The 432832-nt window shown below is 65.1% G+C and carries 438 protein-coding genes, 7 tRNA genes, 3 pseudogenes and 1 riboswitch (1 of these 449 cut by a window edge); of the genes and pseudogenes, 230 read left to right on the top strand and 218 right to left on the bottom strand.

All coding sequences use genetic code 11. From position 1 onward, the window contains the following. The first annotated feature begins 99 nt into the window (after nt 1-99). From ACTJI5_RS04995 to ACTJI5_RS04945, 11 genes are all read left to right on the top strand, one after another. Nucleotides 100-453, top strand: coding sequence for a YbaN family protein (locus ACTJI5_RS04995; protein WP_058536128.1), 354 nt, complete (start codon nt 100-102; stop codon nt 451-453). A 213-nt stretch (nt 454-666) separates the two neighbouring features. Continuing rightward, nucleotides 667-1401 carry a heme ABC transporter permease CcmC gene (ccmC, locus tag ACTJI5_RS04990; RefSeq protein WP_058536129.1) on the top strand — a complete coding sequence of 245 codons (735 nt, stop codon included), beginning with the start codon at nt 667-669 and terminating at the stop codon, nt 1399-1401. Nucleotides 1402-1404: 3 nt separating this feature from the next. Then, nucleotides 1405-1560 carry a heme exporter protein CcmD gene (locus ACTJI5_RS04985; protein ID WP_156419576.1) on the top strand — a complete coding sequence of 52 codons (156 nt, stop codon included), beginning with the start codon at nt 1405-1407 and terminating at the stop codon, nt 1558-1560. Further along, nucleotides 1557-1994, top strand: a complete 438-nt coding sequence (ccmE, locus tag ACTJI5_RS04980; RefSeq protein ID WP_440859554.1) for a cytochrome c maturation protein CcmE — start codon at nt 1557-1559, stop codon at nt 1992-1994. Before ACTJI5_RS04985 ends, ccmE begins: the two co-directional genes overlap by 4 nt. Before the next feature lie 100 nt (nt 1995-2094). Next, complete coding sequence (locus ACTJI5_RS04975; RefSeq protein WP_440859553.1) at nt 2095-4065, top strand: heme lyase CcmF/NrfE family subunit; 1971 nt, start codon at nt 2095-2097, stop codon at nt 4063-4065. Beyond that, on the top strand, nt 4062-4592 hold the full coding sequence (locus ACTJI5_RS04970; RefSeq protein ID WP_440859552.1) for a DsbE family thiol:disulfide interchange protein: 531 nt from the start codon (nt 4062-4064) through the stop codon (nt 4590-4592). Before ACTJI5_RS04975 ends, ACTJI5_RS04970 begins: the two co-directional genes overlap by 4 nt. A gap of 143 nt (nt 4593-4735) precedes the next feature. Continuing rightward, a complete protein-coding gene (locus ACTJI5_RS04965; RefSeq protein ID WP_440859551.1) occupies nt 4736-5155 on the top strand; it encodes a cytochrome c-type biogenesis protein in 420 nt (139 codons plus the stop codon). Continuing rightward, on the top strand, nt 5152-5823 hold the full coding sequence (locus tag ACTJI5_RS04960) for a tetratricopeptide repeat protein (protein ID WP_440859550.1): 672 nt from the start codon (nt 5152-5154) through the stop codon (nt 5821-5823). Before ACTJI5_RS04965 ends, ACTJI5_RS04960 begins: the two co-directional genes overlap by 4 nt. A 39-nt stretch (nt 5824-5862) precedes the next feature. Beyond that, a complete protein-coding gene (locus ACTJI5_RS04955; protein ID WP_440859549.1) occupies nt 5863-7824 on the top strand; it encodes a potassium transporter Kup in 1962 nt (653 codons plus the stop codon). A gap of 89 nt (nt 7825-7913) precedes the next feature. Further along, nucleotides 7914-8765, top strand: coding sequence for a hypothetical protein (locus ACTJI5_RS04950; protein ID WP_440859548.1), 852 nt, complete (start codon nt 7914-7916; stop codon nt 8763-8765). A gap of 117 nt (nt 8766-8882) precedes the next feature. Then, nucleotides 8883-9239: an AHH domain-containing protein gene (locus ACTJI5_RS04945; RefSeq protein WP_440859547.1), complete on the top strand. Its 357-nt coding sequence runs from the start codon at nt 8883-8885 to the stop codon at nt 9237-9239. A 108-nt stretch (nt 9240-9347) separates the two neighbouring features. Here ACTJI5_RS04945 and ACTJI5_RS04940 read toward each other — a convergent pair whose 3' ends face one another. After that, nucleotides 9348-10319, bottom strand: coding sequence for an NAD(P)H-dependent flavin oxidoreductase (locus ACTJI5_RS04940; RefSeq protein ID WP_440859546.1), 972 nt, complete (start codon nt 10317-10319; stop codon nt 9348-9350). Between the two features lie 308 nt (nt 10320-10627). Between ACTJI5_RS04940 and ACTJI5_RS04935 the strand changes: the two genes are divergently transcribed. Continuing rightward, nucleotides 10628-11506 (top strand): OmpA family protein, encoded by an 879-nt coding sequence (locus ACTJI5_RS04935; RefSeq protein WP_058536139.1) that lies wholly within the window; start codon nt 10628-10630, stop codon nt 11504-11506. A 122-nt stretch (nt 11507-11628) separates the two neighbouring features. On the opposite strand, the gene ACTJI5_RS04930 is transcribed toward ACTJI5_RS04935, so the two are convergent. Then, nucleotides 11629-12123, bottom strand: a complete 495-nt coding sequence (locus ACTJI5_RS04930; RefSeq protein WP_440859545.1) for a hypothetical protein — start codon at nt 12121-12123, stop codon at nt 11629-11631. 71 nt (nt 12124-12194) lie between these two features. Then, nucleotides 12195-13022, bottom strand: coding sequence for an alpha/beta fold hydrolase (locus ACTJI5_RS04925; RefSeq protein ID WP_310256313.1), 828 nt, complete (start codon nt 13020-13022; stop codon nt 12195-12197). A gap of 138 nt (nt 13023-13160) precedes the next feature. On the opposite strand from ACTJI5_RS04925, the gene ACTJI5_RS04920 reads away from it, so the two are divergent. From ACTJI5_RS04920 to ACTJI5_RS04900, 5 genes and pseudogenes are all read left to right on the top strand, one after another. Then, the gene (locus ACTJI5_RS04920) at nt 13161-14174 is read left to right on the top strand and encodes a GlxA family transcriptional regulator (protein WP_440859544.1); all 1014 of its coding nucleotides are present in this window, start codon (nt 13161-13163) and stop codon (nt 14172-14174) included. Nucleotides 14175-14264: 90 nt separating this feature from the next. Then, nucleotides 14265-14615 (top strand): annotated as a pseudogene (locus ACTJI5_RS04915) (YciI family protein); the annotation flags it as partial. Between the two features lie 96 nt (nt 14616-14711). Further along, nucleotides 14712-16013 (top strand): RNA polymerase sigma factor, encoded by a 1302-nt coding sequence (locus ACTJI5_RS04910; protein ID WP_440859543.1) that lies wholly within the window; start codon nt 14712-14714, stop codon nt 16011-16013. Next, nucleotides 16010-16681 (top strand): DUF6445 family protein, encoded by a 672-nt coding sequence (locus ACTJI5_RS04905; RefSeq protein ID WP_440859542.1) that lies wholly within the window; start codon nt 16010-16012, stop codon nt 16679-16681. The genes ACTJI5_RS04910 and ACTJI5_RS04905 overlap by 4 nt, the downstream gene beginning before the upstream one ends. 153 nt (nt 16682-16834) lie before the next feature. Continuing rightward, nucleotides 16835-17914 (top strand): choice-of-anchor A family protein, encoded by a 1080-nt coding sequence (locus ACTJI5_RS04900; protein WP_440859541.1) that lies wholly within the window; start codon nt 16835-16837, stop codon nt 17912-17914. Between the two features lie 94 nt (nt 17915-18008). Here ACTJI5_RS04900 and ACTJI5_RS04895 read toward each other — a convergent pair whose 3' ends face one another. The 5 genes from ACTJI5_RS04895 to metE all read right to left on the bottom strand — a co-directional run bounded on the left by ACTJI5_RS04895 (nt 18009) and on the right by metE (nt 21979). Next, the gene (locus ACTJI5_RS04895) at nt 18009-18503 is read right to left on the bottom strand and encodes a hemerythrin domain-containing protein (RefSeq protein ID WP_440859540.1); all 495 of its coding nucleotides are present in this window, start codon (nt 18501-18503) and stop codon (nt 18009-18011) included. 74 nt (nt 18504-18577) lie between these two features. Further along, nucleotides 18578-18799, bottom strand: coding sequence for a hypothetical protein (locus ACTJI5_RS04890; RefSeq protein ID WP_440859539.1), 222 nt, complete (start codon nt 18797-18799; stop codon nt 18578-18580). 8 nt (nt 18800-18807) lie between these two features. Further along, on the bottom strand, nt 18808-19119 hold the full coding sequence (locus tag ACTJI5_RS04885; RefSeq protein WP_440859538.1) for a hypothetical protein: 312 nt from the start codon (nt 19117-19119) through the stop codon (nt 18808-18810). A gap of 153 nt (nt 19120-19272) precedes the next feature. Continuing rightward, nucleotides 19273-19677: an acyl-CoA thioesterase gene (locus ACTJI5_RS04880; protein ID WP_440859537.1), complete on the bottom strand. Its 405-nt coding sequence runs from the start codon at nt 19675-19677 to the stop codon at nt 19273-19275. Continuing rightward, entirely contained in the window at nt 19667-21979 is a 2313-nt protein-coding gene (gene metE, locus ACTJI5_RS04875; RefSeq protein ID WP_440859536.1) for a 5-methyltetrahydropteroyltriglutamate--homocysteine S-methyltransferase, read from the bottom strand. Before metE ends, ACTJI5_RS04880 begins: the two co-directional genes overlap by 11 nt. 116 nt (nt 21980-22095) lie before the next feature. Further along, a riboswitch (cobalamin riboswitch) is annotated at nt 22096-22298 on the bottom strand. Between the two features lie 344 nt (nt 22299-22642). On the opposite strand from metE, the gene ACTJI5_RS04870 reads away from it, so the two are divergent. Further along, the gene (locus ACTJI5_RS04870; RefSeq protein ID WP_439511399.1) at nt 22643-22939 is read left to right on the top strand and encodes a hypothetical protein; all 297 of its coding nucleotides are present in this window, start codon (nt 22643-22645) and stop codon (nt 22937-22939) included. Nucleotides 22940-23058: 119 nt separating this feature from the next. Here ACTJI5_RS04870 and ACTJI5_RS04865 read toward each other — a convergent pair whose 3' ends face one another. Together ACTJI5_RS04865 and ACTJI5_RS04860 are read right to left on the bottom strand one after the other, a co-directional pair. After that, nucleotides 23059-23637 (bottom strand): hypothetical protein, encoded by a 579-nt coding sequence (locus ACTJI5_RS04865; protein ID WP_440859535.1) that lies wholly within the window; start codon nt 23635-23637, stop codon nt 23059-23061. 18 nt (nt 23638-23655) lie between these two features. After that, nucleotides 23656-23949 (bottom strand): hypothetical protein, encoded by a 294-nt coding sequence (locus ACTJI5_RS04860; RefSeq protein WP_440859534.1) that lies wholly within the window; start codon nt 23947-23949, stop codon nt 23656-23658. A gap of 277 nt (nt 23950-24226) precedes the next feature. On the opposite strand from ACTJI5_RS04860, the gene ACTJI5_RS04855 reads away from it, so the two are divergent. Together ACTJI5_RS04855 and ACTJI5_RS04850 are read left to right on the top strand one after the other, a co-directional pair. After that, nucleotides 24227-25858 (top strand): RNA-directed DNA polymerase, encoded by a 1632-nt coding sequence (locus ACTJI5_RS04855; protein ID WP_440859533.1) that lies wholly within the window; start codon nt 24227-24229, stop codon nt 25856-25858. A 109-nt stretch (nt 25859-25967) separates the two neighbouring features. Then, complete coding sequence (locus tag ACTJI5_RS04850) at nt 25968-26603, top strand: hypothetical protein (RefSeq protein WP_440859532.1); 636 nt, start codon at nt 25968-25970, stop codon at nt 26601-26603. Nucleotides 26604-26617: 14 nt separating this feature from the next. Here ACTJI5_RS04850 and leuA read toward each other — a convergent pair whose 3' ends face one another. The 4 genes from leuA to ACTJI5_RS04830 all read right to left on the bottom strand — a co-directional run bounded on the left by leuA (nt 26618) and on the right by ACTJI5_RS04830 (nt 30273). Beyond that, on the bottom strand, nt 26618-28282 hold the full coding sequence (leuA, locus tag ACTJI5_RS04845) for a 2-isopropylmalate synthase (protein WP_440859531.1): 1665 nt from the start codon (nt 28280-28282) through the stop codon (nt 26618-26620). Between the two features lie 297 nt (nt 28283-28579). Continuing rightward, the gene (locus ACTJI5_RS04840; protein WP_440859530.1) at nt 28580-29068 is read right to left on the bottom strand and encodes a rhodanese-like domain-containing protein; all 489 of its coding nucleotides are present in this window, start codon (nt 29066-29068) and stop codon (nt 28580-28582) included. A 128-nt stretch (nt 29069-29196) separates the two neighbouring features. Beyond that, a complete protein-coding gene (locus tag ACTJI5_RS04835; protein WP_310256286.1) occupies nt 29197-29550 on the bottom strand; it encodes a hypothetical protein in 354 nt (117 codons plus the stop codon). A gap of 84 nt (nt 29551-29634) precedes the next feature. Next, on the bottom strand, nt 29635-30273 hold the full coding sequence (locus ACTJI5_RS04830) for a YceI family protein (RefSeq protein ID WP_440859529.1): 639 nt from the start codon (nt 30271-30273) through the stop codon (nt 29635-29637). A 195-nt stretch (nt 30274-30468) separates the two neighbouring features. Between ACTJI5_RS04830 and ACTJI5_RS04825 the strand changes: the two genes are divergently transcribed. Beyond that, complete coding sequence (locus ACTJI5_RS04825; RefSeq protein WP_440859528.1) at nt 30469-31575, top strand: helix-turn-helix transcriptional regulator; 1107 nt, start codon at nt 30469-30471, stop codon at nt 31573-31575. A 212-nt stretch (nt 31576-31787) separates the two neighbouring features. Here ACTJI5_RS04825 and ACTJI5_RS04820 read toward each other — a convergent pair whose 3' ends face one another. After that, on the bottom strand, nt 31788-32201 hold the full coding sequence (locus ACTJI5_RS04820) for a hypothetical protein (RefSeq protein WP_056371080.1): 414 nt from the start codon (nt 32199-32201) through the stop codon (nt 31788-31790). Between the two features lie 382 nt (nt 32202-32583). On the opposite strand from ACTJI5_RS04820, the gene ACTJI5_RS04815 reads away from it, so the two are divergent. Then, entirely contained in the window at nt 32584-32904 is a 321-nt protein-coding gene (locus tag ACTJI5_RS04815; protein WP_310256281.1) for a hypothetical protein, read from the top strand. Nucleotides 32905-32985: 81 nt separating this feature from the next. Here ACTJI5_RS04815 and ACTJI5_RS04810 read toward each other — a convergent pair whose 3' ends face one another. From ACTJI5_RS04810 to miaA, 9 genes are all read right to left on the bottom strand, one after another. After that, nucleotides 32986-33816 carry a 23S rRNA (adenine(2030)-N(6))-methyltransferase RlmJ gene (locus ACTJI5_RS04810; protein WP_440859527.1) on the bottom strand — a complete coding sequence of 277 codons (831 nt, stop codon included), beginning with the start codon at nt 33814-33816 and terminating at the stop codon, nt 32986-32988. 313 nt (nt 33817-34129) lie between these two features. Next, complete coding sequence (locus ACTJI5_RS04805; RefSeq protein WP_440859526.1) at nt 34130-35377, bottom strand: adenosylmethionine--8-amino-7-oxononanoate transaminase; 1248 nt, start codon at nt 35375-35377, stop codon at nt 34130-34132. A 106-nt stretch (nt 35378-35483) separates the two neighbouring features. Next, complete coding sequence (bioD, locus tag ACTJI5_RS04800) at nt 35484-36092, bottom strand: dethiobiotin synthase (RefSeq protein WP_440859525.1); 609 nt, start codon at nt 36090-36092, stop codon at nt 35484-35486. Then, nucleotides 36089-37225: an 8-amino-7-oxononanoate synthase gene (locus tag ACTJI5_RS04795; RefSeq protein ID WP_440859524.1), complete on the bottom strand. Its 1137-nt coding sequence runs from the start codon at nt 37223-37225 to the stop codon at nt 36089-36091. Before ACTJI5_RS04795 ends, bioD begins: the two co-directional genes overlap by 4 nt. 93 nt (nt 37226-37318) lie before the next feature. Further along, nucleotides 37319-37930, bottom strand: a complete 612-nt coding sequence (locus ACTJI5_RS04790; protein ID WP_440859523.1) for a DUF6151 family protein — start codon at nt 37928-37930, stop codon at nt 37319-37321. A gap of 221 nt (nt 37931-38151) precedes the next feature. After that, a complete protein-coding gene (ilvC, locus tag ACTJI5_RS04785; RefSeq protein ID WP_056371067.1) occupies nt 38152-39192 on the bottom strand; it encodes a ketol-acid reductoisomerase in 1041 nt (346 codons plus the stop codon). Nucleotides 39193-39289: 97 nt separating this feature from the next. Then, nucleotides 39290-39808, bottom strand: a complete 519-nt coding sequence (ilvN, locus tag ACTJI5_RS04780) for an acetolactate synthase small subunit (RefSeq protein ID WP_037518885.1) — start codon at nt 39806-39808, stop codon at nt 39290-39292. A gap of 5 nt (nt 39809-39813) precedes the next feature. After that, nucleotides 39814-41568: a biosynthetic-type acetolactate synthase large subunit gene (gene ilvB / locus ACTJI5_RS04775; protein WP_440859522.1), complete on the bottom strand. Its 1755-nt coding sequence runs from the start codon at nt 41566-41568 to the stop codon at nt 39814-39816. Between the two features lie 75 nt (nt 41569-41643). Then, nucleotides 41644-42618: a tRNA (adenosine(37)-N6)-dimethylallyltransferase MiaA gene (gene miaA / locus ACTJI5_RS04770; RefSeq protein WP_440859521.1), complete on the bottom strand. Its 975-nt coding sequence runs from the start codon at nt 42616-42618 to the stop codon at nt 41644-41646. Here miaA and serB point away from each other — a divergent pair. From serB to ACTJI5_RS04755, 3 genes are read left to right on the top strand one after another with little or no spacing between them, the layout of a single operon-like run. Beyond that, the gene (gene serB / locus ACTJI5_RS04765; RefSeq protein WP_137894115.1) at nt 42617-43501 is read left to right on the top strand and encodes a phosphoserine phosphatase SerB; all 885 of its coding nucleotides are present in this window, start codon (nt 42617-42619) and stop codon (nt 43499-43501) included. The genes miaA and serB overlap by 2 nt on opposite strands. A 3-nt stretch (nt 43502-43504) precedes the next feature. Beyond that, a complete protein-coding gene (locus tag ACTJI5_RS04760) occupies nt 43505-44146 on the top strand; it encodes a hypothetical protein (RefSeq protein WP_440859520.1) in 642 nt (213 codons plus the stop codon). 13 nt (nt 44147-44159) lie between these two features. Next, nucleotides 44160-44510 carry a DUF2200 domain-containing protein gene (locus tag ACTJI5_RS04755; protein ID WP_440859519.1) on the top strand — a complete coding sequence of 117 codons (351 nt, stop codon included), beginning with the start codon at nt 44160-44162 and terminating at the stop codon, nt 44508-44510. 157 nt (nt 44511-44667) lie between these two features. On the opposite strand, the gene ACTJI5_RS04750 is transcribed toward ACTJI5_RS04755, so the two are convergent. Together ACTJI5_RS04750 and ACTJI5_RS04745 are read right to left on the bottom strand one after the other, a co-directional pair. Beyond that, nucleotides 44668-44874, bottom strand: a complete 207-nt coding sequence (locus tag ACTJI5_RS04750; protein ID WP_037518897.1) for a hypothetical protein — start codon at nt 44872-44874, stop codon at nt 44668-44670. 54 nt (nt 44875-44928) lie between these two features. Next, nucleotides 44929-45804: a LysR family transcriptional regulator gene (locus tag ACTJI5_RS04745; RefSeq protein WP_440859518.1), complete on the bottom strand. Its 876-nt coding sequence runs from the start codon at nt 45802-45804 to the stop codon at nt 44929-44931. A gap of 212 nt (nt 45805-46016) precedes the next feature. On the opposite strand from ACTJI5_RS04745, the gene bla reads away from it, so the two are divergent. Then, nucleotides 46017-46931, top strand: coding sequence for a subclass B3 metallo-beta-lactamase (bla, locus tag ACTJI5_RS04740; protein ID WP_440859517.1), 915 nt, complete (start codon nt 46017-46019; stop codon nt 46929-46931). Between the two features lie 18 nt (nt 46932-46949). Here bla and ACTJI5_RS04735 read toward each other — a convergent pair whose 3' ends face one another. Both ACTJI5_RS04735 and ACTJI5_RS04730 read right to left on the bottom strand, forming a co-directional pair. Continuing rightward, complete coding sequence (locus tag ACTJI5_RS04735; protein ID WP_058536171.1) at nt 46950-47783, bottom strand: phosphate/phosphite/phosphonate ABC transporter substrate-binding protein; 834 nt, start codon at nt 47781-47783, stop codon at nt 46950-46952. A gap of 66 nt (nt 47784-47849) precedes the next feature. Further along, nucleotides 47850-49127 carry an SPOR domain-containing protein gene (locus tag ACTJI5_RS04730; protein WP_440859516.1) on the bottom strand — a complete coding sequence of 426 codons (1278 nt, stop codon included), beginning with the start codon at nt 49125-49127 and terminating at the stop codon, nt 47850-47852. A gap of 258 nt (nt 49128-49385) precedes the next feature. Between ACTJI5_RS04730 and ACTJI5_RS04725 the strand changes: the two genes are divergently transcribed. The 3 genes from ACTJI5_RS04725 to ACTJI5_RS04715 are packed head-to-tail and all read left to right on the top strand — an operon-like array spanning nt 49386 to nt 52232. After that, entirely contained in the window at nt 49386-50108 is a 723-nt protein-coding gene (locus tag ACTJI5_RS04725) for a ParA family protein (protein WP_037518907.1), read from the top strand. Nucleotides 50109-50125: 17 nt separating this feature from the next. Next, nucleotides 50126-50818, top strand: a complete 693-nt coding sequence (locus ACTJI5_RS04720; RefSeq protein WP_440859515.1) for a hypothetical protein — start codon at nt 50126-50128, stop codon at nt 50816-50818. A gap of 22 nt (nt 50819-50840) precedes the next feature. Next, nucleotides 50841-52232, top strand: coding sequence for an SPOR domain-containing protein (locus tag ACTJI5_RS04715; protein WP_440859514.1), 1392 nt, complete (start codon nt 50841-50843; stop codon nt 52230-52232). A 232-nt stretch (nt 52233-52464) separates the two neighbouring features. Here ACTJI5_RS04715 and ACTJI5_RS04710 read toward each other — a convergent pair whose 3' ends face one another. The 5 genes from ACTJI5_RS04710 to ACTJI5_RS04690 form a co-directional block, all read right to left on the bottom strand. Beyond that, on the bottom strand, nt 52465-53688 hold the full coding sequence (locus ACTJI5_RS04710) for a dihydroorotase (RefSeq protein ID WP_440859513.1): 1224 nt from the start codon (nt 53686-53688) through the stop codon (nt 52465-52467). After that, nucleotides 53679-54674, bottom strand: coding sequence for an aspartate carbamoyltransferase catalytic subunit (locus tag ACTJI5_RS04705; protein ID WP_440859512.1), 996 nt, complete (start codon nt 54672-54674; stop codon nt 53679-53681). Before ACTJI5_RS04705 ends, ACTJI5_RS04710 begins: the two co-directional genes overlap by 10 nt. Nucleotides 54675-54852: 178 nt before the next feature. Continuing rightward, a complete protein-coding gene (locus ACTJI5_RS04700) occupies nt 54853-55140 on the bottom strand; it encodes a DUF1294 domain-containing protein (protein WP_440859511.1) in 288 nt (95 codons plus the stop codon). Further along, complete coding sequence (ruvX, locus tag ACTJI5_RS04695) at nt 55137-55598, bottom strand: Holliday junction resolvase RuvX (protein WP_439511426.1); 462 nt, start codon at nt 55596-55598, stop codon at nt 55137-55139. The genes ACTJI5_RS04700 and ruvX overlap by 4 nt, the downstream gene beginning before the upstream one ends. Before the next feature lie 88 nt (nt 55599-55686). After that, the gene (locus tag ACTJI5_RS04690; protein WP_440859510.1) at nt 55687-56994 is read right to left on the bottom strand and encodes a DUF3089 domain-containing protein; all 1308 of its coding nucleotides are present in this window, start codon (nt 56992-56994) and stop codon (nt 55687-55689) included. A gap of 139 nt (nt 56995-57133) precedes the next feature. On the opposite strand from ACTJI5_RS04690, the gene ACTJI5_RS04685 reads away from it, so the two are divergent. The 6 genes from ACTJI5_RS04685 (at nt 57134) to ACTJI5_RS04660 (ending at nt 64413) form a co-directional block, all read left to right on the top strand. Then, a complete protein-coding gene (locus ACTJI5_RS04685; RefSeq protein ID WP_440859509.1) occupies nt 57134-58924 on the top strand; it encodes a DUF4153 domain-containing protein in 1791 nt (596 codons plus the stop codon). 204 nt (nt 58925-59128) lie between these two features. Further along, nucleotides 59129-59431 carry an Asp-tRNA(Asn)/Glu-tRNA(Gln) amidotransferase subunit GatC gene (gene gatC / locus ACTJI5_RS04680; RefSeq protein ID WP_037518935.1) on the top strand — a complete coding sequence of 101 codons (303 nt, stop codon included), beginning with the start codon at nt 59129-59131 and terminating at the stop codon, nt 59429-59431. Continuing rightward, nucleotides 59431-60912 carry an Asp-tRNA(Asn)/Glu-tRNA(Gln) amidotransferase subunit GatA gene (gene gatA, locus ACTJI5_RS04675; protein WP_440859508.1) on the top strand — a complete coding sequence of 494 codons (1482 nt, stop codon included), beginning with the start codon at nt 59431-59433 and terminating at the stop codon, nt 60910-60912. Before gatC ends, gatA begins: the two co-directional genes overlap by 1 nt. 126 nt (nt 60913-61038) lie before the next feature. Next, entirely contained in the window at nt 61039-62505 is a 1467-nt protein-coding gene (gatB, locus tag ACTJI5_RS04670) for an Asp-tRNA(Asn)/Glu-tRNA(Gln) amidotransferase subunit GatB (RefSeq protein WP_440859507.1), read from the top strand. A gap of 86 nt (nt 62506-62591) precedes the next feature. Then, entirely contained in the window at nt 62592-63068 is a 477-nt protein-coding gene (locus ACTJI5_RS04665) for a hypothetical protein (protein WP_440859506.1), read from the top strand. Between the two features lie 13 nt (nt 63069-63081). After that, entirely contained in the window at nt 63082-64413 is a 1332-nt protein-coding gene (locus tag ACTJI5_RS04660; protein ID WP_440859505.1) for an amidohydrolase family protein, read from the top strand. Here the strand turns inward: ACTJI5_RS04660 and ACTJI5_RS04655 are convergent. The 3 genes from ACTJI5_RS04655 to ACTJI5_RS04645 all read right to left on the bottom strand — a co-directional run bounded on the left by ACTJI5_RS04655 (nt 64410) and on the right by ACTJI5_RS04645 (nt 67268). Next, nucleotides 64410-65177 carry a hypothetical protein gene (locus ACTJI5_RS04655; RefSeq protein ID WP_440859504.1) on the bottom strand — a complete coding sequence of 256 codons (768 nt, stop codon included), beginning with the start codon at nt 65175-65177 and terminating at the stop codon, nt 64410-64412. The two genes, ACTJI5_RS04660 and ACTJI5_RS04655, sit on opposite strands and share 4 nt — an antisense overlap. Before the next feature lie 53 nt (nt 65178-65230). Then, entirely contained in the window at nt 65231-66916 is a 1686-nt protein-coding gene (locus ACTJI5_RS04650) for an amidohydrolase (RefSeq protein WP_440859503.1), read from the bottom strand. A 154-nt stretch (nt 66917-67070) separates the two neighbouring features. Further along, a complete protein-coding gene (locus tag ACTJI5_RS04645) occupies nt 67071-67268 on the bottom strand; it encodes a hypothetical protein (RefSeq protein WP_058536186.1) in 198 nt (65 codons plus the stop codon). A 169-nt stretch (nt 67269-67437) separates the two neighbouring features. Here ACTJI5_RS04645 and ACTJI5_RS04640 point away from each other — a divergent pair. Next, nucleotides 67438-67522 (top strand) — tRNA-Leu (locus ACTJI5_RS04640). Nucleotides 67523-67609: 87 nt separating this feature from the next. Further along, entirely contained in the window at nt 67610-69211 is a 1602-nt protein-coding gene (gene tig / locus ACTJI5_RS04635) for a trigger factor (RefSeq protein WP_440859502.1), read from the top strand. Nucleotides 69212-69355: 144 nt separating this feature from the next. Here tig and ACTJI5_RS04630 read toward each other — a convergent pair whose 3' ends face one another. Beyond that, nucleotides 69356-69973 carry a DNA-3-methyladenine glycosylase family protein gene (locus ACTJI5_RS04630; RefSeq protein WP_440859501.1) on the bottom strand — a complete coding sequence of 206 codons (618 nt, stop codon included), beginning with the start codon at nt 69971-69973 and terminating at the stop codon, nt 69356-69358. A gap of 101 nt (nt 69974-70074) precedes the next feature. On the opposite strand from ACTJI5_RS04630, the gene ACTJI5_RS04625 reads away from it, so the two are divergent. Further along, on the top strand, nt 70075-70392 hold the full coding sequence (locus ACTJI5_RS04625) for a 2Fe-2S iron-sulfur cluster-binding protein (RefSeq protein ID WP_058536189.1): 318 nt from the start codon (nt 70075-70077) through the stop codon (nt 70390-70392). A gap of 84 nt (nt 70393-70476) precedes the next feature. Here the strand turns inward: ACTJI5_RS04625 and ACTJI5_RS04620 are convergent, their stop codons facing one another. Further along, a complete protein-coding gene (locus ACTJI5_RS04620; RefSeq protein ID WP_310256211.1) occupies nt 70477-71244 on the bottom strand; it encodes a TrmH family RNA methyltransferase in 768 nt (255 codons plus the stop codon). A gap of 79 nt (nt 71245-71323) precedes the next feature. Between ACTJI5_RS04620 and ACTJI5_RS04615 the strand changes: the two genes are divergently transcribed. The 17 genes from ACTJI5_RS04615 to ACTJI5_RS04535 all read left to right on the top strand — a co-directional run bounded on the left by ACTJI5_RS04615 (nt 71324) and on the right by ACTJI5_RS04535 (nt 89784). Beyond that, a tRNA-Tyr gene (locus ACTJI5_RS04615) sits at nt 71324-71409 on the top strand. A 198-nt stretch (nt 71410-71607) separates the two neighbouring features. After that, nucleotides 71608-72834, top strand: coding sequence for a tyrosine-type recombinase/integrase (locus ACTJI5_RS04610; protein ID WP_252171070.1), 1227 nt, complete (start codon nt 71608-71610; stop codon nt 72832-72834). Nucleotides 72835-73032: 198 nt separating this feature from the next. Beyond that, complete coding sequence (locus ACTJI5_RS04605; protein ID WP_252171069.1) at nt 73033-75159, top strand: ParB/RepB/Spo0J family partition protein; 2127 nt, start codon at nt 73033-73035, stop codon at nt 75157-75159. A gap of 150 nt (nt 75160-75309) precedes the next feature. Continuing rightward, on the top strand, nt 75310-75801 hold the full coding sequence (locus ACTJI5_RS04600; RefSeq protein WP_054729079.1) for a hypothetical protein: 492 nt from the start codon (nt 75310-75312) through the stop codon (nt 75799-75801). After that, nucleotides 75794-76303 (top strand): hypothetical protein, encoded by a 510-nt coding sequence (locus tag ACTJI5_RS04595; protein ID WP_252171068.1) that lies wholly within the window; start codon nt 75794-75796, stop codon nt 76301-76303. The genes ACTJI5_RS04600 and ACTJI5_RS04595 overlap by 8 nt, the downstream gene beginning before the upstream one ends. A gap of 64 nt (nt 76304-76367) precedes the next feature. Continuing rightward, nucleotides 76368-77012 (top strand): antitoxin of toxin-antitoxin stability system, encoded by a 645-nt coding sequence (locus ACTJI5_RS04590; protein ID WP_440859500.1) that lies wholly within the window; start codon nt 76368-76370, stop codon nt 77010-77012. A gap of 92 nt (nt 77013-77104) precedes the next feature. Beyond that, complete coding sequence (locus tag ACTJI5_RS04585) at nt 77105-81457, top strand: strawberry notch-like NTP hydrolase domain-containing protein (RefSeq protein ID WP_252171066.1); 4353 nt, start codon at nt 77105-77107, stop codon at nt 81455-81457. 11 nt (nt 81458-81468) lie between these two features. Further along, a complete protein-coding gene (locus ACTJI5_RS04580; RefSeq protein WP_440859499.1) occupies nt 81469-82503 on the top strand; it encodes a DUF7146 domain-containing protein in 1035 nt (344 codons plus the stop codon). A gap of 308 nt (nt 82504-82811) precedes the next feature. Continuing rightward, a complete protein-coding gene (locus ACTJI5_RS04575) occupies nt 82812-83744 on the top strand; it encodes a DUF2493 domain-containing protein (RefSeq protein WP_252171064.1) in 933 nt (310 codons plus the stop codon). 234 nt (nt 83745-83978) lie between these two features. Next, nucleotides 83979-84713, top strand: coding sequence for a LuxR family transcriptional regulator (locus ACTJI5_RS04570; RefSeq protein WP_252171063.1), 735 nt, complete (start codon nt 83979-83981; stop codon nt 84711-84713). Between the two features lie 90 nt (nt 84714-84803). After that, the gene (locus tag ACTJI5_RS04565; protein WP_252171062.1) at nt 84804-85418 is read left to right on the top strand and encodes an acyl-homoserine-lactone synthase; all 615 of its coding nucleotides are present in this window, start codon (nt 84804-84806) and stop codon (nt 85416-85418) included. Nucleotides 85419-85428: 10 nt separating this feature from the next. Beyond that, entirely contained in the window at nt 85429-86346 is a 918-nt protein-coding gene (locus tag ACTJI5_RS04560) for a phytanoyl-CoA dioxygenase family protein (protein ID WP_252171060.1), read from the top strand. Next, entirely contained in the window at nt 86343-86966 is a 624-nt protein-coding gene (locus tag ACTJI5_RS04555) for a GntR family transcriptional regulator (RefSeq protein WP_440859498.1), read from the top strand. Before ACTJI5_RS04560 ends, ACTJI5_RS04555 begins: the two co-directional genes overlap by 4 nt. A gap of 96 nt (nt 86967-87062) precedes the next feature. Further along, nucleotides 87063-87185 (top strand): hypothetical protein, encoded by a 123-nt coding sequence (locus ACTJI5_RS04550; protein ID WP_302851571.1) that lies wholly within the window; start codon nt 87063-87065, stop codon nt 87183-87185. A gap of 69 nt (nt 87186-87254) precedes the next feature. Then, the gene (locus ACTJI5_RS04545; protein ID WP_302851570.1) at nt 87255-87377 is read left to right on the top strand and encodes a hypothetical protein; all 123 of its coding nucleotides are present in this window, start codon (nt 87255-87257) and stop codon (nt 87375-87377) included. A 65-nt stretch (nt 87378-87442) separates the two neighbouring features. Further along, complete coding sequence (locus tag ACTJI5_RS04540; protein ID WP_440859497.1) at nt 87443-88090, top strand: lasso peptide biosynthesis B2 protein; 648 nt, start codon at nt 87443-87445, stop codon at nt 88088-88090. Continuing rightward, nucleotides 88087-89784 carry an asparagine synthase-related protein gene (locus ACTJI5_RS04535; RefSeq protein ID WP_252171057.1) on the top strand — a complete coding sequence of 566 codons (1698 nt, stop codon included), beginning with the start codon at nt 88087-88089 and terminating at the stop codon, nt 89782-89784. The genes ACTJI5_RS04540 and ACTJI5_RS04535 overlap by 4 nt, the downstream gene beginning before the upstream one ends. On the opposite strand, the gene ACTJI5_RS04530 is transcribed toward ACTJI5_RS04535, so the two are convergent. From ACTJI5_RS04530 to ACTJI5_RS04515, 4 genes are all read right to left on the bottom strand, one after another. Further along, on the bottom strand, nt 89691-91676 hold the full coding sequence (locus ACTJI5_RS04530) for an Atxe2 family lasso peptide isopeptidase (RefSeq protein WP_440859496.1): 1986 nt from the start codon (nt 91674-91676) through the stop codon (nt 89691-89693). The genes ACTJI5_RS04535 and ACTJI5_RS04530 overlap by 94 nt on opposite strands. Then, on the bottom strand, nt 91670-94615 hold the full coding sequence (locus tag ACTJI5_RS04525; protein ID WP_440859495.1) for a TonB-dependent receptor domain-containing protein: 2946 nt from the start codon (nt 94613-94615) through the stop codon (nt 91670-91672). Before ACTJI5_RS04525 ends, ACTJI5_RS04530 begins: the two co-directional genes overlap by 7 nt. Nucleotides 94616-94696: 81 nt before the next feature. Next, nucleotides 94697-95617, bottom strand: coding sequence for a FecR family protein (locus ACTJI5_RS04520; RefSeq protein ID WP_440859494.1), 921 nt, complete (start codon nt 95615-95617; stop codon nt 94697-94699). Then, nucleotides 95614-96195: an RNA polymerase sigma factor gene (locus ACTJI5_RS04515; protein ID WP_294048076.1), complete on the bottom strand. Its 582-nt coding sequence runs from the start codon at nt 96193-96195 to the stop codon at nt 95614-95616. Before ACTJI5_RS04515 ends, ACTJI5_RS04520 begins: the two co-directional genes overlap by 4 nt. A gap of 376 nt (nt 96196-96571) precedes the next feature. On the opposite strand from ACTJI5_RS04515, the gene gntA reads away from it, so the two are divergent. Beyond that, on the top strand, nt 96572-97258 hold the full coding sequence (gene gntA / locus ACTJI5_RS04510; protein WP_440859493.1) for a guanitoxin biosynthesis heme-dependent pre-guanitoxin N-hydroxylase GntA: 687 nt from the start codon (nt 96572-96574) through the stop codon (nt 97256-97258). A gap of 15 nt (nt 97259-97273) precedes the next feature. Here the strand turns inward: gntA and ACTJI5_RS04505 are convergent, their stop codons facing one another. Genes ACTJI5_RS04505 through cphA form a run of 3 tightly spaced genes read right to left on the bottom strand, consistent with a single transcriptional unit; the run spans nt 97274 to nt 101640 of the window. Further along, on the bottom strand, nt 97274-98065 hold the full coding sequence (locus ACTJI5_RS04505) for a cyanophycinase (protein WP_411339003.1): 792 nt from the start codon (nt 98063-98065) through the stop codon (nt 97274-97276). After that, nucleotides 98055-98918: an isoaspartyl peptidase/L-asparaginase family protein gene (locus ACTJI5_RS04500; protein WP_440859492.1), complete on the bottom strand. Its 864-nt coding sequence runs from the start codon at nt 98916-98918 to the stop codon at nt 98055-98057. The genes ACTJI5_RS04505 and ACTJI5_RS04500 overlap by 11 nt, the downstream gene beginning before the upstream one ends. After that, nucleotides 98911-101640 carry a cyanophycin synthetase gene (cphA, locus tag ACTJI5_RS04495; protein WP_440859491.1) on the bottom strand — a complete coding sequence of 910 codons (2730 nt, stop codon included), beginning with the start codon at nt 101638-101640 and terminating at the stop codon, nt 98911-98913. Before cphA ends, ACTJI5_RS04500 begins: the two co-directional genes overlap by 8 nt. Before the next feature lie 384 nt (nt 101641-102024). On the opposite strand from cphA, the gene ACTJI5_RS04490 reads away from it, so the two are divergent. Both ACTJI5_RS04490 and ACTJI5_RS04485 read left to right on the top strand, forming a co-directional pair. After that, nucleotides 102025-104373 (top strand): glycosyltransferase family 4 protein, encoded by a 2349-nt coding sequence (locus ACTJI5_RS04490; protein ID WP_440859490.1) that lies wholly within the window; start codon nt 102025-102027, stop codon nt 104371-104373. Continuing rightward, entirely contained in the window at nt 104327-105634 is a 1308-nt protein-coding gene (locus ACTJI5_RS04485; protein ID WP_252171047.1) for a glycoside hydrolase family 130 protein, read from the top strand. Before ACTJI5_RS04490 ends, ACTJI5_RS04485 begins: the two co-directional genes overlap by 47 nt. 12 nt (nt 105635-105646) lie before the next feature. Here the strand turns inward: ACTJI5_RS04485 and ACTJI5_RS04480 are convergent, their stop codons facing one another. From ACTJI5_RS04480 to ACTJI5_RS04445, 8 genes are all read right to left on the bottom strand, one after another. Further along, on the bottom strand, nt 105647-105907 hold the full coding sequence (locus ACTJI5_RS04480; protein WP_054728047.1) for a DUF6894 family protein: 261 nt from the start codon (nt 105905-105907) through the stop codon (nt 105647-105649). A gap of 121 nt (nt 105908-106028) precedes the next feature. Then, on the bottom strand, nt 106029-106607 hold the full coding sequence (locus ACTJI5_RS04475) for a hemerythrin domain-containing protein (protein WP_137892506.1): 579 nt from the start codon (nt 106605-106607) through the stop codon (nt 106029-106031). A 20-nt stretch (nt 106608-106627) separates the two neighbouring features. Beyond that, nucleotides 106628-107383 carry an SDR family oxidoreductase gene (locus ACTJI5_RS04470; RefSeq protein WP_137892508.1) on the bottom strand — a complete coding sequence of 252 codons (756 nt, stop codon included), beginning with the start codon at nt 107381-107383 and terminating at the stop codon, nt 106628-106630. Further along, on the bottom strand, nt 107380-107703 hold the full coding sequence (locus ACTJI5_RS04465) for a hypothetical protein (RefSeq protein WP_137892510.1): 324 nt from the start codon (nt 107701-107703) through the stop codon (nt 107380-107382). The genes ACTJI5_RS04470 and ACTJI5_RS04465 overlap by 4 nt, the downstream gene beginning before the upstream one ends. A gap of 10 nt (nt 107704-107713) precedes the next feature. Next, nucleotides 107714-108001 carry a hypothetical protein gene (locus tag ACTJI5_RS04460; RefSeq protein WP_137892512.1) on the bottom strand — a complete coding sequence of 96 codons (288 nt, stop codon included), beginning with the start codon at nt 107999-108001 and terminating at the stop codon, nt 107714-107716. 130 nt (nt 108002-108131) lie between these two features. Beyond that, entirely contained in the window at nt 108132-110354 is a 2223-nt protein-coding gene (locus tag ACTJI5_RS04455) for a hypothetical protein (RefSeq protein WP_440859489.1), read from the bottom strand. Continuing rightward, nucleotides 110347-111465, bottom strand: a complete 1119-nt coding sequence (locus tag ACTJI5_RS04450) for a glycosidase (protein ID WP_440859488.1) — start codon at nt 111463-111465, stop codon at nt 110347-110349. The genes ACTJI5_RS04455 and ACTJI5_RS04450 overlap by 8 nt, the downstream gene beginning before the upstream one ends. A 26-nt stretch (nt 111466-111491) precedes the next feature. Further along, on the bottom strand, nt 111492-113813 hold the full coding sequence (locus ACTJI5_RS04445; RefSeq protein ID WP_137892518.1) for a catalase: 2322 nt from the start codon (nt 113811-113813) through the stop codon (nt 111492-111494). Nucleotides 113814-114056: 243 nt separating this feature from the next. On the opposite strand from ACTJI5_RS04445, the gene ACTJI5_RS04440 reads away from it, so the two are divergent. From ACTJI5_RS04440 to ACTJI5_RS04410, 7 genes are all read left to right on the top strand, one after another. Beyond that, the gene (locus tag ACTJI5_RS04440; RefSeq protein WP_137892520.1) at nt 114057-114806 is read left to right on the top strand and encodes a Crp/Fnr family transcriptional regulator; all 750 of its coding nucleotides are present in this window, start codon (nt 114057-114059) and stop codon (nt 114804-114806) included. Then, nucleotides 114803-115000: a hypothetical protein gene (locus ACTJI5_RS04435; protein WP_137892522.1), complete on the top strand. Its 198-nt coding sequence runs from the start codon at nt 114803-114805 to the stop codon at nt 114998-115000. The genes ACTJI5_RS04440 and ACTJI5_RS04435 overlap by 4 nt, the downstream gene beginning before the upstream one ends. A 200-nt stretch (nt 115001-115200) precedes the next feature. After that, nucleotides 115201-115887: a PRC-barrel domain-containing protein gene (locus tag ACTJI5_RS04430; RefSeq protein ID WP_440859487.1), complete on the top strand. Its 687-nt coding sequence runs from the start codon at nt 115201-115203 to the stop codon at nt 115885-115887. Nucleotides 115888-116119: 232 nt separating this feature from the next. Beyond that, nucleotides 116120-116794 (top strand): SRPBCC family protein, encoded by a 675-nt coding sequence (locus ACTJI5_RS04425; RefSeq protein ID WP_440859486.1) that lies wholly within the window; start codon nt 116120-116122, stop codon nt 116792-116794. Between the two features lie 38 nt (nt 116795-116832). Beyond that, nucleotides 116833-118050 (top strand): zinc-dependent alcohol dehydrogenase, encoded by a 1218-nt coding sequence (locus ACTJI5_RS04420; protein WP_440859485.1) that lies wholly within the window; start codon nt 116833-116835, stop codon nt 118048-118050. Then, on the top strand, nt 118043-118825 hold the full coding sequence (locus ACTJI5_RS04415; RefSeq protein WP_137892527.1) for an SDR family NAD(P)-dependent oxidoreductase: 783 nt from the start codon (nt 118043-118045) through the stop codon (nt 118823-118825). The genes ACTJI5_RS04420 and ACTJI5_RS04415 overlap by 8 nt, the downstream gene beginning before the upstream one ends. 40 nt (nt 118826-118865) lie before the next feature. Next, entirely contained in the window at nt 118866-119201 is a 336-nt protein-coding gene (locus ACTJI5_RS04410; RefSeq protein WP_137892530.1) for a hypothetical protein, read from the top strand. Nucleotides 119202-119260: 59 nt separating this feature from the next. Here ACTJI5_RS04410 and ACTJI5_RS04405 read toward each other — a convergent pair whose 3' ends face one another. From ACTJI5_RS04405 to ACTJI5_RS04390, 4 genes are all read right to left on the bottom strand, one after another. Beyond that, the gene (locus ACTJI5_RS04405) at nt 119261-119839 is read right to left on the bottom strand and encodes a DUF1989 domain-containing protein (RefSeq protein WP_056350133.1); all 579 of its coding nucleotides are present in this window, start codon (nt 119837-119839) and stop codon (nt 119261-119263) included. A gap of 141 nt (nt 119840-119980) precedes the next feature. Next, nucleotides 119981-120556, bottom strand: coding sequence for a DUF4142 domain-containing protein (locus ACTJI5_RS04400; protein ID WP_440859484.1), 576 nt, complete (start codon nt 120554-120556; stop codon nt 119981-119983). A 114-nt stretch (nt 120557-120670) separates the two neighbouring features. Continuing rightward, nucleotides 120671-120814 carry a hypothetical protein gene (locus ACTJI5_RS04395; RefSeq protein ID WP_171013707.1) on the bottom strand — a complete coding sequence of 48 codons (144 nt, stop codon included), beginning with the start codon at nt 120812-120814 and terminating at the stop codon, nt 120671-120673. Nucleotides 120815-121121: 307 nt separating this feature from the next. Further along, on the bottom strand, nt 121122-121868 hold the full coding sequence (locus tag ACTJI5_RS04390) for an HAD-IIB family hydrolase (RefSeq protein WP_137892532.1): 747 nt from the start codon (nt 121866-121868) through the stop codon (nt 121122-121124). A gap of 256 nt (nt 121869-122124) precedes the next feature. Between ACTJI5_RS04390 and ACTJI5_RS04385 the strand changes: the two genes are divergently transcribed. The 5 genes from ACTJI5_RS04385 (at nt 122125) to ACTJI5_RS04365 (ending at nt 126034) form a co-directional block, all read left to right on the top strand. Continuing rightward, nucleotides 122125-122886 (top strand): histidine phosphatase family protein, encoded by a 762-nt coding sequence (locus ACTJI5_RS04385; RefSeq protein WP_137892534.1) that lies wholly within the window; start codon nt 122125-122127, stop codon nt 122884-122886. Then, nucleotides 122879-123745 (top strand): ADP-dependent NAD(P)H-hydrate dehydratase, encoded by an 867-nt coding sequence (locus ACTJI5_RS04380; protein WP_440859483.1) that lies wholly within the window; start codon nt 122879-122881, stop codon nt 123743-123745. The genes ACTJI5_RS04385 and ACTJI5_RS04380 overlap by 8 nt, the downstream gene beginning before the upstream one ends. 6 nt (nt 123746-123751) lie before the next feature. Further along, nucleotides 123752-124447, top strand: coding sequence for an MgtC/SapB family protein (locus ACTJI5_RS04375; RefSeq protein ID WP_137892536.1), 696 nt, complete (start codon nt 123752-123754; stop codon nt 124445-124447). Nucleotides 124448-124473: 26 nt separating this feature from the next. Continuing rightward, complete coding sequence (locus tag ACTJI5_RS04370) at nt 124474-125436, top strand: NAD(P)/FAD-dependent oxidoreductase (RefSeq protein WP_440859482.1); 963 nt, start codon at nt 124474-124476, stop codon at nt 125434-125436. A 340-nt stretch (nt 125437-125776) separates the two neighbouring features. Beyond that, complete coding sequence (locus ACTJI5_RS04365; RefSeq protein ID WP_137892540.1) at nt 125777-126034, top strand: hypothetical protein; 258 nt, start codon at nt 125777-125779, stop codon at nt 126032-126034. Nucleotides 126035-126101: 67 nt separating this feature from the next. On the opposite strand, the gene ACTJI5_RS04360 is transcribed toward ACTJI5_RS04365, so the two are convergent. Beyond that, nucleotides 126102-126494: a response regulator gene (locus tag ACTJI5_RS04360; protein WP_171013711.1), complete on the bottom strand. Its 393-nt coding sequence runs from the start codon at nt 126492-126494 to the stop codon at nt 126102-126104. Between the two features lie 171 nt (nt 126495-126665). On the opposite strand from ACTJI5_RS04360, the gene ACTJI5_RS04355 reads away from it, so the two are divergent. The 5 genes from ACTJI5_RS04355 to ACTJI5_RS04335 all read left to right on the top strand — a co-directional run bounded on the left by ACTJI5_RS04355 (nt 126666) and on the right by ACTJI5_RS04335 (nt 131197). Then, entirely contained in the window at nt 126666-128234 is a 1569-nt protein-coding gene (locus ACTJI5_RS04355) for a PAS domain S-box protein (protein WP_137892544.1), read from the top strand. A 166-nt stretch (nt 128235-128400) separates the two neighbouring features. After that, nucleotides 128401-128658, top strand: coding sequence for a DUF5818 domain-containing protein (locus ACTJI5_RS04350; protein ID WP_137892546.1), 258 nt, complete (start codon nt 128401-128403; stop codon nt 128656-128658). Between the two features lie 132 nt (nt 128659-128790). Continuing rightward, entirely contained in the window at nt 128791-129594 is an 804-nt protein-coding gene (locus tag ACTJI5_RS04345; protein ID WP_137892548.1) for a hypothetical protein, read from the top strand. A 264-nt stretch (nt 129595-129858) separates the two neighbouring features. Then, nucleotides 129859-130182 (top strand): DUF736 domain-containing protein, encoded by a 324-nt coding sequence (locus tag ACTJI5_RS04340; RefSeq protein WP_054728000.1) that lies wholly within the window; start codon nt 129859-129861, stop codon nt 130180-130182. An 85-nt stretch (nt 130183-130267) separates the two neighbouring features. After that, entirely contained in the window at nt 130268-131197 is a 930-nt protein-coding gene (locus tag ACTJI5_RS04335; RefSeq protein WP_137892551.1) for a HEPN domain-containing protein, read from the top strand. 177 nt (nt 131198-131374) lie between these two features. Here ACTJI5_RS04335 and ACTJI5_RS04330 read toward each other — a convergent pair whose 3' ends face one another. Together ACTJI5_RS04330 and ACTJI5_RS04325 are read right to left on the bottom strand one after the other, a co-directional pair. Beyond that, complete coding sequence (locus tag ACTJI5_RS04330; protein ID WP_056352110.1) at nt 131375-131614, bottom strand: DUF3253 domain-containing protein; 240 nt, start codon at nt 131612-131614, stop codon at nt 131375-131377. Then, nucleotides 131604-131897 (bottom strand): UvrB/UvrC motif-containing protein, encoded by a 294-nt coding sequence (locus tag ACTJI5_RS04325; RefSeq protein ID WP_082545154.1) that lies wholly within the window; start codon nt 131895-131897, stop codon nt 131604-131606. Before ACTJI5_RS04325 ends, ACTJI5_RS04330 begins: the two co-directional genes overlap by 11 nt. A gap of 530 nt (nt 131898-132427) precedes the next feature. Here ACTJI5_RS04325 and ACTJI5_RS04320 point away from each other — a divergent pair. From ACTJI5_RS04320 to ACTJI5_RS04300, 5 genes are read left to right on the top strand one after another with little or no spacing between them, the layout of a single operon-like run. Beyond that, nucleotides 132428-135091, top strand: a complete 2664-nt coding sequence (locus tag ACTJI5_RS04320; RefSeq protein ID WP_440859481.1) for a Z1 domain-containing protein — start codon at nt 132428-132430, stop codon at nt 135089-135091. Continuing rightward, nucleotides 135088-136098: a PD-(D/E)XK motif protein gene (locus ACTJI5_RS04315; protein ID WP_440859480.1), complete on the top strand. Its 1011-nt coding sequence runs from the start codon at nt 135088-135090 to the stop codon at nt 136096-136098. The genes ACTJI5_RS04320 and ACTJI5_RS04315 overlap by 4 nt, the downstream gene beginning before the upstream one ends. Continuing rightward, a complete protein-coding gene (locus ACTJI5_RS04310) occupies nt 136095-137945 on the top strand; it encodes a hypothetical protein (protein ID WP_440859479.1) in 1851 nt (616 codons plus the stop codon). The genes ACTJI5_RS04315 and ACTJI5_RS04310 overlap by 4 nt, the downstream gene beginning before the upstream one ends. Next, nucleotides 137942-138850, top strand: coding sequence for a hypothetical protein (locus ACTJI5_RS04305; RefSeq protein ID WP_440859478.1), 909 nt, complete (start codon nt 137942-137944; stop codon nt 138848-138850). Before ACTJI5_RS04310 ends, ACTJI5_RS04305 begins: the two co-directional genes overlap by 4 nt. Beyond that, on the top strand, nt 138847-139719 hold the full coding sequence (locus ACTJI5_RS04300) for a hypothetical protein (protein WP_440859477.1): 873 nt from the start codon (nt 138847-138849) through the stop codon (nt 139717-139719). The genes ACTJI5_RS04305 and ACTJI5_RS04300 overlap by 4 nt, the downstream gene beginning before the upstream one ends. On the opposite strand, the gene ACTJI5_RS04295 is transcribed toward ACTJI5_RS04300, so the two are convergent. Next, complete coding sequence (locus ACTJI5_RS04295; protein WP_440859476.1) at nt 139620-141200, bottom strand: DNA cytosine methyltransferase; 1581 nt, start codon at nt 141198-141200, stop codon at nt 139620-139622. The two genes, ACTJI5_RS04300 and ACTJI5_RS04295, sit on opposite strands and share 100 nt — an antisense overlap. A gap of 66 nt (nt 141201-141266) precedes the next feature. On the opposite strand from ACTJI5_RS04295, the gene ACTJI5_RS04290 reads away from it, so the two are divergent. Further along, the gene (locus ACTJI5_RS04290) at nt 141267-141728 is read left to right on the top strand and encodes a very short patch repair endonuclease (protein ID WP_440859475.1); all 462 of its coding nucleotides are present in this window, start codon (nt 141267-141269) and stop codon (nt 141726-141728) included. Between the two features lie 6 nt (nt 141729-141734). Here the strand turns inward: ACTJI5_RS04290 and ACTJI5_RS04285 are convergent, their stop codons facing one another. Further along, nucleotides 141735-143495 (bottom strand): hypothetical protein, encoded by a 1761-nt coding sequence (locus ACTJI5_RS04285; RefSeq protein ID WP_440859474.1) that lies wholly within the window; start codon nt 143493-143495, stop codon nt 141735-141737. Between the two features lie 65 nt (nt 143496-143560). Here ACTJI5_RS04285 and ACTJI5_RS04280 point away from each other — a divergent pair, with 65 nt between their 5' ends. From ACTJI5_RS04280 to ACTJI5_RS04260, 5 genes are all read left to right on the top strand, one after another. After that, complete coding sequence (locus ACTJI5_RS04280; RefSeq protein WP_440859473.1) at nt 143561-144541, top strand: HNH endonuclease; 981 nt, start codon at nt 143561-143563, stop codon at nt 144539-144541. 118 nt (nt 144542-144659) lie between these two features. After that, nucleotides 144660-145631: a hypothetical protein gene (locus ACTJI5_RS04275; protein WP_440859472.1), complete on the top strand. Its 972-nt coding sequence runs from the start codon at nt 144660-144662 to the stop codon at nt 145629-145631. 139 nt (nt 145632-145770) lie between these two features. Beyond that, on the top strand, nt 145771-146400 hold the full coding sequence (locus ACTJI5_RS04270) for a tyrosine-type recombinase/integrase (protein ID WP_440859471.1): 630 nt from the start codon (nt 145771-145773) through the stop codon (nt 146398-146400). 281 nt (nt 146401-146681) lie between these two features. Beyond that, nucleotides 146682-147221, top strand: coding sequence for a hypothetical protein (locus tag ACTJI5_RS04265; protein WP_440859470.1), 540 nt, complete (start codon nt 146682-146684; stop codon nt 147219-147221). 58 nt (nt 147222-147279) lie between these two features. Next, nucleotides 147280-147588, top strand: a complete 309-nt coding sequence (locus ACTJI5_RS04260) for a hypothetical protein (protein WP_440859469.1) — start codon at nt 147280-147282, stop codon at nt 147586-147588. A gap of 62 nt (nt 147589-147650) precedes the next feature. Here the strand turns inward: ACTJI5_RS04260 and ACTJI5_RS04255 are convergent, their stop codons facing one another. The 6 genes from ACTJI5_RS04255 to ACTJI5_RS04230 form a co-directional block, all read right to left on the bottom strand. After that, nucleotides 147651-148211 (bottom strand): hypothetical protein, encoded by a 561-nt coding sequence (locus ACTJI5_RS04255; protein WP_440859468.1) that lies wholly within the window; start codon nt 148209-148211, stop codon nt 147651-147653. Between the two features lie 33 nt (nt 148212-148244). After that, nucleotides 148245-148796, bottom strand: a complete 552-nt coding sequence (locus tag ACTJI5_RS04250) for an NADH dehydrogenase ubiquinone Fe-S protein 4 (protein WP_082395595.1) — start codon at nt 148794-148796, stop codon at nt 148245-148247. After that, entirely contained in the window at nt 148780-149295 is a 516-nt protein-coding gene (locus ACTJI5_RS04245; RefSeq protein WP_440859467.1) for an Hsp20/alpha crystallin family protein, read from the bottom strand. The genes ACTJI5_RS04250 and ACTJI5_RS04245 overlap by 17 nt, the downstream gene beginning before the upstream one ends. A 74-nt stretch (nt 149296-149369) precedes the next feature. Beyond that, nucleotides 149370-149849, bottom strand: a complete 480-nt coding sequence (locus tag ACTJI5_RS04240; protein WP_054727968.1) for an Hsp20 family protein — start codon at nt 149847-149849, stop codon at nt 149370-149372. 290 nt (nt 149850-150139) lie between these two features. After that, entirely contained in the window at nt 150140-151012 is an 873-nt protein-coding gene (locus ACTJI5_RS04235; protein ID WP_440859466.1) for a hypothetical protein, read from the bottom strand. Further along, nucleotides 151009-151452: a hypothetical protein gene (locus ACTJI5_RS04230; protein WP_137892566.1), complete on the bottom strand. Its 444-nt coding sequence runs from the start codon at nt 151450-151452 to the stop codon at nt 151009-151011. Before ACTJI5_RS04230 ends, ACTJI5_RS04235 begins: the two co-directional genes overlap by 4 nt. Nucleotides 151453-151726: 274 nt before the next feature. On the opposite strand from ACTJI5_RS04230, the gene ACTJI5_RS04225 reads away from it, so the two are divergent. After that, nucleotides 151727-152212, top strand: coding sequence for a hypothetical protein (locus ACTJI5_RS04225; protein WP_088473391.1), 486 nt, complete (start codon nt 151727-151729; stop codon nt 152210-152212). A 224-nt stretch (nt 152213-152436) separates the two neighbouring features. On the opposite strand, the gene ACTJI5_RS04220 is transcribed toward ACTJI5_RS04225, so the two are convergent. Continuing rightward, nucleotides 152437-152799 carry a hypothetical protein gene (locus tag ACTJI5_RS04220; RefSeq protein WP_137892568.1) on the bottom strand — a complete coding sequence of 121 codons (363 nt, stop codon included), beginning with the start codon at nt 152797-152799 and terminating at the stop codon, nt 152437-152439. 63 nt (nt 152800-152862) lie between these two features. On the opposite strand from ACTJI5_RS04220, the gene ACTJI5_RS04215 reads away from it, so the two are divergent. Further along, nucleotides 152863-152982, top strand: a complete 120-nt coding sequence (locus ACTJI5_RS04215) for a DUF1993 family protein (RefSeq protein WP_225940948.1) — start codon at nt 152863-152865, stop codon at nt 152980-152982. 35 nt (nt 152983-153017) lie between these two features. On the opposite strand, the gene ACTJI5_RS04210 is transcribed toward ACTJI5_RS04215, so the two are convergent. The 4 genes and pseudogenes from ACTJI5_RS04210 to groEL all read right to left on the bottom strand — a co-directional run. Beyond that, nucleotides 153018-153365, bottom strand: a complete 348-nt coding sequence (locus tag ACTJI5_RS04210; RefSeq protein ID WP_137892570.1) for a response regulator — start codon at nt 153363-153365, stop codon at nt 153018-153020. 76 nt (nt 153366-153441) lie between these two features. Then, the gene (gene trpB / locus ACTJI5_RS04205; RefSeq protein WP_137892572.1) at nt 153442-154683 is read right to left on the bottom strand and encodes a tryptophan synthase subunit beta; all 1242 of its coding nucleotides are present in this window, start codon (nt 154681-154683) and stop codon (nt 153442-153444) included. Between the two features lie 115 nt (nt 154684-154798). Then, complete coding sequence (gene folE, locus ACTJI5_RS04200; protein ID WP_137892574.1) at nt 154799-155398, bottom strand: GTP cyclohydrolase I FolE; 600 nt, start codon at nt 155396-155398, stop codon at nt 154799-154801. Between the two features lie 283 nt (nt 155399-155681). After that, nucleotides 155682-155846 (bottom strand): annotated as a pseudogene (groEL, locus tag ACTJI5_RS04195) (chaperonin GroEL); the annotation flags it as partial. A 113-nt stretch (nt 155847-155959) separates the two neighbouring features. Here groEL and hemH point away from each other — a divergent pair. Then, nucleotides 155960-157018, top strand: coding sequence for a ferrochelatase (hemH, locus tag ACTJI5_RS04190; protein WP_440859465.1), 1059 nt, complete (start codon nt 155960-155962; stop codon nt 157016-157018). Between the two features lie 60 nt (nt 157019-157078). Here hemH and ACTJI5_RS04185 read toward each other — a convergent pair whose 3' ends face one another. Next, entirely contained in the window at nt 157079-157633 is a 555-nt protein-coding gene (locus tag ACTJI5_RS04185) for a fasciclin domain-containing protein (RefSeq protein WP_171013724.1), read from the bottom strand. A 218-nt stretch (nt 157634-157851) separates the two neighbouring features. On the opposite strand from ACTJI5_RS04185, the gene ACTJI5_RS04180 reads away from it, so the two are divergent. Then, nucleotides 157852-158274, top strand: a complete 423-nt coding sequence (locus ACTJI5_RS04180; RefSeq protein ID WP_440859464.1) for a nuclear transport factor 2 family protein — start codon at nt 157852-157854, stop codon at nt 158272-158274. After that, complete coding sequence (locus ACTJI5_RS04175; RefSeq protein WP_056350178.1) at nt 158271-158609, top strand: putative quinol monooxygenase; 339 nt, start codon at nt 158271-158273, stop codon at nt 158607-158609. Before ACTJI5_RS04180 ends, ACTJI5_RS04175 begins: the two co-directional genes overlap by 4 nt. An 18-nt stretch (nt 158610-158627) precedes the next feature. On the opposite strand, the gene ACTJI5_RS04170 is transcribed toward ACTJI5_RS04175, so the two are convergent. The 3 genes from ACTJI5_RS04170 to ACTJI5_RS04160 form a co-directional block, all read right to left on the bottom strand. Then, nucleotides 158628-160001, bottom strand: a complete 1374-nt coding sequence (locus ACTJI5_RS04170) for a cryptochrome/photolyase family protein (RefSeq protein ID WP_137892580.1) — start codon at nt 159999-160001, stop codon at nt 158628-158630. Nucleotides 160002-160259: 258 nt separating this feature from the next. Beyond that, the gene (locus ACTJI5_RS04165) at nt 160260-161822 is read right to left on the bottom strand and encodes a phytoene desaturase (RefSeq protein WP_137892582.1); all 1563 of its coding nucleotides are present in this window, start codon (nt 161820-161822) and stop codon (nt 160260-160262) included. Beyond that, a complete protein-coding gene (locus tag ACTJI5_RS04160) occupies nt 161819-162763 on the bottom strand; it encodes an NAD(P)/FAD-dependent oxidoreductase (protein ID WP_440859463.1) in 945 nt (314 codons plus the stop codon). The genes ACTJI5_RS04165 and ACTJI5_RS04160 overlap by 4 nt, the downstream gene beginning before the upstream one ends. Before the next feature lie 202 nt (nt 162764-162965). Here ACTJI5_RS04160 and ACTJI5_RS04155 point away from each other — a divergent pair, with 202 nt between their 5' ends. The 4 genes from ACTJI5_RS04155 to ACTJI5_RS04140 all read left to right on the top strand — a co-directional run bounded on the left by ACTJI5_RS04155 (nt 162966) and on the right by ACTJI5_RS04140 (nt 165261). Beyond that, on the top strand, nt 162966-163553 hold the full coding sequence (locus ACTJI5_RS04155) for a PAS domain-containing protein (protein ID WP_171013737.1): 588 nt from the start codon (nt 162966-162968) through the stop codon (nt 163551-163553). Between the two features lie 100 nt (nt 163554-163653). Next, nucleotides 163654-164379 carry an SDR family NAD(P)-dependent oxidoreductase gene (locus ACTJI5_RS04150; protein WP_137892586.1) on the top strand — a complete coding sequence of 242 codons (726 nt, stop codon included), beginning with the start codon at nt 163654-163656 and terminating at the stop codon, nt 164377-164379. Nucleotides 164380-164500: 121 nt separating this feature from the next. Next, entirely contained in the window at nt 164501-164890 is a 390-nt protein-coding gene (locus ACTJI5_RS04145) for a response regulator (protein WP_171013728.1), read from the top strand. Continuing rightward, complete coding sequence (locus tag ACTJI5_RS04140; protein WP_137892590.1) at nt 164857-165261, top strand: response regulator; 405 nt, start codon at nt 164857-164859, stop codon at nt 165259-165261. Before ACTJI5_RS04145 ends, ACTJI5_RS04140 begins: the two co-directional genes overlap by 34 nt. 984 nt (nt 165262-166245) lie before the next feature. On the opposite strand, the gene ACTJI5_RS04135 is transcribed toward ACTJI5_RS04140, so the two are convergent. After that, nucleotides 166246-168753 carry a PAS domain-containing protein gene (locus ACTJI5_RS04135; protein WP_440859462.1) on the bottom strand — a complete coding sequence of 836 codons (2508 nt, stop codon included), beginning with the start codon at nt 168751-168753 and terminating at the stop codon, nt 166246-166248. A 174-nt stretch (nt 168754-168927) separates the two neighbouring features. On the opposite strand from ACTJI5_RS04135, the gene ACTJI5_RS04130 reads away from it, so the two are divergent. Then, a complete protein-coding gene (locus ACTJI5_RS04130; RefSeq protein WP_137892594.1) occupies nt 168928-170625 on the top strand; it encodes a histidine kinase famiy protein in 1698 nt (565 codons plus the stop codon). A gap of 429 nt (nt 170626-171054) precedes the next feature. Here the strand turns inward: ACTJI5_RS04130 and ACTJI5_RS04125 are convergent, their stop codons facing one another. Continuing rightward, entirely contained in the window at nt 171055-171501 is a 447-nt protein-coding gene (locus tag ACTJI5_RS04125) for a carboxymuconolactone decarboxylase family protein (protein WP_056350192.1), read from the bottom strand. Nucleotides 171502-172067: 566 nt separating this feature from the next. On the opposite strand from ACTJI5_RS04125, the gene ACTJI5_RS04120 reads away from it, so the two are divergent. After that, nucleotides 172068-172442 carry a glycine zipper 2TM domain-containing protein gene (locus tag ACTJI5_RS04120; protein ID WP_056350194.1) on the top strand — a complete coding sequence of 125 codons (375 nt, stop codon included), beginning with the start codon at nt 172068-172070 and terminating at the stop codon, nt 172440-172442. Between the two features lie 89 nt (nt 172443-172531). Here ACTJI5_RS04120 and ACTJI5_RS04115 read toward each other — a convergent pair whose 3' ends face one another. Beyond that, complete coding sequence (locus ACTJI5_RS04115) at nt 172532-172813, bottom strand: DUF1153 domain-containing protein (RefSeq protein WP_325546247.1); 282 nt, start codon at nt 172811-172813, stop codon at nt 172532-172534. 239 nt (nt 172814-173052) lie between these two features. Between ACTJI5_RS04115 and ACTJI5_RS04110 the strand changes: the two genes are divergently transcribed. The 3 genes from ACTJI5_RS04110 (at nt 173053) to ACTJI5_RS04100 (ending at nt 177842) form a co-directional block, all read left to right on the top strand. Then, nucleotides 173053-173508, top strand: a complete 456-nt coding sequence (locus ACTJI5_RS04110; RefSeq protein WP_137892598.1) for a hypothetical protein — start codon at nt 173053-173055, stop codon at nt 173506-173508. A 355-nt stretch (nt 173509-173863) separates the two neighbouring features. Continuing rightward, the gene (locus ACTJI5_RS04105; protein WP_137892600.1) at nt 173864-174844 is read left to right on the top strand and encodes a hypothetical protein; all 981 of its coding nucleotides are present in this window, start codon (nt 173864-173866) and stop codon (nt 174842-174844) included. Between the two features lie 172 nt (nt 174845-175016). After that, nucleotides 175017-177842, top strand: a complete 2826-nt coding sequence (locus tag ACTJI5_RS04100) for a CHAT domain-containing protein (protein ID WP_137892601.1) — start codon at nt 175017-175019, stop codon at nt 177840-177842. Between the two features lie 186 nt (nt 177843-178028). On the opposite strand, the gene ACTJI5_RS04095 is transcribed toward ACTJI5_RS04100, so the two are convergent. From ACTJI5_RS04095 to ACTJI5_RS04080, 4 genes are all read right to left on the bottom strand, one after another. Next, nucleotides 178029-178367 carry a hypothetical protein gene (locus ACTJI5_RS04095; protein ID WP_056350203.1) on the bottom strand — a complete coding sequence of 113 codons (339 nt, stop codon included), beginning with the start codon at nt 178365-178367 and terminating at the stop codon, nt 178029-178031. Between the two features lie 373 nt (nt 178368-178740). Next, nucleotides 178741-179349, bottom strand: coding sequence for a flavodoxin family protein (locus ACTJI5_RS04090; protein WP_137892603.1), 609 nt, complete (start codon nt 179347-179349; stop codon nt 178741-178743). Between the two features lie 214 nt (nt 179350-179563). Next, complete coding sequence (locus ACTJI5_RS04085; RefSeq protein ID WP_137892605.1) at nt 179564-180355, bottom strand: BON domain-containing protein; 792 nt, start codon at nt 180353-180355, stop codon at nt 179564-179566. Nucleotides 180356-180561: 206 nt separating this feature from the next. Beyond that, a complete protein-coding gene (locus ACTJI5_RS04080) occupies nt 180562-181485 on the bottom strand; it encodes an ATP-grasp fold amidoligase family protein (protein ID WP_082395591.1) in 924 nt (307 codons plus the stop codon). A gap of 838 nt (nt 181486-182323) precedes the next feature. Here ACTJI5_RS04080 and ACTJI5_RS04075 point away from each other — a divergent pair. From ACTJI5_RS04075 to ACTJI5_RS04065, 3 genes are all read left to right on the top strand, one after another. Then, nucleotides 182324-182884: a type 1 glutamine amidotransferase domain-containing protein gene (locus tag ACTJI5_RS04075; RefSeq protein WP_137892607.1), complete on the top strand. Its 561-nt coding sequence runs from the start codon at nt 182324-182326 to the stop codon at nt 182882-182884. Between the two features lie 162 nt (nt 182885-183046). Then, nucleotides 183047-183211 (top strand): hypothetical protein, encoded by a 165-nt coding sequence (locus ACTJI5_RS04070; RefSeq protein WP_440859461.1) that lies wholly within the window; start codon nt 183047-183049, stop codon nt 183209-183211. 168 nt (nt 183212-183379) lie between these two features. After that, nucleotides 183380-183583 carry a hypothetical protein gene (locus ACTJI5_RS04065; RefSeq protein WP_054727962.1) on the top strand — a complete coding sequence of 68 codons (204 nt, stop codon included), beginning with the start codon at nt 183380-183382 and terminating at the stop codon, nt 183581-183583. 65 nt (nt 183584-183648) lie between these two features. Here the strand turns inward: ACTJI5_RS04065 and ACTJI5_RS04060 are convergent, their stop codons facing one another. The 3 genes from ACTJI5_RS04060 to groES form a co-directional block, all read right to left on the bottom strand. Continuing rightward, complete coding sequence (locus ACTJI5_RS04060) at nt 183649-183831, bottom strand: hypothetical protein (RefSeq protein WP_137892609.1); 183 nt, start codon at nt 183829-183831, stop codon at nt 183649-183651. Between the two features lie 72 nt (nt 183832-183903). Then, a complete protein-coding gene (gene groL / locus ACTJI5_RS04055) occupies nt 183904-185523 on the bottom strand; it encodes a chaperonin GroEL (protein WP_137892611.1) in 1620 nt (539 codons plus the stop codon). 44 nt (nt 185524-185567) lie between these two features. Then, nucleotides 185568-185882 (bottom strand): co-chaperone GroES, encoded by a 315-nt coding sequence (gene groES / locus ACTJI5_RS04050; RefSeq protein ID WP_056350212.1) that lies wholly within the window; start codon nt 185880-185882, stop codon nt 185568-185570. 258 nt (nt 185883-186140) lie between these two features. Here groES and ACTJI5_RS04045 point away from each other — a divergent pair, with 258 nt between their 5' ends. Then, nucleotides 186141-186368, top strand: a complete 228-nt coding sequence (locus ACTJI5_RS04045) for a hypothetical protein (protein WP_054727955.1) — start codon at nt 186141-186143, stop codon at nt 186366-186368. Then, nucleotides 186365-186634: an usg protein gene (locus ACTJI5_RS04040; RefSeq protein WP_137892613.1), complete on the top strand. Its 270-nt coding sequence runs from the start codon at nt 186365-186367 to the stop codon at nt 186632-186634. The genes ACTJI5_RS04045 and ACTJI5_RS04040 overlap by 4 nt, the downstream gene beginning before the upstream one ends. 90 nt (nt 186635-186724) lie before the next feature. On the opposite strand, the gene ACTJI5_RS04035 is transcribed toward ACTJI5_RS04040, so the two are convergent. Beyond that, a complete protein-coding gene (locus ACTJI5_RS04035) occupies nt 186725-187204 on the bottom strand; it encodes an Hsp20 family protein (protein ID WP_056350218.1) in 480 nt (159 codons plus the stop codon). Nucleotides 187205-187430: 226 nt separating this feature from the next. After that, nucleotides 187431-187616 carry a YdcH family protein gene (locus ACTJI5_RS04030; RefSeq protein WP_054733396.1) on the bottom strand — a complete coding sequence of 62 codons (186 nt, stop codon included), beginning with the start codon at nt 187614-187616 and terminating at the stop codon, nt 187431-187433. Nucleotides 187617-188034: 418 nt separating this feature from the next. On the opposite strand from ACTJI5_RS04030, the gene ACTJI5_RS04025 reads away from it, so the two are divergent. Then, complete coding sequence (locus ACTJI5_RS04025) at nt 188035-188838, top strand: class I mannose-6-phosphate isomerase (RefSeq protein WP_252170989.1); 804 nt, start codon at nt 188035-188037, stop codon at nt 188836-188838. A 130-nt stretch (nt 188839-188968) separates the two neighbouring features. Here ACTJI5_RS04025 and asd read toward each other — a convergent pair whose 3' ends face one another. Then, complete coding sequence (gene asd, locus ACTJI5_RS04020; protein WP_440859460.1) at nt 188969-189832, bottom strand: archaetidylserine decarboxylase; 864 nt, start codon at nt 189830-189832, stop codon at nt 188969-188971. Between the two features lie 160 nt (nt 189833-189992). After that, nucleotides 189993-190871: a GNAT family N-acetyltransferase gene (locus ACTJI5_RS04015; RefSeq protein WP_054727946.1), complete on the bottom strand. Its 879-nt coding sequence runs from the start codon at nt 190869-190871 to the stop codon at nt 189993-189995. A 123-nt stretch (nt 190872-190994) separates the two neighbouring features. Between ACTJI5_RS04015 and ACTJI5_RS04010 the strand changes: the two genes are divergently transcribed. After that, entirely contained in the window at nt 190995-191237 is a 243-nt protein-coding gene (locus ACTJI5_RS04010) for a KTSC domain-containing protein (protein ID WP_440859459.1), read from the top strand. A 38-nt stretch (nt 191238-191275) separates the two neighbouring features. Here the strand turns inward: ACTJI5_RS04010 and ku are convergent, their stop codons facing one another. From ku to ligD, 4 genes are all read right to left on the bottom strand, one after another. Next, complete coding sequence (ku, locus tag ACTJI5_RS04005) at nt 191276-192160, bottom strand: non-homologous end joining protein Ku (RefSeq protein WP_440859458.1); 885 nt, start codon at nt 192158-192160, stop codon at nt 191276-191278. Between the two features lie 183 nt (nt 192161-192343). Further along, entirely contained in the window at nt 192344-192721 is a 378-nt protein-coding gene (locus tag ACTJI5_RS04000) for a hypothetical protein (RefSeq protein ID WP_137893840.1), read from the bottom strand. After that, on the bottom strand, nt 192718-193521 hold the full coding sequence (xth, locus tag ACTJI5_RS03995; protein ID WP_137893838.1) for an exodeoxyribonuclease III: 804 nt from the start codon (nt 193519-193521) through the stop codon (nt 192718-192720). Before xth ends, ACTJI5_RS04000 begins: the two co-directional genes overlap by 4 nt. Next, nucleotides 193518-195401, bottom strand: a complete 1884-nt coding sequence (ligD, locus tag ACTJI5_RS03990) for a DNA ligase D (RefSeq protein ID WP_325543711.1) — start codon at nt 195399-195401, stop codon at nt 193518-193520. The genes xth and ligD overlap by 4 nt, the downstream gene beginning before the upstream one ends. 102 nt (nt 195402-195503) lie before the next feature. On the opposite strand from ligD, the gene ACTJI5_RS03985 reads away from it, so the two are divergent. After that, entirely contained in the window at nt 195504-195767 is a 264-nt protein-coding gene (locus ACTJI5_RS03985; RefSeq protein ID WP_137893834.1) for a DksA/TraR family C4-type zinc finger protein, read from the top strand. Nucleotides 195768-195798: 31 nt separating this feature from the next. On the opposite strand, the gene ACTJI5_RS03980 is transcribed toward ACTJI5_RS03985, so the two are convergent. Beyond that, nucleotides 195799-196830, bottom strand: a complete 1032-nt coding sequence (locus ACTJI5_RS03980; protein ID WP_137893832.1) for a mannose-1-phosphate guanylyltransferase — start codon at nt 196828-196830, stop codon at nt 195799-195801. Between the two features lie 350 nt (nt 196831-197180). Here ACTJI5_RS03980 and ACTJI5_RS03975 point away from each other — a divergent pair, with 350 nt between their 5' ends. Further along, nucleotides 197181-197405, top strand: coding sequence for a hypothetical protein (locus ACTJI5_RS03975; RefSeq protein ID WP_054727930.1), 225 nt, complete (start codon nt 197181-197183; stop codon nt 197403-197405). Between the two features lie 36 nt (nt 197406-197441). On the opposite strand, the gene ACTJI5_RS03970 is transcribed toward ACTJI5_RS03975, so the two are convergent. Both ACTJI5_RS03970 and ACTJI5_RS03965 read right to left on the bottom strand, forming a co-directional pair. Then, a complete protein-coding gene (locus ACTJI5_RS03970) occupies nt 197442-197738 on the bottom strand; it encodes a plasmid stabilization protein (RefSeq protein ID WP_440859557.1) in 297 nt (98 codons plus the stop codon). Nucleotides 197739-197928: 190 nt separating this feature from the next. Continuing rightward, nucleotides 197929-198864, bottom strand: a complete 936-nt coding sequence (locus ACTJI5_RS03965) for an SDR family oxidoreductase (RefSeq protein WP_082395587.1) — start codon at nt 198862-198864, stop codon at nt 197929-197931. A gap of 212 nt (nt 198865-199076) precedes the next feature. On the opposite strand from ACTJI5_RS03965, the gene ACTJI5_RS03960 reads away from it, so the two are divergent. The 3 genes from ACTJI5_RS03960 (at nt 199077) to ACTJI5_RS03950 (ending at nt 201053) form a co-directional block, all read left to right on the top strand. After that, nucleotides 199077-199742: an alpha/beta hydrolase gene (locus tag ACTJI5_RS03960; protein WP_325543716.1), complete on the top strand. Its 666-nt coding sequence runs from the start codon at nt 199077-199079 to the stop codon at nt 199740-199742. Between the two features lie 164 nt (nt 199743-199906). Further along, nucleotides 199907-200698 carry a DUF1206 domain-containing protein gene (locus ACTJI5_RS03955; protein ID WP_440859457.1) on the top strand — a complete coding sequence of 264 codons (792 nt, stop codon included), beginning with the start codon at nt 199907-199909 and terminating at the stop codon, nt 200696-200698. A 79-nt stretch (nt 200699-200777) separates the two neighbouring features. Further along, nucleotides 200778-201053, top strand: a complete 276-nt coding sequence (locus tag ACTJI5_RS03950; RefSeq protein ID WP_054727924.1) for a hypothetical protein — start codon at nt 200778-200780, stop codon at nt 201051-201053. Nucleotides 201054-201184: 131 nt separating this feature from the next. On the opposite strand, the gene ACTJI5_RS03945 is transcribed toward ACTJI5_RS03950, so the two are convergent. The 7 genes from ACTJI5_RS03945 to ACTJI5_RS03915 all read right to left on the bottom strand — a co-directional run bounded on the left by ACTJI5_RS03945 (nt 201185) and on the right by ACTJI5_RS03915 (nt 206258). Then, nucleotides 201185-202051: an alpha/beta fold hydrolase gene (locus tag ACTJI5_RS03945; protein ID WP_137893826.1), complete on the bottom strand. Its 867-nt coding sequence runs from the start codon at nt 202049-202051 to the stop codon at nt 201185-201187. A gap of 27 nt (nt 202052-202078) precedes the next feature. Further along, nucleotides 202079-202621, bottom strand: a complete 543-nt coding sequence (locus tag ACTJI5_RS03940) for a hypothetical protein (protein WP_325543722.1) — start codon at nt 202619-202621, stop codon at nt 202079-202081. Nucleotides 202622-202628: 7 nt separating this feature from the next. Further along, on the bottom strand, nt 202629-203111 hold the full coding sequence (locus ACTJI5_RS03935; RefSeq protein WP_137893824.1) for a GFA family protein: 483 nt from the start codon (nt 203109-203111) through the stop codon (nt 202629-202631). Nucleotides 203112-203225: 114 nt separating this feature from the next. After that, nucleotides 203226-203657, bottom strand: a complete 432-nt coding sequence (locus ACTJI5_RS03930; RefSeq protein WP_440859456.1) for a pyridoxamine 5'-phosphate oxidase family protein — start codon at nt 203655-203657, stop codon at nt 203226-203228. A gap of 91 nt (nt 203658-203748) precedes the next feature. Next, the gene (locus ACTJI5_RS03925) at nt 203749-204288 is read right to left on the bottom strand and encodes a DUF1543 domain-containing protein (protein WP_137893820.1); all 540 of its coding nucleotides are present in this window, start codon (nt 204286-204288) and stop codon (nt 203749-203751) included. Continuing rightward, complete coding sequence (locus tag ACTJI5_RS03920) at nt 204285-205937, bottom strand: FAD/NAD(P)-binding protein (protein ID WP_325543728.1); 1653 nt, start codon at nt 205935-205937, stop codon at nt 204285-204287. Before ACTJI5_RS03920 ends, ACTJI5_RS03925 begins: the two co-directional genes overlap by 4 nt. 144 nt (nt 205938-206081) lie before the next feature. After that, a complete protein-coding gene (locus ACTJI5_RS03915; protein ID WP_167346272.1) occupies nt 206082-206258 on the bottom strand; it encodes a hypothetical protein in 177 nt (58 codons plus the stop codon). A gap of 260 nt (nt 206259-206518) precedes the next feature. Between ACTJI5_RS03915 and ACTJI5_RS03910 the strand changes: the two genes are divergently transcribed. From ACTJI5_RS03910 to ACTJI5_RS03890, 5 genes are all read left to right on the top strand, one after another. Further along, nucleotides 206519-206701 carry a DUF3606 domain-containing protein gene (locus ACTJI5_RS03910; RefSeq protein ID WP_325543730.1) on the top strand — a complete coding sequence of 61 codons (183 nt, stop codon included), beginning with the start codon at nt 206519-206521 and terminating at the stop codon, nt 206699-206701. Beyond that, on the top strand, nt 206698-207261 hold the full coding sequence (locus tag ACTJI5_RS03905) for a hypothetical protein (protein WP_137893816.1): 564 nt from the start codon (nt 206698-206700) through the stop codon (nt 207259-207261). Before ACTJI5_RS03910 ends, ACTJI5_RS03905 begins: the two co-directional genes overlap by 4 nt. Further along, nucleotides 207261-207743, top strand: a complete 483-nt coding sequence (locus tag ACTJI5_RS03900; protein WP_056350254.1) for a DUF421 domain-containing protein — start codon at nt 207261-207263, stop codon at nt 207741-207743. Before ACTJI5_RS03905 ends, ACTJI5_RS03900 begins: the two co-directional genes overlap by 1 nt. A 69-nt stretch (nt 207744-207812) precedes the next feature. Continuing rightward, entirely contained in the window at nt 207813-208313 is a 501-nt protein-coding gene (locus ACTJI5_RS03895; protein ID WP_062179512.1) for a hemerythrin domain-containing protein, read from the top strand. A gap of 1 nt (nt 208314) precedes the next feature. After that, nucleotides 208315-208800 carry a CinA family protein gene (locus tag ACTJI5_RS03890; RefSeq protein ID WP_137893814.1) on the top strand — a complete coding sequence of 162 codons (486 nt, stop codon included), beginning with the start codon at nt 208315-208317 and terminating at the stop codon, nt 208798-208800. Nucleotides 208801-208868: 68 nt separating this feature from the next. On the opposite strand, the gene ACTJI5_RS03885 is transcribed toward ACTJI5_RS03890, so the two are convergent. After that, on the bottom strand, nt 208869-209084 hold the full coding sequence (locus ACTJI5_RS03885) for a DUF2945 domain-containing protein (protein ID WP_137893812.1): 216 nt from the start codon (nt 209082-209084) through the stop codon (nt 208869-208871). 126 nt (nt 209085-209210) lie between these two features. On the opposite strand from ACTJI5_RS03885, the gene ACTJI5_RS03880 reads away from it, so the two are divergent. Next, nucleotides 209211-209468 carry a hypothetical protein gene (locus ACTJI5_RS03880; protein ID WP_137893810.1) on the top strand — a complete coding sequence of 86 codons (258 nt, stop codon included), beginning with the start codon at nt 209211-209213 and terminating at the stop codon, nt 209466-209468. An 18-nt stretch (nt 209469-209486) separates the two neighbouring features. Here the strand turns inward: ACTJI5_RS03880 and ACTJI5_RS03875 are convergent, their stop codons facing one another. Continuing rightward, the gene (locus tag ACTJI5_RS03875) at nt 209487-209825 is read right to left on the bottom strand and encodes a response regulator (protein ID WP_337251475.1); all 339 of its coding nucleotides are present in this window, start codon (nt 209823-209825) and stop codon (nt 209487-209489) included. A gap of 280 nt (nt 209826-210105) precedes the next feature. On the opposite strand from ACTJI5_RS03875, the gene ACTJI5_RS03870 reads away from it, so the two are divergent. From ACTJI5_RS03870 to ACTJI5_RS03860, 3 genes are read left to right on the top strand one after another with little or no spacing between them, the layout of a single operon-like run. Continuing rightward, nucleotides 210106-211608 carry a sensor histidine kinase gene (locus tag ACTJI5_RS03870; protein ID WP_440859455.1) on the top strand — a complete coding sequence of 501 codons (1503 nt, stop codon included), beginning with the start codon at nt 210106-210108 and terminating at the stop codon, nt 211606-211608. Next, nucleotides 211601-212047: a response regulator gene (locus tag ACTJI5_RS03865; RefSeq protein WP_056350270.1), complete on the top strand. Its 447-nt coding sequence runs from the start codon at nt 211601-211603 to the stop codon at nt 212045-212047. The genes ACTJI5_RS03870 and ACTJI5_RS03865 overlap by 8 nt, the downstream gene beginning before the upstream one ends. Continuing rightward, nucleotides 212044-213117: a sensor histidine kinase gene (locus tag ACTJI5_RS03860; protein WP_440859454.1), complete on the top strand. Its 1074-nt coding sequence runs from the start codon at nt 212044-212046 to the stop codon at nt 213115-213117. The genes ACTJI5_RS03865 and ACTJI5_RS03860 overlap by 4 nt, the downstream gene beginning before the upstream one ends. Here ACTJI5_RS03860 and ACTJI5_RS03855 read toward each other — a convergent pair. The 3 genes from ACTJI5_RS03855 to ACTJI5_RS03845 form a co-directional block, all read right to left on the bottom strand. After that, nucleotides 213114-214127: a cation diffusion facilitator family transporter gene (locus ACTJI5_RS03855; protein WP_440859453.1), complete on the bottom strand. Its 1014-nt coding sequence runs from the start codon at nt 214125-214127 to the stop codon at nt 213114-213116. The genes ACTJI5_RS03860 and ACTJI5_RS03855 overlap by 4 nt on opposite strands. A 306-nt stretch (nt 214128-214433) precedes the next feature. Further along, nucleotides 214434-215780 carry a PQQ-dependent sugar dehydrogenase gene (locus ACTJI5_RS03850; protein WP_440859452.1) on the bottom strand — a complete coding sequence of 449 codons (1347 nt, stop codon included), beginning with the start codon at nt 215778-215780 and terminating at the stop codon, nt 214434-214436. Beyond that, on the bottom strand, nt 215777-216223 hold the full coding sequence (locus ACTJI5_RS03845; RefSeq protein WP_440859451.1) for a DUF2231 domain-containing protein: 447 nt from the start codon (nt 216221-216223) through the stop codon (nt 215777-215779). Before ACTJI5_RS03845 ends, ACTJI5_RS03850 begins: the two co-directional genes overlap by 4 nt. A gap of 92 nt (nt 216224-216315) precedes the next feature. Here ACTJI5_RS03845 and ACTJI5_RS03840 point away from each other — a divergent pair, with 92 nt between their 5' ends. Together ACTJI5_RS03840 and ACTJI5_RS03835 are read left to right on the top strand one after the other, a co-directional pair. After that, entirely contained in the window at nt 216316-217029 is a 714-nt protein-coding gene (locus ACTJI5_RS03840; protein ID WP_062179534.1) for a cytochrome c oxidase assembly protein, read from the top strand. Next, a complete protein-coding gene (locus ACTJI5_RS03835) occupies nt 217026-217688 on the top strand; it encodes a cytochrome b (protein ID WP_137893804.1) in 663 nt (220 codons plus the stop codon). Before ACTJI5_RS03840 ends, ACTJI5_RS03835 begins: the two co-directional genes overlap by 4 nt. 28 nt (nt 217689-217716) lie before the next feature. On the opposite strand, the pseudogene ACTJI5_RS03830 reads toward ACTJI5_RS03835, so the two are convergent. Then, a pseudogene (locus ACTJI5_RS03830) lies at nt 217717-218151 on the bottom strand (c-type cytochrome); the annotation flags it as partial. 158 nt (nt 218152-218309) lie between these two features. Between ACTJI5_RS03830 and ACTJI5_RS03825 the strand changes: the two are divergent. Genes ACTJI5_RS03825 through ACTJI5_RS03805 form a run of 5 tightly spaced genes read left to right on the top strand, consistent with a single transcriptional unit; the run spans nt 218310 to nt 222874 of the window. Beyond that, on the top strand, nt 218310-218675 hold the full coding sequence (locus tag ACTJI5_RS03825; RefSeq protein WP_062179543.1) for a c-type cytochrome: 366 nt from the start codon (nt 218310-218312) through the stop codon (nt 218673-218675). Then, nucleotides 218668-219615 carry a cytochrome c oxidase subunit II gene (gene coxB, locus ACTJI5_RS03820; protein WP_440859450.1) on the top strand — a complete coding sequence of 316 codons (948 nt, stop codon included), beginning with the start codon at nt 218668-218670 and terminating at the stop codon, nt 219613-219615. Before ACTJI5_RS03825 ends, coxB begins: the two co-directional genes overlap by 8 nt. Then, nucleotides 219612-222143 carry a cbb3-type cytochrome c oxidase subunit I gene (locus tag ACTJI5_RS03815; RefSeq protein ID WP_440859449.1) on the top strand — a complete coding sequence of 844 codons (2532 nt, stop codon included), beginning with the start codon at nt 219612-219614 and terminating at the stop codon, nt 222141-222143. The genes coxB and ACTJI5_RS03815 overlap by 4 nt, the downstream gene beginning before the upstream one ends. Next, nucleotides 222140-222430 (top strand): hypothetical protein, encoded by a 291-nt coding sequence (locus ACTJI5_RS03810; RefSeq protein WP_062179553.1) that lies wholly within the window; start codon nt 222140-222142, stop codon nt 222428-222430. Before ACTJI5_RS03815 ends, ACTJI5_RS03810 begins: the two co-directional genes overlap by 4 nt. Before the next feature lie 60 nt (nt 222431-222490). Next, a complete protein-coding gene (locus ACTJI5_RS03805) occupies nt 222491-222874 on the top strand; it encodes a nuclear transport factor 2 family protein (RefSeq protein ID WP_062179557.1) in 384 nt (127 codons plus the stop codon). A gap of 283 nt (nt 222875-223157) precedes the next feature. Here the strand turns inward: ACTJI5_RS03805 and ACTJI5_RS03800 are convergent, their stop codons facing one another. Both ACTJI5_RS03800 and ACTJI5_RS03795 read right to left on the bottom strand, forming a co-directional pair. Beyond that, nucleotides 223158-223316 carry a hypothetical protein gene (locus ACTJI5_RS03800; protein ID WP_171013847.1) on the bottom strand — a complete coding sequence of 53 codons (159 nt, stop codon included), beginning with the start codon at nt 223314-223316 and terminating at the stop codon, nt 223158-223160. Between the two features lie 14 nt (nt 223317-223330). Further along, complete coding sequence (locus ACTJI5_RS03795; protein ID WP_062179560.1) at nt 223331-224245, bottom strand: endonuclease; 915 nt, start codon at nt 224243-224245, stop codon at nt 223331-223333. Nucleotides 224246-224587: 342 nt separating this feature from the next. On the opposite strand from ACTJI5_RS03795, the gene ACTJI5_RS03790 reads away from it, so the two are divergent. Then, nucleotides 224588-225010: a VOC family protein gene (locus tag ACTJI5_RS03790; RefSeq protein WP_137893798.1), complete on the top strand. Its 423-nt coding sequence runs from the start codon at nt 224588-224590 to the stop codon at nt 225008-225010. A 9-nt stretch (nt 225011-225019) separates the two neighbouring features. Here the strand turns inward: ACTJI5_RS03790 and ACTJI5_RS03785 are convergent, their stop codons facing one another. The 9 genes from ACTJI5_RS03785 to ACTJI5_RS03745 all read right to left on the bottom strand — a co-directional run bounded on the left by ACTJI5_RS03785 (nt 225020) and on the right by ACTJI5_RS03745 (nt 229175). Next, nucleotides 225020-225295 carry an HU family DNA-binding protein gene (locus ACTJI5_RS03785; RefSeq protein WP_056350296.1) on the bottom strand — a complete coding sequence of 92 codons (276 nt, stop codon included), beginning with the start codon at nt 225293-225295 and terminating at the stop codon, nt 225020-225022. A gap of 80 nt (nt 225296-225375) precedes the next feature. After that, complete coding sequence (locus tag ACTJI5_RS03780; protein WP_440859448.1) at nt 225376-225966, bottom strand: alpha-ketoglutarate-dependent dioxygenase AlkB; 591 nt, start codon at nt 225964-225966, stop codon at nt 225376-225378. Continuing rightward, entirely contained in the window at nt 225963-226142 is a 180-nt protein-coding gene (locus ACTJI5_RS03775) for a DUF6961 family protein (protein ID WP_062179569.1), read from the bottom strand. Before ACTJI5_RS03775 ends, ACTJI5_RS03780 begins: the two co-directional genes overlap by 4 nt. Further along, the gene (locus tag ACTJI5_RS03770; protein ID WP_062179572.1) at nt 226142-226816 is read right to left on the bottom strand and encodes an SOS response-associated peptidase; all 675 of its coding nucleotides are present in this window, start codon (nt 226814-226816) and stop codon (nt 226142-226144) included. Before ACTJI5_RS03770 ends, ACTJI5_RS03775 begins: the two co-directional genes overlap by 1 nt. A gap of 60 nt (nt 226817-226876) precedes the next feature. Next, complete coding sequence (locus ACTJI5_RS03765) at nt 226877-227536, bottom strand: SOS response-associated peptidase family protein (RefSeq protein WP_137893796.1); 660 nt, start codon at nt 227534-227536, stop codon at nt 226877-226879. A 10-nt stretch (nt 227537-227546) separates the two neighbouring features. Further along, entirely contained in the window at nt 227547-227990 is a 444-nt protein-coding gene (locus ACTJI5_RS03760; protein WP_062179578.1) for a hypothetical protein, read from the bottom strand. A 75-nt stretch (nt 227991-228065) separates the two neighbouring features. Beyond that, the gene (locus ACTJI5_RS03755; protein ID WP_252170965.1) at nt 228066-228686 is read right to left on the bottom strand and encodes a retropepsin-like aspartic protease family protein; all 621 of its coding nucleotides are present in this window, start codon (nt 228684-228686) and stop codon (nt 228066-228068) included. Between the two features lie 43 nt (nt 228687-228729). Then, nucleotides 228730-228996, bottom strand: a complete 267-nt coding sequence (locus tag ACTJI5_RS03750; RefSeq protein WP_137893792.1) for a hypothetical protein — start codon at nt 228994-228996, stop codon at nt 228730-228732. Further along, the gene (locus ACTJI5_RS03745) at nt 228993-229175 is read right to left on the bottom strand and encodes a DUF3606 domain-containing protein (RefSeq protein ID WP_137893791.1); all 183 of its coding nucleotides are present in this window, start codon (nt 229173-229175) and stop codon (nt 228993-228995) included. The genes ACTJI5_RS03750 and ACTJI5_RS03745 overlap by 4 nt, the downstream gene beginning before the upstream one ends. 372 nt (nt 229176-229547) lie before the next feature. On the opposite strand from ACTJI5_RS03745, the gene ACTJI5_RS03740 reads away from it, so the two are divergent. Then, nucleotides 229548-229718 (top strand): DUF1328 domain-containing protein, encoded by a 171-nt coding sequence (locus ACTJI5_RS03740; RefSeq protein ID WP_077029184.1) that lies wholly within the window; start codon nt 229548-229550, stop codon nt 229716-229718. Nucleotides 229719-230188: 470 nt separating this feature from the next. Here ACTJI5_RS03740 and ACTJI5_RS03735 read toward each other — a convergent pair whose 3' ends face one another. The 6 genes from ACTJI5_RS03735 to ACTJI5_RS03710 all read right to left on the bottom strand — a co-directional run bounded on the left by ACTJI5_RS03735 (nt 230189) and on the right by ACTJI5_RS03710 (nt 238315). Continuing rightward, on the bottom strand, nt 230189-230683 hold the full coding sequence (locus ACTJI5_RS03735; protein WP_440859447.1) for a hypothetical protein: 495 nt from the start codon (nt 230681-230683) through the stop codon (nt 230189-230191). 70 nt (nt 230684-230753) lie between these two features. Beyond that, a complete protein-coding gene (locus tag ACTJI5_RS03730; RefSeq protein WP_062179597.1) occupies nt 230754-231878 on the bottom strand; it encodes a GGDEF domain-containing protein in 1125 nt (374 codons plus the stop codon). A gap of 265 nt (nt 231879-232143) precedes the next feature. Then, entirely contained in the window at nt 232144-232587 is a 444-nt protein-coding gene (locus ACTJI5_RS03725; RefSeq protein ID WP_062183763.1) for a glycine zipper 2TM domain-containing protein, read from the bottom strand. A gap of 113 nt (nt 232588-232700) precedes the next feature. Further along, nucleotides 232701-236021, bottom strand: a complete 3321-nt coding sequence (locus ACTJI5_RS03720; protein ID WP_440859446.1) for an error-prone DNA polymerase — start codon at nt 236019-236021, stop codon at nt 232701-232703. Between the two features lie 94 nt (nt 236022-236115). Then, nucleotides 236116-237663 carry a DUF6504 family protein gene (locus tag ACTJI5_RS03715; RefSeq protein WP_440859445.1) on the bottom strand — a complete coding sequence of 516 codons (1548 nt, stop codon included), beginning with the start codon at nt 237661-237663 and terminating at the stop codon, nt 236116-236118. Beyond that, nucleotides 237584-238315 carry an ImuA family protein gene (locus tag ACTJI5_RS03710; RefSeq protein ID WP_054727824.1) on the bottom strand — a complete coding sequence of 244 codons (732 nt, stop codon included), beginning with the start codon at nt 238313-238315 and terminating at the stop codon, nt 237584-237586. The genes ACTJI5_RS03715 and ACTJI5_RS03710 overlap by 80 nt, the downstream gene beginning before the upstream one ends. Nucleotides 238316-238779: 464 nt before the next feature. Between ACTJI5_RS03710 and ACTJI5_RS03705 the strand changes: the two genes are divergently transcribed. The 16 genes from ACTJI5_RS03705 to ACTJI5_RS03630 all read left to right on the top strand — a co-directional run bounded on the left by ACTJI5_RS03705 (nt 238780) and on the right by ACTJI5_RS03630 (nt 249408). Beyond that, nucleotides 238780-239106, top strand: a complete 327-nt coding sequence (locus ACTJI5_RS03705) for a DUF736 domain-containing protein (RefSeq protein WP_054727820.1) — start codon at nt 238780-238782, stop codon at nt 239104-239106. A 100-nt stretch (nt 239107-239206) separates the two neighbouring features. Beyond that, nucleotides 239207-239452, top strand: a complete 246-nt coding sequence (locus tag ACTJI5_RS03700; RefSeq protein ID WP_054727818.1) for a FitA-like ribbon-helix-helix domain-containing protein — start codon at nt 239207-239209, stop codon at nt 239450-239452. Further along, nucleotides 239449-239868, top strand: coding sequence for a type II toxin-antitoxin system VapC family toxin (locus ACTJI5_RS03695; RefSeq protein WP_137893785.1), 420 nt, complete (start codon nt 239449-239451; stop codon nt 239866-239868). Before ACTJI5_RS03700 ends, ACTJI5_RS03695 begins: the two co-directional genes overlap by 4 nt. A gap of 252 nt (nt 239869-240120) precedes the next feature. Further along, nucleotides 240121-240285: a hypothetical protein gene (locus ACTJI5_RS03690; RefSeq protein WP_167346271.1), complete on the top strand. Its 165-nt coding sequence runs from the start codon at nt 240121-240123 to the stop codon at nt 240283-240285. A 126-nt stretch (nt 240286-240411) separates the two neighbouring features. After that, nucleotides 240412-240879: a hypothetical protein gene (locus tag ACTJI5_RS03685; protein ID WP_137893783.1), complete on the top strand. Its 468-nt coding sequence runs from the start codon at nt 240412-240414 to the stop codon at nt 240877-240879. A 281-nt stretch (nt 240880-241160) separates the two neighbouring features. Next, nucleotides 241161-241478, top strand: coding sequence for a DUF736 domain-containing protein (locus ACTJI5_RS03680; RefSeq protein WP_054727811.1), 318 nt, complete (start codon nt 241161-241163; stop codon nt 241476-241478). Nucleotides 241479-241599: 121 nt separating this feature from the next. Then, nucleotides 241600-241872 (top strand): transcriptional regulator domain-containing protein, encoded by a 273-nt coding sequence (locus ACTJI5_RS03675; RefSeq protein WP_368389942.1) that lies wholly within the window; start codon nt 241600-241602, stop codon nt 241870-241872. Next, nucleotides 241778-242443, top strand: a complete 666-nt coding sequence (locus tag ACTJI5_RS03670; protein ID WP_440859444.1) for a DNA -binding domain-containing protein — start codon at nt 241778-241780, stop codon at nt 242441-242443. Before ACTJI5_RS03675 ends, ACTJI5_RS03670 begins: the two co-directional genes overlap by 95 nt. 117 nt (nt 242444-242560) lie before the next feature. Next, complete coding sequence (locus ACTJI5_RS03665; protein ID WP_054727809.1) at nt 242561-242812, top strand: helix-turn-helix transcriptional regulator; 252 nt, start codon at nt 242561-242563, stop codon at nt 242810-242812. Between the two features lie 11 nt (nt 242813-242823). Continuing rightward, nucleotides 242824-243354 carry a DUF2840 domain-containing protein gene (locus ACTJI5_RS03660; protein WP_440859443.1) on the top strand — a complete coding sequence of 177 codons (531 nt, stop codon included), beginning with the start codon at nt 242824-242826 and terminating at the stop codon, nt 243352-243354. Continuing rightward, nucleotides 243351-243941: a S26 family signal peptidase gene (locus ACTJI5_RS03655; RefSeq protein WP_440859442.1), complete on the top strand. Its 591-nt coding sequence runs from the start codon at nt 243351-243353 to the stop codon at nt 243939-243941. The genes ACTJI5_RS03660 and ACTJI5_RS03655 overlap by 4 nt, the downstream gene beginning before the upstream one ends. Then, entirely contained in the window at nt 243938-244270 is a 333-nt protein-coding gene (locus ACTJI5_RS03650) for a DUF736 domain-containing protein (RefSeq protein WP_440859441.1), read from the top strand. The genes ACTJI5_RS03655 and ACTJI5_RS03650 overlap by 4 nt, the downstream gene beginning before the upstream one ends. A 3-nt stretch (nt 244271-244273) precedes the next feature. Further along, the gene (locus ACTJI5_RS03645) at nt 244274-245002 is read left to right on the top strand and encodes a lytic transglycosylase domain-containing protein (RefSeq protein WP_439511633.1); all 729 of its coding nucleotides are present in this window, start codon (nt 244274-244276) and stop codon (nt 245000-245002) included. Between the two features lie 222 nt (nt 245003-245224). Continuing rightward, nucleotides 245225-246967, top strand: coding sequence for a relaxase/mobilization nuclease domain-containing protein (locus ACTJI5_RS03640; RefSeq protein WP_440859440.1), 1743 nt, complete (start codon nt 245225-245227; stop codon nt 246965-246967). A gap of 18 nt (nt 246968-246985) precedes the next feature. Continuing rightward, a complete protein-coding gene (locus ACTJI5_RS03635) occupies nt 246986-248980 on the top strand; it encodes a conjugal transfer protein TraG (RefSeq protein WP_440859439.1) in 1995 nt (664 codons plus the stop codon). Next, entirely contained in the window at nt 248977-249408 is a 432-nt protein-coding gene (locus tag ACTJI5_RS03630; RefSeq protein WP_440859438.1) for a CopG family transcriptional regulator, read from the top strand. Before ACTJI5_RS03635 ends, ACTJI5_RS03630 begins: the two co-directional genes overlap by 4 nt. Here ACTJI5_RS03630 and ACTJI5_RS03625 read toward each other — a convergent pair. The 4 genes from ACTJI5_RS03625 to ACTJI5_RS03610 form a co-directional block, all read right to left on the bottom strand. After that, nucleotides 249384-250355 carry a JAB domain-containing protein gene (locus tag ACTJI5_RS03625; protein WP_440859437.1) on the bottom strand — a complete coding sequence of 324 codons (972 nt, stop codon included), beginning with the start codon at nt 250353-250355 and terminating at the stop codon, nt 249384-249386. The genes ACTJI5_RS03630 and ACTJI5_RS03625 overlap by 25 nt on opposite strands. Further along, on the bottom strand, nt 250304-250792 hold the full coding sequence (locus ACTJI5_RS03620; protein WP_440859436.1) for a hypothetical protein: 489 nt from the start codon (nt 250790-250792) through the stop codon (nt 250304-250306). Before ACTJI5_RS03620 ends, ACTJI5_RS03625 begins: the two co-directional genes overlap by 52 nt. 41 nt (nt 250793-250833) lie before the next feature. Beyond that, the gene (locus ACTJI5_RS03615) at nt 250834-251142 is read right to left on the bottom strand and encodes a hypothetical protein (protein ID WP_440859435.1); all 309 of its coding nucleotides are present in this window, start codon (nt 251140-251142) and stop codon (nt 250834-250836) included. Nucleotides 251143-251221: 79 nt separating this feature from the next. Then, nucleotides 251222-251740 carry a helix-turn-helix transcriptional regulator gene (locus tag ACTJI5_RS03610; protein ID WP_077029198.1) on the bottom strand — a complete coding sequence of 173 codons (519 nt, stop codon included), beginning with the start codon at nt 251738-251740 and terminating at the stop codon, nt 251222-251224. Nucleotides 251741-251958: 218 nt separating this feature from the next. Here ACTJI5_RS03610 and trbB point away from each other — a divergent pair, with 218 nt between their 5' ends. The 18 genes from trbB to ACTJI5_RS03520 all read left to right on the top strand — a co-directional run bounded on the left by trbB (nt 251959) and on the right by ACTJI5_RS03520 (nt 275530). Beyond that, nucleotides 251959-252936 carry a P-type conjugative transfer ATPase TrbB gene (gene trbB / locus ACTJI5_RS03605; protein ID WP_056350352.1) on the top strand — a complete coding sequence of 326 codons (978 nt, stop codon included), beginning with the start codon at nt 251959-251961 and terminating at the stop codon, nt 252934-252936. Beyond that, nucleotides 252936-253268 carry a TrbC/VirB2 family protein gene (locus ACTJI5_RS03600; protein WP_440859434.1) on the top strand — a complete coding sequence of 111 codons (333 nt, stop codon included), beginning with the start codon at nt 252936-252938 and terminating at the stop codon, nt 253266-253268. Before trbB ends, ACTJI5_RS03600 begins: the two co-directional genes overlap by 1 nt. Then, nucleotides 253268-253528 (top strand): VirB3 family type IV secretion system protein, encoded by a 261-nt coding sequence (locus ACTJI5_RS03595; protein ID WP_054727787.1) that lies wholly within the window; start codon nt 253268-253270, stop codon nt 253526-253528. The genes ACTJI5_RS03600 and ACTJI5_RS03595 overlap by 1 nt, the downstream gene beginning before the upstream one ends. Next, a complete protein-coding gene (trbE, locus tag ACTJI5_RS03590) occupies nt 253525-255966 on the top strand; it encodes a conjugal transfer protein TrbE (RefSeq protein ID WP_440859433.1) in 2442 nt (813 codons plus the stop codon). The genes ACTJI5_RS03595 and trbE overlap by 4 nt, the downstream gene beginning before the upstream one ends. Continuing rightward, on the top strand, nt 255963-256673 hold the full coding sequence (gene trbJ, locus ACTJI5_RS03585) for a P-type conjugative transfer protein TrbJ (protein ID WP_440859432.1): 711 nt from the start codon (nt 255963-255965) through the stop codon (nt 256671-256673). The genes trbE and trbJ overlap by 4 nt, the downstream gene beginning before the upstream one ends. Nucleotides 256674-256698: 25 nt before the next feature. Continuing rightward, nucleotides 256699-256926 (top strand): putative entry exclusion protein TrbK-alt, encoded by a 228-nt coding sequence (gene trbK-alt / locus ACTJI5_RS03580; protein WP_440859431.1) that lies wholly within the window; start codon nt 256699-256701, stop codon nt 256924-256926. After that, nucleotides 256923-258203, top strand: coding sequence for a P-type conjugative transfer protein TrbL (trbL, locus tag ACTJI5_RS03575; RefSeq protein ID WP_440859430.1), 1281 nt, complete (start codon nt 256923-256925; stop codon nt 258201-258203). Before trbK-alt ends, trbL begins: the two co-directional genes overlap by 4 nt. A 4-nt stretch (nt 258204-258207) precedes the next feature. Further along, entirely contained in the window at nt 258208-258891 is a 684-nt protein-coding gene (trbF, locus tag ACTJI5_RS03570; RefSeq protein ID WP_440859429.1) for a conjugal transfer protein TrbF, read from the top strand. Beyond that, nucleotides 258888-259724 (top strand): P-type conjugative transfer protein TrbG, encoded by an 837-nt coding sequence (gene trbG / locus ACTJI5_RS03565; RefSeq protein WP_440859428.1) that lies wholly within the window; start codon nt 258888-258890, stop codon nt 259722-259724. The genes trbF and trbG overlap by 4 nt, the downstream gene beginning before the upstream one ends. Before the next feature lie 41 nt (nt 259725-259765). Then, the gene (locus ACTJI5_RS03560; RefSeq protein ID WP_440859556.1) at nt 259766-260947 is read left to right on the top strand and encodes a TrbI/VirB10 family protein; all 1182 of its coding nucleotides are present in this window, start codon (nt 259766-259768) and stop codon (nt 260945-260947) included. Then, nucleotides 260944-261168: a DUF2274 domain-containing protein gene (locus tag ACTJI5_RS03555; protein ID WP_310254545.1), complete on the top strand. Its 225-nt coding sequence runs from the start codon at nt 260944-260946 to the stop codon at nt 261166-261168. The genes ACTJI5_RS03560 and ACTJI5_RS03555 overlap by 4 nt, the downstream gene beginning before the upstream one ends. Further along, complete coding sequence (locus ACTJI5_RS03550; RefSeq protein WP_077029207.1) at nt 261165-261365, top strand: helix-turn-helix transcriptional regulator; 201 nt, start codon at nt 261165-261167, stop codon at nt 261363-261365. The genes ACTJI5_RS03555 and ACTJI5_RS03550 overlap by 4 nt, the downstream gene beginning before the upstream one ends. A gap of 958 nt (nt 261366-262323) precedes the next feature. Further along, complete coding sequence (locus ACTJI5_RS03545) at nt 262324-263001, top strand: response regulator (protein WP_058536225.1); 678 nt, start codon at nt 262324-262326, stop codon at nt 262999-263001. Further along, on the top strand, nt 263001-264023 hold the full coding sequence (locus ACTJI5_RS03540; RefSeq protein WP_440859427.1) for a sensor histidine kinase: 1023 nt from the start codon (nt 263001-263003) through the stop codon (nt 264021-264023). The genes ACTJI5_RS03545 and ACTJI5_RS03540 overlap by 1 nt, the downstream gene beginning before the upstream one ends. Before the next feature lie 148 nt (nt 264024-264171). Next, entirely contained in the window at nt 264172-264915 is a 744-nt protein-coding gene (locus ACTJI5_RS03535; RefSeq protein WP_082639303.1) for a LuxR C-terminal-related transcriptional regulator, read from the top strand. 330 nt (nt 264916-265245) lie between these two features. Further along, a complete protein-coding gene (locus ACTJI5_RS03530; protein ID WP_440859426.1) occupies nt 265246-272346 on the top strand; it encodes a peroxidase family protein in 7101 nt (2366 codons plus the stop codon). 74 nt (nt 272347-272420) lie between these two features. Beyond that, complete coding sequence (locus ACTJI5_RS03525; RefSeq protein WP_310254535.1) at nt 272421-274175, top strand: type I secretion system permease/ATPase; 1755 nt, start codon at nt 272421-272423, stop codon at nt 274173-274175. Next, a complete protein-coding gene (locus tag ACTJI5_RS03520) occupies nt 274172-275530 on the top strand; it encodes an HlyD family type I secretion periplasmic adaptor subunit (RefSeq protein ID WP_058536230.1) in 1359 nt (452 codons plus the stop codon). Before ACTJI5_RS03525 ends, ACTJI5_RS03520 begins: the two co-directional genes overlap by 4 nt. Before the next feature lie 30 nt (nt 275531-275560). On the opposite strand, the gene ACTJI5_RS03515 is transcribed toward ACTJI5_RS03520, so the two are convergent. The 4 genes from ACTJI5_RS03515 to ACTJI5_RS03500 are packed head-to-tail and all read right to left on the bottom strand — an operon-like array spanning nt 275561 to nt 279084. Next, complete coding sequence (locus ACTJI5_RS03515) at nt 275561-276181, bottom strand: GNAT family N-acetyltransferase (protein WP_440859425.1); 621 nt, start codon at nt 276179-276181, stop codon at nt 275561-275563. Further along, nucleotides 276178-277050, bottom strand: coding sequence for a thioesterase family protein (locus ACTJI5_RS03510; RefSeq protein ID WP_440859424.1), 873 nt, complete (start codon nt 277048-277050; stop codon nt 276178-276180). Before ACTJI5_RS03510 ends, ACTJI5_RS03515 begins: the two co-directional genes overlap by 4 nt. Then, nucleotides 277040-277921 carry an alpha/beta fold hydrolase gene (locus ACTJI5_RS03505; protein ID WP_439511653.1) on the bottom strand — a complete coding sequence of 294 codons (882 nt, stop codon included), beginning with the start codon at nt 277919-277921 and terminating at the stop codon, nt 277040-277042. The genes ACTJI5_RS03510 and ACTJI5_RS03505 overlap by 11 nt, the downstream gene beginning before the upstream one ends. Further along, nucleotides 277918-279084 carry an aromatic ring-hydroxylating oxygenase subunit alpha gene (locus tag ACTJI5_RS03500; protein WP_440859423.1) on the bottom strand — a complete coding sequence of 389 codons (1167 nt, stop codon included), beginning with the start codon at nt 279082-279084 and terminating at the stop codon, nt 277918-277920. Before ACTJI5_RS03500 ends, ACTJI5_RS03505 begins: the two co-directional genes overlap by 4 nt. 65 nt (nt 279085-279149) lie before the next feature. Between ACTJI5_RS03500 and ACTJI5_RS03495 the strand changes: the two genes are divergently transcribed. Further along, nucleotides 279150-279770, top strand: a complete 621-nt coding sequence (locus ACTJI5_RS03495; protein ID WP_440859422.1) for a TetR/AcrR family transcriptional regulator — start codon at nt 279150-279152, stop codon at nt 279768-279770. Between the two features lie 44 nt (nt 279771-279814). On the opposite strand, the gene ACTJI5_RS03490 is transcribed toward ACTJI5_RS03495, so the two are convergent. The 8 genes from ACTJI5_RS03490 to ACTJI5_RS03455 all read right to left on the bottom strand — a co-directional run bounded on the left by ACTJI5_RS03490 (nt 279815) and on the right by ACTJI5_RS03455 (nt 288528). Beyond that, nucleotides 279815-282169, bottom strand: a complete 2355-nt coding sequence (locus ACTJI5_RS03490) for a TonB-dependent receptor (protein WP_440859421.1) — start codon at nt 282167-282169, stop codon at nt 279815-279817. Nucleotides 282170-282270: 101 nt separating this feature from the next. Further along, nucleotides 282271-283269, bottom strand: a complete 999-nt coding sequence (locus tag ACTJI5_RS03485) for a YeiH family protein (RefSeq protein ID WP_440859420.1) — start codon at nt 283267-283269, stop codon at nt 282271-282273. An 11-nt stretch (nt 283270-283280) separates the two neighbouring features. Further along, entirely contained in the window at nt 283281-284579 is a 1299-nt protein-coding gene (locus ACTJI5_RS03480; protein WP_440859419.1) for an MFS transporter, read from the bottom strand. Between the two features lie 45 nt (nt 284580-284624). Then, entirely contained in the window at nt 284625-285008 is a 384-nt protein-coding gene (locus tag ACTJI5_RS03475; RefSeq protein WP_058536239.1) for a carboxymuconolactone decarboxylase family protein, read from the bottom strand. Then, nucleotides 285005-285589: an RBBP9/YdeN family alpha/beta hydrolase gene (locus ACTJI5_RS03470; protein WP_440859418.1), complete on the bottom strand. Its 585-nt coding sequence runs from the start codon at nt 285587-285589 to the stop codon at nt 285005-285007. Before ACTJI5_RS03470 ends, ACTJI5_RS03475 begins: the two co-directional genes overlap by 4 nt. A gap of 15 nt (nt 285590-285604) precedes the next feature. After that, complete coding sequence (locus ACTJI5_RS03465; protein WP_058536241.1) at nt 285605-286669, bottom strand: 3-keto-5-aminohexanoate cleavage protein; 1065 nt, start codon at nt 286667-286669, stop codon at nt 285605-285607. Nucleotides 286670-286689: 20 nt separating this feature from the next. After that, nucleotides 286690-287538 carry a TauD/TfdA dioxygenase family protein gene (locus tag ACTJI5_RS03460; protein ID WP_440859417.1) on the bottom strand — a complete coding sequence of 283 codons (849 nt, stop codon included), beginning with the start codon at nt 287536-287538 and terminating at the stop codon, nt 286690-286692. Between the two features lie 12 nt (nt 287539-287550). Further along, nucleotides 287551-288528, bottom strand: coding sequence for a quinone oxidoreductase family protein (locus ACTJI5_RS03455; RefSeq protein ID WP_058536243.1), 978 nt, complete (start codon nt 288526-288528; stop codon nt 287551-287553). A 111-nt stretch (nt 288529-288639) separates the two neighbouring features. Here ACTJI5_RS03455 and ACTJI5_RS03450 point away from each other — a divergent pair, with 111 nt between their 5' ends. Continuing rightward, nucleotides 288640-289677 (top strand): AraC family transcriptional regulator, encoded by a 1038-nt coding sequence (locus ACTJI5_RS03450; protein WP_058536244.1) that lies wholly within the window; start codon nt 288640-288642, stop codon nt 289675-289677. 49 nt (nt 289678-289726) lie between these two features. Here the strand turns inward: ACTJI5_RS03450 and ACTJI5_RS03445 are convergent, their stop codons facing one another. The 10 genes from ACTJI5_RS03445 to ACTJI5_RS03400 form a co-directional block, all read right to left on the bottom strand. Further along, nucleotides 289727-291373, bottom strand: a complete 1647-nt coding sequence (locus tag ACTJI5_RS03445) for an FAD-dependent oxidoreductase (protein ID WP_440859416.1) — start codon at nt 291371-291373, stop codon at nt 289727-289729. Between the two features lie 14 nt (nt 291374-291387). Then, nucleotides 291388-294309: a TonB-dependent receptor gene (locus ACTJI5_RS03440; protein WP_440859415.1), complete on the bottom strand. Its 2922-nt coding sequence runs from the start codon at nt 294307-294309 to the stop codon at nt 291388-291390. Between the two features lie 78 nt (nt 294310-294387). Continuing rightward, nucleotides 294388-295353: a FecR family protein gene (locus ACTJI5_RS03435; protein ID WP_310254499.1), complete on the bottom strand. Its 966-nt coding sequence runs from the start codon at nt 295351-295353 to the stop codon at nt 294388-294390. Then, nucleotides 295337-295876: an RNA polymerase sigma factor gene (locus ACTJI5_RS03430; RefSeq protein ID WP_310254497.1), complete on the bottom strand. Its 540-nt coding sequence runs from the start codon at nt 295874-295876 to the stop codon at nt 295337-295339. Before ACTJI5_RS03430 ends, ACTJI5_RS03435 begins: the two co-directional genes overlap by 17 nt. Nucleotides 295877-296061: 185 nt before the next feature. Beyond that, nucleotides 296062-296904: a 5-dehydro-4-deoxy-D-glucuronate isomerase gene (gene kduI / locus ACTJI5_RS03425; protein ID WP_310254495.1), complete on the bottom strand. Its 843-nt coding sequence runs from the start codon at nt 296902-296904 to the stop codon at nt 296062-296064. Between the two features lie 115 nt (nt 296905-297019). Next, entirely contained in the window at nt 297020-299170 is a 2151-nt protein-coding gene (locus ACTJI5_RS03420) for a hypothetical protein (RefSeq protein ID WP_440859414.1), read from the bottom strand. Nucleotides 299171-299212: 42 nt separating this feature from the next. Continuing rightward, nucleotides 299213-301999: a TonB-dependent receptor gene (locus ACTJI5_RS03415; RefSeq protein WP_440859413.1), complete on the bottom strand. Its 2787-nt coding sequence runs from the start codon at nt 301997-301999 to the stop codon at nt 299213-299215. Between the two features lie 110 nt (nt 302000-302109). After that, on the bottom strand, nt 302110-302883 hold the full coding sequence (locus ACTJI5_RS03410) for a FadR/GntR family transcriptional regulator (RefSeq protein WP_231732552.1): 774 nt from the start codon (nt 302881-302883) through the stop codon (nt 302110-302112). 335 nt (nt 302884-303218) lie between these two features. After that, nucleotides 303219-303713, bottom strand: coding sequence for a YdeI/OmpD-associated family protein (locus ACTJI5_RS03405; protein ID WP_440859412.1), 495 nt, complete (start codon nt 303711-303713; stop codon nt 303219-303221). A 10-nt stretch (nt 303714-303723) separates the two neighbouring features. Beyond that, entirely contained in the window at nt 303724-305052 is a 1329-nt protein-coding gene (locus ACTJI5_RS03400; RefSeq protein ID WP_156419582.1) for an MFS transporter, read from the bottom strand. Between the two features lie 169 nt (nt 305053-305221). Here ACTJI5_RS03400 and cyoA point away from each other — a divergent pair, with 169 nt between their 5' ends. From cyoA to ACTJI5_RS03365, 7 genes are read left to right on the top strand one after another with little or no spacing between them, the layout of a single operon-like run. Beyond that, nucleotides 305222-306403 (top strand): ubiquinol oxidase subunit II, encoded by a 1182-nt coding sequence (gene cyoA, locus ACTJI5_RS03395; RefSeq protein ID WP_440859411.1) that lies wholly within the window; start codon nt 305222-305224, stop codon nt 306401-306403. 15 nt (nt 306404-306418) lie between these two features. After that, nucleotides 306419-308431, top strand: coding sequence for a cytochrome o ubiquinol oxidase subunit I (gene cyoB / locus ACTJI5_RS03390; RefSeq protein ID WP_058536252.1), 2013 nt, complete (start codon nt 306419-306421; stop codon nt 308429-308431). A gap of 4 nt (nt 308432-308435) precedes the next feature. After that, nucleotides 308436-309062: a cytochrome o ubiquinol oxidase subunit III gene (cyoC, locus tag ACTJI5_RS03385; protein WP_058536253.1), complete on the top strand. Its 627-nt coding sequence runs from the start codon at nt 308436-308438 to the stop codon at nt 309060-309062. After that, on the top strand, nt 309059-309457 hold the full coding sequence (cyoD, locus tag ACTJI5_RS03380; protein ID WP_440859410.1) for a cytochrome o ubiquinol oxidase subunit IV: 399 nt from the start codon (nt 309059-309061) through the stop codon (nt 309455-309457). Before cyoC ends, cyoD begins: the two co-directional genes overlap by 4 nt. Further along, a complete protein-coding gene (locus ACTJI5_RS03375) occupies nt 309454-310155 on the top strand; it encodes an SURF1 family protein (RefSeq protein WP_440859409.1) in 702 nt (233 codons plus the stop codon). Before cyoD ends, ACTJI5_RS03375 begins: the two co-directional genes overlap by 4 nt. Next, nucleotides 310155-311462, top strand: coding sequence for an ATP-binding protein (locus ACTJI5_RS03370; RefSeq protein ID WP_440859408.1), 1308 nt, complete (start codon nt 310155-310157; stop codon nt 311460-311462). Before ACTJI5_RS03375 ends, ACTJI5_RS03370 begins: the two co-directional genes overlap by 1 nt. Then, nucleotides 311459-311992, top strand: coding sequence for a response regulator transcription factor (locus ACTJI5_RS03365; protein WP_440859407.1), 534 nt, complete (start codon nt 311459-311461; stop codon nt 311990-311992). Before ACTJI5_RS03370 ends, ACTJI5_RS03365 begins: the two co-directional genes overlap by 4 nt. 12 nt (nt 311993-312004) lie before the next feature. On the opposite strand, the gene ACTJI5_RS03360 is transcribed toward ACTJI5_RS03365, so the two are convergent. The 5 genes from ACTJI5_RS03360 to ACTJI5_RS03340 all read right to left on the bottom strand — a co-directional run bounded on the left by ACTJI5_RS03360 (nt 312005) and on the right by ACTJI5_RS03340 (nt 317713). Next, nucleotides 312005-314116 carry a prolyl oligopeptidase family serine peptidase gene (locus ACTJI5_RS03360; protein WP_440859406.1) on the bottom strand — a complete coding sequence of 704 codons (2112 nt, stop codon included), beginning with the start codon at nt 314114-314116 and terminating at the stop codon, nt 312005-312007. A gap of 75 nt (nt 314117-314191) precedes the next feature. Continuing rightward, nucleotides 314192-314617 (bottom strand): DUF4112 domain-containing protein, encoded by a 426-nt coding sequence (locus tag ACTJI5_RS03355; RefSeq protein ID WP_310254475.1) that lies wholly within the window; start codon nt 314615-314617, stop codon nt 314192-314194. Nucleotides 314618-314659: 42 nt separating this feature from the next. Further along, the gene (locus tag ACTJI5_RS03350) at nt 314660-316177 is read right to left on the bottom strand and encodes an ABC transporter substrate-binding protein (protein ID WP_440859405.1); all 1518 of its coding nucleotides are present in this window, start codon (nt 316175-316177) and stop codon (nt 314660-314662) included. Nucleotides 316178-316238: 61 nt separating this feature from the next. Continuing rightward, nucleotides 316239-317609 carry an alpha/beta hydrolase family protein gene (locus tag ACTJI5_RS03345; protein ID WP_439511678.1) on the bottom strand — a complete coding sequence of 457 codons (1371 nt, stop codon included), beginning with the start codon at nt 317607-317609 and terminating at the stop codon, nt 316239-316241. An 18-nt stretch (nt 317610-317627) separates the two neighbouring features. After that, nucleotides 317628-317713 (bottom strand) — tRNA-Leu (locus tag ACTJI5_RS03340). A gap of 90 nt (nt 317714-317803) precedes the next feature. On the opposite strand from ACTJI5_RS03340, the gene ACTJI5_RS03335 reads away from it, so the two are divergent. Then, nucleotides 317804-318751, top strand: a complete 948-nt coding sequence (locus ACTJI5_RS03335) for an ABC transporter ATP-binding protein (protein WP_310254469.1) — start codon at nt 317804-317806, stop codon at nt 318749-318751. After that, nucleotides 318748-319515, top strand: a complete 768-nt coding sequence (locus tag ACTJI5_RS03330) for an ABC transporter permease (RefSeq protein ID WP_440859404.1) — start codon at nt 318748-318750, stop codon at nt 319513-319515. The genes ACTJI5_RS03335 and ACTJI5_RS03330 overlap by 4 nt, the downstream gene beginning before the upstream one ends. 40 nt (nt 319516-319555) lie before the next feature. Here the strand turns inward: ACTJI5_RS03330 and ACTJI5_RS03325 are convergent, their stop codons facing one another. The 4 genes from ACTJI5_RS03325 to aroA all read right to left on the bottom strand — a co-directional run bounded on the left by ACTJI5_RS03325 (nt 319556) and on the right by aroA (nt 323981). Then, complete coding sequence (locus tag ACTJI5_RS03325; protein ID WP_058536262.1) at nt 319556-319834, bottom strand: integration host factor subunit beta; 279 nt, start codon at nt 319832-319834, stop codon at nt 319556-319558. A gap of 203 nt (nt 319835-320037) precedes the next feature. Further along, on the bottom strand, nt 320038-321750 hold the full coding sequence (rpsA, locus tag ACTJI5_RS03320) for a 30S ribosomal protein S1 (protein WP_058536263.1): 1713 nt from the start codon (nt 321748-321750) through the stop codon (nt 320038-320040). 276 nt (nt 321751-322026) lie between these two features. Next, a complete protein-coding gene (locus ACTJI5_RS03315) occupies nt 322027-322656 on the bottom strand; it encodes a (d)CMP kinase (protein ID WP_440859403.1) in 630 nt (209 codons plus the stop codon). Continuing rightward, complete coding sequence (gene aroA / locus ACTJI5_RS03310) at nt 322653-323981, bottom strand: 3-phosphoshikimate 1-carboxyvinyltransferase (RefSeq protein ID WP_440859402.1); 1329 nt, start codon at nt 323979-323981, stop codon at nt 322653-322655. Before aroA ends, ACTJI5_RS03315 begins: the two co-directional genes overlap by 4 nt. A 124-nt stretch (nt 323982-324105) precedes the next feature. Here aroA and ACTJI5_RS03305 point away from each other — a divergent pair, with 124 nt between their 5' ends. After that, a complete protein-coding gene (locus ACTJI5_RS03305) occupies nt 324106-324429 on the top strand; it encodes a TIGR02300 family protein (protein ID WP_056370418.1) in 324 nt (107 codons plus the stop codon). Nucleotides 324430-324560: 131 nt separating this feature from the next. Beyond that, nucleotides 324561-324636 (top strand) — tRNA-Ala (locus ACTJI5_RS03300). A 54-nt stretch (nt 324637-324690) separates the two neighbouring features. Here the strand turns inward: ACTJI5_RS03300 and ACTJI5_RS03295 are convergent. Further along, a complete protein-coding gene (locus ACTJI5_RS03295) occupies nt 324691-325137 on the bottom strand; it encodes an RrF2 family transcriptional regulator (RefSeq protein ID WP_056369487.1) in 447 nt (148 codons plus the stop codon). A gap of 152 nt (nt 325138-325289) precedes the next feature. Here ACTJI5_RS03295 and ACTJI5_RS03290 point away from each other — a divergent pair, with 152 nt between their 5' ends. From ACTJI5_RS03290 to ACTJI5_RS03280, 3 genes are read left to right on the top strand one after another with little or no spacing between them, the layout of a single operon-like run. After that, complete coding sequence (locus ACTJI5_RS03290) at nt 325290-325847, top strand: hypothetical protein (protein WP_058536511.1); 558 nt, start codon at nt 325290-325292, stop codon at nt 325845-325847. Further along, nucleotides 325831-326547, top strand: a complete 717-nt coding sequence (locus ACTJI5_RS03285; RefSeq protein ID WP_440859401.1) for a hypothetical protein — start codon at nt 325831-325833, stop codon at nt 326545-326547. The genes ACTJI5_RS03290 and ACTJI5_RS03285 overlap by 17 nt, the downstream gene beginning before the upstream one ends. 33 nt (nt 326548-326580) lie before the next feature. Continuing rightward, entirely contained in the window at nt 326581-327183 is a 603-nt protein-coding gene (locus ACTJI5_RS03280) for an HD domain-containing protein (RefSeq protein ID WP_324072260.1), read from the top strand. A gap of 87 nt (nt 327184-327270) precedes the next feature. Here the strand turns inward: ACTJI5_RS03280 and ACTJI5_RS03275 are convergent, their stop codons facing one another. Together ACTJI5_RS03275 and ACTJI5_RS03270 are read right to left on the bottom strand one after the other, a co-directional pair. Then, nucleotides 327271-328074: an enoyl-CoA hydratase-related protein gene (locus tag ACTJI5_RS03275; RefSeq protein ID WP_058536295.1), complete on the bottom strand. Its 804-nt coding sequence runs from the start codon at nt 328072-328074 to the stop codon at nt 327271-327273. Between the two features lie 285 nt (nt 328075-328359). Next, nucleotides 328360-328998: a hypothetical protein gene (locus ACTJI5_RS03270; RefSeq protein WP_440859400.1), complete on the bottom strand. Its 639-nt coding sequence runs from the start codon at nt 328996-328998 to the stop codon at nt 328360-328362. Between the two features lie 77 nt (nt 328999-329075). Here ACTJI5_RS03270 and ACTJI5_RS03265 point away from each other — a divergent pair, with 77 nt between their 5' ends. Next, nucleotides 329076-330671, top strand: a complete 1596-nt coding sequence (locus ACTJI5_RS03265; RefSeq protein WP_439511684.1) for a peptide chain release factor 3 — start codon at nt 329076-329078, stop codon at nt 330669-330671. Between the two features lie 25 nt (nt 330672-330696). Here the strand turns inward: ACTJI5_RS03265 and ACTJI5_RS03260 are convergent, their stop codons facing one another. Both ACTJI5_RS03260 and dinB read right to left on the bottom strand, forming a co-directional pair. Continuing rightward, nucleotides 330697-332550: a hypothetical protein gene (locus tag ACTJI5_RS03260; RefSeq protein ID WP_440859399.1), complete on the bottom strand. Its 1854-nt coding sequence runs from the start codon at nt 332548-332550 to the stop codon at nt 330697-330699. A gap of 177 nt (nt 332551-332727) precedes the next feature. Then, nucleotides 332728-333864 (bottom strand): DNA polymerase IV, encoded by a 1137-nt coding sequence (dinB, locus tag ACTJI5_RS03255; protein ID WP_440859398.1) that lies wholly within the window; start codon nt 333862-333864, stop codon nt 332728-332730. A 101-nt stretch (nt 333865-333965) separates the two neighbouring features. On the opposite strand from dinB, the gene ACTJI5_RS03250 reads away from it, so the two are divergent. The 3 genes from ACTJI5_RS03250 to ACTJI5_RS03240 all read left to right on the top strand — a co-directional run bounded on the left by ACTJI5_RS03250 (nt 333966) and on the right by ACTJI5_RS03240 (nt 335381). After that, nucleotides 333966-334039 (top strand) — tRNA-Gly (locus tag ACTJI5_RS03250). A gap of 204 nt (nt 334040-334243) precedes the next feature. After that, nucleotides 334244-334543 carry a hypothetical protein gene (locus tag ACTJI5_RS03245; protein WP_037514816.1) on the top strand — a complete coding sequence of 100 codons (300 nt, stop codon included), beginning with the start codon at nt 334244-334246 and terminating at the stop codon, nt 334541-334543. Between the two features lie 88 nt (nt 334544-334631). Continuing rightward, a complete protein-coding gene (locus ACTJI5_RS03240) occupies nt 334632-335381 on the top strand; it encodes a hypothetical protein (protein WP_440859397.1) in 750 nt (249 codons plus the stop codon). Here ACTJI5_RS03240 and ACTJI5_RS03235 read toward each other — a convergent pair. Further along, complete coding sequence (locus ACTJI5_RS03235; protein WP_440859396.1) at nt 335294-335797, bottom strand: FKBP-type peptidyl-prolyl cis-trans isomerase; 504 nt, start codon at nt 335795-335797, stop codon at nt 335294-335296. The two genes, ACTJI5_RS03240 and ACTJI5_RS03235, sit on opposite strands and share 88 nt — an antisense overlap. Nucleotides 335798-336035: 238 nt before the next feature. On the opposite strand from ACTJI5_RS03235, the gene ACTJI5_RS03230 reads away from it, so the two are divergent. Further along, on the top strand, nt 336036-336209 hold the full coding sequence (locus ACTJI5_RS03230; RefSeq protein WP_037514818.1) for a DUF1328 domain-containing protein: 174 nt from the start codon (nt 336036-336038) through the stop codon (nt 336207-336209). Between the two features lie 144 nt (nt 336210-336353). On the opposite strand, the gene ACTJI5_RS03225 is transcribed toward ACTJI5_RS03230, so the two are convergent. Then, nucleotides 336354-338171, bottom strand: coding sequence for a DUF885 domain-containing protein (locus tag ACTJI5_RS03225; RefSeq protein ID WP_440859395.1), 1818 nt, complete (start codon nt 338169-338171; stop codon nt 336354-336356). A 213-nt stretch (nt 338172-338384) separates the two neighbouring features. On the opposite strand from ACTJI5_RS03225, the gene ACTJI5_RS03220 reads away from it, so the two are divergent. The 5 genes from ACTJI5_RS03220 (at nt 338385) to ACTJI5_RS03200 (ending at nt 342680) form a co-directional block, all read left to right on the top strand. Next, the gene (locus ACTJI5_RS03220) at nt 338385-338612 is read left to right on the top strand and encodes a hypothetical protein (protein ID WP_058536301.1); all 228 of its coding nucleotides are present in this window, start codon (nt 338385-338387) and stop codon (nt 338610-338612) included. Between the two features lie 175 nt (nt 338613-338787). Continuing rightward, entirely contained in the window at nt 338788-339732 is a 945-nt protein-coding gene (locus ACTJI5_RS03215) for an alpha/beta hydrolase (RefSeq protein ID WP_440859394.1), read from the top strand. A gap of 132 nt (nt 339733-339864) precedes the next feature. Beyond that, a complete protein-coding gene (locus tag ACTJI5_RS03210) occupies nt 339865-340455 on the top strand; it encodes an EF-hand domain-containing protein (protein WP_440859393.1) in 591 nt (196 codons plus the stop codon). Nucleotides 340456-340596: 141 nt separating this feature from the next. Next, on the top strand, nt 340597-341331 hold the full coding sequence (locus tag ACTJI5_RS03205; protein ID WP_056369508.1) for a response regulator: 735 nt from the start codon (nt 340597-340599) through the stop codon (nt 341329-341331). After that, complete coding sequence (locus tag ACTJI5_RS03200) at nt 341328-342680, top strand: ATP-binding protein (protein ID WP_440859392.1); 1353 nt, start codon at nt 341328-341330, stop codon at nt 342678-342680. Before ACTJI5_RS03205 ends, ACTJI5_RS03200 begins: the two co-directional genes overlap by 4 nt. An 81-nt stretch (nt 342681-342761) precedes the next feature. On the opposite strand, the gene ACTJI5_RS03195 is transcribed toward ACTJI5_RS03200, so the two are convergent. From ACTJI5_RS03195 to ACTJI5_RS03160, 8 genes are all read right to left on the bottom strand, one after another. Beyond that, the gene (locus ACTJI5_RS03195) at nt 342762-343562 is read right to left on the bottom strand and encodes an acyl-CoA thioesterase (protein ID WP_440859391.1); all 801 of its coding nucleotides are present in this window, start codon (nt 343560-343562) and stop codon (nt 342762-342764) included. Nucleotides 343563-343569: 7 nt separating this feature from the next. Further along, the gene (locus tag ACTJI5_RS03190) at nt 343570-344742 is read right to left on the bottom strand and encodes a saccharopine dehydrogenase family protein (RefSeq protein WP_440859390.1); all 1173 of its coding nucleotides are present in this window, start codon (nt 344740-344742) and stop codon (nt 343570-343572) included. 71 nt (nt 344743-344813) lie between these two features. Continuing rightward, on the bottom strand, nt 344814-345326 hold the full coding sequence (locus tag ACTJI5_RS03185; RefSeq protein WP_058800991.1) for a DoxX family protein: 513 nt from the start codon (nt 345324-345326) through the stop codon (nt 344814-344816). A gap of 71 nt (nt 345327-345397) precedes the next feature. Next, nucleotides 345398-347119, bottom strand: coding sequence for a cellulase family glycosylhydrolase (locus ACTJI5_RS03180; RefSeq protein WP_440859389.1), 1722 nt, complete (start codon nt 347117-347119; stop codon nt 345398-345400). A gap of 183 nt (nt 347120-347302) precedes the next feature. Beyond that, entirely contained in the window at nt 347303-347857 is a 555-nt protein-coding gene (gene dcd / locus ACTJI5_RS03175; protein WP_058536307.1) for a dCTP deaminase, read from the bottom strand. Nucleotides 347858-347895: 38 nt separating this feature from the next. Continuing rightward, nucleotides 347896-348345, bottom strand: a complete 450-nt coding sequence (locus tag ACTJI5_RS03170; protein WP_440859388.1) for a cytidine deaminase — start codon at nt 348343-348345, stop codon at nt 347896-347898. Further along, nucleotides 348345-349097, bottom strand: coding sequence for a GH25 family lysozyme (locus ACTJI5_RS03165; protein WP_440859387.1), 753 nt, complete (start codon nt 349095-349097; stop codon nt 348345-348347). The genes ACTJI5_RS03170 and ACTJI5_RS03165 overlap by 1 nt, the downstream gene beginning before the upstream one ends. Nucleotides 349098-349099: 2 nt before the next feature. After that, nucleotides 349100-349597 (bottom strand): UPF0262 family protein, encoded by a 498-nt coding sequence (locus ACTJI5_RS03160; RefSeq protein ID WP_058536310.1) that lies wholly within the window; start codon nt 349595-349597, stop codon nt 349100-349102. 127 nt (nt 349598-349724) lie between these two features. Between ACTJI5_RS03160 and ACTJI5_RS03155 the strand changes: the two genes are divergently transcribed. Both ACTJI5_RS03155 and ACTJI5_RS03150 read left to right on the top strand, forming a co-directional pair. Further along, nucleotides 349725-351236 carry a replicative DNA helicase gene (locus ACTJI5_RS03155; protein WP_439512005.1) on the top strand — a complete coding sequence of 504 codons (1512 nt, stop codon included), beginning with the start codon at nt 349725-349727 and terminating at the stop codon, nt 351234-351236. A 64-nt stretch (nt 351237-351300) separates the two neighbouring features. Beyond that, a complete protein-coding gene (locus ACTJI5_RS03150; RefSeq protein ID WP_439511700.1) occupies nt 351301-351591 on the top strand; it encodes a GIY-YIG nuclease family protein in 291 nt (96 codons plus the stop codon). A gap of 91 nt (nt 351592-351682) precedes the next feature. Here ACTJI5_RS03150 and ACTJI5_RS03145 read toward each other — a convergent pair whose 3' ends face one another. From ACTJI5_RS03145 to astD, 6 genes are all read right to left on the bottom strand, one after another. Next, nucleotides 351683-352486 carry a phosphoadenylyl-sulfate reductase gene (locus ACTJI5_RS03145; RefSeq protein WP_440859386.1) on the bottom strand — a complete coding sequence of 268 codons (804 nt, stop codon included), beginning with the start codon at nt 352484-352486 and terminating at the stop codon, nt 351683-351685. Then, a complete protein-coding gene (locus ACTJI5_RS03140; protein WP_439511702.1) occupies nt 352479-352892 on the bottom strand; it encodes a DUF934 domain-containing protein in 414 nt (137 codons plus the stop codon). The genes ACTJI5_RS03145 and ACTJI5_RS03140 overlap by 8 nt, the downstream gene beginning before the upstream one ends. Then, nucleotides 352885-354516 carry a nitrite/sulfite reductase gene (locus ACTJI5_RS03135; protein WP_440859385.1) on the bottom strand — a complete coding sequence of 544 codons (1632 nt, stop codon included), beginning with the start codon at nt 354514-354516 and terminating at the stop codon, nt 352885-352887. Before ACTJI5_RS03135 ends, ACTJI5_RS03140 begins: the two co-directional genes overlap by 8 nt. A 1-nt stretch (nt 354517) precedes the next feature. Beyond that, nucleotides 354518-354814, bottom strand: coding sequence for a DUF2849 domain-containing protein (locus ACTJI5_RS03130; protein WP_058536316.1), 297 nt, complete (start codon nt 354812-354814; stop codon nt 354518-354520). Further along, nucleotides 354811-355599, bottom strand: a complete 789-nt coding sequence (cobA, locus tag ACTJI5_RS03125) for a uroporphyrinogen-III C-methyltransferase (protein WP_440859384.1) — start codon at nt 355597-355599, stop codon at nt 354811-354813. The genes ACTJI5_RS03130 and cobA overlap by 4 nt, the downstream gene beginning before the upstream one ends. Nucleotides 355600-355676: 77 nt before the next feature. Then, entirely contained in the window at nt 355677-357122 is a 1446-nt protein-coding gene (astD, locus tag ACTJI5_RS03120) for a succinylglutamate-semialdehyde dehydrogenase (protein ID WP_440859383.1), read from the bottom strand. 169 nt (nt 357123-357291) lie between these two features. Between astD and ACTJI5_RS03115 the strand changes: the two genes are divergently transcribed. The 4 genes from ACTJI5_RS03115 to ACTJI5_RS03100 all read left to right on the top strand — a co-directional run bounded on the left by ACTJI5_RS03115 (nt 357292) and on the right by ACTJI5_RS03100 (nt 361206). Then, nucleotides 357292-358197: an alpha/beta fold hydrolase gene (locus tag ACTJI5_RS03115; protein WP_440859382.1), complete on the top strand. Its 906-nt coding sequence runs from the start codon at nt 357292-357294 to the stop codon at nt 358195-358197. Continuing rightward, complete coding sequence (locus ACTJI5_RS03110) at nt 358194-359336, top strand: glycosyltransferase family 4 protein (protein ID WP_440859381.1); 1143 nt, start codon at nt 358194-358196, stop codon at nt 359334-359336. The genes ACTJI5_RS03115 and ACTJI5_RS03110 overlap by 4 nt, the downstream gene beginning before the upstream one ends. A gap of 99 nt (nt 359337-359435) precedes the next feature. Then, nucleotides 359436-360839, top strand: coding sequence for an NAD(P)H-dependent flavin oxidoreductase (locus tag ACTJI5_RS03105; protein WP_440859380.1), 1404 nt, complete (start codon nt 359436-359438; stop codon nt 360837-360839). Nucleotides 360840-360882: 43 nt separating this feature from the next. Further along, entirely contained in the window at nt 360883-361206 is a 324-nt protein-coding gene (locus tag ACTJI5_RS03100) for a hypothetical protein (RefSeq protein WP_440859379.1), read from the top strand. A gap of 53 nt (nt 361207-361259) precedes the next feature. On the opposite strand, the gene ACTJI5_RS03095 is transcribed toward ACTJI5_RS03100, so the two are convergent. Continuing rightward, nucleotides 361260-362258, bottom strand: coding sequence for a 2-hydroxyacid dehydrogenase (locus tag ACTJI5_RS03095; RefSeq protein ID WP_058536323.1), 999 nt, complete (start codon nt 362256-362258; stop codon nt 361260-361262). Nucleotides 362259-362383: 125 nt separating this feature from the next. Here ACTJI5_RS03095 and ACTJI5_RS03090 point away from each other — a divergent pair, with 125 nt between their 5' ends. Continuing rightward, nucleotides 362384-362845 carry an SH3 domain-containing protein gene (locus ACTJI5_RS03090; RefSeq protein ID WP_440859378.1) on the top strand — a complete coding sequence of 154 codons (462 nt, stop codon included), beginning with the start codon at nt 362384-362386 and terminating at the stop codon, nt 362843-362845. Between the two features lie 56 nt (nt 362846-362901). Here ACTJI5_RS03090 and ACTJI5_RS03085 read toward each other — a convergent pair whose 3' ends face one another. The 3 genes from ACTJI5_RS03085 to ACTJI5_RS03075 all read right to left on the bottom strand — a co-directional run bounded on the left by ACTJI5_RS03085 (nt 362902) and on the right by ACTJI5_RS03075 (nt 365813). After that, nucleotides 362902-363369 carry a DUF1090 family protein gene (locus tag ACTJI5_RS03085; RefSeq protein WP_058536325.1) on the bottom strand — a complete coding sequence of 156 codons (468 nt, stop codon included), beginning with the start codon at nt 363367-363369 and terminating at the stop codon, nt 362902-362904. Between the two features lie 347 nt (nt 363370-363716). Further along, nucleotides 363717-364904 carry an acetyl-CoA C-acyltransferase gene (locus ACTJI5_RS03080; RefSeq protein ID WP_440859377.1) on the bottom strand — a complete coding sequence of 396 codons (1188 nt, stop codon included), beginning with the start codon at nt 364902-364904 and terminating at the stop codon, nt 363717-363719. Between the two features lie 123 nt (nt 364905-365027). Beyond that, nucleotides 365028-365813, bottom strand: coding sequence for a DUF3108 domain-containing protein (locus tag ACTJI5_RS03075; RefSeq protein WP_440859376.1), 786 nt, complete (start codon nt 365811-365813; stop codon nt 365028-365030). Nucleotides 365814-366169: 356 nt separating this feature from the next. On the opposite strand from ACTJI5_RS03075, the gene ACTJI5_RS03070 reads away from it, so the two are divergent. The 6 genes from ACTJI5_RS03070 to ACTJI5_RS03045 all read left to right on the top strand — a co-directional run bounded on the left by ACTJI5_RS03070 (nt 366170) and on the right by ACTJI5_RS03045 (nt 372756). Continuing rightward, nucleotides 366170-367621, top strand: coding sequence for a coniferyl aldehyde dehydrogenase (locus ACTJI5_RS03070; protein ID WP_440859375.1), 1452 nt, complete (start codon nt 366170-366172; stop codon nt 367619-367621). A gap of 54 nt (nt 367622-367675) precedes the next feature. After that, nucleotides 367676-367760 (top strand) — tRNA-Leu (locus ACTJI5_RS03065). A gap of 331 nt (nt 367761-368091) precedes the next feature. Next, complete coding sequence (locus tag ACTJI5_RS03060; RefSeq protein ID WP_440859374.1) at nt 368092-369513, top strand: efflux transporter outer membrane subunit; 1422 nt, start codon at nt 368092-368094, stop codon at nt 369511-369513. Then, on the top strand, nt 369510-370820 hold the full coding sequence (locus tag ACTJI5_RS03055; protein WP_440859373.1) for an efflux RND transporter periplasmic adaptor subunit: 1311 nt from the start codon (nt 369510-369512) through the stop codon (nt 370818-370820). The genes ACTJI5_RS03060 and ACTJI5_RS03055 overlap by 4 nt, the downstream gene beginning before the upstream one ends. Further along, entirely contained in the window at nt 370817-371548 is a 732-nt protein-coding gene (locus ACTJI5_RS03050; RefSeq protein ID WP_058536331.1) for an ABC transporter ATP-binding protein, read from the top strand. Before ACTJI5_RS03055 ends, ACTJI5_RS03050 begins: the two co-directional genes overlap by 4 nt. Before the next feature lie 8 nt (nt 371549-371556). Next, complete coding sequence (locus ACTJI5_RS03045) at nt 371557-372756, top strand: ABC transporter permease (RefSeq protein WP_440859555.1); 1200 nt, start codon at nt 371557-371559, stop codon at nt 372754-372756. Nucleotides 372757-372763: 7 nt separating this feature from the next. On the opposite strand, the gene ACTJI5_RS03040 is transcribed toward ACTJI5_RS03045, so the two are convergent. The 6 genes from ACTJI5_RS03040 to ACTJI5_RS03015 all read right to left on the bottom strand — a co-directional run bounded on the left by ACTJI5_RS03040 (nt 372764) and on the right by ACTJI5_RS03015 (nt 380165). Then, a complete protein-coding gene (locus tag ACTJI5_RS03040) occupies nt 372764-373933 on the bottom strand; it encodes a benzoate/H(+) symporter BenE family transporter (protein WP_440859372.1) in 1170 nt (389 codons plus the stop codon). 30 nt (nt 373934-373963) lie between these two features. Next, entirely contained in the window at nt 373964-376948 is a 2985-nt protein-coding gene (locus ACTJI5_RS03035; RefSeq protein ID WP_440859371.1) for a DUF2339 domain-containing protein, read from the bottom strand. Nucleotides 376949-377156: 208 nt separating this feature from the next. After that, entirely contained in the window at nt 377157-377756 is a 600-nt protein-coding gene (locus ACTJI5_RS03030; protein WP_310254378.1) for a hypothetical protein, read from the bottom strand. Between the two features lie 143 nt (nt 377757-377899). Then, complete coding sequence (locus tag ACTJI5_RS03025) at nt 377900-378109, bottom strand: hypothetical protein (protein WP_037514865.1); 210 nt, start codon at nt 378107-378109, stop codon at nt 377900-377902. A gap of 218 nt (nt 378110-378327) precedes the next feature. Next, nucleotides 378328-379074: a LytR/AlgR family response regulator transcription factor gene (locus tag ACTJI5_RS03020; protein ID WP_058536335.1), complete on the bottom strand. Its 747-nt coding sequence runs from the start codon at nt 379072-379074 to the stop codon at nt 378328-378330. Beyond that, complete coding sequence (locus tag ACTJI5_RS03015) at nt 379071-380165, bottom strand: sensor histidine kinase (protein WP_440859370.1); 1095 nt, start codon at nt 380163-380165, stop codon at nt 379071-379073. Before ACTJI5_RS03015 ends, ACTJI5_RS03020 begins: the two co-directional genes overlap by 4 nt. 205 nt (nt 380166-380370) lie before the next feature. Between ACTJI5_RS03015 and ACTJI5_RS03010 the strand changes: the two genes are divergently transcribed. The 14 genes from ACTJI5_RS03010 (at nt 380371) to ACTJI5_RS02945 (ending at nt 397184) form a co-directional block, all read left to right on the top strand. Continuing rightward, nucleotides 380371-381336 (top strand): retropepsin-like aspartic protease, encoded by a 966-nt coding sequence (locus ACTJI5_RS03010; protein ID WP_440859369.1) that lies wholly within the window; start codon nt 380371-380373, stop codon nt 381334-381336. A 19-nt stretch (nt 381337-381355) separates the two neighbouring features. Next, complete coding sequence (locus tag ACTJI5_RS03005) at nt 381356-382510, top strand: hypothetical protein (RefSeq protein ID WP_440859368.1); 1155 nt, start codon at nt 381356-381358, stop codon at nt 382508-382510. 28 nt (nt 382511-382538) lie between these two features. Next, nucleotides 382539-383393: a hypothetical protein gene (locus ACTJI5_RS03000; protein ID WP_440859367.1), complete on the top strand. Its 855-nt coding sequence runs from the start codon at nt 382539-382541 to the stop codon at nt 383391-383393. Then, nucleotides 383393-385312, top strand: a complete 1920-nt coding sequence (locus ACTJI5_RS02995) for a TonB-dependent receptor domain-containing protein (RefSeq protein ID WP_440859366.1) — start codon at nt 383393-383395, stop codon at nt 385310-385312. The genes ACTJI5_RS03000 and ACTJI5_RS02995 overlap by 1 nt, the downstream gene beginning before the upstream one ends. A gap of 35 nt (nt 385313-385347) precedes the next feature. Continuing rightward, nucleotides 385348-386007 (top strand): hypothetical protein, encoded by a 660-nt coding sequence (locus tag ACTJI5_RS02990; protein WP_440859365.1) that lies wholly within the window; start codon nt 385348-385350, stop codon nt 386005-386007. An 82-nt stretch (nt 386008-386089) separates the two neighbouring features. Then, a complete protein-coding gene (locus ACTJI5_RS02985; RefSeq protein WP_440859364.1) occupies nt 386090-386530 on the top strand; it encodes a Rap1a/Tai family immunity protein in 441 nt (146 codons plus the stop codon). 511 nt (nt 386531-387041) lie between these two features. Next, complete coding sequence (locus ACTJI5_RS02980; protein ID WP_440859363.1) at nt 387042-389345, top strand: TonB-dependent receptor; 2304 nt, start codon at nt 387042-387044, stop codon at nt 389343-389345. Between the two features lie 16 nt (nt 389346-389361). Continuing rightward, nucleotides 389362-390612 (top strand): MFS transporter, encoded by a 1251-nt coding sequence (locus tag ACTJI5_RS02975; protein WP_440859362.1) that lies wholly within the window; start codon nt 389362-389364, stop codon nt 390610-390612. Between the two features lie 113 nt (nt 390613-390725). Beyond that, the gene (locus tag ACTJI5_RS02970) at nt 390726-391919 is read left to right on the top strand and encodes an amidohydrolase family protein (RefSeq protein WP_440859361.1); all 1194 of its coding nucleotides are present in this window, start codon (nt 390726-390728) and stop codon (nt 391917-391919) included. 151 nt (nt 391920-392070) lie between these two features. Then, nucleotides 392071-392976, top strand: coding sequence for a LysR family transcriptional regulator (locus ACTJI5_RS02965; RefSeq protein WP_336445824.1), 906 nt, complete (start codon nt 392071-392073; stop codon nt 392974-392976). 126 nt (nt 392977-393102) lie between these two features. Then, on the top strand, nt 393103-394113 hold the full coding sequence (locus ACTJI5_RS02960) for a Rieske 2Fe-2S domain-containing protein (RefSeq protein WP_440859360.1): 1011 nt from the start codon (nt 393103-393105) through the stop codon (nt 394111-394113). Nucleotides 394114-394183: 70 nt separating this feature from the next. Then, nucleotides 394184-394984, top strand: a complete 801-nt coding sequence (locus tag ACTJI5_RS02955) for an acetoacetate decarboxylase family protein (RefSeq protein ID WP_440859359.1) — start codon at nt 394184-394186, stop codon at nt 394982-394984. Next, nucleotides 394984-395853 (top strand): SDR family NAD(P)-dependent oxidoreductase, encoded by an 870-nt coding sequence (locus ACTJI5_RS02950; protein ID WP_037514887.1) that lies wholly within the window; start codon nt 394984-394986, stop codon nt 395851-395853. The genes ACTJI5_RS02955 and ACTJI5_RS02950 overlap by 1 nt, the downstream gene beginning before the upstream one ends. Further along, nucleotides 395847-397184, top strand: coding sequence for an MFS transporter (locus tag ACTJI5_RS02945; RefSeq protein WP_440859358.1), 1338 nt, complete (start codon nt 395847-395849; stop codon nt 397182-397184). Before ACTJI5_RS02950 ends, ACTJI5_RS02945 begins: the two co-directional genes overlap by 7 nt. 18 nt (nt 397185-397202) lie before the next feature. Here ACTJI5_RS02945 and ACTJI5_RS02940 read toward each other — a convergent pair whose 3' ends face one another. Further along, on the bottom strand, nt 397203-398345 hold the full coding sequence (locus tag ACTJI5_RS02940) for a helix-turn-helix transcriptional regulator (RefSeq protein ID WP_440859357.1): 1143 nt from the start codon (nt 398343-398345) through the stop codon (nt 397203-397205). Nucleotides 398346-398570: 225 nt separating this feature from the next. Between ACTJI5_RS02940 and ACTJI5_RS02935 the strand changes: the two genes are divergently transcribed. After that, nucleotides 398571-400130 (top strand): FadD3 family acyl-CoA ligase, encoded by a 1560-nt coding sequence (locus tag ACTJI5_RS02935; RefSeq protein ID WP_440859356.1) that lies wholly within the window; start codon nt 398571-398573, stop codon nt 400128-400130. An 83-nt stretch (nt 400131-400213) separates the two neighbouring features. Here ACTJI5_RS02935 and ACTJI5_RS02930 read toward each other — a convergent pair whose 3' ends face one another. After that, complete coding sequence (locus tag ACTJI5_RS02930) at nt 400214-400600, bottom strand: hypothetical protein (protein WP_440859355.1); 387 nt, start codon at nt 400598-400600, stop codon at nt 400214-400216. A 144-nt stretch (nt 400601-400744) separates the two neighbouring features. Here ACTJI5_RS02930 and ACTJI5_RS02925 point away from each other — a divergent pair, with 144 nt between their 5' ends. Beyond that, nucleotides 400745-401545: a LytTR family DNA-binding domain-containing protein gene (locus tag ACTJI5_RS02925; protein ID WP_440859354.1), complete on the top strand. Its 801-nt coding sequence runs from the start codon at nt 400745-400747 to the stop codon at nt 401543-401545. An 80-nt stretch (nt 401546-401625) separates the two neighbouring features. Here the strand turns inward: ACTJI5_RS02925 and ACTJI5_RS02920 are convergent, their stop codons facing one another. From ACTJI5_RS02920 to ACTJI5_RS02860, 13 genes are read right to left on the bottom strand one after another with little or no spacing between them, the layout of a single operon-like run. Continuing rightward, nucleotides 401626-402090, bottom strand: coding sequence for a MaoC family dehydratase (locus tag ACTJI5_RS02920; RefSeq protein ID WP_440859353.1), 465 nt, complete (start codon nt 402088-402090; stop codon nt 401626-401628). Next, nucleotides 402087-402869, bottom strand: a complete 783-nt coding sequence (locus ACTJI5_RS02915) for an SDR family oxidoreductase (protein ID WP_440859352.1) — start codon at nt 402867-402869, stop codon at nt 402087-402089. Before ACTJI5_RS02915 ends, ACTJI5_RS02920 begins: the two co-directional genes overlap by 4 nt. Nucleotides 402870-402880: 11 nt before the next feature. Then, entirely contained in the window at nt 402881-404062 is a 1182-nt protein-coding gene (locus ACTJI5_RS02910) for an acyl-CoA dehydrogenase family protein (RefSeq protein ID WP_440859351.1), read from the bottom strand. Continuing rightward, on the bottom strand, nt 404059-405135 hold the full coding sequence (locus tag ACTJI5_RS02905; protein ID WP_440859350.1) for an acyl-CoA dehydrogenase family protein: 1077 nt from the start codon (nt 405133-405135) through the stop codon (nt 404059-404061). The genes ACTJI5_RS02910 and ACTJI5_RS02905 overlap by 4 nt, the downstream gene beginning before the upstream one ends. Before the next feature lies 1 nt (nt 405136). Further along, nucleotides 405137-406039, bottom strand: coding sequence for an SDR family oxidoreductase (locus ACTJI5_RS02900; RefSeq protein ID WP_440859349.1), 903 nt, complete (start codon nt 406037-406039; stop codon nt 405137-405139). Beyond that, a complete protein-coding gene (locus ACTJI5_RS02895; RefSeq protein WP_440859348.1) occupies nt 406039-407190 on the bottom strand; it encodes an acetyl-CoA C-acetyltransferase in 1152 nt (383 codons plus the stop codon). Before ACTJI5_RS02895 ends, ACTJI5_RS02900 begins: the two co-directional genes overlap by 1 nt. 9 nt (nt 407191-407199) lie before the next feature. Continuing rightward, a complete protein-coding gene (locus ACTJI5_RS02890) occupies nt 407200-408132 on the bottom strand; it encodes an acyl-CoA dehydrogenase family protein (RefSeq protein WP_440859347.1) in 933 nt (310 codons plus the stop codon). Continuing rightward, the gene (locus tag ACTJI5_RS02885) at nt 408132-409295 is read right to left on the bottom strand and encodes an acyl-CoA dehydrogenase family protein (protein ID WP_440859346.1); all 1164 of its coding nucleotides are present in this window, start codon (nt 409293-409295) and stop codon (nt 408132-408134) included. Before ACTJI5_RS02885 ends, ACTJI5_RS02890 begins: the two co-directional genes overlap by 1 nt. Further along, the gene (locus ACTJI5_RS02880) at nt 409295-410050 is read right to left on the bottom strand and encodes an enoyl-CoA hydratase family protein (protein ID WP_440859345.1); all 756 of its coding nucleotides are present in this window, start codon (nt 410048-410050) and stop codon (nt 409295-409297) included. The genes ACTJI5_RS02885 and ACTJI5_RS02880 overlap by 1 nt, the downstream gene beginning before the upstream one ends. Before the next feature lie 3 nt (nt 410051-410053). Further along, entirely contained in the window at nt 410054-411133 is a 1080-nt protein-coding gene (locus ACTJI5_RS02875; RefSeq protein WP_440859344.1) for an NAD(P)H-dependent flavin oxidoreductase, read from the bottom strand. Continuing rightward, the gene (locus tag ACTJI5_RS02870; protein ID WP_440859343.1) at nt 411133-412056 is read right to left on the bottom strand and encodes an enoyl-CoA hydratase; all 924 of its coding nucleotides are present in this window, start codon (nt 412054-412056) and stop codon (nt 411133-411135) included. Before ACTJI5_RS02870 ends, ACTJI5_RS02875 begins: the two co-directional genes overlap by 1 nt. 3 nt (nt 412057-412059) lie before the next feature. Further along, nucleotides 412060-412860 (bottom strand): CoA-transferase subunit beta, encoded by an 801-nt coding sequence (locus ACTJI5_RS02865; RefSeq protein ID WP_440859342.1) that lies wholly within the window; start codon nt 412858-412860, stop codon nt 412060-412062. A 13-nt stretch (nt 412861-412873) separates the two neighbouring features. After that, nucleotides 412874-413749 (bottom strand): CoA transferase subunit A, encoded by an 876-nt coding sequence (locus ACTJI5_RS02860; RefSeq protein WP_440859341.1) that lies wholly within the window; start codon nt 413747-413749, stop codon nt 412874-412876. Between the two features lie 151 nt (nt 413750-413900). Between ACTJI5_RS02860 and ACTJI5_RS02855 the strand changes: the two genes are divergently transcribed. The 3 genes from ACTJI5_RS02855 to ACTJI5_RS02845 all read left to right on the top strand — a co-directional run bounded on the left by ACTJI5_RS02855 (nt 413901) and on the right by ACTJI5_RS02845 (nt 416595). Continuing rightward, entirely contained in the window at nt 413901-414665 is a 765-nt protein-coding gene (locus ACTJI5_RS02855) for an SDR family oxidoreductase (protein ID WP_440859340.1), read from the top strand. Between the two features lie 139 nt (nt 414666-414804). Then, a complete protein-coding gene (locus ACTJI5_RS02850) occupies nt 414805-415836 on the top strand; it encodes an NADP-dependent oxidoreductase (RefSeq protein ID WP_440859339.1) in 1032 nt (343 codons plus the stop codon). A gap of 87 nt (nt 415837-415923) precedes the next feature. Beyond that, entirely contained in the window at nt 415924-416595 is a 672-nt protein-coding gene (locus ACTJI5_RS02845; RefSeq protein WP_440859338.1) for a hypothetical protein, read from the top strand. 138 nt (nt 416596-416733) lie between these two features. On the opposite strand, the gene ACTJI5_RS02840 is transcribed toward ACTJI5_RS02845, so the two are convergent. Next, on the bottom strand, nt 416734-417657 hold the full coding sequence (locus tag ACTJI5_RS02840; RefSeq protein WP_440859337.1) for a LysR substrate-binding domain-containing protein: 924 nt from the start codon (nt 417655-417657) through the stop codon (nt 416734-416736). A 111-nt stretch (nt 417658-417768) separates the two neighbouring features. On the opposite strand from ACTJI5_RS02840, the gene ACTJI5_RS02835 reads away from it, so the two are divergent. The 5 genes from ACTJI5_RS02835 to ACTJI5_RS02815 all read left to right on the top strand — a co-directional run bounded on the left by ACTJI5_RS02835 (nt 417769) and on the right by ACTJI5_RS02815 (nt 421506). Continuing rightward, nucleotides 417769-418635: a pirin family protein gene (locus ACTJI5_RS02835; protein ID WP_440859336.1), complete on the top strand. Its 867-nt coding sequence runs from the start codon at nt 417769-417771 to the stop codon at nt 418633-418635. Nucleotides 418636-418774: 139 nt separating this feature from the next. Further along, entirely contained in the window at nt 418775-419416 is a 642-nt protein-coding gene (locus ACTJI5_RS02830; RefSeq protein ID WP_440859335.1) for a hydrolase, read from the top strand. Between the two features lie 62 nt (nt 419417-419478). Beyond that, nucleotides 419479-420159, top strand: coding sequence for an isochorismatase family protein (locus ACTJI5_RS02825; RefSeq protein ID WP_440859334.1), 681 nt, complete (start codon nt 419479-419481; stop codon nt 420157-420159). A 208-nt stretch (nt 420160-420367) separates the two neighbouring features. Beyond that, the gene (locus tag ACTJI5_RS02820) at nt 420368-420727 is read left to right on the top strand and encodes a VOC family protein (protein WP_440859333.1); all 360 of its coding nucleotides are present in this window, start codon (nt 420368-420370) and stop codon (nt 420725-420727) included. A 32-nt stretch (nt 420728-420759) separates the two neighbouring features. Next, on the top strand, nt 420760-421506 hold the full coding sequence (locus ACTJI5_RS02815) for a DUF899 family protein (protein ID WP_440859332.1): 747 nt from the start codon (nt 420760-420762) through the stop codon (nt 421504-421506). 24 nt (nt 421507-421530) lie between these two features. Here the strand turns inward: ACTJI5_RS02815 and ACTJI5_RS02810 are convergent, their stop codons facing one another. Next, nucleotides 421531-422436, bottom strand: coding sequence for a LysR substrate-binding domain-containing protein (locus ACTJI5_RS02810; RefSeq protein WP_440859331.1), 906 nt, complete (start codon nt 422434-422436; stop codon nt 421531-421533). A 64-nt stretch (nt 422437-422500) separates the two neighbouring features. Here ACTJI5_RS02810 and ACTJI5_RS02805 point away from each other — a divergent pair, with 64 nt between their 5' ends. Continuing rightward, nucleotides 422501-424423 (top strand): TonB-dependent receptor, encoded by a 1923-nt coding sequence (locus ACTJI5_RS02805; protein ID WP_440859330.1) that lies wholly within the window; start codon nt 422501-422503, stop codon nt 424421-424423. Nucleotides 424424-424512: 89 nt separating this feature from the next. On the opposite strand, the gene ACTJI5_RS02800 is transcribed toward ACTJI5_RS02805, so the two are convergent. The 6 genes from ACTJI5_RS02800 to ACTJI5_RS02775 form a co-directional block, all read right to left on the bottom strand. After that, nucleotides 424513-424588 (bottom strand) — tRNA-Lys (locus ACTJI5_RS02800). 123 nt (nt 424589-424711) lie between these two features. Then, nucleotides 424712-425818, bottom strand: coding sequence for a rod shape-determining protein RodA (gene rodA / locus ACTJI5_RS02795; protein WP_440859329.1), 1107 nt, complete (start codon nt 425816-425818; stop codon nt 424712-424714). Continuing rightward, entirely contained in the window at nt 425815-427719 is a 1905-nt protein-coding gene (mrdA, locus tag ACTJI5_RS02790; protein ID WP_440859328.1) for a penicillin-binding protein 2, read from the bottom strand. The genes rodA and mrdA overlap by 4 nt, the downstream gene beginning before the upstream one ends. Nucleotides 427720-427737: 18 nt before the next feature. Further along, nucleotides 427738-428259 carry a rod shape-determining protein MreD gene (locus tag ACTJI5_RS02785; protein ID WP_440859327.1) on the bottom strand — a complete coding sequence of 174 codons (522 nt, stop codon included), beginning with the start codon at nt 428257-428259 and terminating at the stop codon, nt 427738-427740. Then, nucleotides 428256-429173: a rod shape-determining protein MreC gene (gene mreC, locus ACTJI5_RS02780; RefSeq protein WP_440859326.1), complete on the bottom strand. Its 918-nt coding sequence runs from the start codon at nt 429171-429173 to the stop codon at nt 428256-428258. Before mreC ends, ACTJI5_RS02785 begins: the two co-directional genes overlap by 4 nt. 17 nt (nt 429174-429190) lie before the next feature. Beyond that, on the bottom strand, nt 429191-430237 hold the full coding sequence (locus ACTJI5_RS02775) for a rod shape-determining protein (RefSeq protein WP_440859325.1): 1047 nt from the start codon (nt 430235-430237) through the stop codon (nt 429191-429193). Between the two features lie 192 nt (nt 430238-430429). Between ACTJI5_RS02775 and mutL the strand changes: the two genes are divergently transcribed. Then, nucleotides 430430-432253 carry a DNA mismatch repair endonuclease MutL gene (gene mutL / locus ACTJI5_RS02770; protein ID WP_440859324.1) on the top strand — a complete coding sequence of 608 codons (1824 nt, stop codon included), beginning with the start codon at nt 430430-430432 and terminating at the stop codon, nt 432251-432253. A gap of 1 nt (nt 432254) precedes the next feature. After that, the gene (locus ACTJI5_RS02765) at nt 432255-432785 is read left to right on the top strand and encodes a hypothetical protein (protein ID WP_440859323.1); all 531 of its coding nucleotides are present in this window, start codon (nt 432255-432257) and stop codon (nt 432783-432785) included. Here the strand turns inward: ACTJI5_RS02765 and ACTJI5_RS02760 are convergent, their stop codons facing one another. Continuing rightward, a protein-coding gene (locus tag ACTJI5_RS02760) for a nucleotide pyrophosphatase/phosphodiesterase family protein (protein WP_440859322.1) crosses the window boundary here: on the bottom strand, nt 432786-432832 show its end. Its footprint extends 1150 nt past the window's final position; the window shows 47 of its 1197 coding nt (coding positions 1151-1197); the start codon falls outside the window, past its right edge; the stop codon is at nt 432786-432788.

The raw sequence follows: 432832 nt of genomic DNA, 5'->3' as shown, positions 1-432832 counted from the left end.
CGCTGGAGAGGTAGCGTAAGGCCGATAGCGGCCCCCGCCTTCGCGGGGGCGACGGTTGTGGGATGGCCTCGGCGAGAAAACCCGCTAAGCCATCCCCTGATGAAACGGCATTTTTATCTGGTCGCGGGCTGGGCGTCGTTGGGGCTTGGTGCGATTGGCGCGTTCGTGCCGTTGTTGCCAACGGTGCCGTTCGTCATCCTTGCCGCCTTTTGCTTTGCGCGCTCGTCGCCGCGGCTCGAGAATTGGCTGCTGACGCACCCGCACTTTGGGCACCATATTGCCGCGTGGCGCGCGAAGGGCGCGATCAGCCGCAAAGGCAAGATCGCCGCGACGGCCGCCTTTGCCTTCAGTATTGTCCTTGCCGCGATCTTTTCGCCCTGGCCGTGGGTGATGGTGCCGGTGATCGCCGCCGCCGTCACCGGAAGCTGGATATGGACGCGGCCGGAGGGTTGAAGTCACTTCAGTTCCTTTCGTCATCCCGGACTTGATCCGGGATCCATGGGCGGCGCTCCAAGTCGTGGACCCCGGATCAAGTCCGGGGTGACGAGAGGGTGGCGACTCGAGGCTTGACGAGGTCGCCACATATGGCATGACCGCGAGGCCGGGGTCGCGCCGGGCAAATTGCTGGACCCCTTTCTCCGGCTCGCCTAAGGACGACGCGATCCGATGCACGCCTACGCTAATCCCACGCGCTTTCTTGCGATTGCCAAGCCGCTGACGCCGTGGTTGCTCGGCGCCGGGCTGTTGCTTGTGCTGGGCGGTGCGTGGGCCGGGCTCGCGATGGTGCCGGGCGACTACAAGCAGGGCGAAACCGCGCGCATCCTTTACGTCCATGTCCCGTCGGCCTGGCTCGGCATGGGCGGCTGGACGTCGCTGGCGATCGCCGGGCTGATCCAGCTTGTGTGGCGGCATCCGCTGTCGGGCATCGCGGCGCGTGCGATCGCGGTGCCGGGAATGCTGTTCACCGCGCTGTGCCTTGCGACCGGATCGATCTGGGGGCGCCCGACGTGGGGAACCTGGTGGGAATGGGACGGGCGGATGACGTCGATGCTCGTCCTGCTCTTTCTCTATGCGGGCTTTATCGCGCTGACGAGCGGCGATGACGGGCAGCGGCAGGGCGGCTCGCTGTCGCGCGGCGCGGCGATCTATGCGCTGGTCGGCGCGATCAACATTCCGATCATCAACCGCAGCGTCGTGTGGTGGAACAGCCTGCATCAGGGGCCGAGCATCACGCTGGGCGGGTCGAGCATCGACGGCGCGCTGCTGTGGCCGTTGGGGTTGACCGTGCTCGGCTTTTCGTTGCTATTTGGCGCCATCGTCCTGATGCGGATGCGGCGGATCATCGCCGACAACCGTGTCGCGGCGCGGCTCAGGCGGCTCGCGGACGACGAGGGGATTTGACGCGTGACGGGGGTGATCAGCGGGGGCGGGCAATGGGCGTTTGTCGCCGCGGCCTATGGGCTGACGGTCGTGCTGACCGGCGCGGTACTTTGGGCGAGCTGGCGCGCGATGAAAAAGGCCGAGAAGCGCAGCGACGCGCTGCGAAAGGATCGTAAGTGAAGGCCAAGCATCAACGGCTGATTCTGGCGCTGGTCGCGCTGTGCGGCGTCGGCGGTGCCGGTGTGCTCGCGGCGAGCGCGCTGCGCGACGAGGCGGCCTATTTCCGCACGCCGGTCGAGATCGAGGGCGGCAAGGCGGAGGTCGGCGAGCCGATGCGGCTGGGCGGCATGGTCGCCAAGGGGAGCATCAAGCGGCAGAGCGATGGCCTCACGATCCGCTTCGTCGCGACCGACGGCAAGGCGTCGGTGCCGGTCGAGTATAAGGGCATCGTTCCCGACCTGTTTGGCGAGGAGAGCGGCATGGTCGCCGACGGCCGGATGCGCGCCGACGGGACGTTTGTCGCCGATCGCATCCTCGCCAAGCATGACGAGCGCTATATGCCGCCGCAGATGGGCGATATGCCGAAGAATATGAAGGCGCCGGCAACGACATGATTGCCCCTAAATTCACGTCATCCCAGCGAAAGCTGGGATCTCTGGCGTCCGAGCAGAACGATAGCGGTCCCAGCGTTCGCTGGGACGACGAGCTTTTCCAGTGATCGCCGAACTCGGTCTCGCGCTGTTGTGGATCGCGGCCGCGCTCGCGTGCCTCTCGCTTGTCGCCGGGACCTTGTTCCTGCGCGGCGGTTCGAAGGATCTGGCGGCGCTCGTGCGCCCGGCGAGCGTTGCGCAGGGCGTGCTCACCGCGGCCGCCTTCGGGCTGCTGATCGCATTGTTCGTGCGCTCCGACATGTCGGTCGAGCTGGTCGCGCGCAACAGCAACAGTTTGAAACCGATGATCTTCAAGGTCGCGGGGACGTGGGGCAATCACGAAGGCTCGATGCTGCTGTGGCTGATGATCCTGTCGCTGTCGGGGGGGCTGATCGCGATCTTCGAAAAGCGGCTGCGCGAGGACACGCTGGTCGCGACTTTGGCGGCGCAAGCGGCGCTGAGCCTTGGTTTCTTCGCCTTCCTGTTGTTTTCGTCGAACCCGTTCAAGCGGCTTCCGGTGGCGCCGCCCGACGGGCAGGGGCTCAACCCGCTGCTCCAGGACATCGGGCTCGCCTTCCATCCGCCGACGCTTTACGTCGGCTATGTCGGGCTGTCGGTCGCGTTCAGCTTTGCCGTCGGCGCGCTGATCACGCGCGAGATCGGCCCGGCGTTCGCGCGTGCGATGCGGCCGTGGGTGCTCGGGAGCTGGATTTTCCTGACGCTCGGCATCACTGCGGGCAGTTACTGGGCCTATTATGAGCTCGGCTGGGGCGGCTGGTGGTTCTGGGATCCGGTCGAGAATGTCTCGCTGATCCCGTGGCTTGCGGGCGCGGCGTTGCTTCATTCGGTCGCGGTGACCGCCACCCGCAATGCCCTGCGCGCGTGGACGGTGATGCTCGCGGTGATCGGCTTTTCGATGTCGATGGTCGGCACCTTCATCGTCCGCTCGGGACTGCTGACGAGCGTCCACAGCTTTGCCGTCGATCCCGAGCGCGGCACGTTCCTGCTCGCGCTGATGGCAATCTATATCGGCGGGGCTTTGACCCTGTTCGCGCTGCGGGCGGGGAGCGTGGCGGAGGGCAAGAAATTCGCGTTGCTCAGCCGCGAAGGCTCGCTCGTCATCAACAATCTGCTGCTCACGACGATCCTCGCGCTCGTCCTGCTCGGCACGCTTTATCCGATCGTCGCCGAGGCGATGGGCGAGAAGATTTCGGTCGGGCCGCCCTATTATAACAAGGTCGCGGGGCCGCTCGCGCTGATCCTCTGCCTCGTGATGGTCGCGGGTCCGCTGCTGAGCTGGCGCAAGGACGACGGGAAACGGCTGTGGTCACGCCTGCCGCTGGCGATCTTTGCCGGCGCGACAGTGCTGTTCGCGCTGATCCTGTTCGGTGGCAAGGTCGGAATTTTGCCGCTGCTCGGCATGACCGTCGCGGGCGTCGTCGCGGTCGCGAGCCTTGCGCCGCTGTGGGGACGCAACCTGCGGCGCACGCCGCTGCCGACGTGGGGCATGGTCGTCGCGCATTTCGGCGTCGCGGTGTGCCTTGCCGGCATGGGCGCCGAAAGCGCCTTCATCAAGGAACGGCTGGTCGCGGCGGCGCCCGGCGATGTGGTGAAGGTCGGCGATTTCGCGGTGAAGTTCGTCGGCGTCAAACCGATCGCCGGGCCGAATTATACCGCGATCGAGGGCACGCTGGTCGCGACGACATCGTCGGGCGGCAGCTTTACGATGCGGCCCGAAGCGCGCACCTTTCCGGGACTGATGGGCACGGCGCCGACCGAAACCAACGAGGCGGCGCTGCTGACGCGGCCGGGCGGGCAGCTCTATGCCGTGCTCGGGCAGCCGGTGACGAGCGACGACGGCAGCGCCGACCGCTACCAGATCCGCCTGTGGTGGAAGCCGCTGGTGTGGTGGATCTGGCTCGGCGGGGCGCTGATCGCGGTCGGCGCGTCGCTGTCGCTGCTCGGCCGCGCACAATTGCTGAACATCTGGCGCGCGCGACGCAGCCGCAAATCACAGGAGCGTTTCGCGCCATGAAGAACCGCTGGGTCCTTTTCGTACCGCTGGCGATCATGGGGCTGCTGTTCGGCGCCTTCATCTATCGGCTGGTGACGCCCGCCGAGACGCTGATCCAGTCGCAGTGGATCGACAAGCCGATGCCTTTGTTCGACCTGCCGCCCGCGACGGCGGGAGTGGAAGGGCTGAAGAGCAGCCAGCTTGCCGACGGACGCCCGCGCCTCGTCAATGTGTTCGCGAGCTGGTGCATCCCGTGCCGCGCCGAGGCGCCGCAGCTCGAGGCGCTGAAGGCCGCGGGCGTGCCGATCGACGGCATCGCGATCCGCGACCGGCCCGAGGATGTCGCGATGTTCCTTCGCGAATATGGCAATCCTTTCGACCGCATCGGGGCCGACATGCAGAGCAGCGTCCAGATCGCGCTGGGATCGTCGGGCGTGCCCGAAACCTTCCTGATCGACGGCAAGGGCGTCATTCGCGAGCAGATTCAGGGCGTGATCCTCGCCGATCAGGTGCCTGAGATCGTTGCCAAGCTTGAGGCGATGAAGTGAGCATCGCGATTCAAAACTGCCGTGCCCCTGCGAAGGCAGGGGCCCATCTCCGGTCGTCGCGTCCTGAAACGTCCGGCGGCGCAAAGTTCTACCGATGGGAGATGGGCCCCTGCCTTCGCAGGGGCACGGCTGCTTTTTTTGCCATGTTGCTTGCTATCGCTGGTCTCACCCCAACATCAGCCACCGCCCAGGACCGGCTGCCGCCCGCGCCCTATGCCTATCAGCAGCTCAAGGACCCGGCGCAGGAAGCGCGCGCCAAGGCGCTGATGGAAGAGCTGCGCTGCCTCGTCTGTCAGGGGCAGTCGATTGCGGATTCCGATGCGCCGCTCGCGGGCGATATGCGCCACGAAGTGCGCAGCAAGATCGCGGCGGGCGAAAGCCCGGCCGAAATCAAGACGTGGCTCGTCGCGCGCTATGGCAATTGGGTCAGCTACGATCCGCCGTTCGACGGCGCCACGGCGCTGCTCTGGCTCGGGCCGTTGCTCTTCCTCGCGCTCGGCGGCTGGCTGGCCTTTGGCCGGTTCCGCCGCGGTGCGAACGACGACGAGGAGGGCGCGGCATGATCTGGCTCTGGGTCGTACTCATTGCGCTGCTGACGATCGGCGGTATCTTCTGGCTCGGCAAGCTGCCGGCTGCGGCGCGGCCGCTGGCGGGGGCGGCGGTGATGCTGGGCCTCGCGGGCTATGCGTTGCAGGGCCATCCGTCGCTGCCCGGCAAGCCCGTCGCGGCGCCCGAGGAGCCCGAGGGGTTTGGCGAGGCGATCACCGACCAGCGGCAGGGGATGTCCGAACGCTTTGGCCCCGCGGCGCAGTGGCTCGGCATGTCCGACGGTTTCGCGCGCACCGGCAAGACCGAACTCGCGGCGAAGACGCTCGAAAAGGGGCTCGAGACCTATCCCGACAATGTCGATCTGTGGGTCGGGCTCGGCAATGCGCTGGCGGCGCACGGCGGCGGCGTGATGTCGCCCGCTGCCGCGCTGGCGTTCGACGAGGCGGCGAAGCGCGATCCGTCGCATCCGGCGCCGCCCTTTTTCGCCGGGCTGGCGCTGGCGCAGGGCGGCGACCTGAAAGGCGCCGAGACGGTGTGGAGCGATTTGCTCGCGCGCAGTCCCGCCGATGCGCCGTGGCGGCCCGACCTCGAGATGCGGCTGGCGCAATTGCGTCAGGCGCTTGGGCCGCAGCTGCCCGCCGAAATCCCGGCCGGCGTGCCGGCAGCGGACGTCCCAAATTGAAACCTATTCCAAAGGCTCAGGCTCGTCTAAAGGCCCGCAATGACTGCTGAGTCGCAACAGGCGGCGGGCGGCGCTGCAGGCGCCGTGACTGCTGGCGCCGAAACGGCCCATTACGGGCATGGGCATCACAGCGATGGCAAGCTGAAGCTGGCCGTCGGCGCGATCGGTGTCGTGTTCGGCGACATCGGTACGAGCCCGCTTTACGCGTTCCGCGAAACCTTTGCCGGGCACCATCCGATCGAGGCCGACCGGCTGCACATCTATGGCGTGCTCAGCCTCGTCTTCTGGTCGATGATGCTCGTCGTCACCTTCAAATATGTGCTGACGATCATGCGCGCCGACAACAAGGGCGAGGGGGGCAGCCTGGCGCTGCTCGCGCTGATCAGCCGTTCGTCGGGCGAGAAGCGCTGGACATGGCCAATCATCCTGCTCGGCGTGTTCGCGACCGCGCTCTTCTATGGCGACAGCATGATCACCCCCGCTATGTCGGTGCTCTCGGCGACCGAGGGCCTCAGCTACGTCAACAAGGGGTTCGAGCCCTATATCGTGCCGATCGCGCTGACGATCCTGATCGGGCTGTTCGCGATCCAGTCGCGCGGGACGGCGAAGGTCGGGATGCTGTTCGGGCCGATCATGCTCGCTTATTTCACGATGCTCGCGATCCTCGGGATGATCCATATCGTCGATCATCCGGGGATCATCGTCGAAACGCTGAACCCGGTGAACGCGCTGCGCTTCTTCTATGTCGATGGTTTCACCGCCTTCATCGCGCTCGGCGCGGTCGTGCTCGCGGTGACGGGGGCCGAGGCGCTTTATGCCGACATGGGGCATTTCGGGCGCGGGCCGATCGGGCTCAGCTGGCTGACGTTTGTGCTGCCGGCGCTGATGCTGAACTATATGGGGCAGGGCGCGATGGTGCTCGAGGCGGACATGGGGCCGCGAAGCGACCTGATCGCCGATCCCTTCTTCCAGATGATGCCCGAGGCGTGGCAGGTGCCCGTCGTCATCCTTGCGATCCTCGCGACGATCATCGCCAGCCAGGCGGTGATTTCGGGCGCCTTCTCGCTGACTCAGCAGGCGATCCAATTGGGCTTCATGCCGCGCCTGCGCGTCGAGCACACCAGTGCGTCGGCGCAGGGGCAGATCTATATCCCGATCGTCAATTGGGGGCTGATGGTGATGGTGATCATCCTCGTCCTCTTCTTCGGATCGTCGAGCAACCTGGCCGCGGCCTATGGCATTGCGGTGACGGGGGCGATGTTCATCGATACCTGCCTGCTCAGCGTCGTCCTCTTCACATTGTGGAAATGGCCGGCGTGGAAGGCGCTGCCGGTGCTCGCGGTCTTCTTCATCGTCGACATCGCCTATTTCGGCGCAAACCTGATCAAGGTGCCCGACGGCGGCTGGGTGCCGCTCGCGATCGGGCTGATCATCTTCACTTTGCTCACCACCTGGTCGCGCGGACGCAAGCTGATGCAGCAGGAGATGGCCGAAGGCGCGATGCCGATCCCGGTGTTCGTGAAGTCGGCGGCGAACAGCGCGACGCGCGTGCCGGGCACCGCGGTGTTCATGACATCGAGCAGCGACGGCGTGCCGCACGCGCTGCTCCACAACCTCAAGCACAACAAGGTGCTCCATGCGCGGATCATCCTGCTGACGATCAAGATCGCCGACGTGCCGTTCGTGCAGGAGGAGAAATTCTGCATGCTCGAGGATCTGGGACAGGGGTTCCACCGGCTGGTGCTCAACTATGGCTTCATGCAGCCGATCGACGTGCCCGAGGCGCTGACCCGCGTCACGAGCTGCGGCGGCGAGTTCAAGATGATCGAGACGAGCTTTTTCCTGTCGCGGCAGACGCTGATCGCGGCGAGCAAGCCCGGCATGCCGATCTGGCGCGAAAAGCTGTTCGCGTGGATGCTGCGCAATTCGGAAAGCGCGATGGAATATTTCCGCCTGCCAACCAATCGCGTCGTCGAACTGGGAAGCCAGGTCGCGATCTAGGTTAACTTTCCGACATCGGGCAATAAGCGTTTGTACATCGGGGCAAGTCTTGCGATGCAAGGGCGACCCAAAAAAGGCCGCGCAACACTATGGATGTCGGCAACCCTGACGCTCTGATCCTGCCGGTCCCGCCGGAACCATTTGCCCTGATCGTCGGCGCGGCGATACAGGGCGGTTCGAGCGAGGCCGTCGAAACCGCGCTACGCCGCATGGGGCTGCGGCCCGAGCGGGTCGAGGGCGAGGGCGGCGGCGCCGATGTCGCCGCGCGCGTTGCGGCGCCCCGTTTCCGCCTGACCTTCGGGGCGGTGTCGGTTCTGGCCGGCCCCGCGGCCGGTGCTGCGCTGGATCTTGCCGATCCCGACCACCCATCGACCAGCCTGCTTGCCGCGAGCCTGCCCCGACGATGGCGCGAGAGCGGGGCGTGCTGGGTCTTTATCCCCGAGCGCGACCCCAAGCGCGATGCGGTGCCGGGGGCATCGACCGTGCAGCCGACACGGATGCGCGAATTCTTCAAGATGATGGTGCTGCTGATCGACCTGTTCGATGCCAGCCATATTTTCTGGTCGCCGGCGCGACTGTGGTCGGATGCGCCGCAATTTCGCGCGTCGATCGCCGAAATGCTGGCCAGCGGAATGCCGCCGGTGCTGCACCTCGTCGCGTTTCGGCGCCGCGAAAATGGCGCCGATGCCAGCATGGGAACACGGGGGCTGGTGCTGTTCGCGGGGCAGGAACTGGAAGCGCGAATACCCGTCGGCTGGACCGTCGCCGAAATGGTCCGGCGGCTGTCCCGGCTTGCGCTCGACATGATGCTCAACGGCCCCGTCCAGCATGCGCGGACAATGCGCGGGCTGGAGGCGGGAGAATGGATTGAACTGCTGCCGCCTTTGCGCAGCACGGACCACAGGTCGACCGTCATCGTCGAGTTCGGCCGCGATAGTTGATGCCGCCGCGGGGATGGCAGGGCGCACCGCCGCCGCAAAGTGGGTTCCAGCGCCATCACCTGATCCCCATCGCCCTGACCCAGCGCCCGCAAATGGCAGCGATGTTTGAGCAACTGCATGCCGAACTTCGCGCTCCAGCATTTTGGGCGCAACGGGTTGATGCTCCCCGCGTGCGAGCCCGCGGCTTTGCAGTCCGGCCATGCGCTGCACCGCGGACCACACCATGGTTATAGCGATGTCATCGCGGCGCGGGTCGAGCGGATCAGGACGCATTTCGCAATTCACGCGCCGAGCGATCCGCGAATGGCACGGCGCACCGCCGTCATGCGCCTGCGTCTGTTGCAGGACACGACGCGCCGCGCACTGACCGATCGGCACGGCGCGGGTTTCTGGCTCAACCGGCGCGACCCGATGCGGCTGTTCGTCGACCGCCCCTATCTCGACGAGGCGATCGATAAGCTGTTCGGTGGGTAGGGTGATATCGGCTTTCGACCGATTGCGGGCGACGGTAAAAGGAACGACAGCTCACCACCCCGAAGCAGACATTGCCGAACGGCCTGGCAAGCGGCGTCGGTACTTGGCTTAAAGCCTGACCTTCGCCTCAAGTTCGCGGCGCGCGGCGAGATATTGCGCTTCGAGCTCGGCGACATATTCGGCGACCGGGCGCACCGCGGTGACCGGGCCGATGCCCTGGCCCGATCCCCAGATGTCCTTCCACGCCTTGACCTTGGTGTTGCCGCCCGAGCCGAAATTCATCGTCTTGAGATCGCCTTCGGGCAGGTTTTCGGGATCCATGCCCGCGGCGACGATCGACTGGCGGAGATAATTACCGTGTACGCCGGTGAAGAGGTTCGAATAGACGATGTCGCCGGCGCGCCCTTCGACGATGCCGTTCTTGTAGCCGTCCTCGGCATTGGCTTCGGTCGTGGCGATGAAGGCGCTGCCGATGTAGGCGAGGTCGGCGCCGCACGCCTGCGCGGCGAGGATCGAGCGGCCGTGGCCGATGGCGCCCGACAAGGCTACGGGTCCGTCGAACCATTCGCGGATTTCCTGCACCAGCGCGAACGGCGATTGCCGGCCGGCATGGCCGCCCGCGCCCGCGGCGACGGGGATGAGGCCGTCGGCGCCCTTTTCGATCGCCTTGCGGGCGAAACGGTCGTCGATGATGTCATGCAGCGTGATGCCGCCCCAGCCATGGACCGCCTGATTGAGCTCTTCGCGCGCGCCGAGCGAGGTGATCGTGATCGGCACCTTCCATTTCTCGCACGTCGCAATGTCGTCGAGCAGCCGGTCGTTCGATTTATGAACGATCTGGTTGACGGCGTAAGGCGCCGACAAGCGGTCGGGATTGGCGCGGTCCCACGCGGCAAGTTCCTCGGTGATCTGGTGCAGCCATTCATCGAGCAGCGATTGCGGGCGGGCATTGAGCGCCGGGAAGCTGCCGACGACGCCCGCCTTGCACTGCGCGATGACAAGCTCGGGTCCCGATACGATAAACAACGGCGAGCCGATCACGGGCAGGCGCAGGCGGTCGAAAATCGGGGGAAGGGCCATGAATCACTCTCCGGTTGCGGTCTGCAACTAACCTTAACGTAAACGGAAAGCTGTGCAAGCGGGTATCGGGCGAAGCGCGCGTGGCGGACGATCGCCACGTTGACGGACGCGGGGCGCTGATTTTCTGCCCTCGAAAAGCCACAAAATAAAAAAATTACGCTTTTGCGACACGGTCTTATCGGTTCGTCGCACCGTGCGTACGACGACCTGCGCAACTTTCGACTTCGCCGCGAGTAATCTTGTCCCAGAACGGACCACGCGAATACGCGGGCCCATCTGCGCGGGCGGCTGTTTAGAAGGAGAAGTATATGGGCGCCGTTTCCAAGAGTCCGAAAATTCTATTGGCGCTGGCCCTTTTGGCCGGCACCGCAACGGGGAGCCTCGCTGCCCAAGAGCAGGCCCCGAACGATGGCGAAGTCATGGCGACCGTTGTCGGCACGCTGCCTTCGCCCGACCAGATGACCAAGGGTCCGAAGGTCGAGGGCATCATCGCCGCGCGCACCGATGGCCGGATCAAGGTCGCGACCGCCGACGGCAACAGCACGACCGTGGCGATCGCCGACTACACCAAGATCAAGAGCAGCGGCGGCTTCCTGGGCCTCGATCGCGACAAGCTTGGCGCGGCTCAGCTGCTCAATGGCCTGCCCGTCACCATCGACACGCTGCAGTGGGATGGCGGACTGGTCGCGAGCCAGGTCCAACTCAAGAACAAGGACCTCCGCACCGCATCGATGATCCACACCGGCACCGATCAGCGCTTTGCCGAACAAACAGCGGCAACCGAGGCGCTGCGCAGCCGCGTGGGCGATATCGACCAGTATAATGTCAAAGGCACGACGAACGTGAACTTCGACACCGGCAAGGCGGTGCTGACCGAGCAGGCGAAAGCCGATCTCTGCAGCGCGGCATCGCAGGCCGACGGGATGGACAACGCCCTGCTGCTGGTCGTTGGCTACACCGATTCGACGGGCAGCCAGGAACTCAACCAGGTGCTCAGCGAAAAGCGCGCGAGCCGCGTCGTCAATCATCTTCAGCAGGCGTGCGGCTGGAAGCCCTATCGCATGCTGACCCCCACCGGCATGGCCGAAGCCGACCCGGCGGCGGACAACACCACCCCCGAAGGCAAGGCACAGAATCGCCGCGTTGCGGTGAATATTCTGGTCAGCAAGGGTTTGGACGGTATGTAAGATGCCGGGGTGGGCGGCGCCCACCCCGGCATTTCCGGCCGTAAGCGGCCGTGACGCAACGAAGGGCGGCCGTGAGGCCGCCCTTCGTCGTTTGGGGGTGGTCAGGCTGCGTTTGGGGGTGGTCAGGCTGCGATCGGGCGGCGGCTGGCCTTCACGGCGAGAGTGCCGAACAGGATTGCGACAAGGAGGAGTGCGCCCTGCGCTGCGGCGAACGGGGGTTCGGTGCCGTTTGGGGCCAGCGCATTGAGCGCGGGAACCTTCAGGAAGGACTGCACGACCAGCACGAAGAGGTTGAGGTAGAGCGCCGCGGTCGCGCTGACCGCGTAGACCGTCGCTGCGCGGCCGGCGAGCTTGCGGCCATACCAGGCCCAGAAGGCGACCGCGAGCACCAGCGTCGAGACGATCCCCGTGCCGAGCGCCGGGGTGAAAGCGACGATCGGGAACAGAAAGCCGGTCAGGCTGGTAAGCAATGTCGTCCAGAGGAAGACGCCGTTCGTCCGGGGCAGGATGCGGCCGCGAGCGTAGGCGGGAAGCGCGATGAGACCCGCGCCGATGCCGACGAAGCTGATCGCGACATGGAGGGCGGTGAACTGCGGGATGGTCAAACCGAGGATCATGACACGTCTCCTTTACGGGTGAGGAGGCGCGGCCCGTCCCAAAAATTCTTGGGACCCGCGCCTCTCCCTTATCAGCTGTTGATGAAATCGAGAAGGTCGGCGTTGAACCGGTCCTGATGGGTGACGGTGAGGCCGTGGTCGGCGCCTTCATAGACCTTGAGCACGGCGTGCTTGACGATCTTGACCGTCGAGAGCGCCGCGGCGCCGATCGGCACGATCTGGTCGTCGTCGCCGTGGAGGACGAGCGTCGGCTTGTCGAACTTCTTGAGGTCTTCGTTGAAGTCGCTTTCCGAAAAGGCGCGGATGCTGTCGAGCAGGCCCTTGAGGCCGCCGTTCATGCCCTGCCGCACGAAGTCGTCGCGCACCGCTTCGGAGACGACCGCGCCGTCGCGGTTATAGCCGTAAAAGGGCAGGCTCAGGTCCTTGAAGAATTGCGGGCGGTTGTCGAACGTGCCCTTGCGGATGCCGTCGAAGACGTCGATCGGCAGGCCGCCCGGATTGGCTTCGGTCTTGAGCATCAGCGGGGGGACCGCGCCGATCAGCGCGACTTTGGCAACGCGGGCGGTGCCGTGGCGGCCGATATAGCGGGTGACTTCGCCTCCGCCGGTTGAATGGCCGACGAGGATGACGTCCTTGAGATCCAACTGTTCGATCAGTTCGGCGAGGTCGTCGGCGTACTGGTCCATGTTGTTGTTGTCCCAGACCTGATCCGAGCGGCCATGGCTGCGGCGGTCGTGGGCGATGGTGCGGAAGCCCTGATTGGCGAAGAAGACCATCTGGGCGTCCCAGGCGTCGGCGCTGAGCGGCCAGCCGTGCGAGAAGACGATCGGCTGGGCATCCTTCGGACCCCAGTCCTTGAAGAAGATGTTGGTGCCGTCCTTGGTGGTGATGGTGGTCATGATATGGTTCCTTTCGATGAGCTTGCCGTTTTTGGGCGGGGGTGTCCGTCCCGGTGAAACAACAGATACGGCGATGCGCGCTTGATCGGGATTGGCGGACGCGACATTATCCGGGCCGATTCCGACAAAGGAGCCGCCATGCCCAAGCTGAAGGTGCCCGACCCCTCCGATATGCCGCTCGTCGAGGTCGGGATGATGACCTATCCCGACTGCCAGATGGGAATGGTCCACGGGATCACCGACTTGTTCGACGTCGCGGGGCGCTTTGCGGTGGATCACGGCCGGCGCCCGATCCGGGTCAGCCATTGGCAGCTGCAGGAGGGCGGCGGCTTTGCGCGCTGGTTCGACAGCCATCCGGGCGAGCCCGCGGGCAATTCGCCCGCGGTGCTGATCGCGCCGGGGAGCCTCCACAAATTGCTCGAGCCGGGCGAGGTCGAGCCCTATGCACGCTGGCTGCTCGACCGGCATGCGCAGGGCACGGTGCTCGCGTCGAATTGCGGCGGGGCGTTTGCGCTGGCGGCGACGGGATTGCTCGCGGGGCGGCCGGCGACGACGCACTGGTTTTTCGCCGAGGAGTTTCGCAGCCGCTTTCCCGATGTGCGGATGGAGGCCGACCGGATGGTGATCGACGATGGCGACATCGTCACCGCGGGCGGGCTGATGGCGTGGACCGATCTTGGGCTGCGCATCGTCGAACGGCTGCTGGGGCCGACGGTGATGATGGAGACCGCGCGCTTCCTGCTGATCGATCCGTCGGGGCGCGAGCAGAAACATTATGCGAGCTTCGCGCCGAAGCTGACGCACGGCGACGAGGCGATATTGAAGGTGCAGCACTGGCTGCAGGCGCGGGGAGCCGGGCCGGTGGCGGTCGCCGAGATGGCGGGCGAGGCGGGGATGGAGGAGCGCACCTTCCAGCGCCGCTTCAAGGCCGCGACCGGCATGACGCCCGTTGAATATGTCCAGCATCTGCGCGTGGGAAAGGCGCGCGAACTGCTGGAGTTCACGAAGCGGACGGTCGACCAGATCGCGTGGAGCGTCGGCTATGAGGATGCGGCGGCGTTCCGCAAATTGTTCCACCGCCTGATCGGGCTGTCGCCGCACGAATATCGGCAGCGTTTTTCGACGCCGCAGTCGCTGGCGGAGGTCGCCTGAAATTTTTTTCGCGCTCGTGTCGATTTGGCGGCGGCTCGTTCGTCGTGTTGGCAGGAGCCGCTGTTGGCCCGATCAAAAAGGAGATGGACGATGCGTGTAATGGTCTTTGTCAAAGCGACCGAGGACAGCGAAAAGGGCCTGCCGCCGACCGAGGACATGACCGAAATGTTCGAGGCGATGGGCAAGTATAACGAGGAGCTGGTCAACGCCGGCGTGATGGTCGACGGCGACGGGTTGAAACCCTCGTCGGCCGGCAAGCGCATCGCGTTCGACGGCGCGAGCCGCACCGTGATCGACGGCCCCTTTGCCGAGACGCGCGAACTCGTCGCGGGCTATTGGGTCTGGGAGGTCAAGGACATGGACGAGGCGGTCGCGTGGGCGAAGCGCTGCCCGAACCCGATGCCCGGGCCGAGCGAACTCGAAATCCGTCCTTTCTATGAAATGGAAGATTTCGGCGATGCGATGACGCCCGAGATTGCAGAGCGCGAACAGCGCCTCCGCGAAAAGCTCGGCGGCGATTAAGTCGTGCAGGCCGCCATGCTTGCCTCGCCCGCGATCTTAGCGGACAAGATGGGCATGGCGGCTGACGAAACCCACCGGGCGATCGAGGCGGTGTTCCGGATCGAGCGGGCGCGGTTGATTGCCGCGCTCGCCCGGATGACGCGCGACGTCGACCGCGCCGAGGAGCTGGCGCAGGAGGCGCTGCTGATCGCGCTGACCGAATGGCCGAAGTCGGGGGTGCCCGATAATCCGGGCGCCTGGCTGACCGCGGCGGCGAAACGGCGGGTGATCGACGGCGCGCGGCACCATGCGATGCGGGAGCGAAAACATGCCGAAATCGCCCGCGAACTCGATGAGGAGCGCGATATGAGCGCGGAGGCCGTCGAGGCGGCGCTCGACGATCCGCTCGGCGACGAACTGCTCGGGTTGATCTTCGCCGCCTGTCATCCGGTGATTTCGCCCGAGGCGCGCGCTGCGCTGACGCTGCGGCTGGTCGGCGGGTTGACGGTCGAGGAGATCGCCCGGGCTTTCCTGTCGAACGAAACCGCGATTGCGGCACGGATCACGCGCGCCAAGAAGGCGATTGCCAAGGCGGGCGTCGCGTTCGAAGTGCCGCGTGGGGCCGAGCTGGCAGCGCGTTTGGGGTCGGTGCTGGAGGTCGTCTATCTGATCTTCAACGAAGGCTATGCCGCGACCGCAGGGCCATCGCTCGTCCGACCGCCGCTTTGCGGCGAGGCGCAGCGACTGGGGCGTATCCTTGCCGGATTGATGCCCGAGCAGCCCGAGGTGCTGGGCTTGCTCGCGCTGATGGAAATTCAGGCGTCGCGGCTGACGGCGCGGGCGGGACCCGATGGGCGGTTCGTCCCGCTGACCGAACAGAACCGGGCACGGTGGGACCAGCTGCTCATCCGCCGCGGATTGAATGCGCTCGATCGGGCCGAGGAACTGGGCGGAACGGACGGACCCTATGTATTGCAGGCGGCGCTTGCGGCGTGCCATGCCCGGGCGCGTTCGGCGGAGGCAACCGACTGGCAGCGCATTGCCGGCCTCTACGACCGGCTGGGGCAGGTGATGCCGTCGCCGGTGGTCGAGCTCAATCGGGCGGTCGCGCATAGCATGGCGTTCGGCCCCGAGGCCGGATTGCGGCTGGTCGACGCGATCGCCGATGCGGCGGCGCTGCGCAATTATGCGCCGCTGCCTGCCGCGCGCGGCGATTTCCTGTTCCGCGCCGGGCGGCCGGATGAAGCGAGGGTTCAATTCGAGGCGGCGGCGGCGCTGTCGAGCAACGAGCGCGAACGCGATTTCCTGCTGGCCCGCGCCGCGGCATGCACCGAATGACGTCGGTCCGTATCGAGACGATCGGAACCGAGGCGCAGCCGCTCGTCATCCTCGACGATTTCGCGCCCGATCCCGATGCCTTGCGAAATTTTGCACAGGCGGCCGATTTCGCCCCGGCACTCAACCATTTTCCGGGGGTGCGGGCGGCGTTGCCCGCCGACTATCTCGCGACGCAGCTCCCGATCATTGCGGCCGCCGCCGCTGAAGCGTTCGGAAGGACCGGGCCGGTCACCGTGGTCGATGCGAGCTTTTCGATCGTCTCGACACTGGCGGGCGAACTGACCATCCCGCAGCGCCTGCCGCATATCGACGCTTTCACCGAGGATCGCATCGCACTCGTCCACTATCTGTCGCCTGCTGGCGGCGATGGCACCGCCTTCTTCCGCCACCGCTCGACAGGGTTCGAGACGGTGGATGAAACGCGGCGCGACCTGTTCTTTCGGCACCTCGACATCGAAATGCGCCACGGCGGGGTGCCGCCGCCCGAATATGTCCTGGGCGATACGCCGCTGTTCGAATGCCTCCGCACCGAACCGGCGCGCTATAATCGCGCGCTGCTCTATCGCAGCTGGAACCTCCACAGCGGGGCGATTTCGTCGGACAACCTGCTGGCGGCGGACCCGGGGGCGGGGCGTTTGACGGTCACGGGTTTCCTCTCGATCGGCTAAGTCCGCATCCGCCGCGATTTTGGCACGGCTGCGCGACGGTATCGCGCTGCTGTTCCGGAACAGGACAACGGTCCGTCGCACTTCGGTGTAAGCTGGGCGACGAACGGCTTATGGGCGCCCGCGCCTTCCCACTGAAAACTGGACGATAAACCTGTGTCTTTTCCGATCCGTATCCTGTTCCCTGCCGCGCTCGTAGCGACCGCGATGACGCTGCCCGCTCTTGCGCAAAGCAAGGCGATCACCGGGATCGACGCGCTGCGCGAGTGGAACCTCGTCGTGCTCGGCAACCTTGAATCCTCGTCCGAAGTCGAGGGGCGGACGTTCGTCGGCGGCAATCTTAGCGGCAATTCGTCGAACTATGGCATCCGCGCGACGACCTCGCCGAACGGGCAGCCGGGGCTGACCGTCGTCGGGAATGTCACGGGCAGCCACAAGAATCTGAACAACGGATCGGGCGCCGTGATCGGCGGCAACGTCTCGAGCGGTTTCAACCTCAACGGCCCGAACCAGACGGTGAAGGTCGGCGGGACGATCAGCAACACCAATATCAACCAGAATACGGTGATTTCGAACCTCGACGCGAGCAACCCGGCGTTCGGGCTGGGGTTGCAACAGAACAAGGCCGAATTGAAGAGCAGCATGGGCAGCCTGTCGTTCGAAATGGGCACGCTCAAATCGAACAGCCAGCTGACGGTGCAGGGCAACCGCGGCACCTTTACCGCGCAGCCGAATGCGCAGGGCCTGGCGGTGTTCAACATCACCGCGGCCGACCTCGACAAGATCGGCGAGATCCAGTTCAACCTGAACGGCGCGGACACCGCAATCGTCAACGTCAGCGGCCGGACGATCAACCTCAACGACAATTTCCTTGGCGGCACGAACAACCTCGGCGAACGGGTGATCTGGAATTTCCCCGAGGCCGAGGATCTGAAGCTGACCACCGCATGGGGCGGGTCGGCGCTCGCGCCGCTCGCCGATGCCGAGACGCGCAATTACATTCAGGGGTCGGCGGTGTTCGGCAACCTCAAGCAGAATGGCGAGATGCATATCGGGACGTTCAAGGGCGGTTATGCGACATCGCCGTCGGGCAGCAGTTCAAGCGGCGGCGACAGCTCGACGGGCGGCGGCGCGACCCCGGTTCCCGAACCGGGAATGTTTAGCCTGTTCGGGCTGTGCGTCGGCGGATTGATCCTGTTGCGGCGACGGCGCCCGGCGAAGCGGGACAAGGCTTAGCGCGCTTACTGTCGCTTTCATCCACCGGTGGATGACAGCGCACAAGTCGGGCGATGACGCGTGAGACAATCGCGCCATCGCCCCGACGAGATAGTTACATCGTCGTCGTTTGTGCGGGCGGCAGGCCGGTCGATTTGGCCTGCGCCTTCAGCTCTTCTTTCCGCGCGAGCATCTGTTCGCCGAGGGCGTCGAGGTCGACGTCGGCTGCGCGCGCTTGCTGGAACATATTGTCGTGCTCTTTCTCTTCCTCTTTCACATGATGCTCGATCTCTTCCTTGAGCACGGTGACCTTGGAATCGAAAAATTCGTCGTCGGGACTGGAGGCGACGATCTCGTTGATCAGTATCTTGGCGCCGTCATGCTCGACATAGGCTTCCTTCAGGAGGTCGTCGTCGATCTTCCCCTTGAGCGCGGGGTAGAAAACCTCTTCCTCGATCTGCGCATGGATCTTGAGCTCGGTGCAAATCTGGTCGGCGATGCGGCCCTTTTCCTTGCTGCCGTCGGCCTTTTCGAAGCTTGCGAACAATGCCTCGACCTCGCGGTGGTCCTTGGTCAGGATGTGGGTGGCGTCAGTATCTTCGCGGTTCATTGCAGTCTCCGTTCATTGCCTCCCCCGGAGTGAAGGAGAAACGGGGGGCTGAGACGAAGGTTGCGCGGGAGCGGCTAATATCCCCCCTGCGCGCCGGGCGGGCGGTAGAAGCGATGGCGAGTGACCGCGCCGTCGATGATGTGACCACGCAGACGCAGGCGCATTTCCTCGGCGCCGGCGGGCGTGGTGCAGATGAGGCGGGTGCCGCCCGATTGCAGCGGCTCGATCGCGCTGATGCTAACGCCTTGCGACAGGCAGATTTGCTTCACCTCGGCCTCGGGGAGCGCGAGATTCATCGCGCGGCTCATTCGAAGCCCGGATCGCGCGCCCAGGCACGGATCGCGGTGGCAACCTGTTCGTAGCCGGTGTCGCTGGCGGTTGCGAGCGCGAGCGGGCGTCCGCCGAGCTCGGCGTTCTCGCTATTGAGAAAGGCGATCGCGGGATCGCGTCCGCCCATCGTCAGAAAGGCGAGTTGGCTGATGTCGCCCTGGCGCCGCGCGTCGTCGCGGGGCAGCGGCGCGCGCTTTGGGCGGAAGAAGCTGTTCGACCGCGTCCTGGCGGGGGTAGCAGTCTCCTCGGTGACGGCCGGGTTGGCGAGGCTCGTTTCGGGATTCATGGCGCGCGGCTCCTCCTTGTAAGCGGGAGCGCGCATGTCTCTCAGTCGCGGCGGCCTACGAAAAACGCGTGCCGCGATAGTCTCTATATGGGGGCGCTGTGGGGACATTGTAAGGCGCCGCCGGGGAATGGTTCCCCGGCGGCGCGCTTTGGTCTAGGCGATCTCCCCGGCGAGCGGGCGGACGGCGCGCGGGCGGCGGTCGGGACCGACGGCGACGAAGATAAAGATCGCCTGCGTGACCTTGTTATCGTCGTCGGCGTGACGATCGCGCGCCCAGGCTTCGACCTCGACATGCATCGAGGTGCGGCCGACTTTCACCAATCGCCCGAACACCGAGACCTCGTCGCCGACGAAGACGGGGCGGTGGAAGGACATGCCTTCCACCGAGATCGTCACCGCGCGGCCGCGTGCGTGGCGCGAGGCCACCGACGACGCCGCAAGGTCCATCTGCGCCATCAGCCAGCCGCCGAAAATGTCGCCATAGACATTGGCGTTGGCGGGCATCGCGGTAACGCGGACGGCGGGCTGGCCGGTCGGCATGGCAGGCTCAGTTTGCATTATAGGCGCCCCGGATGCGCATCGCCTGCGCGGCGGCGACCATCGCGATCAGCGCGGGGCGAACCTCGTCCCATTTGCGCGTCTTGAGCCCGCAATCGGGGTTCACCCAGATCTGCGCGGCGGGGACATGTTTGCCGGCGAGGGTCAGGAGGTCGGTCATCTCGCGCTCGACGGGGATGCGCGGGCTGTGGATGTCGTAGACGCCGGGGCCGACTTCGTTCGGATAGGCGTAGGTGGCGAAGGCATCGAGCAGCTCCATCTGCGACCGCGCGGTCTCGATCGAGATGACGTCGGCGTCCATCGCGCCGATCGCGCGGATGATGTCGTTGAACTCCGAATAGCACATATGCGTGTGGATCTGCGTGTCGTCGCGGACGCCGCTTGCGGTGATCCGGAAGCTTTCGACCGCCCAGTCGAGGTAATGCTGCCATTCGCTGCGGCGGAGGGGGAGGCCTTCGCGCAGCGCGGCTTCGTCGATCTGGATGATCGCGGCGCCGGCAGCCTCGAGGTCCTGCACCTCGTCGCGGATCGCGAGCGCGATCTGGCGGCAGCTCGTCTCGCGCGGCTGGTCGTCGCGGACGAAAGACCAGTTGAGGATGGTGACGGGGCCGGTGAGCATGCCCTTCATCGGCCGGTCGGTCTGGTCCTGCGCATAGCGCCACCAGTCGACCGTCATCGCCGCGGGGCGCGCGACGTCGCCGTAGAGGATCGGCGGGCGGACGCAGCGCGAGCCATAGCTTTGCACCCAGCCGGCGCGGGTGAAGGCGAAGCCGGCGAGCTGCTCGCCGAAATATTGCACCATGTCGTTACGTTCGAACTCGCCGTGGACGAGGACGTCGAGGCCGATTTCCTCCTGCCATTTGACCGCGGCGCGCGTTTCGACGCGCAGATAGCGGTCGTAGGCGGCATCGTCGATCTCGCCCTTGATATGCGCGGCGCGCGCCTTGCGGACCTCGGGAGTCTGCGGGAAGCTGCCGATCGTCGTGGTCGGGAAAGCGGGGAGGGCGAGGCGCTTTTGCTGCGCGTCGCGTCGGTCGGCGAAGGGCGAGGCGCGGTTGGTGGCGGACTCGTCGAGCGCGGCGAGGCGGGCGGCGACCGCGGGGTTGTGGATTTTTGGCGAGGTCTGGCGTGCGACCGCGGCGATGCGCGAGGCCGAGAAGGCGGCGAAGCTCGCGTCCTCGCCTTCGTTCAGCGCCTTGGCGAGCGCGGCAAGCTCTTCGATCTTTTGCGCCGCGAAGGCGAGCCACTGCGCGATTTCGGGGTCGAGCGACGTTTCGAGCACGAGGTCGACGGGGACGTGGAGGAGCGAGCAGGACGGGGCGAGGATGAGGTCGCGTTTGCCGGCGAGTTCCTTGAGCCGCCAATAGAGGTCGGGGAGGTTGGCGCGCCAGATGTTGCGGCCGTCGACGACGCCGAGCGAGAGCAGAACGTGCGGCTGGAGCTTCGTCAGGGCGGGTTCGAGCTGGCCCGGCGCGCGGACGAGGTCGAGGTGGAGGCCGTGGACGGGAAGGTCGGCGACGAGACCCAGATTGTCGCCCAGACCACCAAAGTAGGTGGTGAGCATCAGCTTCGGCCCGCGGGTAGCGAGGCGGGCGTAGGCGCGTTCGAAGGCGGTGCGCTGCTCGGCCGAAAGGTCGAGGACGAGGCAGGGTTCGTCGATCTGGACCCACTCGGCGCCGGCCTTGGCGAGGCGGGCGAGGATTTCGGCGTAGGCGTCGAGAAGCTGCGGCAGCAGCGCGAGCGGTTCGACCGCCTTGCCCTTGGCGAGCATCAGATAGCTGACGGGGCCGAGGAGGACGGGGCGCGTTTGATAACCCAGCGCCTTGGCCTCCTCAAATTCGTCGAAGATCTTGGTCGAAGCGATCTTGAACGTCTGACCCGCGGTCAGTTCGGGGACCATGAAATGATAGTTGGTGTCGAACCATTTGGTCATTTCCTGCGCGGTGGTGTCGTGGCTGTGGCCGCAGGCGGACGGCCCCGTTGCATCACCTTGCGCGCCGCGGGCCATGGCGAAATAGAGGTCGGGGTCGACGGTGTCGCCGCTCCAGTCGTAGCGCGGCGGGATCGCGCCGATCAGCGCGCTGGTGTCGAGGACGTGATCGTAGAGCGAGAAGTCGTTCGAGGGCAAAATGTCGGCGCCGAGTGCCTTTTGCCGCGTCCAATTGAGGGCGCGGAGGCCCGATGCGGCGGTCTGCAGTTCGGCGAGCGTGGATTTGCCCGCCCAATAGCTTTCGAGCGCGAATTTGAGCTCGCGGCGAAGGCCGATGCGGGGGAAGCCGAGGGTGGCGACGCTGACAGTCATTTCTTCAAGCACCTTGCAAGGGGCAAGGCGCCGGGCAGACGAGCAGGCACGCGTCTGCGCCCGCAAAGCAAGGGTCGGGCGCAGCCATGCATGCGGCCTGACCGGACACCCCGCCGGAGGACGTATCTGACGAGGCAGGTCTCCTGGCTCACGGATCGACGCGGCGGTCTGGCCTTCCCGGTTCCTTGCGAACCAGTGACACATAGCGACCATCGCTCACCGCTTACAGTTGCGGGGGCAGCGCCGGTTTTGCACCGGCTTCCCGTCTTAGCTCCACGCCGTGCAACGGGCGCGGAGAACCTCGACAGGTTGGAACATAACGAAACGGCAGGCTCTGTCAACACACATATAAAGAATTCTTTATATGACATTTCCGGGGCACGGATCGGGCGGCGCCCCGGCCCGGCGCGCCATGCCATCGTCAAGTCGTTTGTCGATTCGAAATGGCGACCCGTCGAACGGACTGCTGATGATACTGGGCAGTATGACAATGATATGCCGTATATTTTCGAGGTCGTGCGCCGCCCTTCGTGGTGCCGTCCGTATGTCCGTGTGACGCAGGAGACGCATCGCCGACCCAATATTTCGCCCCCGGCGGCGGTCACGGCTGGGCCAGCCGTCGGGACTGCCCCCTTCGTTTCCCCCACCGAAGGCTCTCCCCCAATGAAGCTCCCCCAGCAAAACCCCAGCGGCTCCAACGACGGCGAATGCGACTGTCTGCCGCGTCCAGAAATACAAGCCGACAGGCCCGCGCTGACGACTTTTGTCCTGCGATACCAGGATGCCTGGTTCGGAATGGAAAAGCGCGTCGCGTTCGAGGCCGAAGATGTCGCGGCGGCGCTCGTGATGATGGAGCGCGAGCCGATTGGCGCGTGGGCCGAACTCACGAGCGAGGGCGAACTGATCTGCCGCCGCGGGTATGAGCCGGGCGGCGCGGCCGGCTATTGGGTCGTCGACTGAGGCGCGGGGCGTCAGAAACGCTCGCGGACCATCTCCCCGCTCTTCGCGCACGGCGCCTTCGCGTTGCCGGGGTCGATCGCATACGCCAAACCTCGTCATTCGCGCGAAGAGGATAGGGTTCAACCGCTCGCCGATTTCCGCAGCTTTTCGCTCGCGGGCGCCGGATCGTTCGCGGGCGCGGGGAGGCCGAAGAGGGCGCGGCGGGCGGCTTCGCCGGCGCGGCGCAGCGGTTCGACGAGTTCGGCATGGGCGGCCTCCCACGCTTCTTCCTCGTCCGCGTCGAGCGTGCGTTCATAATCCTCGTCGCCGAACGCGCCTTCCTCGATGCCGATAAAACCGCCCGGCGGCGGGAAGTTGGTGCGCAGCTCGCCGGTTTCCTCGTCGTGCCAGACGGTCATTGCCGCGGCCTCTTCCTCGGGGGTCGGCCCCTCCTCGTCAGCGCTTTCGGGTCCGGCGTCGAAAATGGCGGAAATCTGCGCAACTTCATTCGCGATTGCGGTTCCGCGCCACAGGCTGGCGAGGGGATTGGCGCGGTTGTCGCGCGCGGCGAGCCAGAGCGCGAGGGCGGCCGCCATTCCGTCCTTCTGCCCCTCGGCGTCGGTGTTTTCCGCCCCGGCGGCGCCCGGCGCCACAGCTTCGGCGGCGTCGAAGAGCGCGAGGAAGCCCGGCCAGTCGCCGGCGATGATCTGCGCGAGCATCTCCTCGCCCAGCCATCCTCATTTTTGGGGTGCGCGCGTTTCGACCATCTTGTCGAGCCGCGCGAGCATCGCGAGGCCGAGGCGCGAATCGATGCGGCGGCGCTTGGTGAAGGTGCGGCCCTCCTCGCGCTGGATCTCGGCGGTTTCGTCATAACCCCAGATCGCGCGGTCGAGCAGCTCGTCGACAAGCCGCCCGCGCGCAATCAGCAGCGCCGCGGCGCAGCCGAGCCTGAACGCCGCGCCCTCGGGCCGCTGCTTCAGCTGATAGACGGCGGACGGCGACATGCCGACCTTCGCCGCCGAAATCTTCACCGACCCGTTGGTGGCGAAGGCTTCGAGAAAGTCGCGCTGGAGCCGCGGCGTCCAGTGATAGCTGCCGGGGGCAGGGATGGTGGCGGGGTTATGCGCGGCGTCGTCTATCGATTCGTCCTTTCGGTTAGATAAAACCGATGAAATGAACCATATGGGTGAAATGTAGGAAAGGCTTCTTTTCGCTCTTTGACGGCGCCAAGGTTGAGATGTATCTGCGCCTAATAGTACCGGTGCTGAGACGAAAGCGCGCCGTTATGCTTGTGAGAGGAAGAGCAGAATGGCCGCCAATGTGACCAAGGATCATTTTCTGAAAGCTGCCTTAGAAATAGGGCAGAATGGCGAAAATGATACGTTGCCCTACGATATAGATGCTCAATTCGTGAAAGAAAAATCCGAACAGCTATCGGAAATTTGCTTTGGTTTGTTTGAGCGTTTGGAGAAAGTTCAGCGCGCTCAAGCTGTGTCTATAGTTAACTCATTTAACGTGGGAGCGGAGAGGTTACTCGTTGCTACCGGCTCGCACGGATTTCGGATTACGACAAAGCTCCACCCGTTCTGGAATCTTTATCTGAATGGTTTGGCTTTTGGGATAGCTGAGGCGAACGAGCCGCTTAGATCAAATAGAGTTCATTCGTACCGTCTTGGTAAAGATCCAGCCCAACTGTTTGATCGAGATAGATCATGGCGTGCCTATAAAGAGGCTACGCTAGCCGATAATGCTATGGAGCTTGAGGGAGCGGTGGTCGTTCAAACAGACATATCTAGCTTCTATGATAGGATTTATCACCACAGGCTGGAAAACTCCCTAGATCGGATATTCCCGAACAAAAATATATCAGTTCAAATTGATAGGCTGCTAAATAAGATATCGTCAGGGAGGTCATTCGGCCTTCCTGTCGGGGGCCAGTGCTCTCGTGTACTTGCTGAAGTGATGATGGTTCCGATAGATAATTCTTTATCCGACGCTGGCCTGCATTGGCATAGGTATGTCGATGATTTCACAGTTATTTGTTCGTCTCAGCAAGATGCATATACTGCACTATCGGTCCTCTCGCACGCATTGGCCGATTTCGGCTTGTCTCTCAACAGGACCAAAACCACGATTTTGAGTGCGAAGCATTATAAGGAATATGTGGCCGCTCAGCTTGGAGATGGCGAAAGCACAAGCGTAGCTTTGAGGGAACTCGATCTTCATTTTGATCCTTACTCCGACCACGCGCAGTCGGAGTATGATGAGTTAAAAAAGTCTGTTGAGAATATAGATATCGAGTTCTTGCTGAATCTTGAGAGAGAGAAATCTCAGCCAGACGCATTTGTTCTCGCACAGATCAGCCGTACCCTGAAATTCCAGGACCCCCAGACCGCAGCCAATTTATGCGCAACGCTTTTGGATCCAAAGAATCTCGATTCTTTTCGAGCCTCTTGGTCGAAAATTATGCGTGGCATATATGCAGTTAGAGCGAGCGAGGAGTTTTCAGAGATATTCAAAAATATTGATGATTTGCTAGATATTGTACCTCAGAAGGTGCCTCATCTTCTCTTACCGGAAGGGAATGTTCTTCATTATCTGCGAGCAATTAGATTTGTTAGATCGGATGTCAGGGGGCGCTCGGTCCGAGAAATATATGATAGGACATCTTCTCACACCGTTAAACGTGCTTGCATAGATTGCTGGCGGCATTGGGCAGATAGTGCGAGCTTTCAACGGTTGCGAAACCAGTGGCAGAACTTGGGAAGCTCTGAACAGCGTATGCTTTGGTTGGCAGCTAGCAGATTTGGGGATGAAGGTACGCACGCGCGCAAGCAACTGCAGAGCACGTTGAATACCGCTTGGCGGGTTGGTGTCGAATTTGGCAATGGGCCAACATTCGCTACTCTATATGAGGAATGGTCGAAGGATGTTGCGTAGGAGATTACCGCTACGCGACCCTCGCACAGTTGCGCGCGACATACCGGGCATACTGGATATCCTTTTTCCTCGACTTAGCGGGGGACTGGTAACATCGTTGAATAAGCGAATGTTCCACTTTGAAGAGATAGCGCCGATCCATGATTCCCTCGTAGTATCGAGCGCTCTCCAACCGTCTATGCTTTTCGAGTTGTCGGTCGTACGCGCAGAGGCAATTCTATCGGGCAACGAGAATCCCGACTGGCCGACTTACCTAGACGTCGCGGTGAAGCGGCAGAGTCGACACTTTGATGCTAAAATTCCTAGCGCACTTTACGAGAATGACGTCGAAATTGCCGAGTTGGCGGCGCGAAATCTTGTAACGATGCTGCGGGGCATCGAGCGTCAAAATCAACCTCACCAACTTAGCAGCAATCCATTTGTTCCCGGTCTCGGATGGATTGCATCAGGTGTAGGCGACTTCGCTTTGGGTAACATCCTTATTGAGGTGAAGCACACTGACAGAAATTTTATCGCAGGCGATTTTCGGCAAGTCTTGATCTACTGGATTCTTAAATACGTTTCTTACCTCGAACGCGACGATGAGGTTTGGACGGATTTCATCTTGATCAATCCTCGTCGAAATTCTGCTCTTTCTTTGAATTTCGACTATCTAATCAAAGCTGCTTCCCCGAACTTGAGTCGCCTTGAAATTTACGAGCAATTCCGATCGATTGTGGGGGGCGAGGCTGAAACGCGGTTGTAGCTAGGCTCATCGCTCTAAGCCCCGTTCGCCGCCGACAAGATCGCCCGCACACTCGCCGTCGCCACGTCCGTATCCAGCCCGCAGCCGAACAGGCTCTTCCCGTCGGCGGTGCGGCACTCCACGTACGCCGCGGCCTGCACATTGCTGCCCTGGCCGATCGCGTGCTCGCTATAGTCGACGATGTCCATGATCGGGCCGCCTGACTCGGCGAGCGCGGCGATGACGCTGCTCATCAGGCCGTTGCCGCGGCCGCTGACGCTGCGCGGGGTGCCGTCGATGGTGAGCTTGCCCGCGAAGATGCGGTCGGTGCCCGCATGGCTTTCCGACCAGTCGACGAGCTGGAAGCGCTTGCCCTCGGTGACCAGATAGGCGTGGTCGAAGGCGCCCCAGATGTCTTCGGCGCCGAGTTCGCGGCTCGTTTCGTCGGCGAGCGCCTGTACGACATGGCTGAAGCTCGCCTGCATTTTCTTGGGTAGTTTCAGCCCCTTGTCCTGTTCGAGTACCCACGCGACGCCGCCCTTGCCGGACTGGCTGTTGACGCGGATCACCGCTTCATAGCTGCGGCCGAGGTCGGCGGGGTCGATGGGCAGATAGGGGACTTCCCAGCGCTCGTCATTCTGGCGCTCGCGCGCGGCGAAGCCCTTCTTGATCGCGTCCTGATGGCTGCCCGAAAAGGCGGTGTAGACCAATTCGCCGCCATAGGGGTGGCGCGGGTGGACGGGAAGCTGGTTGCAATATTCGACCGTCTGGATGACCTCGTCGATGTTCGAGAAGTCGAGCTCTGGATCGACGCCCTGCGTGTACATGTTGAGCGCGATGGTGACGAGGCAGGTGTTGCCGGTGCGCTCGCCATTGCCGAACAGGCAGCCCTCGACGCGGTCGGCGCCCGCGAGCAGGCCGAGCTCGGCCGCGGCGACGCCGGTGCCGCGGTCGTTGTGCGTGTGCAGGCTGATGATCGCCTTGTCGCGGCCGGGCAGATTCTTGGCGAAATATTCGATCTGGTCGGCGTAGATGTTCGGGGTCGCCGCCTCGACCGTCGCGGGGAGGTTGAGGATGATCGGGTTGTCGGTGGTGGGCTGGAGGATGTCCATCACCGCGGCGCACACCTCGATTGAGAAATCGATTTCGGCGGTCGAGAAGGTTTCGGGGCTGTATTCGAAGCGCCAGTCCGTCTGCGGCAGACGCGCGGCGTTGTCGCGGAGCTGCTTTGCGCCCTCGATCGCGATCTGTTTGATGTCGGCCATTTCCATGCCGAAGACGATCTTGCGCCACGCGGGGCTGACCGCGTTATAGACGTGGACGATCGCGGTCTTTGCGCCCGCGAGGCTGTCGAAGCTGGTGCGGATGAGGTCGGCGCGGCTTTGCGTCAGCACCTGCGGGGTGACGTCGTCGGGGATGCGGCCCGATTTCACGAGGCCCGAGATGAAGTCGAACTCGGTCGCGCCGGCGCTGGGGAAGCCGACTTCGATTTCTTTCAGCCCGATGCGGACGAGCAGGTCGAAGAAGCGCGCCTTTTTCTCGGCATCCATCGGGTCGATCAGCGCCTGATTGCCGTCGCGCATGTCGGTGGAGAGCCAGATCGGCGCCTGGGTGGTGACGCGGCCGGGCCATTCGCGATTGCTCAAGGGAATCTGCGGAAAGGCGCTGTACTTGACCGAGGGGTCGCGGAGCATGGTCATGATGTTTGGACTTCTTCTGGTGGTTGCGATGCTGTGTCGATCGGACCCTTGAGCGGGTGGCCGCGACTAGCGCGCAGCCAGTGTCACGCCCAAGGGCGTGTAAGTCGCAGAAGAAGAAGGGCGTTGCCGCGCATGGGGAGGCTATTGGTTCAAAATGTCGCGTTTGGCAAGGGGGGAGTGTGAAAATTGCGTGGTTGTACCTCCTTCGTCATCCCCGCGAAGGCGGGGATCCCGCTATTGCGGTAAAAGCGGGACCCCCGCCTTCGCGGGGGTGACGAGTGAAGAACGGCGGCGGGCTCAGCCTGTCACCCATTCGACCTTCGGATCGGTGAAATCGACAACGTCGGCGAGTTCGCGGACGTTCGGATAACCATAGCCGACGAGGTTGATGAAGGTCTGGATATTGAGTGCGAGCGCGGCCGATTTGAGCGGCACCGGGCTGCGGTGGTTCGAGAAATTATTGTTGCAATAGATGAGGATGGGGCGACCCGCGTTGGCGCCGATCACCGCGGCGAGGCTCTCGGCGGTGAAGTCGGTGAGCGGCAGGTTGACCGCGCCCTTGATGTGGCCGCGCGCGAAGGCGTCCTTCGAGCGCGCGTCGAGGAGGAGGGTGCCGGGCTTGGCGGCCTCGGCCTTGAAGGCGTCGAAGGCGATGAGGCGCGTCGCGCGCGCGGGGGCGACGCTGGCGGTGAGCGCCTGGAAGGCGGGATAATCGATTTGCGGATTGGCCTGCGCCAGCGCGGGGGTGGCGACGGTGAGGGCGAAAGCGAGAAGCAGGGTGCGCATGGTGATCCTCCCTTGAATGGGGGGAAGCTACGCCGCCTTGGCTGGCTCTGCGATGAACCGAAAATGTCGCCGGGCCGCAAGGGATCTTGCGGCCCGGCGCAGTGCAGGGGTTGGTGGCGGGGCGAGCGTCAAGCGGCTTCGCTCTCGTCGTCGTCTTCGTCCCACGGTTCGAAAACCTCGTCCTCGATCAGATTGTCGACCGCGTGGATGCGCACGCCGATGCACCAGTCCAGAAGCGGGCCTTCCCATGCGGCCTCGACTTCGCTGAGGACTTCGGCGGCGTCCGCCGGGCGGTCGCCGACGAGGTCGAAATCCTGCACGCCGTCGTCGGGCGGGGTGATGTAGACATGCGGGTCGAGCCGGATATTTGCCCAGCCGATGGTGGGGGCAAGACCCTCGACCTCGACGACCAGCAGCGGATTTTCCTCGTCGCCGTCGATCGAGGCGTTCACTTCGACAATTTCACGTACCAGTTCGCTCATCACATGGCTCCTGTACGAAAAGGGGCGGGACCATCGCTGGCCCCGCCCCCCTTTTACCCGGCGCGTGTGACAGATTGGGTGCGCTTACTGCTTTTCGAACGCGGCGTGGATTTCGAGTTCGACCGCGTCGCTGACGTAGGGAATGCCCATCGAGACGCCGAAATCGCTGCGCTTGATCGTGGTTTCGGCCTGGAAACCGATGGTTTCCTTCTTGTTCATCCCCATGCCCGCGCCGTGGAAGTCGACGTCGAGCGTGACGGGCTTGGTCACGCCGTTGAGCGTCAAATTGCCGGTGACCTTGGCCTCGTCGCCGTCGCTGTCGAGCACGACGCTGGTCGAGACGAATTTGGCGTCGGCGGGGGCGGCGCCGAAGAAGTCGGGCTTGCCGCCGTCCTTGCCGGCGCGCAGCAGGTGGCTGGTCAGGCCGGCGCTGGCGGTGGTGACCTTTGCCACGGGGATCGTGACGTCGACCTTCGCCGCGGCGAGATTCTTGGGATCGATGACGAGCGTGCCGGTCACGTCGCCGAAGATGCCGGTATATTTGCTGAAGCCGAGGTGATCGACTTCCCACACGACCATCGTGTGGCCGGCGTCGGCGGCGTAGGTGCCCGCGGTGACGCGCGTCTTGTCGGGCGCGCCGGGGGCGGAGCCGCCCTGCGCGAGGACGATCGGGGTGGCGACGACGGCGAGTGCGAGGGCGGCGAGGGGGACGATGCGACGCATGAGAAAGTCTCCTGTTGAGGAAGGCGCGAAGCTAGGCGAAGGCGAGGGACGGCGTCAATAAGCCCCACGGAAACGCAGCGTTGCGATTTGGGTTGCGGCTGCGCATCACCGCAAGGCGCTTGTGCCGCGCCCGCTTTCATGCTGCAACGCGGTAAGCTACGAAAGCTGGGCACGAAGGCTGGGGGGCCGACGTCGATGGATAGCTTGTTCGCCCGCGAATCGGGCGAGGTTGAAAATGCCTTTCTGGCGGCGCCGTTCGAAGCAGACGGCTGGAACGCGGCGTTGCGTCTGTTCGCGCGGCGGACCGGATCGTCGCGCGCGCAATTGCTGGGGCTGGGCGACGACGCGACTTTGTTCAACTTCATGCCCGATATCGACCCCGCCTATCAGCGCGAATTCGTGGAAATCGAGGGATGGCGGCCCGAGGTCAACTGGCGCGTCGCCGCGAGCGGCCGCCCGCTCGAGATATTGAGCGAGACGCATTACGACGTCGCGCGCCAGCACAGCGGCACCGACGATTATGAGGAGCATATCCGCCGCTGGGACGGCGTCCACGGCTGTCAGACCGTGCTGGTCGAGGGCGAGGGGCTGCTCGTCGGGCTGGCGGCGCTGCGGTCCGAGCGCGACGGCCGCACCGGGCAGCGCGACCGCAAGCTGTTCGCCGCGGGCGCGACCTATGCGCTGGCGGCGGTCCGCATGCAGCAGGCGATGGCGCAGCGCGGCGCCGCGATGACCGTCGGCGCGTTCGACGCGATCGATGTCGCGGCCTTTCTGGTCGACCGCCACGGCGCGGTCGCGGCGCTGTCGGCGGCGGCCGAGGCAATCGTCGGCGATGGGCCGGGCGGAGCGCTGCGCCTGCGCCGCGGCCGGCTGGGCGCCGCGCGCCGCGATGCCGATACGGCGTTGCAGGCGGCGCTGACACGCGCGCTGAACGGGGAGGCGATGCAGCAGCACTGGATCGGGTCGCCGCAGGAGGGCGAGGACGGGTTATTGTGCGAACTCTTCCGCCTGCCGCGGCGCGAATGGGATTTCGGACTCGACCCGCGCGTGCTGGTGGTCGCGCGGCGCGCCGCGGATATTCCCGCGATGCGGATCGTGCCGCTGCGCGCGGCGCTGGGCCTGACCGAAGCCGAGGCCGAGATCGCGCTGCGCCTGGCGAATGGCGAGGCGCGCGAGGAGATCGCGGCGGGGCGCGGCACGAGCACGCAAACGCTGGGCACGCAGATCAAGTCGATCCTGCGCAAGAGCGACGTCGCCCGCGAGGCCGAACTGACGGCGCTGGTGAACCGGTTGCTGCGCTAAAGGAACGGACCGGAAGATACCGGCGGCGGGTCGCGAGCCGCCGATATCCCCCCTCAGGCCGGGCGCCGTCATTGCCGTGCAACGCCGTGCCCCCCATGATCCACCGGCAGGCCGAGGCAAGCCGTTGATCCGCGGCGGGTATCATCGATCTGTCGCGAGTGTCATACCCCGTTCGGGGTATATGCGACGAGCAGAGGGTCAGGGGCCTGACCCTAGGGCGCGCGGCGTGCCTCGAACCATTCGCGCATCGCCGCGGCGGCGCAGCCGGTGAAACCGTAGCTGCCGACGGGCGAGCAGCTGTTCGGGCGGCTCGCTGCCGCGGCGCCATTGGTATAGCCGTCGACGGCCGAGGCCCAGCTGCCGCCGCCGGCGGGAACATCTTCCTTCAACTCTTCGCGCAATTCCTTTGGCACGCGGTAGCGTTCGGTCTCGGGCTGCTGCGCGCAGACGACGATCTCGTCGCCTTTGGGTTCGGGGCAGGGTTCGTCGCCATAGGTGTAGAGGACCGAGGTGCGCTGCGGCGGCTCGCCCGATTGCGCGAGCGAGCTGTCATTCTGCGCCAGTGCGGGCGCGGCGAAGGCGAGTGCCGCGAAGAGGGGGAGGAGGAGGCCGGCTGTTTTCTTCATTATCGATCGCGTTCCCAGACCCCGTATCCCCGCGGCGCAGATTGATGCGCGAAGATGAACCTAAGCCGAACTCGCCCGGCCTAACCCATTGCGCTTTCGGCGGGAACGGGAATGCGGCGGCCCGGCGCGGGGCCGATGTGACTCAGATGGTGTCTCGAAAATGGAAAACCAGACCCCCGTTCCGGCAGTTCGTCGCAGCGGGGTGGGCCTTTGCAACGCTGCATACCCCCCGACCCCTCCCGCAAGCGGGAAGGGAGAAGGATGGCAACTTCCGGTCGATATCGTCGCCGCGGAGCGGCTGCCTTTGCCGGTAAACGTTCCGGCAGCCGATCTTTGATGTGAACCGACTGGAGCGCCGCGCCTAACCTGCTAAGGGCATTCTATGCTTCACATGCACGGCCACGGCGGCACCGTCCAAATCGATGGTGTCAAATATGACTGGGAACTCCTGAGCGAGCCCCAACTGTCCTCTTCCGAAGGCTGGAGGGGCATGAGGGTCGCCCTGCGCCAGAGAGATATGCCACGCGAAGCCGTGCTAGAATTTCCGACGCCAAAGCGCCTGTTGAAAGGATTGCCGAAAGGGCGTTCGCACATCAACGACGCGATAGCCCTGCGAGGGGTGCGAGCGGCATTGTCGGCAGGATGGGACCCGGCTTCTCGCGGCAAGCCGATAGTCTTCATGGTTGATGCCAACGGCGACTAGGCGCAATCGTCTGGAGCACCGGCATCCAGCCTGAAGCGCGGCAATTCCTCCTTTGGGAGAGGGGGAATATGAGGGTTTATTTTAGTCGCCCAACCAATCGGTTGTGATCACTCCCCTCTGCCCCTCCGGCGCCAGCGCGGCGCGCAGGGCTTCCAGCAGAGGCGGCAGCGCCTGCGTGAAGGCGTAGGGCGGGTTGACGATAAAAAGGCCCGCGCCGTTATAGATGTCGGGCTGATCGCGATCGTACAACCAATGCTCCACCACCAGAAATTTCGGGATGCCGAGCTTGCGTAGCTGCGCCTTCCACCGCACATGCGTGGCGCGGTCCTTCAGCGGATACCAGATCACCGTCACGCCATGCGCCCATTTGCGGTGCGCGGCGGCGAGGGTGGCGGTAATCTGTGCGCGTTCATCGGTCTGCTCGTACGGCGGGTCGACCACCACCACGCCGCGCGCGGTGCGGGGCGGCAGCATCGCCAGCCAAAGCTCGTAGGCGTCGCGCTGATGCACGGCGGCGGATGTGCCGCGCATCGCGCCGCGCAGGGCATAGGCGTCGTCGGGATGTTTCTCGTTCAGGATCAGAAAATCCTGCGGACGCAGAAGCTGCGCCAAGAAGCGCGGCGATCCGGGGTAGAGGCGCGGCTCTTCCCCGGCATTTACCGCCTGCACGGCGGCGCGATAGTCGTCCAGCAAGGGGTTCGTGTCGGCAAAGGCGCGCACTACGCCTTGTGTAGCCTCACCGGTGCGCCTCGCCTCCTCGCCGCCAAGGTCGTACAGGCCGCAGCCGGCATGGGTGTCGATCAGGGTGAGCGCGCTCTCTTTGAGCTGCAACGCCCGCACAAGGGCGATCAGCAGGCTGTGCTTTACGACATCGGCGCTGTTGCCAGCATGGAAGGAATGGCGATAATTCATTGTAATTCAAAATCCTGGCGATCTGCCTCTATACCAACGGCTGGGCGCGGAAGCCGAGCGCGAGGCGATGGAAGCAACCAATCCGGTGCCCGTATAGAATCGGGCGGAAACCTTCAAAGCATTCTGCGCAAGGCCTCAACGAGCCGGATGCGATTGGCTTTGCCGCGAAGCGTCCGGTCGTCTGATGTCGGCCGAACATTCACATAACGTCGCATTATCAGAACTGCGGCGCTTCGACGCCCGCGTCCGTCAGTAGCGGACCTGCATCCGCCCGATGTCGAATGACTTGGACCGGTCGTTTCCCGCCACTGACCTATATGGCGCCGAGCGAGGCGCTGATCGCACCCCACACCTGCGTCAGTTCGTCGGCGGTGATGCAATAGGGCGGCATCACGTAGAGCGTGTTGCCGAGCGGGCGGAGGAGGACGCCGTGGTCGCGGGTGAAGGCGATCAGGCGCGGGGCGAGGTTCGAGAGATAGCCCGCGTCGGGGACGACGATGTCGAGCGCGGCGATGGTGCCGAGGCGGCGCGGGTTTTGGGCGCGCGGGTCGTGGCTGAGCAGCGACAGATGCGCGGCCTGCGCATCGGCGAGGGTGTCGATGCGTTGCTGGACGGGTTCGTCGCGCCAGATTTCGAGGTTCGCGTTCGCGGCGGCGCAGGCGATCGGGTTCGCGGTGTAGCTCGACGAATGATAGAAGGTCTTGGCGCGGTCGGTCGAGAAATGCGCCTCGAAGATCGGCTCGATGCAGAGGGTGACCGCGAGCGGCAGCGCGCCGCCGGTCAGGCCTTTCGAGAGGCAGACGATGTCGGGGATCACGCCTGCCTGATCGCAGGCGAAGCGCGTGCCGGTGCGGCCCCAGCCGGTCATTACCTCGTCGGCGATGAAGAGGACGCCGTGGCGCGCGCAGATCGCGCGCATCTCGGCGAGCACCCATGCGGGATAGATGAGCATGCCGCCCGCGCCGAGGATCAGCGGTTCGACGATGAAGGCGGCGGGTTTTTGTGCGCAGGCGGTTTCGAGCGCGTCGAGCGCCGCCTGTTCGCGGCCTTCGTGCGGGAAGGGTATGGTGTCGACGTCGAACAGCAACGGCTGCCAGGCGCGGTTGTAGACGCCGCGCTCGCCGACCGACATCGTGCCGATCGTGTCGCCGTGATAGCTATGCTCGAGGACGAGGATGCGGCTGCGCGGCTCGCCGATGTTATACCAGTAGCCGAGCGCCATTTTGAGCGCGACCTCGACGCTGGTCGAGCCCGAGTCCGAGAAGAAGACGCGCGTGAGCGGATCGGGGGTGATGCGGATCAGCTCGGCGGCGAGGCTTTCGGCGGGCTCGTGCGTCCAGCCGGCGAAGATGAGCTGGTCGAGCTTTTCGCTCTGCTTGGCGATCGCGGCCATGATGCGCGGGTGCGCGTGGCCGTGGGTGGTGACCCACCATGAGGAGATCGCGTCGATCCAGCTTTGGCCGTCGGCGGCGTAGAGTTTGGCGTCTTTGGCGTGCGAAATCAGCGGGATGGGGTCGCCGAGGCCGTGCTGGGTGAAGGGGTGCCAGATGGGGGAGGTCATGTGGGAACCATTCTCTTTCGTCATTCCCGCGAAGGCGGGAATCCCGCTTAGTCGCGAACGATGCAAAGAAAAAGCGGGACCCCCGCCTTCGCGGGGGTGACGAAAATTAGAGGAAGTCCGCGAGGTCGAAGTTCGCGCTGAATGCGGCGGCGAGCGTTTCGCTGGTCAGCGGATCGATGATCGGCAGGCGGCCCAGGCGGCGAACGCCCGCGATGTCGGAGATGATCGCCTCGCTGTCCTCCACCGCGTCGCCAAGGAAGGCGAGGCCGTGGATCGGGACGCCGCGCGCGCGGAGCGCCTCGATCGTGAGCAGGCTGTGGTTGATCGTGCCGAGCGCGGTGCGCGCACAGACGATCACCGGGATCTGCCATTTCGCGAACAGGTCGGCGTAGAGCGTCGCGCGCGTGACGGGGACGAGCGCGCCGCCGGCGCCCTCGACGATGAGGTTGCCGGTCGGCGGGGTCAGCGTTTCAAGCTCGATGTTAACGCCGTCAATTTCGGCAGCCAGATGCGGCGAGGCGGGGGTGATGAGGCGCCAGGCTTCGGGGCGGATCGGCACGCCCGCGAGGCGCGCGACGGCCTCGCTGTCGGTCTCTTCTTCGAGCCCCGACTGGATCGGTTTCCAGTAAGGCGTGCCGGTGGCCTGTGCCAAAGCGGCAGAAAAGATGGTTTTTCCGATACCGGTATCGGTGCCGGTGACGACGAAGCGCGTCATGCCGCCGCCATCGCCTGCGCCAGCGCGTCGGCCATATCGTCTATGTTGTCTTCGTCAACATTGAGCGTGATCGCGATGCGGAGACGCGCGGTTCCCTGCGCCACCGTCGGCGGGCGGATGCCGCGGATGTCGAAGCCCGCGTCGCGCAGGCTTCCCGCGATGCGCATCGTGCGATCGTTGTCGCCGATGATCACGGGCAGGATCTGCGTGCCGCTGGCGGGGATGCCGAGCGGGACGAGGCGTTCGGCGGCGTGGCGGACGAGGGCGTGGAGGCGCGCCTGCCGTTCGGGCTCGTTCGCGACGATCTCGATCGCTTGCCGGACGAGCCACGCCATCAGCGGCGAGGGCGCGGTCGAGAAGATGAAGGGGCGGCCGCGGTTGACGAGGAAGTCGCACGCGATCGCGGGGGCACAGAGCAGCGCACCCTCGGCGCCCAAGGCCTTGCCGCAGGTGTGGAGGGTGATCAAATTGTCGCGGCGCGCGAGGCCGTGCGCGAGCCCCGTGCCGCCGGGGCCGAAAACGCCGGTTGCGTGCGCTTCGTCGACGACGAGCACGGCGTCGTGGCGGTCGGCGACGGCAGCGAGCTCGGCGAGCGGGGCGCGGTCGCCGTCCATGCTGTAGAGGCTTTCGACCGCGATCCACGGGGTTCCGGCGCCGCCGCCCGCGCGCCAGCGTGCGATGATGTCGTCGAACGCCTGCGCGTCGTTGTGCGCGGCGGGGACGTGCCCTGCGCGGCCGAGCTTCATGCCGTCGTGCGCGCTCGCGTGGATCAGTTCGTCGTGGACGACGAGGTCGCCGCGCTGGGGGAGCGCCGCGAACAGCGCGGCGTTGGCGGCGAAACCGGTGGGGAAGAAGAGCGCGGCTTCGCTGCCGTAATGGCGCGCGGCGTGCGCTTCGAGCGCCTCATGCTCGGCGTGATTGCCGCGGAGCAGGCGCGAGCCGCCCGAGCCCGCAGGAAGGCCGCGTTCGATGCCGGCGGCGAGGGCGGTGCGCAGCGCGTCGGAGTCCGCGAGGCCAAGATAGTCGTTCGACGCGAAATCGCGGCCGGCGCGCGGTGCGAGCGAGCGGCGGCGGCTGTCGTGCGCGAGCGCCGCGAGATCGGCGTGGTGGGCGGTAAAAGGGGAGGGCACCATCTTCTTCCTTCTCTCGTCATCCCCGCGAAAGCGAAAACCCAGTAGCAACGCTGGCTCGCTGGGTTCCCGCTTTCGCGGGGATGACGAAGTTTTTCAGTCTGTGCGGCTGCCGCCTTCTAGCGCCTGCCGTTCTTCGCCGGTCAGCCGGTGCGGGGTGGCGATGGGTTCGAGCGTTTTTGCGTCGAAAAGCGCGGCTTTCCGACGGTCGCCCGAGACGATGTCCTTGATCGCGCGTGTGAAAAAGCGCCGCATCAGCGTCGGCGTACCCATGCGGGGCAGATGGCTGGCGTCGCCGGTTGCGTCCTGCGTGAAGAGATGGCCGCGTAGTGGCCCGAAGACCCGTTCGCGCCTTGCCGGATCGCAGGCGGCGGTCAGGATCGTGATGAAGGGGAGTTTGCCGTTCTTAAACGTGTTGAACAGCGGCGTGCGGCAGCAGGCCGCATACCAGCGCAGCGTCGGCGCGTCGGTCAGGTGGAGGCAGGCGAGGCGCTCGCGGCCGGTGTCGAGGCGCATGCGCGCGCAGCGCGTCTGATAGAGCGCAGTGCCGCCGTGCGCGTCGAGCAGGCGTTCGGCGTGGCCGAGATGGTGCGTGAGGTTCTGGCAATCGGTGCAGTGGCAGACGACATGGTCGCCCTCGCCCGAAACGACGGTCATCGTTCCGGTAACGGTTCCGCAGTCGCAGGCGAAGGAGAGATCGGATGTCATCGCCATCCCCCTAGTCCGTTGCCCACGATTGCGGAAGCCTTTGGAGGGACCGGGCTGGAGATCATCAACTATTGTTCCAATCCTCCCTGTCGCGCAGCGATGGGGAGGTGGCAGCGCGAAGCGCTGACGGAGGGGCCATGGCGCGACGTCGCTGCCCGTCCACCACGCCCTTTGGGCGCGGTCCCCCTCCCCATGGCCTGCGGCCACGGGGAGGATTTCCGTCAGTTCTTCGACTTGTCGACGAGCTGGTTCTTGGCGATCCACGGCATCATCGCGCGGAGTTCAGCGCCGGTCTTTTCGAGCTGATGCGCGGCGGCGGCCTTGCGGCTCGCCTTCAGTTCGGGCTGGCCGGCCTGGTTGTCAAGCACGAAGTCCTTCACGAAGCGGCCCGACTGGATGTCGGCGAGGACGCGCTTCATTTCGGCCTTGGTTTCGTCGGTGATGATGCGCGGGCCGGTCTTGATGTCGCCATATTCGGCGGTGTTCGAGATCGAGTAGCGCATGTTCGCGATGCCGCCTTCATAGAGGAGGTCGACGATCAGCTTGGTTTCGTGGAGACATTCGAAATAGGCCATTTCGGGCGCGTAGCCCGCCTCGACCAAAGTTTCGAAACCCGCCTGGATCAGATGGGTGATGCCGCCGCAGAGCACGGCCTGTTCGCCGAAGAGGTCGGTTTCGCACTCTTCCTTGAAGGTCGTCTCGATGATGCCGCTGCGGCCGCCGCCGACGGCCGAGGCGTAGGAGAGGGCGAGCGCCTTGGCGAAGCCGTTACCCGACGAACCCGCGCCCTGTGCTTCCTGCGCAACCGCGATCAGGCAGGGGACGCCGCCGCCCTTCTGATATTCGCTGCGCACGGTGTGGCCGGGGCCCTTGGGCGCGACCATGAAGACGTCGATGTCGGGGCGCGCGTCGATCAGGCCGAAGTGGATGTTGAGGCCGTGCGCGAAGGCGAGCGCCGCGCCGGGCTTCATGTTCGGGCCGATGTCGTCGGCATAGATTTTTGCCTGATGCTCGTCGGGGGCGGCGATCATGATTACGTCGGCCCATTCGGCGGCTTCTTTGTTCGAAAGCACCTTGAAGCCCGCGGCTTCGGCCTTTTTGGCGGTTGCCGAACCGGGGCGGAGCGCGATCGCGACGTCCTTGACGCCGCTGTCGCGCATGTTCTGCGCGTGCGCGTGGCCCTGGCTGCCATAGCCGACGACGGCGACCTTCTTGCCCTTGATCAGATCCTGGTCGGCGTCGCGATCGTAATAAACCTGCATGTCTTTCTTCCCTATTATTCGTCATCCCAGCGCAAGCTGGGATCGGTCTCGGTGTTAAACTGCGTGCGATCCCAGCTTGCGCTGGGATGACGGTGACTCAGAGCGCCTCCGACCCGCGGGCGATGGCGACGACGCCGGTGCGGCCGACCTCGACCAGCCCGCATTCGCGCATCAGCGCGATGAAGCGGTCGACCTTGTCGCTCGTCCCGGTGATTTCGAAGATGAAGCTGGTGAGCGTCGTGTCGACGACCTTGGCGCGGAAAACGTCGGCCATGCGCAGCGCCTCGATGCGCTTGTCGCCGGTGCCCGCGACCTTCACGAGCGCGATTTCGCGCTCGACATGCGCCTCGCCCGCGTCGTTGAGGTCGATGACCTTGTGCACGGGAACGAGCCGGTCGAGCTGCGCGATGATCTGGTCGATGATCGGCGGCGGGCCCGAGGTGACGATCGTGATGCGCGACAGCGCGTGGTCGGCGGTAATATCGGCCACCGTCAGGCTTTCGATATTATAGCCGCGCGCGGTGAACAGCCCGGTGATCTTGGCGAGCACCCCGGCTTCGTTGTCGACGGTGATGGCGAGCACATGGCGCTCGCCGGCTTCGGTTTTGATTTTCATATGTTTTACACCAGTGCCTTGGCTTCGTCGTCCATCGTGCCGGTGACGTCGCTCGGCTGGAGGAGCATTTCGGTGTGCGCGGCGCCCGAGGGGATCATCGGGAAGCAGTTGGCGAGCTGCGCGACGCGGCAGTCGACGATCACCGGTCCCGGGGTCTCGATCATCTTTGCGATGCCGTCCTCGAGCTGCCCCAGATTGTCGATGCGCAGGCCCGTCCACCCGTAAGCGTCGGCGAGCTTCACGAAATCGGGCAGGCTGTCCGAATAGCTGTTCGAATAGCGGCTTTCATAGGTCAGTTCCTGCCACTGGCGGACCATCCCCATCCATTCATTGTTGAGGATGAAGATCTTCACCGGCAGGCGGTACTGGCTGACCGTGCCCATTTCCTGGATGTTCATCTGCAGCGAGGCTTCGCCCGCGATGCAGATGACGAGGCGGTCGGGGTGCGCGATCTGCGCACCGACCGAGGCGGGGAAACCATAACCCATCGTGCCGAGCCCGCCGCTGGTGAGCCAGCGGTTGGGCGCCGCGAAGCCGAAATGCTGCGCCGCCCACATCTGATGCTGGCCGACCTCGGTCGTGATGATCGGGTCGAGCCCGCGCGTCGCGTCGAACAAGGCCTTCACCGCGCGCTGCGGCATGATTTCGGCGCTGGCGTCCTTCTTTTCGGGGAAGTCGAGGCAGCGCGTTGCGCGCCAGCCGTCGACGCGGCGCCACCATTCGCCCAGGTCGCGGCCGTTGTGGCCCGCCGCCTGCCAGCCCGCGATGATCGCATCGAGCGCGCGGCCGGCATCGCCGACGATCGCGAGGTCGACGGGGACGATCTTGTTGATCGAGCTGCGGTCGATGTCGATGTGGATCTTCTTCGAATCGGGCGAGAAAGCGTCGAGGCGTCCCGTCACGCGGTCGTCGAAGCGCGCGCCGACCGCGATGATCAGGTCGGCGCGGTTCATCGCCATATTGGCCTCGTAAGTGCCGTGCATGCCGAGCATGCCGAGCCATTTCTCGTCGTCCGACGGGAAGGCGCCGAGGCCCATCAAGGTCGAGGTGACCGGCGCGCCGGTGAGCGCCACGAGCTGGCGCAGCGCCGCGCTGGCGTCGGGACCGGCGTTGATCACGCCGCCGCCGGTGTAGAAGATCGGGCGCTCGGCCGCGGCGATCATCGCGACCGCCGCGGCGATCGCATCGGCGTCGGGTTCGACCTGCGGGCGATAGCTTTTGTGCGCGATCTTTTCGGGGATCACATATTGGCCGGTCGCAACCTGCACATTCTTCGGGATGTCGATCACCACGGGGCCGGGGCGGCCGTGCGTCGCGATATGGAATGCCTCGTGCATGATCGGGCAGAGGCGGTCGGGGTCCATCACCAGATAATTATGCTTGGTGCAGTGGCGCGTGATGCCGACGGTGTCGCATTCCTGGAACGCGTCGGTGCCGATCAGCGCGGTCGACACCTGACCCGTCAGCACGACCATCGGGATCGAATCGAGCAACGCGTCGGTGATGCCGGTGACGGCATTGGTCGCGCCGGGCCCCGAGGTCACGAGCACGACACCCGGCTTGCCGGTCGAGCGCGCATAGCCCTCGGCCGCGTGCGTCGCCGCCTGTTCGTGGCGGACGAGAATGTGCTGGATCGTGGGGTGTTTGTAGAGCGCGTCATAGATGGGAAGGACCGCGCCGCCCGGATAGCCGAACACCGTATCGACCCCGAGGTCGACCAGCGCCTGAACCACCATGTCGGCACCACTCATTTCCGTCACGACGAAACTCCTTCCAAACACAAAAAGGCAGCGCCTTGTGCGCTGCAACAGGGTGCGGGCAATAGGTGTATGATTCTAACCTGTCAACAGCTTATTACGCAATATTATTGCTAATTCCTTGATGGAATCGATGTTTAATGACTCGGTGTGGCGCGGCCAGTCAGCGGGCGGCTGGTTGCGGAACCACGTATATTGGCGCTTTGCATATTGGCGGGTCGCGGCTTGGGTGAGGTCGAGCGCCTCGGCGCGGGTGATTTTGCCGCGGAGGTGGCCGGCGATCTGGGGGACGCCGATCGCGCGCATCGCGGGGAGGTCGGGGTCGAGACCGCGTGCGAGCAGGGCTTTGGCCTCTTCGACCGCGCCGCGTTCGAACATCTGGACGAGGCGTAAGTCGCAGCGGTCGCGCAGCCAATCGCGCGGGGGCAGGAGGACCAGCGGGGCGAGCGCGATCTCGCCCTCGATGCCGCCCGCGATCGCCCGCTGCCAGTCGGCGAGGGTGCGGCCGGTCGAGCGTACGACCTCGAGCGCGCGTGCGACGCGGGTGGTGTCGGCGGGGTTGAGGCGCGCGGCGGCGTCTGGATCGGCGGCGGCGAGCGCGGCGTGCGCGTCTGCAACCGGGAGCGCGCGGACCGCCTCGCGAATACCCGGGTCGATCTCGGGCACCGGCGCGATGCCGTGGAGCAGCGTGCGCATATGAAGGCCGGTGCCGCCGACGAGGATCGGAACCTGTCCCGCGGCGTGCGCGTCGACGATAACGCCGCGCGCCTCGTCCGCCCAGCGCACGGCGTTATGCGCGTCGGCGGCGTCGATGTGGCCGAAGAGGCGGTGGGGCACGCCCTCCATCTCTTCGCCGGTCGGGCGCGCCGAGAGGATGCTCAGGTCGGCATAGACCTGGCTCGCGTCGGCGTTGACAACGAGCGCGTCCCGGCCTGTCTCGGAAAGAGATTTTGCGAGCGCGACCGCCAAAGCGCTCTTGCCGCTGGCGGTGGGTCCGGCGATAAGTGCCACGGGAGGCCGCGTCCTGGCGGTCGAGAAAGAAGGAGATGCCATGTTCGTCGCGACGCTGATAGCAGCAGGAAAGCTGACCGACGAGGTGGTTCGCGAAGGGATCGACCGGCTTGCGGCGACGGGGCACGATGTCGGTGCCCCGCACTGGATCGACGAGCATGACGCGGCAGACATCGTATTCCACGGCAGCCTGGTGAGCGCGCGCAAGGAACTGGCGCTGATGGACCATGGCTCGCTCGACATCGTCGTCCAGCCGCTGGGCGACCGGACCAAGAAGCTGATCATCGCCGACATGGATTCGACGATGATCACCGTCGAATGCATCGACGAACTCGCCGATTATGCGGGGCTGAAGCCGCAGATCGCGGCGATCACCGAGCGTGCGATGCGCGGCGAACTCGATTTCCGCGCGGCGCTGGAGGAACGCGTCGGCCTGCTCGCGGGGATGCCCGAGACGACTTTGGTCGACTGCCGCATGGAGCGCGTGCGGCTGACGCGCGGCGCGCGGACTTTGGTGCAGACGATGAAGGCGCATGGCGCGCATTCGATCCTGATTTCGGGCGGCTTCACCGCCTTTGCCGGCCCGGTGGGCGAGGCGATCGGGTTCGACAAGGTCGTCGCGAACGAGCTGGAGATCGCGGGCGGCAAGCTGACCGGCAAGGTGCGCGAGCCGATCGTCGACAGCAAAACGAAACTGGAGACGCTGAAGGCCGAGGCGGCGAAGCATGGGCTTCCGCTCGCCGAGACGCTGGCAGTGGGCGACGGCGCGAATGACATTCCGATGATCACCTCGGCGGGGCTGGGGATCGGCTATTATCCGCATCCCGCGGCGGGCGAGGCGGCGGCGGCGGTGATCCGGCATCATGATTTGACGGCCTTGCTGTGGGCGCAGGGCTATCCGCGGCGGAGCTGGGTGCTGGGCTGATATATGTCGGGAGGGTTTGTCGCGAACTGGTTGATCAGCCTTACGCTGGCGATACAGGCCGCGCCCGCTCCTGTTCAGGAGCTATGCGCGGGCAGTCGGCTCACGCTCGGGAATCTGGGCGTTTCGGTTTCGCTCAAACAGGTCGGCGAAGCGAAGCCCTTCGCGGACTACATCCATTTCCGTGCCCTGAGCAAAGATGGCACGCTGGAGTTGTCCGCCGCTTATGTAGCCGATGCGGCGGGCTCACTGACACCGCACAGTTTTTCCGTCCAGACCCGGCCGCAGCGTCCGCCGGAGGACAGAACGCGCGAAACCGTCAGGTGGCGGCTCGCCGACGAGGCGTGGGCATCCTATCCTTATTCGCTGAACCCCGATCAGCGCGGCAATTACGATTTCAGGATTGCCCAATCGGGCGGGCCGGGGCTGTCGTTCCGGACCGAGTGGCTGGAGCGCTTGCCGAAGGGCGGTCGCTTTTCCGTGATGCGGGTAACGGAGAAGGGGGAGGAACTGGGCACGGGTTCGGTTGACTATCCGGGTGCCGCATTGATTGCGGAAGTCTTCGCCGAAGCGAGGACACTGGCGCTGGCCAAACTCGCGCCGTGCAAGCGGCCGGCGGGTTTCGTCCGCCCGGCACCCTCGGACTGAATCGGACAGATATATGACCAAACACCGCATCTATTCGATCAGCGTCGCGAGCGTTTATCCGCATTATATCGCCAAGGCCGAGAAGAAGGGGCGGACCAAGGCCGAGGTCGACGAGATTATTCGCTGGCTGACCGGCTATAGCCAGGCGGCGCTCGAGGGCGAGCTGGCGAAGGGCACGAATTTCGAGGATTTCTTTTGCGGGGCGCCGAAGCTGAACCCGGCGCGCGAGCTGATCACCGGGGTGATTTGCGGCATCCGGGTCGAAAATATCGAAGAGCCGTTGATGCGCGAGCTGCGTTATCTCGACAAGCTGATCGACGAGCTGGCGCGGGGCAAGAAGATGGAGAAGATTTTGCGGAGCTGATCACGAACGATGACGTGATGCGGTTTCTCCTGTCAATATTAACAATGTCAACATTGCTGTCGTTCAAATGCGATCGATATTTACGACGTTAACACTGGTGCGGAAATTGACGTCGGCGCGATGGTGGGAAGCGGCCACGCCGCCGACAGGATTGGTGTCAGTCCTTCGCCTTGACCTTGACCCACACATGGACCGTCGCGGCGAATTTGCCCGGTTCGGGTTTGCCCACGTCGATCCGTTCGGCGGTGACGAGTTCGCCCGTCGCGAGGTTGAAGCTTGCCCATGGTTTCGGCATGCGGCCGAAGGTCATTTTCTGGATCGGCTGGCCGGTGGCGGTGTTCATGATTGTTGCGGTGATACCCATGGCGGCCGGGTAGCGGCAGCGCGATGATTCTGTCCAGTGGGGAAAGCGGGATGGTTATGCGGCCGCGGCGATTTCATCCGCCAGCCAGCCGCGGAAGCGCAGCATCGCGTCGTTTTCGGGGCGCGACATCAGGCGGGTGAGCCAGTAGCGGCCGGCGTCGATCGTGACCGCGAAGGGCTGGACGAGCAGTTCGGCGGCGAGTTCGCGGGTGAACATTGCCGGCGGGGCGAGTGCGACGCCCTGACCTGCCGCCGCCGCGGTCGCCATCAAGGCTGAGCTGTCGAAGACGGGACCGCGGAGGACCGGGACGGGCACGCCCGCGGCGGCGAACCAGAGCGCCCATTCGTCGGCGCGGTACGAGCGCAGCAGCCGCTCGTGGATCAGGTCGGCGGGGGTCTTGAGGCGCGCGGCGATCGCGGGGGCGCAGACCGGCGCCATCCGCGCGGCGAGCAAGGGTTCGGCGTGGGTGCCGTGCCAGGCGCCGTCGCCGAAGCGGATCGCATAGTCGAGCGCCTCGCCCGCGAGATCGACGCGGTTGTTGTTGGTCGAGATGCGCAGGTCGATCGCGGGGTGCAGGCGCGCGAAGGCGTCGAGGCGCGGGAGCAGCCAGCCGGTCGCGAAGGTGCCGACGACGCCGACCTTGAGCGCCTCGCGGAAGCGGCCGCCCGCATATTGGTCGAGCGTCGCGGCGACGCGGTCGAAGGCATCGGCGACGACGGGGACGAGCGCATGCCCCTCGTCGGTGAGCGCGAGCCCGCGCGGCAGGCGGTGGAAGAGGCGCGTGCCGAGGCGACGTTCGAGCTGCGCGACCTGATGGCTGACCGCGCCCTGGCTGACGCAGAGTTCGATCGCGGCGCGGGTGAAGTTGAGGTGGCGCGCCGCGGCCTCGAAGGCGCGGAGGGCGTTGAGGGGGAGTTGGGCGCGGTCCATTGGGCTTCCTGTATTGTGATATGGCCTACCTCGTCATCCCGGACTTGATCCGGGATCCATGGCCCGACGGCGACGCGAGTGGACCCCGGATCAAGTCCGGGGTGACGAAAGCTTTGAGAGAAATGTATGAGAAATTCTCATGGCTTTGTCGAGAAATCATGCTTTGTGGGCGGCGCCCGAGCGCGGCATCCCGGTAGGGAAGGGAGACAGATATGATCGCGATGATGACAATTGCCGCCTGGCTTGCGGGTGTGAGCCATGTGCCGCTGCCGCTCGCCCAGGAGGCGAAGGTGCAGATGGTGGCGGGCGCGGTCGCGCCGGGTGCGGACGACCCGTTGACGCGGCCGATTGCGGCCTCGCGCGCGGCCGAATGGCTGGCGCCCGCCAGACCTGAGAAGATTTTCGGGACGAGTTATCTCGTCGGCTTCGGCGGGCTGAGCGTCGCGCTGATCGATACCGGCGACGGGCTGGTGCTGGTCGACGGCGCGCTGCCGCAGGCGGCGCCCGCGATCCTCGCCAATGTCCGCGCGCTGGGGTTCGACCCCAAAGACATCAAATTTATTCTGAGCACCGAGCCGCATTTCGACCATGCGGGCGGGATCGCCGCGCTGGCGCGCGACACCGGCGCGACGGTGGTCGCGAGCGCGCGCGGCGCCGAGGGGCTGCGGTCGGGGAAACATGCGGCGGACGACCCGCAGCTCGCCTATGGCGGGAGCTGGCCCGCCGTGACGCGGCTGCGGGTCGTCAAGGACGGCGAGGTGCTGAAGCTGGGCAAGGCCGCGATCACGGCGGTGGCGACGCCGGGGCACACGATGGGGAGCATGAGCTGGAGCTGGCGGGCGTGCGAAGCGAAGGCGTGCAAGACGATCGTCTTTGCGTCGAGCCTCAACCCGGTGTCGGCCGACGACTATCGTTATACTGCGCCGGCGAGCGCGCCGATCGTGAAGGCGTTCGAAGCGAGTCATCGCAAGATGGACGCGCTCGCATGCGATATCCTGATTTCCGCGCACCCCGACAATGCGGGGAGCGGACGATATAATGACCAGCCGGGTGCGTGCCGCGCTTACGCCGAGCGGTCGCGCAAGGCGCTGGCAGCGCGTCTCGCGAAGGAAGCGGGCGGATCCTGACCCGCCTGCCGCGACTCTTCAGGGAAGCGGCGGCTCCGCCTGGAACGGATCATAGCGGGCCGGGTCATAGGCACCGAAACGCACGGCGCCCTCGGTTTCGCTCCATCCTTTCGACAGCGCGACCGCCACCTCGCCGTCGTCGTCGAGGAGAGCGCGGTGCACGGCGGCGCAGGGCACCGATGCCTGGTCGCGGCAGACCAGCGGCCCCGGCGGGAGCGGATCGGATCGCCAGACCTGGCGAAGTGTCGCGGCGGTGCCGGGATCGTCGGCCTGCAGCTGGCGCCAGGGGCCTTCGGCGAGCGCCGCGACGTCGGTGCGGCCGGCAAGCAGCTCAGCCAGGGCGGCTTCATGGGTGCCCGCGTGGCGCCGCGTCGCAAAAGCCGGGGCGCGACCGGTGCTTCGCAGCGCGGCCGCCTGAACCAGTGCGCCGGACGTCGAGCCCGGCAGCACTTCGGTGTAGCGCAAGTCGCCGGCGCGCGCACCGAGGGCGTCGAGCGATGCGAGGCCGCTGTCGCGGCGCACCAGCAGGACGCCCCGATAGCGATCGAGCACGGCCGGAGGCGTGGAAAGGACGGCGATCGGCCGGACATCCGGGCAGGAGCGAGCCTCGACGAATGCGCCGAGATTGGTCATCGCAATGTCGATCTCGCCGCGGCAGAGCGCCTTCGCCAGCGCTTCGGGCGTGTCGAGCAAGCGGACCTCGGTCGGCCGCCCGGACGCGCGTTCGACGAGTGCGGCAAGCGGCGCCAGCGCAACCGACCGGTCGTAGCGCGGATAATGATAGGTGCCGACGCGCAGCGCCGGTGGTGTTTCAACCGGCGATGCCCACGCCGCGAGAAGGGTCAGAATCATGACCGCGCGATGGACGGGACGGTCGCCGAAGCAAAGGATTCTACGACGAACGACTTGTCGGCGCGACTAGCGATCCAGCACCAGACAGGCTTGACCGCTCTTGCGCACGCTCGCGCAGAAGCTCTCGGCGTCGCCCTTGTTCGCGAAGCCGCCGGCCTGGAGGCGGGTGAGCTTGCCGCTCTTGACCAGATAGGGCGTGCGGCCGGCGAAGGCGGGATTTTTCTTTTCGAGCGCGGTCCAGAGATTACGGGCGTTCGCCTCGACGCCGAAGGCGCCGAGTTGCGCGCGCCAGGGGCTCGCGGTGCCGTTGTGGACGCGGACCGGCGCCGGAGTGGCTGCGGCGGTGGCGACGGGGGCGGCCTTGACGGGTGCGGGCTTGACCGGCGCGGGTTTGGGTTCGGCGGGCTTGGGCGCGGGCTTTGCCGGTTCGGGCTTCGGCGGGAGTTTGCCGCTTTCGGGCGGCGCGGCGTAGGTCGTGCCCGGCTGGCCGGTCGCGGCGACGGCGTTGGCGGTCGCTTCGGCGGCGGCGGCTGCGGCGGCGCTGGCGACGGGCGACGAGGCCACCGCGACACTGCGGATCGGTTCGGGTTTGGGCTGCGGTGCCGGTGCGGGCTTGGCGGCGGGCGGCGTGTCGATCACCGGCGGCGGTGTGTAGCGGGTGCCGGGGGTCGAGGCGGGCAGGCTCGCGACCTTCACCGGCGAGGCCGCCGGCACGGGTTTGGGCGCGGGCGGCGCAGCGGCGTTGACCGCGGCGAGGCGCGCCTGCTGTTCGCCGCGCTCGATTTCGGGGAGCAGCGCGAGGCCGCGCTGGCGCTGGTCGAGCGGGATCAGATTGTCGAGCTGCGCGAGGCGCGCCGAAGCGATGCCGAGCCCGGCGTCGCTCGCGCGCTTGGTCAGCGCATAGGCGCGCGGCCAGTCCTCTGCGGCGAGGTCGCCGTTGAAGTGCGCGGTGCCGAGAACATATTGCGCGCGCGGTTCGCCGCGCGCGGCCGAATTGATGATGAAGGGCATCGCCTCTGCGCGGCGGTTCGCGGTGAAGAGCACGAGGCCGAGATTATCCTCCGCCTGCAAATGCCCCTGCTTGGCGGCGCGGCGATACCAGGCCTCCGCCTGCACGAGATCGGCGGGAACACCGCGGCCGAGCTTATAGGCTTGCCCCAGATTGAATTGCGCATCGGCGTCGCCGGCGAGGGCGAGCGGGCGCCATTCGGCAACGGCGGCCGCATAATTGCCCGCCTGCCAGGCATCGACGCCGTCCTTGACGTCGGCATAAGCGGGTGCCGCGAGCATCGATGCCGCGATCAGCGGCAGAGCCAGCGAAAGGGCGGTGCGGAAAGAACGCATCTTATTCTCCAATGACTTGCGCCGCATGAGGCCGGCTGCAGTCCCCGGGGTCTTTATAGCGCCAATTGGCTAACACGGCGTTAGCGACAAAAGCGCCCACGCCAAACTTGATCCGTTCTGGTACAAGTTCGTCTTAGGAGAGTGTTTACCATATTCGCGAGGAAGTCGTTCACCCTCTTTTTATCATCGTTAACCCAATTTTAGCGCCCCGCATGGCATCCCTTCGCCGAATTCTGGATTTCCGAGGGGGTAAACGCAGTGCGCGTATTGGCATTGGCTTCACAGAAAGGCGGGTCGGGAAAGACCACGCTGTCGGGGCACCTCGCGGTGCAGGCGCAGCTTGCGGGCGCCGGCCCCGTCGTTCTGATCGACATCGATCCGCAGGGCTCGCTCGCCGACTGGTGGAACGAGCGCGAAACCGACCTTCCGGCCTTTGCGCAAACGACCGTTGCGCGGCTGGCTTCCGACCTCGAAATCCTGCGCCAGCAGGGCTTTAAGCTGGCGGTCATCGATACGCCGCCGGCGATCACCATGGCGATCCAGAGCGTGATTTCGGTCGCCGAACTGATCGTCGTCCCGACCCGGCCGAGCCCGCATGACCTGCGTGCCGTCGGTGCCACCGTCGACCTGTGCGAACGCGCCGGCAAGCCGCTGGTGTTCGTCGTCAACGGCGCGACGCCGAAAGCGAAGATCACCAGCGAAGCCGCGGTCGCGCTGTCGCAGCACGGCACCGTCGCCCCGATCACGCTGCACCACCGCACCGATTATGCCGCGTCGATGATCGACGGCCGCACGGTGATGGAAGTCGATCCCAACGGACGCTCGGCCGACGAGATCCGCCAGCTGTGGACCTATATGAACGACCGCCTCGAAAAGAATTTCCGCAGGACCGTATTTGCCGCGCCGCTGCCCACACAGGGCAATTATGGCGCGGTTCGCCCGATGGGTGGTGGCTTTGGCCGCCGCATCGCTGGCCAGTGACGGGGAGTACGGGAATCATGGGCGAACCAAAACCTCTCGCATCGCTGAGCGCCGGACTGCTTGCCCGCAAGGGTGGAGCGCGTCCCGCCATGCGCCGCCAGCCGCTCGGTAGCGGCCCCGCACCCCTCAACCCCGGCGGTTACGACGACCTCGGCTGGAACGACATGGGTTATGATGTCGATCCCGACCAGTCGGCCGAACCCGCGCGGATGCTCGACCTGAAGCCTTTGCTCACCGGATCGGTGCTGGCGCATAATGTCGAGGCCGAACATGCGGTCGACGAGAGCGTCGGTCACGAGCTGACGCCCGAATTTTCGGCCGAATATACAGGCGAACCGGTCGGGCTGACCGAGGATTATGGCGTCGACCAGTATGAGGCCGAAGCCCCCGAGGTTCCCGAAATCGTTCGCCAGCAGGAATCGCTGATCGAACGCGTCGCCGCGGTGGCGCGCAAGGTCGAGGCGCGTCCGGCGCCGGCGCCGAAGAAAGAAAAGGCACCGCGCGCGCTCCGTGCCCGCGAAAAGGCCGCCTTCACGCTGCGCCTCGACGCCGAGCGCCATCTGCGCCTGCGCCTCGCGAGTGCGGTGACGAACCGGTCTTCGCAGGTGATCCTGACCGACCTGCTCGACGAATATCTGGCTTCGCTGCCCGAAATCGACGCGATGGCGAGCCGCCTGCCGGCGACGCGCCCGGTGCGCGGACAGCGCTGAAGAATAAAGAGGGGGACCCGTCATGAACCGCAAGATGCTGATGAACCTGGCCGTTTCGGGTTTTGTCCTGAGTGTGGCCACCGGATGCAGCGGCATGGGCAAGATGGCCGACGCGCCGTCGCGCGCCGCCGGCAAGCCCGCGATCGCCGCCAAGTCGGCGAGCGATGCGCGCGTCGCGCTCGAAGCCGGGAAAGCCAGCAAGGCGGTCGGCCTGGCCGAAGCCGCGGTTCAGGGCAGCCCGCGCGATGCAAGTTATCGCGCGCTGCTGGGACAGGCGTACCTCAATGACGGGCGTTTTGCATCGGCGACCGCGGCGCTGACCGAGGCGATCGAACTCGGCGCGAGCGACGGCAATACGGTGCTTTCGCTGGCGCTCGCGCAAATCGCGCAGGGCAAGGGCAGGGAAGCCGTCACGCTGCTGACCGAGCATCGCGCTGCGGTGCCGGCGTCGGACCTCGGGCTGGCGCTGGCGCTCGCGGGGGACAATGAAGGCGCAATCTATGTGCTGAGCGAAGCCGCGCGCGCCGAAGGCGCCGGGGCACGGACGCGGCAGAATCTGGCGCTGGCGTTCGCGCTGTCGGGCCGCTGGGCACAGGCGCGCATCCTTGCTTCGCAGGATCTGTCGATCGCCAAGCTCGAAGGGCGGATGGCCGAATGGTCGAAGCTGGCCGAACAGCCCGATGCGCAGATGCGCGTCGCGAGCCTGATCGGGACGAAGGCGCGGCAGGATGCCGGCATGCCGGTCCAGCTCGCGCTCAGCAATTTTGGTGACACGCAAATGGCCGCAGCCGAGCCCGCAATCCAGCTCGCGAGCGCCGATCCGGCGCCGGTCGCCGATTATGCGCCGCCGCCGCCCGTCCTTGCGGATGCGAGCAGCGCGATCCGCAGCGTCGAACTGCCGATGCCCGAGCGCAACGCCGATGGCGTCGTGCCGGTGACTGAATTGCCGCAGCCGAAACCCGCGGGCGAGGTGATCCTTGCCGACGCCGCGCCCTATCGCGCCGCACCGCGCATTGCCGGCGAAGGGCGCATCCGCCCGGCGCAGCAGCAGGCGCTCGAGCTGGCGACGGTGCTGATCCCGAAGGCGATGGGTTTCGACGCGAAGAAGCCGAGCGGCTGGGCGGTTCAGCTGGGCGCCTATGACAGCCTCGGCATTGCCAAGGAAAAATGGGGCACGCTGAAAAAGCGGAGCGCCATGCTGGCGAACTTCCCGGCGTCGAGCCACGCCGCGACGGTGAACGGCCGCAATTTCTATCGCCTGACGGTGAACGGCCTCGCGACGCGCGCCGACGCGACGAGCCTGTGCAACGAGTTGAAGGCGCACGGTCAGACCTGTTTCATCCGCGCGATGGGCGGCGGCGAGACGATCCAGTGGGCGTCGAAGGCCAGCACGATGCGGCTCGCTTCGCGCTAAAAGACTTTACCCGGATAAGGGGGAGGGGCGTGGCCGCGAGGCCGCGCCTCTTTTGTTTGGGGGTGTCCGGGTCCGACCGGTTGCCGACTCCAACACTCTCGTCACCCCGGACTTGATCCGGGGTCCCGCTTGAGGTCGGAGCCAGCCGATGCCTCAAAAAGCGGGATCCCGGATCAAGTCCGGGGTGACGAAGGGTAAGGAAACAACGTTCGCTCACCACCCCAAAGCAGACCTAACGGATGCGCAGTCCGCCCTTCCACATCATCGTCGCGCGGCCTTGCACGGGCATGCCGTCGAAGGGCGTGTTGCCGGCCCAGGCCGCCATCTTCTTCGCGTCGACCTGCCAGGGCGTGCCCTCGTCGACGAGGATGAGGTCGGCTTCCTTGCCCACCGCGAGTTTGCCGGCGTCGACGCCGAGCAGGCAGGCGGGAGTGCCCGCGAGCAATTCGAACAGGCGTCCCGGCGAGATATGGCCGTCGCGCACGAGGCCGAGGCCGAGCGCGAGCAGGGTTTCGGCGCCCGCCATGCCGGGCAAAGCTTCGGCGAAGGGCAGGCGCTTGTCTTCGGGGCCGCGCGGGTCGTGGCCCGAGGCGAGGATGTCGATCGTGCCGTCGGCGATCGCGGCGAGGCACGCGTGGCGATCATCCTCCGACCGCAGCGGTGGCGACAGGCGCGCAAAGGTGCGGAAATCGCCGATCGCGGTGTCGGAGAGCAGCAGATGCGCGGGGGTGATGCCGCAGAGGACGGGCAGACCCTTCGCCTTCGCGGCGCGGATCAGGTCGAGCCCGCGCGCGGTGGTGACCTGGCGGAAATGGACGGGCGCGCCGGTTTCCTCGACGAGCGCGAGGTCGCGCGCGATCGCGATCGCCTCGGCGATGGCGGGGGCAGAGGCGAGGCCGAGGCGCGTCGCCATCTCGCCGTCGGTCGCGACCGCGCCGGCGGTGAGCCCCTCATCCTCGGCGTGGATGATCGTGACGAGGCCGAGCGAGGCGGCGTAGGCGAGGACGCGGCGCATCACGCCGCTGTCGGCGATGCGGCCGCGGCCGGTGGCGATGGCGCGCGCGCCCGCCTGTTTCATCAGGCCGATTTCGGCGAGTTCCTTGCCCGCGAGTCCTTTTGTGGCGGCGGCGAGCGGGTGGACCCAGAGGTCGGGCTTGCCGCCTTTCGCTGCCCGCTCGACGAGCCCGGCGCCGTCGAGCGGACCGTTGTCGGGCATCAGCGCGGCGCGCGTGATGCCGCCGAAGTGGAAGGCGGGCTTGTCGGTCGCGAAGACGCCGAGGTCGATGATCCCGGGGGCGAGCCACTGGCCCTTGGCGTCGATGGTCTCGGTGCCTTCGGGAAGCTCGGCCGGATCGAGCGCGGCGATGCGGCCATCGACCACAAGCAGGCTGCCCGGACGCGGCGTGTCGCCGTCGATCAGCTGCGCGCCCACGATATGGAGGGGCTTCAGTTCCATCCGGCGACTCCCCGCTTGCGGCGCGTCAGGATGTCGAGGCATGCCATGCGCACCGCGACCCCCATTTCAACCTGCTCGGTGATCGTCGAGCGCACCGGATCGTCGGCGACATTGCTGTCGATCTCGACCCCGCGGTTCATCGGGCCGGGGTGCATGACGATCGCATCGGGCTTGGCTTTCTCCAGGCGTTTCTCGGTGAGGCCATAGAGCGCGTGATATTCGCGCGCGCTGGGCAGGTACGCGCCGTCCATGCGTTCGTTCTGGAGGCGGAGCATCATCACGACGTCGGCGTCCCTGATGCCTTCGTCCATGTCGGTGAGGGTCGTCACATGCATGCGGTCGATCGCGGGCGGGGTGAGCGTCGGCGGCGCGACGATCCGCACCTCGTTGCCGAGCAGGGTGAGCGCGAGGATATTCGAGCGCGCGACGCGGCTGTGGAGGACGTCGCCGCAGATGGCGATGGTGAGCCCCTCGACGCGGCCGAGGCGGCGGCGGATCGTGAGCGCGTCGAGCAACGCCTGCGTCGGATGCTCGTGGCGGCCGTCGCCCGCGTTGAGCACGGGGCAGTCGACCTTGTCGGCGATAAGCTGGACCGCGCCCGAGCTGCCGTGGCGGATCACCATCGCGTCGGCGCGCATCGCGTTCAATGTCATCGCGGTGTCGATCAGCGTCTCGCCCTTTTTCACGCTCGACTGCGCGGCGTGCATGTTGACGACGTCGGCGCCGAGGCGCTTGCCCGCGATTTCGAACGACAGCAAAGTGCGCGTCGAGTTTTCGAAAAAGGCGTTGATGATCGTGAGGCCCGCGAGCCGGTCGTCATGCTTGGCGGCGCCCGAGCGGTTGAGGTCGACCCACTGCTCGGCGGCGTCGAGGACGTAGGAAATCTCCCACGGGGTGAGCTGGGCGATGCCGATCAGGTGGCGATGGCGAAAGGCATCGCCGCCGGGCGGATAGTCGCTGGCGGGTCGGATTGTTGAGCTTGTCATTAAAGCCGAGCGTCTACGCAGGCGGGGCGATTCTGGCAAGTATGATCCTCCCTGTCGCGCAGCGATGGGGAGGTGGCAGCGCGGAGCGCTGACGGAGGGGCTATGAAGCGACGTCGCCGCCCCTCCACCACCGCCTACGGCGGCGGTCCCCCTCCCCATGGCTTTGCCACAGGGAGGATTAAGCGATGAGCAAGTCGAGAAAGCCGAGCGCCCAGAGCGTGAGCAGGATGAGTTCGAGAATCAGGATCGCGATCATCCGCGCCGCAAAGGGCTGCTTGCGCGTCTTGTGCCGGACGAAGCGCGAAGCGGCGAAAGTGCCGGCCGCGCCGCCGAGGCAGGCCCAGCCGAGCAGGGTGGTTTCGGATATGCGCCGCGCGCCGCTTTCGGCGAATTTCTTGTCGAGGATCATCAGCACGAATGCGATCCCGTTCGCGGCGATCAGCCAGGCGACGAGATAGCTGGTCAACCGCGCGTCATCGCGTCGATGGCGCCTTGCAGGATGAAGGCCGCGGCGGCGCTGTCGACGCGTGTCGCGCGTTTGGCGCGGCTGACGTCGGCGGCGATCATCGCGCGCTCGACCGCGGCGGTCGACCAGCGTTCGTCCCACAGCAGCAGGGGGAGGGCGAGCGGCGCGAGGTTGCGCGCGAAGGCGCGCGTGCTTTGCGTGCGCGGGCTGTCGGTGCCGTCCATGTTGAGCGGGAGGCCGACGACGAGGCCGACGATATTGTGCTGCGCGATGAGGGCTTTCAGGGTCTCGAAATCGACCGAGAATTTCTTGCGGATGATCGTCTTGTCGGGGGTCGCGAAGCTCCAGTTCACGTCGCAGAAGGCGACGCCGATGGTTTTGGTGCCGACATCGAGGCCCATGATGCGGCCGCCGTTGGGGAAGTGGGCAGCGAAATCGGGGGCAGCGGTGGTGATCATGCGTCGCCTTTATCGCCTAAGCTCGTCATGCTGAACTTGTTTCAGCATCCATGGTCCCGAGCCGCGGTGTCGGGCCATGGATCCCGGATCAAGTCCGGGATGACGAAGGTGGGGGAAGGGGTGACGAAGAACGAGAGGCGGCCGGAGGAGACGTCGGCGCCGCGGCGGGCGGCACCGGCGACGGCTTGCCCTCGTAGGTCGCGAGGCGGCGGAGGGCGTCGGCGCGGACGTTCGCCCAGAAGAGGGTGATGTCGTAGACGTGATAATTGTTGCCGGGGAGCACATAGCCCGCGACGACGTAATTTTTCGCGATGTCGGCGTCGCCGATCATCAGGAAACCGCGCGTGTCGTCGCATTTTGCGCCGATCTTGCCCGCGATCAGCGACCCGCTCTTGAAGCCTTCGGTCGGCTTGAGCGTGCCGATATTCGCCTCGGGCGGGGCTTCGGTGTCGGGGATGCCGGTGAGCGGGTTGGTGCAGAGCATTCGCGTTTCGGCGCGCGGGCGGCCGTCGAAACCGATCGTGCCGTCATAGGCGCCGGTGACCATCGCGGGATCGGCGGGCTCGGCGAAACTCGCCCAGCCGATGATGCAGCCCTTTTGTTCGGGGGTCTGGCACGCGGGCAGGCCGAGCCCGGCGATGTCGGTGTCGAGGCTGACCGGCCAGCCGATGACGTACGCCGCGACGATGCGTTTCGCGAGCGGGGTGCCCGCGATTTTCGTGCGGAGCAAAGTCGTGAGGTGGAGCGCGCCCTGGCTGTGGCCCGCGAGGATGATCGGCTTGTTCTTCGGCTGCGCGGCGAGGAAGGCGTCGAACGCCTCCTCGACGTCGCGATAGGCCGAATCGATCGCCTTGCCCGCGGTGACGCGGTCCTGCGCGAGGAAGGCGCCGAGCGTCGCCTGGCGGTAGCGCGGCGCCCAGATTTCGCCGGCGTCGGCAAAGGCGCTCGCCATGCCCTGCACGAACAGGTTCGCGCGGTGGTCGGAATCGCGGTCCTCGAGCGGGGCGTTCCAGCTCGAGCGGCTGTAATAGCTCGTTGGGTGGACGAAGAAGATCGCGGCGTCGCCCTTCGGCGTCGCGGCTTCGGTTGTGGTCGGGGCGGCGTTGGCGGGCGGGATGATCTGCCCTGCCTGCGCTGCGGCGTCTTCGGTGCCGGGGGTCTCGCTGCCGTCGGCGGCGGGGCGCCACGCCGACGGGTCCTTTTCCATGCCCGGGCGCGCGAACCACATTTTCGGGTCGTCATAAGCGTTCGGCGCGACCGCCGCCTGCGGCTTGAATTCGGTGCTGGGGACGAAGGCGGTGCGCGCGATCCAGCCCGGGAAGAGCTGGTACACGACCCCGGCGGCGACGATCAGCAGGATGACGGCGGCAATGATGTAGAGAAATTTGCGGGCCAAATGGGATTCCATACGGTCGGGAGAGATGAATTCGGGCTTCTCTAGCGGCTCCGGTGCCCGGCTACAAATAACTCGTCATGCGGAATTCGGATCCGTAAACAGGTTCAGGAAGATGGTTTTACGCGAAAGGCTTTGACGCATGACCGAAGCGACCGCACCCGCCGCCCCCGATTCGCCCGTCCGTCCGCTCCACGTTTCGGCACGCCTCGACGAGAATGATCTGCCGTGGCCGCTGCGCCCGTGGATCATGGCGGCGATCTGCGCGCTCGCCGGGCTCGGCTTTTACCTGTTGATCGATCATCATTATGACGACGCGCTGTCGCACTGGCGCAGCGCGCTGGCGACGGGCGTTGCCGTCGCAGCGGTCGTGTTCGTGCTGGGGGTCGAGCTGCGTCGCTGGCAGTGGGCGCTGGGTTTCGCGGTTCTTTGGGGCGTCATCCTCGGACTGATTGCATGGCAGACCGCGGCGTATAATATTCAGGGCAATCCGGTCGAATGGCCTTTCTGGTCGGGGATACTCGCGGTGCTCGTCGCGACGCCTCTGTTCCAGACGCGGCGCGATGTCGCGCCCGACTGGCGGTTCTGGAAGCTGTGGCAGATGCCGTATGAGCGGCTCCATAGCCATGCGTGGACCGATGCGGTGATCGGCGCGGCGTCGCTGGCCTTTGTCGGGATAAGCTTCCTGCTCGTCGTGCTGATCGGGCAGATGTTCAAGCTGATCGGGATCAACCTGATCTTCGACCTGCTGAACGACGAATGGTTCGGCTGGATGCTTGCGGGCGCGGCGTTTGGCGGCGCGGTGGGCCTGCTGCGCGAGCGCGACAGGCTGGTTGCGACATTGCAGCGGCTGGTGATGATGGTGCTCGCAGTGCTGGCGCCGGTGCTGGCGGTTGCTTTGGTGCTGTTCCTGCTGTCGCTTGCGGGGACGGGGCTGCAAAAGCTCTGGGATTCGGGCTTTTCGACCGCGGCGGTGATGATGGCGGCGGCGGCGTTCGCGGTGCTGCTCGCCAATGCGGTGATCGGCAATGGCAGCGACGACCGTGCGACGAGCCCGGTGCTGCGCTGGGCGGCGCCGGTGCTGGTTGTTGCGGTGCTGCCGCTGGCGGGGATCGCCTATTACTCGATGCATTTGCGGGTGATCCAATATGGCTGGACCCCCGAGCGCATCTGGGGGGTGATCGCGGCGGTCATCGCGCTCGCTTACGGGATTGCGGGCGTGTGGGCGGTGGTGAAGGGGCGGCGCGATTTCGACGACTGGCTGCGGCCGCTGCAACAGAAGCTCGCGATCGGGCTGGCGCTGCTTGCGTTGCTCCTTGCGCTGCCGATCCTCGATTTCGGGGCGATTTCGACGCGCGATCAGCTGGCGCGGCTGAAATCGGGTGCGACACCGACCGAGAAATTCGACTGGGCGGCGCTGGCGTTCGATTTCGGGCCGAGCGGCCGCGCGGCGCTGCGGGATATTGCGAAGTCGGCCGACAAGACGAAGGCGGGCCTCGCGAGCTGGGCGCTGAAGGCACAGGACCGTTGGGCGCTCCAGCGCGACGGCGAGGCGATGACGGCGCGCGATGCCGCCTTTGGTGCGCGCAAGATCGAAGAGAAAGTGCGTGTTCTGCCCGCGAGCCGGCCGCTGCCTGCCGAACTTTATGCGTTGCTCGACCAGCGGAGCTTTTGCCGCACGGCGCCCTGTATCGTGCAATGGATCGGCGACAGCCGCGTCGCGGTCGTTTCGCAAGGCGGCATGCTGACGCACTTCGCCATCGACCCCACGACGAAGAAGTGGAGCGACTATTATGAGGGAAGCGATCCAGCCGAACAGAAACGACGCGAATTGACCGTCGGCGATATGGAACGGGGCGGGGTCGAAGTGCGCGCGGTGACGCGCCGCCAGATTTTTGTGAACGGCAAGCCGGTGGGCGGCGATTTCGAGTGATTTAATCCTCCCTGTCGCGCAGCGATAGGGAGGTGGCAGCGCGAAGCGCTGACGGAGGGGCGATTGCGCTGACGTTGCTGCCCCTCCACCACCGCCTTTGGCGGCGGTCCCCCTCCCCACGGCTTCGCCACAGGGAGGATCAGGATGGTTGAAGCGATCCGGCTGGGATGCTAGCGGCGCGGCTTCGTTAAAGTTAGGGCGATCATGTCAATCGATCAGGCAACAGTCAGGAAAATAGCGTCGCTGGCGCGCATCGCGATCAGCGATGCCGAAGCCGCCGCGATGGAAGGCGAATTGAACGGTATCTTGGGCTGGGTCGAGCAGCTCGGCGAGGTCGATGTGACCGGGGTCGAACCGATGACCGCGGTGATCCCGAACCATCTGCGGCTGCGCGACGATGTCGTCGATGCCGATCCGCTGACCGGCGGCGGCCGCCGTGACGATGTGCTGGCGAATGCGCCTGCGCCGCAGCACGGCTTTTTCGGTGTTCCCAAGGTGATCGAATAATGACCGATCTTACGAATCTTACCGTCGCGCAGATCCGCGACGGGCACCGCGCGGGTGACTTCAGCGCCGTCGAGGTCGCCGAGGCGTTCAACGCCAATGTCGCGGGCGCGAAGGCGCTCAACGCGTTTATCGTCGAGACGCCCGAGCATGCGCTGGCGGCGGCGAAGGCGGCCGATGCCGATCGTGCGGCGGGGACGCTGAAGCCCTTGTCGGGCGTGCCGATCGGGATGAAGGACCTGTTCGCGACCAACGGCGTCCAGACGACCGCCGCGAGCCATATGCTCGAAGGTTTTGTGCCGCGCTATGAATCGACCGTCTCGGCGAAGCTGTGGGACGCGGGTTGCGGCATGCTGGGCAAGCTCAACCTCGACCAGTTCGCGATGGGGTCGTCGAACGAGACGAGCTATTTCGGTAACGTCATCAGCCCGTGGAAGCGCAACGACGGCGGCAATGCCGCGCTCGCGCCGGGCGGTTCGTCGGGTGGGTCGTCGTCGGCGATCGCGGCGCGGCTGTGCCCCGCGGCGACGGGGACCGACACCGGCGGTTCGATCCGCCAGCCCGCGGCGTTCGTGGGGATTAGCGGGATCAAGCCGACCTATGGCCGCTGCTCGCGCTGGGGCATCGTGGCGTTCGCGAGCTCGCTCGATCAGGCGGGGCCGATGGCGCGCGACGTCAAGGACTGCGCGATCATGCTCGAGAATATGGCGGGCTTCGATCCGAAGGACGCGACGAGCCTAAACATGGCGGTTCCCAATTGGGAAGCGGCTTTGTCGAGCGATCTCAAGGGCAAGACGGTCGGTATTCCCAAGGAATATCGACTGGAAGGCATCGACCCCGACATCGACGCGATGTGGGATGCGGGGATCGCGATGCTGAAGGATGCGGGGGCCGAGGTCGTCGAGATCAGCCTGCCGCACACCAAATATGCGTTGCCGGCCTATTATATCATCGCGCCCGCCGAGGCGTCGTCGAACCTCGCGCGCTATGACGGCGTGCGTTATGGTTTGCGCGACCTGCCGCAGGGTGCGGGGTTGCAGGACATGTACGCCGCGACGCGCGCCGATGGGTTCGGGCCCGAGGTCAAGCGGCGCATCATGATCGGCACCTATGTGTTGTCGGCGGGCTTCTACGATGCGTATTACACGCAGGCGCAGAAGGTGCGGACGCTGATCGCGCGCGATTTCGAGCAGGCGTTCGGGGTGTGCGACGTGATCCTCGCGCCGACCGCGCCGTCGGCGGCGTTCGGGCTGGGCGAGAAGATGGCCGATCCGCTGGCAATGTATCTGAACGACGTGTTCGCGGTGCCCGCGAGCCTCGCGGGGCTGCCCGCGATGTCGGTCCCTGCGGCGCTGAACCGCGAAGGGCTGCCGCTGGGGCTGCAGATCATCGGCAAGGCGTTCGACGAGCAGGGCGTGCTCAACGCCGGGCTGGCTATTGAAGAGCGGGCGGGCTTCAACGCGCGCGCCGAGAAGTGGTGGTAACTCACGTCGCCCCAGCGAAAGCTGGGGCCGCTGGCGGCGCGACAGGACGTTAGCGATCCCAGCTTTCGCTGGGATGACGAAATTAGCGAGCGATCCCAGCTTTCGCTGGGATGACGAGGAAAAAACATGTCTGACTATCGCATCAAGGGCGAAACCGGTGAGTGGGAGGTCGTGATCGGCCTCGAGGTCCATGCGCAGGTCACCTCCAACGCCAAGCTGTTCTCGGGCGCCGCAACGGCGTTTGGGGCCGAGCCGAATACGCAGGTGTCGCTGATCGACGCCGCGATGCCCGGCATGCTGCCGGTGCCGAACCGCGAGTGCATTCGCCAGGCGGTGCGCACGGGCATGGCGATCGAGGCGCAGATCAACAAATGGTCGCGGTTCGACCGCAAGAATTATTTCTATGCCGATCTGCCGCAGGGTTACCAGATTTCGCAGCTTTATCATCCGCTTGTCGGCGAAGGCTCGCTGACGATCGCAGCCGATGAGAAGGCCGGGATTCCCGCCGACAAGGCGATCGGGGTCGAGCGCATCCATGTCGAGCAGGACGCCGGCAAGCTGATGCACGACCAGCATCCGACGATGTCGTACGTCGACCTCAACCGCTCGGGCGTCGCGCTGATGGAGATCGTCTCGCGCCCCGACATGCGCTCGCCCGCCGAGGCCGGCGCCTATGTCCGCAAGCTGCGCTCGATCCTGCGCTATGTCGGCTCGTGCGACGGCAATATGGAAGAGGGCTCGATGCGCGCCGACGTCAACGTGTCGGTTCGCAAGCCGGGCGATGAATTCGGGACGCGCACCGAGACGAAGAACGTCAATTCGGTGCGTTTCGTGATGGCGGTGATCGAGGGCGAGGCGAAGCGTCAGGTCGAACTGATCGAAAGCGGCGGCACCGTGGTGCAGGAAACGCGGCTGTACGATCCCGACCGCAACGAGACGCGGTCGATGCGGTCGAAGGAAGATGCGCACGACTATCGCTACTTCCCCGATCCCGACCTGCTGCCGCTCGAACTCGACGATGCGTTTCTGACCGAGTGCCGCGATAGCCTGCCCGAACTGCCCGACGCCAAGCGCGCGCGCTATCTGGCGGCGGGGATTTCGCCGTATAACGCCGATGTCTTGACCGCCGAGGTCGAGGCGGCGCGCTGGTTCGATACGTTGCTCGACGCGGGCGCCAAGCCCGTTGCGGCGGCGAACTGGGTGACGAGCGAATTGTTCGGCGCGCTCAACCGCATGGGCCGCGACATTTCGGATTCGCCGGTCTCGCCCGAGCACGCCGCCGAGCTGCTCGGTCTCGTCGCCGACGGCACGATTTCGGGCACGATCGCGAAGCAGGTGTTCGAAAAGATGCTCGAAAGCGGCGACGCCGCAGGCGTGATCGTCGAGCGCGACGGGCTGAAGCAGACGAGCGACACCGGCGCGATCGAGGCCGAGATCGCCAAGATCCTGACCGCCAATGCCGACAAGGTCGAGCAGTATAAGGGCGGCAAGGAAGCCTTGTTCGGCTTCTTCGTCGGGCAGACGATGAAGGCGATGCAGAGCAAGGCGAACCCGCAGGTTGTCAACGAGTTGCTGAAGAAGGCGCTCGGCTGAGAATAAGTGATCGGATTCACAGCGAATTCAGCTACTTCTGTGTCATAGGCATTGCAATCGATGCCTATGTGACGAAGGATGTGAAGATGAAGCGGATTCTGGTTTCGTTTTATAGTGTGCTCGCACTGGGCGGCGCGGCGAACGCGGCGCCCGCGCCCGCGGTGAACAACGGTTATGACTGGGCGATGCGCGTCAACGACGAGGAACGCGCGCAGAGCGCGATCCTCGCCTATGAGGTTGACGGCACCGATGACCAGCCGCTGAACTTCACCTGCGAGGAGGGCGGCGACCGCGTCTTTGCGGGGATTTCGGGCGGGGCTCTCAATCTGACCGCGATCGAACTCGAAGCGGGCGGCCAGCGCGTGCGGCTAACCGGCACGACCGAAGCCGACGACATGCCGACCTTTACCGCGCAGGAAATGCCGGCGACCTCGCCGCTGTTCCGCGCCTTCGCGGCGAACGGCTGGCTGCGGATGACCGCAGACGGCGCCACGGTCGATATGGCAGCAACGCCGGGCGGCAGGCAGGCGATCGCGCGCTTTGTCAAATTCTGCGCCGGCTGACGCGGCGCGGCGGATGCTGCGCGCGCTGTTGACGCTGTGGTTGTTGCTCGCCTGCGCCGTTGCGGCGCGCGCCGAGACGATCGTCTTCACCGACGTCAACGTCGTGCCGATGGATCGCGAGCGCGTGATCGCGCGCACGACGGTGATCGTCACCGACGGTGTGATTTCCAGCATCGGGATCAAGGCGAAGCTGCCCGCGGACACGCCGGTGGTGGACGGCAAGGGGGCGTGGCTGGTGCCCGGCCTCGCCGACATGCACAATCATGTAACGAGCCGCGACGATCTGGCGCTGCTGCTCGCCAATGGCGTCACGACGATGCTCAACATGGGCGAGGCGACCAACGCGTTCGCCGGGCGGACGCGGATCGCGGTGAACCGGGGCGAGGCGCCGGGGCCGTATATCTTCACCGCCTTCGTCGTCGACAGCGACCCGCAATATGGCCATTTCGTCGTGCGGACGGCCGACGAGGCGCGCGCGATCGTGCGGCTGGCGAAGGCCAACGGCTATAGCTTCATCAAGGTTTATACGAACGTGTCGGCCGAGGCTTTCGCGGCGCTCGCCGACGAAGCCAAAGCGCAAGGGGTCGGGATCGTCGGGCATAATGTGAAGGCGGTCGGGCTTGCGAAGCAACTTGCGGCGGGGCAGGCGATGATCGCGCATGTCGAGGAGTTCTTCTACGGCTTCTTCCCCGAACCGCCCGCCGACGATCCAAACGCGCCGCCCGCCGACGCGCGGATTGCCGAGGCGATCGCGCTGGTGAAGACGCATGATGCGTTCGTCACATCGGACCTGTTCAACTATCGCACCATCGCGGCGCAATTCGGCAAGCCCGAGGTGGTGAAAGCCTATCTGGCGGCGCCCGAGGCGCGCTATCTGTCGCCCGCCGACCGGCTGGCCTGGGCGGGGTCGGACTATCAGAAGAAGGCGGTCGACCTGTCGCGGCGCGTGGCGTTCGAGGCGCGCTTCGTGAAGGCGATGGCCGACGCCGGGGTGCCGCTGATCGCGGGCGGCGACGCGCCGACGATCCCGGGGCAGGTGCCGGGGTTCGCGCTGCACGAAGAGATTGACGCGATGCTGGCGGCTGGGCTGACGCCGTGGCAGGCGCTGTCGGCGGCGACGCGCACGCCGGGCGAATTCATCGCCAAGACGGTGCCGGGGGCGGCGAAGTTCGGCGTGATGGCGCCGGGCTATCGTGCCGACCTGTTGCTCGTTGCCGACAATCCGCTCGAAAAGCCCGCGACGCTGCGCGCGCCGCTGGGGGTGATGGCGGGCGGGCGCTGGTACGACGCGGCGGCGCTGAAGGCGATGCTGGACGAGGTCGCGGCGAAGCGCGCGGCGCCCTAGAAGCGCCGCGAGCCGGCCGCCCAGTCGCCGCTGTCGCACTGGCCCGAGAAATTGGTGATCGCGTTGATCGTGATGCGGCCCGAGCGACGGTCGACCGTCAGTTTCGGCTTGTTGAGGCCGTTGATCCGGTAACTTGCGGTGATACGGTCGGGGGTGACGACGAGGTTGTCGAGGTCCCACCAGCCGTGATCGTCGCCGCTGTGGATCGGCGCGACGAGCTTTGGCCCCAGATGGATGCGGCCCTGATCGCCATAGAGTTCGATCTGGACGTCGCTGGTGAAACCCTGCGCGCTATTGCCGACCTCGTTGCTCCATTCCCACTTATGGTTCCACGGATTCCATTTGTAGGTCGGCTTGCTGGTGACCGTCGGGCGGGTGCCCGCGCCATAGCAGACGAGAACAAGCGAATTCGGATCGCGATAGCCCGTTTCGGCGGGGCGATCATAGGCGTGTTGTTGCGGTGCATAGGCGTCGCGCGGCGGGCCGTTGTCGCAATTTTCGGCGGGCACCGCGATCAGCACGCCATAGCGGCCGTCGATCGTGGAGACCGAGAGGCAGCGGCCGAGGCGCTGGTTCCACCAGAAGGTATAGCGTTGTTCGCCGACGGTGGTCGAATGGCGCGAGACATAGCCGCGCGCGAGCAATTGCGTCTCGCCGCTCGCCGCGCGCGCGCCGGCGAGGTCGGCGACATCGGGTGCCGACTGGGCGAAGGCCGGCGCGGGAAGCGCGGCGGTGACGAGGAGAAGCGCGAAATAGCGACGCATGACAAAGACCCCTGCTGCTGCCGGGGTAACCCCGCCATTGCAATGATATCGTGTCAGAAGTTCGCGCGCCAGACGCTGCGTCCCTCCTTGATCGTTTCGCGCACCTTGATCGACTTGATGCCATCGACCGGCGTGGTCAGCGGGTTCTTGTCGAGGATCACGAAATCGGCGAGCAGGCCCGCTTTGATGCGGCCCTTGCGGTCCTCTTCGAACGCCTGCCAGGCGGGGCCGGTGGTGAGCGCTTGGAGCGCCGCATAGGCATCGAGCCGCTCGCCCGCGCCGCTGACGACGCCGGTCGGCGAGACGCGCGCCATCGAGGTCCAGAGCATGAAGCGCGTGTCGAGCGGGGTGACGCTATAGTCGCTGTGGTTCGACGCGATGAGCCCCGCGGCGCGCGCCGAGCGGAAGGGGCTGATGAAATCGACCACTTCGGCGGGGAAGTTGGTGCGGTGGACGTCGGCCCAATACCAGGCGTGGTTCGAGAAATAGGCGGGGCCGACGCCGATGCGCTTGTAGGCCGCAAGCTGGTCGCGGCGCTGGAACTGCGAGTGGATGACGATCGGGCGGCGGTTGTCGGCGGCCTTGATGCCGAGCGCGTCGAAGCCCTTGATCGCCATGTCGATCGCGGCGTCGCCATTGGCGTGGACGAAGAGCTGCCAGCCGCGGTCGTGGGCCTTGCGCGCCAGCCCAAGAAATTCGGCGTCCGACATGCCGGGGTGACCGTGCCAGGGATGATCGCCGGCGGGGCTGCCGCGCGCATAGTCGCGCGTGAAATAGCCGGTGCGCGCCTGCACCGATCCGTCGAGGATGAACTTGATCCCCTGCAGCTTTACATGATCCTGATAGACGCCGAACTTGCGGTCGGGGCCGGCGAGCAGCGCGTCGAGCTCGGTGTAGATGGGGAGCAGTGCGAGATCGATCTTGAGCCGTTCGCGCGCCGCGGGGCTGGTCAGGAAGGCGAGGTCGGGGCGCTGCGTCGCACCGTCCTGCGCGTGGGTGTAGCCCTCGGCGAAATAGCGGTTCTGCGCCGCGTCGAGCGCCGCGAGCTTCTGCTCGGCGCTGGGCTGCGGCAGCTTGGCGAGGAGGATGAACATCGCCTTTTCGAGGAGGACGCCGTTCAGCTTGCCCGCGTCGTCGCGCAAGATCATCGCGCCGGGCGGAACGGGCGTGCTTTCGTCGATGCCCGGGGCGGCGAGCGCGGCGCTGTTCGCGACTGCGCCGTGCAGCGAGACGTGAAAGACGACGATCGGCCGGTCGCTGGCCACCGCGTCGAGTTCGGCGCGGGTGACGTGCCGCTTTTCCGCGAGCGTTTCATGGTCATATTGCCAGACGACGACCCAGCCGCCCTTGGGGAGCGCGCGCGCGGCGATATGATCGCGGATCGCGGCTTGCAGGCCCGCGATGTCGGCGACCGGCGGCCCGCCGCCATCGCGCAGGTCGAGCCCGCCCGCCATCATCGTTGCAAGGGTGAAATGCGAATGCGCGTCGATGAAGCCGGGGAGCAGCGTGGCGCCCTTGAGATCGCGGATCGCGGCGTCCTTGCCGGCGGCCTTGCGGGCCTGTTTTTCGGGGCCGGCGAAGGTGATGCGATCGCCGCGCGTGACGACGGCCTCGACGGTTTGCGGCGTGTCGCCGTCCATCGTGACGATCGGGCCGCCGCGGTAAAGCGTAGTGTCCTGCGCGGTGGCGGGTGCAGTCGTTGTCAGGAGCAGCGCGATGGCGGCGGCGATGAATTTCATATTGTCTCTCCCCGGCGCCGTTTTGGCTGCCGGGGAGAGGGCCGGTCAAGTGGTTAGTAAGCTAAACTTCGTCATTCCCGCGAAGGCGGGAATCCCGCTCATGTAGCAAAAGCGGGATTCCCGCCTTCGCGGGAATGGCGGATGAAGGGCGGGGTTAGATTTGCTGCGGCGGCACCTCATCCGGCCCGCGGCCGGGCTCGTCGATGTCGCCGCCGCCGGGGCTGCCGGGGATTTCGGTCGGCTGGCCGGCGGGGTCTTCTTGCGGGGTGGGCTGCACCGGCTGTTCGGGCGGCGCCTGCGGTTCGATCGTGTCGGGCTTCGGCTTGGGAAGCGGGTCGGGGTTGCTTGTCATTGTCACTCTCCTTGAGTTGACCAACGAACGGGCGCGTCCACCGTTCCGCCAGCGCGGAACGGGGGGCTTTGTGCCCCTTGCCCTCGGCGATGCGTCTGCTATAGCCCCGCGCGGCCCGCACGGGCGTGCGCGGCAGCGCGCGATTTCGTGCACCCGGCCGAAAACACCTGCGGGCGTGGCGGAATTGGTAGACGCGCTGGTTTTAGGTACCAGTATCGCAAGATGTGGGGGTTCGAGTCCCTTCGCCCGCACCAATCTGCAATGCAGGCCGGGATCATGGGGAACTCCGCCGTTCCGGCGGGGTTCGATACGAGATTTTGAGCAAGGATAAGACCAAGGCAATGAAGACCGTCGAAACGCTGAACGAAGGCCTGAAGCGCGAATATCGCGTGACCATCACCGCCAAGGATATCGACGCGCGCGTCGACGACGAGGTGAAGAGCATCGCCCCGACCGTCCGCATGCCCGGCTTCCGCCCCGGCAAGGTGCCGCCGAACCTGATCCGCAAGATGCATGGCCCCGCGCTGTCGGCCGACGCGCTCAACAAGGCGATCGACGCCGGCGTGCGCGACCTGATGGCGAAGGAAAAGCTTCGCCCGGCGCTGCAGCCCGCCGTCGCGCTCGACGAGGGCTATGAAGCCGGCAAGGATGCCGAGCTGACCGTCAGCCTCGAAGTGCTGCCCGAGATCGAGGCGCCGTCGATCGACGGCCTGAAGCTCGAACGCCTGACCGTTCCCGCCGACGACAAGGCCGTGATGGCCAAGATCGAAGAATTCGCCGCACAGATGAAGCGCTTCGAAGAAGCGCCGAAGACCAAGAAGGCCGCCACCGGCGACCAGGTCATCATCGACTTCGCCGGCAGCGTCGACGGCGTCGCCTTTGACGGCGGCACGGGCGAGGACATGGCGGTCGAAATCGGTTCGGGTCAGCTGATCCCGGGCTTTGAAGACCAGCTCGTCGGCGTCAAGACCGGCGACGAAAAGGTGCTGAAGGTCAGCTTCCCCGACGATTATCCGGTTGCGGACCTGAAGGGCCAGCCCGCCGAATTCGCCGTGACGGTGAAGGAAGTGAAGGTTCCGGCCGCGTCGAAGATCGACGACGAGTTTGCCAAGACGCTCGGCCTCGAAAGCCTCGACAAGCTGAAAGAGCTGATGAAGGACCAGGTCGAGCAGGAACTGAACGGCCTGACGCGCACCTATATGAAGCGCAAGCTGCTCGATCAGCTCGCCGCCGCGCACGACTTCGACGTGCCGCCGACGATGGTCGAGGCCGAGTTCAACCAGATCTGGCAGCAGCTCGAGCATGAAGTCAGCCACGAGGAAGATCCCGAAGCGGCGAAGGCCGAACTCGAGAACGACCGCGACGATTACCGCTCGATCGCGGTGCGCCGCGTCCGCCTTGGCCTGCTCCTCTCGGAAATCGGCCAGGCGCATGGCGTCCAGGTGTCGAACCAGGAAATGTCGCGCCTGATCGCACAGGCGGCGCAGCAATATCGCCCCGAAGACCGCACGCGCTTCATCGAATATGTGCAGCAGGATGCGCTCGCCGCGGCGCAGCTTCGCGCCCCGCTGTATGAAGACAAGGTCGTCGACTTCCTGTTCGAAAAGGCCGAGATCACCGACCGCGAAGTGACGCGCGAAGAGATCGAAGCCGCGATCGAAGCCGATGATGATGGCCACGTCCATGGCCCGGGTTGCGGCCACGACCATGACCACGACCACAAGCCCGCCAAGAAGGCTGCCGCGAAGAAGCCGGCCGCCAAGAAGGACGCGGTGAAGGAAGAAGCCAAGGCCGAAGAAGCTCCCGCCAAGAAGGCGCCGGCGAAGAAGGCCGAAGCCAAGGCGGAAGAAAAGCCCGCCGCGGCGAAGAAGGCTGCTCCGGCGAAGGCTGCCGAAGACAAGCCCGCCAAGGCTCCGGCCAAGAAGGCCGCGGCGAAGAAATAAGCTTCGGCTGACGATCAACAAAAAGGCCGGGTGGAGCGATCCACCCGGCCTTTTTTATATCTCGTCGCCCCCGCGAAGGGGGGGCGCTGGCAACCTTGCGCTACGCCGATAGCGGCCCCCGCCTTCGCGGGGGCGACGAGATGATCAGATCACGTCCATATTATAGCAATGCCAGCTGAAGATCGCCGCGGACCCGCGATGCGGGCGCCACGCCTCCGCCAGTTCGCGTGCCAGTTTCTCGCTCGGCCGCGCGCCGAGCTGGAAGATGCGGCCGACGGCCTCCTGTACTGCGAGGTCGCCCGCGGGCCAGATGTCGGGACGCCCTTCGGCAAAGAGGAGGTAGATTTCGGCCGACCAGCGGCCGATGCCCTTGACCCTGGTGAGCAGCGCGATCGCTTCCTCGTCGTCGACGGGCAGGGCGTCGAACTGGAGCTCGCCGTCGAGGATCAACTGCGCGAGGCTTTTGGCATAGCCTTGTTTCTGCCCCGACAGGCCGCACGCGCGCAGCGTGTCGAAGTCGGCGGCCGCGACGACCTCCGCCGGGCAACCCTCGCCGAACTGCGCCTCCAGCTTGTTCCAGATCGAGTTGGCGGCGGCGACGCTGACCTGCTGGCCGACGATCGTGCGCAGCAACGTGGCATAGCCGCGCGCGCGGATGCGGGGTTCGGGATAGCCGACATTGCCGAGCGCGCGCGCGAAATTGGAATCCTGCGCCGCGAGCGCATCGATTCCCGCGTTCAGCTGCAGCTGGCTGAGACCCATCGCATATTCTCCTTTTGTTCCTTCGGTAGCCAATAGCAACGCTTGATTTGACAAGCAACGCGCGACATAGCGCCACCAACATCGAAGATATGGGGACTAGCATGGCCAAGCTGATTGTCGTGACGCGCGACGGGACCGAACATGAGATCGAGGGCGACACCAGCCTGACGGTGATGGAAAATATCCGCGACGCCGGGTTCGACGAGCTGCTCGCGCTGTGCGGCGGCTGCTGCTCGTGCGCGACGTGCCACGTCCATGTCGAAGCGGGCGCGACCGATCAGCTTCCCGCGATGAGCGAGGACGAGAACGACCTGCTCGATTCGACCACCGACCGCGACGACAGTTCGCGCCTGTCGTGCCAGCTGCCGTTCAGCGAGGCACTCGACGGGCTGAAGGTGCGGATCGCGGCGGAGGATTGATCCCATCGCGTCATCCCAGCGAAAGCTGGGATCGCTATCGTCCATTCAGAACGTGAGCGATCCCAGCTTTCGCTGGGATGACGATCAGCTTTGCGCCGTTGCCACCGCGTACAGCGCGACCGCCGCGGCGTTCGAGATATTGAGGCTCTCCATCCGCGGCGAGATCGGCAGCTTTGCCAGCACGTCGCAATGCTCCATGACATTGTGGCGCATGCCGTCGCCTTCGGAGCCGAGCACCAGCGCGACGCGGCTGCCGTCGAGGGTCGAACCCAGCGTCGTTTCGGTGTCGCCCATCAGGCCGATGCGCCAATATTGCGCCTCGGCGATTTCCTCGAGCGCGCGCGACAGGTTGACGACGCGGACCCACGGCACGATTTCGAGCGCGCCCGACGCCGAGCGTGCGATGACGCCGCTTTCGGGCGGGCTGTGGCGATCCTGCGTGACGATCGCCGCGGCGTCGAACGCCGCCGCCGAGCGCAGCACCGCGCCGATATTATGCGGATCGGTAACCTGGTCGAGGACGATGAGCGGGCGCTTGCTGTCGGCGTCGACCTCCTGCTGCAACAGATCGCCGAGGAAAACATCCTCGAGCGGGTCGACTTCGATCACCAGCCCCTGATGCGGCGCGTCGCGCGCGACGAGTCGCGCGAGGTCGGTGACCTCGGCGTAGCTGATCGGAATCACCGGCGGCAGGTCGAGCTGGCCCAGGGCCTCGCGCGTGCCCCAGATGCGCTTGACGGTGCGTTCGGGGTTGGCGAGCGCGGCCAATACGGCGTGGCGGCCCCAGAAACGGATGGCCTGTCCGCGCGCGTTTTGGCTGGCGGGACGACGGTGACGGGAAAATTGTCTCATGCGCGCGCCTTTCCCACGACTGCCATTGACAGGCAAGCCTCGTTTCGCCATTGGACCGCTTCCCAAAGCGGGCCCCAATGGACAGGTGGCCGAGTGGTTAAAGGCAGCAGACTGTAAATCTGCCCGGGTTTCCGTACGCTGGTTCGAATCCAGCCCTGTCCACCACCCTCCCATCCGAGGGTGTCCGCCGAACCCCCTAGAAATCCCAGAAAACCTAGCGTATCATCCACGCATCGTCCGCATGCGTCCGGGGCAATTTGCCTGCAGCCGGAGCGTAGTGTGGGGGAAGTGTGGGGGAAGATTGTCTTTCCCCCACACTCGTGTTCCCCAGAATGTGGGGAGAAAGTGTGGGGGAAGATTCCCATGGGCAAACTCACGGCGGTTGCAGTCAAGGCCGCTCTCGCGAATCCGGGCACGTACCAGGATGGTGACGGCTTGTTTTTGAAGGTCGACAAGCGGGGAGGGGCGTCCTGGACCCTTCGCCTGCAGCGCGACGGCAAGCGTCAGGACATCGGGCTTGGCAGTGCGAAGTTGTTCACTTTGGCGCAGGTCCGCGAGAAGGCCGGCGAGCTTCGCAAGGCGGTCAAGGTCGACCGGCGCGACATATTGGCTGAGCGGAAGGACGAGACATCTGCCAAGGTGACGTTTCGCGAGGCGGCGAGGCAATATCACGCCGAGAACGAGGCGGGATGGAAGAGCGAGATCTACGCCCGCCAATGGCTTTCCAGCCTTGAGAATTATGCCTTCCCTAAACTGGGCGACGAGCAGACCGGTGCGATTGTCGCGGCTGACATCATAAACGTGCTCACGCCGATCTGGCAGGACATACCCGAGACCGCCCGTCAGGTGCGCAACCGGATCTGCACCGTGCTTGATTATGCGCATGCAAAGGGCTGGCGTTCACGCGAGGCTCCCTCAGGTAATAGCAGCCTGAAAGCGGGGCGTGGCTTGCCGCGGCAACTCAAGAAGACCGAGAATCGCAAGGCTATGCCATATGCGGCTTTGCCCGGTTTCATCACTGCACTGCAGCGAAAGCCATCCTACAGCAGGCTTGCCCTGGAACTACTCATCCTGACCGGTGCGCGCAGCCAGGAGGTGCGTCTGGCGACCTGGGACGAACTCGACATTGAAGCGCGGCTATGGACTGTGCCCGCCGATCATATGAAGCGTGGCAAGTCGCATATCGTGCCGCTGTCCGATGCCGCGCTGGAAGTGATTGCAAAAGCGCATGCTTTCAGGCTCCCGGACACAGACGTGATTTTCCCCGGTGCGAGTGGGAAGAATATGTCCGATATGACGCTGCTCAAAGTCCTTCGTGACATGGCTGAGCCTTTTCATGTCCACGGCTTCCGGTCGACATTCACCGATTGGGCGGCGAACGAGGGTTTCCCCGATGCCGTTGTGGAAGCGGCGCTTGCGCACAAGACGCCGGATGCAGTGCAGGCCGCTTACCGTCGGACGACCTACCTCGGGACCGCGGAAAAGCCTGGCGAGCGTGTCAGGCTCATGGGTGCGTGGGGCAGTTATTGCCTCGGCCGCAAAGTTGTTGAGGACGACGGGGAACAGACAGGAGGCGGAGACGCGGAGTAGACGAGCCGTTTTCCCTATCAAGCATCGAAACGTGGTTATCATCGCGGGCCAAAAAGCACTTCGCATCCTTGTTGTGAACGGTAGCTCACTTCCCTGCCTCCCCCCAACCGCGCGGGTGAGAGCAAGAGGGAAGGGGCGCTTCGCGACGGTTCGAAGGCCGAGAGAGAGTCTCTTGGTCGGCCGTCGCGGAGATAAGTCATGGCTTCCAAGCAAAAAATCACGCTCGATCAACCGCAGGCCATCCCGCTTGACCGGTTGAGGCTTTCGGACGCAAATGTTCGGCGGATCAAGCCCGGCCAGTCAGTTGCCGAACTGGCCGACAGCATCGCACGGCGCGGGTTGCTGCATAACCTGAATGTCCGCCCGATCCTCGATAGCGAAGGCAACCCTACCGGTGACTTTGAGGTGCCGGCGGGCGGGCGACGCTACCGCGCTCTCCAACTGCTGGTGAAGCAGAAGCGGCTCGCCAACAATGCGCCGATCCCGTGCAGGATACGGGCTGCGAACGACGATATCCTGGCCGAAGAGGACAGTCTCGCCGAGAATTCAGAGCGCGTAAGTCTGCACCCGCTCGACCAGTTTCGCGGCATGCAGGCGCTCGCCGCCAAGGGGAATGCCGTCGAGGACATTGCGGCACATTTTTTCGTGACACCGGCGGTGGTCAGGCAGCGCCTCAAGCTGGCGAGCGTCTCGCCAAAGCTGCTCGACATCTATGGTGACGACGGCATGTCGCTCGAGACCCTGATGGCCTTCACGGTGACGGACGATGAAGAGCGCCAGATTCAGGTCTGGGAGATGGTCGAGCACGACTTCCAGCCGTCCGCTTCGTTCATCCGCCAGAGGCTGACCGAGAACAGCGTCCGCGTATCCGACAAGCGTGTCCGCTTCGCCGGGCTCGACGCCTATGTCGAGGCGGGTGGCAGTGTCGTTCGCGACCTGTTCGAAGTCGATCACGGCGGCTGGCTCACCGACGTCGGCCTGCTCGACCGGCTCGTCGCCGAGAAGTTCGAAGCCGAAGCGGCGCGGATCGGCGAGGAAGGCTGGAAATGGATCGACGCCGCGATCGAGCATGTCTTCAATCCGGGGCGCGGCATGCGCGTCCTTGCCGGCGACGAAGTGCCGATGAGCGCAGAGGAGGAGAAGCTCGGCGCGGACCTCGAAGCGGAGGGCGAAGCGCTGAGCAACGAATGGAGCGACGCGGACGAGGTTCCCGACGAGGTCCACACCCGGCTCGAGGAGATCGACGCCGAGATCAGCCGCATCAACGACCGCCCGATCGTCTTCGATGCCGCCGAGATCGCCATCGCCGGCGCGTTCGTCTCGATCGGGATCGACGGGAGGCTGAGCGTCGAGCGCGGCTATGTGAAGCCGGAGGATGAACCCGAAGCCGAGCCGGAGGAGGGCGATCAGGGCACGGGCGAGGGCGCGAACGACGCAGGCGGCGGCGACGGCAGTTCCAAGTCCGCGCCTTCGGCTCCCGGCCAATCTGCGGCCGAGCCCGAGGACGATGAAGGTGCCTTGAAGCCGATGTCAGAGCGCCTCGTGTCCGACCTCACGGCGTGGAGAACGCTCGCGCTACAGGACGCCTTCGCGAAGTGCCCGGAGACGGCCTATATCGCTGTGCTCCATGCGTTCGTCCTGTCCTGCTTTTACGGTTACAGCCGCGAAAGCTGTCTGCAGACGTCGATCAACTCGGTCCATTTTTCCAACGCTCCGGCAGGTCTGCGTCACTGCGCCCCGGGGCAGGCGATCGCGGAACGCATCGACGAATGGCGTGGTCGCCTGCCGAAAAGCGACAAGGAGGTCTGGGACTGGCTGCTTGAACTCGGCGACGAGGACCGCGCGAGCCTTCTTGCGCATTGCGCCTCGCTCGGCGTCAATGCACAGGCGGAGATCGTCCGGGGCTATGACGGCCGCGTCTCGGCGCACGGGATCGCCCGGCGGCTGGCGCACAGCCATGTGCTCGCGCGGGCCGTGGGGCTGGATGTCGTGGAGGCCGGCTGGCGCCCGACCGCCGACGGCTATCTGAGCAGCGTTCCGAAGCTGCGGATTCTTGCCGACGTTGCCGAGGCACGCGGCGAGAATTTTGCCGGAATGATCGACCATTTGAAGAAGGGCGACATGGCACGCGAGGCCGAGCGCCTGCTCGAAGACGCTGGCTGGCTCCCCGAGCCGATGCGGACGCCCGAACTCGAGAGCGCTGCCATCCCGGCGCCGGAGGCAACGGCGCCGGCCAACGACGAGGCGGATGGCGAGCTTCCCGCCTTTCTCGCGGAGGAAGGAGGTGAGGATGCGGGCGATCCCGAAGCGATCGGCGCCGAATGAATCTCCGCCGCGCATAGCGGCACCTGCGAACTTCCACCTCGAAAGCCCGGCCATCGCGCCGGGCTTTCGCTTTTTCACGGAGATTGAAGATGCGAAATGAAATTCAAGCAAACGCGCCGGCGATGCCGGTCCTCGTCGCGGGAGGTCATCATGGCTGACCGCGTCTCTATATCGTTCAAGCTCGGCGGCCATCTCACGCCCGAGACCTGGCTCGCACTCGCGGCGGTCATCGCGGGCGAGAGCCTTTCCATCGAATGGGACGGCCCCGCCTTCGAGTCTTCGCACCGTACCGTCGGCGAACCGCTCGAACTGTTTGCGAACGAAGTCGCCTGGGGAAAGGTCGAGCCGCTCGAAACCTTCTGCCAGGATCATGGACTGCCTTACCGATTCTGGGCGGGCGGATTCTTCGCCGAATGGAGCGCAGAGCGGATCGTCTTCCGCGGCGAAGGCACGCCCGACAGCTTCATCGTCGACGAATCCGATCGCGTCCTGATCGATCGGCACGAAGTGGTCCGGCGCGGCAGCGTCGAGGGCATTCTCGGCTATTTCGACGAGGCCGAGTTCACCGTGCCGCCTCTCGTCATCGAAGGCGATCCCGACATACCCGCCGAGGCGGACGGGCAGGAGACGGCGCATGGCTGACTATCATTCGCCAACGATCGTGCGCCCGGATATCCCGCGCGCCGCGATGACCTTGCTCGAGCATCGTCTCCTGATCGGGATGTTCAGCCACGAGGGAGGCGAGGACGAAGTCTATTTCTTCGCGGAGGACTATGTGAACGACCTTCTCCATCTCGACCTTGCCGAGGTGCATCAGCTGCTCGAGGTCGATCCCTTCCCAGACAGCTATGCCGTCACGGCGATCCGGGATCACCTGCGCAAGCTCGATCCGGCGGAGGGCGAGCTGGCCCTCGACATGTCGGTGATCGGCTATGAGGGCATCTTCCAGGACATCGTCAAACGCTGCGATGCGCTCGATGATGTGGAGGTCGTTGCTGCCTGGACCTGCACCAAGATGCGGCCCGACGGCTTCGGCGGGATGGCGACGCTGATCACCGCCGATGCGATCAAGACGATGTCGACCGCTTCATTCCTCGACGAGGTTCGGAACCGACTGCGGCCCGAGGAGCTGGCCAACGCCTGACCCGTCCATCGTCCCGACCTGGCCCGGCCGCAGCGCCGGGCCTTTTCTTTTTCAGGAGATTGTCATGGCCGAGATTATCGAGACGACGGTCTACAGCCTCGAGGAACTGTCGGAGGAGGCAAAGGAGAATGCGCGGGCGTGGTATCTTCAGGGCGCGTTTGACCACGACTGGTATTGGGCCGTCTATGAGGATTTCGAACGGATATGCGAGATTCTGGGCGTCGACCTCGCGACCGTGCCTGTTCGCCTCCACGGGGGCGGTACGCGGCGAAAGCCCTGCATCTGGTTCTCGGGCTTCGCGAGCCAGGGGGACGGTGCCTGCTTCGAGGGCGACTATAGCTACGCGAAGCGTTCCGACTCATTGATCCGCGCGTATGCGCCAAAGGATACTGAACTCCATCGGATTGCCGATGCACTGGCGGCGATTCAGTGGCCCAACTTTTTCCAGCTCAGAGCACGCATCAGTCACCGCGGCCGCTACTATCATGAGTATAGTATGGAAATCGGCGTCCAGCGGGACAGCCTCGGGTATCAGGATATGACCGCGACCGCGGAGGACGACCTCAGCGAGGCGCTGCGCGACCTCGCCCGCTGGCTCTACGGCAAGCTCGAGGACGAGAGCGACTATCTGAGCTCCGACGCGGTGGTCGACGAGGCGATTATCGCCAACGGCTACAGCTTCACCGAACAAGGGGAGCGGTTAGGATAGAGGAGAGACGGGCCGGGAAGGGATGAGCCACCGGGTCCGAGAGAGAGCGGCCGGCGGCTTGTTCCTGCCCGCTCTCCCGAGGAATTCCCGACATGCAAAGCCTCCCTTCGCGCGCGGCGTCAGCCGCGGCGCTTCATTCCGCGCCCGTTCCCTCCAGCCCCTTTGCAGCGCAGCTGCTTGCGGCGGGTGAGGCCATCCTTCCTCTGCTCGAAGCGGGCCATCCCTTCGACACGGCCGCGCTGCGCGCGGCTATGGCCGGTGCCTTCGGCGCAAGCGACGCCGAGGGCGCGTGGGACTGGAAAGCCGCCTATGACGCGTGCGAGGTCGCACAGATCCTCCTGCTCCGGCGCTACGGCGCCACGCCCGCGGTTCGCAAGCTCTCCGCGATCGCACAGCTCGCGATGTGGCAGCGTCTCGCGGGCCGCATTCCGACGCACACGCGCCGCTCCTCCGAGAGTCAGGCGATGCAGCAATTCTCGACGCCCCTGCCATTAGCCTTCGTTGCCGCCCACGCCGCCTCGATCCAGCCGGACGACACCGTCCTCGAGCCGTCGGCCGGGACCGGCATGCTCGCCATTCACGCCGAGCTCGCTGGCGCGCGCCTCGCGCTCAACGAGCTGGGCGAGTGCCGCGCCGATCTTCTCGATCTGCTGTTCGCGCCCTCGGCCGTGACACGTCACGACGCCGCGTCGATCGACGACAGGCTGCCTCCTGCCGTTCGTCCGAGCGTCATCCTCATGAACCCGCCCTTTTCGGCGGTTGCCAAGGTCGAGCGGACGATGCGCGATGCCGCTCTCCGGCATATTGGCTCGGCACTGTCGCGGCTGCAGGACGGCGGCCGCCTGGTCGCGATCGTTAGCGCGAACTGCTCGCCCGACGCGCCCGCATGGCGCGATGCGTTCGTGCGGCTGCAGGCGCTGGGGACGATCCTGTTCTCGGCGGCGATCGCCGGCAAAGTCTATGCGAAGCATGGCACGACGACGAGCACGCGCCTCCTCGTGATCGATAAGATGCCTGCCGCAGATGCTTCGGCGATCGCGCCGTCGCGCGGTGAGGCGGGCGACCTTGGGGCCTTGCTCCAATGGGTCCGTGCGGATGTGCCGCCCCGGACGCCTCCGGCACCTCCGGAGGCGCCGGCCCGTGAGGGTGTCGCGGCTACTACCGGAGCTCTGGTGCAGGCCGGGAACGGCGCGGCCCGGACGCTTTCGTCGTCTGCGGCCCCGGTCGCGGCGCCCGAACTCGGTTATGAATCTCGCGACTGGCAGGCGCCCGAAGGCCAACTCGCCGAGGCGATCTACGAGCCCTACGCGCTGCAGTCGCTCGCAATTCCGTCGTCGAAACCGCATCCGACCGCGCTCGTGCAATCGGCCGCGATGGCGTCGGTCGCGCCGCCGAAGCCATCCTATCGACCGCATCTTCCCGAGCATCTGATCGCCGACGGCGTGCTGTCAGACGCGCAGCTGGAATCGATCATTTATGCGGGCGAAGCCCATGCCGGGCATCTCTCGGGCGCGTGGACGGTCGACGAGACGTGGGACATGGTCACTGCCGCGAGCGAGGACAATGAGGCCGCCGTCCGCTTCCGCCGCGGCTGGTTCCTCGGTGACGGCACCGGTGCGGGCAAAGGTCGGCAGGTTGCTGGGATCATCCTCGACAATATGCTCAAGGGTCGGAAGCGCGCCGTGTGGCTGTCGATTTCCGACCGCCTGCTCGAAGACGCACAGCGCGACTGGTCGGCGCTGGGGCAAGAGCGACTCCTCGTGACGCCGCTGTCGCGCTATCGGCAGGGAAATCCTATCAAGCTCCCCGAGGGCATTCTCTTCACCACCTATGCAACGCTGCGGAGCCAGGGGCGTGAAGGCAAGGCCAGCCGCGTCGACCAGATCGTCGAATGGCTGGGACCCGACTTCGACGGGGTGATTATCTTCGATGAAGCCCATGCGATGGCGAATGCCGCCGGCGGGAAGGGCGATCGGGGCGACCAGAAGCCATCGCAGCAGGGGCGTGCCGGACTGAGGCTGCAGCACGCACTCCCCGATGCGCGCATCGTTTATGTCTCGGCAACCGGCGCGACCACCGTGCAGAACCTCGCGTATGCGCAGCGGCTCGGTCTTTGGGGCGGCAGCGATTTCCCGTTCGCGACGCGGAGCGAGTTCGTCGCGGCGATCGAGGACGGCGGGGTCGCCGCGATGGAAGTGCTCGCGCGCGACTTGAAGGCGCTCGGTCTCTACGCGGCCCGCTCGCTCTCATTCGACGGCGTCGAATATGAGCTGCTCGAACATGCGCTGACCGATGAGCAGCGCCGGATCTACGACAGCTATGCCGGCGCTTTCCAGGTCATCCACAACAATTTGGATGCCGCGATGGAGGCGTCCGGGGTGACGAGCAGTCTCCACGGCACGCTCAACACGCAGGCGAAATCGGCGGCGCGTTCGGCGTTCGAGAGCACGAAGCAGCGCTTCTTCAACCATCTCATCACCGCGATGCAGACGCCGGCGACGATCGCGAGCATCACTGCCGACCTCGATGCCGGCAATGCGGCGGTGGTGCAGATCGTCTCGACCGGCGAGGCCTTGCAGGAGCGGCGGCTCGCCGAGATCCCGACCGAGGAGTGGGGCGACGTGTCGGTCGACATCACGCCGCGCGAATATGTCCTCGACTATCTGGCGCACAGCTTTCCCGTGCAGCTCTATGAGCCTTGCGAGGACAGCGACGGCAATCTGTCGTCGCGGCCGGTGTTCGACGGCGATGGCAACCCGGTCGTCAACCGCGAGGCCGCTCGCCACCGCGACGCCATGATCGAAAAGCTCGCATCGCTGCCCCCAGTTCCGGGTGCGCTCGACCAGATCGTGCAGCATTTCGGGACCGAACAGGTTGCTGAGGTCACGGGGCGATCGCGGCGGATCGTGCCCGTCGGCGGGGAAGGGGAGCCGGTGCGCTTCGCGGTGCAGAACCGCCCGGGCAGCGCGAACCTCGGCGAGACCCATGCTTTCATGGATGACGAGAAGCGCATCCTCATCTTCTCTGAAGCCGGCGGGACCGGGCGATCCTATCATGCCGATCTTGGCGTGAAGAACCAGCGGCGGCGCATCCATTATCTGCTCGAGGCGGGCTGGAAGGCCGACACCGCGATCCAGGGCTTCGGGCGCACCAATCGCACCAACCAGAAGCAGCCCCCGCTCTTCCGTCCCGTCTCGACCGATGTGAAGGCGCAAAAGAGGTTCATCTCGACGATCGCGCGGCGGCTCGACACGCTGGGTGCAATCACGCGCGGGCAGCGGCAGACCGGCGGGCAGAATATGTTCCGTCCGCTCGACAATCTGGAATCGCCCTATGCCCGCGATGCGCTCCGTCAGCTCTACGGCCTGCTCGCCGACGGCAAGGTCGATGGCTGCTCGCTGCTCACATTCGAAGCGGCGACGGGACTCTCGCTCCTCGACGATGGCGGTCTCAAAGATGAGCTTCCGCCGATCACCACCTTCCTTAACCGCATGCTCGCGCTGACGATCGACCTGCAGAACATCCTGTTCGAGGTGTTCGAGGGTCTGTTGTCGCAGCGGATCGAGGGGGCAATCGCGTCTGGGACATATGAGATGGGTCTCGAAACGCTGCGTGCCGAAAGCTTCACGGTCGCCGCACGCGAGACGATTTACACCCATCCCGGAACCGGCGCGGTGACCCAGCTCCTCACGATCCAGCGCAAGGACCGGGTGTCTCCGATCAGCCTTGCCGATGCCCTAGAGGTCGCGGCCACGGGCATGGGCGTTCTCGTCTTGAACAGCCGATCTTGCCGGGCAGCAGTGAAGTCGCGAGCGCGCAGCATCATCGATGACGATGGCGCGGTGCATCGGCGCATCCGTCTGCAGCGGCCGCTCGAGCGACTGCATATGCTCGCCGACGATTATGAGGGCACGAATTGGGAGAAGTGTTCCGAGGACAGTTTCGCTGCGGCGTGGACGAAGGAACTCGGCGAGCTTCCCGAGTTTGAGCATTCGACGCTGCACATGGTCGCGGGCCTGTTGCTGCCGATCTGGAAGCGGCTGCCGAAGGAGTCCACGCGAGTCTACCGGCTGCAGACCGATGCGGGCGAGCGGCTGATCGGTCGCAAGGTCTCTCCGGCATGGGCCGCAGCCGTGACAGGCGAGACGCCGGCAAAGCTGCCGGTCGCCGACGCCTGGCGCATGGTGCAGTCGGGCGACGTCGTGCTGTCGCTCGCGGAGGGGCAAATAGTCCGTCGGGTGCGGGCGATGAACGACTGGCGCGTCGAGCTTACGGGCTTCAACGATCTCGGCGTCGAGCGGCTGAAGGCTATGGGCTTGATCTCCGAGATCGTCTCGTGGAAACTGAGGCTCTACGTGCCGGCAGGGGCTGCTGGCGCCGATGTGTTCGCTGCGCTCGTCGATCGGTTTCCGATTGTGCGGGTCGCCGATCGCAAGGCCGCCTGAAGGAGCCCCGCATGTCCAGTCCAGCATCCGAAGTTGCGCGCCGTCTCGGGGAGAATGCCGAGGCGGTGTGCCGTCGTTATCTCTCCAACGGGCGCCGCGAAGGCCATTACTGGATGGTCGGCGACATCAGCAATTCTCCGGGGCGAAGCCTCTATGTGCGGCTTGCTTCCAGTGCCAATGGCGGCGGCGCCCCCGGGAAATGGACCGACGCTGCGAGCGGCGATCATGGCGATCTCCTCGACGTCATCGCCGCGAGCTGCGGCCATACGGCATTTCGTGAAACCCTCGAGGAAGCACGGCGGTTTCTAAGCATGCCGCCGCCGCCCGAGGCACCGCGAAATCCTGCACCCGCAAAGGCTCCCACCGGGTCCCCGGAGTCGGCGCGTCGGCTGCTGGCTGCGACCAAGCCCTTGAAGGCGAGTCTCGGTGAGGCCTATCTGGTTGGCCGATCGATCACCGACATTCTTCCGGACTACCCGCTACGCTTTCATCCGCACTGCTTCTACAGGGCATCCAGCGACGATGCGCGCGGAGGTCGACCGGCGTGGCCGGCGATGATCGCGGTGGTGACCGACCTCGCCGGGACCGTCACGGGTGTGCATCGGACCTGGCTCGATCCCGAAACGAACGACAAGGCGCCGATCGCCTATCCGCGCCGCGCCATGGGGCATCTGCTCGGTAATGGCGTGCGGTTCGGAGCATCGGGAAGGGTCATGGCGGCGGGCGAAGGGATCGAGACCATCCTGTCCTTGCGGCAGGTCATGCCAACCCTGCCGATGATCTCCGGGCTCTCGGGCGCACATCTTGCCGCAATCGCGTTTCCCGACATGTTGAAGAGGCTCTACGTCGCGCGCGACGATGATCCCGCCGGGGACGCTGCGCTGGCGACGCTCAGCGAGCGCGCGTCACAATGTGGCATCGACGTCCTCCCGCTCGAACCCCGGCATGGCGATTTCAACGGCGACCTCAGGGCGGTCGGCCGCGCTGCGATGGCGGCCTCGCTTCGCAGCCAGCTCTTGCCTGCCGATCGCTTGAAGTTTCTTTGAACGCATCGGGTTCGCCGGAAGGGGCAGGGCAGCGGATGGGCGCGTAGGCTTTCCGCTGCGACGTGCGCGCCCGGCCTTCGCGAGAGGGCGACTGCGGCAGACGGGGCGGGGGCCGCAATGGGGGACGCGCGGCTATTTTCCGCCGGGGCCTCGCGGCCCCTTTGCATCGCGAAACAAAATAGCCGCGCGTCCCCCATCCTCCGCTGCGCTCCGGTCGCGGCGCGCCGCGATGCGGACCCACCCCGCATGCCGCGGGCCGTCGCCACGAAGGCCGCGCGAGGCGCGGCACAATCAGACGGAGATCCATCATGCACGGCGACGCCACCCCTCACGACCATCCAGCCGAACCCGGAACGACGGCCTATCTGCTTCAGGAAATGCAGCTCTTCGGTCATCGGCCCTTCGAGGGTGAACCCGACCCGAGACCGCTCCCCGATGCGCATCTTGCCGGTGGTGCCATCGCCGACATGTTCGATGCGCTAGCGGGGTGTCTCGTGGAGACCCGGATCGAGCCCGATCTCGACGACCTTCTCTGGAATCTCGTCAACATCTTCCACCGTGCCGGCGAGCGGGTCGAGCGGCAGCTCGACGACAATGAGCAGACCCAGCGACGGCTCCAACGCGAGCAGGATGGCAGCGAGATCCGCTCGGTCGAACTCGAGCGGGCAACGCGCGAGGGCATCTCCCTGATCGAGCGGCGCGACGCGATGGAATTTTTCCGCGAGGCCGCCGCCGACCAATTCCGGCTTCTGCTCCGCAAGGCTTGGGCGCCTCGTACCGGATCGCGAGCGCACCATCGCAACCTGACGGCATCGATGATCGACAGCCGCGACTTTCTCGACGCGCGGCTTCGCGAGAAGGCTGCGGCCTTGCTGCCCGAAGGAACCCGCATCGCCTTTACCGGCGGGAGCGACTGCGATGATCACAACGCCATCTGGAGCGCACTCGACAAGGTCCGGGCCCGGCATACCGACATGATCCTTCTCCATGGAGCGACGCCCACCGGCGCCGAACGCGCCGCCGCCTGCTGGGCCGACAGCCGCGGCGTGGCACAGGTCGCCTTCCGGCCCGACTGGAACCGGCATGGGAAGGCGGCACCGTTCAAGCGCAACGACCGGATGCTCGAGGCACTTCCCGTTGGTCTCATCGTCTTTCCGGGAACTGGAATTCAGGACAATCTCGCCGACAAGGCTTCAAAAATGGGCATCCCGCTCTGGGACTTCCGCAAGGGTTCCGGCTGAGCCGCGGAATTCCGCGGCTTTGCGGAAATTGCCTCAATCTGGTTCTATCTCTGGAATATATTTGAATAATATGGGCTTAGCCCGCACTTTCAGATTCTCCGAAGATCGCCTGGACCAGCGGTGATCGGCCGTCGCGAGCCGGCCAGCCTTGTAAGAGGGCAAGGCCGCTCGCACTGACGAGGGGCTCGCGGACCCGGCAGGTCGGAAACGCCGGTCGGCGCGCCAAGGGTCATAATGCCGACGATGGACGCCGCGCATGCATTTGCGCTCGACGTCAGTCATGTGAAGGACAAGGCAGGTCTTGCCGACCTGCTGCAGGAAGCCTGCTCGCGAATGGGGTGCTCCTGGTTCGCGCTCAGTCACCACATCGACTTCATGGCCGATCCGGACCGAGGCGTTCGCGTCCACAATTACCCGGAAGAGTGGGCACTGTGGTTCGACGAGCGGCGGCTCGGGGTCACCGATCCCGTCCACCGCGAGAGCCAGCGCAACATGTCGGGTTTCCTCTGGCACGATATGAGGACCGAGCGGCCTGAAGACGAAGTCATTCTTGCCGAGGCGCGGCGGCACGGCATCGGTGATGGTCTCACCGTGCCGGCGCATCTTCCCGGCCATGCGCATGGCTCGGTTTCGTTTGCGTGGAAGCCGGGTAGCTCTGCGAGTGCCGACGCGCTGCAATTTGCGCGGATGATTGGCGGTCCCGCTTTCGATGCGGCGCGCCTTATCGCCTATCCGGATCTCGCGCACATCGGGCCACGCCTGACCCGTCGGCAGCGCGAGGTGCTGGTCTGGGCGGCCAAGGGCGAGTCCGTCCCCAGAATAGGGCTAAGACTTGGTCTCAGTCCGGACACGGTGCGCGAACATCTGCGCAATGCCCGCCAGCGCTACGAGGCGAATGGCGGTATCACGCTCACCGTGCGCGCGCTGTACGATGGCGACATAAGTTTCGAGGACATCGCCAAACGCTGAGAAAAATCGGGGACACCCCCCGATCATGCTATGGTGCAGCGGCGAAAAGCCCTTCAATTGGAACGCCTCTTTTCAAACGGAGGCAAATCCATGCTGCTTATTGTCGATTCCACCAACCGGGCTCTCGAGCATAAGGCGATGCGCGCGATGTTCGAGGCGCGCAAGCGCGTCTTCATCGATCTTCTGAAATGGGATATTCCTGCGCTGGCCGATCGCTTCGAGCTGGACCAGTTCGACGACGTCGATGCCACCTATCTGATCGTGACCGATCCGGACGGCGAGCATCTCGCCTCGGCGCGCCTGCTGCTCACCACCCAGCCTGCGCTCCTCGACAGCCTCTTCTCGGGGCTGGTCGCAGGGGACGTGCCGCAGGGCCCCAACGTCCTCGAAATCACCCGCTTCTGTCTGTCGCCCGGAATTGGCGCGCGGCAGCGGCGGATCGCCCGCGACTCGCTGCTTGTCGGGCTTGCCGAGTTCGCGCTCGCCAACGAGATCCGCACCTATACCGGCGTCGCCGAGCTGCCCTGGTTCCGCCAGATCCAGACCTTCGGCTGGGATTGCTGCTCGCTCGGCGAGCCCGTCCTCCACCGCGGGCAAGCGCTCGTTGGGCTTCGCATCGATATCGATGCCTCGACCGTCGCAAAACTCGCTGGCGCGGGGATTGTCAGCCATGCAGTTGCGGCGTCGGCCGCCTGTGCAGCGTGAGGAGAGGACGATGCTGATCAACCACGCCGCGCTCGACGCGCGATCCCATCAATCCTCTGCCGCTCAGGCGCTGATGGAAAATGGCTATTCTATCCTGCGAGGCGCCGCCCCAGAATCGCTCATCGAAGCGATCGCTGCGGATCTCGAACCACGCTACGAGGCGACGCCCTTCTGCGAGGGCGGTTTCTATGGCGAGCGGACCAAGCGGTTCGGCCGCCTCCTGATCCGCTCGCCGCATATGGCCGATCTCGTGATGAACCCGGCGATCCTCGAAATGGCTGAGACTGCGCTCGGCAACTGGTGCGAGCGGATCCAACTCAACCTTTCCCAAGCAATCGAGCTGCATCCGGGCGCGCTCGCGCAATTCCCGCACCGCGACCAGGACATGTGGCAAGGCGCGCTGGGCGAGGTCGAATATCTCGTCAATGTCATGTGGCCGCTCACGCCATTTACCGAGGCTAATGGCGCGACGATCATCTGGCCGGGCAGCCACGGTGTCGAGGCCTTGGTCGAGGAGCCCAAAGAAGCCCCGATCGTTGCCGAGGCGCAGCCCGGCGACGCCATCGTCTTCCTCGGCTCGACGCTGCACGGTGCCGGCGCAAATCGGAGCGGGGACGTTCGCCGCGGGATAATCGTCAGCTACTGTCTCGGCTGGCTGAAACCCTATGAAAATCAGTGGCTGGCCTATCCGCCCGAAATTGCGCGGACATTCTCGCCCGAGCTTGCGGCGCTTGCGGGTTACGCGCAACATCGCCCCAATCTCGGGAACTTCGAGGGACAATGCCCGTCGGTGCTGTTCGGCGGCTATCCCGAGGACCCGATAGCCGCGATCGATGCGCTGCGGCCTGATCAACAGGCACTCCTCGCCGACTATGTCGCCGCGCAGCGGCCGGAAGGAGAAGGCGAGCGCGGGGCGTTGGCGGCATGAGCCCGGGCGCCACGATGGAGCGGGTCTATCTGGACCTGAAGGCGCGCATCCTGTCGGGCTCCTATCCGCCGGGCACCCGGCTCGAGGCCGCGCATCTCTCGAAATCGCTCGCCTCGAGCGCCACTCCGGTCCGCGATGCGCTCTATCGTCTCTCGGGCGAGCGGATCATCGAGAGCTGGCATCAGGAGGGGTTTCGGCAGCCCCTCCTGAGTGAGGCCGACCTAGTTGACCTATACGGCTGGGCTGGCGCGCTCCTGTCGATGGCGCTCAAGGGGCGGTCCCCGCGGCCTGACTTGCCCGGCGGCCTCATCGATCTCGCGACGCACGACTCATATCCCGAGGCGATCGAAAGTCTCTTCAGGACCATCGCGATCGGAAGCTCCAACGGCGAACTTCGCGCGGCGATCGTCAATATTGTCGAGCGCAGCATGACAATTCGCTCGCTGGAGGTCCGCGTTGATGCCGACGCTGGCGAAGCGCTCAAGGCGATGGCGGAGGACTACCGCTTCGGGCGCTGGAGCGCTTTGCGCAGCAAAATCACGCGCTTCCATCGCCGCCGGGCAGGGTTCGCGGGGCGCGTTGCTGCCGAGATCCGCAAACGCTCGGAGCCGCTCCGATAATATTCGGACGATATGAGTCGTATAAAATTCCTATACGGCGCCGCCGCCCTAGCTTCGATCGAGCCGCAATTCCGCGGCATCATGGAGGAAACGATCATGGATCGCGAAACCAACGACATCGTCGAGCTCGGCACCGTCAGCGCCGATACCGCCGGCGAAGAACGCTTCGGCATCGAAGCGGGCGGCAAGGAACTGGTTCAGGGTCTGAGCCAGGACTGAGCCGGTCGGTCGGGGGCCGGCTTCCCGGCCTCCGGCTTCCACTTCAACCTCCGTCGAAAGGTCAAAACGATGGATATCGACACCGACACGCTCGTCGAACTCGGCACCGTGTGCGCCGACACTGCCGGCGAGCATGGTCTGCCCCTCGAAATGGGCGGCCGCGAAGACTGGGCCGGACTGACCCAGGACTGATCGCCACTTCGGGAGCCGGCCCTCGCGGTCGGTCTCCCGATCTGCCGGATAAAAATGCCATGGGATTGACGCTCGCGCCCGGAACGGGCTTCTGCGAGACAGCGGAGGAACTCGTCTTCCTCGATCTCGCTCGCGACAAATATCTATCGCTCCGCGGCCAGGACCGTGCCGCGTTCGACCGCCTGCGCCGTGGCGAACCCAATGACGGCGGCGCAATCGCGAGGCTTGTTGCGACTGGCCTCTTTGTCTCGACCAATGGCCCGGGATCGGTCGAACCCGCGGCGATCGATGTGCCCACGCGAGACCTCGCGGCGGTAAGTCACGAGAGCTTCAGCCCGCGCATGGCCTTGTCGACCGCGTTTGCACTCCGATGGGCACGTCGCGCCATGCGGCCCGAGCAGATTGGGTTCACGATCGAGGCCGTCCGCGCGCGGAAGGCGGGAGTGGGCCCCTCTGCTGCCGATGGCGAGATTGAGATTGTTTCCGCCCGATATGCTGCCGCTCGATGGCTCAATCCCGTTCCGCAGCGCTGTCTGATCGACGCGCTTGCGCTCGACCACATACTACTAGCGCGCGGGCTTGCCTCGACAATGGTGTTCGGCATTCGGATGTCACCCTTCAAGGCGCATTGCTGGCTGCAGTCCCCGTCGGCGATACTGACCGGGACGGCTGCCGAAGCCCGCAACTTCGTGCCGATCCTGGTGATCCGGTGAGAGGGGCGATCCTCGCCTTCGTGGGCGATGCCGAGCGAGCCGCTGACGTCGTGGCCGCGGCGGAACGGACCGGTCTTGTCGCGGTGGACATCCAGCCCGGCAGGGTGATTTTTGCGAACAGTTCGCTGCCGGTCCAGCGCGCGCCCGGCGGCACCGTCATCATCGGTGATTGCTTCACGCGCTACCCCGCCTCGGGGCGGCCACCCCGCTTCTGCTGGGGGAACTTCATCGCCTTCACCGCCGATGGCGGCGCGCTTGGGATCGAGCGGGCGGCGCTCACCGGCATGCCCCTATACTGGAGCCGCCATCCCGCGGGTCTCATCTGCGCGTCCGACCCGGCCATGCTCCGGGCCCGGCCACAGGATATCGCCATCGACTGGGACTATGTCGCCGGGGCGCTCGCCTATATCAACCTTCGCACCGAGCGGACGGGGCTGTCGGGCGTGCATGAGCTCCTCGCCGGCACACGCATCCTGTTCGATGGTCTCAAGATTGCGGTCGAGGCGAGCTGGTCGCCTTGGGACCATGTCCCGCCGCCGCGCTCGACTAGGCCGGAGGAACTTCCGTTAGAGCTCGAGAAGCGGATCAACGACTGTACGGCCGCCTGGAGCGGATCCCGGAAGGGCATCATCGTCGAGCTGTCGGGCGGCCTTGATTCCTCGATCGTGACCGCAGCGCTCGCAGCGGCCGGCGCCGACGTCTCGGCGATCACCTTTGCCACGCCCGACGCGGAGGGCGATGAGCGTTATTTCGCACGGGCTGTCGCAGACCGATGCGCGATCGATCTTGTGGAGATCGAGCATAACGATGTCGGCATCGATCTCGTCTCGCTGCCGACCCTCTTCACGGCAAGGCCGGGCGCCTACAGCGTCCTCGGCGGTCTCGATCGTGCGTTCGCCGAGGCAGTGCCAGACCACGAGCGTCCGATCTTCGGCGGAATAGGCGGCGATAGCGTCTTTCATTTCGACAGCACGGTCGCGCCGGTCCTCGATAGTTGGGCGCGCTGGGGCTTGTCGCGCCGGACCCTTGCGACCTTGCGCGACGTCGCGCGTGCGAGTGACGCGACGATCTGGGAGGCGTTGCGCCTCAGCTGGCGAGCGCATCGCGCGGGTCCGCGTCGCGGCTGGCGCCGCGACGTCGATTACCTCGATGCCAAGGCCCTTCCGGACAAACCATTTCCGCATCCTTGGGATGACGGCGCTGGCGCGGTGTCGCAGGCCAAGCGGAACCATGCGGAATCCATCCGGCGCATAATCGACTTCCTCGACCGACCGTTGCGCTGGGAGGGCCGCGACGTCGTCTCGCCATTGCTCTCGCAGCCCGTGGTTGAACTTTGCCTCTCGATCCCGAGCGGGAGCTGGTTTGTCGGCGGGCGTAACCGCGCCGTGGCGCGCGCAGCTTTCGCCGATCGGCTTCCGGCCGAGGTCGTGTGGCGCAAAGGCAAGGGCCGGATGGAAGCGCTCTGCGCCGCCGCCTATCTCAGGCAGCGGGCGCAGCTCCGCGACCTGCTGCTCGGCGGCAGACTGGCCGAGCGCGGCCTGCTCGATGTCGACAGGATCGAGACCTATCTCACCCTCGATCTTGCCGAGGGCGACTTCGATTATTTCCGGTTGATCGAGATCGGCGACGTCGAACGCTGGGTGCGCTCGGTTGAAGCGCGCGCTTCCGCCGGCGCGAATTTGGACCAGCGCTGATATTGGAAGGCCTTGGCGGGGTCGGGATCGATCTCGTCCTTCAGCCAGAAGCGAAACCAGTCGAGGTTGCGCTCATAGGCGGCAAGCTTTTGCCTGGGCTCGACCTTGTTGTGCGGCGCATATGGAAAGATATGCGCCTCGCCCATTCGGGCCGTGGCGAGCCTGCTAATCAGCTCGATCGACAGACGTGCTTCCTGTTCAGGAAACTGCATCAGGATCGGCGCGGTGATGCGATCGGTATTGAGCGCGGGGGAGAGCTCCTTCCACGCCTCTGGCGTCTCGTCGGGCGACCCGGCGCCCCACACTTTCCGGACATTGTCGGCGAAGGTCTCGCGGCCCGGACGGGCATTGAACCAGTAATAGGCAGGCTCCATCTGGACCGAGGCGATCGAGACGGCCTTCAACAGGTCGCTGTGCGTCGCGGCCCACATCGTGACCTCGCTGCCGAAGCTGAGCCCGCCCATGCCGACACGGGCTCGGTCGACGATGCCGCGCTCAGCGAGCAACGTCGTGACGGCCTCGATCGCGGCGAGTCCGCGTTTATAGCGGGCATCCTTGTCGGTATCGCCGGGCACCGCATTGATGCAGAGCGCCGCGATGCCGTGCGCGGCAAGTGCCCGCAGTGGCCATTCATTGCCGACGCCCCCGCGAAGATATCCTGCGCATGCATAATAGGTGACGAAGAGCGGCAGCCGCCCGGGGATCTTCGGGCGGATCAATACGCCCGACGCACGGCTGCCGCTCACCTGCCACACGATCGTTTCGGCAAGGAGCCCGTCGCGGTCAGGATAGGAATTGGGGGAATCGATTATGCGCTTCGCGCCGCCGCGATCGATGCGGACGAGGCGCGGCGGAAGCGCGGCGGCAGCTTCGACGCAGAAGATCGCGCTCCCGGCGGCGGCGCAGGGGAGATAATATTTCTGTCCGCCAGCGAGCTGTCCTTCGCTCGCGGCCAGCTTCTCGAGGCGCTTCGTCCTTGGTGACCAGCGCAGGAGCGTCTGGCGGTAATCGGCGTCGTGCAGCGCCACGACCGTGTCGCCATTCATCGGGAGCGCCCATGAGAGGCGGGGAAGGTCGGCGGCGCAGCCAATCTTGGTCTTGCAGACGCCCCTGTCTTCGAGCGCCTTCTGTAGAGCGGGTGGCAAGTCGCTCGTCAGGAACGCGACCGGATCGGGCTGCGGGGCGAGCAACAGGGATTCGGTCTCGCTGGCGCGGCGAGAGCTGCCGCCGGGCGTGGTCGTAGTAAGAGTTCGCGGCGCCGAGGCGAGGAGCGGGGCACGGTCGAACCAGTCATTGGAAAAGCGCTGGCTCGCCACGCGGCCGTTGATCAGCGCGCCGCGGAAGAGTGGCTGGGCAAGATCGGTCTGGCCGTCGACCAGGATGCCGGTCTCACGTTCGGTCTCTTCGGTGCGTGCGATCAGGTCGCGTGATGGCCCTTCGCGCGTGACGATTGCGCCGTCCCGTGTGAGCGCAAAGGCCTCGATGTCGCCATCGCCGCCCGCCGCTAGCGTGAAGCCGGACCCGTCGACCGGACTGGCCCAGAGCGCGGCCCGGCCATCGACGAGCGCGCGAACGATAAGCCGCTGGCTATCTGGCGACCATTTGGCTTCTCCCGGTTCGACGACGCCGGCATCGTTCCAAAGTGCGGTCCCGGTGCGCCCGAGCGCGCGCGGCGGCGATTTGCCGTCGGCGGCGACGACATACCAGTCGACGTCGATCCGGTTGGTGAGCGTCGAGGGGCGTTCGATGCGATAGGCGACCCACGTGCCGTCGGGTGAAGTGCTTAGACCGGAGATATCGGCAGTCTCGGCGATTTCGCGCGACGTGACCTGGCTGGCCGCGGGCGAAGCCGCGGCCAGCAGGGCGAAAAGGAGCGCCGTTCGGCTTACCACCGGATGACCGCCTGGAGCGAGATCATGCGGCCGAGCGGGCTTGCCTTTTCGGGGTCGTAGCCGAGCGCCGAGGTCTGGCTCTTATTGTGGACATAGGGCGGGTCGCGATCGAACAAATTCTGGATCGCGAGGCCGAGCTGCAAGCCGCCCCCAGTGGCATCGTCGGCATTGCCGCCGATTCGTTGCAACAGGGTGAGGTCGACGGTCGTCCACGACGACACCCGCTCATTTGGAACGACGACCTGGTTGCGATAGCCATCGGTGTAGTTGACGAACGTGCTGACCGCGAACCCATCCCTCGACCAGCCGAGTCGTCCGCGCATGCGCCATTTGACCGGGCTTGCGTAGAGGCCGACGAAGTCGCTGCTCGCCGATCCAGGCGAAAGCTGCTTGATGATCGAGAAGATGTGGGTGCCACTGACCCCGACGTCGAGCGTTCCGCCTGCGAACTCGGGCGCATAGCCGATGTCGAAGTCGATGCCCTTCTGATGCTCGCGCGCGAGGTTGCGCGTCTGCCCGTCGAGGATCGCGACGACTTGTCCCGGCGCGATATTGATCGGGTTCGTGAAGGTCGGCTGATTATAGTAGAATTGCACGAGGTCGAGGGACGGATTGTCGGTCACCACCCCGCCGAACACGTCGCGGTTGGTGAGGAAGCGCAGATAATCCTCGGTGAGCGTCCCGATGCGATCGCGGTAATCGACATCGAAATAGGTGAGCGCTGCCCGGAAGCCCGGCATCGAACGCGGCGCGATGTCCACGCCCGCGGTCCATGTCGTCGCCTGCTCGGGCTGGATGTTCGGCGCATAGCCGAACAGAGCGAGAACGTTCGACGTGCCGGTCGGCGAGCGCGGGTCGGGGACGGTCGCCGTCGTGTAGAGCGAAAGCGCCGGGCCGATCAGCTCGTCGAACTGCGGGGCGCGGAACGATGTACCGTAGGAACCGCGCAGCGCGACGCCCTCGACGGGCTCCCAGCGTGCGCTGACTTTCGGATTCTTGGTGCGCCCGAACTGGTTGTAGTCCTCGATGCGGCCCGCAAGCGTCAGGTCGAGCTTGTGGAAGCCCGGCATTGCATTGTCGCGGCCGAAGATGGGCACCAGCAGCTCGGCGTAGATCGACTTGACGTGGCGCGGCCCCGGAAAGCCCGGATAGAATCCCGCCGAGGGCGTGAGCGTGCTGGTGTCGAGGATACGATAATAGTCATAGGCCTCGCGGCGATACTCGGCGCCTGCCGCGAGGCGGACGTCGCCCGCGGGTAAGCGGAAGATCGGACCATCGGCGCGCAGCGCGGCGGACCATGTCTTGAAGTCGTCGATCGTCTCGACGCCGCCTCGGATATAGGCGCTTGTCGCAGGATTGTTCGCAGTCCCGTCGCCAAAGACGTTGAACGCGGTTGCGGGATTGGTGTCGGCGAGCGCGACCGCGAGGCGGGCGCTGTTGACCTGGTTGCGCGTCCGAGCCTTGCCCTTCTGGACGCCATAGGCTCCGCCAAGCTGGATCCGCCATTCGCCGATCGTCTGTTCGAGGCCTGCCGAGGTCGACAGTGCCCGCACGCGGCCTTCGTTGATCTGCGGCCCGACGTCGTTTACGAAATTATAGGTGACCTGCACGGGCTGGCGGGTGCCGATCGGATCGACATAGAAGGGGTTCGTCACCGGAACGCGCGCCGTGCGCAGCGCGGTGACATTGCTTTCCTTGCGATATTTGCGCTGCGCCCCGAGGATCGAGGCACGGAAGGTCAGCCCGTCGGTGATCTCGAACTCGCCCGCAGCATAAAGGCTATGCACGCGCTGGCGCGGCAGGAGGTCCGTCTCGGCGCGATTGTCGCGGCGGTTCTGGACGCCGGGGAGAAGCTGCGCGGCGGTCAGATCGCGGCCATTCTGTCCGGTGGGAATGCCGAAGAGCTGGCCATTAGCGGCGCGGATTGTGCCGGGACTGGCATAGATCGAGCGATAGTCGGGGCCGCCGAAGGGGCGGAGATCCTCGCGCGCGAAATCGCGTTCGGCTGCCGCGAGTGCGCCGCGATCCGAATATTGATAGGCGAGGACGAGATGTCCGCCGCTCCACTTCTTTCCGAAAAGCTGGCTGAACTGGACTTCGGTGATGTCGCCGTCCGCCGTGCCGGCGCGCAGGATCGTCTCGGCCCCCTCGAAGCGGTTGCGGAGACGGAGATTGATAACGCCGGCAACCGCATCGGCGCCGTAGATGGCCGAAGCGCCGTCTGTCAGCACTTCTATTCTCTCGACGGCGGTCATCGGGATGAGCGAGATGTCGGCGAAGAGGCCGCCGACGCCGCCGAGCGCCGGGCGCGCGCCGTCGATCAGGACGAGGGTAGAGTTGGTGCCGAGACCACGCAGGTTGATGCTCGAACCGAGTGTTGCGTCGTTGCCGGTGCCGTTGCGCGTCGTCGCGCCGGTGGTGGTTTCGTTCGAACCGCCGCCAAAGGCCTGCGGCAGCGACTGGAGCATTTGCTGGACGGTACCGTAACCGCTCTTCTCGATGGCCTCGCGGTCGATCGTCACCACCGGCGAACCTGTCGGGCCTGCCCCGCGAATGCGCGAGCCCGTGACGAGGATCGCTTCGCCGCCGCCGTCAGTCGAGCCAGTTTCCTCGGCAGAATCGTTTCCCGAGCGAAGCACCCAGGCCCCTTCGACCAGTTCGACATTGAGGCCGGTACCGGCAAGTAGACGCGAGAGGGCGGTATCGGGGTTCAGGCGACCCTGAACACGGGCATTCCGTTTCCCTTCCACGAGGCTCGTCGAGGCGATCACTTCGCGGCCCGAAATCTGTGAATAGCGTTGCAGCGCTGCGCCGAGATCTTGCGCGGCAATATTGTAGCTCTGCTGTGTTGAGGGTGACTGCGCTTGCGCGGCCGGAACCTGAATCGCGATTGCCGCGGTGCCCACCGAGAGCATCGCCGCCAGAAACTTGTACTTCATTCTACCTCCCCAAGCGGCCACTGATGACCGTCTGGGGGTGCAAAACACCGGAAAGGAGATTTCCCCCCTCTCCGATGGGAATTATTTTTTGCTGAGCGTGATCGCGTCCGGTCCGTCGGTCGCTTGGAGCCCCAATGCCGCGGCGAGCTTGCGGGCAAGGCTTGCGCCGTTGGTTACATCAAAACGGCCTGTCACCGGGAGCGAGGTGAGGGCGGGATCCGCGAGGCGGATCGGTCTCGAGTTCACTTTATTCGCCGCTTCGATCACCGCGCCGAGCGGAAGTCCGTCGGCGGCAAGCATCTTCGCCGGTTCCGCTGTCGGCACCGGACTGCTCATCGCCGGGATGAGGCGTGGACCGCTTTCCGAGACTTCGGCACTCTCGCCGGGGGCGAGGCGGACAATCTTTGCCGTCCCGCCGAGGCGAACTTCCACCGAGCCGCGCACGAGTTTGACCTTGGGGGCGTTCGAGCGCGCATCGACCTCGAACACCGTGCCGAGGGCTTTCGTCTCGGAGATGCCGGCGACGACGATGAAGGGGCGGGCGCTGTCGTGCGCAACATCGAAGCGTGCGCGGCCGCCGTGCAAGCGGATCCGGCGCTCGGTCTCGGAGAATTGCGGCTCGGCCCAGGCGCCGTCCGTCAGCGTCACGGTGGAGCCATCGGCGAGACGAAGCTGGCCGGGCAGCATGGGACCAGCTGCTATCTGGGGCGTGTCGCTTTGACGCGCCATGTGCCAGGCGAAGGCGAGGGCGATGCCGACCGCGGCGATCGTCGCGACGGCCCAGCGGAAACCGCCGGTCGATCTGTGTTCGGTCCGCGCCTTCGCATCGATACGGGCGCGCGATGCCGTGCGAGCCACCGCGACATCATCCTCGGACATAGCAAAGGCCTCGGCATTGCCGGGCTTCGCATACCATTGCTCGAAGGCCTCGCGGTCGGCCTCGGACGGTGTTCCGCGCATCCGCACGGCCCATTCGGCCGCTTCGCGCTCGACGGACCTCACGATTGCGTGTCTCGCGCCTTGCGAATGGCCATCCGGGCTTTGACGAGATGATTTTCCACGGCTTTTTCGCTTATGCCTTTGATTCGTGCGATCTCGGAATAGCTGAGATCGTCGAAAGTTTGCATCAGGAATACATCCCGAGTGGTTGGATTCAGCCTTGCGATGGCGTCCTCGACGCGGCGCAGCGTGTCGCGGTGTTCGAGCGCGGCATGGGGATCGGGACCCGCGACGTCATGGTCCTCGAAACTATGGTGGGCGTGGGTCTGGTTGCGAACCCCGGAACGAGCCCGGTTCTTGAGGATCGCCCGTGCTGCAGTCGCGACATAGGCCCGCGACGCCTGGAGGAGCCCTGTTCCCGTTCCCTTTGCGCTGAAGAGGCGGCGGAATGTCTCCTGCACGAGGTCGGGCACCTCGTGCGGCGGTACGCTGCGCCGGAAGATCGCGGTCACATAACGCCGTTCGGCCGCATAGATCGCTTCCGCGCGACCGGCCGCGCCAGCGCCTTCCCAATCGCCCGGCGGCAGCGGATCGCCCGACGACAGAGCGCGCCGATTTGAGGGGTCGTCTTCGAAATCCATTTGCCATCGCCTACCGGTCGAGCCGAGAGGCAGGTGTGCCGGGAGGTAAGAACATATTCGGAAATATGCGCCGCCGCCTTTAGCCCGAGGGCCTGGACATACGCGTCGGCCACCCGGCAGCGGATGGGAATATCATAAGGCTTCCGAACGAGATTCTTACGTCTCGGCACCGTGCGCCTTCTTGCCCGATGCAGGGCAAGCATAGCTCGCCGTAGCGGCAGGGCAAGTCAGTGTCGCGCAACTTCGTCCAATATGAATCCATCTCCATGCCAGCGGCTTGAAGACAGCGTGCGCGCCGGCGAGGCGATGACGGCGGAATCGACGCAACCCAGGTTAACTTGCTGCAACCGCGGCAAGAGAGGTCGGTTTCAGCAGCATGCTACCACCAACCGACGACAGTTCCCATCCTCTGGCTCAACGCTTCCAGGCCTTCATCCGTTCGGCGGATTTTCCGTGCGTCGGAGCGAAGTCGGCGCTGGCGCGAAGCCAGATCCGCTTCGTCGTCGGCCGCGACATGCGCTCGGCTTGGGACGATTTGCGCATCTACCCCAATCTCCTCGATCTCGCCTGGAGTTATGCGCGCTCGCCGAGCCTATTCCATTCGCTCGTGGTGATCTTCGAGGAGGATGGTGGGCTCGACGAGCAAGCGTTCGAGACATGCCTGTGGGAGCGTATCGACTCGCTGAGCCGGAAGGACGACTGGGCGGGCCAGCCGCCAGATCCACGCGTCAGTCACAGCCCTGATGACCCGCACTTCTCGTTGAGCTTCGGCGGCGAGGCCTTTTTCGTCGTCGGGCTCCACCCCCGAGCCAGCCGTCCCGCTCGCCGCTTCGAACGCCCCGCGCTGGTGTTCAACCTGCACGACCAGTTCGAGAAGCTCCGCGAGACCGACGTCTATGAGAGGATGCGCAGCAAGATCATCGCACGCGACGTCGCCCTCGCCGGCAACGCGAACCCCATGCTTGCCCGTCACGGCGATGTGTCGGAGGCACGACAATATTCGGGGCGGGCTGTCGGACCCGATTGGCGGTGTCCCTTCTCCGGACGTAACGCGGCGCCCTGAGCGCCTCTGCGCAGCCTATTTTGCCGGGCGGCGCGGCGCCAGGTCGAAACTCTCCCCATCGCGAAGCGCGTGAAGCGTCGCGCCGTGAAGCGACACGATGCCGCCGGTCGACGCGCCCGCCGCGGCGGAATGGCTCGCCTGCGACGCGTCGACGATCGTGACGCCGCCGCTTCCGATCACCTGCGCGGTGCCGGCCTCGATCCGGAGCGCGGTGTCCTCGTCGATCCCGATTCCGAGACAGTCGGGACGACGGCTGACCGCGCCGAGAAGCCGCCCGATGCGCCCGCGCTCCGCGAAATGCTGGTCGATGATGCAGTCGCGGATGAGGCCAAGCCCCGGCGCCAGTTCGATATCGTCGATGCGCGGCGTCTCTTCACCGCTTCCGCCGATGAGCATCGTTTCGCCCTGCGCCGAGGCTCCCGCCGACGTTCCCGCGATAAGTCCCCCGCGATCGTGGAGCGCGTGAATGGCCGCCTCGATGGGCGTGTCTCCGGTGAGGCTCACGAGGCGCGACTGGTCGCCGCCGGTGAAGAAGATACCGTCGGCCTGGTCGATCATCCGTACGCGCGCCGGATCCCGGGCTTGATCCCGATCGTCGAGGTAAAGCTCGACGAGCCGGCCGATCCCAAGCGGCGCAAAGCCCTCGCAATAGGCCTCGAAATATCCATCGCGCTTCGCGCTGGCGATAGTGGCAATGACGAGCGTGCCTTGGCCCAACTCAGCAGCGATTGCACCGAGTATCTTGCGGCTGCCATCCTTGTCTTCATGGCCGCCGATCACGAAAAGGGGGCCGCGATTAATGGGCATGGTGATCCTTCCAGACGATGTCGGAAACCGCGGACATTCCCTCGCGGGCATAGGCGGCGGCGAAATGCGGACTATTGTGCGCGATGCCGATCGCGCCGTCGCGGTCGAGAAGGATGACGCCCGCCTCGGCTCGGAGGCGCGCCATCGGCTCGAAAATAGTTGTAACCGCCGCGCTGGCGCCCGTTGTCTCGAGCGCGCGCATCACGCGCGCGGCAAGCAGCGTCCGTGCGATCGCCTCGCCGTCTCCCGAAAGCGACACCGCGCCGATGCCGTCCTCGGCATAGAAGCCGCAGCCGGGAAGCGGTGCGTCGCCGACGCGCCCGGCGAGCGTGCCCGCCAGTCCGCCGGTCGATGTCGCCGCGGCAACATGTCCCGCCCGGTCGCGCGCAACGCAGCCGACCGTATCATGGTCGCTCTCGCCCGCTGTCGCCGGGCGCATGGCTTCCATGGATTCCGCGATACCGCTCGATCGTGCGAACGCCTCGGCGCCGGCACCGACGAGGAGCACGGGCGGCTCGCGAAGCATGGCATGCGCCGCTTCGACGGGATTGTAGAGGAGCCGCACGCAAGCGACCGCCCCGACGTCGAGCGTGGCGCCATCCATGATACCCGCGTCCATCTCGACCTCGCCGTCGGCATTCGCCACCGATCCCCGGCCGGCGTTGAACAGCGGATCATCCTCGAGCAGGCAGACCGCGGTCTTGACCGCCTCGAGCGCGCTGCCGCCGCGCTCCAATATCATCCTGCCGGCTTCCAACGCTGCCGCGCACCCCTCGCGGCGCGGTGCCTGCAGCGCTGGCGGGATCCGGCACGCTCCGCCGTGGACCGCGATCGCCCAACGACCGTCAGCCATGCGCCGCCTCCAGCAACCGGGCGTCCTCAGGACCGGCGCCCGCCGCCCAGGCTTCGACGATCCTCCATATCCCGTCGACGTCGGTCGGCGTGAGCACCACGATATCGCCGGGGCGCGCGGCCGCAAGGCAAGCCGAGGCAGCGTCATACTCACCATCGTGCATACCGATCGCGGCCGCATCGAGCCCCGCTGCGAGGGCGCCCTTGCGCATCAGGGCATTGGCTTCGCCGGGTGGGCGTCCCCTGAGGTCAACATTCTCGCGCAGCATCAGGACGTCGAACATCCCGCCCGAGAGAGCGCCGATATCGACGAGATCGCAATCGCGCCGGTCGCCCGGGATGCCGATCATTCCGATCACACGGGCGTCGCTGTCGCCGCGCATCGAGCTGAGCAACTCGGCGAGCGCGGTGAGCGCGGCGCGGTTATGGGCATAATCGACGACGATCCTTACCCCGTGCGCCTCGGCAAGGCTGAGACGCCCCGGCGAATCCTCGAAGCTTGGGCGAAAGGATGCGAGGGCTGAGACGATCATACCCGGAGCAATCCCATAGGCGGCGGCCATCGCGGCGGCCGCGGCGGCATTCTCGACATTGAACCGGGCCGTCCCGTTCAGCGTCACCGGAATATTCGCGAAGGGAATGATCGGCATGGATTCGCTGCCCCGGTGTAGCATGAGCGTTCCGCGCTCGCAGCTTACCGCCAGTCCGCCGCTCTCGAGATGCGCTTGGATCGGTGCCAACGCAGCCGCTACCGCTCCGCCGGTGAACCAGACGATCCGTCCGCGGGCCCGGCGTGCCATCCGCACGGTGAGCGGGTCGGCGGCGTTGAGAACGCAGGCGCCGCTCTTTTTGACGTTGCGGGCAACGATCGCTTTGACGCGCGCCAGGTCGGCGAGCGTCTCGATGCCCTTGAGGCCGAGATGGTCGGGCGTGACATTAAGGACTGCCCCCACGTCGCACGCGTCGAAGGCGAGCCCCTCACGCAGCATCCCGCCGCGCGCGGTCTCGAGAACCGCCGCTTCGACGCGGGGATGGCGCAGGAGCATGCGCGCGCTCTTCGGGCCGCTTGCGTCGCCCCCTGTGCTGCGGGTCTCGCCGACATAGACGCCCGACGTGCAGGTGAAGCCGGTGGTGAGGCCATGCTGTTCGAGGATCCGGGCGAGCATGCGCACGGTCGTCGTCTTGCCGTTCGTCCCGGTGACCGCGAAAATGGGGATGCGGCTCTTGCTTCCCTTCGGAAAGAGCGAGGCGATGATCGGCCGCGCGACGTCGCGCGCTGTCCCTTCGGACGGCGCAAGATGCATGCGAAGCCCGGGCGCGGCATTGACTTCGACGATGCCTCCGCCCGTTTCGCGGGCGCTTTTCGCGATATCGGGTACGATCATGTCGATGCCGGCGACGTCGAGGCCGAGCGCCGCGGCGGCGTCGATCGCGATCGCTGCATTTTCGGGGTGGATGGCATCGGTCCGGTCGATCGCGCTGCCGCCGGTCGAGAGGTTGGCCGCGCCGCGAAGCATGACGATTTCGCCGGCTTCGGGAACGCTCGCGAGCGTAAAGTTCGCCTCGGCAAGCAAGGCCTCGAGCGCGGCGTCGATGCGGATCCGGGTGAGCACGGCCTCATGACCGACGCCGCGGCGCGGATCATCGTTTACCGCCTCGATCAGCCTGGAGATGCTGCTCCTGCCATCGCCGGTCACATGCGCGGCGACGCGCTCGGCCACCGCGACCACCGCCTTGCCGACGACGAGAATGCGGTGATCGGTGCCGATGAGCTGGCGCTCGACGATGACGCGCGGCGCGATGCATTGCGCTCGTTCGAAGGCATCGCGGAGCGCGCCATCGTCGGCGACACAAGTGGTGACGCCGCGGCCCTGATTGCCGTCGAGCGGTTTGACGACGACCGGCCAGCCCAGTTTTGCCGCGGCGCGCTCCGCCTCCGGCGCCGTCCGCACGAGTTCGCCGGCCGGTACCGGGATGCCGATGCTCGCGAGCATTTCCTTCGCCGCCTGCTTGTTGGCGGCGAGTTCGGCGCCGATCAGCGACGTCGCGCCGGTCACGCTCGCGCGGATGCGGCGCTGGCGGTGACCGGTGCCGAGCTGGATGAGACTTGCCTTGTCGAGCCGCAGGACGGGGATATGCCGGCGCCGCGCTTCGGCGACAAGCGCCGCGGTGCTGGGGCCGAGCCCGTTCGTGCGGACGATCGCTCGAAGCGCGCCCACTCTCCTGTCTGTATCGAGCGCTCTGCCGTCCAATTCCGGGGCGATACGATCGAGCCCCTCGGCACCCTGCATCGCAGTCGGAAGCAGCGCGTTCACGAGTTCTATGGCTGCCCGCCCGGCGGCAAGGCCGCTCGGCGCATCGGCGTAGCAGTAGAGAATGTCATATTGGCCCGGCTTGCCGCGCACCCTGCGCGTCTTGCCCCTCGTGACCGCGGCCCCGGCGCTGGTCTGCAGCTCGATCGCCACATGTTCGATGATATGGCCGAGCCGGGTTCCGTCGGCGAGCCGGCGGAGAAAGCCGCCAGGCGCGCCATAGCTGCAGCCATGGCCCGCGAGGCCGGGAAGCAGCGATTGCAGGGCGTCGCCAAAACCCGGGAGGCGGTCGCTCGGATAATCGTCGAGGATCCCGAGATCGACGCGGATCCGGATCATCGGACGCCGGCTGTAGAGGTTGGGGCCGCTATAGACCGAGCGTTCGAGCACGTGCAGCTGGGCGGAACTCAATGCGCCGGCCTTGCAGAGGGCAGCGACCGGTTGCCGCGCTCGAGGGGCGCGGTTCGAGCCGGGGCGCGCGAGAAGATGGGGCCGGGAGGGGAGAGGGGGAAGGGCGGCATGCTTGTCCTTGGGTTGGGTCCTGCAGCTGCCAACGCGAGCGGCTGGGCCCGGTTGCCGGGGTTAACCTGGATCATGGCGATTGTTGCCGGCGGGTCGGCAACTGCACGCGCGGGGGCGCGTTGGGGAAGCAGGCGATGACGCATCTCCTGCCAGAGCGGGGCGCGCCCTTCGGGCTCGACCGTTCTCCTCTGAAACCCGTCTCGAGGGGAAGAAGAGCAAGGTCGATGCGCGCGCCTGTTCTTCATTCGGGGGGACCGGACAGAAGGCACAACGATGAAATTCGACAGCGAGACCAGCTTCCTTACCGCATTCGACAATGAAGAGAGCCGCCACGGCGGGCCCGTTGCCGGTATTGCCGCGCGCGCCCGGCACCTCGCGCTCATCGGCTGTTTCCGGCCGCGCCAGTGCGGGATCGCGACCTTCACCGCCGACATTTACGACCATCTGACGACCGCGCGTCCCGACATGGCGATCGATGTCTATGCGATGGCAGCCAGGCCGGGCGATGCGAGCGATTCAGCGGCCGCCCGCGGAATCGACGAGCGCGATGCTGACGGCTATCGCGCCGCAGCGGAGGCGATCAACGTAAGCGGCGCCGACGCGGTCTGGCTCCAGCATGAGTTCGGGATTTTCGGGGGTCCCGCAGGCGACATGGTGCTGGGGCTCGTCGACCGCGTTGCGGCGCCGCTGATCGTCACCTTCCATACCATCCTCGCCGAGCCGAGCGCCGACCAGCGGCGCGTGATGGAGCATCTCGTCGCGAAGGCGGCGAAGCTCGTCGTGATGAGCGCCTTCGGCCGCGAGACGCTGATCCGAATCTATGGCGCGAAGGCGGAGCGCATCGAGCTCATCGAGCATGGCACCCCCGACCGGGCCTTCGAGGCATGTTCGCCGCTTCGCGAGCGGCTCGGCCTTGCGGGCCGTCCGGTCGTTTCGACCTTCGGCCTCCTCGGGCCGGGCAAGGGGCTGGAAGCGGCCATCCGCGCGCTGCCGGCGATTGCCGCCCAATATCCCGACATTCTCTATCGGATCGTCGGCGCCACCCATCCCAATCTCGTCGCTGCCGAGGGGGAAGCCTATCGGCAGAGCCTTGCCGACCTCGCCGGGGAGCTCGGCGTCGCGGACAATATCGCCTGGGAGAACCGCTTTCTCGACCTGCCCGAACTCCTCGAACAGATCGAGCTATGCGATATCTATCTCGCGCCTTATCCCAATCTCGCGCAGATCACCTCGGGTACGCTCGCCTATGCGGTGGCGCTCGGCCGCGCGGTCGTATCGACGCCCTTTGTGCATGCACGCGAACTGCTCGCCGACGACGTGGGCATCCTGCTCGGCGGGGCCGACAGCGACGCGATTGCCGAGGCAGTGCTTCTCCTCCTCGCACACCCAGGCGAACGGCGCGCGCTCCAGGAGCGCGCCTATGCGCGCGGCCGGTCTACCGCCTGGCCGGTCATCGCGGCGCGCTTTGCATCGCTGATCGAAAACGTCGCGGCCGTGCCGGCGCGGCGCGAGCCGCGGCGGATGTTCCCCTCCTTCGCCGCGATCCGCGCGCTCTCGGACGATGTCGGCATATTGCAGCACGGGACGGGGCTCATTCCCGACCGAAATCACGGCTATTGCATCGACGACAATGCGCGCGCGCTGATGCTCGTCAATGCGAGCGCGTCGCTCGGCGAGGAGGAATATGGCCTGCTCTTCGCGCGCTACGCCGCCTTCCTTCACCATGGTTGGAACCCCGATCGCGGGCGCTTCCGCAACTTCATGGCCTATGACCGGCGCTGGCTCGAGGATGAAGGATCCGAAGACAGCAACGGGCGAACGCTCTGGGCGCTTGGCCATGGCGCAGCGCACGCGCGCACGCCGGAACTCCGCGCATGGTGCGCGGGATTGTTTTCGCGCACCGCCCGCTTGGCAGCCGACCTCAAAAGTCCGCGCGCGATCGCGTTCGCACTTCTCGGAGCCGACGAACTCCTGGCGCGCGAGCCGGGGCATGCCGCGGCAGGCGCGATCGTCGAGCGCGGCGGCGCCTTCCTGCACGCGCTCTGGCGCAGCGCGCGGCGGAGCGGCTGGGAGTGGTTCGAACCCGCTCTCGCCTATGACAATGCGCGTCTCGCCGAGGCGCTCCTGCGCGCCGGCCGACGGCTGGATTCCGTTCCGATGGAAGAGGCCGGCATCGGGGCGCTCGACTGGCTCTGCGACATCCAGACGAGCAGCGAGGGGCATTTCCGTCCGATGGGCTGCGAAGGCTTCGGCGCCGAGGGCGAGCTTTTTCCGTTCGATCAACAGCCGCTCGAAGCCTGGGCGACAGTCGATGCCGCCGCCGCCGCCTACCGCTTGACGGGCAAGCTGCGCTGGCATGACCGGGCCGAGCGGGCCTATGGCTGGTTTCTCGGCGCGAACGACCGCGGCGCGGTGATAGCGAGCTCGGCAACGGGGCGCTGCTGCGACGGGCTGACCCGTCACGGGGTCAATTCGAATGTCGGGGCCGAGTCCGCGCTGGCTTTTCACCTTGCGCACCGCGCGATGGCCGATACATTCTGGACGCGGGGGATAGCGAAGGACACCAGCGCCAGCGATGTTGATCTGCAATCCGAACCACACGCCGCTGCACATTCTTCATGAGAAGCTTGCGGCCGACCCCGCGCGGGTCGTGCTCAGGCCCTTCCACCTCGCCTGGCAGTCCAATGTGTCCGAACCATCGCGGGCGGCGCAGCTCGCCGCCGACATATTGGCGATGGACGAGGAGGAGGCCGAGGCACAGCTCGGCCTCGTGTGGAAGGATTTTTCCGAGCGCCACTGGCAGATCGGGCGAATCTTCGACGAACGCTTCGCCGAGGTCGCGGAAGATCTGGAGCTCGATCCCGCCATCGTCTCGCCCGTCAAGCGGCGGCTGATCGGCGCCTATTTCTGCCACGAATATAGCTATGCCGCCGCCGCGCTCATGAACCCGAGCGTCGTCCCGCATCCCGACCAGAGCGGGCTTGCCGCAGACCAGCAGCGCTTTCTCATGTCGATGCGCGCGGTGGGCGAGGGCCATATCAGCTCGGTCGCCTTCCGCGAGGGAATCATCGGCGAGGGCGGCGACTTCACGCTTTGGCCCCAGTCGGGGCCCGCGATGGCGGCGGTTGCCGACGACCGCCATCGGCTTGGCGATGACGGCAAGGTGAATGTCCACCGTCAGCCCGACAGTGCGATCTCGAACAGCGTTCTCTTTCCGATGACCGAGGCGCAGCGCGGCGGCATCGAGGATCTGCGTCTGGTGCCCTTCGTGCACGACGACGGGCGTACCGAATATATCGGCACTTATACGGCCTATTCGGGGCAGGCGATCCGCTCGGAGCTCCTGCGCACGACCGATTTCTCGGGCTTCTCGCTCGAACCACTGTCGGGGCGCGCCGCGCGCCACAAGGGCATGGCGCTGTTTCCGCGCAAGGTCGGCGGCCGCTATCTCATGATCGCGCGGCAGGACGGCAAGAATATCACCATCATCGCGTCGGACAGTCTCACCGACTGGGACGACGAGGGACAGATCCTCATGCGTCCCGCCTATGCGTGGGAGCTCATCCAGATGGGCAATTGCGGCAGCCCGATCGAATGCGACGAGGGCTGGATCCTTCTCACGCACGGCGTCGGTGCGATGCGCAAATACAGCCTTGGCGCGGCCTTGCTCGACCGCGACGATCCGACCAAACTCATCGCGCGCACCGAGTGCCCGATCCTATCGGCCGCCGAGAGCGACCGCGAGGGCTATGTGCCGAATGTGGTCTATACCTGCGGCGCGATGCGCGTCGGTGGGGACCTGTTCATACCTTACGGGATTTCGGACAGCGCGATCGGTTTTGCGACGACGCCGATCGAGCGGCTGCTCGCGAGCATGCGTTAGAGGCCAGGCGCCTTATTTGAAGGGCGCGGGACGCTCGATCTTCCGCCTGGCATCGACCGATGCGACGAGCACGGCGCAACACAGGCAGCCATCCTCGTCGGTCACCTCGATCCGCAGCGTATCGACATCGTTGATGAGTTCGGGATTGTCGCCGAGGAGATGACCAGCATAGCGGGCGGCTTCGACCCGGGCTGCGGCCGTGTCGGGCAGATCGACGCCTTCGTCGTCGAGTTCGCGCTGGCCGCTGCTGCTGTGGAAATAATAACGGGGCATCCAACTTCTCCCACCTTCGGCAACTCACAAGTCTGCCTAGGGTTTCGATCCGGCCACCGCCCCTTCGTCACTGCACCACGACACATGCCGATCGGGCGGGCCTCATGCCCGCCTATGGCGTTCAGGCGGCGGCAAATCCAGCCTTGTTCATCACCGCGGTCACATGTTTGTTGCCTTCGTCGCCGAGCGCAGCCCTGAGGCGGGGGAAAAGGCGCTGTTCCTCTTCCTCGACATGCGCCTCGATCTGGCTGCGAAATTCGCGGACCTTGGCGATCCAGGCGGGGTCGGCGGCGTCCATTTCCGAGAGGTCGAAAAGATATTGCTTCACATAGCCATGGTCGTGAACGAGCTTGTCGGCGTCCTCGATCTGGCCATGGTCGCGCATCGCCGGATAGACGACATTCTCCTCTTCGACCGCATGTTTGGCGAGCGCGTGCTGGAGCTGGACGAGCAGCGCCTTTCGCTTTTTGACGTCGCTTTCGTCAGTCGCCTCGAGTGCGTCGAACAGCGTCATCGTCAAACGGTGTTCGGCCTTGAGGCCCTCGTCCCACTGTCCCTTGAGCGCGGTGAGGCTCTGCACCGCGGCCTTGCGGCCGAGATTGGCGACGAGACCGACGGCAAATCCCGCCGCGGCCGCACCGAGCAGGAATACCGGGTTGCCCAGCGGCTGGCGCGCGTTGGCGAAAATGTTGAGGGACATGGGAAGGCTCCTTCGAAAGGTCAGGGATGATCGAGGCGGGTCTCGACGCGGATGAGCGATACCGCCGTGCGTCGGGGCTGAACGAGCATGAAGTGGGCCGCGACTGCGATGTCCTCGGCGCGAAGCATCTGATGCTTGCCGATCAGTTCCTTCTGCTTCTCGGGCGGGAATTCGGGATATTGGAAGTCGGCACCGGTAAACCCGGGCTCGATCAGTCCGACCTTGATATCCTGCTCCGCCAGCTCCTTGCGGAACGACTGGACGAAGCCCTGTATGCCGCTTTTCGCCGCGACGTAGATCGAGCTGCCCGGACCGCGCGACACCGCGGTCATCGATCCGATCATAATGATGTCGCTGCCCGCCGACATGCAGCGCGCCGCTTCCTGGGCGCAGACGAGATAGGCGGTGAAGTCGGTCTCGAGCTGGTAGCGCGCCTCACTCTCGCCTGCGTCGGCAAGCGCCGCCGCCGGGACGGCGGCGTTGATCACCGCGATGTCGATTTCGCCGAGAAAGTCTCGCGCTGCCTCGAAAAACCGGTCGACATCTTCCGCCATTGAAAGATCGACGTTGATCCCGCCGCCTTCGCCCACTTCGCGGATGCGCTGCAGCGCATCCTCCAGATGTTCGGGGGTACGGCCGCAGACGAACACTTTGACGCCGTAACTTGCCAAGAGGACCGCGATCGCGCGGCCGATCCCGGTCGTGCCCCCGGTTATGATCGCCCGCCGGCCCTTGATGTCGGGGGCCTCGGTGTGCGCGTCTGCTTCATCGATCATGGCTTTTCCTCGAAGGTCGCGGAGGCGGGATCGGCTCTCGTTCGCGCTGTCGGCGCGGCGACAATCCAGTAGGGATTGTCATCGTCGGCCTTGAGCAGGCTGCAGAGCGGCGTGCCGTCGATGAACAGCCGTGCCGAGCGGCCTGCCGCTTCGCCGGCGGCGATATCAAGCGCGCTTGCGGGGCTCGCCGCCTCGAAGAGGAGGCGCTTCTCGAGGCCGATATGATCCTCGTCATAGTGCAGCATGAGCGTCGGCTTGCGTGTGGGCGCCGGGCCGTTCGATGTTACTGCCGCGACTTGGCCGGTGACGGGAGCGTTCATCGTCAGCCCCTCAGTAAGCCGGCGGATCGCTGCTCGGGAAGGATTCGTCGGCGGCCTGGTCGACGCGGTCCCACTCACGCCTTACCTCGTCGCGCATGCCGTCCGGTCCCGCCGAGCGGGTCTGATCGAAATTTTCGGGATGCGTCTCGCCATCGGCGAAGGCCGCCGAATGGCCGTCGTCCTTCGCATCGGCCGGCGCCTGCTTGCGCGTGAACCAGAAGAGCGCCCCGAGGACGCCGATACCGAGAATTTTTCCGAACCCCGACGAGCGGCGGGGCGCCGTCATTGCGTGTGCCATGTCTGTCTCCAGCTTGAGAGAAAATCCGGGAGGCTGAAAGGGCAACGGGGGGGCGGCCTCAAAGTTGCCGCGGCGCCGCACCGATTAACAAATGTTGCGCTGATTGTACCGGGCGTGCGTGGCGGACGCCTCAGTTCCAGCTGAGAAGGAGGCTGCCATTCGCCGGAACGAGGAAATCGAGGCGGTCGCCGCTTTTCCCGTCGGGCCGGATCGCATCGCCGTCCGCCGCGGCGACGCGTATCGCGGGAAGCTCGCCCCGGCTCTTCCGGACGAAGCTGAGCCGGGCCGTGCAGCCTTCACCGCCGTCGAGGCGAAGCGAGAGCCGCGCTGGCGCCATGCGCTCGAGGGCACGGACGAAATGATCGCAATAAAGGTCGAACGGCGCGCCGTCGACGCGGTGAAAGGCGCGGGTCGCGAAGATGAATGCGGCCCCGGCGCCGTATATTTCCTGCCCCACCTGGCCCGCGGGCTGACCGTCGGCATAAAGATCCTCGACCGGGAAGGAGAGGGTGGGGTCGATGCGCCCGTTACCGGGGCGCTGTTCGTCCGAGACGGCCTCGGCGGGCAGGGCGTCGGGATAATAAAACCAGGCCCGATCGAGCGCATAGCGGCAATATTCCGAAATCAGCATGCGGGCCGCGGGCTCGAGATCGGGTCCGCTGTCGGCAAGATAATGTTCGAAAGCGGCGAAGCTGTCGAAACATTCGTAGATCGCCATATAGGGTGCGTCCTGCAGACAGGTCGCGCCCAGAAAGTTGCGGTGATGGACGGCGAGGCCGATCTCGCTTTCCCAGATCTCGGTGTGATGAAAGAAGCTCGCGAGATAGACATAGCTCTGCTCGCGGTAGACGTCGCGGCCGGTGACCCGCCACAGGCGCATGCAGGCGGCCGCCCCCCAGGCGGTGAGGTTGGCCTGATAATTGATGTCGAAACCCAGACCGACCGCAGTGTCGATCGCGGCGCATGCCTCGTCGAGATACAGCTTCTCGTCGGTGAGCTCGAAAGCCTCGAGCATCACCCAGGCATAGATGCCGCCGACATCGGTCTGGCCGCGCCCGTCGGCTCCGGCGGTTTCGGTGATGACCGAGAAGTCGGCGATCTTGTACTGGATCGGCCATTTGTAGGCGAAATGCCGCGCTGCGCGGATCGCATAAGGAAGCGATTTCAGAAACAGCCGCCGCGCCTTCGGGTCGCCATCGAGCGCCAGTTTTCCGAGGTTCAGCAGCGGGTGGTAGAGATACCAGCTGTCGACGGCGTCGGCATCCTTGTCGTCACCGACATTGGGCAGATAGCGGCGCAGCGTCTCGAGCTTCGGATCGTAAAATTTGCCGAGGCCGGCCTTGAACTCTTCCTCGAGGGGATGAACCTCGCCGCGCCATTTCCCCCAGTCGTGCAGCGCCTGCACGATCGACATCTGGACCATGGCGTCCGGATATTCGGCATCCGTATAGGGGTGGATGTACCGATGACCATAATGGCGCACGGTCGCCTCCGGCGCGGCGCCGAGATGCCGCGCCGTCCGCGCGGCCCTCTGCCGCCAGTCGCGATATTCGGTCGGCGGCAGAGACAGCGAACGATAGACGGCGCCCAGCATCTGGAGAAATCGCCGCGCGCTGTCGCGCTCGTCGGCCGGAGAGCCGTCGCGGACGACGAGCCTCGCATCGCTCAGCGTATAAGTGATCCCGGGCGCCAGCGGCGCGCCTTCGTCGGCAGTGTGGAGTGTCTGGCCGGGAAGGCGGAAGCCCAGCCCCGGCCAGATGCCTCCCACCGCGGCATCCGGATTGGTGCCAGTCGCCTGGAAATAGGGATTGAGCGCGGTGAAATCCTGGAAATAGAAAAAGGTACCAAAGGCGGGGTCGGTAAGTTCGCCATAGAGGAGCCCGGCGTTGAGACCGCGTTGCACCGCCTCGACGGTGCCGCGGGTCCCCATCGGATCGTCCTGGGCGTCGAACGGAAAGAAATCGCGCGCTCCCGGCGGAAGGAGCAGCGGCGCCGAGGGGCGGAGTGTCGAGACAAGGCGGAGGCAGGGGAGCGGCCCGGGTCGCGCCTCGAGCGCGACCTCATGCGCGCCGATCGCACTTTCGACATGCACGCGGGCGAGCTCGCCGCCCGCGCGCTTGACGCGGCGGACCTTCGCTGCGCCGGGCCACGAGGCCGCGCGCAGGGCGACGCCGCCGCTGTCGGCGCGCCGGACGAACAGCCAGAGCGCTTCGCCGCCCGCAGCAAGTTCGACGGAGAGGTCGTCGATTTTCTGCGAGACGATCGGAGTAGCGGCCGCGAGCTCACCGCGAACGCGAACGAGATCGGGCGTCAGCGGCGTGTCGCGGCGCGTCTCCACGCGCTGGTCAGTCACCGAAACAGGCCTTGGGAACATGGGTGATCCGACAGGCAAGATCGGCTTCCCCCGACGCGACGACATAATGATCGCCGCCGTCGGCGATGCCCGTCGTGAAGACGACATCGCGTATATAGAGCTTGTCTTCGAGCGGACGCGTAAGCTCGGGGTTCGCCTCGAGGAGCGGCCGGTGATCGGTGCGGAGGACGACCGAGGGATCGTCGAGATCGAGGAGCGACCAGTAGGTGCGGTAAATGCCGACGATCTCTTTCGGCTCGACCCCATGCCAGAGCGTGAGCCATCCCGCGTCAGTACGGATCGGCGGGGTGCCGCCGCCGATGCGCGCGGTCGCCACCGTGTCGGCATGCGGACGGATGCCGGGGGCCTCATGAGGCTTCCAGTGCAGCGCATCGGGCGAGGTCGCCAGGTTGATCGAGGGGCCCGCGCGCCACTTCGATCCCGGCGGATAGGCGAAGTAAAGATCGCCTAGCGGCCGCGTCTGCGCCCAGTAGCGGCCGTCGATCAGGCCCTCGAAGATCAGCATGTCCTTGTTCTGATGATCGAGAACGATCCCCTCGAAGACCCAGTCGAGGCCGTTCGCCGAACTGTAGAGCGTTGTCGAGTGGCGCTCGGGGCTCACCGAACAGGTAGTCATGAGCCAGCGCGTTCCGACCCGGCTGATGCGCGCGTCCTCGACGCCATAGCATTGAAAATCCGCGCCCGGATCGACCGCCTTGTCGTAATGGACGGCGACGATCTCGAGCCCGTCGGGCGAGAGCTCGACGGGAAGCAGCCACGAAAGCGAGGTTAGTGCCATGACCCGCCAGCTACCGCCGTGCACCATGAACTTTCTGGGATCCGACGTATCGCAAAGCTCGAGCGGCCAGCTATCGACCTTGTAGCGCCCAGCCTCCCACCGGATCGAATGGACATGACCATCCTCGATCGGGGCCCGGAGCGCCTCGGCGACGCGCACCATCATCAGGAGATTGCCCGAGGCGAGGCGCAGCAGGCCCGGATTGAAGGCACCGAGCATATAGGTCTCGCGGCCGAGCTGACCCGCAAGCGGCGAGCGCGACAGATCGACATCGTCGGGGCCGAAGACCAGCCGATCGGTCGCGAATCGCATGAGTACCGCTCCTTCGCCCAGGCCGGTCAGCGTGCCGGCTTGGAAGCCGGTTTCGCCGCCGGAGCGGATACCGCCTTGCGCGATGCCGATGTCTCGGCCGCCTCCTTCGTTCCGCCTTTTGCGTCGAGGTCGACGCCGGCTTCACGCGGCCAGTGCCGAAGCGCCACGCAGGCATCGAGGAAGGCGGTGACATCGCCAGGTTTGGCCAGCGCGATGCAGGCCTCGTCGAGCTTGTCGGCGAGGCCGGCGGCCGCGAAGAGAGGCGAGGCTTCGGCGCCATGGCCGATAAATTTGCAATGCGCGAAGGCGTCGCTGACGAAGTCCTTCGCCGCCGCATCGCCTGCCAGCAGCGCCGCCCCATCGTCGCTCGGGAGAAGCGCGACCGCGTCGAACAGGACGGACGGCCCGCCGTCGATCTTGTGCCGGCCCGCGACGCTCGTGCCGTCCGAGAGCGTAATCCCGCCAATCTTCGGTGCAACGAGTTCCCAGACAGCGCCGGCGGCGTCGACCGCCTTGGTCAGCGCCTTGAAGAGCCGCGCATCCGCGCCGTCGGTCGCGAGGATTCCGAGCTTGCGTCCCGCGAAGCTCGTCGGGCCGTTGAGCAGGATACTGAGCGGCCGCGAAGGGGGAAGGTCGGCGAGGGGCATTTTTGCGGCCTGGGCGGGCGCCGGAGGCGGCAGCCCCAGGCCATCGGCCACCGTGGCTGCGAGGCCGCGGTCGATATGGAGGAGATGCGATACGGTGCGGGCGCGAATGTCGGGGCGTTCGACCTTGGACAGCTCGAAAACAAGCGCGTCGCCGATATGCTTCTGCTCGATCGGGGTCTGGCTCACGAAGAATTGCCGCGCCTGGCTATAGTGGTCGGCGAAGCTCTCGGGGCGGATGCGGCGCTTGGCGCCTTCGGCCTCTTCGGCGAAGCTCGCAAAGCCGCGCGCGGGATCCTCGCGCGGGCCGCCGTCGGTCGGTCCCCAGCTGTTCGGCTCGTAATTGGCGCGGCCGACGGGGTTTCGCATCGCCATATGACCGTCCTGCTGGAAATGCGCCATCGGGCATTTCGGCGCATTGATCGGGATATGAGTGAAGTTCGGGCCGCCGAGCCTTTTGATCTGCGTGTCGAGATAGGAGAAATTGCGGCCCTGCAGCAGCGGATCGTTCGAGAAATCGATGCCGGGGACGATATTCTGCGTGCAGAAGGCGACCTGCTCGGTCTCGGCGAAGAAATTGTCGACGACGCGGTCGAGAACGAGGCGGCCGACGGTGCGGATCGGCACCTGCTCCTCGGGGATGAGTTTGGTCGCATCGAGCACGTCGAATTCGAACTTGTCCGCGAAGGCGTCGTCGAACAGCTGAACGCCGAGTTCCCATTCGGGAAAATCGCCGCTGTTGATCGCATCCCAGAGGTCGCGGCGATGGAAATCGGGGTCGGCGCCGTTGATCTTGACCGCCTCGTTCCACACCACCGACTGGAGGCCCTGCTTGGGCTTCCAGTGGAATTTGACGAAGGTCGATTTGCCCTTGGCGTCGACGAGGCGGAAGGTGTGGACGCCGAAGCCTTCCATCGTGCGGAAGGAGCGGGGGATCGCGCGGTCAGACATCACCCACATGATCATATGGAAGCTCTCGGGCATCAGGCTCACGAAATCCCAGAAATTGTCGTGGGCCGATTGCGCCTGCGGGAAGGCTCGGTCGGGCTCGGGCTTCACCGAATGGACGAGGTCGGGGAATTTCATCGCATCCTGGATGAAGAAGACGGGGATATTGTTGCCGACAAGATCCCAATTGCCTTCCTTGGTGTAGAGCTTCACCGCGAAACCGCGCACGTCGCGTGCGAGGTCGAACGAGCCTTTCGAACCCGCGACGGTCGAGAAGCGCACGAAGGCGGGCGTGCGCTCGCCGACGCGCTGGAAGATGTCGGCGCGGCTGACGTCGGCGAGGCTGTCGGTAAGCTCGAAATAGCCGTGCGCGCCATAGCCGCGCGCATGAACGACGCGCTCGGGGATACGCTCATGGTCGAAATGGAAGATTTTCTCGCGGAAATGAAAATCCTCGAGCAGCGTCGGGCCGCGCGCGCCCTGCTTGAGGCTGTTCTGGTCGTCGGCGACCGGCACGCCATGCTGGGTGGTGAGCGGCGCATGGCCGGCGCCCGCCTGATGCGCCTCGCCGCCGGTGCCACGATCCTCGCCATAGCTCTGCATGATCGGCGCATCGGCGGGAAAGAGCGGTGCCTTGCGCGGGGACTCTCCGCCTATGTCCTTTCCCGCAATCGCAGCGGCGCTCTGGCCGCGGCCGGGCTTCGGCTTGGCGGCGCCCGGACGGGCGGGTGCGGGGGAGGGGGGGGATTTGGCCATGGCGGATCTCGCTTTTATTGAAGGGCGCAGCAGTTGGGCGGAACGCGGTCCGCGGGCGTGCATGCACGCCCTCCGGACCCGGCGATGGAACGAGTTTGCGCTTTGAAAGTTGCTGCACCGGGCATGCGATTAACCTCGATCATGACGATTCCGCTTCCCTTGTGAGGGGTTGCCGGGCTTTCGGAATTTTCGCAGTCGAGCAGGCCCGCTCATGCATTTCGGACGAAACAGGGAACGTCAGTCATGTTAACCGATCGCTTCTTGAGAGACCGTCGCGGGGTAAGCCTCGAGGCCGGCGAGCGCGCGCGCCTCGAAGCCGCCATCAGCACCACTTCGACCGTCGAGGCCCGCAAGATCATCGCGCGCGCCGGCGAATGGCTCGACCAGAGCACGCTCCTCGTCGAGGGCATCATGTCGCGCTATCTCGACGACCGGGACGGTCTTCGCCAGCTTGTCGCGATCCACCTGCCGGGCGACTTTGTCGACCTCCACGCCTACCCGCTGAAACACCTCGACCATGATGTCGGTACGATGACTCCGGCTACGATCGCGATCGTCCCGCATGTCGAGCTCGACGCGATCACCGAGGAAATGCCCGAGCTGACGCGCAAGCTCTGGTTCGCAACCTTGCTCGATGCCGCAATCCACCGCGCCTGGCTCTTCCGGCTCGGCCGCCTCGATGCCATAGGGCGCGTCGCGCATTTCTTCTGCGAGACCAATGTGCGTCTCCAGTCGGCGGGGCTGAGCGACGGGCGTCAGTTCACGCTCGGACTGACGCAGGCCGATGTCGCCGAGATCTGCGGCCTGACGACCGTGCATGTGAACCGGGTCGTGCGCCATCTTCGCGAGGAAGGGCTTTGTACGTTCCGCAACGGCAAGGTCGAGATTCTCGATGCCGCGAAGCTGGCGCGGCGCGGCCAGTTCGATCCCGCCTATCTCTATATCGACGATCCCGCATCTCCGCCGCTCCCAGACCAGAGGCCCCGCCGATGACCTATGATTTGTCTTCCCCGCAGCCGCCCGAGACGGAAGCGGGGATCGCCACCGCCGAAGATGGCGTTGTCCTGCTCGATGGCCCCGACGGTGTCGCGGTGACGATGACCCCGGCGGCGGCGCGCAGTACCGGCGAAAGCCTTATCGAGGCGGCGAGGCGTGCGGAAGAACAGCTCGCCGCTAGGCGGTCATGAAGGGACGCCTGATCGCTCCCGTACGGGGGCGACGGGGCCGTCGCCCATCTGGCGCCAAGGAGCCGACGCACAGCGCGCGGCGCCGATAAACGCATTGATCGATGTTGTATCGCTGCCGTCCGGGGGAACGCGGTGATACGGCGGCGGGTTCTGCCCGGGAGCGGCGCCAGCGGGTGCCGCCCACCGAGGAGAAGCCGCACGTGGAAGAGGCCGCCGGACTGATTGCGCCTGCCGCGACGATGATCGCGGCGATGATGACGGCAGCCAATCTCGGCGCGCGCGTGACCGGCTCGGGCTTCGTCGTGTTCACTTTGGGCTCGCTCGCCTGGTCGGTCGTCGGGTTCACATCGGGCCAGACCAATCTTCTTGCGACGAACCTGTTCCTGACGCTCGTCAATCTCGTCGGAATATGGCGCTGGCTCGGCCGCCAGCGCGGCTATGAGGATGGCGCGCGGCGTGCCGCGAAGCGAAGCCGGATCGCGGCCTCGCCCTCGCTCTTCGCCGCGAGTGCGCTAGGCGGTCTTCCGGTGAGCGATATCCGCGGCGAAGTTGTCGGCCAGGCGGTCGATGCGATGATCGAATGCGAAAGCGGATGCCTCTCTTATGTCGTCGTCGCGAGCGGCGGGCTCGGCGGCATCGACGAGACGCTGCGCGCGGTACCGGCGACGATGCTCGACTGTCATGCCGACGGGCTCGTGCTGCTGATAAGCGCGGCGGAATTTGAGGCGCGCGACGCGCTGGACGGCGAAGCTTGGCCGGCGCGTCCGCCTCGCGATCAAGGGGCCATGGGTGATGTGTCAGGGGAGGGCGGCGAGGCCTCGGTGGCGGCGGGCGGGCGGCCGCGGGGCGCTCGCGCGCCAGCGGATTATGGCGGGGCTCCAAGATGAGCATCCTCATCCGTGCAGCTCATGCTTCCCGCCATTTGTTCCACGACAACGGCGCCTGTCCCGCCGCGCGCACGCTGCGGCGATTTTTTCCTCCAACCCCCGGAACAATCGCGGCGGACAGGCGTCACTCGACCATCGCCCCGGCGCGCCGGGGCCGCTTCCCCCGACCGGCGCCGGCCCCGCCGACGCTCCCCAGATGACGCCCGGCCTCTGTCCGGGCGGGAGATGATCCATGTCCAGATCCAAGAATGACCTTCCCGATCCGCTGATTCTCGCCGCCGCTGGCGCGGGCATCGCCGTGCTCGCAACCGGCGCGGCGCTCTTGCAGCGCCGTCGGCACCGCGAGAGCCGAGGGCAAGAAGAAACAATCGCGACCGATGCGCCGCATTGGACGCTCGACAAAGCCTCCTCCCGCGCATTGTTCGGCAAGTCGGTGCTGATCAATCGCCCCCGCGCCGAGCTCTATGCGGCATGGATGCCCGAACGCTTTCCCGAGTTCATGGAGAATGTAGTCGCGGTCGACGACCTTGGCGACGATGTCTCGCAGTGGACGATCAGGGCGCCCGCCGGGCGCGAGGTGACACTGGTCAACCGCATCACCGAGCGCGTCGAGGACACATCGATCTATTGGCAAAGCACGCCGGTCTCCGACATCGCGAACAGCGGCGAGGTACGCTTCATCGACGCGCCGGCGGGGCGAGGCACCTATGTCAGCCTGATCCTCGCCTATGACCCGCCCGCCGGGAAGGTCGGGCGCTTCGCCGCCAAGCTCCTTCAGCGCGAGCCCGAAGTGCAGGCGCGGCGCGACCTTCACCGTTTCAAGCAGCTCATGGAAACCGGCGAAGTGACGACCAATGCCTCGCCCTCCGCGCGAGGCGCCGAGAGCCCTACCGAGCCGCACATCTGAACGCCGAACCGCAGCACAATCACATCAAGGAGAAGGCCATGCGCGCCGTTACCTGGCAGGGACGCCACAAGATCAGTGTCGAAACCGTTCCCGATCCCGAAATCGTCAACCCGCGCGATGCGATCATTCGCGTGACCTCGACCGCGATCTGCGGCTCGGACCTTCATCTTTACGACGGCTATATTCCGGGCATGCGCGCGGGCGATATCGTCGGGCACGAATTCATGGGTGAAGTGGTCGAGACCGGCGCCGCCTCGACGCTGCAGCGGGGACAGCGCGTCGTCGTGCCTTTCACGATCAGCTGCGGCCAATGTTTCTTCTGCGAGAAGCAGCAATATAGCGCCTGCGATAACAGCAACCCGTCCGAGACGCGCGATGCATCCGAGCTGATGACGGGTCATGCGATGGGCGGGGCGTTCGGCTATGCGCATCTCACCGGCGGCTATGCCGGCGGGCAGGCCGAATATGTCCGCATTCCCTATTCGGATGTCGGGCCGGTCGTCATTCCCGACGATCTTGCCGACGACGACGTGCTCTTCCTGTCGGACATCTTGCCGACGGGCTGGCAGGCGGCGGTCAACGCCGACATCGAGCCCGGCGACACCGTCGCGGTCTGGGGCTGCGGCCCCGTCGGCCTGTTCACGATCCAGTCGGCGCTGCTGCTCGGCGCGGGGCGCGTGATCGCGATCGATCATTTTCCGACGCGCCTCGCGCTCGCGAAGAAATATGGTGCAGAGATCCTCGACTATACGAAGGTCGATGTCCGCGAGGCGCTCGCCGAAATGACCGGCGGCATCGGGCCCGACGCCTGCATCGACTGCGTCGGCATGGAGAGCCACGGGTTCACGGTCGACAACATCCTCGACCAGGTGAAGGTCAAACTGCTCTCGTCCACCGAGCGCATCCACGCCTTGCGCCAGGCGATCCTTGCGTGCCGCAAGGGCGGCCGACTTTCGATTCCCGGCGTTTACGGCGGTTTCGCCGACAAATTCCCGCTCGGTCAGCTCATGGAGAAGGGCCTCACCGTCAAGAGCGGACAGACGCATGTCCAGCGCTATTCGGGCGATCTGCTGGAGATGATCCAGGCCGGCAAGTTCGATACCGTCTCGCTCATCTCGCATCACGCATCGCTCGAGGACGCCGCCGACATGTACCGGCACTGGCACGACGAGCAGAACCTCTACACGAAGATCGTCCTCAAGCCCGGCCTCGCAAAAGGGGCCGTCTCGGCACGGCAGGAGATGGAACATGCCTGATCGCAAACTCGCTATCGTCACCGGCGCCTCGAGCGGTATCGGCCGAGAGATCGCCATACTCGCCGCGAAGGATGGTTATGACCTCATCGTCGCGGCCGACGAGCCGCTCGTCGATGCTGCCGCGGGCCTCCTTGCCAAGGGCGTCGAGGTCGAGGCAGTCGAAGCCGACCTCGCGACTGCTGCCGGGGTCGAACGTCTTCTCGCCGCCGCGGGCGGCAGGCCGATCGACATTCTCGTCGCCAACGCGGGCCACGGCCTCGGACATGGTTTTCTCGACCAGCCGGTCGACGAGTGGCGTCACGTCATCGACACCAATATCACCGGCACGCTGTTGCTGCTCCAGCCGGTCCTGAAGGCGATGGTCGCGCGCGGCGAAGGCAAGGTGCTGATCACCGGCTCGATCGCCGGTCATCTCGCCGGCTCTTTCCAGGCGGTGTACAACGGCACCAAGGCCTTCGTCGACAGTTTCGCCGCGGCGATCGGCAACGAATTGAAGGACAGCGGCGTCACCATCACCTGTCTCAAACCCGGCGCGACCGAGACGCGCTTTTTCGAGCGGGCCGGCATGCTCGACACCAAGGTCGGGCAATCGGAAAAAGACGATCCCGCCGATGTGGCGAAAACCGGATGGGACGCGCTCCTCGCAGGAGAGCATGCGGTCGTTCACGGGCTCAAGAACAAGGCGCAGGTCCTGGCCTCGGGCGTTCTCAGCGAAGCGGCGACAGCCGAGATGCACCGGAAACTGGCCGAGCCGGGGTCGGGGAAGCAAGACTGATCTGGCCGATCCGGCCCCATTTGTTGAAGAGGAGACGATCATGAACAATCGCAATGACAGCAGGGGTGGAGCCTCCGCCAGCGATGGCTCGCTGCCGCAAGAACCTGTGGAACGCCGCGAGAATGTCGGGACGACGACGCCCGAGCGCTATCCCGCCGGCGAGCGCGAGGCCGGCGACGTATCGGGGGCCGCCAACCGCGGCCATCGGCGCAGCACCGGCAGCGGCCCGGTCAGCGGAAGCGGCGCGGGTGCCGGCGGCAAAGGCAATGCGGAGGATTATGACAGCGATCCGCAAGGCGGCGGCGGGCGCGCTGCCGAACCCGATACGCCCCCGCCCGGCAAGGGAGCGGACGCGCCGGTTGGCGGGAGCCGTTAGGCCCTCGCGGTGGTCGGGCGGCGCGGCGCAATCGCTCTGGCAGCGCCGTACCCGGCCGTTCACTCGATCCGGTAGTCGATCGGCTTGAAGCTGCCGCCGCAGCTGTCGTAGGCCGAGCAGGCGGTGAGCCCGACGATCAGGTCGTCGAGCGCGCGAAGCCGTATGAAGTCACCGGCCTTCGTCGTCGGCGGAAGGACGCGGATCTTGCCGTCGCTGCCGACCGGCACATTCATGAACAGGTTGAACGCGACGGGAATGGCGTCGGCAGCAATCCCATATGGCTCGAGCGCTTCGGCCAGATTGCCGAAGCAGCCGCGATGAACGGGCTTGTCGGCGTAGAAATGACGAAAGGTAGCCTCGCTGCACGGCGTCAGCAGAAAATCATGCACCCCGCAGCTATCCTCGACGATCTCGAGCAGCGCGTTTGACCGGTTCGACCACAAGCGGTTGCCGGTCGTCAGCCGGATCGTCTCTTCATAGTCGAACGTCCGCCCGTTCGAGATCGCTTCGCGGGGATCCGCCGCACGAAACGCAAGAAGGTCGCCGACCTGGCCGCCCTCGGGGTCGGTCACGCAGAGAATCTTGTCCTTGGGAAGCGTGAAGGCGACGCCGCTGCGGGGCGCGATCCGGTCGGTCATGAATGCTCCTGAACTGAGAAGGTGCGGCGGGAATGAACTAAGATGTCATGAAGCGGTTGCCGGGAGGAGGACGAAATGCGGCGAGCGAAAGCCGCCGCGCTAATCGCGCGGCGGCTTTGAAACGCCGGTTCCGAGCCTCTGTCAGGGGGCCAGCTTGCCGAGTTCGGCTCGGTGCGCTTTCACCACCGGCACAATCTCTGCTGCCGCCTGCTTGAGCTGGACTGCCTCGCCTGAGGCGGCATAGCGCTGATGAAGCGCCAGCGCCGCACCATGCGCGGTTTTCTGGTGATCGAGGTAGATTTTGTCGATCCCTGCGGCATCGGCGGCCTTGATGTCGGCAAGCATCTCCTCTTGGTCAGGTGCGAGCTTGGGTGCCGGCGCCTCGACCCCGGCGCTCGCGGCGGCCGCCTTCACTTTCGCGGTCGATTTGCCGTGGTTGTCGATCATCATCTCGGCAAAGGCCCTGACCTTTGCATCTTTCGATTTGGCGAGCAGGGCTTTCGACGATTCGATCTCCCAGAGGTCGCCGGCGCCCGCCTGGGCAACATAGTCTGCGGTGCTAACGGCTGCCGCCGGCGTTGCGGCGGCCGGAGCGGGCTCCGGCGCCATGGCGGCGGTGTCGGCAGACGCGGCGGCTTGCTCCTCGTCGCGCGTATCGGGTCCGCCGCATCCCGCGACAATCGCGGCAATCGCCGCGGCTCCAATCCAAGTCTTCATCTTATCTCTCCTCAAACCATTTTGTGCGCGTCGGCTGGGCGGCGCTTTTCCGCATGCAAGACCGGGCCGCAGCGCGCGCGGCCCGGTCTTTCACCCGGAAAGCGGGGGCGGAGGTCAGCTGCGCTGTTTGCCCTGGTCCTTGCTTCCGGACTGCTTGTCGGCTCCCGACCGGCTCTTGCCGCCGTCCTGCTGCTGCTGGCTGCCCTTGCCGGACGAGCTGCCCTGCTGCTTGCCGTCTTTCTTGTCATTCTGTGCCATGACGTATCCTTTCCATGCGGCCCGAGGCGGGCCAATACGGAAACCCCGCGCCTGTCCGGCTTGTTGCGTGAAAGAGGAGCTGGGTTGATCGAAGTTATACGCTTTTGGCGTGCGGCAGCGGTCCGGGGCGCCGTGCGTGTTCCGGCCGCCTTTCGCGACGGCGCGGCCCGTGGCGGCGGGGCGGGGCGGGCAGGCGCGTTCGGGGCTTCGCCGGACTCATCATGCGTGCGGGAGGGCGGCGGCGCGGCGCCGGTGCGGCCAAAAAGGGCCCGGCGCGCGGCGCGGCCCGCGGTCGCCTGACGCACCTTCAACCAAGGCAGGCGACGATCGTCTCGATCACCGCGATCGTTTCCCTGGGGTCGCGCACGCGCACCGTGTCGAGTCCTAGCAACTTCGCCGGATAGTCGTTGCCGCCCGGAAAGATCGCGTCGCCGATGAAGATCATGTCGCCGAGCGCGATTCCGCTCTCGGCGCTCAGCTTCTTGAGTCCATAGCCCTTGTCGACGCCCTCGCGCGTGACGTCGATCGAAGTCGCGCCGCCCATGTTGATCGACAGGCCCGGGAGCCGCTCGCCGAGATCCGCCTGGATGATCCGCCGCTTCGCGAAGTCGGGATCCCAGACTTCCTTGGCGGCGATCGGCGCCTGCTGGCCGAGCGCCGAGAAAGTGATCTGGCTGCCGCGGTCCTCGATGCGGTCGCCCCAGACTTCCTCGGGAACGAACCCCGTCGCCTCGAGCGACGCGTCGAAGGCGGCGAGGATGCGCGCCTTTTCCTCGTCGCTGAACAGCTCGGCATAAAGCGGCGTCCAGGCGCCGCCGCGGTGGACGAAAAGCTTCGTGCCCGTCGTCGGCATCAGCCAGAGCCGGCCCCGATCGGCGTTTGCCGGAAGTCGGCTCGCGACCTGCTTGTCGAACTGCGGCCAGTCGCCTCCCGAAATCACCGCGACCTCGGCGACGCCCAGGAGCTTCGCGATCGCCGCGCCCATTTCGGGGGCGAGCGGCTGCTTGCTTTCCGCCAGGGTTCCATCGAGATCGAAGGCGACGAGTTTCTTCATGATTGTCTCCTCTGTTCGCTGTCGCCGGCGCGCGGCCGGCAAAGCCTCACAATCGCCCGACGCCGGACTAGGTTCCTGCCGGATTTTCCTCGGTCCTCGCTCGAGCGGGCAGCCGCGCCGGCATGGCGGGCAGCGCTCGTCGGCATGGAGGGACCGCGGCGGCGGCGTCAGATCGCTTGCCGGAAGCCCCGCACGGCCAAGGCAACGAGTTCGGCTTTGGAGGCGTTAGCGTCTCGATGACGAGGAAGACCATTCGATGACCCCGCGCTGGCCTTCGGTGCTCTGGGTGGTTCGCCACGGCCAAAGCGCGGGCAATGTCGCGCGCGATGCCGCCGACGCGGCGGGTGACCTGCGCATTGCGCTCGACCACCGCGATGTCGATGTGCCCCTCTCCGCGCTGGGCGAGCAACAGGCACAGGCGCTCGGCGCCTGGTTCGCAGCGGGCGAAGAAGACGGCCGCCCCGAGATCATGCTCGCCTCGCCCTATGTCCGGGCGGTGCAGACCGCCGAAATCTTTCGCGGCGCAGGAGGCTGCGCGGCCGACGAGAAAATCTGCATCGACGAGCGGCTGCGCGAGAAGGAGTTCGGCATCCTCGACGGCCTCACGCGCCGAGGCATCGAGGCGGCGCATCCCGATCAGGCCGAATTCCGGCTGGCGCTTGGCAAATTCTATCACCGCCCGCCGGGCGGCGAGAGCTGGTGCGATGTGATCCTGCGCCTCCGCTCGCTCCTCGACACGGTCTCGCTCCATTATGGCGGGCGGCGCGTGATGATCGTCGCGCACCAGGTGGTCGTCCTTTGCCTGCGCACCATCATCGAAAATCTGGGAGAGGCCGAGATATTGGCAATCGATAGCGAAGGCGACGTCGCCAATTGCGCGATCACCGAATATCGCTTCGACGCTGACATGGGCCGCGACGGCAACCTCGTCCTGTCGCGCTACAATGTAACTGCGCCGATGGAGGGCGAGGTTGCGGTCACCCGCGAACCCGATGCGATGGTGGCCGCGCGTGGCTGAGGCAACCCCGCTCGACACCGCCTGGCTGAAGGCGCATCCGCTTCCCGATCATCATGACAATGTCGACAAGAACGGCCGCGGCCGCGTGCTCGTGATCGGCGGTTGCCGCCGGGTGCCAGGCGGCATGCTGCTCACCGCCGAGGCGGCGTTCCGCGCCGGGGCGGGCAAGGTGACGATCGCGACGATCGCCTCGGCGGCGATCCCGATCGGCATCGCCTTTCCGGCCTGCGCCGTCGTCGCGCTCCCCGAAACCGAAGCGGGCGAGATTGCGCCCGAGGCGGCCGAACTGCTGCTCGCCGAGGTGGCACTGCACGACGCCATCGTCTTTGGGCCCGCGATGATCGACGCCGACATCGTCCGGACCCTGCTCGAAGCCCTGCTGCCGGCGCTGCCCGAGGACATCTTCCTCCTCCTCGACGCCGTCGCGCTGCGCGCAGCGGCCGCACATTCGGATGCGATCCGGGCGCGCGCCGCGCACACAATCCTCACCCCGCACGAAGGCGAACTTGCCGCGATGCTCGATGTAGCGAAAGAGGAGGTCGCAAGCGACCCGCTCGCGTCGCTCGGCAAGGCGGCCGACCTCTTCGGCGCGGCGGTGATGGTCAAGGGCGCGACGAGCCATCTCATCGCCGAGGGGAGCTGCCTGGCTTATGCGGGCGGCGGGCTCGGCCTTGCCGTCAGCGGCTCGGGCGACGTGCTGGCGGGCCTCATCGCCGGCTCGGCGCGCAAGGCCTCTCGCCCCTGCAGGCGTCCGCCTGGGGCATCTGGCTGCACGGCGAAGCGGGGCGGCGGCTCGGCGAAACCATGGGGCCGCTCGGCTATCTTGCGCGCGAGCTGCTGCCGCTCGTCCCGGGGCTGATGCGCGGTGTCTGAGCTCGATCTCCTCGACCCCGATCTCCTGCTGCCGATCGCGGGGGCGGTCATCGCCGGCGCGATTATCGGCGGCGAGCGCGAATATCGCGCGAGCCCGGCGGGTCTGCGCACCCATATCCTCGTCGCGCTGTCCTGCTGTCTCCTCATGCTGTCGGCCGTTCACCAGATGGAATGGCTCACCGACACGCCGACCGAGGTCGTGCGCATCGATCCCGTGCGCATGGCGCATGGCGTGCTCACCGGCATCGGCTTCCTGTGCGGGGGCGTGATCTTTCGCGAGGGGCTCAATATCCGCGGGCTCACCACCGCTGCATCGCTCTGGATGACCGCGACACTCGGCATCCTGTTCGGGGTCGGCTTCTACGAACTCGCCATCTTCGGCGGCGTCGCGACCTTCCTCGTGCTCGCTGCCGTCACCTGGACCGAGCGCCACGCGCCGCAGCGGCGCATCGCGCATATCACGCTCGACTATCGGGCGGGAACGAGCATCGCCTCGGCCGAGGTCATCGCCCTGCTCGGCGAACATGGCCTCAAGGCGATCACCGTCGAACAGCGCCGCGCCGGCGGCGCGCCCGGTTTTACCGCCATCGCCGCAGGCTATGGCGAGGAATGTGCCGATGCGCTGGCGGCGGCGCTCAGCGAGGACGATCGCATCGCCGCCTTCGACATCAGGCCGCAGCAGGGATGAAGGGTGGGGCCGGAACGGGCGCGGGCATGTCCGCTGGCCGCGACCCTTCGGGCGAGCCCGCTTATGATGCGCTCGTCATCGGCGCGGGACCCGCAGGGCTCACCGCCGCTCTCTATCTGGCACGCTATCGCCGCCGCACCCTCGTGCTCCACGACGGGCGCTCGCGCGCACTCGGGGCGCCGATGGCCTGGAACGTGCCCGGCTTTCCCGACGGAATATCGGGAGCCGATCTCGTCGCGCGGCTCACCGATCAGGCCGGGCGATATGGCGCCGACATCGAAGTGGCTCGCGTCGATCACCTGTCTGCGAACGCGGGAGGTGCCCCCTTCGCGGCGCAGCTCGAAGACGGCCGCCGCCTGTCGGCGCGCGGGCTCATTCTCGCGACCGGCGTCATCACCAACGAGGCGGTGCTCGATAGCGGCGACCATGACGCCGCCGTCCGCAGCGGGGCGCTGCGCTACTGCCCGATCTGCGACGGATTTGAGCATCGCGGGCGCAAGATCGCCGTACTCGGGTCGGACCTTCATGGCGCCGCCGAGGCGATGTTCCTGAGGCAATATACCGACGATGTGACCCTCATCCCCAAGTGGCAGGTCGAGCTCACGCCCGCGCAGCGTGCCGAACTTCTGGCAAGCGACGTGCGGATCGAGGAGCGGCAGCTGCTTCGCCTCGCGCACCGGGACAGACGCATCGCGGTGCAGCTGGAGGGTGCAGAGGACGCGCTTCTCTTCGACACCCTCTATCCGGCGCTCGGGTCCGAACCGCGCAGCGAATTGCTGGCGGGGCTCGGTCTCCAGGGCGACGCCAATCGCTGCCTGCCCGCCGATGCCTTTGCCGAGCCCTTGATGCCCGGCGTCTATGGCGCCGGCGATGTTCTCGCCGGGCTCGACCAGATCAGCACCGCGACGGGCCATGGCGCGGCGGCTGCGACGCGGCTTCACAACTGGCTGCGCCGTGTCGAAGGGCATGTAATGGCGGACCAGCACTGAAGGACAAGGGGCAGGCTATCGCTTCGACGGATGCACGAAAGCTGCTCGGCCGGGCGCGTTCGGCCCACATAGTCGTTGGGCAAAACCTGCCTCGTTGAGCCTGGCGATGCAATAGGGGAGAGGGCGCTGCCCGTCGCAGCGCGTGCAGGATTGATTTCGATCATGATGATTTCGCGCCTTGGAGTCCCGAAATCTGCTAAGTAGAACTGGCTGAGTCCCACCCTCAACGGCGTCTGTTGCGGCTGTCTTGTTTTGCAGTTCGTCCTTTGCATGAGGCCTGCCGATCATTGGGTGCTGAGAGCAGGGTCGCGCTTGCTCCGGAACAGGAATGGAGCATGTCATGCGCCTTTTTCACCTTCTTTTTCATGGCGAGGATGCGCGCGAGCCGCGCCGCGTCGAATTTCGCGCGCCCGACGCCTATCAGGCGTTCCAGTTCGCGCTCAACGATCGCGGCAGTGCCGAGGTCGAACTATGGGACGGCGAGCAGCTTCTCGTACGCATGAGCAAGACCGAAGCCAATCTCTGGAAGCTGCACGGCCTCCCCCCATCCCAAGGCACCGCGGGGCCCTCTGCTCAGCCAGGCGCCGCCGCCGCCTGAACCGCGCTGAGCCGGTGACGCGCTCGCGAGGGACTTGTGACAAGTGGATAACGCCCGCTTGCCCGCCTCAGGCGGGCCGGCCGTCTTGCCCGGCGCAGAGGCCGAGGCAGGCATCGACGAGCGCGCTCATCAGCACGGGCTTCGAGAAGAAGAAGCTGCCATCGACCTGGCGGTCGGCGAGCGGCACATTGGCCGAGGCGTAGACGACGCCGCCGCCCGGATGAGCGGTGCGGTACGCTTCCGCGAGGCTCCATCCGTCGAGAGCGCCGGCAAGCCGGATATCGGTCACGAGGATATGCGGTCGCTCCTCGCCGATCAGGAGCAGCGCATCCTCGGCGCTTTCGACCTCGCGAACCGCGAACCCGGCCTCCTCGAGCGCCTCGACGATGTCGATGCGGACGAGCCATTCGTCTTCGGCGACGATGGCCGTGCAGAGAGGGGCGGGGGACGGGTTTGGCACGCTGATGACTTTCGCCCTGAAACATGGATCGAAGTTGAGAGGTCGCTCGGCGTCACGGCTGGGCGCATGGCAGTCTCGGCGGAACGCATCAACCACTCAAGGGTTTCTTTGCCATAGCGAATTCCCGTTTCGGGAACGCAGGGGCCATCGGAGGGGCAGGGACCATGACATATGCGTGAGACGCTGATCGAGGACGAAGCGGCGCAAGGGGGCTTAGCCGTTCGCGAAAGTGCCGCGCACCTCGCGGCGCTCGTCGAGGGCTCGGACGATGCGATCATCAGTAAAACGCTCGATGGAACCATCACCAGCTGGAATCCCGCGGCCGAACGCATGTTCGGTTTTCGTGCCGACGAGATCGTCGGCCGCTCGATCCTCACCCTCATCCCCGAGGAACGCCGCAGCGAAGAAACCGCGATCATCGAGCGTGTGCGCGCCGGCGAGCGCGTTCCGCCTTTCGAGACGGTCCGTCGGCGCAAGGACGGCAGCCTCGTCGACCTCTCGATCACCGTGTCGCCGGTGCGCCGCGCCGACGGCACGATCATCGGCGCTTCGAAGATCGCGCGCGACATCTCGGAACGAAAGGCGGTCGAGGCGCAGCTCGCCCGCCAGGCCGAGCGGCTGACCCAGCTCAATCGCGCCGCCCTCCTCGTCTCGCAGGATCTCGACCTCGAACGGATCGTCCAGGCGGTGACCGATATCGCGACCGAACTCAGCGGTGCGCGCTTCGGCGCCTTCTTTTACAATGTGCTCGGCGACGAGGGCGAAGGCTATCTGCTCTTCTCGCTTTCCGGTGCGCCGCGCGAGGCGTTCGAGCGCTTCGGCATGCCGCGCAATACCGCCGTCTTCGACCCTACGTTCCGCGGAGCGGGGACGATCCGGTCGGACGATATCCGCAAGGATCCGCGCTACGGCCTGAGCGCGCCGCACCACGGCATGCCCGACGGGCATCTGCCCGTCGTGAGCTATCTCGCGGTTCCCGTCATCTCGCGCTCGGGCGCGGTGCTCGGCGGTCTTTTCTTTGGCCATGACGAGCCCGCCATGTTCAATGCCGAGGTCGAGGAGCTTGTCGAGGCCGTGGCTGCGCAGGCGGCGGTGGCGATGGACAACGCCCATCTTCACGAGGCGGCGCGCGTCGAGATCGCGGCGCGCGTGAAGGCCGAAGAGGAGCTCCAGCTCACCCTCGCCGAAATGCGCCACCGGGTGAAGAACACGCTCGCGATGGTCCAGGCGATCGCCGCGCAGACGTTTCGCGAGACGCCGGCCGCCGAGCGCCAGTCGTTCGAGGCGCGCGTCCGCGCCCTCTCCGACGCGCACGACCTCCTCACCGAGCGCCACTGGGGCACCGTATCGGCCGGTGAAATGATCGAGCGCGCGCTGCACGCTTTCGACAAGATGAAGCCGGGCCGCATCAGCCTCGCGGGGCCGGACGCAGAGGTGCCGGCGTCGAGGGCGCTGCTCGCGGCGATGGCGCTGCACGAACTCGGGACCAATGCGGTCAAATATGGAGCGCTGTCGGGCGATGCCGGCACGGTCGCGGTCGAGTGGGACATGGTGAACGAGAGCGGCCGGGATCGGCTCCGCCTGCGCTGGAGCGAGCAGGGCGGTCCCCCCGTCGCGCCTCCCGCACGTACGGGTTTCGGCACGCGAATGCTCGAACGGGCGCTCCGCGGGCAGGGCGGCAGCGCCGCGATCGAATTCCGGCCCGAAGGTGTCTGCTGCACCCTTGAACTTCCCGCATGACCAGCATCTTGGGCGCGGCTGGAGCGCGCGAGGCTCGCGCGCTTCGTGGGTCGAGGATCGAAGGTGCGGGCCGAAGGTCGATGGTCGAAGGGAGCGGGTCGCGGGTGGGCGTCACAAACCTTGCTCGTGGCTGGCGAGTCGGGCGCGGCTCGGTTAAGGCATAGCCATGGCGGGAATCGGATCACGCATCGACGAGTCGGGAATGCTGCTGCGGGTGGCAGGCGGCTTCGCGCTTCGCCGCGACCTCGGCGGCCGCTGGCGGCTCGACCTTCGCCGCACCCCCGTCGACCATGTCGAGAAGCGCGTGCGCATCACGGGCACGCTCGTCGGCGACGATCTTGTCGAGGTCGACGGCGTCGCCCCGGAAGGCGCTACCGCGGCGGGTGGTGCTCTTCCGGACAGCGGCTCGCCGATCGAAGCATAGCCGCGCCGCCACTGGCCGGAGCTGCCTGGCAGGAGGATCGTAAAGCGGATGTCCGCAGGCGGTCCGGATGCCTCTCATTTTTGACGGTCTCGAGCCGCGGAACAAAGTGCCGCGGCGCCGGTTGAAGCTTGCATGACCCAGACCATCGCAACCCCCGCACCCGCCGCCGATCCGGCGCGTATCGTCGTCCTTCTCTGTGCGCTGGGGCAGATCGGAGCTGTTCTCTTGCCGGCGATGGGGATCGGCACGCCGGTCGGCGAGCGTTCGGACGCCGTGCAGACGCTGATAACGCCCGCGGGCTGGGCCTTCTCGATCTGGGGAGCGCTTTATCTGGGATCGCTGGTTTTCTCGCTTCTCCAGTTTACGTCGGCCGGGCGCGATAGCACCTTGTTCGCCGCGCTGCGCTGGCCGGCAGCCGGTGCTTTTCTCGGCAATGCGCTCTGGGCCACTTGGGTGCAGCTAGGCGACATCGACGCGGTATCGACCCTCATCATTTTCGGCTCGCTTGTCTCGATCCTCATCGCCTATCGCCGTATCGCTGCCTGGACGGCGCCCTTTTCGGCGGCCGAGCGCTGGGGCGCCATCCTGCCGCTGTCGGCGCTCGCTTCCTGGTTGACGGCGGCGTCGATCGTCAATGTCGCCGCCACTTTGCGCTACTATGGCGTCGACGCTGCGCCCGATGTCGCGCCGCTCATCTCCGCCGCGATTATCGTCGTCGGCGGTCTGATCGCGGCCGCGGCCCTGGCGCGGGGCAAGGGTAATCCGCCCTTCGCACTCGTCTTCCTCTGGGCGCTGGCAGCAATCTTTGCAGCCGGCGGACAGGAGGCGGCTGCCCTCGCGGTGGCGGCAGCGATCGCGGCGATCCTCGTGCTGATCGGAATTTCGCTGGGCTGGCGCGACGGCGGCGCGCACCATTGGTCCGGTTGGAGATCGTAATTCTGTCTCGGGGACGCTTGAGCGTCTTCGCCGCGCGATCGGCACCTTCTTACGGCGAGGCGCACCGGGGATCGCCGCGTCCCTGCGGCCAGCCGCGATCCCGACCCGCGCTTGAGGCGTCTGCCGGGGCGCGGCCCCGGCGCAACGGGCTTCGCCCGTCCTCCACTGCCGTTGCGGCCCTCTGGGTGCGCCGGCGCCTTGCGGCGCCCCGGCTGCCTTCCTGCGCCGCGGGACGGGCTCGCGGGCAAGGTCAGGAGACACATCATGGGAGCCATCGGCTTCGTTAGCGGCACGATCGAGAAGGGCTTTGTCGGCGAACTTCGCACCCTCTCGATCAGGGTGCCGATCGAAATTCGGATCAACCGCGGCAAGGGGAGCGAGGTGCAGCCCGACTACCGCGTCTATTCCGACGACGTCGAGATCGGCGCGGGATGGGTGCGCCTCGCGGCTGTGTCCGAGCGCCGCTACGTGTCGCTCGCCCTCGAAGCCCCCGAGTTCGGTCAGCGGCGCCTTTATGCGAACCTTGCCCGCGCGGCAGGGCAGGACAATTCCGACGCTTATGCGCTGCTCTGGAACCCCGCCGACTGACGGCGTGCAAGAAACACGCGGCTTATCCTCGCACTGGCTGCAATAGCTGGTGCGCGGAAGCCGCCGCCTTGATAGGGTGATGACGATGAAAAGCGGTATCGACCATCTTCCCCCGCACAAGCAGCGCGAACTCGAGCGCGTCGTCGAGATTATCTTCGAAGAATTCGAGGATGCACTGGCGCTCGCGACGCAGGGCTGGAAGAAGAAGGGGCGCATCTCGAAGATCATTCTCTACGGCAGCTATGCTCGCGGCGGCTGGGTCGACGAGCCGCACACCGCCAAGGGCTATCAGTCGGACTATGACCTGCTGATCATCGTCAATGACAAGCGGCTGACCGATCGCGCCGACTATTGGTCGAAGCTCGACGACCGGCTCATTCGCGAACTGTCGGTGACGAAGACGCTGCGGACGCCGGTGAACTTCATCGTGCACAGTCTCGACGAAGTGAACTCCGGGCTGTCGCAGGGCCGCTATTTCTTCATGGACGTCGCGCGCGACGGGATCGCGCTGTACGAGGCCGAGGACAGCGAGCTTGCCGAGCCGCAGCCGAAGACGCCGCATGCGGCGCTGGATATGGCGCGGGAATATTTTGACGAGTGGTTTCCGAGCGCTGGCGAATTTAGCGGTTCGGCAGAATATGCTGCGCAGCAGGGATGGTTGAAAAAAGCTGCGTTCGACTTTCATCAGGCGACGGAGCGTCTGTACCACTGCGTATTGCTGGTCTGCACCTTCTACACCCCCCACGTCCACAATCTCGCATTCCTGCGTACTCAGGCTGAACGTGTTGATGATCGTTTGATTGATGCCTGGCCTCGGGAGGCAAAGGCTGACCGATCCCGCTTCGAGAAGCTGAAGGAAGCGTACATCAAGGCGCGCTACTCGAAGCATTATAGCATCACGACCGAGGAACTGGCTTGGTTGGGTGAGCGGGTCGCCGACCTGGCGGACATCGTCGAACTGGTGTGCCGCGAGCGCATATCGCTTTTGGAAACGACGGCGCGCAACGCCGGCTGAGGCTCCAAAAGCAAAGAGCCCTGCCGCGGCAGAGCCCTCTCTTCTTTCGGCGTGGAGGGGTCTCCCGCCGAAAGATGCCCCTTTTGCCTCCGGGGTCGCACGGAAGCATTAGACCGGCGACAATAAGGCTCTGCTCATTCGTGGCAATAAACACAGGTTAAGTCGGCGAACTTAGTTTTAGATCGCCGTGCTGACGCGATACGGTCCTTTGCGAAGGGGTAGGGGCTCACCCTTCCAGCTAAGCTGCACCAGATTCTTGGCGAGCATGCCGTCGATTGCGGCATGGACCGTTGGCATGGTGCTGCGCCAGTTCGGCCCGTCGGTTATCGCGCGGGCGACCTCACTCGGACATACCGAACCCCCGGGGAACCGCGCGGCCAGAAGCGCGAGAACGGCCTCACATACTTTATCGTCCACGCTCGCCTCCACCGCGCGACGAGCGTCCTTTGGTCATAGGGTCCGGTTTCGGTGGCGGCTTCCATCCAGGAGGCGGCGTCATGCGTTGCTGGCTCGTGCCGAGTCCCATCGCGCCAGGCCGCTGCCGCTCGATACCGGACAGGTCCGCCTGCTCTGCCTTGTCGGGGGCCGCGCCGCCGCGCAAAAGATTGATCTGGTCGCGGCAGCGGCGTGCCTCTTCGAAGTCGAGGTCGGCCACGGCGGCTTGCATTCTCTTTTGAAGTGCTTCGATTGTGTTGGCCATTCTCACATTACGCATGACACGAGGATTGGCCGCATCCTGTTGGCAGTGTCTGCATCTCGCCGGATAAGTTGCATACGAAACGATGTGTTGCGCTGCGGCATCAGTGGGAAAGAATCGCCGAACCGGTGCGGCAATTTCTATGGCCTCTTCCTTGCGTTGAAGTATGTGCCACCCGCGACCCGATGAAGGGGCTCCTTCATCACAAAAACTTGGCGGCCTTTCCGGCCGCCTTTTTTGTGGGCTGATTGCAATTCCGGCGACCGGCGGCTCAGCGCCCGATGTCGGCCGTACAGCGTGCATTCAAAAGGAGCCCAAAAGCGGCCATTCGATTGAATGCCGCGAATTGCTCTAACGATAGAAACGGCCTCACTTGTAGACTGGTTCACTGTTTCCTCGAGGTCTCAACCGCTGGAATGGTCAACAAGATCTTGTGTTTCGAGCGTGATTTCAGTCAAAGGCGGGAAGGGGCTAGTAGGCCGCGGTGAATTGATTCCCGTGGCTGTGGGCAACCAATCATCACGGGGGGATGCATGTCGGGGCCGCAGGTTGATACGCTCGTTGAGGAAATACTCGCCCAACTGCCACGTCATGTTGATCTCGACGCCGCCGTAGCGGCCGTCGTCGCCAACATGTCCATCTTCATGCCTGACTTTGCGGCCCGCATGGCCGACGAGATCGAAGAGGCGCGTACTGCGGTCGCGCGGCAGCTGGAGGATGTCGAAATCCTGCATCGTCATTCGGTGATGGAAAAGCGCGAGCGCTGGTATTTTGGCGCCAAGCCGAGTGATCTGCACTGGCCGGCACTGCGTTCGTACCTGCTCGGCAAGGGTCTTGCCGAAAGCGACGTCGAGGCAATCGACGAGGCGTCCAACGAGGTGGTATCGCTTCTCGAGAATCCGCGAAAGGATGACTTTCAGTGTCGCGGCTTGGTGGTTGGCCACGTTCAGTCAGGCAAGACCGCTAACATGACGGCAGTCATGGCAAAGGCGCTCGACGCGGGTTACAACACGGTGATCGTCTTGGCAGGGCTGACCAACAAGCTGCGCTACCAGACGCAGATGCGCATGTTCCGCGATCTCGTGATGCGCCATCCTCTCGACTGGCACCCGCTGACACCCAATGTTGAGCATCTCGATTTTCGGGCACCTCCGCAGGGCGGTTTCCTATCGCACAGCGACAAGGCGCAACTCGCGGTCGTGAAGAAGAACCCGTCACCACTGAAACAGCTCAAGATAGCGGTTCAGGGTACGCTGCCCGTAGCCCTGAAGCGATTGCGTATCCTCGTCATCGATGACGAATGCGACCAAGCCAGCGTAAACGGCGGACGCGGCGAGTATGACGTTACGGCGATCAATGGCCATATTCGCGAACTCCTCGCGATGATCCCGGCGGTTTCCTATGTCGGGTACACGGCGACCCCCTTCGCCAACGTGCTTGTTGATCCGTTCCGCAAGGATATGCGCGGCGGCATCGCGCTCGACGATCTATATCCGCGCGACTTCATCACCGCACTTCCGTCATCGCCCAATTATTTCGGTACCGAGAAGCTGTTCGGACGCATTCCCGATGATCCGGACAATATCCTTCCCGAAGAAGAAGGCCTCGACATGATCCGGAGCATCTCGGACGAGGACGAGCAGGTGATGCAGCCGGTCAGTGCGGCAGAGCGGGAGTCCTTTGAACCCCCGATCGCGCCAAGTCTTGCCACCGCCATCCGGTATTTTCTCGCCTGCTGCGCGGCGCGTCGCGCCCGCGGAGATGAAGGCGAGCACATGACGATGCTTGTGCATACCTCTGCCTATGTCGTCGCCCACAACCGGATCGCGGTATCGATCAGCGAATGGGTGGACTCCATCCGCGCCGAGCTGGCCGATCCGGCCAGCTCGGAAAGCGCGCTGCTTGCAGAGGCCTGGAATGAGGAACAGGGGAAGCTGCCGGAGGATATCACGGCGGCACCAGCCGTAACAATCGACGAGATATTCGCGCATCTTCCGGCCGTTCTGGACGCCTTGGAATTTCCGGTAGAAAATGGTGTCAGCGAGCACCGGATCAACTACGAAAACGAGCCGAAGACCTATATCGTTACCGGCGGCTCGATCCTAGCCCGCGGGCTCACCCTTGACGGTCTGATGGTGAGCTACTTCATGCGCGGCGCGAAGCAGTATGACACGCTGCTCCAGATGGGTCGGTGGTTCGGCTTCCGCAAGAATTACGAAGATCTGCCGCGAATCTGGATGCCTCTGGATCTCAAGCTCGCGTTCCGCAGCCTTGCGCGTGTCGAACGGGAGATTCGCGAGGATATCGGACGCTATCACGACGAGAACAAGACGCCGATGGACATCGCGGTCAGGATACGGGCGATACCGGGCATGGCAATTACAGGGGCAACCAAGATGCGCGCGGCAAAAACTTGCGCGATCAGCTACTGGGGCACGCATCGTCAGACATTCCGGTTCCGACACCACGACGAAGACGAACTTGATCACAACTGGAAGCGGGGCACGGAGCTTCTCGAGGCCGCGACTACGGAAGGCTGCTGGGTGCAGGATTGGAAGGCCCCGCTCTGGACCGGCGTACCGCGCGATCTCGTGCTCAGATTCCTGGAACGCTACCGATTCCATCCCGATCATGCCGAACTCCAGCCCGGGGTCCTGCTGCCTTTCCTGCGACAAAATGATGATCGACTGGCCACCTGGAATGTGGGGATCGTGACGTCAGGGAAGGGCAAGCCCGGAACGAAGGCCTTGGGCCCACTTGCCGACTATGGGCTTGTGAACCGCGCCCGGCTCAGGGACGGCGGAGCCTCCGCCGATATCAAGGCGCTGATGTCGAAAAGCGACGTGTGGCTGGACTGCGAGGGGAGGGCGCCTGGCGGCGAAGGCTGGGACGAACTCAAGGCGTCGCGTCAGTCCGCCATCGGCCAGCAGCCGCTGCTGCTGCTCTACCCGATCGACAGGGAATCGCCGCCGGCGGGCAAGGGGGCAAACCGTATACCGCTTGATGCTTCAACCGAGGTTCTAGGTATCGGCATCGTATTTCCGGGGAGCGTCACGGAAGGTGGCGACTTCGTCTCGGTTGAGCTCGTCGGCGATTCGGTCGAGGATCTGGAGCGCATTGAAGCGGAAGAGAGTGCGCAAATCGCGATGGTCGATGCCGAGGAGGGGCGGGCTGGCGCCGCGGAGCCGACCACGTGAGCGACGAGGCGAGGAAGATGACGGGTACCGGTTGGACGCTCCTGCGCGCCGGGAGCAATGAGCCTTCAGGAATCGGCATCCCCACGCGTCTCGCTGATGTGGAAAGCGCGGACGGTCCGGCGCGCTTCGCTCTCGGGCCGAGTAGCGAGGCCCGACTGCTCCTGCCGCTTGGTCCACTTGATCGAGCGGGAACGATACTTGGTGCGCCCGCGCTGGGGATCCGGATCTCCGATTATGTAGAGGCCGGCCAGCCCAGGCGCTTTCTGGATATCACTTGTCTCGATCGCAACCTCGAAACCGTCTTTGCCGAGCTGACCGGTCATGTACTCGCGCGGATCGAGGCAGGACAGCGCTGCATGGACGCCGCAAGGTCCGCGATCGAGGAATTCAGAGCTCTTCTCATCAGGCCGGGTTCGAATGATGTAGCTCAGGCGAAGATTGCCGGACTTGTCGGCGAACTGCTTCTTCTCAAGCGGTTGCTGGACCGTTCACCCGAGGCATGGTCGAGCTGGCGCGGCCCTGCAAAGGATCGTCACGACTTCGCGCGCGGATCGAACGCGCTGGAGGTCAAGGCATCGATGGGCAAGGGCCGGACCAACGTCACGATCAATGGCCTCGATCAGCTGACCGAACCCGCTGGAGGAAGGCTGTTTCTACAGCATTTCGAATTGGAGATTGCTGCGTCGGCAATGCTTTCCGTGGCCAGTCTCGGCCGCGCCGTTCTCGAGACCGCCAGTCAGCCTGACGAAGTCCGAAAGCTTCTTGCGGCGATGGACTGTTTCGACGTCCTCTCGCCGGAGTGGAATGCGATATCCTTCCGTCTCGAGGGTGAGGCGCTGTATGAGGTTGTCGACGGGTTCCCGAGACTGGTGTCGTCGAGCTTTCCGGGTGGCACCGCGCCGGAAGGTGTATCGAAGGTTACCTACTCGGTGGAGCTCGCCGGTGCATCTTGCTTCCGGATCAATCCCGCGACGACCACCGCGATCGAGGAGCTGTTCCTGCCGTGAAACGTCTCAATCTTCACAGCGAACCCTATGGCGTGACCGGCAACATCGGTGAAAATTTCCTCCGCCTTCTCGGAACACCTGCCCTCAGCCAGCTCCAGACCGTCATTCGGGAGGCCGTCCAGAATATTGCGGATGCGGCGAAGCTGAAGTCCGGGCCCGAAATCCTGATCCGGGTGCGCCGTCTCGCACCCGCCGAGATGAAATGTTTCCGCAGCCGCCTCCTCGCCGAACTGCCTGGAGAGCCCGGATCGCACGAGAGCCTGTCGGCCTTCCTTGAAGCTGACGCTCCGGTGGTTCTGGAGATCTGCGATTTCGGAACCACCGGTCTAGGCGGACCGACGCGTGCAGACCGGATCCCGATTGGAACCGAACGGACCGACTTCATCAATTTTCTCCGTAACATCGGCACCCCACGGGATACCGAACATGGCGGTGGAACCTACGGCTTCGGGAAGGCTGCGCTTTATGGCGTCAGTCGGTGCCGAACGATCTTCGTGGATACGTTGACCGACGTCGGTGGTGGCAGCGAACGGCGTCTGATCGGATGTCATATCGGCTCGCGGTTCGAAACCGAAGATGGAAGCATGCTTCGGCAATTCACGGGGCGTCACTGGTGGGGCGTGGCAGATCGTCGGGACCGTGTTGCCGACCCCGTGCTTGGCGAGAATGCGGCGGCTGTCGCAGAAGCAATCGGGCTCCCCGCTCGAGACGACGGTCAATCCGGCACTTCCATCATGATACTCGACTTCGAGACCGAGGAAGAGGAACTCGAGACCATCGGTCGGCGGATCGTGGAAGGTCTGCTCTGGAGCTTCTGGCCGCGGATGATGCGGGGAGCTCCGAAGAAGCGACGCTTCACCTGCCGGGTGATGGTCGGTGACGAGGAGCTCGAAGTGCCGGCGCCCGAAAGCTTCCCGCCGCTCGATCTCTACTGCAAGGCGATGCGCGCGGCGCGTTCGGGCGAGGGGAATGACGTCCGTCCGATCGTGAGCCAGCGTCCTGCCCGAACCCTTGGCCGGCTGGCTCTCGAAAAGGGGATGCGCGGAAAACGAAAGAAGATTGTTTCCGACGAGAGCCTTTTTCCGGAGGCGGCTCATCATGTCGCAATCATGCGTCCGGTAGAACTCGTCGTGCGCTATCTCGAAGGCAACCCGCTGCCCGATGAACGGTTCGAGTGGGCGGGGGTGTTTGTCGCCGACAGCGCCGACGAGATCGAGCGGGCCTTTGCCCTGTCCGAACCACCTGCCCACGATGACTGGGTGCCCGGCAACATGGAAAAGGGAAATGCAAAAACCTTCGTCAATGTCGCGCTGCGCAGTCTCGAGACGGCGGCGCGGGAAATGGGCGAGGTCGGTTCGACAAGTCTGCCTGGCAGTTCGGATGCGCCGCCGCTGGCACGGGTTGCCGGTCGTCTCGGCGCGGCACTTGCCGGGGTCGGTGGCGACGGCGCTGGTAAAGCGCGCGGTGGGGATGGAAGCGCTGGCGCAGGTTCCGGCGGCGGAGCGCGTCGAGCCCGGGCATCGCGACCTGCCTTCGAGCGCCTGGTTCGCGAGCATGGCGTGACGCTGGCGCTTTTCTCGACCGAGGTGCAGCAGGACGCTGAGCTTTCGGGACATGTTCTTGTCGCTCAGCCTTCGATTGCGATGGATGGCGGAGCAACGAGGCTCGACGCGACGCTCGACTTTCCGGAAGTCGTGCGGATCACGGCCGCTGACGGTTCGCTGGTCGACGGTCAGGACGCGCTCGTGATCGATGGCGCCGATGGCCGGTTCGAGATTCTCGTGCGCGTACCGAGCGATTGCGCAGTGACCCTCGAGGTCAGGATTCTCGAAGAAGAAACGGCATGAGCGCGCGCATTGCCTTTCCCTTTCTCACGCTCCAGCCGGGGTCGGTGCTCGTTTCGGAATGGAAGGTGGCGATTGGTGACGAAGAACTCACCGAAGCTGGCGACTGGCTTGCAGACTGGGATGCCTCGATCCCGATTCGGCTTAGCCGGTCTATCGGCGTAGACTTCGAAGCTGCGGCTCGTGATCTCGAGCTTGTGACCGGCAAATTCGAACTCGCGGCCTCGATACGTATCGGAACCGGGGCGGGGCGCCTTCCGCGCGCCATCATCGCGCGTGACCGCCAGCGGCTGACGGCAGAAAATCCTGTCATGATGTTCGAGACGGTCCTCGAGGGCGGAGACCTGTCGACAGTCGTCGATCTCCACGTCGACCTGATCCTAGGCGATGATTGTCTCGCAGGCGGAGATCTCTCGCCAAGGCGGGGCGGCGACCGCGTCTGGCACGACGCCACCCGGATCCGGATCGAGGGCGAGGAGCCGAGGCTGCCGATCGAGATTGCGGATCTTTCCACCCTGCTTCCCGGCACCGCTGCGCAGGCGCCATGGTATCTGCAATGGTCGCCGCGCGACTGGAACCGCGACTTTCATGGAGCGATCCGACTCTATCTCAACAGCGGTCACCGGGCACTCGTGGCCCGGATCGAGGAGGAGGATCCCGAGATATTGCGCGCGCTGATGGCGGACGTCATGGGTCAGGTCTGCGAGGCCCTTGCGCGTGATGCGGACGCCGCAAGCATCATCGAGACCTGCAACGAAGGCTCGCTCGGGTCACAGGCGGCCGAGTGGTTGCGCGCGGCCTTCCCGGGAAGCGACTTGAGCCGCATCCGATCGCAGGTCGAACAGCGACCAGGGCTGTTTCGCGCGTCGATTCAGGCGCTTGCCGAACAACAGGTTGATGAAGAATGATCACGCTGCTTCCGCGACTTCCGGTGCTAGCCGCCGAGCAGATACTCGATCAGATGCTCGTCGATGACAATTTCCAATGGACCGGGTTCTCGGCAGACCCTCTCCCCGACGGTGTCCGACACGCCGCGACGGGTGGTTCAGCCATGCAGCCTGCACGGCTTCGGCAACTGAGAGCAGGGCTCGAAGGGCTTGCGACAGGCTTCGGGTTCAGCCCCGCCAGCCGCCGCGGCGACCATGCGGGGTTCGACGCGGCACTCGCACCCTGGATCGCGGCCGTGCCCGAATTCCGGTCCGGTGAAGCGCTGCGTGACGATGTGTGGTGCTATCTCGCGGTTTCGCTGGCGCCGGATATTGTGCACTGGCGTTTCGGCCGCTCGCGCGAGCGATACTTGGGCGGGGTGCGCAACTGCTTCCAGCGCGTCTGGCTGCGCGCGCGCGTCCTCGATCGTGGCGCCGACCATGTAGAGCGGTGGGGACTTGTAGAGCAGCTGACCGAGGACGCCCTCGTTCAGATTACCGAGCGCCCGAGCCTCGGCGCCGATCCCCATCTGGCGCGCGGGCTGGCCGAAGGCTGGGTGCGCTGCGCTGCGCGTATCGGCCGAGGACGCATGGAACCCGTCATGCGCCTCGCGACCCTCAGGCTGCGCATCCGAAACGAGGTCCAGGCTCTTGCACTGATCGACGAGACCGAGCTGGCTGGGCTCGTCGATGGCTTCTTTGCGGCGGCTGCTGACGCCCTTCCTGCTCAGGCAGCGGGACATCCGTCGCGTCAGGCAGTGGCTTCGAGCAGCGAGTCCGATGAAGTCGATGGTTCCGGGAGCGGCGAGACAACGCGCAAGAGAAGCTGGGCAATCTGGCGAGCCAGATAAGGGGGAACGGCGTTGCCGACCTGCACATATTGCTGCGTCCGGTTGCCGAGGAAGATATAGTCATCGGGAAAGGTCTGTAGCCGCGCCGCTTCCCGGACCGTCAGACTCCTGCACTGTGCGGGATCGGGGTGAATGAAATAATGCCCATCCTTGGAAATATGGCTAGTGATCGTGGTCGAGGGCCTTTCGGCGAGTTGAACCCGGAACCGGTCCGAAAAGATGCCGGTGTCCCAGCTGCGGTGCGCAGGTGCGAGCATGGCAGGGTACGCTTCCCGCTTCGGATTGGATCCGTTCACCTGAGCATGAACCGCCGCAAAGAGATAGCGCGCAAGGTCCGCATCCATATGCCCGCGGGTCTGATGCTGCGCCACGGCGCGCAATTGTCGGTTCTCGAGCCACTGCCGCAGCGGATCATTGGATTGTCCATAGCCGGTCGGCAGACCGTCACCTTGGCGGCTCGAAGGCAGGCGCTTTTCGATCTGACGGCCTGCCGCAACGAAAGCAGCGCTCATGGCAGGATCGGTGCGTGCGAAATGTGAGCCGAGGTCACGGGCGGCGTCAGTGACGATCCGCTGCCACATGGCTGGGGAATCGGCAGTCTTGCTCAGACCACTGCGCAGTGCGGTAAGATCGCCAATCGCATCGGCGACCGAAGCTTCTCGTGGTAATGCCGGCAGTCTTGCCGCTGCCGCTTGCGTACAAAGGTCCGCGCGTATGCCGATGACGATGACACGGTGACGTCTCTGCGGAATGCCGAGCAGTTCAGCGCGCACGATGAAATCTTGAAAGGAATCCATGCGAACCAGCTGCAAGGCGCCATCCTTGAGAGCAAGCGCATGCAGTTCGTACGCGTGCTGACCCGAGCCGCCGAGCGATGCGAGATCCTCCATGATCTGCTCGAAGATGAACTCACCATCGACCTTCGAGGACAGGACGCCCTTCACATTCTCGAGCACGAACGCTGCAGGCCTCAGCCGATCAAGCACATGAACATATTCGCGGAAAAGGAAGTGGCGATCGTCGAGTTCGGGCCGGTAGCCGGCTATCCCGCGCGATCTTGATCTCCCGACCAGCGAATAGGCCTGACACGGCGGCCCGCCGATCAGGATTGTATCGTCATGTTGCCGGGAGATCCTGTCGATCTCGGTATCCAGCACCGCCGAGGTCTCGGGTGTTCCAAGCTCGAGACAGCGAGCCTCGGACGCTGCATGCCGCCAAGCCTCGGCATCCAGGGAGTTCCAGTCGGGCTCGGGAATTTCTCCGGCATGGAAACGGACATAATCCTCGGGGAGGCGGCTCTTTTTCTGGACCATCTGGCGTATGAAGGCACGGAGTGTCAGAGTGCGATGGGCAGACGCCTCGCGTTCTACCGATACACCTATGCGGAACGGGAAATGACCTTGCTCTTCAATCGACGCAAAGCCTTCCCCGAGACCTCCTGGTCCTGCAAAGAGATCAACGATGCCAATTGTTGACGGCAAGGGCGGCGGCTCCTGTGTGAACGAAGGGCCTCCATACCAGGTTCACGACTGCAATCCAGGCCCCCAATGACCGATATCGTCGACAAGGCTACAAGGTCGCGCATGATGGCAGGAATCGGCGGCCGTAACACGCGCCCCGAACTTCGACTGCGCTCGGCGTTGCATGCGAGGGGCTTCCGTTTCCGGATCCATGTGAAGGGGTTGCCCGGCAAGCCGGACATCCTCCTTCCACGATATCGGGCGGCGATTCTTGTCCACGGTTGCTTCTGGCATCGTCACGGGGGGTGCCGGTACAAGACCACCCCCGCCACGAGACCCGAATTCTGGGCGGCAAAGTTTGCCGGCAACGTCCGCCGCGACACAATCACCGTTGCCGAGCTGGCGACGCTTGGATGGCGCGTCGCCATAATCTGGGAATGCGCGCTCCGCACGGACGCCGACGTCGATCATACGGCTCGCGTGGTCACGGCTTGGCTACGGGGGCCGGAAGAGCAACTGGAGTGGGGAGCGAGCAACCTGCAAGCCTGACGGCGGTCAGCCCTTGTCTTGTATCTCCCCTTCAACCTGCTCCGCGCCGACCAGCAGGATCATGTCCGCGAATTCGACGCTGTGTCCGCCAATTTCGATGATCATCGGAACAGGCGTCAATGGCGGGCCAGCGCCATGCTCCGCGCCAAGCAGCCGGTGAATGGTCGCGAAATCGAAACCGGATGATCGCGGGTCCTGACGAATTCTGCTGAACTGCGGCCAGTTCGCGAGCGCAAGACGCGGGTGAGGCTGAACCTTTGCCATGCCTCCTAGGCGGGCCATTACCCGTGAAACACCAAAAAGATGCACGGTGGTTGCATCGTCTGCGCCGGGCTTGAGCCGCATTGACTGCATGACGCGCGCAATATCGGTGGCGTCAAGCCAGCCCGTCACCGTCTCTGCCCACGCGTTCATTGCGGCCATGAAGTTCTTGGACTTGCTCCCGAGCCGCTTCGGGCTGTTCGTGCTGAAATCCTGCCACTTGATCTGAAAAAGGGCGAGTTGATCGGTTTCGCGATCATATATCGCGGCGTCGACGTCCGTTATGATGCGACCATCGATCTGGACCTTGACGTTGCCATCGACGCATTCGAAGCGATCATCATCAAACAGCGCATAGAGATTGTCGCGAAACCATTTCTCTCTCGGCGCAGCGAGTCTCTCCACCGCGGTTGGGTCGCGGCTTTCGTGGATGCGCCGGATCGTTTCGAACGGATTGCGGGCAAGGCCCGACACCGGCCAGAGATCATAACCGTTGCCAAGATCAATCAGAAGCGGATGAAGCGGCGTCGTTTCATTCAGAAAGCCAGCCGCTTCATCAGCCCGAAATGCGATCGCATCGAGAATTTCGGCGACCCGTGCTTCCGAAATCTTCATGTACTCCGCAAGGTCGGCCACCATCTCGGCGCGTGGTTTCCAGATCGTGATGCTCATTATCGGCGACACTTCCGGAAGATTCGAGACCGCGAGTCCCACGAAATAAGCATGCTTGATGTGGAAGCTTGCGAAGTAGTGGGCAAATGTCAGCAGTTCGAAGCCGGTCACCATGCCAAGGCGTGTATCGGGGTGAAGGCCGGCCTCTTCGAACCACTCGTTCGCGAGCACAAGCGCCCGCCCCAGAAAATGGGCATCAACCTCGGGAATGGCGTCATAAGCCAACATGGTGCCGAAAGGTGTCGGATATGGCCGCATGAGCGGAATCATCAGCTTGTCCACGTCTTCGCGATGCCAAGGACCCTCCCAAGACGAGGGGTCCACCCCACGTACTTCCGCCAGCCGGGTCACATCGAGAGTGTCGTGCAGTGCCATGGTGATAGCCGCATCGATCGAGCAAAGCCTCCAACCGCTTTCGGTGGGTATGGGCCTGACAAATCCCGCGCGCAGCATTTCGGCGCCGCGTCTGATCAGGGCCTGGCTTCCGAGCCTCAGCAGAAGGTTGGTCACAAAGGCGCGTCGCTCCGGCGTGCTTTCCGCGAAGGGGAAGGGACTATCCGCAGAGAGAGGCACAAGCAGAAGCGCGGCGGCCGCGTTCCAGCCCCATGCGATCAGCGAATTGTCGATGGAATTCATCCCCGTTCCATCTTCCGCGGGCGGATTCACCGTGCGCGCATCGGTGATCCTGCATATCTCCATGAAGATGGCGGTCCGTTGCATCGGATCTCGGGGCAGGATCGACTCGATACGCTTGAGTTCGTCATCGGCGAGCTTGACCAGCGCATCGGCAATTTCTCGTGACACGTACGACCCCCAAATCTTCCGGGCGCGCATGGCAAATTGCCTTTCTGCCCGCTATCGGTCAGCTGTTGCGACAATAAGTGGGGGAGTGGCAAGGAATGAGCGAACCGCGCGCCTGGTCGTTCCTGACGGTAGAGGGAACTCGTCAGTATGGTGGCAATGCGGGTTACGAGGATGACCCGGATGGCATCTACCGTTATGACAGCGACGTCGCCAATCACCTCCAGGTCAGTCCGCGCGACATCGTCTTCATCCGGTCGAAGACCAGAGTTCTGGGCATGGCCGAGATCGAGGCGATCGATCGCGGTACCGGTGAAAAGGAACGGCTTCGCTGCCCCGAATGTCGGGCAACGAATATCAAGCCGCGGGCCCGCAAGCGTCCGGCATGGGGATGCAAATTCGGGCACCAGTTCGAGGAGCCCGTTCGAGAATCCGTGAATGTGAAAACCTATGCTGCCCATTACGGAAAAAGCTTTGTACCTTGTGGCGATCTCGACATCTCCCGACTCCACGACGCGGTACTTCGGCCGAGTGATCAGATGTCCATTAAGGAGGTCGATCCCGGCCGACTGGAGGCTTTCCTTCCCGATAATGAACAAGTCGCGCGTCTGCTCCGCAATTTTGCTGCGCGGCTACCGGTGGAGAAAATTGGCGACCCTGGCGAAATTGCTTCACTCATTGAGGCTCGGCGTCGAGTGCTTCGCGAAATTGCAGTGCGGCGCGGTCAGGCCAAGTTCCGCGAGCGGCTATTACGTCGCTACGGCGCGCGCTGCCAAATCAGCGGTTGTAGGTTTACCGAGCTCGTAGAGGCCGCCCATATCCGTCCCTATGCCGCCTGTGAAGACAATGGCGAGCGGAACGGACTTTTGTTGCGCAGCGATCTGCACACGCTTTTTGACCTTGGTTATCTTGGAATTGAGCCCCCGACCCTTCGGATCAGCCTTCATCCCGGTTTGCGCGAAGCAGGTTACGCGGATCTTGAAGGACAAACCCTTGATGTGAACGGAACGAGCGGACCTGATTTCGATGCACTCGCCGAGCGATGGATTTTCTTCTCGTCGAAGCTGGCGCGGCTCTGACGCCAAAGAATCGGTGGCTTGCCGGCCATGCACTGAACCCGTCGGTGAGCTTTTATAAATTGGTCCGCAACGCCGGATGGAGTAGCTGTCGGGCCAGGCGATCTCGGAAAGGGGAGCGATGAACTTCGACGTCCTGTATTTTCCCAATCTCTCGCTTCCCGGGCCACAGTGGACGAATGCCGTGTCGCTCTACTTCGATCGGGTCGGAATCATCGCGCCAAGTGAATATGAGCTGCCGCTCTCCGATTGGCGCACTGCATCCTATGTGTCCGAAGGAATCGTAAAGCCCATGTTCGCTGGTGCGCATGACGAACATGCAGGGGACGAGGAATTTGTTGCAGAGATTGTACGGTGGTGGCGAGCTCGGACGAGTCGAGCAGTTAGTGCACGCCGAAAATACCGCATACACAGAGGCAAGATCGAAAGCGCTCGACTTCTGCAGCTACTGGACCGCAATCATCTGCTGCAGCCGGATCCGGAGGACGGCATGTGGCTGATTGGTCCAGAGCCCGTCTGCATGCGGGTCATGGCGCGCCTTGCGCAACAAATCGTCGAGCGCGAGTCAATCGCGGCTGTCCTGACCAATCAGAAGACCGCCTTCGAATATGTCGCCGGCAGGGGTATGTCTGTTGAATCCGATCGTGACCGGCGTATTCGGGCAGTCACAAGCCTGCTGCCTGTTGGCCCTTGGGTGTCGGCCGAGCAGCTGGCACGTTTTAAGGACGACCATCGCAGGCAACTCCGGCTGTTTAGAGGTTTCGTGGAACAACTCGTTCGCAGAGAGCGCGATGACGAGAGTTTCGAAATGCGCCTTCAACGCGCCGCAGAATTGCGCGAAGAGCTTGTCGACGAACTCGAGGCGATCCAGGGCCGCTCCACCAGTTCCGGGCTGTGGCTTTCCGCTGGGAAATACATGGCATCTCTTCTTGAAGCATCACCTATCTCTGGGATGCTCGATCTGATCAACGGCTCGCGATCTCGATCGAGCGATGCGCAGCGCGGCAGGGAAATCGGACGCGATGGCTTAGCCTACGCAGCGATGGCGCGCTCGAGCCTGCGTGCGAGATCCTCGAGCGAAATCCTCGCCTGACAGCGGGCCCTCGATCGCGACTGGCTGCTAGAGCAGCGTATCCGCGCTTCGTACGTCCAAGATCGGGTCGTCTCCAACCAGCCTGCAAGCTTGGCCCGCGCGTTTCCCTTTCGGCCATTTTGGCCGCAGGAGAACGATCATGGGTAGGTCTGAATTCGACTATTTACCTCCACGACCGGCGTGGAATGCCGGTCGAAAGGTTGGTGCGAAACGGCCGCTGAAGCCGCGACAGATATGGGCAATTCGCTTTCATCTAGACCGAGAGCATCGGCTGCGAGATCGAGCGCTCTTCGACCTTGCGATCGACAGCAAGCTGAGAGGCTGTGATCTGGTGAAAATCAAGATTGGCGATTTGGTCACCGGCGGCGAAATGCGAACGCGGGCGATGGTGATTCAACAGAAGACCGGCCGACCAGTTCAGTTCGAAATCATGTCGGATGCTCGCGGGAGCCTTCTCGCTTGGCTCGAACGGCGCGGTGGATCCATCGAGGATTTTGCATTTCCCAGCCGGGTCGACCACTCTGCTCATATGAGCACGCGTCAATATGCGCGTCTCGTCGATGAATGGGTCACGGCTGTTGGCCTCCGAAGCGAAGATTACGGGACGCATTCGTTACGCAGAACAAAGGCGTCGATCATTTACAAGGCGACAGGGAATTTGCGTGCCGTGCAGATTCTACTCGGTCACACGAAGATTGAAAACACGGTGCGATACCTCGGCGTCGATGTTGAAGATGCGTTGACTCTGGCGGAAGGCATCGAAGTCTAGCAATCAAATCTCGATTTAGAGAGCGAGCGCTCCGGATTGCATTAGAACGTCCGCTCTCTCTTTTTGGTCCCCGAAAGCGGACAGTCTCCAATCGGCCAAGTTGCGACTACGCGATCTTTGGAGCTTTTGCTGGTACCGCTAAGTCGTTCTCACCTGCAACCGGCGAAGCCGGTGAACGCGTCCTTCGCAATCTTGTTATCCCCGGCGTTCAGGCTCTGACAATCTGCGCGATGCCAATGCGAGGCGCTGGCCTGCCGGGGAGCCGGGCAAAGGAGGATTTCATGAAAATCTGTTCGCATCACGCGGTTCTGGTCCTGGCGATTCTGGGCTTGCCGGCCTGTGCATCGACAGCGCGTGTCTCTCCGGTCAGCGCGCAGGCGAGCGGTGCGGCGCCGCTACCCGTGCTGATCCGGCAGACCATACGCACCGAAATGACGATGCAGGCGCTTTTCATGGGGCGGCTGCACCTCGATCCTCACGGATGCCTACGGGGCGACAGCGACGAAGGCCCGATCATCGTCTGGCACCACGATACCGGCATCGAGAGGACGCCCGACGGTCGTACCCGCATCACAGACAGCACGACGGGGAATGCCGTCCATGTCGGCGACGAAATCGCGCTGAGCGGCGGCTATAGGGCAGGGGCTCTGAGCAATGTCACCGAATCGGTGCCAGAGCCCTGTCGCACGCCAAAGCGCTTTTTTATCGCGGGGCGCGTGATGAGCGAGGCGCAGCGGCAGGACATACTTGCACGCCAGCGCCGCCAGCCGGCGGCGCCGTTGCCCGTCGGCGCACCGCCCGCGCCAACGGTTCGGCGCTGAGATCGCACCACTGGAAGGCGTGGCGATTACTCCCCGCACCTCTCGGGCTATATGTTGCATGGATGCAGGGATAGGTGTGACTACCAAGCGATGGGCGGTCCTCGCCGCACTGATCTTCACGGCGCCCGTCGCCGCTCAGGATCTCCCCACCGATCAGCTGGAGCGGCACGCCGATGTGGTGCGCCAGGACATGGTCCTGAAATCGACAATGGGGAACGGCCCGGCGCACCGGAATGATCGCGCACGCCGCGCGACACCGCAACAGGTTGCCGCTTGTTCAAATAAAGCGCGGTTCCGCAGCGAATATGGCGTGAACCATCCCAAGGTGCGAAAGCTCTACGACCTGTGTCGCAGCATCAGTCGCTGAACGCTTTCGTGCGCTAAACGACGACTGAAAGGGAGCGGCGCGCAGGCGCCGCTCCCCGACGGTCATGTCGTTTGCAGGGGTTTGCCGACATTCTCGGCCGCACTCGCTTCGCCGCCCGGCGCCTTGGCCGCGTGGCCGCAGTCGCCCGAACTCTTGGACATGACCTTGGGCTGCTGCCCCGCCCCGAGGGAGGTGACCTGAACGCTGCGGCTGCATGTTCCATTGCCGATGCTGGTGGAAGAGAAGCGATAACTCACCGTCCCCGCGGGTAGCGAGCCGAAGCCGGCAAGGTTCATCATGCCAAGCGCGTTCGGTTCGCGCTGCAGCGTATGCACCTGCTGCATCATCATCTCGGTTTGCCGGTGCATTGCCGCTGCGATCCGGTCGAACATGGCGAAGGGGGCGGCTTCGAAAGGATCGGTCCACTGGACCGGAATGAGCTTCACCGCCGGTACCACGGTCACCTTCGGTGCGACTTCGCCTTGATATTCGATCCGGGCGACCGAACCGTCGGGCAGGCCGACTTTCATCACCCGGGTATCTGCGGTTGCCGCTACCGCCGTGCCTGCGGCTGCCAACGCCGCGATGCTGGCGAAGACGGCCGTACGGATTTTACGCATCAATCGTCCTCCTGTGTTGATGGTGGAAACGGAAATCTATCCGGCGAAACTGAACGCAGAATGACTCGGCGGGTCCGAGTTGAGTCGCTCCTTACCCTGCGCGCCGATCGGATAATTGCCGCAGCAGAGCGCGTGCGGACCGGTTGGCGAGCAGCAAAGCCGGGGCGGGGCTTCGCCGATCAGGCAGGGCAAATCTGACCTGCGTTTCCCGGCGGGGTCCCGGATCTCGAACGGGATGCCTTCGCTCCGGCAATAGCGCTCGGCGGCACCGGGGGTCGCAAACCGAAGCTGCACTTGCGCTAGCGGATCGCCACCTCCGGCCCAGCCGGTGAGAGGATCCGCTCTGGGACGCCAGCGCGGAGCAAAACGCAATCGCCACCGGCTCGCCTGCGCGCGGCCCGCACGGTTGGTGCCGATGGGCAGAGGCTCGATAATCGCCCGGGCGTCGGGCGGCAGCGCGCAAATGCGATGTTCGGCTGGCCATTGATTATCGTTGGCTGCCACCGCCGGCACGACTTGTACTGTGGCGCCCGGCAGGCTCGGCCCGGGACCGAAGTCCCGGGCCTGCCCGTCAAGCCGCCCGCGCATTGACCGGAATGCGGCGGACGTTCTCGTTCACCGCCTCCGACTTGGGCAGGGTGATGGTGAGCACGCCATTCTGGAACGTCGCGCTCGCCTTGTCGCGTTCGACACCGCGCGGCAGGCCGATCCGCCGTTCGAAGCGGCCGTAGCTGCGTTCGGTGTAGCCGCGGTCCTTGTCCTCGACCTCGGACTTCTTCTCGCCGCGGAGCGTCAGAACGCCTTCCTCGACGGTGATCTCGACATCCTTCTCATCAAGACCGGGAAGCTCGGCAATCACCCGAACTTCGGTGTCGGTCTCGCCGAACTCGAGGTTCGGCCACGACGGCTCGCGGCTGAAGCCACCGAACGTCGGCAAACCGAACCCGCGGAAGACATCGTCGAACAGGCGATTGACGTCGCGGTGAAGCGACACAAGCGGATGATCGCCCCGTTCACGTTCGGCGCTCACCGGAACAGGGAGCCGGTTCTCCTGCCGGCTCCAGGGGATCAGATCACGAATAGCCATGATAGCATCTCCTTTCTGGCTAGAGAGTTTCAGCGTGGCTCGCCGCCGCTGCGGGCGGCGAGCCGGTGCCCCGATCAGGCCGCTTCGAGGTCTTTCTTCTTCGGCGCTTCCAGGCGATCATTGGCAGGGGAACTGCCGCCGATCTCGATCTTGCGCGGCTTCATTGCCTCGGGGACGACGCGCCGCAGATCGATTTTCAGCAAACCATTATCGAAGTCGGCGGAGGCGACTTCGACATAGTCGGCAAGCTGGAAGCGCCGTTCGAAGGCGCGGGCCGCAATGCCGCGGTGTAGATACTGCCCCTCGTCATTATCCTCGCCGCGCTTGCCGCTGATGATGAGTTGGTTCTGCTGGGCCACCACCTCGATATCCCCGGGACGGAAGCCCGCCACCGCAAGCGTGATGCGGTAACTGTCCTCGCCCTGTCGCGAAAGATCGAAAGGCGGATAGCCTTCGCCGGCGTCGCCGCGAAGATCGGTCTCGAGGAGATCGAACAAGCGATCAAAGCCAACCGTGGAGCGCCGATAGGGCGCAAAATCAAAACTGCTTCTCATTTTCCAAATCCTCCAAAATTGAGCAATTTGGGCGTGAGAAACGCCGGAGAGAGCCGGCGCTCTCATTTGACCCACCGGGCCCGGCTTCGGCACCCGGCGATAAAAAGTTAGGAAGCGGAAAATCGCTTTCAAGAGATTTTTTGCGATCGGACTCCGCTCAGACGGATTGACGCGCGAGCGACGAATGGCCGCTATATGCGATTGGTACCGAAAAGCTGCCTGACGGCAATCGGCCAGCATCGGTAAGCACTGCGGCTTAGGCGATCGTGATCGGCTTCGATGTGAGATTCTTACTTCAGCTGCATCTCGATAGTGAATTCGCCGGCGGACGGCCTTGGGGCAGATAGGTCGCGCTGACCTTTCGGTCCGTCGGCATAGGTTTGAACGATTATGAAATATGTTCCGTCGGCCGGCAGGTATCGATCGAGCACGCTGTCATAACCCACGTCGCCTTTATACTGGGCGTCACTCGAACGGAGCATTTTCGGATCGCTCGGGCCGCGCGCTATCCAGACTAGGCTGTGGGCATCGGAAGACCGCACCGCTACCGTCACGCGCTGCGCCAATCGCCCTTCGAAGCGGTAGAGGACGGCCGACCGCGCTGGGTCGAACCGGGACACAGCCGCCTGTCCAAAATTGCCCGAGATTAATTGCCCGGGAGCGATTGGGAATGCCGGTCCGTAATCGGTCGCGATCGTCGGGAGCTTCGTGATTCTGCGCATCCAGTCCGGTTCTGGCGGCGGCGGGGGAAGTGCCAAATCCAGCGACAACTCGAGTTGTGAACCCGACGGAGCAATGGGCGCGAGATAATAGACTCCGTCTTTGGGCAGTTTTTGCCGAATGCGCGCGACGGTCGTCGCCTCCCGCACGGCAAGGGCAGTGCCGTCGGCGTCATAAAGGACTGCAGCGATAAGGCCTGTACCACGCAGTGTGATTGTGATCTCGCTTCCGGCCAGCGCCACAAACTGCCGCAGATTGGCGTCGCCCCCCGACATCTTCACCAGCGTGCCGGGAATGATGCGGGGGGGCGATCCGCGCGGTGGCGATGGTTCCGGTGGCGTCGTCTCGCGCAGATCGGGGAACGTCTGCGCGCTACCCGTAGGCACCTGCGCACCGGCTATCGGGATCGCAAAAAGGCTGGCCGCAGCCAGAAAGGCCTTCATTGGGCGCGTCCTCGGCGGCGCAGTTCCTCGAAAAACTTGCTGAGCTCTGCTTGATATTCAGCATCTGCTTGCGCGGCACGGGCTGCCGCACCGACGCGAGCATCCACTTCGCGGCGCTGCGCGATTATTGCGGCCCGGGCTGCCGCTTCTGCATCAGGCTGTGCGACAGGGGCCGCTTCTACCGTCAGAACGGCTCCGGCGGGTTTAGGCGCCGGCTTGCCGGTGATCGCATAGGGACCGGTCCATCCTGTTAGTGTGAACTGGCGCTTCTCCTCGGTCGTGACCACGTACTGCCGCCGGTTGAAATAGTCTTCGCCTTCGCTGGGGCTGGAATAATAGAACCAGCAGGTGACGCTCTCTTCGGTTCCAAGAGAGGCGCGAAAAGCGTTCTCGATGTCGACCGTGGACGTGCTCGGCGATTTCTGCATGAGCCCTGACATGCGATATATGTCCGTCGGTTCGCGCCGTTCGCACCACCCATAGGTCGTTTTTTCTGCCGCCTGTGCTGGCATGCTGATCAGACATATTGAAAACAAGATTGGCCAGGCTCGCATAGGCATTTCTCCCGGCTCCGGGCTAACCGACACGTCGTAGCGAAGCAATTTGGAAATATGGCGGGTAGCCGCTAAGCAAAACGCCGGACCGTAAGTCGCGGAATTCCATTGACGAACGCTGGCGACGCCAAAGCCGCCGGAATTTTATCGGGAGAAGTCATTGCCCATCGTCAGCCGCTCATTGCTCGCGCTCTTCTTCCCTTCGATGCTAATGGTCACACCGGCCTTCGCGGCACCGCCGCCGCCGCGGATCGATGTGATTGCCTACTCTGCTGACCTTGGCGAAGAAGGCCTTGCTGAAGCCTATGTTACGCTGGCGGCCTACTCCGGCGCGTTCGAGCGGGCTGCCCCGGGGACTGATCGCAGTAAGGTGCGGGCATGCGCAGCCTCGAATAGCGAGGCCTGCATTCGGGCCATCCTCACCGCACGTGGAGGGGCAGCTGTGATCATCGTCGTGCAAGGGGCGGGAGTTGGCATCCAGAAATGGACTTGCTTCGGCTCGGGTGGCACCCCGGTCGACGCCGCAAAACAGACAGCCACGATCAATTTGCAAGTTGCGTTCTTTGGCGAACGGCAGGCTAAATTTCAGCAATCTCTGTTTGCAACTGCCTGTATCATGTCGGCTGCCGCCGAGAGTGGGTGGTAAAGATCACCGTGAAATTGTCGACGAACGCCAGTTTCTAAGCCCGAGTCCTCGAAGTTGCAAAATGGCGATCTCCCAGATGCTGCGGCCGCCGCACTCTTTGACGTTCGTCACATTGGCAAGGTCCGCTATACCCGGTTCGGTGCCGAGAAGCGGTCAGTCTCCTACCGGCCAAGCGGCGCCGCGAGAAGCGCGGTTCGTTCGATGACGGCGAAATGCCGTCGCGCTCATCGTCCGCTGTAAGGCTCACCTCTTCGGGTTCGCGCGCCGATCAGCACCCGGGGCATGTTTCCTCGTTCACGAACTGTGAGAAAGACGAGGTAGGGAAGCAGGAAACCCGCGCCTCCGAAAAAGGCGATGAGCGCGAGGAGCAGGGCGATCGCACTGAATCCATTCCGCCAAGCCGTCCAAAGCGCAGAGAGGATGAGAAAGCAGAGAAAATCGAGGTTGAACTGCCCGGGCCATCCCAGCTTCGCCACGTCTCCGAAAAAGATCGGTAACAATCCAAGGCCGTGGCGAGAAATGACTACTGCGGTGTAGGCGGCCAGCGCCAGCCAAAGGATGATCAAAAAACTACGAAACGACCCCATCGACGACAATCTGCCACGAGAATGTTAAGGCTGCAATCGCGGCTTTGAGTCCGCGACTGGATCATGCCAAATTTCTACTTTCATGCGACGATGGCTTACGCGCCGCTGCGCAACGCAGGTCTTGCCATAGGCAAGATGGATTTCATGCCGCACATGGCCCGTCACCAAGTCGCGCCCGAATAACGACCGTCGAGAAGGCTCCGGCCTGTGACCGCGGGCTACCCCATTATAGCGGCGATTGCCCGTTCGAGCTCGGCAATCCTGAAAGGTTTGCGAAGAACTGGCGGGCCATCAAATTCAGCCGCCATGATCGTCGCATCTCCGCTCGTCGCTATGAAAGCCTTCCCGGCATCGCTCAACGCGGAAGCGACCGCCTCGCTCGTTTTGCCATCGGCAAGGTGAACATCCAATATTGCGAGGTCGAAATCTCGCTTCGCGACGAGATCCAGCGCCTCCGCGACGGTCGCTGCGGTTGCCACGATCTCGTGTCCAAGCACGTCGAGATACCCCTCAAGCATCATCGCCACCAGCGGATCGTCTTCTACAAGAAACACCCTTATCATCATCCGTCCCTCATAGATCCGAAATCTGTAGCGCCAGTGTCTTCGATCACAACTTCCGTGCCCCTACCGTTCGTCGCGCTCAAAGTTCCACGCCGAGATGCTGGGCCACGGAGAATATGTCCTTGTCCCCGCGTCCGCACATGTTTACGATGATGATACTATCTTTCGGCATCGCCGGCGCGATCCTGACAACCGCGGCGACGGCGTGACTGGGCTCAAGCGCGGGGATGATACCCTCTGTTCTGCATAGAAGCTGGAAGGCTTCGAGCGCTTCGGCGTCGGTCGCGGAGCTATAGTCCACCCGTCCGATTTCCTTGAGCCATGCATGCTCGGGGCCGATGCCGGGATAATCGAGACCTGCGCTGATCGAATGGCCTTCGACGATCTGCCCGTCGTCATCCTGCAGTAGATAGGTCTTGTTGCCGTGAAGAATGCCGGGACGCCCGCCGGCCAGTGACGCGGCATGTTCCTTGTCGAGGCCATGGCCGGCGGCCTCGACGCCGAGCATCTTGACCATCGGGTCGTCGAGGAACGGGTGAAAGAGACCGATCGCATTCGATCCGCCGCCGATCGCGGCGACCAAGAGATCGGGTAGGCGGCCGGCACGGGCCAGCATCTGGGCCCGCGCTTCCCTTCCGATCACGCTCTGGAAATCGCGCACAAGTTCCGGATAGGGATGCGGGCCGGCCGCAGTGCCGATGATGTAGAAAGTGTCCTCGACATGGGCGACCCAGTCGCGCAGCGCCTCGTTCATCGCGTCCTTCAGCGTCTCGGCGCCGGCCGTGACCGGCACGACCTCGGCGCCCAGCAGCTTCATGCGGAAGACATTGGGCGCTTGCCGCGCGATGTCGGCGGCGCCCATATAGACGACGCAGGGCAGGCCAAAGCGCGCGCAGACGGTTGCCGTCGCCACCCCGTGCTGGCCCGCGCCCGTTTCCGCGATGATGCGGGTTTTGCCCATCCGGATCGCCAGCAGGATCTGCCCGACGCAATTGTTGATCTTGTGGGCGCCGGTGTGATTGAGTTCGTCGCGCTTGAACCAGATCTGAGCGCCGCCGAGCGCGGACGTCAAGCGCGGCGCGAAATATAGCGGACTGGGACGGCCGACATAATGTTCGAGCAGGTCGTCGAACTCGGCCTGGAAGGCCGGGTCGCGCTTTGCGGCTCGATATTCGCGCTCCAGATCGAGGATGAGGGGCATGAGCGTTTCGGGGACGAAGCGGCCCCCGAATTTCCCGAAATGACCCGCGTCGTCCGGCTGCCTGCGCAAGCTGTTCGGAAGATGGCCAGGATCGTCGGAGGGTTGCGACCCCTGAGTCATGTCGGCGCAACCCCGGCAGGAAACCGGCGTGAGGCGGCGGCGCACAGGATTTCGGCGCGCGCCTCACGCAGGCAGGTAAAGCCCGCAAGACCGGTCCGGATCATCGACCGGCGCATCAATGGCCCATCAGCGCGAGCACTTCCTTGCGGCTCCGCTGGTCGTCGAGGAAGCAGCCGAGGAGCCGGCTCGTGACCATGCCGACGCCCGGCGTGCGCACGCCGCGCCCGGTCATGCAGCCATGCTGGGCGTCGATCACCACGGCGACGCCGTGCGGACGGAGATTGTCCCAGATGCATCGGGCGACCTCGGCGGTCAGGCGCTCCTGCACCTGCAGCCGGCGTGCATAGCCGTTCAGTACGCGCGCGAGCTTGGAGATGCCGACGACGCGGTCGCGGGGAAGGTAGGCGATCGACGCCTTTCCGGTGATCGGCGCCATATGATGCTCGCAATGCGACTGGAACGGGACGTCGCGCAGCAAGACGATCTCGTCATAGCCGCCGACCTCTTCGAAGGTGCGCGAGAGATGCACCGCCGGATCCTCGTCATACCCCTGGCAGTAATCCTTCCAGGCACGTGCGACGCGCTGCGGTGTGTCGAGCAGGCCTTCGCGCTGAGGGTCCTCGCCGACCCAGCGGAGCAGCGTCTCGACCGACGCGAGAACCTCGGGGGGTATCGCGCCGTCAACTGTGGGACTGAAAGGGGGCACGTGAAGCATGGTCCTGGCCTCCTGACGGCGAAGGGTTGGCGGTCCGGGAGGGGAGGAGAGGGAGGTGGACCGCCGGATCGGCGCATGCCCGAGCGCAGCATGGCGTCGCAACATGTCCCTTGGGGCAGATCGTCGGTTGGAAGCGCGTTGGGTGCACGGACCTCGGGTGAGCCCCGGAATGCAGAAATGCCCTTCGCTCGCTTGACGAGGCGTGGCGCGGTGCGCGGTGGTTGGGTGAATAGGGCGGGTACGGAAATGCGGGGGCGGCGGTGGCCCCGCCGCCCCCGGCCTGTCAGAAGGCCATCGCCGGCATCGGCGCGGCCTTCTCCTCCTTCGGCAGTTCGGCGACGAGCGCCTCGGTGGTTATCGGCAGCGACGCGACCGACGCGGCATTCTGCAGCGCGGTGCGAACGACCTTGGCGGGATCGATCACGCCGGCCTTGACGAGGTCCTGATACTCGCATCCAGTCTGCCCCTTGGTGCAGCTTGGCGGCGCGGGACAAGTCGGAGACATGCGGTCAACATCGCGCGGCACGGTCGCCGCAAGGCGTCCTGTCCGCGGAGATTGCAATGAATGACGAAGGGCCTCTGCTAACGGTCAGAATCGGCGACCGTTACGAAGAAGCGGATCCCGCCCGATTGCCAACGGGTCACCCCGCCGTGCCGGTCGACCGCATCGGCGTGCTTCTCGTAAACCTCGGCACGCCCGACGCGCCGACGAGCGGTGCGGTGCGGCGCTATCTCGCGGAATTTCTCTCCGACCGGCGCGTGGTCGAACTGCCCTCGCTGATCTGGCAGCCGATCCTCCGCGGGATCGTCCTTGCCGTTCGGCCGCGGAAATCCGCGCGTGTCTACCGCGAAATCTGGACGTCAGAGGGCTCGCCGCTCGCGGCGATCACCCGCCGCCAGGCAAGGGCGCTTCAGGCTTCGCTGGGAGGTGTTGCGGTGGTCGCGCATGCGATGCGCTATGGCAGCGGCTCGATCTCGGACGGCATCGACGCGCTTCTTGCGGCAGGATGTCGCCGCATTCTCGTTGCGCCTCTTTATCCTCAATATTGCGCCGCGACGACCGCAAGCGTTGGTGATGCGGTCCAGGCGCATATGGCGCGCCTGCGCTGGCAGCCGGCGCTGCGTGTCCTTCCGCCCTATTATGATGACGATCGCCATGTCGAGGCGCTGGCGTCGTCGCTCGGACGTGCGATCGGCGGCCTCGCCTTTGTACCCGACACGATCGTCGCGAGCTTCCACGGCATGCCCGAGCGCACTCTGCATCTTGGCGATCCCTATCACTGCATGTGCCTCAAGACCGCGCGTCGGTTGGGCGAGGTCTTGGGGAAGAGTGTCGTTCCGAGCTTTCAGTCGCGCTTCGGCAAGGCCCAGTGGCTGACACCGGCAACCGACATGACGCTCGAAACGCTCGGGCGAGAAGGCCGGTCGGTGGTCGTGATCGCGCCGGGGTTCGCTGCAGATTGCCTCGAGACCCTCGAGGAAATCGCCATCCGCGGCCGCGAGCAGTTCCTTGCCGCCGGCGGACGCCATTTCGCTTATGTGCCCTGTCTGAATGACAGCGATGTCGGGATGGATATGCTCGCCGCGCTGATAAGGAGCGAACTTTCCGGTTGGCTTTGAGGGCTTTTGATTATCGGGGCCGCGCTGCGCCAACAAGTGTCGCGCGGCCCCGATACCGTGTCAGGCGGGAAGCAGCACGCCGTCGATGACGTGGATCACGCCGTTCGACTGAAGAACGTCGGCGGGGCCGATCTTCGCCGTGCCACCCTTGGCGTCGCTCACATACCAGCTGCCATCCTTCTCCCAGACGGTGAGCTTGGCACCCTGCACCGTGGTAAGCATGGCCTTGCCGCCATTGGCTTTGGCCTGCGCGGCAATATCGGTCGCGGTCAGGCGGCCCGGCACGACATGATAGGTAAGGATGCCCGTCAGCATCGCCTTGTTCTCGGGCTTGAGCAGCGTGTCGACGGTGCCGGCGGGAAGCTTGGCAAAGGCAGCGTTGGTGGGCGCAAAGACCGTGAACGGGCCTGCCCCCGAAAGGGTCTCGGCGAGGCCGGCGGCCTTGACCGCCGTGACGAGTGTCGTGTGGTCCTTCGAATTGGCGGCATTTTCGACGATGGTGTTGGTCTCGTACATCGCGGCGCCGCCGACCATCGGGTTTTTGGCGGCCGCGATGCCGCCGGCGAGCGCAAGCGCTGCTGCGGCGAGCGAAAGAGAGATACGGGAAATAGCCATTGGTCATTCCTTTTCGAATGTTCGTCCCGGGGGGATAGGACAGGTACGGAATTAGGCGCGCCGCTCCGCCTCGGCGACCTGTCCTTTGGGGCGGGTTATCCGGCCCGCACTCGGTGGCCCATCGCCGCTAGCGATAACGGCAGTTCTCCCTCCGATCGGCTGCAGGCAAATAGGCGGCAGGCTGGCGATCGACGCAGCCGGGCAAGAAGGGGGCATCCATGCCGTTTGAGGGATCGTTCGAAGACCGGCTGGCGCTTCGCGACCTGCTCGATGCCTATGCCGACGCGGTCAACCGTGCCGACAGCGAAGCCTGGGCGGCGACCTGGGACGAAGGCGGCCGATGGTCGCTTCCCGGGTTCGGGATCTTCGAGGGCAAGGCGAAGATCGTCGACACCTGGCGCACGGCGATGCGCGCCTTTCCCGACATCGTCTTTCGCGCTTGGTCGGGTTCGATCGAGGTCCATGGCGAGACCGCGGCCATGCGGTCCTACACCGAGGAAATCTTCCTGCGCGACGGCGCCCTTCACCGGACCCTTGGCATCTATGACGACGTCTGCCGCCAAATTGATGGTCGGTGGCTGTTTACAGAGCGGCGGTTTCGACCGTTGCCTCAGCTTTCAGCAAGCGAGGTGCAGGCATGAAGATCCTAATCCAGGCGGTCATCGATATCGATCCCGAGACGCGCGGAGAGGCGCTGGCGGGTGCGCGCGGCTGGATCGAAGGCGCGCTCGCACAGCCGGGCTGTCTCGCTTACGCCTGGACCCTCGATCCGCATGTGGCGACGCGCATCCACGTGTTCGAGGAATGGGACGGCGAAGCTGCGCTCGCAGCGCATCTCGCCGGGCCGCAATACAGGGGAATGCTGGGGCATATAGGCGCATTTGGCGTGCGCGCGTCGTCGAGCCGCAAATTCGCGGTGTCGCGCGAAGGGCCCGTCTATAACAGCCACGGCGTGGCAAGTGCCGCTTTCGACTAGCGCCGCGGCCCTCTCTCGCTAGCCGCGCAGGGCTTCCCAGGCAGCGAGGGCCCGCGCCCGCGCCGCATCGTGCCCGATTAGCGGTTGCGGATAGGTGGGCACCTGCGCGTCCTGACCATGAGCGGCGGTGATCTCGGCGTCCGACAGATGCGCAAGTTCGGGAACATAAGTGCGGACATAATCTCCCATCGTAAACCGCTCGCTCTGGAGCAGCGGCGACATGATGCGCGAGAAGACCGGCGCGTCGACGCCGGTGCCCGCAACATATTGCCAGTTCATCGCGTTCGAGGCGAGATCGGCGTCGAGCAACGTATCCCAGAACCAGCGCTCACCGCGGCGCCAATCAATCAGCAGATGTTTGACGAGGAAGGAGGCGGTGACCATCCGCACGCGGTTGTGCATCCAGCCCGTGCGCCAGAGCTCGCGCATGCCCGCGTCGACCACCGGGTAGCCGGTCCGCCCCCGGGTCCAGGCGGCGAAGTCCCGGTCGGCTCCGGGGCCGCTCCGCCAGCCAAAATTATCGAAGGTGGGGCGCCCGTTCCGATCGCCATAATCGGGCATCTGGTCGACGAGATTGATGCCATGTTCGCGCCAGCCAAGCTCCGACCGAAAGGTTTCGGCGCCCGCATCGTCGCGCTCGCCGAGCGCATGCCAGATCGACCGAGGGCTGATTTCGCCGAAATGAAGATGCGGCGACAGCCGCGATGTCGCGGGGAGCGAAGGAAAATCGCGGCGGGTCTTATAGTCGCCGGCAAGCGGCAGCCAGTCGCGCAACGCGCGCCATGCGCCCTTCTCGCCTGGGCGCCAGTCGCCAAATCCTGCGGCCCAGTCCGGGCTGGTCGGGGTCAGCCCCCAATCGGCAAGATTATCCGACGCCGGCCAGACCTCGGGAGCCGGAATATGATCGGGCGCGGCATAGGGAAGGGCGGGGGGCATGCGCCCCAGGAGCGCGCGATACCATGGTGTGAAGACCCGGTAGCGGGCGCCTTGCGCATTGGTGATGCTCTCGGGCGGCGCAAGATAATTGCCGTCATGGAGCCGCAGCGCAAGCCTGGCGTCCAGCGCGTCCTCGCAGCGCCGCCACCAGGGCTCGTAACAGCGGGTCGCGTGAACCCTTGTGCTCCCGGCTTCCGCCGCGACGCGTTCGACTATTTCGGCGGCAGGGCCGCGGCGCAGGACGAGCCGGCTGCCGCGTTTGCGAAGGCTCGCGTCGAGCGCGGTGAGGCTGTGATGGAGCCACCAGCGCTGCGCGCCGCCGATCACGCGCGTTCCGGGGCTCTCGTCGTCCAATATGTAGAGCGGAATGACCGGACCTTCGGCGATCGCCGCGAGGAGCGCCGGATGGTCGGTGATGCGGAGGTCCTGACGGAGCCACAAGATGGCGGGCGGCATGGCGACGGTTCCCTTTTTGGCGGGCTGGGGTGCGGGCGATCGCGGATTTCCTCATCTGGCAGGCTCCGACCTCCGCAAAAGATGACCTTTCGGGCAGTTCAGGCAATGAAAAGCCGCTTTGCGAGCGCGAGCAAGGGGAAGGTTGGGCGGTGCGACGTGGCGTCGCACCGCCCGGCGATGAGCAATCACCGCCCCCCGCCGCGGCCAGGCGTGGGTCGCAAGGCGCTGGCCGCCGGCAGAATCGGAACGTCCGTGCGATCAGCTGGACGAGGCATCTCCTGCCGCTTCATTGGGCCCGGAGACTATCCGGTCGCGAGCGCCCGGATCGCGGGCTGCCGCAGTTCTGATGCCGAAGTCGCCGAGAATGAGGCTCGCCGTCGCCTTCGCGCTCGCGACGACCCCCGGAATACCAGCGCCGGGATGCGTGCCCGCGCCGGTAAAATAGAGGTTCTCGATGCGCGCGTCGCGGTTGTGCCCACGAAAATAGGCGCTCTGGAGCAGTGTTGGCGTCAGGCTGAAGGCGCTCCCGAGATGCGCGGCGAGATCCCGCTCGAAGTCCGGCGGCGCATATTGGATTTGCGTGACGATCCGCTCGCCAAGGTCAGGAATCAAGCGCCGTTCGATCTCGGCGATCATGCGCTTTGCCAATTTCGGCCCTTCGACCTTCCAGTCGAGCGGGGCGTGGCCGCGATGGGGAACCGGGACGAGCGCGTAGAAGCTACTATGACCTGCGGGCGCGACGCCCGGATCACTTGCGCTCGGGTGATGAAGGTAGAGCGAGAAATCCTCGGCGAGCGTGCCGTTCCGGTAGATGTCGTCGAGAAGGCCGCGATAGCGCGGACCGAACAGGATCATATGGTGGGGTATATCGGGGAAGGCGCCTCGAACTCCCAGGTGGAGGACGAAGAGGCTAGGCGACCAGCTCTTGCGCGCGAGGCGCTTCGCCTCTCGCTTGCCGCGCGGATGCGCGAGCAGGTCGCGGTAGCTGTGCATGAGATCGGCGTTCGAGACGACAAGATCTGCGCGTGCGGTAAACCCGCTCCGCGTCACGACGCCGGTTACGCGGTCGCCTTCGGTTTCGATGCGAGCTACGGGATCGCCGAGCCTCAGCGTACCGCCGAGGCGCGCGAACAGCGCGGCCATGCCGGCGACGAGCTGGTTGGTGCCGCCGCGCGCATACCAGACACCGCCATCCTGCTCGAGCTTGTGGATGAGCGCATAGATGCTGCTAGTCGCCATCGGGTTGCCGCCAACGAGCAGGGTATGGAAGGAAAGCGCCTCGCGCAGCTTCTCGCTACGCACATAGCTCGCGACGGTGTTATAGACCGAACGCCAGGCACGGTGCCGCAGGAGCGCGGGCGCCGCCTTCAGCATCGAGCGAAAATCGAGAAAGGGGACCGCCCCGAGCTTCACATAGCCTTCCTCGTAAACCGAGGCGGCATAGCCGAGGAACCGCTCGTATCCCGCCACATCGGCGGGATCGAGCGCGGCGATCTGACGGGCGAGCGCCCCCTTGTCATTGCCATAATCGAAGGTCGATCCGTCGGGCCAGCTTAGCCGGTAAAAGGGCGAGACCGGGACGAGGTCGACATCGCGCTCGAGCCGCTGGCCGCTCAGCTCCCAGAGCTCGGCGAGGCAGTCCGGGTCGGTGATCACCGTCGGCCCGGCATCGAAGGTGAAACCATCCTTCTCGAAGACATAGGCGCGGCCGCCCGGCCGGTCGCGCGCTTCGACGAGCAGCGTATCGAGGCCCGCCGACTGGAGGCGGATGGCGAGGGCGAGGCCGCCGATGCCGGCTCCGATTACGATCGCGCGGGTCATCGCGTCGCCTCTGCCGCAATCGCCGCGCCGAGAACATGGCCCGACAGCCACGCATATTCTACAAAGCCGTGATAGAGCCAGTCTCCGCAAGCGCCGAGGCCTATGGCAGGGTTCCAGAGCAGCTTCAGATCCTGTCCCGAGGGCTGCGAGAATAGCCAGCGATGGGCGGCGATATGGCTCGGGGCGGGCAGGTCGCGGCCCGCGACCTTTCCCAGCTCGGCGAGAAGCGCTGGCGCCACGCTCGCGCTGTCGGAGGCGAGGTGCGTCTGCGACCAGGTCCAGTCGGCTTGCACGACCCACCGCTCGCCCGGCGCGCGGCCGGGCTTCGCGCTGTCGCGCGCGGCGGTCACGATGGCACCCGAGCCGCGGAGGAAATCGGGGAGCTCCTCGATCCGCTCCTCAAAGGCGAACATCGCGGTCCAGCATGGGTTATAGCGCGCCGCCATTGCGGCGCGCGCCATCTCGAAATCGTGAAGCGACAGAAGCGGCGCTGCCTGCTCGGCGGGGATGGCGATCACCGCCGCATCATATTTGCCGAGCCGTTTTGCCTCGCTGTGGAGCGTCCAGCCCGCGGGCGATTTGGTCAGGGCTATGACCGGTCGCGACAGGCGGACATCGAGATCGTCCGCGAGAGCTTTGAGCGGCGTAGTCATGGTCGGCGTGCCAACCCAGCTGTCCGCGCCGGCGGCCGGCCAACGCGCGGCGAGGCCTGCCTTCTCCCACGCTGCTACGAGCCTGGTAAAGCCTTCCGAGCGTGCCGTGAAATGCGTGGCGCCATGATCGAATGCGACCTCCGGATTGCCCGGATTGGCGCGGCGGGTCGCGAGGCGGCCGCCGATGCCGCGGGATTTGTCGAACAGCGTGGCTTCCAGACCGGCGTCGCGCAGCCGCCGCGCGCACGCGAGCCCCGCAATGCCGGCTCCGATGATCGCGACCCGCATCAGACCATGGCCTCGCGGTCACCGAAGTGGCACGGACAATGTCCGGCCTCCGCCTGCAGGGATGTCCGCGCTGTCGACGTGCGAGGCGTCATGCGTGATTTTTTCCGGTTCGTCGCAATTGTCATCGACGCAGGCTTGCATGAGCGAGGGGAAGTGTCGCAACATGTCCCTTGGGGCACCCAGGGGAGAGCAGGCAGATACTATGTCATTGAAGACAATGATCGCGGCCAGCCCGATCGCCGCGGTGATCAGCGATCCGCGCCTGCCTGACAATCCGATCGTCGAGTGCAATGCTGCCTTCTCGGCGCTCACCGGCTATGGGCCGGAGGAAATTCTTGGACGCAATTGCCGCTTTCTCGCCGGGCAGGGCACCGAGCTCGAACTGACCGAGACCTTGCGCGCCGCCATCCGGGAGCAGAGGCCGGCGCTCGTCGAGATCCTCAACTACCGGAAAGACGGAACGCCCTTCCGCAATGCCGTGCTGGTCGCGCCAATCTTTGGCCAGGGCGGCAATCTCGAATATTTTCTCGGCTCGCAAATCGAAGTCGACGAGGCTGGCGAGGCCGTTGGAGGACGGAGCACGCGAGCGCGCGCCCAAATTGAGGCGCTCTCGCCGAGGCAGCGCGAGGTGTTGAAGCTGATGGCGAGCGGACAGCTCAACAAGCAGATTGCCTTCACGCTGTCGCTGTCGGAGCGGACGATCAAGATGCACCGCGCTGCGCTGCTGCGCGCGCTCGGCGTCGAGACCACGGCCGATGCGATCCGGCTCGCGGTCGAGGCCGGCTTCTAGGCACCGCTCCAGCTTCCCTTTGAGGCATATGGGATATCGCGCCGCCGCCGATTAAGCTTCAGGCAGCCGGACCGGCTTTGTGGCCGTGAGGAGAAGGCATTTGAACGGCAAGCGCGCCTTGGTGATCGGAAGTGGCGGCGGTATCGGCGCCGCGCTTGTCGAGCAACTTGTCGCATCGGGCCGATTTGACCGCATCTATGCCGGGACCAGGCGGCCCGATGCTTCGCGTCATCCCGATGTGACAACGCTGACGATCGACATATTGGACGACGGCACGCTTGCCGAGGCAGGTCGCCAAATTGCCCAGGATGGCGCGCTCGACTTGTTGATCGTGGCGACGGGGCTGCTGCATCGCGGGGCTGACATCCGTCCTGAAAAGAGCCTTCGGCAGCTCGATGCATCGGTTATGGCCGAAGTATTCGCGGTCAACAGCATCGGGCCCGCGCTCGCCGCAAAGCATTTTCTTCCACTGCTCGGCCGGAGACACCGGGCGGTCGCCATATTTCTTTCTGCGCGCGTTGGTTCGATTGCAGACAACAGGCTAGGCGGATGGCACAGCTACCGGGCCTCCAAGGCGGCGCTCAATGCTCTGGTGCGCTGCTTCGCGATAGAACTTCGCCGCAGCAATCCGGAAGCGACCGTCGCTGCACTGCACCCGGGAACCGTCGAAACGCCTCTCTCGGAGCCATTCCAGGCTCGGGTTCCGCCTTCGAAGCTATTTTCAGCGCGCAAAAGCGCGGCGCTAATGCTTGCTGTGATCGACCAGCTGACGCCGGCGGATAGTGGCGACGTTTTCGCATGGGATGGTGAACGCATTCCATTCTGATACTGGTTGCCCGATGCGACGGAACGGCAAACCGTTTCAGCCGTTCGGTCAATATCCCGAGCGCAACGGGGTGCCGATTCAAACGAGTCCGCCGAGGGTGCGATACGGGAGAGGGCCTACAGTGCGAAACCAGGTCATATTGTTTGTCGAGGACGAATTACTTATCCGTTTTGTGCTCGCCGATGCGCTGCGGGACGTCGGATATGACGTGGTGGAAGCTGCGACTGGCGAGGAGGCGCTCGATATCCTGGATTCCCCGCCGGTCATCGATCTCATCATTACCGACGTCCGAATGCCTGGCCAAGTCGATGGGCTTCAAGTGGCGCGGCGCTCAAAAGGGCTCGCGCCTGCCCGTCCCGTGATCATCTGCTCGGCGCATCTTCTGAAATCGGAAGCATCCCCCGCCGATGAATTTCTCGCTAAACCCTATACCGTTGCTGACCTTTTAGAAGCGACCGCCCGGTTGATCGGAGACCCATGGCAGAAGAACTCCAACAGCCACAGTGCCTGATCGTGGCTGACGCTGACGTCCTCATACGCAATGCACTCGCAGAATATCTTCGCCATTGTGGCTACAAGGTTTTCGAGGCGGCGACGTCGGACGAGGTGGTGACTGCGCTGGAGGAAGGCGCGGTGGAGATTGACGCCCTGCTTGCCGATGCTAGTCTTTCGGGGAGTTTAAATGCGTTCGAGCTTCGGATTTGGGTCAAGCAAACCTATCCTGATGTTGAAATTGTTCTCGCCGGCAACATCGATTCCGCCGCTAAGGCGGCAGGCCATCTGTGTGATGAAGGTCCGCACCTAGCGCGGCCTTATGATCCGGAAAGCGTCGCTGCTCACATCAAGCGTTTGCTGGCGTCAAGCAGACGACGTCACTTGTAACTCACCTCAACTCCTCACGACGAATATAACCCGGTCTGATCGGCCGCGCCCTCTATGGCTCGTCACAGTCCCACCCGCCAACGCTCGTCTTCACGGTCGCGCTTGGTCAGCCGGTTCTATCACTGAGCGGAATTGCCGTCTGCCCGTCCGCGCTGTCATCCGCGTGCGCAGGCGCACAGTATCGTAGCGGGTTTCCTGCGCTTCCAATTGGTTGATTGGATGGCTGCCCTCCGGTTGCAGCGCAGTATGAAATTTAACCAAAGGCGGGACAAATTGATCCAGGTGGATCCGAATTCCCGGGCAGTTGCCTGATCGAATAGGGACAAGGGCATAGCACCCGGATCACCTGACAATCATCGGGACGTAGTCGGTCGCGCGTCTTCCTCGCTGCATGCCTTAGGGCGACGGAAGTAACTTAGGTTAAGACAATTTCTCGGGGTGTCAGACATTGTCGATGCGGAATGAATGTCCAAAGAAGCACTGTTTTCTGCGGCTCCCGAAAAGAGTGGGGACCGCGTATGCAGGACGCGATCCGCTCAACGCGGAGTCGCACGCGCACGCCGTTTTTGCTAAAGAGCACGTAGCGATGCTGGGCCGCCCTGAAATAGCCCGCAGGTTCCGAGGCGCATCCTCGGATCACCGGATACGGGCCAGGTGACCGGTATAGTGTTTGGTTCTGCTGCCGGAGGTATTGGCAATGGGTGCTTATCATCTTCTCATCACCGACTTGCTGGCTGGAGAGCGTCGCGTGGATTTCTACGCTGAAAGTCCCGATCAGGCTTTTCTTGAGGCTCGCAATGAGAAGGACGGTACCTAAGTTGAGCTTTGGGAGGGCGATCAGCTGCTCGCCCGAATGACCAAATCGGGTGCGAATATTTGGAAAATCGAAGGCGGGGCGCAGCGCAGATTATAGCGCACCTCTACCCAGCGGCATCAAAACAGCATTGCGGCTCGACGAGTGAAAAATGGGCTGTGCGTGCCCGGTCAGACCATGATTTCGCGAATCCGGTGCGCGAGCGCGTCCATCGCAAAAGGCTTGGTAATGAGCGCCATGTTAGGCGCGAGCCTCCCGCTTCCGATGACAGCATTCTCCGCATAGCCCGTGATGAAAAGAATTTTCAGGCTAGGGCAAAGGCTGAGAGCGGCATCGGCTATCTGCCGTCCGTTCATGCCGCCAGGTAGACCGACGTCGGTGATCAGAAGATCGATGGCCTCCTTTGCCTGCAGGACCCGCATCGCGCTCGGCCCGTCGAACGCCTCGAGAACCTGATAGCCCAATTCCTCGGCCACTTCGGCGACGAGCATGCGGATCGTCGGCTCGTCGTCGACGACCAGCACATTGCCGCGTGCCGGCCCGGCGCCATCGATCGACGTTGGCGCGGGCGGATCGGGATCGACCGTGTCGGGCTCCTCAGCGCTCATGTAGCGCGGAAGATAGATGCACATGGTCGTTCCCATCCCGATCTCGCTGTAAATACGAACTTGTCCTCCCGATTGACGCGCAAATCCGTAAATCATCGACAGGCCGAGGCCTGTGCCTTCGCCAAGCGGCTTGGTCGTGAAGAAAGGATCGAAAGCGCGCGCGGAGACCTCTTCGGTCATGCCCGTCCCAGTGTCGGTGACGCAAAGGGACACATATTGGCCGGGATCGAGATCGCGCTCCCTTGCGCCACGTCCGTCGAGCCATTTATTAGCCGTCTCGATCGTGATCCGTCCGCCCTCGGGCATCGCGTCGCGCGCGTTGATGCACAGGTTGAGAATGGCGTTCTCGAGCTGATTGGTGTCCACCAGCGTCGTCCACAATCCCGCCTTGCCTACCGTCTCCACCGTGATCGAGGGGCCCACCGTTCGGCGCACCAATTCCTCGATGTCGAAGATCAGCCGGTTCACGTCGCACGGCTTGGGATCGAGCGTCTGACGGCGCGAGAAGGCGAGTAGGCGGTGCGTGAGCGCAGCGGCGCGCCGGACCGCGCCCTGCGCGGCGACCGAATATTTGTCGATCTCTGCGACGCGACCCTGAGCGATGCGGATCTGCATCATTTCGAGCGACCCCGAAATGCCGGTCAGCAGATTATTGAAGTCATGCGCGATGCCGCCTGTGAGCTGGCCGACAGCTTCCATTTTCTGAGACTGCCGGAGCGCCTCTTCGGCACGGTCACGCTCTGCTGCGGTCTCTTTGACCTCTTCGACCAGCCGCATGCGCTCCTGTTGAAGCTGGCGCTCTACCGCTTTGCGCGCCGATACATCGAGCATTGCGCCCACCATCCGGATCGGCGCGCCATCCTCACCGCGAATGACATAGCCCCTGTCGAGAATGTCGGCGTAGCTGCCGTCCGCACGGCGAAAGCGATACTCGTCAGTCCAATCGCTCGCGCCTCCGTCGATCACATGATGGATACTCGCATCGATCCGCGCGCGGTCTTCAGCGTGGATCTGCGCAAGCCACCATTCGCCGGTCGGCACAACGTCGTCGGGCCTGTGACCGTAAGCGCTTTCGAGAGCGGCATTCCACGTCACATGATTGGTGCGAAAATCCCAGTCCCAGATCGCATCGTTCGTGGCGCGTCCCGCGAGACGAAGGCGCTCCTCGACCTCGCGCAGCTTGGCGCTGGCCTCGCGGTCGCGCGTAACATCTTGCACGGTGCCGATGAGCCGAACAGGCTCTCGGCCGTCGAAAAATGCGAGGCCTTGCGCACGAATGTGACGAAGAACCCCGTCTTCGATGCCGACCGTGCGATACTCGACATCGAACCGGTGACTTCCATCGGGATCGAGAGCCGCGGCGACGGCGCGGTTTGCGCGCTCGCGATCATCAGGGTGAAGGCCGGCGAGAAATGCGCTTTCGTAGCTGACCGGAACTCCCGATGACATCCCGAAGAGTGCACGGCACCGGTCATCCCAGGATAGACTCATCTCGCGCGGGCGATAATCATAACGACCAAGCTCGGCGGCGCGTGTCGCGAGCTCGAGTTCTTCGCGACTGGCCTTGAGCGCCGCGTCGCTGCGCGCACGATCGACCGCCTCGCGAATGCGAAGCGCGACATCCTCGACGAGCGCGATTTCGCCCGTCGTCCATGCGTGCGGCGCGTCCTTTTCGACGTAAAGCACCGATTCCAGCACGCCTTCGCGTGTCATGGGACAGAGAATCTGTGCCGCAATGTCGTGCCGCGAATGGTCATCGGATTTGTGTCCTGTCGTGACTACGGTGTCACCTTGGGCGAGCTCGCCGTTCGTCGCCCCCTGCAATCGTGAAACCTCGCCGCTGCGCGACGCGCCGTCTTTCGTCCATTCAGACGCGATTTTCATGCCGGCCTCGCCGGCGTTCGAAGCGAAGCCGCACCGTGTCGCGCCGAGATGAGTGCCGAGCCGCGTGGCCGCTGCCGCGAGGATCGCCACGGGGTCCGCGAGATCGCGCAGCTCTGTAAGCAGGGCGAGTTGAAATGCCTGACGCTCGAGCAATTCCTCGCGGCTTAGCTGATCGGACCGTGGCATGCGTCTCCCGTTCGCATGGGACGATCCGCCACCTTGGCCGACCCTTGACAATTTCCCCGCGATTGAACGCCATAGGGACGATTTCGTTCCGGTAAGAGCCACGCTACGGTGCAACAAAATCGGCACGTGGGCGTATGGGGTATCACGATGTTAGCCGCCCGGTAAGCGGGCGAAATGGAGGCTGTTGACGGCGTGACAGATCATGAGGAGCTCGACGCCGGAGCGAGCGGGACCGAACCTTCGGCTGGAGCCACTCTTGGCGATCATCGACGCGAAACCACGCTGACCCATTCTGGCCTCGACGAGCGAAGCAATATCTTCTTCGCCGCAATCGAGATGACCAGGATGCCGATGATCCTGACCGATCCGAACATTGCCGATAATCCGATCGTTTTTGCGAACAAGGCCTTCCTCGATCTGACCGGCTATGAAGAGACCGAGGTTCTCGGGCGGAACTGCCGTTTCCTGCAAGGGCCGCAAACCGATCGCGAGCGTGTCGCGGACCTCCGGTCTGCAGTCGCGAACCGCCAGTCGATCGCCCTCGAGATATTGAACTACAAGCGGGATGGGACGCCGTTCTGGAATGCGGTCTTTATCGGACCGGTTTATGACACTGGCGGCAAGCTTCTGCATTTCTTCGCAAGCCAGCTCGATGTGACGCGGCGGCGAGAGAGCGAACAGGCGTCGCAGCAGGCCCAAAAGATGGAGGCAATCGGTCAGCTCACCGCCGGGCTCGCGCATGATTTCAACAATCTGCTTCAGGTCGTCAACGGTAATCTCGAATTGCTCGGGACCCGGATCGAGGATGAGAAACAACGAAGCTATCTAGCGCGTGCGCGCGGGGCAGCGGAGCGCGGCGCCAAACTCACGGGCCAGCTCCTCGCGTTTGCGCGCAAGACGAGGCTGACGCCCCGGGCTGTCGATGTGAACGATTGCATCAACGGCTTCGCCGACATGCTTGAGGCTTCGCTCGGCGGCCGCATCGAACTGCACCTGTCGCTCCGGCGCGGCCTTCCAAAGGCGGTCGTCGATCCCGAGCAGCTCGAAATGGCGATCCTCAATATTGCGCTAAACGCGCGCGACGCGATGCCGGGAGGTGGCGTCCTGACGATTGCAACGGCGAAGGTCCATCTGAACGGCGATGCACCGGCCCGGGGACTTTCTCCGGGTGACTATATCTCGGTCGAGCTAGTCGACGATGGCGAAGGCATGGCGCAGCATGTGATCGCGCGGGCGGTGGAGCCGTTTTTCACGACCAAGGCTACCGGGAAGGGGACAGGGCTGGGCCTCGCGATGGCGAGCGGCTTCGTCCTGCAATCGCGGGGGCGGCTCGAAATCGAGAGCGAGGTCGGCAAGGGCACCACCGTACGCATTCTTTTCCCGGTCTCGACATCTGATGATGCCGAATTGCCGGTTGCGGGTCCGAAACAGTCTGTCGAACGCGGCGAGGCCCATATTCTCCTGGTCGAAGACGATGCCGAAGTCCGCGCGCTGGCGCGCGAAAATCTCGAGGACGCTGGTTATCGCGTAACGGTCGCCGAGAATGGTGACGCGGGTCTCGTGGCGCTTGAGCACCTGCTTGCCACCGACATGGTGGATCTAGTCTTCACCGACTTGGTGATGCCCGGAAACCTGGATGGCATTGCGCTCGCGGAAGCAGTCCGGCGGCTCGCACCTCAAGTGCCCGTGTTGATGACCACGGGCTATAACGAGGACTTAGTCGTCGAAGGACCACTTCGCAGCGAGCGTGACGTGCTTGGCAAACCCTATCGCCGGGCCGACCTGCTCGATCGCATCGCACAGGCGCTGGCGCACAGGGATGAAAATTCTGCTCGGCGACGCCCGTCTGACTTCGGTGCTGCCGAGGAATGATCGTTTCAATCGCCCGGTGGGTAAACGGCCTGTTGCACTTCAGAAACCAAGCCCCCGGTCTCGGTCAATGCCTCAACGGCTGACGTTGCGACCTCGCACCCAAGCGCACTTGCAGTGTCGCACCTGTAAATTGTCCAGACCGCGGGACCGTCGCTGACCATTCTCGCCAACGAAGCCGGAGCTGCAATCTGCCGCAACGGACCTAATGGCAGCTCCTTGCATTCTGATGCCATCAGCAGACTGTCTCCGGTCGGCCACAACGAACGATTTGCCGAAAAAGAACACCCGCCCGATCGAAATCGGACGGGCGTAAGATAAAGAGCTGAGTTTCCTGAAAGGAAGAGCTCTCTTGGGTCGCATGGCGCGCCTAGCTTCGCTGGTAGACCTGATATTGTACCGCGACGCCAAAAAGGGAGCAGCTCTCGCGCCTCAGGGCTTGACCGCAACCGGAAGACGGAATGGTGCGCCAAGCCTGTTGAAGGCGTTCATCGCCGCGATCGCGATCGTCAGGTCCACGAGGTCTTTCGGCTCGAATGCCTCGGCGGCTGCTGAATAGGCCTCGTCGGAAGCGTGGGTCTCGCTGACACGCGTGACTTCCTCCGCCCAGGCCAAAGCCGCGCGATATTGGTCTGGGAACAGATGCGGGACTTCATGCCACACCGGAAGCAGCGCGATCTTGTCGATCGGCATGGTCTTGAGAAGGTCCCGGGTATGCAGATCGATGCAGTGAGCGCATCCGTTGATCTGCGAGACGCGGAGGAAGACGAGGTGAATCAGTTCTTCAGGCAGGGCCGTGCTGGTGGTGACATAATGGTGCACACCGTAGAGCGCCTTCGCTCCAGCGGGAGCCACTTCGGACCAATTCAACCGGTTCATCTGATCTTCCTTTCTTCCTGAGCCAAAATCGGCGTCACCATGCCTGACGAGCGGGATTCTTCCGCTGTGACATCCCGCGCAAAAAATGCCGGTGGACCGAATGCTGTCGAATGGGATCGGAAGAAAGGTCCGAGATTGATCTAGCGCAGTGTACCGATCAGGCCGCGCCAAGAAACGATGGGCCACGGCATTGTCGTACTGCGACGGAATGCCCGCTTATCTGGAATTGGAGTTGAAAGCCGCCCGACCCAATCGGCCATTCCAATCGCCAACCGGCAAGCGCCAAAAAAGACGCCCGCGCGGCCGAAACCGTGCGGGCGTCAGATGAAGATCTCGGTTTCCTGAAAGGACGAGGTCTCTTGGGTCGCACGGCGCAGATAATGTCGAGGGCCGGGTAGTTATTGTACCGCTGCGCCAAAAGAGCTGCCCTGGCGCGCATTGGACGTCGACCACCGGTTGCTTCAGATAGGAACCGTTCGGTAGGCAATCGGCCGCTCATGTGGTTTGTTCAGCCGGTGTTCGGCTGCGCGCCGCTACGTCCGGTGCCTGATTGAAGGAGACGGGTCATGAAAGAATATATCGCCGCTGCGGTCCTCGCTGCGCTCGCCGTTCCCGCCGGCCCGGCGCTGGCGGATCCGCCGCCCTGGGCGCCGGCGCACGGCAAGCGCGCCAAGGATCGTGGCCTCTATGACGGATATGGGCGCTATTACGAGCCTCGCCGCATTTCGCACAATGATCGCATTTGGCGGAGCAAGGATGGCCGCTACCACTGCCGCCGCGAGAATGGCACGACCGGATTGATCATTGGCGCCGCCGTCGGTGCGCTCGTCGGGCGCGAACTCGATGGCGGGCGTGATCGCACGGTCGGCACGATCATCGGCGCGGCCGGCGGCGGGCTGCTCGGGCGGGCTATCGATCGCGGCGAACTGAAATGCCGCTGATGTGAAAGGACGGCGCGAGAGGGACCAGTCTGCTCGCGCCGTCCCCTTGGACACCGCACGCAGTGGGGGTGCGGGCGGTGGCGAAGAATCTATCCGACAGTCTGATGCCGCGGGCGAGGTGCCTTCGTCATGCGCAGACCGGCTATGCCCGCGCGGTCGATAGTGCGGCGCCACGATTCCAGCTCTTCGCCGCTGAGACGGTATCTTGCGCAGTCGTCGGCCAGCCCGATCAATCCGCCATCGATCGCGGCAAGCAACTCCGCCTTGCGGCGCGCGACCCAATAGCCTGCCGTCGATGAGGGCAGATCGTCGATTGTCAGCGGCCCCACCGGCCCGGCGACCGATGTCGGCCTTGTCCTAAATTCGAGCACTGCGAACTCTCCATTCGCTCGGCTGCTGCCGTATGAGTGCCCCCCGCGGCAAAAATGCGGTTTCGAGGTTAACAAAAGGTTGCGGAGGAGCATTGTATGCGGCCAACCGTTCGTCGATCATGGGTGGCGACGGGCCAAACTGCGTGTCGAAGGGAGCGCTGCGACCCTCTCAATGATCGCCGCTATTGCCAGGCTGGGCGGAATGCTGCAGCCTCAATGCTGTAACGGGGGGAAAACAGATGCGAACTGCGAATATGATGGTGGCGTTGGCGCTGATGGCAGTACCGGCGCAGGCTCAGACGGTGCCTGACTTGCCGGCAAATCCGGTCAAGGCGATCGATGGCGAATGGTATGGCGTCGACCACAAGATCAAGCTGTCCGTGGCAAATGGCGTGGTAACGATCGTGGAATACGACACCGCTGATCCATACCTCAAGAAGATCGCGGCACCTCCTGGAACCGTCATCGCTCGCATCACGGGCGTGGAATCGACCGGACCCAAGTCGGCACGGTTCGTCGGCCAATGCCTTGAATTGATCGACACCTCGCGGTCGGACACCATAGCTTGTCCTACGCATGCTTTTGTGCAGTCGGCAGCTTACGGCGGCAAGCCAGGCCTGACGATCAATTTCTGGACCGCCGCTTTCCTTCGCAAGGGCAATATTCCGGAATATCAATGGCAATATCGCAAGTGAGCGATGAAAGAAGCGAAGGCCAGTCGCTGCGCGGCAAACGATAGCGCTCACGTCAAATCCGGCCTGATTTTTGCATGTGAGTTCTCGCCGCAAAACAGACGAACCAGCTTGCTCCGATGAAAGGGTTCCGATCTTTTTGTTCTGTCGGCCGCGATGCGAGAAGCGGGCGCGGGTGAGGGAACTAGGGCAGTAAAATGATGGAGGATCGGCGATGAGAGTGGATGCGCCGCGGCCGGGCGGGACAAAGGCTCACCTTGTGAGGCATCAGGCGAAGCGAGGCGCGACCCATTGCCGGCATGTCATCGCCGGGTTCCTCCTCGCGGTCATCGGCCCTTCCGCGGCAGTCGGCGCTTCCGTGCCTCCAGCCGTTGACGGCAGCCAGGCCGACAGGGATGCCGCCGCCGCTCGGATCGCAGCGCAAGCGATCGACGCGGGTCACCCTGCCGAAGCGGCGGGCATCCTCGAAACGCTGGTGGCCCCGCGCCATCATATGCTCGCGATCTTGCCCGCGTGGCATCGCGATTTGGCACGCGCTTACGTCGCGCTCGGCCTGATCGATGGCGCCGCTGGCCAGTATCGGCTCGCCTTGGCCGTCGCGCCCGACGACGAAGTGGTCGCGCTTGGTGACGAGCTTGCGGCGATCCTCGCCAAGGAAGGGAGCGCAGACATCGTGCCGGACACGCTGGGGCCGAACGGCGCCAAATATTTTGACCTTCACTGGGTCGATCGCGGCAACGGGACGCTCGATTTCGCGGCCGCCTTCACGCTGCCGCAGGATGATGCCGACGGAGCGGCGTATACGGCGGCGACCTACCGCGCCGACTGCCTTGCGCTCAAGTCGCAGCTGCTCGGGGGCGCCGCCTTCTCGAGTTCGGGCGCGAAGCTGCGGTCGTTCGGCAAGGGTGAGGCCGCGAAGCCGGCTAACGACCTGGCGGACCATAGTCTGAGAATGATCTGCCGTCGCGATCCGGCCCAGCAGGTGAAGCGTGTGCCCGCAATCGACGGCCGCACGCTGCTCGCGCGCTACCGCGCGCAACGCGCGCAGCGGACCGCTTCGGCGCCATCCGGCGGCGAGAGCGGCGCCCACGAGGCCGCGTGCCGCGCGCATGTGGAAATGTTCGTCGGGCAGCTCGCCGCCGAGGGACAGGTATCGGGGCCGAGCTGGCAGGTGCGCGACTGGTGGGACATCCGGACGGAGGATTTCTCCGAGGAACGCCGCGCCGCGGCCACGTCGGCGGTCACGGCGCTCGCTCGCGCCGACCCGGGCGCCGCACGCGCTTTCCAGCAGGCCTGCGTGCAAGAAGCGCTGTCGGGCGGAGCCGTCCCCGGCATGTAGCCGTCTGCCGCTGCCGAGCTTGCACAAATCGGTTTCACGAGCACTGCGGGTGTTCGAAATAGTGCTTTGGCGCCCGAGGCGGCGATCGCGAGGCCGGTGAGGCGCAGCGATCTTGCTTGCGTCCTTCGCGCGCCGCGATAGGTCGGTCAGGGGTCGCGCTAGGGCAGGGGGCGTGCAATTGATCCGGTACAAATCATGGTTGCTCTTCGGGGCGCTTGCCTTGGCGGCGCCCGAGGTTTCCGCCAAGCTGTCCGTCGACCCCGTTCCCGCGAGTGCCGAGCTGAACGATGCGCTCGCCGCCAAACGCTATGACGAGGCGATGACTTTGGCACGCCGCGAGCATGAAGCTTGCGTCGCGGTCAAAGGGTCCGATCCTTGCGTCGGACTGCTCGCCTTGCAAAGCGATGCGCTGACTGCCTGGGCGGTGGATCATGGTGATTTCGATCGCGACGAAAAGGGCGAAGGTATGGCCCTTCGCACCGCGCGCCTCCTCCACGCCCAGGTTAACAGGCTAAAGGGCTTCGATGGGCCGATCTTCGCGTCGGCGTTCGGCAACCTCGGTGAAATGCTGTCGCTCTACGGCCGGCCGGTAGAAGGCGAGCAGTATTTGCGGGACGGGCTGCGATACAACATCGTGCGGGCGATGGAGTTCCAGGGAACCGAGCGGCTCTCCGATGCGGCGCTCCGCACGTCGCTCCTGCGGCTGACCCGCAACCTTGCGCTGCAGGGCCGCAATGAGGAGGCGCGCGGTTATCTCGCTGCCGCCGACAGCCTGCTCTCGACGTTGGCCATGATGGGCTCACCCGAAGCTAAACGCGCGCTCCCCGATTTTCTGGCAGTTGCGGCGCTGGTGCCGGGCGAAGCGAGCGGTGGCGCTGCGGATTATGTCGAGGCGGCGGTCGGGTATGAATGGGAACGCGAGCACAACGGTGAGGGATGGGACCCCGATGACTGGGCGGCAGTCCGGGGTCGCCTCGCCCGCGACGAGATCGCTTTTCTCGCGCGGAGCGGGAACATGGCAAAGGCGGTGGCGCGCTTCGATGCCGAGCCGGACCTGCTCCGCGGCGGGCGAGGCGCGTCGCGTCTCGAATTTCTCACCCGGCTCGGCGCTGCGCTCGTCGCTGAGGGGCGCGCTAACGAAGGTGCCCCGATTCTCGCCGAGGCAATGCCGGTCGTCGATACGACTTGGGACAGGAGCGACGACCGGCGCATCGATGCGCATGCGGCGCGCGGCGCCGCCATCCTCGCGCTCGATCCAGGGCAGCACGCCGATGCCGCGGCCGAATATCGGAAGGCTGTCTCAGGCGCGGTGGCGCGGGTCGAGGCGGCCGACACAACCGAGGGGCTTGTTCGCGCCGTCCGGCGCTACCGTCCCGTCTTTGAGGGACTGCTCGGCGCCCTTCCTCCCGAAGCGGCAAGCTCGCTCACGCGCGGAGAAGCGTTCGAGGCGGCCCAATGGTCGTCGATCGGCGAGACCGCGGCGACACTCGCCAAGGTTTCGGCACGCACATCGCGCAGCGATGGCCCGGTCGCGGAAAAGGAGCGGTTCCGCGAGGAGGTGCGCGCGAGCGTTGCGTCGCTCAACCGCGAGATCGCGCAATGGCTATCGGTTCCCGGCAGCCCCGATACCGATCGCGAGTTGCTAGGAAAATTCTATTTGCGCGACGTTGATGCCGTGATGGACGAGATGTCGACCGAGGAGATCGCCGCGATCGACCCCGCCTATGATCAGCTCGTCAAGCCTCGGCCGATCGCCGCCGAACGAGTGCAGGCGCTGCTCGACAAGGACGAAGCCGTTCTTTTCTTCCTTTCTGACGAGCGGGGCACGTCGGTCTTTGTTCTGACGCGCTCGGGATTTACATGGCATCGTTCGCGCCTGACCCGCGATGCCTTGGCGAAGAGCGTTGAGCGGCTGCGCGGTCAGATCAAGCGCGACCTTCGCGAGCGCTGGGTCGGGAGCGTCGACAATTTCGACGAGCAGCTTGCGCACAATCTGTATCAGGAGCTCATTGCGCCCATCGAAACGTCCCTCGGCGGCGCAACACGTCTGATGACCGTGACGCCAGGTCCGCTGAGCAGCCTGCCGTTGACCTTGCTCGTCACAGCCGGCGCCGACACGCAGAAGCCGCAATTTCTGATTGATCGTTACGAGATTTCGACGCTGCCGTCGGTTTCAAGCCTTTACTCGTTGCGTTGCCTGCTTCGGCCTGCGGGTGATCGCCCGGCCGGTTGCGGCCCTGGACCCGGTCGCAATCGTCCGCCATCGCAGACGATCCTGTTCGCTGCGGGCGATCCGGCGCTCAAGGGTCATTCAGGCGACGACCGGGGTATCGTGGAATATTCGGAACTGTTCCAGCGTGGCATAGCGGACCCGGCCCGGATCATGGCGATGCCTTCGCTTCCAGGCACGCGCCGCGAGATCGAGGGCGTGCGATCGATGTTCGATCCTGGACAGACTGTTGCTCTTATGGGCTCCGCGGCGACCGAGGGATCGGTCAAGTCGAATCCCGGGCTGGCCAATGCACGCTATGTCCTTTTTTCGACGCACGGTCTGCTGGCGAGCGAGACGGGGCTCGATGGCGAGCCGGGTCTCGTCTTCACGCCGCCATTAGCGGGGGCGCAGTCCGACAGGGACGATGGTCTTCTCACCGCCTCGGAAGCCGCGCAACTGAAGCTCGCAGCGGATATCGTCGTACTGTCGGCGTGCAACACGGCAAGTTCGAACGGCAGCGCCGAAGCGGACGGGCTGTCGGGCTTGGCGCAGTCTTTCTTTTATGCTGGCGCGGGTTCGCTTCTGGTGTCGCACTGGCCGCTCGACGATGAGGCCGGGGCCGAAATCGTCACGCATCTCTTTGCAGGCATCGAAAAGCATCCCGGCGCTCCGGGGGCTGCGTTCCGGCAGGCGATACTGGCGCTTCGCGCAAAAGACGATACCTCGTCTCCAGCGGTTTGGGCGCCGCTCGTGTTTGTCGGAACCACCGACCGGGGCGTGCGGTAGCGAGAGTTCGGGTGCTCGCAGTGCGTTATGAGTTCAGGTCGCCCTCCAAACGTCCGCTGAGCGCAAATTTGGTCTTGAATCCGCCCGTCTGCTACCGGCCAGGTCAAGCGTCGGCGCTGGCTCGCAGCGAACAGGTGGCTGAATGGGATGGCAAGCGGATGCAACAGTCGGCTGCTCAAGAGCGAGTTAGTCTCGTTCCAGAAAAATAGCCTCCGGTATCTCTTGGGCCGGCCACAGAGCGCCATAACTAATCATATTCATCAGAGCGATCTGGTCTTGGTCGAAATGGAACGAGTAATAAGCGTGGACCGTGACGAACGGATTGCACTCATTCTCGGGCGTGGCTTCAATCCCTCGTGCGCGCGCGATCACCAGATCGCCCACTGGCGTGGCTTCCAGCAGTTGGAACGGTTGCGGAGCGGGCCACCGAAAACTGGCCCGTCGCATGCTCTCGGTCGAGCGCTCGATTTCTTCGAACGACCCCGCTTGACCGATCTTCTCAAAAAACCTTTCGACGAGTCTCAAACGTTTTTCTTGCGCCTGCCTATCAAATACAGGGTCTGGGCGAGGCGATGATATCTGACAAGACATTGCCGTTCCCGGCATAAACGTGGCGCACGCCACCGCTGTGATTGCCTTCCGCCTCCCGATCATCGGTCGCTCCCCAAACATATAGTGGAGGATACATACAAAGCCGGTGTCCGCAATCGGTCGCTTCCGGTCGTGGCTATCCGGCGCGCCGCGGATGTCCGCCTCTCTCGGTCTCCCGCCAAAACCGGACCGTTCTTAAATGGCCACAAGCGGTTAACGCGCCAAAGAGCGCTTGCTGATTGTCTCGTAGCATGTGCGGGCCAAGGCAGCAGGATAGGAGGTCGGACGGCTCGCGCGATCGACCTGCTCAGCCAGGATAAGGTGATTCCCTCAATAGTCGGGCAAGATGCGTGGCATTAGCGGCCACCATTTTGGCGGTCTCGGTTACTTTGCTGGGGCGATGCTGAAGATCCTTGAAATCGACTGAACCCATCGCCTCACCGACCCAGTAGCAGGCGGCCACGGCGGGAATCGTCCATCCCACATCGTTCAGCGCCTGAAAGATTTGCGACGAAGCATTATGCGTGCCGTCTTCATTGCCGACGATCGCGGCAACAGCCACTTTCGAAAAGCTTGGCATCCGCCCCTTGTCGTCGGTCTCCGACAGGAAGGCATCCATTCGTTCCATCACAAGCTTGGCGACGCTTGATGCTTGACCCATCCAGATCGGTGTGCCGAAGATGAGAATATCGGAGGCGAGGATCGCCTCGCGAATTTTCGGCCATTCGTCGCCAGCACCCTCGTTCGAGGTGACACCCCATTTGATGCTGTGCGCGGCGATACGGATGGGCTTGCCGACACGGACGCCTTCCGCCTCGAAATGTTCGGTAAGCACCGCGAGCATGGCATCGGTCGAGCTCTTGCGGCCACGGGCCGACAGCGAGCAATTGATCGCGGTAGCGGTAATCGGGGGCATATCGTCTCCTTTACCCCGCCGGGGTGAAGCGCGCGCCGGTCGCGGTTGGTTCCGATGTCATACTGGCGGCGTACCCGGAATGACGATGAGCGTCCGCTCTCGACGCGCCTTGGGCGAGTTCCGACAGGGAATTCATGTTGAAAATATCGGTGCCGCCGAGCGCGGGCAGTAAGAAGGGGCCGCCAAAGCGGCCCCTTCCTGTCGGCTTGCCGGGTCAATCGAGCTTGGGACTGACGACGCCCGAGCTGTAGCGCAGATTGTTCTGCACATGTTTGACGCCCGTGACGTCGTCGGCGACATCTTCGGCGCGGCGCTTCGACCGGCGATCCTCGACCGTGCCGGAGAGCGTGACTTCGCCATCTGCGACGCTGACCTCGATCTCGGAGGCGTCGATCCAGACATCCTCGGTAAGACGGTCGTTCACGTCCTCGCGGATGCGCTCGTCTGAGCGGATATAGCTTTTGGGACCGCGGCCGCGGTGATCGAGTTCCCGGCGACGGCGCGCGTCGCGATCGCCGAACCAGGAAAGCACTTCGTCGCCGGCGCGGTCGAGGAAGCCGCGTTCGCCCGGGTCATAATCGGGGCTGCGCGTCCGCGGATATTGGCCGTAAGGCGAATAGCCCTCGACCGGGAGATAGCCGAACTCGCTCGGCCAGTAGTTACCGCCGCGCGAACGATCCTCGCCTCGGGCTTCGCCGGCAGCATCGTAATAGGCGTCGCGGCGGGGCGTGCGGTCGTAACGGGGCCAATCGGAGCGCTCAGCGCGGCGGACCGGCCGGCGATAGTCGCCCGCGCGCTCATCCTCCCAATTATCGCGGCGATATTCCTGCTCGCGATAGGCGCGGCGCGGGCGGCGCTGCTCGCGCTCGTCTTCCTCGATCGCCACATAAGCGCGCGACGCATCCTCTGCGCGGCCGCGGTTGTAGCGACCCGGCGATGCGCCGGTGTCGGGGCTGCTGTTGTCGCTATAATCCCAGAGCGGGGTGCGGTCGTCGAACCTGTCCATGATCCATCTCCATTTGTTGAGGGTGGCGGGCAGGTTGCCGGGAAGGGAGGCAACCCCCCGTCCCGCCGAACCGACGCATGGAGTGGGGGCAAGTTCCCGATCTGGGCGCAATATGTCGCGCTGCGAAGTCAACGCATCGAAGAATGTGACCCGATCTCTCCAATGGGCGGCAGGCGTCGCCGGCGATGCCGAATTCTCATGGAGAATCAAATCTGGAAAGGATCATACCCAGTGGGCCGCGCGTGCGCCGGGGCCGTCGAACTTGCCGCTGGGGAACCGGATCTCTCCAACGCATCTTTCCAAAGCCTTCCCAGCTCGACGTCGATCCAGTCGGCTGCAAAAGGATCGAGGCCAGAGCCGGGATAAAGGCAAAACTCGCCGAAAAGCGGTTGGCAGTCGATTTCGTAAAAATCGACCCGAACGAAGGCTAGGTTCCCGGCAAGCGTCTCTGCAGCTTGCAGCATCGCCCCGAGGGAGGACGGTCTGGAAGGTCGATCGGCGGCAGGCACAAGCTGCCGCCAGTTGCGGTCATGCAATATCCAGCGGTGACGGACACCGCGCCCCAAATGTACCTGGACGTGCGTCGCGGCACCGCCGAAGACGTAGATCTTGTAGTCGATGGGGAGAGGACGTGCGCCGCCGAGCAACGGCTCGGCGAAAACGCCACGCGGCACATTGCGATAAGCCCATTCGTCGAGCCAGCGGCCGTACTCCCGGCGCTGCCACCGGCGCGCGGCTCGCTGGACCTGCTTCCAGCGTTCGCAATCCGGAAACGTCTCCAGGATTTGATACTGGTTACACCCATGACGCGCTTTGACGATAGATGGGAGGGCGAACGGAATGAAGCGCGGCAGCATCTGGCCCTGCCAGAGCGTCGGTATGATCCAGTTTGCGCCGAGTTGCTTCGAGGCCAAGCATTTTGCCTCAAGCTTATCCAGCAGCGTCGTTTGCAACGGTGACCGATCATTCAATTTGCGGAGCTGGACGAGCTCGGTGAAGCGCGTCGGATTGAGCAAGTCGGGCAGGCGTCGATGACGCAAGGCGTAGAGAAGGGCAATCCGGTGCGCGGCTATCGAGGAGCCGACATTGTCCACTTTCGCCGGGTCTTCCGAGGCGCGCGAGAGTTTCATGCCATGTCGGTCTCACGGCTGAACGACGTGTGGCCGCTATCGCGGAAGCTCGGCCGATCCAGGTTTATTTCGCGGCAAAGCTGCATGCGGATACGAACGACCCGGCGCAGAAAACGCTCCCGGCAATATCATCGACCGACCTCCGATCATCCAGGCAGCGCTCAGGCGCTCGGGTGCGACCAACCGGTGAGGAACGCGTCATCGCGCGCACCGCTGCGGATCGCGTGCAGCATCGCACGTCTCAACCTCGGATCTTCATGAAAGGGCAAAGGAAGATTGCTACCGGTCAGCCTATTCGAGCGAAGGGGGGAGGGAAAGACCCCGGCGTGACTATGCCGAAACAGAAAAAATGCTGACCGTGTATCCGATGATTCGATTGCAGCATCCGCTTGCCTCAAACATTAGGCGCGTAACACACTCCGACGGCCAAACTGAGCGATATGTCGTTGAGCCGGATATGCGCGCCGATATTCGGACAACGTAGGGGAGCGGCCCGGACGACGATTGGATGCGTACGCCGACGGCAATTCGACTGAGACGTGGGATCGAACAGCCGCGGCGATACGCGAAGCGATGCACATGGCGGCGGCAGACCGACCGATCACCGTCGAAGCCCGTGCGCGGTTGAAATGCAGTTGGCGAAGAAAGGTTGCAAAGATGGGACGCACGGTCGCCGCCATTCTGGAAAATTGTCGAGGCTGCCCTCGACGCAATCGCGGCCTCAGGCCTCGGTGCGGCCATTACCGATAGACGAGGACGGAGAGCCGCGCGCGCGGGCACGGGCGGGAACGACGATAGCCGCGGCGCATTGGTCATAAGACAGCAAAGGAGCTTTCCGATGACCAAGGACAATATACTCGCCGGCTGCAGGATCCTGATCATGGCGACAGATGGCTTCGAACAATCCGAGCTTGAAGTGCCACTTCAGCGTCTGGAGGACGCCGGCGCGGAGGTCGAAATCGCATCGATCGACGATGATGATATTACCGGCTGGGACGAAGACGATTGGGGCGACGAGGTCGAAGTCGATCTCAAGATCGCCGACGTCGACACCGACCGTTATGACGCGCTCGTCCTGCCGGGCGGCCAGATCAATCCCGACTTGCTGCGGGTCGAGGACAAGGCGATCTCGATCATTCGGGCCTTCGCAGGTGCTGGCAAGCCGGTTGCCGCGATTTGCCATGCGCCGTGGCTTCTCGTCGAAGCCGGGCTCGCATCCGGCAAGCGGATGACGAGCTACAAGTCGATCCGCACCGATGTTGCCAATGCCGGCGCGCAGGTGGTCGATGAGAGCGTCGTGGTCGACGGCAATATCATCACCAGTCGCTGTCCCGACGACCTGCCCGACTTTTGCGATGCGATCGTCGCAGCGGTGGCCGACCGCAGGGCGCGGGCGTAGCTGTGCCGAGCTCAATACGGGACTGTTGAGTTGTGAAAAGGCGATCGCGTGCGGGCACAGCGATTCTTGCGGTAAGCTGTTGAAAGCGGCGGGAACTCGCTGCTTTATGGCGCGTCGTTTCCAAGCCTGCCGCCCAGGCAGTTTGGAAAGGGGATGACCCACATGGGACAGAACGACCAGCAGGGCGGCCAAGCCGATCGCAATCCGAACGAGACCCCGGCCAGCAGGAACAGCAGGATCTGCAGCGTCGCCAGCCCCGGTCAGGACAATGACCAGGACCAGGGCAACCAGGCCGGCCGCGACGACGAGAATCGTCAGAACTGCTGACGTCGGAAAGAAGAGTGACGCCGAGGCGTCCTCTCGGGGCAGGGCCGCACTTCGATGCGGCCCGGCCTTTTCTATTCCCCGGCTGCGCCCATTCCAGGTGCAACCTTCCTAGCACTTTGGCATTCTCCCTTCATCGATCGCGGACAGCGGAATGGGAAGGAGAGGCCCGTGCGAACGATTGAGATATGGCCCGACGAAATCGAGGGCGGCGACACCGAGCGCGAGGGTGTCTTCTACGCGACTATGCGCTTCATCGACAGGGAAGCTGAAACAGCCGTCGTGATCTATCTGCAACCCGAGATCGAGCGAGGCATGATCGCCGATCTTTACGGCTGGGCGCAAAGCCGCGGCATGACCGGTCGAACGAACTGAATTGGAAGCATGGGTTGGCAAGCGGTCGCCCGCCTGGATCGGAGCGCCCCTTGGCGGCCACCTTTTCAATGCGGAGAAGTCGTTCGATGCAAGTCAGTCAGCACGGCGTTCCAGAATGCGATCTCTTCGTCATTGCCCCGGTCGCGCGACCATTGCACCTGCCTGGAGACGATGAAGTCGGCCTGTTTGCCATGCCGCAGCTTGATCTCCGACACACAATTTCGAATGTTATGACCTCCGAACGGCATTGCCGATCTCCTTGATGCTCCGCATAGAAACAGGGCAGGTGAGGGCGGCGGTTTCCCGCCGCCCTCGATATGTCAGAAGTCCATCGCCGGCATCGGCGCGGCCTTCTCCTCTTTCGGCAACTCTGCGACGAGCGCTTCGGTGGTGATCAGGAGCGAGGCGACCGAGGCCGCGTCCTGCAGCGCGGTGCGTACGACCTTGGCGGGGTCGATCACGCCTGCCTTGACGAGGTCCTGATACTCGCCAGTGGCGGCGTTGAAGCCCCAGCTATATTCCTCGCTTTCGAGGAGCTTGCCAACGATCCACGCGCCGTCCTCGCCGGCATTGTCGGCGATCTGACGCGCCGGGGCGCGGAGCGCGCGGCGGACGATGTCGATGCCTGACTGCTGGTCGTCGTTCGCGGCTTTCAGGCCTTCGAGCGCTTTCAGCGACCGGAGCAGCGCGATGCCGCCGCCCGGAAGAATGCCTTCTTCCACGGCCGCGCGCGTCGCATGGAGCGCGTCGTCGACACGGTCCTTCTTCTCCTTGACCTCGACCTCGGTCGCGCCGCCGACACGGATCACCGCGACGCCGCCCGCGAGCTTGGCAAGCCGCTCCTGCAGCTTCTCGCGGTCATAGTCGCTGGTGGTCGTCTCGATCTGCTGGCGGATCTGCGTGACCCGGCCGTCGATATCCGACTTCGCGCCGACGCCGTCGACGATCGTCGTATTATCCTTGTCGATGACCACCTTCTTCGCGCGCCCGAGCATGTTGATCGTGACGCTCTCGAGCTTGATGCCGAGTTCCTCGCTGACGACATTGCCGCCGGTGAGCACCGCTATATCCTCGAGCATCGCCTTGCGGCGGTCGCCAAAGCCCGGCGCCTTGACGGCGGCGACCTTGAGCCCGCCGCGCAGGCGATTGACGACGAGCGTTGCGAGCGCGTCGCCCTCGACATCCTCGGCGATGATGAGCAGTGGCCGGCCCGACTGGACGACGCTCTCGAGGAGCGGCAGCATCGCCTGCAGGTTCGAGAGCTTCTTCTCGTGGATGAGGATATAGGGGTCGTCGAGTTCGACCTTCAGCTTCTCGGCGTTGGTGATGAAATAGGGGCTGAGGTAGCCGCGGTCGAATTGCATGCCTTCGACCGTCTCAAGTTCGGTCGCGAGGCTCTTCGCTTCCTCGACGGTGATCACGCCCTCATTGCCGACCTTCTCCATCGCCTCGGCGAGGATCTTGCCGACTTCCTCGTCGCCATTTGCCGAGATGGTCGCGACCTGCGCGATCTCGCTATTCGCCTCGACCTTCTTGGCATGCGCCTTGAGGTCCTCGACGACGGTATTCACGGCGAGATCGATGCCGCGCTTGACGTCCATCGGGTTCATGCCCGCTGCGACCGCCTTCGATCCTTCGCGGACGATCGCCTGCGCGAGCACGGTAGCGGTCGTCGTGCCGTCGCCGGCCTTGTCGTTCTGCTTCGAGGCGACCTCGCGCAGCATCTGCGCGCCCATATTCTCGAACTTGTCAGCAAGCTCGATTTCCTTGGCGACGGTGACGCCGTCCTTGGTGATGCGCGGCGCGCCGAAGCTTTTGTCGATCACGACGTTGCGCCCCTTGGGGCCCAGCGTGACCTTCACTGCATTCGCAAGCGTATCCACGCCGCGCAGCATGCGATCACGCGCCTCCGACGCAAATTTCACTTCCTTGGCAGCCATTTTAACCTCCTTCTTGCTGTCCTTTCAGTTGGTGATGATCGGCGCTACGCCGCCTGTTTGAGCGCCTCGGCCTGCTCGATCACGCCGAGGATGTCGCTCTCCTTCATGATGAGCAGTTCCTCGCCGTCGATGCGCACCTCGGTGCCCGACCATTTGCCGAACAGGATCCGGTCGCCGGCCTTGACGTCGAGCGCGGTGACCGTGCCGTCCTCGGCGCGGGCGCCCGGACCGACGGCGACGACTTCGCCTTCCTGCGGCTTTTCCTTGGCGGTGTCGGGGATGATGATGCCGCCCGAGGTCTTCTCCTCGGCTTCGATGCGGCGGACGACCACACGGTCGTGCAAGGGACGGAAATGCATGCATAACCTCCATGTTGCATAACGATATGATAAGCCGGCGCCTGTCCAGGACGCGCGGCGCCGATGAGCTAGGAAGCGGAATTTTTTGCTTCAAGAGGGTCGACGAAAATTTTTTCGCATTCGCGCCAGCGCAAAACAAATGCCCCTTATCAAGGGGCTGACGCCTCTTGACTCGACTCGCTTCGCTCCCAAAATCTGTCTCTGCGGCACCTTGCCGCACGACGAGAAAGGAAAGGCTACAAGGAAGGAGGCACGATCATGTCCGAGCCATTTTCCCGTTTTCTTCACCCCTTCGACGTGGCGCGTCACCCGAGCCTCGAGCCCGAGGTCAAGCGCGCGCTCCTTGCATCCTGGGCATCGGATCGCTCGGCGGTCCGCAACAAGCCCGCGCTCCGAAAGCCGCCCGGCGCGCGCCGCGCCGTGCCGGTCGACGATGTGCTCGCCGCGCTCCGGTCGCTCGACGGCGGCGAGGCGCGCGCGCCATGACCGACCGGGCGCTGATCGCGCAGCTGGACGGCTATGGGCTGACAACTGCCGAGATCCATTATTACCGGCCCGATCATCCCTCGCTGCTCCAGCTCTTCGTCTGGCAGGACTATGATCTGCCGCCGGATTTCCCGGTGCTGTTCGATTTTCTTGCCATGTGGAGGCGCCAGATCGAAGCCGCGCTCCACTCGGTCCGCATCGCGCACGACGCCCTGATCGGGCCCGCCGAGTGGCGCGCGGCAGATATCATTCGCTCGCTCGATTGAGATCGGGGCGGCGGCCGCCACCGTCCGGCGTTTAAATGCAATTTGATATTGAAGGGCGGGGCCAACGCTGAACGGCGGCCCCGCCCGTTGTTACGCTTTTTCGAGCGTCTTTTCGTTCGACGATCCGATCCGGCGCGGCTCGGTGTCGCCGCCGCCGATCTCGATCTTGCGCGGCTTCATCGCCTCGGGGACGACGCGGCTGAGCTCGATCGAGAGCAGCCCGTCGGCGAAGCTCGCGCCGCCGACCTCGATATAGTCGGCGAGCTGGAAGCGGCGCTCGAACGCGCGGCGCGCGATGCCGCGGTGGAGATAGACGAGCTTGGCGTCTTCCTCGGCGGGCTTGCCCGTGACGCTGAGTTGGTTCTGCTGCGCGACGATCTCGATCTCGTCGGGCTTGAAGCCCGGGACCGCCAGCGTGACGCGGAAGCGGTCATCGGCATCGCGCACGATGTCGAAGGCGGGAAAGCCATCGGACGTTTCGCCGCGCTGCCCCTTCTCGAGCAGGTCGAAGAGATGATCGAAGCCCACCGTCGAGCGGCGGTAGGGGGTAAAGTCAAAGTCGGTTCTCATTTCCAAATCCTCCTGATTGAAGCAATTCGGGCATGAGATGCGCCGGGACTCAGAGCCGGCGCTCTCTATGTCCTCAGGACCCGGAAATCCGGCATCCGGGAAAAAATTAGGAAGCCACTTTTTCGATTTCAAGAGGTCGCGCGCGCGAAGATTCTGGATGCGCCATGTTCCGAAAATCCGCAGCGCCAAAGCGCGGAGCCGCAACGCGCGCGGCTCCGCGATCGGGTCAGGCGACGCGACTGTCGCCGGTATCGCGGCTCCATGCCGCGATCTGGTCCTTGATCGCCAGCTTCAGCTTCTTGAGCCGCGCAATCAGGACTTCGTCGGGCTGGCGGCGCTGCGCCTCCCGATCGATTTCGGCGTCGAGGCGGGCATGCTCGCGCCGCAGATAATCGATATGTTTGCTGGACATCTCTTCTCCATGCCAAGTTGAGGATGTTGCAGCCCGAGCGGCTGCGGCGTGGATGTAGGAAAGCTATGGTCAGGATTTCAAGGGGTTGAAGTGTCCGCCTGTGGGAGACTGTCGGAAGCTGTGAAGAGCATCGCGCGGCGCCCCGCAGGGAAGGCACGACAGCCGGCATTGGGAAGCAAAGATGTAGAGGCGGTCGGCGCGCTACAGCTAAATCGTCACAACATGGGTTAGTCGCTGCAACCCGGCCCGGCGACCATTGTTTCGGTAGCATGCCGACTCGCGAGGAACAGGTTTACCCGCTCTTCCGGCGCGTCGCCGACGCCATTTGCGCTGTCCGCCTTCCTGGCCGCGCCTGGGACTAGGCGCTGCGCCGGAGCCAACGGGCATATGCTTCAGAATGGGAGTGATGGATGTGACCATGAAAGCACAGAAGCTTGATACGATCAGGGTAGAGAAACCCTGGGGCGTCGATCGGCTTCCTCCGCCCTTCGATGCACGGACTGGTGGCCGCGTCGGCGAAATCTGGTTTCGTCCGCCCCAATCCAATCCGCTGCTCGTGAAATATATCTTCACGAGCGAGCGCTTGTCGATCCAGGTCCATCCCGACGACCGGCAGGCGCAGGCGCGCGGACTTCCCGCAGGCAAGGAGGAATGCTGGTACATTCTTGACGCTGAGCCGGACGCGGTGCTCGGCATTGGCACGCTTCGCGCGCTCGGCGAGCGCGAACTCGCCGATACCGCCCGCTCGGGTGCTATCGAGGCGCTCATGGAGTGGCATCCGGTGCGCGCGAACATGTTCTTTCATATTCCGCCCGGAACCGTCCATGCGATCGGCACCGGGGTCACACTCGTCGAAATTCAGCAGAATGTGGATGTTACCTATCGTCTCTACGATTACGGCCGCCCGCGCGAGCTGCACCTCGCCGATGGGACGGCGGTCGCGAAGGCCGCGCCGATGTCACGCGATCTCTGCCGCCAAGTCGATATCGCAGAGAGCGCGTTGTTGCTCGACAGCCGCCATCTCGTGGTCGCGCACCTGAACGCCAACGACCTTTCGCCGCTTGCCGATGCGAGGGATGGGGCGATGATCGTCCCACTCAGCGGCACGGTCGCGGCTGACGGCGTGACCGCGCAGGCGGGCGAGTGCCTGTGGGCCGAGGACGTCGCTACCATCGAGGCCGGAGCCGGCGCGCGTTTTCTGGCGGGTTGGCACAAGCCTTGACGCCCTGCGCGACCTTGGCGCGTCACCGATGGAGGGCGATCCGCCTGCGCCAGCTGGCCTGGCACCGTCCTGCCGCCCGAGACGCCTAGCGAGGCGCGTCGGCTGCCGCACATGTTACAGGGTTGATCGGCTATCCGCCCGAGGCTTTCCCTACGGCGCTTCCCATCTCCTCTCCGAGGCGCACCGGCCGTTCGGGAAACCAATCGGGGTTGAACGCGATCGCTTGCTTCTCGAACAGCATCACGATCGTGGAGCCGAGGAGAAAGCGACCCATCTCGTCGCCCTTGCGCAGCGAGACTTCATCGGGGGCGTAGGACCATGACGATATCTTGCCCGATCGCTTTGCATTCACCACGCCATGCCATGACGTTGCGATGCTGCCGACGATGGTCGCACCTACGAGTATCATCGCAAAATGGCCGTGAGTGGGGGACTCGAACAGGCATATGACCCGCTCGTTACGCGCGAAAAGGCCGGGCACCCCTCGCGCGGTCGTCGGGTTGACGGAAAAGAGCGAGCCCGGGACGTGGATCATGCGTCTGAGCTCCCCGTCGCACGGCATGTGCAGCCGGTGATAATCCTTGGGCGAAAGATAGAGGTTGGCGAAACTGCCGTCGCGAAACGTCGCGGCGAGGGCAGCGTCGCCGCCCAGTATCGCGGTGGTGGTGAAACGGTGGCCCTTGGCCTGGACGATGTGATGATCGTCGATGGCGCCGAGCTGGCTGATGGCACCGTCGACCGGACAGATGAAATCGGCCTCCGCCCGCGGGCGAGCGCCGGCTTTCAGCGGACGCGTGAAGAAGTCGTTGAAGTTTGCATAGCTGCGGATGTCGGGATTTTCCGCTTCGCTCATGTCGACGCCATATTTGGCGACGAACCATTGGATCAGTCGCGGGGTCAGCCGGCCCGACGATGCGGCAACACGGCCGGCGAATTCGGTCAGCCGCCGCTTCGGCATCGCATGCTGGGCAAGAATTGTCAGGCGCTCGAACATGATATCATCCGTTGGTCGATCCTTCGGAGGGAAAGCCGATCGCCTGGGGAGAGACGACGGCGCCCGCCTCTTCGTTCCGGCGGTGATGCTTTATCCCGATGTCGTGGGGCAAGGGAAGGCGCATGGCCGGGAGCGGAAAATAATCGGGTAGGGCGCGCGCTCAGTCTCGCCGGGCCTTTGGCGCCCCTCCCGCCGAACGGACGAAGCGGTAACTCTTCTGCTCATAGTTCCGCGCGCGCAGGAAGTTGTGGGCGTTGTTGATCATGATGTCGCTCATGATCTCGATCGTGCCGCATCCGCCCTTGGTGAGCGCCGTTTCGGCGGCGGTCAGGAGCGCCGTCCCGATGCCGCGGCGCCGATGGTCGCCGTCGACCAGCAGCAGGGTGACGCGGCCGACAAGGCCGTGCTGCAAGGTCGGAACGACGCCCCAGGCGCAGCATCCGATCAGCCCGTCGGCATCGGCGACGAGAAGCCCGGCCTTCGCTTTGCCGATCGCCTCAACGTTCGCATCGATCGATATGCGCTTGGGCGGCTCGGCAAGCTGGGCGAGCAGACGGGCGAGAGCTTTTCGGTCCTTGCCCGTCGCGGGCCGCAGGCTGAGCTCGGGTTCCGGCAGGACTTCGGGTTTGACGATCCTCAGCACCGGCTTGGCTTTCGGCGGCGGCGGCGGATCCTGCCGCCTTCTTGCAGGCTCGGGTGACGGTGGCGGACTCGTTTTTCCGCGTCGGCGGATAGGCGAATGCTCCTCGATGGGTTCGGCGGCTTTGGGTGCCTTCTTGGCAGGCTTCGCCGCGGGTTCGCGTTCGGCCGAGAGTTTCCAGCTGTCGGCCGCGCCGCCGCGAAGATAGTGCGCGATGTCGGCGGCGCTTGCCATGAGCCCTTGTTCGCCGATCCCGAGGAGCGGCTTGCCCGCCGCATCGGTGAGGCCGAACTTCCCATAGTCGCCGACGCCCGGCGTTCGCTTTCGCGACCGGACGAGTTTCATCCCGCGGTGTTCGGCGATTGCGCGAAGCTCGTCGGCTGTCGGCTCGGTTGTCATCGATCAGGGCCGGAGAGGAGAGGCGGGGCGGGTCTGCGGGGAGGGGGCGCTCGCTCGGACCGGCGGCGCGCGCTTGCCCGCGCCCTGGTGGGAACCTGTGCGGCTGCGACGCGCTCTGCCCATATGCGCGCGCGCCGCTTCACCCGCTCGACCATGATCGACCATGTCGCCTATGACGAGGCAGCGTCGGTGCTTTCCATCAGCTTCCGGGGCACCGGCAGATATCTTTATCATGGCGTCCCGCGCGCGATCTACGACAGGCTCTGCGCTGCGGAATCGCTCGGCGCCTATTTCAACGCGCATATCAAGGATCATTTCCGGTGCGAGCGCGACCCGGCGCGCCGGCGGTTCGGTCCCGCTGCCTGAGCGCCCGACTGCGAATGCGGGCATTGTGAAGGCGCGGCTCATGCGCGCTTGCGCGCGGCGGTCTTGGTCGGCGCCTTTTTCGTCGGCGTCTTTTTGGCCGGCGCCTTCTTGGCGCTGGCGGCCTTGGCCTTCCCGCCGCCGTCACCGATTGACTTCTTGAGCGCCGCCATCAGGTCGACGACATTCGATCCGCTCGGCGCCTTCTCGTCCTTCCCGTCGTCGAGATTGAGCGTCTTGCCCTTCTTCTTGCGCTCGATAAGCTCCTTCAGCGCCTCGACATAGCGATCGTGAAAGTCGCTCGCGTCGAACTTGCCCGTTTTCTTGTCGATCAGCGTCGTCGCGAGGTCGAGCAGGTCTTCGTCGGGATCGCTGTCGGCAATGTCGCGGAAATAGCTCGCCGCCTTGTTGACCTCGTCGGCATAGCGCAGCGTCTCCATGACGAGACCCCGGCCGCACGCCTTGATGCTGACGACATATTCACGGCCGCGCATCGCGAGCTGGCCGAGACCGACCTTGCCCGTGCGGCGCAGCGCCTCGCGCAGCACGATGAACGCTTCCTCGGCAAGGTCGTCGGCGGGGACGACATAATAGGGCTTATCGAAATAGATCTCGTCGATATCCTCGGCCTCGACGAACTGGGTGAGCTCGAGCGTCTTCTTGCTTTCGAGCTTGACCCCTTCGATCTCCTCGTCGTCGAGCAGCACATATTGGTCCTTGGCATATTGGAATCCCTTGACGATCTCGTCGACGTCGACCGGGCCGACGCCGGGGACGACCTTTTCATATTTGATGCGCTTGCCGGTCGGCTCGTGGATCTGGTTGAACGCGATCGTCGCCCCGCTCTTCGTCGCCGAATAGATCTCGACCGGGATCGAAACGAGCGCCAGGCGGATCTGGCCTTTCCAATAAGGGCGCGCAGCCATCGTCACTCACTCCTTTGCCAATGCTCCTTCAATGCGCGCGGTCGCCGAGCGTTCCGCGCCGGCGATGGGAAGGGAAGCCCGATCGCCGCAACGGGATCGAAAGCAGGAGCTGCAAATGGCCGGACAGTCGCGAACGCGCGCGCCTGCCGTTTTCGCGGCCCGCGACTTGCCGATCCGAGCTTCTCAGACGGTCCAGCGCGCGGGCGCGAGCGCGATGGCGATCGGAGGATGCACCCGCTGCCATTTCGTTGCGGCGAGCACGTCGTTGCTCTCCTTCGCCTCGCGGCCCGGCCCAAGCGACCAGGTGATATGATAATGGCTACCGTCGCCGCGATCGGTGGTGCCGCCGATGCGCACGACGAGCGCCTGGACGCCCGCGCCGTCGTCGACTTCGCCGACGATCTCGCCCGCGTGCGCGGCGGGTAGGGGCGTGTCCTCGGCGGTCCCGAAACGGAGCGTCACATGATCGGCAACCAGATCCGGATAGCGCGGTTCGAACCGTTCGAGCAGCTGGTCGCGCTCGGCTGGTGGCAGCTTCCAGCCGGCGATGGTGCACGTCATGACGCCTTGCGCTTTCGCTTTGTGGAGCCCGCGCCAAGTTCGATCCAGGCGGGCGCATGGTCGCTCGTCTTGTCGAGCGCCCGCGGGCGGGTGTCGACGCCGGCTGCCTCGAGCCGCTTCGCCGCGGGCTTGTTCAGCAGCAGATGGTCGATGCGGATGCCGGCATTGCGTTCGAACGAGCGCCGCCAATAAGCCCAGAAGCTGTAGATGCGCTCCCCGGGATGCAGGTGACGGATCGCATCGGTCCAGCCCTGGTCGAGGATGCGCCGGTAGGCGGCTTTGGCTTCGGGCGCGAAGAGCGCGTCCTTCATCCAGTTCTCGGGCTTGTACACATCGAGGTCGGTGGGAATGACGTTGAAGTCGCCGCAGATGACGACGGGCGCATCGAGGTCGAAGAGCGTTGTCAGATGCGCGTCGAGCCGCGCCATCCACTGCATCTTGTAATCGAACTTCGGACCGGGCCAGGGGTTGCCGTTGGGAAGATAGAGGCCGGCGACGAGGATGCCGCCCACCGCGGCCTCGATATAGCGGCTCTGCTCGTCGCCGGGATCGCCGGGGAGCCCGCGGCGCGTTTCGTGGATTTCGCCGACGCGGCTCAGCATCGCGACGCCGTTCCAGCGGCTCTGGCCGTGCCAGATCACGTCATAGCCCGCGTCGCGGATCGCCTTCTCGGGGAATTTCTCCTGAGGGGCTTTCAATTCCTGCAGGCAAACGATGTCGGGCTCGGCCTGCGCGAGCCAGCCGAGCAGAATGTCGAGGCGGCCGCCGATGCCGTTCACATTATAGGTCGCGATCTTCACAGGTCGGGCAGCGTCTGGTCGGCGCGGCCCCAGCCTTGCAGCGCCTTGAGGCCGGCGCGCTTCAGAAGCTCCTTCGCGTCGGTGATGCGGAAATGCGAAGGCTTGTCGATCGTCTCCATTTCCTTCCAGCTGATGGGCGCGGCGACCGGCGCGCCTTCGCGGGCCCGCGCCGAATAGGGCATCACCGCAGTCGCGCCGCGCTGGTTGCGGAGATAATCGACGAAGATCCGGCCCTTGCGCTGCGCCTTGGGGAGGGCGGCGGTGAAGCGGTCGGAATCCATCTGGGCGACGGCGCGGGCGAGCCGGTGCGCGAAGTCCTTGACCTCGGGCCATTCGGCGCGCGGCACGAGCGGGGCGATCACATGGACGCCTTTGCCGCCGGTGAGCATCGGGAAGGTCTCGAGGCCCATCTGCTTCAGGATGTCGCGGAACTGGAAGGCGGCGCTGCGGACCGCCTCGAAATCGAGACCGACGTCGGGATCGAGATCGAAGACGAGCCGATCGGCCTTCTCGACATCCTCGATGCGCGCGCCCCAGCCATGGAATTCGATCGTGCCCATCTGGACGCAGGTCATCAGGCCCTCGGGCGTGTCCATATAGAGATAGGGCTGGTTGTCGCCATCCTTCTCCTCGATCGCGACCTGTTTCACCGCATCGCCGAGGCTTCCGGCATCATGTTTCTGGAAGAAGCATTTCTTGGCGCGGCCCTGCGGACAGCGCACGAGGCTGATCGGGCGCGAACCCGCCCACGGCAGCATGATCGGCGCGACCACGGCATAATATTCTGCAAGCTCGCCCTTGGTGAGCCCCGCCTCGGGAAAGATGACGCGGTCGGGGTTGCTGATCGGTACTGGCGAGGCGTGCGCCACCTCGGCGACCGCCGCTTCGCTTTCGATCACGACCGCTTCGGGCTTCTTGTCCTCACGAAGGCCGAGATAGCTCGGGTGGCGGAGCGTGCCATCGTTCGTCATCTCGGTGAAGGCGATCTCGGCGACGAGCTTCGGCTCGATCCAGTGCGCGCCGCGCGTCTCGGTGCGGGGCACCTTCACCGTCGGCTCCTTTCGTTCGAGCGGCTTCATCATCGCCTGGAGGCGGAAGAGCTCCTCGGTATCGAAACCGGTCCCGACCTTGCCCGCGTAGCGCAGCGCGCCCTTCTCATGGACGCCAAGCATCAGCGAGCGGAACGCGCGCGACGTGTCCGAGGGCGTCCAGCCGACGATGACGAACTCCTGCCGCTTGATGCACTTCGTCTTGAGCCAGCTTCCCGCGCGCGCGCCGACATAGCGCGCATCGCCCTTTTTCGAGATGACCCCTTCGAGACCCGCAGCGCAGAAACTCTCGAGCAATGCCTCGCCGCTGCCCGCGATATGATCCGAGTAGCGGATATGCCTGGAGGCCTTGGGAAGAATTTTGGCAAGATGCGCCTTGCGGTCGAGGAGGGGGAGGGCGGTCAGATCCTCGCCGTCCAGCGCGAGCAGATCGAAGGCGAAATAGTCGATGCTATCGGGCGCGGACTTCAGGGCATTTTGCAGTGACTGGAAGCTTGAGCGGCCTTCAGCATCGAGCACGACCGCTTCACCGTCGATCAGCGCGCTGTCTACCTTCAGCTTTGCGGCCTCGGCGAGGAGCGGCGCGAAGCGCTCCGACCAGTCGAGACCGGAGCGCGTATAGGCGCGGGCCTCGTCGCCGCCGACCGCGATCAGCAGGCGGTAGCCGTCATATTTCATCTCGTGAACCCAGCCCCTGCCAGCGGGAACGCTGTCGACGAGCGTCGCCAGCTGGACCGGACGAAAGGGCGGGGGAGCCGCAGCCTTTCGTTCGCCGCGCTTCGAAGAGGGGGCGCGGTCTGCAGGGCTCGGTGCGGCGGTCTTTCTGGCCATGGACTCAAGACCATTTGGCGCCGCGATCGTTCCCGGTGGCGGGGCAACTTGCCCGCCCCGCCATGCGTTCCCATTTTCGTCCCCGAAACATGGAGCTTCAACATGGCGAATGGCTGGGCGCGCGACGGCGCCGTTCAGGAGCAGATCGACGACACGGTGAGCGATGCCGTCAAGGAGGCGCGCCTGCGGCTGCTGTCCGGCAAGGGCGCGGACTATTGCGACGATTGCGGCGAGCGGATTGCGGAGGCGCGGCGAATGGCCTTGCCTGCGAGCCGTACCTGCATCGGGTGCCAGACGCTTCGCGACGCCGAAGGCCGTCCGGCCGGTTTCAACCGCCGGGGAAGCAAGGACAGTCAGCTGCGCTGACCCCTTGGGAAAGCGAGCTGCGGCATGGACTTCAGGCGCGCGCCTTGGCTGCGGCGCGGACCTCCTGCGATCGGTTGAGCGCGATAACGAGGATATCGTCGCCGTCGACGATGACGCCGACATTGTCCATGCCGACGAGCGACACGCGTTTTCCGGGCGCGCGGACGAGGCAATTGTGGCTGTCGTGTGCGAAAAGATCGTCGCTGCAAGCATTACCGGAAGCGTCGGCACCTGCGAGCGCGTGCACCGCCTGCCAGCTGCCTAGGTCCGACCAGCCCATCGACACGGGGACGACCGCAACGCGGGCGTCTTTCTCCATCACGGCATAGTCGATCGAATCAGAGGGCGCCTGTTCGAACGGCGCGCTTGCCGCGTGCAGGGCATCGCCATCGTGCAGCGCATTGGCGACCGCGGCTTCCGCCGCGCGATATATGGCCGGGCAATGCGTGAGCATCGCTTCGCGCATGCGACCGGCCCGGAAGAGGAAGATGCCGGCGTTCCAGCTGTAGCCACCCTCGCGAAGCATCGCTTCGGCATCGGCGAGGGGCGGCTTCTCGACGAAGCGGGCGACGGCAAATCCCGCGCCGCCGAGCGGCGCGCCGCTGGCGATGTAGCCGAAGCCCGTGTCGGGCCGATCGGGGGCGATGCCGAATGTGACCAGCCAGTCGTCGCGCGCCAGATCGGCGGCTTTGGCGATGGCGCCCCGGAATGCGGCTACATCGGCGATGACATGATCGCTCGGCATGACGAGCAGCAGAACGTCATCGGCCGACGAAGCGACCGCGAGCGCGATGGCGGCAGCGGTGTTGCGCGCCGCGGGCTCGACGATCAGCCGAAGGTCGCGACCCTGGGATTGCTCGCGCACCATCGCGACATGCTCGGCGCCGCACACGATGAGCGGCGCCGAAAAGCCGGCTCCGGTTGCCCGATCGAGCGTGCGGGCGAACAGGCTCTCCTTTCCGATGATGTCGAGAAACTGTTTGGCACGCGCGCCGCGGGAAGCAGGCCAGAGGCGCGTACCCGCGCCGCCGCAAAGAATGACGGGCTGGATCGTCGCAGACATAGGATCAACCTTCTAGGGTCGGGGCGGAGGCGCGCGAGCTCGACCCGATCGACTTTCCGCCGTTTTCGAAATGAGCGACCGGCTGGACCATGTCCGAATGAACGCCGCGCAAGCGAGCGAGTTGCCCCTGTTTCTGCGCAAAGGCCCGAAATTCGGGGCGGATTAACGCAGGTTATACCGAATTCTCGCATGCGTGATCCGGATTGAGCGCGGTCAGCGTGTCCTGTTGCGCCAGAAAATTGCGAAGTCGGCGATAAGAATGCTTCAACGACGAAGATTGTGGACGCTTGCCGGTCGGACTTCACTTCCGCCGCATGCAGCCCGCCGGGGCACCGGGGCGTTGAACAGGCATGAACCAGAGCGACACCTTTCTGATGCTGGCCGGGCAAGAATTGAAATTCCTCTCCGACCTCATCGCGCGGATCGATCAAGGACGTCTTGATCCTGTCGGCCTCGACCGGGAGGCCGCGATCCTCCTCCTGCGCGAGGTAGCGGCGGAGCGCCGAAGCCTAGTCGATCGCCTGAAATCTTATGAGGGTGAGGGCGGCGCTGCCTGGACCGGAGCGCCCGTATAGGGGCTCTTTGTCGGTCCTTGCTAATCTCGTCCGCCGCTATCCGTTGGCATTTCGGCGGCGCGTTTCCCAACCCTTTTTCGCGGCCGCCGATCGCTTTTCGCTGCTCTTGCCCGTACCGCTTTTGCGGCCACCTTTTCTCGAGGCTTCATGGGTATCGGGCTGGCCACGGCCGGAACCCGACTTGTTGCCGCCGCCCGACTCCTTGTTCACCGTTGCCCATGCGCGGCTCTCCGCTTCCTTCTTGCCGACGCCGCGCTTCTCATAACTTTCTTCGATATGCTCGGCCTTGCGCTTTTGCTTGTCGGTGTAGCTTGATTTGTCCCCACGGGGCATGACAATTCTCCCTATCCGGCCCCCTTTGGTCAACCAACGGAACATCTTGGGGTTCCGCTAACGACGCTAATCGGTGGCATGCAAGACCTCGCTTCCGGAGACGGACACGAGCGCGCTGGCCGTGTCGGCACCGCGTGACAATCGTTGCGAGCGGCGGCGGCGCCCAGATATGATTGCCGCTCGGCGCGGTCTATCCGTTGACGACCGTTCCGCCGTTCGGGTGGAGCACCTGGCCCGATATGTAGCTGCTGTCGTCGCACGCAAGAAAGAGGAAGCTCGGCGCGACCTCGTTGGGCTCTCCCGGTCGCTTCATCGGCGTCGTCTCGCCAAAACTTTCGACTTTTTCGGCGGGCGCTCCGCCGCGTGGATTGAGCGGGGTCCAGATCGGGCCGGGCGCGACCGCATTCACCCTGATCCCCTTCTCGATCAGATTCTCGCTGAGCGAGCGCGTGAAGGCGGTAATGGCGCCCTTGGTCGCACTATAGTCGAGCAGACCACCGCTCCCCTGATACATGGTCACGCTCGTGCAATTGATGATCGCCGCGCCTTTCTTGAGATGCGGCAGCGCAGCCTGCACAAGATAGAACATGCCGAAGATATTGGTGGCGAAGGTGCGCTGCAGCTGCTCCGGGCTGATGTCGCGAATATCGTCCGCCGGATGCTGTTCGCCCGCATTGTTGACGAGAACATCGATGCGCTTCAGCTTGCTCACGACCTTGTCGACGATAGTCCTTCCGGCGCTGGTTTTGCCCACGTCGGCCCTGACGAGGATCGCGGTGCGCCCTTCGGCGCCTACGAGCGAAGCCGTTTCCTCGGCATCGGCCTTGTTGCTCTTGTAAACGATTGCGATGTCCGCACCTTCGCGGGCGAACAATACGGCTACCGCGCGCCCGATCCCGCTGTCGCCGCCGGTCACGATCGCGACCTTGTCCTTGAGCCGGTCGGAACCGGCATAGCGCGGCTCCCATTTCGGCGCGCGGTCGAGATCGGATTCCCGGTCTTTCGGCGGCGTGCGGATCGTCTTCGTCTCGCCGACCTCCTTCCGCAGTTTCCTTGCCGCCGTCTGTTTTCCGCGCTTCTCGGACGCGGTTTCTCCGACCTTTCCGGCCTCTGATTTGCGTGCCATTGCCGACTCCTCCTGTTCTGCCTGTCATCGACAAACCGGCGGGTCCTACACTTGGTTGCGGAGCACTTGGCTCATGCCGAGCTGCGCTGCGGCCGAGCTGTCCGGTATATTCCATGGGCTGGAAATGCGCGGCCGACTTTCTACCTATGCAGCGTTGCAATCCTTACCGCCCCGGGGGCGCGCCCTGCGCTGCCGAAGCTGAGAGAAGAAGTTTGTCGAAGATCGTGAACGGTGCCAGCCTGCAACCTCGCTCCGGAGACGCCCCCAAAAACATCGTGCTGCTGCTCCACGGCTTCGGGTCGAGCGGCTCCGACATGATTTCGCTGGCGCCGCAGTGGCAGGAGGCCTTGCCAGACACGCTGTTTCTTGCGCCGCATGCACCGCAGCGATGCTCGATAATGGGCGGGGGCTACCAATGGTGGGGGCTGTCGGGTTTCGCCCCGGCGGCGTTGGCTGCAGGCGCTGCGTCGGCAGCGCCGGCGATCGACGCGTTCATCGATCGCAAGCTCGCGCAATATGACCTCAGCGAGGCCGATCTCGCCCTTGTGGGTTTCAGCCAGGGCACGATGATGGCGCTTCAGGTCGGCCTTCGCCGCCCCCGCGCCGTTGCCGCTATCGTCGGCTATTCGGGCATGCTCGCGGGCGCGGCCGATCTTGCGCATCATGTTCCGTCGAAACCGCCAGTCCTGCTGGTGCACGGCACGGCCGACCCCGTCGTGCCGATCGCGGCGCTGCACATGTCCGAGAGCCAGTTGAAGCGGCTCGGCGTCGAGGTCGAGACGCATATCTCCTACGGCGTCGCGCACAGCGTCGACCCGGTCGGACTGCGGACCGGCCGCGACTTCGTGACCGGCGCCTTTGTAAAAAGCTGCGGCTGAACCGCGCAGCTTCGTCACGGCGGCATCGGGCGCACGGGTGTCGGCGAGCGACGCGGGGTGGCCGGGAAGGGAGAGGGGGGCACCCGCGGTGGGGTGGGAGCCGCGCGGAACTGCCGGGTGCAGCGGGCGTTGGCCTGATGGGTCAACATTCGGGGACAGGCATTATGAACAAGCTGCGGCGGCTCGAGACATTTGCGCGGACGGGGTGGTTCGCGCGCGGCGTCGTCTATTGCCTGCTGGCATGGATAGCGCTCACCGGTTCGTCGGCCGACGACGCCAGTCCGCAAGCCGTGTTCCGCTCGGTCCGCGATATGCCCGCTGGCTCGATCCTTCTTGCTCTTCTCGCGATGGGTCTGGCGCTTTACGGCGCCTATCGCCTGTACGGGGCGGCGCTCGATAGCGAAAACAAGGGAGGCGGTGCGAAGGGCGTCGCTGTGCGGATAGGCTATGCCGCGAGCGGCATCGCCCATTTCATTCTCGCCTGGGCGGCGCTTCGCCTTGCCTCCGGCGGCGGCGCCGAAGACGGCCGCGAGAAAGAGGCGGCGGGAATGCTGCTCGAACTGCCGCTTGGCGGCCTGCTCCTCGGGCTCGTCGGCGCCGCCTTCCTCGCGGCGGCCGTGCAGCAGGCGGTCAAGGCCTGGACCACCGAATTTACAAAGGATCTCGATGCGGCAGCACCTGCATGGGCCGTGCCCGTCGGGCGGGCGGGTCTTGCGGCGCGCGCGGTCGTGTTCGCCGTCATCGGCGCCTCGCTCGTGCGCGGCGGCTGGTTCGGCGCTGCCCGCGAGGTCAAGGGCCTCGGCGACGCGCTCTCGGCGCTCACCGACAATCCGCCGCTCTATCTGCTCGTTGCCGCCGGGCTGTTCCTGTTCGGCGTACACAGCTTCGTCGAGGCCCGCTGGCGGCGGCTTCGCGATGAAGACATGATCGCGCGGATCATGGCAGCGCGACGCTGACGATTCCCATTGCGCGGGCCCGCGGAACCCTGTGGGCTTCGCCGCGTTAGCAGGGCAGTCATCAACAGGGAGAATCTCGATGAAAAAGCTGTTTGTAACCCTCGCCGCAACCTCGGCCCTCGCGCTCGGCGCCTGCCAAAGCCCCGCCGCCGACAAGGTCGAGGATCAGGCCGAAGCGAAGGCCGAGGCGATCGACGATCAGGCCGACGCGATGCCCGAAGGTCCCGCCAAAGAGGCAATGGAGCAGAAGGCCGATGTCGTCGAAGAGCAGGGCGAAGAAAAGGCCAACGCGATGGACGACAATGGCGAGATCGCTCCGTCCGAAACCGGCGTCGGCGACACCCAGAAGAAATAAGACTGCCTTCCCTAAGGGCAGGGTGAAGGGCGCCGGTTCCGGCGCCCTTTATCGTTGCGGTGGCCCGGCTCAGGCTGCTGGCAGTTGGCGCCGCTGGGATACCGCAAGGGAACGCGGTTCGGCGTCGCTTCTCAGCACAGCGTCCGATCGAGAAAGTCCCTGATCAGCGGGACAACCTCGTCGAGGTTGGTTTCGAGAAGCCAATGGCCGCCGTCTAGCATGTGCAGCTCGGCCGCGGGGAGATCGCGCAAATAGGCGCGCGCAGACTTCTCGGGCATATAGAAATCCTGCGGACCCCAGACGATGAGCGTCGGCGGGTGGTGCTCGCGCAGATAGCGTCGATGCGCGCCGAACCAGGAGCGATTGGCCTTGAGGCCCCCGATAAGGTCGATCGCGATTTCGCGGCGCCGCGGGTTGATCAGTGACCAGTGCAGTTTCCAGAGGTCCGGCGGAATGCGCGGCACGAGATCGGGCCGCACGTCGTTCAGAAACTCCTCCCGAAAAACATCCTCGCTGATTGCCTTGCCGATCTCGGCGCGCATCTCGGGTTCGGGAAGCGACCAGCTCTTCTCTATCTCGGCATATTTGTCGCCCAGCGCATCCTCATAGGGAATGTCCCCATTCTGGATGATCTGCGCGAGGATGCGTTCAGGCCGCATGATCGCGAGACGTGCGCCGATCGGCGAGCCGAAATCGTGAAGATAGAGCACAAAGCGCTCGACGCCGAGCGCACGCACGAACCCGTCGAGAAGCTGCGCATAGCCGTCGAAGCTATAGTCGAAATGCTCGGGCGTATCGCTGTAGCCCATGCCCGGATAATCGGGTGCGAGCAGCCGCCACCGATCGCCAAGCCGCGGCATGAGATTGCGAAACTCGAACGACGAACAGGGATAGCCATGTGGCAGCAGCAGCACCGGAACGTCGGGCGGTCCTGCCTCCCTGTAAAAGATATCGACTCCGCCGACATCGATCCGCCGATGAAGAGTTTCTCCGTTCACAGTCGATGCTCCTCGCGCGTCAAGATATCAAGGGGCTGGCAGTTTCACGTCGGGCAGCGCATCGAGGTCGGCCTTGGTCATGCGCGTCTGAAGATTGGTGTCGTCGCCGCGTACAATAGGTTTGAGGCCCTGCACCGGTACATGAACATAGCGGTCGGGACCGACGCCATCGAGCTCGACGAGGAGACGGTCCACCTTGTCGTCGGCGCCGCGCAACACCTGCGATACGTCTCCAAGATCCTTCCCGTCCGCGCCGACGATATCGGCGTCGAGCAGTTGTGCCTCGCTGAGCCCGAGCGCCGCAGGGAGGGGGCCGGCGACCGTGGCGCTGGTCTCGGCCGCACGTTCCATCCTGTCCTCGGCAGCTTCCTGCTTGCTGTCGCAAGCGGCGAGAAAAAGTGCGGCGCCGGCACCGAAGATGAGGATGCGCATGTCTTGTCCTTTCAGTAGCGGATCGAGCTTCGGTTCGACGCGGCGGAACTCGAAATCGTCATGATCTGACCAGGAAACGCCCCGCTGCAAAAGCGGTTGCGATTTTGCCACGTGCGGCTCTTTGGGCGCGGTCTTCATCTACGCCTCAGCCCGCCTCCGTGACACCCTCGTCGAGCCCGCGCGTCTTCGGTCGCAGCGCCTTGTAGCGCGGAAGGAACGCCATCATCGGCATCCAGCTCGGCGCCTCGGCGGTGTAAAGGTGGAAAGCTGGCGCAATCTCTTCCGGATCGTCCAGCGTCCCCGCTGCAATATCGATCTCATCGGCCTGGTGGCGCACATGGATCGTTAGCGGCGAGCCGCACGTCCGGCAGAAGCTGCGCGTGCCGAAGCTGGTCGATGCGAAGCGTCCGATATGCTCTTCGCCCGCAAGGATGCGGTACCGATCGAGATGGACCGTCGTAAAGACCATGCCGCCCGACCCCGAGACATGCTGGCAGACCCGGCAGTGACACCAGCCGCTATCATATGGCTTTTCTTCGAGGCGGTACCGAACCGCGCCGCAAGCGCAGCCCCCTTCGAGCGCAACCTCTTCGGCGCTTGCATTGTCGCTATCGGAAGCGTTCGGCATGGAGCTCGCCTTTCTCGCGGCGCGGGTATCGGAGAGGGTAATGGCAGACCGATGGGGTGGTGGCTTCTCTTTGTCCTTCACCGACCGGGAACCGTCGCGGGATGTCTTTCCTTGTCAGAGCTGAACTTCGCCCTCATCCTCCCCGTCCCAATAATGCGCGCGGGTGCCCGAAACCTTGATGAGGACGATCCCCGGCGTCTCGATGCCGTCCGGCCACCAGCGTTCGAGGCCCTTTGTCCAATGTTCGGCGAACGCGGCCTTGTCGCGGATCAGGGCCGCGTGACCCTCGACGGCGAGGAAGAAGGGCCGCATGCCGAGCAGGCCCGATTTGCCCTGATAGCTCAGATTGACGTTCGGGTTGGCCGCGATATCGGCGACCATGAGCGACGACTCGTCGGTGAAGAACCAGGCGTCGCCGTCATAATCGACTTCGCGATTGTTACTCATTGGCCGCGACCCGATGGCGCCGCCCGCCGTTTGCGTGGCGAGCATCGCGAAGTCGATATCCTTCATCTTCTCGGAAAGCTGTTCGATCGTCATGGTCATGGGTGGAGCCTTTTGTCTGGAGCGTCTGTATCTGCATCAATGCGCCGCGAAGGCGGGAGTTGCGGAGGGGGGCTGCGCCTCGCGGCTTGGGTCAGGGACTGATCGCGGCGGTCCGGCTTTGCCGGCGCGGCGCGCGGATCGGGCGATATTCGCAGGTGATCGCGAGCTCGCGCCGTGGGGCGGGCACGAGATGGATGTGGAGCCGGGCTTCGGCGGCGACCGCGTCGAGCGCAAAGGCCTGCTCGGCCTCGTACATCTCGTCGCGGTGCGGCTGCACCCACTGCCGCACCGATGCGAGCGCGCGCGACTTCGCGCGCGCGAGCGTGTCAGCCACAATGAAAAGATTGCGGTGGCGCTCGAGAAATTCGCCCCGGACATAGCCGCCTAGATTGACATAATAGAGCCGTTCGGGACCCTCGAAGGGCGCGGTCTTCAAAACGATGTCATAGCCATCGGCGTGATCGATCTCGGCCCAGCAGTCGATATGGAGGCTGCCCGGCGTGCCCCACCATTGGCGGCGGAGCGCATCATAAGTGTCGGTGATCGTGGGCGCGGCGACGAAGCGCATGTCGTGCAGCTCGATATTGGCGCCGGCCATCTCGCCGCCGACATAAATGGCGAAGAGCTTCACGCAGCCTTCTCCTCGGCATTCGCCTGGCCGATCGCGGCTGCAAGCTGTTCTCCGACCACCATGCCCATTTCGTGCGAACTCGTTATCCCCTGGATGAAAGGGTGGCGGCCGAGCAGGAAGGGCAGGCTGAGGCAGTAGAGGCGGGATTCCGGGATATCGTCTGCAATCGGGTGGAAGGCATCGTCGATCGCGATGCCCCGCGCCTCCGACTTGCCGGCACCAGGCGCTGCATCGCGCACGATGCCCTGTTGCCGCAGCGAGGAGAATGGAAAGGCTGCGGCGCCGAGTGGGCGCTGGCCCATCGCCTCGATAAACACCTCAAAATGCCGCTGCTCGCCGCCCAGGATCAGGGACGCGCCTGCCTCTTCGCCGCTCGTGTCGATGCGGTAATCGTCGCCGATCGCCATGACATCGAGCTTCCCGGCGCGATGGAGCGCGATCAGCCGCCGGATCGATTTGTGGGGAACGGTGGCATAATCGTCGACGAACACCGGCTTGAAGTGGCGCACGAAGCGGCGGTAGTCCGTACCCTCCAGATATGGCACGAGTAGCGCGAGCACTTCGTGCATGCGCAGGATCGCGTAGCGCCAGGCGACGGTGTGCCTTGCGGCATAGTCGTGCTGCGCTTCGGCGAGATTCGCCTCGGCCCACACAAAGGGATCGCTCGCTGCGCGCCGCGCAAAATAGGCCTCGCAGAAGCCCTCGAGGTCGAGGTCCTCCAGGCCGATGTCCGCTGCGTAAGGGGGATCGGCAGCGGCAAGCTCCGCCTTGAACAGTGCGAAGGCGGCATCGAGCAGCTGGTTTTCTTCGCTCGCGACGAGACGCGTAATCGCTTCCTCGGTGCAGATGGCGAGCGGCTCATAGGGAAGCGGCGCATAGAAATCGGCTTCGGGGAGCAGACCCTTCCTCGACATCATCGTCATGTGGAATGCATCAGTGGCGGATGCCGGACGATAATGCGTCTCGCCGTCCCGGGTTTCGTTAAACGAGCCATGGATGTTGGCGAGCGCGATACAGGCGTCGATGGCCGTGAGCGAGCTACCCCGAATGCCGATATCGCAGGGCGGTACCGTGGCCAGAGCCGAGGCAGGCCAGGGGCTGAGGAAATAGCCCGGCCGAACCTCGGGCTCGGAGGGCCATTGGTGGCCCGTCGCGAGGACGACATGATCGAAAGCCTCGTCGGCGAGTTCGCCCGACCTCATGCGAACCTTGAGTATCATCGCGCCGGACGTGCTGACGACGTCCTCGACGCGGCACCGCGTGCGCAGCTCGAGCTCGATACCGCGCGCCCGCGCCATGTCGATAACGGCGTCGAACTGGTCGCGGAAATATTCGCCGAGCGCGACGCGCGGATAGAAGGTCCGTTCGCCGATCGCATCGGGATCGATGCCGAGATCGGCGAGGCGCTCCGGCGGCTGACGTATCAGCCAGTCGCACAGCGTCTCGGCAAGCGGCGGGATTTCGATGCTGGCGATATTCGCCAGCATGGCGGGGTCGTTCCAGCCGGGCCGATAGGGCGTTCCGCGCCCCGCGCACGCCTGCGCTTCATACACGGCAAGACGGAAGGGCGAGGGGTTGTGGGAGAGAAGCGCATGCAGCGTGTAGAGCGTGGTCGGGCCGGCTCCGACAAAGGCTATGCGGGGTGTCATGTTGCGACAATGCTCCGGGCGCGCAGAAGTTCGGCCGACTTGCTCTGGGTCAATGCGAATTCTCCTCAGCTGCTCCGGGGCGCCCAGCCAAAAAAAGGGTCCGCATGCGCGGACCCGAAGGGGGCCATCAACTTGGCGGGAGGATTAGTTTTCGGTGCCGGGAGTACCCGTCTTCGGCGGCTTGCCGTCTTCGATGCGGCCTTCGTTGCGAAGGTCGCGGCCTTCCTGCGCCTTGCGCTTGGCCTCGGGGCTGTCGCCGTTTTCGAAGGCTTCTTCCTTCACATAGCCGGCAGCTTCCTTGATCTGTCCCTTGACGCTCATGATACTCTCCATTGGCTGTGGGTTCTGGTCCGAGAAACCCTTGGACGCGGGCGAAAGTTGCCTGCGATCGCCCAGATTTATCTTCGCCGCCGTGCGCAACTTTGGCCGCATCGCGGCGTTTCGCGGCGCGCATGAAAGAGTGACGACGGCGAGGCTTGGCCATTGCCCTGACGCCGGCGAACGCCCTTCGGCGATCGTCGCCGAACCGCAACTTTTGTACCCTGCACGCGTTCGCTCGTCATCATCAACGGGAAACGGGCGTGATCCACCAACAGTTCGAACTTGACCGCATCGATCGAAGCGCGCCTGACGCGATGCTCGCCTGGGCGCGTATATTGGGCGTCAGCCCGTCCGAGATATTGATCGCGGTCGCGGCAGTCGGCGATCGCGCCGATGCGGTTCGTACCTATCTCGCGCGGCCGTGGCCGGAGCCCCTCGCTTGACGGCGGGCCCCGAGGGGACGGGCGGCGACGCGGCTGCAGCGAACAGCCGTCGCCCGGACGGAATCAGCGAAAAGATGATCTCCGGGCAGCGCTGGCACCGCCACGCGAGCCCCGTTTCCTTCGTCCTGCTCGCTGCCATCGTCGCCGTCGCGCTATCGGGCCTCGTCGGTGGCCAGCCGAGTCCGCTGCGCGTCGAGGATTTTGGAGCAGCGCGGCTCGAGGTGAAGACGCCCTCGGTCATTCGCAACGGCGAGTTTTTCGAAACCCGCATTCGTGTCGAGGCGATCCGCGATGTTTCCGATGCGGTGCTTGCGGTCTCCCCGTCGCTCTGGACCGACATGACGATCAACACGATGCTCCCCGCCGCCGCCGAGGAAAGCTACAAGGACGGCGCCTATCGTTTCTCCTATGGGGAGCTTCGCGCGGGCGAGACGCTGGTCGTCAAGATCGATGGCCAGATCAACCCGCCGCTCTTCGCAGGAACCAAGGGCGAGATTGCGCTGTTCGACGGCGAGCAGCGGCTCGGCAGCATGCCGCTAGAGGTCAAGGTCCTGCCCTGATGGATATCGTCCTTCGCGCGAGTGCGATGTTTTTCCTGCTCTATGCGCTCCTCCGTCTCATGGGAAAACGCGAACTGGGGCAGATGACGCCTTTCGAGCTGGTTCTGCTCGTGGTGATGGGCGACCTCATCCAGCAGGGCGTCACCCATAATGATTTCAGCCTGACCGGCGCGTTGCTCGCGATCGTGACGTTCGCCTTCTGGGCGCTCACCCTGAGCTGGGCGACCTATCTCTTTCCGCGGCTCAAGAATCTGCTCGAAGGCCATCCGCGCGTCGTGGTGAAGCAGGGCGAGATCATCCGCGACAATCTTCACCGCGACCGGCTTACCGCCGACGAGATCGAGTCCGAGATGCGGCTCGCGGGCATCGCCCACATTTCCGACGTGGAATGGGCGATCCTCGAGCCGCAGGGCAAGATCAGCTTCATCAAGCGGTCCGAAGGCGCGTCGCGCCAGCGCGATGCCGACGACGGCGCGGTTTGAGCGGATCGAGCGCAACTTTCGGGCTCGCCGCGCGCTGAACAGGCGCGGGGCATGACGATGGAGACTGCCATGAAACCGACCGAAGTCGACACCGACGCCACCCATATCCTCGCGGCCGATCACCGTGCCGTCGAAGCCCTGTTCGAGGAATTCGAGAAGGCGAGCGGCACCGACCGCAAGGCGAAGATCGCAGACCGGATCTGCACCGAGCTCAAAATCCATGCGCAGATCGAGGAGGAGGTCTTCTATCCGGCGCTCAAGGGAAAGATCGACGACGATCTCCTCAAGGAAGCCTATGTCGAGCATGATGGCGCCAAGATCCTGATCAACGATATCGTCGCCTCGGGACCCGACGACGAATTTTTCGAGGCGAAGGTCACGGTGCTGTCGGAAGAGATCAAGCATCATGTAAAGGAAGAGGAAAAGCAGCACGACAATATGTTCCAGCAGGCGCGTGCCGCCGACGTCGACCTCGACGCACTCGGCGAAAGGATGCTTGCCCGGAAAGAGGAGCTGAAGCGTCAGGCCGAGACCGCGGGCCTTCCCCCCGCCGAACTCGCCACGATGTAGGGTGAGCGCTGCAACGCTGATCGAACGGCGGACGCGTAAGCTGGCCCGGCATCTGGCCGGAAAGACGCTGCGTTTCGTGACAGCCGAAAGCTGCACCGGCGGTCAGCTCTCAGCGGTTCTCGCAGCCGATGCCGCGCTCGGAGTTCATCTCGAGCGCGGCTTCATCGTCTATTCGGTCGACGCCAAATGCGAGATGCTCGGCGTCGCCCGAGAAGACGCCGAGCGAGATGGAGCGGTGAATCCCGAGGTCGCCGCCGCGATGGCGACTGGCGCTCTTCGGACAAGCCATGCCGACATTGCAATTGCGATCACGGGGTTCTGCGGCCCTCGCGAAGGCCGCGAAGAGGTAGGCCTTGTCTACATTGGCGCCGCCGACGCCGACGCCGTGCGGGTCATGGATTTTCATTTCGGCGATATCGGGCGCCGCAATGTGCTCGATCAGGCCGTGGCCGCAGCGCTACAGATCATGATCGATGCGGCATCGTGAACGAGGATCGCGGGCGCTCCGGCGGGCGGGATCGGAGGCGGGAGCAGAGCCGAGTTTGGCAGCCGTCCTTAGCGCGGCGCTTTCCGCTTCAAGGCGCCGGCCTTGTGGGCCGCCCGCTTGCCTTCGGCCGTTTCGACCAGATATTCGGGGTTCGCCGGCGATGCCGCGACATGATGGCTCTTGATGTCCATTGCTTTCGTCACTTTTCGCAGGACCTTGCCCTCGGCGCGTCCGCCGTGGCTTTTCCACGTCACCTCGTCGCCCTTCTTGGGTTCGTCTTTCATGGTCGCTCTCCTTTCCGTAAAACAGTCCGCCTGCGCGGCAAAGGTTCCTCTCTTGGAGCGGCGAGCAGCAAGTCATCTGGCGCAGGCCCGCTCGTTGCAGTTGCTGGTTAAGGTGGGGAGGCTGCGATGAATGACGATCATGCCCGCGGACAACGCGACGGTCTGCGGCTTGCCCTCGCCGTCCTTGCCGCTGAAGAGGCGAAATGGGCCGCCCTTTTGGGCGAGAGCCGATCCTGGCGGACGAACCGCGAACGCGAGGTGCGCCACAAGGCCCTGCAGGTCGCGCAAAGGCGGATACAGACATTGCTGAACCGCGCGACGCCGAAGGGATCGAATGCACTGGACCGCGAGGTCGCGGCCGCTCTCGAGAAAGCCGGGCTCTGACCGCCGGTGCGCGCTCGCCTACGTTTGCGCGAGGCCGGATAGCGCGGCTTCGAGGCTGTCGAGGGTGAAGGGTTTCGCGAGGATCGGCCGGTCGTTCCAGCACGGTCCGGGCTGACCGACGAAACCGCCGGTCGCAACGAGAAAAGGGATCGATCGCGCCGCAAGAGCCTCTGCGACCGCATCGCACGGCAAGCCCGTTTCAAGATACACATCAACGATCGCTGCATCGAACCCGCCTGCCGCGATATGCCCGAGCGCCGTGGCGATATCGCCAGCGTCCCCGACGATGTCGTGCCCCAGCGCGCCCAGCGCATCCTCCAGCATCATGGCGACAAGCGGATCGTCTTCGACGATCAATATCCTCCTGGACATCTCTTCCCCGTTATAATCTGCGAGCCACTTATACCGCGATCATGACCGTTCGACATCCCGCTTCATCCTGGTGACCTCAATCGCCCAGCCGCCCCCCTACGCCAGCGCTTCGGCGACACTCATCCGAAATCCTATTGATCCAGGTTAATCCCGCGCGGGACTCGGCACGTTCAGGGCTGGCCGGGTTGGTGAGGCTGCTTGCCACGAAGGGCGCGGCAGTGCATGCACGGCGGAAATTGATCGACCGGGGCCGAGGGGCATTTACATGGAATCGGCCAGGATCTCGTCGCTGGGCCGCGACACGCGGGCGAGCCGCCTGATCATCATTCTCCTCACCATTGGATTTGCCGCGCTCCTCGCTGCGGCATCGACAGCATTTTTTGTGCAGCGCCAAAATGAGGCCGACGCGCGCATGGTCGCACACACGCTCGCGGTGGAGGCCAATCTCGGCGCCTTTGCCAGCGCGACAGAACGGATGGAGACCGCGCGCCGCGGACTGATCCTTACGCAGAACCCGGCGTTCTCGACGATCATGGACGAGGCCGAGGACCGGTCGCGCGCCCAGCTTGCATCGCTCGAGACGCTGATCAGCGACAATCCGAACCAGCGCGGCCGCGCCGAAAGGCTTCGCGGGCATCTCGATGCTTATGGCCGTCATTACCAAGCGACTCTCGGCCTTCGCGGCACGGACCGCGCGGCATTGATCGCCGACTTCGCGAACGACAAGGGGGTGCTCGAAGTGCGGGCCGCGCGCGCGCTCGTCGAGACGATGCTCGCAAGCGAGCTCGCCCTGCTCAAGAATCGTGAAGCGCGGCAGCAACGCACCCAGTCGCTGTTCACCCTGACGCTGATCGGAACCGGCATTCTCCTGCTGGTCGTTGCAGCCGCCACGCTGCTCCTCGTTCGCAACAATCTCGTCGAGCTCCGCGCATCGCGCGCGGAACTTCGCCGTCTCAACGAAGGGCTTGAGGAACTGGTCGATGCGCGCACGGGCGAACTCAAGCGCGCCAATGCCGAAATCCAGCGCTTCGCCTATATCGTGTCGCACGATCTGCGTTCGCCACTCGTCAATGTGATGGGTTTCACGGCCGAACTCGAGACCGCGCGCAAGGCGATCTCGGGCTATCTCGAACAGGGCGATGCGCAGGGCTGGAAGGCGCCCGACGCCGCGACGCGGCTCGCGATCGAGGAGGATCTGCCGGAATCGATCGGCTTCATTCGCACCTCCACGCAGAAGATGGACCGGCTGATCAACGCGATCCTCAATCTCTCGCGCCAGGGTCGCCGCACGCTCGCGCCCGAAACGCTTGCTCTCGGCGACGTCGTGGGCGCGATCGTCGGCAGCCTGCAGCACCGCATCGACGAGACCGGCACGACGGTCGAAGTGTCGGACCTGCCGACCGTGATCAATGACCGGGTCGCGGTCGAGCAGATCCTCTCGAATCTCATCGAAAATGCCCTCAAATATTCGCAGCCGGGGCGGGCGGGGATCATTCGCATAGCCGGGGGCGCCGATCTCGGGCGCGCTTGGGTGGCGGTCGCCGACAATGGTCGCGGCATCGAGCCGCGCGATCACGAACGTGTGTTCGACCTCTTCCGAAGGTCGGGCGTCCAGGACCAGCAGGGGGAGGGGATCGGTCTTGCCCACGCCCGCGCGCTTGCCTATCGCCTCGGCGGTAATATCGAAATCCAGTCCGAACTCGGTGCGGGTTCCACCTTTCGGCTGATCCTGCCCCTCGTGTGGCAAAGCGGAGAAGAAGATGCCTGACCAACTGCCCGTAAACATCGTGATGATCGAGGACGACGAGGGGCATGCGCGCCTTATCGAGAAGAACATCCGGCGCGCCGGCATTTCCAACAAGATCCATCATTTTCTCGACGGCACCTCGGCTCTCGAGTTCCTGTACGATGCGGCGGAGGGCCCGGTGCGCAACGGGCCGGCGCTCGTGCTGCTCGACCTCAATCTGCCCGACATGAGCGGGACCGACATTCTCGCCAGGCTGAAGGCCGACAGCAGTCCGCTGCGCCGCACGCCCGTCGTCGTGCTCACGACCACCGACGACAAGATCGAGATCCAGCGCTGCTACGACCTCGGCTGCAACGTCTATATCACCAAGCCGGTGAACTATGAGAATTTCGCCGACGCCATTCGCCAGCTCGGTCTCTTCCTCTCGGTGATCCAGGTCCCCGATCCCGACCCGGCTTGAGACCCGCCCTGGCCCACATTCTCTATATCGATGACGACGACGGCATGCGGCGGCTTGCGTCGCGCGCGCTTGGCCGGAAAGGTTATGAAGTCAGCCTCGCGGCAAGTGGCGGCGAGGGCGTCGACATGGCGAAGGTCACTGCCTTCGATCTCGTTGCCGTCGATCACTATATGCCCGGGCAGGACGGTCTTGCCACGCTCGAGGCGCTTCGCGCACTACGCGACTGCCCGCCCGTCGTCTATGTGACGGGCTCCGAGGAGAGCCGCATCGCCGTGGCGGCGTTGAAGTCGGGTGCCGACGATTATGTGGTAAAGTCGGTCGGCGAGGATTTTTTCGATCTCTTGGCCTCGAGTTTCGAGCAGGTACTCGAGCGTGCCCAGCTTCGACGCGCGCGCGCCGAGGTGGAGAGCGAGCTGCGCGCGACCAATGCGCGGCTGGAAGCGCTGCTCAAGGAAGTGAACCACCGCGTCGCGAACAATCTCCAGATGGTGATGTCTTTCGTCGCCCTCCAGTCCAAGACGATCGCCGATCCCGCCGCCCGCGAGGCGCTGAAGAAGACGCAGCAACGGATCGCGACGGTCGCGCAAGTCAACCGGCGCCTCTACACCACCGACGACGTCGAATATGTGGCGATGGACGACTATCTGGGCGGCCTTGCCGAGGATCTCTCGGCGACCTGGTCGACGGGCGTCGCCGCGCGGCGTGTCATCGCCGACGTCGAGCCCATGCGTGTGGCCACCGACAAGGCCGTTGCGCTCGGCATGATCGCCAACGAATGGGTGAGCAACGCGTGCAAATATGCCTATGGCGACAGCGATGATGGCGAGATTCGGATATCGCTTCGCCGGGCCGACGAGACATTGCTCGAACTCGCGGTTGTCGACGACGGGGCAGGGATGCCGTCCGACGGAACGGCGCGCGGCACGGGTCTCGGAACGCGCCTCATCGAAGCTTTGGCGCGGACCCACAAGGCGGCTGTCTCTTACGGCGCGGTTGACCCTTCGCGCGATATGCCGGGCACGAGCGCGCTCATCCGGATCCAGTTACGACCGGGCGAGCTCAAAGCCTAGTTTGTGCCGCGCGGCCGCCGTGCGGGTTCGGCCGCCGCTGACGGGCGAGGCTGGACGAGCGCATCGGACTGCTTTTCGGGGCGGATGTAGATCGAGCTGATATCGCTCGACGCAGCCTTGAGCTCGGCCTCGATCGCCTCGATCAACGTCTCGGCCTCGCCCATGGCGAGACGATCCTCGAAGTCGGCGCTTACGGCGACGAAGATCGAATTGGGTGCGGTGTGGATCGTGCGCACATGATTGACGGCGGTAATTTCACGGCGCCGTTCGACGATGGTCCAGATACGCGCGATCAGTTCGGGGTCCGCAGCCTCGCCGATCAACAGCTCCTTCGCCTCGCGGGCTAGAAGGATCGCGACCGCCGCCAGGATTGCGCCGATCGCCATCGAGGCGATGCCGTCGATCCGCGGATCCCCTGTCGCATGGCTCAGCCATATGCCGCCGGCGGCGATGGCGAGGCCGGCGAGCGCGGCGCTGTCTTCGAACAGGACGATGAAACCTGAGGGATTCTTCGACCGCCGCACCGCCGTCCACCAGCCGAGCCCGCGCCGCCCGGCGTTGAACTCGCGCACCGCGATCGTCCACGACGCACCCTCGAGCAGGAAGGCGATGGCGAGCACCACATAGTTGATCGTCGGATCGCGAAGCGGCTCGGGATCCCGGTAGTGAATCCAGCCTTCGTAGATGGAAATGCCGGCTCCGACAGCAAAGATGAGGATTGCGACGACGAACGCCCAGAAATAAAGTTCGCGGCCGTAGCCGAAGGGGTGACGATTGTCGGGCGGCCGCTTTGCCTTCGCTTGGCCGTAGAGGAGCAGCATCTGATTGCCGCTGTCGACGAGCGAATGGACCCCTTCCGATAGCATCGACGAGGAACCACTGATCGCCGCGGCGACAAATTTGGCGACGGCGATGCCGAGATTGGCAAAGAGCGCACCGTAAAGCACGATGTTCGCCCTGATATGATGCGCCCTCGAGCGCGGCTTGCCCGTATCAGACTGGGCTATCACCGAGCTACTTTCGCCATCGCGGCGCAAGGGGCCGCGCAGGCTCTCGATATCGATAGACAGGGGATGGGACGCGTCATGGGACAGCTACGCCCGGCGGGGCGGCACGTTCCCGAGACGCGTCGCTATGTCCCCGCTCCATCAGCGCCGCCCAGCGCGCGTCTAACGCTGACCGCGCGCCGCGGGGGCGCGAAGGTGCCGGAAGGCGGAAGAAGGTGGGCAGTACCACTCCTTAGCGCGAACATGGCGGCGTTCTTCGCTTATTTTATCTGGCGCGTGATCCGCTTCAAGCCGAGCGGCGCCGCTTGATCATCTTTTGCTGGCTGCAGCAGCGACCGGTGATCCCATCGCGAGCGCGCGAGGTCCGGTGACGCGCCACACCGTGTTCGAGAGATCGTCGGCGATCCAGAGCGCGCCGCGCGCCGGGTCCCAGGTGACGCCGACCGGGCGGCCGCGCGCTTTGCCGTCCTTGATGAAGCCGGTCACGAAATCCTTCGGCTTGCCGGCAGGACGTCCGTTGGCGAAGGGGATGAAGCTGACCTTGTAGCCGGCGAGAGTCTGGCGGTTCCAGCTGCCATGCTCTCCAACGAAGGCGCCCGTCTCATAGCCCGGGAGCCCGCCTTCGGTCGCAAAGCTCAGCCCGAGCGGCGCGACGTGCGAACCGAGCGCATAATCGGGAGTGACTGCGGTCCTGACGAGCTCGGGCTTTTGTGGATGAACGCGCGGGTCGGGATGGCGTCCCCAATAGCTGTAGGGCCAGCCGTAGAAAGCGCCCTCGCGCACCGAGGTCAGATAATCGGGTACGAGCTCGGCGCCAAGCTCGTCGCGTTCGTTCACCACCGCCCAGAGGGCGTTCGACGATGGCTCGAAGGCGAGGGCGGTCGGGTTGCGGATGCCCGAGACGAGGATGCGGCTCGCGCCGGTGGCGGCATCGACCTCCCAAATGACGGCGCGATCCTCCTCGATGCTCATTCCCCGCTCGCCGATATTGCTGTTCGAGCCGATGCCGACATAAAGCTTCGACCCGTCCGCGCTCGCGGCGAGCGATTTCGTCCAGTGATGATTGACCGCTGCCGGGAGCTTGGTCACTTCCTCGCCCTTGCCAGCGATGCGCGTTGCGCCCGGCGTGTACGCGAAGCGCAGCAGCGCACCCTGGTTGGCGACATAAAGGTCGTTCCCGACGAGCGCGAGGCCATAGGGCGCATCGAGATCCTCGATGAAGCTGGTGCGAAGTTCGGGTTTGCCGTCGCCGTTCGCGTCGCGAAGCAAGGTGATGCGGTCGCCGCCCTTCACCGAGGATTTTCCAAGGCTCTTGATATAGCCCGCGATCACATCCTTCGGGCGGAGCTTCGGTGCATGGCCGCCCGAACCTTCGGCGACGAGAATGTCGCCATTGGGGAGGATGAGGATCTGCCGCGGAATCTTGAGGTCGGTGGCGACCGGCACGACCTTGAAACCGGCTGGAACGGTCGGAAGCTCGCCGTTCCATCCTGCAGGCTTGGCGATTTTCATCGGTGGGACGAGCGTCTCGTCGATCTTCGGCAGGCTCGGGCTGGTGCCCGTCTGGTCGAGTTTTTCATCGCCTTTGCCGCAGCCGGCGAGCGCGGCCGCTAGCGCCGCCGCAGCGACGAGGCCAAGCGAGGTCTGGCGGTTCATGCGCGGGGCTCCTTCGCTGCGTGGAGAAGCCAGGCGGCGGCAATCGCTGCAACTGTCGATAGGGCCGAGAGGGTCACGCCGGTCGTGCCGACCGAACTCCAGGCATCCTGGCTATGCTTGAAGGCGTTCACGAGGCCCGCGATCCACATAACGAGGATCAGCAGAAAATAGGCGATGGCAGGCCCGCGCTTTGGCTGCTTTCGGCCTCGGACAAATGCTATGGCAGACCACAGGAGCACCGGAGCCCCGAATATCAGCCCGCCCGTGATCAACCAGGCCGAGAAATTGCTCCACTGCATCTCGGCGCTGTTGAGATAGGTGATGTCGGAAAGGAGCGCGCTGCTGAACAGGGCGACCGGAAAGGCGAGGAGAATGGCGTGCAGCGGATGGGGCGCGTGTCGGCGATAGGGCGGGTCGGTGAAACGCGATGGGGCCGTTGCCATATTGATCTCCATGCAGGCCCCCGTCTGGATAATGCGCCGACCGCCCAATAGTTTCCCGGAACCCGCGCGCCGGGCGCGACGTTGGCAATTGGATGGATCCGTCCTCGATTCCTTATTGTGGTCCCGCGCCGATCCCGGCTGACTGGATGCTGCGCTGGAATCTCGATCCCGGGCTGCTCGCGGCGCTGGGCGCCGCGGCGCTGATGGCGTGGCGATGGAAAGCGCGCGGTCCCTTCTGGGCCGGGTTCGCGCTGATCGCCCTTCTGTTCGTGTCGCCGCTATGCGCCCTGTCGTCGGCGCTCTTCTCGGTGCGCGTCGCGCACCATATCATCCTGACCGCGGTTGCGGCTCCGCTGTTTGCGCTCGGCCTGCCGCGGTTTCGGCCGCGCGGCGGTGCGCCGCTATGGGCGGCCGGGCACATTCTCGCATTCTGGATCTGGCACGCGCCGGCGCCCTATGCTCTCGCGCTGGCGAGTGACGGCGCCTTCTGGTTGATGCAGCTTTCGTTGCTCGCGACCGCGTTCGGCTTCTGGGCTTCGCTCCGCTCGTCGTCGCCGCCGCTCGCGATCGGCCTGCTGCTTGCCATGATGGTGCAGATGGGGCTGCTCGGGGCGCTCATCACCTTCGCGGGCACGCCCCTCTATGCGCCCCATCTCGCGACGACGATGGCCTGGGGGCTGGCGCCGCTCGAAGATCAGCAACTGGCGGGGCTCATCATGTGGGCTCCTGCCGCGGCTCTTTATCTCGGCGCGGCGCTCTGGACCGGCTGGCGCCTCCTCGGCGAGCCGCCCCCGGTGGCAGCATGATCGAGGCGATCCAGGCGTGGGCGGCGCGCTATGCCGCCGACCGCCGCTACTCGCCCGTCGGGCAGCTATTCCACTGGACGATGGCCGCGCTCATCCTATTCCAGCTCGGCTGGGGCTGGCGCATGAGCCGCATCGACGCGGGTGGCGACAAGTTGGAGGCGTTTCGGGTTCACGCCGAACTCGGCCTGCTGATGCTCGTGCTTGCTGCGCTGCGTTCGATCTGGCGGATGATCGTGCCGGGTCCCATCAACGATGCCGACCGGCTGGGCTGGCAGACGGTCGCAGCCTATGTGACGCACATACTCTTTTACGTCTGCTTTTTCGGTCTGCCGCTCTCGGGCTGGGCGATGTGGTCGGTGGTCGGCGGCGAGCCGCTCGAAGTGGCGGGGCTCCTTCCCTGGCCGCACATGCCCTTCGATAGTCTGGAAAAAGGCATTCAGTGGTGGATTCTCGACTGGGCGGAGGGAATCCATGCGCTCCTGATCATTCTCCTCGTCGCGATGATCCCGCTGCACGTTGGCGCGGCTCTGAAACATCATTTCTGGGATCGGCACGACGTGCTGCGGGGGATGTTGCCCGAGCTTCCGGAGGATGGGGCGGAAAGGACGCCGCATGACGGGACACCGCCGCAAGCTCGGCGACCGAGAGCAGGCGGCTGACGCGGCGCATCTCGCCTAGCGGGTCATTGTTGCGCTTCGCTTCGCGCCACGCGCGAAGCTGGCCCGCGACATAGGCGGCGGACTGACCGGCCAGCGGCGGATTGGCGGCATCGCCCACGCCGCCCACACCGTGGCACGAGGCGCAAGACGGCAATCCCCGCGCGGGATCGCCCTCGTCGTAGAGGCGCGCACCCGCCGGATTGCCGGCTTCGACCGGCCACGCCGCGGGCTGGATCGCCGCGTAGAATGCCGACACTTTCGATCGGTCGCCGTCGCCGAGTTTGCGGACGATTGCGCGCATCGCGGCATGCTCGCGGCGACCATTTGCATAATCGTCGAGCTGCCGATGGAGATAGCCCGCGTCGAGCCCGGCGAGGCGCGGCGCGTCGCGCCCGTCGCCTTCGCCCTGCAGCCCGTGACAGGTGAAGCAGGCCGCTTCGGCGCCCGCATCGCCGCCGCTCATCGCGATCGTCTCGCCCGTCGCGCGAAAGCGGTCAGTCGGCGCGGGCGCTTGGCATGCGGACAGGAGGAACAGGAGGAGGAGGGGGGCTTTGCGCACGCTTCGGGAACCAATGGCCGCGCGAGGTGGTTCCCAAAGCGAAACGAGGACGGTGAACGGCTATGAAAGGGGGTGCTGCGATTTCGGTCTTGATGCTGCTCGGCGCCTGCGCGCCCGTCCCGGTTGAAACGGCACCCGCCGACCCCGCCGCCGTCGCGCGCGGGCGCGATGCCGCGGCGCGGCTCGGTTGCGGCGCTTGCCATGCCATGCCCGGCATCACCTGGCCGAAAGGGCGCGTGGGACCGCCGCTCGCGGGCTTCGGCGCGCGCCCGCTGATCGCGGGCAAACTGCCAAATCGCGCGCCGCTGCTTGCCGCCTTCGTCACCGACGCGCCGGCGATGGCGCCGGGGACCGGGATGCCGGCGATACCGATGAAAAGAGCCGAAGCCGACGACATCGCCGCCTGGCTGCTGAGCCTCGATGACTGACCGGGCGCTGCCTTCCGAAGGCTGGCCGCCGGCCGTGCTCGATCCCGCCGGCCCCTATTCGGAGCCTGTGACGGTGCTCGCGTGGGTGCTGCTCCTTGGCGGAACCTTGATATTGGTGATCGTGCTTGGAGCACTCTGGGTCGCGCTGCGCGGATCGCCTCGGCTCAAGACCCGGCTCGGCGGCGAGAAGGCGATCTGGATTCTGGGATTTGCCTTTCCCTCGGTCGTGCTCACTGGTCTGCTCGTGTGGGGCCTGTTGCTCACCAGTTCGCTTTCGGCGGCGCGCGTTCCCGAAGGCGCCATGCGCGTCAAGGTCATCGGCGAGATGTGGTGGTGGCGCGTCCATTATCAGGACGGACAAGGCCGCGAGACGCTGCGCGATGCGAACGAACTCCACATTCCGATAGGACAGCCCGTCCTGCTCGAACTCGAGGCGGCCGACGTCATCCATAGCTTTTGGGTGCCGCGGCTTGGCGGTAAGATGGACATGATCCCGGGGCGCACCAATCGCCTGCTGATCGAGGCCGATGCGCCGGGTATCTACAAGGGACAGTGCGCCGAATATTGCGGCGGCCCGCACGCGCTGATGGGGTTTGTGGTGGTGGCCCACACCCCGGCGGACTTTGCGCGGTGGCAGGCTTCGCGGCTCCCGTCGCAAGGCGCCGGCGGCGAGGGGCTTGCACTTTTTCTCTCGAGCGGCTGCGCCGCCTGTCACACGATCCGCGGCACGCCGGCGCGTGGACTGGCCGGCCCCGATCTGACGCATGTCGGTTCGCGCAGGACGCTGGGCGCGGGCATATTGCCCAATAATCCGGGGACGATGGCGGGCTGGGTCGCCGACAGCCAGGCGATCAAGCCCGCGAACCGTATGCCCGCCTATCACCAGTTCAGCGGCGAGGAACTGCAGGCGCTCACCGCCTATCTGGTCTCGCTCAAATGAGATCGGAAACGGGGTTCGATCCCGCGCTTTATGAGCGTTTCCCGACTCGGCACGAGCGGCCGAAAGAAGAGGAGGAGGACCTCCGTCGTATCTGGTGCAAGCCCAAGGGCTGGGAATATCTGCTCGCGGTCAACAATAATTATATCGGCATCTATTATCTCGGAACCGCCTTTCTCTTTTTCCTGATGGCGGGGGTGCTCGCGCTGCTCATGCGTGCGCAACTCGCCGCGCCGATGCTCGAGATCCTGCCGCAGGGCACCTATAATCAGGTCTTCACCATGCACGGCACGGTGATGATGTTCCTCTTCGCGGTGCCCGCGGTCGAGGCGGCAGGCGTGCTCCTGCTCCCGCAGATGCTCGCGGCGCGCGATCTGCCGTTCCCGCGGCTGTCCGCCTATGCCTTCTGGGCCTATGCCGTCGGCGGACTTTGTTTTTTCGCCTCGATCTTCGTCGGGCTCGCGCCCGACGGCGGCTGGTTCATGTATCCGCCGCTGACGTCCAAGGCCTATTCGCCGGGAATCAACACCGACTTCTGGCTGCTCGGCATCGGCTTCATCGAGATCAGCGCGATCGCGGGGGCGATCGAGATCATCGTCGGCGTGCTGCGGACGCGCGCGCCGGGCATGCGCCTCGACAGGATGCCGATCTTCGCCTGGGCGATGCTCGTCTTCGCAGTGATGATCGTGATCGCCTTTCCGAGCATCATTCTCGGCACCTTGCTGCTCGAGATCGAGCGCGCGTTCGGCTGGCCCTTCTTCGACGCGACGCGCGGCGGAGACCCCTTGCTCTGGCAGCATCTCTTCTGGTTTTTCGGCCACCCCGAGGTCTATATCATCTTCCTGCCCGCCGCCGGGATGATGAGCATGATCGTCGCGACCGTCGCGGGCGAGAGGCTCGTCGGCTACCGGCTCATCGTCCTTGCGATGATCGCGACGGGCTTCATCAGTTTCGGCGTGTGGGCGCATCATATGTTCACCACCGGCATGCCGCCGATGACGACGGGCTTCTTCTCGGCCGCCTCGATGGCGGTCAGCGTGCCGGCGGGCATCCAGGTCTTCTCGTGGATCGCGACGCTCGCAATCGGCAAGCCGAAGTTCAATGCGCCCGGCCTCTTCGTGATGGGCAGCATCGTTATTTTCGTGACGGGGGGTCTGACGGGTGTGATGGTAGCGATGGTGCCCTTCGACTGGCAGGCGCACGATAGCTATTTCATCGTCGCGCACCTCCATTATGTCCTGATCGGCGGTATGGTCTTTCCGCTGTTTGCGGCCTTCTATTACTGGATTCCGATGGTGAGCAAGCGGGCGCTGTCGGAGCGGCTCGCGAAATGGGTGTTCGGCCTCATGTTCCTCGGCATGAATGTCGCCTTCCTGCCGATGCATCTGGCGGGGCTGCAGGGCATGCCGCGCCGCGTCTACACCTATCTGCCGGGGCAGGGCTTTGAGCTTCCCAATCTCATCTCGACGGTCGGCGCTTTCATGCTCGGGCTCGGTGTGCTACTCTTCCTCGTCGACCTGGCGCGCAATTTCCGGCTCGCGCCGGGCGAGGGCAATGCCGGGAATGTCTATGGCGGCGGCACGCTCGAATGGTTGCCGAGCGAGCTCTATTCGACGCGCTCGATCCCGGTCGTCACCAGCCGCGAGCCTTTGTGGGACGATCCGGCGCTCGCGCATGAAGTCGAAAAGGGGCGCTATTTCCTCCCGCGCTCGGCGACTGGCCGTCGCGAGACGATCGTCACCAGCCCGCTGCTCGCCGAGCCCCAATATCTGCAAATCATGCCGGGGCCGTCGCCATGGCCCTTCGCCGCCGCGATCTTTACTGCGGGCTTCTTCCTCGCGCTGACGGTGCAGGCCTATATGTTCGCATGGGTGAGCGGCGTCCTCGCGGTGATCTCGGTACTGCGATGGCTTTGGGAAACCGATCGGCCGGTCGAAATCGAGGGTGTCGACATTGGCGCCGACATCCGCGTCCCGACCTATGTTACCGGGCCGTCGAGCCATGGCTGGTGGGCGATGGTCATCCTGCTGGTCGTGATGGGCATGATCTTTCTCATGGCGCTGTTCAGCCTTGCCTTCCTGTCCTCGAACCAGCCGGGCTTCTGGCGGCCGCCGCCGCCCCTCGGCGAGGCGATATCGATCCTGGGGCTCTACGCTGTCGCAATCGGTCTCGCGCTCTCGGCACGCGCATGCCTTCGACGCTCGCCCTTCTGGTCGGTATTCGCGCTTCTTTTGTCCGCGGCGGTTTCGAGTGCGGCGCTTGGCATGGATTACGTGAGTTGGTCGAGTAGCGAAATTGGTCCCACCGCGAGCGGGCAGGGGGCTGTCGTCTATGCGCTGCTGGCCCTTCAGGCATGCGCAGCGGCGATTGCAATCTTGATGGCGCTTTACTGCGCGGCGCGCGCTGTGCGGGGGCTTGTCGCGCAGCCGAGAAACAACAGCATCGACCTCGCGATGCTCTTTCTCGTCTACACCGCGGCCCAAGGGGCGACGGGCACCCTCGTTTCGCGACTGGTCGGCGTTGGCGGATGAAGAGCTGGTTCATCATGATGGGCGGTCTCGTCCTGTGGGCCGTACATTTCTTCCTCCTCTACCTCCTCGCCGAGTTCGGAGGCAGCGGACCCGGCATACGCCTCGCAGCATCGCTCTTTACCTTGGTTATTCTCGGCGGCGTGGCATGGATGTTCGTAGCGGTGCGGCACAAAACGTCCGGCGATCCCTTCGCGCGGTGGCGACGGCGTGCCGCCATGCTGGCGCTGGCGTTCGGCGGGCTCGGAATCGTCTTTCAATATTTGCCCATTCTGCTCGTTGATCGATAGGGCGGCGGGAACGAGGGCCGCGCCGAATCGGGCCGGTGGCCAGATTCGGGAGTAGGATGGATGCAGCTGATCGAGGCTATTGCGAGGTGCGAGGAAGAGCTGCGGGCCGCGATGCTGGCCGGCGATGTCGAGGCACTGGAGCGGCTGCTTGCGGAGGACATGATCTTCGTCGATCAACAGGGGGTCAGGCGATCGCGGGAGGGTGATATAGCGGCGCACCGTTCGGGCCTGCTCGACCTGAGTTCACTCGACTTTCGCGGCGACCGCCGCATTTGGTCCCACGGTGACGTGGCGAGCGTCGTCGTAACGGCCGATGTCGCGGGAACCTATGCCGGCGCGGCTTTCTTCGGGACTTTTGCCTATCTCCGGCTCTGGAAGCAGCAGGGCGACTGTTGGCAGATCATTCTCGCTCAATGCACGGCTTGTTCCTCGTCGGAACTGTGATCGAATTCTGCCTCGGGGAGGTTGAGCGCGGCATCTGTCGAGCGCGCTCTGGCCTCGCAGGCTCGGCCAGGGGTCGCACGGATGTAGGGCCGCGCGTGCACACTTGCCTCGCTTCTTGCCGGTGCGGGCGCGCGCGTTCACGGCGGGCAAGCCGCGCTGCGCGCGGCTCCGGCCACGGCTCCGCCGCGTCCGACCCGCCGCTCCCGCCCGCACGCCGCCCCGGCTGCGGCTCCGGCAAGAGTGCGGCTTTCGGCCCTTCGGGCCAGCGTTCTCGCTGCCAAGGTCAATCCGGCTTTGCGCGAAGGTTGCGGCGGATCGTTCTCAGCGCATTCTCGAGACCTTGCGAGCGATATCCGCCTTCCGGCGTTTCGCGATCGAACAGGGCGCCGTCGTCATCCCGGCCAAGCAAGAATTCAAGCGCTTCGACAAGGTCCTGATCCATGGTTGTTCTTCCCGTCACCGCGCCAGCGTCACCGATATGGGACAATGATCGGAGTAATGCTTGGTGCCCGACCCGTAGAGCGTCTCGGCAAAGCTCAGCATGTCCGCGCCGGCGCGCCGGTCAAGGACGATATGATCGATGAAACTGTCGTAGCGCGGATCGCATTTCGGTCCCGTCCCGGCATCTGCGAGACGGAGATCGGCGTTCGAGGGCGTGCCATCATCGAGCTCGGACCAGACGCGGTCGGCTGCAAGGCCGAGCCTGCGGTTCCAGTCGCCGAGCAGGGCGAAGCGCACAGGCGCCTCGGCAGCCGCATCGACCCACGCCTCTAGCGCGGGGATCTGCTCGGACAGGATCGGGCACGCCTTGGCGGTATCTCCGGCAAAGCAGCCCGACTTCAAGTGGATCGAAAGCAGACGGAGCGGCCTCGCGCGCTCAGGTCGGAGCGTGATGTCGACGCCCGAGCGCAGTTGAGGATTGCCGAGCATGAGGCTGGTCACATCGGGGTGGCGGTCGAACGCAATGGTCTTGCGGATCGCGAATCCGACAGCCTGGCGGATCACGCGCTGCGACTTGTGCTCGCCGCCGCAGGTCCCGCTGGGCCTACCGGCGCGCTCTTCCATGACGACGGTATAGCGGGCGGGGTCGAACACGCGCTCTGCCGCCGCGACACTCTCCGCTTCCTGAAACGCGATCAGGTCGGCGTCGAGCCCATCGGCTATCTGCCGCATGGCGGCATAGTCGGCGTCGGTTCGCGGCTGACATCCGTCGCCGTTATGCTCGGCAAGGAATTCGAGGTTCCAGCTCGCCAGGGTGAGCGGCCGGTCTTGCAGGACAGAGGGCGAAAAGGGCTGCGAAGCTTGCTCGGCGCCCGCGCAAGCGCTGAGCGAAAGGAGAGTAGCAGCTATAAAAAGGAGGCGCTGGTTCATCGGGCGCTTCTGGCCGCGACGCGGGGCGCTTTCAACCTCTTCGTTGGCAGCAATATTATCTGGGGAGAGAACCTCGTCTCCCGGGAACCAGGGGGAGAGACGAGGCACTACAAGAATGCGCACCTACGAGGAATTGTTCCGAATGACGTGTAATATGATATTGATTTCGATCAAGTTTACCCGAATTTCCGTGCGGTACTCGACTTTCCAACAAGGAGGTTCGTGATCCATTGTTCGGCGCGAGCTGATGTCTGGCTTCGGCGATTCATAGGGACTTCGTGATCGCGGGAACAAGGCTGGCTCCCTTGCCGTTGTTAAAGAGCCTATATCGGAGACCGATGCATGCAGCAGCAGATTGCAGTCGTGACGCTCGGGATCGCGGATCTCGTCCGGTCCCGCCGCTTCTATAGCGAAGGCTTCGGCTGGACGCCGGTGTTCGCGAACGAGGAAATCGCCTTCTATCAGATGAACGGTCTGATCCTCGGCACATGGCTTGAGGCAAAGCTCGCCGAGGACATGACGCGGACCTCGTTCGGAGGCCCGGGGGCCTTCGCGCTCGCCCATAATGTCGGGTCGGCGGAAGAGGTCGATGCAGTGATCGCGGCACTGGAGGCTGCAGGCGGGCGGGTGCTCCGGCCAGGCGATGCACCGCCGCATGGCGGCTATCGGGGCTATGTCGCCGATCCCGACGATCACGCCTGGGAAATCGCTTGGAATCCGGCTTGGCCGATCGACGCCGAAGGCCATGTGACCTTCGGCGCCTGACGTCGGGTCTTAGCCGTTGAGGCGATCCTTGACCGCCTTCGCCGCGCCGAAGCCGAGCTTTTTCGAGGCCGCGATCTGGATGGTCTCACCGGTCGAAGGGTTGCGGCCCTCGCGGGCTGCGCTTTCCTTGACCTTGAACTTGCCGAAGCCGTTTACCGATACTTCCTCGCCCTTGGCGGCGGCGTCGGCGATCGCGGCGAACACGGCGTCGACAGCCTTCTTGCCGTCGGCCTTGCTGGTTCCGAGCGCGCTAGCAACTGCGTCCGAAAGGTCGGCATGGTTCATTCAATATCTCCCTTATGCGGTCGGCCCCTCGCCGACCGGGCGGTCTCTATAGGAGCGAATATTTGCCTTCGCTATCGCGATCAACTCGCGAGGCTGCGGAAGGTGATCGACCAGCGCGCCGTCTCGATCGGCGCGATGCTATGTTCCCACGCGTGCCGCGCTTCGCCGGTGAAACGATAGATCGAGCGGGGCGCGAGCGGCAGTGCAAAGCGGTCGAACTTGTCTCCTCGGCGGCGCCGGAAGCGCATCGCCGCCTCTGCTCCCAGCGAAATGCCGACGACATGCTCGAAGACGGGCCGGTCTTTATGCCAGCCGATGCCGGCCCCGGGGCCGTATGAAATCAGCAGCGCCTGCGCGAGGGCGCCCGGCGGAAGTTCTGAAAAACGCTCGGCGCGAGCGGCGATCGGCGCGAGCCAGTCGGGGATCGGCGCGGCGCGTGCGAAAACCCCCGTCTGGAAATCATAGCTCCATCCGAATGAGCGGGTGAGGCGTTTGCCCTCCCATTGCTGGAATTTGAAGGCCTCGAGCCCAGCATGTTCGATATGGGCTATGAGCGCCGCTTCCTCGGCTTCCGTGACGAAGGCTTCGGCCGCTTCGAGACCGGGAAGCAGTGCACGGCCAAACAGATCGGCCTGCGCCGGGGCACTTTTGCTGACAGGGTTGTGTTTCATGTCCTTGCGAGTGCGTTCAGCTTCGCCGCGATCGCTTTCCAGCGCTCGACGCCCGCATTATCCCCCGCGAGCGCGAGCGCACCGATGCGCGCTGCGACGAAGCGCGGTGCGCCCGCTCCATGCTGCTTTTCGACGGCGAGGGCGCAGGCCCAGAGATGGCGGTCTTCGGTGAGCATCAGAGCAGGGTCGGCATATCGGGGAGCGGGGGCGACGTCCTGCCGCGGTTGCTCCAGGGGTCGTTGCTATGCTCGGCAACGAGGCGGTCGCCCGGATATTTGCGCACGAGCCCGAATGCTTCGTCGGCGGGCGCGTGCAGCCAAGTCTCATGATCTTCGGGACGGAGGATCACCGGCATGCGGTCGTGGATATCGAGCAGTTCCTCGGTCGCGTCCACCATCACGCCGGTATAGGCGTCGCCCCATTCGTCGGTGGGGCGCCATAGTCCCGCCCAGGCCGCAAGCGGCTGATCGGTGACGCTGACCCAGGTCTTCGTCATTGCGCCTTTTTCGCCGACGGCTTCGGCAAAGGCGGTGAACGGGATCAGGCAGCGATGCGCCGGCTGGGCAAACCATTGGCTCCACATACCATAAGGATTGAAGAGCTGATCGTCGCGTGCGTTGTTCGTCGGGCTCGGCTTGTTAGGCAGGCCCGTCTTCTTGCTTTTGGAGTGGCGCGGAAAACCCCAGGTCATCGAGCGCAGGACGCGCTTTCCCTGCTCTTCGCGGACGACCATGCCCGAATAGCCGGGATACACATCCTCGGCGCTGTTGAACGCCGGTACGGGGAGGTCGACGCCGAAATGCGCCGCAACCTCGGCCGCGCTTTTGCGCTCGGTGTAGAGATTGCACATGGACGTCAGTCTATCAGCATCGAGCCGGGAAGGAAGGGCATGGGGGGAAACGGCGCTCTGCTAGAGCAGCGCTTGCTGGGGCCGCGCGCTCGGCGGCAATTTGCCGCTGCGCCAAAGATCGTCGGTATGCTCGGCGACAAAATTTTCTGCGGGCGGTGGCGGACGAAACTGGAAGCCGATGACATCCTTGATCGAGCCGTGGAGCCAGCGTTCATATTCATGGGGCATGAGGAGGACGGGCATGCGATCGTTGGTGGGATGCACGAGCTCGTTCGCGTCCATCGTCATGCCGGCGTAAACGGGACCCAATTCGGGGGTGTTCTTGGCGAAGCCCGCCCAGGCCATGATCGGCTGGCCTTCGGCAGAGAACCAACTGCGTGTCTTCTCGCCCGGCGAGCCGTTGGGGTTCGCGAAGTGCGTCAGCGGAATGAGGCAGCGATAGCGGGGCTCGACGACGAGACCTTCCCACATCGGGTTGGTGAGATCGGCGACGAGGCCGATGCGGCCCGGCGGATCGCCGCGCAGCCGCATCTCGCGGGTGAGGCGCGGGAAGCCCCAGAGCATCTGGCGAAGGTGCCGCCGGCCGTTCGTTTCGTGGACGACGAGGCCGGGGAGGGCCTCGATCGTCTCCGAGGGAACGGCGATATCGGTAAAGCCGCCGGCGCCGAAATGATCGGCGACGTCCGAAGCCGTGGCGGCAAGGGTGTAGAGGCGGCTCATCTCTCGGGCTTCAGGCGAAAATCTTCGTCCATTTTTGGACTTGTTCCGCAAAGCTCGCCGGCTCGAATCCGAGACCGATCTCGGTTTCGACGAGCGGGGCGCTGCCGCCGGCGGCGTAGAAGCCGCTGATGTCGCTCTCGCCGAACGGGTCGAATTCCTGCGCCCAGCGATCGAGGGCGATTGCGCGCGCGTGGAGCGCGGCGCCGCCGTGATCACCGAGTCCCTGCTCGCGCGCGAAGCGCTCAAGCAGACGGCCATGCTCCGCAATGTCGCTCGGGCTCTTCACCACAAGATGCCGGATCGTCTCGATCGCGCGCGCGAGATGCGCGCCGGTGATATGGACCGCATTGATCGCGGCGAGAAAACCGCCGGGTGCGAAAAAATCATTGGCGGCAGCATGGCCGCCGATGCGGTCGTCACCTTCGGATCTGTCGAACGGGATTACGTCACCCATGGCCGGTCTTTCGTTGCGAGTCGGTCACGGAACATAGAACAAAAATGGAACAAAGGCGAATCCGTGCCGTGTCTATCAGGGGTCGACGTCGGCGGGTTGAGGAACAAGGAAGAGCGTGCGGCCCTCGACGCGCCAGGCGGCGAGCTGCGACAGGAAATTCATGCCGAGCACATCCGTATTGCCGAGCGCGGGTGAGATCACGACCTTCAGCCGCTGTACCTCGATGGCGCCGACCGCGAGCGCATCGACCGTTCCGGCCTCGGCCCGCACCGTCCCGTTCGCGGTCTGCATCAGGAGCGGCAGCAGCGTTGCATCGGCCTCGACCCCGGCTGCGCGGGCGGTCTCCTGCGATAGCGCGGTCACGGTGGCGCCGCTGTCGACGAGCATCCTTCGCTTAACGCCATTGATTTCGGCATCGACCCAGAAATGTCCGTCGCGCGCCATGGGAATGCGCACCTCGCTGCCGACGACCTGCTGTCGATCGAGACCAATCGCCGCGGTGAGGCGGCCGAGGTTCGGATCGAAGGGGGCGTGCTGAAGAATGAGGAAGATCGCGAAGGCGAGAAGCGCGAAGGAGAAGAGGCCGCGCAGCACGCGGCCGACATAGGGGATCTTGAACAGCAGGATCAAGACGAGCGCGGCGCCAGCCGCATAGATCGCGAGTTGCTCCCAAGGGAGATCGGTGGTGAGAGGCATATCGGCGGCTTTACCACCGGCCTCGTGTCGCGTGGCTGAACGATCAGCTCTCGGAGATCGTCTCGTCCTCGATCGCCGCGGTGATCATTCTTTCCCACACCCCGGCATCCCCGACTGCCAGCATGCGCCCGCTCGGCTCCCGCATCGTCTTGAGGATAGCGAGCGCCGCGGCGGTATACTCCGGCCAGAGCATGTCGACGGCATCGGCCGCCGACCGCAGTTCGCCTTCGCCGTTCCGGCTGAGCTCATGTCCGGCAAGGACCCTGGCTATCCGCTCGACCGGAGCCGTTGCTGCAGTGTCCCGAGTCATCGGCCGTGGTTCAGATAGGCGCGGACCGCGTCCGCGCTGTTTCCGACAGCATCGACCGCCTCGCGAAGTTCTTCTTCGCCCACGCCGAGGCTCTCGGTCCAATCGCGGATCTCATAATCTTCGGAAAGGCTGATCCGATCGCGATCGGAGGCGCCCGTCAGTCTCTTGTCATCCGCCATGATGGTCTCCTGTGTCTGCGCTCGCGAAGCCGGGCCGCGCGGGAGCTGCGGCCCGGCCCAGAAGGCGCAGCAATCTGCGCCTGTCTGTGCCGCGATTCTGTCGGCACCTTGCCTTCGATACCTCTTTCGCCGGTTGAGCGGAGTGGCGCTCTCAACCCCGAATGACGCGCCGACGACGGCAAGCGTTCCCGAGAAAATTTTTCGGATTAACACAGGTTATTCCGGGGATGCGGAGGCGCGCTCGGCGCGGAACTTTCTAAACGAGCCAGCGTTACCCCGGACATCCACCACGGATGAATCGGCGCAGCTTTCACCGTCCCCCGCTCACGCGGTCGGGCGACTGGCGGACTGCGTCCAGACGGGAGATTTATCATGTTCAGATGGGCTATCATCTTTGCCGTCGTCGCGCTCGTCGCGGCGCTTCTCGGCTTCGGCGGCATCGCCGGCCTTTCGGCCGACTTCGCCAAGATCTTGCTCGTGATCGGCGTCGTCCTCTTCATCGTCGCCTTCGTATTCGGGCGCGGACGCCGCACATTGCCCTGAGTTTCCGGGATGGCCGAAGTTTCCGACTTTGCCATCCTCACGGGTGCCGGCGATCACAAACCCCTCGGTCGCCGGCACACGACTATATCGCCTTCCTTTTTCGGCCGTGTCTGAGCAGCGGCCCGACACAATCCAAGTCACCCCCGACGGCCGCTATTTCGTCATTCGCGGCCGCCTTTGGCGTATGTCGAACCCGGCGCTTGAGCCTGGCCAGCGCGAGCGACTTGTTTCCGAACTAATGACTGCCCGGCGGAACGTGCGAACTGCGCTCGCAGCAAGGGATGGCGTCGCGCTTCGGCGGGCCCGCTCGGCGATCGATCGGTCGAAACGCGCGCTTGGCGAGCGCGGACCGGTGTGGTGGGACGATGGAGCCCCGGACTATAACCGGCATATGGCAGTCAACACGCCCTACGCGCGGTGGTTCGAGGACTTGGCAGGCTAAAGCTGGCCTTCATTCACCTCATAGAGGTTCAGGACTTTGCCGTCATCAGCGGAGACATGGAGCCGCGATGGAGCGTCAGCATCGCCGTTCCGATCCCGGCCGCCGGGACGATCTTCATCCGTTCGGATGCGATGCCGCGATCCTCGAGCAAATGGGCGAGGAGGCTGATCTGGGCTTCGTCGCCGGCGATTTCGATCGTCGCGGCCGGAGCCGCGCGAAGGACGGTGGCGAGGTCCGCGGCTCGGCCGAGACCGATGCTCGTCAATTTGGGCCTGTCTTCGTCGAAGCCATGAAAAGTGAATGTCTCGCTTTGGCCATCGCGCGATGCAAGCCAATCGGCCATCTCGCGCGTGAGCGATCCGGATGCTGCCGCCATCGTCGATCCATCGGGAAGCGTGACGAGCGCGCTCGTCACTGCTTCCGGCGGTGCGGCCTCAACCGGTTCGCTGCCGCAGGACTGGAGCGAAAGGGTGGCGGCACCGATTGCGAGGACGGACGTCATGAGCAATAGAATACGGGGCATCATTCATCCTCGATTCCCCTCGCAGCACCAACGCGCGACGTGAACGGATGTTGCTGCTCCCTGGCCGTTTTTAAGCCGCTGCCTGTACCTCGGCAGCATCCTGATATCGGCATATGCCGCGGCCGCTTCGCTTTGCGGTGTAGAGCGCCTCGTCGGCGAGGCTGATCAGTTGTTCAAGGTCGCGCGACAGGTCGTCGCAGACGATGTAACCGATCGACGCCGAGACGCGGATATCATGGCTTCCGACGGCAAAGGGACGCGCGATCGAGGCTGCGACGCGTTCCGCGAGCATATAGGCCTCGTCAGGATTGCCGATCTGAAGCTGGATGATCACGAACTCGTCGCCTCCCAGCCGCGCGGCAATGTCGCCTTCGCGCAAGGTTCCCGAAATTCTTCTCGCGACCGCGGTGAGCAACGCGTCGCCGACGGGATGGCCGAAGCTGTCGTTCACAGGTTTGAAGCCGTTGAGGTCGAGGCAGTGTAGTGCGATCGGGCGGAGCTTAGCGGCGCGTACATGGCGGTCGAACCATTCGCGCAGCGCCAGCCGGTTGGGCAAGTCCGTGAGCCCGTCGCTTCGCGCGAGCGAGGCGAAGGTGAGCCGCCGGCCAATGTCGTCGAGGGCGCGGGCGTGTCGTTTGCGCAAGCTGAAGATACCGCCCGCTAGGAAAGCGGCGGTCATCAGCGCGGTCGCGATGTGGAGTGGCTTTCCGGCAACGAGCATCGTGACGACCGGCGGCATGACGGCGAGAAGGAGCGCGGCGATGGCGATGCGCGGGCGAAGGCTCGTCCCCGCCGCGACGCCCGCCGCATAGCCGATGACGAGACAGATCGCGAGCTTGTCGATGGCTGGATCGGGGAGGGCAAGCGCGCGCGCCGCGAAGAAGCCGAGCATGGCTGCAAAGACGATATAGCTCGCCGCATAGCGGCGCTCGAGCCGGCGGGCCTCACCGAGTGTGATCGCGGGATTATCCGCGGCAGCTGCGTCGCACGAGGCGACGAGGAGCCGGGCGATCGAGGCGAGGACGCCGATCGCATAGGGTCCCGCGATCAGCATGTCGCCCGATTGTTCGATGATCAGCGCCCCGCAGATGAGAAAGCCGAGCGACATCACGAGCGAGGGCAGCAGGCCATCGTAGAGACTTCGGATCAGCTCGATCTCGATCGCATCGGGTGAATATTTGACCGGGGTCGACATCGCTCAGCTCCTTGCCGAGAATTACCGCCCACCGGGAGGACCGGTTCCACCTGCGGACGGCCGAACCTCCTGAAATCCCGCACGCTCAGCCTAGACCCCGAGCGTTAACAAAGTTGGAAGTGGGGCGCATCCGACGCCCAAAAAGGTAAAGCCCCGCTGCACAAGGCTGCGGGGCTTTCCTGAAGTCGGGTCCTGAGACCCGAGCTTGCAAAGTAGATACGCGCTGACCGCCAGATCGTTCCAACGGCCGTCGATTATTTTGCGACTATCGGCAGCGCACATTGCTGCGATCGATTTCGCGCCCGACGGCTGCGCCGCCGATGGCACCGATCACGGTGCCCAGCGTTTCCGACCTGCCGTCGGCGATGACGTTACCGAGCACGCCGCCGGCGATCCCGCCGACGATCAGTCCGGTCGACCCGTCGTTTCGGCGGCAGTAATATTTATTGTCGCGGCCGCGATAGATCCGGTCGTTGTCGTTGAGGCGGCGTTCGCGATAGCGTCGGTCGTTGCGATAGTAATTCTCCGCATAATAGCCGCTGTAGCGCGGATCGGGGCGGTCATAGTCGTAGCGGCCATATTGGTCGTAATAGGCACGATCATAATAGCCATAGCCGCCGTCGTCATAGGCGTAGCTGCTGCCCGTGGAGGCGCAGGCACTTACCATGGCGGTTGCGGCTGCGAGGGGAAGGATCATCAGGCGGTTCATCGGCATCACTCCATTTGGTTGCGTGCCTGGCCGACCTTGGCGGGGCATGCGCTGGCCCCTCATGATCTAGACCCCTGAAACCATGTCGAGTTCCGCCGCCTGCCATTTGAAAGCTAACGGAAATCCCGTGGCTTGATCTTGATGCCCTCGGTGGGTTGGCCGGGAATGATACCGGACCCGAGGCGGAGGTCGGGAATATAGATGTCGCGCGGATTGCGGCCGAGCGGCTTCGTCTCCGGATCGCGCGGGTCGGGACCCACGGGGCTCTTGACGACGTCGGCGCGGCCTACCTTGTAGATATCGGCGATGTCCTTGCGCTGCCCGACGCTCGCGAGCAGCGGGGAGAGGTCGTCGAGCCTTTGCGCGACGATATGGATGACCTCGCCCTCGCGCTGAACCTGACCGCGCACACCCATCATCGCGGCGCCGAGGACCACGGGGCGATATTTCTCGAAGACATTGGTCCACACGACGAGGTTCGCGACCTCGGTCTCGTCTTCGAGGGTGATGAACATGACGCCCTTTGCCGAGCCCGGCTTCTGGCGGACGAGAACGACCCCGGCGAGGTTGACCCAGCGGCCGTCCTTGATGCCGTGAAGCTCCCGGCACGTGATGATCTTTCGCGAGCGAAGCTCGTCGCGCAGGAAGGCGAGGGGATGGGCCCTGAGTGACAGACCGGACGCTCTATAGTCCTCGACGACCTCGGCGCCTTCGCCCATCGGCGCGAGCAGCGTTTCGGGTTCCAGCGCTTCGCGCTGGAGACGTCCGGCGCGTTCGTCGGCAGCCTGAAAGAGGGGAAGGGCGGCAGGTCCGAGGCCCTTCACTTCCCATAGCCCTTCCCGGCGCGAGCTTCCGAGCGAGGCGAAGCCGTCCGCGTCGCCGATCCGGTCGAGCGCGCCGCGCCCGACCCCGGCGCGGCGCTGGATTTCCTCGGCGCTGCTATAGGGCTCGCCGGCACGGGCCGTGGCGACCGCGGCGCCATCCTCATTGGCGAGACCGCGGACCATGCGCAGACCCAGGCGCACCGCATGATATTTGCCGTTGGCCGCTTCTTCGAGTGTGCAGTCCCAGCGGCTGTGATTGACATCGATGGGCCTGATCTCGACGCCATGATTGCGGGCATCGCGGACGATCTGCGCGGGCGCGTAAAAACCCATCGGCTGGGCGTTGAGCAGCGCGGCGCAGAATGCGTCGGGATGATGGCATTTCATCCACGACGAGGCATAGGCGATGAGCGCGAAGCTCGCGGCGTGGCTTTCGGGAAAGCCGTAGGAGCCGAAACCCTCGATCTGCTTGAAGGTCTTTTCGGCAAACTCGCGGTCGTAGCCGCGGCCGACCATGCCATCGATCAGCTTGTCGCGGAAATGGCTGACCCCGCCGGTGAGTTTGAAGGTCGCCATCGCGCGGCGGAGGAGATCGGCCTCGCTCGGGGTGAAGCCGGCGCATTCGATCGCGACGCGCATCGCCTGCTCCTGGAAGAGCGGGACCCCCAGCGTCTTCTCAAGCACGCGCCTGAGTTCGGGGGTCGGGTAAGTCACCTCCTCCTGTCCGTTTCGGCGGCGGCGATAGGGATGGACCATGTCGCCCTGGATCGGGCCCGGCCGGACGATCGCGACCTGAATGACGAGATCGTAGAAGGTGCGCGGCGCCATGAGCGGGATCGACGCCATCTGGGCGCGGCTCTCGATCTGGAAAACGCCCAGCGTGTCGGCTTTGCGGATCATCGCATAGGTCGCGGGATCTTCCGCGGGAATGGTGGAAAGATCGTGCTTCAGTCCTTTGTGATCGTGCAGGAATTCGAAGGCACGGCGCATGCAGCTCAGCATCCCCAAAGCAAGGATGTCGACCTTCATGAAACCGAGGGCGTCGATGTCGTCCTTGTCCCATTCGATGACCTGCCGGTCTTCCATCGCGGCGGGCTCGATTGGCACGAGTTCGTCTAGCCGGTCGCGCGTCAGCACGAAGCCGCCGGGGTGCTGCGAAAGGTGGCGGGGCGTGTTGATGAGCGTGCGCGCGAGCTCGAGCGTCAGCGCGAGGCGCTTGTCCCCGAGGTCGAGGTTCAGCGCTTCGGCATGCTTTTCCTCGACGCCCTCGCGGCTGTAACCCCAGACCGCGCCGGCGAGCCCCGCGGTGATGTCTTCGCTAAGCCCGAGCGCCTTGCCGACTTCGCGGACGGCGCCGCGCGAACGATAACGCGTGACGACTGCGGTCAGCGCGCTGCGGGTCCGGCCATAGGTCTCGTAGATCCACTGGATGATTTCCTCGCGCCGCTCATGCTCGAAGTCGACATCGATATCGGGCGGCTCCCGGCGCTCGGCGCTGACGAAGCGTTCGAACAGGAGTTCGGACCGCACCGGATCGATCGAAGTGATACCAAGGACGTAACAGACCGCGCTGTTCGCCGCGCTGCCGCGGCCTTGGCAGAGAATCTCGCGGCGGCGGGCTTCGGCGACGATCGAGTGAACCGTCAGGAAATAGGGGGCGTAATCGAGTTCTCCGATCAATCGCAGCTCATGCTCGAGCTGCGTGCGGACCTCGGTGCTGACGCCTTCGGGGTAGCGGACGGGAGCCTTCTCCCATGTCAGCCGCTCAAGCTCCTCCTGCGGGGTGCGTCCAGGAACCTGGATCTCGTCGGGATATTGGTAACGCAGTTCTTCGAGACTGAAGGTGCAGCGCGCCGCGAAATCGACCGTGCGGGCGACCGGCGAGCTGTCCTTGAGGTAGCGGCGGAACAGGCGCTCCATCTCGGCCGCCGTCTTGATGTGGCGGTCGGCGAAGCGCTCGCGGCGATCACCAAGCTCGTCGATCGTGCATTTCTCCCGGATGCAGGTGACGACATCCTGCAGCAGGCGCCGGTCGGGCATGTGATAGAGGACGTCGCCCGTTGCGAGCGTCGGCACTTTCGCTTTGGCGGCCAAGGCTGCGAGATCGCGCAGCCTGATCGCGTCGCCGGGGCGGCGCCGGATCGTGAGTGCGAGATAGAGGCGATCGCCGAAGATGCGACTGGCGCGGGCGATCGCCGCCTCGGCTGCGCCATCGGCGCGGTCGGGAAGCAGGATCGCAAGCAGACCCTCGTTCCAGTCCTCGAGATCGGGCCAGTCGAGATGGCAGGCGCCCTTGCCGGCGCGCGTCTTTCCGACGCTGAGCAGCCGGCACATCCGCCCATAGGCCAGCTTGTCGGTCGGATAGACGAGAAGTGCCGTGCCATCGGCAAGATTGAGGCGCGTGCCGGTCAACGCGCGAACGCCGGTAACCTTCTCGGCGTCCCACGCGCGCACGATCCCGGCGACGCTGTGCCGGTCGGCGACGCCGAGCGCGGGCAGTCCGAGCATGGCAGCGGCGGTGAAGAGCTCCTCGGGCGACGAGGCCCCGCGCAGGAAGCTGAAATGCGTCGTGACCTGCAGCTCGATATAGGCCGCCCCGTCATCGGTCATGCGAAAGCAACGCTGCTTGATGGCCGCATCACGCAAATGCAGTTAAACACCGGTGGCAGTCTCAAGCGAATGCGGTTCGCTACCGGTCGCATTCTCAAGCGAATGCTCCGTGAATAAACCAGCGCATCGAACCGGTTGCGGGATTGACCCCGTCGCCGAGGCGGAAGAGCCAGTAACGGCCGCCCGTCTCGGTCTCGACCTGATAATAGTCGCGGACGGTGAGGTGGGTTTCGCCTTCGATCCCGCCCTCGCGCCACCATTCGCCTTGGAGCCGCTCGGGTCCATCGCCTTGGGTGACCCGGTAGCGTTTACGGCGCCAGATGAAGAGGCGCGGCGCATCGTCGGGGAGCAAGGCGACGACATCGACTGGTTCGGGCCGCGCTAGCATGCGCGACGGCCGCGGCCAGTCGCTCCAGCTCTCGCCTGTCTCGGGCGCGAGCGCGGGGAGGGCAGCAACCGAGCGCTCGGGCATCGCGCTCGGTCGCGGCGCCGCGCGCTGGAGCGCGCGCTGCCCGAAGCGATTGGCGAGCGTGTCGACCAGCGCGGGAAGATCGGGTCCGCGCCGTCCGATATTTTCGAGCGCGTCGGCCTGGCTCCCTGGCTGCCGCTCGGCGAGCGCGGCGACGAGGGTCATCGCCTCGATCCCGAGACCGGGATCGATGCTCTCGATCCGCGCGGCGAGCAGCTTCGCAAGATGCCGGGGATCGCGCGAGGGCGAGGCGGTTCCGACACGGATGGCCTGCGTCTGCCCGTCGACGCGGTGGAAATAGCAGTCGAGGCGCCGCGCGCCCGTTCCCGCGCGGTTGAGCTGGCCCGCGATATCGTGCGCAAGGTCGCCGATCACCTGCGCCAAGGCGTCCGCCGTCGCGAGCGGCTCCATGAAGCCGCGCCTCGCCTGCGGCAGCCCTTCGGGGAAGAGCGGTTCGATCGGCTCCGGCAGCGTGCCGAGTGCCTGGTCGAGCCGGCGATGCAGTTCGCGCCCGAACCGTTTCGCGAGCGGACCGCGTGGGCTCCCGATCAGCTGCTCGATCCGCTCGAAGCCCAATTTGCGAAGGCCTTCGACATCGGCGGACGGCAGGCGGAGCGCTGAGACGGGTAGGAGCGCGATCGCCTTACGGTGCGCTCCGGGTTCAACCGTGACAGGCCGCCCGGCGGGGACATGGCGGGCGGCCGCATGCGCGCAGCCGGCCGTGTCCGCGACCGCAATTTGCAGGCTGAGACCGAAGGCCGCGACGCGGCGGTGAAGATCCTTGAGCAAGGCTCGCTCGCTGCTGAAGATGGCCGCGCAGCCCGTGATGTCGAGCCAGAGCCCGTCGGGCGGATCAGGCGCGACAACCGGCGAATAGCGTGCACCTGCCCAGAGGGCGAGGCGACGCAACCCGTCGAGATCAGCCTCGGGCTCGGCGTCGACGACATCCAGCTCGGGCGCGAAAGCCCGCGCTTTCGTGATCGTCATGCCTGTCTGGATGCCAAGCATTTGCGCCTCGCGGCACGTCGCCGCGACGATACGCCGGCCATGGTCGGGAATCGCGGTAACGAGCGGGCGGGGCGGGGCGCTGCCGTCAGGCTGCGGCTTGCGCATCTTCCTGCGCAGCCGGTCGGTCGACCAGTGCGGCAGGAAGAGCGATACGACCCGTCGCATCGCAGCCCTCCACGATCCAGTTGTAGGGATTGCCCCCGCGCGCGCGCTCGAGCGCGACGCGCCAGCGCGCGCGTCCGATCGCGGGGATGCCGAGATCCTCGGTCGGACTCGCGGTGATGCGCCAGCGGGTCAAAGCGGCGCTGCCTTCGGCAGGCTCGCCGGCCTTGCAGGCCCGGCGGAAGATGAAGGCGGGGACGCCCGAGGCTTCGGCGGCGAGCTGCAGCCGCTTCGACGCGGTGGTGCTGTACTTCTTGACCTCGCCGACGACCCCGGCGAGCCCCGGATGGCGGAGGCACTCCTCCATCGCGAGGAGGACGTTGGTGTCGCTGCCCGCTTCGACATGAATGAGCCGGTCGGGATGCAGTCCGGCTAGATGAAGCGCGGGGGCGAAGAGATCGCGCCAGCGCAGGCACCAGAAAACCGGGCCGTCGCTCCGCGCGAGGATGCCGGCGAGGAAGATCGTGGCGCTCGCATCGTCGGCCAGTTCGGGGCTGCCGGCGAGCTCGTGGAGCGCGCCCGTCGCGATTCCGCGCGCCGGGATTCGCGAGTCGAGATCATCGATCCCGAACGGAATGACGTCATGACGCGCGCCAACGCCTTCGATTTGCGCAATTTTGGCGCGAATATCTTCAAGAACGACGGACTGGCGCATAGGTGCGGATAACTCGGTAAGCTGGTCTTATGTTCCTTCTTTGTTCTCATTGCCCGCTGTTCGTCAAGGCGCGCTGCGGCGAAGCGGTGTCATCGCTGTGGATGAAAGACCGGAAAGCGAGGGTGCCGGGGGCGCCGCCGGCCGGAGGGAGGTACGAGCCGGCGGCGGGGCATACTGAAGGTTCGGGCCCTTGCGCCGGGATGCGGCAACGGAGCGCGGAGCGGGGCAATCGCGACGGCCGCGAGCCTGGCTTTCGCGTCCGGAGTCATGATTCCGCTGAGGCCCATTGTCTCCCGTTGCATGGGACCTTTCCCGCATTGGCTGCCTGATTGCGGGGCTCGGCTCGCCTAATGCCGTCAACCCCCTGCGGGGGTTCGCCCTCGCATGCGCTCGGTGACGGCGGCTCACGGCCCCTCCTTCTGGCGCCATCGGGGATGGTCCCCGAGCATCAAAGGAGACTGAACATGGGTACCACCATTGGAAATCTGACCCTCAAGGACGACGGAAGCTACGAGGGCACGCTCGCGACCTTGATGGTCACCGTGCCGATCGCGATCGTTCCGAACGGCCGCAAGATGAAGGAAAGCGAGCCCGACTTCCGCGTGGTCAGCCGCCGGAACGGCTTCGAACTCGGCGGCGGCTGGACGAAAACCGCGCGCTCGACCGGCGCCGAATATATCTCGGTGTCGCTGTCGGCCCCCGAACTCGGCGAGATCTTCTGCAATGTCGCGAACGCGCCGGGCGACGATCCCTCGAAGAAGGTGCTGATCTGGAACGCCCCCGGCAACTGACAGCATTGCGGCTCCGCCTTCGAGCGGGGCCGCACTTTCCTTTGCAGTCATTGATTGTTTTGCAGTCAATGACTAATATCTACGCTCAAGGAGACGCGACATGGGCAGCATGACGATCAGGGGCATCGACGACGCGCTGAAGCGCCGGCTGCGGCTGCAGGCGGCAGCGCATGGCCGTTCGATGGAAGAAGAGGTGCGCGACATCCTCCGCTCGGCGCTTTCTACCGACGATGCGCCGATGGGCAATCTCGCGGCGGCCATTCGCGCGCGCTTCGCGCCGCTCGGCGGCATCGAACTCGACATTGCGCCACGCGAGGACACGCGCGAGCCCATCGATCTCTCATGATCCTCCTCGACACCAATATATTATCCGAAGTCTTGCGGGCCGCGCCTGAGCCGCGGGTTCTCGACTGGATCGGGCGGCAAGCTGCTTCGTCGCTCTTCGTGACGACGGTCACCCAGGCGGAAATTCTCTACGGTATCGCAATTCTTGACAAAGGTCGGCGGCGCGACGAACTGGCAGCCGCCGCACTCTTGATGTTCTCCGAGGATTTTTCCGGTCGCCTCCTGGCATTCGACGGCGACGCAGCGACGGCATTTGCCGAAATCGCAGCGGCACGCCGTGGCATGGGGCGCCCGATAAGCCAGTTTGACGCCCAGATCGCCGCGATCGCCCGTTCGCGGGGAGCTATTCTGGCGACGCGAAACAGCCGGGATTTCGAACATTGCGGTATCGAGATCGTCGATCCCTGGAGCAGATGAGATTTCCGTCATCGACGCGTAATCCTGCAAACCGACGCTCGATCAGCGCCATGTCTCCGGCCCGGAAGCGGCCCCACCCGCTCTCGAATAGCCGCTGATCCCTGGGCCGAGGACCGGCCTCCTTCAATCAACCCGCAAGGGGTCCCGGCGCTGCGCTTGGGCCTTCGCTTCGCTGCGGTGATTGCGGCCTGTCCCCGTCCGGCGGGGCGACTGTCGAGCGGGATGGTCCCGCTCCCCGACAGGAGCCTCGATATGCCGCTTTCAACCGCCCAATCGCTTGGCTGGAATCTCGCCCGCACGATGATGACGATCATCGTCCTCGTTGAAACATCGGCTGGATATTCGGTCATGCCGCTCGACGAGTTCGACGGCGACCCCGCTTGCATCGTCTGCGAATATGACCCGTTCAACCGCTGATATCGCGCGGGATTTCGCTCCAGGGTGGACCCGGTTCCGGTTTCACCTTCGGGGCGATTTCGCTATGCCCGCGAGGCAGATTGCGCTGCGGTGGTGGTGGAGAGCGCGTCCGACAGGAGGACGCCCGTGACCTTCATCATCATCCTCGGCGCCGCGGCCGCCATCTATATCGCCGTGCTGATGTTTCGCCTGGCTGCGGTGGCGCTTCCGCTTTACGCCGGCGTCGGCATCTCGATTTACCTCATCGGCCGCGACTTCGGCTATCCGGCATCGATCGCGGCAGGATTGCTGGTCGGAGTTCTCATCCTCGTTGCCGGACGGGCACTTTGCGCTGTCCTGCCGCCCTTTTATCGCGCGATCGTCGCGGCGGCATTTTCCGGCCCCGCCGGTTTTGCCGGTTATCAGGCCGCGAAGGGGCTGGCCGGGCTCGCGATCGGCGGAGGATATACGCTTGAGGCGCTCGGAATTGCAGGCGCTCTCGCGGCGGCCGTTGCAGCCTGGCGGGGGCTCGGGACAGCCGAGAGGAATCCCCCCGTGCGACGGAGCGCTCGGCACAGCTTGAGCCCGAACTCCTTCCTCAACCGGGTCGGTTGAAAGACTGATCTCGCGTCGAAGCCTCGCAGCATCTCGCACCAGCCCGGCCTCCGATCTGCGCCATCTGCCGGCAAGCCGCTGACGCTGGATCGCTGGCCGCAACCGCGGGCCTGCGACTTTCTTCCCCCGGCGTTCCGCCGTTCCTCGCGAGCCAAGAAAGCCTCGGCCCGCCGTCCTCCGCTTCGCTCCGGGCCTGGCGGCTGCGGCGCGCTCCCGTGCCGGCTGTCGATGCGCATCGAGGCCGCGCTGGTGCGGCCCGACATGCAGCAAAGGACATCGTCATGAGCAAGATCGGCAGCTTCAAACTCGTCTCGGGTGAATATCAGGGCGAGATCGTCACCCTTTCGGTGCAGGCCCAAGCGGTCCGTATCACCCCCGAGCAGAACCACAGCGGCAACGCCCCGAGCCACCGCGTATTCGTCGGCGATGCCGAGGTCGGCGCAGCCTGGTCGAAGACGAGCCAGGACAAGCGTCCCTATCTTTCGGTCAAGCTCGACGACCCGAGCTTCATCGCCCCGATCTTCGCGCAGCTCTTCGCTGGCGACGAGGGCGAATATGACCTGGTCTGGAGCCGTCAGAATCGCCGCAACGACAATTGATGCGGCGCCCATCGCCCGGTCTCGGCCGGGCGATGTTATATCCAATTTGAGGGCTTTAGCGTGCGTAGCTCGGATATTTTTGCGCTAAGTCCATGATGTATGCGCCGGTAACCACGCCGCCATGGGCGGGGCAATATTGGCTGAAAGCGGCGGTTTATTCTCCTCAAACGGGTCGGAGGTGCGAATGGATCAGGCAGTCGGATGGCAGTCGCCATATTTTCCGAAAATATTCGAGCGATATGATCGCGCGGACTTCGCGCAGGAATTCCTGCGCCGAAGCCCCGCCTATCGCAGCGGCTATGCCGCCGCCGCGGCGGCGCCGGGCGCCGACCGCCCGCGGCTCTTTCGGCGGCTCGCCAGCCGCTGGGGGTTGGTCTTTCGCCTTCGATCCTGATCTTCCGGCCGCGGCCGCACCCGCCCTGTGGCGGCCGCAGACCTGCGCCTTCGTCACGATCGCGCGCCCGGCGCCCAAGGGCTTTGCCGCGCTGCGCCTCGCCCAGATCGTCGACGGACCCGAGATTGCCGCCGAGTTGCTTTCGTACCGCGACTGGCATGTCGTCCTGCTCGCCGGGGGACGGCGCTATCGTCTGCTGATCCGGCGCTGCCGCGCGAACGAGCGGCTGGCGTATCTCACACCCGCCGATGGGCAGGCCGGCCTCCGTGCCTCGCTGATCATGGCGCTGCACCGTGAACTTCTCGATACGGGTGGCGCTCGTCCCGCGCCGGACTGTGTCCCGGGCGCGACCGAGCACTGGCGCCTGGTGCAATGGCTTCGCCTTCTCGACGCCATAGCCGAGGGCGCATCGGCCCGCGACATGGCAGCGGCGCTGCTGCTCGCCGAGGCGCGCCACTATTCCGCCGCCGAATGGGACGCTTCGAGCGAACGCCGCCGCATCGCGCGCTGGCAGCGCGCCGCCGTTGCCATGCGCGACGGCGGGTTCAACGCGCTGCTCGGCGCAGCCTGATCGGGACATTCCGACGCCCTTCGCTTTGTCCGTTCCGAATCCTTGGCATGATTTTCCAAAAGCGCCTCCTCGTTCCTGAACCCTGACCCGGGTTCCGGTCCTTGGCAGGAGGCCCCATTGTCCGATCGTCCTACGCCCGTCGTCGCCCGCTATCTGAGGACGCCGGAGGCAGCCGTCCATTTGAGCCTGTCGGCGGCGACGCTCGAGAAGCATCGCTGCTACGGGACGGGACCGCGCTATCACAAGCTTGGCGGACGCGTTGTCTATGCGATCGCCGATCTCGACGCCTGGGCGGCGATCGGACGCAAGACATCGACGTCGGATCCCGGCGTCGGCGACATCTCGCCGCTGCGCCCAGGTCGCCGCTGATGCGCCGGGGAATGGCATCGGCTTTGCCGTCGCCCATGCCGGCGGCGGTGTCTCCGCCTGCCAGCGTTCGGCTCCCCGCAGGCGGCCTGACCGACGTCGAAATGACCTGGATCGAGGGCCGGCTCGAACAGCAGCTCCGCTTCGGGCGGGTTGCCGCCGAGCGATCCGGCGGTCCGCACAAGCGCATCGCATCTTTCCGACCGGGGGCGAGCTTCGGGCTGATCGGCTGCACCATGAACGATCTCGGATGCGTATTCTGGAGCCTTGTCATCATCAGGGCGGTCGCGCCCGGTGCGCCCTATGCGACCTATCCCGGTGTTCAACCGGGAGGGGAAATTCTTCTCAGCCTTTCCGACCTCGAACCCATCCGGGCGGTATGCCGCGAGATCGACATGATCGAGGCCTCGGGCGTCGATGCTTGCGACGTGTCGCCCGATCACTGGCGCCATATCGGGCAGCGGCTCGCCGCCGCGCTGCCGTTCCGCTCCTACTCGGCCGAACGCCATGCCGCGTGGCTCCGCCACGGCGAGGCCCGGCCATGAACCGGCGGTGGCTCCGCACCACCGCTGCCTGCGGCGCGCTCTTTTGCGGGCTGTTCGGCGCGGCCGCGATTCTCGCGCCGCAGCCGCGGCTCATCTGGAACGCGAGCCCAAGCGTGCCGGTGGGGCTCTACGCCATCGACGTCGGCGCCAAGCCTGCGCGCGGCGACCTTATCGCCATTGCGCCGCCCGCGCCGCTGTCTGCCTGGCTTTCGAAGCGCGGCTATCTGCCGCGCGGCGTGCCTCTCCTGAAACAAGTCGCTGCCACTGAAGGCGCGCTCGTCTGCCGGAGCGGTGTCTTCGTCACGATCGACGGCGCGCCTGCGGCGCGCGCGCGATCGGCCGACCGCATGGGACGAACGCTGCCGCTCTGGCTCGGCTGCCGCCGGCTGGGGCGCGGCGAGCTGTTCGTCCTCGGCCTGTCTCCCGACAGCCTCGACGGTCGATATTTCGGGCCGCTGCCGGCGTCCGCCGTCATCGGCACCGCGCATCCCATTCTCACCCGCGACGCCTCCGGCGCGCCGCTTCGCTGGCGCCGTAACGGCGCGCGGCATTCCACCAACCTGCCGGACGAGGAACAGACATCATGATGATCGGAAGCTTTCAAACCGCAGGCGAGGGCTACGCAGGATCGATCCGGACCCTTCTGCTCGACGCGATGATCGCGATCGTTCCGGCTGCGCCGTCCGACGCGGAAAATGCGCCGGGCTGGCGGGTGCTGCTCATCGAGGCCGACGATGGCGTCGAGATCGGAGCGGGCTGGGACCGGAGCGGCGAATGCGCCGGTTCCTATATCGCGCTGCAGATCGACGACCCGGCCTTGCCTGCACCGCTTCGCGCCAATCTCATTCGCTCCACGCGAAACGAGGATGAATATCATCTTCTGTGGTCGCGCCCGGCACCGCAGGCGAAGGGCTGAGCGATGCGGCCTTCGGCTCGCTCGGCGCGCTTCCGCGCCATGCGCATCGCCGCTGCCGCCTTGCTGGCGCTCGCGGCGCTGCCTGCCGGTCCGGCGGCAGCGCGTGAGCAGGCTGCCGCCGCGCCTGCCGCTCATCCCTATGCACCACATGTGAGCGAGGCTTCGCAGCGGTTCGCCATTCCCGAGGCGTGGATATGGCGCGTCATGCATGTTGAAAGCCGCGGCCGATCGCGCGCCGTGTCGCACGCGGGCGCGATGGGATTGATGCAAATCATGCCCGCGACCTGGGCCATGCTGACTGCGCGATATGGGCTGGGCTCAGACCCCTTCGATACGCGCGCGAACATCCATGCGGGTGCAGCCTATCTGCGCATGATGTGGGACCGATATGGCGACGTCTCGCTCATGCTCGCCGCCTATAATGCGGGTCCCGGCCGCGCCGACGCCTATGCGGCGGGACGGCGCCGGCTTCCCGCCGAGACCATCGCTTATGTTACCGCGATTGCACCGGCGATCGGCGCATCGGGCATCGCTTCGCTCGCCCCCGCGCCGACACCGACGGCACCGTCCTGGCGCAGCGCATCGTTGTTCACCGATCGCTCCGGCGACGATGCGGCTGCGCAGCCCGGTGCAGCTCCGCTGCAATCCGGGCGCAGCGCAAATGCAGCAGAAGCTGCATCACCTCGCGCACCTGCGGCGCTCTTCGTTCCGCTTTCCGGTCGCGACCAATGATCCGTCGCGCCTCACCTTCGGTGGCTTGCCGGGACCTGTTGGCTCGGCTGTTCTGGCTCGTGTCGAAGGGGAAGGGGGCATGGCAAGATAAAAGACCGGCCAGCTCGCTGGCGGTATGTGGTTGGTTTGTCTCGGCTTTTGCGTATGGCACGTCGTCCGCCGCGCCATATTTGATGCGGGATATGTCTTCCTTTCAACGGCTTGCCGTCTGGCACGCAGCCGATGAGCGGTGACGACAATGATTTCCGGGTCAGGCCGGGACGGGGGAGAGACTCGGGGGCGGGTTCTGCTGCCCGCGGCAAGCGGCTCGCGGCGGAAGTGCGGCGCGCGGTCGCGCGTTCCGGCGCCACGCGGCTCCGGCGCGCCGGGCCTTCGCGCGGCGGGACCGGCCGCCACGGGCGCGGTCGCCGGGCGCTTGCGGTCATCCGGCGCGGCGCGGCGATGCGCCGTGTCACCGTGATGGCGCGGATCGTCCGGCATCGCGGGGCGGGGTTTCGCGCCGCTCCGCTCGGACGTCACATAGCCTATCTCGAACGCGACGGCGTGACCCGCGACGGACGCGACGCCTCTATGTTCGATGCCGCCGGCGATGAGGCGGATCGCGGAGCCTTCGCGGAGCGCTGCGGCGGCGATCGTCACCACTTCCGTTTCATTGTCAGTCCCGAGGATGCGGCCGAGCTTGAAGACCTGCGCGGCTACACGCGCGACCTGATGCGCCAGCTCGAGATCGATCTCGAGACGCGCCTCGACTGGGTCGCGGTCGATCATTGGAATACCGACAATCCGCACATCCATGTCCTGGTGCGCGGCGCCGCCGCAGACGGCACCGATCTCGTCGTCGACCGGGGCTATATGGCAGAGGGTGTGCGCGGCCGAGCGTCGGAGATCGCGACCTTGGAGCTTGGCCCCAGGAGCGAGCTTCAGGTCGATGCGGCCCTGCACCGCGAAGTCGAGGCCGAGCGCTGGACCAGCCTCGACGCCGAACTCGCGCGGCGATCGCGCGAGAATGAAATCGTCGACCTCCGTCCGGTCGCCGGGCGCGATGCGGGGACGGACCGGCACTTGTTGGGGCGCGCCGCGAAACTCGAAGCGCTGGAGCTCGCATCGCGTGTCGGTCCCGCTCAATATCTCATCGATCCGGCGGCCGAGGAGAGGCTTCGCGCCATCGGGGAACGCGGCGATATCATCAAGACCATGCACCGCGAGATGTCGGCGCGCGGGATCGCATTCGATCCTTCGGCCCTGGCAATCGGCGAACAGGGCGAACGGGCAGTCATCGGCCGCCTCGTCGCACGCGGGCTCGACGACGAACTCGCGGGCTCCGCCTATGCGATCGTCGACGGGGTGGATGGCCGAACCCACCATATCCGCTTTCCAGACCTCGAGTGGACTGGCGACGCAAAGCCTGGCGCAATCGTCGAGCTGAGGCACTGGGACGGCCGCGACGGCGCCCGCCACATCTCGCTCGCGGTTCGCTCGGACCTCCCGCTCGGCGAGCAGGTGGAGGCCCGCGGCGCGACCTGGCTCGATCGGCAGCTTGCCGCGCCCGACCGGTCGATGCGCTCGCAAGGGTTCGGCCGCGAGGTCCGGGATGCGATGAAGGCGCGCACCGCCTTTCTCGAGCGCGAGGAATTGGTGCCGCGCGGCATAGAGCGCGGGTCATCCCGGGAGCGGATCGAGACACTCCACCGCAGCGAGGTGGACGCGGCCGTTGGCGCGATCGCGGCGCGGACCGGCCTCGAGCATCGGCCATCGGCACCGGGCGAGCATGTGAGCGGCATCTACCGCGAGCGCGTGCAGCTCGCCTCGGGACGCTTCGCGATGATCGACGACGGGCTCGGCTTCCAGCTCGTGCCCTGGCGGCCAGCGCTCGAGCCGCACCTCGGAAAGCATATCAGCGGTACCGCGACAGCAACCGGCGGCATCGACTGGTCACTCGGCCGCGGCCGCGGGATCGGCATCTGACCGGACAGGAGAAAGCCCATGAACGACCGCATCCTCTGGGGACAAATCACCGTCATCTTCCTGATCGTCCTTGGCGCGGTATGGACCGCGACGCAGTGGACGGCATGGGAGCTTGGCTATCAGGCGGCGCTCGGCGATCCCTGGTTCCGCCTATCGGGCTATCCCGTCTATCCCCCGCCGGCCTTCTTCTGGTGGTGGTTCGCCTTCGATGCCTATGCGCCGCCGGTCTTCTATCGCGGCGCGGCGATCGCCGCCTCGGGAGGCTTCCTGTCAATCATCGTCGCGATCTTCATGTCGATCTGTCGCGCCCGCGAGCGGCGCCGCGCCGAGACTTACGGCTCGGCGCGCTGGGCGAGCGAACGCGAGGTTCGCGCCGCCGGCATGCTCGGCGAGGACGGGGTGATCATCGGGCGGCTTGGCAAACGCTATCTGCGCCACGATGGCGCCGAGCATCTGCTCTGTTTCGCGCCGACGCGGTCGGGGAAGGGCGTCGGCCTCGTCATCCCCACGTTGCTGACCTGGCCCGGCAGCTGCATCGTCCATGACATCAAGGGCGAGAATTGGGAGCTTACCGCGGGCTTCCGCGCGAAGCGCGGCCGCGTGCTGCTCTTCGATCCGACCAACAAGGCGTCGGCCGCCTATAATCCGCTCTTCGAGGTCCGCCGCGGCGAGTGGGAGGTGCGCGACGTGCAGAATGTCGCCGACGTACTCGTCGACCCCGAGGGCAGCCTCGAGAAAAGAAACCATTGGGAGAAGACGAGCCACGCGCTCCTCGTCGGTGCGATCCTCCATGTCCTTTATGCCGAGGAGGACAAGACGCTCGCGGGCGTCGCCGCCTTCCTGTCGGACCCGCGCCGCCCGATCGAGACGACGCTGCGGCGCATGAAGACGACGAAGCATCTCGGCACATCGGTCCACCCGGTGGTCGCTGCAGCGGCGCAGGAACTTCTCAACAAGAGCGAGAATGAGCGGTCGGGCGTGCTCTCGACCGCCATGTCCTTTCTCGGCCTCTACCGCGACCCGGTCATCGCCGCCGTCACCGGATCGTCCGAATGGCGGATCGCCGACCTCATGGAGGATGATGTCCCGGTCTCGCTCTATCTTGTCGTACCGCCGGGCGATATCAGCCGAACCAAGCCGCTGATCCGCCTCATTCTCAACCAGATCGGGCGGCGCCTTACCGAGGAACTCAACCCCGCGGCGCGGCCGCGCCGGCTGTTGCTGATGCTCGACGAATTCCCAGCGCTCGGGCGGCTCGACTTTTTCGAAAGCGCGCTCGCTTTCATGGCAGGGTACGGCATCAAGGCTTTCCTGATTGCCCAATCGCTCAACCAGATCGAGAAGGCCTATGGCCAGAACAACGCGATCCTCGACAATTGTCATGTGCGCGTCAGTTTCGCGACGAACGACGAGCGAACCGCCAAGCGCATATCCGACGCACTCGGAACCGCCACCGAACAGCGTGCGATGAAGAATTATGCCGGCCACCGGCTCTCGCCATGGCTCGGTCATCTGATGGTATCGCGTACCGAGACGGCCCGCGCCTTGCTCACGCCCGGCGAGGTGATGCAGCTCCCGCCCGACGACGAGATCGTGATGGTCGCGGGTCTTGCGCCGATCCGGGCGAGGAAGGCGCGATATTTTCTCGACGCCCGGTTCCGTGCCCGGGTCGTCGCGCCGCCCGATCGGCAGGCCGGACTGATGAAGCCCAACGACTGGGCGCGGAGGGAAGGGGCTGCGCCTGCTCCCGTCCGCCTCGCATTGCCCGCGCCTGAAGCCAAGGAGCAGAATGACGGCGAGAGCGACGCTGCGAATAGCGGGATCCGGCAGGAACCCGAGCTTCCCGCGCATGAGAATGTAGCGCCGCCAAGCCGCCCCGTGCAGGGCGAGTTCGACTATGCCGACGACGACGCACAGGGCGACGCGGCCCGCGCCCGGGCGGCTGCGGATCGCCGCCTGTCGCGCGCGGCGCGCAATGCCTCGCTCGATCCCGGTGACGGGATCGACCTGTGAGCCGCGCCCATATCAAGCAGACGTTCCGCCTCGACGCTGGCCTCGTGCGAAGCGTGGAAGATCGAGCCCGGCAGCGCGGCACCACCAAGACCGAGGTCGTCGAGGCGGCGCTCACCACCATGTTGCTGCCACAGGATCAGGACCGGGCCGAAGCTCTGCTGATCCGGCGCCTCGACCGCCTGGTCCGGCTCCTCGAACGGCTCGAATGGCATACCGACCTCACCAACGAGACGCTGGCGCTCTTTGTGCGGCATTGGCTGACCAGTACGACACCGATACCCGACGCCGCGCTCGCTGCTGCGCAGGCGACCGGCAAACGGCGATGGGAGGGATTTGTCGATGCGCTCGCCAAGCGGATGGACGGCGGTGCCAAGCTGGCGGCAGAGTTGAGCCGCGGCGAAGCTCAATCGGACCCGGCGAGGAAATAGGCGCGGAGGCGGTGGGACACGTCGGGGTTGAGCTCGACGAAGACGCGGCGACCATCATAGAGATCCGGTTTGCGCCGGATGAGGTTAGCGTCGCAGAGCTTCTGACAGAGCCGAATGGCGCTGCTCATGGGAATGCTGGGTGTAACGCATAGCGAGGTCACCGAGATCGGCTTTCGCTCGCATTCGTGGATGAAGAGATCGATCAGCATCTCCCACGCCGGATCCCCGAAGAGCTCGGGCGCGCCGAGCAATTGTTGGCGGAGCAGCCGTCGCCGCATCGTCGCCCGTGCGTTGGCGAGCGCCAGGTCCTCGTCGTCCGAGGTCTGCTGGCTGCCAGGGCTTCGGAGGGCGAAAGGTGCCGCCGCCTCGCGAGTGGCCGTCGGATCGCGACTGATGAGGTGATGTGCGTAGGCGGCGGTGACGATGATATGGTCGAGCACCTCGATCCCCAGCGATCTGCCAATCTGGTCAAGGCGCCTCGTCACTTCGATATCTTCCGCGCTTGGGCTCGGATCGCCGCTCGGGTGATTGTGGACGAGAATGATGGCGGCAGAGTTCACCTCGAGGGCACGCCGAAAGATGGTTCTCGGGTAGAGGCTGATCTGGGAAATCGTCCCGCGCTGCATCTCTTCGTCGGTGATCAGACGGTGCGAAGAATCCAGAAACAGGATGCGGAAGCGCTCGTCCGCAAGGCTGCCCATCGACAAGATCAGATACTGTCTGACCTCAGCTGCGAACGGATCGATGCGAATTCCGCGGATGTCGGAACTCGCCGCCGCGATTGCGGCGTCGCGGGCGTGCAGGATGAGGGATGCCACGGGAGAATTGCTGCCGACGATTCTCGCTATGGCCTCGGGCTCTTGCGCCCACAGGCGGCCGAGCGACTGGAATTCGTCTAGGAGGGCTTTGGCGAGTGCTGCCCCTTGTCCCGGGGCTGCGATTTCCACGAGATGTGCCAGGACGGATCGCTGCCGCACTGCTTCAGGCGACGCTGGTGATGCCAGGTTGCAAGGATTAGCAGGGGTGGCACCAGCCAGGACGATGCAACCTGCATCGTCAGATATACGACAGGACTGATGGAAAGGTCCACGGCTCGGCTCAGGTGGGCGAGCAGGGGCAAAGCGTGAAGGATCGCCGCGGGAATGGTCCAGAAGCGGTATGCGACCATCGCCAGGGCAAGCGTCGCTAGGGCTCCAAATGCGTCTTGCGCGAGATAACCAAAATCGAGCACATGATAGGAGACCAGCCCGGAAGCGACCAACAAGCGATCCCAGATCACGATGGTAACGGCTATCGCGACCATCGCCCGCTCCGGGCCGCCCCCCTTCCACGCCGCATAGACGAGAGCGATCAGCAACATCGTGGCGAAAATGGCTATGCGCATTCTAGTGACTTTTCATGCGGATCGCTCTCGGTCAATTCGCTTCACGCAGCCGAAGAAAGCGGAACGACCTTCGTGCCGGCAACGGATGGGCATTCGCGCAGATCGTACCCGGCCGTTTCCTTGCCGATCTCGGCCAGCTCATTGTGCGCGCGAAGAATGCTGCCGCTGACCTTGACGAGCGACATCTGCGCCTCGACCAAGCGTATGATCGTTCCTTGGCCCGTTTTCGCCGGTGCGCCGATCGCGCGCCGGGCCATAACGACGCTGGTGGTGAGCGAAGCCACGGCAATCAGCGCGTCGTCGATACTTCCCTCGGCATTTGGGACGTCGCGATGCAGCCGGGCTGCCATTGCGGCAATATTCTCAGACATAGGTTCTCCTTCGCCGAAGCCGCAAAGCCTCAGCCAATTGGACCGATTTGAAGAGAGGTCAGTTCTGGATCAGCTGGTTCAGCGCTTGGGCAACGCCGAGACCACCCAGGACAATCCAGACCGCAGCGGCAAGTCCGGCGAGATAGATCCAAAGCCGGTTTGCCGAATTATGATCGCGCTTGAAAAGACCTCTGAACGGCGGGCGAATTCCCGATGACCCGCCCCGCAACGCCGAACTGTCGTGCAGTTCCATGAGGTTGGGCGAGCCGCCGTCCGGAAACTCGGATCGCACCAATGCCGGCGTCGCCGGAACCTCCACCGCGTCGTATGTCACTCGGTCGTATTTCTCCTTCATCTGACGGTAGATGAAGGCGGACTCGTTCCGGTCCTGCGCGCCAAGTGTGTCGCGCGCCAGATTCAACCGCTGATCGACGGTGTGCTTCGAAATATCGAGAAGCCGGGCGATCTCTTTCGAGGTCTTGTGCTCGATGAGCAGGTCAAGGCACGCGCGCTGCTTCTCTGTCAGGCGGTTCCATCGAGCTTCGTCGTCAAGTGGGTGCGACCCCGAATCATTCATGTTTACATGATTGTCGAAATAGCGCCGCGCGCAAGCATCATCGGAGTGAGTCGCGGTAAGATAGCTGCAGACCGAGCCGGCTGCATAGGCAATGGCTAGTCATTCTTTCCGATGGTTTGACGCGCGAAAATCCCTGTTGAAGCCGGGACTTTTCTGCGTCTCTTACTCGTCCCCGTCGAGCCGGGCGCCGTTGCCCGGACCAATGAACGGGGACTCCGATGGGCGCAGCATCGACCGGCAATGAGCCGCAGGCACGCGGCGCGCGCATGCTCCGGACCGCGCTTGGCGGCGCCATCGCCGAATGGCTTGCCGACCCCTCGGTCATCGAGATCATGCTCAACCCCGATGGCCGTCTTTGGGTCGACCGGTTGGGCATCGGCATCGCCGACAGCGGAATCCTTCTTGCCGCCGCCGATGGCGAACGCATCATTCGCCTCGTCGCGCACCATGTTGGCGCCGCGGTCCACGCTGGCTCGCCGCGCGTCTCTGCCGAACTCCCGGAGACCGGCGAGCGCTTCGAAGGGCTGTTGCCGCCGGTGGTGGCAGCGCCGACCTTCGCCATCCGGAAGCCCGCCGTCGCGGTGTTCACCCTTCACGATTATGCCACCGCCGGTATCATGTCGGACCTCTCGGCCGAGATCCTCCGCTGCGCAGTGTCCGAGCGGAAAAATATTCTGGTGGCCGGCGGTACCGGTACCGGAAAAACTACGCTTACCAACGCATTGCTCGCGGAAGTTGCGAAGACGTCGGATCGTATCGTTCTGATCGAAGATACGCGCGAGCTTCAATGCGCCGCGCCCAATCTCGTCGCGATGCGAACGAAGGACGGCGTGGCGACGCTCGCGGACCTCGTGCGCTCTTCGCTCCGTCTACGGCCTGATCGCATCCCGATCGGCGAAGTCCGGGGAGCGGAGGCGCTTGAGCTTCTGAAGGCGTGGGGCACCGGTCACCCCGGCGGTATCGGCACGATCCATGCGGGGACCGCACTCGGCTCGCTGCGCCGGATGGAGCAACTCATTCAGGAGGCCGTGGTGACGGTCCCGCGCGCGCTGCTCGCCGAGACGATCGACCTTGTCGCCGTGCTGGTACGCGACGGCACCGGGCGCCGCCTTTCCGAACTTGCCCGTGTCGATGGCCTCGACCCTGCGACCGGCCAGTTCTGCATCACCCCGCTCATCCCCGAAGGAGAAATATGATGACCCATGCCTTCCGGCATGGCGCCCGTCGCGCCATGCTCTGCTCTACCGCGCTGTTCGTCGCGCTGGTTGTTTCCGCCCCGGCGCATGCCGGCGGTTCGTCGATGCCGTGGGAAGCGCCGCTGCAATCGATCCTCGAGAGCATCGAGGGGCCGGTCGCCAAGATCGTTGCGGTGATGATCATCATCGTGACGGGCCTCAGCCTCGCATTCGGCGACACGTCGGGCGGGTTCCGCCGCCTCGTCCAGATCGTGTTCGGTCTGTCGATCGCATTCGCGGCGTCGAGCTTCTTCCTGTCCTTCTTTTCCTTCGGCGGCGGAGCGCTGATCTGATGGAGGAAGTTCCGGGCTTCTTCGCCCCGGTTCACCGGGCGCTCGCCGAGCCGATCTTGCTCGGCGGCGCGCCGCGGTCGCTCGCGATCGTCAACGGCACGCTTGCCGGGGCGATCGGACTCGGACTTCGCCTTTGGATCGCAGGCATCGCCATCTGGGCGATCGGCCATGCGCTCTCGGTCTGGGCGGCGCGCCGCGATCCCCTCTTCGTCGACGTCGCAAGGCGTCACCTCAAATATCCTGTCTGGATGCGGCCATGATGAACCTTGCCGAATATCGCTCGAATTCCGCCTGCCTTGCCGATTTTCTCCCATGGGTCGCGCTGGTGGGCGAGGGCGTGGTGCTGAACAAGGATGGATCGCTGCAGCGCACCGCGCGCTTCCGCGGTCCCGATCTCGACAGCGCCACGCCCGCCGAACTCGTCGCCGTGACCTCGCGGCTCAACAATGCGCTGCGGCGCCTCGGCTCGGGCTGGGCGGTGTTCGTCGAGGCGCAGCGCCTGCCCGCGAGCGACTATCCGCAATCGGAGTTTCCCGATCCGGCGTCCACGCTTGTCGACATGGAGCGGCAGGAGCAGTTCCGGGAGGAAGGGGCGCATTTCGAGAGCCGCTATTTCCTGACTCTTTTGTGGATGCCGCCGGCGGAGGATGCCTCGCGCGCGGAAGGGTGGCTTTATGAGGGCATGGCGCGTTCGGGCGTCGCTCCGCGCGAGCATGTCGTGAGCTTCGTCGACCGGACGAACCGCGTCCTCCATCTCGTCGAGGGCTTCATGCCCGAGGCCGAGTGGCTGGATGACGGCGAGACGCTGACCTATCTCCACTCGACCGTCTCGACCAAGCGCCAGCGCGTTCGCGTGCCCGAGACGCCCGTCTATCTCGATGCGCTGCTGACCGATCAGGCGCTCGTCGGCGGGCTCGAGCCACGGCTCGGCACGTCGCACCTGCGGACGCTGACGATTACCGGCTTCCCGTCGGCGACTTGGCCGGGGCTGCTCGACGAACTCAACCGGCTCGCCTTCGCCTACCGCTGGTCGACGCGCGCGATCATGCTCGACAAGACCGATGCGACCAAGCTGCTGACGAAGATCCGGCGGCAATGGTTCGCGAAGCGCAAGTCGATCGCGGCGATCCTGAAGGAGGTGATGACCAACGAGCAGTCGGTGCTCATGGACAGCGACGCCTCGAACAAGGCGGCCGACGCCGATGTGGCGCTGCAGGAACTCGGCGCCGATCATGCGGGCATCGCTTATGTGACTGCTACTGTGACCGTGTGGGACGTCGATCCGGCGCTCGCGGCCGAGAAGCTTCGTCTCGTCGAGAAGGTCATCCAGGGCCGCGACTTCACCTGCACGATCGAGGGCATGAACGCGATCGAGGCCTGGCTCGGTGGGCTGCCCGGCCATGTCTATGCCAATGTCCGCCAGCCTCCTGTTTCGACGCTCAATCTCGCCCACATGATACCCCTATCCGCCGTGTGGGCGGGGGCGGAACGGGACGAGCATTTCGGTGATGCCCCCTTGCTGTATGGCAAGACCGAAGGCTCGACCCCGTTCCGCCTTTCCCTCCATGTCGGCGATGTCGGCCACTGCCTCGTCGTTGGCCCGACCGGTGCCGGCAAGTCGGTGCTGCTCGCCACCATGGCAATGCAGTTCCGCCGCTATCCGCGGGCGCAGATATTCGCCTTCGACTTTGGCGGCTCGATCCGCGCTGCTGCGCTCGCGATGGGCGGCGACTGGCAGGATCTCGGCGGTGCGCTGCACGACGCAGAAGGCGGGGTGGCGCTGCAGCCGCTCGCGCGGATCGACGAAGCGGCTGAGCGGAACTGGGCGGCGGAATGGCTCGCCGCGATGCTCGCGGGCGAGGGCGTGGAGATCGATCCCGCGGCGAAGGAGCACCTCTGGACGGCGCTGACGTCACTCTCAACCGCGCCGGTCGGGGAGCGGACGCTCACCGGTCTGGCCGTGCTGCTCCAGTCGATCGAACTCAAGCAGGCATTGGCGCCCTATCTCGTCGGCGGTCCTTGGGGCCGGCTGCTCGATGCCGAAGAGGAAAGGCTCGGCGACGCGTTCGTGCAGGTCTTCGAGACCGAGGGACTCGTCGGCGCCTCGTCAGCGGGCGCTGTGCTCTCCTATCTCTTCCACCGCATCTCAGGGCGTCTCGACGGGTCCCCGACGCTGATCATCATCGACGAAGGCTGGCTCATTCTCGACAGCCCGGCCTTCGCCGCGCAGCTCCGCGAATGGCTCAAGACGCTGCGCAAGAAAAACGCCAGCGTCGTCTTCGCGACGCAGAGCCTCGCCGACATCGAGACGTCGAGCATCGCGCCTGCGATCATCGAGAGCTGTCCCACCCGCATCTTCTTGCCGAACGAGCGTGCGCTCGAGCCGCAGATCGCCCGCATCTACGAACGGTTCGGGCTCAACGATCGGCAGATCGAGATATTGAGCCGGGCGACGCCGAAGCGCGATTATTATTGCCAGTCGCGCCGCGGCAACCGCCTCTTCGACCTGGGCCTCGGCGACATTGCACTCGCCTTCACGGCCGCCTCCTCGAAGACCGACCAGACCCGCATCGGCGAGCTCTTCGCCGCGCACGGCCGCGGCGGGTTCGCGGCCGCCTGGCTCTCCCACCGCAAGCTCGAATGGGCGGCCGAGCTGCTTCCCCCCACCGTCGCCCCCAACCAGGAGTACCCCCGATGAAGAAGAATATCGTCCGCGTTCTGGCTGCGGCGCTGCTCGCGTCCGCCGCCGGTCCGATGATCGCGGCGCCGGCGAGCGCGCAGGCCGGCGGTATCGTCCACGATCCGCGCAACTATTCGCAGAATATCCTGACTGCCGCGCGCACGCTCGAGCAGATCAACAACCAGATCAAGCAGCTCCAGAACCAGGCGACCTCGCTGCTCAACGAGGCGCGGAACCTCCAGAGCCTGCCGACGTCGACGCTCGGCGAACTGCAGGCGCAGATCGATCAGACCAAGCAGCTGCTGAGCGAGGCCGAAGGCATTGCCTATGACGTCGCCGACATCCGCAAGGGCTTCGAGCAGCGCTACAAGGGCACCGCCTTTTCGGGCCCGACGTCGGCGCTCGTCGCCAACGCCGAAGCGCGCTGGAAGGACAGCGTCGGCGCCTTCGAGGACGCGATGAAGGTGCAGGCCGGCATCGTCTCGAACATGGGCGGGACGCGGACGTCGATCTCGACTGTCGTCGGCGCCAGCCAGTCGGCCACCGGCGCGCTGCAGGCCGCGCAGGCGGGCAATCAGCTGCTCGCGATCCAGTCGCAGCAGATCGCCGACCTTGCCGCCGTCATGACGGCGCAGGGGCGCGCCGAGATGCTCGATGCCGCGCGCGCGGCCGCTGCCGAAGCCGAAGGCCGCGAACGCTTCCGCCGCTTCCGCAAGGGCAATTGAGATGGGCCGGGCGGGCGGGCTGGTGATGGCGGCAATCGTCCTGGGTCTTGCGCTGACCCTTGCCCTCATCGCCGCGCTCGAACCGCCCGCGCCCCGTGCGTCCGCTCCCCAGATCTCCGGAGCGGACGCACCCCCCGACTATGGCGACACGCTGCGTCGCTGCCGAACCGCCGCCGAGACCGATCCCGAGTGCGAGGCGGCGTGGGAAGCGAGACGGCGCCATTTCTTTCGTTCTGGAAAGCCCGAGCAATGAACGACACCGGTGTTATCGACAATTTCCTGTCGGTCTTCTCGACCTATATCGACAGCGGCTTTGGGCTGCTCGGCGGCGAGGTCGGCTTCCTCTCCTCGACGCTGATCGTGATCGACGTGACGATAGCCGCGCTCTTCTGGGCGTGGGGTACTGACGAGGATGTGCTGCAGCGGCTCGTCAAGAAGACGCTCTATATCGGTGTCTTCGCCTTCATCATCGGCAACTTCCAGGCGCTGAGCGTCATCCTGCTTGAAAGCTTCGCGGGCCTCGGATTGAAGGCGAGCGGCGGGGCGATGGCGATCGGCGACTTCATGCGCCCGGGCATGATCGCTGCGACGGGGCTCGATGCCGCCGAACCCTTGCTCGATGCAACCGCCGATCTCGTCGGCCCGGTCGGGCTTTTCACCAACTTCGTCCAGATCCTGATCCTGCTGATCGCGTGGGTAATCGTGGTGCTCGCCTTCTTTATCCTTGCGGTGCAGGTGTTCGTCACGATCCTGGAATTCAAGCTCGTGACGCTCGCGGGCTTCGTCCTGCTGCCGTTCGCCTTCTTCAACCGCACGGCCTTCATGGCCGAGCGTGTGCTCGGCCATGTCATCTCGTCGGGTATCAAGCTGCTTGTTCTCGCGGTCATCACCGGCATCGGCGTCACCCTGTTCGAGCGCTTCATGGAGGCCGGACTCGGCACCGAACCCGACATTCGCGAGGTGATGGCGATCGCACTCGGCGCGCTGACGCTGCTCGGTCTCGGCATCTTCGGTCCGAGCGTCGCCAACGGCATCGTTGCCGGCGGACCGCAGCTCGGTGCAGGCGCCGCCGCCGGAACCACGCTCGCCGCCGGTGCGACGATCGCCGCCGGCGCCGCAGGGGCCACGCTTGCAACAGGTGCCGCCGCGTCGATGGCCGGGAAGGGAGCGGCGGGAGCTTCTCGGGCCGCCGGTGCGGCCTCGGCCTCCTATGCCCACGGCGCTGCCGGCAAGTCGGGGATGCGGGCCTTCGGTTCGGGCATGGCCAATGTCGCGCGCGACGCTGCGAGCAGCGCTGGCTCGCCGCTGCGGCAGGCGGCCACCAAGCTCCGCCAGAATTATGCCGAGGGGCAGGCCGGGAAAGCCGCGCCCGCAGCTGCCGGGGCGGAGACCTCCGGTCAGCCGGCCTGGGCGGCCGCGATGAAGCGGCGGCAGGCGATCACGTCGGGCGCCACGATCGGCGCACAGACCCTGAAGCAAGGCGACAGCCATGGCGCCGGTTCTGCCCCCGACATCAGCCAGAAGGATTGAGATCATGTTCAGACGACCCCAACAACATTATGGCAAGTCGCCCGAGCCGGTGACGCCCTACCAGCGTGCCGCCCAGATCTGGGACGACCGCATCGGCTCCGCGCGGATCCAGGCGAAGAACTGGCGGCTCGCCTTCTTCGGCTGCCTCGCGCTCTCGGGCGGGCTCGCCTCGGCGCTCGTCTGGCAGTCGCTGCGCGGCACGATCACCCCTTGGGTGGTCGAGGTCGACAAGCTCGGCGAGGCGAGGGCGGTCGCGCCGGCTGTCGCTGATTATGCGCCGACCGATCCGCAGGTCGCCTTCCACCTCGCGCGCTTTATCGAGCACATCCGCTCGATCCCCGCGGATCCCGTGGTGCTGCGCGCGAACTGGCTCAGCGCGTATGATTTCGCGGATACTTCGGGGGCGCAGGCGCTCAACGACTATGCGCGGCACAACGACCCGTTCGCCGAAGTCGGTAAGCGGCAGGTCGCAGTCGACGTATCGAGCGTGATCCGCGCGTCGAAGGACAGCTTCCGCATCGCCTGGACCGAGCGCCGTTATCAGGACGGCGGCCTTATCGAGACCTCGCGCTGGTCGGCGATCGTGACCGTCATGATCGTGCCGCCGCGCACCCCCGAAGCCTTGCAGAAAAATCCCCTCGGTCTCCGGGTGACCGCGATCAATCTTTCGAAGGAGCTCAATCAATGATGAGGATTTCCCTGCTTGCGAGTGCTGCCCTGCTCGCCATTCCGCTTCATGCCGCACCCGGCGATCCGCGCGCTCAGGTCGGCCGCGCCAATGATGCGGCGCGCGTGCAGCCCGAGCGCACGACCTTCCTCAATGCGATCCAGCAATATGCCTGGGCCGAAGGCGCGCTGTTCCAGATTTATACGGCGCCGGGACAGGTCACAGATATCGCCTTGCAGGAAGGCGAGGAATTGGTCGGACCCGGTCCGGTCGCCGCGGGCGATACGGTTCGGTGGATCATTGGCGACACGCTGAGCGGCGAGGGCGCGAAGCGGCGCGTTCATATCCTCGTGAAACCAACGCGGCCCGACATTGTTACAAATCTAATCATCAACACGAGCCGCCGAACTTACCACATTGAACTGCGCGCGACGCCTTCGACCTATATGGCCGCAGTCTCGTGGCGCTATCCGCAGGACGAGCTGATCGCGCTTCGCGCGGCCGAAGCCGAGCGTGTGAGGGCCGCGCCCGTCGCCAGCGGGATCAATCTGCCGTCGCTCAACTTCGCCTACCGGATCAGCGGCGACAAGGTGCCATGGCGCCCGGTGCGCGCGTTCGACGACGGCCGACAGCTCTTTGTCGAGTTCAGCCCTTCGATCGCGACCGGCGAGATGCCGCCGCTCTTTGCGGTCGGCGAGAAGGGCGTGGCCGAGCTTCTGAACTACCGTGTCGACGGCCGCTTCATGATCGTCGACCGGTTGTTCGATCGCGGCGAGCTTCGCCTGGGCGCCGGAAAGGCGGTGAAGAAGGTCCGTATCGTTCGCGATGCGTCGGCTGCGCGGGTACGCCCGTGAGCCGGCCCGAGGACGCCGAAGGCGAGGCTCCGACCGCTGAAATGGCACCTGACGCGGCAGCGGTAGCGCCTGCGAGCCCCGACGGCTTTCGTCTTGAGGGCGAACTGCCTCGCGTCATGCGCCTTTCGCGCAAGACGCTTGCGGTGCTCGGCGGCACCGCCGGGATCGCAATCGGCGGCGCGCTTCTCTGGGCGCTGCGCCCGGTCGATCCGAAGGCGGCACAGGAGCTCTACGAGGTTACGTCGCCGAACCGGTCCGAGGCCGTGACCGGGGCGCCCGCAGACTATGGCGCCGTCCCCAAGCTCGGGCCGCCGCTCCCCGGGGACCTGGGTCGGCCGATCGTGTCGGCTCAAAAGGCGGGCGAGCCTGTTCCCGTCCCGGCGATGGGGCCGCCAACCGCCGATCCGCGCCAAACCGCGCGGGAGCAGGCGAGGCAGCGCGCGCTGCAGGAGCGCGAGGTGGCCGAGGGAAGCCGCCTGTTTCTGGGCGGCGGCAGCGCGGCGGCCGCCGTGTCCGGAATTCTTGATGCCCAGCCGTCAGCCGCAGATCCGGCCAAGGAGGCGGGTACGCATACGGCGGCGCGCAAAGCCTTTCTCGCCCGCGGGCCGCAGCGCGCGTTCGAAAGCTCCGAGCGGGTCGTCGCGCCGAGTTCGGCGGCCGTGGTTCAGGCTGGCACGGTTATCCCCGCCGCTCTGATCACGGGAATCCGGTCCGACCTCCCCGGCCAGATTACCGCGCAGGTCACGCAGAATGTTTACGATAGCCCGACTGGGCGGCTGCTCCTCATTCCGCAAGGCGCCCGGCTTGTCGGCGAGTATGACAGCGACGTGGCGGCGGGCCAGCGCCGCGTCCTGCTTGCATGGGATCGTCTCATTCTTCCGGGCGGCGGGTCGATCCGGCTCGATCGCGAGCCGGCGGGCGACGCCTCGGGTATGGCCGGTGCCGAGGACCGGGTGAACAATCACTGGGGCCGGATGCTTCGGGCAGCGGTGGTGTCATCGTTCCTTGGGATCGGAACGGAACTTGCCGCGGACGGCGATGGTGACCTCGTCCGGGCCCTACGCTCGGGTTTGCAGGACAGCACGAACGAGGCCGGGCGTCGGCTCGTCGAACGCGAACTTTCCGTTCCGCCGACGCTCACAGTGCGGCCGGGTTTCTCCTTGCGAGTGATCGTGACCCGAGATCTTATTCTCGAGGAACAGCTGGCGAGTAGCCGGCGATGAGCAAGCTGCGCCTCGGTCCGGTCGTCGAGGAGCGGCCGGTCAAGCTGAGTGTCGAGCTGCCAGGATCCCTCATGCGCGATCTTGCGGACTATGCGGCCATCCACGCAAAACTGACCGGGTTGGCGACCCCGCTCGCGCCCGAAAAATTAATCGCGCCGATGGTGGAACGGTTCATCGGCAGTGATCGGGAATTCAGCAAGCAACGCCGGAGGAAAGCATGAGCGGCGGAACGGACCGACTCGTACGCCTCCCGACAGTTATTTCGCGAACGGGACTGTCGCGATCGACGATCTACGAAAAGATCGCTGAAGGGACTTTCCCGAAGCAAATCCGTCTGAGCAAAAGCTCGGTCGGCTGGCGTGAATCCCAGCTTGATCAATGGATTGAGGACCCACCTTCTTACCGAGCCGACATCTGAAAACAGGTTGCCCCGCGCCTTCTCACCCGCGTGGATAGTTGATTGGCCTGACGATAAGGCTCGGCCCTCGCCAAGCCGCACTCAAACAGCGTCGCGCGCGCGCGAGACAAGCGCTGCCCGCTGTCTCCATGCGGCGCATCATCCGGTTCGCGCGGTCGCCGCAACTCTCGAGTCTGCCCGAATGGTCGCCGCAACACTCCCCAGCAGAATTCAATCAGAGGCTCTCGCCGCCCACTCGTCGACGGGTGTTCCGGCCGGAGCAACGCTGTGACCGCTCGGGCCAACTCTCATCGGTTGCATTGATCAGACGAGCGAGTGTTCTCTCATTCGAAACGGGGGTTGATCGAGAAGAGATTTTCCACGAAAATGGATGCGCTTCTGAATACGGTCGTTCGAATCTTTTCGCCTAATGAACGAAAGTGTGGGGGAATTAAGCCCTCTTGACGACCTAACCTATTGTTAAATTAGACGCAAATTTTTGCGTTCGATACAAGCCCTGCCACCATTTTCCCAGATCGCATATCGAACCAGCGACTTTTCGCTGGCGCGCATCGGCGAGCGGTGCAGGCGGGCCGCGCATCTGATGGTGCCCGATGTGTTGTCGGAAATCTGGATGACGAAGCCGGAGCCAGCCCGTCGGGTAAGGGAGGCGATGGGCAGGCTTGCTCACCAATTCGCTATCGCGACTGCCGCGCGAACGGTGTGAGCCTACAGGATGTCGAACGCGTGCAGCACCAGCCAAAGCAGCGACGACACCGCAAGGACGCAAAGGAACCAGCCTTCTTTGCGCATAGTATTCTGTCCCCCCAGCCCAATGTTACAATTGCTACCCCTGCTCCGACAATTCAAGCGCGATCGCGTCCGGCCGTCCATCGACCTATCGGATTAAGCCATAGGGATTAGGTTGTTGCGCTTGACCAACGCGGGGAGGGGTGCTGCACTCGCCTGGGGGAACAGCGTGCGCATACTCATCGTCGAAGATAACGCCAGGATCGGCGCTTTGACCGCCGAAGGGCTTTCGGCGATGGGGTTTTGCTGCGACATCGCGCCGATACTGTCCGAAGCGTCCGAACTGATTGCCGCGACCAGCTATGATATTATCGTGCTCGACCTCGGCATGCCCGATGGCGACGGGCGCGCATGGCTGATGGTCGAGCGTGCGCACGGACTTGCGACGCCGGTGATCATGCTCACCGCGCGGTCGGCGTTGGGGGATCGCATCGACGGCCTCGATGCGGGCGCCGACGATTATCTGGTCAAGCCATTCGCGATCGAGGAGCTTGCCGCGCGCGTCCGCGCGCTGCTTCGCCGGCCGGGGGCTCGCTCGAGCCCGGTCCTCTCCGTGGGGCCGGTCGATTTCGACACCATCGCGCGCGTGGGTAGGTGCAAGGGCGAACCGCTCCACCTCAGCCAGCGCGAAGCGGCGCTGCTCGAATTGATGATGGTCAAGGCGGGCAGCGTCGTCAGCCGCGAACAGATCGAGGCGTCGCTCTATTCCTTCGACGAGCCGGTAACCCCGAACGCGATCGAAGTGCTGGTCTCGCGGGTGAGGAAAAAACTCGCGACGCTGGGTGTGCACGATCAGCTGGTGACGCTCCGCGGCGTCGGTTATCTGATGCTCGAGCCCGTCGATTGATGCAGCAGGGGCGCTCGATCATCGACGAACTGCGGACAGGCTTTGCCTGGATGGCGGCCGCGGGCAGTGTCGTGCTCGCTGTCTTTCTGGTCGTCGATTTCGAACTGGTCCGAAAGGATGTCCGCGAAAGCTACGGGCATATCGGCCTCGTCCATGAGGTGATCGATCATGTCATTTTCCCGATCATCGTCCTGCTTGCCCCGCTGGCGATCGCGACGCGGTGGCTGATCGCCCGCGCGCTCAAGCCGCTCCATGACGCCGCGGAATTCATTCACCAGGCAACGGGCCGCGAACGCGGTTTTCGCGTGACGCTCGCCGATTTCCCGACCGAAGCCATGCCCTTTGCCGAGGCCGTCAACGCCCTGTTGTCGCGGCTGGACGATGCGGCGCGGCGGCAAGAGGGATTTGCCGCCGATGTCGCGCACGAGCTCAAAACGCCGCTTGCGGTCGCCATGCTGGAACTGGGGCGGTTGAAGACCGCCGATACCGACCGCGTGAGCGCCGATCTCGCGGGGATGAACCGTCTGGTCGAGCAGTTGCTGGTGCTCGCCCAGCTCGACGCCTATGCGGCGGCGCCGCAGCCCTTCCGGCCGATCGATCTGGCGGATGCGGCGCTCGATGCGATCAAGCTTTGCGCGGTCGAAGCGGCGCAGAAGGGGGTCGCGCTCGCGTACCGCGACGAGGGCGGGCCACCGGTGATGGGCCGTATCGAAGCGGTGACCGCGGCGCTGCGCAATCTCGTCGAAAACGCCGTGCGGGTGACCGCCGCGGGCAAAGAGGTGGTTATCGTTCGCGGCCCGGGACCCAAAATTCGCGTCGTCGATGGCGGACCCGGGATCGAGCCCGCCCGGCTGCTTGCCCTGTCGGACCGTTTTCGGCGCGGCGAACATGCGAGTTTTGGCGGCGCCGGCCTTGGCCTGTCGATCGTCGCGCGCATTATGGAAGTGCATGGCGGAGCGATGAAAAGCCATTCGGGCGAACCATCGATCGAGCTGGATTTCGACAACATTGTAGCGACTTGATACAGATTTCGTGCCCGTCAGCTTTCTGTAAGCAAAATCCGCTACATCTCGAACTGAAGGATTCGGTAGGGCGGATCTTTCCGGCGGACTAGCTCAAGACAAAAGAGGGGAGCAGCTATCCGGCGTTCACAGCGGGTCGCAACCGTTGATGAACTTTGGGGGAAATATTTTGTCCGCTGTATCAAGGGCACTGGTCTGGGAACGGCAGCTACTTTGCCGAAGCGGTCTCGCTTCCATCATCCGGCGCGAATTCATTCATTGTGACGTTGCGACCGCGGGAGATGCCGAACAGGCTCTCGACTGGCTGGCCGCAACCGGCGCGCATGACATGCTGGTTCTCGATGGCGGGATCGACCTGAAGTCGGTGGTCCCCGGTGGTATTCGCGGATTGCGTCACCGCTTTCCGCAGCTTTCGCTGGTGGTCGTCGACTGGCGGCGCGATCGCGACGCGGTGCTCCGCGCCATCTCCGACGGCGCGCATGGTTTTATTCCGAAGGACATGGAGCAGGATGAAATGCTCCAGGCCTTCCGGCAAGTGATGGCCGGGCAGGTCTATGTTCCGCCGATCGTCAGCGACGTCGACGCCGAAGTACGGGCGACAGGCTCTTCTGGTTCGCACCAGGCCTCGCTATCCAGCCTCACCGAACGGCAGCGCGAAGTGCTGGCGCATATGTCGATGGGTAAATCGAACAAGGAAATCGCGCGCTCGCTGCGCATTTCCGAAAGCACGGTGAAGGTCCATGTGGCGGCGGCATTCCGCCTGCTCGGCGTGCATAATCGCGTTGGAGCGGTGGCCGCGCTGCAAAGCCGCGGAGACGCGTCCGCTTTTATCCGGGACCAGTTCCTCGGCCGCCGCGCGAACGACGATTTCAGCACGCGCGCTTTCGGTTAAATTTCATCGATAACAGAATATTTTTATCCCGCTTGTCCCGGGAAAAATATTTGTGTCCGTATATTGCCCAAAAGTACTAAATAGTCCTGCCATCAGGATAGTGAAGAAGACTCATAGAGTCCCATATCGGGCTAGTACGTAAAGTCCAATCGACTCCATATCCCGATTTTACTTAACCTGTTTTTAAGCCGTCGGGTGAGTCGATTCGATTCGCGACGTCGGTCTTGCTGGCGGGGGGCCGCACCAGCTTTCTGTTCAACCTTTCGTCCGCACGATTTTGCGGATGAGGCCGTGTGCGTCCGTCGCATGCGGCCGGACCGGAGACGCGACATGGTACAGCTTACGAAACACGACCTGAACTTCATCCTCGCCCAGATCAAGATCGCAGAGGCGCACGCAGCGGGGGGCGATCTCGCCGCGCTGGTCGCCGGCTATAACGGCAATGACGGGTTCGCGCAGGCGCATCTGCTGCCCTATGGCCTCAGGACCGTCGACGGCAGCTACAACAATCTGCTGCCGGGCCGCGAGAAATGGGGCGCGGCGGATCAGTCCTTCCCGGGGATCTTCACGCCCGAATATATGAACGACGCCGACGGTGATCGCTACGACTTCAATCCCGCGCCCAACGGACCCGGCGCGGATGGCATCATGGGTACGGCCGACGACACGGGCGTAAGCTGGTACACGAACAATAATTACGCCAACGCCGGCACCGGCAGCGGGTCGTCACCCGGCCCGGGCAGCGGCACAGTGATCGACGCCGATCCGCGCATCATCTCCAACCTGATCGTCGACCAGACGCTGAAGAATCCCGCCGCCATTGCCGCGGCGCTGACGCACGCCGGCCTGTCGGGCCAGCCGCTGATGACCGCGCTGACGCAGATCGTTGCGGCACGCGACGCACTCGACGCCGCCATCGCGGCGGCCGAAGCCGCCGAAGGGACGATCGCCGGCCTCGCTGCCGCCGTCGCGGCTGCCCAGCTCGCGCTGACCGGCGCAGAGGCGGCCGATGCCGCGGCTGCGGCGCAGGCGGCGACCGACCAGGCCGCCTTCGAAGCCGCCGGCGCCGAAGTCGCCCCGGCGATGGAGACGCGCGACGTGAGCCTCGCCGCCTATGTGGCGCTCCTTGCCGACACGACGGATAACAGCGAACAGGCCGCCGAGATCGCCGCGGCTCTGGAAGCATATGGCACGGCCGAGGCCGCGTACCAGCTGGCGCAGGACAATGCCGAGGCCGCGGAGGCGACCTCGACCGCCTCGGCCGCCGCCGCTGCTGCCGCTGCCGCCGCGCTTGTGGCGGCACAGGCCGCGCTGACCGGCGCCGAAACCGCGCTGGCAGAGGCGCAGGCGGTCGATGTCGTCGTCGCCGAAGCAAACACCGCGCTCGACGCGGCGCTCGCCGAACATGGGGTGGAGATGGACGGCAACACCGTCTTTCTGCCGAACGTTTCGCCCGACGAAGGACTGTCGTCGCCGTTCAACGGCTGGATGACGATCTTTGGACAATTCTTCGATCATGGCCTCGATCTGGTCGCGAAGGGCGGCAACGGCACGGTCTATGTGCCGTTGTCGCCCGATGATCCGCTCTATGTTCCGGGCGGCCAGAATTATATTCCGCTCACCCGTGTTACGGTGAATGCCGGCGCCGACGGCGTCCTCGGCACCGCCGACGACGGTCCGGGGCCGAAGAATCTGACCACGCCGTGGGTCGACCAGAACCAGACCTATGCCTCGTCCGCATCGAAGCAGGTCTTCATGCGCGAATATATCGCGGGTCCCGACGGCAAGCCGGTTTCGAGCGGCCTGCTGCTCGAGGGGAGCAACGGCGGCCTTGCGACCTGGGCCGATATCAAGGCGCAGGCGCGTGACGTGCTGGGGATCGAGCTTACCGACCTCAATGTCGGCAATATTCCGCTGATCGCGACCGATCCCTATGGGAATTTCATCCCCGGTGCGAACGGCTATCCGCAGCTCGTCGAAGGCATGGGCCCCGATGGTCAGCTCGGCACCGCGGACGATGTTCTGCGCGAGGGGAATCCCGCCGCGCCCGTCAGCGCGCAGGGCGTCGTGCTTACGGGCCATGCCTTCCTCGACGACATCGCGCATGCTGCCGCGCCGGTCGTGGTCGGCGGCGTGCTGCAGGCCGACACGGACTCGGCGCTCGGCTATGCCAATGCCGACGGTACGCCGGGCCCGCAGGGCCAGCGCGGCCCCGCGGCGTATGACAACGAGCTGCTCGACCGCCACTTCATCGCGGGTGACGGCCGCGCGAACGAGAATATCGCGCTGACCGCGGTGCACCAGGTGTTCCACGCCGAACATAACCGCATCGTCGAGCATACCAAGGATGTGACGCTCGCATCGATGGACCGCGCCTTCATCAACGAATGGCTGCTGACCGACCTGACCGATGCGCAGTTCGCGACGCTGACGAGCGGCAATCCGACGGCGATTGCGACGCTGTCGGAATCGCTGGTTTGGGACGGCGAGCGCCTGTTCCAGGTCGGCCGCTTCACCAACGAAATGGAATATCAGCATCTGGTGTTCGAGGAATTCGGCCGCATGATGCAGCCGGACATCGATGCTTTCGTGTTCGAGCCTTCGGCCGACATCAATCCCAGCATCGCCGCCGAATTCGCGCATGTCGTCTACCGCTTCGGCCATTCGATGCTGCGGCAGGACATCGCGGTCATCGAAATGGATGAGAACGGCAATCCGGTGCAGAACGACATCTCGTTGTTCGACGGCTTCCTGAACCCGGTCATGTACGACTCGCTCGGCACCGCCGAGCAGGCGTCGGGCGCGATCATCCGCGGCATGAGCCGCCAGACGGGCAGCGAGATCGACGAATTCGTCACCGACGTGCTGCGCAACCAGCTGCTCGGCATTCCGCTCGATCTCGCGACGATCAACCTCGCGCGCGGCCGCGACGTCGGCATGCCCTCGCTCCAGACCGCGCGCGAGCGCTTCTTCGACGCGACCGGCGACACGTTGCTGAAGCCCTATGAAAGCTGGGCCGATTTCGCGCTCAACCTCAAGAACCCGGCGTCGATCATCAACTTCATCGCGGCCTATGGCACGCATGACACGTTGATCAACACGCAGGCGAATCCGAAGACGGTCGAACAACTTCGCGAAGCGGCGACTTTGCTCGTGCTTGGCGGCGCCGGCGCACCCGCGGACCGGCTCGACTTCCTCAATGCCGAGGGCGCCTATGCCAATGACGCGAAGCTCGGCGGGCTCAACGACATCGATTTCTGGATCGGCGGCCTCGCCGAAAAGAAGATGGCGTTCGGCGGGATGCTCGGCTCGACCTTCAGCTTTGTGTTCCAGATGACGATGGAAAATCTGCAGGACGCCGACCGCTTCTATTATCTGTCGCGCACGCAGGGCCTCAATCTGCTCAATGAGCTGGAGAATAATACGTTCGCCGAACTGGTGATGCGCAACACCGATCTGGGCGACGATCATTCGACCGCGCTGCCGGGTAATCTTTTTTCCGCATTCGAAATGCCGACGCTGGAAATGGATATCAGCAAGCAATTGGGCGCCGATCCGGTGTCGGACGATCCCTTCCTCGGCGGCTTCTCCAACCTCGTCGAGCGCATCGACGCGAACAATGACGGCATCGCCGAATATATCCGCGTCAACAGCAACGAGCATTTCACCATCGGCGGCACCGAGAACAATGACACGATCGTGTCGGGCGGCGGCGACGATGCGATCTGGGGCAAAGGGGGCAACGACCGGATCGAGGCCGGTTACGGCGTCGACAAGGTGTTCGGCGGCGAGGGCGACGACATCATCACCAACGCCGGCACCGACATCGGCGAGGCCGACTTTCTCCACGGAAATGAAGGTAACGACGTCATCCATGGCGGTTCGGGCCTGTCGCTGCTGTTCGGCAACCAGGGCAATGACTTCATCATCACCGGCCCCGACGGCAAGGAAGCGTTCGGCGGCACCGGCGACGACTTCATCCTCGGCGGTTCGGGCGGCGACTTCCTGCTCGGTAATGAAGGCAATGACTGGCTGGAAGGCGGGCAGCGCTTCGATACGCTGGCGGGCGAGAATTCGGAGCTGTTCTTCAACTCCTCGATCATCGGCCACGACGTGATGAACGGCGGCAGCGGCGATACCGACTATGATGCCGAATCCGGCGACGACATCATGTTTCAGAATAATGAGGGCATCCAGCGCTCGAACGGGCAGGCCGGCTTCGACTGGGGTATCCACAAGGGCGACTCCACCGCGGCCAATTCGGACCTCGGCATCCCGATCTTCGAGACGCAGGAGGCGTTTATCCTGCGCGACCGCTTCGACCTGGTCGAAGGGCTGTCGGGCTGGAATCTCGACGACACGCTGACAGGACGCAGCCGCAGCACCAATGCGCGTGGCGAGCTGCAGAATACCGCAGCGATCCCGGGTCCGGACTCGCCGCTCGACTCCTACTCGAACGACCTGCTGGCGAAGAACGTCGATCTGATCGACGGACTCGACGTGCTGGTCGCGCATCTTGGCGCCGGCATCCCGGTGACCAAGGTGGTGGGCGGCCAGACCATCCCCGTGCTCGACGAGAATGGCGTGCAGGAACGCGTGATCTTCAGCACGTCGGAGGCCGGAGATATCCTGCTCGGCGGCGGCGGCAACGACGTCATCACGGGCCTCGCCGGCAACGACATCATCGATGGCGACCGCTGGCTCAACGTCCGCATCCTCGTCACCCCCAAGCCGGGCGACAGCTGGGCGGCGTTCAGCGTCGACAGCATGACCGAAATCGCCCCGCGCATGGTCACCGGCGAGATCAACCCCGCCCAGCTGTCGATCGTCCGCGAGATCCTCGACGGCGATGCGGCAAACGCGAGCACCGACATCGCGGTCTACACCGATGTCGTGGAAAATTACACGTTCACCCGCAATGCCGACGGCAGCATCACGGTCGATCACACCGGCTTTACCGATCCGGGCGACGGCGAGGATGGGAATGGCGAGGACATCCCCGAAGAGACGCTCCAGAACCGGCCCCTGTCGGATGGCACCGACCGGCTGTTCAACATCGAGAAGCTGCGCTTCTCCGACGGGAATGGCGGCACGGTAGAATATACGATCAGCCAGTTGATCAACGAACCCGCCACCGGCGCACCCGTGATCAGCGACTTGACCCCGACCGAGGGGCAGGCGCTGACCGTCGATACCAGCGGCATCGCCGATGCCAACGGCATCGCCAGCGGCTTTTCCTATCAATGGCAGGTGTCGGAAGATGGCGGCACGTCCTGGTCCAATCTCCAACTCAACGCCAATGGCGCTTCGTTCACACCGAACGAGGGAGTCCTGGGTGTCGGCAGCCAGGTCGGGGATATCCTCCGGGTGGCGGTCAGCTTCACCGACGGCGGCGGCAATGCGGAGACCGTCTACTCGGTGGCGACCGGCGTGGTGGGTGACGACTGGAACGGCCTGCCGCTCGTAAACAACGTTTTTAATGGTACGGCTGGCGACGACATTGCGGACGGCGCGAATGCCGTCGCCATCCTCGGCGGTGGCAACGACACGTTGAATGGCAACGGCGGGAATGATGTGCTTAACGGCGCTGGCGGTGCCGACACCCTGAACGGAGGTTCTGGCAACGATCGCCTCGATGGCGGCACGAGCACCCCGTTTTTGAGTCCCACCCAGCACAACGATGTCGCGGTGTGGGCTGGCGGCGTGGGCAGCTTTGCCTTGGGGTCGAGCGGCACCAATCTGGTCGTCACGGACCTGACTGGCGCCGAGGGCACCGATACGCTTAGCACGATCGAAACGCTTCGCTTTGCGGGTGTGTCCTACACGGTGGTGGCAGGCACGACCGGCAACAACGCCAATCTGAATGGCGCAAATGGCGCCGCCGGATCGCAGGCGGTGTTCGGCCATGCCGGCAACGACTCGCTCAACGGCGGTGCGGCCAACGACCTGTTGATCGGTGGACAGGGCGACGACACGGTTCGGGGCGATGCCGGGAACGACATCATCTACTGGACGGCGGGCGACGGCCGCGACGTCATCAACGGCGACACGGCGGCGGCGAATATTGCCGGGACGACGGACACGGTGAAGATCGTCGGCGACAGCTCGGCCGAAACCTATCGCATCTACTCGCGAGCGGCAGCGCTGGCGGCCGGCATCACTGGCCTCAACGCGAACACCGAGATCGTGATTACCCGCAATGGCACCAACAACGCCGCGATCATCGCCGAACTCGATAATATCGAGGAGATTGTGATCAACGGCATGGGCGGCGGCGACACCTTCACGCCGATCGGCACCTTTGTGGGCACCAGCCTGCTGACCAGCACGATCACCATCGAGGGCAGCGAGGGCGACGACACCGTCGATATCACGGCTCTCCAGTCGGCGCATCGCATCGTGTTCCGCTCGAACGGCGGCAACGATGTGATCATCGGCGAAATGCGCGCGCAGGACCGCTTCGAACTCGCCGATGGCAAGACCATCGCCGATTATACGGCGACCGATAACGAGGATGGCAGCACGACGCTGGCGACCGAAGGGCATAGCGTGACCTTCTTTGGCACCACCGCCAACGCACAGAATGCCGGGACATCGCATGACGACGACGATGGTGACGACCATGAGGACGATCATGGGCACGATGACGACGATCATGACGACGATGACGATGCCGTCGTGGTCCCGCCGTCCGACGACGATAGGCTGACCGGCGGGGCTTCCGATGATGTTCTGAAGGGTGGATCGCGCGACGACGTCATCCGCGGCCGCGGCGGCGACGACGTCATCGGCGGCGGCTCGGGCGACGATCGTCTCGACGGTGGTGGCGGCGACGACGATCTGGCCGGCGGGTCGGGAGACGATGTGCTGCTCGGCGATGCCGGCGACGATAGGCTCGCGGGCGGATCGGGTGACGACCGGCTCGACGGCGGCGACGGCGATGACGTCATGGCTGGCGGCAGCGGCGACGACATATTCGTCTTTGGCGAAGGCGACGACCGGGTCACCGACTTCCAGCTCGGTGAAGACATCGTCGACCTCAGCGGGCTTGGCATCACGGCGCAGAGCTTCGCCTCGCGCGTCGTCATCAGCCAGTCGGGGAACGACACGCTTGTCCGCATCGACGGGAATGAGCTGCGTCTCGACGGTGTCTCCGCCGCCAACATGCAGACCGCCTCGTTCGCATTTGCTTCGGCGGGGCAGAATTCGGCGACAAATGGCACGCCGCCGGCCGAGAGCGAGGCGACGGCAAACGATCCGTCACCGCAGCCCGTCGATCAGGGCGGAACAGGCGCGCCCGATCCCTCGACGTTGAGCCATGATCGCTGGAGCGACGGGTTCGACAGTAGCCTGGGACCCTGGTGGCTGAAGTCGCGGTTCGAAGCGAACGGACACCACGAGCAGGCCCATTATGAATGGAGCCTCCTCTAAAATCCCGCGCCCCCGGGAGGTCCGGGCCGGCCCCCGCCGGTCCGGACTCGACCGAACAGGAAAGAACCAGGGTCATGCGAACCGATTCCGCCGTTCCGCCGCAAATCAGACAGGCCTTTGCCGCGTGCCGTCAGCATTTTGTGGCGGCCGCCGCGTTCAGCGCGCTCGTCAACATCCTCTACCTCGCGCCGACGATCTACATGATGCAGGTCTATGACCGCGTCGTTCCGACCGGCGGGGTGCTGACCTTGTTCTGGATCACCGTCATCGTCGCGCTCGCCATCGCCTGCCTCAGCGCGCTCGACATGGTGCGCAGCCGGTTGATGCTGCGCGCCTCGCTGCGGCTCAACCGCCAGCTGGCGGCCCCGATCCTCGATCGCCTGCTCGCCCGCGCAAAGGGCAATGCCGACCCGGCGGCGGCACAGGCGATGCGCGATTTCGACACTTTCCGGGGTGCGGTCGCCAGCCCATCGGCGATTGCCCTGTTCGACCTGCCATGGACGCCGCTCTATTTCGTGGTCGCGTTCATCATTCATCCCGCCCTCGGACTGTTGATCCTCGGCGCCGGTGTCGTGCTCCTCGGCCTCGCGCTTCTCAACGAGCGGGCGACCAAGAAATCGGCCGCGACGGGCCATCAGGCGATGGCGGCCGCTTATGCAAAACAGGAGTCGATGTTCGAAAAGGCCGAGATCGTCCGCGCGCTCGGGATGCGCCGCGCGCTGGTCGCGCGCCAGATCGCCGATCGCCGCGCGGGGCTGGAGGCCAGCGCAAACACGCAATTGACCGCCGCCCGCTACACCGGGCTGGTCAAATTCGCGCGCATGTTCCTGCAGTCGCTGGCGCTCGGCGTCGGCGCCTGGCTTGCGATCAACGCCGAAATTTCGGTGGGCGCGATCATCGCCGCGTCGGTGCTGCTGGCGCGTGCGCTGCAGCCGATCGAGCAGATGGTCCAGGCGTGGCCGACGATCGGGCAGGCGCGCCAGGCGAAGGCATCGATCGAGGCGCTGTTCCGTTCGACCGACAATCTGGTCGGCGATCGCGTCGCGCTGCCGGCGCCCGAGGGTTATGTCGAGCTGTCCAACATTTCGCTGCGTTCGCCCGACAACAGCGCGCTGATCCTGCGCGGCGTGTCGACATGGCTGATCCCCGGCGAGGTGCTCGGCGTGATCGGTCCCTCGGGTGCGGGCAAGACCACGCTGGCGCGCATCGCCGCGGGGGCGATCCCGCCCGACGGCGGCGAAGTCCGTATCGACGAAGCGCAATATGGCGACTGGGATGCCGAACGCCTCGCGTCGCACATCGGCTATCTGCCGCAGGAACCGACGCTGCTGCCGGGCACGATCGGCGAAAATATCTCGCGTTTTGCGGCGGCACGCGGCGAACATGCGGTCGACATCGACGACAAGGTGACACGCGCCGCGATCGCCGCAGGCATTCACGACCTGATCCTGCATTTGCCCGGTGGTTATAACGCCGCGATCGGCGATGGCGGATTGCGCTTGTCGGGCGGGCAGGCGCAGCGCATCGCGCTGGCCCGCGCACTCTATGGCGATCCCAAGGTCCTCATTCTCGACGAGCCGAACGCCGCGCTCGACAGCCAGGGCGAAGAGGCGCTGAACGATGCCATCGCCGCCGCCAAGCTGCGCCAGACGGCGATCATGATCGTCACCCATCGCCAGTCGGCGCTGCGCGACGCCGATCGCCTCGCGGTGCTGAAAAATGGCGTGATCGAATATCAGGGGCCGCGCGGCGAGGTGATGGAATTGCTGCGCGAGAGCGCGGCCGCCGCGGCGAATGTCATCAAGATGACGAGGAACAAAAAACCATGAACGCGATGAGCTTTGGCGACGATTTGCACGGCGAACCGCTTCCCGTCGATACGATCGATTCCCCCAAGCGCGAGCTGCGCACGGGGATATGGATCGCCGCGGCCTTTTTCGTCGGCTTCCTCGGCTGGGCGGCGTTCACGCCGCTCGACGCCGGCGCGATGGCGCAGGGATCGGTGTCGGTTTCGGGCAATCGGCAAGCGGTGCAGCACAAGGACGGCGGCATCGTCACCGCCTTGATGGTGACCGAGGGGAGCGAAGTGCGCCGCGGCGACGTTCTGCTCAAAATCTCCGCCTCCGATATCGTCGCCGCCGAACGCGGCCTGACCGGCGAAGTCGTGGCCTTGCTGGCGCAGCGCGCGCGATTGACCGCCGAACGCGACGGCGCGCGGCACATCGCGCGGCCGGCCGAATTTTCATCCTATCTCGCGGGCGATCGGGTGCTTGCTGACGAGGCAATGCGCGGCCAGCGCCTGCTTTTCGATGCGCGGCAACGCTCGGGCGTTACCGAACGGGGCATGCTGGGCCAGCGGATCGCGCAGCATAACCAGCAGATCGGGGGCTATGGCGCCCAGATGGAATCGAACCGGATTCAGCAGCGTCTGATCAACGAGGAACTGACCGGCCTCCGCACATTGTCCGAGCGCGGTTTCGTTTCGACCAACCGGCTGCGCGCGGTGGAGCGCAGCTCGGCGCAGCTCGACGGCGATTTCGGCGCGCTGCAGTCCGACGTCGCGCGGCTGGAGGAGGCGATCGGCGAATCGCGCTTGCAGATGGTATCGCTCGACCGGCAGGTGATCGAGGAGGTCGCGACCCAGCTGCGCGAGGTCCAGGTCCGCCTCGACGAGCTGCAGCCGCGCCTGTTCGCGACGCGCGAAAGGCTGACGCAGTCGGTCGTCCGCGCGCCGTCCAACGGCCGCGTCGTCGGGCTGAAGGTCTTCACCGTCGGCGGTGTCGTCGCGCCGGGCGAAATGCTGATGGAAATCGTGCCGCAGGACAAGGCGCTCGTCGTGCTCGCGAAAGCCTCGCCGAACGACGCCGACGACCTGACGTCGGGCATGCAGACGCAAGTGCGCTTTTCGGGCATCCAGGAACGCAGCCTGCCGATCCTGAAAGGCCAGATCAGCAAGGTGTCGGCGGACAGTTTCGAGGACAATCGCACGGGGATGGAATATTTCGAGATCGAGGTTGTCGTTCCGCCCGCCGAAATGAAAAAGATTGCGGCTCTCCGGGGCGATGGCAGCTTGCGCGCGGGCATGCCCGCGGAGGTGATGGTGCCGCTGCGCGAACGGACCGCGCTCGGCTATCTGATCGAACCCCTCACGCAAACATTGTGGAGGGCCGGCCGGGAACATTAGGTGTGAGCCCTGTTGAGCTGGCCGCTCGCTTCAGCCGCGGTTCGACTGCAGGACCCGCCATTCGTCGCGGGCGAGTTCCCAATAGTTGGAGATGCGGACCGATCCGTCGGGCCTGATACTCTGTCGTTCGCCTTTTGCCTGGAACCCGGCCGCCTCGATCACGTGCGCGGATCGTATATTGTCCTTGGCGGCCGTGAGGCCGATCAGGCGAACGCCGAGATGCTCGAACATCCAGGCGAAGCTGCGCGCGGCGCCTGCCTTGCCCCGGCCGCGGCCCTGCACATCGGCCCGGCTCGCTCCGGCGAGTTCGGCCGCCGACCGCTCGGGCCAGATGGTGAAATAGGAATAACCCGACACCTCGCCCTGTTCGTCGAGCGTCACCGCCAATATCGCTTCGCCGCGTGTTTGCCGCTTGCGAGCGTCTGAAATCCAGTGCGCTATGACGTCGGCCGTAAAAGGCCGGGGAAGGTCATAGATCGGGTCGGATATGGCCGGGTCGGCGAGCAGCGCGATCAAGCCCGGGATATGATCAGGGCTCGCGAAGCGATGCGTCGGGCCGAGGAGCGAGAGGTCGGCGGTGCTAACGGCGGTGCGGATCGCCGCCGCTTCCTGTGCGGTCACCGCCAGTTTCGTCGTCGGCGGTGCGCTCATCCTGCCGACGCGCCTTCTTTCGCCTTGACGGCTATCGGCGACGGCAGGCGCTCGCGCAGCACCAGCGTTTGGGTGGCAAAGCCGATCGGACCCCGTTCGTCGTAAAGCCGCGACAATGCGGTGCCGACCCCGCCGGCATGGACTTGCGTTTCGGACAGCAGCCCGATCCATTCGCCGTCCGCGGGACGGTGCAGGTGCAGGCTGAGATCGGCGTTGGCGAAAAGATAATGCTCGGCCGACAGCACCCAACTCACGCCGCTGCCAAAGTCGGCGGCCGCCGCGGCGCGCATGGCGGGCGATGTCGGTTGGTCTTGTATCAGCGGGACGGTCAGGCGGAACCATGTCGCGGCAGGGCCGGGCCGGGTCGAATCGCCTTGCGCCATGCGATGCTCCATCGCGCTATGGTAGAAGGAGGTGCCCGTCGACATGCCCGGAATAGTGAGAGGATCGCGGCATTCGTCCGGCGGTGGCAGCAGTTGTGCGGGTCGCCAGCCTGGCGTTTCCGGCGGGAGACCGAGAGTCTGACCGCGTACGAGAAGCGCATGGGCGCGGGCGACCAGGGTCTCGTCGGCGAACAGGTCGATCGTAACGCGCGTGGTGGAACGGCCGGGATGAATATCTTGATGTGTCGTCAGCGGCGCGACGGGTACCGGCTTGATCAATTCGATGCTCAGGCGCGAGAGCTGCCATTCGGGATCGGGCAGGGCGTTTTCGGCGAGATACGCAAATAATGCGCCGGGGGCTCCGCCATGCTGCGCGCGCGCGTCCCATGGGCCGCTCGACAGGATGGTCGGGTGCCAGACATCGCCCTGCCGGGCGAATACCGTAGCGGGCTGACCGGGCGACGCCGAGGCCGGATTATGAGGCATGATGCTCCTTGTGCAGCGTATGTCTGGAAAAGGCGATGATGGCATCGTTGAAGATATCGTTGCGGTCGCCCGCGACCATGTGGCCCGCGCCGGCGATATCGGCGACCTCGAGCCAGGGGAGCCGGCGGCGAAACGCCGCGACGCTGGCATCGCTCACGACATCGCTCGACAGGCCGCGAACGAGCAGGACGGAAAGGTCGGGGAGGGTGGCCAGCGTTTCGGCGGCTTCCGGCAGGGCGCCGAGTGAGTCCGACCGCTGCCTGTCCAGCATCCGCGGATCCCAATGCCAGTAGAGCCGCCCGTCGTCGCGGCGGCGGAGATTCTTCATCAGGCCGCTCGTATCGCGCGTCCGGGGCCGGTGCGGATTATAGGCATCGACGGCGGCGGCGGCTTCCTCGACCGAGGCGAAGCCGCTCCGGTGACTGTGCATGAAGGAGAGGACGCGCTCGATGCCGCGGGGCTCGGGTTCGGGGACGATATCGACCAGCACCAGTCCCGCGGGTCGCAAGCCCTCGTGGATCGCGTGAATTGCGGTTGCGCCGCCGAGCGAGGCGCCGACGAGGATGAACGGGACGTGCAGGAGGCTGGCCACAGCCTTCAGATCATTGGCCCGGTCGCCGATGAAATAGGCACCATCGGGCGACCAGTCGCTGTCGCCATGCCCGCGCGCGTCGAAGTTCAGGGTCTGCAAACCCTCGGTGCGCAAGCTCGCCACCGCGCGGCTCCAGCTATGTCGCGTCTGCCCCCCGCCATGGAGCAGGATCACCGCCGGGGCGCCCGCCGGGCCGCCATGATCGACGACGAGATCGAGACCGTCCGCCGAGCGAATGATGCGCTGTTGCATCGGTAGTCTATGCTGGACGTCGGTCATGCAGACTTCCTTGTGGCGGCGGTGTCGAGATGCTCCATCACCGTTTGATTGAACCGGTCGAGCGCTCCCTCGAACCGTCCGAACAGGAAATGATCGTTCGCGCCTGAAGCCAGCCCGGCGTGAATGCCCTCGCCGATCCTGATGTCTTCCTCGAGCGTCTTGATGGTGATCGCGTGGTTGCGCTGCCAATGGTCGCTGCTCTTTGCTTCGCCCGGTTCGCTGCCGGTCGGGGCGAGCGTAGCCAGGCGAAGACTGGTGCGGCCGGGCGCGAGCGGCTCCTGCCTGATCCAGACCACATGATCCTGCTGGACGAGCAACTGGGTCGTCGGAAACAGCGTGTAGACGAGGTTGGCATGGTCGCGCATCCGCCAGCCATCGCGCGAGGTATCGGTGAGCGATGCCATGCCGGTGCGCGGCAGGACCGAGCGCAGATGCGGCCCCAGCGCACGATAGCCGGAGAGATTGTCCTCGAAATAGGGGCCGATGGTGTCGCGATGCGCGACGCGGAAGTGATAGGATTCGATTCCGCCTTCGATCAGGAGCTTCCAGTTGGCGTTGCAGACCATGCGGTCCTCGGCCGCGATCGTCATTGCCGCCATTCCCAGCGCGTCGAGCTCGTCCGCGAGCGGCGCGAAATAGCCGTCGAAGTCGAAGCCGCCGCCGGGATTTCCCGCCACCCAGACGAAACCGAAGGCTTCGTGCACCGGCAGCGGCTTCAGGCCGATACCCGCCTTGTCGATCCCGCCGAAGCCGCTCTCGAAATGGGGGGCGCCGACAAGCGGGCCCGAATTGGCATAGGTCCAGCCGTGATAGGGACAGGTGAAGCGATGCGCGCAACCCGATGCGGCCTCGACCAACCGCGCACCGCGGTGGCGGCAGACGTTGAGAAAAGCATGCGCGGCGCCCTGCCTGTCGCGCGTCAGCAGGACGGGAAGGCCGTGGACGTCGCAGCGCAGGAAGGCGCCGGGGCCAGCGAGCTCGCTGACATGCGCCGCGGCCTGGGGCAGGCGGCGCATGATCGCTTCACGCTCGCGGGTGAAGCGTGTTTCGTCGAGATATTGTTCGACCGGGCTCTGCGCGACGGTCTCGTCGAGGAAAAAGCTTCGCGTCGCGGCGAGCGACCGCAATTCATCGATCAGTTCAAGTTCGACCCCGCGGTCCATGCGAATCCCCTTACCGGTTGGTAGGGACGTTGACTTACCGATCGGTAGGCGTCAAGCCATGGCGCATGGCCACGGCTTTCAAAACCTCCGTCTCCACCCGCGATCGCATGATCGAGGAAGCGCGCGCGCTATTCGCGGAGCGCGGCTTCTACGGAGTCAGCATCGCCCAGATCGCGGCGGAGCTTGGCCTGACGAAGCAGGCATTGCTCCATCATTTCGGAACAAAGGAGCGTCTCTATGGACTGGTGCTGGAACAGATCGCGGGCGAACTGGCCGATCTGAAGGCTTCATCGGAACCGGGTGCCGACGCGGCCCGGCGGTTGCAGGACTGGCTCGTCGCGATGATTTCCGACACGCCGCCGCGGATCGAGCGGTCGCGACTGTTGATGCGCGAAATCCTCGACAATCAGGTCCGGGCTGAACGCGCCGGATCCTGGTATCTCAAGCCGTTTCTGGGCGACCTTGTAACGATGCTTCGCGGCGTGCCGGGCTGGTCGGGCGCCTCGGACGCCCAATTGCGCGCCACCGTGGTTCAACTGCTCGGCGCGGTCAATTATCATGCCGTCTCCGGCCCGACCTTTCGGGGCATCTTTGGCACGGAGGCCGCGCAGGCCATGAACGACATATTCGCATCGCAGTTGCGGCATATGGTGCATGCTGTGCTGGCGGCAGGACCGGAGGCGTAGACGCTGCGGCACGGCATCACTTGTACCGTGCCGCAGCGATCGCTTTAGAAGCGGACGGTTGCGTTTACACCATAGGTTCGGGGTTCGTTGGCAAGGATGCGGTTTGCCGTGCTCCCCGGAAAGGCGCCGTTGTTGAGGCCGAGCGCCGCGCCGAGCGGTTGATAGACCGCGAGCGGGCGATAATGGGTATTGGTGAGGTTGCTGCCGAAGATCGCGAGCGACCAGCGGTCGTCGGGGCCGCTCAACGTCAGCCGCGCACCGAGCAAAGCATAGCCGTCGGCGATCGATTGCGGATTGGCGTCGTTGACCGTGCCGACATATTGATCGGACACGAACGAGACATTGGCGTTGGCCGCCCATGTCCAGCCGCTCGATCCGATATCGCCGTTCCAGTCGACTGCGACATTGCCCGACCAGGGGGGCGAGAAGCTGTTCGGCTTGCCGGTCAGGTCCTGTGTCCCGCCGATACCGGGCAGGCCCGAGGCGCCCGCGAAATCGGTGAATTCGGAGTCGAGATAGGCGAGCGAGCCCGAGAGCGAGAAGCGGTCGCTCGGCGCGAGCTTCAGGTCGAGTTCGAAGCCCTGCTGGCGCAGGTTGCCGGCGTTGCGGACGACGAAGCTGACCCCGTCGAAGGCGCGATCCTGAAAGCCGGCGATGTCCATGCGGAAGAAGGTGATGTTCGCAGTGAGCGCGCGGTCGAGCCAGCTTGTCTTGGCGCCGAACTCGTAATTCTTGACCGTCTCGCGGTCGAAGACGCGGCGCGTCGAGATCAGATTGCCCTGCGGGTCGAAAGTCGAGAGCGACGGTATGCCGCCGCCCGAATTATAGCCGCCCGATTTATAACCGGTCGAATGGGTGGCAAAGAGCATCACGTCGTCGGCCGGCTTGTAGTTGAGGCTGACGCGATAGGTGAAGCGGCTTTCGGAGAGGCCGGGATAGTCGAGCACTTCGGGCGCGCGGATCGTCTGGGTGAAGGGGCTCGATAGCTGCGAATAGCTGCCGCGTTTGCGGTCGTTGGTCCAGCGGCCGCCGAGGGTCAGCGTGAGCGCGTCCGAAAGATAGATATTGCCCTGCGCATAGGCGGCGATGCTGCGGACCTTCTGATACACGTCCTGATCGGTCGCGGCGACGCCGCCGGTGCTCGCGAAATAGGCCGCGCATGCGGTGCGTCCCGGCCCCGCCGGGACGAGGACGTTGCAGAACTGCGTGTCCATGTTGAGCTGCTCGCCGAGCGCGAATTTCTCCTCGAAATAATAGACACCCGCAACCATGTCGAAATGGCCGCCCAGCCATTCGCGTTCGGGCGAGATGAATTGCAGTTCGTGGTTCTGGCTGCCCGAATCGAACAGGTTGCGCCGCGTCGCGAGCGGGACGGGCAGGAAGATGATGTCGCCGTCGAGCTGGTCGTTCGTCCATTTGCGATAGCTGTTGACGAGGCGCAGCGTCGATCCGCCGCCGATTTCGAGCGAGGCGGTGCTCGACACGCCCCAATTCTTGTCGAGCAGGCCCGAGGCGACCGACTGGTTCATCACCCGGTCGTTCAGATTGGTGTCGGGACCGCCGCTGAACGCCGCGCGGAGGAAGGCAAGCCGTGCCGGGGCGACCGAGGCGGGGTCGAAATCGAAATTGACGACGCCGTCGCCGTCGAGCCGCGTATAATCGCCGCGCACGATCCATTCGAGATTGCCGAATTCGGCTTTCACCGTGCCGCGCACCGCGACGTCGTCCGACGCGCCGTAAGTCTTGCCGTCGTAAACGTTCTTCCACGGCCCGTCATACCATTGCCCCATCGCCGCAACGCGTGCCGAGACATTCTCGCCGAGCGGGATGTTGATGTGGCCCGACAGTTTGTAGCGGTCGAAGGAGCCGGCTTCGGCCGAGACCGCACCCGAAAATTCATCCTCGGGCAGCGCGCTGCGGATCGACAGCGCGCCGACGCTGGCGTTGCGTCCGAACAACGTGCCCTGCGGGCCGCGCAGCACCTCGACCCCGTCGATGTCGAGGAAGGCGCCGAGGATCGAACCCGAGCGCGGGACATAGACGCCGTCGACGAACACCGCGACGCTCGGTTCGATCAGCGTGTTGGCGAGACTGCCGACGCCGCGGATGCCGATACGCGTCGAGCCGGTGTTCGACGAGCGCACCGTCTGGAAATTGGTCGCGACGCGGCCAAGGTCCATCACGGTCAGCACATTGGCGCTTTCCATCGTCTCGCCGCTGACCGCCGCAATCGAGATTGGAACGTCCTGGATATTCTCGGCGCGCTTCTGCGCAGTGACGACGATCGCGTCGCCCATGTCGGTCGCGGTATCGGCGGGGGCTGCTTGCTGCGCGGCGGCAGGCATGGCCGCGAGCACCGCGGCGAAGGCGGTAAGGCTTGTGCAGGCAATCGTCTTCATTTTTCCCTCCCAGGATGATCTATTGATGATCTTTGATCGAAGGCTACCGGTGCGCGGGCGGCGATATTTCACATTTCGTGACAGGTTTTTTGCAATGCGCGTCACATTGGCGCGATCGCGAGCCATCCGAGCACCATCGCGGCGAGCAGCGCCGTCTCGCCGATCATCAGCGCGACGGGCTTCCAGCCGACCTGCACCAGATCGCCCAGCCGGGTCTTCATGCCGATCGCGGCGATCGCGGTGACGAGGCACCAGCGCGAGAGCGTGTTTCCGGCATCGGCGACCGTCGAAGGGAATGCGACGAGGCTGTTGAGTGCGACCAGCGCGACGAAGGCGACGACGAACCAGGGCAGCAGCGGCGGTCGATCGGTTCCCGCCGCACCCGCTTCACGCCGGCTGATCTGTCCTGCGACTAGGATGACGGGCAGCAGCATCGCGACGCGCAGCAGCTTGACGATCGTCGCGGTGTCGCCGGCATCGGGCGAGATTGCGTAACCGGCACCGACGACCTGCGCGACATCGTGGATCGTCGCACCGATGAAGACGCCGGCAGCATGATCGTCGAGCCCGAGCGCACGCGTGATCAGCGGGTACAGGACCATCGCGGACGTCGATAGCGCCGACACGCCGATGACGGTGAACAGGGTGGCCTGTTCCTTCTTTGGGTTCGGCGGCAGCGCGGCGGACAGCGCCATCGCCGCCGAGGCGCCGCAGATCGCAGTCGCGCCGCCCGACAGGAAACCGAACAGCGGGTTGAACCCCATCGCGCGCGCCGCGAGGGTCGAGAGGAGGATCGTCGCGCCGACAAGCGTCACGACCATCACCACCGGCCCCCAGCCGAGCGCCGAAACCTGGTCCCAGCCGATACGAAAGCCGAGCAGCGCAACGCCGATCCGCATCAGCCCTTTGGCGGCGAAATCGATCCCCTCCCGGCCGCGCGGCGCCTCGGTCACGAAGTTGAGTGCCATGCCGAGCAGCAGCGCATAGAGCATGACCGGCGCGTCATAATGTTCGGAGAGGAAGGTCGCGGTCGCGGCGACGACGAGCGCGACGGCAAGGCCCGGCGCCGGGGCAGCGGCGCGCGCAGCGAATGATGGCATGATGCTGGTTCCTAGGGTTGGGAGGCGACCGTTTTGAGGTCGGCGAGATAGCTGCGCCGCGCGGCGAGGAAGAGCAGCGCGGCGATGACGGCCGCGATCGGCAGGAAGCGCAGCGCGTCGAGCAAGCCGATCGCGTCGGCGATCCGTCCGGTAGCGATCGGCCCCGGCGCGAGACCGAGGAGATTATGCGCGAGCGTCAATGTCGCAAAGGCCGAGCCGTGGAGCGCGGCGGGGGTGAGGTTCGCGACCATCGCGCCCGCTGGCCCCGTTGTCCCGGCGACGAAGAACATGGCGATGCCGAGCAGGACAAGCTGGGGCAGTCCCGGCGGGAGCATCAGCGCGACGGTGAGTGCGATCGCGCTACCGAAGCCATAGCCCGAAGCAAGCAGGATTTTGCGGTCGGGCCGGCCCTGCGCGGCGCGGTCGCTCGCCATGCCGCAAAATACCATGCCGCAGCCGCAGATGAGCAGGAACAGCGCTGCCATCCGTCCGGCCGCATCGACCGGCATCGCATAATAGCGGTTGAAATAACTTGGTAGCCAGGCGGGAAGCGCGCCCGCGGCGAAGAGCTGAACGCCGCTTGCGCAATAAGCGAGGCGTACGCTGCGGTTGGCGAAGAGCGCGCGGAGCGAGGTGCGCGGCGCGGGCTCCGATGTATCGGCGGTGCGCGCGGTCGATCCGGCGATCTCGGCGATCCGTTTCTCGCGCACCACCAGCGGATAGACGATCGCGAGCGCGAGGCCGGCAAGCCCGATCACGGCGAAGGCGGTCCGCCAGCCGTGGCTCGCGGCGATTTCGCCGCCGATCGCGACGCCGAGCACCTGACCGAACAGCCCGCCCGCCATGAAGGCGGCCGAGAGCGTCGCGCGCAACCGCTGCGGAAAAACGCTGATCACCACCGCGATGCCGACGCTGCCATAAGCCGCTTCTCCGACCCCGACCATGATCCGTCCGGCGAGCATCTGATGATAGCTCGCAGCGACCGCGCAGAAGAGGGTGGCGAGGCTCCACAGCGCTGCCATCAACGCGAGGCTGCGCACCCGGCCCCAGCGGTCGGCGGCAAGCGAGAGCGGGAAGGTCAGCAGCCCGACCATCAGCGCGACGACCCCTGACAGGAGCCCGAGCTCGGCGTCGCTCAAGGCCCATTCGGCCTTGAGCAGCGGGAAGACCGCGTTGAGCACCTGCCGCGCCATATAGTCGGAGATGAGGAGCCCGAAGCTCAGCGCGAAAACGATCCATCCATAGAGCGTCGTGTCGCGCGGGCCGCCGGCCGCGATGCCGCCGTTCGCCGTGGGTGCCATTACCGCCATGCCCGTCTCCAATCCGTTGTCGGGAAGCCGGTGGGCGCGATCATGTCAATCCTGCGCCGCGGCGGGCATCGCCAGCCCGCGCGCTTTCATTTCTTGAACAAGCATCGGCGCGCCGAGCGCGACCGAATGCAGTCCGAGCACCGCGACCGCTTCGAGCACCGCCATCACTTCCTCCGGCGTCGCGCCCTTGTCGAGCGCGGCGGCGATGTGGCGGCGCGTGCCCGGCGCGTACATATGCGTGCAGGAGGCATCGACCGCGATCGCCAGAAATTCATAGATCTTCGGATCGAGGATCCCGCGCCGCAGCGGCAATGTGCCCGCGGCGAGGAAGGTTTCGAGCCACTCGGGATCGAGCGCCGCCATCTCGTCCCACGCGGCGTTCCACTGGCCGCCCGCGCGCATCGCGTCGCTGACGGGGGTGGCGCTCATCGCACCGTGCTCCGGGCATGATCGTCGAGCCGATCGAGCAGCCCGAATACTTCGGGCCACGGTCCATAGCCCGCGGCCGGATTGAGATGCCCGACCTCGCCGGCGTCGTGCAACGCTGCGCCCCACGCATCGGCGAAGCTCGCGACCCGGTCGAACGCCGCGAGCGGGTCGTTGCGGCTCGCGACGGTGATCGCGGGGAAGGGCAGGGCCTTGCGCGGGATCGGCAGCCAGCCGCCTTCCTTGAGCGCGCCCGGTTCGGGATAGCCCGCGGGCAGCGGATTTTCGATGTCGGCGGGGGCGACGAGCAGCGCCGCGCGGATCGTCCGTGTTGGCGCGAGCGCCCAATGCACCGTCGTCAGGCACCCGGCGCTGTGCGCGACAATCACCACCTCGCCGGCTATGGCACGAAGCGCGGCGTCGAGCGCCGCCACTTGCCCCGCGCGGCTGAGCCGGTCGGCGGCGAGTGGTGCGACCGTCACCGCGCCGGGGATCGCCCGCGCGGCATGGGTCTGCCAATGATCCTCGACATGATCCCGAAGCCCGGGAACGAAGAGGATCGTCGTCTCGCCGCCGAAAGCCATCGCCTTGCTCCCGCCTCAGGCCGCGTAGCGCAGCGGCAGCGCGCGCTGGCCGGGTTGGCGGTTGGGTGCCATGCCGAGCTTGGCGAGCGTTTCCTCGACCGAATTATATTGCACGCCGATCTTGTAGATCTCGCGCGCTTCCTTGCCAGTCGCTACCTCGCGGCCGAGTTCCTTCGCGATCCGGACGATCTGCTCGATCCCCTGCACCGAGGTCATCTTGTTGCCGTGCTGGTCGTAGAGCGTGTCCTCGATGCCGCAGCGGACATGCTGGCCGAGGCACATCGCCATGACATTGACCGGCAGGACGTGGCGCATCAGCGATTCGAGCGTGACGGTCGATCCGTCGGGCGCGCGGCGGATGAATTCCATGAAATTATTGGGGTTCGGCCCGTCGAAGCCGCCGCCGATGCCGACCCAGGTCAGGTTGAGCGGACCCTTGTAGAGCCCGCGGCGCACGAGCCGCTCGACCGTTTCCATGTCGGGCATGCAGGTCAGCTGGAAATGCGGCTGGATACCCGCCGCGGTCAGCCGGCGCAGATGCTCCTCGACCCACTGCGGCCCCGCGGGCACCACCATCTCGCGATAGGCCTGATACAGCGCCGGATTGGCGAGCGAGGTCTGGCCATATTCCTCGTCGGTCATCAGATCCATGATGTTCATCTGGGTCGTGTTGACCGCGATCGTCACCTGATCGGGCGCGGGCTTCAGGTCGGCGAGCATGTGACGGACCTCGTCCGACAGCCATTTCGCCTCGGCGCCTTCTTCCTCGCTTTCGGGAGCAAAGGAGATCGAGCCGCCGACCTGGATGATCATATCGGGCACGCGCTCGCGCACCCCGGCGATCAGCTCGTTGAACTTCGACAGGCGCTTGCACCCCGACCCGTCCTCTTCGCGGACATGGAGGTGAAGCACGGTGGCGCCGGCGTTGTAGCAATCGACCGCCTTCTGGATATGCTCTTCCATCGTGAGCGGAATATCCTCGGGGAAATCGTCGGGGTGCCATTCGGGCCCATAGGGCGCGACGGTGATGACCAATTTGTCCTGCGTTTCGGGAAGCAGGCTGTCGTCGAGAAATTGCATCGTCTCTCTCCTTTTCGTTATCAGTAAGGGCGATCGCCGACGATGCCCGCGCGCTCCATGCGGCGGATCGTGGGCGGGTAATCCATGACGGCGTAATGCTGCGTCGACCGGTTATCCCAGATCGCGACGCTGTTCGGCTGCCAGCGCCAGCGGACCTGATATTCGGGGATCGCCGCGCGGCCGATCAGCCAGGCGAGAAGCTGGCTCGCGCCCGGCGCATAATCCTGACCATAGCGGACGTTTTCGGCGGTGTGGAAATTGGTGAAGTGCGTCGTGAAGCCGTTGACGAACAGGATTTTCTCGCCCGTCTCGGGATGCGTGCGGACGACCGGATGCTCGGCATCGGGGAAGCGTGCTTTCAGCGCGTGGCGCTGATCCTCGCTCATCCGTGCGCCGAAGCTCGCCTCGATCGAATGGCGTGCCTTCAGGGGCGCGATGGTCGCCTTCACAGGGTCGGGCAGGTCGGCGTAGGCTTTCGCCATATTGGCCCACATCGTGTCGCCGCCGACCGGCGGGCAGGCGACGCAGCGCAGCACCGCGCCCATTGGCGGCGCGTCGCGCCAGGTCGCGTCGCAATGCCAGCTATTCTCATAATAATCGGGCGGCGAGGTCTCGTCCTTGTAGATCTGGACGAGCCCCGGATGCTTGGGATTGCTGCCGACCACCGGATGATCCTCAAGCGCGCCGAAGCGGCTGGCGAAGGCGACATGGTCGGCGCGGGTGATGTCCTGATCGCGCAGGAACAGGACCTTGTGTTCGAGCAGTGCGGCGCGGATCTCGGCGAACAGATCGTCGCTGCGGGCGGCTTCGGCGAGGTCGATGCCGCGGGCTTCGGCGCCGATATGCGTGGTGAGCTTTTCGATCTTCATCGTCCCTCTCCCTCAGAGCACGAAGATGGATGATCCTATCGTCTGGCCGGCTTCGAGTTCGCGATGCGCGGCGACGCAGTCGTCAAGGGCATAGCGCTGGCCGATTTCGACCTTGACGCGGCCCGCGGCCAGATGGCCGAACCACAGGTCCGACAGTTCGGCGCGCTCGGCGGGGTCGGCATAATAATCGGCGAAGCCGGGGCGGGTGAAATAGACCGACCCCTGCATCAAAAGCTGAAAGGCGTCGACCGGCGGGAAGGGCCCCGATGCGGTGCCGCAAGCGACGAACACGCCGCGGCGCTTCAGCGATTTCAGCGAGCCTTCGAACGTGTCCTTGCCGACGCTGTCGAACACCGTCGTCACGCCTTCGCCATCGGTCAATTCCTTGACCCGCGCGGCAACATCCTCGCGGCGATAGAAGATGATCTCGTCGCAGCCGAGCGAGAGCGCCTTTTCGGCTTTCGCCTCGCTCGACACGGTACCGATGACGCGCAGCCCCATCAGCTTGGCAAGCTGCACCGCGAGCAGCCCGACCCCGCCCGCCGCGGCGTGGAGCAGGATCGTGTCGCCGGCCTTCATCCGCGGATTGGTCTTCGCGAGCCAATAGGTTGCCGACAGGCCGCGCATCGTCGATGCGGCGGCATCCTCGAACGAAATGGCATCGGGGAGTTTGAACAGCGGCGCGGCGGGCATGACGCGCGCCGCGCTATAGGCGCCGAGCGGGCTGCCGTTATAGGCGACGCGGTCGCCGGGCGCGAAACCGGTGACGCCTTCGCCGATGGCTTCGATCACGCCCGCGCCTTCGACGCCGATCCCGGCGGGAAGCTGCGCGGGATAATAGCCCGAGCGGAAATAGGTGTCGGCAAAATTGCAGCCGACCGCAACATGGCGGATGCGGACCTCGCCCGGACCGGGTTCGCCGACCGCGACATCCTCGATCCGGAGCACTTCCGGTCCACCGGCTTCATAAAAACGAACGGCTTTGGCCATCTCTCACTCTCCCGTTCCGCTGGGGGTAGAGCAGCGCCCGCTTGCACTTTTCACATTTCGTGACATAATTTTGGCATTAGACGCCAACGGGCGCGATCAGAGGAGAGAAGCGTGGCGGAACTCGTCCGCGTTGCGGCGCTGACCGGCTATTTTCCGGCGATGCGGGGGCTGGGGGCCGACCCGCGGCCTTTGCTGCGCGAATGCGGGCTGTCGCCCGAACTGTTCGCGAATCCCGAACAATTGATCTCGGCGCGAGCGACCATGCGCCTTCTGGAACGCAGCGCCGAGTTTACCGGCTGCGAGACATTGGGCCTTCGCATGGCCGGGGAGCGTGCGCTCGCCAATCTCGGTGTCGCCAGCCTGTTGATCGCGCACCAGCCGACGCTCCGCCTGGCGCTTCAGGCGATCACCGAATTTCGCAACCAGATCAACTCGACGCTCGTCCTGCATGTCGAGCCTTTCGGCGAGGAGGTCGTGCTACGCGAAGATTTTGCGCTGAGCAGCCCCGAGCCGCATCGCCAGTCATCCGATCTCGCGCTGGGCGTTCTCGTGCGCCTCTGCGCGAGCGTGCTGGGCGACAATTGGTCGCCGCTCTCGGTGTGCTTCTCGCGCGGCAAGCCGCAGGCGTCAGAAATGCAGGTCTATCGGCGGCTGTTCCATTGCGATGTTACGTTCGACTGCGAGTTCAACGGCCTTGTCATCGCCGCAGCCGACCTCGACCGGCCCGCGGCGCGCGCCGATTCCGCGCTTGCCGGACATGCCCGCGAGCTGATCTCGTCGGTGATGAACCCCGCGATGCGCACGGCTGCACAGGAGGTTGAGCAGTTGATCATGCTCCTGCTGCCTTCGGGCCGCGCCACGGTTCAATATTGTGCCGAATCGATGGGAACCACAGTGCGCACGCTGCAACGGATGCTCGACGCCGACGGGACGAGCTTCAGCGATCTTCTCAACCGTGCGCGAATGCAACTTTCCGCGCAATATCTCGCCAATCCGCGCACGCGGATCACCGATGTTGCCGAGATGCTCGGCTATGGATCGATCGGCGCCTATACCCGCTGGCATGGCCAGATATTCGGCGTGTCGCCGCGCCAATGGCGCATTTCGGCGAACCAAAGGCAACCCATATCGTCCGCTCCTGGTAACTAGGCGGCGGGACCCATGCCGAGCGGAACGCGTTTAGCGTCCGGGGTTCCTGTCAGTTCGCAAGTTCGAGGATTTGCCCTTCCGACGTCAGTCTTGCGCGAAGCTTGTCGTAGTCGACGTCCTGCACGGCGATCTGGTCGTCGATCGCGATCGATGACGCCGCGGCCGCGGACTGGCCGAGGATCATGAACACAGGCTCCATCCGGATCGAGCCATAGGCGATATGCGACGCCGACAGCGCGACCGGCACCAGCAGGTTCGTGGCTTCGCGCTTCTTCGGCACGATCGCGTCGTAACTGATCAGATAGGCGCGACCGGGGCTGATCTCGATATTGCCCTCGTTGCGCGCGAAGCCGCGTGCGTCGACGATCCGCTGCACATTATGCGAATCCATGTTGTACGAGCCCATGCCGACCGGCCGCGGCGTCGGTTTGGTGCCGCGCAAATGCGGTTCGGCCATCACGAAGTCGGAGACCATGCGGCGCGCTTCGCGCACATATATTTCGCGCGGCCAATGGCCGGTGCCGGTAAACTCATCCTTGCAGAGCCCCCATTTCGACATTTCCGCGCGGGTCTCGGCGGGCACGCCGGGGTCGTTCGCCATGAACCACAGCAGCCCTTGCTGATAGGTTGTGTGCTCGCGCGCAATCGCGGCGCGATCGGCATCGCTGCCCTCAGGATAGCCATAGTTCATCCCGATATTGTCGAACGAGAAGGCGCCGAAATTGTTCGTGTCGGTCTTGCCGTTGGGGATGCGGTCGAACTTGCGGAAATAGTCGCGATAGCCGGCGTCCATGTAGCGCTGGAGCAATATATACTGGCTCGCGTCATAGCCTGCTGGCTTGGGGAAGGGCACGCGGTTCGCCGGCACGTCGGTCAGGCACATGCGATAGGTATAGGCCTGGATCTTGCGGTCGGCCGTGCCGTCGCGCGCCGGGCGTTCGGCGCTGATCCGCGGCACCAGCCCGCTCGAGGGATTGCCGGGCACGCGATACGGATCGATGTCGAGCGTGAACTGGTGGTTGGTGGTGTTCGCGAGCTGGACGCCGTTGAGCGTCTCGCCATAGGTCGCGTTGCCCTCACGCCCGACGGTAAAACTGATGCCCGCGCCGGCCATCAGGTCGCCCTCATAGGTCGCGTCGATGAAGACCTTGCCCTCGAAACGCTGCCCGGTTTTAGAGCGGAACGCGGTGATGCGATTGCCGTCCATCTCGACGCCGCGCTTCGACCGGTCGAGCGGCTGATTGCGCACGATGATGACGCCCGCTTGTTTTGCCCAGTCCTCGAAGATGCGCTCGGCGACCTTCGGCTCGAACTGCCACATCGCATCGCCGTCGACGAAATTCTCGGCCCGGGCGGGGCGCGGGGCGTGGGTCCAGACCGACGGGTCGTCATAATATCGCTTCACCTTGCGGTAGAATTCGAGCGACAGGCCGCCGATCGCGCGATGGTTGCCGGTGTCGGACCAGCCGAGGCCGTTGGTCGACATGCCGCCGAGATAATCTTCGCGGCACACCAGCAGCACCGACCGGCCGAGGCGCCGCGCCTCGATCGCGGCGACAACCCCGCCCGAGGTACAGCCATAGATGACGATATCGGCGCGTGGATACGGCTCGGCGGCCGCGGGTGAGGGGATGGCCGCCATCGGCATAAGCCAGGCGGACAGGGTGGCGAGGGCGCGGAAGCGCTTGCGATCCATGGTGATCCTCTTGCTCAGAAGCTGGCGGCCACGCCGAAGAAGATCCGGCGATCCTCCTGTGCGCTGAACGTCAGGCGATCGGGTTCGCCCAGATACTGGCGGTCGATCGCCTTGGTCAGATTGATGCCTTCGAAGGTCAGGCGCAGATTGGGCGTCAGGTTGATCTGCGCCGATGCGTCGAGCTGACCGCGCGCGGAGATATAGGTGTTGCCGCCGCTGGCCGCGCCGCCAACCGAGTTCAGATATTTGCTGCGATAGGTATAGGCCGCGCGCACCGAGAAGATGTCGTCCTCATAATAGCCGATCAATGTGTAACTGTCGCGCGACAGGCCGGGGAGCGGGAGCTTCTCGCCGGTGATCGAATCGACCAGCGGCGTCGAGCTGTCGACATAGGTGTAGTTCGCCTGGATGCCGAGATTGTCGAACGGTGCGGGCAGGAAACGGAAGGCTTGTTGATAGGCGAGCTCGAAGCCCTTGATGTCGCCATCCTCGCCATTTTGCGGCTGCGATATATCGAACAGCCCGAACCGCTCGGAAAAGCCGGGAATGAACTCGCGGGTCACGGTGTTCACGGTGAAGGAATTGACCTTTTTGTAAAAGACCGCACCGGTAAGCGAACTCGAGGGTGCGAAATACCATTCGAGCGTGGCGTCATATTGCGTCGCCTCGAACGGCCGGAGATTGGGATTGCCGCGCGAGCCGGTCATGCTGACGGTGTTGGGCACGAAGCTGGCGCTGACCTGATTGAGGCCCGGCCGCGCAACGACCTCCGCCCCGGCCAGGCGCAGCGTCAGATCGTCGGTGAAGTCGATCGACAGATTCGCGCTGGGCAGCCAATAGCTGAAATCGGCCTTGATCATGGTCGTGGCGGTCGGCGACAGAAATCCCTTTGTCGCGCGCGCCGTGCTGACATAGCGCACCCCGGCGTTGCCCGAATAATGCAGGCCGCCGAATTCGCCCTCGAAATTGCCCTTCACATAGGCGCCGAGCGTATCCTGTTTGACGTCCTTGATCGAGGTCGGGCCGACGGTGATCGTCGTGTCGGAGGGATCGGGCCTCGCAAGGCCCAGCCCATCGCGGGCGGCCCATTTGTCGAGCGTGCCGCCGAGGAGATCGCGGGGAAAGGCGCCGTCGGCGCCGGGGAAGAAGGCGCCATAATCCTTGCCGTAGCTGAGCCCGGGTAGCTCGTCGACGGTCAGGATGCCGTCGCCGTTCGTGTCGTCGGCCGCGAGCAGGCTGGCCGCGACAGGCAGGTTCTGCGGATCGGCGGCGAGCAGCTTTACGCGCTCGTAGCGCACCCCGGTCTCCACCGAGGACAGGATGCCCCCTTCGGTCTGATACTCCCAGTCCAGCCGCCCGTCATAGCCGCTGTTCCGGGTCACCGCGTCATAGTCGAAGATCGACAGCAGCCGATATTGCGACGGATCGTTCGGGTTGAAATTGGCGTCGATCGAGAGATCCGGCACCGGATTGCCGGTCCTGAAATCATAGCTCGCGTTCGCGGTGTTGCCCGTGCGCGGCACGACCACATAAGCGAACGACGCACCCGGCCCGCCGTCGCTGCCCTTGCCATGGGCATAGGACATATCGAAGCTCACCCGCGCGCGGTCGCTCTCCCATTTCACCGATCCGCCGAGCAGGGTCGATTTGAGGTCGGTCGGCTCGTCATAGATCAGCGGCCGGACGGTCACGCCGGTGAAGGTGCCGGCGACGACCGTGTTGCTGTCGTTTACGATCGCATCGGTGTCGTTGTTGTTGAACAACACCTGGTAATTGACGCTGTTCCGCTGGCGCTTGAGGTGGTTGAAGGTCGCGTCGAGGATGATTTCGAGCGTGTCGGTGGGGCGCCACTGCGCAGTGCCGTTCACCGTCAGCCGCTGTTCGGCGCGATCGAAGATGCGCGCCATGAAGCGGTTCGGGCGGTACAGGCCCGGATCGTCCACGCCGTCGCCATTGCCGTCGATCGCGCCGGTCTGTGTCCAGCCGCCGGCATCGAACGAATGACCCTGCGTCTTCGTGTCCGAATAGGCGACGCTGGCGAGCAGCCCGAAGCGCTCGCCGAAACTCTTCGAAACCATCGCCGAGCCGCGATAGCCGACATGGTCGGCCTGATCGGCATAGGCGCCCTGGAGGCGTCCGGCGGCGACGAAGTCCTTGAGGTCGAGCGGGCGCTTGGTCTTGAGGTTCACCGTCGCGCCGAGCGCACCCTCGGGCATGTCGGCGGTGGGCGATTTGATGACGAGGATCGAGGAGATGATCTCGGGGCTCACCGATTCCAGCGCCGCGTTACCGCCATTGCCCGGCCCGATATAGTTGCGGCCGTTGATTTCGAGCCGGTTCTGCGAAATCCCGCGCACGGTGAAGTTCGATCCATCGCCCTCGCGCCGGCTGATCTGGACGCCCGTCACGCGGCTCATCGCTTCCGCCACATTCTGGTCGGGCATCTTGCCGATGTCCTGCGCGGTGATGACGTCGACGATCGACTGTGCTTCGCGCTTGGCGTTGATCGACTCCTGAAGCGACGCGCGGATGCCGGTGACGACGATGTCCTCGCCGGCTTGCGTGCCGGCTGCAGGGCCGGAAGCTTGTTGTGCGGGAGTCTCCGCCAGGCTTGCCTGCGTGACCGCCGCGCGGCGCTTCAGCACGAACGCTTTGCCGACCTTGACCGGGACCAGGTCGGTGCCGGACAGGAGCAGCCGCAGCGCCGCGGCTACTTCCATCGATCCCTTGACGCGATTGACCCGCAAGCCTTCGGTAATGGCCCCGGGTGCGAGGATCTGGATGCCGGCCTGATGCGCGAACATCGGGATGCCGGTCTGCGCGGCCTGCGCGGGAACGTCGAAACGGCGGACTTGTGCGGCCGCCTCGGCGGGCGAAGCCACGCCGCATATGATTGCGGCGGCGGTCCCCAGCAGATGAATACGCGCGTGCGTCAATTCGATCCTCCCCTTTTCATCGGGCGCCCTATTGCCGGTGCGCTCTCGATACCAAGAGTCCGCGCCGGCGGGTTTCCGTCAGGGTAGCGGGTTCTTTTTTCGCGCCAGCCGGATCTCGCCAGGGGTGGTCGTGACGGCGACGTCGAGCGAGGCGCTCAACGTTGCAGCGAAATCGGCGGGGCGGTCGATCTGGAAAAGCCCCACCAGCCGCGCGCTCGCCAGATCCGGGTCCGCGATCACCAGCTGTTGGCGATTGTAGCGGTTGAACTGTTCGACGGCGCTGCCCAGCGTTTCGTTTTCCAGCGAGATCTCGCCGCTGCGCCACGCCAGCGATCGCTCGATCGCGGCGGGCTCGGTCGCGATTTCGGGCGCCGCCGCGCCGGGCCGGAAGGTGGCATATTGCCCCGCCTCCAGGATCGTCATCGTCCCGCCGCTGTCGGTTGCCCAGGCGGCGACCCTGCCTTCGGTGACGGCGACGCGCACGCCGCTGTCCGTGCGGCGCACCGAGAAGGCGGTGCCGACCGCGCGCACCTGCGCGATGCCGGCATCGACGACGAAGGGGCGCTTGCGATCCTTGGCGACCTGAAACCAGGCCTGCCCCTCCCGCAGTGCTATGCGGCGGCTGTCGTCCGCCATCGCGACGCGCAAACTGCTGCTGGTGTCGATCGTGGCGACCGAGCCGTCGGCGAGCGGCAGCCGCCTGATCTCGCCGCGCGCGGTCGTCACGCGCTCGACCATCAGGTGCGGCCAGGCGACGATCCCGGCAATCCCCGCCGCCATCGCGCCGCCGGCGCCCGCGAGCAGCCACCGCCGCGTCGGGGCGGTGGCGGGGGGAAGGGGGCGCGCAACATCGATAGGCGCGCCCGCTGCCACCGTGCCCCCTGCCACCGCACGGTCGATCGCACTCAACCCCGCCTGCGCGCGGAGCAGCGCACCGGCATGGCGGCGATCCTGTGCCAGCCATGCCTCGAGCTCGGCGCGTCCGGCCGCATCGAGCGGGTGACGCAGCGCCCAGGCGGCGGCCTCTTCAGCGTGATCGCGCATGCGCAACGCCTCCGTCCGACAATCTTGCCTGCTCGGGTTCCGGCTCGGTGATCAGCTTCAGGATCGCGCGCAGGCTGCGGCTCGCGTCATTCTCGACCACCGCCTCGCTCACGCCCATCGCCGCCGCGATTTCCTTTTGGGTCAGCCCTTCGACCCGGCGCATGAGGAAAATCCGCCGGGCGCGCTCGGGCAGGGTGGCGAGCGCCGCCTGTACGCGCTCGAGTTCCTGACGCGCGGCGGCGAACCGTTCGGGCGAGAGCTGGTCGCTTTCCGATTCGGCATCGAAGGTTTCCGCCAGCGCTTCGATCCGGACGACGCGTGCGTGCTTGCGCTGCCGCTGCGCCAGGTTGCGCGCCATGGTGAACAGATAGGCGCGCGGCGTCGTGACGTGCGCGACGTCATCGAGCTGGGCAAGGCGACAATAACATTCCTGCACGATGTCCTCCACGTCGGCCGCGGCGACGAGCCGTCGCTGCAGCCATAGCCGCAGGTCGCGTTCGTGCGGCAGGATCTCGCGTCCCACCCACTCGGCTAGCGCCTCGCGTTCCGTCGTTTCACTCCTCTCACCCTCTAAGAGGCCCGACCGCGACGTTTCCGTCAACCGAGATGCTGAATCAGGTTGTTTAATTCCGCTCGATCCGCCTCCGCTGCGACGCCTGAAGGCCGTCGCTCGCCGTTTCCGGCGATCGCCGGTTAAATATCAGCAGGTTAGGCGAGCTGACAGATGTCGAGGACGTTCATGTCGTCATAGTCCTGGTTCTCGCCCGCCATGACCCAGATGAACGCGTAGGCGCCGGTGCCGGCGCCCATGTGGATCGACCAGGGCGGGGAGATCACCGCCTCGCCGTCCGCCATGACGATATGACGCGTGGCGTCGCCCTGACCCATGAAGTGCATCACCCGGCCTTGCGTGGGATCGTCGAGATCGAAGTAGAAATAAATCTCGCTCCGGCGTTCGTGGACGTGCGGCGGCATCGTGTTCCACACGCTTCCCGGCTTGAGGATCGTGAGGCCCATCGCGAGCTGCGCGCTGTCGCACACGCCCGGAATGACGAGTTGATGGATCGTCCGGTCGTTCGCTTCCTTAAGGCTGCCGCGCTCGAGTATCTTCGCGCTGGCGAGCGGCAGCTTTCGTGTCTCGAAGGCGCGATGGGCGGGGGAGGAGGCGAGGTAGAAACGTGCATCGTCGCCGGAAAAGCTGACGTCTTTCGCGCCCATCGTGACGTACAAGCTGTCCTTCGCGCCTAGCGCGAACGGCTCGCCATCGACGGTGACCGTCCCCACGGCGCGGCCGACGTTGACGATGCCGAGCTCGCGCCGCTCGAGGAACGCGTGGCCGGCAGCGGAGGCGGGCTCCGACTGATCAGGCAGGCGGACACTCCCGCTCTCGACCAGCACACCGCCGATCACCAGCCGGTCGGCATGGGTGTAGTTGAGCACGCATTGGTTGGGGCGAAACAAATTCTGAATGAGATAGCGATCGCGCAATTCGTCATTGGACACGCCCGCCATCATGTCGGGATGGGTGGCGTAATAGGTTCGATCGAACATGGCTGCTCCGAAGAAGGACCGGGCCGGGTCTGTATGTTGGGGGCACCGCTCCGCGTCAAAAGGCCACGTGCAGTCGCCATCGAAGCGATGACGACTGCACGGGCAGGGGAGGTTCTTATTTCCCTTTCAGGAATACCGGGGGCGTGTAGGCGCCGTTCGTCGCGACGTCCCACACCTCGATGCGCGCCCATTTCCGGCCGCTGAGGTTGACGCGCTTTTCGATCGTGCGCGTCCCGAACGGCGCCCCGCCGGTCAGGTCGATGCGATCGCGATAGACTTTTTTGCCGTCGCCACTCACGACTTCGGCGAAGGCGGGCGGGAAGGTCCATTCGATCTTCGCCCGCACCACGGCATTGCGTCCGAATGCGGCTTCTTCGCCGCTCTTCGCCCCGTCGATCGTGAATTCGGGGATCAGAACTTCGCCGGTGGTGGTGAAGAAGCGGCCACCGCGCAGCGCGTCGAGCACGCTCTGCCAGCCATCGGTATAGCGCGGCAACGGTCCGTCGAGCCGGAGATAGTTGATGTTCATATGCGCGTAGAGCTCGCTCTCGTCGGAGAGCTGGAACACGTCGACCTCGCCGGGGGCGAATTTGCGCTCGGACGGTTTCGCCGCCCAGTTGTTCATGTCGTCGAGCGTGTCGAGCACGCGGGTGCCGAGGCGCGGCAGCGAATAGTCCGACGGCATATTCTTCCACGCGCCGCCGAGGAAGCGGTCGCTCTTGAAGAAGGGCGTGTCCTTATGCTTGTCGGGGAAGCCATACGAACCCTTGATCCGCGGGTGCGCGGTCCACATCAGGCCTTTCTCGTCCTGCATCAGCTTCAGGACATCCTCCGGCGAGCCGACATGATAGATCTTGCCCAGCTTGGGATCATTCTCGACGAAGGGCTGCCCCTCCTTGCGGTCGAGCGTCCAATAGACCGGCTTGGGGAAAAAGCTGATCCAGTGCCCGCCGAGCTGGACGTTGGGCTCCTCGCCCGGAAGCAGCAGCAGCTTGTCATCCGACAGCCGCGCGGTCTCGGCGTGCATCGTCTTGAGCAGGGTCAGCCGGTCGCCGGCGCGATCGAGCGCCTCGCGGCCGAGGTGAAGCTCGGCGAGATGGACGATCTCGACGTTCATGTCCTTGAAGCGCTTGACGAAGGCGGGGGACTCCAGCCCGTCGGGCACGCCGGTCGATTGCTGGAAGCGCGCCGTGTTGAGGAAGGCTTCGGTATGCTCGACATGATAGTGGCTGGTGAAGGTGCGGTGCCCGTCGAGCGCCTTGAAGCGGTCGCCGCGGGTATAGGCGAGTGCGGCCTTGGTGACGCTCGCGGCGTCGCCGCTGTCGGGCAGCAGGAACACGCCCATGTCCTGCGTCGTGCCCGGCGGGGCGTTGACCCACGGGACGTAGCGCCGGTCGCCCTCGAGCGTCTGACGCACGCCGAAGCTCGTGCGACCGGCAAGGTTGCGATAGTCGCTGCCGTACCACGCCGAATTGTCGTTGTTGGCATAGTCGAGCGGATAATAGAATTGATGCGGCGGCGGGACCACGCCCAGCGACCCGCCCGCGGTGCCCTCGGCAACGATCATGCGCGCGCGCACCTTGGGCGAGACCGCGGGTTTGCGCGATGCCTCGCCTTCCTTGCGCACGATCGTGTCGGACAGATCGGTGAAGGCGATCGATTGCCACGGCAGCGCCGCCGATGTCGCGACGCTGAGCCCGGCATCGAAGGTGTAGGCGGTGGCGGGGCGCTGCGTCGACATCACCATCGCCGCACGCACCAGCCGCGAGCCCGGATAGATGGTGAACTGATAGGTGCCCGAGAAGGGCCCGGCCGCCGCGCCGCCGACGATCACCTTGGTATAGCCACCCTCCGCGCGCACGCTGATGTCGCTGCGCGCGAGGGTCAGCGGGAAGCTTTCGAACGGCCGCGTGCGCGGATTGTCGAAGAAGACCGTCCAGCCTTCCTTGAGATCGCGCGTGCCGACGGTGACAACCCCGGCGGGATCGATCCCGCCGAGGATCGGCTTGCCCGCGATCGAGACCGCCTCGATCAGCGGCTTGCCGGGATCGAGCGACAGGACGAGCTGCGCGCGCTCACCCTCGGCCGAGGGCCAGTCGATCGCCACCGAGCCCTGTGTCCGCGCAACGCGCACGTCGCCGGGCAGCGCCTTGCTGGGCGCGTTGAGAACCGTCGCCGGTGCCTGCGCGTGCGCCGCGCCCGCCAAGCCGACAGCGGTTATCGCGGTTGCCAGCGCCAGCGCGGTGAAAATCCGTTTCCTGTTCAAACCATCCTCCTGTTTTTCGTCATTCGCGGGGCCGTCATCGGGTCAGAAGTTGAAGCGGACGCCGAGCGAATATGTCGTGTCGTCGTTCCGCACTTCGCGGACGAAATCCTGGCGCGATTCGAAGTTGCGCGTTTTCTGGCCGGTGATGTTCGTACCGGCGAGGCTGACCGTGATATTCGGCGTCACATCGTAATTGAGGCCGAAGTCGAGCCGCCCCGCGGCGCGAATGCCATTGAGCCCGACGGGGATCGAAACCGGGCGGAGCGATAGGCCATTGGTGATGTCGCCATCGAAATATCTGGAGCGATAGGTGTAGATCATCCGCGCCGAGATGCCGTATTTCTCGTAAATCAGGCCGATGTTGTAATTATATTTGGAGACGCCGAGCAGCGGCAGACCCTGAAGCCGGTCGCCGGGGGTCGTCACCTCGCTGTCGATGATCGTGAAGTTCCCGATCACGCCCGCGCCGTCGAGACCTTCGGGAAGGAAGTCGAGGAACAGCTGGCCGCCGACTTCGACGCCCTTGATCTTGGCGGACCCCAGGTTGCGGGGGGTCGAGATCACATATTGCAGGCCGTCGATCGTCCGCACTTCGGTCCCGTTGATGATGCGGTCGGTGATGTCGCGATAGAAGCCGACCACCGAAACATAATTGCTGCGGCCGAAATAATATTCGAGCGACGCATCGAAGCTGTCGGCCTTTTGCGGCCGGAGGTCGGGATTGCCGCCCGATCCGGAGTTCTGGATCGTGCTCACGTAGGACACGACATAGCTGAGCCCGGGGTTGAGCTGGCCGAAGCTGGGCCGCGAAAGCGTCTTCGAATAGTTGAAGCGTGCCTGAAGGCCGCCGCCGAACTGGACGCGCGCGCTGGCGTTGGGCAAGAGATCGGTGTCGCTGGTCGAGCGCTGAACCAGCACGACGCGCGAGGTGCTCGTTGCCGGATCGGTCACGCGGCCCGAACCGGCAATGTTTCGGTCGGTGCGGGTCAAGCGGGCACCCACCATGCCGTCGACCGAGATCGCATCGGTCAGCGAGAATTCGTACCCCGCCTGCAGGAAGCCGGCATAGCTTTTCTCCTGCGCATCATAGTCGCGCGTCGGATCGAAAGCCGGGGTGTCGGGTGAGATGCGGTACAGCGTCCTGAGCTGCCGCTTGATCGATTCCTGCGTCAGATATCTAGGGTCGATCTGCAGGAAGGATGCGCCGTCGTTCATCTGCGGCACCCCGGGGGCCTGCGACAATATGTCGGAGGGGAGGCCGGCGGCGGTGAGCGGCGTCACGAACGAACCGCCGGGTGCGGGTGGGCCGCCGAGATATTGCTCGAACCCGGCCTTGCGCCGCGCGACGCGAACGCCAGCCTGGACATAGTCGAGCAACCCGGCGTCGAAGTCGTATTTGGCGTCGCTCATCACCGACCATAACGTGCCGCGGCTGCGGTTGATGTCTTCGGTCATGCCGTTGGCGAACGCGAGGCCGGCGGGGTCGTTCATCGGGTTGCCCGGCATCGTTGCCTGCACCTCGTGATTGTTATCGCGGACCTGAACCAGCTCGGCGATGCGCTTGCCGATATCGACGCGAAAGCTGTTGTTTCTGTTGGTCGAGGATTCATAGGAGATATCGGTATTCCAGCTGAGCGCGCCGATTTCCTTGTTGAAGCCGGTGGCGATCACATAGATGTCGGTGCGCGCCTTGTTGGCGACGGTCGCGGTGTAATATTCGAGGTTGCGTGCGGTATAGCCGGTGGCGTTGCACAGCTCGCGGATCGTGCCGGTGCCCGTCGGATTGGTCGGGCTCCGCACGTTGCCCGAATAATAGCCGTCGGGACCGACTGCGAAATCCTCGCAGGTGTCGCCCGCGGTCGCCTCGAACGACGTTCCGGTGAAGGCACGGAAGGTCGGGCGCGCCTGATAGACGTTGCCGCGAAAGCCCGCGAACAGGCCCTCGACATAGATTTTGGTATCGGTATCGGGCGCCCATTCGAGCGAGAAATTGCCCTGCGGGCGCTCATATTTGCCAAACTCGATTGCGGCGGCGAAGCCGGTCGGCGCGTGCAGGTTCGGGGGCGAACCGGCGGGGCCGGCGCTGGTGGCGCGCGTCCAGTCGTTCCACGCGACCGGCCGGGCATATTTGTTGCGCTGGTACGAGATGCTGGCCATCGCCGCGATCTCGCCTTCCCCCGCGTCCCAGCGGTTGGCGACGAGCAGGCTCAGCGCCGGATTGAGCGTATTCTTCGAACCGGCTTCCTGCAGATAGGTCGCGCGTGCGCTGCCCGCGATCGTCAGTTCCTTGAAGTCGAGCGCGCGGCGCAGGCGCATGTTGACGCCGCCCGCGACGCCGCCTTCGAGCCGCTCGGCTGAGTTGGACTTGTAGACATCGACCCCCGCAAGCGCTTCGGCCGGCAGATCCTGAAACGAGAAGCCGCGGCCGACCCCGGTGAAAATCTCGCGCCCGTTGAGCGTGGTAATGATGTCGTCGAGGCCGCGGATGCGCGCGCCGACGATCTCGTTATTGCCGCCGACGACGACCTGCACGCCGGGCACGCGCTGGAGCGCCGACGCCGTGGTCATGTCGGGAAGCTTGCCGATATCCTCGGCGACGATCGAGTCGACCACCGCGGTCGACTCGCGCTTGATTTCGGCGGCGCGAGCAAGGCTCTGGCGGATGCCGGTGACGACGATGGCGTCCCCGTCCTGAACATCGCTTGCCGCCGGATCCACGGCCGCCTGATTTGCGGATGGTTCGGCGGCCGGCGCGGTCTGCGCCTTTGCCATATGAGCGCCGCTGGCGAGCGCGATCAACGCCACGGAAGCGCGAAGACTGATCTTCAATGGAACTCTCCCTGTAAGACATCATATAAATTAAGCGGATTGATCATATAATTCTGTCGGACGTAATACGGTGCCTGAGTTGGCCTTCAGGTCATTGCTGTTGGTGTGGTTCAGCCCGTCGGGCTGTGGGAGGACATAAAGTCTTGCAGATCGCGGTGCCGTTTGAGGCTGCTGCTCATATGGCTCCGCGCCGCCACCCGTGCGGCGTCGGGATCGCGGCGGATGATGGCGTCGAGGATCGCCTCATGCTCTTCGCTGATCACCGCCTTGTAACGCGCGCCGACATAGCTTTGCCCCTGGCGCAGATAGAGCGAGCGCGGCGGGACGAGGCGGACGCCGAGAAAATCGATCAGCTTGGCATAATAGGTGTTCTTGCTGGCCCGCGCGATGACATTGTGGAACTCGACATCGGCCTTGACCGAATCGTCGAGGCCGATCGCTGCTTCGCCAAGGATCTTGAGCTGCTGGCGCATGCTCATCACATCGACCTCGCTGCGCCGTTCGGCGGCCAGCGCGGCCATCTCGGTTTCAACGCTGAGCCGCAGTTCGAGCAACTGGATCACGTCGCTGAGATTTTCGACCTCTTCGCGGGTGATCTGGAATGCCTGATAACGGGCGGTCTCGCTGACGAAGAGACCTTTGCCCTGGCGGGCCTCGACCAATCCCGCGGCGGCGAGGCGGGCGACCGCTTCGCGGACCACCGTTCGGCTCACGCCCAGCACATCGACGAATTCCGCCTCGGTAGGAAGCTGCGAGCCGGGCCAGTGTGCGCCGGACAGGATGCTTGCGCGGATATGTTCGCACGCGGCGTCGACCAGCGACGGCCGCCGCTTGCGAAGCGCCAACCGCTCGTCGTGCACAGCGTCGGTTCCGCCCTGCCTCACGCGCCCATTCTCCCGCCGCCAGCGCTTGATGCGCCATACCCGACTCACATTACCAGTTATAAGTTATATGACAACTTAAATAATTTCATTTCATTTTAGAAAGATGTTCGAGACGCGCAAGGCCAAGCGCGTACGGCTTTTCACCGCGTTCATATCCCGAAGGCTCGCTGCCTACGCTCCGCTTCTCGCGGGATTGTCCGTATCGTGCGACTGAGGCGGGGAGATCACCCGCATATTTGCAGAGGGCAAGCACCTCCCAGTGGACATCGGATCGGTCGATCCTCGATAGACCGGGCATTATATCATCGGCGATGTCGCCGTGCGGGACGCGTCGCTCAGTTCCAGTCGCGCGCGAGGAAACGCGCCTTCGCGCCGCCGAGGACGCCGATGGCACGGTCGATGTTGCGCTGCCGTGCCGCGTCCGATTTCAGATTGGCGAGGTAACGCAGGATTTCCTTCTGGAGACTCGGCTGGAGGCCGTCCCATCTGGCCTTGGCCCCGGCGTCTTCATCGAGGCGCGCCGCGAATTCGGGGAGCATCTCGTCTTGCGGGCCGCTGCGATAGGCGGGGTCGAAGGCAAGCGACACGTCGACCGTGTCGCCGACATCGGCGCCCGACGCCTTGCGGACGACGCCGTCGAGATAGAGGTAAAAGCTCCCGTCGCCCGCGGGCATCATGTTGACCCGCCAGGCGGGATCGGGATGGCCGTTCACCTGGACCAGGACGGGCAGGGGCTTTTTCCAGCCGGCCTTGATCCGCCGCGCCCGTGCGGCGCTGACCAGCACATAGGGATTGATCCCCCTCAGTTCGATCTTCGCCCTGAATTCCATGTGCGCGCGGTTAGCCGATCGTGCTCGCCAATTCGCGGTTGAGCCAGAGTGCGACGAGCGTGCCGATCGCGCCCGAGAGCAGATAGGCGCCCGCGGCGATCAACCCGAACTGGCTGGAGAGCCAGAGCGCGACCATCGGCGCGAAGCCGGCGCCGAACAGCCAGGCGAGGTCGGAGGTGAAGGCCGAGCCGGTGTAGCGGTGACGCGGCTGGAAGTTCGACGAGAGCGCGCCCGACGACTGGCCAAAGGAGAGGCCGAGCAGCGCGAAGCCAAGGATCATGAAGGTCGCTTCGCCGATTTCGCCGGCGTCGAGCAGCTGCGGCGCGAAGCCGCTGAACGCCGCGATCGCGGCGGCGGTGGCCGCGAGCAGCGTGCGGCGGCCGAAGCGGTCGGCGAGCGCGCCCGATGCGATGATCGTTCCGATGCCGACGACCGCGGCGATCGCCTCGATCATCAAAAAGCGGACCGGGCTTTCGTCGGTGAACAGAAACACCCACGACAGCGGATAGACGGTGACCATGTGGAACATCGCGAAGCTGGCGAGCGGCGCGAAGGTGCCGATGACGATCGTCTTCCATTCCGACCGCACCGTTTCGAGAAGCGGCGCCGGCTGGAGCGCGCGGTTCTCGAACAATTCGGCATATTCGGGGGTCACGACGATGCGCAGCCGCGCGAAGAGCGCGACGACGTTGATCGCGAAGGCGACGAAGAAGGGATAGCGCCAGCCCCACGCCAGGAAATCCTCGGCGGGCAGCGCCGCGATCAGGAACATGAAGAGCAGGCTGGCGACGATCAGGCCGAGCGGCGCGCCGAGCTGCGGGATCATCGCGTACCAGCCGCGCTTGTTCTCGGGCGCGTTGAGCGCGAGCAGCGAGGCGAGGCCGTCCCACGAACCGCCGAGCGCGACGCCCTGACCCATGCGGAACAGCGCGAGCAACAGCGCGGCGCCGATGCCGACCGATTCATAGCTGGGGACGAAGGCGATCGCCGCGGTCGAGCCGCCGAGCAGGAACAGCGCGATGGTGAGCTTGGCGCCGCGGCCATAGGCGCGGTCGATCGCGGTGAAGATGATCGTGCCGACCGGGCGCGCGACGAAGGCGAGCGCGAAGATCGCGAACGACCAGAGCGTGCCCGTCAGCGGATCGAGGTGCGGGAAGACGAGCTTCGGAAACACCAGCACCGACGCGATCGCATAAACGAAGAAGTCGAAGAATTCGGAGGTGCGGCCGATGATGACGCCGATCGCGATCTCGGCGGGGTCGATGCGGTGGCCGCCGTCTTCGTGGAGGGCGCGGGCGTCGCGTTCGACCTCGGTGGTGGGCACGGTATCGGCAGCCATGGTAACAATCCTTGAGCTGGCGCCCTCCGCAGGACAGGATGCGGCGGCACGAGTCGGTCATAGGGCAAAATTACCCCGAATGAAAATGCCCCTGCGCGATCATGAGCGGTCGCGGGATTGGACAAAATGTCCTATGTGCAGTGCAACAAAGGAGGCCTAGGCGCGCATCATGCCAAGCAATCTCCCCCGTTTTCCCGCCCGATTGCGGCTCTTGCCGCTGCTCGCCGCGCTGCCTTTGTTGTCGGGCTGCGGACTGATCGTGCTCGATCCCGCCGGCGACGTCGCGCGCCAGCAGGGCGACCTGATCGTCCTGTCGACCGTGCTGATGCTGCTGATCATCGTGCCGGTGATGGCGCTGACGATCTTCTTCGCGTGGAAGTATCGCGCGTCGAACAAGGAGGCGACGTACAAGCCCGACTGGGACCATTCGACGCAGCTCGAGCTGGTCATCTGGTCGGCGCCGCTCCTGATCATCATCTGCCTCGGCGCGGTGACGTGGGTCGCGACGCATCTGCTCGATCCGTACCGCCCGCTCGCGCGGACGGCGCCGGGCAAGCCCGTCGCGGCGGAGGTCAAGCCGCTCGACGTCCAGGTCGTCGCGCTCGACTGGAAATGGCTGTTCATCTACCCCGAACAGGGCGTCGCGACGGTGAACGAGCTGGCACTGCCGGTCGACCGGCCGATCCGGTTCCGCATCTCCTCCTCGTCGGTGATGAACAGCTTTTACGTGCCCGCGCTTGCGGGGCAGATTTACGCGATGCCGGGCATGGAAACCAAGCTGCACGGCGTTTTCGACAAGACCGGCGAGTTTGAAGGCTTTTCGGCCAATTATTCGGGCTGGGGCTTTTCGAACATGCGCTTCGCGGTGAAGAGCCTGCCCGCGAGTGAGTTCGACAAATGGGTTGCGACCGCCAAGGCTTCGGCCGAGGGCGACCTCAGCCGCGATACCTATTTGAAGCTCGAAAAGCCGACGCACAAGGAGCCGGTCCGCCGTTTCGCCGCGAGCGATCCGCAATTGTTCGACGCGGTCGTCAACATGTGCGTCGAGCCCGGCAAGATGTGCATGCACGACATGATGTCGCTCGACGCCGCGGGCGGCGCGGGCATCGCTGGCATCGGCAATGTCCGGCAGGTCACCTATGACAAGTTCGCCGCGCGCGGCACCGTCGATGCGGCGCGCTGGAGCATGCGTTATGTCGCGGCCGCTTGCAGCTCGCCGGTGATGTCGAACGACCGCCCCGACGCGAAGCCGGTCGCACCGGCGATGCTGAAAGGCGAGGGGCTTCCCCATCCTTCCAAGCCCGAACGCACCGCGCTGCGCGCGCCCGCCGCCGACCGCCCGCTGTCCTGAACGAGCCGAGATCCCATGACCATCCCGCATCCCGCACCCGAAACCGGTCCGATCCTTGGCAAGCTGTCGCTCGAGGCGCTGCCGCTGCACGAGCCGATCCTTGTCATCACCTTCATCGGCGTCGTCCTTGGCGGCATCGCCGTGCTCGGCCTGATCACCAAGTTCCGACTCTGGGGCTATTTGTGGACCGAGTGGTTCACCACCGTCGACCACAAGCGCATCGGGATCATGTATATGATCCTGGGGCTTATCATGTTCCTGCGCGGCTTTGCCGATGCGATCATGATGCGGCTGCAGCAGGCGATGGCGTTCGGCGGGTCGGAGGGATACCTCACCCCGCATCATTATGACCAGGTGTTCACCGCGCACGGCGTGATCATGATCTTCTTCGTCGCGATGCCGTTCATCACCGGGCTGATGAACTATGTCGTCCCGCTGCAGATCGGCGCGCGCGACGTCAGCTTCCCCTTCCTCAACAATTTCAGTTTCTGGATGACGACTGCGGGCGCGGTGCTGACGATGGTCTCGCTGTTTATCGGCGAATATGCACAGACCGGCTGGCTCGCCTATCCGCCTTTGTCGGGCATCGCCTACAGCCCCAATGTCGGCGTCGACTATTATATCTGGGGCTTACAGATAGCCGGCGTCGGCACTACCCTGTCGGGCATCAACCTGATCGTCACAATCCTGAAGCTGCGCGCCCCGGGCATGGGGCTGATGAAGATGCCCGTCTTCACCTGGACCTCGCTCTGCGCGAACATCCTGATCGTCGCCTCCTTCCCGATCCTGACCGCGACGCTCGTGCTGCTCACGCTCGACCGTTATGTCGGCACCAATTTCTTCACCAACGACCTCGGCGGATCGCCGATGATGTATGTGAACCTGATCTGGATCTGGGGGCACCCCGAGGTCTATATCCTCGTGCTGCCGCTGTTCGGCGTCTTTTCCGAAGTCACCTCGACCTTCTCGGGCAAAAGGCTCTTCGGCTATACCTCGATGGTCTATGCGACGATCTGCATCACGATCCTGTCGTATCTCGTGTGGCTGCACCATTTCTTCACCATGGGATCGGGGGCGAGCGTCAACAGCTTCTTCGGCATCACGACGATGGTGATTTCGATCCCGACGGGGGCCAAGCTCTTCAACTGGCTGTTCACCATGTACCGCGGCCGCATCCGCTTCGAATTGCCGATGATGTGGACGGTCGCCTTCATGCTGACCTTTGTTATCGGCGGCATGACCGGGGTGCTGCTCGCGGTGCCGCCCGCCGACTTCGTGCTCCACAACTCGCTGTTCCTGATCGCGCATTTCCACAATGTGATCATCGGCGGCGTCTTGTTCGGCCTGTTCGCGGCGATCAACTACTGGTGGCCCAAGGCGTTCGGCTACAAGCTCGACGTGTTCTGGGGCAAGATCAGCTTCTGGTGCTGGGTGGTCGGTTTCTGGGTTGCCTTCACGCCGCTCTATATCCTCGGCCTGATGGGCGTGACGCGGCGCATGCGCGTGTTCGACGACCCGAGCCTGCAAATCTGGTTCGTGATCGCAGGCATCGGCGCGCTGATCGTCGCCGCGGGCATCGGTGCGATGCTGGTCCAGTTCGCCGTGAGCATCTGGCGCCGCAAGGAGCTGCGCGATGAAACCGGCGGAGATCCGTGGGACGGCCGCACGCTCGAATGGGCGACCAGCTCGCCGCCGCCCGACTATAATTTCGCCTTCACGCCGGTGATCCATGACCTCGACGCGTGGTACGACATGAAGACGCGCGGGCACCAGCGGCCGGTCGATGGCTATCGCGACATCCATATGCCGAGCAATACCGGCACGGGGATGATCCTGTCGGGCTTCTGCCTCGTCATGGGCTTTGCGCTGGTCTGGCACATCTGGTGGCTCGTCGCGCTGAGCTTTGCCGCGACGATCGTCGGCGCGATCTATCACACCTTCAACTACAAGCGCGATTTCGACATCCCGGCGGCGACGGTCACCGCGGTCGAGGAAGCGCGGACCCGCCAGCTGGCGGCCGGAGCCTGATGCGATGAGTGCCAAGACGATAACCGCCGACGCGCCCGTCCAGTTCTACGACCTCGACGAGCATGCGCATCCCGAGGGGCACAGCACGATGCTGGGCTTCTGGATCTATCTGATGAGCGACTGCCTCATCTTTGCGATCCTCTTCGCCTGCTACGCCGTGCTCGGCGGCAGCTATGCCGCGGGGCCGGCGCCGAAGGACCTGTTCGACCTGAAGCTCATCGCGCTCAACACCGCGATGCTGCTCTTCTCGTCGATCACTTATGGTTTTGCGGTGCTGCAGATGCAGCAGGGCAAGGTGAAGGGCGTGCAGATCTGGCTTGCGGTCACCGCGCTGTTCGGGCTCGCCTTCCTGGGGATCGAACTTTACGAGTTCCACCACCTGATCGAGATCGGCGCGACGCCGCAGCGCAGCGCCTTCCTGTCGAGCTTCTTCACGCTCGTCGGCACGCACGGGCTGCACGTCACCTTTGGCATCATCTGGCTCGTCACGCTGATGTTTCAGCTGTCGAAGCACGGCCTGATCGCCGCGAACAAGCGCCGCGTGATGTGCCTCAGCATGTTCTGGCACTTCCTCGACGTCGTGTGGATCGGCGTCTTCACCTTTGTCTATCTGATGGGAGTGCTGCGATGAGCGCCGATCCCCACGCCGCGCACGGCCACCACGAGATCGAGATGCCGCACGCGTCGATGCGCGATTATGTCATCGGCTTTGTCCTGTCGGTGATCCTGACCGCGATCCCCTTCTGGCTGGTGATGACGATGCCGCTCAGCGCGGGGGCGACGGGCGCGATCATCATGGGCTTTGCGGTGGTGCAGATCGTCGTCCACATGGTCTTCTTCCTCCACATGACGCCAAAGGCCGAGGGTGGCTGGTCGCTGACCTCGCTGATCTTCACCGTGATCGTCGTCGTGATCATGCTCGCGGGCTCGCTGTGGGTGATGCACCACCTGAACACCAACATGATGCCGATGCCGCACGAGCCGACCAGTCAGACCGCGGGCACGACGACGGGCCAGGTGCCGTGACACGCACCCGCCGCGCGGCCTTTGCCGTGGCGGCGCTGATCGCGGCGATCGGCCTCGCGGCGCTCGGCGTCTGGCAGATCGAACGGCGTGTGTGGAAGCATGAGCTGGTCGCGGCGGTCGAGGCGCGCATTCATGCGGCGCCCGTCGCTGCTCCGGGGCCGGACAAATGGGGGCAGGTCAGCGCAAAGCGCGATGCCTATCGGCGCGTAACGGCGACGGGTGCTTTCCGGCATGATCGCGAAACGCTCGTGCAGGCGGTGACCGATCGCGGTCCCGGTTTCTGGGTGCTGACCCCACTCGAAACGCCGGGGTTCACCTTGCTGGTCAATCGCGGCTTCGTGCCGAAGGATCGGCGCGATCCGAAGACGCGGGCGGCGGGCAATGTCGCGGGGCCGGTGACGGTGACCGGGCTTTTGCGGGTGACCGAGCCCGAGGGCGCCTTCCTGCGCTCGAACGACGCGGCGGCGGACCGCTGGTTTTCGCGCGACGTCGCGGCGATCGCGAAGGCGAGGGCGCTCAGCAACGCCGCACTCTATTTCGTCGATGCGGACGCGAAGCCCAATCCCGGCGGCTATCCGGTCGGCGGGCTGACCATCGTGCGCTTTCCCGATAATCATCTGGTCTATGCGCTGACCTGGTTCGCGCTTTGTGGACTCAGCCTCTTTTTTGCGTGGCGGCTGTGGCGTATTCGCGATTGATGACCCGTCCGACCATCCCGCCGACCACGCCTTCGAGGGCGCCCGCCGGTCGCCGCAACATGACGCTGCTGATCCAGCTGCGCTGGATTGCGGTCGGGGGGCAACTCGCGACGATCGGCATCGTCAGCGGGCCGATGGGCATCGCGCTGCCGCACGCGCCGCTGCTCGCCGCGATCATGGTGCTGATCGCGATCAACTTCGCGAGCATCGCCTTGCTTCGCCGCGGCCGCGCGGTGACCAATGCCGAGCTGACCGCGGTGCTGCTGTTCGACGTCGCGGCGCTCTGCTGGCAGCTGCATCACAGCGGCGGGCTCGCCAATCCCTTTGCGTCGCTGTTCCTACTGCAGGTTGTGATCGGCGCGATCCTGCTCACCCCGCGCTCGTCGTGGGCGATCGTCGTCGCGGCGCTTGCCGCGCTCGCGGCGCTGCGGATCGATCCGACGCCGCTCGTGCTGCCGCCCGCCTATGCAGCCGATCCGATGGGGCTGTATCTGAAGGGCAGCTTCGTCTGCTTCCTGCTGATCGCGGTGCTGTTCGTGGCATTTGTGACGCGGATCAACCGCAATTTGCGCGACAGCGACGCGGCGCTTGCGACGAGCCGCCAGCGCGCGGCGGAGGAAGATCATATCGTGCGGATGGGGCTGCTCGCGTCGGGCGCGGCGCATGAGCTCGGGACGCCGCTGTCAACGCTGTCGGTGCTGATCGGCGACTGGAAGGCGGCGCCGCGGCTCGCGAAGGATCGCGAGATGCAGGAGGACCTCGCCGACATGGACGCGGCGGTGCAGCGCTGCAAGGCGATCGTCAGCGGCATTTTGATGTCGGCGGGCGAGGCGCGCGGCGAGGCGCCGCAATTGACGACGATGCGCGCCTTCCTGACCGACATCGTCACCGGCGCGCGCACTTTGCGCCGCCCCGGCACGGTCGAGTTCAACGACCGCTTCGGCGCCGATGTCGCGATCGTGTCCGACCCCGCGCTGCGGCAGGTGATCGACAATGTGATGGACAATGCATCCGAAGTGTCGCCCGACTGGATCGGCGTCACCGCGACGCGCGACGGCGACATGGCGGTGATCGAGATCGCCGACCGCGGGCCGGGGTTCAGCGACGAAATGCTCGCGAATTTCGGCCAGCCCTATCGGTCGACCAAGGGGCGGCCGGGCGGGGGGCTCGGGCTGTTCCTGCTCGTCAACGTCTTGCGCAAGCTCGGCGGCGGGGCGACGGTGGCGAACCGCGATGCGGGCGGCGCGCTGGTGCGGATCACGCTGCCGATTTCGGCGGTCGCGCGCCCCGGTGGAGAGACGGCATGAGCGAAACGCGGAAATTGCTGATCGTCGAGGATGACGAGACGTTTGCGCGGACGCTGAAACGCTCGTTCGAGCGGCGCGGCTATGCCGCCGAGGTCGCGCACAGTCCCGAGGAAATGGCCGCGCTTTTGCAGAATTTCCGGCCGGGCTATGCGGTCGTCGACCTGAAGCTCGGCAGCGCGTCGGGGCTGGCGTGCGTGGAGGCGCTGCGCGCGAGCGATGCCGCGATGCGGATCGTCGTGCTCACCGGCTTTGCGAGCATCGCGACCGCGGTCGAGGCGATCAAGCTCGGCGCTTCCTATTATCTCGCGAAGCCTTCGAACACCGACGATATCGAGGCGGCGTTCGACCGCGCGGAGGGGAATGCCGAAACGCCGGTGGGCGACCGCCAGTCGTCGATCAAGACCGTCGAGTGGGAGCATATCCACCAGGTTTTGGTCGAGACCGATTTCAACATTTCGGAGACCGCGCGCCGGCTTGGGATGCACCGGCGTACGCTCGCGCGGAAGCTCGAGAAACGGCAGATCCGCTAAGCTGGCGAGAGCCTATTTCTTCTCCACCAGTTCGCGCAGCAGGAAGCCGTGGAGCATCGCGGCGCGCACCGCATCCTCGGCATGATCGGCGCCGACCGAATGGCCGCCCTCGATATATTCGTGATAATAGACGCGGTTGCCGTTTTCCATCAGCCGCGCGGCAAATTTGCGCGCGTGGCCGGGGTGGACGCGGTCGTCCTTGGTCGAGAGGTAGAGGAAGATCGGCGGGTATTTCACGCCCTTGCGGATGTTATGATAGGGCGAATATTTCGACAGGAAGGCCCAGTCCTCCGCTACGTCGGGATCGCCATATTCGGCGACCCACGAGGCGCCCGCGAGCATCTTGTCGTAACGCCACATATCCTTGATCGGTGAGCCCGAGATCACCGCGCCATAGAGGTCGGGGCGCTGCGTCATCGCCGCGCCGACGAGCACGCCGCCGTTCGAGCGGCCCGAGATCGCGATCCTGCCCTTCGCGCTGACCCCGGTCCTGACCAGATCCTCGGCGACCGCATGGAGATCGTCGAAGCTCGCCTGCCGCTTTTCGCGCAGCGCCGCCTGGTGCCAGGCGGGGCCATATTCGCCGCCGCCGCGGATGCCCGCGAGGACATAGGCGTTGCCGTCCTCGACCCAGAAGAGGCCGAGCGGGCCGGCGCGGTAGGGCTGGCCGGTGAGATAGCCCGGCGTCTGCGCGGCGCGGAAGCCGCCATAGGCGTGGACGAGCGCGGGGACGGGGCCGGTCGAGCCCTTCTTGCGCGCGAGGAAATAGGGGATTTTCGTGCCGTCCTTCGACGTCGCGAAGCGCTTTTCGACGGTCATGTCCTTCGCGTCGAAGGTCGCGGGCAGGCTCTGCACGGCCTGCGGCGCCTTGCCTTCGGACACGGCGTAGAGCGTCGGGGGCATCAGCATCGTTTCGGCCGATGCGAGCACGATGTCGCGTTTGCCCACGGTGCCGGCGATGGTGACGGTGGCGTTCGCGGCGAGCGGAACCTCCTTCTGGCTCCACTGGCCGGTCTTCGGGTCGCGGCGCAGCGCGAACAGCTTGCCCTCGACATCGTCGAGCGCCTTCACCCACAGGATGTTGTCGGTCGCCGAGACATTCTCGATCGCCTGCGCCTTCGTCGGGGTCATCGCGGTGACGATCGGCACCTGCCGGTCGGCCGACATATCGGCGAGCGACAGCGAGGCGAGCGAGCCCGCGGGGATATTCGCCCAATCCTTGTTGATGAAGATGATCAGCTGGCCGTCGACGACGTCGCGCACGCTGGCGGTGTCGGGGACGATTGACGAGATATAGCGCGACCCGTCGGCGTTCGGCAGCTTGATGTCGGCGGTGTAGAAGGTCTTGCCGCGGCTGATCATCGGCCAGCGCTTGTCGCCGTCGGTGAAGGCGAAGACGTTCATGCCGACGTCTTCGTTTTCGCCCTCGGCCACCGTTTCGGCCGCCGACAGGGGCGTGCCGCGTTTCCAGCGCTTGACGATGCGCGGATAGCCCGACGCGGTCATGCTGCCCGCGCCATAGTCGGTCGCGACGAGCAGGGTGTCGGCATTTTCCCACGTGACGCTGCTCTTCGCCTGCGGTAGCGTGAAACCGTCGCCCACGAAGCTTTTGGTCGTGCGGTCCCATTCGCGGACGATGTCGGCGTCGGTGCCGCCGGGGCTCAGCGACACGAGGCAACGCTTGTAATCTGGCGCGAGGCAGTCGGCGCCGTGCCAGACCCAGCTCTGCTTCTCGGCCTTGCCGAGCGCGTCGACGTCGATCAGCGTCGTCCAGACGGGCTTGCCGGCAAGATAAGCGTCGAGCGGGCTCTGGCGCCAGATTCCACGCGGATTGTTCGCGTCACGCCAGAAATTGGTGATGGTTTCGGCCATGACCTCGCCGGGCTCGGCGATCTGCCGGTCGTCGTCGAGGATTTCGCGCGCGCGCTTGCGGTCGGCCTCGAACCCCGGGCGGCTCGTGATCAGCTTGTCGGTTGCCGCATTTTCCTTTTTGACCCAACCCAGCGCTTTCGAGCCTTCGATATCCTCAAGCCAGAGGTAGGGGTCTTTTGCGTCCTGCGCGGCTACCGCGACGGCGGTGATGGAACAGCTGAGGGCAAGCGCGGCAAGGCTGGCGCGGATCATTCGGAAAGTCTCCCCTGGGGTGTGGAGGCGCTGTGCTAGCAGCATTAGACACCCCAAGGGAAGGAGGCGAAGCGCCTATTGATCGATGATGATCGTGCCCGGGTGATGCTTGTCGAGATGCCTCTTGATGATCCGAAGGTTGCGCGTGTTCGAGCGGAAGAAGAAGTCGAACGCGTCGCCGACGAGCGGGATTGCGCCGAGCGCGGTGTCGACGCCGAGATTGCCGACCATGCGCCAGATCTTCCACTTCGGCATGCCGAGGTTGCGCGCTTCCCAGATGAGGTAGGCGCCCATCGTCGCGGCGATGACGTCGCCGACGACGGGGACGAGGCCGACGATCGCGTCGAGGCCGACCGGGCGGTTGATACCGGGGATGATAAAGCTGCGTTCGAGCAGGATTTCGAGCGTCTCGACGCGCTTGCGGAGCGCCGCGGGATCGTTGCGATTGGAAATCAGCGCGTCGAAGATCGCGTCGGGATTGGGCGGCGTCGAAGGGGCCATCGGGGTCCTTTCACAAGCGCTCGAAGGTGCAGCGCCACTGTATTAGTTAGGTAAGGCGATCAGATGATTCAATGGGTGCTGTGCGCGGCCGTTGGCACGCAGCCCGGTCAGGCGCTGCGACGCGACCGACCAGCGGAGCGGCGTTGCGAGCGGAATGAAGGGGGCATAGCGGGCGAGCACCGCCTCGGCCTCGCTCACCTGCACCCGGCGCTGGCCGGCGTCGATATTGGCCGTCGCCTGGTCGATCAGCTCCTGCGCCTCGCGGTTGCAGAGCGTGTCGCGGCGGCACGAGAGGCGTCGCAGCGCCCACAGCGCATCGTCGTTCGGCGCGATTTCGTCGATCAGGCGGAGGTCGGCGGCCGACGCCATCGGGACGCGCTGGCTCGGCACCCCGATCGCGTTGAAATCGGCGGAGACGTAAGCGAAGAGGATGCGCCCGCCGGGGGTGTCGGGGACGGCGATGCGCAGCGGTTCGATCTGGCGTCCGGCGGCGCGCCAGGCGTCGACGGCGCGCTTCGCCTGCGCGAGGCGCGACGCCTCGTCATATTCGGCCCAAGTGGGGACGAGCGGCGCGGGGCCGCCGTCGCGCGCGTAGAGCGACGGGCGGAGCGTGACCTGCGGCTGCCATTCGGAGAGCCCGAACGCCTCGATCAGCCGCTCGCGCCGGATCGCGCGGACGAGTGCGTCGCGGTTGGCGTCGATCGCGAGGAAGCCCTCGGCGCGGACGAACGACAGGCCGAACAGGCCGGGGACGGGATCGACGACCAGGCGCGAACGGCCGATGTTCGACGCCGCGAAATAGGGCAGGGTCGAAAAACGCCCGCCGATGACGCCATCGGCATAGCCGTTCTTGAACCGCGCGAGCGCGCCCGCGGGCGATGTGCCGACCAGCTCTATCGAGGCGGCGGGGTCGTTCGCGGCGGCTTCGGCGGCCTCGGGGTCTTCGGCGAGCGGGTCGGGGACGGGCGAGAGCAGCACCGCGCGCCCGATCCTGCGCGCGCGCATCGGTCCCCAGCCCATGCCCTTGTTGACGATCGCCATCGAGGGCTGCGCGAGCAGTTCGAGGATCGCGGGCTGCGGCACCGAAAGGCGGATTTCGATCACGGTGTCGGTCATCGCCCTGATCGTCTCGATCTCGGGGAAATCATTCTTCAGGACGTGACGGCTGGCTGGCGCCAGATAGGAGCGCAGGATCGCGGCGACATCCTCGGCGGTGACCTTGCGCCCGTTGGTCCATTTGGCTTCGCGCAGGCGGAAAATATAGCTGCGCCCGTCGGTGGTCACGGTCCAGCGATCGGCGAGCCCGGTGTCGATCTGACCCTCGCCGTCATAGCTGACGAGCCCTTGCGAGGTTGCGTTAAGCAGCGCCGCGTTGGCGGACGAGAGTTCGCCGTTGAGCGGAGTCGCCGCGGGATTGAGCGAGCCCATCGCGGCAATCCTTACCGGGCCGCGCTCGCCGAACAGGCCACAACTCGCGAGCGACAGGATCGCGAGGCCGGCGATGATCCTGTGCAGGCGTGCTTTCGTCCCGAACGTCGATATGTCTGTTTTTAGCGGCATCGGCGGCCATCATAATGATGCCGGGCAAAACCGGAAGTGGGCATCCGGGCGATCGGCGAACTCAATTCGCCGCTGTAGGACGGGTGATTTCGGCGTTGCCATAGGCGTCCGCGAGTTTGCCGCCTTTTGCATAGTCGATGAGCAGCTGGAAATAGCCCGGCGTGTAGCGGGTCGAAATCCGCCTGCCGTCGGGCGCGGGCTCGAATTCGGTCATTCCGTGCTCGGCGTTCGGAAAGACGGCGAGGGTGATCGGCTTGCCGGCATCGATGAGCCCGGTGACCCGCCGCGCGGTTTCGCCGGCCGGTGCGTCGATATCTTGTCCGCCGAGCGCCCAGAGCTGCGGGACGGTCACCGCGCGGAGCGTCGGCATCGGATCATAGTGGATGGGCGTGCCGAAGGCGTATGCCGGTGCTTTCGCCCTTATTTCCTCAGCCGTCATGCCGAGGACGATGTGCGTATAATTGCCATAGACGTCCTTGTACCATGGCTCGTTTCGATAGCGTGCCCGCACCAAATCCAGTTCGTCGAGCCCGTCGACTGTTCCACCTGCCACGACACTTTCGAACACGCGCGTCACGGCGGCGCTGATTTCCTGCGCCTTGGCGATGACGTCGGGGCCATAGCCTTTGAGACCCATCTGGAACGCGATCGCCTCGCGATCCTCGTCGGCGACCGAGACGGCGAGACCGAAGCTGACGATGAGGAAATCGACCGTAGTGCGCGTTGCCGCGAGCGGCGCAATCCAGCCGCCCTGGCTCGGCCCCTGGAAACCGAAACGCGCGCCGCGTGGGCCGGCCATGCGACGCGCCTCGGCGAGCGCGGCGGCCGCGTCGTCGGCGAGCAATGAAAAGACCTGGGTATATTTGTCGCCCGATGCGCCGGTGCCGCGCTTGTCATAGACGAAGGCGCCGATGCCCGCGGCGGGGAGCATGCGTTGGAGCGCGTTGGTATCGCGCGCCGAATCGGGTTCCGCGCCGTGGAGCAGGACGACGATCGGGACGGGCTTGTTGCCAGCCGGCAGCACGAGGCGGCCGACGAGGCGCGTGCCGTGGCTGGTGAAGCTGGTGTCACGCGTCTCCAGCTTTATCCGCGTTGCGACGCGGTTGCCGAACTGCATCCTACCCGAAGCGCAATCGCCGAACCGCACTTGCACGCCATCGGGGCGGTCGGTCCAGCCGGTGCTGCTGACCCAGATGTCGCCGGTCTGGACGAGCTTCCCGCTTGTTCCGTCAAGATTGCGCCAGCGGAGCGCGCCTGCGGTCGAGGTCGCAATGTCGACCGTCCCGCCGTCGGGCAGGCGATAGGCGCCGACCTTGCAATCAACCTCTTCGGCAGCCGCCGGAACCGCGAGCCCTAGCGCGGTCAACGCGAATATCGCCGCCCGCCACATTTGCCGAATCTTGCTGGTGGCCGGTGATTGTGCGTCGGGCATTCTGATATCCTGCAAGGCTGGTGCGGACGGCGGGACTTGAACCCGCATACCCAGAGGATGGCAGATTTTAAGTCTGCTGCGTCTACCGATTTCGCCACGTCCGCATGATCCGGAGGGTCAAGCCGATGGGTTCATGGAGGTCAAGCGATGTTTGCCGCTTCCCGTCGCCGGGCGGCTCGGCTAGACCGCCTGCCATGACTCCAGTTCTCGAAATTTCCGGCCTCGGAAAAACTTATAAGAGCGGTCACAAGGCGTTGAGCGACGTCGACCTTACGATCAACAAGGGCGAGATTTTCGCGCTGCTCGGGCCGAACGGCGCGGGCAAGACGACGCTGATCAGCATCGTCTGCGGCATTGTGACCGCGACTACGGGGACGGTGACCGTCGGCGGGCACGACCATGCGCAGGGCTATCGCGCGGCGCGGACGATGATCGGGCTGGTGCCGCAGGAACTGCACACCGATGCGTTCGAAACGGTGATGGCGACGGTGAGTTTCTCGCGCGGGCTGTTCGGCAAGCCGCGCAACCCCGCGTTTATCGAGCAGCTGCTGCGCGACCTGTCGCTCTGGGACAAGCGCGATTCGAAGATCATGGAATTGTCGGGCGGCATGAAGCGCCGCGTGATGATCGCCAAGGCGCTCAGCCACGAGCCCGAGATCCTCTTCCTCGACGAGCCGACCGCGGGCGTCGACGTCGAGCTGCGCCGCGACATGTGGAACATGGTGCGCGGCCTTCGCGAGCGCGGCGTCACGATCATCCTCACCACCCATTATATCGAGGAGGCCGAGGAAATGGCCGACCGCGTCGGGGTGATCACCGGCGGGCGGTTGATCCTGGTCGAGCAGAAGGACGCGCTGATCAAGAAGCTGGGGCGCAAGACGCTGACGCTCAATCTGGCCGACCAACTGGAGGCGGTGCCCGCCGAACTTGCCGACTGGAAGCTTGCGCTCGCGGGCGATGGGCACGAGCTCGTGTATGAATTCGACAGCCAGGCCGAGGCGACCGGGGTGCCCTCGTTGTTGCGGCGGATGACCGACATCGGGGTCCAGTTCAAGGATCTGCACACGCGGCAAAGCTCGCTCGAGGATATTTTCGTCGGGCTGGTGCATGAATCGAACGGCGCAAAGGGAGAAGCCGCATGACCGCGAACTGGCGCGGCGTGCGCGCGATCTACGCCTTTGAAATGGCGCGCTTCGGGCGCACCTTCTGGACCAGCCTGATGCTGCCGGTGATCACCACGGCGCTCTATTTCGTCGTTTTCGGATCGGCGATCGGCAGCCGGATGACCGAAGTCAATAACGTCCCCTATGGCGCGTTCATCGTGCCCGGGCTGATGATGCTGACGATGTTCACCGAAAGCATCAGCAACGCGTCGTTCGGCATCTATATGCCCAAATGGACGGGGACGATTTACGAAATGCTGTCGGCGCCGCTGTCGCCGCTGGAAACGGTGATCGCCTATGTCGGCGCGGCGGCAACCAAGTCGGTGATCATCGGATCGATCATCTTTGCAACCGCGCACCTGTTCGTCGACGTACAGGTCGCGCACCCGCTGTTGATGGCGGCGTTCATGATCCTGATGGCGGTGACCTTCTGCCTGTTCGGCTTCATCATCGGCATCTGGGCGCAGAGCTTCGAGCAGTTGCAGGTCATCCCGATGCTCGTCATCTATCCGTTGACCTTTTTGGGCGGCGCTTTCTATTCGCTCGACATGCTGCCCGCGGCGTGGCGGACGGTGACCCTGTTCAACCCCGTCGTTTACCTGATCAGCGGGTTCCGCTGGACCTTCTTCGGCAAGGGCGATGTCGGGATCGAGGTTAGCATGGGCGCGGTGACGCTGTTCCTGGCGCTGTGCCTGGGCGTCATTTTCTGGATGTTCCGCACCGGATACCGGCTCAAGAACTGATGGTGATCGCTGGACCGGCGCCGCGGCGCGGCGCCCGGTTTTAGCCGTTCAACCGTTCGCGCATTTCCTTGCCCGGTTTGAAATAGGGCACGTTTTTCGCCTTCACGTCGACCGCTGCGCCCGTTCGGGGATTGCGACCGGTGCGCGATTCGCGTGACCGGGTCGAGAAGGCGCCGAAGCCACGCAGTTCGACACGCCCGCCCGAGGCGAGCTGTTCGACGATGGAATCGAAGAAAGTGTCGACGATGCGCTCGACTTCCTCGAGCCGCAAATCGCTGTTTTCGCTCGCGATCTTTTGAACCAGTTCTGACCGGATCATGTGCTTCCCCTAATATATACAGTCACGCATTCCCCGCCGAAGCGGGTCCCGGTCGTTGCCGGCTCATTGTGCGTGAGACCCCTCCCAACGCGCGGAGAAGGTATCACGAATCCTTGTTTGATCAAAATATATCGCGACACGAAAAAGGCCCGCAGAGGGACACTCTGCGGGCCTTTGTTTCGCCTGTCGGCGGAAGGAGGAAATTAATCCTTCTTGCCGGCCTTCAGCGCCTCGCCGAGGATGTCGCCGAGCGATGCACCCGAGTCCGACGAGCCGTACTGCGCGACGGCTTCCTTCTCTTCGGCGATCTGCATCGCCTTGACCGAGAAGTTCGGCTTTTTCGAACGGTCGAAGCCGATGACCATCGCATCGAACTTCTGGCCGACCTGGTAACGTTCGGCGCGCTGTTCGTCGCGGTCGCGGCCGAGGTCGGCGCGCTTGATGAAGCCGGTCGCGCCATCGTCGCCGGCCTGAACTTCGAGGCCGTTGTCGCGGACTTCGAGGACGGTGACGGTGATGACGTCGTTCTTCTTCACCGAACCGGCAGCGGCGACACCGCCACCAACGGCCGGAGCACCCTTTTCAAGCTGCTTGATGCCGAGGCTGATGCGTTCCTTCTCGACGTCGACGTCGAGAACGACGACCTGCACGGCCTCGCCCTTGCGGTGGAGGTGCAGCGCTTCTTCGCCCGAGATGCCCCAAGCGATGTCCGACATGTGAACCATGCCGTCGACGTCGCCCGGCAGGCCGACGAACAGACCGAATTCGGTCGCGTTCTTGACTTCGCCTTCGACGACCGAACCGACCGGATGCGTTTCTGCGAACGCGCCCCAGGGGTTCGACTGAGCCTGCTTGAGACCCAGCGAGATGCGGCGCTTGTCGCTGTCGACTTCGAGGACGATGACGTCGACTTCCTGGCTCGTCGAAACGATCTTGCCGGGGTGGACGTTCTTCTTGACCCACGACATTTCGCTGACGTGGACCAGGCCTTCGATGCCGGCTTCGAGTTCGACGAATGCACCATAGTCGGTGATGTTCGTGACGGTACCCGACAGCTTCGCACCGACGGGGTACTTGGCGGCGACGCCTTCCCACGGATCGCTTTCGAGCTGCTTCATGCCGAGGCTGATGCGCTGCGTGTCGCGGTTGATGCGGATGATCTGGACGCGGACATTGTCACCGATGTTGATGACTTCGCTCGGGTGGTTGACGCGCTTGTAGCTCATGTCGGTGACATGGAGCAGGCCGTCGATGCCGCCGAGGTCGACGAACGCACCATAATCGGTGATGTTCTTGACGGCGCCTTCGATGATCTGACCTTCTTCCAGGTTCTGGATCAGGCCCGAGCGCTGTTCGGCGCGCGTTTCTTCGAGGATGGCACGGCGCGACACGACGATGTTGCCGCGGCGACGATCCATCTTCAGGATCTGGAAGGGCTGCGGCAGGTCCATGAGCGGGCCGACGTCGCGCACGGGGCGGATATCGACCTGCGAACCCGGAAGGAACGCCACGGCGCCGCCGAGGTCGACGGTGAAGCCGCCCTTGACGCGGCCGAAGATGACGCCTTCGACGCGGGCTTCCTTGTTGAATTCTTCTTCCAGGCGGTCCCAGGCGGCTTCGCGGCGAGCGCGGTCGCGCGACAGCATGGTTTCGCCATTGGCGTTTTCGACGCGGTCGACATAGACTTCGACTTCGTCACCGACATTGATGTCGGCCTTCTGGCCCGGCATCGCGAATTCGCGAAGCGGCACGCGGCCTTCGCTCTTCAGGCCGATGTCGATCACTGCCAGGTCGTTTTCAATCGCGGTCACGGTGCCCTTGACGACGCGGCCTTCAAAGCCGCCGTCGGCACCACCAAGCGATTCATCGAGCATCGCGGCGAAATCGTCGCGCGTCGGGAAAGCCGTAGTGGCCATATGTGTGTTTCCTTACTTCATTTGTTCCGGCCAAGCGGTTGGTTCCGCTGGTCTTAATGGCCGATCTGCCATGCCTGCCGGATGCAGGACACAGCATCCTTCGAACCGTTGGCGAGCAAGCCATGGGCAAAGCAAAATGGGCGCGACGGGTGCATCCCGTCACGCCCGACGCTCGGTTTCGAGCGGCGGTTTGACCATGCCTCGACCTGCCAAAAAGCCCGTCGGACGGCGCGCATATAGTCCGCAAAGCCTGTCAAGGCAAGGTCGAAAGGCCGGTCAGGCGCGGCGCTTGCGGCGCTCTTCGACGAACGCGATCGCGGCGGCGAGTGCGGCGTCCTTGGCCATGCCCGTGTTGTCGAGCAGCATGGCGTCTTCCGCCCGGAGGAGCGGCGCGTTGGCGCGGCCGGTGTCGCGCGCATCGCGGGCGTGAACGTCGGCGAGCACGGCATCGAAACCGACGTCGACGCCGCGCGCGAGCATCTCGGCATGACGGCGGCGTGCGCGTTCCTCGGCGCTGGCGGTGACGAACAGCTTGGCATCGGCGTGCGGCGCGATGACGGTGCCGATGTCGCGCCCGTCGAGCACCGCGCCGCCGGGCTGGTTGGCGAAATCGACCTGGCGCTGGAACAGCGCCTGACGCACGGCGGGATGGATCGACACACGGCTGGCGAGCCCGCCGGTGGTTTCATAACGCAGAGCCGGATCGTCCAGCAGGCTGCCCGGGAAGCGGCACGCGGCAAGCGCGTCGGCGGCATTGTCGGCGTCGCCATGATTGAGCTGCGTCTGGTAACCGACCGCGCGATAGAGCAGGCCGGTGTCGAGCACGGGCAGGCCGAAATGCGCGGCCAGCCCCTTGGCGATCGTGCCCTTGCCCGACGCGGTGGGCCCGTCGACCGCGATGATCATTGCTGCAAGCCTGCGAGCAGTTCCTCGAAATTGGGGAAGCTGGTCGCGACGGGGGCGATGTCGTCGATCGTCACCGGCGCCTTGCCGACGAGGCCGGCGACGGCGAAGCTCATGCAGATGCGGTGGTCGAGGTGGCCGGCGATCGTCGCGCCGCCGGGAAGCGGGTCGCCGCCGGTGCCGTCGATGATCAGGCCGTCTTCGGTTTCTTCGACGCGGGCGCCGATCGCCTTGAGGCCGGTGGCCATCACCGCGATGCGGTCGCTTTCCTTGACGCGCAGCTCATCGAGTCCGGTCGTGACGGTGCGGCCCTCGGCGAGCGCGGCGGCGACGAAGAGGATCGGGAACTCGTCGACCATGCTCGGCACGATGGCGGGGTCGACGGCGATGCCCTTGAGCGCGCTGTGGCGGACGCGGAGGTCGGCGACGGGTTCGCCGCCCACCTCGCGCGCATCGAGTAGCTCGATGCTGCCGCCCATCTGTTGCAGCACCTCGACCAGACCGGCGCGGGTCGGATTGAGGCCGACATTGGCGATGGTGACGTCCGACCCCGGAACGAGGAGCGCGGCGACGATGAAGAAGGCGGCCGACGAAGGGTCGCCGGGGACGGTGATCGTCTGCGGCTTCAGCTCGGCCTCGCCGCGGATGCGAATATGGCGGGTGCCGTCGGCGCCCAATTCGACGGTCAGGTCGGCACCGAAACCCTTGAGCATGCGTTCGCTATGGTCGCGGGTCGGGACGGGCTCGATCACTTCGGTAATACCCGGCGTGTTGAGACCTGCGAGCAGGACCGCGCTCTTCACCTGCGCCGACGCCATCGGCAGGCGATAGGCGAGGGGGATGGCGGGCGCGAGGCCGCGCACCATCAGCGGCAGGCGGCCCCCCGGCGAGGCGCTGATGTCGGCGCCCATCTGCGACAGCGGATCGATGACGCGGCCCATCGGGCGGCCCGACAGGCTGGCATCGCCGATGAAGGTCGTGGTGATCGGGTGGCTTGCGACGAGGCCCATGAGCAGGCGTGTCGAGGTGCCGCTGTTGCCCATGTCGAGCGCTCCCTGCGGCTGCAGCAGCCCGCCGACGCCGACGCCGTGAATGCGCCATTCGCCGTCGTCCGTGCGTTCGATCGTCGCGCCCATCGCGCGCATCGCGGCGGCGGTGGCGAGCACGTCATGCCCTTCGAGCAGGCCGGTGACACGGCTTTCCCCGACAGCAAGCGCGGAGAGCATCAGCGAGCGGTGCGAGATGCTCTTGTCCCCCGGAATCGCGATCCTACCTTTGAGCGGAACGGAAGCGGAAAAGCTGCGCGGCGTGGCGGTTTGATCGGTCATGGCGTGCGGCTTTTGACAGCGGCCTTGCAATCTGGCAAGGCGCACGCCGATTTGACGGATAGCTATTCAACTTCCGTCGCTCTTCCTATATTTTTATCCTGTTCCAAAGGGTTACGAGGCATATATGATCAAGGCTGAATGGGGCACGAAGCGTAGCTGCCCGAAATGCGCAACCCGATTCTATGATTTGACCAAGGACGACCCGATCAACTGCATCAATTGCGGTTACAACTGGATTCCGGAATCGGTGCTGAAGTCGAAGCAGCCGATGCCGTTCGAACAGATCGAAAAGCCCGGCAAGGTCGTCAAGGAAGAAGGCGTCGACGAGGATCTGGATCTGGACGTCGATGTCGACGAGGACAGCGATTCGCCCGACAATGATGTCGACCTGGGCGGCGACGACGATCTGGGCGTCGCGACCGCGGACGACGACGACGTCGAAACCTGATAATTTTCGCGGGGGGCCAAAAAAGCATCGGATGATGCATTTGGCCCCTTGCATCGGTCGCCTGCACTGGTAAAGGCGGCCTCCCGATCGCAGCAGCCAAGAATATTGGCCGGGGCGATCCAGAATGGTACGGGGCCTTAGCTCAGCTGGGAGAGCGCCTGCATGGCATGCAGGAGGTCAGCGGTTCGATCCCGCTAGGCTCCACCATTACAAAAAAGGCCCGCGAAAGCGGGCCTTTTTTGTTGCGCAGCTGATCGGTGGCTATTCGGCCGCTTCGTCCTTCTCGAACACGGGTTCCAGCGCGATCGGATCGGCGAGCGTGATGCGGTCGAGGATCGACGCGGTGTCGTCGCGGACTTTCAACATCAGGCTGCGCAGCCGGCATTCGGATTCGGGCAGGCAATTCTTGCAATGTTCGTGCGCGTTGCGCGCGGCGCACGGGACGAGCGCGAGCGAGCCGCGCGTCAGCCGGACGAGATCGCCATAGCTGATGTCGATCGGGGGCAGCGCGAGCTGGTAGCCGCCGTCGCGCCCGCGCTGCGAGATGAGCAGACCTTCGCGCGCCATTTCGGACAGGATCACGGTCAGGAATTTGGGCGGGATATTCTGCGCCTCCGCAATATCCGCAAGCTGCACCTGCCCCTTGCCCCAATGGTCGGCAAGGTGCTGGAACGCGCGGATCGTATAGCGGGTTTTTTGCGAGAGCATGGCGGGGTTACTGTGACATATTCAGCCTTAATTCAACCTGTCTGGATGACATAAGTTGCAGAGTTGATGAAAATCACAGCGGGTGGCATGAACCGTCAATAAGAGGGTCGCTGGATAGCCCGGTTTCGGGCGCGGCGGAGGTGGATCAAATGATGCGGAAAATATTCGCGACTCCCGCGGTGTTGGCAGCCTGCTTGCTGGCCGTCACCCCGGCTCAGGCGCAGTTCGGAAGCCTGCTTCGCAAGGTGACGACGCCCGCGCCGAAACCGAGCGAAGAGGGCAATGGCGGCTGTCCCAAGGGCAAGAAGGGCAGCAGTGCGGGCCGGAGCATTTTGGGCGGTGTGCTCAACGAGGCGATCGGCAGCGCGGCGAGCAAGGCCGGTGTCTATAGCTATGTTCCGATTTCGGAGGTCAGCGGGACGCTCACCGACGCCATCGCCTGCCGCCTCGATCCCGCCGAACAGGTGCAGGCGGCGGCGGCGACCGAGGAGGTGACGCGCGGCGAAGAGGTCGGCGCGACCGCGAACTGGACGAGCGAGACGCGTCAGAATGTCAGCGGATCGTCGACCATCGCGGCAAAGAATGAGCTAGCCGACGGCTCGCAGTGCATGAGCGTCACCGATATCGTGATTGTCGAGGGTGAGGAAACGCGCGTGTCGAAACGGATGTGCAAGGGCCCCGGCCAGGCGCGCTATGTCCTCGCGGCGTAAAGCGTTTCGCGTCGCGGCGGCGGCGGCCCTGATCGCGTGCCTGACCGGCGCCGCCAAACCCGCGATCGACCCCGCGAACCCGACCTGTCCGCTGACCCCCGACTGGTCGGCGAACCCGACGATGAAGCTGACCCCCGTCGCCAAGAAGAATGGCAAGGTGCTGCTCGCCGAGGGGCGGATCGATGCGGGGCTGCCCGACCGGCTGAAGGCCGCGCTTGCCGCCAATCCCGACGTCAGCGAAGTCTGGCTGCGCTCGCCCGGCGGCGACGCGCGCGCGGGCAATGCCGCGGGGCGGATCATTCGCTCGAACTTTGGCCTCACGACACGCATCCCGGCGGGCTGGGCCTGTTTCAGCGCGTGCAATTTCATCTTCATGGGCGGCCAGCCGCGCGTGATCGATCCCGGCGGGTTGTTCATCGTCCATATGTTCACGCGCACCGGCGACCGCAGCGCGATCGACATGAGCGTCGCGATGGGCACCGACGCGACGAAGGAGCTGATCGGCGACATCGAACAGGATGCCGCCTTGCTGGCGAGCGAGGACAATGATTTCCTGATCCGCATGGGGGTGTCGCGCAAGCTGCTGACCGAGGTCATGTATCAGCAGAAAGCGCTCGCCAACGCCGACGACAAGTCGACGCGGCGCTGCCTGACGCAGGCCGAGGTCAAGACCTATAACGTTGCAAATAACAACGAATAGGATAGTCTCTCCATCAAAATAGGAGAGGCTGCCATGAACGAGATGACGCACGATCACGCCACATTCCGGTCGATGATCGACGGAACGCAGGAAGATTGGGACATTATCGCGCGCGAGCAGAAAGAGTTCGCGCCGAACAATGGCAAGCGCATCCTCGACCATCTGAAGCTGCTCGGCGGCGATTATGGCGGCTTTCCGGTCGACCGGCTCGAACATTGCCTGCAGACCGCGACGCGCGCGCACCGCGACGGGCGTGATGAGGAATATGTCGTGATGGCGCTGCTCCACGACATTGGCGACACGCTCGGTGCGTTCAACCACCCCGACGTCGCGGCGGCGATCCTCAAGCCCTTCCTCTCAGAGGAGAACCTCTGGATCGTCCAGCATCATGGCGTGTTCCAGGGCCATTATTTCTTCCACTATCTCGGGCTCGACCGCGACATGCGCGACCAGTTCCGCGACAGCCCGCATTATGCCGCCTGCGCCGAATTCTGCGAGAAATATGACGCGCCGGCGTTCGACCCCGATTACGACAGCGAACCGCTCGAGTTTTTCGAGCCGATGGTGATGCGCCTCTGCTCCTATCCGCGCACGAGCATCTACAAGAAGGTGATGGTCGAGGAGGCGGCGGAGTAGCTTGGGTCGCCATCCCGGCGAAAGCCGGGATCGCTCGCGTTCAGGATGAACGATAGCGGCCCCAGCTTCCGCTGGGGCGACGGTTGCTTACTTGCCCTTGAACTCGGTCTTGCGCTTCTGCTGGAACGCCATGATGCCTTCCATCGCATCGGCGGTGCCGCCGGCGATGAACTGACCCTTGGCTTCGGCGTCGAGCGTGGTTGCGAAATCCTGTGTCAGACCGTCGCGCAGGATCTTGCGCATCGTGCCGAGCGCGATCGTTGGGCCGTTGGCGAGGCGCGTTGCCAGCGCCTTGGCCTCGGTCAGCAACTCGGCATCGTCGACGCATTTATAGATCATGCCCCAGTCGGCCGCCTGGTCGGCCGAAATCTTCTCGCCCAGCATCATCATCTGCAACGCGCGCGGCACGCCGACGAGGCGCGGCAGCAACCACGACGAGCCGCCGTCGGGGACGAGGCCGATGTTGACGAAGGCCTGCAGAAAATAGGCGCTCTTGCCCGCGATGGTGAAGTCGCCCGACAGCGCGAAGCTGCACCCGACGCCCGCCGCGGGGCCGTTGACCGCGACAACGACGGGGATGTCGAGGTTGGCGAGTGCGAGCAGCATCGGATTATAATGACCGCGCAGCGCATTACGACTCCGCGCCCCGCCGCTGACCGCGCCGCCACCCGAACGATCGCCCGCCAGGTCGGCGCCCGAACAGAAACCGCGGCCTTCGCCGGTGATCAGCAACGCGCGCGCGCCGAGGCCCGGCAGATGATCGAGCGCTTCGCGAATATCGTCCGCCATCGCGGGCGGCATCGAATTCAGCCGGTCGGGGCGGTTGAGCGTGATCGTCGCGACATGGTCGGCGAGTTCGAGCTTGATCGTGTCGAAGGTCGGAAGGGTCATGGGGAATTATCCTCTCGCGGGTGCTTTACCTTTACGTTCACGTAAAGATGTGACTCATTTGGCGGGCGAGTGCAAGGGGGAAGGGTGCTCAGGTCGGGTTGGCCGGTTTCGACCGGAAGCTGTCCTATCAATCATCGTCACCCCGGACTTGATCCGGGGTCCCGCTTGAGGTCGAAGCCAGTCCGTCCGTCAAAAAAGCGGGATCCCGGATCAAGTCCGGGATGACGAAAGAAAATCGAGCAACGGCAACTCTCCACCCCCAAAGCGGTCACTTGAGCGATACAGCTACTCGCCGCCCAGACGCCGAAACCGCATATCGCCCTCGGCGCGGTGGAGGGTGAGCCCGCGTTCGGTCTTTTCGGCGCAGGCGCCCTCGAAATTCACGACGCCGATATCGTTGGGCTTGATGATGACGTGCAACTTGCCGCCATCGGCTTCGGCGAGAATGAAGCGCGGCGCGGTGATGCCGTAGATCGGTTCGCGCACCTCGATCCAGCGCGGGATGCGCCTGTCGTCCTCGGGCATCGTCCAGCCATAAACCTGGGTATAGTCTTCGGCGGGGTTGCCGCTATCGAAGCCGATCGTGAAATCGACGCCGGGGACGCCCTTGCCGCCCGGCCAGGTGACGAGCAGGGTGGGGACGGCGCCCTCCACCTCGATCAACGCGTCCTTCTCCATGGTGGGCGGTATGGGTTTCGGGTCGGTGGTGAGGCAGACCATGTCGCCGCGCGCTTCCCAGCGCCCCTCGGCCCGCTCGTCGAGCGCGCCCGCGGCGAGCATATATTGGAAGCGGCCGTCGTTGCGGATCAGCAGCCCACCGCCGACGTCGGGTCCTTCGGCAAGGCTATATTCGCCCACCCAGGGTGAATCCTGCGCCACGGCGGGGGCGGCGATCAGGGCGGCGGCGAGGAGCAGGGTTCGCATGAACCGATCATGCGTCCGCCGGGGCGCCGACGCCAGCCCCTTTCCACATGTCGCGCCACCTGCTAGGCGCCCGCGCCATGTCCCAGAAGCACCCCGACCGCCGTACCTTCGCCATCATCTCGCATCCTGACGCCGGTAAAACGACGCTGACCGAGAAATTGCTCGTCGCGGGCGGCGCGATCCATATCGCGGGCGAGGTCAAGGCGCGCGGACAGGCGCGGCGCGCTCGCTCCGACTGGATGAAGATCGAACAGCAGCGCGGGATTTCGGTGACCTCGTCGGTGATGACCTTCGAACATGCGGGGCTCGTCTTCAACCTGCTCGACACCCCGGGGCACGAGGATTTCAGCGAGGATACCTATCGCACCCTCACGGCCGTCGACAGCGCGGTGATGGTGATCGACGCCGCGAAGGGCATCGAGCCGCAGACGCTGAAGCTGTTCGAAGTGTGCCGCTTGCGTTCGGTGCCGATCATCACCTTCATCAACAAGGTCGATCGCGAGGGCCTGCCGCCGTTCGAATTGCTCGACGAGGTCGCCGACCGGCTCGCGCTCGACGTCTGCCCGATGAACTGGCCCGCGGGTATGGGCGGGCAGTTCGAGGGGATCTACGACCTCGCCGATCCCGCGATCATGCGGCCGGGCGGCGATGCGTCGCGCATGTACGAAGGCCACCGCGCGAAGGTCGCCGGGCTCGACGACCCCGCGCTCGCGGCGGAGCTTTCAGAGCGCGGGCTGGCGCACCTCAAGGAAGAAACCGAGCTGGCGTCGGCCTGCTATGCGCCGTTCGACGCCGCCGCTTACCGCGCTGGCGATCTGACCCCGGTCTATTTCGGATCGGCGCTCAAGGAATTCGGCGTCATCGACCTGCTTTCGGCGCTCGCGAACCACGCGCCGGGGCCGCAGCCGCAGCCCGCCGAGCCTGCGCCGGTGCAGCCGGGCGATGACGCGGTGACCGGCTTTGTGTTCAAGGTGCAGGCGAACATGAACCCCGCGCACCGCGACCGCATCGCATTCATGCGTCTGTGCTCGGGCAAGTTCGAACGCGGGATGCGGCTGATGCAGGGCGGGACGGGCAAGGCGATCGCGATCAGCCGCCCGATGCTGTTCCTCGCGCAGGACCGCGAGATGGCGGAGGAAGCGTTCCCCGGCGACATCATCGGCATTCCGAACCATGGCACGCTGCGCGTCGGCGATACGCTGTCGGAGCGCACCGACATCACGATCACCGGACTGCCGAACTTCGCCCCCGAACTGCTGCGCCGCGTCGCGCTCGTCGATCCGACGAAGACCAAGCAGCTGAGGAAAGCGCTCGACGACATGGCCGAGGAGGGGATCATCCAGGTCTTCTACCCCGAAATCGGGTCGAACATGATCGTCGGCGTCGTCGGCCAATTGCAGCTCGAAGTGCTGATCAGCCGCCTCGATGCCGAATATAAGGTCGAGGCAAAGCTTGAGCAGTCGCCGTGGGACACCGCACGCTGGATCGCGAGCGACGACGCCGCGGCGTTGAAGGCGTTCCAGGCCGACCATCGCGGCGCGAGCGCCACCGACCGCGACGGCGCGCCGGTGTTCATGGCGAAGGATGCGTGGGAGGTCGGCTATGTGACCCAGCGCCATCCGTCGATCCGGTTTACGGCGACCAAAGAACGGCGCTTCGCTCCGGCCGATTGATGCCGGGATCGAAGCGGGCGTCCATTCAGCCGGGTGTTGCCACGGGCGTTTCGACCACGGCATTACTCGCCGGAACCTGAACCGGAACCGGCGGATTGACGATCGTCTGGAAATTGGGGCGGTCACAGCCGTCGCCATTTTTCAGTGCCGCCAATTTGGTACGGATTTTCTCCCAATTGGTGGCGCCGACCTCGGCGGGCGGACCGATCCAGAAATGGCTCAGCACGGGTTTCGGGTTAGCTTGGCCCGGCGCAATCAGTTGCCCGGCAAATCCAAGCGCGATCACAATGACACGACCCTCGTTCATCAAGCCAAGGTGGACTGCGACCCCGTCGACGGGAGTATCGCCGGCGGGCGTGTCGGGAAAGGCAAAATCGGCGTTCCCGCCGGCGAGCGTCACGGCCCGGCAGCGCGCCACCGACAGGGCGGGAATACCGCTCATCAGACCGGCAAATTGCGCACGGGTGGCGACAGTGCCCTTGTTTCCGATAGCGGCGTCACCCAGCTTTGCCTTCAGAATATTGTCCATGTCATATATGGTGACGCCGCCGGCGACATATGCCGGCAGGGCGGTCTTATTCGCTCCGATCACGAACTGCTGGCTGTCGCCCGCGGCTGTCATCAGCGGGGCTTTGTCCTTGATCGGCTGATAGAGGTCGAAGGGTATCGAAAAGCGTTCGAGCGTATCGATGGCTTCGCGGGTCGTCAGGCATTTGATGTTGGCTATGTCGGCGGCGACCGCCGAATTGCGGGCATGGGCAAACAGGATGATGCGTGCATCGTCCGAAGAGACGCCCATGTTTGTCAACTGGATGAATGCCGGTGCGCATGCGGCGTCGAAACCCGCTGCGTTCCCTGCGTTATTGCTCTGCTCAGCCAGATTCTTGAATGCACCGCCCAGTTGTTTCCAACTTTTTCCGGCGTCTTCCTTCATTCCCGCTGGAATCGTGGCATCCAATATGGATGCAAGATCGTCGGCGTTCGACAGATTTGGATATTCGCGGTTGCCCGACAGCAGGCTGCCTTGATATTCCAAGCTAAATTCGAAACTGGCATATTGGGGTGCCGCATTCCCGCCCGGCGCGGACCACGACCAGGGAAATTTCTTGGGAAGGAAGCTGGTCGCAATGTCGGAATCAGCCGGCTTGACCACAAGCGGCCGCGAGAATGTGTAAGGGTCCCCGGCCGCTGTGGCGCCGGTAAGAACCGGTTTGCTATTTCCGAACAGGCTCAGTTCGGTTTGCGAGCGGATAGAGTATTTATCGCTTTGCGTGTCGCCGAAGAACAGATTGCCGACCGGACCGAGCAGGTTGGCGAAGGCTGATATGCCCGTCCAGAAGGCGGCCTTTCGCTCTTCATTTTCGGAAACGACCACCCAGGGCCGAAATTTAATCTCGGCTGCGATTGCCTGCGGCGTGCGGTGATCGATAGCGATCCAGGGACCGGCATATCGGTCGTTCGCTTGGTCGAAATAGGAAATTTCGAAGCGGCATGCTTTCTTGCCCGATCGCTTCCAGTGGAAAAGATTGACCTCCGCGGTCATTTCCTGACCGTCTTCGGATTTTCCGAGCGGCAAGATGGCGGCCATCCCGGCCTCGTATTTCGTCTCGAACAGTGTGTGCAGAAACTTATAGTCCGGAAGCTTCTCGAAGATGCTGTTGCAATTCTGGATATCGTCGACCGAAGGCTTTTTGTGAATGATAAGCCTGTAATATCCTGCGTTTATGCTCTTCTTTTTACGAGGGATGGCCACATCGTTCTGATCCGGCCAAAGCTTCTTTTTCATTTCTTGGAAAAAGTCGGCCGCCGCTGGCGGAAGAGGGGCTGCGGCGGACGCCGTGCCTGGAAACAATATTATGGGGCCGATCGCGGCGAGCAACCATCGCCGGTGCGGATATTGGTTTGTCCGCCGATGGAATCTAGATCCTTGCTTGCGCCACATAACTGCCCCCACAGTCATTCCACTAATGGATATGGTCTAGCCGGCTAAATCTGCTCTTGTCAAAGCGATCACCAACCAATTTGGCCGGATCAAGGTGAGAGCGCGTGGTAACTATTATCCGAGCAGACTCAAAAGATCGATTGTCGTCGCGGCGGCGGCGTCCTCCTCGTCATCCTCCTCGCCTTCGAACTTGCTCAGCGTGACGCCGAGCAGGCGGATTCCTTGTTCGGTGGGGAGCAGAGGCGCCAATATCGCTTCGCCCGCGGCGAGCAGCGAATTGCCGTCGAGGATCGGCGCGGCGACAGACTTCGCCCGCGTGATCGTGCGGAAATCGGCGTAGCGCAGCTTGAGCGTCACCGTGCGGCCGCGCGCGCCCTTCTTCGCCGCGCGGTCCCAAACGACGGTGCAGACATGCGCGAGCGCCTCGCGGATTTCGGTGTCGGTGATCAGGTCGTTGAAGAAGGTCCGTTCGCCGCCGAGCGATTTCAGCGGCCGGTTCGACTTGACGCGCCGATGATCGATCCCGCGCGCGAGATTATAGAGCCATTCGGCGCTGTTGCCGAAATGTGTCGCGAGCCACATCGGGTCTTTTTCCGCGAGGTCGGCGCCCGAAAAGACGCCGAGCCCCTCCATCTTCGCCGCGGTCACCGGGCCGATGCCGTGGAAGCGGCGGATCGACAGCGTCTGGACGAAGGCGGCGCCCTTGCCGGGCGGGATGATCGTGATGCCGTCGGGTTTGTTCTGGTCCGAGGCGAGCTTGGCGATGAATTTATTATAGGAGACGCCGGCCGAGGCGGTGAGGCCGGTTTCGGCGCGGATGCGCTGGCGGATCAGCTTTGCCGCCGCGGTCGCGCTGCCGAGCCCGGCCTTGTCGGCGCTGACGTCGAGATAGGCTTCGTCGAGCGACAACGGTTCGACCTCGTCGGCATAGTCGCGGAAAATTGCGCGAATCTGGTGCGAGATGTCGCGATAGACCTCGAAGCGCGGCGGGACGAAGATCAGGCCGGGGCACTGGCGCTTTGCGGTGATGCTGGGCATTGCCGAGCGGACGCCGAACTTGCGCGCTTCATAGCTGGCGGCGGCGACGACCCCGCGCCGCGACGAACCCCCAACCGCGACGGGTAGCCCACGCAGCGCGGGATCGTCGCGCTGTTCGACCGAGGCGTAAAAGGCATCCATATCGACATGGATGATCTTGCGGACGGGGGTGTCCGCGCCGTTATCGGGGCCATGATCGTCGCCGTCTTGCACGGCGCATCTTTAACATGTTGCCATGATGTTCTCAATGGCGCGCTTGACGAACCGCTTGACGCAAAGGTGGCAAAATGGCAATCGCCGCCGACCTTGGGAATGCGGGTATAGCATAGTGGTAATGCTCTAGCCTTCCAAGCTAGCTAGGCGGGTTCGATTCCCGCTACCCGCTCCACCAAAATCCTGCATCGATGACGCGATAAATCCCGGCTTCGGCTGGTCGCCGTTCGCGCCGGTCGGACCCCGGAACCCGCCGCAACATGCCGGCGTTATCCATCTGCCTGAACCGATGCACAGCCGGACAGAATCGCGTTGTTTGCGCGGCGTCGCTCGGCTTGGACCGGCCGGGTGGGGGGCTTTAACGATCAGGAGAATTCCTATGTCCCCGTCTCTGAAAAAACTGGCACCGGTGGTGGTTATTTTGGCCGGATCCCTGGGTTTGGGCGGCTGTGCGACCAAAGGCTTCGTGCGCGAGCAGGTCGCCGTTGTGAGCCAGCGCGTCGATGCGCTCGAAGCGCAATTGCAGGCGACCGACGCCACCGCGAAGCAGGCATTGACCGAAGCGCAGGCCGCATCGGGGCAGGCACAGAATAATGGCCAGCGCCTCGATCAGCTGAGCGGCCGCGTCGACGGCATCGAACAGCGCATGCAGGCGCAGCAGAAGCGGCCGCGCAATTGACGCCATATGGCGTCAAAAGCTGATCGACCGTGATTATCGGCGCCGTCGCCCGCGGGCGACGGCGCCCACTATTTGAGTGCATCGACCTATGATCAAAACCTTCGTGGCGCTTGCGGGATTCGCGCTGACCGTTCCGGTGTCCGCAGGATCGGCGGCGCAGGCCAGCGAGGCCGAAGCTGCGGATGCCGCAACTCGTTCGGAGGCGGCGACGCGGGTCGCCGATTGGGTTGCCGCCTCGGGCGACAACGCCGGCTTGCCGTACATCATCATCGACAAGCCCGCGGCGTCGCTGTTCCTGTTCGATGCGAAGGGGAAATTCCTCGGCCGGGCACCGGTCCTGATCGGCGTTGCGCTCGGCGACGAGGCCACCCCCGGGATCGGATCGAAGGATCTTGCCGAGATTGGCCCCGCCGAGCGAACCACGCCCGCCGGGCGCTTCCTGGCGAAATTCGGGATGGCGGCGGGGCGGCAGAGGGTGCTCTGGGTCGATTATGCCACGTCGGTGGCGCTCCACCCGATCCCAAAGGGCAGCCAGAAGGAACGCCGCCGCCAGCGGATGTTGTCGCCCGGCATCGACGACAACCGCATTACATTCGGATGCATCAACGTCCCGCTGGCGCTCTACAACAAGAGCGTTCGCCCGCTTTTCCAGAAGAAGGGCGGATATGTCTATGTGCTGCCCGACACCAAGCCGCTCGAGGCGGTCTTTCCGCGCCTGCACGTCCAGCCCCGCCCCGGCGCCCCGAAAGATTATCCGGCCGGTTCGACGCCGAGCAGCTCGACCGTGAACAGCAAGGTCGCGCCGCCGGGGATCGGACCCTTGCCGACGGGGCCATAGGCGAGCTGCCAGGGGATCGCGAATTCGACCTTGTCGCCGACGCCCATCAACTGCACGCCTTCCTGCCAACCGTCGATGACACGATTCAATGGAAAGCTCGTCGGTTCGCCGCGCCGCACCGAGCTGTCGAATTCGCGGCCGTCGGCAAAGGTGCCGACATAATGAACGGTGACGTTATCGGCCGGGCCGGGGTGCGCGCCGCTGCCATCGCCCGCGATCCGGCGCCAGCGCAGTCCGCTCGGCGTCACGCGCCAGCCGTCGGCGCCGTGACGCTCGGCGAGTGCCGCCATCTGCTTGTTGAGATAGGCGGTGCCCTCGGTGGACGGCGTTTCGCCCTGCTGGGCGGTGGCGGACGCCGGAATGCAGCAGCCCAATGCGGCCGCCGCGAGCAGCCGGTTCAAAGACGTTATGTGCATGAAAACTCCCTCGATCGTTGCACGCATAAACGCACCGCGGGCCGAATAGGCAAGAGCCTATCGGTCGGAAGGTGCGGGAGCGGCAGGAACCTTCATCGGCATCCGTCGTTTCACCTTCGTACACATCAATCAGAGACTTGATACGCGGCCACCGGCCGTTTCGTCTTTCGAAAACCCGTTTCGCGGGCTTTCGAAACCGGTGCCGTGTGTCCTGCTCTGCAATCGAAGGAGACGTCCGATGTTCAAATGGGCTTTGATCTTTGCAGTGATCGCGCTGGTCGCGGCGGTGCTTGGCTTTGGCGGCGTTGCAGGCACCGCGGCGGGGATCGCCAAGATCCTGTTCTTCGTCGGCCTTGCGCTCGTTGTCCTGTTCCTGATCCTCGGATCGGCCGCGGCGCGAAAGATCACGTAAAAAAATCGAGCGCCGCGGGAACCAAATCGAGCCTGCGGCGTTTCACCCATCTACTAGATCGAAAGAGAAGGTAGAATCTGGTTCCTGTCTTCGGACGGAACCTAGGGAGCCCCGCCGCAGAAATGCGACGGGGCTTACCTGTTTCTAGGCTGGAAATGCCGCGTGAACGCGGCGTTCGAGCACCGCGAGCGGGATGCGCCCGGCGCCCAGCACCACGTCGTGGAAACGCTTGATGTCATAGCCCCGCCGCCGCGATACCTCGTCGCGCACGCGGCTGATCGCGATCTGCCCAACCTTGTAGGCGCAGGCCTGTCCCGGATAGACGATATAGCGGTCGATCTCGGTGCGCGATGCGCTCGGCGAGTTCGACGAATTCTGGGTCATATAATCGATCGCCTGTTCGCGGCTCCACCCCATCGCATGGATGCCCGTGTCGACGACGAGACGCGACGCGCGAAACGCGTAAGAGGCGAGGTAGCCGATCTTGCCGAGCGGATCGTCTTCATACATGCCGAGTTCGTCGGCGACCTGTTCGGCGTAGAGGCCCCAGCCTTCGCCATAGGCGGTGACCGACGCCGCCTGCCGATAGAGCGGCAGTTCGGCGTCTTCATATTTCAACGCACCCTCGAACAGATGCCCCGGCGCGCCCTCGTGATAGGCGAGGGTCGGCAGGGTGTAGCGCGGCCATTCGGCGGTATCGCGCAGGTTGATGAAAAAGATGCCGGGGCGCGAGCCATCGGGGGTTCCCGCCTGCGCCGACCCGCCCGGCGCACCGATCTCGATTTCGGGTGGGACGCGGCGGATTTCATAGGGGGCCTTGGGAATGCGGCTGAACACCCGGGGCAGGCGCCCGCGAATCTTGACGAGCAGGCCGTTGAGATAGGCGAGCATCTCGGCACGGCCGGTGTCGTCATTGGCGAACAACTGACCCTCGGCCTTGCCGAGCGCGTTCAGCCGGTCGCGGATGCTGCCGTCCTTATAGCCCTGCGCTTTCAGCAGCACATCCATCCGCGATGTCAGGTCGGCGACCTGCTCGCGGCCGATGCGATGGATTTCGGCGGCGCTGAGGCTGGTCGTCGTATGCTGTGCGAGCGTCGCGGCGTAATAGGCCGCGCCATCGGGAAGGCGCGCGACCCCGGCGTCGGTGCCGGCACGCGGGAGCAACGCGGTCAGCGTGTCGATCTGGCGGGTGAGCGCGGCGCGGATTGGACCCTCGAAAACCTTCGCGGCGCTCTCGCCATATCCCGAAAGGCCCAGCGCGGCGCTGCGTTTGGCGATCGAGGCGACGAGCGTTTTGCCGCCGACGTCGCCGTCGCGGAGGCGTGCGAGTTGTTGCAGCGCCTGGTCGAGGATGAAGCGCGGTGCGACGACGCCCATTGCGGCATTCGCCTTTACGATTTCGGTGTCCGCGTCGAGCAGCGTCGGGATCGCTTGAAGTCGCGTCATATAGGCGTCGGCGTCGGCCTTAGTCGTCACGGGGTGCTGGCTGTCGAGGAAGGTGCTGACCCCCGTGTAAAATCCGCCGAGCTGGGTGACGCCATAAGGTCCGGGGCGGTGGCCGAAGCCGCCCGTATGATAGGTGAAACGGGCAAGCCGCTGGCGCGTGACGAGGTCGAATTCGGCGCTGTCATGCGCGATGCGCGCGGCATCGCCGAGCGTCTCGCCCTTGATCGCGCGCACGGCGGCAAGGTCGCTGTCGATCTGGCGCGTTCGCGCGGCACGCGCAGCGGGCGACCAGTCGGGGAATTGCGCGCGGAGGGCGGCGCGGACGCCCGTGTCGATACCGAGCGACGTGGCGCGGGTCGGGTCGTCGCGCAGGCCTTGCTCGAATTGCGCGGAGAGCAGCGCGTCGAGGCGGGCGTCGCCGCTTTCTTTTGCGGTGGCGGGCCCCGCGACGCTGGCGACGGCGAAGCCGCCAATCCCGGCGAGGACGGTCCGTCGATCGGGCACAATGTCGGTCATGCGATTCTCCCCTGTTCGTTTCGCCAAGCGTAGGAGCGCGCCGTTATCGGCGCAACATGCTGACGCAATTGCGAAACTTTTGGCCGCTGCGTCGTCAGCCGATCGGCTGACTCGTCCGCCTTTCACGATGAACAGCCATTAAAACGCATCCATCGCCCGGAAGGTGCGTTGGTCAGTTTCGGTCGGGATACCCCCGGGTGGATGGAGAATGACATGAGCATACTCAAAAAGGCAGCAATCTCTTTTGCGGCGTTATCGATGATCGCGGCGCCTGTTGCGGCGTCGGCGGCGGGCGTGTCCCGCGCAGCTTCGGCGGCCGGAGGTGAAAACGAACTCGAAGGCAATTCGAGCTGGATCATCGGGCTTGTCGGCCTGCTCGTCGGCATTGGCGCGATCATCCTGGTCGCCGACAAGGACGACGATTCCCCCGTAAGCCCATAGGGTCATATTCGCGGGAGGGCGGCCGGACCGGCTCGGGCTGCCCTCTTGCAACGCTCTATCGCTCTGCCGCGCGGCATGAACGGCCGACCTGTTCGGCCGCGCGGTGCCATTGCCAGCCGGTCGCTGATTGCGGATTGGCGGGCCGTGAGGGATGGGCGGTGGAGATTCGGCAGCGATGGCAAGGGGATATAGGGCGGCGGCCTTGGGCGTGGCGCTGCTTGGGGGATGTAGCGGTGCAGCTACAGGACATGCCGACGGCAAGACAGCCGCGGCGCAGGTCGTTCAGGAAGGGCAGGGGAAGCCCTATGCCCTGCTGGGCAGCGAGGTCTGGGACGTGCCTGACCCGGTTTCGGGCCGCGGTTATCAGGTCTTCGTCAGCCTTCCGTCTTCTTATGCAAAGGATCCACAGCGCGCCTATCCGGTGCTCTACGTCACCGACGCCGACTATGCCTTTCCGGTCGTCCGGCAGATTGCGCGGCGATTGAACGTCGAGGGCCCGAAAGTGCAGGAGTTCATTCTGGTCGGATTGTCCTATGCCAAGGGCGACGATCCGGTGCGGAGCCGGCGGCGTGACTATACCCCGACCGCCGAAGGGCCGAGCGACGCGCCGGCCGACGCGGTCCACGGCGGGGGCGCGGCGTACCAGACCTATTTGCGCGATCAGGTTCTGCCTTTTGTTGCGCGCCGCTATCGAACCGATCCCCGGCAAAAGCTGTTTCTCGGCCATTCCTACGGTGCCCTTCTGGGGACACAGATATTGTTCACCGAACCCGAAATGTTCAGCGGCTATATTCTGGGAAGCCCGTCGCTTTGGTACGGCAAGCGGCATATGTTCGCGCTGGAAAAGGCCTATGCGGCGGCACACCGCGACATGCCGGCGAAAGTCTATGTCTATACCGGCGAATATGAAGCGGCGCGCGCCGCCGATCCGCGCTTCAACAAGCGCGTGGATATGGTTGGGGATAGCGATGCGCTGGTCGAAACGCTGAAACGGCGCGCCTATCCGGGGCTGCAAATCCGGGCGGACGTGCTGAATGACGAGGACCATGTGTCGGTGGCGCCGCGCGGCTTCACAAAGGGGATGACTTATCTGCTCCCGGTGCCGCTTGCGGCGAAATGAACGGCGCGCCGGTTTTGCGACAATTTGCGACAATTTTCCGTCGATCCGGCACGTCGCTGGGACAAACCGCGCCTAGAACGGCTTCATCGGGTTCCGGCTCTTTCCCGGAAGGCCCATGAAGGAGTTCGTTACGTGAACAAGAAAATCTCGCTCTTTACGCTCGCCGCCGCATTGGTGGCCGTGCCCGTTCTCGCCGCGCCCGGCGCCGACGGCAATGCCGTGCAGACGCGCGCCGACGCGCAGGCCCGGGCCACGCAGATGTTCGCCAAAATGGACGCGAACAAGGACGGCAAGCTCGACGCTACCGACCGCACCGCGCAGCGTGCCGAGCGGCAGGCGAAAATCTTCGCCAGCCTCGACGCCGACGGCAATGGCAGCATCAGCAAGGCCGAATGGGACAAGCATGGCGCCGATCGCGCCGCCAAGCGCGCCGAACGCGGTGAAAAGCGTGCCGAATCCGGCGAAGCCGGCGAAGGCAAGCGCCACGGCATGCGTGGCGGTCATGGCAAGCGCGGTGGCCATCACGGTATGATGATGGGCAAGGCCGATACCGATGGCGACAAGGCGATCAGTCAGGCCGAGTTCCAGACCGCCGCGCTGGCGCGCTTCGACGCCGCCGACGCGAACAAGGATGGTCAGGTCACCGCCGAGGAACGCCAGGCCCAGCGCGGCGCATGGCGCGCCAAGCGCGGTGCGGCTCCGGCTGCTCCCGCGAACCAGTAAGCATTTGGCAGGGGCCCGGCGGCAAAGCGTAGGGCCTTCCTCCCCTCCCGGCATTGCCTTTGTTGCCGGTCCCTGTCAGCTATCGCCCATCGGCCGCCCCCGGCCGGTGGGCGAACTAGCATTTCTTTTGACGGAAACCCGATGACCGATAGCGACACGCCCCGCATCCTGCTGATCGACGACGAGCCGTCGATCCGCGAGCCGCTGGGCGAATATCTGACCGCGCAGGGCTTTGCGGTGACCGATGTCGCGAGCGCCGCCGAGGCGCGATCGGTGCTGCGTGCGCAGGGCGTCGATCTGGTCGTCAGCGACATCATGATGCCCGGCGAGGACGGCCTGTCGCTGACCCGCCATTTGCGCGAGACGAGCAGCATTCCCGTCATCCTGCTGACCGCGCGCGCCGAGGATACCGAGCGGATCATCGGGCTGGAGATCGGCGCCGACGATTATGTCGTCAAACCCTTCAACCCCCGCGAGCTGGTCGCGCGCATCCGCACCGTGCTGCGCCGGACGCAGCAGGGCGGGCGCGCGCTCGATCCGGGCGGGACCTATTATGCCTTTGGCGACTGGGTGCTGCGCGAAGTCGAGCGCGTGCTGGTCGATGGCGAAGGCAATGAGGTCGCGCTGTCGTCGGGCGAATATCATTTGCTCCACGCGCTGGTCCGCCATCCGCGGCAGGTGATGAGCCGCGACCGCCTGCTCGACATGGTGCGCGGGCGCGAGGCCGATATCTTCGACCGCGCGATCGACAATCTGGTCAGCCGGCTGCGCAAGAAGATCGAGGTCGACGCCGCGCATCCGCAGATCGTCAAGACGGTGTGGGGCGGGGGCTATACGCTGGCGTGCGAGGTCAAGCGGATGGGCCCGGCGGCGTGAAACTGCGGTTGTGGCCCAAAAGCCTTGTCGGCCAGCTCGTTTTTGCGGTCGCGGTGATGCTGTTCGTCGCGCAGGCGATCAATTTCGTGCTGCTGTCGCGCGGGATGCGGCAGCAGACGCTGGCGCACGGCGGCGGCATGGCCGTCGCGCGGATCATCGATGCGATCGAGCGCGACCGGCGTGGTGACTTCAGGCCGCCCCGCAACGAACGCGAGCGGCACGAGGCGCGCGAGCGTGCGCAGAAACTCGTGATCTCCGATCATCTCCCGCCGATGCCCGTCGGCGCCGTCCGGGTGCCCGACCTTGCGGCTTATGTCGAAGGCCTGCTCGGCGAGACCAATGTGCCTGCCGCGATGGTCGACGCGTGGGCGCTCCCGCCGCGCGAACGGCAGCGGCTGCGCCGGCCCGCCTTTCCCGACCGTGCCGTCATCGTCGTCGCGAAGGTCGACGGGCGCTATTTTGCGGTGCGCACGCGGATCGCGGCGGGGGGCAATCGGCTGCAGGGTTTCCTCGTCTGGCAGACGCTGTCGCTCTATCTGTTGCTGCTGGTTCCGATCATGCTGATCGCGTGGCGCGCGGCGCGGCCGTTGCGCGACCTGACGCGCGCGGCGCGCGCCAATCCGGCGCTGCGCGATGCCGAGCCGCTCGAGGAAGAGGGGCCGTCGGATGTGCGCGAGCTGATCGGCGCGTTCAACGCCTATCGCGGCCGTATTTCGACGATGCTGTCGGACAAGGACCGGATGCTTGGCGCCGTCGGCCACGATTTGCGCACCCCGCTCGCCAGCCTGCGCGTGCGCGTCGAGCAGGTCGAGGACGAGACGCTGCGCGACAAGATGATCGCGAGCATCGAGGAAATGACCGCGATGCTGAGCGACATTTTGGCGCTGGCGCGGTCGGGCGCGGGAACCGAGGCGCGCGAGCGTATCCCGCTGCGCGAATTGGTCGGCGAACTCGCCGCCGATTATCAGGAGCGCGGCAAGGATGTCGAAATCGGCGATATTGCCGACGCCGCCGTGCTGGCGCGGCCGATGCTGCTCAAGCGCGCGCTGCGCAATCTTGCCGACAATGCCATTGCCTATGGCTCGCGGGCGCGGTTGTCGGTTGTGACCGACGGCGGGCAGGCGCAGATTATCGTATCGGACGACGGTCCCGGTCTGACCGACGAGCAGATCAAGACGCTGATCGAGCCTTTTGCGCGCGGCGAGCAATCGCGCAACCGCGCGACCGGCGGCGCCGGGCTGGGGCTGTCGATCGCACGCGATATCGCCGAGGGCGAGGGCGGGTCGCTGGCGCTGAGCAATCGTGCCGACGGCGGGCTCGATGCGGTGATTACGCTGCCGGCCGTTTAACCGTCATCCCAGCGAAAGCTGGGATCTCTATCGTCCGGGCGGGCCGCCCGAGATCCCAGCTTTCGCTGGGATGACGAATGATCAAGCGTAGATCGCGATCGCCTGACTGCCGCTGAGGATCGGTTCGCCGGCGCGGTTCCACAGCATCATGTCCTGCACCGACAGGCCGTGGCGCGCATAGCCGGTCTTCGCCGACAGCAGCCACCAGCCGTCGTCGGTGGCCGGCGCGCCGGTTAGCATATTGACCGTCCAGTTCATCGAGCTGATCGGCCCGAATTCGCTGAACAGCGCCATCGCGGCGGGGGGCAGGGCGTCGCCCATCGCGAGCAGCGCGACCGCGGGATGGCATGCGGGCTCCTGGGCGAAACGGACCCAGGTCAGATATTCGCCGACATCGCTTTTCCACCCGAAGCGCGGGCCGGTGGTCGGGCGCATGTCGAAATGGCGCGTGAAAGGCGGCCGCGCGTGATGATTGGGCACCGGCGCCAGCGTCTCGGGGTCGGGCGCGTCGGGCACCGACAGGCGATCATGGTCGAGGTGGCTCTTGCGGTCGCCTGAAAAGGCGAAGACCGCAGCGGTGCCGAAGCCCTGATCGCTCGACACGCCGGCGTCGATGAACAGCGAAGATTTCGACTGGCGCAGCACGCGCGTTTCGACGGTGCAATCGCCGCCGACGGGGCCGACGAAGCTGATCTGCGCATAACGCAGCGGCGTGTCGGTCGGGTGGAGCGCCATCGTGCCCGCGAGCGCGACCGCCGAGCTGATCCCGCCATAGGCGGTGCGCCCCTGCATCCATCCTTCGTCGATATGCGCCTTCGCCACGCCCTCTTCGGTGCGCAGCGTCGAAAGCAGCGCGTCGAGCGCGCTGGGAGAGGTCGTCATTGGTCTCTTATTCCTCGATCTGGAAAGTCAGGCCTGCGTTGGCCGTCAGCCGTTCGATCAGCGCGTCGCCGAGCAGTGCGCCCGGGGTCCAGACGCCGCCTTTGCCTTTGTTCGCAAGCAGCGCGATGCCCGTTTCGGCGAGCATCTTCGACGTCGAGCCATAGCCCGGGTCGCGGTCGCCCTGAACGCTCGCGCGCACGGTGGTGCCGTCGGGATATTCGCCGATGAAGAGGATGTCGTAAAAGCCGTTCTCGCGCGCTTCCTTGCTCGGGCCTTCGCCGGGCTGGAGCGTCGACTCGCCAAAGGGATTCGCCTTCGCCATCGCTTCGGCCATCGCCTTTCCGGCGTCGCCGATCGTCGTCATCACCATCTCGTCGTACACAAGGTCTTCGCCCCACTTATGGCCGAGCAGGAAGTTGGTGCGGTGGACATTCTTGGTGTTGATCGGCGCCATCACGAAGGGGGCGGTCCAGGTGCCCGTCGCGCTGTCATATTCGGGGATCAGCCCGGTCGGCTGCGACGGGCCTTCGAAACCGGGGGTCAGCGCAAAGCTCGACTTGAGCAGCAGTGCGAGCGAGGGCTTTTTCGCGATCGCCTTCAGCGTTTCGGTAAGGCTCGCGATCGTGCCGCCCGACGCGCCGCCCGCCATCTTGCGGACGCGGCCCTTGACGCGCGGTGCGGGCTTGCCGTGGCGTTTGATCGCTTCGGCCTGCAGGAAATGGACGCCGAGGTCGAACGGGATGCTATCGAAGCCGCAGCTGAAGGTGATGCGCGCGCCCGACGCCTTGGCCGCGGCTTCATGCTCGTCGATCATCTCGCGCATCCAGCCGGGCTCGCCGCAAAGATCGGCGTAGGCGGTGCCCGCCTTGACGCATGCGGCGACGAGCTCGCTCCCGTAAAGCTGGTACGGGCCGACGGTGGTCAGGATAACCTCGGCGCGCGCCGCCATGGCATCGAGGCTGGCGGGGTCGCTCGCATCGGCGACGACGAGCGGGGTGTCCTGCGGCGCGCCGATCAGATCGCGGACCTCGGCAAGCTTGTCGGCGCTGCGCCCCGCCATCGCCCATTTCGGCGCGTCCTTGCGGCCCGCATAATGGGCGGCAAGATACTCGGCGACGAGGCGCCCGGTGAAGCCGGTCGCGCCATAGACGATGATGTCGAACTCGCGGGTCCCCGCCATGGCCATTCTCCCTTTACGTAAACGTTAAGTGGAGGCTAGCGCAGGCGGGGAAGCTTGCCAAGCGCGAAGGTCTAGCGGCGCCAGAAGGGGCGTTTTTCCACCGCGACGGGCGTCCCGATCGCCTCGGCGCGGCCCTCGGCGCGTGCGGCGCGCAGTTCGGCTTCGCTCGCATGCTGCTCGGCCCGATGCGTGGCCAACTCGTCGCGGCGGCGCTGGCGCAGCGCGTCATAGCTCCAGCGTGTGTGGCCATAGCCAAAGAGACAGAGCAGGCCGCCGGCGATCGCCAGATTCTTCATCGCCGCCATCGCCTGCACCGGGTCGGTGAACTCGCGGTGGAAGAAGAGGATCGTGGCGAGAACAAAACCCGCGAGCAGGATCGACACGAGGCGCACCGCGATACCGAGCGCGATGCAGATGCCCGCGATCAGTTCGAAGAGGCCGACGGGGATGGCGAGCCCCCCGGGCAGGCCGGAGGTCGCGATCATCGCGGTGGTGTCGGACACATGGATCAGCTTGTTGATCCCCGACACAATGAAAATCAAGGCAATGAACAGGCGGCCGATGAAGACGGCGATCATGGACATGGGCATTCCTTCCCTAGCGCGCCCCGTCCGCTTGTGCAGACAGGACGCTTGGGAGGACGATGGGTTCCGGCCTAGCGCGGGGTGAAGATCAGTTCGGCGACCTCGCAGTCGCTGCAATCGATGGCGCGGAGGGTGGCGGCGCCGGGCCCGGCGGGCAGGTCGACGTCGGCGAGCTTGACGGCCTGCCATGCGGTGCCCGCGGGAATGGCGATGCCGCGCTCGTCGATGCCGATGCGGCCGCCCTTGGCCGAGCGCACGCGCGCGGTGACGGTCCAGCGGCCCGCCTTCGCGACCTCGGCGCTGTAGCGCATCCATTCGCCCGTCACGAAGTCGCTGACATAGGGCTTGCCGTCCGGCTCGCGTGCGATGTCGACGCCGTCGTTGCGGTAGGTCGTGCCATTGTTCCACGGCGTCCGCTCGCCGCCGGTCGCGACATGAAAATTGGCGTCGACGCTGTCGTGATAGGCGACGCCCGGCGGGCCGAGGTCGTAATCGGCGGCGGCGATGGTGAGGGGTTTTGCGCCCAAGGTGCGCTTCGCGAAGGGCCGAGAACTCGCATCGCGCGGCTGGCGGAACATCGCGTCGATGACGTCGGGTTTCGGGATATTCTTCTCGAAGCGGGTGTTTTCGGCGAGCTGCATCATCGCGGCGAAGGCTGCATCGGCTTCGGGTTTCGGTCCCTTGCCGGTCATCCAGGCTACGATGTTCATCCAGCCGTCGCCCGCGACGATCTCGAGCGGCTGGTTGAAGCCGATTTTCTTGAGCGGCCAGAAATTCCAGCCGATGCCGTCGCCCTCGACGAGCGCGATAGCGTCGCGATACCAGCCATTGCTGTTTTCGCCCGACTCGCCGAGCCAGATCGGGCGGTTATAGCTCGTGCGCAGCGCCTTGATCTCGGCGATGCTCGCTTCGTCGTTGCGGTTCCAATATTTGTGGAAGCTCAGCATCATATTGGCGTCCCACGCGGGCGGCAGGCCCTTGTAATTATTGCCCCAGCAATTGCCCTCGATGATCACGATATGCCGCTTGTCGACCTTGCGGATCGCCGCGGAGATGCGCCGCTGCAGGCTCCAGACCGCCTTGTTTTCGGTCTCGTCGCAGCCGTTGCCCTTGCCGGGGGTCGCGAAGCTCCAATTGGGCTCGTTGATCAGGTCATAGGCGCCGATCCACGGCTCATCCTTGTAGCGCGCGGCGAGCTTGGTCCACAGCATCACGGTCTTCCGCTGGTTTTCCTCGCTCTGCCAGAGCGACGGCTTGGTCGGGTCGCGGTCGGAGATGGCGAGGTCGTTGCCCTGACCGCCGGGCGCGGCGTGGAGATCGAGGATCAGGTAGATGCTGTTCGCCTTGCTCCACGCGAGCAGGCGGTCGATGCGCTGGAAACCCTCCTCGTGCCACGTGTCCTCACCGGCTTTGGGTTCCTTGTCGGCGGGCAGGGTGAGCTGGTCGAAATGGATCGGCAGCCGCACCGAGTTGAAGCCCCATTTCGCCATCGCGGCGATATCAGCCTCGGTCGTGTGATTGTCGAGCCAGGCGCGGTAGAAGGCCGCGGTGCGCTCTTCGCCGACGAGTTCGACAAGTTTCGCGCGGATTTTATGCTGCTGCCCGACCTCGCCGAGTTTCAGCATATAGCCTTCCTGCAGCATCCAGCCGCCGAGTCCCATGCCGCGCAGGATGACGGGTTTGCCCGATCCGTCGACGATCTCGGTGCCCTCGACCTTCAGAAAGCCTTCGGCGTGCGCGGTGGTCGAGGAAAGCGATGCGGCGAGCGCGATTGCGACGGTGCGGAAGTTCATGACCTCATCCCATGTTTTGATTTATGGGAACGTTATCAATTTTCGTCGGAAGAGCAAGCGCGACGCCCCATTTCTCCGCTCTCTCCGTCATCCCGGCGAAGGCCGGGATCCCGCCGGTGCGTTATAACGATAGGTCGAGATCCCGGCCTTCGCCGGGATGACGGAAATGTGAAGGAGCGCTGCTTATAGCTTGGGCAGCGTGACGCCCTTTTGCCCCATATATTTGCCCGCGCGGTCGGCGTAGCTCGTCTCGCACGGCTCATTGCCCTGCAGGAAGAGGAACTGGCACGCGCCTTCATTCGCGTAGATTTTGGCGGGCAGGGGGGTGGTGTTCGAAAATTCGAGCGTCACATGGCCTTCCCAGCCGGGCTCGAGCGGGGTGACGTTCACGATGATGCCGCAGCGCGCATAGGTCGACTTGCCGAGGCAGATGACGAGGATATCGCGCGGGATGCGGAAATATTCGACCGTGCGCGCGAGTGCAAAGCTGTTCGGCGGAATGATGCAGACGTCGGTTTCGCGGTCGACGAAATTCTTCGGATCGAAATCCTTGGGGTCGACGGTGGTCGAATCGATATTGGTGAAGATCTTGAACTCGGGCGCGACGCGCGCGTCATAACCGTAGGAGGAGAGGCCGTAGCTGATACAGCCGTCGCGGCGTTGCGCCTCGACAAACGGTTCGATCATGCCCTGCGTCTGGGCGGCTTCGCGAATCCAGCGGTCGGAAAGAATGGCCATGGTGTCTCTTGTCGGTCCTGCAAGGGTTGCGCAAGCGGTCAGTCGATGAGGCCAAGATCCTTGGGACCGAAGGCGGCCGGCAGCAATTGGCTGAGGCGGTAGGTCATGACCTCCTTGCCGTCGCCCGAGGCGCAATGGACGAGGATGTCGGTCTTCGACCGCTCGGCGGCTTCGTTGAGGATCTGGCGGCAGCGGCCGCACGGATTGACCGGGTCGGTGCCCAGCAATTCGTCGCCATGAGGGCGCCCGCCGACGATCGCGACCTCGGCGAGTTCGCCGATCCAGCCCTCGTTGACGATTTTCGCCACCGCCACGGTTTCGGCGCAGAGGGTGAGGCCATAGCTGGCGTTCTCGACATTGGCCCCGGTGACGACATCGCCATTCTTTAGCAACAGCGCCGCGCCGACGTGGAAGCCCGAATAGGGCGCGTAGGCGCGGCTCGCGGCGTCGCGCGCGGCGTCGATCAGGGCATCACGGTCCTCGCTCATCACATCTCTCCTTGCGGGCGCAGCGCGTTCCAGCCGACGGTGCCTTCGGCGCCCGACAGGCGCACGTAATCATTCGCCTGCCACATCGCCCAGGGGTGCGCGCCATAATCGGGTTCGAAGAAATCGCGGCGCAGCCAGATGGTGCGCGCAATGCCCTGCGTCACCTTGTAATCGCTCTCGAACGCCGGGCCGGGGGCGATCACACTCTGCTTGCCCGTATGCGCCTCGATCTGCGCGAGGAACGTGGCAAGTTCGGAGAGCAAAAGCGCGCGCGTCGGCCGGTCGGGGCAGCGGTCGTCATAATCGAGCCAGACGACCGCGGGCAGCGCGTCGGCGCGGCGCGGGACGTGGCGGATGAAATTGGCGGCCTGATCGGTCGCGAGCTGGCAGAGGCTGTAGCGGTGGATCGCGCCCGCCTGCACGCCGGCCTCACGCGCGCCCGTCATGTTGCGGGCGAACTTCGGGTCGACCGCGGCCGAACCGTCGGTTCCCATGATATAGGCAAAATCGGCGCCCGCGGCCTTGATCGACCCCCAACGGACATCGCCGTTGCCCGCGTCGATCGTGACGCCCTGCGTCGGATAGAGCGTGCGGTCGGGGGTCCAGCGCGCGGCCCACCAGAGTGCAAGGCCGGCGGCGAGGAGCAGGAGCACGATCGCGGCGCCGATCCGGCGCAGCAGGTGCGCTGCCGCGGCGCGCCACGCGCCGGCGATCTGTGCCGCCTTTCCGCCCCTGATTGCCCCCGTCGCCATCGTCAGCCCTTGATGTGCAGCACGCAGATCAGCGTGAACAATCGTCGCGCCGTGTCAAAATCGACCGCGATCTTGCCGTCGAGCCGGTCCATCAGCATCTCGGCCGCCTCGTTATGCAGGCCGCGCCGCGCCATGTCGACGGTTTCGATCTGCTGCGCGGTCGAGGTCTTGATCGCCTGATAATAAGAGTCGCAGATCGCGAAATAGTCGCGGATCGGCCGGCGGAAACGCCCGAGCCCGAGGATGATCGCCTCGAGCGGCGAACCATCTTCGCGTGAGATTTCAAAGATCAACCGGCCGTCCTCGACACGCAGCATCAAACGGTAAGGACCGGCATAGCCATCCGCATGGCCGCGCTGCGGCACGAATTTATTGTCTTCGATGAGGTCGAAGATCGCGACGCGGCGTTCCTGCTCGACGTCGGGATTGCGCCAGACGATCGACCCCTCGTCGAGTTCGACCGAAATGATCCGTTGTTTCGAGGGGTCTGCGTGGCTCATGCTGTCCGTGCTTCTACTTGGCCGGGGGCGAAGGGCAAGCCGACTTATTCACAGCATTCCACAGTTATGATAAGCTAGGCGACATCGCCGGTTGCGCCGCCTCGGGCACCGGCCCATGAAGACAGCGATGCCCGAACTAGCCCTTATCCCGACCGCCGTCGCCAGTGGTGACGCGCGCCAAATGCCGCGTAATATCGAGGCCGAGGCCGCGTTTCTCGGGGCGATCCTCATCGACAACCGAGTCGTCGAGGATCTGCCCGTCGCGCTCAACCCCGAACATTTCTTCGAACCGCTCCACGGCCGCATCTTCCAGCAGACGATGGCGCTGATCGAGCGCAACAGCATCGCGACCCCGGTGACACTCAAGCCCTATTTCGAGGCCGACGAGGCGATGAAGGCGGTCGGCGGGGTCGGTTACCTCGCGCAGCTCACCGGCAGCGGCGCGGGCCTCATCGGCGCGCGCGACTTTGCGCGCCAGATTTTCGACCTCGCCTTGCTCCGCGAACTCGCGGGCGTCGGGCGCACGCTCGTCGACAATGCGCTCGACACCAGCGAACGCGTCGATCCGCAGGCGCAGATCGAAGAGGCCGAAACCGCGCTCTATCGCGTCGCGGGGGGCGAGGCCGAGATGGGATCGGTCAAAAGCTTCAACCAGGCGAGCCTCACCGCGCTGCAGGCGGCCGAGCGCGCGCTCAATTCGGGCGGGCATCTGTCGGGGATCACGACCGGCATCGGCAGCATGAACGCCAAGATCGGCGGCATGCACAATTCGGACTTGATGATCCTTGCCGGACGTCCGGGCATGGGCAAGACGTCGCTCGCGACCAATATCGCGTATAACGCCGCCGAGCGCTTTCGCCGCGACGAGGATGACGGCATCCCGCCCGAGAAGAATATGGGCGCGAAGGTCGCTTTCTTCAGCCTCGAAATGTCCGCCGACCAGCTCGCGACGCGCGTGCTCGCCGAACAATCGGGGGTGTCGGGCGAGGCGCTGCGCATGGGCAAGATCAGCAAGGAGCAGTTCCAGCAACTGAGCCGCGCGGCGCAGCAACTTCAGACCTTGCCGCTGTTCATCGACGATACGCCCGGCCTGACGATCGCGGGTCTCCGCACCCGCGCGCGGCGCCTCCAGCGGCGCCACGGCATCGGCTTCGTCATCGTCGACTATCTCCAGCTGCTCCAGGGTTCGTCGAAGAGCGGCGACAATCGCGTGCAGGAAATTTCGGAAATTTCGCGTGGTTTGAAGACGCTGGCGAAGGAACTTCATGTACCTGTGATGGCGCTGTCGCAGCTCAGCCGTGCGGTCGAAAGCCGCGAGGACAAGCGCCCGCAGCTGTCCGACCTTCGTGAATCGGGCTCGATCGAGCAGGACGCCGACATGGTGCTCTTCGTGTTCCGCGAGGATTATTATGTCGCGGCGAAGGAGCCCAAGCGCCCGGTCGAGGGCGACGATGTGAAGATCCACGCGCAGCATGAGGAATGGGCGGCCGAAATGGAGCGTGTCTTCGGCCTTGCCGAAGTGATCGTCGCGAAATCGCGCCACGGCTCGACGGGCAAGATCCGCATGCACTTCGAGGCGAAGACGACCAAGTTCAGCGACCTCGCCGACGACAGCATGGCGTTCGAGGATTATGAGTGAGGCAGAATAATCGTCATCCCAGCGAAAGCTGGGATCGCTAGCGTCCTTGCGCTAAGCGGCGTGCATGAAGCGAGGCGGCTGGGTCTATATTATGACCAATAAACGCGGCGGCGTTCTCTATATCGGCGTTACCGCAGACATCGCAGCGAGAGTTTTTCAACATAAGACAGGCCAAGGCTCGGCCTTCTGCCGAAAATATGGGCTAACGAAGCTTGTGCTGGCCGAAGAGTATCCAACGATCGACGAAGCGATCATCCGTGAAAAGGCAATGAAAGCTTGGAAACGCCAATGGAAAATCGAACTGATCGAGGCCAGCAATCCTGATTGGGGTGATCTGGCCGCCACCTCAATCTAGTCCAATCCGTCGTTCCTGCGGAAGCTAGAAACCGCCATCATTGCCAAACACGGCCAGCGATCCCAGCTTTCGCTGGGATGACGAAGTTTTTTCAGAACGCCGGGTCGTTCGCCGGATCGTCGTCGATCGGCGTGACTTCGGTGTGAATGCCGCATTCGGTCTTGTCCCAGCCGCGCCAGCGGCCCGAGCGCGGGTCTTCGCCCGGCTTGACCTTCGACGTGCACGGCGAGCATCCGATCGAGGGATAGCCTTCGGCCTCGAGCGGGTGGCGCGGCAGGTCGTGCGCCTCGAAATAGGCGTCGAGCTGTTCGCGCGTCCAGTTGGCGAGCGGGTTGAATTTCAGGCGCCCGGTTGAACCGTCGAGTTCGAAGCGCGCGAGCCCCTGCCGCGTCGACGACTGGAAACCCTTGCGGCCGGTGATCGAAGTATCGAAATCGGTCAGCGCCTTTTCGAGCGGCTTGACCTTGCGGATTTCGCAGCAGCCGTCGGGGTCGTACGACCAGCGCAGTTCGGTCGCGTCCTTCGCGGCGAGGTCTTCGGCGTCGGGCGTCAGGTTGACGATATTGAGCCCGAGCTTCGCGGCGAGTTCGTCGCGGTAGGCGAGCGTTTCGGAGAAATGCTTGCCGGTATCGAGGAACAGCACGGGCATGTCGGGCGCGGCGCGCGTCACCAGATGCAGCAGCACCGCGCTTTCGGCGCCGAAGCTCGAGACGATTCCGGTTTCGCCGAGCAGCCCCGCGCCGATCACGCTCGTCACCACTTCGGCGGCGTCCTGCCCGCGGAAGAGATTGTTCAGGCGAATGACGTCGGCTTGGGTGAAGCGCGGCGCCACGTCGATCCGGTCGCGGGTGCGGTCTTCGCTGCCTTTGCGCGGAGAGGTCTTCACGTCAGCCATGCCTCAGCTTCCAGATCGGCACCGCGCCGTCGGCGGCGCCCTGATAATGTTCGGGCCAGCGCCCCAGCGCCGCCTCGACATCCGCGGCGTTGAGCTCCTTTTCGGGCGCAAAAGTATCGAAGCCGCAGCGCTTCATATAGGCGATCTGGTCGACGAGGACGTCGCCTTGCGCGCGCAGCTCGCCGGCGTAGCCGGCTTCGCGGAGGATGCGCGCCGACGAATAGCCGCGGCCGTCGCGAAACTTGGGGAAGGCGACTTCGATCAGCGCGAGCCGGTCGAGATGCGGGATCAGCGCGCGCGCGTCCTCATCGGGTTCGAGCCGCACCGCGGTCGCGTTCGACTGCGACAGGAAGGCGTCGAGGGTGACCGCGGGTTCTTCGCCGTCCGAATGGATATGCTCAACCATAGATCGCCTCCTTGAAGGGGGCCATGCCGACGCGGCGGAAGGTGTCGACGAAACGCTCGCCCTCGGTGCGTTCGGCGAGATATTTGTCGGTGACGCGCTCGATTGCATCGACGACGCCATCCTCGTCGAAGCCGGGGCCGGTGATCGTGCCGAGGCTGACGTCCTCCGCGCCCGATCCGCCGAGCGACAGCTGGTAGTTTTCGGTGCCTTTGCGGTCGACGCCGAGGATGCCGATGTGGCCGGCATGATGGTGACCGCAGGCGTTGATGCAGCCCGAAATCTTGAGCTTGAGCTCGCCCAGTTCCTTCTGGCGGCCGAGGTCCGAAAAGCGCGTCGCGATTTTCTGCGCGACGGGGATCGAGCGCGCGTTGGCGAGGCTGCAATAGTCGAGCCCGGGGCAGGCGATGATGTCGCTGATCAGGTCGAGGTTCGGCGTTGCGAGCCCCGCGGCGTCGAGCGCCTGCCAGACGGCGTACAGATCGGCCTTGCGGACGTGCGGCAGCACGATGTTCTGCGCGTGGGTGACGCGGAGTTCATCATGGCTGTATTTCTCGGCGAGGTCGGCCATCAGGTCGATCTGCGCCGATGACGCATCTCCGGGGATGCCGCCGATGGGCTTCAGGCTGATGTTGACGATCGCATGGCCCGGCGCCTTGTGCGCGGCGACATTCTGGTCGACCCAGACGGCGAAATCGGGATCGCTGCGGTCGATCGCGTCGGGCGCCGAGGCGTCGAGCGGCGGCGGCGCGAACTGCGCCGCGATGCGGTCGAATTCGGCCTTCGGCGGGTCGATGCCCAGCGACTTCACATGCTTGAACTCTTCCTCGACCTGGCGGCGATATTCGTCGGCGCCGAGTTCGTGGATCAGGATCTTGATCCGCGCCTTGTAGATATTGTCGCGGCGGCCGTAGCGGTTGTAGACGCGCAGGCACGCCTCGGCATAGCTCAGCATGTCGTCGAGCGGCACGAAATCCTTGATCAGCGGCGCGATCATCGGGGTGCGGCCCATGCCGCCGCCGACGTAGAAGGCGGCGCCGTGCTGCCCGTCCTTCTCGACGATCTGGATGCCGATGTCGTGAAGCCGCATCGCGGCGCGATCTTCGTTGGCCGCGATCACGGCAATTTTAAACTTGCGCGGCAAATAGCTGAATTCGGGGTGGAAGCTCGACCATTGGCGGAGTAGCTCGGCCCACGGGCGCGGATCGGTGATTTCGTCGTCGGCGGCGCCGGCCCACTGGTCCGAGCTGATGTTGCGGATGCAATTGCCGCTCGTCTGGATCGCGTGCATTTCGACCGACGCCAGATCTTCGAGGATCGCCGGCGCATCCTCCAGCTTGATCCAGTTATACTGGATATTCTGGCGGGTGGTGAAATGGCCGTAATCGCGGTCGTACTTGCGCGCGATGTGCGCGAGCATGCGCATCTGGCGGCTATCGAGCGTGCCATAGGGCACCGCGACGCGCAGCATATAGGCGTGAAGCTGGAGATAGAGGCCGTTCATCAGCCGCAGCGGCTTGAACTGGTCCTCGGTGATTTCGCCCGCAAGGCGGCGGCGGACCTGGTCGCTGAATTCGGCGACGCGCGCATCGACCATCGCATGGTCATATTCGTCATATTTATACATGTCAGATCACCCAGTCGCCGGCCGCGGGGTCGGCGGGTTTTAACGTCAGGTCGGGGCGCACGGTCGGCCCCAATGCGCGGATACGGTCCTTGATGTGCGCGGGGCGCGGGCCGTCGGCGGTTTGTTCGCCGTTGATGATATAGGGGGCGTTGACGCGGCGCGCGCCTTCTTCGGCGGCAAGGATCGCCTCGCCCGCCTCGCCGACGTCGGCGGCGTCCTCGATATGCAGCGACCAGTCGGCGCCGGTCCACCAGGTGACAAATCCTGTTTTCAGGTCATTGCCCGTGAGCAGCTTCATGTGAAATCCCTTATTTGAGCGGCAACGCCCGGCGCGCCGAGGCAGTCGAGCGCGTCGGCGCGCGCCGCGACCTTGCCGACCACGATCAGCGCGGGGCTTTTAACTTTCTCGCGTACGACAAGGTCGCCGAGATCGGTGAGCAGCGAGCGGAGCACCCGTGCCTCGGCGGTGGTGCCGCGCTCGATGACCGCTACGGGCAGACCCGGCGAAACGCCATCGGCGATCAGCTTGTCGGCAATGGCAGACGCAGTCGCGAGGCCCATGTAGATGACGAGTGTGCGGCCATGCCCCGCGAGCCCCGACCAGTCCTGGTCGGTCAGATCCTTGCACTGGCCGGCGACGAAGCTGACCGCGCTCGCATCCTCGCGGTGGGTGAGGGGGAGGCCCGCCTGCGCCGCGCAGCCCGCGGCGGCGGTGATGCCGGGGACGGTTTCGACCTCGACGCCCGCTTCGCGCGCGGCGTCGAGTTCCTCGCCGCCGCGGCCGAAGATGAACGGGTCGCCGCCCTTGAGGCGCACGACCTGCTTGCCCGCGAGCGTTTCGCGGACGAGCAGTTCGTTGATCAGTTCCTGCTTCATCGTGTGACGGCTGCGCTGCTTGGCAACGCTGATCCGCTCGACATGCGGCGGGATCAGCGCGAGCACGCCCTCGCCGACAAGCCCGTCATGGACGACAAGGTCGGCACTTTCGAGCAACCGCGCGGCGCGCAGCGTCAGCAGATCGGGATCGCCGGGACCGGCGCCGACGAGCCAGAGCTTGCCTGCAGGAGGGAGAGTCTTTTCCATGCACCGTAGATGGTCGTCCGGCTCCCGCATGGCAAAGCAGGCTTTTTTGACACCGGTGAAGGTAAAATTGGGGTGGCCTAAAGGTAGTTCTTGGTCACCAGTTGCGAGCCTTCGGGATCGCGTAGTCCGACGCCGATCGACGCGCGCATCGCATCGCTCTCCGCCGACGCTACGGGATAGGCGCAATAGTCGGCGGCGTAGAAGGCGCTGGGCCGATGGTTGCCCGACAGGCCGATGCCGCCAAAGGGTGCGGCGGACGACGCGCCATTGGTCGGGCGGTTCCAGTTGATCACGCCCGCGCGAGCATTGGCCCAGAACTGGTCGTAAAGCTGCGGCGTGCCGCCGATCAGCGACGCCGACAGGCCGAAGGCGGTGTTGTTCGCCTCGGCGATCGCGGCTTCGAAACTGTCGACGCGGACCAGCTGGAGCAGCGGGCCGAACAGTTCGATATCGGGGCGCTCGGGCATCGCGGTGACGTCGATGATCCCGGGCGTGAGGAAAGGGCGGCCTGCGACCGGACGGGTCATGTGGCGGATCACCTTGCCGCCGTTCGACATCAGGATCAGGAAGCTTTCGGTCAGGCCGTCTGCAGCTTCGTTGTCGATAACCGGACCCATATAGGGCGCGGGATCGGCGTGCGGATGATCGACGATCAGGCGGTTCGCGAGGCCGCAAACCTCCTCGATCAGTTTGTCGGCGAGGCTGTCGCGCACGATCAGGCGGCGCGCATTGCTGCACCGCTGCCCGGCGCTGAGGAAGGCCGACTGGACGACGATGATCGCGGCGGTGCGGAGGTCGGCGGTGTCCCACACGACGATCGGGTTGTTGCCGCCCATTTCGAGCGCGAGCATCTTGCCGGGCTGGCCCGCGAACTGGCGGTTGAGCGCGAGGCCGGTGCGCGCCGAGCCGGTGAAGAGCAATCCGTCGATGCCCTCGTGCCCCGCGAGCGCCTTGCCCGTTTCGGGGCCGCCGACGATCAGGCGCAGCACCTCTTGCGGCACGCCCGCGCTATGGAAGAGCTCGACGAGCTTCGCGCCGACCGCCGGGGTCTTTTCCGACGGTTTGAACAGCACCGAATTGCCGGCGATCAGCGCGGGAACGATATGCCCGTTCGGAAGATGCGCAGGAAAATTATAGGGGCCGAGCACCGCGACCGCGCCGTGCGGCTTGTGCCGCACCGCATTGCGCAGTCCCATCGCGCCCTCGATACGGCGGTTGGGGGTGCGCTCGGCATAGGCTTTGACCGAAATATCGACCTTGTTACAGACCGATTCGACCTCGGTGCGCGCTTCCCAGAGTGGCTTTCCGGTTTCGCGCGCGATCAGGTCGGCGAACGCCTCGCCCTCGGCCTTCACGCGGTCGACGAAACGGCGCAGCGTTTCGGTGCGGAAGGACACGGGTTTCGCGGCCCATTCGGGCCAGGCGCGGCGCGCGATCGCGACCTCGTCGTCGATATTGCTGACCGGACCGCGCCAAAGTTCTTCGCCGGTTGCGGGTTCGAAGGAAAGCAGGGTCTCGCTCATGGTCGCTCGGCTCTTATCGGCGAAAGCGGATGGCGGCAACCTGTGGCGGGAATAGGTCCTGACCCTAAGCGACGGATTGCTTGCACCGCGCGGCGTGGTTGGCGATAGACGCTGAGATTGAGTCCCGCTTGCCGGGGCGAGCCAACGCCGAACAAGGGGACGTGCCATATTGGCCCAGCAGGATGCAAAGCAGGATGGGCACCGCGACTGGTCGGACCACTATTGGTGGTCGTCCGACGGCGTCCGGCTGCACGCGCGCGTTTATGCCGGGCCGGAGGGAAGCGAAAGCGCGCCGCCGCTGCTGTGCATGCCGGGCCTTGCGCGCAACGCCCGCGATTTCGAGGATCTCGCGCCGCACCTCGCGCAGTATCACAAGGTCATCGTGATCGAATTCCGCGGGCGCGGCGAAAGCGCCTTTGCCAAGGACCCGATGACCTATGTTCCGCTGACCTATGTGCAGGACGTCGTCGCGATGCTGGACGAGCTGGGCATCGAGCGCTTTGCGGCGATCGGCACCTCGCTCGGCGGGCTGGTCGCGATGCTGCTCGCCGCGGCGCTGCCCGGGCGGCTGGTCGGTGCGGTGCTGAACGACGTCGGCCCCGAACTCCAGACCGCCGGGCTGGAACGGATTCGCGATTATATCGGTGCGGGCGGCAGCCAGCCGACGTGGATGCATGCGGCGCGCGCGTTCGCCGAACTCAATGGCGCGGTCTATCCGGGGTATGAAATTCACGACTGGCTGCGGCTGACCAAGCGGACGCACCGGCTGACCGCCGAAGGCCGCATTGTCACCGATTATGACAAGCAGATCGCGGCGCCGCTGCGCGTCCCCGGCGGCGGCGATGCCGCGATGGACCTGTGGCCGGTGTACCGCGCGCTGGGCGACGTTCCGCTGCTGATCCTGCGCGGCGAACTGTCGGACATTCTCGCGCGCTCGGCGGGCGAGAAGATGGTCGCCGAACTTCCGCGCGCGCGACTGGTCGAGGTGCCCGGGGTCGGGCACGCGCCGACGATGGACGAGCCCGCGGCGCGGGCCGCGATTGATGCCTGGGCGGCGGAATTGCCCGCTGCGTGACCGGCAACCGTCCCGTTCGTCTGCTCCATCTCCATTCGAGCTTCTCGCTCGGCGGCAAGGAGGCGCGCGCCGTCCGGCTGATGAATTTGATGGGCGCACGCGCACGCCATACCATCCTGTCGGCGGTGCCTGAGGCTTTGGGCGCGCGCGAGGCGATCGATCCGAAGGTCGACGTCGATTTTCCGACCGATGCGCCGCCGTTGCACGGCAAGCCCGGACCGGCGCGCTACCGCGACCTTGCGCGCTATATGCAGCAATTCGACCTGATCCTCAGCTATAATTGGGGGTCGATGGACGGAGTGATGGCACACCGGTTGTTGGCGCCTTTTCGCGACCTGCCGCCGCTGATTCACCATGAAGACGGCTTTAACGAGGATGAGAGCGTCCGGCGCAACTGGAAGCGGAGCGGCTTTCGCCGCCTCGCGCTGCCCACCGCCGAGGCGCTGGTTGTGCCCTCGGCGCTGCTCGAGCGGATCGCCGCGGACGAATGGGGCGCACGGCGGCGCACGGTGCTGATCCGCAACGGGATCGACGTCGCGGCCTATGAAGCCAAGCCCTCGGTCGCGATCCCGGGGCTCGAACGCCGCGAGGGCGAGGTGGTGATCGGCACCGTCGCCGGGTTGCGCAAGGTCAAGGATCTGCCGCGGCTCGTCCGCGCGGTTGCGGCGCTGCCTGCGCATGTCCGGCTGGTCATCGTCGGCGAGGGGCCCGAAGGCGCGGCGATCGCGGCCGAAGCAGCGGCTTGCGGGATGGGCGAGCGGCTGGTGATGCCGGGCTTCATGGCCGAACCTGCGCGCTGGATCGGTCATTTCGATCTGCTGGCGCTATCCTCGCGCAGCGAACAGGCGCCGATTGCGGTGATCGAGGCGATGGCGGCGGGGCTGCCGGTGGTCAGCCCCCAGGTCGGCGATGTTGCGGCGATGGTGGCTGCGGAAAATCGCCGTTTCATAGCGGCGGACGAAGCCGGGTTCCGCGCGGCGCTGGCCGAATTCGCGCGCGACGCAACGCTGCGTGCGCAGGTTGGCGCGGCGAACCGGCGCATCGCTGCCGAGCAGTTCGACGAAACAACCATGGTCGCCGCCTATGAAAATCTCTATGGTCGGGCGCTTGCAGGGCGCCGCCTTTTCTCCGGGGACTAGGCGGCCCACCCATTGACTTTCACGGCCGTGTTCCGCTTACGGAAACGGCCAAGGGGGCCGGTACGCGGGACGCGACCGGTGGAGAGAAAGAGATTTAGAATGTTCAAAGGTTTGAAGCCCATCCTTTACGGCGGACGCGAAGTCTGGCCGCTGGTCGAGGGTGGAAAGGGTGTTTCGGCGACCAACCATATGTCGAGCGGCGCATGGGCCGCTGCGGGCGGGATCGGCACCGTGTCGGCGGTCAACGCCGACAGCTATGACGCCGAAGGCAAGATCATTCCGCAGGTCTATCACTCGCTGACGCGCAAGGAACGCCACGAAGAGCTGATCCAATATGGCATCGACGGCGCGGTCGCGCAGGTCGAGCGCGCCTATGAGGTGTCGGGCGGCAAGGGCGCGATCAACATCAACGTGCTCTGGGAAATGGGCGGCGCGCAGCAGATTCTTGAAGGCGTGCTCGCGCGGACCAAGGGGATGGTCGCCGGGGTCACGTGCGGCGCGGGCATGCCGTACAAGCTCAGCGAAATCGCCGAGCGCCACAATGTGATGTACCTCCCGATCATCAGCTCGGCGCGCGCTTTCCGCGCGCTCTGGAAACGCGCGTATCACAAAGTCCCGCATCTGCTGGGCGCGGTGGTTTACGAAGATCCGTGGCTCGCGGGCGGCCATAACGGCCTGTCGAACGCCGAAGACCCGCTCGTCCCGCAGGATCCCTATCCGCGCGTCGCCGCGGTGCGCGAGACGATGCGCGCCGAAGGAATCGCCGACAGCGTGCCGATCGTGATGGCAGGCGGCGTCTGGTATTTGCGCGATTGGGAGAACTGGATCGACAATCCCGAACTCGGCCAGATCGTCTTCCAATACGGCACGCGGCCGCTGCTCACCGAGGAAAGCCCGATTCCGCAGGCGTGGAAAGACCGCCTCCGCACGCTCGACGACGGCGACGTGCTGCTTCATCGCTTCTCGCCGACGGGTTTCTATTCCAGCGCGGTGCGCACGCCGTTCCTGCGCGACCTCGAAGCGCGCTCCGAACGCCAGATTCCTTATTCGAAGCAGGAAGCCGGCGATCATATTGTCCAGCTCGACGTCGGGGTGAAGGGCAAGAATTTCTGGGTCACCCCGCACGACCGCGCGCGGGCGCGCGACTGGTTCGCCGAGGGCTATACCGAGGCGCTGAAGACTCCCGACAACACGGTCGTGTTCGTGACCGAGGCCGACAAGGCGGTGATTCGCAAGGACCAGACCGATTGCATGGGCTGCCTGTCACACTGCGGCTTTTCGTCGTGGAAGGACCATGACGACTACACGACGGGCTACCTCGCCGATCCGCGCAGCTTCTGTATCCAGAAGACGCTGCAGGACATCGCGCACGGCGGCGATCCCGAGCAAAATCTGATGTTTGCGGGCCATGCCGCATTCAATTTCAAGACCGATCCCTTTTACTCGAACAATTTCACCCCGACGGTGAAGCAGCTCGTTGATCGGATTTTGACGGGGGATTGATAAGGCCTGCGCCGCCTCTGCGAGAATGGATGGACATGGTTGCATGACGCACATCTGGCGAATGGCGGCGGTAGCCGCGGCGCTGACTCTCGGGACCCTCGGCGCGGAGGGCGCGCTTGCCGAGACCCCCGCCGAGCGTGCCTGGCGCAACTATGAACTGCTCCGCAGCGGCGCCAGGTCGCTGCGCGACCTCAGCGATGCCGAGCGGCGCGAACTGGCCGCTCTCGAGCAATTGATGCGCGACGGCGATAGCGTGGACCGGCGAACGCCGCGGCAACGCTGCATCGATGAAGAGGTCGCGCGCGAAGGGAAGCCGCCAAGCGAACTCGCGATGCGGGTGATCGACCTCAAGTGCAGCCAACGCTGACGCCCCGCATGGCGTAGCGATCGGCAACGCGATTTCGCGTTGGAACGCTGCCGTCAGGCCCACCCCTCCAGCACCTGATCGGGCGGACGGTGGCCGTCGCACCAGGCGCGGATGTTGGCGATGACCTTTTCGCCCGAGGCTTCGCGGCCTTCGATCGTCGCCGAGCCGAGGTGCGGGAGCAACACGACGTTCTGGAGCGCGAGCAGCGCGGGGTCGACCGCGGGCTCGTGGGTGTAGACGTCGAGCCCGGCGCCGGCGATGCGGCCGGTCTGGAGCGCCGCGACCAGCGCCTTTTCGTCGACGATCTCGCCGCGCGCGGTGTTGATGAGATAAGCGGTCGGCTTCATCGCGCCGATGCGTGCGGCGTTGACCATCTCGTGCGTTTCGGCGGTGTGCGGGCAGTGGATCGTCACCACGTCGCTGATCCGCAGCAGTGTGTCGACGCTGGCGTGATAGCTTGCGCCCAGTTCCTCTTCGATCGCCTCGGGCAGACGGCGGCGGTTGTGATAATGGATCGACAGGCCGAACGCACGCGCGCGGCGCGCGACCGCAAGGCCGATGCGCCCCATGCCGATGATGCCGAGCAATTTGCCGCCGACGCGGTGGCCGAGCATCGCGCTCGGCGCCCAGCCCGCCCATTGGCCCGACCGCATCAGTTTCTCGCCTTCGGCGAGCCGGCGCGGGACGCTGAGGATTAGCGCCATCGTCATGTCGGCGGTGTCCTCGGTGAAGACGCCGGGCGTGTTCGACACCATGATTCCCTTGGCGCGCGCGGCGGCGAGGTCGATATGGTCGACCCCGGCGCCGAAATTGGCGATCAGTTTCAGCCGGTCGCCCGCGGCGTTGATGATATCGGCGTCGATCTCGTCGGTCACCGTCGGCACGAACACGTCGCAGTCGGCAACGGCGGCCTTCAATTCGTCGCGGGTAAAAGCTTCGTCGCGCGCCGACAGCGACACGTCGAACAATTCGGCCATGCGGCCTTCGACATGCGGCATCAACTGGCGGGTGACGATGACGCGCGGGCGTTTCGGACGGGATGAATCGGGCATGGCCGCCGATAGAGCGCGCCGATGCTTGAGGGTCAAGGGGGAGCGGCGCGGATAACTGTGGACGGTGGACCGTTTGCGACGCGCGACCGGTTGATAATGGCCGCCGATTTTGACAAGGGTCGGTTATGACCAGCCGTAAATTTGCAATGATATTGCTCAGCCTTGCCATAGTGGGTCCGGCGGCGGCGCAATCCGACCCTGTCCCTCTACCCTATTGGGCGTCGATCAGCGTCGACGAGGCGCGCATGCGCAAGGGGCCGTCGCCCGATGTGCCCGTCATATGGGAATATCGGCGCAAGGACCTGCCGGTAAAGGTCGTCGCGCGCTTTGAAACCTGGCGCAAGATCGAGGATCCCGACGGGACGCAGGGCTGGATGGCGGCACGCTTGCTCAGCCGGACACGCACCGCGATCGTGACCGGAGACATCCGCCCGCTTCGCGAAGACGCCAGCCTTTCGGCGGCGGTCGCCTATCGCGCCGAGCCCGGCGTCGTCGGCCGGATCACCGATTGCAAGGACGGCTGGTGCCTGTTCGACGTCAAGGGCCGCAAGGGCTGGATCCAGACCGATCATATCTGGGGCGACTGATCGCCACAGAAAAAGGGCCGGACGGTTTCCCGCCCGGCCCGTTCATTCGTTAAAGCTTAGCGCCGCCAGTTGAAGTGGTTGCGGTACACCTTCACCACCCGGCCGTTGCGCTCGTTGACGAGCAGCAGGTCGTTATAGTGACGCACATAAGTCAGGTTGCGACCCGCGCGCGGCACGCCCCAGCGGTTGTCCCAGCTCGGGCGATAGGCCGGAGCGTAATAGTTGGGGCGCAGGGTCGAACCGATACGGAACTGCTGATAGCGGAACGGCGCGCGATAGTTCGAATAGCGGCGATCCTGGCGCCAGTCGCGATGGTCTTCGCGCAGTTCCTGGCGCGCGTCACGATATTCGCGGCGTTCCTCGCGCACATCGTCGCGGTCGCCGTAACGCTGAGCGTGACGCAACTCGCGCTGCTCTTCGCGGACGTCGCGGCGATCTTCGCGGATCTCGCGGGTCTGCGCCTGCGCCATCGCGGGAACCATCATCGCGGCGATCAGGCCGGCGGTGAGAAATTTGCTCTTCATTGTGCCATTCCTTTTCAGTCGGTCAGGGGGAGGGGATCTGCCCGATGACAAACATGGAATAGGCGAGCGCATTTGAACGGAGCCGGAATGCGCCGTTTATTTTCAGGACATTAGTGTCGCAAATTGTCGCGGCTAATACGACGAAACGGCGCCGTCTTGCGACGGCGCTGTGGAACTTTCGCGATGGGCGCAAAAGCCCTCCCTCTTGATGGGGGAGGGTTGGGTGGGGGTGACGCCTCGGGCGTCGGCCAGCGCCGCACCATCACCCCTGCCGCTGCGACTAAGCGGCTCGCCGATGGCGACCCGCCCAGTCTCGCTGCCTCCCCCATCAAGGGGGAGGGGGAATGTCAGACCAGCTCGACCGCTACCGCGGTCGCTTCGCCGCCGCCGATGCACAGGCTGGCGATGCCCCGCGTCTTGCCGTGGCGCTGGAGCGCGGCGATCAGCGTCGTGATGATGCGCGTGCCGCTGGCGCCGATGGGGTGACCAAGCGCGGTCGCGCCGCCGTGGACGTTGATCTTCTCGTGCGGGATGCCGAGGTCGTGCATCGCGAACATCGCGACGCAGGCAAAGGCTTCGTTGACTTCGAACAGGTCGACGTCGCCGATGGTCCAGCCGGTCTTGGCGAGCAGCTTGTTGATCGCGCCGACGGGGGCGACGGTGAAATCCTTCGGCTCCTGCGCGTGCGCGGCGTGCGCGACGAGGCGGGCGACGGGCTTCGCGCCCTTGGCGTCGGCGACCGACTGGCGGGTGAGGACAACGGCGGCGGCGCCGTCCGAAATCGACGAGCTGGTCGCAGCGGTGATCGTGCCGTCCTTGGCAAAGGCGGGCTTCAGCGTCGGGATCTTGTCGGGCATCGCCTTGCCGGGCGCTTCGTCGGTGTCGACGACGACGTCGCCCTTGCGGCCGGCGATGGTGACCGGCGCGATTTCACTGGCGAAGGCGCCGTCGCTGATCGCGCTCTTGGCGCGGCTCAGCGATTCGAGCGTGTAATCGTCCTGCGCCTGACGGCTGAGCTGGTAGGCGTCGGCAGTATCCTGCGCGAAGGTGCCCATCGCACGGCCGGCTTCATAGGCGTCTTCCAGACCGTCGAGGAACATATGGTCATAGGCGGTATCATGGCCGATGCGCGCGCCCGAGCGATGCTTCTTGAGCAGGTAGGGCGCATTGGTCATCGATTCCATGCCGCCCGCGACGATCAGGTCGACGCTGCCCGCGGCGAGCGCTTCGGCGCCCATGATCACGGTCTGCATGCCCGAACCGCACACTTTGTTCACGGTCGTTGCCTGCACCGACTTGGGCAGGCCCGCCTTGATCGCGGCCTGCCGCGCCGGCGCCTGGCCGAGCCCGGCGGGAAGTACACAGCCCATGTAAATGCGCTCGATATCGTCGCCCGACACGCCCGCGCGCTCGACCGCCGCCTTGACCGCGGTCGCGCCGAGATCGGTCGCGCTCGCGTCCGACAGGCTGCCCTGCATGCTGCCCATTGGGGTGCGGGCGTAGGAGAGGAAAACGACGGGATCGGTGGCGGTCATGGCGAAAGACTCCGTAGGGGAAAGATACGTCGGCGGCCCGATTAGCGACTTTGCTGCACTTGCGAAAGGGGGCAGCATCGGCATCGCCATTTGGTGGCGATCAAAAAATTTGCCACCGGTCGATCATTCGGACGGAAGCAGCACCTTGTAGAGCGTAGGCTGGCCGGGTGTGCGCTGCTCGACCTTGAGCACCGCCTGGCTGTCCTTGGCAACCCAGAATCGGCCGGTTGCGCCGCGACCATAGTCGAGGGTCACGACCCAGCACTCAACCCGACGCCCCCCGAATGCGACCGGTTCGGAGCCGGTGACGCTGATGGCATAGGCTTGCGGCGCCCCGCCGCCGGGGTGATAGAAGGGGATGCGCGCCGCATAGCCTTCGCGCCAGGGCAGCGTGGTCATCATCTCGATGTCGGTCTCGAAGTTGAACGTCCCTGTCGGCGTGGCGACGTCGAGCGCGGCAAGGCGGTTGTCGGTGACGGCCGCATCCCCGCGCACATGCCCGGGCGTGAACAACACGCCGGCAACGGCGGTCGTCGTGGCGTCGATGAACCGGGTCCGATGCGAGAGCGGGCGGAAGGTTTCATTCTCGAACCAGCTATCGAGCCGCCGTTCGGATTGGCCGATACCCTCCCAGATCTGCGTGATGTGGAGCCGCCGCTCGCCGGTCACCGGGTCGGGATCGAACGCGATCGTCCGGCTCCAGAGGTCGACGATCGTCCGCCGGTCACCGCGCACGGCGTAGCGAAGATAGCGCGAGGTTCCCGGGCGCAGCCGATCGAAGCGGGGCAGGGGCTGGCCAACCGCGAGCAATTCGTCCGACGCCGTTGCGGTCGGATTCTGGGCCAGGACGATCGGGACGGGAGCCAGCCCTGTCAGAAGAAAGCCGAGCAGGACGACGGAAGTTCGCATGACATTGCCCCTATGACGGATCGCGCGACGCTAGGGCGGGATCGCGTCCGGGCAATTTCCCCTCGACGAAACACATGTCTGCTTCGGTCAACGTCGCCAGCGCCCGCGGAATTGCGGTGACGGTTTGCTTTGCTCCAATTTACCGCTGCCTGAAAAACCGCTGTCCTACAAAAGTCCGCCACACTAGCCTCCTCCGCATGTCCCGAAAAGGAGCTTTGCCAGGCCGCGATTCCAGTGTGAAGTTGCGCAGTTTTCCGCCACTTCGCCAAATCGAAACTGGCGCTCGCAGCGGGTTTCAACTTGCAACCTGCCCTTTGCCATGGTGAAACGGGTGAAAGGGTAGTGGGAGAAAGATAATGGCGACGGTCGCAAGCGAAATTGACGGTGAAACACAGCGTATGCACAAGGTGCTCGCAGCGCAAAAGGCGAGCTTTACCGCGGCGATGCCCGAAAGCCTGAGCGTCCGCGCCGACCGCATCGACCGTGCGGTCGCGCTGCTCGTCGACAATAAAGAGGATTTCGCGAAGGCGGTGAGCGAGGATTTCGGTCATCGCAGCCGCGAACAGACGCTGATGACCGACATCATGCCCTCGGTCAGCGCCTTGAAGCATGCGAAAAAGCATATGGCGAGCTGGTCGAAGGGTGAGAAGCGCAAGCCGACTTTCCCGCTCGGCATGCTCGGCGCGAAGGCCGAGGTTGTCTATCAGCCGAAGGGCGTCGTCGGCATCGTCGCGCCGTGGAATTTTCCGGTCGGCATGGTCTTTGTGCCGATGGCGGGGGTGCTCGCGGCGGGCAACCGCGCGATGATCAAGCCGTCGGAGTTCACCGAGAATGTCTCGGCGCTGATGGCGCGGCTGGTCCCCGACTATTTCGACGCGAGCGAAATGGCGGTGTTCACAGGCGATTCCGATGTTGGCGTCGCTTTCTCGAAGCTCTCCTTCGACCATATGATCTTCACCGGCGCGACGAGTGTCGGGCGCCACATCATGCGCGCCGCCGCCGATAATCTGGTGCCCGTGACGCTCGAACTGGGCGGCAAGTCGCCGACCTTCGTCGGGCGCAGCGCGAACAAGGATCTTGTGGGCCAGCGCGTCGCGCTCGGCAAGATGATGAACGCGGGGCAGATCTGCCTCGCACCCGACTATCTGCTCGTCGCCGAGGATCAGGAAGGCGCGGTGATCGACAGCGTCACCAAGGGCGCGACCGCGCTCTATCCGACCTTGCTCGCCAACGACGACTACACGTCGGTCGTCAACACGCGCAATTACGACCGCCTGCAATCCTATCTCGCCGACGCGCGCGAGAAGGGCGCCGAGGTGATCGAGGTCAATCCGGGCGGAGAGGATTTCGCGAGTTCGAACGGCCACAAGATGCCGCTCCACATCGTGCGCAACCCGACCGACGACATGAAGGTGATGCAGGAGGAAATCTTCGGCCCGATCCTGCCGGTGAAGACATACAAGCATATCGACGACGCGATCGACTATGTGAACGCGAACGACCGCCCGCTCGGCCTCTATTATTTCGGGCAGGACAAGAGCGAGGAGGACCGCGTGCTGACGCGGACGATCTCGGGCGGGGTGACGGTCAACGACGTCCTGTTCCACAATGCGATGGAGGATCTGCCGTTCGGCGGGGTCGGACCGTCGGGGATGGGCAATTATCACGGCATCGACGGTTTCCGCACCTTCAGCCACGCGCGCGCCGTCTATCGCCAGCCGAAGCTCGACGTCGCGGGGCTCGCGGGCTTCAAGCCGCCCTATGGCAAGGCGACCGCGAAGACGCTCGCGAAAGAGCTCAAGAAATAGCTTGGCAAAATGCGGCGCTTCGCCTTAGGGAAGCGCCGCGCTTCGCGCCCACGGGCCCCTGTGGTGAAATTGGTAGACGCGCCGCACTCAAAATGCGGTTCCGCAAGGAGTGCTGGTTCGAGTCCGGCCAGGGGCACCAATAACGCTTGATTTCGATGAAGCGTGACATCGAGCCGGCGAGTGCGGCCGGCTCCGCAAGGCGCATCGATCCGCCAACAGCGCGAAGTGGAAACCGGTTGCGGGCGGCGAGGATGCCGACAGCATCAGCCTGGTCGTCGGGGTGAATCCGTGGTTCTAGCCTCGCCCGGCGCGGGCCGATTGGGCTAGAGAATTAGAAATAGAAGAGAAATGCTTGCGATCCGGGGCGATTTGATATTGTCTCGCCCGGAAATTATGCCCATTCAATACATTATGACCTCACCGGTTTCACATGTGAAAATACCGGGGTTTCAACAGTTTTGAGGGGGCGCATGCGAAAAGCTGGAACGCATTGGCTGCTCGTTACGGCCCTTGCCGGCGGGCTGGCTGCCTGCGCCCCGACGTCCACGGGAACCCCTCCGCAGCCCGCCATCGCCTTGCCCGACCATTGGTCCGGCGACGCGCAGGCGCTTCCGGCGGATGCCGTGCGATACTGGACCCGGCTGAATGACTCGCTCGTCGACCGCCATGTCGAACGCGCGCTGGCGAACAACCGCGACGTGGCACAGGCGGCCGCACGCGTGGCGCAGGCACGCGCGGGCGTTCGCGCCGCGCGCGCCGGCTTCCTGCCGCAGATCGATGCCTCGGGCGGTGTCCGGCGCAACGTCGGCGATCTTGCCGACGATCGGCTGCAATTCTCGCTCGGCGCCGATGCGCAGTGGGAAATCGACCTGTTCGGCCGGATCGGCAATAATGTCGCGGCGTCGCGCGCCGACCTCGCGGCGGCGGGCTATGGCCTTGCCGACCTGCGGCGGCTGATCGCGGGACAAGTGGCGCAGGTGACGGTTTCGGCGCGCGCCTTGGCCGTGCAACGTGCGATCGCGCGCGAAACGCTGACAATCCAGGACGAAAATCTGCAGATCGCCCGCTGGCGGCTACAGGCTGGCCTCGTGTCGAGCCTCGACGTCGAGCAGGCGGCCGCGCAGCGCGCGCAGACCGCGGCCAGCATTCCCGCGCTCGAACGCGATTTCGCGCAGGCGGCGAACACCATTTCGACCTTGATCGGCGAACCGCCCGGCGCGGTGCGCGCGGCGCTGGACGCCGACGCCCGCGCGATCCCCGTTCCGCCCGAGGCGGCGGGGCTAGACACGCCCGCGGCGATCCTGCGGAGCCGGCCCGACGTGCGTCAGGCCGAAGCCGCGCTGCTCGCCGATACCGCGCGCATCGGCGTCGCGCGCGCACAATTGCTGCCGCTCGTGCGGCTGACGGGCAATATCGGAACCTCCTCGTTCGGGATCGGCAATCTGTTCGATGTCGTCACCGGCGGGTTGTTCGCCGGGGTCAGCCAGCTCATCTTCGACGGCGGACGCGCCCGCGCGCAGGTTGCAGGCGCAGAGGCCGCGGCGAAGGCGTCGCTCGCGGCGTGGGAGCAGGCGATCCTCGGCGCGCTCGAGGATGTGGAAAGCGCGGCGGTCGCATCGACAGCGGCGCGCGAGCGCGTCCTGCTTTTCGGCACGGCGCTCGAGGCCGCGAACAATGCCGCGCTGCTCGCGCGCAGCCAGTATCAGTCGGGGCTGATCGATTTCCAGACTTTGCTCACTGCCGAGAGCCAGTTGCTCGGCGCACGCAATGCGCTCGCCGCGAGCGAGGCCGAGCGTGCCAACGCCTTCATCGTGCTGAACCAGGCGCTCGGCGGCGGATCTAGCGATGCGAATTTGGGTCCGGACAGCCCGGACGGAGGAATATCACAATGACCGACACCGCGACCGAGCCGCAGGAGCTCGACGAATTCCTCGGCGCCAAGCCGCGCCCGCGCTGGCGGCGCTGGATGAAATATTGGCTGCCGGCGTTGCTCGTGCTTGTGGTGCTGCTCGGCGTTGCGACCTGCGCGCGCGGGGGCGGCGAACCCGAATATATCACCGAAAAGGTGGCCGAGCGCGCGCTGGTGCTCAGCGTGACGGCAACCGGCAATCTGCGCCCGACCAATCAGGTCGAGGTCGGGTCCGAAGTGTCGGGCAAGATCGACCATATCTATGTCGATGTGAACGACCGCGTGACGCAGGGGCAGGTGCTGGCACAGATCAACACCGACGTGATCGAGGATCAGATCACGCAGGCGCAGGCCAATCTGAACGCCGCGCGCGCGCAGGTGGCGCAGGCGCAGGCGACGCTCGACGTCGACCGGGCGCAGCTCGCGCGGCTGGAGAATGTCTTCCGCATCTCGGGCGGCAAGGTGCCCTCGCAGGTCGAGTTCGATCAGGCGAAGGGCGCGGTCAAACGCGACGTCGCGGCAGTCGCCGCGGCGAATGCGAACGTCCGCGCAGTCGAGGCGCAGCTGTCGACATCGATCACCAACCGCAACCGCGCGGTGATCCGCTCGCCGGTCTCGGGCGTCGTGCTCGCGCGGCAGGTCGAGCCGGGGCAGACCGTCGCGGCGAGCTTCAACACCCCGACCTTGTTCATCCTCGCCGAGGATCTCTCCGCGATGCAGCTCCGCGTCGAAATCGACGAAGCCGATGTCGGGCAGGTACGCGAAGGGCAGGGGGCGAGCTTCACCGTCGATGCCTATCCGGGCCGCCGCTTCCCCGCGCGCGTCGAGCGCGTCGATCAGGCATCGAGCAACACGGCCTCGCAGGCGAGTCAGCAGGCGACCGCCGCGACTGCAGGCAGCAACGCCGTCGTCAGTTACGAAGCGCGCCTCGCCGTCGCCAATGCCGAGGGTGTGTTGCGGCCGGGGATGACCGCCACCGCGACGATCGCGACGGGAAGCACGGGCAAGCAGCTTCTCGTTCCCAACGGCGCCCTTCGTTTCCAGCCCGACGCGAAAGAGAAGGGCGAGGCGAGCGTGCTCAATCCCGAAATCGGGCTCGAGCAGAATGAGCAGCGCGCGACGATCGGGGCGGGCAGCCGGCAGCGTGTCTGGGTTTTGCAGGCCGACGGCAAGCTGAAGCCGATCGATGTCGTCACGGGCGAGAGCGATGGGCGCCTGACCGCGGTGACGTCGAAGCAATTGCGCGCGGGCATGAAGGTCGTGACGGGCAAGGCAGCTGTGGCCCAGTGACCGCCAATCCGCCCTCGAAACCGCCGCTGATCGAGCTCGAAGGCATTACCAAGACCTTCGGCAAGGGCGAGGCGGCGTTTCAGGCGCTGAAGGGCGTCGATATGCGCGTCGAGCGGGGCGATTTCGTCGCGGTGATGGGGCCTTCGGGTTCGGGCAAGTCGACGACGATGAACGTCCTCGGCTGCCTCGACGTGCCGACGAGCGGCATCTTCCGCTTTCGCGGCGTCGAGGTACAGGCGCTCGACCGCGACCAGCGCAGCCTTTTGCGCCGCCGCTATCTCGGCTTCGTGTTTCAGGGCTTCAACCTGCTGGCGCGCACGACGGCGGTCGAGAATGTCGAACTGCCCTTGCTCTATCGCGGCGAGAAGAAGGCGGTGCGCCATGCCGCCGCGATGCGCGCGCTCGACCAGGTCGGGCTGGCGCCATGGGCCGATCATACCCCCGCCGAACTGTCGGGCGGCCAGCAACAGCGCGTCGCCATCGCGCGCGCGCTCGTCACCGAACCCGCGGTGCTGCTCGCCGACGAGCCGACGGGCAATCTCGATACCGAACGCTCGATCGAGATCATGCAATTGCTCACCCGATTGAACGGCGAAGGCATCACCATCCTGATGGTGACGCACGAAGAGGAAATGGCGGCGTTCGCGCGCACCGTGTTCCGGTTCCGCGACGGGCTGGTCGAAAGCGTCGAGCATCGCGCGCGGGCGATCGCCGGGGAGGCCGGCTGATGCTCGGCATGTTCGGCGCGACGCTGCTGCTCGCCTTCCGTGAAATCCGGCGACACCTGCTGCGCTCCTTCCTGACGACGCTCGGGATCATCATCGGCGTCGCGGCGGTGATCACGATGGTGACGCTGGGCAATGGCGTCACCGCGTCGGTCAAGAACCAGATATCCTCGCTGGGATCGAACGTGCTGATCGTCTTTCCGGTCCGCGGCGACCGCGGTGCGCCGCGGCCGTTCAAGCAGGACGACATCGATGCTGCGCGCAGCCAGATCGCCGGGGTCGAAGATGTGTCGGGCAGCGTCTCCTCCAGTGCCACGGCCTTCCACAACGGTCAGAGCTGGCAGACGAGCGTGCAAGGCGTCGAGAATGCCTTCCTCCGCGCCCGCTCGGTCGAGGTCGAGGACGGGCGCAGCTTCTCGGCCGAGGAAGAGAGTGCGGGCAAGAGCGTCTGTCTGATCGGCCCCAAGGTGCGGGCGGCGATCTTCGTTGCGGGTGCAAGCCCGCTCGGCGCGAAAGTCCGTCTCGACAATGTGTCGTGCACCGTGGTCGGTTTGCTTAAGGAACGCGGCGAGGGCGGGGGTCCCGATCAGGACGGCGACAATGTCGTGATGATGCCGCTCAAGACCGTGCAGCGACGCTTCACCGGTAACGACAACCTGCAATATTTCGTGATCAAATATGACAGCGCCTATGCGAGTACGACGATCCAGGCCTCGCTCGTCGCACTGCTGCGCGAACGGCGATTGCTTCAGGGCACCGCCGCCAACGACTTCAACGTCGTCGACACCGCGCAGGTCAATCAGGCGCTGGGCGCGGCGACCGGGGCACTGACCGCGATGGTAGCGGTGATCGCGGGGATCAGCCTGCTGGTCGGCGGGATCGGTATCATGAACATCATGCTCGTGTCGGTCACCGAACGGACGCGCGAGATCGGCATTCGCCTCGCGATCGGTGCGCTCGCGCGCGAGGTGCAGCTGCAGTTCCTGACCGAAGCCGTCGTCCTTTGCTGCTTCGGCGGCGTCGTGGGCATCGGGCTCGCCTTCCTGCTTTCGTGGAGCATGGCCGGGGTGATCGACGTCCCCTTCCTGTTCGATCCGCTGGTCAACGTGCTGAGCTTCCTTTTCTCGGCCTTGATGGGGATCACCTTCGGCTTCTATCCCGCGCGCCGGGCGTCGAAGCTCGATCCGATCGACGCGCTGCGGCACGAATGAAGGCGCGTCAGCTTCGCGTCGTCAGCCACCGGCTCGCCGCGAGCGCCAGAAAGCCGACGACGAGCCCCCAGAAGGCCGATCCCAGCCCGAACAACGTCAGGCCCGATCCGGTGGCGAGGAAGGTCAGGATAGCGGGGTCCCGGTCCGATTTTGCGGCGAACATCGACTCGATCGCGCCGAGCAGCGCAGGGATCAGCGCGACGCCCGTCAGCGCCGCGATGACCGTGGGCGGCAGCGCGAGAAAGAGGCGCACGAGCAGCGGCGAGAAGATGGCGAGCAGCAGATAGAAGCCCGCATAAAGCATGCCGACGGTCCACCGTTTTGCGCGGTCGGGGTGCGCTTCGTCGGCGGTGCAGATCGCCGCGGTGATCGCCGCGAGGTTGAGGCCGTGGGCGCCGAAGGGCGCCGCCGCGAGCCAGGCGAGGGCGCTGCCGACGATCAGCGGGCGCGGCGGCGGCGCATAGCCCGCGCCGCGCAGCACGACGAGGCCGGGCAGGTTCTGCGATACCAACGTCACGAGAAACAGCGGCACGCCGACGCTGAGGATCGCGCGCGCGTCGAAGGCGGGAACCACGGGCAAAAGCATGCCGAAGGTGGCACCCGGCGGTAGCGGCCCGATGTCGCCGCGTAGCAAGGTCAGCACCATGCCCGCCGCGAGCGCGAGGAGCAGCGCATAGAGCGGCAGCCGCGCGCGCGCGACGACGAAGACCGCGACGAGCAAGGCGACGAGCAGCGGGTCGGCGGCGCCGAGCCCGAACAGCTTGAGGCAGAAAGGCAGGAGCACCCCCGCGAGCATCGCCGAGGCGATAGGCGCCGGGATGCGCTCGGCGAGCCGTCCGAGCAGCGGCACGATGCCGAGCAGGATCATCATCAGCGCCGCGGACAGGAAGATGCCGATCGCGACGGGCCACGACAGGCCGGGTGCCGCGGCGGCGAGCAGCGCCGCGCCGGGTGTCGACCAGGCGAGCACCACGGGCATGCGCAGCCGCCACGACAGCGCCGCACCCGCTATAGCGATGCCGAGGCACAAAGCGGTGACCGCCGACCCCGTCTGGTCGCCCGACGCGCCGAGGTTGCGCATCGCCTGGACGACGAGCGCGATCGTGCCGCCAAAGCCGACGAGCGCGGCGATCAGCGCCGAGGACCAGGCCGGGACGGGGGGCAGGCTACGCAGCATCGTTTCGGTTCTCTGGCTTGTCGGAGCGGTTCAGGCGGGCGCTGGCGCAGCATCGCGGTCGGGGGCGAGCTGGCGGCTATAGAGCCAGCCGATCCCGATCAGGCTGAAGCCGAGCGCGACGAACGAGCCGATCCGCGCAAGCCCTTCGAGCCCCGAGGCATCGAACAGGAAGACCTTGCCCGCCGCGGCGATCATCAGCACCAGCGATGCGATGCGCCAGTCGTGGCGCTTCGCCCGGATGCCCCATAAGAGGAAGCCGAGCGCGAGCGCGAGGATGAGGATCGACCGCAGGATATTCTCCGCGTCGGTAACGCCCGGCTGTGCGAGCAGCGCGCCGTGGAACAGCTGGCGAAGCGTCGCCCACGCAAAGCCCAGCGCGAGCAGCATCGTTACAATCTGGATCGCGCGGTCGAGCTCTGCCGGTGCCTTGGCGAAGAGCGCCGGCATCCGCGTCAGCCCCAGCCACGGCAGCAGGAACAGCGGGAGGAGCAGGTTGACGAGCGGCCAGCCGCCGACCGCCTGCGCCGACCACAAGGGATTGTGCAGGATGAGGCCATAGAAGAGCGCATGCGCGGTGCCCGTGACAATTAGCGGACGGGCGACGCCGGTCAGCCCGCGCGCCATCGCGAACCAGCCTGCGCCGATCAATATCGCCTCCCAGATCAGCCGCTGAAGGATGCCCGTCGTGACGAAATCCCCGCCCGCCGCTGCGGCGAAGCCGATGCGATAGAGCGAATGGACGGCGACGCCGCCGACTATGGCGGCGAGGCTGAGCGCCGCGATCCACAGCCAGCGGGGGAGCGCATCGCGGATCAGCCAGACGGGTATCGCGAAGAGCAATGCGGGAAGCAGCAGGCGCAGCAGCAACGGTTCGATCGTGAGCAGCGTGTCATCGAATTGCATCGGGACACCGGCGAGCGATAGCAATGCTTTCGTCGACCAGATGGCCATCGGAAGCGCCGCCCACGCCAGACTGAGCGTCGCGAGGCTGGCGGCCGCGCCGTCGATGCGGCTGAAGAGGATCCGCCGCGTCGCAAGAAGTACCGCCGCCCCGCCCAGCGCCGGGACAAGCATTAGCGCGTTCGCCGGCAAAACCTGCGCGAACGCACCGTAAGCGAACAACGCCGCGCCAATCTGACCGACCCGGCGCACAATCGCGCCGTCGGCGCGAACCGCGAACAGGAGCGCGGCGGCGGCAAGGCCGGCCCAGCGGATTATCGCCATGCCGTCGGTGCCATCCGCGCCCTCGATCAGCCGCGGCAGTTCGACCAAGGCCCGCGATGTTGCGACGAGCGCGACCAGTGCGGCGCCTACGAAGCCTGCCGCGACGCGTTCGATGCATGCGTCGAGTGCGGCCTTTCCGAAGAAGAGCAGCCCGATTGCAACCGCTGCGATGCCAAGCGGCGCTAGCCACGCGGGAATGAGGAGGATAATGGCCAGCGCGAGAAGGACCCCCGCCGTCGCGGTCAGCCACGCGATGCGGCCGTCGTTTGTCCGCCCCTCGACGCGCCAACCGCGACCGATGGCGGTAGCCGCCAGCAGCGCGCCGCCCAGCGCGACCAGCGCGAGCGATCCGTCGGCGACGCTCCAGAAATGCCATTTCGTCAGCGGCGCTGCGGCGAGCGCGATGATGCAAAGTTCGAGCGTCGGGCGCAGGCTTTTGGGGAGCGCCCACATTCGCGCAAGAAGCGGCAAGGCGTGGATGATCAGCAGCGACAGTCCGATCAGGCCGAACCAGAAGGGCGTGGGATCGGGCCACGCAGCCAGCAGGGCCAGCGAGAGCAGCAGGCTGATCGCCGGAACGATCGCGAAGCCGCGCTCGCGCCAGGTGAGCCATTGGCCCGCGGCGGCGATGAGCGCGAACAGTCCCCAGTGGAGCGGCGCGAAGCCACCGTAGCCGACGAGCAGCGCCAGCTGGAGCGCCCCGACGACCGCGGAGGCGGTGCGCAGCAGCGTCGAACGCGGCCCGTCGAACGCCATCATCGGCAGCACGATGGCGAGAAGAAGGACGAAACCCCCGATCGAGACCGACGCGACGACGTCGAGCGCCGCGCTCGCGAGGACCATCCAGAGACCCCAGCCGATCCCGCCGATCAGCGCCGCAAGCGCGAGCCACGGCCAGCGCCGCGCGCGCGCAACCCCCGCGAGCCCGGCGATCGTCAGCGCGAGATAGACCGCGAGCAGCGGCACATTGGGTTCGACCGCCCCGACCATCGCGGGCGCCGCCAGCCCGCCCGCGAGCCCGAGCAGCGCGCTCGGCGGACCGAACCGGAGCGACAGGCCGAGTGCCGCAGCGGTGACGAGCGCGAGCGCGAGGAAGGCGAGCAGCGGCCCGATCAGCTGATAGACGTTCGCCGCGACCATGATCGCGGCATAGAGCGTCGCGATGCCGGCGCCCGAAAGCGCCTGCGGCACGCGCACGTCGCGCAATTTCTCTTCGTTGCGCCAGGCATATTCGGCGCCGCCGATTAGCCCGAGGCCGAACAACAGCCCGGCGACGATCTGTACGCCCGGCGTGAAGATGCGTGCAAAGAAGCCGGCATCGATTGCATAGCGGACGATCAACACGCCGGCGATCGCGAGCGTGAGCCCGCCGGCCCAGATCGGCAGCGTCTTCCCGAACAGATTTTCGAACCGCGACGCGAGACTGACGGGCGGTCCGGCCGGAACGGGTGCCTTTGGCGGTTTCGGCGCAGGCGCCGCGCCAACGGCGGGCGAGGGCAGCGTTTCAATGGTTCCGGGCGTCTTGACGGGATCGTCTGATCGCGCGGGAAGTGGTGTTGCCTCGGCAGCAACGGCGGGCTGGCCCTGCGCCGGAGCGGCAGTCTCGTGAGTGGCCGCAGCGACCTCGGCGGCCGCGTCCCCGGTCACCGGCGGTGCAGCCCCGCGCTGCAGCGCGCCGATCCGTCTGGCCGCTTCCAGCAGCGTCGCCTCGGCGCGCTTCAACCGGCCGCGGGTGTCCATCAACAGAATGAACAGGATGATGATGGCCAGAAACGCAAGGAAGTCGAACACGTTGATCCCTTCAGCCTGTGTTCCTAGCAGGCAGCGGAAGCAATTTCGATCTGTTTGGCAGCGTAAATGACTTTGCGCATCTCAAGGCAGGCGATGTCACCGGCCCGATACGGCAATCGATCCGTCAACCCGGGTTCGACCAGGTCGACAGGATGACCTCATGCCGGAATTCGCCCGAGGCCGGAACGGCCGCGCCCGACAGCGTCAATCAGTAAACCACGTTCCAGCCCTGGGACCCGGCGAATTGATTGGCGTAACCCCAGCACAGCAGGCCCGGCCGTTCCGCTGAGGCGCTTCCCTTGGTGAGCCGGTAAAGGAGCTGGCGGCAGCGAAAGCCGCCGACGGGCTCTTCGCTGACGATGGTCAGCGACCCCTGCGATTCGGCGCCCTTCCAGCGATGGACATGGCCGATCGCGAACTCGCCCAATATATGCTTCGATCCATTATAGGGACGCGGTGTTTCGTCGCGCGGAAAGACCGGCCAGCCATCATAGGCATAGCCGCCTTCACAGCCGGTGCAGCGCACCTTTCCGAAATCGTCATAGGCCTTCTTCACGGCGGCGAAGCCTTCGGGGTCGGGCAGTTCGCTTGGATATGCAATCTTGGACGACGATGCCTTTTTGGCAGGCGCAGGCGCCGTGGCTTTTCCCCCTGAAGGCGCGTCCGCGGGGGCCGTTTCTTCGGCGACCTGCTTCGGTGCCTCGGCGATGCGGTCGGCAATCCGCTTGAGGAAGCCTTGGCCGAGGGCCGGCGTGGGCAATGCCAGGAGAAGCGCGGCGCAGCCGGCCACCGGGATCAGGGTTCGCATGACATTTCCATATTCTCAACGCGAGCGTCCGGAAGACGGGGCCGGGCGCCCTGGGAACGGCCGGTATCGGCCTGTTTTTTTGTGAGCGTGGCGGAGTGCCGGGGGAGGGGGGCGATCCCGCCGGCACTCCTTTGCCGACGCGATCAGCCTTCGGGCTTCGCTTCGGCTTTCGCGCGGGCTTCGGGTTTCGCTTCGGCCTTGGCGCGCGCCTCGGGCTTCGCTTCGGCTTTCGCACGCGCCTCGGGCTTGGCCTCGGCCTTGGCGTGCGCTTCGGGCTTGGCTTCGGCCTTGGCCAGCGCGGGCATCGGCAGGCCGAGCGCGATCGCCGCGGCGAGGAAGGGGAGTTTGCTCATGATATGGCTCCATAATCGGTGAAGGTGGAGCAGAGGGACCGGCCTCTTGCCGGAAGTGGCGCGGGACAGGCCGGTCGTCTCTGCTCGCGGCTCGATGCCGCAACCGTCACGCTATGGGTGTGTGGAGGCCGGCGCCCCGCGCTTGCTTCGAAACCGGATCGCGGTGCGACATGGCGGCTGCGGCGTCGACCAAAGCGGACGTCGGCGCGACGAATGCGTCAGGACAGGCCGAGCCGGTCGAGCACGGCGCGGACATAGCTCGGCCCGACCTGCACGATCGCGCCATCCTCCATTTCGAGCGCGATGAGCCCTTTGCCGAGCCGCTGTACGGCTTTCACCAGCGCGGGCCGGATGAAGGTCGACCGATGCACGCGCATCAATTGCTGCGGATCGAGCAGCTGTTCCAGTGCCGTCATCGAAATTCGGTGGATGTAGCTGCGCGTCGAGGTGTGGAGCAGCACATAGTCGCGCGCGGCCTCGACCCATTCGATCTGGATGATGGGGAGGCGGAGGTTGCCGCTGGCGACCTGGACCCAGATCGCTTCTTCGCGGATTTCAACCGGCGGGGCGCTGGCGATCCGGTCGACCGCATCGCGCATCGCCCGCCGTCGACGCGCCCGCTCGACCGCCTGGCGCAGCCGGTCGAACCGCACGGGCTTCAAAAGATAGTCGGCGGCATCGACCTCGAACGCGTCGGGCGCATATTGTTCGAAGGCAGTGACGAAGATGATTTCGGGGCGCGGGTCGGCGACCAGGTCGGCGGCGACGCGGATGCCGCTCTTTTGCGGCATCGAGATGTCGAGCATCACGAGATCGGGCCTGAGCGCGGCAATCCGCGCTTCGGCCTCATCACCGGTCGAAGCCGTCCCCACAACCTCGACATCGTCGATGTCGCCGAACAGCGTTTCGAGGCGCCGGAGCGCGAGCGGCTCGTCGTCGACGAGCAGGACGTGAAGCGCGCTCATGCCGCGAGCTCGTCGCTGCGCCGCTCGAGCGGCAGGCGCGCGATCGCGAGGAAACCGCGTTCGCGTTTCAGCGTTTCGAGGCTGCCCCTGGTGCCATAGAGTGTCTCGAGCCGCTGGCGGACATTGGCGATGCCGACGCCCGTGCCCGGCCTTGCGTCCTTTTCCTGCCCGGCGCCATCGTCCTCGACCGAGACGAGCAGCATATCGTCGTCGCTCGACGCTTCGACCCTGATCGTCACCGGCACCGCGGACGGTGCGAGCGCATATTTGATCGCATTCTCGATCAGCGGCTGGAGGAGGAAGCCCGGCACCAGCGCGCTGTTGAGGGCGGGCGGACAGACGAATTCGACCGCGAGCCGTTCGCCGAAGCGGACGCTCTCGATCTCGAGATAATGTTGCAGCGTCGCGAGCTCGTCCTCGAGCGGCAGCAAGGCGTCGGGTTCGGACGATAACGTCGCGCGCAGGAATTCGGACAGCTTGGCGAGCATCGCATCGGCGGTGCGATATTCCTTCGTGACGATCAGCGACGAGATCGCGTTGAGCGTGTTGAACAGGAAATGCGGGTTGAGCTGATAGCGGAGCGCCGCGAGGCTGGCGGCGCTCGCGGCGGCTTCGGCGCGGCTGGCGGCCTCGCGCGCCACGGCAAGCTCCAGTTCGCGTTCGCGCGTCAGCTTGTTCGCCTCGATCACCGTAAACGCTGCGCCGAGCAATGCGAACTGCCAGATGAGCGCGATGAAATTGTTGGTCGCGCGAAGGCCGAAGGGCGCGGCCATTTGCGACGATACGACGAGCCGGCCGATCCATTCCCCCGTTGCCGCGTCGATCAAGGCCAGCATGCCCGAGGCGAGGCACACGGCAGCGCCCATTGCCGCAAGGCGAACAGCCATGTTGCGGTGGCGGGTTTTCCGAACCGTCCAATAGACACCCCAGGACAACAGCGTCCCCATCACGCAGATGTTGATCACCGAAACGATGACGTAGGTGCTGGCGCCGCTGAAGATGTGATAGGGAATGAGGTATAGCACGCCGGACAGGGTCCAGGTCGCGATGACCAGCGAAATGGTCTGACGATGTTCGGGCTTCAGTGGCATGGCAATTCCAATGTGTAGTTCGCGCCGAGCATAAGGGAAGTGGGCGCGATTGACGTCCTTGCTCGTCGCACCGGCGTCCGTCTTCGTCGCGCCGGATCATGCCCGGCGACACCCGATCCGCCTTGGTCGCAGGCTGATGGAACAGCCGCCCGAGGGCCGATAGCCGACCTCCATTCGCGGCACCGTGCCGCCAAGGAGACACGCTATGGCATATCGTTATCGCGCAGGCCTTGCCGCCTTCGGGCTGCTTGGCACGCTTATTCTCGTCGAGGCGCGCGTGACCGCCGCTGGACCGACGACATCTGTTGCTGCGCCCGCGGCGACGGAGCAGCCGCTCGAAATACTCCCGTCGGGTCATCCCGTTGTCCTCGTGAGCATCGATGGCTCGGCGCCCAGGCGCTTCGTCATCGATACCGCGGCGAGCAGCACCACGATCATGCCGAAACTGCGCGCCGAAATGCCCGGGCTCGTCGCCAAAATGTCGGACGACCCGCTCGATGGTGCGGCGGGGCGGAGCGACGTCGAAACGGCGGTGGTCAAGCAGGTTGAGGTCGCCGGGCATGTCTTCCACTCGCCCGAACTCATGCTGCTTCCGCCCGGGCCGACCGACCGGCTTGGCACCGACGGCATATTGGGTGCCGACATTATCGCCGATTTTGCGGTCGAGCTGGACATGCCCGGCCGCCGCTGGCGCATGACGCGCAAGGTCGAGGCTGGAATGCTCGACGGGCTTCCGGTGACGGTTCCTTTCGTGCTCGACGACATGCGCGCGCCGCGCCTGACGATCCGCCTCAATGGCGTCGAAGTGCCCGCGATCCTCGACACCGGCGCGCGCGGGACGATCATCAACTGGGCCGCTGCGAAAGCGATTGGGCTTTCTCCGGATAGCCCGGGGCTTGCCAAGGCATCGGATATCAAGGGCGCGACGAACCATGCGACCGCAAGCGTCGAAGCGCCGATCGACGCGCTGACGATCGGCGAAGCGAAGGTCGAGGGCCGCAAGGTGCGGATCGCCGACCTGTCGGTGTTCAAGGTGCTCGGGTTCACCCTCGACCAGCCCGCGGTGATCCTGGGCATCGACATGTTCGCCGACCGGCGCTTCGTCATCGATCATCCGGGGCTGCGCCTGCACATCTCGCCGCCGGCCGTGCCGGCCCCGAAACAACCCTGATCGTCAAGGGAGCAGCAGCATGAACAAGATACTGACCGGCAGCACCGCGCTTGGCGCGCTCGCCATCGCCGCAACCGCCGCCTTCGCCCAGCAAGCACCCAAGCCAAAGATCGAAGCCGTCTATTGGCTCTCCGCCGAAACCGTGTCGGGCATGGCGACCGGCCAGCCGGCGGGCGTGGCGAAGAATCTCTCGCTCCAGCTCGGCTCGGCGCGCCGCAGTCCCGCGCCGAGCGCCGAACATCTGCCGCCGCAGGCGTTGCGCGCGGGCGATCGCCTGCCGCTCGTCACGCCGGCCGGTGCGGCGCCCCGGGTAGATGGCAAGCCCGATTACCGGCCCGGCCCTCCGGACGCGCCAAAGGGGCGGATCGAGCTCTACTGGGGCTGCGGCGAAAATGCCCCCGCGGGCCAGCCGGTGGTCATCGACCTTGCGACGATGAAGCCGGGTGCGGCGTCGCCCTTTGGCGCGATCCCCAATGTGAAGGCGATGGTGCCGCCGTCTGCGGGGCGTCACGCGACCTATGGCGAATGGCCGGGGGACAAGAACGGCACGCGTGTGCCGCGCGCCGCTTCGCTTGTCGGCGATCATGTTGTGCAGGGCAATTATTCGCCCGAGATGCGCTTCGCCGTCGCCGGCGGGAATGATTTCCTCGCGCCGCTCGCGCCGCGGAACTCTGAGCTTGCGTCGGGGGCGGTCAAGGTCAGCTGGCCTGCGCTCGCCAATGCGCGGGGTTACATCATGACGGTGACTGGTGCGCGCGAAGATGGGACGATCGTGATGTGGACGTCGAGCGCGGTGCGCATGCCTGGCATGGCGTTGCCCGACTATCTTGAGCAATCCGACATCGCGCGCCTCGTCCAGCAGCGCATCCTGCTCGCCCCGGACGCCACCGAATGCGTCGTCCCGTCGGCGGTCGGCAAGGCATCGGAATCGGCGATGCTGATGATGACCGCCTATGGCCCCGAGGCCAATTACGGATCGCCGCGCGAAGCGTCCGCGGGCTGGGGCGTCAAGCTGCGCACCAAGGCGACGCATATGAGCATGCTCGGCGTCGATCTCGCGTCGCTGATGGGCGGAGGGGACACCGACAGCGACGCGCCGGCGGGCGACGCCAAGCCGAAAAAGAAGCGCGGCCTGCTGCGCGGGATCGGCGGCGCGCTCGGCTTGCCCGGCTGATCACCATCTCTTTCCGAAAGCTGAAACCATGAAATATTCCCTGTTAAAGCTCGCCATGCTCGGCCTTTTCATGACAACACCCGCGATCCCTGCGGCGCTGGCCGCCCCCGGCGATAGTCGCGCGCCCAAAAAATTGATGGAGCGCTGGGCCATCGGCACGCCAGGCCCCGGCGCTGGACTGCCGGGCTGGTATTCGAAGGCGCCCGACATTCACGTCCACCAGCCGCGCACTGATGCCCGGATTCCCGTCGCCGAAATTGACCTGCTCCGCCGCCGCGCGATGGTTGTCTTCGACGCGTTGATGATGCAGCCCTCGCTCCGCGATGTGCGCGGCACCAGCCTGCAGGCCGACATCAACATCTCGGTGGTCCCGACGATCGACGGCGTGCGGCTCGTCGCCGCGACCTTCAGCCTCAGCGCGAAGAGCGTGGTCGACGGCAGGCCAGGGGTGGTGCAGCGCGACGGCCGCTACATCGACCCTGACCAGGAAGGCGCCGTGCTGCGCGTCTTCCTCAATCCCTATGACATGATGGCGCGCCGTCAGGTGCAGGCCGAGGGTGTTCAGGGCGGCGGCCTCCAGATCCGCACCGGCTCGGCCTATGGCCTCTATGTTGCCGATCGGCTCCCCGCCTATGACGCCGATTCCGAATATGCGTGGGCCCCGCGGCCGCTCGCGCTGGAGCTTCAGAACGATCGCAGCTGGTATCAACCGGGCGCGGCGGGCGTGCATCCGCTCCTCGTCCACATGTCGAGCTATTCGCAGGAAAATGACGACCTCCGTAGCGACCGGCTCAATCCCGAACGTCCGGCCGCACGCCTCGCCGCCGCGATGTTCATGACCGATTGGGAAGATGTCCGGCGCCGCATGAAGGCGGTGGCATGATGCGCCGCGCTTCTTTCACCGCGCTCGCGCTGGCGCTTGCCGCCGCGCCATCCGCCGCCTTCGCCCAGCGCGCTGACGATAATGCGACGACGAGCGCCGAGGATGCCTTTGGCACCTCGATCGGCGGCGAGCAGATCGGCATCTATAATCCCAATTATGTCCGCGGTTTCTCGGCGGCCGAGGCGGGCAATATCCGCCTCGACAGTCTTTATATCGACCAGCAGGGCGGTTTCACCGACCGACTGATCGGTAGCTTGCAGATGCGTGTTGGGCTGTCGGCGCAAAGCTATCCCTTTCCGGCGCCGACGGGCATCACCGACTATGGGCTGCGCAGTCCAGGCGACAGGGCGCTGGTCAGCCTCGGCGCGCGGCTTGGTCCCTTGGGCGCGGCGGCGCTGGAGATCGACGCGCAGCTGCCGGTAACCGACCGTCTTGCCGTCGGCGCGGGATTGGGACTGATCGCGGACCGGACGCATACCGGCGGCCGCGCGAATTATCGGACCGCGGCGCTCATCGCGCGCTGGGCGCCGGTCGACGGTGTCGCCATCACCCCCTTCTGGAGCCGCACCGGCATTTCGGACGAAGAAAGCCAACCCTTGTTGCTAACCGGCGGCGATTATCTGCCGCCGCGCATCGAGCGCGTGAAGCGGCTCGGCCAGAAATGGGCGACCAACGACGGTGAAACGGTCAACGCGGGCGTCATCGGATCGGCGACGATGGGTGACTGGACGCTGAAGGCCGGTATTTTCCGGTCGATCCTCGACCTCGACCGCTCGCACACCCAGCTTTTCCTCGATGTGCGGGAGGATGGCACCGCCGATGAACTGGTGATCGCCGAACCCGGCCGCCGCTCGGCATCGACAAGCGGCGAGGTGCGGCTGTCGCGACGTTTGGCTGAGGGGCCGCGGCTCCACACGCTGCACCTCTCGTTCAAAGGCCGCGACAGGGTGCGCCGCTATGGCGGCGATACCGCGATCTTCGTCGGCAACCATCCGCTCGAGGAGCCTGTCGCCTTTCCCGAACCCGTGTCGGTGTTCGGGGTGCAGACGCGCGACACGGTGCGTCAATGGACTGCGGGTGTCGCCTATGAAGGGCGGTGGAAGGGCGTCGGCGAACTCAGCCTTGGCCTGCAGAAGACGAACTATCGCAAGCGTGTGCTCGATCCCGATGCCCCGGCGATTCGGACGACCGGCGATCCGTTGCTCTTCAACGCCACCGCTGCATTCCATGCGTCGTCGTCGCTGGCCTTCTATGCCGGCTATACGCAGGGTCTCGAGGAAAGCCCGGTCGCACCCGGCGTTGCGGTCAACCGCGACGATGCGCCGCCCGCCATCCGCACCCGCCAGATCGACGGCGGCGTTCGCTGGTCGATCACGCCGAACATCCGCCTGGTGGCCGGTGTGTTCGACGTCACGAAGCCATTCTATTCGCTCGATGCCACGCGGGTCTTCCGCCAGCTCGGCGACGTGCGGCACCGCGGCGCGGAATTCTCGTTCTCGGGCCAGCTCGCACCGGGGCTGACCGCGATTGCCGGGACGGCGCTGATCGACGCCAAGCTGTCGGGCGACGCCGTCGACAGCGGGCTGGTCGGCCGCAAGCCGCTCGCGAGCTTCGGCCGGCTTTCGACCGCCGTGCTTGATTACCGGCCGACGTTCGCGCCCGATTTTTCGGTCGACATCGTCGTCGAAAGCACGTCCGACCGTATCGCCAGCACCGACGGCAAGCTCGTCATCCCGGCGCGCGCGATCGCATCGGTCGGCGGGCGTTATCGCTTCCATATCGGCAAGGCCCCGGCGACGCTTCGCCTCCAGCTCGCGAACATCGGCAACAAGTTCGGTTGGGCGAACGGGTCGTCGGGGGTCTATCTCTATAATTTCCCGCGTCGGCTCATCGCAACGCTGACGACCGACTTCGGCTGACCCTCTGCTGCATCCTCAAAAATCGGGAGTTCATCATGCAAGCTGTCTTGCGTGCGGCCGTCGCCGCTACCGCCTTTCTGGCCATCGCCAATGTCGCGCAGGCGCAGGGACTCCTGAAATGCCTGGCCGATCGCGCGGTGGAAAAGGTCGAACAGGCCGCGGAGAAAATCACCGAGGACGCCATCAAAGGTTTGGCCCGCCCCCGTGAGCGGACGGGGGTGGACGAAGAGGCGCCCGCTCCGCGTCAGGGCGCGGCGGCGGCGACGCCCGCTTCGGTCAGTCCGCCGCCGCCGGTAACCAAGACCCGTTACATCGACAGCCTGAAAACCCCGCCCGATATCGAGGCGAAAAAGGCGGAGTATAACAAGTTCGGCGAAGTCAGCTGCAACGACTGCGAAGGCGGTGTCGAACTCGCCGGCCGGCCGACTTTCCCCTTCGACGAGTTCAGCGGAAAATATAATGAACGCGCCAAGCGCGCGGGCAGCTGGCCGGTGGGCCACACGCATCGCTGGCAGGGGAAGGGATCGGCGGGCACGTTGACGGTGACGTCGGAAGAACGCGTCGAAGGCTTTCGGTGCCGTCGGCTCGAATATCGGCTGGAGCGCGGCGGCGCCTCCGCCAACCGGCCGAGCCTGATCTGTTTCGGCCTCGCAAACAGCTCGTCGGAAGTCGAAAACTGGCACGAGATATATTGAGCTGCCCGTGGACGCGATATAGGGGCGTTCGACCTGTCATATCGTTAGGCACGAGCGGCAAATCGGGTGTAAGGAGCCGTTGGTGAAAAATCCCTGGGGAGGGCGAATGATGCGGTTGATTGCTCTGGCCCTGTGCGCGGCACTGTTGCCGGCTGAAAGCGCGGCCTTTCAGAAGCGCGAAAGCCTTGCGGGTGGCAATTCCTATTACAGCCAATGCGTTGCGGGTCCGAAGGACTATAGCGCTTGCATCGGATATTTCATGGGCATCGCCGATGCGCCCGTGATGAACACGGGGAAAACGCCTGAAGAGGCCGTGTACTGCCCGCAGGCCGGCGCGACCTACGAGCAGTATCGCGACGTGTTTCACAAATTCCTTCGCGACAATCCGCAGACCCGGCAATTGTCCACGCACCATCTGTTCCTGATGGCGATGAACGCCGCCTTTCCTTGCAAGAGTTCGCCCTATCTCTCGGTCGATCCGAACACCGGCGGTGTGTATATCTCGGTGCCCAAGCCGCGATAGGATGGTGCGTTATATTTTCTCCTGACACCCCGTTCCTGACGGGGTGTCAGGGCAGAACAAACCAAGCCTTTTGGAACGGTACGAAGTTCGGAGAGCCGCTGGTGCCAGTTCTCCGGCTCCTTGCCGGTAACCGGATTTCGAGCGGCGGCTATGATCTGTTCGCGGGCAACGACCAAGCCGACGTTGTTCAGGAACAGGGCCTCGAGGCGTGCGCTGACAGATTTCTGATCATAGGCCGTGTTGTCGGAACTGTAATCTTTTCGGTAGGAATCATGCGCCCGATCTCCCGCGCGGCGCCGACGCCGGCAATCGGGAAGGGTCTAACGCTTCAGTCCGGCCATACAAGGGGAAGCGGCCCAACGCCATTCGCCATGGGAGTGAACAGTGTGGCCACCAGCGTGAGCTTTACGGCCGTGGTTCGTCGGTTATCCTCAAAGGCGTTATCGGGCCACTTATGAAGAAGCCCGGAGATTGGCGGCCGAAACCGGCCGTCGTGGGATAGGGAGGAATTATGGCATTTCGGAAAGCCGCGTTTGCGGCGGTCATGGTCACGACTGCGTTGAACTCGTCGTTGGCATTCGCGCAGGAGGCGGATGACAAGGGTGCGGGACTTGGGGAAGGCGAGATCGTCGTCACCGCTCAGCGCCGCGAAGAACGGCTGGTCGACGTGCCGATCTCCGTCTCCGCTGTGAGCAGCGCGGCGATCGACCGGGCACAGGTCCGCAACGTGTCTGACATCGCGACGATCGTTCCCAACATCCAGATCAACGAGACGATCGGCAACAGCTTCGGGCCGCTGATCACGATCCGCGGCCTGTCGCCTTCGGCCGACACCAGCCTTGCCCGCGATCAGCCCGTGGGCCTCTATATCGACGGGGTGCCGATCGGGAAATCGACCGGGGCGGCCTTCGATACCGTCGATCTGGAACGCGTCGAGGTGCTGCGCGGACCGCAGGGCACTTTGTACGGCAAGAACACGATCGGCGGCGCGGTCAATCTGATCACGCGGAAGCCGAGCGGCGAATTCGGCGGCCAATATCTGGTGGGCGCCGGAAGCTGGGGCCAGTTCAACCAGCGCATTTCGGTCGATCTGCCTGAAGTGGCGGGTTTCAGCGCCAAAGTGGGCCTGATCACCAAGCTCGATGGCGGCTATTATCGCAACAGCGTGCGCAAGGATAATTTCGGCGAAGAAGAGCTGTGGGCGGCGCGCGCCGACCTGTTGTGGCGTCCGTCGGGCAGCTTCAGCGCGCTCTACAGCTATGATATTTCGGACAGCAAGGGCACGCCGAACCAGCTTGCCACCACCGCGGTCACCGGATCGGGCGCGACCGCGTTCGTCAACGCGCTCTTGAGGCCCTATGTGGTGAGCGGACGGACGCGCGAGATCGGGGCGCAAAGCGCGCTGCGCAGCGACTATCGCACCAACGGTCACGCGCTGACGCTCGAATGGGAACCCGGTATCGGCGACCTCACGCTCAAATCGATCACCGCGCGCCGGACCGCGATAACCCGGTCGGCGAGCGATTTCGACGGCAGCCCGCTCGATCTGCTGCGCATCGTTCTCGACAATAATTACAAGCAGTTCACGCAGGAATTTCAGGCGATCGGGACCGTCGGCGACTTCAAATATACGCTCGGCGCCTTCTATCTCGACGACGAGTATGACGTGTTCAATCCGCGCTGGAACTTCCAGTTCGGCGGCAACGCCTTCGACATCAGCGAACGCGGCGGCCGTTCGAAATCCTATGCCGGCTATGGCCAGCTTGCGTGGACGCCGCGCGCGCTCGACGAGAAGCTGACGGCGTCGGTCGGGCTTCGCTACACGCGGGAATCGAAGCACGCCTATGAGCTGCTGCTGTCCAATTCTGCCTATCGCGTCAATCCGGCAGCGCCCGGTTCGGGCGTGTTCCAGCGCGACGCGAACGGCAATCCGGTCACCCGCAGCGGCGGCCCGGCGGCGGGCGCACGGCCGGGGGCAGGCGGGATCGGCTATACCGACCTCAGCCCGCTCGAAAATTCGGGGGTGTGGAAGCGGTTCAATCCCGAATTCAACATCCTCTATAAATTCCAGCCTGATTTTTCGGTCTATGGGCGCGTGGCGACGGGCTTCAAGAGCGGGGGCATCAACGATACCGCCGCGACCAACGCGGCCTTTATGACCTCCTATAATCCGGAAAAGCTGACGTCGTTCGAATTGGGCATGAAATATGGCGGCTTCGGCAACCTGCTCAATCTCAATGCCGCGGTCTATCATTCGATCTACAAGGATTTTCAGGCCGGTGTGCTCGTCCCCGCGCTGGTGACCACCAACATCATCAACGCGGGCAAGGCGAAGTTCACCGGCGTCGAGGTCGAGGGAACGCTGCGCCCCGTCGAAGGGCTGAGCTTCAACTTCGGCGGCGGCTATGTCGATGCGCGCTACATCGATTTCATCCTGCCCGACGGCACCGACGTCACCAAAACCTATGTGCTCTCGCGCGTACCCAAGTGGAACTATCAGGTCGGCGGGCTTTATCGTCACGATGCCGGCGTTGGGCGACTGGAGGCGAGCCTGAACTACAGCTGGCGGAGCAGCCAGTTCTCGTCGATCACGCCGGATACGCTGGCGAAGATGCCGTCCTATGGCTTGCTCGACGGGCGCATCGCGCTCACCCAGATCGAACTTGGCGGCGGCACGACGCTCGAGGTTGCGGCGTGGGGCAAGAATCTGACCGACAAGGAATATCTGGTCAGCGCGATCAACCTCGGTGTCCTCACGCTCGGCCAATTTGGCGATCCGCGCAGTTTCGGCGGCGAGGTTCGTATCCGCTTCTGATCGCGGCGCAGCCGAAATGTCTATGGTATTGGACCCGCCGCGCACCGGGTCGCGGTGGGTCCTGCCCTTTTTGGGAGCAGTGACCTTCCTCACCGCGATCGGCAATATCGGGCTGGTGTCGGTCATGCCGACGATCGGCCGGTTGTTGCACATTCCCGATTTTCTGGTCGCGGGCATTTTTTCGCTCTCGGCGCTGACCTGGGCGATCAGCGCGCCCTTCTGGGTGTCGCGGATCGAGCGCAAGGGGCCGAATCCCTATATTCGCGCGGGGCTCGTGGGCTTCGTCGTGTCTATGGGCGGCTGCGCGCTGTCGGTCGAACTGGGCCTGCTGGGGCTGCTCACGCCTTTCGCCGCCTTCCTGCTCTTTTCGATCTTGCGGTCGACCTATGGCCTTCTCGGTTCGGCGGCGGCGACAGCGACGCAGGCGCTGATCGCGGCGCAGACGGCGGGTGCGGCCCGGACGCGCGCGATCACGACGCTGGCCGGCGCGCTCAGCCTCGGCACCATCGTCGGACCCGCCATCGCGCCCGCGATGATCGTCGAGCCGCTGGGGCCGCTCGGGCCGATGCTGGGTTTTGCGATATTCGGCGTCATCGCCCTGGGGGGAGCCTATCTATTCCTTCCTCGCACGTCGCGTGGTGTGGCGCCGGTCGTCGGCGGCGCGCCGCAAATATCGCTCGCGCAGGTCTGGCGCCGACAGGGGATAGGCCATTATCTGAGCTTTGGGCTGCTGCTCTGCTCGGCGCAGGCGATCAATCTCTATACGATCGGCTTCGTGATCATCGACCGCATGGCCGATGACCCGATGGCGGCGCAGCGGATGATTGGCATCGCGATGACCGCGGCCGCGGTGGCCGCGCTGCTCGGCCAATGGGGTTTCGTTCGGCTGTTCTCGCCGTCGCCGCTGTCGATGATGCGCATCGGCACCGGATTTGCCTTTGCCGGCAATCTTCTGGCCATATCCCATGGCGGGGTAAATGCCGCCGCCCTGGGCTTTATTCTCGCGAGCTTCGGCTATGGCCTCGCGCGCCCGGGGTTCAGCGCGGCGGCGTCGCTCGCGGGGTCGACCGAGGATCAGGTCGCAATCGCCTCTGCCATCACCTTCATCGCCGGGGCATCGATCACCCTGCCGCCCGTCCTCGCCTCGGCCGCCTATCAATGGTGGCGTCCGGCCCCGTTTGCGATCGCCGCGATGATCGGAGGAGCGTTGCTGCTGAGCCATCTGATGCCCGTGCTGGCCCGGCATATTGTCCACAACGAGCGATAGATCGTTCGCCCCGACCCGCTTTATCCGGCGGATGAAGAGCATAATGTCTGACCATGGCGTACACGGCCAATTAGCCCGCGCACAGAAACAGAAACAGAAACTGGAGAGAGAGTGTGGATCGTTATCTTGTCATTTCGTCGGACGGCCATGTCGGCCTGCCCCCCGAAAAATATCGGGGCTATCTGGACTCGAAATATCATCAGCAGTTCGACGAGACCGTCCAGCTCGAAATCAAGGCGCGCGAAGAGCATGAAAAACGCTTCCTGATCGACGACTTCAACAACAAGTGGCGTTCGCGCGTCGGCGACGGGCTCGAGGGCGCGTGGGACGGTACGATCCGCAACCGCGTGCTCGACGGCGACGGCGTCGCCGCCGAAGTCCTGTTCCCCGACGGGATCACCGAACGCAACGCGCCGCCCTTTGGTGCCGACATCGGGCTTCGGCCTTCGGCGGCGCGGGCCGAACTGCAGTGGGCCGGCGCGCGTGCGCACAATCGCTGGCTGGCCGAATTCTGCCAGGACGATCCGCACCGCCGCATCGGACTCGCGGTCATTCCGGCGCTCTATGACATCGACGAGACTGCGAAAGAGATCGAATGGGCGAAGCGCCATGGCCTGAAGGGCGTGTTTTTCCCCGCGCTGACCGACGGCTACGACCTCTATAACCACACCAAATATCACCGCATCTGGGCGATGCTCCAGGAAATGAACATGCCGCTTCATTTCCACTCGGGCGCGGCGCCCGCTTATGACACGACACAGCCCGGCTGGATCGGCACCTTCCTGTGCGAGTTCGCTTTCTGGATGACGCGGCCCTTGTGGGCGATGACCTTCGGCGGGGTGTTCGAGGAATATCCGAAGCTGAAAGTCTGCTTCACCGAGGCGGGCGGGGAATTCTGGTTCCCGTGGGTGATGCAGCTGATGGATGTCCGCGCTTCGGCCAAGCATACGAGCGGGAAACTCGGCGATTATTATGCCAATATGAGCATGAAGCCGAGTGAGTATTTTGCGCGCAACATCTGGGTCGGCTGTTCGGCGCTGCCCGACGAGGAAACGACGCAGGCCTATTATGACATCGGCGTCGACCGCATCCTCTGGGGCACGGACTATCCGCATCCCGAGGGAACCTGGCCGCACACGTTCGAAAAAATGTCGGCTAGCCTCGGCGGACTGCCCGACGACGATATTCAGGCGATGCTCGGTATCAACGCGCTCGACGTCTATGACGTCGATGCCGACGCGCTGTGGAAAATCGCGGGTGAAATCGGGCCGCGCCGGGAATTGTTCGTCAAGCAGGCGGCCGAATAGGCCGGCCCGCAGGGGGCGTTCGGGGAAATCTGCCGGCGTTGCAGTGCTTGCACGGGCCGCCGGCCCGCACTACGCACCGCTCCTGCCCGGCGGGTTTCCCAGAGCGATCATAACGCGTTCAACTGGCCAGGGCAGGCTCTAAGGTGGGTTGATGTCAAGCTGGCGCGGGATCGAGGAATTTCTGGCGGTTGTCGATCAGGGCAGCTTCACGGCTGCTGGCGACCAGCTCGGTCTTTCCAAATCCTATATCAGCAAAACGGTGCACGAACTGGAAGAGCGGCTGGGCGTGCAGCTGCTCGTCCGGACGACGCGCCGCCTGTCGTTGACCGGCGCCGGCGAAAGCTTCCATCGCGAATGCGCTCAGCTGCAACAACGGCTGAGCGAGGTCGAAAAGCAGGTCGGACTCTATAGCACCCAGCCGGTGGGCCGGCTGCGCATCGGGCTCAGCGATATTTTCGGTTCGGATTATATGTCGGCGCTGCTCGCCGAATTCAGCGCCGAACATCCCGGGATCATGATCGAACCGATCGCCTATCTGAACGAAAACGAGATTGTTCAGGAAAGCTTCGACATCGTCATCCGTTATGGCGCGTTGCCGAATTCGAACTTGCGCGCGCGCACCTTTGGTTATCTCTCCTACTGCCTGTGCGCGGCACCCGAATATGTCGCAGCCCGCGGCTGGCCCAAAACGCCCGAAGATCTGCTGGAACATGACTGTCTGACCGACCGCACCGCGTCGATCAATTTCAACGACGGCATCTGCATCCGGGTCCAGCCCCGATGGGCCAGCAACAGCGGCATTGCCCTGCGCAGCGCCGCGCGAAAGGGGCTTGGCATCGCCAGCCTGCCGGTCAGCGTCGTCCGCCAGGATCTGACCGAGGGGCGAATGCTCGCGCTCGAGGAGGAATGGTCCTTCTATGACCGGGAATGCTGGGTCGTCTATTCGCCGGGCATCATGTCGGTCGCGACGCGCGCCTTCATCGACTATCTGGTGCGCAAGACGGGGCGCACGAAAATCCGCCCCTCGATGGCGGCATCGCTCGCCGCGCGTTACTGATCTTCGCGATTGTTCGCGAGCAGGCACAAACTGTGCGCGATTTTGATCTTACCTCTTGGCGAACAGGCGATACACTTCCCGGACAAAGGCCATCGCTCAAAGATGGCGTGAACTGGGAGACTGACGTTGTCAAAGGTCGATCGCTTTCCGATGCCCATTCCCCATGGCTGGTTCGGAATTGGCTATGGCTCGGACCTCGCGATCGGCGATGTCCGGTCGGTCCGCTACTTCAGCCGGGATCTGGTCCTGTTCCGCAATGAACAGGGCGAGGCGGGGCTCCTCGATGCCTATTGCCCGCATCTGGGCGCGCATCTGGGGCATGGCGGAACGGTCGAGGGTGACAGTATTCGTTGCCCCTTTCATCACTGGGCGTTCCGGCCCAACGGCTTTTGCAGCAGCATCCCCTATGCCAAGGCTTTCCCGCCGCGCGCCAAGCGCGAGGCGCTCGCCCAATCCTATCCGGTGGTCGAAAAGAGCGGCGTCATCTGGGCCTGGTATCACCCCGACGACATCGCGCCGACTTTCGATGTCATCGACTATCCCGAATTCACGAACTCCGAATGGGCCGCGCCGATCAAGCGCGAATGGCGCTTCGCCAGCAATCCACAGGAAATTGCCGAAAATGGCGTCGATGTCGCGCATTTTGCCTATGTCCACGCGATGGACGCGGTGCCGGAAGGCGAAACCGATTATGATGGCGTGCGGCGGCACAGTGTCGCGCGCGGGCATCGTACCATCGACCTGCCGTCGGGTGAGCGCAAGCAATTGCCCTATTCGGTCGACACGCTCCAGAACGGGGCAGGGCAGAAGTTCACGCGGCTGAGCGGGCTCGTCGAGCTGTCGCTTCTGGTCATCGCCACGCCGGTCGAAGCCGACGACGTCGAGCTGCGCTTCTGCTTCACGCACCCGAAGGTCGCGCCGGACTCGCCCGAGGAAAAGGCGATCGAGGCGGCGATCGAAAATACCTGCGGGCAAAAGGGCGTCGAGGGCGATATTCCGATCTGGCACAACAAGATCCACCGCGCCCGGCCCTATCTGTGCGACGGCGACGGTCCGATCCTGCGTTTCCGCCGCTATTTCGAGCAATTTTATGCCGATGGCCCCGACGGAAACCGCCTCGTCGAAGCCGCCGAATAAACCCTCCGCGCCCCGCGGAAAACCACCATTGCCGACTAGCTGCGCCTTGGGCGCCATAGGGAGAATTGCGATGTCCAGACTGCGTTATGTTCAGGGTCCCGTCGAAACCCGTGCGCCGGGGATGCTGCGCAACACCGTCTACGGGATTCGCGCGACATATGAGACCGATCCCGAAATCATCGCGGCGCTGCTGCCGCAGCCGCTCGTCGCGACCGCAAAGCCCGAAATCTGGCTGCAGATGGTGCATGTGGCGATGCATGTGACCGAAACCGATACGGTCGAGATCGGCGCGCTGACCGTCGGCGTCAATTGCACGCATGAAGGCGCGCCGGGGGCCTATTGCTTCCACATGGCGATGGAGGGCGAAACCGTGGTCACCTCCGGGCGCGAGCGTTTTGGCGAACCGAAAAAGATCGCCGAGACGCATTTCGAGCGCAATGGCGACCATCTGCGCGCGACCTGCTCGCGCCACGGCATCGCCTATTTCGAAATCGAAGGCAGGATCGGCGAAGCGATTGATGAACCGCTGAAATTCGAAGAGCATCTCTTCTGCTACAAAGGCATGCCGTCGATCGACCAGCCGGGCCAGTTCGACGGCGACGTCTTCCTCACCCGCCTCAACTGGGAACGCAATTACGATTCCCGCCGGGCGATGACGGGGACGATCACCTTGCGCGATTCGGCTTTTGACCCGCTCGCCGACATCCCCGTGCGCCGCATCGTCGACATGCAATATGTCGAAGGCGGGACCGCGACCGGCGGCACGCTGCTGCGCAAGGTGCCGGGCGAATGGATCGCGCCGCACTGGGTCGGGCGGCACGACGATCCGCGCAATGTCGGCATCGAAGCCGGCGAGCGGAAGGCCGCCTGATGGACGATTTTTCCGGCCGGGTGGCGGTCGTAACGGGTGGCGCAAGCGGGGTTGGCAAATGTCTGTGCGCCGACCTCGCCCGCGCCGGGGCGCATGTGGTGATTGCCGATATCGATCCGGCGCGGCTTGAAGCCGTGCGCGTCGAGATTGACGCGCTGGGTTCGGGGCAGGTGCTTGCGATCGCCTGCGACGTGACCAAGGAAGCGTCGGTGCGCGCGCTGGCGGATCAGGTTTTTGGCCAGTTCGAGACGGTGCATATCCTCTTCAACAATGCCGGCGTCGGGTTGGGCGAGGCGCAGCGCAAGCTGTGGACACTGCCGCTCAGCGACTGGCGTTGGGGGATCGACGTCAATGTGCTCGGCGTCATCCACGGGATCGCGGCCTTCGTGCCGCGGATGATCGAGGCGGGACAGGAGGGCGTGGTCGTCAACACCAGCTCGACCAACGGCGGGCTGCGGTCGCTGCCCAACACCCCCATTTATGCCGCCACCAAGGCGGCGGTGACCAGCATCTCCGAAGTGCTGCACCAGCAATTGCTGCGTGAAGGCGGCAAGTTGCGCGCCGCCACGCTGTTTCCGGGGCCGCACACGGTCAACACCGCGATCATGGCGTCGGGCGAAGTCCGCCCCGCGGACTATGTCGAAAATGAAGCGCAGACCAAAGTCGCCTATCGCACGATGGAGGATCTGGTACGGACGACCGGGCTCAAGCTCAAGCTGACCGAACCCGCCGAGGTATCCGCCTTCGCACTCGACGGCATTCGCGCGGGGCGTTTCTGGTTGCTGCCCGAGAGTGAGGAGAATGATGTGCTGATCGCCGCGCGGACCGAACAGATATTGGCGCGGCGGGACCCGCCGTCGGCATGGTGACCGCCGCGGTGTCCGAAGAGCCGGCGCGCGGCACGGTCGCGCGCGGCGGCGTCTATCGCTGGCTGGTCGTCGCGATCCTGTTCGTCGGCTATTGCTTCAGCGCGATCGACGCCCGCGTGCTGACGCTGATGGTCGAACCGATCCAGCGCGACCTGAACCTCAGCGATTTTGAAATCAGCCTGCTTCAGGGCTTTGCCTTCTCGCTTCTCTACAGCATCGCCGCGCTGCCGATCGGCCGCTTTGTCGATCGTACCAAAAGGCGCGCGACGCTCATTGTCTGGGGGGTGCTGTTCTGGTCGGCGATGACCGCCGCCTGCGGCTTTACCAGCAGCTTCATCGGGCTCTTCCTCGCGCGCGTCGGCGTCGGGGTGGGCGAGGCGACGCTTAGCCCGACCGCCTATTCGCTGATCAGCGATTATTTCGAGCGGCGACGACGGGCGCTGGCGATCAGCTTCTATGCGATCGGTTATCCGATCGGAGGCGGCCTGGCGCTGTTGATCGGCGGCTGGCTGCTCGCGCGTTTCACGAAAACCGGCGGCGTGACATTACCCTGGCTCGGCAGTTTCGAGCCATGGCAGATGGTGTTCCTGTGCGTTGCGGCACCCGGATTGATCGTCGCCGCGATGATGATGACGATCCGCGAGCCGGCGCGGCAGGAGCTCGCGGCGAACCTGTCGGTGCAAAGCAGCCTGCGCGAAGGGTTCGACTATATTTCCGAGCGCTGGGCGCTGTTCGGTTCGCTGATCGGTTCGCTCGCCCTGATTGCGCTTCTGGCGATCGGCACCGCGCTGTGGTTCCCGACCTTTCTGATCCGCAGCTATGGTATGAGTCCTGCCGAGGTGGGGATGTCCTACGGGATGATCATGCTGACCTGCGGCACCATCGGCACGCTGTCGGGTGGCTGGCTCGCGGGACGGTTGATGCAGGGTGGCCGGGCGGACGCCAATATGCGCGTCGTGCTGATCGCCACCGTGCTCAAGGGCGTGCCGCTGATCGTCGCGCCGTTGATGCCGACCGCCTTTCTGTCGCTCACGATGATGGCGATCGGCACGCTGATCGGGCAGGCGTCGCAGGGCGTGATGCTGACGGCGATCCAGGATGTGACGCCCAATCAGCTGCGCGGTCAGGTCACCGCCATCTCGCTCTTGTGCGTCAATCTGGTGGGGATGGGGCTGGGCGCCAGCGTGATCGCCGCGATCACCGATTTCGGGTTCGGCGACCAGGCGGCGCTCGGCTATTCGATCGCGATTGCCGGCGCGGTCGTGCTGCCGCTGATCGTGGCTCTGCTTCTAGTCGCCCTGCCGCACTATCGCCGCGCGGTCGAAGGCTGACGCGCGCCACCGGGGCCGTCAGCCGAGAACGGCGACGCTACGCAGGATGAGGCGGACGAGATCGGCCTGCCGGCTGACCCCGGTCTTGCTGAGGATCGTCTTGCAATAGCTGCGCACCGTATTTTCGGTGAGCTCCAGCCTGGCAGCCGCTTCGGCCAGGCTGAGCCCGGTCGCGAGCAGGGCGGCCAGATGTGCTTCGGACGGCGTCAGGTCGAAGATCTGGCTGACCAGTCTTTCGACCGGCTGATTGTTGTCGAGCCCCGAGACATAGACCACCGCGGCCGGGCCGGCCTCGTTGCTGTAGCGCGAGGGCGTCTCGATCGAGCGCACGAGCACCCCGAAATGCCGGTCGATATCCGCCTCGATACGCAGTCCTTCGGCAAAGCTGCCGCCGTCGCGCCGCGCCGCGACCGCCTTGCCGATCAGTTGCTGGAGCTGGGCGTTGCCCGTCTTGCTGGCGAGCACAAGCCGGTCGTCGGCAGCGCGCAGCGCGGTGCTCGACTTGATCAGCGCGCGGCCCGCGCTGTTGGTGCGTAAAATGCGCCCCGCGCCGTCGAGGATGAAGGTGCAGAGCGTCAGCCGATCGAGCGTGTCGATCATCACCTGAAGCTCGGTCTCGTCGCGGCGGATGCGCGAAAAGAGCGCGAGCGATTGTTCGAGATGCGGGCGGAGCGCAAGCAGCACCGCCTTGTCGTCGTCGGTGAAATCCTCTTCGCCGGGGCCGTTGGTCAGGCCGACATTGCCCTCCCACCCGCCGGGTTCGGAAATATACATGCCGAGCTGATATTCGATGCCATAGGGCTGCAATATCTCGCGATAAAAGCGATTGCCGCGAAGATCCTCCCGCGAGATCACTTCGCTCAGCCTGAAGATGTCGCCGGCTTTCGTCAGCGCGTTGCGCAGCGGGTCGAGATCGCCGAGTTCGGCATGGACCGCGTGAATCCGCCGCGCCTCGCGCTCGTCGATCACGGGCGGCGGCCCCCAGATGATGAGCGGCGGCGTGCCTTGCCGGCTGAGGCGCAACGTGATCGCGGCGCTGGCGCAGCGCATCCGCCGGCTCAAGGCTTCGAGGAAGCCCAGCCACGGCGTCGCTTCGAGCGGCCCGCGATAAAGCAGGGTCACCAGTTCATCGACTTCGGCCAGAGGTTTCCCGATCCGCATTCCGGCTTCGCTTCCTGTTCGCGTCCCGTCACCCGTTAAGCTGGGGAGTCGGTCTCGATCCCGCAATGACCTGTCCGGACCCAAGCGGCAAGGGGCGGAGCGCAAATCGTGCGCCCCCCGAATAGGGGTTGTCGCGGCCACGCCCGCGCGTAACGCAGCGGGGAGCATATCGATCGGGCAATGGACGGCGTGTCCATGGATGTCCGGCGCAGGAGACGATCCGCCGTGGCCGAAGCCAAGTTCACGATACCCCACAAAATCTTCGCGGCGGCGCGCGCGCATGGCGATGCCGTCGCGATCCGGGGCGAGGACGGAACCGAGGTTCGTTATCGCGATCTCGAACCGCTAGTGCGCGCCGCCGCCAAGGGCTTTATCGCGGCGGGTGTCGTGGCGGGGGATCGGATCGCGATCTGGGCGCCCAACGCGATTGGCTGGATCATCGCCGCGATCGGCGCGCAGGCGGCGGGCGCGGCGATCGTGCCGCTTAACACGCGGCTGAAGGGACGCGAGGCGGGTTATATCCTGCGCACCAGCGGTGCCAAGCTGCTGTTCACCGTCTCCGATTTTCTCGGCACCGCCTATCCCGAACTGATCGCAGGCGAAGACCTGCCCGATCTGCGCGGGATCGTCCTGATGGACGGCGACACGGGGGGCATGACGTGGCAGACCTTCCTCGATCGCGGCGCGGCGCTTTCCGATGCCGCGGTCGCCGCGCGGATGGACGCGCTGAACGAGGATCAGGTCTGCGATATCCTCTTCACCTCGGGCACCACGGGCAATCCAAAGGGCGCCGTGACGACGCACGGGCAAAATGTCCGCCTGTACCTCGCTTATGGCGAGACGCTGACCTATGGGCCGGGCGACAATTTCCTGATCATCAACCCCTTCTTCCACAGTTTCGGCTACAAGGCGGGCTGGTTGGTGGCGCTGATGCGCGGGGTGACCGTGCTGCCGCATGCCGTGTTCCATACCGACAGCGTGCTCGAACGGATCGAGCGCGAAAAGGTGACGCTGCTCCCCGGTCCGCCGACGATCTTCCAGAGCCTGCTCGCGGGTCCTTATCGCGACCATGATATTTCGTCGCTGCGCGTGTCGATCACCGGCGCGGCTTCAGTGCCTGTCACTTTGATCGAGGAGATGCGTGACAAGCTCGGTATCGACGTCGTGCTCACCGCCTATGGCCTCACCGAAACCTGCGGCGTCGTGACGATGTGTAGCGTCGGCGACGACGCTGTGACGATTGCCAACACTGCGGGCCGTCCGCTCGCCGGGATCGAGGTCAAGCTTGTCGACGAGGCGGAGAAGATTGTGGCACCGGGCGAAGCGGGCGAACTGCTCGTGCGTGGGCCCAATGTAATGCAGGGCTATTTCAACGACCCGGCGGCGACCGCGGCGGCGATCGATAGCGAAGGCTGGCTGCGCACCGGCGACATTGCGGTGCAGGACGCAAGCGGCAATGTGAAAATCACCGACCGCGCCAAGGACATCTTCATCGTCGGCGGCTTCAACGCCTATCCGGCCGAAATCGAAGGGCTGCTCGCGGCCAATCCGGCGGTCATGCAGTCGGCGGTGATCGGCGTGCCCGACGAACGGCTGGGCGAAGTGCCTAAGGCTTATGTCGTCCTGCGTCCCGGTACTCGCGCCACCCCCGAAGAGATCGTCGCCTGGTGCCGCGAGAATATGGCGAATTATAAGGTGCCGCGTCAGGTGGTAATCCTTGACGCGCTGCCGATGAACGCTGCGGGCAAGGTGCAGAAATTTCTTCTGCGCGATCCGGGGGCGTAGCCATCGTCCGATGCGACAGGACGACGGCTAGCGATCCATTGCGGCCCCTCTCTCGCCAGCTACCCATCCGCCCGTTCAGCCGACTACCGACCCCGCTGAGCCTGAGGCAGCGACTGATAGGTTGAGGGTCGCTTCTGCGCCACCGCCGGGAAGGTGCGGCCGCCGTGGTAGGTAACGGTTCCGCACATCCGGTCGCCCTTGGCCGAGAGCGTGCCGTCGAACAGCACGTCGCCTTCGCGCGAGGCGACCGCCATGTGGAAGCTGTTGCCGGTCAAGGTGATTTTGCGCAGTATGACGGGTGCCGTCATCCACAGCGACAGCGATCCGCCATAAGCGTCCTCGACGAAGCCGATCGACAAAAGTCCGAAATTGGGCGTTGTCCCGACATGCATCAGGAAATCCCAGTTTCCGTGGAGGTTCGGGGCCTCGCCGCCCGCCGTAGCGGCTCCCGCGCCGCACTCAAAACGCATGTTTACGGCCTCGCTTGCTGCCGCCGGAACAGCTGCAGATGCCAATGCCAAGCCAGCGATAATCCGCTTCATTGCTTTCTCCATGTCAACATTTCGTGCTGGCTGGTTGGCGGGTCGCGATGTCTGTCGACAATGGGGGAAATCGTGAATAGCTTCCGCAATTTCGTGACTGGTGGACCGATGCAGTTGGCGATGCGTGAATGGCGAATGATGGGGAAGTGGCGGGGGCCGCTCAGCGCGGTGGCTTTTGGCGCGGTGCTTGGAGTGACGGGGCCATTCGGATCGCAAACCGCTCTCGGCCCAGAGGTGCGATATCCTTTCTGGATGATCATCGCACTCGTCGGCTTTGGCGCCGCTGCTGCCGCGGAGCGAGTCCTTTCGTCCAGTTCGCCGGGCAGGAGAACGGCAACACGGATCATCGCAGTAGCAGCCGCATCCGCGGTGCCCATGACCTTCTTTGTGGCGTGGGCCATGGGGGTGGTCCGACCGGGCAGAATGTTCAGTCCCGTTCAACTGTTCGCGTTATTTCCGTACGTGGCGCTCGTCCAGCTGCTGATTGTCCGCGTTATGTCCCCGGACGACCAGATGACCGTGGCCGCACCCATGGAACAGCCAGCCGCAGCTCCCGAATATCCGCGCGAGTTCGTGTCGAAGCTTCCGGCGGCTTTGCGCCGGGACATTCTCGCACTGGAAGCCGAGGATCATTATGTGCGCGTGCACACGCTCCACGGCTCGGCGCTGATCCTGATGCGGCTGGCGGACGCGGCGGCGATCATCGATCCCCGGCTGGGCCTTCGCGTGCACCGTAGCTGGTGGGTGGCCAAAGACGGCGTTCGCGCCTTGGAAAGAACGCCCGGACGGGTGATTGCCCGGCTGGTCGATGACACGGCAGTCCCGATCAGCAGGACATATTTGCCGGCCGCGCGGACAGTTTTGACTGATTAGGCACGTCGAACCGACGTGCTTTTCCGGGCCGAATCGTCAGTTTTCGACGACATTGCGGGCCTCAGTCAAAGGCGCAGAAGTTATTCCTCCGGATAAAACCGGCTGATCGTGTCGACGACGCAGGCGGGTTTCTCCGCGCCCTCGATTTCCACCGTCACCCGAACCACCGCCTGGACGCCGCCCTTGGCTTCCTCGGCCTTGACGAGCTCGCCACACCCACGGATCCGGCTGCCGGCGCGGACGGGGCTCAGAAAGCGCAAATTGTCGGTGCCGACATTGACCCCCATCGAAACGCCGCGGACCTCGACCAGTTCGGGGAGGAAGCGGTTGACGAGGCTCATCGTGAGATAACCATGCGCGATCGTGCCGCCGAACGGACCGTCCTTGGCGCGCTCTGGATCGACATGAATCCATTGGTGATCGTCGGTGGCCTTGGCGAACAGGTCGATACGGTCCTGCTCGATCGCGAGCCATTCGGTCGGCTCGAAGCTCTCACCCACCGCATCGAGCAGCGCGGCGGGGGTTTCGAAGATGCGCGCGCTCATGCCTGCTGGCTCGACACCGCGAGCACTTCACCCGTCATGTAGGAGGAAAGCCCACTGGCGAGGAAGATCATCACGTTCGCGACCTCCCACGGCTCGGCGTAGCGGCCGAAGGCCTCCTTCTCGGTCAGTTCCTCGAGCAGCCCTGGCGGGGTCACCTTGGAGAGTGAGGCGTGCATCGCGAGGCTCGGCGAAACCGCGTTGATGCGGACGCCATGCTCCGCGGCCTCAAGCGCCGAACAGCGCGTGAAGGCCATCACGCCGGCCTTCGCCGCGGCATAATGCGCCTGCAGCTTCTGCGCGCGCCAGCCGAGCACCGAGGCGTTGTTGACGATCGCACCCTTCTGGCGTTCGTACATGTGCGGGAGGATCGCGCGCGTCATGCGGAAGACGCTGGTGAGCGTCACGTCGAGGACCTTGTGCCACTGGTCATCGGTCATCTCGACCACGGATGCCGCGCCGCCGAGGCCGGCATTGTTGATGAGTATGTCGATATGGCCCATGCCCGCGATCGCCGCGGCGACGAGCGCCTGTACCTGTTTTTCATTGGTGACGTCGCAGACGAGTGTGCCGGGGCGTGCGAAGCCCAATCCCTCGATCCGGTCGGCCGTTTCGCCGAGCCGGCGTTCGTGCATGTCAGAGAGGAAGAGCGTTGCGCCTTCCTCCGCCGCGCGCTGCGCGACCGCGCCGCCGATGCCGCTGCCCGCGGCGGCGGTGATCAGCACGGTCTTGCCCTTCAGGAGGCCGGTGGGGGTGGGGTAGTCGGGGGCGGGTCGTGCCACGCTTCGTTCCTTTACTTGAGGTCGCCGCGCGGCTCGCGGGGTAGCCCCAGCGCGCGCTCGGCGATGATGTTGCGCTGGATCTCGTTCGTGCCGCCATAAATCGTGTCGGCGCGGCTATAGAGGAACAGGTTGGGAAGCGCGGGGAAGGTGTATTCGTGCCCCGCGACGGTCTCGCCCGCCTGTCCCAGAACATCCATCGCGAGTTCGCCGAGATCGCGGCGCCATGTCGCCCACTGGATCTTGTAAGTGAGCGCCGACGGGTTGAGCCGGCCGCCCTCGGCATCGGTGAGCATGCGCAGCGCGCCATAACGCATCAGCTTCAGTCCGATCTCGGCCCTGGCGATGCGCTGGCGGATGAGCGGGTTTTTCGCCTCACCATTGGCGCGCGCCGCGGCGATCACCGCGTCGAGTTCGTTGCGAAAGCCCATTTGCTGCGCAAGCGTCGAGACGCCGCGCTCAAAGCCGAGCAGCCCCATCGCGACCGTCCAGCCATCGCCGGGCGCGCCGAGGATATTGGCGGCGTTGGTGCGCGCGCCGTCGAAAAATGTCTCGTTGAACTCGGCCTCGCCGGTGATCTGGTGGATCGGGCGGACAGTGACGCCGCTCTGGTCGACGGGGACGAGCAGGAAGGAAAGACCCTTGGGGCCCTTCGAGCCCTCCTCGGTGCGCGCGATGACGAAGATCCAGTCGGAAAATTGCGCTAGGCTGGTCCAGACCTTCTGCCCCTCGATCACCCAGTCGTCGCCGTCGCGCCATGCGCGGGTGCGAACATTGGCGAGGTCGGACCCGGCACCCGGCTCCGAATAGCCCTGGCACCAGATCTCCTCGCCGCGTGCGATCGCGGGGAGAAAGCGCGCCTTCTGCTCGTCGGTGCCGAAGGCGAGGATGGTGGGACCGGCAAGCTCGATGCCGATATGGTTGAGCCGCGGCGGCGCGCCCGCGCGCGCATATTCCTCGGCGAAGATGACCTGCTGCGCGAGCGTCGCATCGCGCCCGCCATAGGCTTTGGGCCAGCCGACGCAGCTCCAGCCCGCTTCACCCAGCCGGCGCTCCCAGTCGCGGCGGCGTTCGGGCATTTCGGTCAGGCTGGTGAGCCCGCGCACGTCGGTGAAGGGGCCTTCCAGCTCGGCCTTGAGCCATGCGGCGGCTTCGGCGCGGAAGGCTTCTTCTTCAGGGGAAAATCCGAGCTTCATGCTGCTTCGTCCAATCCGGCAAGCCCCGCCACCTGTTCGCGGTGCCAGTCGGGGGTGCCGAGCAGGCTCGCGTTGCTCCGCGCGCGCTTGAAATAGAGATGCGCGTCATGCTCCCAGGTGAAGCCGATGCCCCCATGAAGCTGGATCATCTCGCCCGCGCAGTGGCTGTAGGTGTCGCAGGCGAACGCCTTGGCGGCATGAACCGCGAACGCGGCCTCATCCGATCGCTCGTCGATCGCGCAGGCGGCCCAATAGACCGCCGAGCGCGCCTGCTCGATCGCGACCATCATGTCGGCGAGGCGGTGCTTGACCGCCTGAAAACTGCCGATCGAACGGCCGAACTGGATGCGTTCCTGCGTATAGGCGACCGTCCGGTCGAGACACGCCTGCGCGCCGCCCAGCGCATCGGCGGCGATGGCGAGCCACCCGGTGGTGAGGGCGGCGTGGACGGCGGCGCGCGGATCGGCGAGCGTTTCGACGGCGACCCCGCCGAAATCGAGCCGGGCATAGGGACGCGTCTGGTCCATGCTGGTGAGCGGGGTGATGCCGAGCCCGAGCGCGCCGCGCCCGACGATCGCGACGCCATTGTCGGCCGCAACCACGAAGATGTCGGCGCTGGCGCCGTGGGGCACAAGAAGCGCGGCTCCGGTCAGCGTTCCGTCGCTGAGCGTCGCGCCCGGCGTTCCGCCCATATTCACGGCGGCGAAGCTTGCCACCAGCTCGCCCGACGCGAAGCGCGGGAGGAGGCGTGCCTTCTGCTCGTCGGTGCCGCCGGCGAGGATCGCCGGGGCAGCAAGCGCGAGGCTGGAGAGGAGGGGCAGTGCGGCGGTGTGCCGCCCCGCTTCCTCGGCAAAGATCGCAAGCTCGACCATACCAAGCCCGACGCCGCCGAATGTCTCGGGAATCGCGACACCGGCGAGGCCGAGTTCGCCGGTGAACGCCTGCCACAACGCCTTGTCGACGCCCGTGTCGGCCATCGCTGCGCGCGTGCGCTCGCTCGTGGCATTCTCCGCAAAGAACGTCTTCGCCGTCTCGGCAATCATCGCCTGTTCGTCGGTGAAGGCGAAATGCATCTTAGCTGCCCCAGACCTTGCGCGGTTCGCTGCGGACCGCGATCAGCTTGTCGACAGCATCGCCGACGTCGGCGGGCACCCATTTTTCCTGCTTGTCGACCGTCGGGCCGAGCTTCCAGCCATCCTCGATCGTGATGCGGCCGCCCTCCAGCTCGAAAACGCAGCCCGTCACATGTTTCGACTGTCCGGAGCCGAGCCAGACGACGGTGGGTGCGATGTTGTCGGGATCCTGCGCGTCGAAGCCGCTTTCGACCGCCGCCATCTTGTCGGCAAAGGCGCCTTCGGTCATCCGCGTGCGCGCCGCAGGGGCAAGCGCGTTGGCGGTGATGCCATAGCGGCCGAGTTCGGCCGCCTGCACCAAGGTCAGCGCTGCGATGCCGCCCTTGGCGGTTGCATAGGCCGCCTGTGCGATCGACCCTTGAAGCCCCGCGCCGCTGGTCGTGTTGATGATTCGCGCGTCGACGGGATGGCCCGCTTTCTGCTGCGCGCGCCAATAATCGACCGCGTGACGGCTGACGCAGAAGTGGCCGCGCAGATGGACATGCATCGTTGCGTCCCACTCTTCGGGGGTCGCGGAGACGAACATGCGATCGCGCACGATCCCGGCGTTGTTGACGACGACGTGGAGGTCGCCGAACGCCGCGACCGCGGCATCGACGATGCGCTTCGCCGCGTCCCAGTCGGTGATGTCTTCATAATTGGCGATCGCGTTGCCGCCCGCCGCCTTGATCTCGGCGACGACGTCGTCTGCGGCCGAGGTGTCGCGGCCTTCACCCGACAGGCTCGTGCCGATGTCGTTGACCACGACATTGGCGCCCTCGGCAGCGAAGGCGAGCGCATAGGAACGCCCGAGTCCGCGCGCCGCGCCGGTGATGATGACGGTCCGTCCTTCGCAAAGTGTCATTACAGCCTCTCGATTATCGTGACATTGGCCTGACCGCCGCCTTCGCACATGGTCTGGAGACCATAGCGGCCGCCGGTACGCTCAAGGGCATTGAGCATCGTCGTCATCAACCGCGCGCCGGTCGCCCCGAGCGGGTGGCCGAGCGCGATCGCGCCGCCGTGGACATTGACCTTCTCATGCGGGATGCCGAGTTCCTTCATCCACGCCATCGGGACGCTGGCGAACGCCTCATTGCATTCGAACAGGTCGATGTCGGCGACAGTCATCCCGGCCTTTGCCAGCGCATATTGCGTCGCGGGGATCGGCGCGGTGAGCATCCACACCGGATCGTCGGCGCGCACCGACAAATGATGGATGCGCGCGCGCGGGGTCAGGCCATGGTCCTTCACCGCCGCCTCCGATGCAATCAACATCGCCGCGGCGCCATCGCAATTCTGGCTGGAGACGCCGGCGGTGATCTTGCCGCCTTCCTGAATCAGCCGCAGCTCGGCCAAGCCTTCGCACGTCGTTCCGGGGCGGATCGTCTCGTCCTGCGCCAGCCCCTCGAGCGGCGCGATTTCACTAGCGAACCAGCCGGCATCGGTCGCCGCCTGCGCGCGCTGGTGCGATGCGAAGGCGAACGCTTCCATCTCGGCGCGGCTGATGTCCCATTTGTCGGCGATCATTTCGGCCGAGTTGATCTGGTTGAGCAGCCCGTCGCCATAGCGCGCGATCCAGCCGGGCGAAGTGTTGAACGGGTTGCTGAAGCCATAGGGTTCACCCGCGTACATCGCCGCGCTGATCGGGATCGCGTTCATCGCCTGCGATCCGCCCGCAACGACCAGATTCTGCGTCCCGCTCATCACGCCCTGCGCCGCGAAATGCAGCGCCTGCTGCGACGATCCACACTGGCGGTCTACCGTCGTGCCGGGGACATGCTGCGGCATGCCGGCGACGAGCCAGACGGTGCGCCCGATGTCGCCCGCCTGCGGCCCGATCGTGTCGCAGCAGCCCCAGACGACATCGTCGACCGCGCCGGCATCGATGCCGGTGCGCGCGATCAATGCCTTGATCGGATGCGCGCCCAAGTCGGCGGGATGGACGGCGGCAAGGCTGCCCTTCTTGCGCCCGATCGGCGTACGCACCGCGTCGATGATATAAGCTTCGGCCATCAGATTTCCTTATGCGAATGTTTGGTCGGGGCCGATCGCCAGCCCCCCGCCGATCACGGCGCCGTCGATACGTTTGAGGTGGAAAGCGCGGCTGCCCCACGCCCCCGCGAGAGCCCAGCTGCGCTTCATCCAGAAATGCAGGTCGACCTCATAAGTATATCCCATCGCGCCATGGATCTGGATCGCGGTCTCGGCCATCTGGATGGCGGCATCGCTCGCGGCGATCTTGGCGTGGCTGATGTGGACCGGGGCGCTGGGCAGGCCATCAGCGAGCGCCTGCGCCGCGCGCCAGAGAACCGGCTTGGCAAATTCGATGGCAACGGCGGCGGTGGCGAGTTGATGCTTCACCGCCTGAAACGCGCCGATCGGCTGGCCGAACTGTGTGCGGATTTTGGCATAGGCCGCCGACTGGTCGAGCATCGCATCGGCAAGGCCGACGAGTTGCGCCGCGGCCATCAGCGCACCGAGATCGAGCAGCAGCGGGTCCGACGACGGTGCATCGGCTTGGCGCGTCAGATTGCGCAGCGGGTCGATGCTGTCGAGCGCTGCGCCCTCGCCATCGCTGACCCACGGGTTGATCGCATGCGCGACCGACGGCTTAGCGGTTCCCGCAACGATTGCGGCCATTTGTGTGGTCTCACCCTGCGCCAACAGCCACGGCACCGCGACAAAGGCGGTGTCGACGAGCGGCTCGGCAACACAGGCGCGTCCGCATTCGCGCGCGATCAAGGCCGCATCGACGAGGCCAAGGCCCAGCCCGCCAAATTCCTCGGGAACCAGCAGGCCGGTTAGCCCCATGTCGACGAGACTCTGCCAGATCGCAGGATCGCGATTGTCGCCCGCATCGAGGCGGCGCAGCACGTCGGGCCCATGCGTTCCCGCGAGATAGTCGCGGACGGTTTCGGCCAGCGCGAGCTGGTCTTCGTTCAGCAGAAATTCCATCAGCCCGCTCCCACTCTGGGCAAATCGAGCAATCGTTCGGCGGTGATATTGCGCTGGATTTCGTTCGATCCGGCGTAAATCGGTCCCGATAGCGAGAAGATATAACCCTCGAGCCACTGGTTCATGCGGCCATCGTCGAAACGGCGGAGCTCGGCGGCGGCGCCGAGCAATTGCATCGCGGTGCGGTGCATCGCGCGGTCGAGTTCGGACCAGAAAATCTTGTTGAGGCTCGCCTCGGCGCCGATCGACCCGCCCGCCATGATCTTCGCGGCGACGGCATAGGTGTTATACGCATAGGCCTGCGCCTGCATCCACGCGGTCATCACCGCCTCGCGCGCCGACGGCGCGGCTTCGGCTTCGTGCTGACGATAAAGCTCGACCAGCCGCTTCGCGGTGGCCTGAAACCGGCCCGGCGAGCGCAGCATCAGCCCGCGTTCGAACCCGGCGGTTGCCATCGCGACCTTCCAGCCTTCGCCTTCGCCCGCGATGCGGTTTTCGACGGGCACGCGTACTTCGTCGAAGAACAGCTCGGCAAAGCCGGTGTCGCCGTGCAATTGCCGGATCGGGCGGCGGGTGATGCCGGGGCTGTTCAGGTCGAACAGGATGAAGCTTAAGCCCTTGTGGCGCTTGCTGCCCTCTTCGGTGCGGAAAATGCCGAAACCCCAGTCGGCGAAGGCGGCGCGGCTCGACCAGGTTTTCTGCCCGCTGATCACATAATGATCGCCGTCGCGCACCGCCTTGCTGTTGATCGCCGCCATGTCGGACCCGGCGCCGGGTTCGGACCAGGCCTGCGCCCACATCGTCTCGCCCTTCGCCATCGGGGTCAGGAAGCGCGCCTTTTGTTCGGGCGTGCCGAATTCCATGATCGTCGGACCGAGCAGGAAAATGCCATTCTGGTTGGCGCGATTGGGGCCACCGGCGCGGAAATATTCTTCCTCGAAGATCAGCCACTGGATCAGGTCGAGCCCGCGCCCGCCATAAGCCTCGGGCCAGGTGACCATGCCCCAATTGCCGCTCGCGAGCGTGCGCTCCCACGCGACATGCTGGTCGAAGCCTTCGCGGCATTCGAGCGTCACGAGCGGCTCCTTGGGCACATGCGTGTCCATCCACGCGCGCACCTCGGCGCGGAAATCCTGTTGTTCGGGGGTATAGGCGAGGTGCATCAGAATTCGGCCGCCTTGCCCGTTTCGACGAAGGCGTCGCGCGATTTCTGGCTGTCTTCGTGCATATACATTTCGAGCGTGAAGCCCTGTTCCCAGCGATAGCCGCGATCGACGTCGCGCGCTTCGAGTCCGTTCAGCGCTTCCTTCGCGATCACCAGCGCCTTGCGCGACTTGCCCGCGATCACGCTGGCAAAGGCGCGCGCCTCGTCGACGAGCGCGTTGCGCGGCACGATTTTCTCGATCGCGCCGAGCCGATACGCTTCCTCGACCGGGATATTGCCGCCGGTGAAAAAGGCCGCGCGGACCTTGTGCAGCGGCAGCATCCGCGAGAGGTGCGAGGCGCCGCCCATCGCGCCGCGATCAACCTCGGGCAGCGAGAAATAGGCGTCGTCGGCGGCGATGATCGTATCGCTCGCGCCGCAGATGCCGATGCCGCCGCCGATCACGAATTTATGGACTGCGACCACCACCGGCACTTCGCAGTCGCGCACCGCCTTGAAGGTCAGATAATTGCCGCGGTTGAGCAGGGTGATGCGTTCGGGATGCGCCTGCATCTCCTTGATGTCGACGCCGCCGCAGAAACCGCGCGCGCTTTCGGCGGCACGGATGAGGACGACATTGACGTCGGGGTTCTGCCCCGCGTCGCGGATGAGCGCGGGCAGGCTGTTCCACGTCGCGCTGTCGAACGCGTTGACCGGCGGGACGTCGAAGACGATCTCGGCGATGCGGTCCTTGATTTCGGTATGGATCGGCATGGGTCAGGCCCCCGTTTGCGGTGAATAGGAAAGCGCGGCGAGGCGCGCGCGCGCGTCGCGCTCGATATCGTCAAGAAGTTCGGCGCAGCTCGGCAGGTCGTCGAGGCGGCCCGCGACAAGGCCGGTCGCCATCAGCCCGTGGTCGGGGTCGCCCTCGACCACCGCTTTCTGGATCAGCATCGGCGCAGAAGCGGCCATCATTGCCTGCGGCAGGGTGAGCCCGCCGTGGCTGGTCATACCCTTCGCGGCGCGAAACAGCTCGGCGAACGAGGCGCCCGTCTGGCGCTTCATCGCAAGCCCGCTCTCGATCGCGCGGCGCCAGATGCCGATTCCGGTCGAACGCTCGATGCGGTCGAGCAGCGCATTTTTGATCATCCGCTGGGGCAGGCCGTCGACCTTGGTCGACACGAGGATGTCGTCGGTGCCCGCCTTGACGTAACGCGCCTTAGTCAGGTCGGGGATCGGGCTTTCGCGCGTCATCAGGAAGCGCGTGCCCATCGCAATGCCGACCGCGCCATAAGCGAGTGCGGCGGCAAGCCCGCGCCCATCGCCGAAGCCACCCGCGGCGATCACCGGCACCTTCACCGCGTCGAGCACCTGCGGCAGCAATATCGTCGAGGCGACCGATCCGGTATGCCCGCCGCCTTCGCCGCCCTGCACCGTGACCATATCGACGCCGAGCTGCACCATCTTTTGCGCGTGCTTGACCGCGCCGACGGTGGGGATGCAGAGGATACCCGCGTCCTTGAAGCGGCCGATCATCTTCGCGTCGGGACCGCGCCCGAAGCTGACCGCGCGTATCTGGTCGCGGTGCTTCAGGATGATCTCGACGATCTCCGCCGCGCCCGGCTGGAACATGTGGAAATTGACGCCGAACGGCCGCTTTGTGCCCCGCTTGACCGCGAGGATCGCGGCCTCAAGCTCGGCGGGCTGCATCACCGCGCCCGCGAGGAAACCGAAGGCACCTGCCTCGCTCGACGCGATCACCAGCCCCGGTGTCGCGATCCAGCCCATCGCGGTCTGGATCACGGGCAGCCTGCAGCCGAGCCGCTCGGTCAGAAGGGTGGCGAGCGGGTCGGCCATCAGCTCGCGCCTTGATCTTTCTGGGAGGCGTCCTTCTTGTTCGCTTCGGCCATCTTCTTGCCGTCGAACCCGGCGATATAGTCGCCCTTGACGAGGCTGTTGTTGGCGTGGGCGAAATGATGATAGCCGAACGCCGCGTCGATCCCGGCGTTCTTGCCCGCCAGCGTCTCCATATGGTTGCACGCCTGCTTCGCGAGTTGCAGCGCGAGACGCGGCTGCGTCGCGATCCGTTCGGCGACGCGCTTTACCTCGCCTGCGAGGTCGGCGCGCGGCACGACGCGGTTGACCATTCCGGCTTCGCGCGCGCGGCTTGCGCTCATCCGTTCGCCGAGGAACAGGAATTCCTTCGCCAGCCGGACGTTGAGTTCATGGCAATGCGCGAAATATTCGAGCCCCGGGAAGCCCATCTGCAGCACCGGATCCTGAAAAAAGGCGTCGTCCGAAGCGATAATCAGGTCGCACACCCACGCTAGCATCAGCCCGCCGGCGATGCAGCCGCCGTGAACCTGCGCGATGGTCGGCTTGGGAATGTCCCGCCACCTTTTGCACATGCCCAGATATTGCTCATGCTCGCGGGCATAGGCCTTTTCGGCGCCCGCCTTGGTCGAATGATCGTACCACATCAGCCGGCGCTCGACGGGTGAGTGAAAGTCGCGCCCCGGCGTGCCGATGTCGTGGCCGGCGCTGAAATGCTTGGCGTCCGATTTCAGCACGATGACCTTGACCGCATCGTCGTCGACGGCGCGAAAGAAGGCGTCGTCGAGTGCATAGGTCATCTGGCTGTTCTGGACGTTGTGATATTGCGGGCGGTTCAGCGTCACCCACGCAATGCCGTCGGCCGCCTCATAGAGAACCGGCGTATCGGTCTCGTAAACCGGCGTCTCGTCGACCGGCGGGACCAGCCCGTCATTCTGATCGGTCATGGGTCAGCTCCTCTTGCCTGCGGGATTGTCCTTGAGCACGCCCGCGCGCAGACCATGCGGGTCGAGGCGCGCGATGATCGCGAGCTGCTCGGCGGTCGGGGCGGGGGTTTGCGTGATCTCGGACGCGGCTTCGAGCGCGAAGCCGGTCGCTTCCTGAACCTGATCGAAGGTCACGCCGGGGTGCAACATCACGACGCGGATCGCATTGTCCTTGCCGCCGAAGTCCATGATGCAAAGGTCGGTGACGATCAGGCGCAGGTCGACGCGGCTGAAATTCACCCCGGGGGTGCGGCGCGCCGGATTGTAGCCGACGCTCGACACCATATCGACCTCGCCCTCGACGAAGATACGCTTCGAATGCGCGGGCACGAACATCGAGTTGATGTGGCAGATGCTGTTGCCCGGAAAGCCGCGCGCGCCGAGCATCTGCACCTTGGGCTGGTCATAGGTGCCGCCGAGGTAGGAGATGTTCGTCTGGCCGAAGCGGTCGATCTGGCTGGGCGTCACCATCGCGTGGCGCTTGCCGGACCAGACCGCCGCGTCGAAGAAGCGCGAGAAAGGCAGGTAGCCCGCGGCCTTGCGGTCGTCGTAGCCGCGGGGGCCGAGCGGCACGGGGTCCTCGACCAGATACGCCTCGCCGTCGGTCATCATCAGTTCGGGGGTGTGCGTGAGCTTGGCAAGGCCGGCGGCGAGGCGCGGCGCGGGGCCGATGCCGGTCGCGACGAGTTCGCCATTGGCGCGCCATGCTTCGGACGCGGCGACGATGAGCTGTTCGCAAAGGGTGAAATCGGGTGCGGTGGTCATGGTGTCGGCCGCCTCAAAAAATGGGAAGGGGAAGGGCGGCGACAGCGTCCTTGCCGCCGACGCGATCGAGATACCCCGACTCGTCGGCGCCGATGACGTCCGCGACATAGGCATCCCAGCCGCCATCCTCGCGCGCGCTCGCGGCATAGGATTTGAGGTGCTTCATGTCCCAGCCGTACGACGGCGGCATCGAAGTCGGATGCGCGCCCAGCGGGGCTTCGACGACGCCGTGGATGAAGCAGCGCTCGACGATGTTCGCGCGCGCATCCTCGGGATAGCTATGATCCATCCGCTCGACGACTTCTTCGGCCGAGACGAAGGTCTTGTCGGCGGCGCGTGCGAACCATTCGTCATAATAGGTATCGGGGCCGAGCGCCTGGATGTTGCCGAGCTTGTCGGCGCGGTGGACTTGGAGCAATGCGGCGTCGAGCTTGAGCGCAGGCATTGCCAGCAGCACTTCGCCATCGTCATAGGGCGACTGCACGGTCTTGAACCCGCCGTGCGCCATCACGTCGGTGCCGAGCCCGACATGAGTGGGGAGGAAGGGCAGGCGGAACGCCGCGGCCTTCAAGCCCCATTGCAGCATGCCTTCGTCGAGTTCGAGAATGTCGAGCGTCCCGGCCTCGCGCGCCTTGCGAAAATAGGGTTCGAGTGGGATCGCGTCCATCGAGACGAAGCCGAAGATGACCTTCTTCACCTTGCCCGCGGCGCACAGCATCCCGACCTCGGGGCCGCCATAGGCAACGATGGTGAGGTCCTTTAGGTCCGAGCGCAGGATCGCGCGCACCAGCGCCATCGGCTTGCGGCGCGGTCCCCAGCCGGCAATCCCGATCGTCATCCCGCTCTTCAGCGAGGCGACGAACTGTTCGATGGTCAATTGCTTGTTCAATCCACTCTCCAGCCCACAGACGCCGGGCACGAGGGCGCCCGCGATGTTGCAAGATGGATAGGCGCGCTGGCCGTTCGCCCGATACCACCATATGGAGAGAGACTTTCACGCCGCCCGATAGGAGAGAGGCGGGTGAGAAACGGAGAAGGATATGGCGGACGAGAAACAGCGCGTGGCGCTCGTGACCGGCGGCAGCCGCGGCATCGGCCGCGCGATCGCCGAGCGGCTATTGGAAGACGGCATGCGCGTCGTGATCTGCGGCCGCAATGCCCCCGACGACCTGCCGCGCCACCTTGACGCGGCGGCGGAGTTCGAGGCGTGCGACGTGCGTTCGGCGGACGAGGTCAACGCGATGATCGACCGTATTTTCGAACGCCACGGCCGGCTCGACCTCGCCGTGAACAATGCCGGGGGCTCCCCTGAAGCCGATGCGGCCTCCGCTTCACCACGTTTTTCGGAGCGCGTCCTCGCGCTCAATCTGCTCGCGCCGCTCCATGTCGCGCAGGCCGCCAACCGCATCATGCAGGCGCAGGAGGATGGCGGGAGCATCGTCAATATCGCCAGCGTCTCGGGTACGCGGCCGTCGCCGGGAACGGCGGTTTATGGCGCGGCCAAGGCGGGGCTGCTGAGCCTCACCGAATCGCTTGCGATGGAGTGGGGGCCGAAGGTGCGCGTCAATGCGGTCGTCGTGGGGCTGGTCGCCACCGAGGCCGCGGCCGATCATTATGGCGGCGAGGCGGGGATGAAACGGATCGATGCGATGCTGCCGCTTGGCCGGATGGCGCGCGGGCCCGATATTGCGGGCGTCGTCAGTTTTCTGGCGTCGCCCGACGCGGCCTATATCAGCGGTGCAAGGATCGCCGCGCATGGCGGCGGCGAGCGGCCGGTCTTTCTGAGCCTTGCCCAGCTGGGCTGACGTCGCGGCGGAGAAGCCGCCCATGGTGAGCGGGCTTCGAAAACATTCTGTGCGCTGCGCAGGACAATGGCGACTTGGCGAAGGCGTCGGACGGTTGCGATAATGATGCGGTCTTCCACTGCCATATCGGAGTGCCGTCATGCCCGCAGAGACCGTCAATCGCCAATGGCTGCTCGCGCGGCGCCCCAGGGGGCAGGTCGGCGTCGATGATTTCGCGCGGCATGATGCGCCCTTGCCGCGGGCCGATCTGGCGGCGGGCGAAATCCTCGTCCGCAACCTCATGCTCGGCTTCGATCCCGCGCAGCGGGGGTGGATGGACGATGTCCCGAGCTATCTGCCCCCCATCATGATCGATGAGCCCGTGCGCGGCAGCGCGGTCGCGCGCGTGATCGCGTCGGGCAATCCGGCCTATCCGGAGGGCTCGATGGTGCGGGGGTTGTTCGGATGGCAGGATTATGCCGTTGCGGCGCGGGCGGGCGACCCCGACCCGGTGCCCATTCCGGACGGGACGGCGCCCGAAGAGGCATTGGGCATATTCGGCGCGGCGAGCCTCACCGCCTATGTCGGCATGTACGATGTCGGCCGGCTCCGCGCGGGGGATTGCGTGCTCGTTTCCGGCGCGGCGGGCGCGGTCGGATCGGTTGCGATCCAGATCGCGCGGCTCGCTGGCGCGCGCGTAATCGGGATCGCTGGAGGCGCCGAAAAATGCCGCTGGTTGATAGAGGATTATGGCGCCGACGCCGCGATCGATTATCGCGCTGAAGATGTGCGGGCGCGGCTCGGAAAGCTCGCGCCCGAGGGAATCGACCTGTTCTTCGACAATGTGGGCGGCGCCACGCTCGAAGCCGGAATCGCGCATATCGCGCGCTTTGGCCGGATCGTGCTGTGCGGTGCCATTTCGGGCTATAACGACACGCACGCCGCTGTCGGGCCGCGCAACCTGGTGCGGCTGATTTCGCAGCGCGCCGAGATGCGTGGCTTCATCCTGCTCGACCATCTGGATCGTGTGTCCTCTGCTATGGCGGAACTCAGACAATGGGCCCACAGCAACCGGATCCGCTATCGTACCGACATCCAGCATGGTTTCGACATCATTCCGCAAACATTCTTGCGGCTGTTCAACGGCTCAAATCAGGGCAAGCAATTGTTGCGGATCGACGGGGCGGAGTAGGCGTGGGTTACCGACACGGTCCTCCACAACGGCGCGGAAATCGCGGACGCTATTGATGATCGAGCGCGTGTCCCGCATTCTTGGGACATGAACAAGAAATCTAGCCAGAGCGCCAAAGGGCTGCGCCAATTTCTGGATCTCGAACAGCAGGACGAGTGGCTGGAGGGCAGGGCGGAACTGGCCGACGCGGAGGAGCGGCAGGATTCGATCGAGCAGCGGATAAAATATGCGCACCGCTTCCAGAAGCTGCTCCGTCGACCGCAGGCATCCGAGCTATTCGAGATTCTCGAGCTATACGGCCAGGCTTGCATTCCCTTACCCCGCGCGACGGAGCGCACTTATTGGTCGGTTTCCTGCCTGCCATCGACCTCGGACAAGCCATTGGTCCGCGTCAACGCGAGTTGGATGGAGCTGTTCACTCTCTACGCCGACGGCGACGATCTCCGCGCACGGCTCATTGTTCACCTTTCGGATTTCACGACCAATGGGTCGCTCGCACAGGAGAGGATCGACCAGGTGTTTCTCGAGGGGAGCGTGCGGGCACCCGAGGACTTGCGCTATTCGGTTCCGAGCGGTCCGGATATTTTCATCATCAAGATACGAGGCTCCGCTTCCATCCGCGATTTCCTCGCGGTCCCTCGCGCGCTGCGCGCGGTCCGGCGGTTCAATATGACCCACATGAACCGCGGCAGGAATGCCTATCAGGCTAGCCATTCCTATAGCGTGGCGGATTACATGCTGGGGGAGGGCTCTTCCTGACGCTCACGACCGCCGACAGTCGACAAAACGGGCAGAAACGGCTGCCCCTCCATTCCTGCCCTGCCAACTTGACGCGAGAAGCCTGTCGCTTCGGTTGACGGTCCGGGCTAAAGCCGGACCGTCAACTTTCGGCCACACTCAGTCGTGGCCCGATTCCGGCACCCGCCGCCGCTGCGCAGCACATTCGTCCGCGAGGAAATCCAGAAGCGCCCGCACCGAAGGGAGGAGCCCGCGCCGGGATGGAAATACCGCATGGACGATTTCGTTCGACGGTCTCCAGTCGGGCAGCACCGTAGTCAGTCGGCCAGATTGCAAATCGTCCCAAACGACAAGCGTTGGCAGGCGCGCAGCTCCGGCCCCGGCAAGCGCCGCGTCGCGCAGCACCGCCATATCGTCGGTGACCAGCCGCGGCGCATGGCGCACCTCGGCGACGCTGCCGTCGGCATGGGTCAGGCGCCAGCGATGCTCGCCGCCCGCCGGCCCGAAATCGACGCTCGGCAGGCCGGCGAGATCGGCGGGCAGGGTGATGGCCCGTTGCTTGAGCAAATCCGGGCTGGCGACGATCCGGATCGTGCGCTCGTCGAACCGCCGCATGACAAGTTCGCTCTCGGTGAGTGGCGGTGGTCGGACGCGGATCGCGAGGTCGAACCCTTCGCCGATGACATCGACGCGGCGGTTGGTGCTTTCGACATGGAGCTCGACCGCGGGATAGAGCGCCATGAAACGCCCGAGCAGTTCGCCGAACTGAAAGGCGAGAAGGCCGGTCGGGCAGCTGAGCCGCACGACGCCGCATGGCTCGGCGCGCGACTGGTCGATGACGGTTTGGGCGCCTTCGGCTTCGATGAGCATGGCGACGCAGCGGCGATAATATTCCTGACCGATCTCGGTCACCGAAAAGCGCCGCGTCGAGCGCTGGATCAGGCGCACGCCCAGTCGATCTTCGAGTAAGCCGATGCGGCGGCTCACCTTCGATTTCTGCAAGCCCAGCGCGCGCGCCGCTGCGGCGAACCCCCCATGATCGACGGCCTGCACAAAGAGATAGAGGTCATTGAGGTCCTGCATTGTCCTATCAATAGGACTCTGAGTCCATTTTTGCAATCTTTCGGCGTCTTTGGCGAAGGATTATTGTGCATTTCAACAGATGCCTCCCTCTGGAGGCGCAGGAGATGCAAGATGAAGACGATCCTTGGCACCTACAGCAATCCCAACCAGCATTGGGTCGGCGACGGCTTTCCGGTCCGCTCGCTCTTTTCGTACAACAGCCTCGGCGGTCAGGTGAGCCCCTTCCTGCTGCTCGACTATGCCGGCCCCTATAATTTCGCGCCGACCACCGATCGACGCGGCGTCGGCCAACATCCGCACCGCGGGTTCGAAACGGTGACGATCGTCTATGACGGCGAGGTCGAGCACAAGGATTCGACGGGCAACGGCGGCATCATCGGCCCCGGCGACGTCCAGTGGATGACGGCGGCGGGCGGGATCCTGCACGAGGAATATCATTCGCCGGCGTTCGGCAAGACAGGCGGCCCGTTCCGGATGGTCCAGCTGTGGGTCAACCTGCCCGCGAAGGACAAGATGGCGCCGGGCGGCTATCAGGGTATCACGGCGGCGGACATTCCGACCGTCGAGCTGCCGGGTGGTGCGGGCCTCGGCCGGGTGATCGCGGGCGAGATGCTCGGCGTGAAAGGCCCGGCACGGACCTTCACCCCGATCAACGTCTGGGACGTCCGGCTGAACCGCGACGCCGATGTGACGCTCGACCTGCCCGAAGGGCACACCGCGATGCTGGTGGTGCTGGCCGGCCATGTCACCGTGGGCGGCAGCGAGGAAGCGGGCGAGGCCGAGATGGTGTTGCTGAGCCGGGAAGGGGGATCGATTCCGATCCACGCCAACGGCGACGCGACGATCCTTGTCCTGACCGGCGCGCCGATCGACGAACCGATCGTTGGCTACGGACCCTTCGTGATGAACAGCGAGGCCGAAATCCGCCAGGCCATCGACGATTTCAACAACGGCAGGCTGGCGCCAGTCGCAGCCTGACGCGGACCCGGCTCCTTCCCCCACCTCCCGGGAGCCGGGTCCTCTCTCCCCTCGATGAATTGACGGTGGACCCGCGTGCCCCGCCGCGACGGCAGTCGCCTGCCGGCCCTTCGGCGCGCCCATATGCAGGAGAAGACCCATGACAAGCGAAGCGATCCGCGATCCGAAGGCCGACCATCTGCTGACCCCGCAGAATTCCGCCTTCATCATCATCGACTATCAACCGGTGCAGGTGAATTCGATCGCCTCGATGGACCGGCAGTTACTGCTCAACAATATCGCCGGCTGCGCCCGGGCGGCGGTCGCTTACGACCTGCCGATCGTCCATTCGACGGTGAATGTCGAAACCGGCCTCAACAAGCCGCCGGTGCCGCAGGTCCGTAAAGTGCTCGGCAATTACCCGACCTATGACCGCACGACGATCAACAGTTGGGAAGATGTGGAATTCCGGAAGGCGGTCGAAGCCACCGGGCGCAAGAAGCTGATTATGACGGCACTCTGGACCGAGGCCTGTCTGACCTTTCCCGCGCTCGACGCGCTCGCCGAAGGCTATGAGGTCTATGTCCCGGTCGATGCGGTGGGCGGCACCTCGCGCGCCGCGCACGAGGCCGCGCTGCGGCGGATCGAGCAGGCGGGCGGCAAGATGATCTCGGTCCCGCAACTCTTCTGCGAACTGCAGCGCGACTGGAAACGCAGCGAGACCGTTCCGGCTTTCATGAACCTGTTCATCGAGACGGGCGGCACCGCCGGTATCCAGTTTTCCTACGACAAGGCAGACTGACCCGAAATATCTCCGCCGGCGCGGCGCACGCCGCCCGGCGGAACCCCGCAAGGAGAATGACGATGTCTACCCCCGCCAACTTCGACGGCGCCCGTCCGGTGATCGATCCCGATGATGCGATAATGTTGCTCATCGATCATCAGAGCGGATTGTTTCAGACCGTCGGCGACATGCCGATGACCGAGCTGCGCGCACGCGCTGGGGCGCTCGCCTCGATCGCGACGCTTGCCAATATTCCGGTCATAACGACCGCCTCGGTGCCGCAGGGTCCGAATGGCCCGCTGATCCCCGAAATCCACGCCAACGCCCCGCACGCGCAATATGTCGCGCGCAGGGGCGAGATTAACGCGTGGGACAATCCCGATTTCGTCGCGGCGGTGAAGGCGACGGGCCGGGGCACGCTAATCATCGCGGGCACGATTACCAGCGTGTGCATGGCCTTTCCGTCGATCAGTGCGGTGCACGACGGCTATAAAGTGTTCGCCGTCGTCGATGCATCGGGCACCTATTCGAAGATGGCGCAAGAAATCACGCTCGCCCGGATCGTCCAGGCCGGCGTCGTCCCGATGGACACCGCCGCGGTCGCCTCGGAAATCCAGAAGAGCTGGCACCGCGACGATGCGGAAAAATGGGCCGAGGTCTATACGAAGATCTTCCCGCCCTATCAGCTGCTCATCGAAAGCTACGCCAAGGCACAGCAGGTCGTCACGGAGCATGAGATGCTGGACTCGCAGCGCGGCTAAATTCATCCTGATTTGATTCAACGGACGGCCGCTTCGAGGGTTTCCCTCTTCGAAGCGGCCGTCCGGCAATCGGCCAATGTCGAACTTTCTGTGTGCGTCATATGCACATGTCCTCCTTGGTTCATGCACGGAACCAAGGTGCCTCGCCCGCGATTTCACCCCAAAGCTTTGCCTGGATCGGCGGCAAGAAAGTTCGGGAGAACCCCAAATGAATCTGGAGAAAATATACCCCTCCTTTCTCACCGCAGACCTTGCGGTGGCCGAGCGCTGGTATACGGCGCTGTTCGGCCGCGGACCCGATTACCGGCCGATGCCGACCTTGCTGCACTGGGAACTGTCCGAGCAGGGCGGGCTCATGCTGTCGAGTAGCGAGGAGATCGCTAGCCGGGGGGCGATTTTCCTCTATGTTGCAGACGTCGCGGCGGAGCGCCGCCGGCTCGAGAAAACCGGGATCGCGTTCGGCGAGGACATTGCTGGTGACTATTCGACGCTGGCGCAGGCGCATGATCCCGATGGCAACCTGATCACGCTGGCGTCGCCGCCGTCGAAGCCGTTTCCCCCGGCATAGGGCGTGGACCCCAAACTCTGGAGTCAGGCTGGATGAGACATCTTTCCGAAAGTGACGCAGCCGCCCCGAAGGTGACAGACCGGGCAACGTTCCAGGCGGACGTGGACGCTCTGCGGACGCGGGAAAAGGCCCATATGCGCGAAGGCGATGACATAGCGGCCGCGCGGCGCCGGCTTCCGATGGTCGCGGTGGACGGACGCATCCCGATTGTCTGTTCGAACGGGCCCACGACGTTGCTGGACGCGTTCGAGGGGCGGCGAATGCTCATCGCCTATTATTATATGTGGTTCGCCGGCAGGCCCGCGGCGAGCCAATGCCAGGGATGCAGCTGGTTCACATCGCAGGTACGCGAGCTGAGCTACCTGCATTCGCGCGACGTGACCTACGCGACATTTTGCCAGGGGCCGTATGACGAGAGCGTGCGGTATCGCGATTTCATGGGGTGGGATATGCCCTGGTATTCGGTCACGGGCTCGGCCGACACCTTGCTGGCCGGCCGCGAGGTCGGCAGCATGTATCTCGTCTGCTACCTGCGCCAAGGCTCCGAGGTCTTCGAAACCTGGTGGACGACGCGCCGCGGGGTCGAGGCGATGGACAATAGTTACAGATTGCTCGACCTCACCGTCTATGGGCGGCAAGAGGAGCAGGAAGTATCGCCGCCCGGCTGGCCGCAGGGTTGGGGGGAGAACGCAAGCGTGCATCCCTTCCGGAGCGATGGACGGCCGATCGCGCAGTGGCAACGCCTTCAGGCTGGTTTTTCGGACGACCTCGGCAACTGAGCGGCGGCGACCCCGCGGCTGTTCTCAGGCGCCTTTGCCGGGAGCCTCCGCGACGGCGAGCGCCAGGATACGGTCGCGCAGCGCCAGGACCGCCTGACGGGTTTCGCCCGCACGAACGCAGACGAAGTGGCCGGCGGGATTCCTCATCTCTTCGGATGTAATGGCAACAAGCCTGCGCGCGGCCAACCAATCGCTGGCGAGCGGCTGGCGAAGCAATGCGATGCCGAGCCCTGCCGCCGCTGCGCAGAGGACGGTATCATAATCCTCGAATCGGCGGTCCTGCCATCGCGGCCGGTAGGAAATCCCGACCTCGTTCAGGAACGTCCGCCACTGCGACGTGTCGGAGTCGTGAAGCAGGGGCCATTGCAAGAGGTCGTCAATCGAGGGCGCGGCGCTCATCTGGCTGCGCAGGCCGGGCGAAGTGACCGGCGCGAGCACTTCCGCCATGATCTGTTCGGCATCAACTCCGACCCATGTGCCGCGCCCGTAACGGATCACGACCTCGGCTTCGCGCGCGTCGAGGTCCATCACGCGATGGTCGAGCGACAGGTCGATATGCGTATCATTTTGCTCGATGGCGCGGAGGCGGGGCAGGAGCCAAAGCCGCGCGAATGAGGGGACGACCGACATCCGGACGGTCTGACGGCCGCGCCTTGGCCGCCACTGCTCGGCGCTGTGCGACAATCTTCCAAGGCTCTGCCGGGTATCATTGGCAAAGCGGAGTCCCGCCGGCGTAAGCCGGACGCCTCTGCCATGCCGTTCGAAGAGCGCTACGCCCAGCCAATGTTCGAGCGATGCGATCCGGCGACTGACCGAGCCGTGTGTCAGCCCCAGCTTCGCCGCCGCCGCGCTGAACGACCCTTCCTCAGCCGCCGCGAGCATCGCGGTCAGGCCATCGAGCGGCGGGAGATCGTATGAGCTGTGCGACATGCACACATGATCAGGGTGACCTATGTATGAAGTCAAGATGCTTTCGTCATGGGAGCATAAGCGAATGTCACGCTTCCCAACCATCGCCGCCATGGCCGCTGCATCGCTTGCCGCTGTATTGGCCGGCTCGCCCGCCTTCGCCCAGAGATCCGACGACAACGCGATCGCGGATGCCGAGGACGCGTTCGGTTCCAACGACGGCGGGGAGGTGCTCGGCATCTATAACCCGAACGCGGTGCGCGGCTTCTCGCCGATCGACGCTGGCAACGTTCGGCTGGAAGGTCTGTATTTCGATCGCCAGGGCGAGTTCTCGACCCGCCTCGTCGAGGGCAACCGGATCAGGGTCGGTCCCTCGGCGGCCGGTTACGCATTCCCGGCACCGTCGGGCGTGGTCGATTACCGGTTGCGCACCCCGGGCGACGAAGCGGTGGTGAGCGGTGTGTTTCAGGCCAACAGCTGGGGCGGCGCCATGGTCGAGTTCGACGCCGCATTGCCGGTCAGCGGCGCGCTGAGCGTCGGGGCCGGGGCGAGTTTCAGCCGGAGCGAATATCCGTCGGGCAACAACGCCGACATCACCAACCTCGCCGCTATCCTGCACTGGCGGCCCACGCCGGGAACCGTTGCAAAATTCTTCGCCAGCCGCACGCGGATCGCGGATGAGGACATCTATCCGATCATCCTTGGCAATGGTCTGGAGACGCCGGCCCGCCTCGCGCGCCGGCGGTTTCTGGGTCAGCCCTGGGCGGACGTCGAGACCGAGCGCTACACCTTCGGCGCGCTGGGGCGCACCAGCATCGCGGGCTTCGCGGTCCGCGCCGGGCTGTTCCGATCCGACAACGAGGTGGAGGAGGGCCATAACATCTTCCTGCGCGCCGCGCCCCTCGGGACGCCGGCGGATCGCATCGTCAGCGCCTATCCGGGGCGGACCGGTGTTTCGACCAGCGGCGAACTGGGTATCGCGCGTGCGTTTTCGACCGCGTCTTTCGAACATCGCCTGCAGTTGGTGGGGCGCGGGCGTGCGCAGGATCGCCGATACGGCGGTTCGATCCGGCGGTCGCTCGGCGCCGCGCCGTTCGGCGAGGCCGATTATGTCGCGAGGCCGGACTTCGCCTTTTCGGCGCAATCGCGTGACCGTGTCCGCCAATGGGCACTCGGGCTCGATTATCAGATGAAGGTAAACGGCCTCGGGCAATTCAGCGTCGGCATGCAGAAGGTGAATTATCGCAAACAGGTGACCACGCCGGGCGGACCTGCCCCTGAATCGCGCGATAATCCTTGGCTGCTCAACGCGGCCGCGATGATCGATTTGACGTCGGCGGTGTCGCTCTATGGCTCTTTCACCCGCGGGCTCGAGGAGAGCGATGTAGCGCCTGAAACCGCAGTGAACCGCGATGAGGCGCCGCCGGCGATCCGGACGCGGCAATTCGATGCCGGCGCGAAAGTGCGGGCCGCCGGAATGACGTTGATCGCAGGCGCGTTCGATATCAAGCGACCCTATTACGGCGTCGATGAAAGCCAGGTCTTCCGGCAATTGGGCGTGGTGCGGCACGCGGGGATCGAAGCGTCGCTGAGCGGTTCACCCGCGCCCGGGCTGACGGTGGTTGCGGGCGGATCGCTTGTCAGGGCCCGCGTCTCGGGAGATGAAGTTGGGTCGGGTGCGATCGGCCGTCGACCGATCGACGTGCCATCGCGCAAGCTCGTCGCCAGCGTGGATTGGCGCCCGCCGTCTTCCCCCACATCGATCGATGCCACCGTCGAGCATATCGGACCGAACATGGCAGACGCGCTCAATCGCGTTCGCGTTGCGCCTTACACGACGCTCAATATCGGGCTCCGCTACCGGTTCGCGGTCGGTCGGGCGAATGCCCTTTTTCGCGTTCAGGCCACAAACCTCTTCAATGCCTATGGATGGGAAGTGGCAGGCGACAACGCCTTTGTCTATGTCCAGCCTCGTCAAGTAACCGTCAGATTGGCGATCGATTATTGACCAATTCCATGCGGGATAAGGCGCTCCCTGGATTTGGCGCCCGCGTGAATGAATCCCGCTTAAAACGAACTGTAAATCTTTGAAAGAAATGGTGGACGCACTAGGGCTCGAACCTAGGACCCGCTGATTAAGAGTCAGCTGCTCTACCAACTGAGCTATGCGTCCACTGCCGTTTTCAGGCGTGCCTTGCTGCGAAGAGTTGTGCTCTTTGCTGCGAAGCGAGCGGCCCGCTATCATGGCTCTGGGGGGATGGCAATGCCCCCGATCATTTTTTGCCGAAGTTTTTTCTCAATGAAAGCGGCGCGTGCCCGTTTTGCTGTCGTTTTCGATCGCAAGCATGATGCCGACGCACGTCATGATCGTCAGCATCGACGAGCCGCCATAGGAAAAGAGCGGCAGCGGGATGCCGACGACGGGCGCGAGGCCCATCACCATCATCAGGTTGATCGCGATGTAGAAAAAGATCGTCATCGTGAGACCCGCGGCGGTGAGCTGTCCGAAACGCGTCCGCGCCTTCAGCGCGACGCGCGTCGACCAGCGCAGCAGCAGGAAGAAACCGAAGAGCAGCGCGAGCCCGCCGATCAGGCCCCATTCCTCGGCCATCGTCGCGAAGATGAAGTCGGTGTGACCCTCGGGCAGATAGTCGAGATGGCTTTGCGACCCGTTGAGGAAACCCTTGCCGCCGATGCCGCCCGACCCGATCGCGATCTTCGACTGGCTGATATGATAGCCGGCGCCAAGCGGATCGCTTTCGGGGTCGAGGAAGATCAGCACGCGCTTTTGCTGATAATCGTGGAGGAAAGAGAAGAGGACCGGCAGCGCGGCGAGCCCCGCCACCGCGGTGCTGCCAAACCACCAGAAGGGCAGGCCGGCGACGAACATCACCACGACCCCGCCGATGCAGATCGCGAGCGCGGTGCCGAGATCGGGCTGCAGCATGACGAGCGCCGCAGGTAGGCCGATCATCACCAGCGCGGGCCACAGCGCGGTGAAGGTCCGCGTATTGCCGGGAGGAAGCTGCGCGTAGAAACGCGCGAGCGCGATGACGATCGCGACCTTCATCAACTCCGACGGCTGGAGGTTCATAAAGCCGAGATTGAGCCATCGCTGGCTGCCCCCGCCGACGAAGCCGAGCAGTTCAACCGCGATCAGCAGGATCAGGATGCCGATATAGGCGATATAGGCGAAGTCCTCGAAGATACGGATCGGGAAGCGCCCGATCACCAGCGCTGCACTGAGGAAGACGAGGAAGCGCACGCCCTGGTTGAGCGCCCATGGCGACCAGTTCCCGCCCGCCGCCGAATAGAGGACGAGCAGGCCGAAACCGGTGATGCCCGCGAGGATGGCGATCAGTTTCCACGGGATGCGCTGGATGGCGGGTGGCACGGGGATCATTGCGCGAGTTCCGGATCGGGCTTTGATGCACCCGCCTTCCACGCCGCATAATCGCGGTCCATGCGTTCCTTGATCGTGCCGCCCCAGCCGGCCTCGAAAGTTTCGAGTGCTTCCATCGCCTTTTCGCGGTCGAAGAGGAAGGTCATGAAATCCTTGGCCACCGGCGCCGCCGCGCGCGATCCGCCCATGCCATGTTCGATCACGACCGCTGTCGCATAGCGCGGGTTCACGACCGGCGCGAAGCCGACGAACAGGCCGTGGTCGCGGAATTTCCACGTCCCGCTCTTTCCGTTGCCGGTGCCGAGCCCGCGCACCTGCGCGGTGCCCGTCTTGCCCGCCATCGTGATGCCGTCGAGCGGCAGGCGGCTGCGCACTGCGGTGCCGGCGCCGTTGACGACGAGGTCCATGCCGTGGCGCGCGACGGCGAGCGCTTCGGGCGAGAAGGGCAGGGGCTCATTCTTGAATTCGCGATTGATCAGGCGCGGGTAAAGCCGGCGTCCCGAGGCGATCCGCGCGGCCATCACCGCGAGCTGGAGCGGGTTGGCGAGCACATAGCCTTGTCCGATGACGGCGTTGAGCGAGTCCGAGGCCGACCACTCCTGGTCGTACTTCTTCATCTTCCACGCGCTGTCGGGGATGGTGCCAAAGCGCTGGTTGCTGCCCGCGAGCTGATATTCCTCGCCGAGCCCGAGCAGCCGCGCGGTAGGGGCCATCGCGTCATAGCCGAGCCGGTGCGCGAGCCAGTAGAAATAGCTGTTGCAGCTCTTCATGATCGCCGAGGGCATGTCGAGGCTGCCGTGCGTGCCGAGGCAGCGGAAAAAGCGGCTGCCCAGGCGATAGCCGCCGACGCAGGTGTGGCGCTCGCTGGGATCGACGCCATGTTCGACCGCGGCGATCGCGGCCATCGGCTTCAGCGTCGATCCGGGCGGGTAAAGGCCGCGCGTCGCCTTGTTGATCAGCGGCTGGTGATCGTCGGCGCGCAGCCAGGCATATTCGCTGCTGCTGATCCCGTCCGAAAAGCTGTTGGGATCGAAGCTCGGCATCGACACGAAGGAGAGGATGTCGCCGTTCTGGCAGTCGATGACGACCGCGGCGCCCGACTCGCGCCCCATGCGCCGCGCGACGAATTCCTGCAGGTCGGCGTCGATCGTCAGATGGACGGTCTTGCCCTGCACGTCGGGCTGGGTCGAGAGATCGCGGACGACCTTGCCGCGCGCGGTCACCTCGACGCGCCGCGCCCCCGGTTGGCCCTTCAGCATGTCCTGGAAATATTTCTCCAGCCCGTCCTTGCCGATCTTGTACCCCGGCGTGATGTACAGCGGATCCTTGGCCTTCTGATATTCCTCGGCGTTCGGGGCGCCGACATAGCCGATCAGATGGCCGACCGCGGCGCCGGTCGGATAGTTGCGGGCAAAGCCGCGCTGCGGCGCGATGCCGGGCAGTTCGGGTAGGCGGACGAGGATCGAGCTATACTCGGCCTCGGTCATGTCTTCCTTGATCGCGACGGGCTGGAACCCCGAGGCTGCCTTCAGGTCGCGATTGATGCGTTCCATCGTGTCGCCATCGAGGCGCAGCAGGGTCTGGAGCTGTCCCAGCACCAGCTCCTTGTTGTGCAGGCGATCGGGAATGATGTCGATGCGCAGGGATACGCGGTTGTTCGCGAGCGCCTTGCCGCCGCGGTCGACGATCCAGCCACGCCGCGGCGGCACGAGCGTCAGGTTGACGCGGTTGCTTTCCGATTCAAGGACATAGCGGTCGTTGTCGACCACCGAAATATAGGCCATCCGCGCGGCGAGCGCGACGCCGACCGCCGCCTGTGCGCCGCCGACGACCAGCGCGCGGCGGGTGAAGGTAATGCCCCTCCAGGCTTCGGTAATCGGCGGACTCTTCTTCTTCGGCATTAGGGGGTTGGAACCAGTCTATCGGCGCTTCAGGCGGAAATTGTCAAACTTGCCGGTCAGGCGCATGAACAGCGGGACGAGCAGCGCCGAGATGATGATCTGCGGCACCACGAGGCCGAGCACGCGGCCCGTCGCGGCCTGCGGGTGGGTGATCAGCGCGGCGAGCGACTGGATGATCGCGACCGACGCCGCGGCAATCGCCCAGTCGTGAAAGAAGCCGCGCCAATAGATGCGCTGCGACGAATAGGCGATTGCGATGCTGGCGACTGTCCACAGTCCCATCGCGGTGCCGATCGGCGCGCCGCTGAACAGATCGTCCCACAGGCCGAGCGGCAGCCCGATCCACACCGGCCACATTTCCGCGCGCAGCAACTGCCAGCACAGGAAGAAGAGCAGCCCGAGCGGCGGCAGCACCGGCGAGTTGGCGATCAGTGGCAGCATCAGCGGCAGCGCCGAGGCGAACATCACGCTCGCGATCGGGACGAAGCGCATCCGCCACAGCGATGCCGGTTCGCCGAGGCGCGGACCCTTCTGCTTCATGGCGCTTTGGTGGCGGCCGGGGCGGCGGCAGAAGGCGTCGCGGGGCCGGGCAGGCCCTGCGCCTCGATATTGTCGGGGGTGTAGGGGCGCAGCACCGACACCGCATCGACCTTGCCCGGATCGGCGAGCGGGCGCGCGAGCGCGCCGTCATCCTGACGTCGCACGACGATCGCGACGGGGATATTGGGCGGATAAAGACCGCCGGTGCCCGAGGTGACGAGGATATCGCCCGGCTTGAACGGGTTGTTCGCGATATTGAGCGTGCGGACGTCGAGGTCGCCGTTGCCGCGGCCGCTGGCGAGCGCGGGCAGGCCGTCGCGCGCGCGGCGCACGGGGACGATATTGTCGACGTCGGTGAGCAGCAGCACCTGCGATACCGATGGCCCGGCGCCGAGGACGCGGCCGATCAGGCCGTCGGCGCCGCGCACCGGCTGACCCGCGGCAACGCCGAGGTTGCGCCCGATGCTGAGCAGCGCGATGCGCTTGCTGCTCGTCGAGGTCGAGGTGAGCAGATAGCCGTTGGCGAGCGCGGTCTTGTCGGTTTCCTGCAGCTTCAGAAGCGCCTTCAATTGACGGTTTTCTTCTTGCAGCGAGCTGGTCGCGACGAGCTCGCGCCGCGTGTCGGCGAGTTCCTTGCGCAGCCGGCGGTTCTGCGTGCCCGCGCTGACATAGGCGCCGACCGTGTCGTCGATGCCTGAAATCGACCCGATCACCGACCGCGATGCGCGCGCGACGGGCGCGGCAATTTCCTGGCTCGCCACCCGCAATTGGGCGAAGCCGATGGGATCAACGACCGACAGGATCGCCAGCAACAGGCCCGCCACTGCCCCTGTCACCGCAATGACATAGGCAACGAACAGGCTGTACTGAGCCTTTCGGGATTGTCCCGGACGTCGATGTGCCGGGCGGACCATGCTTCAGCTGTACCCGATCAGGCCTGCTGCAACACGCCGCGGAAAGCGGGGTCTTCCATCGCGCGGCCAGTGCCGATCGCGACGCAGGTCAGCGGGTCGTCGGCGACCGTGACCGGCAGGCCGGTCGCGTCCTTGAGCAGCTCGTCGAGCTCGGCGATCAGCGCGCCGCCGCCAGTGAGCACGATGCCCTGATCGACGATGTCGGCGGCGAGTTCGGGCGCGGTGTTTTCCAGCGCGATGCGGACGCCCTCGACGATCGTGCCGATCGGTTCGGACAGCGCCTCGGCGATCTGCGCCTGATTGATCGAGATTTCCTTGGGCACGCCGTTGACGAGGTCGCGGCCCTTGATGTGGATCGTGAGGCCAATGCCGTCGGCGGGAATGCGCGCGATGCCGAAATCTTTCTTGATCCGCTCGGCGGTCGCTTCGCCGATCAGCAGATTATGGTGTCGGCGGACGTAGGAGACGATCGCTTCGTCCATCTTGTCGCCGCCGGCGCGGACCGACGTGGTATAGGCGAGGCCGCGGAGCGAGAGCACGGCGACTTCAGTCGTGCCGCCGCCGATGTCGACGACCATCGATCCGATCGGCTCGGTGACGGGCATGTCGGCGCCGATCGCGGCGGCCATCGGTTCCTCGATCAGCCACACTTCGCTCGCACCCGCGTTCGACGCGGCGTCGCGGATCGCGCGGCGTTCGACGCTGGTCGAGCCCGAGGGGACGCAGATCACGATTTCGGGGCTGCGGAACGCGTTGGGCTTGCCGCCGTGAACCTTGGTGATGAAGTGCTTGATCATCTGTTCGGCGACGTCGATGTCGGCGATGACGCCGTCACGCAGCGGACGGATCGCTTCGATGCTGTCGGGGGTCTTGCCCATCATCAGCTTGGCGTCGTCGCCGACCGCCTTCACGCGCTTGATCCCGTTCAGCGTCTCGACCGCGACGACCGAAGGCTCGTTCAGCACGATTCCCTTGCCACGCACATAGACAACCGTGTTCGCGGTGCCGAGGTCGATAGCCATGTCTTGGGAATTGAATTTGAACCAGCGAGAAAAGAAGGACATCGATACTGCTTCCTGTCATCGAAGCCGCGTCCCTGATGGACACGCCCCTACCATGATTTACCCGCGCGCCCGGCCGGCGACAGCTACAATCAGGGGGAGATTCCGGCTCTTCCTTTTGGGGTGGCTGGACAAAATGATCAGGGCTGTGCGGATGGGTCGCGATTTGCGTTCGACTGCGCTAGGAGAGCGGCCATGTCAATACGTCGCCTGCCGGAAAAGCTAGTAAATCGGATCGCAGCCGGTGAAGTGGTCGAAAGACCTGCCGCCGCGCTCAAGGAACTGGTTGAAAATGCCATCGACGCCGGTTCGACTCGCATTTCGGTGCGAATCGCCGAGGGCGGGATTTCGCGGCTGGAGGTCGAGGACGACGGCTGCGGCATGACCCCCGCCGACATGGCGCTCGCGCTCGAACGCCATGCGACGTCGAAGCTGCCCGACGATGCGATCGAGGACGTCACGACGCTGGGTTTCCGCGGCGAGGCGCTGCCGTCGATCGCGAGCGTCGCGCGGCTGACGCTCGAAAGCCGCGTGGCGGGCGGCGACGGCTGGAAATGCGTCGTCGACAATGGGGCGGTGGTGGCTGAAGGCCCGGCGGCGCTGGGCAAGGGCACGCGCGTGATGGTCGAGGATCTGTTCGCGCGCGTTCCCGCGCGGCGCAAGTTCCTGCGCAGCGGCCGCAGCGAATATGCGGCGTGCCTCGACGTCGTGAAACGGCTCGCGATGGCGCGCCCCGACATCGGCTTTACCGTCGAGCATGACGGGCGCCGCGTGCTCGACGTGCAGGGCGGGCAGGACCAGCTGACGCGCGTCGCGGCGCTCACGCAGCGCGATCTCGCCGCGAACAGCATCGGCGTCGATATCGATCGCGGCGAGGTGCATCTGGGCGGCGTGATCAGCCTGCCGACCTACAATCGCGGCATCGCCGATCATCAATATCTGTTCGTCAACGGGCGCCCGGTAAAGGACAGGCTGCTCGTCGGCGCGCTGCGCGGTGCCTATGCCGACCTGCTCGCACGCGATCGCCATCCGGTCGTCGCGCTGTTCCTCGACGTGCCGACGAGCGAGGTCGATGTGAACGTCCATCCGGCGAAGACCGAGGTGCGTTTTCGCGACCCGCAGCTCGTCCGCGGGATGATCGTCGGGGGCTTGCGACGTGCGCTCGACGAACATGGCTTCCGCAGCGTCCAGCGTCCGGCCGAGGCGGCGCTTGCAGCGTGGCAGCAGGAGCCCGTGGCGCCGCAGCCGCCCGCGCCGACCTTGTTCGCCGCGCATCTGCCCTATCCGCATGCGCCAGCGACGCATCTTTTCGGGGCGGAGGGCGATCTCGCGACGACGGCGTTGCTCCACGACCGCATCGTCGATTTCGCGCCGCCGCGCGATGCACTCCCGATGGGCCGCGCCGAACCCGCGACCGCGCCGGTGCCCGAGGCCGAGGCGCATCCGCTCGGCATCGCGCGCGGGCAGATCGCGAAAACCTATATCGTCGCCGAAGCCGAAGACGGCCTCGTCATCGTCGACCAACACGCCGCACACGAGCGTCTGGTGCTCGAGCAACTCCGCCGCGGCATGGGCGGGCAGGCGGTGCCGTCGCAGGGGCTTTTGCTCCCCGAAGTCGTTGAACTCGACGAACCCGCATGCGACCGGCTCGAGGCTGCCGCACCACAGCTTGCGGCGCTCGGCGTCGAACTCGAACGCTTCGGCCCCGCCGCGGTGATGGTGCGCGCGACCCCAGCGATGCTGGGGGCGATCAACTGCCAGAAGCTCGTCACCGACATCGCCGACGATCTCGCGGGCTATGATGCCGCGCTGGGTCTGAGCGAACGGCTCGAACTCGTCGCCGCGACGATGGCGTGCCATGGATCGGTGCGGGCAGGGCGCACGCTCAGCGTCGCCGAAATGAACGCGCTGCTCCGCACGATGGAGGTCACGCCGCACAGCGGACAGTGCAATCACGGGCGGCCGACGTGGGTCAAACTCGCGATGGACGATGTCGAGAAATTGTTCGGGAGGAAATAGGATGGGGTTCCGGATCATTGCCATGTCACTGGCGGCGATATTGCCAGCGACAGTGTTCGCGGCACCGACCGAGAAGCCAGCAACAGCCTGTCCCGCTGAGCCGGTATTGCCGCCCGAACTGGCAGACTGGTCGCGCAATGCGTCGAGCAAGACCATCTACGCCTATGGCGACGATCTCGGCGCCGACTGGTCGCCGCTCGGCGCAGCGCGGACGGCGTTGCCGCTGCACAAGTTTGAGAGCCTGCGCTATGGCATCGCGCCCGAACGCAAACCCGACGTCCACAAATTCGGCGGCATGATCCCGATCGAGGTGAAGAAGGCGGGGCGGCTGATCGTCGCGCTCGATGCGGGCGCATGGATCGATCTGGTGCGCGAGGGCGTGGTGGTGAAGTCGGTCACGCACGGCCACGGCCCCGCCTGTTCGGGCATTCGCAAGATGGTCGAATTCGACGTGACGCAGGGGCGCTACCAGCTCCAGATCGTCAATGCGCCGACCGCGTCGATCCACGCAATGGCGGTGCTGCGCGACTGATCAGCGCAGGCGCTTGGCGAGCTCGCCCGTCGCATCGCTCGCCAGCG

Origin of the sequence: Sphingopyxis sp. 22461 (genome assembly GCF_052044915.1) — a bacterium.
In the GTDB taxonomy this organism is placed as follows: domain Bacteria; phylum Pseudomonadota; class Alphaproteobacteria; order Sphingomonadales; family Sphingomonadaceae; genus Sphingopyxis.
The sequence above is the reverse complement of the archived record's forward strand: the minus strand, read 5'-3'. Positions and strand labels throughout refer to the sequence as shown.

Excerpts from the sequence above, each read along its gene's own strand:
- ACTJI5_RS03365 (WP_440859407.1), top strand. The coding sequence starts at position 311,459 with ATGAGCGAAACGCGGAAATTGCTGATCGTCGAGGATGACGAGACGTTT.
- ACTJI5_RS03040 (WP_440859372.1), bottom strand. The coding sequence starts at position 373,933 with ATGCTGCGTAGCCTGCCCCCCGTCCCGGCCTGGTCCTCGGCGCTGATC.
- ACTJI5_RS03755 (WP_252170965.1), bottom strand. The coding sequence starts at position 228,686 with ATGCCTCTCACCACCGATCTCCCTTGGGAGCAACTCGCGATCTATGCG.
- ACTJI5_RS03825 (WP_062179543.1), top strand. The coding sequence starts at position 218,310 with ATGAAAGGGGGTGCTGCGATTTCGGTCTTGATGCTGCTCGGCGCCTGC.
- ACTJI5_RS03550 (WP_077029207.1), top strand. The coding sequence starts at position 261,165 with ATGAGCGGCGGAACGGACCGACTCGTACGCCTCCCGACAGTTATTTCG.
- ACTJI5_RS02765 (WP_440859323.1), top strand. The coding sequence starts at position 432,255 with ATGGGGTTCCGGATCATTGCCATGTCACTGGCGGCGATATTGCCAGCG.
- ACTJI5_RS02900 (WP_440859349.1), bottom strand. The coding sequence starts at position 406,039 with ATGACACTTTGCGAAGGACGGACCGTCATCATCACCGGCGCGGCGCGC.
- ACTJI5_RS03850 (WP_440859452.1), bottom strand. The coding sequence starts at position 215,780 with ATGAACCGCCAGACCTCGCTTGGCCTCGTCGCTGCGGCGGCGCTAGCG.
- ACTJI5_RS04085 (WP_137892605.1), bottom strand. The coding sequence starts at position 180,355 with ATGGACAGGTTCGACGACCGCACCCCGCTCTGGGATTATAGCGACAAC.
- ACTJI5_RS04280 (WP_440859473.1), top strand. The coding sequence starts at position 143,561 with ATGAGCGAACCGCGCGCCTGGTCGTTCCTGACGGTAGAGGGAACTCGT.
- ACTJI5_RS03520 (WP_058536230.1), top strand. The coding sequence starts at position 274,172 with ATGAACGCGATGAGCTTTGGCGACGATTTGCACGGCGAACCGCTTCCC.
- ACTJI5_RS02835 (WP_440859336.1), top strand. The coding sequence starts at position 417,769 with ATGAAGACGATCCTTGGCACCTACAGCAATCCCAACCAGCATTGGGTC.
- ACTJI5_RS04155 (WP_171013737.1), top strand. The coding sequence starts at position 162,966 with ATGTCATTGAAGACAATGATCGCGGCCAGCCCGATCGCCGCGGTGATC.
- ACTJI5_RS03185 (WP_058800991.1), bottom strand. The coding sequence starts at position 345,326 with ATGTCCATGATCGCCGTCTTCATCGGCCGCCTGTTCATTGCCTTGATT.
- ACTJI5_RS03315 (WP_440859403.1), bottom strand. The coding sequence starts at position 322,656 with ATGATCATCGCGGTCGACGGGCCCACCGCGTCGGGCAAGGGCACGATC.
- ACTJI5_RS04960 (WP_440859550.1), top strand. The coding sequence starts at position 5,152 with ATGATCTGGCTCTGGGTCGTACTCATTGCGCTGCTGACGATCGGCGGT.
- ACTJI5_RS03095 (WP_058536323.1), bottom strand. The coding sequence starts at position 362,258 with ATGCCCGATTCATCCCGTCCGAAACGCCCGCGCGTCATCGTCACCCGC.
- tig (WP_440859502.1), top strand. The coding sequence starts at position 67,610 with ATGAAGACCGTCGAAACGCTGAACGAAGGCCTGAAGCGCGAATATCGC.
- ACTJI5_RS03840 (WP_062179534.1), top strand. The coding sequence starts at position 216,316 with ATGGATCCGTCCTCGATTCCTTATTGTGGTCCCGCGCCGATCCCGGCT.
- ACTJI5_RS04320 (WP_440859481.1), top strand. The coding sequence starts at position 132,428 with ATGTCGGGGCCGCAGGTTGATACGCTCGTTGAGGAAATACTCGCCCAA.
- ACTJI5_RS03740 (WP_077029184.1), top strand. The coding sequence starts at position 229,548 with ATGTTCAGATGGGCTATCATCTTTGCCGTCGTCGCGCTCGTCGCGGCG.
- ACTJI5_RS04160 (WP_440859463.1), bottom strand. The coding sequence starts at position 162,763 with ATGCGGGTCGCGATCATCGGAGCCGGCATTGCGGGGCTCGCGTGCGCG.
- ACTJI5_RS03000 (WP_440859367.1), top strand. The coding sequence starts at position 382,539 with ATGAAATATTCCCTGTTAAAGCTCGCCATGCTCGGCCTTTTCATGACA.
- ACTJI5_RS04270 (WP_440859471.1), top strand. The coding sequence starts at position 145,771 with ATGGGTAGGTCTGAATTCGACTATTTACCTCCACGACCGGCGTGGAAT.
- ACTJI5_RS03720 (WP_440859446.1), bottom strand. The coding sequence starts at position 236,021 with ATGACCGATGACGGGGCGGCCTATATCGAGCTGCAGGTCACGACGCAT.
- ACTJI5_RS03220 (WP_058536301.1), top strand. The coding sequence starts at position 338,385 with ATGAGCATACTCAAAAAGGCAGCAATCTCTTTTGCGGCGTTATCGATG.
- ACTJI5_RS04450 (WP_440859488.1), bottom strand. The coding sequence starts at position 111,465 with ATGCGATTCGCGACCGATCGGCTGGTCTTCGGCCCCGACGATGTCGAT.
- ACTJI5_RS04955 (WP_440859549.1), top strand. The coding sequence starts at position 5,863 with ATGACTGCTGAGTCGCAACAGGCGGCGGGCGGCGCTGCAGGCGCCGTG.
- ACTJI5_RS02805 (WP_440859330.1), top strand. The coding sequence starts at position 422,501 with ATGTCACGCTTCCCAACCATCGCCGCCATGGCCGCTGCATCGCTTGCC.
- ACTJI5_RS03845 (WP_440859451.1), bottom strand. The coding sequence starts at position 216,223 with ATGGCAACGGCCCCATCGCGTTTCACCGACCCGCCCTATCGCCGACAC.
- ACTJI5_RS03780 (WP_440859448.1), bottom strand. The coding sequence starts at position 225,966 with ATGAAACACAACCCTGTCAGCAAAAGTGCCCCGGCGCAGGCCGATCTG.
- ACTJI5_RS02855 (WP_440859340.1), top strand. The coding sequence starts at position 413,901 with ATGGCGGACGAGAAACAGCGCGTGGCGCTCGTGACCGGCGGCAGCCGC.
- ACTJI5_RS04950 (WP_440859548.1), top strand. The coding sequence starts at position 7,914 with ATGGATGTCGGCAACCCTGACGCTCTGATCCTGCCGGTCCCGCCGGAA.
- ACTJI5_RS04400 (WP_440859484.1), bottom strand. The coding sequence starts at position 120,556 with ATGAAGACTTGGATTGGAGCCGCGGCGATTGCCGCGATTGTCGCGGGA.
- ACTJI5_RS03015 (WP_440859370.1), bottom strand. The coding sequence starts at position 380,165 with ATGCCACTGAAGCCCGAACATCGTCAGACCATTTCGCTGGTCATCGCG.
- ACTJI5_RS04130 (WP_137892594.1), top strand. The coding sequence starts at position 168,928 with ATGGAGGCTGTTGACGGCGTGACAGATCATGAGGAGCTCGACGCCGGA.
- ACTJI5_RS02950 (WP_037514887.1), top strand. The coding sequence starts at position 394,984 with ATGGACGATTTTTCCGGCCGGGTGGCGGTCGTAACGGGTGGCGCAAGC.
- ACTJI5_RS03400 (WP_156419582.1), bottom strand. The coding sequence starts at position 305,052 with ATGGCTGCCGATACCGTGCCCACCACCGAGGTCGAACGCGACGCCCGC.
- ACTJI5_RS03525 (WP_310254535.1), top strand. The coding sequence starts at position 272,421 with ATGCGAACCGATTCCGCCGTTCCGCCGCAAATCAGACAGGCCTTTGCC.
- ACTJI5_RS04620 (WP_310256211.1), bottom strand. The coding sequence starts at position 71,244 with ATGAGACAATTTTCCCGTCACCGTCGTCCCGCCAGCCAAAACGCGCGC.
- ACTJI5_RS04920 (WP_440859544.1), top strand. The coding sequence starts at position 13,161 with ATGCCCAAGCTGAAGGTGCCCGACCCCTCCGATATGCCGCTCGTCGAG.
- ACTJI5_RS03165 (WP_440859387.1), bottom strand. The coding sequence starts at position 349,097 with ATGGCGACGGGGGCAATCAGGGGCGGAAAGGCGGCACAGATCGCCGGC.
- trbB (WP_056350352.1), top strand. The coding sequence starts at position 251,959 with ATGGGCGCAGCATCGACCGGCAATGAGCCGCAGGCACGCGGCGCGCGC.
- ACTJI5_RS02890 (WP_440859347.1), bottom strand. The coding sequence starts at position 408,132 with ATGGAATTTCTGCTGAACGAAGACCAGCTCGCGCTGGCCGAAACCGTC.
- ACTJI5_RS04850 (WP_440859532.1), top strand. The coding sequence starts at position 25,968 with ATGTTCCACTTTGAAGAGATAGCGCCGATCCATGATTCCCTCGTAGTA.
- ACTJI5_RS04015 (WP_054727946.1), bottom strand. The coding sequence starts at position 190,871 with ATGACAACCGAGCCGACAGCCGACGAGCTTCGCGCAATCGCCGAACAC.
- ACTJI5_RS03700 (WP_054727818.1), top strand. The coding sequence starts at position 239,207 with ATGGGCAGCATGACGATCAGGGGCATCGACGACGCGCTGAAGCGCCGG.
- ruvX (WP_439511426.1), bottom strand. The coding sequence starts at position 55,598 with ATGATCACCACCGCTGCCCCCGATTTCGCTGCCCACTTCCCCAACGGC.
- ACTJI5_RS04120 (WP_056350194.1), top strand. The coding sequence starts at position 172,068 with ATGAAAGAATATATCGCCGCTGCGGTCCTCGCTGCGCTCGCCGTTCCC.
- ACTJI5_RS03045 (WP_440859555.1), top strand. The coding sequence starts at position 371,557 with ATGTTCGGCGCGACGCTGCTGCTCGCCTTCCGTGAAATCCGGCGACAC.
- ACTJI5_RS03235 (WP_440859396.1), bottom strand. The coding sequence starts at position 335,797 with ATGCACATAACGTCTTTGAACCGGCTGCTCGCGGCGGCCGCATTGGGC.
- ACTJI5_RS03155 (WP_439512005.1), top strand. The coding sequence starts at position 349,725 with ATGCCCGAACTAGCCCTTATCCCGACCGCCGTCGCCAGTGGTGACGCG.
- ACTJI5_RS04895 (WP_440859540.1), bottom strand. The coding sequence starts at position 18,503 with ATGAACCGCGAAGATACTGACGCCACCCACATCCTGACCAAGGACCAC.
- ACTJI5_RS04030 (WP_054733396.1), bottom strand. The coding sequence starts at position 187,616 with ATGTCCAGCAAACATATCGATTATCTGCGGCGCGAGCATGCCCGCCTC.
- ACTJI5_RS04925 (WP_310256313.1), bottom strand. The coding sequence starts at position 13,022 with ATGACCACCATCACCACCAAGGACGGCACCAACATCTTCTTCAAGGAC.
- ACTJI5_RS04475 (WP_137892506.1), bottom strand. The coding sequence starts at position 106,607 with ATGTCCCTCAACATTTTCGCCAACGCGCGCCAGCCGCTGGGCAACCCG.
- ACTJI5_RS04735 (WP_058536171.1), bottom strand. The coding sequence starts at position 47,783 with ATGATTCTGACCCTTCTCGCGGCGTGGGCATCGCCGGTTGAAACACCA.
- gatC (WP_037518935.1), top strand. The coding sequence starts at position 59,129 with ATGTCAATCGATCAGGCAACAGTCAGGAAAATAGCGTCGCTGGCGCGC.
- ACTJI5_RS03355 (WP_310254475.1), bottom strand. The coding sequence starts at position 314,617 with ATGGCCCCTTCGACGCCGCCCAATCCCGACGCGATCTTCGACGCGCTG.
- ACTJI5_RS04810 (WP_440859527.1), bottom strand. The coding sequence starts at position 33,816 with ATGAATTATCGCCATTCCTTCCATGCTGGCAACAGCGCCGATGTCGTA.
- ACTJI5_RS03650 (WP_440859441.1), top strand. The coding sequence starts at position 243,938 with ATGATGATCGGAAGCTTTCAAACCGCAGGCGAGGGCTACGCAGGATCG.
- ACTJI5_RS04460 (WP_137892512.1), bottom strand. The coding sequence starts at position 108,001 with ATGGCACACGCAATGACGGCGCCCCGCCGCTCGTCGGGGTTCGGAAAA.
- ACTJI5_RS04795 (WP_440859524.1), bottom strand. The coding sequence starts at position 37,225 with ATGGTGCCCTCCCCTTTTACCGCCCACCACGCCGATCTCGCGGCGCTC.
- ACTJI5_RS03810 (WP_062179553.1), top strand. The coding sequence starts at position 222,140 with ATGAAGAGCTGGTTCATCATGATGGGCGGTCTCGTCCTGTGGGCCGTA.
- ACTJI5_RS03465 (WP_058536241.1), bottom strand. The coding sequence starts at position 286,669 with ATGCAATTTCTCGACGACAGCCTGCTTCCCGAAACGCAGGACAAATTG.
- ACTJI5_RS03800 (WP_171013847.1), bottom strand. The coding sequence starts at position 223,316 with ATGGATCAGGACCTTGTCGAAGCGCTTGAATTCTTGCTTGGCCGGGAT.
- ACTJI5_RS04555 (WP_440859498.1), top strand. The coding sequence starts at position 86,343 with ATGAGCCCGGGCGCCACGATGGAGCGGGTCTATCTGGACCTGAAGGCG.
- ACTJI5_RS03345 (WP_439511678.1), bottom strand. The coding sequence starts at position 317,609 with ATGCCCGACGCACAATCACCGGCCACCAGCAAGATTCGGCAAATGTGG.
- ACTJI5_RS03275 (WP_058536295.1), bottom strand. The coding sequence starts at position 328,074 with ATGACCCTTCCGACCTTCGACACGATCAAGCTCGAACTCGCCGACCAT.
- ACTJI5_RS03145 (WP_440859386.1), bottom strand. The coding sequence starts at position 352,486 with ATGGCTGACGTGAAGACCTCTCCGCGCAAAGGCAGCGAAGACCGCACC.
- ACTJI5_RS04830 (WP_440859529.1), bottom strand. The coding sequence starts at position 30,273 with ATGCGTCGCATCGTCCCCCTCGCCGCCCTCGCACTCGCCGTCGTCGCC.
- ACTJI5_RS03870 (WP_440859455.1), top strand. The coding sequence starts at position 210,106 with ATGGAATCGGCCAGGATCTCGTCGCTGGGCCGCGACACGCGGGCGAGC.
- ACTJI5_RS03940 (WP_325543722.1), bottom strand. The coding sequence starts at position 202,621 with ATGAAGACCGCGCCCAAAGAGCCGCACGTGGCAAAATCGCAACCGCTT.
- ACTJI5_RS03675 (WP_368389942.1), top strand. The coding sequence starts at position 241,600 with ATGGGCGGGGCAATATTGGCTGAAAGCGGCGGTTTATTCTCCTCAAAC.
- ACTJI5_RS04470 (WP_137892508.1), bottom strand. The coding sequence starts at position 107,383 with ATGATCGATGAAGCAGACGCGCACACCGAGGCCCCCGACATCAAGGGC.
- ACTJI5_RS03480 (WP_440859419.1), bottom strand. The coding sequence starts at position 284,579 with ATGGCGGTAATGGCACCCACGGCGAACGGCGGCATCGCGGCCGGCGGC.
- ACTJI5_RS04040 (WP_137892613.1), top strand. The coding sequence starts at position 186,365 with ATGACCGACCGGGCGCTGATCGCGCAGCTGGACGGCTATGGGCTGACA.
- ACTJI5_RS03500 (WP_440859423.1), bottom strand. The coding sequence starts at position 279,084 with ATGGACCGCGGGGTCGAACTTGAACTGATCGATGAATTGCGGTCGCTC.
- cyoC (WP_058536253.1), top strand. The coding sequence starts at position 308,436 with ATGAGTGCCAAGACGATAACCGCCGACGCGCCCGTCCAGTTCTACGAC.
- ACTJI5_RS04260 (WP_440859469.1), top strand. The coding sequence starts at position 147,280 with ATGGATGCAGGGATAGGTGTGACTACCAAGCGATGGGCGGTCCTCGCC.
- ACTJI5_RS03715 (WP_440859445.1), bottom strand. The coding sequence starts at position 237,663 with ATGCGACGGGTCGTATCGCTCTTCCTGCCGCACTGGTCGACCGACCGG.
- ACTJI5_RS04500 (WP_440859492.1), bottom strand. The coding sequence starts at position 98,918 with ATGGCTGACGGTCGTTGGGCGATCGCGGTCCACGGCGGAGCGTGCCGG.
- ACTJI5_RS03090 (WP_440859378.1), top strand. The coding sequence starts at position 362,384 with ATGACCAGCCGTAAATTTGCAATGATATTGCTCAGCCTTGCCATAGTG.
- ACTJI5_RS04760 (WP_440859520.1), top strand. The coding sequence starts at position 43,505 with ATGTCGGGAGGGTTTGTCGCGAACTGGTTGATCAGCCTTACGCTGGCG.
- ACTJI5_RS03290 (WP_058536511.1), top strand. The coding sequence starts at position 325,290 with ATGCGGAAAATATTCGCGACTCCCGCGGTGTTGGCAGCCTGCTTGCTG.
- ACTJI5_RS03865 (WP_056350270.1), top strand. The coding sequence starts at position 211,601 with ATGCCTGACCAACTGCCCGTAAACATCGTGATGATCGAGGACGACGAG.
- ACTJI5_RS03350 (WP_440859405.1), bottom strand. The coding sequence starts at position 316,177 with ATGCCGCTAAAAACAGACATATCGACGTTCGGGACGAAAGCACGCCTG.
- miaA (WP_440859521.1), bottom strand. The coding sequence starts at position 42,618 with ATGGCATCTCCTTCTTTCTCGACCGCCAGGACGCGGCCTCCCGTGGCA.
- ACTJI5_RS03280 (WP_324072260.1), top strand. The coding sequence starts at position 326,581 with ATGAACGAGATGACGCACGATCACGCCACATTCCGGTCGATGATCGAC.
- ACTJI5_RS04215 (WP_225940948.1), top strand. The coding sequence starts at position 152,863 with ATGCCAAATTTCTACTTTCATGCGACGATGGCTTACGCGCCGCTGCGC.
- ACTJI5_RS04905 (WP_440859542.1), top strand. The coding sequence starts at position 16,010 with ATGACGTCGGTCCGTATCGAGACGATCGGAACCGAGGCGCAGCCGCTC.
- ACTJI5_RS04365 (WP_137892540.1), top strand. The coding sequence starts at position 125,777 with ATGCGCCTTTTTCACCTTCTTTTTCATGGCGAGGATGCGCGCGAGCCG.
- ACTJI5_RS04930 (WP_440859545.1), bottom strand. The coding sequence starts at position 12,123 with ATGATCCTCGGTTTGACCATCCCGCAGTTCACCGCCCTCCATGTCGCG.
- ACTJI5_RS04560 (WP_252171060.1), top strand. The coding sequence starts at position 85,429 with ATGCTGATCAACCACGCCGCGCTCGACGCGCGATCCCATCAATCCTCT.
- ACTJI5_RS04655 (WP_440859504.1), bottom strand. The coding sequence starts at position 65,177 with ATGCGTCGCTATTTCGCGCTTCTCCTCGTCACCGCCGCGCTTCCCGCG.
- ACTJI5_RS04185 (WP_171013724.1), bottom strand. The coding sequence starts at position 157,633 with ATGGCTATTTCCCGTATCTCTCTTTCGCTCGCCGCAGCAGCGCTTGCG.
- leuA (WP_440859531.1), bottom strand. The coding sequence starts at position 28,282 with ATGACCATGCTCCGCGACCCCTCGGTCAAGTACAGCGCCTTTCCGCAG.
- ACTJI5_RS03745 (WP_137893791.1), bottom strand. The coding sequence starts at position 229,175 with ATGGCGGATGACAAGAGACTGACGGGCGCCTCCGATCGCGATCGGATC.
- mrdA (WP_440859328.1), bottom strand. The coding sequence starts at position 427,719 with ATGCCGAAGAAGAAGAGTCCGCCGATTACCGAAGCCTGGAGGGGCATT.
- ACTJI5_RS04825 (WP_440859528.1), top strand. The coding sequence starts at position 30,469 with ATGGATAGCTTGTTCGCCCGCGAATCGGGCGAGGTTGAAAATGCCTTT.
- ACTJI5_RS04745 (WP_440859518.1), bottom strand. The coding sequence starts at position 45,804 with ATGGACCGCGCCCAACTCCCCCTCAACGCCCTCCGCGCCTTCGAGGCC.
- ACTJI5_RS03285 (WP_440859401.1), top strand. The coding sequence starts at position 325,831 with ATGTCCTCGCGGCGTAAAGCGTTTCGCGTCGCGGCGGCGGCGGCCCTG.
- ACTJI5_RS03690 (WP_167346271.1), top strand. The coding sequence starts at position 240,121 with ATGCCGCTTTCAACCGCCCAATCGCTTGGCTGGAATCTCGCCCGCACG.
- trbL (WP_440859430.1), top strand. The coding sequence starts at position 256,923 with ATGAACGACACCGGTGTTATCGACAATTTCCTGTCGGTCTTCTCGACC.
- ACTJI5_RS03010 (WP_440859369.1), top strand. The coding sequence starts at position 380,371 with ATGGCATATCGTTATCGCGCAGGCCTTGCCGCCTTCGGGCTGCTTGGC.
- rpsA (WP_058536263.1), bottom strand. The coding sequence starts at position 321,750 with ATGGCCACTACGGCTTTCCCGACGCGCGACGATTTCGCCGCGATGCTC.
- ACTJI5_RS03725 (WP_062183763.1), bottom strand. The coding sequence starts at position 232,587 with ATGAACCGCCTGATGATCCTTCCCCTCGCAGCCGCAACCGCCATGGTA.
- ACTJI5_RS03985 (WP_137893834.1), top strand. The coding sequence starts at position 195,504 with ATGGCGAATGGCTGGGCGCGCGACGGCGCCGTTCAGGAGCAGATCGAC.
- ACTJI5_RS03105 (WP_440859380.1), top strand. The coding sequence starts at position 359,436 with ATGTTCAAAGGTTTGAAGCCCATCCTTTACGGCGGACGCGAAGTCTGG.
- ACTJI5_RS03530 (WP_440859426.1), top strand. The coding sequence starts at position 265,246 with ATGGTACAGCTTACGAAACACGACCTGAACTTCATCCTCGCCCAGATC.
- ACTJI5_RS04350 (WP_137892546.1), top strand. The coding sequence starts at position 128,401 with ATGGCGGGAATCGGATCACGCATCGACGAGTCGGGAATGCTGCTGCGG.
- ACTJI5_RS03160 (WP_058536310.1), bottom strand. The coding sequence starts at position 349,597 with ATGAGCCACGCAGACCCCTCGAAACAACGGATCATTTCGGTCGAACTC.
- ACTJI5_RS03030 (WP_310254378.1), bottom strand. The coding sequence starts at position 377,756 with ATGCGAACCCTGATCCCGGTGGCCGGCTGCGCCGCGCTTCTCCTGGCA.
- ACTJI5_RS04645 (WP_058536186.1), bottom strand. The coding sequence starts at position 67,268 with ATGACAAGCAACCCCGACCCGCTTCCCAAGCCGAAGCCCGACACGATC.
- ACTJI5_RS03075 (WP_440859376.1), bottom strand. The coding sequence starts at position 365,813 with ATGCGAACTTCCGTCGTCCTGCTCGGCTTTCTTCTGACAGGGCTGGCT.
- ACTJI5_RS03560 (WP_440859556.1), top strand. The coding sequence starts at position 259,766 with ATGGCACCTGACGCGGCAGCGGTAGCGCCTGCGAGCCCCGACGGCTTT.
- ACTJI5_RS03130 (WP_058536316.1), bottom strand. The coding sequence starts at position 354,814 with ATGAAGCTGCTCACGGGCAATGACCTGAAAACAGGATTTGTCACCTGG.
- ACTJI5_RS04390 (WP_137892532.1), bottom strand. The coding sequence starts at position 121,868 with ATGAAGAAACTCGTCGCCTTCGATCTCGATGGAACCCTGGCGGAAAGC.
- ACTJI5_RS03645 (WP_439511633.1), top strand. The coding sequence starts at position 244,274 with ATGCGGCCTTCGGCTCGCTCGGCGCGCTTCCGCGCCATGCGCATCGCC.
- groES (WP_056350212.1), bottom strand. The coding sequence starts at position 185,882 with ATGCATTTCCGTCCCTTGCACGACCGTGTGGTCGTCCGCCGCATCGAA.
- ACTJI5_RS02990 (WP_440859365.1), top strand. The coding sequence starts at position 385,348 with ATGCAAGCTGTCTTGCGTGCGGCCGTCGCCGCTACCGCCTTTCTGGCC.
- ACTJI5_RS03170 (WP_440859388.1), bottom strand. The coding sequence starts at position 348,345 with ATGAGCGAGGACCGTGATGCCCTGATCGACGCCGCGCGCGACGCCGCG.
- ACTJI5_RS03795 (WP_062179560.1), bottom strand. The coding sequence starts at position 224,245 with ATGAACCAGCGCCTCCTTTTTATAGCTGCTACTCTCCTTTCGCTCAGC.
- ACTJI5_RS03195 (WP_440859391.1), bottom strand. The coding sequence starts at position 343,562 with ATGACGACCTCTCCCAGCGCGCTCGACGCGCTGCTTTCGACGCTGCGC.
- ACTJI5_RS03495 (WP_440859422.1), top strand. The coding sequence starts at position 279,150 with ATGGCCACGGCTTTCAAAACCTCCGTCTCCACCCGCGATCGCATGATC.
- ACTJI5_RS02920 (WP_440859353.1), bottom strand. The coding sequence starts at position 402,090 with ATGAGCGCGCGCATCTTCGAAACCCCCGCCGCGCTGCTCGATGCGGTG.
- ACTJI5_RS03770 (WP_062179572.1), bottom strand. The coding sequence starts at position 226,816 with ATGTGCAATCTCTACACCGAGCGCAAAAGCGCGGCCGAGGTTGCGGCG.
- ACTJI5_RS04035 (WP_056350218.1), bottom strand. The coding sequence starts at position 187,204 with ATGAGAACCGACTTTGACTTTACCCCCTACCGCCGCTCGACGGTGGGC.
- ACTJI5_RS03370 (WP_440859408.1), top strand. The coding sequence starts at position 310,155 with ATGACCCGTCCGACCATCCCGCCGACCACGCCTTCGAGGGCGCCCGCC.
- trbJ (WP_440859432.1), top strand. The coding sequence starts at position 255,963 with ATGAAGAAGAATATCGTCCGCGTTCTGGCTGCGGCGCTGCTCGCGTCC.
- ACTJI5_RS03360 (WP_440859406.1), bottom strand. The coding sequence starts at position 314,116 with ATGATCCGCGCCAGCCTTGCCGCGCTTGCCCTCAGCTGTTCCATCACC.
- ACTJI5_RS03880 (WP_137893810.1), top strand. The coding sequence starts at position 209,211 with ATGAATGACGATCATGCCCGCGGACAACGCGACGGTCTGCGGCTTGCC.
- ACTJI5_RS03775 (WP_062179569.1), bottom strand. The coding sequence starts at position 226,142 with ATGCTCACCGAAGACCGCCATCTCTGGGCCTGCGCCCTCGCCGTCGAA.
- ACTJI5_RS04305 (WP_440859478.1), top strand. The coding sequence starts at position 137,942 with ATGAGCGCGCGCATTGCCTTTCCCTTTCTCACGCTCCAGCCGGGGTCG.
- ligD (WP_325543711.1), bottom strand. The coding sequence starts at position 195,401 with ATGGCCAGAAAGACCGCCGCACCGAGCCCTGCAGACCGCGCCCCCTCT.
- ACTJI5_RS03025 (WP_037514865.1), bottom strand. The coding sequence starts at position 378,109 with ATGAGCAAACTCCCCTTCCTCGCCGCGGCGATCGCGCTCGGCCTGCCG.
- ACTJI5_RS02905 (WP_440859350.1), bottom strand. The coding sequence starts at position 405,135 with ATGCATTTCGCCTTCACCGACGAACAGGCGATGATTGCCGAGACGGCG.
- ACTJI5_RS02975 (WP_440859362.1), top strand. The coding sequence starts at position 389,362 with ATGTCTATGGTATTGGACCCGCCGCGCACCGGGTCGCGGTGGGTCCTG.
- ACTJI5_RS04600 (WP_054729079.1), top strand. The coding sequence starts at position 75,310 with ATGGCTGACCGCGTCTCTATATCGTTCAAGCTCGGCGGCCATCTCACG.
- ACTJI5_RS04945 (WP_440859547.1), top strand. The coding sequence starts at position 8,883 with ATGCCGAACTTCGCGCTCCAGCATTTTGGGCGCAACGGGTTGATGCTC.
- ACTJI5_RS04790 (WP_440859523.1), bottom strand. The coding sequence starts at position 37,930 with ATGACATCCGATCTCTCCTTCGCCTGCGACTGCGGAACCGTTACCGGA.
- ilvC (WP_056371067.1), bottom strand. The coding sequence starts at position 39,192 with ATGCAGGTTTATTACGATCGCGACGCCGACCAGGATCTGATCAAGGGC.
- ACTJI5_RS03540 (WP_440859427.1), top strand. The coding sequence starts at position 263,001 with ATGCAGCAGGGGCGCTCGATCATCGACGAACTGCGGACAGGCTTTGCC.
- ACTJI5_RS03085 (WP_058536325.1), bottom strand. The coding sequence starts at position 363,369 with ATGAAGAGCAAATTTCTCACCGCCGGCCTGATCGCCGCGATGATGGTT.
- ACTJI5_RS02940 (WP_440859357.1), bottom strand. The coding sequence starts at position 398,345 with ATGCGGATCGGGAAACCTCTGGCCGAAGTCGATGAACTGGTGACCCTG.
- ACTJI5_RS03225 (WP_440859395.1), bottom strand. The coding sequence starts at position 338,171 with ATGACCGACATTGTGCCCGATCGACGGACCGTCCTCGCCGGGATTGGC.
- ACTJI5_RS03140 (WP_439511702.1), bottom strand. The coding sequence starts at position 352,892 with ATGGTTGAGCATATCCATTCGGACGGCGAAGAACCCGCGGTCACCCTC.
- ACTJI5_RS02775 (WP_440859325.1), bottom strand. The coding sequence starts at position 430,237 with ATGTCCTTCTTTTCTCGCTGGTTCAAATTCAATTCCCAAGACATGGCT.
- ACTJI5_RS03330 (WP_440859404.1), top strand. The coding sequence starts at position 318,748 with ATGACCGCGAACTGGCGCGGCGTGCGCGCGATCTACGCCTTTGAAATG.
- ACTJI5_RS04045 (WP_054727955.1), top strand. The coding sequence starts at position 186,141 with ATGTCCGAGCCATTTTCCCGTTTTCTTCACCCCTTCGACGTGGCGCGT.
- ACTJI5_RS04165 (WP_137892582.1), bottom strand. The coding sequence starts at position 161,822 with ATGACCCGCGCGATCGTAATCGGAGCCGGCATCGGCGGCCTCGCCCTC.
- ACTJI5_RS03710 (WP_054727824.1), bottom strand. The coding sequence starts at position 238,315 with ATGCGCCAGTCCGTCGTTCTTGAAGATATTCGCGCCAAAATTGCGCAA.
- ACTJI5_RS02885 (WP_440859346.1), bottom strand. The coding sequence starts at position 409,295 with ATGCACCTCGCCTATACCCCCGAACAACAGGATTTCCGCGCCGAGGTG.
- cyoA (WP_440859411.1), top strand. The coding sequence starts at position 305,222 with ATGCCAAGCAATCTCCCCCGTTTTCCCGCCCGATTGCGGCTCTTGCCG.
- ACTJI5_RS03205 (WP_056369508.1), top strand. The coding sequence starts at position 340,597 with ATGACCGATAGCGACACGCCCCGCATCCTGCTGATCGACGACGAGCCG.
- aroA (WP_440859402.1), bottom strand. The coding sequence starts at position 323,981 with ATGACCGATCAAACCGCCACGCCGCGCAGCTTTTCCGCTTCCGTTCCG.
- ACTJI5_RS03640 (WP_440859440.1), top strand. The coding sequence starts at position 245,225 with ATGAGCGGTGACGACAATGATTTCCGGGTCAGGCCGGGACGGGGGAGA.
- ACTJI5_RS04715 (WP_440859514.1), top strand. The coding sequence starts at position 50,841 with ATGAACCGCAAGATGCTGATGAACCTGGCCGTTTCGGGTTTTGTCCTG.
- ACTJI5_RS04650 (WP_440859503.1), bottom strand. The coding sequence starts at position 66,916 with ATGAAATTCATCGCCGCCGCCATCGCGCTGCTCCTGACAACGACTGCA.
- ACTJI5_RS03240 (WP_440859397.1), top strand. The coding sequence starts at position 334,632 with ATGATCAAAACCTTCGTGGCGCTTGCGGGATTCGCGCTGACCGTTCCG.
- ACTJI5_RS04965 (WP_440859551.1), top strand. The coding sequence starts at position 4,736 with ATGTTGCTTGCTATCGCTGGTCTCACCCCAACATCAGCCACCGCCCAG.
- ACTJI5_RS04395 (WP_171013707.1), bottom strand. The coding sequence starts at position 120,814 with ATGGCACAGAATGACAAGAAAGACGGCAAGCAGCAGGGCAGCTCGTCC.
- ACTJI5_RS03070 (WP_440859375.1), top strand. The coding sequence starts at position 366,170 with ATGGCGACGGTCGCAAGCGAAATTGACGGTGAAACACAGCGTATGCAC.
- cyoD (WP_440859410.1), top strand. The coding sequence starts at position 309,059 with ATGAGCGCCGATCCCCACGCCGCGCACGGCCACCACGAGATCGAGATG.
- ACTJI5_RS03510 (WP_440859424.1), bottom strand. The coding sequence starts at position 277,050 with ATGCCTCATAATCCGGCCTCGGCGTCGCCCGGTCAGCCCGCTACGGTA.
- ACTJI5_RS03750 (WP_137893792.1), bottom strand. The coding sequence starts at position 228,996 with ATGACTCGGGACACTGCAGCAACGGCTCCGGTCGAGCGGATAGCCAGG.
- ACTJI5_RS04820 (WP_056371080.1), bottom strand. The coding sequence starts at position 32,201 with ATGAAGAAAACAGCCGGCCTCCTCCTCCCCCTCTTCGCGGCACTCGCC.
- ACTJI5_RS04610 (WP_252171070.1), top strand. The coding sequence starts at position 71,608 with ATGGGCAAACTCACGGCGGTTGCAGTCAAGGCCGCTCTCGCGAATCCG.
- gntA (WP_440859493.1), top strand. The coding sequence starts at position 96,572 with ATGCTACCACCAACCGACGACAGTTCCCATCCTCTGGCTCAACGCTTC.
- ACTJI5_RS04720 (WP_440859515.1), top strand. The coding sequence starts at position 50,126 with ATGGGCGAACCAAAACCTCTCGCATCGCTGAGCGCCGGACTGCTTGCC.
- ACTJI5_RS04345 (WP_137892548.1), top strand. The coding sequence starts at position 128,791 with ATGACCCAGACCATCGCAACCCCCGCACCCGCCGCCGATCCGGCGCGT.
- asd (WP_440859460.1), bottom strand. The coding sequence starts at position 189,832 with ATGTTCGAGCGCCTGACAATTCTTGCCCAGCATGCGATGCCGAAGCGG.
- ACTJI5_RS04285 (WP_440859474.1), bottom strand. The coding sequence starts at position 143,495 with ATGCGCGCCCGGAAGATTTGGGGGTCGTACGTGTCACGAGAAATTGCC.
- ACTJI5_RS02785 (WP_440859327.1), bottom strand. The coding sequence starts at position 428,259 with ATGAAGCAGAAGGGTCCGCGCCTCGGCGAACCGGCATCGCTGTGGCGG.
- ACTJI5_RS03100 (WP_440859379.1), top strand. The coding sequence starts at position 360,883 with ATGACGCACATCTGGCGAATGGCGGCGGTAGCCGCGGCGCTGACTCTC.
- ACTJI5_RS04590 (WP_440859500.1), top strand. The coding sequence starts at position 76,368 with ATGGCCGAGATTATCGAGACGACGGTCTACAGCCTCGAGGAACTGTCG.
- ACTJI5_RS04710 (WP_440859513.1), bottom strand. The coding sequence starts at position 53,688 with ATGGAACTGAAGCCCCTCCATATCGTGGGCGCGCAGCTGATCGACGGC.
- ACTJI5_RS04505 (WP_411339003.1), bottom strand. The coding sequence starts at position 98,065 with ATGCCCATTAATCGCGGCCCCCTTTTCGTGATCGGCGGCCATGAAGAC.
- ACTJI5_RS04275 (WP_440859472.1), top strand. The coding sequence starts at position 144,660 with ATGAACTTCGACGTCCTGTATTTTCCCAATCTCTCGCTTCCCGGGCCA.
- mreC (WP_440859326.1), bottom strand. The coding sequence starts at position 429,173 with ATGGTCCGCCCGGCACATCGACGTCCGGGACAATCCCGAAAGGCTCAG.
- ACTJI5_RS04525 (WP_440859495.1), bottom strand. The coding sequence starts at position 94,615 with ATGAAGTACAAGTTTCTGGCGGCGATGCTCTCGGTGGGCACCGCGGCA.
- ACTJI5_RS03135 (WP_440859385.1), bottom strand. The coding sequence starts at position 354,516 with ATGTATAAATATGACGAATATGACCATGCGATGGTCGATGCGCGCGTC.
- ACTJI5_RS04545 (WP_302851570.1), top strand. The coding sequence starts at position 87,255 with ATGGATATCGACACCGACACGCTCGTCGAACTCGGCACCGTGTGCGCC.
- ACTJI5_RS03970 (WP_440859557.1), bottom strand. The coding sequence starts at position 197,738 with ATGCCCCGTGGGGACAAATCAAGCTACACCGACAAGCAAAAGCGCAAG.
- trpB (WP_137892572.1), bottom strand. The coding sequence starts at position 154,683 with ATGACTCAGGGGTCGCAACCCTCCGACGATCCTGGCCATCTTCCGAAC.
- ACTJI5_RS04300 (WP_440859477.1), top strand. The coding sequence starts at position 138,847 with ATGATCACGCTGCTTCCGCGACTTCCGGTGCTAGCCGCCGAGCAGATA.
- kduI (WP_310254495.1), bottom strand. The coding sequence starts at position 296,904 with ATGTTCGATCGAACCTATTACGCCACCCATCCCGACATGATGGCGGGC.
- ACTJI5_RS03635 (WP_440859439.1), top strand. The coding sequence starts at position 246,986 with ATGAACGACCGCATCCTCTGGGGACAAATCACCGTCATCTTCCTGATC.
- ACTJI5_RS04570 (WP_252171063.1), top strand. The coding sequence starts at position 83,979 with ATGCCGACGATGGACGCCGCGCATGCATTTGCGCTCGACGTCAGTCAT.
- ACTJI5_RS02865 (WP_440859342.1), bottom strand. The coding sequence starts at position 412,860 with ATGACCACCGCACCCGATTTCACCCTTTGCGAACAGCTCATCGTCGCC.
- ACTJI5_RS03950 (WP_054727924.1), top strand. The coding sequence starts at position 200,778 with ATGAAAAAGCTGTTTGTAACCCTCGCCGCAACCTCGGCCCTCGCGCTC.
- ACTJI5_RS03620 (WP_440859436.1), bottom strand. The coding sequence starts at position 250,792 with ATGCGCATAGCCATTTTCGCCACGATGTTGCTGATCGCTCTCGTCTAT.
- ACTJI5_RS03595 (WP_054727787.1), top strand. The coding sequence starts at position 253,268 with ATGGAGGAAGTTCCGGGCTTCTTCGCCCCGGTTCACCGGGCGCTCGCC.
- ACTJI5_RS03405 (WP_440859412.1), bottom strand. The coding sequence starts at position 303,713 with ATGGAATTCAGGGCGAAGATCGAACTGAGGGGGATCAATCCCTATGTG.
- ACTJI5_RS03535 (WP_082639303.1), top strand. The coding sequence starts at position 264,172 with ATGAACTTTGGGGGAAATATTTTGTCCGCTGTATCAAGGGCACTGGTC.
- ACTJI5_RS03670 (WP_440859444.1), top strand. The coding sequence starts at position 241,778 with ATGCCGCCGCCGCGGCGGCGCCGGGCGCCGACCGCCCGCGGCTCTTTC.
- ACTJI5_RS04385 (WP_137892534.1), top strand. The coding sequence starts at position 122,125 with ATGACCCCGCGCTGGCCTTCGGTGCTCTGGGTGGTTCGCCACGGCCAA.
- ACTJI5_RS02880 (WP_440859345.1), bottom strand. The coding sequence starts at position 410,050 with ATGCCGATCCATACCGAAATCAAGGACCGCATCGCCGAGATCGTCTTC.
- trbG (WP_440859428.1), top strand. The coding sequence starts at position 258,888 with ATGATGAGGATTTCCCTGCTTGCGAGTGCTGCCCTGCTCGCCATTCCG.
- groL (WP_137892611.1), bottom strand. The coding sequence starts at position 185,523 with ATGGCTGCCAAGGAAGTGAAATTTGCGTCGGAGGCGCGTGATCGCATG.
- ACTJI5_RS03295 (WP_056369487.1), bottom strand. The coding sequence starts at position 325,137 with ATGCTCTCGCAAAAAACCCGCTATACGATCCGCGCGTTCCAGCACCTT.
- ACTJI5_RS04075 (WP_137892607.1), top strand. The coding sequence starts at position 182,324 with ATGACCAAGGACAATATACTCGCCGGCTGCAGGATCCTGATCATGGCG.
- ACTJI5_RS03230 (WP_037514818.1), top strand. The coding sequence starts at position 336,036 with ATGTTCAAATGGGCTTTGATCTTTGCAGTGATCGCGCTGGTCGCGGCG.
- ACTJI5_RS04445 (WP_137892518.1), bottom strand. The coding sequence starts at position 113,813 with ATGGCCAAATCCCCCCCCTCCCCCGCACCCGCCCGTCCGGGCGCCGCC.
- ACTJI5_RS04420 (WP_440859485.1), top strand. The coding sequence starts at position 116,833 with ATGCGCGCCGTTACCTGGCAGGGACGCCACAAGATCAGTGTCGAAACC.
- ACTJI5_RS02845 (WP_440859338.1), top strand. The coding sequence starts at position 415,924 with ATGAACAAGAAATCTAGCCAGAGCGCCAAAGGGCTGCGCCAATTTCTG.
- ACTJI5_RS03915 (WP_167346272.1), bottom strand. The coding sequence starts at position 206,258 with ATGAGCGTCAAGGGACAGATCAAGGAAGCTGCCGGCTATGTGAAGGAA.
- ACTJI5_RS03475 (WP_058536239.1), bottom strand. The coding sequence starts at position 285,008 with ATGAGCGCCACCCCCGTCAGCGACGCGATGCGCGCGGGCGGCCAGTGG.
- ACTJI5_RS02825 (WP_440859334.1), top strand. The coding sequence starts at position 419,479 with ATGTCTACCCCCGCCAACTTCGACGGCGCCCGTCCGGTGATCGATCCC.
- gatA (WP_440859508.1), top strand. The coding sequence starts at position 59,431 with ATGACCGATCTTACGAATCTTACCGTCGCGCAGATCCGCGACGGGCAC.
- ACTJI5_RS03760 (WP_062179578.1), bottom strand. The coding sequence starts at position 227,990 with ATGGGTGACGTAATCCCGTTCGACAGATCCGAAGGTGACGACCGCATC.
- ACTJI5_RS02930 (WP_440859355.1), bottom strand. The coding sequence starts at position 400,600 with ATGCGTTTTGAGTGCGGCGCGGGAGCCGCTACGGCGGGCGGCGAGGCC.
- ACTJI5_RS03680 (WP_054727811.1), top strand. The coding sequence starts at position 241,161 with ATGAGCAAGATCGGCAGCTTCAAACTCGTCTCGGGTGAATATCAGGGC.
- ACTJI5_RS03265 (WP_439511684.1), top strand. The coding sequence starts at position 329,076 with ATGTCCCAGAAGCACCCCGACCGCCGTACCTTCGCCATCATCTCGCAT.
- ACTJI5_RS04630 (WP_440859501.1), bottom strand. The coding sequence starts at position 69,973 with ATGGGTCTCAGCCAGCTGCAGCTGAACGCGGGAATCGATGCGCTCGCG.
- ilvN (WP_037518885.1), bottom strand. The coding sequence starts at position 39,808 with ATGAAAATCAAAACCGAAGCCGGCGAGCGCCATGTGCTCGCCATCACC.
- ACTJI5_RS03930 (WP_440859456.1), bottom strand. The coding sequence starts at position 203,657 with ATGACCATGACGATCGAACAGCTTTCCGAGAAGATGAAGGATATCGAC.
- ACTJI5_RS04750 (WP_037518897.1), bottom strand. The coding sequence starts at position 44,874 with ATGGGTATCACCGCAACAATCATGAACACCGCCACCGGCCAGCCGATC.
- ACTJI5_RS03730 (WP_062179597.1), bottom strand. The coding sequence starts at position 231,878 with ATGTCGACCCCGGTCAAATATTCACCCGATGCGATCGAGATCGAGCTG.
- ACTJI5_RS03610 (WP_077029198.1), bottom strand. The coding sequence starts at position 251,740 with ATGAATGATTCGGGGTCGCACCCACTTGACGACGAAGCTCGATGGAAC.
- ACTJI5_RS04170 (WP_137892580.1), bottom strand. The coding sequence starts at position 160,001 with ATGCCGCCCGCCATCTTGTGGCTCCGTCAGGACCTCCGCATCACCGAC.
- ACTJI5_RS04585 (WP_252171066.1), top strand. The coding sequence starts at position 77,105 with ATGCAAAGCCTCCCTTCGCGCGCGGCGTCAGCCGCGGCGCTTCATTCC.
- ACTJI5_RS03935 (WP_137893824.1), bottom strand. The coding sequence starts at position 203,111 with ATGCCGAACGCTTCCGATAGCGACAATGCAAGCGCCGAAGAGGTTGCG.
- ACTJI5_RS04230 (WP_137892566.1), bottom strand. The coding sequence starts at position 151,452 with ATGTCAGGGCTCATGCAGAAATCGCCGAGCACGTCCACGGTCGACATC.
- ACTJI5_RS03895 (WP_062179512.1), top strand. The coding sequence starts at position 207,813 with ATGAAACCGACCGAAGTCGACACCGACGCCACCCATATCCTCGCGGCC.
- ACTJI5_RS03180 (WP_440859389.1), bottom strand. The coding sequence starts at position 347,119 with ATGAACTTCCGCACCGTCGCAATCGCGCTCGCCGCATCGCTTTCCTCG.
- ACTJI5_RS03835 (WP_137893804.1), top strand. The coding sequence starts at position 217,026 with ATGATCGAGGCGATCCAGGCGTGGGCGGCGCGCTATGCCGCCGACCGC.
- ACTJI5_RS03790 (WP_137893798.1), top strand. The coding sequence starts at position 224,588 with ATGCAGCAGCAGATTGCAGTCGTGACGCTCGGGATCGCGGATCTCGTC.
- mutL (WP_440859324.1), top strand. The coding sequence starts at position 430,430 with ATGTCAATACGTCGCCTGCCGGAAAAGCTAGTAAATCGGATCGCAGCC.
- ACTJI5_RS04080 (WP_082395591.1), bottom strand. The coding sequence starts at position 181,485 with ATGAAACTCTCGCGCGCCTCGGAAGACCCGGCGAAAGTGGACAATGTC.
- ACTJI5_RS03060 (WP_440859374.1), top strand. The coding sequence starts at position 368,092 with ATGCGAAAAGCTGGAACGCATTGGCTGCTCGTTACGGCCCTTGCCGGC.
- ACTJI5_RS04060 (WP_137892609.1), bottom strand. The coding sequence starts at position 183,831 with ATGCCGTTCGGAGGTCATAACATTCGAAATTGTGTGTCGGAGATCAAG.
- ACTJI5_RS04605 (WP_252171069.1), top strand. The coding sequence starts at position 73,033 with ATGGCTTCCAAGCAAAAAATCACGCTCGATCAACCGCAGGCCATCCCG.
- ACTJI5_RS04235 (WP_440859466.1), bottom strand. The coding sequence starts at position 151,012 with ATGAAGGCCTTTCTGGCTGCGGCCAGCCTTTTTGCGATCCCGATAGCC.
- ACTJI5_RS03600 (WP_440859434.1), top strand. The coding sequence starts at position 252,936 with ATGACCCATGCCTTCCGGCATGGCGCCCGTCGCGCCATGCTCTGCTCT.
- ACTJI5_RS04935 (WP_058536139.1), top strand. The coding sequence starts at position 10,628 with ATGGGCGCCGTTTCCAAGAGTCCGAAAATTCTATTGGCGCTGGCCCTT.
- metE (WP_440859536.1), bottom strand. The coding sequence starts at position 21,979 with ATGACTGTCAGCGTCGCCACCCTCGGCTTCCCCCGCATCGGCCTTCGC.
- ACTJI5_RS03335 (WP_310254469.1), top strand. The coding sequence starts at position 317,804 with ATGACTCCAGTTCTCGAAATTTCCGGCCTCGGAAAAACTTATAAGAGC.
- ACTJI5_RS04730 (WP_440859516.1), bottom strand. The coding sequence starts at position 49,127 with ATGCGTTCTTTCCGCACCGCCCTTTCGCTGGCTCTGCCGCTGATCGCG.
- ACTJI5_RS03055 (WP_440859373.1), top strand. The coding sequence starts at position 369,510 with ATGACCGACACCGCGACCGAGCCGCAGGAGCTCGACGAATTCCTCGGC.
- ACTJI5_RS03815 (WP_440859449.1), top strand. The coding sequence starts at position 219,612 with ATGAGATCGGAAACGGGGTTCGATCCCGCGCTTTATGAGCGTTTCCCG.
- ACTJI5_RS03325 (WP_058536262.1), bottom strand. The coding sequence starts at position 319,834 with ATGATCCGGTCAGAACTGGTTCAAAAGATCGCGAGCGAAAACAGCGAT.
- ACTJI5_RS04265 (WP_440859470.1), top strand. The coding sequence starts at position 146,682 with ATGAAAATCTGTTCGCATCACGCGGTTCTGGTCCTGGCGATTCTGGGC.
- ACTJI5_RS04010 (WP_440859459.1), top strand. The coding sequence starts at position 190,995 with ATGCGCGCGCGCCGCTTCACCCGCTCGACCATGATCGACCATGTCGCC.
- ACTJI5_RS04940 (WP_440859546.1), bottom strand. The coding sequence starts at position 10,319 with ATGGCCCTTCCCCCGATTTTCGACCGCCTGCGCCTGCCCGTGATCGGC.
- ACTJI5_RS04490 (WP_440859490.1), top strand. The coding sequence starts at position 102,025 with ATGAAATTCGACAGCGAGACCAGCTTCCTTACCGCATTCGACAATGAA.
- ACTJI5_RS04550 (WP_302851571.1), top strand. The coding sequence starts at position 87,063 with ATGGATCGCGAAACCAACGACATCGTCGAGCTCGGCACCGTCAGCGCC.
- ACTJI5_RS03150 (WP_439511700.1), top strand. The coding sequence starts at position 351,301 with ATGAAGCGAGGCGGCTGGGTCTATATTATGACCAATAAACGCGGCGGC.
- ACTJI5_RS04855 (WP_440859533.1), top strand. The coding sequence starts at position 24,227 with ATGGCCGCCAATGTGACCAAGGATCATTTTCTGAAAGCTGCCTTAGAA.
- ACTJI5_RS04580 (WP_440859499.1), top strand. The coding sequence starts at position 81,469 with ATGTCCAGTCCAGCATCCGAAGTTGCGCGCCGTCTCGGGGAGAATGCC.
- ACTJI5_RS04370 (WP_440859482.1), top strand. The coding sequence starts at position 124,474 with ATGTCCGCTGGCCGCGACCCTTCGGGCGAGCCCGCTTATGATGCGCTC.
- ACTJI5_RS04240 (WP_054727968.1), bottom strand. The coding sequence starts at position 149,849 with ATGAGAAGCAGTTTTGATTTTGCGCCCTATCGGCGCTCCACGGTTGGC.
- ACTJI5_RS04245 (WP_440859467.1), bottom strand. The coding sequence starts at position 149,295 with ATGGCTATTCGTGATCTGATCCCCTGGAGCCGGCAGGAGAACCGGCTC.
- ACTJI5_RS02840 (WP_440859337.1), bottom strand. The coding sequence starts at position 417,657 with ATGCAGGACCTCAATGACCTCTATCTCTTTGTGCAGGCCGTCGATCAT.
- ACTJI5_RS03705 (WP_054727820.1), top strand. The coding sequence starts at position 238,780 with ATGGGTACCACCATTGGAAATCTGACCCTCAAGGACGACGGAAGCTAC.
- ACTJI5_RS04910 (WP_440859543.1), top strand. The coding sequence starts at position 14,712 with ATGCTTGCCTCGCCCGCGATCTTAGCGGACAAGATGGGCATGGCGGCT.
- ACTJI5_RS04465 (WP_137892510.1), bottom strand. The coding sequence starts at position 107,703 with ATGAACGCTCCCGTCACCGGCCAAGTCGCGGCAGTAACATCGAACGGC.
- ACTJI5_RS04140 (WP_137892590.1), top strand. The coding sequence starts at position 164,857 with ATGGCAGAAGAACTCCAACAGCCACAGTGCCTGATCGTGGCTGACGCT.
- ACTJI5_RS04665 (WP_440859506.1), top strand. The coding sequence starts at position 62,592 with ATGAAGCGGATTCTGGTTTCGTTTTATAGTGTGCTCGCACTGGGCGGC.
- ACTJI5_RS04025 (WP_252170989.1), top strand. The coding sequence starts at position 188,035 with ATGAAAGCACAGAAGCTTGATACGATCAGGGTAGAGAAACCCTGGGGC.
- ACTJI5_RS03735 (WP_440859447.1), bottom strand. The coding sequence starts at position 230,683 with ATGCCCCGTATTCTATTGCTCATGACGTCCGTCCTCGCAATCGGTGCC.
- ACTJI5_RS03955 (WP_440859457.1), top strand. The coding sequence starts at position 199,907 with ATGAACAAGCTGCGGCGGCTCGAGACATTTGCGCGGACGGGGTGGTTC.
- ACTJI5_RS04090 (WP_137892603.1), bottom strand. The coding sequence starts at position 179,349 with ATGCCCCCGATTACCGCTACCGCGATCAATTGCTCGCTGTCGGCCCGT.
- ACTJI5_RS04705 (WP_440859512.1), bottom strand. The coding sequence starts at position 54,674 with ATGACAAGCTCAACAATCCGACCCGCCAGCGACTATCCGCCCGGCGGC.
- ACTJI5_RS02965 (WP_336445824.1), top strand. The coding sequence starts at position 392,071 with ATGTCAAGCTGGCGCGGGATCGAGGAATTTCTGGCGGTTGTCGATCAG.
- coxB (WP_440859450.1), top strand. The coding sequence starts at position 218,668 with ATGACTGACCGGGCGCTGCCTTCCGAAGGCTGGCCGCCGGCCGTGCTC.
- ACTJI5_RS04995 (WP_058536128.1), top strand. The coding sequence starts at position 100 with ATGAAACGGCATTTTTATCTGGTCGCGGGCTGGGCGTCGTTGGGGCTT.
- ACTJI5_RS02910 (WP_440859351.1), bottom strand. The coding sequence starts at position 404,062 with ATGAAGCTCGGATTTTCCCCTGAAGAAGAAGCCTTCCGCGCCGAAGCC.
- ACTJI5_RS03270 (WP_440859400.1), bottom strand. The coding sequence starts at position 328,998 with ATGCGAACCCTGCTCCTCGCCGCCGCCCTGATCGCCGCCCCCGCCGTG.
- ACTJI5_RS04755 (WP_440859519.1), top strand. The coding sequence starts at position 44,160 with ATGACCAAACACCGCATCTATTCGATCAGCGTCGCGAGCGTTTATCCG.
- ACTJI5_RS04970 (WP_440859552.1), top strand. The coding sequence starts at position 4,062 with ATGAAGAACCGCTGGGTCCTTTTCGTACCGCTGGCGATCATGGGGCTG.
- bioD (WP_440859525.1), bottom strand. The coding sequence starts at position 36,092 with ATGACGCGCTTCGTCGTCACCGGCACCGATACCGGTATCGGAAAAACC.
- ACTJI5_RS04210 (WP_137892570.1), bottom strand. The coding sequence starts at position 153,365 with ATGATGATAAGGGTGTTTCTTGTAGAAGACGATCCGCTGGTGGCGATG.
- ACTJI5_RS03245 (WP_037514816.1), top strand. The coding sequence starts at position 334,244 with ATGTCCCCGTCTCTGAAAAAACTGGCACCGGTGGTGGTTATTTTGGCC.
- ACTJI5_RS03490 (WP_440859421.1), bottom strand. The coding sequence starts at position 282,169 with ATGAAGACGATTGCCTGCACAAGCCTTACCGCCTTCGCCGCGGTGCTC.
- cyoB (WP_058536252.1), top strand. The coding sequence starts at position 306,419 with ATGACCATCCCGCATCCCGCACCCGAAACCGGTCCGATCCTTGGCAAG.
- ACTJI5_RS02955 (WP_440859359.1), top strand. The coding sequence starts at position 394,184 with ATGTCCAGACTGCGTTATGTTCAGGGTCCCGTCGAAACCCGTGCGCCG.
- ACTJI5_RS04335 (WP_137892551.1), top strand. The coding sequence starts at position 130,268 with ATGAAAAGCGGTATCGACCATCTTCCCCCGCACAAGCAGCGCGAACTC.
- ACTJI5_RS04885 (WP_440859538.1), bottom strand. The coding sequence starts at position 19,119 with ATGAATCCCGAAACGAGCCTCGCCAACCCGGCCGTCACCGAGGAGACT.
- ACTJI5_RS03900 (WP_056350254.1), top strand. The coding sequence starts at position 207,261 with ATGGATATCGTCCTTCGCGCGAGTGCGATGTTTTTCCTGCTCTATGCG.
- trbE (WP_440859433.1), top strand. The coding sequence starts at position 253,525 with ATGATGAACCTTGCCGAATATCGCTCGAATTCCGCCTGCCTTGCCGAT.
- ACTJI5_RS03445 (WP_440859416.1), bottom strand. The coding sequence starts at position 291,373 with ATGGATCGCAAGCGCTTCCGCGCCCTCGCCACCCTGTCCGCCTGGCTT.
- ACTJI5_RS04435 (WP_137892522.1), top strand. The coding sequence starts at position 114,803 with ATGACCTATGATTTGTCTTCCCCGCAGCCGCCCGAGACGGAAGCGGGG.
- ACTJI5_RS03765 (WP_137893796.1), bottom strand. The coding sequence starts at position 227,536 with ATGAGCCGCCTCTACACCCTTGCCGCCACGGCTTCGGACGTCGCCGAT.
- ACTJI5_RS03655 (WP_440859442.1), top strand. The coding sequence starts at position 243,351 with ATGAACCGGCGGTGGCTCCGCACCACCGCTGCCTGCGGCGCGCTCTTT.
- ACTJI5_RS02895 (WP_440859348.1), bottom strand. The coding sequence starts at position 407,190 with ATGGCCGAAGCTTATATCATCGACGCGGTGCGTACGCCGATCGGGCGC.
- ACTJI5_RS04125 (WP_056350192.1), bottom strand. The coding sequence starts at position 171,501 with ATGAACCGGTTGAATTGGTCCGAAGTGGCTCCCGCTGGAGCGAAGGCG.
- serB (WP_137894115.1), top strand. The coding sequence starts at position 42,617 with ATGTTCGTCGCGACGCTGATAGCAGCAGGAAAGCTGACCGACGAGGTG.
- ACTJI5_RS04110 (WP_137892598.1), top strand. The coding sequence starts at position 173,053 with ATGCGAACTGCGAATATGATGGTGGCGTTGGCGCTGATGGCAGTACCG.
- ACTJI5_RS03785 (WP_056350296.1), bottom strand. The coding sequence starts at position 225,295 with ATGAACCATGCCGACCTTTCGGACGCAGTTGCTAGCGCGCTCGGAACC.
- ACTJI5_RS03305 (WP_056370418.1), top strand. The coding sequence starts at position 324,106 with ATGATCAAGGCTGAATGGGGCACGAAGCGTAGCTGCCCGAAATGCGCA.
- ACTJI5_RS02995 (WP_440859366.1), top strand. The coding sequence starts at position 383,393 with ATGCGCCGCGCTTCTTTCACCGCGCTCGCGCTGGCGCTTGCCGCCGCG.
- ACTJI5_RS03975 (WP_054727930.1), top strand. The coding sequence starts at position 197,181 with ATGAACCAGAGCGACACCTTTCTGATGCTGGCCGGGCAAGAATTGAAA.
- ACTJI5_RS04835 (WP_310256286.1), bottom strand. The coding sequence starts at position 29,550 with ATGAGCGAACTGGTACGTGAAATTGTCGAAGTGAACGCCTCGATCGAC.
- ACTJI5_RS02945 (WP_440859358.1), top strand. The coding sequence starts at position 395,847 with ATGGTGACCGCCGCGGTGTCCGAAGAGCCGGCGCGCGGCACGGTCGCG.
- ACTJI5_RS02815 (WP_440859332.1), top strand. The coding sequence starts at position 420,760 with ATGAGACATCTTTCCGAAAGTGACGCAGCCGCCCCGAAGGTGACAGAC.
- ACTJI5_RS03965 (WP_082395587.1), bottom strand. The coding sequence starts at position 198,864 with ATGGCACGCAAATCAGAGGCCGGAAAGGTCGGAGAAACCGCGTCCGAG.
- rodA (WP_440859329.1), bottom strand. The coding sequence starts at position 425,818 with ATGATCCCCGTGCCACCCGCCATCCAGCGCATCCCGTGGAAACTGATC.
- ACTJI5_RS03505 (WP_439511653.1), bottom strand. The coding sequence starts at position 277,921 with ATGACCGACGTCCAGCATAGACTACCGATGCAACAGCGCATCATTCGC.
- cobA (WP_440859384.1), bottom strand. The coding sequence starts at position 355,599 with ATGGAAAAGACTCTCCCTCCTGCAGGCAAGCTCTGGCTCGTCGGCGCC.
- ACTJI5_RS03695 (WP_137893785.1), top strand. The coding sequence starts at position 239,449 with ATGATCCTCCTCGACACCAATATATTATCCGAAGTCTTGCGGGCCGCG.
- trbF (WP_440859429.1), top strand. The coding sequence starts at position 258,208 with ATGTTCAGACGACCCCAACAACATTATGGCAAGTCGCCCGAGCCGGTG.
- ACTJI5_RS04410 (WP_137892530.1), top strand. The coding sequence starts at position 118,866 with ATGAACAATCGCAATGACAGCAGGGGTGGAGCCTCCGCCAGCGATGGC.
- ACTJI5_RS04660 (WP_440859505.1), top strand. The coding sequence starts at position 63,082 with ATGCTGCGCGCGCTGTTGACGCTGTGGTTGTTGCTCGCCTGCGCCGTT.
- ACTJI5_RS03805 (WP_062179557.1), top strand. The coding sequence starts at position 222,491 with ATGCAGCTGATCGAGGCTATTGCGAGGTGCGAGGAAGAGCTGCGGGCC.
- ACTJI5_RS04865 (WP_440859535.1), bottom strand. The coding sequence starts at position 23,637 with ATGCTCGCGCAGATCATCGCCGGCGACTGGCCGGGCTTCCTCGCGCTC.
- ACTJI5_RS03615 (WP_440859435.1), bottom strand. The coding sequence starts at position 251,142 with ATGGCAGCCCGGCTGCATCGCGACGTCCCAAATGCCGAGGGAAGTATC.
- ACTJI5_RS04290 (WP_440859475.1), top strand. The coding sequence starts at position 141,267 with ATGACCGATATCGTCGACAAGGCTACAAGGTCGCGCATGATGGCAGGA.
- ACTJI5_RS04480 (WP_054728047.1), bottom strand. The coding sequence starts at position 105,907 with ATGCCCCGTTATTATTTCCACAGCAGCAGCGGCCAGCGCGAACTCGAC.
- ACTJI5_RS04565 (WP_252171062.1), top strand. The coding sequence starts at position 84,804 with ATGCTGCTTATTGTCGATTCCACCAACCGGGCTCTCGAGCATAAGGCG.
- ACTJI5_RS04890 (WP_440859539.1), bottom strand. The coding sequence starts at position 18,799 with ATGAATCTCGCGCTCCCCGAGGCCGAGGTGAAGCAAATCTGCCTGTCG.
- ACTJI5_RS04575 (WP_252171064.1), top strand. The coding sequence starts at position 82,812 with ATGCACGGCGACGCCACCCCTCACGACCATCCAGCCGAACCCGGAACG.
- ACTJI5_RS03555 (WP_310254545.1), top strand. The coding sequence starts at position 260,944 with ATGAGCAAGCTGCGCCTCGGTCCGGTCGTCGAGGAGCGGCCGGTCAAG.
- ACTJI5_RS04485 (WP_252171047.1), top strand. The coding sequence starts at position 104,327 with ATGTTGATCTGCAATCCGAACCACACGCCGCTGCACATTCTTCATGAG.
- ACTJI5_RS03660 (WP_440859443.1), top strand. The coding sequence starts at position 242,824 with ATGGCATCGGCTTTGCCGTCGCCCATGCCGGCGGCGGTGTCTCCGCCT.
- ku (WP_440859458.1), bottom strand. The coding sequence starts at position 192,160 with ATGGCTGCGCGCCCTTATTGGAAAGGCCAGATCCGCCTGGCGCTCGTT.
- ACTJI5_RS02810 (WP_440859331.1), bottom strand. The coding sequence starts at position 422,436 with ATGTCGCACAGCTCATACGATCTCCCGCCGCTCGATGGCCTGACCGCG.
- ACTJI5_RS03020 (WP_058536335.1), bottom strand. The coding sequence starts at position 379,074 with ATGAGCGCGCTTCACGTCCTGCTCGTCGACGACGAGCCGCTCGCGCTC.
- ACTJI5_RS04325 (WP_082545154.1), bottom strand. The coding sequence starts at position 131,897 with ATGGCCAACACAATCGAAGCACTTCAAAAGAGAATGCAAGCCGCCGTG.
- ACTJI5_RS04355 (WP_137892544.1), top strand. The coding sequence starts at position 126,666 with ATGCGTGAGACGCTGATCGAGGACGAAGCGGCGCAAGGGGGCTTAGCC.
- ACTJI5_RS04805 (WP_440859526.1), bottom strand. The coding sequence starts at position 35,377 with ATGACCTCCCCCATCTGGCACCCCTTCACCCAGCACGGCCTCGGCGAC.
- ACTJI5_RS04815 (WP_310256281.1), top strand. The coding sequence starts at position 32,584 with ATGCTTCACATGCACGGCCACGGCGGCACCGTCCAAATCGATGGTGTC.
- ACTJI5_RS03470 (WP_440859418.1), bottom strand. The coding sequence starts at position 285,589 with ATGGCTTTCGGCGGCGAGACGACGATCCTCTTCGTTCCCGGGCTTCGG.
- ACTJI5_RS04440 (WP_137892520.1), top strand. The coding sequence starts at position 114,057 with ATGTTAACCGATCGCTTCTTGAGAGACCGTCGCGGGGTAAGCCTCGAG.
- ACTJI5_RS03920 (WP_325543728.1), bottom strand. The coding sequence starts at position 205,937 with ATGACACCCCGCATAGCCTTTGTCGGAGCCGGCCCGACCACGCTCTAC.
- ACTJI5_RS04220 (WP_137892568.1), bottom strand. The coding sequence starts at position 152,799 with ATGGGGTCGTTTCGTAGTTTTTTGATCATCCTTTGGCTGGCGCTGGCC.
- ACTJI5_RS02850 (WP_440859339.1), top strand. The coding sequence starts at position 414,805 with ATGCCCGCAGAGACCGTCAATCGCCAATGGCTGCTCGCGCGGCGCCCC.
- ACTJI5_RS02980 (WP_440859363.1), top strand. The coding sequence starts at position 387,042 with ATGGCATTTCGGAAAGCCGCGTTTGCGGCGGTCATGGTCACGACTGCG.
- trbK-alt (WP_440859431.1), top strand. The coding sequence starts at position 256,699 with ATGGCGGCAATCGTCCTGGGTCTTGCGCTGACCCTTGCCCTCATCGCC.
- ACTJI5_RS03215 (WP_440859394.1), top strand. The coding sequence starts at position 338,788 with ATGGCAAGGGGATATAGGGCGGCGGCCTTGGGCGTGGCGCTGCTTGGG.
- ACTJI5_RS04880 (WP_440859537.1), bottom strand. The coding sequence starts at position 19,677 with ATGCAAACTGAGCCTGCCATGCCGACCGGCCAGCCCGCCGTCCGCGTT.
- gatB (WP_440859507.1), top strand. The coding sequence starts at position 61,039 with ATGTCTGACTATCGCATCAAGGGCGAAACCGGTGAGTGGGAGGTCGTG.
- ACTJI5_RS03435 (WP_310254499.1), bottom strand. The coding sequence starts at position 295,353 with ATGCGCGATCACGCTGAAGAGGCCGCCGCCTGGGCGCTGCGTCACCCG.
- ACTJI5_RS04595 (WP_252171068.1), top strand. The coding sequence starts at position 75,794 with ATGGCTGACTATCATTCGCCAACGATCGTGCGCCCGGATATCCCGCGC.
- ACTJI5_RS04405 (WP_056350133.1), bottom strand. The coding sequence starts at position 119,839 with ATGACCGACCGGATCGCGCCCCGCAGCGGCGTCGCCTTCACGCTTCCC.
- ACTJI5_RS04840 (WP_440859530.1), bottom strand. The coding sequence starts at position 29,068 with ATGCGCACCCTGCTTCTCGCTTTCGCCCTCACCGTCGCCACCCCCGCG.
- ACTJI5_RS02820 (WP_440859333.1), top strand. The coding sequence starts at position 420,368 with ATGAATCTGGAGAAAATATACCCCTCCTTTCTCACCGCAGACCTTGCG.
- ACTJI5_RS03190 (WP_440859390.1), bottom strand. The coding sequence starts at position 344,742 with ATGGCGGGGACCCGCGAGTTCGACATCATCGTCTATGGCGCGACCGGC.
- ACTJI5_RS04340 (WP_054728000.1), top strand. The coding sequence starts at position 129,859 with ATGGGAGCCATCGGCTTCGTTAGCGGCACGATCGAGAAGGGCTTTGTC.
- ACTJI5_RS04515 (WP_294048076.1), bottom strand. The coding sequence starts at position 96,195 with ATGGATTTCGAAGACGACCCCTCAAATCGGCGCGCTCTGTCGTCGGGC.
- ACTJI5_RS04000 (WP_137893840.1), bottom strand. The coding sequence starts at position 192,721 with ATGACGTGCACCATCGCCGGCTGGAAGCTGCCACCAGCCGAGCGCGAC.
- ACTJI5_RS03485 (WP_440859420.1), bottom strand. The coding sequence starts at position 283,269 with ATGCCATCATTCGCTGCGCGCGCCGCTGCCCCGGCGCCGGGCCTTGCC.
- ACTJI5_RS04070 (WP_440859461.1), top strand. The coding sequence starts at position 183,047 with ATGGGACAGAACGACCAGCAGGGCGGCCAAGCCGATCGCAATCCGAAC.
- ACTJI5_RS04250 (WP_082395595.1), bottom strand. The coding sequence starts at position 148,796 with ATGCGCGGGCGGCTTGACGGGCAGGCCCGGGACTTCGGTCCCGGGCCG.
- ACTJI5_RS03455 (WP_058536243.1), bottom strand. The coding sequence starts at position 288,528 with ATGGCCAAAGCCGTTCGTTTTTATGAAGCCGGTGGACCGGAAGTGCTC.
- folE (WP_137892574.1), bottom strand. The coding sequence starts at position 155,398 with ATGCTTCACGTGCCCCCTTTCAGTCCCACAGTTGACGGCGCGATACCC.
- ACTJI5_RS02870 (WP_440859343.1), bottom strand. The coding sequence starts at position 412,056 with ATGACCGATCAGAATGACGGGCTGGTCCCGCCGGTCGACGAGACGCCG.
- ACTJI5_RS04870 (WP_439511399.1), top strand. The coding sequence starts at position 22,643 with ATGAAGCTCCCCCAGCAAAACCCCAGCGGCTCCAACGACGGCGAATGC.
- ACTJI5_RS04135 (WP_440859462.1), bottom strand. The coding sequence starts at position 168,753 with ATGCCACGGTCCGATCAGCTAAGCCGCGAGGAATTGCTCGAGCGTCAG.
- ACTJI5_RS04175 (WP_056350178.1), top strand. The coding sequence starts at position 158,271 with ATGAAGATCCTAATCCAGGCGGTCATCGATATCGATCCCGAGACGCGC.
- ACTJI5_RS03980 (WP_137893832.1), bottom strand. The coding sequence starts at position 196,830 with ATGTCTGCGACGATCCAGCCCGTCATTCTTTGCGGCGGCGCGGGTACG.
- ACTJI5_RS03460 (WP_440859417.1), bottom strand. The coding sequence starts at position 287,538 with ATGAAGATCGAAAAGCTCACCACGCATATCGGCGCCGAAGCCCGCGGC.
- hemH (WP_440859465.1), top strand. The coding sequence starts at position 155,960 with ATGAATGACGAAGGGCCTCTGCTAACGGTCAGAATCGGCGACCGTTAC.
- ccmC (WP_058536129.1), top strand. The coding sequence starts at position 667 with ATGCACGCCTACGCTAATCCCACGCGCTTTCTTGCGATTGCCAAGCCG.
- ACTJI5_RS04425 (WP_440859486.1), top strand. The coding sequence starts at position 116,120 with ATGTCCAGATCCAAGAATGACCTTCCCGATCCGCTGATTCTCGCCGCC.
- ACTJI5_RS02875 (WP_440859344.1), bottom strand. The coding sequence starts at position 411,133 with ATGGCCGACCCGCTCGCCACCCTTCTGACCGAGCGGCTCGGCTGCAGG.
- ACTJI5_RS02830 (WP_440859335.1), top strand. The coding sequence starts at position 418,775 with ATGACAAGCGAAGCGATCCGCGATCCGAAGGCCGACCATCTGCTGACC.
- ACTJI5_RS04685 (WP_440859509.1), top strand. The coding sequence starts at position 57,134 with ATGACCGAAGCGACCGCACCCGCCGCCCCCGATTCGCCCGTCCGTCCG.
- astD (WP_440859383.1), bottom strand. The coding sequence starts at position 357,122 with ATGAGCGAGACCCTGCTTTCCTTCGAACCCGCAACCGGCGAAGAACTT.
- dcd (WP_058536307.1), bottom strand. The coding sequence starts at position 347,857 with ATGGCCATTCTTTCCGACCGCTGGATTCGCGAAGCCGCCCAGACGCAG.
- bla (WP_440859517.1), top strand. The coding sequence starts at position 46,017 with ATGATCGCGATGATGACAATTGCCGCCTGGCTTGCGGGTGTGAGCCAT.
- ACTJI5_RS04415 (WP_137892527.1), top strand. The coding sequence starts at position 118,043 with ATGCCTGATCGCAAACTCGCTATCGTCACCGGCGCCTCGAGCGGTATC.
- ACTJI5_RS03885 (WP_137893812.1), bottom strand. The coding sequence starts at position 209,084 with ATGAAAGACGAACCCAAGAAGGGCGACGAGGTGACGTGGAAAAGCCAC.
- ACTJI5_RS03080 (WP_440859377.1), bottom strand. The coding sequence starts at position 364,904 with ATGACCGCCACCGATCCCGTCGTTTTCCTCTCCTACGCCCGCACCCCA.
- ACTJI5_RS04180 (WP_440859464.1), top strand. The coding sequence starts at position 157,852 with ATGCCGTTTGAGGGATCGTTCGAAGACCGGCTGGCGCTTCGCGACCTG.
- ACTJI5_RS03005 (WP_440859368.1), top strand. The coding sequence starts at position 381,356 with ATGAACAAGATACTGACCGGCAGCACCGCGCTTGGCGCGCTCGCCATC.
- ACTJI5_RS04625 (WP_058536189.1), top strand. The coding sequence starts at position 70,075 with ATGGCCAAGCTGATTGTCGTGACGCGCGACGGGACCGAACATGAGATC.
- ACTJI5_RS03515 (WP_440859425.1), bottom strand. The coding sequence starts at position 276,181 with ATGAGCGCACCGCCGACGACGAAACTGGCGGTGACCGCACAGGAAGCG.